Source organism: Nonomuraea polychroma (assembly GCF_004011505.1).
Taxonomy (GTDB): domain Bacteria; phylum Actinomycetota; class Actinomycetes; order Streptosporangiales; family Streptosporangiaceae; genus Nonomuraea; species Nonomuraea polychroma.
Genome location: NZ_SAUN01000001.1, coordinates 400,233 through 857,127, shown reverse-complemented (window position 1 = coordinate 857,127; position 456,895 = coordinate 400,233). Strand labels below are relative to the sequence as shown.

Below are 456,895 nucleotides of genomic sequence, written 5' to 3'. Positions count from 1 at the left end.
ACGCCGATCAGCCAGTTGAGGTCCCGGGGTTTGCGGAAGGCTCCGGTGAAGAAGTTGCGCAGCAGGTGGGCGACGATGCCGGCGAGGAAGACGAGCGTGGCCCAGTGGTGCATCTGCCGCATCAGCAGACCGCCCCGCACCTCGAAGCTGATCTCCAGGGTGGAGGCGTACGCCTCGCTCATCCGCACCCCGCGCAGCGGCACGTACGCGCCGTTGTAGACCACCTCCTGCATCGCCGGTTTGAAGAAGAACGTGAGGAACACGCCGGTGACCAGGACGACCACGAAGGCGTACAGCGCGATCTCCCCGAGTAAATACGTCCAGTGGTCGGGGAAGACCTTGCGCATCGCCTTCTTCATGAAGGCCGCCCCGCCGATCCGGTCGTCGAGCGCCTTGGCCAGTGAGCTGCCCTTCATCGCTACCCCGCGTCATGTCGGTTGTTCCTTCACCTCCATGACGGTCCGCGGCGGCGATTTGTGACACTCAGGCGAAGCGTTCGACCGTGACCGGGATCAGCCCCTGCTCCCGGATGGCCTCCCGGTGGTGGTGGAGCAGCGCGCCGAGCAGGGCGAGCGGCCCCGCGCCGAGCCGTACGGTCACGTCCACGCACCACGCGATGCCCGCGCCGATGCGGCGCAGCTCCCAGCTGAAGCCGTGACCGCCCGCGCTGCCGGACGCCTTGCCCACCACGCGGGGGTCGCCGGTCGGCTCCAGCCGCAGCGCCGCCTGCGCCTTCGCCAGCCCGTCCGCGCCCAGTTCGCCGGCGAACAGGATGCGGTAACGCCGTGCCTTGGCCGGCCCGGTGCCCAGGTGGAGCGGCGCGGAGGCAGGCAGCTGCTGGCGGCGCTGGAAGAACTCGCGCAGCCGATCCTCCTCGGGAAACTCGCCGCCGCCGAGGTAGGCGTAGGCGTCCCCGGCACGCCGCCGGCCCACCGGCACGACCCGCGCGCGCAGGGCGCCGTTGGACCGGATGAGGCGGCTCACCTCCGGGGCCGCCAGCCACTCGCCCGTCTCCGATCCCCATTCGGCGCTGTCGATGCCGGCCGCGGTGAAGTCCTCGCAGAGCACGAACTCCTCCACCAGGACTCCCGCCGGTGACCGGTCATGTGCCGAGGTGGAGATCAGGTAGTAGTCCATTCCCCGCATGATCCCGGGCCCGGGAACGCCGGATCAAGCTCACGCGCCGGTGCGCCGGCTCTCCGGCGGGCCGAGATGGCTGGGCAGCACACCGCCGGTGTCCGCCACGATGCGCTGCAGCACGACGGTCGGGTCGACCATCCAGAACTTCAGCGTGTGCCAACCGGGCTCCGTGATCGGGTGGGTGGTCGTGGTGACGTTGACGTTCTCGGAGGTGTTGCGCTCCCACTGGCGGTTCATGGTGGTGTCGTTGGCGCCGGTTCCCCTGGGCCACCCGGGCGAGTTGCCGTCATGGCGGTGGGCGGTCAATGCCCGGCGGACGCGGATCGTTTCATCCCGAATACGGTCTCCCGCGAACTAGATGTGCACGACGGTTGTCGAACACATATGGGCGGTCCCGGTGAGAGCCGGGACCACGATGTCAGGGGAGTCGCACCGGGGGCGGTGCGCTAGGGGGATCAATGAACATCGGTGCCGGCTCGCGCCGACGGGCGGCGGCGAGGCTGCTCGCCACGGCCGTCCTGACCACGGCGGCATGCGTCACCGGCCAACTGACGGCCGGCAGTGGAACGGTCCAAGCGGCGGTCCGGCCCGGCTTCACGGACGCCGGTGTCCCCAGGGCGTCACAAGCGGGCAAGGACGCCGGTGTCCCCAGGGCGTCACAAGCGGGCAAGGACGGCGGCGTCCCGGGCGCGTCGCGGGTGGGCGCTGATCTGGCGGCGACCTGGCCGAAGGCGTCGCAGGCGCTGCTCGAGCCGCTGATCGCCGGGGCTCAGGACGCGTGGGGCCGTCCGGTCGACTGCCGCCGCGCCAAGTGCGTGGCGCTCACCTTCGACGACGGGCCCGGCCTGTACACGGACGCGCTGCTGCGCCACCTGAAGGCCCACCGCGCCCGGGCCACGTTCTTCGTCGTGGGACAGAATGTCGCCGCGTACCCCGCCGTCCTGCGCCGCACGGTCGCGGCAGGTCACGAGATCGGCGGCCACACCTGGTCGCACGCCGACCTGACCCGGCTGCCGGCTGCCGCGGTCCGCTCCGAGTTCGCCCGGACCGACCACGCGATCAAGGCGGTGACGGGGCTCGTGCCGCGCATCATCCGGCCGCCGTACGGGGCGCTCAACGGGTCCGTGCGCATGCAGACCACGCGGCCGATGGTGATGTGGAGCGTGGACACCCTGGACTGGCTGCACCGCGACAGCGCCAAGGTCACCAAGAAGGCCCTGAAGTCGGTGCGGCCCGGCAGCATCGTGCTCTTCCACGACATCCACCCCACGACGGTGCAGGCCATGCCGCGAATTCTGACGACCCTGTCCGCGCGCGGCTATTCGTTCGTCACCGTCAGCCAGCTGTTCGGCGGCAAACCGCCGCGCCTGGTCTACAGCGGCGCCTCCAGCATGCTCTGAGCCTGCTCATCCGGAGGACGTCCGGACCAGCAGCAACGCGTCCTCGCCGGACGCCGCGCCCCACACCTCGCCGGGGCGGCCGTGGATCTGGCGTACCCCCGCGGCCTCGCCGTTCGCGGGGGTGAAGCGCTCGGTGGCGGGGTCGAAGCTGATCAGCCGGTCGCTGCCGAAGTCGCTCCGGTCGGAGCTGACCTGCTCGGGCGCCATGTACCCAGGCGTGCCGAACGCCCCGGACTGGGTGACCGCGTGGTCGAGCGCCCGCGAGATGCCGAAGTCGATCACGACCGGTCCCTCAGGGCCCAGGATGACGTTGCCGGGCTTGAAGTCGCGGTGCACGACTCCGGCACGGTGGATGGCGGCCAGGGCGGTCGCGGTCGCGACCGCCAGCCGATCCAGCCCGCCGCCGGTGCGCGGCCCGTCCTGCCTGACCACGCGGTCGAGGGAGTCGCCGCGCACGTACTCGCTCACGATGTACGGCCGGTCGTCGTGCATCCCCATGTCGAGGACCCTGGCGGTGCAGAACGGCGCCACCCGGCGCGCCAGCTCCACCTGCCTGAAGAACCTGCGGCGTTCCTCGGCGTCCTCTGACATGCGGGCATGCAGCACCTTGACCGCGACCTCGTCGCCGGACGGGCTCAGGCCGCGATACACCGTGCCCTGGCCACCGTCGCCGAGAAAACCGGTGAGCCGGTAGCCGGAGATCTGCCCGAGATCGGGCTGTGGACGCGACAATGCCCACCTTCTTCATGTCAGCAGGGACCTCAGCACTGGATACTACGATCGAGAGTGGATACCTGGATTACCCGAAAAGGCGAAATAACTGGTCGCAGGATGGCTTTCCCGACGGGCATCATCAGAAGTCATTCCCTGTTGTCCGATCATTCAGGTTTTTGAGGAGTCATGCCGTGACCCATGGTGTCCGTCTGATCCGCTGCCCCGACCTCGCCCAGACCGTGGAGTACGCGTACGCCGCCGCGGCCGACGCGCCCGTGCGGGCCATCTGGGCGGCGGGGGCGTGCCCGCTGGACGCCGACGGCACGACCGTCGCCGTGGGCGACGTCGCCGGGCAGGCCCGCCAGGTGATGCGGAACCTCGACACGGCGCTCGCCGGCGCGGGCGCCGCGCTCACCGACCTGGTCAAGACCACTGTGTACGTCGCCTCGTCCCGGCGTGAGGACCTGGTCGAGGCGTGGAAGGTCTACCGTGATCACATGGGCGCCCACGACGTGCCGAGCACGCTGCTCGGGGTCGCCGCGCTCGGTTACCCGGACCAGCTCGTCGAGGTCGAGGCGGTCGCGCTGATCACCGCACCGGAGTAGTCACGGCACCACCCCCGGCGCTGATCATCGCACCGGAGTAGTCACGGCACCACCCCCGGCGCTGGTCATCGCACCGGAGTAGTCCTGGCACCACTCCCAGGACGGGTCGCAGCGCCATGGAGATCCGGCCGTGTGGCGGCGAGGCCTCCCCCCTCTCCCCCAAGAGGAGACCCTTGTGGTGACGTGCCGGAAACGCGGCCGGCCGTCGCGGGCATCCGGAGAGGTGCCCGCGACGGCCGGTCCGGCGTCAGGCCAGCAGGGCCGCCACTGCCAGCGCGGGCTCCGGGTGCTCGGCCAGCAGCGCGCGGGCCGCCTGGTGCTCGGCCCCGGCGGCCGCGGGTGCCTGCCATTCGCCCTCGCACCCCAGCAGCGCCGCCACCGCATCGCAGGTCGCTGGATGGCCCAGGAGCAGCTCGGTCACCGGCCCCGGCGCCACGGTCGCGGAGGCCGCCTTGGGCGGTGCGGGCCGTGCGGACCACGGCGGCGTCCAGGCGTCCACGGCGGCCAGGCTGCCGGGGAAGGTCCGCCCGGCCTCGCGGACGAGCGCCGGCATCAGCTCGCCCGCCTGATCCCGCAACGTCGTGATCAGCTTGGGCATCCACGGCAGCAGCACGTTGTCCGGCAACCGCCCGAACGCCTTGGAGATCACCTCGACCACGAAGCCGGACAGCGCGGGAACCGGCTCCATGGCCTGCACGAACCCCATGATGTACTGCGGGAACGACGGCACGACCAGCGGGTTGGCCAGCAGCTCGTCGCACCGGGCCCGCAGCTCGGCCTGCGTCAGCAGCCCGAGCTGGGTACGCGCGGCCCACAACACCGCCACCTTGGCCGGCGACTCGGGATGCGACTGCCGCACGGCCAGCTCCAGCTGCGCCCGGTCGCAGCCGAGCGCCAGCGCCAGGCTCTCCATCGAGAACAGGAACCCCAGCATGGCGGCCACCTGCCGCACGCCGGTGTCGTCGTCCACGAACGCCGTGGGCAGCAGGGTGCAGTAATGCGCGTAACCAGCGGTCGCGAACTCCTCGCACCAGGCCGGCAGCGCCGGCTCGCTCGCGCGGTAGTAGGCCATCAGCCGCCTGATCCTGCGCAGCACCTCGGGCGCGTCGTCCACGCTCCGCTCGCTCGCCAGCAGCTCCACGGCCCGCGCCCCGAGCTCGTCGGCGAACCGCTTGCTGCCCAGGTAGAGGACGGCGTCCTCGACCGCCGCGAGCGCGACGGCCGCCGTCGCCTTGGGATCCCAGACCTTGCGCCGCAGCCGCTGCTCCAGCACCTGCTCGATGGTGACGCCCTCGTAGCCGAGCTCGATGATGGAGCGCTGGTGCTTGCCGAAGGACAGGTCCCAGCTCTCCTGGATCGACCGCTCCCCCAGCCGCCGCTCCCCCATGATGGGCCGGACCGCGTCGTGCGGCAGCAGGTACCGCAGCATCCACAGCAGGTCGGAGCAGGGCACCAGCTCGGGCTCGGCGTTGAGGTCGAGCAGGGCCCGCTGGATCGTACGTTTCGACAGGTCCAGGCCGAGCGGTTCGAGCCGGTCGTAGACGTTCCTGGCCAGCGGCGGCAGGGCGTCGTAGCCGACCTCGCCGACGCGGTCGCCGCCGAGCAGGATCTCGCAGAGCCGCCGCACGTCCCTGCGGCCCGGCACGACGTCCTTCTCGATGCAGGTGACGGCCGCGTCCTGGAAGTCGTACGGGGTGGGCCTGGCCCGGTTGCGCATGCCCGCGAGCAGGATCGACGTCTCGAACACGGCGATCGCGTCGGCGGTGCTGGCCAGGTAGCCGTTGCGGCGGGCCAGCCGGACGATGTCGACGCACCAGCCGAGCAGCTCGGACTGGTCCAGCTCGTCCAGCGCGGGCGGCCGCGACAGGAACCCGGTCAGCTTGTCCGCCGGTGCGATCTCCGCCTTGGGCCGAGCTCCGGCGGGCAGCTTGGAAACCCGCTTGCGCGTGCCCTTCTGCCCGGCCAGCTGGAACGGGGTCAGGCCGCTGCGGGCCACCGCCTTGGCCCACGTCGCCGCCGCGATCGACACCGACCCCGAGGCGAGGCCGAACTGGGCCTCGATGGCCGAGTGGCTGGACGGGATGAGGCCGTACAGCCACTTGGTGTCCGTGCGCGGGGTGATCTCGAAGGGGGCGGTGGAGCGCAGGCCGAACTGCTCGACGTGGCTGGCGGCGTGGAAGGCGCCGCACACGTACAGGCAGTCGGCCGGGTCGGCGCCCGATGCGGACAGATGCTCGCGCATCCTGGTCCACATGTAACGCTCACGGTCCTCGTCCACGGCCTGCCGCCGCCCGTCGCGGTCGAGTCGGCGGAACAGGCTGCCGATCAGCACCATGACCTGGCGGTAGGTGTCGTAGTCCGCGCCGGACAGCGGCTGCTCGACGTATTGGTCCCACCATTCCGACCAGTGCCGCACCTTGCCGTGGTGCAGCAGGTGCTCCTCCAGCTCGGCGAAGCGGGGGCGCAGGTCGCCGATCTCGACGCCGACCGCGTCGCCGTGCAGGCCCGCGTCCTCCTCCTTGGGCGCGTACGGGGGATCTTCCTCCTTCGGCGCCCACTGGAAGACGTGATCAGTCGAGCGGTCCACGAGGACCAGTTCCACGCCCGGCGTTTCGAGCGCGTACGAGATGGCCTGGTATTCGGCCGACGCCTCCGTGATGGGCGCCACCACGCTGAGCGGCGCCCACGACTTCGGGAAGCCGTCGAGGTCGGTCGCGAACGCCTGCACCGCCACCGGCAGCCGGCAGTTGCGCAGCTCGGTCAGCAGCGGCTGCAGGTCCTCGCACAACTCCAGGTAGATGACCTTCGGCTGCTTCTCACGCAACCGCCGCACCATCGCCAGCGCCGAGGCCGGCGAGTGGTGGCAGACCGGGAAGATCTCCAGCTCCTCGCGTAACGCCCGGTCGACGTCGTCCACCATCCCCGACAGGATGCCCGACACGGTGTCGCCGCCGAACTCCCGCGCGGCCTGGCTGAGCTGCTCCCGCAGCGGGTCGAACGTGCTCATGACAGGGTGGAGATGGCCTCGCGGCCGCCCTCGAGAAACTCCTGCCACGGCCCGCCGCTGTTCTTGCTGCGGGGCTCGACGACGCCGTGCCAGTACTTGTTCAGGATCGCCAGGTCCTCGGGGCTGCGCCGCGCCAGCGACCCGACCAGCGATCCTGCCAGCGTCTGCGCGCGCAGCACCCGGTCGCCGAAGAAGTGGCTGTGCAGGATCGCGTCCTCCAGCACGCCGATCTGCTCGGCCGTCGACAGCGCCGACTCCAGCCGCTCGTCGTCGCTGGTGGCCGAGGCGGCGGCGGAGCGCAGGTCGGCGAAGCTCTGCAGCAGGATGTCCAGCAGCGTCGGCGGCAGGTCCAGCTCGATCTGGTGCCTGCGCAGCAGCTCCTCGGTACGGAAGCGGACGATCTCCGCCTCGCTCTTCTTGTTCGTCACCACCGGGATGCGCACGAAGTTGAAGCGGCGCTTGAGCGCCGACGACAGGTCGTTGACGCCTCGGTCGCGGCTGTTGGCGGTGGCGATGATGGAGAAACCGGGCTGGGCGAAGACGATGTTGTCGTCGTCGAGCTCGGGGATCGAGACGTACTTCTCGGACAGGATCGAGATGAGAGCGTCCTGCACGTCGCTGGTCGAGCGGGTCAGCTCCTCGAAGCGGCCGATCACGCCGTTCTCCATCGCCGTCATGATGGGCGAGGGGATCATGGAGTCGCGGGACTGGCCCTTGGCGATGACCATGGACACGTTCCACGAGTATTTGATGTGGTCCTCGGTCGTGCCGGCGGTGCCCTGCGCGACGAGCGTGGAGTTGCGGCAGATGGCCGCGGACAGCAGCTCGGCCAGCCAGCTCTTGCCGGTGCCCGGGTCGCCGATCAGCAGCAGGCCCCGGTCCGAGGCCAGGGTCACGATGCTGCGCTCGACGAAGCTGCGGTCGCCGAACCACTTCTGCGGGATCTCCCTGTCGAGCCCGTCGGAGCGTTCGGAGCCGAGGATGAACAGCCGGATCATGCGGGGGCTCAGCCGCCAGGTGAACGGCTTGGGGCCGTCGTCGACCGACTCCAGATAGTCGAGCTCCTCGGCGTACTTCACCTCTGCGGGGGCGCGCAGCATATCGTCACTCATTCCAGGTTCTCCTAGGTGAGGAAGTTCTTGAGCTCGAAGACGAGCTTGCGGATGTGGCCCGAGATCACCGGGGTGCCCAGGTCCTTGAGCTTCTGGCGATACCAGGAGTCCACGCTCTGATAGCCGGAGCTGTTGACCGAGCCGACGGGGATGAACTTCACCCCCGAGCGGTGCACCGCCTCGAAGTCGTTGATCAGGGACCGGTTGTCGTAGAAGTCGGAGATCCACACCATCACGGTGTTACGCGGATCGGAGATCTTCGGCCTGGCCAGCGCCATCGCGGCCGTGCCGTCGGTGCCGCCGCCGAGCGTGGTGCGCAGCAGCACCTCGAACGGGTCGTGCACCCACGGGGTCAGGTCGAGCGCCCGGGTGTCGTACGCGATCAGGTGCACGTCCACCTTGGGCAGGCCCGCGAAGATCGACGCGAGGATGGTGCAGTTGACCATCGCGTCCACCATCGACCCCGACTGGTCGACGACCACGATCATCCGGGCCGGGGTGGTGCGGCGGGCGGTCTGCTTGTAGTAAAGCCGGTCCACGTAGAGCCGCTGGTCCTCGGGGCTCCAGTTGGTGAGGTTCTTCCAGATGGTGCGCTCGATGTCGAGGTTGCGGAAGACCCGTTTCGGCGGCACCGACCGGTCGATCGTGCCCACGCTGGCCTTCTCGACCTGCGTACGCAGCACTTCGGCGACCTCGTCCACGAACTTGCGGATCAGCGCCTTGGCGTTGGCCAGCGCCACGCCCGACAGGTTGTGCTTGTCGTGCAGGAGCTGCTCGATGAGCGACATGCTGGGCGTGAGCTGCCTGGCCAGGGCCGGGTCGGCGAGCACCTCGCGCAGGTGCATGCGCTTGACCAGGTCGCCCTCGATGTTGGCGAGGACGGCGGCGACCTCCTCGTCGCCCGGGCTGTGGCGCAGCCCGCCCGGCTCGCAGCCCATGCCCTTCTCGAACCAGCCCGCGTCCTGCTTCCAGCGCTCCAGCTGGGCCGCGGTGACGTTGCCTCCGCCACCGGTCGAGAAGACGTTGAGCAGCAGCTTGGAGACCAGGGCGGCGCGGCGTACCTCGTCGCCCGCCTCATGCTCCTTCTCCGCCATCAGGTCCTGGAACTCGGCGCCGAGCTCGGGGAAACGCTGCACGAGGGTGTCGACCGAGACGCCCGGGTCGAGCAGCGCGGGCGGCAGGCCGAGGTCGCCGACGATGGCCACGCTGGCGGTCTCCAGCGCAGGCTGCTCGTCGGCGGCGAACAGCCGCGACAACAGGCGCCAATAGAGCACCTGCCGCCGGGTCATGTCAGCGGTCTGCCCGGTGTCGGGCTGGAGGGCGTTGTCGTCCGTGATCTCGGTCATTTGCGCAGCAGCCGTCCTGCCCGCTCGCGCAGCACCGCGACCGCGTCACCGGACTTGGCCTCGGCCTTGACCACCTTGGGGTCGGTGGGGCCCATCGCCCAGTCGCCGGCGTGCACGGCGACGGGCTTCTTCTTGACCGTGGCCTGCACCGCGATCGGCTGCAGCAGCCACCGCCCGCCGTCCCAGCGCAGCAGCCCGAGACACGCGGAGGACGCCGCCACCAGCTCCGGCGTGAGGGGCGTGCACCGCGGCAGCCGGTCCAGGTCGAGCGCGAGTGTGTTGCCGGCGCCCAGCTCCAGCGTCTCCCCGTCGACCGTGTAGCCCTCGATGAAGACCGGCTCGGCGATTCTGACGGGATGGCGGTCGAGTGGCGGGACCGGCGCCGCGACGGCCGCGCCGAGCTGGACGCGGGCGGTCGCGAACGGGTCGGTCTCCTCGCCCGCGCGGGCCCGGTCGTCGTGCCACACCAGGTCGCCGCCGGCCAGCAGCGGCATGTCCGTGATCTCCAGGCTGCGGTGCTCGGCCAGCGCGCCCAGCAGCACCGGGTGGCCGCTCATCAGCCGCCACACGGCCGGGCCGACGATCGTGTCGACCTTCGCCGCGGCGACGCTCGTGCGTACGAGCCGCGCGGGCGCGCCCGCGGCCGGCTCGAGGATGCCGTGGACCTGGACGCGTACGACCGTGGCGTGCTCGTGCACGTCGGCGCCGAGGATCAGCAGCCGCCCCGACACCTGCTCGGCTCCGCCGTTCCAGGGTCCGGACTGCGACAGCAGCAGGGCCCGCGTCCACAGGTCGGCCCATCTGCGGGCGGGCACCCGCTCCATCGTGCTCACCGGGCACGACGCCCGCAGCTCCGCCGCCAGGCCGTCGAGCAGCACCGCGAGCCCGCGCAGCGCCGGCACGGCGAGCAGCGCCTCGATCGCCTGGTCGGAGGAGGAGACGACGTCGTGGTCGACTCCGCGCCAGCCCACGATGGCCAGCTCGCGCAGCCACACCCGGCACCCGGCGAGCAGATTGTCCGGCAGGTCGCCTGTCCCTGGCTTCGCCTCCCAGGGGGCTCGCGTCCGTCCGAGCGCCGCGTCGAGGCGGCCCAGCAGCGCATCGTGCACCGCCCCTGTCAACGCCGCCCGCCCACCGGCCAGCGCCGCCAGATGCTCATCGCCGATCGACCCGGCGACCACCTTCTCCACGGACTCGCCGAGGCGATCACCGAGCGGACTGGCCGCCAGCGCGCCGGCCAGCGCGCCCAGCGCCGCCGCCGGCTCCTCGCCGATCCGCGCGAACCCGTGCACGAGCGCGTCGTCGAAGCCCGCCACCAACCCGAGCGCCTCATCGATCCCGGCCGGCGCGCCACCGAGCAGCTCTCCAAGCTGTACGTCAAGCATCAGCCACCTCCGTGCCCGGGAACCGCATGCGTGTCATCAGCGCACCGCCCCCATCGCCGGGAACCAGTGCAGCTCGGCCAGCGGCTCGGTGCTGTCGGGCACCTCCAGGTAGGCCAGGTGGCGCAGGAACCGGCTGAACACCACGGCCGCCGGCGTGCGCTCGACCAGCCTGTTGAGGCTGTCTATCAGGTCGCCGTGCTCGGCCACCTCGACCCGCAGGTAGCGGGCCACCCGATCCATCCCGTACTGCAGGACCGCCTCGTCGGCCAGCATGCGTATGTGCTTGCACGCGTAGCCGTGCAGCGCTCCGCACGGCCGGTTGTTGTTGGTGCTGCAGCTCAGCGCATGGGTGCCGGCGGTGATCGACGAGACGTAGACCCGCTCGATGTCGGACCCGCTCGACACGACACCCTGGAGCCGGCCGTCGGCCAGCTCGACGAACGGCACCTTCGCCAGCTTGCGCGGCTCGACGGGCGGCACCACCCGCACCACGCTGCGTTGCTCCCACGCGGCTCTGTCCGCGTCCACGACCTCAGAACCTCCCGCCCCAGCCACTCCGCGCGCAGGCGGGAATGCCCGCACCTTCGGGAACGGCTGATCAATTGATCCGGGAACCTACCCGACCTCACTGACAGAACGGGGAGAAATTGATCAAACTGCCTGATGAATCGGCGCCGGCGCGCATTGTCGCCGGCACCCCACCCGCGGAGGACTGACCGACTAGGCCACGTGCTCCTTGATGGCCACGCTGGCCAGCGCGAGGAGCAGCTCCAGGTCGGGGGTGGCGTCCACGTGCACGGCCACCCAGGCCCGGTCCTGGCAGGCCTGCACCTGGTCGCACTCCCGCAGGTACGGCTGCAGCCGGTCGATCGCCGGGGCGGTCAGGCGGACCTGGACCTCGTCGTGGCCGGTCAGCCGCAGGATCTCGGTGCCGCGCACGGCGAACGTCAGGCCACGCCGGGTGTCGCTGACCGCCAGCGCGGGCCAAGACCGTAACTCGGCCACGGCGCGGGCCACGTAAGGTCCCCGCCGTTCAGCCGCCCGTCCACTGACGGTAATTCCAGCCACACCCCCATGCTGGGGTACGGGATACCTGTGCGTCACCGACCGTTCCGCAACCGTTATCAACGCTCAGCGGTGCACGATCAGCCACGTTGCGACGGCGGTCTCGGTGTCGGAGCGGTTGCCGATGATGTGCGGCCGGCTGCACGGGAAGGTGATCGAATCGCCCTTGGCGAGCGTGACGATCTCGGTCTCGAACTCGATCGTCAGCTCCCCGGCGGTGACCGTGCCCACCTCGTACCCCTCGTGTTTGAGGAACTGCCCGTGAGCGGTGGAGATCGCGTTCGGCGGGTAGGTCGACTCGAAGAACTCCACGTCCGGCGCCGGCACCGGCGATAACCTGCGGAACGTCACTCCCCCGCTGAGCTCGATCGGCGCGACCTCCCACGCCCGCCGGATGGCCAGGCCGGGCACGGCGGGGTCGGGTTTCGGATCCTCCGGCACGTCGAACACCGCCGCCAGCGGCACCCCTATGGCAGTGACGTAGGCGATGAGCCTGCTCACCGAGGGCCGCATCGTGCCGCGTTCGATCTGGGACACGGCGCTGGGCGAGATGCTCATCTCCCGCGCCACGGCGCGGAGCGACTTGCCCGACTCGGTGCGTAGTTCGCGGAGCCGCTGACCGAGTAGCTCGTTGCTGACCGCTTCCAGCCCGGTACGGCTCTCCATGGCCTCCACACCATTTTTGTCACAAGGGATTTACATGGACGCAATTGACAACAGCGCGTGCAGTCATAGGTTAACGGCAAGTGTTCAGTGATCACTTAACACTACGTCGAGGACCTACCCCCCAAGGATGCCGCAATGTCCGAACCCGCCGCATCGATCACCCAAACGCCACCCCCCGCCTACGACCCCCGCCTCACCAACGAAGACCTGGCGCCGCTGCGCAAGCAGACCTGGTCGTCGTACAACATCTTCGCCTTCTGGATGTCCGACGTGCACAGCGTCGGCGGCTACGTGACCGCGGGGAGCCTGTTCGCGCTCGGCCTCGCCAGCTGGCAGGTGCTGTTCGCGCTGCTGGCCGGCATCGTCATCGTGCAGATCTTCTGCAACCTGGTGGCCAAGCCGAGCCAGGTCACCGGCGTCCCTTACCCGGTGATCAACCGGGCCGTCTTCGGCGTGCTGGGCGCGAACATCCCCGCCATCGTGCGCGGATCGATCGCCATCGCCTGGTACGGCGTGCAGACGTACCTGGCCTCCCAGGCGCTCATCATCATCTTCCTCAAGTTCTGGCCGGCCACTGCCGCCCTGAACGAGCCGGCCTTCCTCGGCCTGTCCGTGCTCGGCTACATCTGCTACGCGATCCTGTGGGTCGCGCAGGCGGCGGTGTTCTGGCGCGGCATGGAGGCGATCAAGCGGTTCGTGGACTGGGCGGGGCCGGCGGTGTACGTGGTCATGGTGGTCCTGGCCATCTACCTGGTGAGCCAGGCGGGCTGGGAGAACATCAGCCTGGACCTGTCGCAGGGCGAAAGCCTCGGCTTCGCCGAGTCGATCCCGGTCATGCTCAGCGCGATCGCCCTGGTCGTGTCGTACTTCTCCGGGCCGATGCTGAACTTCGGCGACTTCTCCCGCTACGGTCGCTCGTTCGAGGCGGTCAAGCGAGGGAACTTCCTCGGCCTGCCCGTCAACTTCCTGTTCTTCTCCATCCTGACGGTGATCACGGCGTCGGCCACCGTGCCGGTCTTCGGCGAGCTCATCACCGACCCCATCCACACGGTGGAGCGCATCGACACGCCGTTCGCGATCCTGCTCGGCGGCCTCACGTTCGTGATCGCGACCGTGGGCATCAACATCGTGGCCAACTTCATCTCCCCGGCCTTCGACTTCTCGAACGTGAGCCCGCAGAAGATCAGCTGGCGCACCGGCGGCATGATCGCGGCGGTCGGCTCGGTGGTGCTCACGCCCTGGAACTGGTACAGCAACCCCGACGCCATCCACTACACGCTGGGCCTGCTCGGCGCGCTCATCGGGCCGCTGTTCGGCATCCTGATCGCCGGCTACTACATCTGCGCGCGGCAGCGGCTGGACGTGGACGCCATGTTCACGATGGACCAGTCCGGCCGGTACTGGTTCAGCAAGGGCTACAACCCCAACGCGATCTGGGCCACCGTCGCCGCCGGCGTGCCCGCCATCGCCGCCGCGATCGTGCCGAAGATGCTCATCGACCTGGGCGTCACGACCGGTGGCATGGCCTGGATCGCCGACTACAGCTGGTTCATCGGCTGCGGGCTCGGCTACGTGGCGATGGTCGCCCTGGAGCGGCGCTCGCCCCGGATCATCCCGGCCGCATGACCCACATCAAGATCATCAACCCGAACACCGCCCTGGCCATGACCGCGTCCATCGGGCGCTGCGCCAGGGCGGTGGCGGCTCGGGGGACCGTCGTGACGGCTGTCAGCCCGAGCATGGGGCCGGAGTCGATCGAGAGCCACTACGACGAGGCGCTGGCCGTTCCGGGGCTGCTGACGGAGATCGCGGCGGGTGAGCGCGAGGGGGTGGACGGGTACGTCATCGCCTGCTTCGGCGATCCCGGCCTGGACGCGGCCCGCGAGCTGGCCACCGGGCCCGTCGTCGGGATCGCGGAGGCCGCCATGCACGCCGCCACGCTGGTCGGGCGGAGCTTCAGCGTGGTGACGACCCTGTCCAGGACCGCCGGCAGGGCATGGGACCTCGCCCACCGCTACGGCTTCGCCGCCGCCTGCCGCGGCGTGCACGCCTGCGACATCCCGGTCCTGGACCTCGACCGCGACCCGGCCGCGCGCAAGACCGTGACCGAACTGTGCGTCGACGCCGTCGAGCGCGACCGGTGCGACGTGGTCGTGCTGGGCTGCGCGGGCATGGCCGACTTCGCCGCCGAGGTGGCGGACGAGACGGGAGTCCCGGTGATCGACGGGGTGACCGCCGCGACCAAGCTCGTGGAGTCGCTGGTCGCGCTGGGGCTGCGGACGAGCAAGCGCGGCGAGTACGCCACACCCCCACCGAAGCGTTACTCGGGTTTGCTCAGCGACTTCACATATTGACGCCCATCGCCGGTAAGGGTTAACGTCGTCTCATAATTTAAAGGAAACTTTCCTAATAGTTTCCTTGGCATCCCACCCCCTGTACACCCCCCAACCGGATGTCGGAGCATCATGAGACACAAGGTCCTTGCCTGCCTGGCGGCCTTAGCGCTGCCCCTCACGGCCGTGGTCATCGCCCCGCCCGCCGCCTACGGTGTCGCCGTCTTCGCCGATTGGGCGCCGTGGACGGCGTACTCGGCCGGCACGCGCGTGACGTACAACGGCGTCGAGTACGAATGCGTCCAGTCGCACACCTCCCAGCCCGGCTGGGAGCCGCCGAACGTACCGGCCCTGTGGAAGCAGACGACCGGCGGCGGCAGCGACACCACCGCCCCGAGCGTGCCCGGCAACCTCCGCTCGACCGGCGTCACCAGCACCAGCGTCGCCCTGGCCTGGAACGCCTCCACCGACAACGTCGCCGTCACCGGCTACGAGGTCTACCGCGGCAGCACGCTGATCGCCACCGTCACCGGCACCACCCACACCGACACCGGCCTGACCGCCGCCACGGCCTACACCTACACCGTCCGCGCCCGCGACGCCGCCGGCAACCGCTCCGCCGCGAGCAGCCCCGTCACCGCCACCACCACGGGCGGCGGCGGCGACACCACGGCGCCCAGCGTGCCCGGCAGCCTCCGCTCGACGGGCGTCACCAGTAACAGCGTCTCCCTGGCCTGGAACGCCTCCACCGACAACGTCGCCGTCACCGGCTACGAGATCTACCGCGGTGGCACCCTCATCACCACCGTCACCGGCACCACCCACACCGACACCGGCCTGAGCGCGAACACCGCCTACAGCTACACCGTCCGCGCCCGCGACGCCGCCGGCAACCGCTCCGCCAACAGCAACGCCGTCACGGCCACGACCACGGGCGGCAGCGGAGGCGGCGGCGACAAGGTGCTCGGATACTTCGTCCAGTGGGGCGTCTACCAGCGCGGTTACCACGTCAAGAACATCGACACGAGCGGCTCGGCCGCCAAGCTGACGCACATCAACTACGCCTTCGGCAACGTGCAGAACGGCCAGTGCACGATCGGCGACTCGTACGCCGACTACGACCGGTTCTACCAGGCGAGCGAGAGCGTGGACGGCGTCGCCGACACCTGGGACGCCGGCGCGCTGCGCGGCAGCTTCAACCAGCTCCGCAAGCTGAAGAAGAAGTACCCGAACCTGAAGGTGCTGTTCTCCTTCGGCGGCTGGACCTGGTCGGGCGGCTTCACCCAGGCCGCGCAGAACCCGGCCGCGTTCGCCGAGTCCTGCTACCGCCTCGTGGAGGACCCGCGCTGGGCCGACGTCTTCGACGGCATCGACATCGACTGGGAGTACCCGAACGCCTGCGGTCTGACCTGCGACTCCAGCGGCCCGGCCGCCTTCCGTAACCTCATGTCGGCGCTGCGCTCCCGCTTCGGCACCGGCAACCTCGTCACAGCCGCCATCACCGCCGACGGCACCAGCGGCGGCAAGATCGACGCGGCCGACTACGGCGGCGCCGCGCAGTACGTCGACTGGTACAACGTCATGACCTACGACTACTTCGGCGCCTGGGCGGCGCAGGGACCGACGGCCCCGCACTCGCCGCTCACCTCCTACACCGGCATCCCGATCGCCGGGTTCTACTCCGACAACGCGATCCAGAAGCTCAAGAGCAAGGGCGTGCCGGCGAGCAAGCTGCTGCTCGGCATCGGCTTCTACGGCCGCGGCTGGGCCGGCGTCACGCAGGCGGCGCCGGGCGGCACGGCCACCGGGCCGGCGCCGGGCACGTACGAGCAGGGCATCGAGGACTACAAGGTGCTCAAGACCCGCTGCCCGGCCACCGGCACGGTCGCGGGCACCGCGTACGCGTACTGCGGAGGCCAGTGGTGGAGTTACGACACCCCGGCCACCATCGGCGGCAAGATGACCTACTCGAAGAACCAGGGCCTCGGCGGCGCGTTCTTCTGGGAACTCAGCGGTGACACCGCCAACGCCGAACTGCTCACGGCCATGAGGAACGGCCTGGGCTGACCTTCATCAACGAATGGGGCCGACTCCACGGCGAGTCGGCCCTTTTCCTGTCGTCAACGCGCCAGCTCGCCCACCTGCTCGGGTGTCAGGGACACCGTCGAGGCCGCCAGGTTCTCCTCCAGATGGGCGATCGTCGAGGTGCCCGGGATCGCGAGCAGCACCGGCGAGTGGGCCAGCAGCCAGGCGAGGCTGACCTGTGCGGCGGTGGCCCCGACGGCCTTGGCGAGGTGTTCCACCGGACCACCGGGCGCCGCCAGCGCGCCCTTGGCGATGGGGCTGTAGGCGATGAACCCGATCCCCTGCTCCTCACAGTGCCGCAGCACGTCTTCGGAGAACCGGTTGGTGAGGTTGTAGCGGTTCTGCACGGTGACGATGTCGACGATGCCTCGTGCCCGCTCCAGCTCCTCGACGCTCACCTCCGACAGGCCGACGTTAGCGATCTTGCCCTCGTCCTGGAGCGCCTTGAGCTCGCCGACCTGCTCCTCCAGCGGCACCTGCGGGTCGATGCGGTGCAGCTGGAGCAGGTCGATCCGCTCCAGCCTGAGCCTGCGCAGGCTCATCTCGACCTCCTGCCGCAGGTACGCGGGCCGCCCCACGGCATGCCACTCACCCGGCCCCGTCCTGACGAACCCCGCCTTGGTCGCGATGAGCAGCCCCTCCGGGTACGGATGCAGCGCCTCCCGGATGAGCTCCTCGTTGACATACGGCCCGTAGGAGTCGGCGGTGTCGATGAGGTCCACGCCCAGCTCGACAACCCGGCGCAGCACGCGGATGGCCTCGTCGTGGTCGCGAGGCGGCCCCCAGACACCGGGTCCGGTGAGGCTCATGGCGCCGAAACCGAGCCGGTGGACGGTCTTGCCACCGATGGTGAACGTGCCGGTGAGCTGGAGCTCTATGGACATGTGGGGACACTCCGTCCGAACGTCGATGCCTGCTCTCTCACCGACATCGTGTCACTCACGCTGATGGCCGAACCTCACCGGCTTGGGGCCGCGGAGCCGGACCTCCGGGTCCGTCATCGCCTGGGGCTTGGCCGGGAGCTCGGCGGCCGGCTCGATCACCGGCTCGGCTCCCTCGGCCGCCGCGATCCTTCCCACGAGCCGCTGCCGGAGCTCGGCCGCCACCCCGGTGTGCGATGGAAGACCCGCCAGGTTGACGAGTTCGTGCGGGTCGTTCTCCAGGTCGTACAGGGCCTGCTCGCGATAGCGATCAGCGGACGGGTCGTCCCACGGGTGGGCGTCCTCGGCCACCGCATAGTACTTCCAGCGGGACGTACGAATGCCGCGCCCCACTTCAGACTCGCTGACCTGGAAGAAGACCTCATCAGGCCAGGAAGCCCGAGGGTCGCGGACCAGCGGCAGGAACGAGCGGCCCTGCATCTCCGCAGGCACGGGCAGTCCGGCGGCCTCCAGCAGCGTGGGCGGCAGGTCGATCGTGCTGACCGGCCGCGAGATCGCACCCCCTCCGTCGAAGCCGGGGCCGCGCAGCGCCAGCGGCACCCGCAGCGAGGCGTCGTGGCAGGAGCGTTTGTACTCGCCGTTGCGGGTCTTGAAGTGGTTGCCGTGGTCGGAGGTGTACGCCACGATCGTGTCGTCCAGCAGGTCCATGCTGCGGAGCGCGTCCAGCAGGCGCCCCAGCCCCTCGTCCAGGCGTTTCACCTGCCCGAGGTAGCCGCCCATGTGCTGGTGTGCGGTGCCGCCGAGCGCGGCGAGGTCCGGCGGCATCCAGGTGCCCTGGTAACGCTCCTCGTAGCCGTCGGGCGCCGGGTAGTTGTCCACCTCGTTCTGGTGGTGCGGCTCCAGGAACGACACGAACAGGTAGAACGGCTCGTCGTGGTGGTCGGCGACGAACCTGATGGCCGCGTCCACGAGCGCGTCTGAGCGGTAGCCGGGCAGCATGACGGGATCGTTCGCCTCGTCGAACACGACCGTGCGGTAGGCGTCGGAGGTGTGCTCGAGCGCGTTCGCCGCCAGCCACGACTGGTAGCCGCCCCGCTGGTCCGCCGGCACGGGCTCGCTGCCGCCCAGGTGCCACTTGCCGATGTAACCGGTGGCGTAGCCGGCCGCGCCGAAGTGGTGCGCCAGCGTGCGCTCCTCAGGCGGCAGGACGCGGCCGTTGCGGTGGACGCCGGTCGTGGTCGGGTAGCGGCCCGTCTGCAGGGCGGCGCGGGCTGGGGCGCACACCGGCTGGGGGGTGAGCGCGACCGTGGCATGGGTGCCCTGCCTGGCCATCCTGTCGAGGTTGGGGGTGAGCGGGCCGACGGTGTCCCACCGCTGCTGGTCGGTGAAGACGACGATCACGTTCGGACGCAAGAAAACGACTCCTAACTAACTAACGAAGGCCGGTCAGCGCGATGCCACGCACGAAGTATCGCTGGGTGAAGAGGAACAGCACGGCGGTGGGGACGAAAAGGATCACCGAGCCGGCTGCCGTCAGGTGCCACAGCGTGAAGTACTCCTGGTTGAACAGGGTGAGCCCGACCGGGATGGTGCGCATCTCGGGCGTCGTGGTGGCGACCAGCGGCCAGAGGAACTCGTTCCACTGGAAGACGAAGGTGAACAACCCCAGCACGGCCAGGGCGGGCCGCGTCTGCGGCAGGATGACGCTCCGGTAGATCCGCAGCTCCGAGGCGCCGTCGATGCGGGCCGCGTTGATCAGGTCGTCGGGGATGGGCTGGATGAACTGCCGCATGAGGAAGATCCCGAACGCGTCCATGAGGAACGGCGTGATCAGCCCCTGGTACGTGTTCAGCCACCCCATGTTGGCCATCAGCACGTACAGCGGGATCATCCGCACGAAGAACGGCACCATCAGCGTGGCCAGCAGCGCCACGAACAACGTGTTGCGCAGCGGGAAGCGGAACTTGGCGAACACGTACCCGACGAGCGGGTCGAACACCAGGTGGGCGAGGGTGATGGCGCCCGCAACGACGAGGCTGTTGACGATGAAGTTGCCGAACGGCGCGCGGGTGAACAGCTCCGCGTAGTTGCCCCACTGGGGCGAGTCCGGCACCAGCACCGCGTCCGCCGACAACGTCTCGGCCTCGGTCTGCAGCGACAGCGAGAGCATGTAGAGCAGCGGCACGATCGTGATGACGGAGGCCAGCACGAGCAGGGTGTAGAGCAGGGCTTTGCGCATCAGTAGGTGACCTCCCCGCGCCGCCCCGCCCGCAACTGGACCAGCGTGAACGCCACGATCACGATCAGCAGCAGCACCGACTGCGCCGAGGAGTAGCCGAAGTCCCTGGCGCGGAAGGCGACGTTGAAGATGTGGAAGACGGACAGGTCGGTGGCGTCGCCAGGACCGCCGTTGGTGATGATGTACGCCTGCCCGAACGCCTGCAGCCCCGAGATCACCGCCATCACCGACACGAACAACGTCGTGGGCGCCAGCAGCGGCAGCGTGATCCGCCAGAAGCGGTGCCAGGCATCCGCCCCGTCGATCTTGGCGGCCTCGTGGTAGGTCTCGGGGATGCCCTGCAGCCCGGCCAGGAACAACACCATCGTGTAGCCCACGTTCTGCCACAACGTGACGGCGGCGATCGTGAGCAGCGGCGCGGTGTTGAGCCACTGCTGCTCGGGCAGCCCGAGCGTGCCCAGCACCCGGTTGAGCACGCCGAGCTCGGGGTCCAGGATGTTGCGCCACAGCAGCCCGACGATCGCCACCGACGTCAGGTACGGCACCAGCAGCAGCACCCGGAACGCCACCCGCCCCTTGAGCGGCTGGTCCAGTGCGAGGGCCAGACCCAGCCCGAGCACGATCGACCCGATCACCACCAGCACCGAGAACGCCACCGTGATCAGGAACGAGTGCCGCACCGCCGGGTCGGCCAGCGCCTGGGTGTAGTTGCCGAGCCCGGTCCACTGGTCGGCCTGCGGACCGGTGCGGAAGCTGGTGGCCACCACGTTCCCGATCGGCAGGTAGAAGAAGGCCGCGAAGAACAGGATCGCCGGAGTGAGGAACAGGTAGGCGGTCCTGGCGTAGCGGCCCGACAACGTGCGGGGCCTCACTTCAGGAAGCCCTCGGCGGTCTCGGCGAACGTGGCCAGAGCGTCGGCGGCCGGCTTGTTCTGGATGAGCACCTGCTGGTACATGACCTTGAGCTGCTCCTCCCACTTGCCGAGCTCCCCGGTGAGCCGCACCTGCTGGGAGGAGTCCTTGGCGGTGGGCAGCGCGTCGGCGAAGACCTTGATGGCCTCGTTCGACTGCACCTCAGGCAGTTCCGTCCAGGAGACGCGCGGCATGAGCATGCCGGTCTCCTTGGTGGCGGCCTGCTCGACCTCGATGGCGGTGATGCGCTTGATGAAGTCCCACGACAGCTCGGGGCGGGAGGCCTTGGCGGGCACGAGCATGCTGACCCCGGCCGCCTGCGTGGCCTGAACCTTGTTCTTCAGCGGCGGGGCGATGCCCAGCTCGATGTCGGGGCTGGTCTTCCTGATCGGGTCCAGGTCCCACGGGCCGGTGAAGATCATGGCGGCGCGCTTGGCGGAGAACAACTTCTGCGGACCCGAGTAGTCGGTGCCCGACACCGGCACCGGGGCCACCTTGTGCTTGTGGATCAGGTCGGCCTGGAACTGCAGGGCGGCGACCGCGTCCTCCCTCGGCTCCATGATCTTGCGGGTCTGCGTGTCATAGGGGGTGACACCGGCCTGCACCATCCACGGCCACATGTAGGTGTGGTCCTGGTTGAGCGCGACGCCGTACACACCGTCCTTGGTCAGCTTCTGGGCGGCGGCGAGGAACTCCTCCCAGGTGGTGGGCACCTCCACCCCGGCCTCACGCAGCATCGCCTTGTTGTAGAGGAGCGTGTTGCACGTGAAGTGCAGCTGCACGCCGTAGACCTTGCCCTGGTACGAGTTGCGCTCGACGGTCACCGGCTGCCAGTCGGAGGGGAAGCCCATCGCCTGGCCGTCGCGGTCGACGAAGTCCTGCAGCGAGCGGGCGTTGCCGGAGATGGCGAACTCCTGCACCCACCCACCGGGCTCCTCCACCAGGTCCGGCACGGTCCCCGAGGCGAAGTCGGCCAGCAGCCTGGTGCGCAGGTCCGGCCACTGGTACTTCTGCAGGTTGACCTTGACCTTGTTGGCCTGCTCGAACTCGGCGATCACCTTGCGATAGGCCTGGTAGTCGTGGCCGGCGTTCCAGTAGACGGTGAACGTGCCGGGCGCGGCGGTGTTCTGCGCGGTCGGGGCGCCCGCGCAGGACGACAGGACCGGCACGGCGGCGGCGGCCCCGGCCAGGCGGAGCATGTCACGGCGGGAGAGACTGGGGGACATCTCGTATTTCCCTTCTAGGAAGAGCCCCGCCGCAGGAAGGTCCAGGAACGGACGATCTCGCGGGCGGGCGGAGCCTCCTCGGCCTGGAGGCGGTCGAACAGCAGCCGCACCACGTCGGTGTAGTCGTGCCTGAGCGGGCCGACGGTGCTGAGCTGCGGGGTGGTGATGAGACCCTCGTCGATGTTGCCGGCGCCGACGATCGCGACGTCGCCGGGCACGCTCAGCCCGGCGTCCCGCGCGGCCCAGATCGCGCTGATGGCAGCCCGGTCGGAGGCCGCGAAGATCGCGTCGGGGCGGTCGGGAGAGCGCAGGAGCTCGGTGGCGGTCTGGTACGCCGCCACGCGGTCGTCCGCCCCCGAGGTGATGATGCGCTCCGTCACGCCGTGCCGGTCGAGCGCCGTGGTGTAGCCGAGCAGCCTGCCGACCGGCCGGTCCCGGTAGAGCTCGTGGCGGTGCGCCAGGAACGCGATGCGCCGCCTGCCCTGCGCCAGCAGGTGCTCGACGGCCTCCACGCAGGCCTCGGTCTCTGGGGTGCGGACGACGTCGCAGCCCTCGAGGCCGCTCTCGTTGCTCAGCACCACCATCGGCAGGCCGGTGGCGGCGAGCCCGCTGAGCAGGTCGTGCGTGAGGTGGTCGCCGACCACGTTGATCAACGCGCCGTCGGCGATGCCGCCGCGCAGCACGTCGATCGCCGCGTTGGCGCGGGCCTCGGAGTAGACGGCCAGGGCGACCACGGAGTAGCCGCGGGCGTCGGCCATCTCGTGCAGGTCCCTGGCCAGCCGCTCGTCGCTCGGCACGCCGCCGATGGAGCTGAGCACCAGGCAGACCCGCTGGGTGCGGCGCTTGCGCAGGCTCCTCGCGGCCTGGTTGGGGGTGTAGCCGAGCTGCCTGGCGGCGTCGAGCACCCGCTGCCTCGTCTCGGCGGCGACGGGGCGGTCCCGGCCGCTGAGCACGTAGGAGACGGTCGCGACGGACACGTTCGCGAGTTCGGCCACTTGTCGTGCGGTAGGTCTCATGCTAGTCGAATAACATAGCATTTCCGACAGGGATACAAGGTAATTCTCTTCTCCTCATCTCGTGGGAGTAGTCAGGGCGGCTCGAGAGCGGGCCGCTCGGCACCGCTGTGCTGTTAAACGATTAACATCGCCGGTCACCACGACCGTACTCCTTCCCCTCACTACGGATCAACCCGCATTTGAGGATCAGCACGGGGTTGGCGAGCAGATCGAGGAATGTCCGCATCCAGGCGGCGGCGACCGTGCCGTCGATCGGGCGGTGGTCGGCCCACAGCGTCACGCGCATCACGTGGCCGGCTTTGAGCGTGCCGTTCCTGACGGCTGGGGCCGGCCGGGACGCGGTTCGGATGCGGGGCGGGGTTGTGCGGTGCGTGCTTCGTGCTGGTGGACGGACGTTCGGCGGCCGCCTGCGACACGCCGCTGTCGGCCGCCGAAGGACGTGAGGTGGTGACCGTCGAAGGGCTGGCGCCTGGGGACGGCCTGCATCCGGTGCAGCGGGCGCTCCTGAAGGAGCAGGCCGGGCAGTGCGGCTACTGCCTGTCGGGGATGGCGGTCAGCGCCGCCGCCCTGCTGGCGTCGGATTCCCGGCCGAGCGACCCGGCCAAGGCTCGGGTTCGCCCGGTACAAGGGCAACGGCGCCTACTGCGCCGTCGTGGCAGAAGTGGAGGCCGAGCACGACGTACGGGTGCGCCGCCTGACGATCGCCGTGGACGTCGGCCAGGTCGTCAACCCCGACGGGGGTGCGCAACCAGATCGAGGGCGGCGCCACCCAGGCGGCGTCCGCGACCTGCCCCTCACCAGGGAGTCGATTCTCGCCACCATCGAGCGAGCGTGATTGCGGACTCAGCAGACGCCAGGAAGCTCGCAGACCTTCGTCGTCATCGCTGGATGCTCCGAACGCGTTTCACCTCGATCTTTAACAGGCCGAAAAAATCATGTCTTGACCTGGGATGCGGATCATGTCACGCTGCGAGCGAAATGATCTAGTTCCCAAAACTGCCACGAAGGGCCAGGGGAGAATGGGGCATTTATCCACCCTCAGAACGGTTTCGAATTCCTTTGTCCGTCTCGAGGTCGACGACGCGGAAGCCGCCTCGCTGACCCCGTGGACCGGACACGTCCGCTACACCCCGAAGTACGGCGGCCGGGCGACGACCGCCGAAAGCTGGGCCCTCGAACTGGCCCCCAAGTCCTCCCTCGCGGCAGGCGTCAACTCCGTCCGCGGGCGGGAACGTGAGCGCTTCTCGCTGAACGGCGGCGAGGTCGTCGTCTACGACTGCGAGGAACCGGCCGACGCCCGATGGGCCGCGTGGCTGGGCCCGTGGCACATGGCGCATGGGCTCTTCTACGCCCCCGAATGGGAATCGTCCGACATCGTCGACACCTTCAGCCGTGTGACGTGGGTCGACACCCCCGAAGGGCTCACGGCCGACGGCGGCTCGCGCTTCGACGTCTCCACGGAGTTCTACGCGACGTGGATCGCGGGCGTCGGCACCATGATGGTCGAGTCCAAGCAGGCCGGAATCAGCCGGATCCCCAACTGGCGGGGGTACGGCGCGGCCTCGGGCGAGCTGTGGCGGATGCCCGCGCCGCCCACGGGCGATGAGACGCCGTTCCTCCTGGTCACCGAGACCGCCATCGCCACCCTCTACCCCTGGGACGCCCCGAGCGCCGGCCAGGCGAGCGTGTCGGCTCGCGCGGCGGCAGGCAGCGCGGAGACCGCCGCCGGCTTCCTGAGCAAGGTCAAGCGCGTCGAGTGGAAGGCATGACGTGGAGCCGTTGACGGCGGCCGTCATCATCCTGTCCATTCTCGTCATCCTCCTCTTCGCGGCCGGCGCCGGGCTCTATCGGCGGGTCCGCGAACTGGAACTGGCCACCTACAGCGGCGTCGGTGTGCGCCTGACCGCCGGCCCCGACACGCAGGCGAACGGACTGGCCGTTCCCGGCGGCACCACCATGGTCATCAAAGTCAATCGTCGCTGCCCCATCTGCGACGATGTCCTGCTCGCGGCTGCCAAGCTGGCGACCGACCTCCCTCCGGACCTGTCGTTCGCGGTGTTGTCCGACGATCCAGGGTTCGACAAACCCCTGCCCGACGCCATCAGGGTGATCAAGGATCCGGCGACCTGGCGAGCGACCGGCGTGCCGTACACCCCGGCATTCCTCGTCGTGGACGAGAACGGCGTCGTGGGATTCACCTCCCCGGTGGGATCCGGAGAGGCGCTCATGGAGATAGTCGAGCGTGCGCTGGCGAACAGAAAGGAAAAGCAGCTGTGAAGGCCGAAAAGCAGATCTCCATCCTCGATCAGATTCCCAACGCCCACGAGATGCCCGAGCAGGCGTTACCCACCCGTGTGGGCGCCAAGCGGGAAGGGTGGAGCAGGCGGCGCATCCTGGGCCTGGCCACCGGAGCAGCGGTGGCGACCGGGCTGGGCGTCCTCGACCTCCTTCCCTGGTCGAAGCCGCGCGCCGCGTCGGCCGCCTCCTACACCGCATGGAGTACCTGCCACGGCTTCGTCACCGCGAGCCAGGTCTGCTATCCGGCGACCGCCCTGTTCTCCGGCAACTGCTCCGGCACGTGGCACCGCAACGACGGCGGCTCCGGCACCTGCTACAACTTCCGCTACACGCACTACGCCACGAGCTGCGACGGTCACAACGCGTGGAAGTGGACCGGCGGCAGCACCACCAGCACCCGCCGCAAGTGCTCCGACGGCTGGTACGAGTACAACGACTGCGGCGGCGGCCGGGTCTCCCGCTTCTCCATCTGCCGTACGGCGATCTGACCGCGCTCGATGAGCGATTCCACGACCACATCCGTCCGCCTCTTGGTGCCCGGCGTGGCACTGATCGTGGCGGCGGAGGCACTGGTGCTGTCCCTGAGACTCGCGGGCACGGACACCAGGGGCTTCACCTGGCTGGTGGCGGCCCTCGTCGCCGGCTTCTCCCTCTCCGGCTCCGTTTGAAGCCTGAACAGCGCCTGGGTGCTGTCCTCGTCGGTCCGGCGGGGTGCTGATATCGCCGGCTTCATCGCCGGGTTGTTCGCAGGAGCGGGTGCCGTCACGTTCGTGCTGGTGCTCGTCGGATCTGTGCTTCGAGCACCGTTCCCGACGGTGGTTCTGCAGATCCTCGTCGCCACGGCGGCGGTTGTCTTCCTGCTTCGTGAGCTGGATGTGCTCTCCTTCCCGTTGCTCCAGAACGCGCGGCTGGTGCCGCAGTTCGTCACCAGGATCCCCTTCTGGGGCGCCGTGCAGTTCGGCGCCGAGATGGGCACGGGAATGCGCACGTACTCGCCGACGGGGCTGCCGCACATCCTGGCGATCTCGATCCTGTTCCTGGCGTCCTGGGAGGAAGCGCTGCTCGCGGGCGCCGGCTTCGCGGCGGCGCGGGCGTTGATGCTCCTGACGTTCGCCGCGGCACGGGACAAGATGGAGGCGGACACGGCGTTCTACTTCACCCTGCCGAGACTGAAGGTGCTGTTCGTCGTTCTCGCACTGCCCGTAGTGACGATGCTGGTGATCGGATGATCGTCATTGTCACCCGCTACGGGCTGGGCATCCTCCTGGCGCTGGCCGTCCTCGGGAAGGCACGTCACTTCGCCGCCTTCCAGAGCAGCCTGGCGCCCTTCGGGCTCCACGGGCGGATCGCCCAGGTGGGCGCCTTCACGGTGGTGACCGTGGAGGCGCTCGCCGCGCTGACCGCCTTCGCTCCCGTCGGCGACGTGGTCGTGGGCGTGATCGCCACCATTCTGGGCGCGTCTTTCACGGCCGCGCAGACGTATCTCCTGACCGTGGGCGATCAGGCGCCGTGCCTGTGTTTCGGCCGCCGGGAGCGCGCGTCGATGCGCACGTGGGCCCGGGCGGCACTCGTCCTGCTGATGGGATTGACGTTGTGGAGCGTCGCGGCCTGAGAGCCACTCAACCTTTTACCGCGGTCGTTGAGTGTTGTAGATGAGGCGTCCCCGACGGAGGGCTGGGCCCGTGACAGATGACGGCTTTCGCGAGTTCGTGGCCACGCGCGGTCTGGCACTGTCGCGCATGGCCTACCTGGTCACGGGAGACCACGCCCTGGCCGAAGACCTGGTGCAGGAGACCCTGGTCAAGGTCGCGGCACGCTGGCGGAAGCTGACGAAGGAAGGCGACCCGGAGCCCTATGTCCGCAAAGTCCTGATCAATCAGCTGCGGACGTGGCGGCGCCCCCGCCGGCTGGCGTTCGTCCCGACCGCGGACCTCCCCGAGCCGTCGCCGTCCACGGACGAGTCCGCGCAGACGGAGCTGAAGATCGCGCTCTTGCGGGCGCTGAACGTGCTCGGGCGCAAGCAGCGGATCGTGCTCTACCTCAGGTTCTACGAGGACCTCACGGAGAGCGCGGTCGCCGCCGAGCTGGGCTGCTCCATCGGTACGGTCAAACGCCACACCCATGACGCGCTCAAACGCCTGCGCCAGGTGGCTCCGCAACTACTCGAGATGGAGGTGCGCTCGTGAAACCGCCCCTCGGTACCGCCTATGACCAGCTCGACCAGGACGTACGCGACTACGCCGACGCCGGCAAGGCGCTGGCCACGCTGCGCGCCCGCAGAATCCGCAGGGCGGTGATCGCCGGATCGGCCGCCCTCGTGGTGGTCGCCGCCGGAGTCGCCGTCCAGCAGCGCCAGCCCGCCCCTCCGGACGCCGTGGCGACAGTGGCGCCCCCGACGCATGTCGTGGAGCCGCCCGCCCAGGCGCCGCCGCTCCCCGCCACCGGCACCGTCGGGCGGGGCGCCCTGGTGTACACGGCCTGCCAGGGGCAGTGCCCCACCTTCCTGCTGCTCACCGACGGCCGGCAATACCTGCTGGGCGAGCGGACCGTCAATCCGCCGGGCAACATCACGCTCTCCCCTGACGGGCGCTGGCTCGGCCGGCCCGTCAACGGCGGCTACGAAGTCAGGGACCTCCTGGCCGGCGCGGTGCACACACTCCAGCCCCCTGCCGGTGGCGACGCGGACAGCGCCTACAGCCCGTGGGCGTGGTCGGCCGACTCGCAGCGGCTGCTCGTCGGCTACCACGCCAGCGGAAACGTCGGCAGGTACGTGACGCTGGAGCTCCCGAGCGGCCGCACCAGCGAACTCCAAGCACCTTCTGGGCACGAGCCGGTCGGCCTGCTGCCCTCGGGTGACGTCCTTCTCCTCGATGAGGGCAAGCACGACAAGCTGCCACTCGAGCGCGTGACACTCGAGCATTCCGGCCGCCCTGTGACCCTGACGTCCGGAGCGGGCGTTCTCGCCGACACGGACCACGGGTTGTCGATCCAGGTACACGGCGAGCGGGTCTTCACGCTGGAGTACTCCGGCGACCAGATCACGGTCCTGGAGTTCGACCTCACGGGCAAGCCGGTGGCCCGCCTGCCGCTACCGGCCGGCCAGTTCCCGGTCGGACCGGTAGACGGCGCCTTCGCCGTCATCCAGGTCCCCCAGGACCAGTCCAAGGAACGGCAGAAGCTGGAGTACGTCACCCCCTCGGGACGCCGGTTGTTGTTCGAGGTCCCCGGCCAGGCCGCCGTCGTCCTGCCAGGAGGCGCGCGGCACTAGCTCTCGCTCCCTCAAGACACTCGCACGAACTTCACGGCGTCCGCTCGGGCGTTGCCGTTGCTCCGGGTGAGCTTGACCGAGCCGCTCTCGCCCGCCCCGAACGACCAGGTGCCGAGCTTGACCCAGCCTGTGCTTCCGGCCGTGTGGTCCAGGGACTGGGTCGAGGTGCCGCCGCTGTGGGTGACGTCGATCCTGGAGCCGGTGTCGCTGCCGGGATACACGATCTTGTAGATGTAGACGTCGTAGGCGCCGGCGGCAGGCAGCCACGCGCCCCAGGTGGCGGACGCGCCCGGCTCGTTGCTGTAGCGCGAGGTGTTCTCCAGCGTGTGGCCGCGGATGCTGCTGGTCGTCCAGATGCCGGTCTCGGCGTAGCGGTAGGCCGTGGGGCCCTCGTTGTCGGTGTAGCCGTCGCGCTGGTAGTAGCGGAAGTAGTCGAACTGCACCTCACCCGGCAGCGCCGACCTGTCGACGCCTGGGCTGTTCTGCAGGTTGATCGCGATGGTGGTCAGCCAGACGTTGATGAAGTCATGCTGGGTGCAGCAGGTCGGCGAGTAGTTCCCGGTGTACTTCAGCACCCCGTCGACGTAGAACTTCACCTGGGTCTCGGCCCACTCGAAGCCGTAGGTGTGGAACGCGGCCGAGGTGTCGAACCCGGCGTTGTAGTGCCCGCTGCTGACGGTCGTCTTGGTGCCGTCCGGCTTCCAGCCGTGCACGTTGTGGGTCAGGCGTCCCGGCACGTGCGAGTCCATCTCGAACCCGTCGATCTCGGTACGCCGGCCGGAGTGGTAGGTGTTGCTCCCGTCACCGGCCATGGCCCAGAACGACGTGTGCCAGCCGGAGCCGACATTGGTCTTGACCCTGGTCTCGTAGTAGCCGTAGCGGAAGGCCTTCTTGCTGACGAGGCCGCCCCCTGAGTACGCCATCCCGTTATAGGGCTCAGGCTCTTCCTTGAGGTGGATGGTCATGAGTCCGTCGCCGACAGTGACGTTGCCGGGCCGCTGGGCGCTCCAGCCCTTCACGTCGGTGCGGTAGTTCCACTTGCTGGTGTCGACGGACGTGCCGTTGAACTCGTCCGACCACACCATCGTGTAGCCGGCCGGCGCGGCTGCCTGTGCGGTCGCCGGGATCTGCACGGCGAGCAGCGTTAATCCTAGAAGGAGCAGTATGCGTGCGAACATGGAGAACACACCTCTCTGTGGTGTACGGGAGTCCGCCCGGTGGAGACGCGGGAATGGCGGTTCCGCGCGTGTCCGCTGCCGGGCGGCTCTCTTACTTCTGCAGGCCCTTTGCGGTCTCGGCAGCCTTGGCCAGGGCGTCCTTGGCCGACGCCTGGCCCACGAGCACGGCCTGCACCTGCTCGGCGATGGCCGTTTCGATCTGGGCGTATCCGGCGTAGCGCCAGAACGGGTTCGGCGCGGCAGTCTTGGTGATCTTCTCGGTCCATTCGGTGGTGAAGGCGTCGCCGGCCACCTTGGGGTCGCCCAGGCCGGCGGTGGTGGTCGGCGGCAGCTTCACCTTCTCGAAGAAGCCGGCGACGGTGGCGGTGTCGGACGTGGCGAACTTCGCGAAGTCGGCCGCGGCGTCGGCGCCCTCGCCCTCCACCACCACGATCACGTGGCCCCACAGCAACGCCTGCGGCGTGCCGCCGGCGCTGAGCACCGGGCGTGCGAGCGGCTTCATCTTCTCGGTCAGCGACTTGTCCGGCGACTGGCCGGCCACCACGCCCCTGGCGATGATCGCGTCGTCGTAAAAGGCCGCCTTGCCCTGGGCGAACAGCGCGCGGGCGTCGAAGCGGTCCACGTCGGGTGCGATGAGCTTGGCGTCGTACAGCTTCTTGTACCATTCGACGGCCGCCACCGACGCGTCGTCGCCGACGGTGATCTGGTCTCCGTCCAGCAGTGGGCTGCCGAAGGTCTTCATCCACGGCAGGATGTCCTTCAGCTGCGCCGCCTTGGTGGCCGCCGCGTAGGGCACGACGCCGTCGCCCAGCTTGGCCACCTTGTTCAGCGCCGCCTCGAACTCCTCGATCGTGCCAGGCAGCTCCGACACCCCGGCCTTCTCCAGGATCTCGGTGTTGGCGATCAGGCCGATGGAGCCGGTGGTCCACGGCAGTCCCAGCTGCTTGCCGCCGAACTGCCCGCTGGACAGCCCCACCTCGGTGTAGCCGCCCTGCGCCGCGTGCGCCGACAGGTCGCGCAGCTTGCCCAGCGAGGCCAGCGCCGCCAGCCAGGCGACGTCGAGCTGTACGGCACCGCTGAGCCGGCCGCCCCTGATCTTCAGGGTGACCTGGTTCAGATACTCGTTGTACGGGAACGAGGCCGTGTTGATCGTGACTTTGCGGGCCGAGGCATAGGCGTCCACGATCGCCTGCACGGCGGCCTTCTGTGCCTCCTCGTTCAGCGACCAGGAGGTGAAGCCGAAGGTCTTGGCGGCGGCGTCACCCGAAGGCCGGGCCGTGCCGCCCCCGGTGGCGTCTGGGGCGCAGGCCGACAGGGCCGTGACGCCCAGCGTGGACAGGCCGAGGAGGCGCAGGACATCCCTGCGGTTCATGGGGGGCATCGGTTTCTCCTCTTAGGAGGGTCAGCCCTTGACGGCGCCGGCCGTCAGCCCGCCGACCAGGTATCGCTGCAGGAACATGAACGCGGCGATGACCGGGAGCGAGACGACGAAAGACGCGGCCATCAGGTCTGGCCAGGCGGTTTGGAACTCCCCGAGATAGGTGTGCACCAGCCCGGGTGGCAGGGTCTGCCGCTCGGGGTCGGCGAGGGTGAGGGCGAAGATGAAGTCGTTCCAGGCCCGGACGAAGGCGAACAGGCCGGCGGCGACGAGACCGGGGGCGGACAGGGGGAGTGCGACCTGGTGCAGGGTCCTCCAGCGCGAGGCGCCGTCGATGGCCGCCGCCTCCATGAGGGAGCTGGGGACGGTGTCGAAGATGCCCTTGAGCATCCACACGCACAGCGGGAGCGTGAACGTGGTGAAGCTGAGGATCAACGCGGTGTAGGCGCCCAGCAGGCCGGTGGCGCTGAACAACGCGTAGAGCGTGATCAGCAGCAGCGCCTGCGGGAACATCTGCGAGGCCAGCACCAGATGCATCAGCGAGGTGCGTCCCCGGTATCTGAACTTGGAGAACGCGTAGGCCATGTAGGCCGAGACGATCACGCTCAGAACCGCTGTGATCAGCGAGACGACGACGCTGTTGACCAGGTAGCCGAACAGCTTCTCGTTCTTCGCCAGGTTCACGAAGTGCTCGAGTGTGATCTCGGTCGGGATCAGGGACGGCGGGAAGCTGAACGCCTTCTCGTCGGGGGTGAAGGCCGTGACGAGCAGCCAGTAGATCGGCGCCAGCCCGAAGAGCCCGATGACTCCCACGGCGACCCAGGCCGCGACCCTGGATCTGACCACGTCAGGCCGCCGCCGAGTCCGGACGGGCCGGACGAGGGCCGCCGTGCGGGAGGGAGTGGCGGTGACGGTCATCGGACGTCCTCCTTCTCATGGCGCAGGTAGACGGCCACGAGGATGAGGAGCAGGAGCATCCAGAGCCCGCCCAGGGCAGTGGCGTGGCCGAGGTCGAAGCCCTTGAAGGCGGTGTCGTAGACGGCCACCGCGAAGGTCTTGGTGGCGCCCGCCGGTCCGCCGCCGGTCAGCACGTAGATGGTGTCGAAGTGCTGGAAGTTCCAGATGAACTCCAGCAGGAACACGATCCCGGCGATCCCCTTCATGTGCGGCACCGTCACCGACCAGAAGCGGCGGATCGTGCCGGCGCCGTCCACGGAGGCGGCCTCGTGCAGTTCCTTCGGCATGGTCTGCAGCCCGGCCAGCAGCATGACCATCATCCAGGGGAAGCTCGCCCAGGTCTTGGTGACGATCACGGCCAGCATGGCCGTGTCCGGATCCCCGAGCCAGCTGAAGTGCGTCCCGAGGATGCCGTTCAGCACCCCGTAGTTCGCATTGAAGATCCAGAGCCAGAGGAACGACACCACCACACCGGGGATGACCCAGGGGAAGAGGAAGAGCCCGCGCAGGACGCCGCTGCCGCGAATCCCCGCGTTCAACGCCAGGGCCAGCGCGTAGCCCAGCACGAAGGGGGCCACGGTGGCGCCCACCGTGAAGATCATGGTGTTCCTGAACACCGGCAAGAAGTCCCCGCCCAGCACGTCGGCGAAGTTCGCCAGGCCCACGAACAGCCGTCCCGGCCGCACCAGACTCTGCTCGAAGAACCCCGTCACCAGCGCCGACACCAGCGGATACGCGATGATCGCGCCGAACAGCGCCAGCCCGGGCAGCATGAGCAGCCAGGCGAACTGGGCGTCGGACAACCGTCTCATCGCGCGCCCGCCAGGTACATCGGCCCCACGTATCCCAGCGCGATGCTGATCGAGTCGGCCGTCTCGATCACCGTCCGGGCCAGTTCCGCCTCCCGAGCCGGCAGGTCGATGGCGGACAGCGGGCCGGAGATGGAGATGGCCGCGGCGATCCCTCCCGTCTGGTCCCTGATCGGCGCCGCCACGCAGGCCCGCCCGAAGGCGAGCTCCTCCACCTCGGTGGCGTAGCCCCGCGCCGCGCACGCGGCCAGTTCCTCGTCCAGCTTCTGATGCGTGCTGATGGTGTGGGAGGTGAATCCGTACATCGACGGCAGCAGTGTCCTGCGCTCCTCAGCGGTCAACGCCAGCAGCAGGCACTTGCCGATGCCGGTGGCGTACAGGGGCTTGCGCTGCCCGGTCAGCACGAAGGACCGCGGCGCCAGCCGGCCCTCGAAGTTCAGCAGATAGAACATCGAGTCGCCGCGGCGTATCGCCACGTTCACTCCCAGGCCGAGCGCCGCGGCCAGGTCCTGCGCCACCTGGCGCGCTTCACGGTGCACCGGGTGCTGGTTCAGCGCGACGCCGCCGAGGGTGATGGGCGCCGTGCCGAGCCGGTAGAGCCCGCTCACCTCGTCGCGCTCGACGAACTCCAGCGACTCCAGCGTGGCCAGCAGCCGTGAGGCGGTGGAGGTGCCGAGCCCGGTCGCCTTGGCGACGTCCGACACCCGCAGCTCGGGCCGGCCGGACAGGAACGCGCGAAGGACCGCGGCGGCCCGCTCAACGCTCTGATTACTGCTCTGTTCGGAAGCCAACCTAGCTCCATTGCAATTGTTTTGCGATATGTGGGATGGTTACGCACATGTTGCAAGGGCGTCAACCCCCGTCCATCACGGAGGTGCGTTGCCATCCGATAAAGATCCGCCATGTGGACGCGTATCTGGGCACCCCCGCCGTCGAGGACCGCTACTTCGTGCGGCCGCCGTGGAAGTCGCTCTATTCGGCCCGCTTCGAGACCCTGCTGGTCTCCGTGACCTGCGCCGACGGCACCACGGGGTGGGGCGAGGCGCTGGCCCCGGTGGGACCCGAGATCCCCGCCGCCGTCGTGGAGCGGCTGCTGGCGCCGGTTCTGATCGGCGAGGATCCCACGCGGGTGCGGCCGCTGTGGCATCGGCTGACCGGGCTCATGCGCGAGCGCGGGCACCTCACGGGGCATCAGGCCGACGCCCTGGCCGCGGTGGACATCGCGCTGTGGGATCTGTGCGGCAGGCTGACCGGCCTGTCCGTGGCCCAGTTGCTGGGCGGGGCGTTCCGTGAGGTGATTCCCGTCTATGTGAGCGGCCTGCCGCGGCCGAGCGACGCCGAGCGCGTCCGGCTCGCGCAGGAGTGGGCGGCGAAGGGTGCGACGAAGGTGAAACTGCACCTCGGCTACGGCGTCGACAAGGACCTGTCCACGGTGGACGCGGTGCTGTCCACCGGCCTCGGCGTCGCGGTCGACGCGCACTGGGTCTATTCGCCGCCCGAGGCCGTGCGGCTGGCGCGGGGCCTGGCCGAGCGGGGCGTCCTGTTCCTGGAAGCCCCGCTGGCGCCGGAGGACGTCGAAGGCCATCGCGACCTGTGCGCGCGTGCCGCGTTGCCCATCGCGGTGGGCGAGACGCTGCGCCATCGGTACGAGTTCGCCGACTGGCTGGGGCGCCGGGCGCTGCATCTGGCGCAGCCGGATGTCGGCAGGACCGGCATCACCGAGCTCATGGCGATCGGGGAGCTGGCCGCCGCCCACCATGTGCCGGTCGCGCCGCACCACTCCACCGGACTGGGAGTGGCGCTGGCCGCGGGTCTGCAGGTCAGCGCGGCACTGCCGAATCTGGCGTGCTTCGAGTACCAGCCAACCACCTGTGAGGTGGCGTCCAAGATTCTGCGAAACCCGCTTGCAGGTGATGCAACGGGATTCCCGTTGCCGGCCGGACCGGGTCTCGGCGTGGAGGTCGATCGTGACGTCGTTACCGCTCTCGCGAAGGAGTCATAAGTGACCTTGTCTGGACTTATCCCGATCTTGGCCACGCCGTTCACCCAGGAGGGTGAGCTGGATGTGCCGAGCCTGCGGCGGCTGGCCGAATGGCAGCTCGCGTCGGGCGCCGACGGCGTCGCCGTGTTCGGCATGGCCAGCGAGGGCTTCGCCCTGACCGCTACGGAGCGGGCGCGCATCCTCCGCGAGGTGCGCGAGGTGGTGCAGGACGCTCCCGTGGTGGCCGGTGTCGGCTCCACCAGCACGGCCACGGCGCTGGAACAGTCCCTGGCCGCAGTGGACGGCGGGGCCGACGCCTTGATGGTGCTGCCGCCCTACCTGGTCAAGCCGTCCGGCGGACAGCTGATCGACTTCTACGGGGAGATCGCCGCCCGGTGCCAGGTGGACATCATGGTGCAGGACGCTCCCGGCGCCACCGGCGTGAGCATGCCCGAGTCGCTGATCGTGGAGCTGAGCAAGCTGGACGGGGTCACCTCGGTCAAGGTGGAAGCCCCGCCGACAGCCCCCAAAGTGGGTGCGGTGGTGGCAAAGGTCGCCTCGTCCTTCGCGGTGTTCGGCGGCCAGAACGCGCTGTTCTGCATGGAGGAATACGCGCGCGGCGCGATCGGCACCATGCCGGCCTGCGAGTTCACCGATCTTCTCGCCCCCATCCTGCACGACTGGCGCTCCGACGACGCCGCGGTGTCCTTCACCCGGCTGCTCCCGCTGATCCGCTTCGGCATGCAGCCGGGCATCGCCTGGGCGGTGCACAAGGAGGTGCTGGTCCGCCGCGGCCTCATCGACTCCGCCACCGTCCGCCTCCCCGCCCAGGCCCTGGATGCGGACAGCCGCGACGCGCTCGACCGCATCCAGCGCGTGCTGGGATGGTGAGCGGCATGCCCCATGCCGACGACCGGCCGGACACGCGGGCTCCGGAACGCTCACGGCCGGGGCGAGGCCGCGGGGTGCTGCTCGCCGGGGGCAACTCGCCCATCGGCCTGGCCATCGCACGGGCCTTCGCGGACGAGGGCGATCATGTCTTCGGCGTCGGGCTCCAGCCCTGTGACGACCCCGCCTTCACCGGCTTCCAGACGGCCGACTGCTCGGACCCCGGGCAGGTGAACACGCTGGTCACTGCCGCCATGGAGGTGCTGGGCAGGCTGGACGTGCTGGTGGCGGCGACGGCGGCGATGCCGGTGGCCTCCGTGGCGGCGACGTCCGACGAGCAGTGGCGCAAGGCGATCGGTTCAACGCTGGACGCGGCGTTTCACCTGTGCCGTGCGGCTGTGCCGTACATGACGGACGGCGGCGCGATCGTCGCGGTGGGATCGGTGAACTCGTTCCTGCACGCACCCGGGCTTCCGGCCTACTCCGCGGCGAAGGGTGGGCTCGATGCGCTGATCAGGCAGATCGCCGTGGAGTACGGGCCGGGAGGGATCAGGGCCAACATCGTCTCACCGGGGCTCATCGGCGGTGCGGACCTGGACGGGGCGGCCGAGGGTTACCCGCTGTGCCGCACCGGAACGCCGGAGGAGGTGGCGGCCGCGGTGGCGTTCCTGGCCTCACCTGCGGCCTCCTTCATCACCGGAGCGACCCTCCCGGTGGACGGCGGCCTGTCCATCGCCTCCCCCGCCGCCTTCCTGCGGCCCGACCTAAGAGCAAGGTTTCTGTGAAGTCCGCCGCTTCGCAGGTGCCGGGATCTCAGGCGAGCGGGCCGGTGCTGCCCCGGGCCGTGAGCCTGGCCGGTTCGGTCTCGACGTCGGGCACGGGGTCACCGTGGATGAGGGAGAGCAGATGGCGAGCGGCGGCCGACCCCAGCGCGGGGACGTCGCGTCGCACCGCGGTGAGCGCCGGGCGGACGACCTGCGCCAGCGGCGAGTCGTCCCACGCGACGAGGGACAGGTCGTCGGGCACGCGCAGGCGCATCTCCTGAGCGACGGACAGTCCGGCGACGGCCATGATGTCGTTGTCGAAGACGATCGCGGTCGGCCGGTCGGGAGAGCTGAGCAGGCGACGGGTGGCGCGCCCGCCCTCCTCACCGGTGTAGTCGGTGTAGTGGGTGACGCATTCGGGCAGGCCGAGCCGGGCGCAGGCGGCGGTGAACGCCTCGTCTCGCACGGTGGTGTGCACCAGATGCGGCAGCCCCGCGACGCGGCCGATCCTGCGGTGGCCCAGCGCGGCGAGGTATTCGACGGTCTCATGGACGGGGGCGCTCTCGTCGGAGTGCACCGATGGCAACGAGCCGACGCCGGGTTGCCCGCCGATCACCACGGCCGGCATGCCGATCTGCTCCACCACGGGCAGGCGCCGATCGGAGACGTGCACCTCCACCAGGATCGCGCCGTCGATCCGGCCCTCCGCCCACCAGCGGCGGTAGACCTCGATCTCGGCGTCCTGATCGTCGGCCATCTGCAGCATCAGCGCGCACGCGTGCGGCTTCAGCGCCGTCTCGATCCCGCTGAACAGCTCCATGAAGAACGGCTCGGCGCCCAGAACGCTCGGCGGCCGGGACAGGACGAGGCCGACCACGCCCGCGCGGGCGCCGGTGAGCGCGCGGGCGGCGACGCTGGGACGCCAGCCCATCTCGTTGGCGACCTTCAGCACCCGCGCCCGCGTGCTCTCCGACACGCCGGGGCGCCCGTTGAGCGCGTAGGACACGGCGCCCTGGGAAACCCCCGCCCGTTGGGCGATGTCCGCGATAGTGGGCCGCTTCACGGGCAAACCCTACCCGGCCGTACGAGCCCGCTCATGCCGCTCACCCTTTGAGCCCGGTGAAGCCGATGCCGCGCACGATGTGGCGCTGGAAGGTCAGGAACAGCAGAAGCGGCGGTACGATCGCGACGAGCATGCCGGCGATCACCTGGTTCTGCTCGGCGGTCTCGGCCAGGCGGGGCAACGCGACCGCCAGCGGCTGGCTCTCGGCGTCGGAGATGGCGACCATCGGCCACAGGAAATCCTTCCATGCGTCCATCACGGCGAGCAGCGACACCACGGCCAGGATGGGCCGTGACATCGGCATGACGATCTGCCAGAACAGCCGGATCGGTCCCGCCCCGTCGACCTGGGCGGCCTGATACAGCTCGCTGGGCAGCGCGTCGAAGAACTGTTTCATGATCAGCACGTTGAAGGCGTGCGCCCCCGCGGGCAGCCACACGGCCCATGGGGTGTCCACCAGCGACAGGTCCAGAACGGTCAGGTAGAGGGCGACCAGGGACACCGTCCCAGGAACGAACAGCGTGGCCAGCACCGCGCCGTAGACCAGGCGGCCGAAGCGGGGCCTGAGCACCGAGAGCGCGAACGCGCCGGTGGCGGCCACGACCAACTGCACCAGCCACGATCCGCCGACCAGCACGACGGTGTTGAACAGGTAGTGGCCGACCCGCAGCTCCGTCCACGCCGCCGTGAGGTTCTCCGGCTGCAGCGAGGAGGGCCACAGCCGCAAGGGCTCGCGGAGCAGGTCCTGGGTCGGCGACAGGGCGCCCTTGGCCGTCCACAGGATCGGACCCAGGCCGACCGCCAGCGTGGCCAGCAGCAGGACTCCCTGGGTCAGCCGCAGGGACCACCGCACGCCCGTCCGCCGCCGGTCGACGTCCGAGACGATGCCTCTGGCGCGGGCGTCGCTCATGCGCTGCTCCATTTCCTCGTCAGGCGCAGGTAGACGGCGGAGATGACGCCGAGGGCGACCGCCAGGAGCACGCCGAGCACCGCCGCGGTGCCGTAGTCGCCGTAGACGAACGCGTACCGGTAGATCAGCAGCAGGATCGTCACGGTGGAGTCCTCCGGGCCGCCGTCGGTCAGCACGAACGGCTCGGTGAAGATCCGGAACGTGCCGATGATCTGCAGCAGCAACATGATCAGCAACACGCCGCGCAGGTGCGGCAGCGTGACGTGCCAGATCCGCCGCCAGATGGAGGCGCCGTCGATCTCCGCCGCCTCGTACAGCTCGCCCGGCACGGAGGACAGCGCCGCCAGGTAGATCAGCACCGTGGAGCCCGCGGCGGCCCACGTGGCTTCGAGCACCAGGCTCGGCATGGCGGTCGCGGTGTCCTGCAGCCAGGGGTACGGCCCCAGCCCGAGCGTGCCGAGTGCCTGGTTGAACAGGCCGTGATCAGGGTCGTAGAACCACTTCCACATCAGCACCGCCACCACGGGCGGCACCGCGACCGGCAGGTACACCAGCACCCGGAACAGGCCGCCCAGCCTGCGCAGTTCGGACATCACCACGGCCAGGACGATCGGCACCGGGAAGCCGAAGAGCAGCGCCAGCAGCACGAACCAGACCGTGTTGCGCACCGTGATCCACAGCAGCGGGTCGGCCAGCAGTGCCGCGAAGTTGTCCAGGCCTGCCCATTCCGGCGGATCGACCAGGTTGGTGTGCTGGAAGCCGAGCAGCACGCTGCGCAGGATCGGCCACCAGGCGAAGAGGAAGAACACGGCGACCATGGGCAGCATGAACAACCAGCCCGCCGGCCGGAAGGGACGACGGCGCGCGGGACCGGTCGCCCTCGGGGCGGCCCGGTCCCGCGTCCTCGCTGTTTGCAGGGTCGTCACCGCTGGGCCCTGTCGAGCGCGGCGGCGGCCTTCTCCTCCGCCTTGCGCAGCTCGCCGGCCGGGTCGGCGTCCCGCCGCGTCAGGATTGCCTGCACCGCGGTGTCCAGCGCTGCGTAGGTGTCCTGGCCCGCGACGGCCGGCTCGGTGACGAACTCCTGCGCGGCCACGCCGGTCTCGTAGGGCCTGAAGTTGGCGACCGGCACGTTGGCGTGCTTGCGCTCGGCCTCGATGACCGGCTTCGCCACGGTCTCGCCGTACAGGGAGACGTAGGGGAAGCCGATGGGCACCTGGTCGGCGGCCTTGGCCGCGGCCACGCTCGCCGCGAACTGCGGATCGTACTTCGGCTTGAGGTGGTAGAAGTCGATCCACTTCACCGCCGCGGCGCGCTCGGCGGCTGTGGCCTTGGGGCTGACCACGGCCACCTTCCCACCGAGCAGGGTGGCGGGTGTGCCTCCGGACGGCAGGGCGGCCATGCCGAACACCTCGGGCGTGCCGCCGAACTGGGTGGCGAACTCGGTGTACGAGCTCGGCGTGGCGATCATCATGGCGACCTTGCCGGCGGCGAAGTCCTTGGCGAGGTCGGCGGCGTTGCGCAGGTGCTGGGTGCCCATGGAGTCGTCCTCCCAGCGCATCGCCTTGAGCAGGCCGAGCACGCCGCGGGCCGGCTCGGTGTCGAAGGTGGCCACGGCCTTGCCACCGGCTTCCTGCTGGAGACGGCCGCCGAAGGTGTAGGTCATCGCGGTGAAGATCCAGCCTCCGGTGTTGTTGGTGGCCGGTACGGCGAAGCCGGGCACCCCGGTCTTCTTGGTGATCGCACTGGCCGCGGCGCGCACTTCCTCCCACGTCTCCGGCGGCTTGTCGACGTCCAGGCCGGCCTTGCCGAACAGCTCCCTGTTGTAGACAAGGCCGAGGGCGAACTCGCTGGTGGGCAGGCCGTAGATGCGTCCGGCCTGGTCGGTGGCCGGCGCAAGCGCCCGCTTGTCGAACTCGGTCGCGTGTGGCAGCTTCTCGACCTCGCCGGTGATGTCGGCGACCTGACGCCGCTTCACCATGCCCACCGGCTCCGTGAGCGGGACCTGGAAGACCGTCTCGAGCTGCCCGCCGGCCAGGCGGGCGGCGAAGATCTTGGCCTCCCATTTGGACTCGCGCGGCTCGATGTCGATGCCCGGGTTGTCCTTCTCGAACGCCGCCACCTGGTCGAGGAACTGCTGGCGCACGTTCTGCTGGGTCGTGGGCGGCAGGTCCGCGACGGTGATCAGCGTCTTGCCGGCGGCGGGCTCGGATGAGGAGCCGGATGAGCAGCCGGCGACCGCGGCGACGGCGAGCACGGCGGCGAACAGGCCCGGCAGTCGTTCTCGCATGAGAGCTCCGTTCAGGGGGTGGGCCTTCTTTACATGGCCGTCACTGTGCATTAACGAGGGGCTGGCTGTCAATAGGTATATGAAGCGCCTCATAAAACGAAGATGCCCAGGTGAACTGGGGGGTTGACGCAATCGTGTGCCGATCATATGGTCCGATTGCTTATGCGCTTAAGTTACGTCCTTCGACCTGAGGAGATCATGTGAGCGTGTACCGCCCGCTGGACCACGGCTGGACCGTGACTGCCGTCGCGGCCGGGTCGCCTGTCGAGCGCGTGCCCGCCACCGTTCCCGGCTGCGTGCACACTGACCTGCTTGCCGCCGGTCTCATCGACGATCCGTATCTGGACGACAACGAGGACCGGCTGGCCTGGATCGGCCGCACGAGCTGGCGGTATGAGACCGAGTTCGCCTTCGGCGGGCCCGGCGACGTCCAGGCCGACCTGGTGTTCGAAGGGCTGGACACGGTCGCCACCGTGTCGCTCAACGGCGTCGAGCTCGGCGCCACCGCCAACATGCACAGGACCTACCGCTTTCCCGTCCGCGATCTGCTGCGCACGGGCGGCAACACACTGGCCGTCGACTTCGACTCCCCCTATGCGCACGCCGAGCGGCAGCGCGCCGCGGCCGGCGACCGCCCCGGGCCCTATCCCGCGCCCTACCAGTTCATCCGCAAGATGGCCTGCAACTTCGGCTGGGATTGGGGCCCCGCCCTCGTCACCGCCGGCATCTGGCGGCCCGTCGGCCTGCACACGTGGAGGATCGCGAGGCTCGCCGAGGTCCGCCCCGAGATCACCCTTGACGGGCGCGACGGTGTGGTCCGGGTCCACGTGGCGGTGGAGCGGGCCGCAGACGTCCCCCTCACGGTGACCGCCGCGGTGGCCGGTACGGTCGCGGCCGCGTCGCTGGCGGCGGGCGAGCACGAAGCCGTGCTGGAACTACGGGTACGGGAACCCGGCCTGTGGTGGCCGCGCGGCCACGGCGCACAGGCCAGGCATCCGCTCACCGTGACGCTGGAGCAGACCGGGGAGACCTGGACGCGCCAGGTGGGCTTCCGCTCGATCCGGCTGGACACCTCACCCGACGCGGCGGGATCGGCCTTCACCCTCGTCGTCAACGACGAGCCGGTCTTCGTACGTGGCGCCAACTGGATACCCGACGACTGCTTCCCCACGAGGACGACCCGCGATCAGCTGGCCGAGCGGTTCGCCCAGGCATGCGAGGCCAACGTGAACCTGTTGCGGGTGTGGGGCGGCGGCCTCTACGAGAGCGACGACTTCTACGACTTGGCCGACGAGCTCGGCCTCCTGGTCTTCCAGGATTTCCCGTTCGCCTGCGCCGCCTACCCGGAGGAGGAGCCGCTCTACTCCGAGGTGGCGGCCGAGGCATGCGAGCAGGTGGTGCGCCTGGCGCCGCACCCGAGCCTGGCGTTGTGGATCGGCAACAACGAGAACTTCCTGGGCTACGCCGACTGGGGCTGGGAGGAGCGGCTCGAGGGCCGCACCTGGGGGGCGGCCTACTACCTGGACGTGCTGCCAGGCATCGTCTCCGAGCTCGACCCGGCCAGACCGTACTGGCCCGGCACGCCGTACTCCGGGGACCTGGGCCGCCATCCCAACGCGCCCGAGCACGGGACCGTGCACATCTGGGATGTGTGGAACGAGCGGGACTACCTCCACTACGCCACCTGGCGGCCCCGTTTCGTGGCCGAGTTCGGCTTCCAGGGCCCGCCGACCCACGCGACCCTGCGCCGCGGCAGCTCCCAGGATCCGCCGGTCTCCCACCAGAAGGCGGCGGACGGCGACGCCAAGCTGCTGCGCGGTCTGGGAGATCACCTGCCTCGGCCGCGCTCCTTCGACGACTGGCACTACCTCACCCAGCTCAACCAGGCCCGCGCGGTGACCTTCGGGATCGAGCGATTCCGTGCGCTCATGCCGTACTGCATGGGCGTGATCGTCTGGCAGCTCAACGACTGCTGGCCGGTCACCTCCTGGTCCGTCGTCGACGGCGAGGGCCGCCGCAAGCCCGCGTGGTACGCCCTGCGCCGTGCGTACGCCGACCGCCTGCTGACCGTCCAGGACGGCGACGTCGTCATGATCAACGACAGCCCCCACCCCTGGTCGGGCGAGCTGGAACTGGTCCGCCACAGTCTCTCCGGCGAGCCGCTGGCCAAGGAGTTCTTCCCGGTCAGGGTGCGGCCTCGCGGCGTGACGCGGGTCCCGCTGCCCGTCCCGGCCGAGCCGGAGGCCGAGGTGCTGGTGGCCGTCCTCGGGGAGGTCCGGGTCGTGCACTTTTTCGCCGAGGACACGGCGATCGCGTTCCCTCGGGCCGAGTTCGAGGCGGAGGTGCGTCCGGTGACGGACGGCCACCTCGTCACGGTCACCGCCCGGACGGTCCTGCGTGACCTGGCGCTCTTTCCCGACCGGCTCGATCAGGACGCGACCGTGGACGACATGCTGATCACATTGCTGCCCGGGGAGCGGGCCGTCTTCCACGTGCGCGGATCCCGGGATCTCGACCCTGCCGCGCTCACCTCGGCTCCCGTGCTGCGCTGCGTCAACGACCTGAGGTAGGACGAATGGGACTCGACGCGTACGTGGCAGAGCTGGACGCCCGCTACGAAGCGGACGTCCACATGCCCTGGTCCCTTTTCACGGGGAACGAATACCACACGCGCCTCCGCAGAGGGACCCGCGTCCACCAGACCAAGGAGGCCGCCGACTACGCCATCGCGCTGCTGCGACTCGGCAGGGCCGACCGTGCGGCCGAAGTGCTGGACGCGCTGGCCGGCCTGCAGGTGACCGATCCCCTTTCCGAGCACTACGGGATCTGGGGATGGTTCCTGGAGGAGCCACCCGGGCAGATGGCACCGGCCGACTGGAACTGGGCGGACTTCATCGGGGTACGGCTGGCGCAGGTCCTTGCCGTCCACGACACGCTGCTCGACCGCGGCGTGCGCGAACGGGTGCGCGCCGCTCTGCGCCACGCCGCGCTGGCGATCTTCCGGCGGAACGCCGACCCCGGCTACACCAACATCGCGGTGATGGGTGCGGTGACCACCGCCGCGGCGGCCGAGATCCTCGACCTGCCCTTCCTGCTCGACTTCGGCCGGCGACGCCTGCGCGCCGTGCTCGCCCTCCACGACCGGAACGGAGGGTTCACCGAGTACAACTCCCCCGCCTACGGGCGGGTCGTCCTGGAAGAGCTGGAGCGGGCCGCGCTGATCGTGGCCGACGACGGCTTCCGCGCCGCCGCCGAGGAGCTGAGGCGGCGCACGTGGGCAGCTCTGGCCGAGCGCTTCCATCCGGGCACCGGCCAGCTCGCCGGGCCGATGAGCCGCGCGTACCACGACTGGCTCCAGCCGGACCTCGCGGCCTATCTCACCGCGCAGACCGGGGCACCGATCCAGGTCAGGGAGAAAGGGACGGGTGCCCCGCTCCTCGTACCGCCCCTGCCCTGCCCGCAGGAGATCGCCGAGCGGTTCAGCGCCCTCACGGAGGCGCCGGTCCAGCTCCGCACCCGCTTCACCGCGACCACCACCGGCACCTCATGGCTCGCCGAGGACGCCTGCCTGGGCTCCGCCGACGAGGAATGCGCATGGGTTCAGCGCCGTCCGCTGCTCGGATACTGGCGGACGCCCGAGGATCCCGCAGTTGTCCTGCGTGCCCGGATGCTGCTCAACGGCCACGACCTGAGCGCCGCCTGGTGCCGCCAGCATCAGGACGGCCCGCGCGTGCTTTCCGCCTGGTGGCTCAGCTACGACTCCGGCGACGTCCACCCCGAGCTCGACCGCCCGCCCGGCAGCGTCTTCCACGTCAGCGACCTGCGGCTGCGCGTCTCATTACAAGGCCGTGGAGCCACGGTGCGCGAGCCGCGCGACGGCGTGTTCGCGCTGATGGCCGGAGAGCGCCAGGCCGTCGTGCACACCGTGCCCGCGGAGTTCGTCGGCATCGCGAGCACGTGGCGGGCCAGGGAAGGGGACGGGGCGGCGGGCGCGGAAGTCGTGCTGTACTCGGGTCCCTCCGTGCCCGTCGACTTCCACCAGGCCAGGCTGCACGCCGCCTTCGCCCTGGAGCTGATCCAGGCGGGACGGCAACCCCACACCGCTGCCCTGACCGCCTCACGCGAGGCGGCCGCCACCATCCGCTGGAGCTGGGACGGCCTGACCGTGTCCACCCCGATCGACCCGACACCCTTCGACCGGTAACACCCGCGGCAAAGGAGTTCACGTCCATGTACCCGATTTCGCGACGCAACCTGGTGCTCGGCGTACCAGCCCTGGCGATGGCCGGCGTCCTCGCCGGACGGCAGTCGGCCGCCGCCGGCACGGTGCTGGTCGACCGGTACGGCCAGTACCTCTACGAGGACTGGCCGGGCAAGGTCACCTCGGACGAGCAGTTGAAGCGCGAGTACGCCGAGGAACTGGCGAGACTGTCCGGGATCACCTTCGACACCATCACCTACGACCGGTACGGCGGCCTGAAGAGGCTGGGCCGTCGTGCCGCCACTGGATATTTCCGGCTGGAGAAGGTGAACGGACGCTGGTGGTTCGTCACGCCCGACGGTCACCTGTTCTTCCTCAAGGCAGTGGACGCCTTCTCGCCTGACGAGTGGGGCTACGGCACCCTGTACAAGAACGCCGACGGCAGCCCCAGGGAGCTCTTCCAGGAACTGCCCGACCCCGGCCGGTTCGCCGCCGCGTACGCCGTCGTCGAGCAGGGGTTGCACACGGTGAGCTTCCTCAAGGCCAACCTGATGCGGAAGTACGGCGACGACTACCGGGACAGGTGGCGCGACATCAGCAGGCGCCGGATGATCGATTGGGGGTTCAACGCGCAGGGCAAGTGGCATCGGGATCCGGCCGTGCTCATGCCGTACATCGAAAGGGCCCCCACCCCCGTCGACGTCATCAGGGTGAGATGGGGCATCGACCCGTTCGACCCCGACTTCTCCGCCAAGCTCGATCGCGCCTTCGACGACTTCGGCCTGCGGCGCTTCCGCGACGATCCATGGTTGATCGGGTACTTCTTCGAGAACGAGCGCGGGTGGAACCGTGACGTCGTGGCCGAGGTGGTGCGGCAGGATTCGGGCCTGCCGGCGAAGCGGGCTTTCATCGCCTACCTGGAGGAGACGTACGCGGACCTCACTCGGGTCAACGACCTCCTGGGGACCGACGCCGGCTCGTTCCGCGAGCTCACCGACATCGCGATCGACATCGCCAGGGTGCCCGCACAGGACGTGCGGGCGTTCATCACCCTGGCGTCGAAGACGTACTTCAAGAAGGTACGCGCCGCGATCAGGCGGCAGGACCCGCACCATCTGTTCCTCGGCTCGTCCCTGGTGCCGACGTGGCGGACCAGCCCCGAGTGGAACGTCGGCGGGATCGAGCACCTCGACGCGATCTCCTTCGACTGGTACTCCAGGAGCGCCGACTACCTGCGGCAGTACGAGGTCCACGACAAGCCGATCGTCAACATCGAGTTCTCCTTCTGCTATCCGAGCAGGGGCCTCACCTCGCACAACGCGGGGATCACCGCGACCGGCATCGCGAACCGCGGCGAGCTGTTCCGGGCGTTCGTCGAGGCGCAGGCCAAGAGCCCGGTGTTCGTGGGGTACGCCTGGTTCGTCCACTACGACCAGGCGGTGACAGCGAAGCCGGGCGCCACCGAGTCGTTCAACATGGGCCTGCTGAACCAGCAGGACCAGCCGTACCACGAGATGACCGACATCATGCGCCTGACCAACAGGGACCTCGAAACGGTCCACCTGCGCGGCTCCGACGGCTTGTAAAAGGCGGAGGGCCGACGTACCGTTCGTAAAGTACGTACTTGACGAACGTCATGAGGTTTACGCCGATGGATCCTCGGGAGAGCGAGTTCGTCGACCGGATGGGACTGATCATGGAGCGTCTCGGCGGGACGCGGACGATGGGCCGGCTGTATGCGTGGCTGCTCATCTGCGACCCGCCTGATCAGTCCCTCACCGATCTGGCGGTGGAGCTGGGCGTGAGCAAGACGGCGATGAGCACGGTCGCCCGGCAGCTGGAGCTGACCGGGATGATCGAGCGCGCGCCCACTCCGAAACGGGAGCACCGCTACCGAGTGGTCAGCGGCGGATGGACGCACGTCATGCAGGTCCAACTGGCCGCCGTGCGGCAGACACTGGACGTCCTCGACTTCGGACTGTCGGCCATCGAAGGAGACCGTCCCGAGCAGCGGGGACGGCTGGAGGAGACCCGGAAGTTCTTCGCCTTCACCGTGCAGGACGCGGACGAGATGCTCCAGCGCTGGGAGAAATATCGGGATAAATCGGATTGACCGGCCACCAAACCCACAAGGAGAGGGAGAGGCGATGGCCACCATCGTCGAGCGGTACAACGTTCCCAAGCAACACTTCTGGCTGCACGGACCGCGAACCGGCCGGCCTGTCGAGTACGACGCCGACACCGGTCTGTGGAGCGTCTACGGCTACCCGGAGCTGCAGGAGGTCCTCGGCGACCCCGCGACCTTCTCCTCCGACACCATGCGCGTCATGCCCAAGGGCCAGCTGCCCGACGACGAGGAGATCTCCTTGGCGGGCTTCATCACCCAGATCGACCCGCCGGAGCATGGCAAACTGCGCAAGCTGGTCAGCAGCGCCTTCACCCGCAAGGTCATCGCGGATCTCGAGCCGAGGATCGCCGCTCTCACCCGCGAGCTGCTCGACGCGGCCCGCGAGCGCGACCGGTTCGAGCTCGTGACCGACCTGGCCTACCCGCTTCCGGTCATCGTCATCGCGGAGCTGCTGGGCGTGCCCACCGGCGATCGCGCCCTGTTCAAGTACTGGGCCGACGCGCTGTTCCAGCGTGACGCCAAGCTCTCGCTCAAGGAGACCCCCGAAGAACGGGGCGTGGACGTGCAGACCGTGATGGCGGCGTGGCGGGACATGTTCGCCTACCTCGCCGACCACGCCGCGGAACGCCGGCGGCAGCCGCGCGCCGACCTGCTCACCAAGCTGGTCGAGGCCGAGGTCGACGGCGAGCGCCTGCCTGACGATCAGGTCGTCAACTTCGCGATGGTCCTGCTGCTGGCCGGGCACATCACCACGACGATGCTGCTCGGCAACACCGTGCTGTGCCTGGACGCCTTCCCCGAGCAGCAGGAAAGGGTACGCGCCGACCGCACGACGATCCCGGCCGTCATCGAGGAGTCGCTCCGCTATCTCACCCCGTTCGCCGGCCTCGTCCGCGCCACCATGCGCGAAGCCGAGCTCGGCGGTGTGACGATACCGGCCGACTGCCTGGTCATGTGCTGGCTGGCGACCGCCAACAGGGATGCCCGCCAGTTCCCCGACCCGGACGTCTTCGACCCGGGCCGCGACCCCAACCCGCATCTCGGCTTCGGCCGCGGCATCCATTTCTGCCTGGGCGCCCCCTTGGCCCGTCTGGAGGGGCGGGTCGCGCTGGACATCCTGCTCGACCGATTCCCTGCCCTGCGCACCGACCCCGACGACCCCGTGGACTTCATCCCCACCCCGACGATGACGGGAGTGCGCCGCCTTCCGCTGCTGCTCTGACCACGGCCCCGGTCTCAGTAGGGGTTGGCGACGACCAGGTCCTGTGCCGGGAAGAGTGTCAGCACCCGGCAGCCGTCCTGCGTGACCACGACCTCCTCCTCGATCCTGGCCGCCGAGAACCCGTCGCTCGCCGGACAGTACGTCTCCAGCGCGAACACCATCCCGGCCCGCAACTCGACCGGCTCCCGCATGCTGTTGAGCCGCGAGATGATCGGCCGCTCGTGCAGCCCCAGCCCCAGCCCGTGCCCGAACTGCAGCCCGAAAGCCGCCATCTCGTCCTCGAACCCGAAGAAGGGTCGCCTCCGGCCACACCGCCGCCACCTGATCGGTGTCCACCCCCGGCTTGATCATGGCGATCGACGCGTCCATCCACTCCCGCGCCCGCACGTACGCCTCCCGCTGCGCGGCGGTCGCGCTGCCGACCCCGAACGTTCGGTAGTAGCACGTGCGGTAGCCGTTGAAGGAGTGGATGATGTCGAAGAACGCCTGGTCGCCGGGGCGGATCAGCCGGTCGGAGAAGTTGTGGGAGTGCGGGTTGCAGCGTTCGCCGCTCACCGCGTTGATCGCTTCCACCTGGTCGGAGCCCATCTCGTAGAGTCGCATGAGCTGCTGCGCGTCCACCGCCCGCAGCCCCTGCCGTTGCCAGGTCCACCCCGGCCCTCGCCAGCCGCTCGGCCATGGGCGCTCCCATGCGGCCGGCGCCGATCCAGCCCACTCGTTTCCGTGTCATTCCGACGTGCCTTTCGCGCAGAGCCGCTGTGCCAGCCAGTCGGCGGTGTAGGGACGGTGCCAGGGCGCGAGGTCGGCGCAGCCGTGGTTGCCGTCCTCCAGCACGAGCAGCTCGCTGTCGCCGCCCGTCGCGGCGGCCAGCCGCTCGGCCTGCCGCCAGGGGATGAGCCGGTCCTTGCGCCCGAACACGACGAGCAGAGGCGCGATGATCGTGTGCGCCGTGCCTTCCAGGGTGAGGGTGTACGCGATGCGCCTGGCCTCCTCCTCGGTGCGGGCGCCCGACCTGACGCGGAAGGTGTCCCGGGTGAGCTGGGGCAGCCCGGACCAGCAGTCGCCGAAGTCGTACGGCCCGGCGAGCGCCACACACGCCTTGATCCGGTCGCCGGCCGCGGCGGTCACCCGGGGCGCGTAGTAGCCACCGAGGCTGACGCCCCACACCCCGATCCTGGCGGGGTCGATGCGCGGCTGGGCGCACAGCGCGTCGAGCAGCGCCTTGCCGGGCAGCGACCAGTCGGCCCTGATCGGCAGGTCGTACTCGGCCTCGCCCTGCCCGGGGCCGTCCACGGCGAACGTGGCCAGCCCCCGCTCCAGGAACAGCTGCTCGACCACGCGGTGCTCCTCCTTGGCCGAGTCCAGCCCGGAGAGCATGAGCACCGCCGGATGCGGCCCCGGCCCCGGCGGGACGCGCAGCACGCCGACGAGCCGGCCGGCCTCGAAGTCGATCTCGATGCGCCGCCCGGGTGGCGACAGGTGCGGCAGGGCGTCGTCGAGGCAGGTCACGGCCCGCCGATGGGCCCGCCGCATCTGGTCGAGGTCGGCCACGAACACGAACTTGGCGAAGTGGAAATAGAGCGCGGCCTGCGCCAGGTGTTGCCCGGCCGACAGCAGGCGGCCGGTGGCCAGCGCCTGCCTGCCGAGGGTCTCGTGCTCGGCGGCCACCGACGACCAGGCGGCGCACCAGCCATCCCAGGCGTCGAGGCCGCGCGTGATGCGCTCGAAGTCGGAGACGGTCACGCCGTTGGCGGTGAACCGGGGCGCCCAGTGCGCGATGGCGGCGGCGACTCGCTCGTCCACCGTGTCTCACCTCCCAGGTAGAGCGACGCGATCTCGGGGTTGTCGCGGACGGCGGCGGCCGTGCCGGCCAGGCGGACCCGGCCGCCTTCCATCACCACGCCGTGGGTGGCCAGCGCGAGCCCGAGCCGCACGTTCTGCTCGACGAGCAGAACGGTGGTGCCGGCCTCGTTGAGCCGGCGGATGACCTCGGCGTGCGGGTCTTCTGGGGGTTGTGCGGTCATGAGCGCCCTCCTTCGATGAGCTTCTCCGCCGCGCGCATGCTCGTTCCCCGCAAACGATTGCGCTGGCTTGGAGCATGCGTTTCACTGCAGTAACTGTCAAGAGGTTCAGCGGGGTTGTGCAAACGAGTGCGGGGCTGGGAGCGACCATGACGACACGACCGCTGGTGGTGGGCGCCTTCAGCCCGTCCGTGTTGCTGCGTACCGCTCGCCGCCTCGGCCTGCTCGCTCCCGACGTGCGGGAGGTCGCCGTCGCCTCCTCCCCCGCCCAGTTCGCCGCCCTGCTCGACGGCGAGATCGACGCGGCGCTGACCAGCCTCGACAACGTCATCGCCTACCGCCACGTGCCCGCGAACCCGCCGTACCTGGGCACGGTGTTGTGCGCCCTGGGCGCGAACCCCGCCGTACGCAGGCTCGCCACCGCCCTGCGTGAGACTACGCGGGCGATACTCGGCGGCGCGGCGGACGACGTCGTCATCGAGGAGGCCGCCGCCGCCCTCCGGACGTCGCCCGCCACCGCGCGAGCTCCGGCACGCTGCCTTCAGTGCTTGAAGGACCCGGACGACGGGCTCGTCGCCGACGGGCGCGCGGACCTTGCGTCCCTCTCCACGATCGTCGTGCTCCGGCGCCGCTACGGCTCGGCCCCGGACGGGGACCTGCTCACCCAGGGGCTCCTCGACCTAGGAGAAGATAGCGGCCGATGAGCAACCCGAACCCGTCATCGGCACCCACCCTCAGAGACGTCGCCGAGGCCGCCGGCGTGCACACGGCCACGGCCTCACGCGCGCTCAACCCGAAGACCCGCCAGCAGATCAGCGCCGAGACCGCCCGCCGGGTCATGCGCGCGGCCCAGGCGCTCGGCTACCAGCCCAACTCGGTGGCCCGCAGCCTCAAGACCTCCCGGTCCAGCACCGTGGGGCTGGTCATCCCCGACCTCACCAACCCGCTCTTCCCGCCGATCGTGCGCGGCGTGGAGAGCGTGCTGGAGTCCGACGGCTACAACGTGTGGATCGTCAACACCGACAACGACGAGGAGCGGGAGCGCGCCAAGATCGAGTCGCTGCGCTCCCGCCGGGTCGAGGGCCTCATCGTCGCCACCGCCCGCCTCGACCACCCGCTCCTCAGGCAACTCCACGAGCAGGGCGTCACCATGGTCCTGATCAACCGGCAGGTGCGCGACCTGCCCATTCCGGCCGTCACCGGGGACGACGCCACCGGGATCGCCGCCGCCGTACGCCACCTGGCCGGCCTCGGCCACACCAGGATCGCCCATCTGTCGGGGCCGCTCGGCACCTCCACCGGCCTGGTCAGGTCGCAGGCGTTCCGGCACGCCGTACGTGACCACGGCCTGGCCGACGACCTCGTGGTCGAGTGCGCCCGCTGGAGCGAGGACGACGGCGCCGCCGCCCTGCGCGCTCTCCTGTCGCGCACCACCGACTTCACCGCGGTCGTGGCCGGCAACGACCTCATCGCGCTCGGCTGCTACGACGTCTTCGCCGAACGCGGCCTGTCCTGCCCCGGCGACATCAGCGTCATCGGCTTCAACGACATGCCGTTCCTCGACAAGCTCCGCCCGCCGCTGACGACGGTCGCCGTGCCCCGCCACGAGCTGGGGGCCGAGGCCGCCCGCATGCTCCTGGACTGCATCGACGAGCCCGGCCGCCCGGCCCGTTCCCTGCTGCTGCCCGCGACCCTCGTCGTCCGCGGCTCCACCGCCGCGCCACCGCGCCGCGCCTGACCGGCCCCGCGTGGCTCACCGCAACGCGCTGCCGGCGGACACCACCATCCACTGGCACGGCATCAGGATCGACCCGCGCATGAACGGCGCGCTGCTCGACGACTGGCTGGACGGCATCGGCGGCACCCCCGACGACGCGCTGCGCCGGCTGATGCGCACGATGTGCCCGATTGCGCACATCGTACGCGACACGCTAGCGTGGTTCTCATGGCAGCAGACAAGCAGCCGCTCCCGTCGGTATGGGCGCGCCCGCGCAAGGAGCGGGAGCAGCCGGTCCTGAGCAGAGAGCACATCGTGGCCGAGGCCGTGCGGCTCCTCGACGAGGAGGGCATGGACGCCCTGAGCATGCGCCGCCTCGGCAGCAGGCTGGGCGCCGGCGCCACCTCGCTCTACCGGCACGTGACCAACAAGGACGAGCTGTTCGAGCTGGCCGTGGACGAGGTCTTCGGCGAGCTCACGCTGCCCGCGCCGGGCGATCCCGTTGCGTGGCGCGCCGCGGTGGCCGACGTCGCGCACGGGTTGCGGGCGGCGATCCTGCGCCACCCGTGGGTGGCCGCCAAACTCGGCGAGGCCGGGCTGTCCTACCTGGGGCCCAACGTGCTGCGCCGCTCCGAGCACCTGCTCTCCGTGTTCGAGGGCGCCGGCTTCGCGCTGCGGGAGGCCGATCGGGCCATGAACGCCGTGATCGCGTACGTGATGGGCGTCGCCACCAGCGAGGCCGCGTGGATCTCCATGGTCGTGCGCAGCGGGCAGAGCGCGGAGGAGTGGACCGAGCAGCTGTGGCCGGCAGCCGAGCAGGCCGTCCAGGACTTCCCCCGGCTCCGCGCCCTGTACGCCGAGCAGCGCGACGCCAAGCCGTCCGTGCAGAATGAGGACAACTTCGACTACGGCCTCCAGCGCATCCTCGACGGCCTGGAAGCCCGCCTCCGCACCACCGCCTCCGGCTGAGCCGCTCAGGTGGCCGCTTCGCCGCGGGCGAGTTTGGCGATGCCCTCGGCGATGCCCCGGCGATGCCCTCGGCGATGGCCGCCTTGAAGGCCGCGGCGACCGTGGTTCCGATGGGGTCCAGGGCCGCGATCTCCGCCGCCCGCTTGCGGTCCGTGCCGGGAAACGCCTCATATCTGATCAGCTGAGCACGCTGCGCTTCTCGTGGGTGATCGCGCCCCGCTCGGCGAGCCGCTCCAGCAGCCGGGCCCGCCGGTCGGGCGTGTAGATCGAGGTCCAGTAGTCGCCGAACTCGGGCGCCTGCTCGACCGCCGTCAGTCGGCCGAGCGTCCGGTCCAGTTCGGCATCGCCCACCGGCTCGGAGCCGGTCGCCTCGAGGCGGCCGTCCCGGAGCGCGAGGCGTCCCCGGACGGCCAGTTCGGCAAGCACGGCCGCGCTGAGCAGGTAGTCGAGGCTTTCCAGCTCCACGAGTGGCGAGCCGTTGGACCTGTAGGCGAGCAGGAGAAGTTCTTCCGCCAGGAGCAGGTCCATGGCCCAAGCCTGGCGCACGATGGGATTCGCGTGGCTGAGCCCGGCTCAGAAACTTGCGGCGTGACCCCGGGCTACGGAAGGATCTCCCCGGTCGAATCCCCCCGCGCCCCGGCGAGCACCCCCCGCCCTATGGCTGCATGACGACATGGAGAGGCTGTCGTGCGCACACAGGAGAGCATCGAGCAGTTCGGTTACCAGCAGGAGTTACGACGCGGGGTCGGACTGACCGACCTCGTCTTCTACGGCCTGGTGTTCATGGTGCCGATCGCGCCTTTCGCGATTTTCGGCCTCGTCTACCAGCACTCGGGAGGCATGCCGGCGCTGGCGTACCTCATCGGGATGATCGCGCTGCTGTTCACGGCGGCGTCGTACGCGCAGATGGTCAAGGCGTTCCCGCTGTCGGGGTCGGTCTACAACTACGCGGGCCGCGGCATCGCGCCGCCGGTCGGTTTCATGACCGGATGGATGGTGCTGCTCGACTACATCCTCGTCCCGTGCCTGCTCTACCTGGTGGCGTCCATCGCCATGAACTCCACCGTGCCGCAGGTGCCCGTGTGGGCCTGGCTGGTCATCTTCGTGGTCGTCAACATGGTGATCAACCTGCGCGGCATCCGGATGACGGTCAAGCTCACCCGCGTCATGATCGCGCTCGAGCTCGTCGTGCTGGCGTTGTTCCTGCTGATCGGCGTCTGGGCGCTGCTCCAGGGCAAGGGCCAGGGCTTCAGCCTCGCGCCGCTGTTCAATCCTGAGACGTTCTCCTGGCCGGTGATGTTCGCCGCGGTCTCGGTCGCGGTCCTGTCGTTCCTCGGCTTCGACGGCATCAGCATGCTGGTCGAGGAGTCCACCGGCGGCTCCGCCCAGGTGGGCCGGGCCATGCGGGTGGCGCTGGCGCTGGCCGGGGTGTTGTTCATCGCGCAGGTGTGGGTGGCCGCGCTGCTGGTGCCCGACCCCGCCGGGCTGCTGCGCGAAGGCAGCGACACCGCCTTCTACGACGCGGCGGCGCTCGCCGGCGGCGAGTGGCTCAGGCACGTCACCTCGACCGCCACCGCGCTCTCCTGGGGCCTGGCCAACACGCTGGTCGCTCAGGTCGCCGTGTCGCGCCTGCTCTACGCGATGGCGCGCGACAAGCAGCTGCCGTCGTTCCTGGCCAAGGTGTCGGTCCGGCACTCGGTGCCGTCCAACGCCATCATCCTCATCTCCGTGTTGTCCGTCGGGCTCGGGATCTGGATGTCCACCCGCACCGACGGCGTCGAACTCCTCTCCAGCCTGATCAACATGGGCGCCATGGTCGCGTTCGTGGTCCTGCACCTGTCCGTGATCGTCCACTACGAGGTCCGGATGCGCTCGGAGAACATGTGGTCGCACCTGCTCTCGCCGTTGATCGGAGTGGCGATCCTCGTGTTCGTCGTGATCAACGCCAACGTGATGGCGCAGGTGCTCGGCCTCGTCTGGCTCGGCCTCGGCATCCTGATGCTGCTCACCCTGTACGCCCTCGGCCGCCGTCCCACGCTGCACGGCATGAACGCCACATCGACCCGCCTGTAGCGAGCGAGCAAAGGATTCACGCCGCCATGAACCGGCCGCCGCTCCACCAGGACCTGTACCTCATCGCGCACGACCAGTCCGGCAAGCCCTTGACCCATCAGTCCTCGATGGCGCTCGGGCTGGCCGGGGCGGCGCTGCTCGATCTGGCCGTGGACGGGCGTGTCGCGGTCGCGAGGGGCCGGGTCGCGGTCTCCGGCCACGTCACCCGCAGCGGCGATCCGGTCATCGACGACATGCTCGCGCTCATCGCCGGCGAACCCGGGGACGTCCGAGCACCCGTCAAGAAGGTGGCCGAGAGCGCCTACGAGCGCACCCGGGCGGACCTGGTCGCGGCCGGCGTGCTGGTCCAGGTGACCAAGCGGGTGATGGGCGTGCTGCCGACCAGGCGTTACCAGCTCGCCGACGACGCCGCGGTGGTACGCGCCTCCTCGGGGGCACGGTCCGCGGTCGAAGGCTGGAAACAGCCGGACGCCCGGTGTGCGGCGTTGTGCGGGCTGATCGCCGTGCTCCGGCTGGAGGAGGAGCTCTACCTCGACCATCCGTCGAGTCAGCTCGTCGGCCGGCTCCGGGAGATCGCCCGCACCGGCTCGCGCGAGGTCGCGGAGCTGATCGGCGTGGTGGAAACGCTGGTCGCCGAAGCGGCTCTATCGGTATATCGCTGATTTATCGCCATACATGGACGATGCCCCAAAGGCGAGTTACGCTCCGCTCGCCAATACATGGGGGGAAACCATGAGCTACACGCTATTACGCGGCAATTTCGTCATCCGTTATCCGGACCTCCCGCGGCAGGGTCCGGAGCCCGACGGGGACACCGTGAAGTTCCTGCCCGACAACCCCGCACTGGTCGAGGCGCTGCCCCGGCACTCCGGCTCACCGCCGGACATCAACGGCCGCGGCATCTCCGTACGCCTGGAGGCCATCGACGCGCTGGAAACCCACTTCGGGGAGACCCACCAGGAACTGACGGGGGCCGAGGCGGCCAGGGACGAGCTGCTGCGCCTGCTCGGCTTCACCAACGTGGTCTTCTGGGATGACCTGCCGAACAAGGTCCGCTCCGCCGACCAGGACTCGATCCGCGGTCACGTGCTCACCAACGGCATCGACGCCAACGGCCGGCTGATCGCGTTCGTCTACGCGGGCGACCACCCGGGCGCGGACGGCTCCCGCGTGTTCCTGGACGGCCCGCTGGCCGACGCCTCCGTCAACGCCGCGCTGCTGAGCGCGGGGCTGGTCTATCCGGCGTTCTACGCGACGCTGCCCGCCGAGTTACGCACCCATCTGGCGGACGTGTCGGCGGCGGCCCGGCAGAAGGCGCTCCCCACCGGCATCTGGCCGCGTTCCACCGCCGACCCCGACGGCCCGGCTGTCATCGCCGACCTGGCCGCGGCCGAGCAGCTCGTGATGTGGCCCAAGCTCTTCCGCCGCATCGTGCCGTACCTCGCGGCGGGATTCCCCGACTTCGACGGCTTCGACGCCTGGTTGCGGGCCGACCCGGTGCACCGCGACGACGCGCTGTTCCTGATCGACAAGCTCGAACGGGGCAACCTGCACGACGTCGTCAAGGCCTCCGGCCGGCAGCTCCAGCTGACGGTGTGGCCGGAGGGGTTCATCATCAACCCCGATCCCGCGCCGCCGGGCTCGACCGTCAACCCGCCGCTCATCGCCGTGGGCGACGTGCTGATCGTGGCGGCCCTGCCCGATCCGGCGGGCGCCGACCGCGGCGCGGAGACGGTCACGTTGCTCAACGTCACGCCGGACCCGATCGACCTGGCGGGCTGGTGGTTGTCGGATACCGCGAACGCCCGCAAGGATCTGGGCGGCGCCGTGGCGGGCGGCACCACGCTGCGCGTGCCGCTCGACGGGTCGCTGCAACTCGGCAACCAGGGCGACGGCCTCGTCCTCGTCGACCCCCAGGGGAACACGATCGACCAGGTGAGCTACAAGGGCGACCGGGTCCGCGCGGGCCGCACCATCTGCTTCGGCCGCTGAAACTCCGGTTTCCCTGGCCAAGGACGGCCGCACGTCGGAGACTGGGCGTTCCGACCGGCGATACGAAGGAGTTCGCGATGTTCATGGCGCGGTACATGACACGTTCGATGCTCAGGTTCGCGGTGGGGGCGGCGGCGGGGTACGTGCTCGCGGTGCGCCCGTGGCATCTCCGCTGGGGCGCCGAGGACGGCGAGGTCTATGGCGAGATGGCGGGTGACGACATCGTCCGCACGCCGCAGTACCAGGCGACCCGCGCCATCACCGTCGACGCGCCTCCCGCGGCCGTCTGGCCCTGGGTGGTCCAGGTGAGCGGTTCCCCTGCACAGGAAGGCGCCACGACCGAGCAGCAAGGGCTCAAGGTCGGCGACACGCTGCGCTCAGGGCCTGACGGCGCCGGGTTCGTCGTGGAGCAAACCGATCCGCCGCACACGCTCGTGCTGGTGCATCGGGGCGAAGAGGCCATCACCACGTGCTCCATCTCGCTCCGGGAGATCGACGACGGGAGGACCAGGATGGTCTTCCGCGTCCGGATCAAGGCCGTGCCCGGCCTGAGCGGCACCGTCTATCTCGCCAGGATGGACCTGGCCGACTTCCTGACCGTGCGCAGGCAGATGCAGACGATCAAGTCGCGCGCCGAGTCCTCGCGCTGACCCGAACCCCGAGCGGCGCCGCCCCTTCCTTGGGACGGCGCCGCTCGGTATTGACGGACGACCTTTCTGGCAATTACGGTTCCGGCACGATCGGTGAAATATTCGCCACTTTTCCGAAACTTTCGGAGGCATCATGTTACGAGGACTTGTCGCGGTCGCCTTGCTCGGTCTCGTGGCGGTGAACCCGGCGCACGCGGCGGAAGCGCCGGCCATCACCGTGAACGAGCGCGTCACGCATCAGCAGATCGACGGCTTCGGCGTCTCGCAGGCGTTCCGGCGCAACGAGCTGCTCGAAGCGCTGACACCGGCACAGCAGCGGGAGATCCTCGACCTCTGGTTCGACCGGCAGAAGGGGGCCGGGCTCAGCATTCTGCGCCTCGGCATCGGCTCCTCCCCCGCGGGCAGCCCGTATGACCACATGGTGTCGATCCAGCCGGAGAACCCCGGCGGGCCGGACGCGCCGCCCAAGTACGTGTGGGACGGCGACGACAACAGCCAGGTCTGGGTGGCCAAGGAGGCCAAGGCGTACGGCGTGAAGAGGTTCTTCGCCGACGCCTGGAGCGCGCCCGGTTACATGAAGACCAACGGCGACGACAAGAACGGCGGAAACCTGCTGCCGGAGTGGGAGAAGGCGTACGCCGACTACTTGCTGGCGTACACGAAGTTCTACGCCCAGGAAGGCATCAAGATCACCGACCTCGGGTTCACGAACGAGCCCGACTGGACGGCCACGTACGCCTCCATGCGCTTCACCCCCGAGCAGGCCGCCCAGTTCGTCAAGGTGCTCGGCCCGATCACCAAGGGTCAGGTCAACCTGGTGTGCTGCGACTCGTTCGGGTGGAACCAGGCCAAGGCGTACACGGCGGCCATCGAGGCCGACCCCGAGGCCCGCCGCTGGGTGAAGACCCATACCGGCCACACCTACGCCAGCCCCGTGGACGCCCCGCTGCCGACCGGCAGGAAGTCCTGGATGTCGGAGTGGAACCCCAACGGCTCCACCTGGAACGAGGCCTGGGACGACGGCAGCGGCTACGACGGCTTCACGATCGCCCAGGCGATCCACGACGCGCTCACGCTGGGCGACGTCAGCGCCTACATTTACTGGCTCGGCGCCTCGCGCGGCACGACCAGGGCGTTCATGCAGGTCGACGACACGGCGAAGACGTACAAGGTGTCGAAGCGGTTGTGGGCGATGGCGGCCTACAGCCGGTTCATCCGGCCGGGCGCGGTCCGGGTGGACGCCGCGGCGGCGAACCCCGCACTGAAGGTCTCGGCCTTCCGCAACACGGACGGGTCGAAGGTGATCGTGGCGCTCAACACGAGCGCCGAGGCCGTCACGTGGGACGGCGTGCGCGGCCGGGCGACCGCGTACGTGACGAACAACGACAACTCGCTCACCCCGTCGGCCGTCACCGGCCGCACGGTGACCCTCCAGCCGCGGACACTCACCACCATCGTGGTCCGCTGACCGGCGGCGAGAGCCCGGCGCGGGTTTCCTCGGGCTCTCGCCGCTTCCCTGAGGTCAGCCCCATACCTCCTGGGCGGTCTCGACGATCAGGCGGAGCTTGGCGAACTGCTGGTCGGCCGTCAGCTCGTTGCCCTCCACCGTGGAGGAGAACCCGCACTGCGGCGACAGGCAGAGCTGGTCGAGGTCGATGAACTTGGCGGCCTCGTCGATGCGCCGCTTGAGCGTGTCCTTCGACTCCAGCTCCCCCCGCTTCGTCGTGACCAGCCCCAGCACGACCATCTTCCCCTTGGGCACGTACCGCAGCGGCTCGAACCCCCCGGACCGCTCGTCGTCGTACTCCAGGAAGAACCCGTCCACCTTCAGCTCCCCGAACAACGCCTCGGCGACGAAGTCGTAGCTGCCCGAGGCGGCCCAGGAGGAGCGGAAGTTGCCGCGGCACATGTGCGTCGTGATCGTCATCCCGGCCGGCTTGGCCGCCAGGGCGGCGTTGATCTGCTTGATGTAACGCAGGTGCATGTGCTCGGCGTCGTCGCCCCGCGACTCGAGCTCGGCCCGCTGCGCCGGGTCGTTCAGGTACGCCAGGCTGGTGTCGTCGAACTGCAGGTACGTGCACCCCAGCGCGCCGATCCTGCGTACCTGCTCGGCGTAGGCGGTGCTCAGGTCACGCCAGAACTCCTCGACGTCCGGATAGACCTTCGGGTCGATGGCGGCCGGCCCGCCGCGGTAGTGCACCATGCTGGGCGACGGGATGGTCAGCTTCGGCACGGCCGTGCTCACGGTGTCCCGCAGGAACGTGAAGTCGTCGGCGAAGATCGGCTGCTTGAGCTTGATCCGGTCGTGCACGCGCAGCGCCGCCGGGGTGAACTCGATGTCGCCCTGCTCGTTGTGGAAGCGCACCGTGATGTGCTCGTCAGCGGCCTGGCCGATGCCGCCGAGCCGGTAGATGAAGTCCATGTGCCAGGAGGCCCGCCGGAACTCCCCGTCGGTCGCGCTCTGCAGGCCGATCTCCTCCTGCCTGCGCACCACCTCTCGGACGGCCTCGTCCTCCGCCTCGCGCAGGTCGTCACCCGTGAGGCTCTCGCGGGCGCGGAGCAGGGACTGCGGGCGCAAGAGGCTGCCGACGTGGTCGGCACGGAAAGGCGGTGAGGTACGCATTGCGGATCAACTCCCGTAGAGCTTTCTGAGGGGGGATTTGAGCAACTTGCCCGCCGCATTCTTGGGCAGTTCGGGGACGAATTGCAGATATTTCGGGATTTTGAAGCGGGCCAATCGGCCGTCCAGGTGCTTCAGCACCTCCTCGGCCTCGGCTGTCGCACCTGGCCGCAACACGACCAGGGCCTTGCCCACTTCGCCCCACCGGTCGTCGGCGACGCCGATCACCGCGCACTCGGCGACCGCGGGGTGGCTGTAAAGGGCGTTCTCCACCTCGGCGGGGTAGATGTTCTCGCCGCCGGAGATGATCACGTCGTTGAGCCGGTCGGAGATGCGCACGTAGCCGTCCTCGTCGGCGACGCCGACGTCGCCGGAGCGGAACCAGCCGTCCGCCGAGAGCACCTTCGCGCTCTCCTCCGGGCGCCGCCAGTAGCCCGGCATGACGTTGGGTCCCTGGACGTAGACCTCGCCGGGCTCGCCGGGTGCCGCGTCGACGCCCTCGGGCGTGACCAGGCGCACGTCGGAGAAGAAGCACGGCACGCCGGCCGTGCCGGCCTTGTCGACGGAGTGCTCGGCCCCGAGGAAGAGCGCGCCCGGCGCGGTCTCGGTCATGCCGTAGCCCTGCAGGAACGTCAGCCCGCGCTCCTGGTAGGTCCGGATCAGCGGCAGCGGCACCGGCGCGCCGCCGCACAGCAGGTGGCGCAGGCTCGACAGGTCGGCCTTGGCCCAGCGCGGCGACTGGGCGAGGAAGCTGAACATCGACGGCACCCCGAACATCACCGTCACCCGTTCGGCCTCGATCAGGTCGAACGTGCGCTCCACGTCGAAGGACGGCTCCAGGACGGCCCGGCCGCCCTTGAGCACGGTGGGGATCAACGTCTGCGCCAGCGCCGCGATGTGGAACAGCGGGGCGCTGATCAGCGTCACCTCGTCGTGCGCGAGCGGCACGTCCACCAGCAGGTTGACGGTGTTCCAGATGAGGTTGGCGTGCGTGAGCATGGCGCCCTTGGGCCGTCCGGTGGTGCCGGAGGTGTACATGATCAGGCACACGTCGTCCTGGCCGACCGGCTCGTCGATCGCATCGGGCGACCCCGACGCCAGCAGGTCCTCGTACTCGGCGGCCCCGATGTGCCGGCCCGGGAGTCCTTCGCCGTCCCGGCCCTCGCCGAGCACCAGGACCGAGGCGTCCGCGTCCTCGAGGATGAACCGCAGCTCGGGCGTGGTCAGCCGGGTGTTGAGCGGCACGAACACCGCGCCCCGCAGCCCCGCCGCGAAGAACGTCTCAACCAGGGCGGGATGGTTCGGCCCGAGGTAGGCCACCCGGTCGCCGCGTCCCACGCCCAGCGCGGAGGCCAGCCGATAGGTCCGTTCGCGCAGCTCACGGTAGGTGTGGTCGCGCCCGCGGCAGGTCAGCGCCACCCGGTCGGGCGTCATGCGGGCCCTGCGTGCCGGCCATGATCCAAGCCCTTGGTTCCGCATCAGTGCTCCTCCAGGCTCAAGTTAGGCCACTAGGCGATCGCTGTCACCGTTCTGCAGAACTTTCGTCGGGGACCGTGTCGAGGAGCCGCGCGGCGATCATCGAGGCCTCCGGCCTGAACCGCTCGTGCAACGTGTGGCAGACCCGCTGGGCCTTCTCCGCGGGCCAGTCGTGCGGCAGGTACCGCAGCGGGAGCCGCGGGTCGGTCCTGATGATCTGCAGCCAGCCGGTGAGCAACGTCAGCGAGCGGGCCAGGTCGTCGGGCGCGTCGGGCGCGGGATCGGCCCCGTCCCAGCGGCGCAGGAACTCCCGGTAGCGTTCGCCCAGCCCGGCCAGGTCGTACGCGTCCCGTACCAGCGCCTGCATGTCGGTGGGCCGCCGCGGCTCGGCGGCGAACACCTTCACCTCCACCCCGGGCACCTCGGGGGCCTCCACCTCGCCGGGAGCGATCCACAACCCGTTCTGCAGCGGCCCGAAGCCGGCCCAGATGAGCCGCGAGCGCAGCTCGTGCCGCTGCCGCTGCCACGACGCGGGCAGCGAGAAGCCGATCAGCGTCCACCGGTCCGCGTCGGCGTCGTTGACGACGCCGCTGTGCCAGATGCGCCGCTCGCCGTCCTTGAGCACCTCGGTGCTGGTGGGGGTGAGGCCGAAGTACATGCGCCGCCCCGCGCGTTGCCGCCGCAGCAGCCCGCGGCGGACCATCCGGGTCAGCGTCGAGCGCGTCGCCTCCTCGGAGATGCCGACTTTGGCGAACGCCTCGATGAAGCTGCCCGAGGACACGCAGATCCCGCGACCGTATACGTGATCTCCGAGAAAGGTCAGAATCACCGACTGAGGCCGCACCGCCACCCCCACGGATGTTGGGCATTGTATTGACAGCCGTAATGTACCTGCCTACATTCAGGGCGACATCCGGCCCAGGAGGTCCTGATGCGCAGGCTTCTACCGTCTCTGGTCTGTCTCATGCTGGCCGTGGCCGCCTGTGGCGGGAATCCCGGCGGGTCAGGTGGTGACGGCCCGATCAAGGTGGGCCTCATCATCTCCCTGACCGGCAACTACACGCCGCTCGGCAGCGAGGACAAGAAGGCCGTGGAGCTGGCGGTCGAGCAGGTCAACGCCCAGGGCGGCTTACTGGGCCGCAAGGTCGAGCTGGTCACCCGGGACGACAAGACCGCCCCCGACCAGGGCATCGTGGCCTACAACCAGATCAAGGGCGAGATCGACGCGCTGATCGGGCCGGTGTTCTCCAACTCGGCGCTCGCGGTGGAGCCGCTCGCGCAGCGTGACAAGATGCCGTACCTGTCGCTGGCGCCCGCGCAGGAACAGGTCGAGCCGATCAAGTCGTACATCTTCGTCACGCCCGCCCTGTCCAGCATGTACGCCGAACGCTACCTGCAGTACATCCAGGCCCAGGGCATCAAGACGATCGCGGTGGCCTGGGACTCCAAGAGCGCGTACTCGGTCTCCGGCCACAAGTCCATGGTGGCGCTCGCGCCGAAGTACAACGTGACGATCGCCGTGGACGAGCCGTACGAGACCACGAACTCCGACTTCAGCGCGATGTTCCAGCACGTGCGCGACTCGGCCGCCGAGGCGCTGGTGTTCTGGGGCTCGGGCGCGCCCGGTGTGACGGCCGCCAAGCAGTATGTCGCCTCGGGGCTCAAGACGCCGCTGTTCCTGACCGCGTCACAGGCCAGCAAGTTGTGGCTGGAGCCCATGGGCAGCGCCGCCGAGGGCATGACCGTGCAGAGCGCCATCGGCGTCGTCGGCGAATACCTGCCCGCCGGCAAGCAGAAGCAGGTCATCGAGCAGATGGCCACGCCGTACCAGCAGAAGCACGGCTACCCGCCGCCGCAGTTCGCGCAGGACGGCTACAGCGCGAGCCTGCTGCTGTTCGAGGCGATCAGGAAGGCGAACAGCACCGACAAGACCAAGATCCAGCAAGCGCTCGAATCCATGGACCTGATCACCCCGAACGGCCGCTTCCGCTACTCCCCCACCGACCATTCCGGGCTCTCCCCCGAGTTCATCTCGGTCAACACGGTGAAGAACGGCAAGTTCGTGCCGACCGAGTGGGCGATGGAGCAGCTCACCAAGACCGTCACCGCGTCGGGGTAGCGCGTGCTCGCGATCACCGGGGTCTCCCGCTCCTTCGGGGGCGTCTACGCCGTCCGCGACGTGTCGTTGACCGTCGCGGACGGTGAGGTCTGCGGCATCATCGGCCCGAACGGGGCCGGCAAGTCCACGTTGTTCAACCTGATCACCGGGCATCTGGCGGCCGACCGCGGCGAGATCTCCTTCCTTGGACACCGGGTGGACCGGCTGCCGCCGCACCGGCGGGCCAGGCTCGGCATGTCGATCGTCTTCCAGGCGGCCCGGGTGTTCCGCGGCATGACGGTCAGGGAGAACGTCATGGTGGGCCTGCACGGGCGCACCGGCGCGGGCTTCGTGTCGGCCGCGCTGCGGCTGCCCCGGCACCGGCGTGACGAGCGGCTCATCGCGGCCGAGGCCTCGTCGGCTCTCGAACGCGTAGGGCTGGCCGACTGGGCGTCCCGGCCCGCCGACCGGCTGCCCATCGGCCAGCAACGGGCGCTCCAGCTCGCCCGCGCCCTGTGCGCCCGGCCCCGGCTCCTGCTGCTCGACGAGCCCGCCTCCGGGCTGCGCGGCGAGGAGCGCGAGCGGCTCGCCGTGCTGGTGGAGGAGCTGCGGGCAGGCGGGCTGACCATCCTGCTCATCGAGCACGACGTCGCCTTCGTGACCCGGCTCGCCGACCGGCTCGTGGTCCTCGACCTCGGCCAGGTCATCGCCGACGGCCCGCCCGCCGAGGTGCGGGCCGACCCGCTCGTGCTCGCGGCCTACCTCGGACATGCCTCATGATCGACGTCAGGGACCTGGTCGTCTCGTACGGCACCGCGACCGCTCTGGAGCACGTCACGCTGAACGTCGGCAAGGGCGAGATGGTGGCCCTGCTCGGGCCGAACGGCGCCGGCAAGTCGACGCTGGCCAACACGCTCGCGGGGTTGCTCAAACCCGTGTCCGGAACGGTGGAGATCGGCGGCCGCCTGGCGTTGATCCCGGAAGGCCGCCAGCTTTTTCCGGATTTGTCGGTCGCGGACAACCTGGCGCTGGGCGGCTGGCGCTCCGGCGAGCGCGATCCGTCCTTCGTCTACGACCTGCTGCCCCGGCTCACTTCGCTGGCGAGGCGGCAGGCGGGGGTGCTGTCGGGCGGCGAACAGCAGATGGTGGCGTTCGGCCGGGCCATGATGTCGCGCCCGTCCGTGCTCGTGGTGGACGAGCTGTCCCTGGGCCTGGCCCCGAACGTCACCGCCGACCTGGCCGACCACCTGGCCGAGCTGAACCGGTCGCAGGGCCTGACCGTGTTGCTCATCGAGCAGAACGCCCGTCTCGCCTTCGACCTGTGCCAGCGGGCTTACGTGCTGGAGGCGGGTCGCGTGGGGGCCGAGGGCGCATGCGCGGACCTGGCCGAGGACCCTCGCGTCGCCGGCGCGTACCTGGGCGGGGCGATCACATGAGCGCGTTCCTGACGTATCTGCTGAACGGGCTCGCGGTCGGCTGCGCGATCGCGCTCATCGCCAGCGGCCTGGTCGTCATCCACCGGGTCACCGGCGTGGTGAACTTCGCGCAAGGGACGTTCGCCGTGGTCGCCGGATTGTGCACGTCGTCGTTGCTCGGGCTCGGCTTCCCGCACGGGGCGAGCGAAGTGACGGCCGTGCTGGCGGCGGCGGTCGCGGGCCTGCTGACCGGCCTGGCGGCGATCGGCAAGCCGGGGGTGACCCCGCTGTCGTCGCTGATCGTCACCCTGGGCGTCGGCGTCCTCGCCTACGCGGTCGAGATCGTGTTGTGGGGCGACCAGCCGCGCTCGGCGCCCGGGCTGGCCGGATCCGTGACCGTGGCCGGCGCGCGGATCCAGACTCAGTACCTGCTGGTGATCGCGGTGACCGCACTGACCTTCGTCGCGCTGGCGATCTTCTTCGGTCGTACCTACCTGGGCAAGGCGCTGACCGCGTGCGCGTCGAACCCCTATGCCGCCCGCGTCGTCGGGATGGACACCCGCCGGATGGGTCTGATCGCCTTCGCGCTGGGCGGGCTGCTCGGCGGCATCGCCGGAGTCCTGGTGACGCCGTTGCGGCCGATCTCGTTCGACACCGACGTCACACTCATCGTGAACGGCTTCGCCGCCGCCGTCTTCGGCGCGCTGACCCGGCCCGTGATCACGTTGCTCGGGGCACTCCTGCTGGGCGTGGCCGAGACCATGGCCGCCGGGTACGGCTACGGCTCGCACCAGCTGGAGGTGGCGCTCGGCCTCATGCTCGTCGTCATGATCGTGCAGGCGAGCCGCCGCTCGGCGATCTCCCAGGAGTCCACATGATCCGGCTCGTGGCGGGTGTGCTGGTCGCCGCCGTCACCCTCGTGCTCCCGGCGATGCTGGACGACAGCGCGCTGGCCGTGTACATCCTGCTCGGCCTGGCCGCCATGGTCACGGTCGGAGTGTCGCTGCTCATGGGGTACGCCGGGCAGGTGTCGCTGGGCCAGGGCGCCTTCTACGCCATCGGCGCCTACACCGCCGCGCTGCTCGCCCTGGGCGGCGTGCCACCGCTGGCCGGGCTGATCGCCGCGCCCTTGGCCGCCGCGCTGTTCTCACTCGTCATCGGCATGCCGTTGCTGCGGCTGCGGGGACACCACCTGGCCTTCGCGACCCTGGCCATGCAGCTCATCCTCCTCTCCCTGGCCGGGCAGTTGGAGATCACCGGCGGCGACATCGGCCTGCAGGCCATCCCGCAGTTCTCCGTCGGGGCGTTCGAGGCGGGCAGTGCGGCCGCGTACGCGTACATGGCCTGGGGCGGGTTGGCGCTGGTGATGCTGGTGACGCACAACGTCGTCACCTCGCGACCGGGCCGCGCCCTGCGCGCGCTGGCCACCAGCGAGACCGCCGCCGCGTCGTCCGGCGTCCCGGTGGGACGCTACAAGCTGGTCGTCTTCGCCCTGTCGGCCGCCTTCGCCGGCCTCGCCGGCGGCATCTACTGCTTCTACACCGGCTACGTGGCGCCGGGCTCGTTCCCCGTGCTGATCTCGATCCAGTACATCGTCATGGCCGTGGTCGGCGGGCTCGGCACGATCTGGGGAGCCGTGGTCGGTGCGGGCGCGATAACGCTGCTGGTGCAGGGGCTCGACCAACTGGCCGGCCTGCCGGGCATGCCGTCGTACGCGCCGAGCGTCCTGTCGTACGCGGTGTACGCGCTCGTCCTGATCGTCGTCGTCCTGTTCATGCCACACGGCCTGGTCCCCGCCATCACGAACCGCCTCTCCAGAAAGCGGAGTGAGGCACCCGTGGAAACCCGCTCCTAGATCGACGTTCGATGATCTTGATCGCGACGGTCAGGCCTTACCGAGGTCGGTACAGTATGCGATCGTCGCATCATCCGCCGCCACCGCGTGACGCGCCTCCGCCTGCCGGACCCGATGGATGATTTCGGCGGGTCCGCTCGAAGCCAGGACGGTCATGACCCCTGGCCAGTCGGTGAGCCCGAACCGGTCCACGATGCGGCCGGCTCCATTGCTGAGCAGGACGGCACCGGTCAGCTCGGAGATCGGACAGCTTCCGGTGATCGCCTCGTCTGCCGCCCGCGCGTCATCCTTGGCCACCCAGAAGCCGCCCGGCTGGTTCCGGTTGGCACGCAGGTCTCCGAGGAGGCGGTGGTACTCGTCGCTCCCCTCGGCGGCGGCCTCGATCGCGGGCTGGTACGACTGGCTGATGATCACCTCCCGGGGATCGGAGACGACGAGCGGCGCACCGTCTGCTCTGTCGAGCACGAGGACCGAGTCGCCGAGCACCAGGTGCTCGATGAGGCCGTCGGACAGGCGCAGCATGGCGACGGTCGCCGACGGACTGATGGGGTCGGCGACGTCGCAGGTGTCCCGGTGATCGTCCGTCACCTGCTCGATGGCCTCGGCGAGCAGCGCCGAAAGGCTGCGGTCCCGTACGAGCGACAAGAGGCTGAGGAGGCTGCCGCCCAGGCGGCCGGCGTACCAGGCCACGCCGTGCCGGCAGATCGATTCAGTGCCGGGGATGCCGGCGCCGTCGACCAGCACCGCCGCCGTCGGCACGGCGCCGGTGAAGTCCTCGTTCGCGCGGCCGGCCCACGCCGCCGCGCTCGCCATCGTCACCCGCACGTGCTGCCGCCGCCCTCCCACCGATAAAGGCGTCGATCATAACAACCACCGACGCTGGCTCCGCCTGGGTGATGCCGACGCGGGCGAAACCCCTGAATGTACGGCCCGCCGGACAAACTTGCCCGTCTGGGGCGATCCGCCTGGAGGGCTAGGATTCCGCGCATGCAGCGTCCCCCCGCCCACAAGCTGGCTGTCGGTCTGCTCGCCATCCTCTGGCTCGGTCTCATCGGCGGCATCGTGCTCGTCTGGCGGAACGACGCCGCCCCCTTCGAGATTTTCGCGGGGGTGTTCTGGAGCTCGGTCTGGTATTTCTGGCTTGCCCGGGTCTGGCTGGGCGGGCCGATGGCGATCGGGCTGATGCGCAAGGCGCTCCTCGCGATCTGCCCCATCATGATCGGCGGCTCCGCCGTAGCCATCGGGATCACCGGTGGCAAGGTGTACCCGTCGCAGCTGATCGGGATTGCGGCCGCGCTGTGCGGAATCGCCGGCGGGGTGCTGCTCGGCCGCGAGGATGTCAGGCGGTGGAGCCAGTCCACCGTCCAGGCGACGGTGCTCCGCCAGCCGCCCGACGGAACCGCCTTCGACCTGCGGGCCGCCGCGCTCAGGCAGAACAAAGGCATGTTCGGCTGCCTGATGATCGTCATCGCCGCGGTCGTACTGATCGTGGTCGGCGTCATCGGCGAGATGCTGCCCGAGGACCGGGGGGTGAACGCCCCGGACTACATCGCCTTCATGGTCGGCGTGGTGCTGGTGGTGGCCATCGGCGTCGCCGGATATATCCGGATAAACCTGCAGGCCAAGGCCATGGGCGTACTGGCGGTCACCGAGCGGGGCATCAACGACCACCCTTGGTCCAGGCTCCGCTCGGTGGCCCTGTCATACGCGGGCGAAGCGGCGATCGTGGACGGGGTCCGCAGGTACCCGGGCGCGCGCCTCGACCTATCCCTCTACGACGAGCCGGACGAGCTCCACCTCGCCCTGCCCAACGACGCCAACCTGCACGGCTCGATCGCGGCGGCCCTGGCAACGCACTGCCCCGACGGCGTGTTCCTCGGCTGGGTCCAGCGGACCAACGAAACGCGTCCAGTCCGGTGAGCGCCTTACCCAGGGCCGGCATCGGCGCCGGCCGCGCCCGTCGCGCAACCAGAAATCGGTCAACCGCGCCCACCGGGATCGTCCAGACGATCCCCTACCTCCAAGCCGTCGAAGACAGCCGCCACTCAGAATGGAAAACGCTCAATATCCGGATTGTCCGCGAGGAACGGCACGGCTGACTCTGACGCCAGACATGCCGTTCCGTCCAAGCCGACGACAGCGCACCTCCGGAGAGGAGGAGGCGGGATTTACCAGTGGCCGCCCTTGTGGAGCTGGCCGCGGACCGCACCGTCAGGGAACTGCGCGGTGTGCAGGTTGGCGTACCAGTTCTTCGGGTTGTTCTTGATGCCCTTCAACAGGTTGGCGTCCTTGACGCGGACCCAGCCGAAGCTCGTGTTGCCGCGGGTCGTGCCGTTGGACAGCAGGTCGATGACGACCGGGCCGTTCTTGCCTGCCTTGCCCCGGTGGATGTGGAAGGCGGTGGGCTTGGCGACCTTCTTCCACTGGACGAAGTAGAAGAAACGATCGCCGTGGATGCGGAACTTCGCCACCGCCAGACCGTTGGAGTCGTTGACCTTCTTGCCGGCTTCCCGCACCTCGTTCTTCCCGAGGAGCACGCTGGCGAAGTAGTACTTCTTGGCCGCGCCGGCCACCTCAGCGCCGGCCACCGCGGTGCTCATCCCGGCTGGCAGCGAGGCGGCGGCCGCGGGGGCGGCTGCCACCGCGGCCAGCGCCGCGGTTGCCACGCCCGCGAGTGCACCGCCGATCACGCGCCGCCAGGAGATACGCCCGCCGCCGTTCTGCTCAAAAATGTTCACCGTGACCCCTATCTTGAGATTTCCTTACGGTTCGTGTCGAACGCTGGAGACGCTATAGGGGCCGGCATCCGGCGATCTGTGTAGAAGTACGCACACGCCCCACACGTGATCAGCGTCACATCGCTCGACATACGCGCCATTTCCGCGCATTTCGATAGCTCGCCGGTGCGACGGTCAGGCCGCTGCACAGCAGCCGGCGACGACGCATGCATCGGCGTTCATGCCGACAGGCTGCCCGGCCCTACTGACCACCTGACAGCCCGATCACCGCTCATTCGGCCGCCACCCCTCGCCCGCGCTCCAACACGGCGGCTCGGCGAGGCGAGGCCGCGGGGCGATCTGGCGCGTGATGGAAGTCCTCGGCCGGCACGGGATCCAGGCCAGCGTGCTGCTCAACGCCGACGTGTGCACGCACTACCCCCAGATCATCGAGGAGACCATCGAGATGGCCACCGGGCAGCGACCGCGCGGCTGGCTCGGCCCCGCGGTTACCGAGACGTTCCAGACGCCGTCCCTGCTGGCCGAGCTCGGCCTGAGCTATGTGCTGGACTGGACCAACGACGACCAGCCGTACCGAGTCCGCTGACAGCGGGCGGGTCATGGCGCTGGCGCTACACCCGTTGTCATCGGGCAGGCGTTCCGGGCCAAATACCTCGGCCAGCCGCTCGAGTACATCGCCGGCCACCCCGGCGTGTGGCTGACGACGAGCGACGAGTTCGCCGAACACTGCGCTCTAGGGCGACAGCCCGATCCGGTGGAGCGCCAGGACCCCGCGTCGGATATCTGATCGCCGAGCCTGAGCGCCAGAGATACGGCCACGGCGAGCTGGACACCGAACGCCTCGGCGGCGAGCAAGGCGGTCAGTCGGTGGTTGATCGCCGGTTCGCCGCTCTGGCCGCGATCATCGGGTCCGGATCATGCCGGCTTGTCTATCTCGTTCCTGCGCTTGTGATCACGCGGCCGTACCACGGCGACCGGGCAGGTCAGGTGGTGCAGCACCGCGTGGCTGACCGAGCCGAGCACCGCCGAGGCGAAGCCGCCCAGCCCGCGTGAACCCACGACCACCAGGTCGGCCGTACCGCCCGCCTCGATCAGGACGTTGACCGGGTGGCCGATCACGGTCTGATCGGTGATCACGACATCCGGGTTCGCGTCGCGCCAGCGGGCCACCCGCTCCTGCGCCGTCTCGGTCTCCTGCTCGTACGCGTCCTCCAGCAGATTGCTGTACGCGGCCGCATACGTCGAGACCACCGGAACCTGCCAGGCGTAGACGACATGCAACTGGACCTCGCGGGCACGGGCCTGGGTCACGGCGTACCGCATCGCAGCCTCGGAGTGCTCGGAGCCGTCGTATCCGACGACCACCCGCCCGTGCACCACCACCGAAGTCTTGCGTACGATCACCACCGGACCGGCGGCATGCCCGGCGACGCCCATGCCGACCGAGCCCAGCACCATACCGGCGAACCCTCCCAACCCCCGGCTGCCGAGCACCACGCTGTCGGCCGCGCCGGATTCGCCGATCAGGGTGTCGACCACGTTGCCGGACAGCAACTGCGTGGTCACCTCCACGCGGCGCGTCAGGTCCCGAGCCCGGTCGGCCGCCGCGGCCAGCGTTCCCGCACAGTACTTTGTCGTGTCCACGTGGTGGGGCCATGGTTCGCACACGTGTACGATCCGCATGCTCAGCCGCCGCCGCTGGGCGTCGGCGGCGGCCCACTCCACAGCCGCCGTCGCCGGTGCGGACCCATCCACGCCGATCACAATGTGTCCGGCCATCACGCATCTCCCCCCGGCTCTCACCTCCAGCCTCGCCCGACCCGGCTTACCGAGTGCCCAGTCACGAGCCCACGAAGCAGGGACGCTGGTCCTGAGCACAGCCTCGCCCGCGAGCCGGCAGCGAACGCCGCGTGCCGGTAGGCCACCGTCGTAGTAGGCGTCTGCCGTGGACGGACGGTTGCCGCATCACGCGGGTGCGTACACCCTGTGGACGAACTCGGCGAGCTTGTTGTCGGGCAGCTCCTTGGCCAGGTCAGACTCACTGATCATGCCCACGATCCGGTGGTTGTCGATCACCGGCAGGCGCTTGATCTGGTTCTGCTCCAGCTTCTCCAGCGCCTCTTCAACGCTGCTGCGGGCCTCCACCCACACCAGCCCCCTGGCGAGCTCGCCCGCCGTGACCTCGTCGATGTCCTTGCCCTCGGCACAACACCTGATCACGATGTCCCGGTCGGTGATGATGCCCTTCAGCCGGTCGTCGTTCCCGCAGATCGGCAGTGAGCCGACCCCCAGGTCACGCATGATCTCCGACGCCCTGCGCAGGGACTCGTGCTCACCGATGCACTGCGCTCCCTGATGCATCACGTCCCGGACGGTCTTGCCGATTCCCTCGCCCATGGCCTGCCTCCTGAACTGGATAGATGTCGTTGTCGCCGTCTTCGTCCCCCTACCCAGCAGGTGACAGGTCAGCGACCGGGGGCCGACCAGCCGGCCTGCTCCGGAGCAGGCCCGGCAAGGCCTGCGCCTGCAGATCCTCTTGCTGGGTCCACCGGAGCTTCCACGGCGGAGGCTTCGTCCTCGGCAGCCTGGACACCCATGACGGCCTCTGCCGGAGTCTGGCCAACGGCGCCGAAGCCGCCGTCGTTTCCGTTCCCGTAACCGTCATCCACTACCAGGGAATGACCCATGAATTCGTACGGCACCCCTTCGACGACAGCAAGAAAGCCCGTCTCCAGGCTGCGACAGCGCTCAAGAAAGCATTCTCCCGGTAGGTCCTGCCGGGAGAATGCGCAGGATTCGCACCCGCCGCACCGACCGGGCGCCAAGAAAGAGAACCGGCAGCTTGACCATCGTTCATGGGTGTAGTGAGCCAGGGCAAAGAACGATGGCGGACCTGGGCTGCCGGCCCCTCCCTCCCTCCTGAGTCCAAGCTTGGCTCATAAACCCCCGACCAGGAAGGGCGCACTGTTCCTAGGAAAAACCTTCCCCCGGAAAAGTCCGACACTACCCACGATCTCCTCATATGAGAGTGATGATATCCAGCGAATGGGAGCTCCCGACCCTTCTCTGTGCTGCCGAGTGCCCAATAGTCGGCCACAATCGTCAACTATGAATTCCACGCCGGCAAACTCCCGGGGGGCTCTGGCCGACTTTCTCACCGCCCGACGAGCACTTGTCAGCGCGGTCGATTGCGACCTGCCGGCAAGCAACTGCATGCGTCGCGTACCAGGCCTACGCCGAGAAGAAGTGGCCTACCTGGCAGGAATCAGCGCGGACTACTACAGGCGCCTCGAACAAGGTCGCGTACGCACCGCGTCACCGGCGGTGCTGCAGGCCATCGGCCGGGCACTACGACTCAACGACGACCAGCAACTCCACCTCCTCCAACTGGCGCAGCACGACGCCGTCGAGCGCTGCGCCGAGGACGACAGCTGCGTCACCCCCCAGGTCCACCGCCTCCTGCGCAACCTCATCGACACCCCTGCCCTGGTCTTCAACCGCTACCTGGACATCCTGGCCTGGAACAGGCTGGGCTCAGCGCTCTTGGGTGATCTTGGCGCCATCGAGCCTCAGCACCGCAACTACGCACGCATGACCTTCCTCCATCCGCACACTCGTGGCATGGCCGTGGACTGGGAGAGCCGGGCCCAGGAAGTGGTGTCCAGCCTGCGCCTGGCCGCCGGCGCGGACCCCGATCAACCCAGACTCCGAGAACTCGTCACCGAGCTGTCAGAACGAGACCCGAACTTCCGCACGTGGTGGGAGCAGCACCTGATCACCATGCGCCCCTTCGGCCGGTGCCGGCTCAACCACCCTGTCGTCGGCCGGTTCGAGGTCGACTGGCATGCCCTCAGCAGCCTCGACAACACCGAACAGGCGATCGTGCTGATGAGCGCTCCCCCAGGCGGCCCTGACCACGCGGCGATCCGAGCGCTCGACGCCTGGGCGAAGAAGCAGCGCCTCACCGCCGGCGGCGGCAAAACCCTTATTGCCTACTAATTTTATAGGTTTTCTGCTACGGTAAAGACCGTGACGACCATGGTTCTCACCATCCGAGGTCACGTGGACTACTGCCGCGTGGCCAGCGCGCTGTGTCCCTCCTTCCGACCGCAGGCCACCCCTCTACTGGAAGGACCAAACCCATGTCATCCCTGTCCATCGCCCCCGTCGCCGGCCGCATAGGCGCCCAGATCACCGGCGTACGGCTCGGCGGCGACCTGCCCGCCGACGTCGTCGCGGAGATCCGCCAGGCCTTGCTGCGCCACAAAGTGATCTTCTTCCGCGGCCAGGAGCACCTCGACGAGCAGAGCCAGGTGGCCTTCGCCACACTGCTCGGCGAGCCCACCACGGCGCACCCGACCGTGCCCGGCCTGGACGGCAACACCCACGTCCTGGACCTGGACTACCGCAACGGCCAGAAGGTCGACCGCTGGCACACCGACGTCACGTTCGTGGACCGGCCGCCGCTGGCCTCCGTCCTGCGGGCCGTCACCGTCCCGGACGCGGGCGGCGACACGCTGTGGACCAACACCGTCACCGCGTACGAGCACCTGCCCGCCGAGCTGCGCGATCTGCTCGACCGGTTGCGTGCCGTGCACACCAACGCCTACGACTACGCCCGCCTGGCCGGTGCCGACGACCAGGCCCGCAAGTACGCCGAGGTGTTCGCCTCGACCGTGTTCGAGACCGAGCACCCGGTGGTACGCGTGCACCCCGAGACCGGCGAGCGCTCGATCCTGCTCGGCGACTTCGCCAAGCGCCTGGTGGGCCTGTCCTCGTCCACGTCGGCCGGGCTGCTCCGGCTGATCCAGGAGCACGTCACCGAGGTCGAGAACACCGTCCGCTGGCGCTGGGCGCCCGGCGACGTGGCGGTCTGGGACAACCGGGCCACCCAGCACCGGGTGGTGCACGACTTCGGTGACCAGCCCCGCCGCCTGCACCGGGTCACCATCGCCGGCGACGTGCCGGTCGGGGTGGACGGACGGCCCAGCGTGGCGCTGGCGGGCGACGCCGCCGCGTACTCGCCGATCGCCGCCTGACCGTCCCCCGGTCCCGGCCCCAACGGCGTGGCCGGGACCGGGGCGGCTGCTCACCGCCGTCGATCGCCCGGATGGAGGGGCGGCCGATGTGGGCGGAGACCAGCCGCCCCACTTGGAGATCGCACGTCTGCCGCGCGACCTGGAGCAGGCCCGTGTGGGCCGCCCTCACCACCGGCGAAGCGGATCGGCCGGTCCCAGCCCGCGGCGTCGGCGCCCCCATCAAACAGGACCCGGTGGCCCTCCACGTCTCCGTGCTGCGCGCGTTGGGCTGCCGATACCGGTTCTCATGGAGTTCTTAAGCGGGCTTTATAGCACTTTTACTTGAGCTTTATACATTGGAGACATGGAGCGCGTGCCGCAGGAGGCAGGTGCGGCCGAGGCTGTGGGAGCCGTGGCCGGGAGGGCTCGGCGGTTTGTGGTCGGGGGCGGCGTACTTGTCGTCGTGGCGCTGCTGGCGTACTGGCTCGGAAGCAGCGGTGGGAACGGCGAAGGGGCCGCGCCCAGGCCGAGCCCGACACCGACGCCCAGTGCGACGCTCACGGTGGCCGAGGTCTTCAAGAGGGTCGGACCGTCGGTGGCGGTCATCCAGGCCGGGAAGTCGCTCGGCACCGGGGTGATCGCGGCCGAGGACGGGACGATTCTGACGGCGCACCACGTCGTCAAAGGCGCTGAGGACGTCACCGTGACGTTCGCTGACGGCACCAAGGCGAAGGCCGTTGTCTCGTCGTCGAATCCCAAACTCGACGTCGCGACGCTCAAGCCAGCGGAGCTGCCGGAGATCGTCGTCCCGGCGACGCTCGGCGGCGCCGTGGCCGTGGGCGCGCCCGTCGTGGCGATCGGCAATCCGCTGGGCCTGACCTACAGCGTCTCCACCGGCGTCGTGTCGGGCCTGAACCGGACCGCCGAAGACGGCGGCCTGAGCGGGCTCATCCAGTTCGACGCCTCCGTCAACCCGGGCAGCTCCGGCGGTCCCCTCCTGAACGCTCGCGGCCTGGTCATCGGGATCGTCGTCTCGATCGCCGACCCGGGAGGCGACGAGGCGTTCGCCGGCATCGCGTTCGCGGTGCCGATCGGCGCGGCCCTGGGTGGTGGCGAAGGCGACGGCCCGCCGGGCGACGGACCTGAGATCTGACCGGATGCGTCACGAGAGGCAGACGATGACCTCGACCAAGTCCCCCGAGTCGGCCCATCCGCTCGAACATGTGCTGTTCGAGGTCAAACGCACGATCGTCGGGCAGGACGTCCTGCTGGAGCGCATGGCCGTCGCGCTGATCGCCGACGGCCACCTGCTCGTCGAGGGCGTGCCGGGCCTGGCCAAGACGCTCGCGGTGAGGTCGCTGGCCGCCGCGATCGCCGGGAGTTTCCAGCGCGTCCAGTTCACCCCCGACCTGGTGCCCGCCGACCTCGTGGGCACGCGGGTCTACCACCAGCACTCCGGGGAGTTCCGAACGGAGCTCGGCCCGGTGTTCGCGAACCTGCTGCTGGCCGACGAGATCAACCGCGCCCCTGCCAAGGTGCAGAGCGCCCTGCTGGAAGTGATGCAGGAACATCAGGTGACGATCGGCCGTGAGACCTTCCGGGTGCCCGAGCCGTTCCTGGTCATGGCGACGGAGAACCCGATCGAGTCGGAGGGCACCTACCCGCTGCCCGAAGCGCAGGTCGACCGTTTCATGATGAAGGTGGTCGTCGACTATCCGACGCAGGCTGAAGAGCAGGCGATCGTCGAGCGGGCGCTGCGTCCGCCCGAGCCGCCACAGCCGATGGTGACGTCCGAGGACCTGATCGCGATGCGGGCCCGCGCTCAGAAGGTGTACGTCGATCCGGCGATCGTGGACTACGCGGTACGGCTGGTCGCCGTGACCCGCTCCCCCGGGACGGCCGGGCTCGGCGAGCTGGAACGGTACGTCACCTACGGGGCGAGCCCGCGGGCGTCCATCGCGCTCGTCACGGGCGCCAGGGCGCTGGCGTACCTGCGCGGCCGCGACTACGTCCTGCCGCACGACCTGTCCGAGCTCGCGCTCGACGTGTTACGCCACCGCCTTGTGGTGTCCTATGAGGCCCTCGCGGACGACGTCGACGCCGACACGATCATCACCAGGGTGCTCGGAGCTGTCCGGGCGCCCGACGTCGTCCTGCAGAACCGCTGAACCATGGCCACCGCCCCCGAGAGGCTCCTGCTCCGCCTGGAGTGGAAGGTCGTCCGCAGGCTCGACGGCCGGCTCCAGGGCATGCATCGCACCGCGCACCGCGGCTCCGGGATCGACTTCACCGGGTTGCGCGCCTACAGCGACGGCGACGACGCCCGGCACATCGACTGGAACGTGACCGCTCGGCTGGACGAGCCGCACCTGCGAGTGTTCACCGAGGACCGCGAGCTGACGGTGTGGCTCGTGCTCGACCGGTCGGCGTCGATGGCGGCCGGCCGGCCGGGGCGTGGCAAGCACGACGTGCTCGCCGAGCTCGCGCTCGTCCTCGCTCGGCTGTTCGGCCGGGGCGGCAACCGCGTCGGCGCCCTGCTGTTCGACACCGGGATGCTGCGCGTCGTGCCGCCCGGCACCTCCCGGCGGCACGCGCTGCGGATCGGCGCCGAGCTGGAACGCACCGCCGAGGCGCGCGACGGCGCCACCACCGACCTGGCGGAGATGCTCGATGCGGCCGGACGGCTCGCGCGCCGCCGCGCACTCATCGTCGTGCTGTCGGACTTCATCGGCGACGGCGACTGGGAGCGCTCGCTCCAGCGCCTGGTCCGGCGGCACGAGGTAGTCGCCCTGCGGATCGTGGACACCGCCGACGACGTACTGCCCGAAGCCGGGGTGATCGTGGTCGAGGACGCCGAGACCGGCGAGCAGCTCATCGTCGACTCCGCCGACCCGCTGTTGCGGGTCCGTTTTCGAGCCGCCGTCGACGCCCGCGACACCCGGCTCGCGGCGGGTATGCGCCGGGCCGGGGTGCCCGTCCACCGCATCGACACCGACCGCGATCTGGCCCAAGCGCTCGTCGAGGTCGTCGCCCGAACCCGGGACCGGTCATCATGACCGAGCTTGCCGAGGTCATCCATAAAGACAGCACCGAGCTTGCCGAGGTCATCCATAAACACAGCGCCCTGGCCATGAGGGCGACGGAGGAGGCCTCATGACCCTGTCTTCTCCACTGCTGCTGGCCTTGGGACTGCTCGTCACGGCGGCGCTCGCCTGGGCGGCCGTCGTCTCGGCGCGCCGCAGGACGGCCGCGCTCGCCGCGGCCGGCGTCGCTGTGCCGGGCGGCCGCCGGACGTACCTCGGAATCGGCCTGACGATCGCCGGCGTCGGGGTACTCGCGATCGCCACCGCCGGACCAGCGGCCATGGTGCCGGTCCCGCGGACCGCGGGCACCGTCATCCTCGCCATCGACGTCTCCAACAGCATGGGTGCCGACGACGTCGCGCCCACCCGGCTGGCGGCCGCGCAGCGGGCGGCCCGCGCGTTCGTGGCGGCGCAGCCCGACAGCGTCGACATCGGAGTCGTCGCGTTCGAGCGGGGCGCGCTCACCACCGCACGGCCCGACTCCGACCACTCCATCGCGCTCGCGGCCATCGACCGGCTGAAGATCACCGGCGGCACCTCGCTGGGGACGGCCATCATGGCCTCGCTGTCGGCGATCACCGGCAAGCAGGTGGCCGTCGGCCGCGACGGCACCGCGCCCGACATCGGCTACTGGCCGTCGGCGACGATCGTGATGTTCTCCGACGGCCAGAACCAGGGCGGCGCAGACGTCGAACGGGCCGCAACCGTGGCCCAGCGGGCGGGCGTCCATATCCACACCGTCGGGGTCGGCACCACGGCCGGGGCGACGGTGCAGGTCGACGGCTACCATCTGCAGACCTCGCTCGAGGAGGACATCCTCACCGTGATCGCGCAGACCACCGGCGGCGCCTACCACCCCGCCTCCGACGCTGCGCGGCTCGACGGGATCGCCGACACGATCGATCTGCGGCTCACAGTATCCGACGAGCCGCTGCCCCTCGCCGGCGGGCTGATCGGGCTCGCCCTCGCGCTGCTCACCGCAGGAGCGGCGCTCACCGTGCTCCGGTCTGGACGGGTGATCTGAATGATGTTCTCGTGGCCGTGGGCGTTACTGTCCATCCTGATCATCCCGCTGATCTTCGCCATCCGCGAGTGGGCGCGGCGCCGCCGCCGGCGGGCCGCCGTGCGCGTCACCTCGATCGCGCTCGTACGGAGCGCCCTGCCCGGCCGTACCCGCTGGACGCGCAGGATCCCCGCGGCACTGTTCACAGTCGGGCTCGCGCTGCTCGCGGTCGGGGCCGCGCGACCGCAGGCGTCGCTGCCGGTGCCGAGGACGTCGGCGACGATCCTGCTCGCGCTCGACACCTCCGGCTCCATGTGTTCCACGGACGTCGACCCCAACCGCATCACCGCCGCGAAGAAGGCCGCCGCGGAGTTCATCGAGTCGCAGCGGGGCGGGCCGCGCATCGGCCTGGTCACCTTCGCGGGCACCGCGGGTCTGCTCGTCCCTCCCACCGACGACACCAAGTCGCTGATCGAGGCGCTGGACGGCCTCACCGTGTCCCGCGGCACCGCGATCGGGCAGGCCATGCTCACCTCGATCGACGCGATCGCGGAGGCCGACCCGTCGGTCGCGCCCACCGGAGCGAACCCCGGCAACGGCGGGGAAGGCTACGCCGGCGCCGCGATCATCGTGCTCACCGACGGCGCCAACACCCAGGGCGTCGACCCGCAGACCGCCGCCCAGGAAGCAGCCCTGCGCCGCGTCCGCGTCTTCACCATCGGCTTCGGCACCACGAGCCCGGCCCCGATGGTCTGCGACAACTCACAGTTCGACGGCGGCTTCGGTGGCTGGGGCGGGCGCGGCAGATTCGACAGCGGCCGCAACGTCCGCACCATCGACGAGCCCGCACTCAAACGGATAGCCCAAACCACCGGCGGCTCCTACCACCGCGCCGAGAACGCCGGCCAACTCCAAAGCGCCCTCGACGCCCTTCCCGGCAGCTTCACCGTCATCCACCAACGGGTCGACACCGCCGCCGCCTTCGCCGCCGGCGGCGCCATCCTCATCACCGCGGCCCTGTCCCTCTCCCTCTGGTGGAACCGCCCCCGGACCCCGACCCGCTGACAGCACCTGTAGCCGGACCGCTCCACCGGTCCCCCGCCCGTTCGCGCCGTCCGCGTCCGCTGGTGGGGCCTGGACCACACGACCGGACACGTCGGCATCGGCCTCAGGAGGCCGGCGGGCAAGACGAAACGGATTGGGAGTACGGCCCTTACATGATCGAGATCTCTCGCGAGCGTGCGATCTTCATGAGAACCTTCGGAACGGAGACAACGCGGCAGGTCCGCCCGGTGTCGGTGCTGAAGGACGCCACGGAGACGTACTGGGAACTTCTCCTGGCCCACCGCAAAGCCAAGGGGGCTCAAGGCCCGCCGACACTCCCGAAGGCCTCCACCGATCCGCGCTGCACGACCATTAGCCGCCCCTGAACAGGGCCGCCAGGTCCGAGCACCGGAAGCGGCGCGGCCGCCATACCCTTCTCGCAGTCACTTCTGCAAGAGCTCGCGCACCTTCCCTGCGACCTCAAATGCACTTACCGCACCGGGGTCAAGCCATGCGGCAATCTGCACCAACGTAAATATTATAGAGCCTAATAAGACTAACCCGTGAGCTTCGGCCGGCAACACACTCGTGTAATTCACCAAAATCCAGGCTGCGGGAACAGGCAGCAGAATGGTCAGGCATTTGGACAGCCCTCTCCTGATTGCTCCGACACCGGAAACAGCAAGCACCTCATCCGAATCATTGATGATTTTGTTCCATTCTCCTGCGAGTATGCAAATAGTTGCACGAGCAAAGAAGTCTCGCATGTCGAGCAGATTTTTATCGCCGCCGAGCACAGCCCTTGGCTTGAACTGACGAATCCGGAAGGCGAGTCTGTCACCCAACTGTCGGATCTCTCTATCGATCCGTCTCACCCCTGTCTTTTGAGACTTCACCCAGACCGTTTCAAGAATGTTGGCTGCAGACTCCAACTCATCCACCAAACCTCTCCCGGCCCGACTGGAAATGTATGCGCCTTCCTTTGCTATATCGTCGAGCAACTTCGTCAGATGTATTAATTGATATATCGACAGCGATAATGCCGCCTCGGTAGCGCTATAAGCATGCGATGACTGCCCGGATATTTTGTGACCGATCCAGCCTAGAATGGCCACTACGATCCACACCAGAGAGACGCCATAGAGCACCTCCAACGTACTTCCAATCGCTGCTTCCCAGTACACCGCCTGCAGCTGCTGTGCCCCTGAGCTTGAACCCAAGCTGCTGAAGGCAGCTTTTAGCCGGTTAGCAAGACCGACGACGACGGGACCTGCAACCGCAGGCTGGAGCTGGGCGACGAGTAATAGAGCGAAGAGCCCTGCGCGTATGAGTCTGAGGTAGCGGTCGGACACCAGGCGCTGCACTATGGCCGCAATCGGTATACAGAGACCGCACAGCAGTATAAATGCTGTCGCCGTCCAGATGTTCAGTGCGAAAGCAGCAATGGACGGGATGACTACGAAGACGATTCCAACAGCCATCACCAGGATTGCTTGGATGCCGAATATGGCGTGATTCCGCTCGAAAAACGGATCATCAAGGGGGTGGCGACGCCATTTCGTAGCCAAGAGACACCGAGTGCAATCTTCGATTGCATCGCGAGCCTTAAGTCGATGTCCCGGATCGAGCGCCGAGATAGCCGACAGGCGCTCGGCGTCGCGCTTTACCCGCTCCTCAATTTCCGCATGTTTTCCTGGAGCTAGATTCTCCCATTCAGCCTTTAACCTTCGTGCACCCTTCCTTGCATCAAGGGCTATTTCCTCGACCACTTCCTTCAGCATCAGGCAGGCCACATATAGTGACCAATTTCTGAATGACGACAGCAGGACTTCAATCTTGTTCTTTAACGTCGGGACATTCAGCCTTCTCTGCGTTGGCGACCGGTCGGTGTCGAAATCCATAGTGAGCATTGTGCAGGACAGGAGCCGCCGAGGTGGCGTGTTGCAGCCACTTTTTCCGTTGAAGTGTCTGCATCGGCGCGCCTGTTAACAGAGGGTGCGTGGGGCGCTGGCCGCGACTGACCGGAGAGCAGCGGCGCGGCCGGCGACCGCCCGACGCGCGGCAGGCCGCCGCAGGCGGGCAGCCCTTGATCACGTGTAGATAAGTGGCTTTCTGATCGTGCTGGCCCATTGAGCCTAGACAGGCAAGGTGCAGTGCCGTCTATGCAGTGCCGTCCGACATCACTCTTGTCAGTTTCAACCGTCGATCGTGCTGCTGAGACTGCCCCTTGAACAGCAGGCTGTCGCGGCCCGCGCGTTCCGCGGCGCTGGCACTACGTCGTGCTGGTGCTGAACTTCCTGTTCTTCGGCTTCTTCTTCGTCAACTTCATCGCCGACTTCGTGGGCGACCCGCTCGTGACGTTCTGAGCCGTCAGCCCCGGCGGGTGGACCAGGCTCAGGAGGACGCCGATCTGGGCGGGTGACAGCGGCATGCCGCTGAGCAGCTCTTTCATGGGGATCATGGGTCCAGCCTGATGGAGATCGCGACGCGGGGTCCAACACCGGAAAGGTCGGGATTAACGCGGATCTGTTGTTAATGTTGCCGTGTGGACCTGCATCCCCGGCTGCTCAGGGTGTTCGTTACCGTCGCCGAGGAACTGCACTTCGGCCGCGCCGCCGCCCGCCTGTACATGGCCCAGCAGGCGCTCAGCCGTGACGTGCGGCGGCTGGAGGAGCAGCTCGGGGCGGCGCTGTTCACCAGGTCCACCCGGCGGGTGGAGCTGACCCCGGCGGGAGCGCGGCTGCTGTCCGGAGCCAGGCGGCTGCTCGCGCTGCACGACGAGCTGGTCGCGGAGCTCTCCGGCGCTCGGGGGCCGCTGCTCGTGGACGTCAACATGCAGGGGCACGAGCCGCCGCGGCCGCTGGTCAGGGCCAGGGAGCTGGCGCCGGGAGTGGAGATTCTCGCCCGCTTCCACGGCGGGCTGGCCTCCGGGGTAGCCGCCATGCGGGAGGGGCGTCTCGACGTGTCGTTCGGCCGGTTCGCCGGGCTACCCGCTTACATGCGCAAAGGGCTGGCCCAGGTGCCCGTGCGGCTGGATCCGCTCGCCGTGCTGGTACCCGAGGACCATCCGCTGGCCGCGCTGGAGGAGGTGCCGCTCGGCGTGCTGGCCGACTTCCCGCTGGACGCCATGGCAGGCAACCCCGCCACCACCGAGTGGACCGAGTTGGGTGAGCGCTTGGCAGAGGAGTTCCGGCTCACTTTGGCCACGCCACACGCGCCGCCGGTCGGATCCCACGAGATGGGCCTCTACCTGCAACGGCACCGAGAGCCCGTGCTGGCCACGGCGAAGATCGGCGGGATCCCCGGCGCCGTGGTGCGGCCCCTGGTCGATCCCATGCCGCTCACCCTGGAGAACCTCGTCTTCCCCGAGGGCCTGCGGCATCCGGGTCTGGACGCGCTGCTCCAGGCCGTGACGGAGTTCCAGAGGGTGGGGGGCTGGCTGCGCCGGCCGCCGCACTCCTGGCTGCCCGAGGCCGACGAGGCGGTGCTGAGCGGTCGGGACCCGGTCACGGGGATGGCCGTCTCCGGGGGCCAGCAGAACCGCCATCCACAAGACACACCGAAGATCATCTAACTGGAGTGTCACTCACCTCTGGAGCCGGATCCGTCGCGCAGGTCCTGAGACCTGGAGGCCTAGACAGCTAGCTGTTGATCAATCCGGTCGATCGATCGTGCCAGCAGGTTTGCGTCCACAAGAGTGGTGGGTTGCGTCCGCGGACGTCGTTACGAGTTTGACCTGGCCACAGGCGTGGCGTCGTCTCGGCAAAGCGGCTGAGAGTGGCACGGTGGAGAAATCGGGAAGAGCATTGTCATGACAGACATCCGGAGCGATCGTGCCGCCCTCTTCGCTTGCCTGCAGGATCCTGTCACACAGCCCGGCTTCTGGGCTCGCGTGGCGGACGACGTGGATTGGACTGTGGAAGGCACACACCCGCTCGCCGGGGGATACCGCAGCAAGAACGAGTTCACCGCCGCGACGTTCGCCCGCCTGGCGCGGGTGCTCGATGGCGGAGTAAAGCTCACGGTGGAACACCTGTACGTGGATGGCGACACCACGGTCGCCGAGCTGGTGTCCACGTCGACCACCAAGGAGGGTGCACCGTTCGACAACCGTTACTGCTGGGTGTGTCGCTTCGACGGCGACATGATCGCGGAAGTACGCGCGTATCTGGATTCCGCCATGGTCGGATACGCGGTCCTGCGCAATGAGCTCAGCCGGCAGGCTGGGTAAGGCCCGGATGAATGACTGCGGCGCGCCCGGCGGGGCCACCGCCAGTCCCATGGTGGTCACCGATCACGGTGTAGCGCCGCGCCAACTCCTTCGACGTCATCATGCTGACCCGGTAGACGGTGTCCCTCTGCTGCCTGCACTCCGGCCAGCTCGTCACCGGGCACGTCAGCGCCAGCACGCTGACCATCGATGTGGAGGAAGGCCCGCGCACGGGCACCGCACCACCGACCTTCCGCGCCGCAATCTCAGAGCCCGCAAGGTCGACCATGCTTCCTAGATCGCCCGTGGTCCATGTCCTCGGACAGAAACGTCAGGCATCTCATAGGACTAGACATCTTGCTGATCTCGGGCGCTGTCCTGTCAGGCCACCAGAAAGGCCGCCGAGCGGTGGCGGCCGGCGGCACCACAGCCGCGAGCCGCTACACCTCCGTGAGGACGTAGAGCAGAGCGTTCATGCTGGTTCCGCTGACGATGTCGCGCTTGTCGATCAGGCGGCGGATGTCCGTCAGGGGGACCCACTGGATGCGCTCCGCCTCCCATGCCTCGGTGGGCGGCCCGATGTGCTGGGCGCTGTCGGCGCGGAAGATGTAGTGCTCGGAGTCGGAGATGCCGTTGGTCGGCTGGGTGTAGAGCAGCGGCCGCAAGGGGCCGGGTCGCCAGCCGGTCTCTTCTTCGACCTCGCGGGCGGCGGCCGCGATCGGTTCCTCGCCCTCGTCGATCTTGCCTATAGGGATCTCCCAACCCCAGGTGTCGGTGATGAAGCGGTGACGCCAGATGAGGAGTACGCGGTTCTGGTCGTCGGTGACGACGGCACCCGCTCCCGGCGCGGTACGAATGAGCCGATGATCGAGATGCCTTCCGTCCGGAAGCTCCACGTCGGCCACCCGCACGTCAAGCCAGCGGTCGGTGTAGAGCGGTTCTTCGGAGTGAACCTGCCAGCGCATGCGGCTGCTCCCCTGGGTGGACGCCTGGACCGGCACCACGCTACAAGGGGATGCCCGTCAGCTGCCTCGCTCGAGCGACATACGCCTTGACCGGTTGCGTGTCGTACGCGCTCAGGGCCGTCGTCACCGACTCGATTCGCTCGGCAAGGCGCTCCGGCTCCATGCCTCGGTGCAGTCCCGCTGGTTTGCTCGCTGCCCCGGCTCCGGCGCCTATCACGGTCCGGATGCCCGCTGTGCGGGATCAAGCAGGTTGCAGCCCCGCCGCCGGTGGAGCCGCAATCGGAAGATTCTCGCGGGTGGTCCGATCGGGGGTGGCGACCCTGCTCGTCGTCGCGCTGGCCGGCGGAGGCACGGCGTACTACCTGTGGGGGCTGACGATCCGGCCCAGTGGGAATAGAAGGTCGCGGCAATCGAGGACCGGTTCGCCGGTGGGTTCCCCACCGGAGGAGCGCTGATCACCGGCAGCTCGTACATCGAACAATGGGTCACCCCTTGAAGACCATGAACATCGGCATCGGCGGCACGAAGGCGGGCGACCACATCGCCTACCGTTGATGCGCCGGGAAGGCCTGTACTCCTCACTGATCTCCAGTTGGCGGACCGCGCGGGACCACGGGGCCGCCGAGGCGCCGGCCCGCCCGGCCGGCCGGCCGAAGGCCGACCCGCGGGACAAGCAGATCGACGCGCTGCACGCGGAGGTCGAGCGGCTGCGCGCCGAGCTCGGCAAGACCCGCCAGGTGATCGAGGTGCAGGGAAAGCTCTTCGCGTTGCTGGATCAGCTCGCCACCAGCAGCGAGACCCCGCCGGATCGGGGCGAGCAGTGACCGGGGTCATCCAGACGGCCCAGGCTGAGGCAATCACCGGCCTGCACCTTTGCCCTGTCGCAGCAGGGTATCGAAGCGGAGGGCAGCCTGAATCGGGAGACGCCGAGGAGGGCGGACAGCAGCCCTGACAACGCGGAAGGCCTCGAGTGGCGACACGCTCAAGGTCAACTGTCGCCGGTCTTGCTGGGGATCATACTCGGGGTGCCCTGCGGCTGGTGCTGCTTGCAGGCCTCCTCGGCCTTCTTGAACTGCGGTGTGTCGGGGCGGTCGTCGTCGTCGAGTTTGAAAGCGCCGCTTGTGTCGGGGTCGGGGAACGACGGCACGCCGTTGCTGCGCATGCACGCGGCGTACTTGCGTTTGTCCGCCGTGGACCAGTTCTCGTCGGCCTCGTTCCGCAGAAATGGAGTGGGCATGACGTCCTTGCAGGCTTCGGCGGCCTTCTTGAATGCCGGGGAGTTGAAGTCGATCTCGTCGTCTATGGCCGCGCCTGGCGCCGGGTCCTTGAAGTCAGGCACGCCGTTCTCGCGGACGCACTTGGCGAAGGCCACCAGGTCGGCTTGGCTAACGACCAGGCCTCGCCGGATTCCTGGCCGCTCCCGCAGGCCGTGCCGGCCACTGCGAGTGCGGCCAGCGCGACGGCCAGCCCGACGGCCGGCGCGATGTTCCTGCGCGAGCGCTTCTGACCAGGGACGTTTTCCATATCGAGCTCCCATCGTGGGTGGTTGGGGTCGCCCGGTCGCCGTAGCTACCGGGCGGGGAGTTCACTTCCGGGGTACAGGGGTGCTGCCGATGAGTCCCGTGCTGCAGTACGACACGAACTCGGTGGCGCAGTTGGCACGCACGGGAGGGATCCGCGCGTGTTGCCGACGGCGAAGAGCGCGCCATCGATCGCGGCGTTTACCTGCTTGGTCCACAAGAGAGACCGCTTCGTGGCGATGTCTGGCCGGCACCAGCGATCCGCCGGTGTGGCGGACCTCTGTCCAGTGCATTGGCAGCGGCCGACCGGTGCACTGGGTGGAGAAGCCCCTGGTCCCCCGATGTACCGGGTTGCAAGACGCTGCCGGTAGGCCCATGGGCCGAGCCGAGCCGGCTGCGCTCTTCGTTGCAGAGGACGGGCTTATGCGTGTTGCCTGCCCAGGGAGTTCCTTCAGGGCGGCGGGCGACGCGGTGTCGCCCTCTTCTCGTATCTTCTGGGCCCCTGGCGAACTGCGATCCCCGATGGCTTCATGGAGCGCGCCGGCGTCAGGATTGGCCGCAGGTCGCAGGGCAGATCTTGGCCTCGGGGTAGCGCGATGACGGTTTGTCCAGGAGGGGCTGGGGCTGGGCCTTCAGGTGCTGGTCGAGGAAGGCTGCCACGTACGTGCGGGTGAGCTCGGCGGCGCGCGCCGCGGGCAGGACGCCGTAGGCGGGCTTGATGCCGAGGGCGTCCGCTATGAGCGGGCCGTCGGTGAAGGACTGGTGTTCCGCGCCCGACAGCACGATCCAGCATTTCCAGCCGGTCAGCAGTTTCCAGTCGCGGTCCCAGGAGGTGTCGCGGCCGCCGGGGACGTGCTGCGCCGATCCCAGGAACATGAACGGCCGGGTGAACCCGGTCTTGGGGATGCGGGCGTAGGTGGTGCCGTCCATGTCGATCCCGGCCCGCACCCGGGAGTCCTTCACCATGGCCGCCATGGCGCTGGCACCGCCGATCGACTGGCCGGCCATCGCGATTTTGGAGCGGTCGATCCGGTCGGAGCCGTCCCACTTCGATGGCAGCTGGTCGAGCACGAAGGAGACGTCGGCCGCCCGGCCGGCGACCACCCCCGTGCCGAAGCCCGGGTCGGCGTCGCTGTCGCAGGCCAGGCATTCGGCGACCCGCCCGTCGGCCAAGGTCGTGGCGTAGCTTTCGTAGGTGTGGTCGATCCCGGCCACGACGTACCCGCGGCTGGCCAGGTCCTCGGCCAGGGACGTGAGCGTGCTCATCGGATTGGTGAAGCCGGGGGAGACCACCACCAGCGGAAGTTTGCGCCCGGTGGGTTCAGCGTCTTTGATGGCGTTCGTGCGGGTCTTGCTCAGCGTGTCGTCCGGGATGCCCGCGATCCCATAGCGCCTCATGGCGAGCTGCGCTTCCTTCGGTGTCATGTACGGCGCGCGCTGCCCGTCCCGCTGCTTGGCCGGGTACCACAGGGTGACCTTGAGCTCCCTGGCGGCGACGTCGAGGTTCCACGGATCGGGTCGGGAGGTGTCTTTCAGGTGCAGGGCGGTGGTGCCGACCGGGTGGGCGCCGGTGGGGGCGGGCAGGGTGGCGGGGCCGGTCGGCGTGGCTGACGGGGCGGCGGAGCGGGGCGGCGTGGGTGTGGAGCAGGCGGACGCGGCCAGGACGGCCAGTCCGGCGGCGACTGCCAAGAGGTGTCTCATCGATGAGGTCCCTTCACTTGTGCAGCAAGGCCAGCGCCTTGGCCAGGGCGGGGTCGCGCCCGGCGGCCGCGTCCTTCGGGGTCAGGGGCACATGGTGGTCGGGGGGCACGCCGATCCGGTCGATCACCTCGCGATTGGGCCCGAGGTGGTGCCTGGTGGGGAAGCCCAGCGTGGTGTTGTTGCTGAGCAGGTACGACTGCGACGGGCCGGAGATGACGCCGGCGGTTCTGGTGCCGACCAACTGGCCGATGCGCAGGTCCTTGATCGCGGAGCTGACGTGCTCGCAGGCTGAGGCGCAGCTGCGGTCGCTGAGAACCGTCAGCGGCAGGTCGATCAGTTCGACGGTGTCGTCGGTGCGCAAGGTCTCGCACTTGCCGTCCACGGTGCACAGGTAGGCGGTGACCTTGTCGTGGGCGAACGCGCTGACCAGCCGGGTCGCCTCCGTGACTCTGCCGCCGCCGTTGCCGCGCAGGTCCAGCACGACGCCGGTGAGGGTGCGGCCGGTGCGCAGCCTGGAGATCGCCTTGAAGACCCTGTCCGCTGAGTCGGGGGCGAACCCGCGCATCCGTACATAGGCGATGTTGCCTGCCAGCAGCTTCGACTGCACCACCTGCAGAGCGGCCAGGTCCCGCTGGTAGAGACCGGGCTTGAGCGTCACGCTCCAGCGGCGGCCGGTGCTCTGCCGCAGGAGCCGCAGCCGGACCGGGCGCGCCTCCGGATATCGCGGGTAGAGGGCGGCGATCGCGGGGGTGGCCTTCCCGGCGATGAAGGGCGCCGATCCGTTGATCGATTCGATGATGTCGCCCGGGCGCAGTCCGGCGGCCTGCGCCGCGCCACCCTGCACGGTGGTGACGAACAGCGGGGGAAGTGCGACGCCGGGGTTGCCCTCCACCTGCGAGCCCTCGACGTTCGCCTGCAAGCCCAGGCCGTAGCCGTCACCGTCGTGGTAGTCGGGGTGCCGCTTGACGTCGTGCGTCCAGCGGGCGTGGTTGTCGCCGAGGGCGGCCACGATGGCCTCGAGGGTGACGACGGCCAGCTTGTCGCGGAGGTCGGGGACCTGATCGGTGGTCTTGCGGTAGACGGTCTCGAAAGCGGTCCAGTCGGCTTTGCGGTCACCGGTCAGCGCCGGCATGGTGGCCTCGGGCACGTCGCGCCCGTTGCGGTTGAGCTCCTGCGTCAGAGCGACGAATCCGGCGAGCAGCAGCGAGCGGGCGTCCAGCGTGGCGCCGCTGTAGTAGTTGCCGAGGATGCAGAAGTACGCCTGCTCGATGACGTCGATGGTGGTGGGCGTCTCCGCTCCGGAGGGTCCCCGGGGCTTCGGGCAGGCCGTACTCGCTGCCGTGCTCGCCTGGCTGCGCGGTGGCGTCGGCGCCGTGCAGGCCGCCGCCAGCAGGAGGGCGAGAGCGGCGGCCGCGGTCCTGATGGCGGTCATGACAGGCGCCTGCGGATCCACCAGAAGGACAACCAGGTGAGGCCGAGGGTGAGGAGGGCGTAGATCCCGGTCTCGATCCACTGGAAGGGCCAGAAGCGCTCAAGGGGCTGGTAGGTCGCCTTCTGCCGGTAGCCGAGCCGGTTGACCTCGGCCATGCACGCGTCCATGATCGCTGATGCCGACGGTGCGCAGGGTCCCGACGTGGTGGAGACCGGGACGGCGGCTTCGCCGCCGCTGCCGAGCGTACGTCCGGACGGATCGACCAGGCTGCCGGACAGGACCCAGGCGCCCGCGTGGCCGGGAACGGCCGACCTCAGGCGAATCTCCACAGCTCCGCCTTGGTCCCGGTTTATGCCGATGCCGTCCACGTTCGCCTGGCCGAGCTCGAAGGTCGACGTGACCGGGGGCATCAGGTGGGGACGGACCAGCAGCGGCATGGCGAGCTGGATCGCGGCGAAGACGGCCAGCGTGAGGGCCATGGCGGGCAGGGTGCGGCGCACCAGCATGCCCACGGTCACGCCGAGGACGAAGGCGAAGGCCGCATACCCCATCGGGGCGATGCCGCGCGCGCCGAACACCAGGGGAGCCATCAGGGCGAGGTCGTCGGGGGCTGACATGTCCAGGGGGCCGGACCACCAGGTCACCATGAGGCCGCACAGGCAGGCGGCGGCCATGGCGACCAGGCCGGTGAGCCCGAGCTTGACCGCCAGCCAGCGGGTGCGGGTGATGCTCTGGTTCCACACCATCAGGTGCGTGCCGGCCTCCAGCTCGCGGGTGATCAACGGTGCTCCCCAGAAGAGCCCGACGACAGCGGGCAGGAGCAGCACGACGAGGCTGACGGCCATGAAGGGGAGGTCGTGCCCGCCGAAGAAGCGGTCGAAGAACCGGCCGCAGGTGTCGTCCTGGGTGCAGGCGGCGATCCCGGCGGAGTAGCGGGAGGCCAGGTCCGGGCCGGTCAGGGCTAAGACGATGGCGAGTATGACGAGTACGGCGGCCATCATCGCGGCCGAGCCGCGGAATTGGCGCCAGGTCAGCCAGATCATCGCTGCACCTCCAGGGCGACGCGCCGGTTCTCTTCGGTGCGCTTGTCCATGTAGGCCAGGACGAGGTCCTCCAGGCTGAGCTGGGTGACCGTCCAGGCGGGGTCGTGGATCGGGGCGTCGGTACGGATGACGAACGTGCTCTGCCGGTCGGTGTGACGCGCCGAGACCACATGCTGGTCGGCGGGCAGCCGGTCGGGGTCGCGCCGCGGGCCGGTGAGCCGGTGATGGGTGGCCAGCAGCTGGTCGACCTCCCCGGCGACCTGCACGCGGGAGTCGACCAGGACGATCAGGAAGTCGCAGACCCGTTCCAGATCGGAGACCAGGTGCGAGGACAGCACCACGCCGAACTCGTGCTCGACGGTGGCCTCCATCAGGTGCTGCAGGAACTCCCGGCGCGCCAGCGGGTCGAGCGAGGCCACGGGCTCGTCCAGGATCAGCAGCTCGGGCCGCTTGGCCAGGCCCAGGGTGAGGGCGAGCTGGGCACGCTGCCCGCCCGACAGCTTGCCCGCCCGGTGCGTGGGGCTGAGACCGAGCCGCGCGATACGCTCCCGCGCCCTGGCGTCGTCCCAGCGGGGGTTGAGCCGCGCCCCTAACCGCAGATGTTCGGCGACGCTCAGTCCCGCGTAGACGGGGGTGTCCTGGGCGACGAACCCGACCCTGGCCAGCTGCGCGGGCGTGCTTCCCGGCCGACCACCCAGCACGGTGATGCCACCCGCCGTCGGCTCCAGCTGGCCGCATGCCAGCTTCAGCAGCGTGGTCTTGCCGGCCCCGTTTGGACCCACCAACCCGACGACATGGCCCGCCGGTATGTCGATCGTGCACTCGCGCAGCGCCCAGCGCTTGCCGTATTTCCTGCCCAGTCCCTGGGCCTGCAGGACAGAAGTCACGCTATGTCCTCCTGAGAGGTGGTCCGAAAGGTGGTCATGAACAGGGCCTCGATGCTCTCGTCGTCGAGGCCGGCCCGGCGGGCCTTGGCCAGCCAACGCCGCAGCTCCAGCCGCAGCGGGCCGTGCGCGGCCAGCGAGGCGCCGGTGAGCGTCGCCGTCACGAACGTCCCCACCCCCGGCCGGGCGGCGACCAGGCCCTCGTGCTCGAGTTCCCGGTAGGCCTTCAGGACGGTGTTGGCGTTGATCGCCAAGTGCGCCACGACCTCCTTGACGGTCGGCAGCTGGTCGCCCTCGCGCAGCAGGCCGAGCCGTAGCGCATGCCGTACTTGCTGGACCAGCTGCAGGTACGGCGAAACACCGGACCTGCTGTCCAGATAGAACTCGATCACTAGGCACTCCATATATCTAGCTTGCTAGTACTTTAGACTCCTATATGTTAATGGCGCGTAAGGATCGTTGCCTCGGTATCGCCCGGCAGTCGAAGCGGTCCGTCTCTCCTCAGCCCGACTGCGGCACTACGCCGGGGGCAAGTCTTCCCTCGCCTCGCCGAATGACTGCCGCGCCATGCCATCCTTGATCTGACACCCGCCGAGCTCCTTGCCGGCTGTCTCGCATCGGGCGGGGGGAATCGGGCGGTTGTGGGCGTAGAGCGATGGCCACAGAGTCATGAGCCAAGGCGCTGGAGGCCGACATCGGTGCCCGATTGGACGCCGAGATGGCCGAGCAGGGCTCGAACCGGAACCTACGGACCAAAGTCACGAGCTGATGGGGCACCTTTGACCATTGGCTCTCACCGAACCCCTGGTCGGCGCGCAACTTGTCTCCAGGGAAGCACGTGACGGCGCGGGGATGTGACCCGACGTCGTCACGCACAGTTGACTCGATGGCGCGCAGGCGCCCGCTGCGCCGGCGAGAACACGTAGGCCCACGGGCGGGAATCACAGAGCGGGCGGGAATCACAGACGGTCCCGCGAGTTGGTCGCCCCGCGCACCGACTCGTGAGACCAGTGGCCCTCGCGTGATGAGCGACTGCCTACTCGGCGGTGGGAGGCGACGGCTTCGCGTCCGTCCGGCCTGCGGCCAGCACCACCTCACACTTCTGCCCCATACCGCCAGAGGCGTGAGTGACCTCGTAGGACAGCACCATCGACGTGCTCGGATCGACGATCAGCCGGCCCCGGGTCGGCTTGTCGTGCTGGATCGGGAACGTGACCGCGACACCCGCCCGACTCCGCGGATCCTTGGCTCCCTCCTCCACGGTGACCGTCGGCAAGCCGGCCAGCACCCGATAGGCCGCCGCCCATACATCCGGCGAAACCGGCAGCTTGTACAGCAGCGAAGCCAACGTGATCGGCAGACCGTCCGCGACGAAGCTCTCCTCTCCGACACCGGCCCGGACTGCTTGAAGCACCCGCTCCTTCAAGGCGGCGGGGTCGGTGGGCAGCGCCTTGACCTGCTCAAGGGAGAGATCCTCGCCGGCGAGCATGAATCGTCCGCCCTCCGGCACGGGAGTGAGCCGGCTCCCGCCCTCGGCCGTGGAGAGGCGACCGTCCTCGACCTTCCACTCGGTGGGAGCGCCGTCACGGCGCCAGGCCGCTTCGTCGAGCGGTCGCGCGGGCAGTTCCTTCAGCCCCGTCCAGGCCCGCCCGCCGGCCCAAACCCAATGCTCGACCAGCCGCGAGCTCTCCAGCCGGTACATGTTGCGGTCCTTGCCGTACAGCTTGTCGGAACGGAACGTGTACACCCGCTTCACGTGCCAGTACTCGCCGGTCGAAGCCGCCTCGGCTTTGGTCGCGGCAGCCAGCAGGATCGTATGACCGGAGAGCGGGGGCCGCTTGGGCTGCTCGTCAGGGCGCAGGGCGGGGGCGACCACGATGGCGGCGGCCAGCGCGGCGGCGCCGGTGAGTGCCACCATGCCGGCCTTCCACGGCAGACGGCGTCTGGTACGTGCCCGCATCTTCGCCTCGATCCTGGCCTTGGCGAACGGGTCTGTGGGGAGGTCGTCGTACAGGGTGCGGACCTGGGTCAGTTCCTGCGGCGTCAGCTCGTCCACGCCATGCCTCCATGGGGTTGGCGCCGCCAAGAGCGGCGCGCAGCTTGGTCCTGGCACGGCTCCACCGCGATCCGACCGTGCCGTACGAGATGCCGAGCGCGACGGCGATCCCCTGGTGGGACAGTCCGGCCAAGGCCATGAGCAGCAGCACGTCCCGCTCGCCCCGTCCGAGTGAGGCGATGGGCAAGGCGGGAGCCGGGCGCAGGCTTTGGGCCTGACCTGCTCCGCCACACGCTCCTCAGGCCCGGGGAAGTCGGCTCCGGGACCGTGCCGCTGCCTGGCACGCAGCGCTCTGACCTGGGATCGGCGATGCTTGCCGACGAGGTCGGTGGCGATGCCGTACAGCCAGGTCCGGACGCTGGCCCTACTGGGGTCAAAGCGCGTCCGCTTACGGAACGCCGCCAGGAACGTCTCCGCCACCACGTCCTCGGCTTGGGCCGGCCCGAGGCGCTGGGAGACATACCTGAAGATCTCATCGACCCCGAGCGCTTCGCCAGCGGCGGTACTCCCACCCCGCCCGCCCTGCCCGGCCCTGCCTGGATCAACAAACCCAAGGCCGAAACACAGAACGAGGACGCCACAGAGAAGTCGACACAGAATTAGTTCAGCTCAACTGCCTTGATCAATTGACAGGTACCGGAATGCGGCAGCACGGCGACAAGGAACACGACGGTCTTCGGGTTGGACACGCTCATCACGGTGATGGAGGCTTTCGCTGGATGTGTGCTTGATGTTGCATGTTCGGCTCCAGTTGCTTTCTGATCTTGGAATGTTCCCTGTCGGGTCTCATCACCTGCGTGACACATCGTGCTCAGGGACGTACGTGACACTCCGCTGAGTGTTGGCGGAGTTGAGCGTGGTCGAGCACCCGCGCACGTCACCGACCCGGACGCGGGTTCAGCGCCACTTCTTCGGTTGCGCCGTCAGCCCACGATCAGGTATTCCCGGGGCAGTACGTAGCGGCGGTCACGCTCGCGCAGCGCCAGGGCAGAGCCCAGCGTGAGGGGGCCGGTCCGGCCGATGAACATCAGCACGATCAGCAGCAGCTGCCCTGCCGCGGGAAGGCCGGCGGTGATGCCCAGGGACATGCCGACCGTGCCGAAGGCGGAGATGGCCTCGAAGAGCACCTGGTCCAGCGTGTGTGGGCTGAATACCACCAGGAAATAGGTGGAGATCGCGACCAGGCTCACCCCCATCAAGGTGATCGCGATGGCTTGGCGCTGGGCGGTGGAGGGGATCTGCCGGTGGCCGATGTTCACATCGGCGTACCCGCGCATCTCGGTCCACACCATGAAGAGCAGCACCCCTAGAGCGGTCACCTTGATGCCACCCGACGTTCCCGCGCTGCCACCGCCGATGAACATCAGCAGATCGCTGACCAGCCAGCTGGAAGGGTTGAGCTGCGACAAATCGACGGTGTTGAAGCCGCCGGTGCGCATCACGGCGAGGAAAAAGCTGGCCATGAGCTTGTCCAGGTCCCCCAACGGCCCCATGGTCTGGGGGTTGCGCCACTCGGTGACCAAGAAAATCAGCGTGCCCATCGCAAGCAGAACGGCGGTGACGCCCAGAGTGAGGCGGGTGAGGACCGACCAGCGTCGGGGGTGGCGCCACTGCCGCCACAACTCGAACGCGACGGGAAAGCCGAGAGCGCCCACCAGGACGGTCAGCGCGATGGTCAGGCAGATCCAGGGATCGCCGGCGAAGCGCACCAAACTGTCGGGCCACAGGGCGAAGCCGGCGTTGTTGAAGGCCGACATCGAGTGGAAAGCGCCCAGGTACAGGGCGTGGCCGAAGCCATGGTCGTAGGCGGTGGCGAACCGGATGCTCAGCACGATCGCCGCAGCGGCCTCGCAGGTCAAGGTGAACAGGACAATGTTGCGTATCACGCGGCGGAGGTCCGGCGTGCCCAGCGCCTTGCTTTCGGCCTGGGCCAGCAGCCGGGCGCGCAGCCCGAGGCGGCCCGAGACCAGCAGCGCGAACACCGTGCCCAGCGTCATGATCCCCAGTCCGCCGGCCTGAAACAGCAGGGCGATCACCACCTCACCGAACACCGACCACGTCGAGGCCGTGTCGACGACGACCAGGCCGGTCACGCAGACTGCCGAGGTCGCGGTGAACAGGGCGGTCAGCCAGTCGACCGAGCCGGGTGCAGCGGTGGCCATCGGCGTCTTCAGCAGCAGCGTGCCGATGAGGATGGTGAGGGCGAAAACGCCGACCACGACCTGCGCGGGATGTTGGAACTTGCCGAAGAGACCGGTGAACCCGACGGCTGGGCCGCCCTTCCACCTTCGCGTCCTCATGCCCAGTCTCACTTTCGGGCGCAGCCGACCGGCGCGGTCACGGGGACGAGCCGCCAGCAACGTGGTGAGCTTTCAGGAAATCTTGGCACTTGAACCGCCCGCAGGGATTAGGCAAGCGCATGATCAGCCCTGCGATCACAAACGCCCCACCTGCGCAACCGCCCTCGCGCCCGAACGGCGGACGACACTACGCGGGGCCGGACACCCGTGCGGGCTGGCGGCTGAGCCAGCGCCTTGCCGCAACGCCTTTATCAATGTAACCCGCCCGGACTCCGCAGAGGGGTAACGAGCCGCCGTGGCGGAACGTGGCCGGAACATCTGCACCAGGTCCACAGGCGACGTACTGATCATGCGCGCCCGGCGGTCGCCTTCCGCCTCGCCTGGCGACCGTCGCCCGGCGCCAGGGACGCCGCCAACGTAATGACCGCCCCGACGGAGACCGCTCTGACTCCTCGCGGGCTCACATACACGATCACCGGCACCGGGCTGGCGAGGATCTCCTTCGCGATGTCGCTCATGGATCCGCCGACCCGCCGGGAGTGTCCGGCTCGATGACGTACGGGCCATAGCCCTGCCGTGCCGTCCCCTCCAGGGCGTCCGCCACATGATCGGCGAACGGGTCCGCGGCACCCCATACCTAGGGACTCCATTTGCAGGCACACGGCTCCACTGCTCCCCCATCCCGCGAATATCGGCGTACGCCTACGGCAGGTCGGCGAAGCGTTCGACCCGGTCCGTACGGCCGGAAACAATGATCACATCGCCATGCCCGAGCTCAGTCTCCGCAGTTGCGTAAGTGAACTCCTCCTCTCGGGCTTTGACGGCCACGACCGTGACACCGTATCGGCGGCGCAGGCCAGATTGCCCGAGCGGAATGCCGACGAATTCCTTCGGAGGACGCATCTTGGCCAACGCGAAGTTGGCATCCACCTGCATGTAATCGAGCATGCGGCCGCTGACCAGATGGGCGACTCGCTCTCCCATGTCATGCTCGGGAAAAACCACGTGATGAACGCCGATCCGGCGCAGGATCCGCCCATGCTGCCGGCTGACCGCCTTGGCCCAAATATGGTCGATTTCCAGCTCGACGAGCAGGGAAGCGGTCAGGATGCTGGCTTCGAGGTCACTGCCGATCGCCACCACGGCGCGGTAGAAGTCGGGCACACCGAGCTGCTTCAAGGCCGCCAGGTCGGTGGAATCCGCCGTGGCGATGTCGGTGACCAGCCCCGAGAGGTCCTGCACGTGTTTGGGATTGTTGTCGATGCCCAGCACTTCTGTGCCGCGCTGGGTGAGTTCGATGGCGAGTGCACTGCCGAACCGTCCCAGTCCGATCACCGCCACCGGATCCCTGTTCTTGTCAGCCAACGATGACTCTCTCCTCCGGCAGCTGGTAGCGGCGGGCGCCGTCTCTTGAGCGACGGCGGAGCCCACGGTGAACGGACCGACCCGCCGCTGATCATCAGGGACGACGAAGCGCATCCAGCTGCAAAGACCACTACGCGAAGCCCGCGGACATCGCGATGCACATTGCCGCCGGACAGCCCGCCCGCCGACTCCCCAGCTCGGTGGCGAACTGCTGCGTGAGCAGCGCGGTGCCCATCAAGACAGCTACCCCCAACCTGGTGACGATCACCTGTTCCGGGTGCGGAAACCGGCTGGGGATTCCATGCCGCCGTTGATCACGCACCCCCGCGCTTGTGGAGCTGGCTGAACCTCGCCGGAACATCTCGCTCGTCGTCGAACCCACGCGCGACCACGATGCTGGTGAACGAATGCAGCAGGCGTCCATGTGTGGCAGGTCGGCCGGTTCGCCAGCCGTGGCGTCGCCGCGGTCGCCGAGGACGGCGACGCGCCGAGACTGATCAAGAAGGTGTCCAAGCGGCCCGGCGTGCGTGACGCGTTCGCCGCCGCGAGCGCTCCGATCGCACCGGGCAAAACTGTGACGTTCCAGGTCAAGGTACGGCCCGGCGACCGGGTCAGCATCGTCAGCATGCTCGTCAACACCAACGACGGCTCGTCGCCTGATACAAAGATCTCGGCACGGATGGCCTGAATGGGTGATACTCGACGGGCCCCGAGCGCGGGACTCATTCGTGCGAACTTAGCGGTTCAACCGATCGTCGCCCGAGTCACGTGCCCGATCTGCTCCGGGCTGGATTGCACGAAGTCGTTAATTGAGCGCAGGCGGACCCGCCTGCCATCGTTGTGGCCGGGTTCGTGGACTGTCGCGGCTTTGGGACTGCATCCCTCGAACGCGACTTCCAGGTCCCAGCCGTTACGCTGCAGGACGATCACAGGGCCGGATGATTGCGGGATGGTCTGCACGTCCCAGCCGTGTCGACGTGCCCGGTGGGCAAGTGCCTGCGGGTTCACCGAGTCATACTCCTTGTGTCGAACGGATGGCTTGAGCGGAGTTTGCCTTCGGATTGTCACGGTTCGGGTGCGGCAGGTAAACGGGAAGCAGATCCCTCCTATTAGGTGGACGGTCAGAAGCCTGGCTCAGGTTCCACCGCGGGGAACGTTGGCGGTTGCCATGGCAGCCTCCGGACGTGGCCACTCCAAGAGGCTGCCCAGTTGGTACTCATGTGGATGCGGGGGCGATTCAGTTGGTCTCCCGCCCGATGGCGCTGGTGGCCGACTCGCACGCCGGGCGAGCCGACGCGCCGCGGTTGCACCTGTTGTGGACGGTTGCCGGGACGACCGGGACAGCGATGATAGCGATGATGAGGTGGTGAATAGCCGGCACGTGGTCGCCGCCTACCCCTGGGAGCCCTTCCCGGTGACCGGGATGGTGTGCGGCAATTGCGGCGCCTCGCCGCCGACGGGGCAGATCCCACCCTGTGGATGGACAAGCCCTCGCCGGGAACCATGTTCCTATGCAGCCACGGGTGCTCGTGGATCAGCATGCTCGCCATGAACGGCGAGTACGCCGGCACCGTCTGGCTCACCGAGATGGGCTGGGCTGACTTGCCTTGATAGCAGAGACGTTCAGCCTGCCTCAAGCAGACGAACTCTCGCTTCTTGATCCACGCGCCCTACCATCTGATCCGTAGGGAAGGGCAGATGTCCTGTCAAGGCGCGGCTGTCCTGCTTAAGTTGTGATCGCCCTGAGTCGGCGTGCGGTCGTATAAGACGGTGTTGCTGTACGTGCTGCTGTACAGCCCGCATATCTCTGCGTCGCCGCACATGGTCGCCGGGCCGTCAGCGCCTGTTCAGTCCCCGCAGCACCGGCAGCCCCGTGCCGGAGTCAAGTACAAGGCGGTCGCCGAGCGGTCGGGCGAGCGCCACGGTGGTCGTCGCCGTCTTGAGAATCGCCGGACAAGGATGGCCAGAGCTGGAGCCCTCCTCGTCCATGTCGACCACCACCAGTTGGTCGGTCTCGTAAGCACGCGGCCCCTGAACGGTGTCGCAGGCGCCGAACCCGTAGCGGAGAAGCAGCTCGTCAGGCTTGCCGGCGACGAGGTCGAACGCCATCACCTCTTCGATGCCTCTCTGTGTCCGTTCGGGACGGGCGGTGACGGCCGAAGGGTCTACCGCCACGTGGACCTTCTTCTGCTCGACTCCCTCGACGGTGAACATCCAGGCGGGCACCTGGATTGTGCCGCGGCTGGTCTCCAGCGGGACCTTGCCCAGTCCGGCACCGGTGACCCGGAGCGGGCGGCATCTCTTGGCCGGGCACTCCTCTTCGATGAGGTCCGCCGATTTGCTGAATTCCTCGTACGCTCTCGCCGCCGAGATGAGCGGCACCTGCGAGACCTCGCCGTCCGGCCATCGCACATCGGCGCGGTGCGGGGCGTCCGTGGGTAGTTTGGCGGCCAACTGCCAGGCACCGTTGTGCGAGCTTCTGTTCACCCAGGCCGGGATTCGGCGCACATGGTTCCATCCGTGCGGGTTCAGGACTTCCAGCGCAACGAACCCTTTGCGCCAGGCGTGGTCGTCAGCCGAGCCCTGCCAGCGCTCCGCCACCTCCCGAGCACGCGTCTCGAACCCGTCAGACGAGGCGCCATGGGACCCGCCGGGCGAGGCCTCATGGTCCCCGCTGCAGGAGGACAGGAGAAGCACCAAAGACAGGCAGGCGATCATTCTTCGCATGAGGCCTCCTCCGTCCTATGATCGGCCAACGTCCGACGCCTCCGCTTGGCTTTCCGGGTTCTGACGATCTCCCCCTGGGGACGCACTCGACCAGCCTGCTCATCGGGTGGCGAGGATCGACGAAGTAGGTCCGCGAGATAGGCCATCCGGAACGGCCTGCCGGGGAGCCTGAACTGCCCGACGAGCCCCATCGGACGCTCGTGCCGAACGCCGTCAGGATTCGGTCAGGGAGTTCACGGCGCAGGGTGCCGATGTCCTCGTTCACAAATGGCGTTGCCCCCGGCGGGGTAGAGCTCGATCCACCTTACGGAGTTGGCGGGACCTCATGAGACGCGGTGCACAGGAGCCGCGCTTGTATGAGATTCTCCAGGAGACCTTGGTCGAATTCCGCCAGCTCATCGCGCCGAATCGTTGCCCCAGCCCCGGCGAGAAGCCTCTCGCAGGGCGCAACGTATTCCGGAGGTACCATCACCAGGGCGTCGGCGGTGCCGATGATGGCACCTTCCGGGTCCGCGGTCCAATGAAGGATTCCCTCGGGGTGGACATGAAAGCTCCTGCTCTGCCTTTCTCCGAGGACCTCCGCGACGGGCGGCACCGGAAGTGGAGCGAAACGCTGCCGACGAGCGCCGATCAGGCGGCCCGCCAGCTCGCTGATATCCAGGGCGGACATTAGCTGAAAGATCTCGGTTACCGCCGTGGCCACTTCGGCGATGGCGGATTCGTCTCCCGCAAGGGCATTGGGAGGAAGTTCCCGTTTCATCGCGGCGCTGTCAGACAGGCTGGCGAGTATCACACGTAAGACATCTTCCGTCTTTGTCGCCCATACGGTCAGGGTGAGGTGCAAGCTCGGCGTATCGATGCTGGCGCCGGAATGCCACCAGCCGCGCGGTATCCAGAGGACATCTCCTTTTTCGAGGGTTACCTCCAGAGTCGGCTGGTCGGTGGCGTGATCGGCGTCAGGTGCCCACAGCCGCCAGTTTTTACTTCCTTCGGCCTGTGCCAACCAGGCATGATAGGGATCGCGGTGTGCCCCGAAGCCGCGCGCGGCAGATGGCGTGAGGTACGCGTTGGCGAATACCGGGTGGCCGATCTCGGACGACAGTCGCCGACACAGGTCGCCGAGTGGCGGCCAGAATCGGTTGAGTCCCTGGAGGACCAGGGTCGCGCCACCCGCGAGCGCGGACACCATTCGCGCCGGGTCCATGAGCCCTGTAAGACCCAGCGACGTCGCTTCCTCTGGCCGGCAGAGGAAATCCTGCGAGATCAGCTGATTATCTTGCACCATCCGGAATGCGGGCGCCTGAATAGTGCGGTCATTGATTATCCTGTCGATGTTATCCCAGGTCAGGAGCGCTTCAAGACTCTTGGCGCTGCCTACGCTCCGGTACGGGGTGGTCGGCCATTGCGAGCTGAAGAGGGCCGGATCTCCGAGGGCTGGAAGAATGCGCGGCCATGACGGCGGGTCCATCGGGATCACCACACTACCTCGCAATATACGATTAGCGGCAGGACATCGACCATCGGCAGACTCCAAACAGCGTAAACCTGTTGAAAGTAACTGTCGCGGCGGGGAGTGTCAAGAGTTCTAACCACACCTACAGCCGTCTCCCGCGCCCTGCAATGTATCGGGGAACGCGACTTCGCCCTGATCAAAGGCCGTTGGTGAATTCAGCGCATCACCATCAACCCCCGTGGAGTCGGCGACATAGCCCGCGCGCGCACTCTTCCTCACTCACTTCGAACACGATCACCTACAGTTCGGACGCAATCACCTACAGCGAATTCGGTGACCCGCTTCACTCCTAGAATGGCCAAGTCACATTGCATTGACATCGGGCGCACCGAACTTCACCATGGAACACAGTCGGAGGTTCCGACGCTTTAGGACGGAGATGCCATATGGCAATCAGAGACACACTGCGCGCGATGGACGAGTCGGATGCCCCGAAGTTTCGGGCCACCGGTGAGGAGAAGGCCCTTGCGGCCGGCGGCCGTAAGGACAAGGGGGACTCATTGTTTGAGTACCAGCGCGCCTTTGTCATGGAGAACATCAACGAGGCGTAGCTGACCCGGCCCACTGCGGCCCTGCTGCCTTCCCCGGCAGAAGGGCCGCGTCTATCCCGTTGACAGATCGAGAATTCGACTGCTGAAGGGTGGCTAGAGTCGAAACATGGGTAAGCCGCACCCGCTGATCGCTCTTATTGATGAGATCGGCATTTTCGATGGCACTTCGAATAAGCACCATATGCTACTCAAGGAGGCGGTGCCCGTCTCCGCTCTTATGAATATGTCCGAGTTCAAACAGGTCATCGACATGCCCTTGTTGCGGAGGCCCTACTTCACCGTCATGAAGGAGGGCGTGGCGGCGAACCCCGACCTGGTCACCCGCACCGAGCGCGTCGGCGGCAACGAGATCACCGGCCTGGCGAACGCCGCGGCGATCCACGCGGCCATGGCCCAGGGTGCGACGGTCAAGCTGAACCAGATGGAGGACTGGCACAAGCCGACCCGCGACCTGGTGGCCGAGTTGAGCGAACGGATCCCGGCGGAGATCAAGGCGTACGTGTTCTTCACCCCGAAGGAGAGCCGGGGGACGCGTCCGCACCGGGACGCCTCCCACGTGATCGTGGTGCAGCTCGCCGGAACCAAGGACTGGCGGCTCTACGCCCAGCCGCAGCACGTCAGCGCGAGGTCGGGCCTGATCGACGTCGACCTGGACGACTGCAGCCACCGGTTCACGATGGAGCCCGGCGACCTGCTCTACCTGCCGCACGGCTGGCCGCATGTCCCGCACACCCGAGACCAGGACTCACTCCACATGACGCTCACGCTCACCGAGCCGACACCGATGGACCTGGTCGAGGCGATGCTGGAGACGTTCCGTGAAGACTGCCACGACCTGATGGGGCAGCAGTCCCGCCTGTACGTGGAGGACAAGGCGGAGGCCGTGGCAAAGGCGCTCGGCCACCATGCGCAGGACGTCCCGGACGAGCGGATTCTCACTGCCGCGCTGCGCAGGATGCGCAGGAGGATCGCATGACAGGCACGGACCAGCACCCACGCTCCGCCCCTGGGACCCTCAGGGATCTCGTCGGCGAACCGAGCGACTTCTTCGACGACGTCTGGAACACGTTCCCCTACCAGTACCAGGCGGAGGACGCGCCCGGCCTGCTGACGCCGGCGGAGCTGTGGGACGAGTTCGACTGCGGGCTGATCGTCCGGCCGTGGGTGAGCCTGACGTACCCGCACGGGCTGTCGGCGGCCAGGCGGGACGCGGCCTTCCAGACACGCGTCGTCGTCAACAACGACCTGGTGGGCTACCCGGTCCCGGAGGAGTTCCGCCGTGCCTATGAGGGCGGCGCGAGCATCGTCGTGGATCGTCCCGAGCTGTGGAGCCCGCGGATCGCGGCCCTGGTGGCCAGCCTCGCGGCCGGGTTCCGCGGCGACGTGTGGTCCACCCTGGTGCTGGCCCCGCCGCACGCGGCCACCACAGAGCTGGACGCCGCGCCGGACGGCGGCCACTCCTTCGTCCTCCATCTGGCGGGCCACTGCTCCTGGACAGCGGGCGGGCAGGCTCCAGGAGCGTTCAGCGCGGACCTGGCCGCCGGCGGCGTTCTGTACCTGCCACCTGGCTGCGAGCGTACGGCGCGCATCGGCGCGGACGGGGCGCTCATGCTGGTCATCAGCGTTGTGGAGATCATGGCCGGGCGGCTCGCCGAGATCATGGGCGCGCTGTTCCTGCGCGGCGCCGGGCGGGAGATCGAGGATTGCCACCACGAAATGACCAGCAGCGAGAAGATCGCCTGGGTGCGTGAGGCGCTGTGCAGGCACCTCGCGGAGGAGGACCCGCAGCAGGCGCTCGCGATCGCGCTGCGGAACCGATGAAGGAGGCGACTCTGGAGGGCACCCGCCTGCCCGAGGTGTCCCCAGGTGAGGCCACGCCCGGCGAACAGGTGCTGGAGTCCATCCTGGCGCAGCGGCGCGTGCGCGCCGCGCACCGGTGCGGGCGGCACATCCTCGTGGAAGCAGAGGTGCCGAGGCCAGACCGGCCAGTGCCCGTGCCTTTCGTACTGAACTACTCCATCGACACGGACGGCCGGTGGGAGCTGGCGCGAGCGGACGGTTACGCCGGCGCGGTCTGCGTCCGGGACGATGAGACGTACCTGTACCTCGGGACCGCTCCCGACGCCACTGACCGCCAAGTGATCTGGCAGGTCCGCGACGGTGTCTCCAGCCTGGTCCTGGAGACCGGCCGAGGCGTTGTCTCGTTCGCGGCAGGAGAGAACGTCGTGGTCGCTGCCTTGTGGGCCGGCCCCGGGGCGCGCTCCCTGGCGGCTGATGACGAGGAAGCCCGCAGGTGGCGAACCACTGGTGAGAGCGCGGCCTTCCCCGCCGGGGACGTGTGGCCGCTGCTCGGCCACCGGGTGGACGGGTCCGTCCTGCGGCTGGCGCGCGTACGGCTCGACGACCACGACGCCGCCCCCGAGGCGTGTCTGCTGGACATCTCCCTCCCCGGCGACACCGGGTTCACCGGCCAGGTCGCCGTCACTCCTGATGGTCGGCGGTGCGCGGCCGGCGTGGTCCGCTTCATCCCCGACGGGCACCGGCGCTTCGGGCTCTATGTGTTCCCCGTCGCCGAGCCGGGAGCCGGGCGGCATGTCTGGGTGGACGACATCGACCTGAGGGCCGCCGTCGCATCGCCTGACGGTGCCTGGTTCGCTTGTACCGGTGAGCGTGTGGCGACGCCCCGCCAGGCCCCTCATCAGTGCGTGGTATTCGTGGCCGGCGATGAGCAACGGGTCAGGACGGCCGATCACGACGACTGGCTGGTCCCGCATGCCTGGCACGGCGACCGCACGGTGCTGTGCTTGGGAGAGCACGATGGCCGCAGGCTGCTGCGTCGGGTTCACCTGGACGGGCGGGTCTCGGCGCCGTTGGAGGTCACCGGGTCGGTCAGCGCGGTGACGGTCGCCGGCGACGAGGCCCTCGTGGTCACCTCGGCGATCTCCCGGCCCCCGGAGGTGGTGGCCCTGCCGCTCGGTGACGGCCCCGTGTCGGTGACCGGGTACGCGCCGGCGATGCAGGACTTCCTGGAAGGACGGCTCGTCCGCCGCGCCTTCACGGCACCCGACGGCTCGTCCTGGAGCGGCTGGCTCTGCCTGCCGCCGGACGAGCCGGTGAGCCCGCTGCCGGTGCTCGTCTGGTGTCACGGCGGCCCTGTGGTGAGCTGGACGGACTGGTCGTGGCGGTGGAACCCGTGGCCGTGGGTGGCCGAGGGCTATGCGGTGCTGATGATCGACCCGCCGATGTCCGCCGGCTACGGCCGTGACGCGGTGAGCCGTGGCTGGGGCCAGTGGCTCACCGAGATCGCGCGGGTAGCCGTCCAGCAGGTGCGGGGCGTCATCGCCGCCGACCCCGTGCTGGACGGGACCAGGGTCGCCGTGATGGGCGCCAGCCTCGGCGGGTGGCTGTCCATCGCGCTGGCCACGATGATGCCGGAGGTCAGGCTGGTCGCCAGTCACGCCGGGTGGGTCGACAGCGCCGCCGTCGCCCGTACCTGCGACCTGCACTGGCACTGGCTCCGCGAGTACGGCCCGCCTGGCGACCCGGCCTACGCCCGGGCCACCGCCGGCCTGTCCGGAGTCGGCAGGAGTACGAGAGTGCTGCTGTCCCACGGCGTCCGGGACGGGCACGTGCCCGTCTACGAGGCGCTCGGCATCCACCGCGAGCTCACGGCAGGCGGCGTTGACGCCCGGCTCATGATCATGCCCGATGAGGGTCACTCCATCAGGCGGACCGGGAATGTGCTGGCCTGGTTCCGCTGGGTCCGTAACGCCTGTGCCGAGACGTTGAAGGAGCCACAGTGACGACGGCGAGCATGACCGCGGGCAGCCGGACCGCGGCGAGCCGGGACTCCCGCGACTACTGGATCACGTCACCTTCCTTGGATGGCCAGGTCACCACGACCGCCCTCCGCACCCGGTCCCTTCGGGAGACGGAGGCCATCGCACGGGAGTGCCTCGACCGCTGCGGCATCACCCGGATAGCCGACGTGACCGACCTGGACACCGTGGGCATCCCCGTTTACCACAGCATGCGTCCGGCGGCAGCGCCCGGGCTGAACACCGTCACGAGCGGCAAGGGCTCGACCAGGGAGGTCGCCCGCGTCTCCGCCATCATGGAGGCGATCGAGCGGACATGGTGCGAGTTGTACGAGGACGCGGTGGTCAACGCCTCCTACCGGGAACTGCTCGAAAGCGGCACTCCGGTGCTCGACCCGAGGCGCCTCATCCTCCGCCGGGACCACACGTGGGCCGAAGACGCTCCGATGGGCTGGTGGCCTGCCCATGAGCTCGCGAGCGACACAAAGACCCTCGTGCCCGCGCTGTCCGTCTTCACCCCCTATCCCCGTGAACACGGCATGTTCAGCTCCAACACGATCGGCCTCGCCGTGGGCAACACCGCCCAGGAAGCATTCCTGCACGGGCTGCTGGAGGTGATCGAGCATGACTGCACGGCCTTCGGGGAGTCGCTCCGCCAGGGCTACCGAATCCGTCCCGAGTCGCTGCCCGACGAGCCGGCCCGGTTGTTCGCGATGCTCGAACGGGCGGGCATCGAGGTTCAGATGTACCTCTACCTGACGGAGATCGGGGTGCCCACGATCCAGGTCACGACGGAAGACGTCCACGACCAGGACGGGATGCTCTTCAACGGGGGCGTCGGCTGCCACCTGGACCCTGAGATCGCCTCGGTCCGGGCACTCACCGAGGCGGCGCAGTCCAGGGTCAACATCATCGCCGGAGCACGGGAGGACTTCGACCGCCAGGCCTACCGGAGGCACACCTCCTACGACGGGCTGAAAGAGATGTACCACGCGTGGGCGGTGGGCCGTGAGGAGATCAACTTCGCTGACATCCCGTCTCGTACGACAGGAACTGTCAGCGGTGATCTCGACCTGGCGTTGGCCGGCCTGCTCAACGTCGGCATCGGCACGATCCTGGTCACGGAGCTGGCCCCCGGCGGCTTCCCGTTCTCGGTGACGAAGGTGATCGTTCCGGGCTTGGAGGTGTATCACGAGGACCAGAAGCGGCTCGGTCCCCGCCTGAGTGCGAGAATACGGGAACTGGCCGCCGCCGGATCGCTGGGAGACAACCGGTGACGACCATCACCGTCTTCGTCGGCCCATCCTTGCGCCCGGCCGACATCGACGCTCTCCGGGACCAGGCGCAGGCCGGCGGCGTCCAGCTCGACGTACGCCCGCCGGCGTGCCGTGGCGACCTCGTCGCCTTGTGCGACACGGGCCACGCGGCCGCCGTCCTGCTGCTCGACGGGGAGTTCGGCCAGAACTTCGCCGTCAGCATCGCCGAGATCCGTGCCGTGCTGGCGGCGGGAATGCCCGTACACGGGGCCTCCTCCATGGGCGTGCTGAGGGCCGTGGAGTGCAGGACGCTCGGCATGACCGGCAGCGGCTGGGTGTACGAGCGGTACCTGTCCGGGGAGATCGACGCCGACGCCGAGGTGGCTCTCATGTTCGACCCGGAGAATTTCGAGCCGGCCACGATTCCGCTGGTGAACGTCCGCTGGTTGATCGCGGAGAAGGTCAGGACGGGAGAGCTGACCCCGCACTGCGGCGCCTCGGCGCTGCTGGCGGCGGCCGAGATCAACTTCCGTGAACGGCGGCCATCGCGACTCGCGTCGGCATGGCGGAGCCGCCTCGGCGGTGGAGCCCACGCTCTTGAGCCGGAGCTGGCCGACGGCAACCGCGACAGGTGGGACCGCAAGCGACTGGACGGCATCGAGGCCCTGCGTGCTTTGACCAGAAGCGCGACGGGACAGAAGGAAGGGAGAAGATGAGCCCAGCGCATTTTCATGTCCGGCCAGCAGGGCGAGCCGCTCGGAACGCCCGCGACCGCAGGCGACAAGAGGCACGGATCCGGGCGTGGAGACGTGGTGGAAGCCGCCCCTGCACGTCGAGGAGCGCATGATGGCGGCTCAGGCAACCGCTCCGAGTGAAGTCAGCGGGGCAGGCACCGCGACCCCGGAACGCGCGTTGGACGGCATCGCGCGGGTCCGCGAGCTGATGGCCATTGTCCGGGGCGACGCCAAGCACGCCGCGGCTGCGGAGTCCACAACGGATGCCCTCTGGGTGCTCTACGATCGGGTCCTTCATGCGGGGAATGAGCGCGACCGCTTCTACCTGTCCAAGGGACACGGGCCGATGGCCTACTACGCGATCCTGGCCGTCAAGGGGCTCATCGATCCCGCCGAGCTCTATCGGTTCGGCGCCTTTCACTCGATGCTCGGCCATCATCCGGACCGCATCAAGGTTCCTGGCGTCGACATATCCAGCGGATCGCTGGGACACGGCCTCCCGCTGGCCGTGGGCTCCGCGGTGGGTTTGCGGGCACTCGGACGAGCGGGTCGCATCTGGGTGCTCATCGGTGACGGGGAACTCGATGAGGGATCCAACGCGGAGGCCATCGCCTACGCCGGGCGGGCTCGGCTCGAAGCGCTGCACGTCGTCCTGATCGACAACCACTCGGCGACCCAGGGCTGGCCTGGTGGCGTGGAAGAGCGGTTCCGGGTCGAAGGCTGGTCCTGCGCGAGAGTGGACGGCCGTGACCACCAGGCATTGGAGGCCGCCTACCGTGAAGAGCACAGAGGGCGGCCGAGAGTCGTCGTCGCCGATGTCGGCGCGGCCGGCAGCAGGGAGGTTCGTCCCTGATGGCTGGAACGATGCGCCAGCGCTTCGTCGACGTGACCAGCGAGCTGCTGGACACGAACGGCAACCTGGCCGTACTCACCGCCGACCTGAGCACCGAGATGTTCAGCCACGCCAGGAAACGGCATCCGGCGAGGGTCATCAATGTCGGGATTCGCGAGCAGCTGCTGATCAGCATGACGGGCGGGATATCGCTTGTCGGAATGCGTCCCATCGCGCACAGCTTCGCCCCGTTCCTGATCGAGCGCCCCTTCGAACAGATCAAGCTCGACCTGAACCATCAGGGCGTTGGGGCGGTCCTCGTGAGCGCGGGCGCGTCTTACGACATCGCGAGCGGCGGGCGTACCCATCAGTCGCCTGGCGATGTCGCGCTCCTGAGCACGCTGCCTGACTGGACCATCCACGTCCCCGGCCACGCCGACGAGGCCGAGGTCATGCTCCGGGACGCCGCCGCCCGCGACGACCTCATCTACATCAGGTTGTCGAACCAGAGCAACAGGCAGCCGTACGCCACGCCAGGCAACGACCGCCTCACCATGCTGCGTACCGGGACGCAGGCGACGGTCATAGCGGTCGGGCCGCTGTGCGACGCGGTGCTGGAGGCGACCGCGGACCTGGACGTCAACGTCCTGTACGCGGCAACGGTACGGCCGTTCGACGGGGACACGCTCCGGCAGTCGGTCGCCGGTCAGGCAGTGCCCCGAGTCGTCCTCGTCGAGCCGATGCTGGAAGGAACCTCCAGCACAGAAGTCCTGCGCAGCCTGAGCGGCAAGCCGGTCAGGCTTCTTCCGCTAGGCGTCGCCAGGGAGGAACTGCGGTATTACGGCACTCCCGCTCAGCATGCGATCGCTCACGGGCTGGACGCCGCCGGGCTCCGCCGGTCAATCAGCTTCTTCATCAACGAACAGTAAATGGCGAGGACAAGCAGCGGCATTCGCGACAGTAACGCGCGACAGAGGCCAGGACGGTATGACAGCGGATCTGCGATTCGGCGTGAGCCTGACGACACTTGAGGACAGAGCGTCCTGGGCCGACAAATGCCGGCGCGCCGAGGATCTCGGCTATCACGTGATTACGGTACCCGACCACCTCAGCATGCCGGCGCCTTTACCGGCGTGCGTCCTTGCCGCAGAAGCGACGACGAACATCCGGGTCGGCACCTATGTCAGCAACGCCTCCTTCTACAACCCGGTGTTGTTCGTGAGGGACGTCGTAACGAGCGGCCAACTCACTGACGGCCGACTTGAAATAGGGCTCGGCGCCGGCTGGGCAAGGCGTGAGTTCGACCAGACAGGCATTCCGTTCGAGTCGGCGGCCAAGCGCGTCGACCGACTTGCCGAGACGGTAGCCGAACTGGGTCGCGCGTACCACCACCGGACCGACAGGCCGCCTCTTCTCATCGGCGGCAGTGGTGACCGGGTGCTGCGGATGGCGGCCCGGCACGCCGACATCGTGTCGTTCTCCGGCACCGCGTTCGACCCGCAGGGCTGGGGAATGGCGTATCTGACCGCAGAGGAGGTGAACGAGCGAGTCGCGCTGGTCGATGCCGAACTAGGCAGGCTCGGTCGAGATGACGTGCGGCGCAACATCATCGTGCTGCGTACCCAGGTGACGGACAATCGGCCGGCGGCACTGGAAGACTACTCACGCTTCCTGAAAGGGACGATGAGTCCGGACCAGATCGACGAATTGCCTGCCGTCCTGATCGGCAGCCCCGAGGAGATCGCTCAGCAGGTGCTCACGCGCCACAAGAAGTTCGGCTTCAGTTACTTCACCGTCCAGGAGGCGGCGCTGGATACATTCGCGACCGTCCTACCACTCCTCACCTGACCGAATGTCCATGGCCATACGGAAGTGGCTCAGGCCCCCACCTTTCGGACGATCACGTTGACGGCTGCTGACGACAATGGTGCAGAGTCGAACTGCCCACCGCGCACGCCAGGCAGGCGGCATGACGGGCACCGGGACGACCCCCCAGAGCCAGCGCCACCATCTGCAGCATCGACAGATCCGCCAGGCACTGCTCGATACGGCCCCAGGTCATCGGGTCGGGTCAACGCGTCCTCCGCCGGAGCCGGTGAGTTCATCGATGTGGCGGAGCCGACGTAGCGGAGAGAAGAACGCGATCAGCCAACCGACGGCCAGCACAGATGAACCGATCCAGATGGCCGTCCGCACTCCGGCATAAGCGCCGATCAGCCCACCTGCGATGGAGCCCGCCGACAACGACCCCATGAACAGGAATCGGAAGCCGGCGTTCATCCGGCCGAGCATCCCGTCGGAGGTGACCGACTGCCGCAGGCTCACTGCGAGCACGTTCTCCACGCCGAAGGTCACGGTCGCGATCACCCATCCGGCGGCGCCCACCCACAGCAGCGGGCCGCGTTCCATCAGGCCCGTCAGCAGCGCGAAGGGGGCTGTGCACATCCCGACCAGCCAGATACCGCGGCCGAGCCCGAGGCGACGGCCGATCGTCGGCGCGGCCAGCGCCCCGCAGAACGCGCCGACTCCGCTGGCGGACAACAGCACGCCGAGAGTCCCGGTCGGGAGACGCAGTTCGGCGACGAACAGCACCAGGAACGAGACTAGGCAGATCTGCTCGGCGAAGTTCGCCACAGCCCCCTTGATCACCAGCGGGCGCAGCACCGGGTTGGTGAGCACGTAGCGCAAGCCCATGCCCACATCTCGCCAGAGCGGTCCGCGGGCGGCTGCCTCAGGCGCCGGCTCCCGCACGCGAATCCGCCGGACGAACAGCGCCGACCAGAGGAAGCTCCCGGCGTCCACGAGGACCGCGAGCGGCGGCCCGAGCAGTTGCACCACGAACCCGCCGAGTCCTCGCCCCGACACCTTGGCGGCCTCGTCCAGCCCACTCAGGCTCGCATTGGCCGAGGTGAGACGGTCGCGCCCCACAATGTGCGGAAGGTAACTGAGGTGCGCGATGTCGAAGAACACCGTCGCCATGCCGGCGAGCAGCGCGACCGCGTAGAGCTGGACGAGCGTGAGCGCTCCGAGCGCCCAGGCCGCAGGGATCGAGGCGATCAGCGCGGCCCTGGTCAGGTCGGCGGCGATAAGGACGCCGCGCTTACGAGTCCGGTCCACCCACACCCCAGCAGGCAAACCGATCAGCAGGAACGAGACCGTGCTGAGAGCGGCGAGCACGCCGACCTCAACGGGGCCGGCGTGCAGCACAACCTGGGCCAGCACAGGCAGCGCGACGTAGCCGACATGAGTGCCGAACTTACTCACGATGTTGGCGATGTACAGAGCGCGGAACTGCTGGTGGGCCAGAATACTGCGCCGAATCCATCCGGCGGGTGTCGTCGCAGTCGTCACCTCGGGCTGACTCCTCACCGCGTCGGAAACTCCACGTTCCGTTCCCCTTCGACATTCGCTGCAACGTTCATTGAACTCCAATACCTTGTCAAGGCTTGCGGCCGGTACATTGAGTCCCGTCTGCCCGTGCCATGGGCCCGCACGTTCGCGCCATCAGGCGGCATTAGTCGCAGCCATCAACAATCACAGACTGGAACGAAGAAATCAACTCGGAGGAGCGGGGATAAGTCGGGCGCCAAATAACTACTCCCTGTACTCGAAATGTATTGAAAATATGCATGATGTCGCAGGTAAGACCCTCGCCAGAGTAAGGGTGTGTCCAGTCGATGGCTCTGCCAGGATTCCCGTGCAACGCTCAGTCCCTAGCGATTGTGAGAACCATCCGTTTATGTAGCAGGGCGAGCCCGGCGGCGACTGCGTCGTGGTACGGCAAGGGCAAGCGCTGGCTCGCCGTCTGGGTGGACCCCGACGGTAAGGAATGCTCGACCGCCTACGGCCGAGGCCGAGGCCGAGGCCGCGCGCAAGATCGCCGCCATGGGCGCCGACATTGCCCGTGGCGACTACATCGACCCGAACGCCGGCAAGGTGCTCTTCGGCGAGGTGGATCAGCGACCTGAGCAGCCGTTTCGGCACCTCGACCGTCCAGACCGCGTTCCTCGTCCTCCAGTGCGTCTTCAGCCTCGCCGTCGCCGACGAGGTCATCAAGCGCAGCCCCGCCAAGTCACCGGTAGTCCAGGTGCCCAAGCGTGCTGCCGAAGAGATCACCGCGTGGTCGGACGAGAGAGTCAGCGCGGCGATCGATGCCCACCCTGAACTGTTCCGCCTGCTCCCTATCATTGGGGCCGCCTGCGGACTGCGGCAGGGGGAGCTGTTCGGCCTCGCCCTGGAGGACTTCGACTTCGAGGAACGTGTCCTCCGAGTACACCGACAAATCAAGAAGCTGGGCAGCGATCACCTCTACGCCCTGCCGAAGAACGACCGGGAGCGCGTCGTCCCACTGCCCGCCTGGGCGGCCGGGGCGGTCAAGCGGCATGTCTCGGTCTACCGCCCGCTGGTCTGCTCCCTGCCCTGGGAGAAGCTGGATGGCAAGCCGCGCACCCACAACCTGCTCTTCCGCTGGACGGGCGACCGCCATGTCAGGTCTCGAACCCACAGCGAGATCGTATGGAAGCCCGCACTCGTCCAAGCGGGAGTGATCCCGCTCCCGGACAAGGACTCCCGCCAGCGCAGGCGACTACACCACCTCCCGCAAGGAGGGGCTGCACCAGCTCCGCCACTACTACGCGAGCGTCATGCTGGCCGGCGGCGTCTCAGTCAGCGAACTCGCCGAGCATCTCGGCCACGCCGAACCCGGATTCACCCTCCGCGTCTACGCCCACCTGATGCCCGGCTCCCACGACCGCGCCCGCAAGGCCATCGCACAACCGCCTGTTCCGTCCACGCGAGGTCGCTCACGGAACAGGGACCGGAACAGTGATCATCCAGAGTCCGATCCCCACACAAAGAACCCCGCCTCCCACCACAGGGAAGCGGGGTTTCCGCATGTCAGGGGCTACTTGGCCAGATGACGGCTGATGACCAGCCGCTGGATCTGGTTCGTGCCCTCGAAGATCTGCATGATCTTGGCCTCGCGCATGTAGCGCTCGACCCGGAACTCCCGCGTGTACCCGTACCCGCCGAACACCTGCACCGCGTCCGTCGTCACCTTCATCGCCACGTCCGTCGCCACCAGCTTCGCGACGCTGGCCTGGCGGCTGTAGGGAAGGCCGGCGTCGCGGCGGCGGGCCGCGTCCAGGTACGTCGCCCGCGCGCTGTCCACCCCCGCCGCCATGTCCGCCAGCAGGAACCCGAGCCCCTGATGGTCGATGATGCGCTTGCCGAACGTCTCCCGCTGCTTGGCGTACGCGACCGCCTCGTCGAGCGCGGCCTGGGCCAGGCCCGTCGCGCAGGCCGCGATGCCGAGCCGGCCGGAGTCCAGCGCGCTGAAGGCGATCTGGAGACCCTGGCCCTCCTCGCCGATCAGGCGGGCGGGCTCCAGGAAGGCGCCGTCCCAGTGGGCACTGGTCGTGGGGACGGCGTGCAGGCCCATTTTCTCCTCGGGCCGTCCGAAGGTCAGACCGTCGGTCGCGCCCGGCGCCAGGAAGCAGGAGATGCCGCGCGAGCCTTCCCCCGTACGGGCGAAGAGAGCGTAGAAGTCGGCGATGCCACCGTGCGTGATCCAGGCCTTGTTGCCGCTGATCCGGTAGCCGTCCCCGACCCACTCGGCGCGGCACGTCAGTGCCCCGGCGTCGGAGCCGGCCTGCGGCTCCGACAGGCTGTAGCCGCCGATCAGGCGCCCGGCCAGCATGTCGGGCAACCAGCGTGCCCGCTGCTCGTCCGTGCCGTAGGCGAAGACGGGGAAACAGGCGAGCGTGTGCACGCTGGTGGCGACCGCGACGGCGGCCCACCGCATCGCCAGCTCCTCGATGACCTGCAGATACACCTCGTACGGCTGCCCGCCGCCCCCGTACTCCTCCGGGTACGGCAGCCCCAGCAGCCCCGCTTCGCCCAGCGTCGCGAACAGCCCCTCCGGGTACGTCTCCGCGCGCTCGTGCTCGTCGACCCGCCGCGCGAGCTCCTTGTCGGCGATCTCGCGGGTCAGGTCGATGAGGTCCTTGGCGTCCTGGTCGGGCAGCAGGCGGTCGACGGTCACGATCCCTCCACGCTCGAAACGGGCTCCTCCAGCCGCGCCAGCGCGGTCCTGGCGCGCTCGCGGAACTCGGCCACGCGGGCGAGCTTGATGTCCTCGTACCCCCGGATCAGCTCGGGCAGGCCCGCGATCTCCGCGACGGCGCCGGCGGTGGCGGGGGTGAGCCGGGCCAGGGCGGCACGCACGAGGTCGCGGTACTCGCCGACGAGTTCCCGCTCGACGCGCCGCACCCGGGCCCGGCCGAACACGTCGAACGCGGTCCCGCGCAGGACTCGGGCGGCCCGCAGCCCGCGGAACAGCACGGGCGCGGAGCGGCGCAGCTTGATCTTGCGTTTCATGCCCATCGCGCGCAGCACCGGCGGGTGCAGCAGCACCGACACCTCCGCGCCCGCCCCGAACTCGCGCTCCCTCTTGGCCTGCTCGGCGGGGTCGAGGTGGAGTCGGGCGACCTCGTACTCGTCCTTGTAGGCCATGAGCTTGTGCAGGCCGCGGGCGTAGGCGAGGGCGATCTCCGTGCCGGCCTCCTCGCCGGCGCGCTCGGTCGCGAGATCGGTGACGCGGCGCACGTCCTCGGCGTACGTGGAGGCGTAGGCGGCGTTCTGGTAGCCGGTCAGGTCGGCGACGCGGATGGCCACGACCTCGTCGAGCTTCTCGGCCGGCTCCTCGGTCGCCGGCACGACGACCTGGCGTACGGCCTCGGGGTCGGCCACGGCGGCACGGCCCCAGCGGAAGGCGGCGAGGTTCTGCTCGACGGCGGCCCGGTTCAAGGTGATCGCCTGCTCGATGGCCGCGGCCGACACCGGCAGCAGGCCCTCCTGGTACGCGGCGCCGACCAGCAGCAGGTTGGCCGGCATGTGGTCGCCGAACAGCGCCTCGGCCAGCTCGTGCGCGTCCAGGCACGTGACGCTCCTGGTGACGGACTCCACGCGGGCGACCGCGGCGGCGTGCCCCGGCACGGGCATGCGGCCGGTCACCATGGCGGCGGTGGGCACGACGGCGGTGTTCAGCACGGCGGCCGTGTGCTCGGTCGAGGCCACCGCCAGGTTGGTGTCGGAGGCCGCGCCCAGCACGTCGAAGCCGATCAGCACGTCGGCGCGGCCGTGCGAGGCGCGTACCGAGCCTTCGACCGGGTGCGGCGAGATCCGCACGTCGCTGACCACGGGCCCGCCCTTCTGCGCCAGGCCGGTCTGCTCGAGACCGGCCGCGTGCAGCCCATCGAGGTGCGCGGCCATCTGCAGGATCTGGGAGACGGTGACGACGCCGGTGCCACCGATGCCGGGCATCCTGATCAGCGCCTCGCCGGGTCTGGCCGTGGGCTCCGGCGGGTCCACCGGCAGGGCCGGCGTCTGAACCGCGGCCTTGGTGCCCGGCTTGACCAGCAGGAACGAGGGGCAGTCGCCCTTGAGGCAGCTCAGGTCGGAGTTGCAGGAAGGCTGGTGGATGTGGGTCTTGCGGCCGTACTCGGTCTCGACCGGCTGTACCGACAGGCACGTCGACGCCTCGCCGCAGTCGCCGCAGCCCTCGCAGACCCGCTCGTTCACCACGACCTTCTCCACCGGTGTGGGTAGCTTGCCGCGTTTGCGCAGGCGCCGTTCCTCGGCCGCGCACCGGTCGTCGTGGATCAGCACGGTCACGCCGTCGAGCGCGGCCAGCTCCCGCTCGGCCGCGGCCAGGTCGTCGCGGTGCCGTACGGAGGCGATCGAGGCCAGCCGCACGCCCCGGTACGTCTCGGGCTCAGGCGTGGTGATGACGATGCGGCGCACGCCCTCCACGGCCAGCTCGTGCGTGAGCGCGGGCACGTCGAGGCGGCCCTCGGCGCGCTGGCCGCCGGTCATGGCGACGGCGTCGTTGTAGAGCAGCTTGTACGTCATGGACACCCCTGCTGCGACGGCCGCCCTGATGGCGAGCGAGCCGGAGTGGTGGAAGGTGCCGTCGCCGAGGTTCTGCACGAAATGCCGATCTTCGGTGAACGGCGCCAGCCCGATCCACTGGGCGCCCTCGCCACCCATCTGCGTGATGCCGACCTGGGTGCCGCGCCCGTGCCCGTCCAGCGCGATCATGGCGTGGCAGCCGATGCCGACGCCGACCAGCGTGCCGTCAGCGGTGCGGGTGGAGGTGTTGTGCGGGCAGCCGGAGCAGAAATAGGGGGTACGGGCCGCCACGATCGGCAACGCGCGGCTGCGTCTGGTGACCGTGACGGTCTGGCGCGGCAGCCGGTCCGCTCCCACGCAGGCGGCGACGGCCTTGGCCACGTCCTCGGCGCCCAGGGTGCCGCGTGCGGTGAGCAACTCCCTGCCGACGACGACCGGAACCCGCTCGCGGCCGTACAGCGCCTGCTTCACCTGCCCTTCCAGGAACGGCACCTTGTCCTCGACCACCAGCACCCGGTCGAGGCCGGCCGTCATGGCGGCCAGCTCCTCGTCGTCGGCGGGGAACGGCATGGCCAGCCTGATCAGCCGCAGCCCCAGGTCGTCCATGGCCGCCTCGTCCAGGCCGAGGTCCGCCAGCGCCCGCAGGACCACCGCGTACGTGGTGCCCGAGGCCAGGATGCCGAGGGCGGTGTTGCCCGATCCGTACATCACCCGGTTGAGCCCGTGCGTGCGGGCGTACGCGCGGGCCAGGTCGAGCCGGCGGGTGAGCATGTCGTGCTCGGCGTCGAGCGCGGCCGGGCCGAGCAGGATGGGGGCCGCTTTGCTCTGGCCGTCCGGGGGCATCGGGATGTTCGCCCGCAGCGGGCCGAGGTCCACGGTGGCGGACGCGTCCGCGATGTCGGCGACGATCTTCAGCCCCGCCCACAGGCCGGTGGCTCGGGACAGGGCGACCGCGTGCAGCCCGAACTCGATGATCTCCGCGACGGAGCCGGGCGCCAGCAGCGGCATGGACAGGCTCTGGCACATGGGCTCGCACGAGCTGGGCAGCGTGGAGGACTTGCAGCCCGGGTCGTCGCCGATCCAGGCCACGGCGCCGCCGCGCGGCGCGGTGCCGGCCACGTTCGCGTGCCTGATCGCGTCGGCGGCCCGGTCCAGGCCCGGGTTCTTGCCGTACCAGAAGCCGGTCACGCCCTCGTGGCGGCGGCCCGGCACCTGGGCGAGCAGCTGGGTGCCGGCCACGGACGTGGCGGCGAGCTCCTCGTTCAGCCCGGGCCGGAACACCACGCCCGCCTCGTCCAGGAACCGTGCCGCCCGTCCCATCTCCAGGTCCACGCCCCCCAAGGGCGACCCCTGATAGCCGGTGACGAACACCCGCGTGTCCAGCCCGCGTTCGCGGTCCAGCCGGCGCTGCTCCAGCGTCAGCCGGACCAGGGCTTGGATGCCGGAAATCAGCACCCTGCCGTCGGGTGCCGTGTACTTGTCGTCGAGCGACACGGGGGCGGGAGTCGCGCTCGCGCTCACGCGTACCTCCTCCTGGCTTCGTACGTGATGATTCCCAGCACAGCAACGCGGGCAGGACATTCGCAAGTATTAGATGAGAAGGTGCCCCAAAGACGCAAACAATATGAGGGTTCTGGCCACAAGACTGATGTTCTTTGCGCCCGAGGAAGGGGTTCTGGCATGCCTGTCGTGGACGAGATCGATCACCACGTGCTGCGGCTGCTGCGGGAGGACGGGCGCAGGACGTTCTCGGAGATGGCCGAGCTGGTCGGGTTGTCGGTGGCCGCGGTCAAGCGGCGGGTGGACCGGCTGCGCGAGATCGGCGTGATCAAGGGGTTCACCGTGCAGATCGACTACGCCAGGCTCGGGTGGGGCATCGAGGCGTTCACCGAGCTGCGCTATCCCGGCACGACACCGGTCAGCGAGATCGTCCGCACCGCGACGGAGGTGCCGGAGGTGCAGGCGGTGTTCACGATCGCCGGAGATCCGGACGCGCTGATCCACGTACGCGTGCGGGATCTCAGCCATCTCCAGCAGGTGATCGACCGGCTGCGCCGGGCCGGGGACGTGACCGGCACGAAGACATTGCTGGTGCTCGGGTCGTGGACCCGGGAGGCGCTGTCAGGGACTCCCTCCTGATCGCTCCCGGCGGGAGAAGTGACGGACGAGCAGGCCGACCGCGAGCAGCATCGGCGCGCCGAGGCCGACCAGCCACAACGACACCCCGGCGATCGGAAGGCTCTCGTGGTCGTGTGCCGCCTTGTCGCCGGCGGGAGCCGGGCCGGGCGTAGACGGCTCGGATGGCCGGCTGGGGCCCTCGGCGCGCGGCTCCTCGCGGAGGTCGCCGGCATGCTTGGGCTCGGCGCGTGGCGGGGTCGGCGTCTCCGTGACGGAGGGTGTGGGGGTGGGAGGCGGACTCGGGGTCGGGGTCGGGACCGGCTCGACGGCGGTGGACGTACAGGAGCGGTTGTTCGCGGTGTTCCCGTCGCGGCTGGCCGTGCGGGCGGTGGCGCAGGTGCCGATCTCGCCCGTGCCGGCGGAGGCGGCGGTGAAGGCCAGCGTCCTGCTCTCACCGGGGGCCAGCGTGCCGAGCGAACACGTCTCGGCCGGGCACTCGGGCGAGCGGCCCGTGAGCCTGATCCGATCGCCGTCGATGGAGCCCCGCACGGTGACGTCGGCCGCCCTGGAGGGGCCGTTGTTGCGGACTCTGACCCTGTACGTGATGCCGGCGCCCTCGTCCACGCTGGACGGGCCGGTCGTCACGACTTTCACGTCGGCCATCGTCCGGGCCCGGCTGGTCAGCTCGGTCGTGTCGGCCGGCGCGTTGGAGGCGGTCACGTGGGCGCGGGTGGTGAGGTCCGTGCCGTCCAGGAGCGCCGGGTCGATCGTGACGGGGATCTCGTAGGCCACGCTCTGCCCCGGCGGGACGGTCAGGCCCGGTCCGCCGCAGGTGACGGTCTGCTCGGCGAGCGAGCAGCCGTCCGGGAGGTGATCTGGGCCCATGCCGGGGTGGAGGGTGCCGCTGATCGTCACGTCCTCGGCGTCCTGGCCGCCCGCATTGGTGACGCTCACGGCGTAAACGGCCCCCTCACCGATGATCGGCGTGTTCGGGGTGACCGTATGGGCGATCCGGAGCTCGGGCGCGCCGCCGGATAGGGGGACGGCCTCCGTAGGCTGGCTGCTCCAGCCGCCACCGCTCAACGCCGCGAGCGCGACGGCCGCCACGATCCCCGGCATGGCCATTTCGTCCCCCATACCCGCTCGACCCGGGACCGATCCTGCTCTTACGCGGGCACGGGGACAGGCGATCACACCAGAACCATGCGTTGCGATGACCAAGCCTTTGCCGTGGGGGACGGATCCGTGGTGTTCCGCGCTCGACGAACAACGCTCTGCGCGGCGTGATCGGCCGCTTAGGGTCGGGGCATGACGCATGCCGCCCGCTACGACGACGTCGCCGACTTCTACGCGGCAGGCTGGGCCGACGACGTCGACGACCCCGCCGCAGTCCGCCTGCTCGCCCTGCTGGAGCCGATCGCGGGCCGACAGGTCCTGGAGATCGCCTGCGGCCACGGCCGGATCAGCCGTGCGCTCGCCCGCCGGGGCGCCGGCGTCCTGGGCGTCGACATCTCCTCAGCCCTGATCGAGAAGGCACGTGCCGCCGAACACGACTCCCCGCTCGGCATCCGTTATGTCCACGCCGACGTGGCCGGCCCCGGCCTCCCTGACGTGTCCGGCCCCTTCGACGCGGTCGTCTGCAGCTTCGGCCTGTCCGACATCGACGACCTCGAAGGCGCGACAGCGGCGGCGGCCCGCGTGCTCCCGCCCGGGGGTGTCTTCGTGTGCTCGACCCTGCACCCGTGTTTCCCGGGCGGACGGAGTGTGTCGGGTTCGTGGCCGGCGGACGGGAGCTACTACAGCGAGGGCTGGTGGCGGGCCGACGGCGAGCTCTCGTCCCTGCGCCGCCAGGTCGGCGCCAACCACCGCACGCTCTCGACGTATGTCAACGCCTTCCGCCGCCACGGCCTCTGGCTGGACGAGATGGCCGAGCCCGAGCCCGCCCCGGACTGGGCGGCGACGCGGCCGGACGCCGCCCGGTACCCCGTGTTCCTCGTCATGAGATGCGTCAAGCACGGCGACGACTCGGTTGCCGATGGCGGCGACATCTGACAGGGCAGGGCAGGTCAGCCCTGCACCTGCGCCGGATCGGCGCCCCGCGCCGGGTCGAACGGCGGCAGGTTGAAACGGTCGCGAATGCTCTGCTGAACGGTGTATTTGTCGGCCCGCGCGTCGACCGTCATCACATATTCCTTGCGCCGGAACAACTCGATCACCGGATCGATCTTGCTGTGATAGTCGCGCAGCCGCCGGGCCAGCGCGTCCGGACTGTCGTCCGCCCGGCTCACCAGCTCCCCACCGCAGACGTCGCAGCGCCCTTCGACCTCCGGCCGGTGCGCGATCAGGTTGTAGTCCATGCCGCACTGCGAGCACAGCCGCCGGGCCAGGACGCGCCGGCGTACCTCCTCGTCGGGCAGGTCGAGGTGGATCACCCCGTCGATGTCGTAGCTCTCCAGGAAGAACTCCGTCTGCCGCCGGTTGCGCGGAAACCCGTCGATGACGAATCCGTAGTTCCAGTCGTGCAACTGGAGGCGTTCCCTGACGACGTCCTCCACCAGGTCGTCCCCCACCAGCTCCCCCGCCGCGACCAGGCGGCGTACCTGGGCGCCGATCTTGGTGTGGTTCTTGACGTGCCAGCGGAAGATGTCGCCGACGCTGATGTGCACGAGGTCGAGATCGTCGGCGAGCAGCTTGCTCTGGGTGCCCTTGCCGCTGCCCTGCACGCCCATGATCACATATTTCCGCATGTCTCTTCGCTTTCGCGTCAGGTCATTCTCCGGGCATCGTCACCTTCCCATCTGCCCGGCGTGCCTGAGAAGCCGCGGGCCCGCGCTCCGCAACTTCGCCGCCCGGGCGATACGTAGATTTGCCGATGCCTGGTATGCCTGTGGTGCCTACTCTCGGGGCTCATCGAGCGCTTTGCGAGAAGGTGGGTCCATGCGTGCGCTGACCACGTTCCTGTCGTTCCTCCTCATGATCACGACCCTCGCCCCGCCCGCGAGCGCGAAACCGGCGCCGGCCACGCAGGCGGACGTGGTCTTCCAGCGGGCCGACTTCCCGGCAGGCACGTCGGAGGGCACGACGGCCGGCGACGACCTGTCGTTCGGCTCGGCCGCCGGCACCATGTCCTACACCGACGCGCTCGGCACCAAGACCTGGGAGTACGCGCGCTGGACGGGGCCCGAGCGGGCCATCGGGTTCCCCGCGACCGAGCTGATCGCCTCCTGGACGGCGGACCTGCCGCAGGGCAGCTGGCTGCAGGCGGAGGCCCGGGCCAGGAACACCGAGGGCCTGACGAAGTGGTATTCGCTGGGCCGCTGGGCGTACGCCGAGGGTGACATCCGGCGCACGTCGGTGTCGGGGCAGGGCGACGCGGACGGCACGGTCGCCGTGGACACGTTCGTCGCGGCGGCGGGCAAGCAGATCAGCGCCTATCAGCTGCGCCTCACGCTCTACCGCACGCCGGGCTCGTCGGTGACGCCGCGGGTGCGTACGTCCGGCGCCATGGCCTCCAACGTGCCCGAGCGCAAGACCGTCCCGGTCAGCCCGGGCGGCGGCGCCTGGGGGACGGAGCTGAACGTGCCGCGCCGCTCCCAGAACGTGCACGAAGGCCACTACCCCGAATGGGACGGCGGCGGCGAGGCGTGGTGCAGCCCGACCTCGACCACGATGGTGCTGGGTTATTGGGGCAAGTGGCCGAGCGCGCAGGACACGGCGTGGGTGGATCCGTCCGACCCGAACCCGGAGGTGGACTACGCGGCCCGGTACACCTACGACCACGCGTACCAGGGGGCGGGCAACTGGCCGTTCAACACCGCCTACGCGGGCCGGTACGGCATGGACGGGTTCGTCACCCGGCTGCGGTCGCTGACGGAGCTGGAGTTGCTGATCAAGGCCGGGGTGCCGGTGATCACCTCGCAGTCCTTCAAGAAGAGCGAATTGCCGGGCGCCGGGTACGGCACCAACGGGCACCTCATGGTGATCGTCGGTTTTACGGCGACGGGTGACGTGATCGCCAACGATCCCGCGTCGCCGAGCAACGACGCGGTGCGGCGGGTCTATCCGCGGGCGGACTTCGAGAACGTCTGGCTGCGCAGCTCCAGCAGTGGTGGCGTCGCGTACGTCGTCCACCCGCCGGGCCACCCCTTGCCCGCCACGACCCCGGGTCTGCCGGCCAACTGGTGAGGCCGGCGCTGGTGCGGGTCCGGACGACCGCAGCCTCCGCACGCCTGACGCCCCGGCGCCCCCGGACGGGGACCCTTGACCGGCGTCCTGAGCCAGAAGCATGACGGCGCCCTGGGCCGGAGCCGGAGACGGAGTGCGGCGGAGATCGATTCGACTCGACGGCGGACCCAGAGTTCCGTACCCTAACTACCTCGACAACTGTGGCCGACCACGCCGTGGAGCGCCGATGACCGAGGACGGATCTGCGTCAGTGGAGACGACGCGGCTGGTGCGACCCCGGTGGAACGGTCCACCCCTGCTGCTGTCGTCCGACGGCGTCCGCGTCCTCGTGGCGGGCACGGGCGCGCATCGCCCGGAGTCGCGCCTGCCGCAGGCCCTCGCCGTTCCCGCGACCGTCAACGACGTGGCCCAGTGCCTGGTCGACCGGGCGGGCCTGGCGCCGGCCGGCCTCACCGTGCTGCTGGACCCGGCGACCCCGGCCAACCTCGGTGAGGCCCTGGAGCGGGCAGCGCGGGAGGCCACGTCGGTCCTGGTGTTCTATTACGTGGGCCACGGCGTCTTCACCCCCGACGGCGAGCTGCACCTGGCCACCCGCGCCACCGTGGACCTCGGCCAGGGGATGCCCGGCTACCAGGCGCTCCCCTACGGCATGGTGCGCACCATCCTGTCGTCGTCGCCGGCCGATCTGGTCATCGTGGTGCTGGACTGCTGCTTCACCGGCGCCGGTCGGCCCGCGCCGGCGAAGGCCGCGGACCGGGTCTTCGAGAGCCTGGGGCGCAGCGCGTACGTGCTGGCCTCCACCAGCAGGGACGACAACGCCTGGGCGCTGCCCGGCGTCCGCCACACCGCACTCAGCGGCGCCCTGCTCAGACTGCTGAACGAGGGCGAGGCGGACGGTCCGCCGGCGTTCACGCTGGACCACCTCTACCACCGGCTGGCCCGCACGCTGCCCGCGGCCGGGTTCCCACGGCCGCGCCGGCAGGCGACGGACGTGGGCGACCGGGCGCCGCTCGCCGCCAACCCCGCCCATGAGGGCCCGCCCAACCGCTCGGGCCCGCCGATGGGCTCCCCCGGGCACCTGTCCAGTCCGTATCGCGGCCTGGCCGCGTACGGTGCCGAGCACGCCGAGATGTTCTTCGGGCGCGAGGAGCTGACCAGGTCGCTGACCACGCGCGTACGACAGGCGCTGCGGGCCGGCGGCCCGCCGGTCGTCATCGGCTCGCAGGCGTTCGAGGGTGGCCCGCTCATCCTCACCGGGCCGTCGGGGAGCGGGAAGTCGTCGGTGTTACGGGCCGGGCTCATCCCCGCCCTGCGGCAGGAGCAGGACGTGTCGTGCGTCGTGCTGGCGCCCGGCGCCGACCCACTGGGCGCGCTGGCCCGCGAGCTGGCCGAGCTCGGCGGCGGCGACCCGGCGCGGCTGCGCGCGATCATCGAGTCCGATCCCAGCGGGGCGCGGCGGGGGTTGCCCGGGCGGGTGCTGCTGGTGGTGGACCAGTTCGAGGAGGTGTTCACGGCCTGCCCCGACGGGGCGGCGCGGGCGCGGTTCGTCCAGGCGCTCACCGAGCTGTCGCAGGCCGCGGCCGTGGTGATCGCGGTACGCGCCGAGTTCTTCGGGCGCTGCGCGGCGTACCCCGGGCTGGTGGAGGCGATGCGACGGCCCGAGGTCGTCACGCCCATGACCGCGGCCGAGCTCCGCGCGGTGATCGAGCAGCCGGCCGTCCGGTCCGGCCTCAGCGTGGAGACCGGGCTGGCCGACCTGATCCTGGAGGATCTGCGCGCCGAGGAGGCGGCACTGGAGCGGTCGGGCGGGCCGCTGCCGCTGCTCTCGCATGCCCTGCTGGCCACGTGGCAGCGGCGGTCCGGCGGCGTGCTGACCATGGCGGGCTACCGGTCGGCGGGCGGGGTGACCGGCGCGCTGGCGATGAGCGCGGAGGACACGCTGCGCGGGCTGGGCGCGGAGTTCGAGCCGGTGGCGCGCGAGCTGCTGATCCGGCTGGTACGCGTGGACGACCGGATCGGCGGCACGGCGCGGCGAGTCGCGCTGGCCGAGCTGGCTCCCGACGCGCCGTCGGTCGGCGGGCAGATCCTGGCCGAACTCGCCAGGGCGCGGCTGGTCACCGTGGCCGGGGGCGAGGCGGAGCTGGCCCACGAGACGCTCATCCGCGCCTGGCCCCGCCTGGGCGGCTGGGTGGACGCCGAACGCGCCGCCCTGCTCGTACGCAGCCGCCTGTCGGAGGACGCGGCGACCTGGCATCGGGAAGGCCAGGACCCGGCCTACCTGTACACCGACAGCCGCCTGCCCGCCGCCCAAGCCCTCGCCGCCTCGGCCGGCCCGAATCCGGGAGCCGATCCCACCGCGGCGGCGAACAGACCGCTCACGGGCGCCGATCCCACCGCGGCGGCGAACAGACCGCTCACGGGCATCGATCCCACCGCGGCGGCGAACAGGCCACTGACGCCCGTCGAGCGGGCGTTCCTCGACACGTCGGCACGGCGGCACCGCCGGCGGGCCTTGATCGGCCGGGCCGTCATCGCCGCGCTCTCCGTGCTCCTCCTCCTGGCCGCGACCGGCAGCGTGCTGGCCCTGCGCCAGTCCAGCCGGGCATCGACGCAGTCCCAGCAGGCGACCGGCCAGCGCGACCAGGCACTCTCCCGTCAGCTCGCCGCCACCGCCAACAGCCTGCCCGACACCTCTCTCGCCGCTCAGCTGGCCCTGAGCGCCTACCGTGTCTCGGCCACCCCCGAGGCCCGCGGCGCGCTCCTCGGCACGCTGTCACGCCCGCTCCCGGCCCGCATGGTCGGCCACACCGCTGCGGTCGAGCGGGTGGCGTACCGTCCTGACGGGCGGGTGCTCGCCACCGCCTCCGGCGACGCCACGGCCCGCCTGTGGGACGTCGCCGACCCCCTCCGCCCCAAGAGCGCGGGCGTCGTGAAGGGCCACACGAGGGGCCTGACGGCGGCGGCGTTCAGCGCGAACGGCAAGATCCTCGCGACCGGCTCCGCCGACGAGACCGCCCGCCTGTGGGAGGTCTCCGACACCGCCCGCCCGCGTGCCCTGTCCACGATCACGGGCCACGGCGAGCCGGTCGTCTCGGTGGCGTTCAACCCGAAGGGCGACCTGCTGGCCACCGCGGGCGCCGACAAGTCGGTACGCCTGTGGAACATCGCCGACCCCGCCAAGCCGAAACCCGTCTCCGTACTCAAGCAGACCACCGACCCCACCGAGGTGGCCTTCAGCCCCGACGGGCGCATGATCGCGGTCACGTCGTCCACCGGCGTCACGCTCCTGGACGTGCTCACGCCAGCCAAGCCCAGCAGCCTGGCCACGTTGACGGCCCCGGACGGCGGCGGCGTCAGGAGTGTGGCCTTCAGCCAGGACGGCCAGAGCCTCGCCACCGCCTCCAGCACCGGGGCGCTGCATCTGTGGAACATCGCCACCGCCAAGCTCACCGGCACGGCGACCGGGCACGCGCAGGCGGCCGGCGACCTGGCCTTCAGCGCCGACGGCAACGTCCTGGCCAGCGCCTCCGCCGACGGCACCGCCCGCCTGTGGAACATCTCGACCCCGAGCGACCCGCAGCCGGCGGCCACGCTGACCGGTTTCGCGGGCGCGGTGACCGGGGTGGCGTTCAGTCCGAACGGCCAGAATCTCGCCACCTCCTCCGCCGATGGCATGGCTCGCGTGTGGAACGTCGCCGACCCCGCCAGGGTGGCCGCCCGCGCCCGGCTGGCCCGGCACACCGCGCTGGTCAACGGGGTGGCGATCGCCAAGGGCGGCCGTACGCTCGCCAGCGTCTCCGACGACAAGACCGTCAAGCTGTGGGATGTCTCCGACCCCGCGTCGGCCACGCCCGTGTCGACGCTGCGCGGGCACACTGACGCCGTCGTGGCGGTGGCGTTCAGCCCGGACGGCCGCTACGTGGTCTCGGCGTCCCTGGACCGCACGGCGCGGTTGTGGCAGGTGGAGCGGCCCGCCAACCCGAAGTTCGTGGCGACGCTCCAGGGGCACGCGGGCGGGTTGCGGTCGGCGGCGTACAGTCCGGACGGCAAGATCGTGGTGACGACCGGGCGGGACGGCAGGACGATGGTGTGGGACGTGTCCACGCCCACCGCCCCCAAACGGGTGGCGACGCCGGGCGCCGCCGACGACCGGCTCGACGTGGCCGTGTTCCGGCCGGACGGGCGTGTCCTCGCGACCGGCTCGGGCACCTCTGCCGTACGGCTGTGGGACGTGTCCAAGCCGGTCCAGCCGCGCCGGCTGGGGGAGTTCGCCGCGGCCCCGGGCGGCGTGCTGGACCTGCAGTTCAGCAAGGACGGCAAGACCCTGGCCGTGGCGGCGTCGGACGGGACGGCGCGCCTGTGGGACGTCGCCCGTCCCGAGCAGCCCAAACGCTTGTCCACCCTGCCGGGGCATGTGGCGGACGTGTCGGCCGTCGCCTTCAGCGCGGACGGCCGCACGCTCGCCACCGCCTCCCGTGACCGCACGATCCGGGTGTGGAACGTCGCCGACCGCGCCCGCCCGTCATTGTGGGCGGTGCTCGGCGGCGCGAGCGCGGTGGACGACGTGGAGTTCGGCCCTGACGGCACCGTCCTGGCCGGCACGTCCGACGTGGCCACCCAGCTGTGGGGGCTGAACGTGGAGCAGGCGAGCGAGAACGTCTGCCAGTCGGCGGGCACGTCGATCACCAGGGAGGAATGGGCGCAACACCTCCCCGGCCGCCCCTACGCCCTTCCGTGCCAGGCCCAGAACTGATCAGACGTCGTAGGTCACGTCGGAGAACGTGGCCCGGCACCCCTCGCCCGCCAGGTCCTGCACCCACAGGCCGACGAACGCGCCGGTGAACCCGAAGGACCTGATCTGGCCGCCGATGATCTCGTCGGCATGCTCGTCGGACAGGATCGTGGCGTCCAGCTCCACGGGGAGGGGCCGGCCGTCGGCGGAGAACCGCAGCGCCGGACCGTCGAACTCGACGCCCAGCCGGGTCGCGCTCTCCCCGGTGTAATGCACGGTCCGCGTGCCCTGGTCGCTGCCGGTCAGGATGAGGCCGTCGGTGGTGAGCGCGAGGTGGTACCAGTTGCGGGAGTTGTAGTAGGCGGTGATGCCGGCGGACTGGTGCACGGTGTCCGGCTCGAACGTCACGTTCGCCTCGAACGCGCATTTCATGCCGGTCACCCGGCGGGCGACGAGGCTGGGGGCACGCAGCCCGTACGGGGACTGCCCGCCTGTGATCGTCACCTGGTCGCCGTCGAAGCTCACCCAGTCCGGCGAGGCGGGGCGGCGCAGGGTGCTCCAGTGGCGCTCCGCCGGGTCCTGCTCACCGGGCGCCCACGGATGCGGCGGCAAGGCAGGCCCGGGCACGTCAACCGCGGGCACTCCCCCGGCCACGCGCGGCCAGCCGTCCGCCCACTCGACCAGCTGGATGGCGGTCTCCCTGCCCAGCACGCACCGGCCGCGCTGCGTGTAGGGGCGGGCGGCCAGGTGCGCGACGTACCACTCGCCGTCCTGGGTCTGCACCAGGCACCCGTGCCCGGCCTTCTGCAGCTCCAGGGTGGGGTCGTGGCGGGCGGTGAACATCGGCCCGGCCGGGTCCGGCTCGTACGGGCCGTCCAGCGTGCGGGATCTGAGCACGGTGGCGCCGTGCTCGTAGCCGGTGCCGCCCTCGGCCACCATCAGGAAGTACCAGCCGTCGATCTTGTAGACGTGGGGTCCCTCGGTGACGTTCCGGTTCTCGAGAATGAGCCGCGGCTTGCTTCCTCCTCCGCCGCCGAGCTGCTGGAGCTCGATCCCGGCGAAGCCGCGTCCCGGGCGCGAGTCGAAGACCATGTTGAGGAGGTACGTGGCCCCGTCGTCGTCGTGGAAGAGCGCGGCGTCGAACCCGCGCCCGGGCAGCTTGACCGGGTCGGACCACGGGCCCTCGATGGCGGGGGCGGTGATCAGGTAGTTCGTGATGTCCTTGTAGCCGTGGGCGTAGTTGTCCATGACGCCGTAGACCAGGTGGAAGAGCCCGTTCGCGTACGTGAGGTCGGGCGCCCAGACGCCGCCGGAGTCCGGCACGCCCGACAGGTCGAGCAGCCGGCGGTCGGTGAGGATGCCGCCCAGGGGCCGCCAGTTGACCAGGTCGCGGGAGTGGTGGACGCGGACACCCGGATACCACTCGAACGTCGAGGTGGCCATGTAGTAGTCCGCACCGACCCGCAGGATGGACGGGTCCGGGTGGAAGCCGGGCAGGACGGGGTTGCGGATGGCCGTCCGTGTCATGGCTGCCTCCATTGATAGAAACCGGTCGCCAGGGAACGCTACGGCCGGAGAGGCGCGCACCACAAGAACGCGTTACATATACGTTACACTTGTCGATAGGCGTAGCGTGATTTACCTGCTGAGGTCGCCTGGGGAGATGGAAGCACCCCACCCCCGTTGACCGCGGCCCACGCTCGCACCTACGGTAGGTATCGGTTTCTATAACGGCCAGAATGGAGGCATCTGCCCGTGCTCCCCCGCCCCAAGGCGTCGACCGCCACGAGCGCGGAACACCTCCGCGCCGCCGGGCACGACGCCCTCCGCAGGGCGAGCGTATCCGCATGGGGATGCCGACCTGATCTCTCCCGCCATAGACTGCGTTGAGGTCGCGGACCTCCCATGCTCAGCCAGTCGTCAATGACCATGAAGGGCCGGCCTTGTCGCGAAAAGCAAGCCGCAAGGAAGTGGGCGCGGCGGACGAGCGTGTCACCGTCCGCGACGTGGCCGCGCGGGCCGGGGTCTCGGCCACCACGGTCTCCCGCGTGATCAAGGGTGACTATCCGGTCGCCCAGGCCACCAGGGCACGGGTGCTGCGGGCCATGCGCGAGCTCGACTACGTGCTCAACGTGCACGCCCGGGCACTGTCGGGGGCCAGCACCAAGATGGTGGCGTTCGTGCTCGACGACGTCACCGGCCCCTCCTTCGCTCACGTCGCCAAGGGCGTCGAACAGCAGGCGACCGCCGAGGGCCGGCTGTGCATGGTGTGCACCACCCACGGCGACCCGGCCCGCGAGCTGGCCATCGTCGAGGCCATGCGCGAGCAGCGGGCCGACGCGGTCATCCTGGTCGGCGGCGGCACGCTGGACGACACCTACCGCGAGCGCATGTCGCACTTCGCGCACGCCCTCGACAAGGCCGGCTCCCGCCTCGTGCTGTGCGGGCGGCCGCCCCTCGGCGACGACGTGCCGACCACGGTGGTCGAGTACGACAACGAGGGCGGCGCCTACGCCATGACCAGCCACCTGCTGTCCCAGGGGCACCGGCGCATCGCCCTGGTCGGCGCCACCGCCGACGACCTCAGCACGACCAGGCTCCACCGGGTCCGCGGCTTCATGCGCGCCCACGAGTCCTTCGGCGTGCCCCACGACCCGGACCTGGTCGTCCCGGCGGGCTTCGACCGCGCCGACGGCTACGACGCCGCCCGCCGCCTGCTCGCGCTGGGCGCCGAGTTCACCGCCGTCTTCGCCGCCACGGACATGGTGGCCATCGGCGTCCTGGCCGCCCTCCGCGAGGCCGGCCTCCGCGTGCCGGAGGACGTGTCGCTGTCCGGTTACGACGACATCCCCTTCGCCGCCGACCTGACCCCCGGCCTGACCACCGTGCACATTCCCACGGAGGAGCTGGGCCGGACGGCAGTACGCCTGGCGCTGAACCGCCAGGACCGCCAGCACGTCGTCCTGGGCACCCACATCGTCGTCCGCGACTCGGTCCGCCCCCCGGCCCGCCGCGCATAGCCGGGCCAACCGCCACCCCTTGCCCGGCCGCTTCGCGCGGAAGGGCTCAGGCTGCCTCCTTCAGGCGCCTTCGGCGTACCCCCGCGCCTCCGGCGCCATCAAGCCCACCCGTTGCTGGCTAGGTGGTGGGCCGCCTGATGCCCGCCCGCGGCCGAAGAGGTCTTCGGCTCATTCCTTTGGGCCGTGTGCGATCGAAGGGATCAGACGCCTTCAGCCCAGTACTTTTGCAGCCTCGCAACGGCGTCCTCCTTGCTCATCGCCGCGACGTCGGCCTCATCCAGACCCACTCTAGAGATCAGCAGATGAACAAGATCGGCGGGCAACGCGTTTGACGGTGGCTTGGGTGTTCCGCGATCGGGCAAGGCACCGTCCTTGACGCACGCCCAGAACGTTGCCTCGTCCACCTGTAGCTGATCACGCAGTATGTGACCCCATATGCTCTGGCCGTAGGTGCTTCGATCGACCGGATGGGAGATCCGCGTTCTCAGGATCCGGCCATCGGGAAGGTCCAGCTCGTAGGTGACATGGTGGGTCCCCGTTCGCCCGCGGGCGTTCCGTACCGGACGCCAGCCTTCGATCTGACAGAACCGATCGTGGTCCTCGCGTGTGGGCTGGGGCCAGGTCATCGGGCCTTCCCCACCAGCCATTCGCGCAACTGATCGTCATCGCTGAGGCTGATCAACTGCACCAGCCCCCAGTTCTCGCGGTGGTTAGGGGCATCGAGCAAGTGGTCTTGCCAGTCTTCCGCGTAGTCGCGGAGCGCATCGACCATTTCCGTGACAGCCTCATTGAAGGTCCGGCCGTCGGCTGCGATCGGCAACCCAGGAATGAAGATCGACCAACCGTCGGCCTCCGCAACCACCTGGGCGCGAGATGGAGTGACCGCGGCGAGATAGTGGCGCAGCCTATCGACGTCCACAAGGGCGGTCGTAGAGGACTCTCGACGCACCGTGGCGACACGGCCGCGTTCAGCCGCGTCCAAGAGCGCTTTGAGATGCGCACGGGCCTCTGTGTAGCTGTCGAAATGAACGGCGGTCATGCTGGCACCTCCACTGGAGCGTGCCTCCAGGATGCCTCTCAGGGATAAGTACGTCAAGTACGCCACGTACTGATGGTCTCCTTGCCTGACGGCCGACCCTAGCTCCGGAACAGCGACACCATCCGCCAAGATCGTTTGTTGCTCTGGGATCGAGACGCCATCCGCGGAATCGTCTCCTCGCCGCCCCACTCGACCTGATGTTGGTGGCGAGGAATGCTCAGAGCCGGATGACGACCTTCCCCAACGCGTTGCCGGATGCGTAGTACCGGTAGGCGTCAGATACCTCGTCGAAGGCGAACACGCGGTCGATGACCGGACGGATGCGGTTGACGTCGATGGCGCGGTTCATGGCGAGGAACGGTGCGCGGCTGCCGACGGGCTAGTCGCGCAGGCGCAGCACGCCCCAGTGGCTGGTGTCCAGGTAGCTGCGCTTCGTAGCGTCGTTCCAGGTCACCGCACCGGTACGGGCCGCGCCCGTCGCGTCGTTCACCTGGATGTCGAAGCCCAGCAGCGTCCCCTCCGCCAACGTGATCGTGGGCAGCTTGATGGCCGCCTCCACGACATACCCGCCCGGCACCACCTTGGCCACGGCCGAGATGTTGTCCTTGACGCCGGCCGCGTCGAAGGTGCCGCCGACCGTGACGCGACCGGAGAAGCCGACCCGGTACTGGCCGTCGTCGTCCGTGTAGCCCTTCGTCTTGCCGTTGCCGGGGTCGACGAAGATCTCGACGGAGTCCTGTTCCCACGGGTTCGGGGATTCCTCGCTCAGCGTCGGGTCCGCCACCTGGGCCAGGACGTACAGGACCGAGCCGTGCCACAGCGACCTGACCTTGGCGGTCGCGCCGGAGGTTCCCTGGATCCAGGTGGCGGTGCGGATCTCCGGCGCCTCCCGCCAGGCCGGTTCCGCGACGCCGTCGAGGACGGGCGGCGTGTGGTGGGGGGCCGAGGTGAGTTTGACGGCGGGCGCGGTGGTCACCTTGCCGGTCCACGAGATCGCGGTGCCGGCGTCGTGCACGGTCACGTCCACGTCGGTGCCCTTCTTGACCAGCGCCTCGACGCGGTAGCCGGTCGTGGTCCGCCGCACAGCCGCCTTCGGACCGCCGGCCCGCGTGACGGTGTACGTGGTGCCGTCCACGGTGAACGTCACCTTGTCCTGCCCGGAGACGGTCGGGTCGGTGACCTCGGCCAGCACGTACAGGCCGCCAGGAGCCGATCGTGCTTGGAAGCCGGCCGACACGCCGCCCACCCGCGGGAGAAGCGCGTCCGGCAGCAGATCCCATTGGAGGTCCCGCTTGCCGTCCACCTTCACCGTGCCCGTCGGCGCCTCCAGCTTGCGCACCAGCGGCGGCAGCTTGGACGGGTCCACGACGGCCCAGTACGCGGGCTTGGCCTGCAGGTCGTGGTCGAAGAGCAGCGGCGCGTTGAGCCGCGGGATCGGCCAGGTGTTCAGCCAGCTGACGTCGTCGGACTCGCCCCAGACGGTGACCGAGCTGAGCTTGGAGGCCTGCCGCCGGAAGACGTCGAACAGCGCCTTGTACCGGTGGCCCTGCTCCACCAGCAGCTCCGGCGGGATCGACGGGTAGGAGGAGACGAAGTCGGTGTAGATGCTCACGTCCAGCTCGGTGACCTGCTGGTCCACGGCGAGCGTGGCGAAGCGCTCGATGGTGTCCTCGACGTACGAGGCGGGCGGCTGCTCGATGTTGAGATGCAGCTGGTGGCCGACGCCGTCGATCGGGACGCCCTCGTCCTTGAGCTGCTTGACCAGCGCGTACAGGGCTTCGCGCTTGCGCGGGAACTCGGTGTTGTAGTCGTTGATGAAGAGCTTGGCGTCCGGGTCGGCCTCGCGGGCGACGCGGAAGGCGGTGCGGATGTAGTCGAGGCCGGCGATCTCGTACCACTTGGAGCGGCGCAGCCCGTCCGGCTGGTTCTCGTCGATGACCTCGTTGACCACGTCCCAGACCGCGATCTTGTCCTTGTAGCGGGTCACGAGCGTGCGGACGTGGTTCTCCAGTCGCCGCAGCAGGGTCTCCTTGTCTACTTCCTTGCCGTCCGCCCCTTCGAACACCCACGCCGGGGTCTGGCTGTGCCAGACGAGCGTGTGCCCGCGGACGGTCATGTCGTGCTCGACGCCGAAGTCCACCAGATGGTCGCCGTCGGCGAAGGCGAACTCGCCCTCCCGTGGCTCGGTGGCGTCCCACTTCAGCTCGTTGCCGGGGGTGATGCCGTTGAAGTGCCTGGCCAGCAGCTGGCCGTGCACGCCGAGCGTGTCGGGCCTGGTGAGCGCCGACCCCATGATGAAGGGCACCTCGTCCTTGAGCGCTGGGATGTCGGTCTGGATGGGCTTCGGCTCGATGTAGGTCATCGCGAAGTCGTCCAGGTAGAAGGAGAAGGCGCCGCTGTCGGACTCGAGGTAGACGCTGAGGAAGTCCACGTCGTACGCGAGCGTGTACGTGCCGGCGAGCTGCACCCACTGCCCCGCGGGCACGTCCTTGGGCGGCACGATGCGCTCGTAGCTGGGCGTGCCACCGGTGCGCCGTTCGATCGACAGGCCGAGCCGGCCGGCCGTGGTGTCGGGGCCGAGCCGCACCCATACCGACAGGGCGTACTTGTCGCCTTTGCCCATCCGGCCGAGCACGTTCAGGGCGGGCCCGTCCCAGGAGGCCGACCGGCCCGAGACCGCGAGGCTGCGGGCGCCGCCGTGGGCGGCGGCCGTGCCGGCCTCCAGGGTGGCGGCGGCACGCGGCGACCAGTCCTGCGTGGTGCCGTCCTCGAAGTCGGTGGTGATCGGCTCGCGGGTGGGGTCGCCCTGCGGGCTGATGACGATGTCGTCCAGGTAGTACTGGGAGGTGGCGTCGGAGCTCTCCGCGTAGACCTGGAGGTCGGTGGAGTCGGCGGTGAAGAGGTAGGTGCCCGCCAGCCGCACCCACTCGCCGTCGGTCACGGTGGCCGCCGCGACGCGCTCGTACGTGGTCTCGCCGCCGGTGGGGGTACGCTGCACGGTCAGCGCGATCGTGCTCGCCGGCTGCCCGGTGACCAGCCGCGCGTACGCGGTCACGCGGTAGGTGACGCCCTTGACGAGCGGCGGGGCGATCGAGGCCCCGTGCCAGGTGGCGGTCCGCCCCGTGGTGAGCAGGCTGTTGGCGCCCGCGTGCGCCGCGTCCGTGGTGACCGTGACGGAGACGCCGCCGCCGCGTGGGCCCCAGCCCTGCGTCGTGCCGTCTTCGAAGTCGTACGTGAGGTCCGCGGCGTGCGCCGGAAGCACCGGCACGAGGCATAAGAGGGCGGCGGCCACGAGGGCTCGGAGGGTGCGCACAGTGCTCCTGCGGGGCTGGAGATGAAAGTTTCAGGGATGTGCCGATAAATGTCAGGCGGACTGTAGATGCGGCGCGCCGACTCGGTCAAGATGTCTCAGGGACGCGAGAGTGGCTGCAACCGCTTGTTGCAGCAAACATGCAGTTTTACTGCATCCATTGACGTGCCAGCGGCATTACGCGAACGTTTCTTGCAACCGATTGCCGCACACTCTGCGAGGTTGCGTATGCGACTTCTGTTACTCATTCCGTTGGCAGGGCTCGCGATGGCGATGACGCCGCCCGCTGCCGCTCAGAGCCGCGCCACGATCGTGGTCGCGGCCGACGGGACCGGCGACCACACGACCGTGCAGGCGGCCGTCGACGCGGTGCCGTCCGGCAACGCCCGGCCGGTCACCATCCTGGTCCGCAAGGGCACGTACAAGCAGCAAGTGGTCATCCCCGCCGACAAGCCGCACATCTCGCTGGTGGGCGACACCAGGGACCCGCGCGAGGTGGTGCTCACGTTCGACGCCTCGGCCTCCACCCCCAAACCGGACGGCTCGGGCACGTACGGCACCTCGGGCAGCGCCTCGTACGTGATCAGCGCCCCCGACTTCACGGCCCGCAACCTCACCTTCGAGAACTCCTACGACGAGGCCGCCAAGGGCAACAGCCAGGCCGTGGCGGTGCGCACGACAGGCGACCGGCAGGTGTACGAGAACGTCAGGTTCATCGGCAACCAGGACACCCTCTACGCCAACACCCCGTCCGCCACCACGACCGCCCGGCAGTATTTCCGCGACTGCCACGTCGAGGGCGACGTCGACTTCATCTTCGGCCGCGCCACCGCCGTCTTCGACAACTGCGTGATCAAGGCGCTCAACCGCGGGAGCGCGGACAACAACGGCTACGTCACCGCGGCCAGCACGGAGCTGAGCAACCCGTACGGCTTCCTGATCTACCGCAGCCACCTGACCAGCAACGCCCCGGCGCGCACGTACCATCTGGGCCGCCCGTGGCCGGCCGGCGGGTCGGCGACGGCCCGCGGGCAGGTGCTGGTGCGGGAGTCGTGGCTGGGACAGCAGTTCAAGGACGCGCCCTGGACCGACATGTCCGGTTTGAACTGGCGGGAGGCCCGGCTGTCCGAATACCGCAACCACGGCCCGGGCGTGACGGTCAACGAGAACCGGCCGCAGCTCGCCCCCGAGCAGGCCGACGCGTTCACGCCGCAGCGCTACCTGGCGGGCACGGATGGCTGGAACCCCGTGCGCCGTCACCGCCCGCACCCCGGGCACGGCCTCGGCCGGGAGGTCCTCCCCCGCAATGACGGCTGGGCGGCGGCCACCACCGGCACCACGGGCGGCTCGGCGGCCCGGCCGGAGAACGTGCACGTCGTCTCGACCAGGGCGCAGTTGCGGGCCGCGCTCGGCGACCCGGCCGACAACACGCCCAAGATCATCTATGTGAAGGGCGCGATCGACGCCGACACCGACGACTCCGGCGCCCCGCTGACGTGCGCGGACTACGCGGTCAACGGCTACAGCCTGCCCGCCTACCTGGCCGCGTACGACCCGGCGGTGTGGGGCAGGACCAGCGTGCCGTCAGGGCCGCTGGAGGACGCGCGGCGGGCGTCGTACAACAAGATGGCCGCCCACGTCACGGTGACGATCGGCTCCAACGTCACCCTGGTCGGCGCGGGCCGGGACGCCGCGCTGAAGAGCTTCGGCCTTCGCATCAACAACGCCGACAACGTCATCGTCCGCAACCTGACCATCACCGACACCTCGGACTGTTTCCCGCAGTGGGACCCGACGGACGGCGCGGAGGGCAACTGGAACGCCTCGTTCGACAACGTCGAGGTGTCCGGCTCCACCCACGTCTGGCTGGACCACAACACGCTCAACGACGGCGACAACCCGGACTCCGGCCAGCCGCTCTACTTCGGCCGCCCGTACCAGGTCCACGACGGGCTCCTGGACGTGGTGCGCGGCGCGAACTACGTGACCCTCTCCTGGAACCACCTCAGCGGCCACGACAAGGTGACGCTGATCGGCAACACCGACAACCCCACCAGGTACGCCGAAGCGGACAAGCTGAAGGTCACGCTGCACCACAACTACTTCGAGGGCCTCGGCCAGCGCACGCCCCGGGTGCGCTTCGGCCAGGTGCACGTCTACAACAACTACTACACGGGCGGCGCCACGCACGGGTACAGCATCGGCGTGGGCTTCGGCTCGAAGGTCTACGCCGAGAGCAACGCCTTCGACGGCATCGCGGCGGCGAAGGTCCTGTCGGTGTTCGGCGGCACCGTGATCACCGCCAAGGACAACCTGGTCGACGGCGCCCCGGCCGATCTGGTGGCCGCCTGCAACGAGGCCAACGGCACCGCTCTCGGCACGGACGCCGGCTGGACCCCGGCGCTGGTCGGCAAGGTGCACCCGGCCCACGCGCTCAAGGCCCTGGTCCCGGCGGGCGCGGGAGCGGGCCGCCACCTCTAGCGGGCAGCGAGCCGGAAGGGCGCGAGCGGCCCTTCCGGCTCGACGCATCACGTTCCGTAGGCCTTGACCTCCAGGAGGCCTACGGAGCTGCTGCCGTTGCCGGTGAGCAGCACCCGCAGCCGGGTCGTGCTCGTGGCGGTGAAGGTGACGTTGTTGTAGGCGTTCTTCGTCAGCGTGTACGCCGACGCGCCGGGCACGTCCACGTACGCGCTGCCGTTCCAGTACTGCAGCTTCCACGACGCCGGCATGTCGATGCCCTGGTCGTCGTCGAAGAAGTACACCTGGGCCCGGTTGAGCGTGCGCGCCGAGGACCAGGTCAGGTCCACCCACTGCTGCCCGGTCTGCGGCCAGCAGCCCCAGCGCGGGTTCACGGTGTCGTTGGACGACGGCGGGTCGATCCCGTCGTTGACGGCCGCGACGCTCTCCCACGAGGAGGTGTACGACGCCGACGGCGTGGCCTGCAGCGCCAGGTTGGGGTTGGGTTCCGGCTGGACCCCGCCCCGGTTGAAGACCTTGATCTCGGTGAGCCCGGTCCTGGCTCCGGAGGCGGCCGTGGCCAGCACCCGCATCCGCTGTGCGCTGACGGCGGAGAACTGCACCACGTTGTAGTTGGCCCGCGGCGTGGCCGGGGTCTTGGCCTGGCTGGGCACGTCCACCCAGGCACTGCCGTTGTGGTACTGGACGGTGTAGGAGGCCGGGGCCCGGTAGGTGGAGCTGGCCGGGCGGCTGTCCTTGAAGTAGAGCCGGACCTCGTTGAACGTGCGGGCCGCGCCGAAGTTCAGCTCGTACCAGTCCTGCCCGGCGGTGGTGCCGCCCCAGAACGGCTCGTTGATCGGGAACCCGTCCTTCGCCCCCGCCGTGGTGCTGCCCGAGGCGGTGGTGGAGGCGGTGGGGGTGGCGTCGGCGGCGAGGTTCGTCAGGTTGGCGGTCAGGTCGACGCCGGCCTTGGCGAGCAGGTCGACCATGCGGGCGCTGGTGTGGTTCACCTGCGTGGGCGACTGGAGGGCGGGGACGGCGACGTTGTGGGTGACGGTGCCGCTGGTGGTGACGGCACCGGTGGCCGGGTCCCAGGTGAACGGCACCAGCGACGACACCGTGGCCGCCCGGCTGCCGTTGATGTAGATCGAGTAGCCCTGGGGCACGCCGGGGTAACGCACGACGCCGTCGGCCGGGTCGTCCCAGACGATGGTCAGGTCGGCGTTGCGGTAGCGCAGGTTGTTGACGGTGAAGTGGGTCCAGCCGATGTTGATCGGCGAGAGCTCCACCTTGGCGTCGTTACGCGGCCGCAGCCCGGCGACGTCCTCGATGACCGTCCAGTTGCTGCTGCCCAGGATGTTGTGGTGGATCCAGGAGCGGTAGGTGATCGAGGAGCCGTTCCAGTCGGCCCAGAACTCGTTGGCGTCCGGCCACTGGGTGTTGCCGTTGACGTATTGAGCCCAGGCGTTCCAGTAGAGGAGCTTCTTGTACCAGGTCGTGTCGATCCACTCGTTGGAGTAGTTCCGCAGCACCGAGGAGAGCAGGCGGAACTGCACGGTGGAGTTGATCGTGGAGAAGTTGTTGCTGCCCGTGCCCGAGGCCGCCTTGTCGGCCTGGTTGGCGGTGTAGAAGGGGAAGATCGGGTACTGCGCCGGATCGTCGAAGAGGCGCAGGGCCTGCTTGTAGGCGGAGGTGTTGGGGATCGCGCCGACGGCGAACGGGTAGTAGTTGTTGATCTCCTTCCACGGCACCCATTCGTTGGTGGACTTCAGCCGGTGCTCGAACAGCTGCCTGCTCGGGTTCCACAACACGTTGACGATGGCGTTCTGGATCTGCGTGGCGAGCGTGCGCATCTCGTTCGCCTTGGTGGTGTTGCCGATCGCCTCGTACGCCTGCGCCGCGGCCAGCGCGCCGCTGTACTGGTAGGCGGCCTCGGCGCGGTCCATGCGCCCCGGCTTCCAGTGGAAGGAGACGGCGTCGGCGTCGTTGCCGGTCAGGGCGCCCCAGTCGTACTCGATGAGCTTGTTGTTGTCGGTGTCGTAGAACGACAGCTGGCCCTTGACGTCCTGCTCGGCGTAGCGGGCCAGGTTGGCGGCGATGGCGGGCTGGCCGCCGTGGATCTGGTAGCTCTTCCAGGCGGCTTCGCCGATGTACTGGGTGTAGCTGTTGGACCAGTTCTCGGGATCGCCGGGGTTGTCCAGGAAACGGCCGTTCTTGGAGGTCTGGCCGACGCTCAGCCAGTCACCGTAGGCGTAGATCGGGTTGCGCAGGTATTTGAGGTCGTCGATGTGCATGGGCTGGGTCAGCGCGATCGCGTTGTTGTAGCCCAGCACGCCCTCCATCGACGTGGGGAACTGGAAGGTCTGGCCGGGGATGTCCGCGTCGAGGTGGTTGTAGCGCATCAGCCACCAGCGGTAGTAGATGTTCTTCTTGATGCCGGGCTCGGGCACGTCGATGTAGGGCACGTTCTCGGCCCACCACCGGTTGTACGCGCGCACGTGGGTGGCGAACGCCGTGGCGGGCGGGTAGCCGGCGTAGGCGTCGTACTCGGTGCGCGAGGCCGGGATCTCGTTGGTGACGAAGCCCATGACGACCTTGACGGTCACGGTGGCGCCGGCGGCGACGGTGACGGACCTGTTGAGCCCGCCGCTGGAGACCGTGAACCCGTCGCCGGTGAGCCTGGGGAAGATCGTCGTGAGGTTGTTGTAGGCGTTGACCTGGCCGGTCAGCTCACTGCCGCTGCCGGTCGCCGCGTACGGCGAGGTGGCCCTGACCTGCAGCGTCGTCGAGCTGGAGCCGCCGTTCGTGATGGCCAGGTTGGCCACGGCCACGTTGTTCTCGGTGATGAACTTGGTCTGGTCGATCGTGACCGAGCCGCTGGTGTGCCGGCTCTTCCAGTGGCTGGGCGCCTGCCAGCGCGAGCTCACCTGCTCGGTGAAGGTGCCGGGGGTGACGGCGACGGTGAAGGCGTTGTTGTTGCTGATGCTCTCCCAGTACGCCGCCTGCCCGGCGAAGCCGAGCGTGCCGGGCGTGTGCGTCTTCATGAACAACGCCCGCCCGCGCGTCATGAGCCAGGTGCCGGCCGGGTCGTTGCCGGGGCGGGCCAGCAGCCGGTCCATCCAGAAGTCGGTGCCCGAGCTTTCGGCGTCGTAGATGGCCTGCATCATGTTGCCGGTCGTGTACGAGCCGGGCGCCGCGGGGACGGCCGGGCCGCCGAAGGCAGGGAAGCCGATGGTCTGGTCGGCCGCGGCCGGCGGACCGGCGACGACCAACCCGGCGACGAGCAGCAGGGCTAATAAGGCGCGCTTCATGAGAAGGCCCTCCATTCGAGCACACCGGTGGAATAGCCGGACCTGGAGGTCATGTTCAGCCGCAGCCGAGTCGTGCTGACCGGGGTGAACGTCGTGGTGTTGAAGGTGTTGGCCGCCACGCCGCAGCCGGACGCGCCGGGCACGTTGACGTAGGCGCTGCCGTTCCAGTACTGCACCTGGCACGAGGCCGGCAGGTCGATGCCGAGGTTGTCGTCGAACCAATAGACCTCGGACCGGGAGATCGTCTGCGCGGTGGGCCAGCGGTACTCGATCCACTCGGTGCCCTGGTGGTCCCAGTTGCCGTAGGCGCCGTGGCTGTGATCGGCCGAGTTGGCGGGGGTGTAGCCGTCGTTGATCGCGGCGAGCGTCTCCCACGGCGAGACGTAGGAGGTGGAGGGGGTGGCGCTGGCCGCCAGGTTGCCCGGCGTGGTCGGGCCGCCGGTCTGGACGACCTTCTGCATGGTGCCGTCGGCGTTGAAGTAGAGCTTGTCGAGCGTCACAGAGCGGCGGAAGTTGCCTCCGCCCGGGGCGGCGGCGTTGTGGTAGACCATGTACCACTGGCCCTTGTACTCGATGATCGCCGGGTGGTTCGTGGTCGAGCTGACCTGGTCGAGCACGACGCCGCGGTGGGTCCACGGGCCCAGCGGGTTGCTGGCGGTGGCGTAGCGGATGCAGGCGTAGTTGGGCTGTGAGCAGCCGGAGTCATTGGCCGCGTAGGCGAGGTAGTAGACGCCGTTGCGCTTGAACATCCAGGGGGCCTCCCAGAAGTTCGACACGCCGCTCGGGGTGATCACCGAGCCGTTGATCGAGGTCATGTTGGAGTTGAGGCGGGCGGCTCGCACGCCCCAGTAGGAGCCCCAGTACATGTAGACCTGGCCGTCGTCGTCCCTGAAGACGGTCGGGTCGATGTTGAGCGGCGAGGAGTTGGGGGTGCTGTCGCTGACCAGCGGGCCGCCGATGGCGTCGCGGAACGGGCCGGTCGGGGTGTCGCCGACGGCCACGCCGATGTTCATCCAGCCCGGGCCGTTGCCGTTGATGGAGACGTACCAGTAGTACTTGCCGTCGGCGCCGCGCTCGACCTCGCCCGCCCAGGCGTCGGCGCCTGCCCACGGGAAGCTGGAGATCGACAGCTTGGCGCCCTGGTCGGTGAAGGTCGTGGCGTCGGTGGAGCTGAAGACGTGCCAGTCGCGCATGACGAAGTTCGTGCCGCCGGACGGGGCCTCGTCGTGGCCGGTGTAGACGTACAGGGTGTCGCCGACGACCAGTGCGGCCGGGTCGGCCGTGTAGATCGCGGTCGTGATCGGCGCGCCGGCGAGCGCTGGATGGGGGATGCCGAGGATGACCAGGAGTGCCGCGGCGAGGGCCGCCGCCCATCGTCGTGTCATGAGAGTGTGCCCCTTAGTGTGTTAGCGCTAACATCACTGACCCGGAACGACGCAGTGAACCTGAAAGGTTTTCGGGAACGTAAAACGGGGTGGTAGGGGCTGTCAATCGGCTACTGCAACTGTGTGCATACGCTATGAGCTGGGCATTTACCGGCACGTGGCCGCTGATCAGCTAACGAGCGCTTGGTTACGGTTTCATATCACCGAAAAGGCTTTCGGGGTTTTCGTTCGGTCAAGGACTAGCGCAGGGCGATGCCGACCGCGCGGCTCATGGCGTCGCGTACCTGGTCGGGCGTGTCCCCCCGCCGCAGTCCCGCGAGCCCGGCGGCGCCGACCGCCCCGATGACCGCGCCGACCAGCGCGGCGGCCACCACCTCGTCGAGTTCCTGCGGGTACGCCTGCCGCAGCGCCTCGGCCAGCTCGGCGTGGGCGGCGAGCAACCGCTGCAGCAGCCGGGCCTGCACCGCCGGGGAGGAGGTGACCAGGCCGGCCCGCAACGCCGCCAACCCGCTGGGCAGGTCGGTGCTCCAGGCGTTGACGATCATCTCCTCGACCGCCTGCGCCAGCACCTCGGCCGCCGCCTCCCCCGGCCGCCGCCGCTCGATGGCGCGCAGCCCGAGGTCCACCCGCACCTCGGTGTTGGCCAGCAGCACGTCTTCCTTCGCGGGGAAGTGCAGGAAGAAGGTGCGCGTGGACACGTCGGCCGCCTCGGCGATCTCGGCGACCGTGGTCTGCTCGTAGCCCCGCTCCTCGAACAACCGCACGGCCGCGGCGATCAGCGCCTGGCGGGTGGCCTGCTTCTTGCGTTCCCGGCGTCCCAGCTCCTCAGCCATAGCGCACTGATGCTACAGCAAACGTATTACTACACTCGAGATACTGATTCATTCGGTGAAGTCCACTCTTTGGTCTCCCATACCGCCGCTTGGAACGATGGAGAGGTGCCGGTGCGGATAATCGCGTTCTAGCGACGGCGAAATGGGCGACGAACCGCGATGAAGCTCCCGCACCAGATCGATCGCATGATGACCGCCCTGCTGGAGGCGGGCCATCGTGCCACCCTGGAGCAGCTGCCCGGCCTGATGGCCGAGCACGCGCCGCAGGCCGGCCTGGACGAGGTGCTGATCTACCTCGCCGACCTGCAGCAGAGCACGTTGCGGCGGCTGCTGTCACCGGGCGCGGGTCCGGAACCGGACGACCCACCGGCCGAGCTGCGCATCGACTCCACGTACGGTGGCCGGGCCTTCCGGGAGATGCGCATCCTGCACAAGCCCGGTGAATCCGGGGTCGACCGCTGGTGGGCGCCGCTGATGAACGGCGCCGAACGCCTCGGGGTGCTGTGCGTCCACGCCAGGATCCCCCACGAGGAGGCCGAGCGCGCCATCCGCCGGCTGGCCTCCCTGCTGGCGCTGATCATCTGCAGCCGGCGTTCCTACAGCGACATCTACCCTCGACTCGTCCGCAGCCGCTCCATGAACGTCGCCGCCGAGATGCTCTGGCACCTGATGCCGCCGCTGACGTTCTCCGACGCCGAGGTGACGATCAGCGGCGTGATGGAGCCGGCCTATGAGATCGGCGGGGACGCGTTCGACTACGCCATGGCCGAGAACCGCGTGCACCTGTCGATCTTCGACGCCATGGGGCACGACCTGGCAGCCGGTCTGGCGGCCAACCTGGCGATGACGGCCTGCCGCAATCACCGCCGCGAGGGCATGGACCTGGCCGGCAACAGCGAAGCGATCGAGGCGCTGTTGTTGGCCGAGTTCGGCGACAGCGCACGGTACCTCACCGCGATCCTGGCCGACTTCGACCTGCGTACCGGGCTGCTCACCTGGGTCAACCGCGGCCATCACCCGCCTGTGCTGATCCGCGGCGGGCGGTGGGTCAGCACGCTGGAGTGCCCGCCCGCCCACCCGCTGGGATTCGGGCTGGAACTGCCGGTCACCACCTGCCACGAGCAGCTCGAACCGGGCGACCGGCTGCTGCTCTACACCGACGGGATCATCGAGGCGGGTGGCCGGGAGGGCGAGGAGTTCGGCACCGGGCGCTTCGTGGACTTCATCATCCGGCACAGCACCGCCCGGCTGCCGGTGCCCGAGACCCTGCGCCGGCTGATCAAGGACATCCTGGCCTACCACGACGGCCGGCTGCACGACGACGCGACCGTCCTGCTCTTCGAGTGGCACGGGCCGCGGCAGCGGTGATCTCACCGAACTCTCACCTTTCACCCATGAGTCCTCAAGGACGCGCTTCCTACCGTGAGGTCCGCCAGAACAGAGCGCCAGAGAGGGAACACCATGGGACACGATCACGAAGGTCAGCGCGTCAGCCGGCGGCGGCTGATCAGCGGCATCAGCTCGCTCGGGCTCGGCGGCCTGCTCGCCGCGTGCGGCAGCGGCGCGGACACGAGCACGGGCGCGACGGCCGTCACGACGTCCACGGGGGCCACCGTGACGCCGGAGGCCACCACGACCAGCGACCTCACCTCGCTTTTCACCGACGCGAGCACCTGCAAGCTGACTCAGACCACGACGCAGGGCCCCTACTACTTCGACGCGGACAAGATCCGCGGCGACATTCGCGAGGACAAGCAGGGCGTGCGGTTGCGGGTCGCCATCAAGGTGCAGGACAGCGAGACCTGCAAGCCGCTGCCGAACGCGGTGGTGGAGATCTGGCACTGCGACGCGGCCGGCCTCTACTCCGGCGCGGAGGCCCAGTCCACCGGCACAGGCGGCGGGAACGGCACCCCGCCGAGCGGCGCGCCCACCGGGGCCCCGCCGAGCGCCGGCACGGGCGGCGGGGGCGAGGGCGATATGGCCGACCTGACGCCGACCGACGACAAGCGTTACCTGCGCGGCGCGCAGGTCACCAACAGCGACGGCATCGTGGAGTTCACCACCATCTGGCCGGGCTGGTACCGGGGGCGGACGATCCACATCCACGCCATGGTGCACTTCAGCAGCGAGCGGGTGCTGACCACGCAGATGATGTTCGACGAGAAGCTCAACAGCACGGTCATGGCGATGTCGCCGTACTCCGAGCACACGGGGCGCGACACGTTCAACGACAACGACAACATCTACGACGACAGCATGCTCATGAAGGTCACCAAGGAGGACGACGGCTACCTCGGCGTCATCGTCTTCGCCGCCGACTCCGACAAGGACGGCTCCTAGACACGTCTCACAACGTGCAGCAGATACTCCTTGCGGTCGAGCGGATTGTGGTCGGTACGCGGCCGTTCCGGGGACGGGCCGCGTACCGGCCGATAGCCGTCGAACGTGCTCTCCAGCATGCCTTCCCCGCGGCTCAGCCCCGGCAGCCGCTGCTCGAGCTCGTGCACCCTGGCCGCCGGGATCTCGCCCTCGATCAGGGATGACGCCTGCGTACGGCGGCACGGCGCCCAGCCTGGCCAGGGCCGGCAGCGCCGGGCCGAGGGTGTCGGCGGGCAGCTCCAGCGTGAAGCGGTGCATCGGCTCGTACACCCTGGTCCCGGCCCGTTTCAGGGCGGCCATCAGGACCAGCGGCGTCAGGTTGCGGAAGTCGCCCGCGGTGCTGGACATGCTCTTGTCGAAGACGCCGCCCATGTGGCTCTGCCGCGCCCAGTAACCCGAGTGCGTCAGGGTGACCACGCAGTCGATCACCTGCCAGCCGTGCAGGCCCTGCAGCAGGGTCTCGTGCACGGTCTCCTCGATGGTCTTCATGAACGCGTACGGCAGCGAGCCCAGTTCCACCTCCAGCCGGAACTCCACCCCGCTGCCGGGCGGGCCGGGCTCTATGCGTAGGCCGACGGTGGCCAGGAAAGGGTTGGGGTCCTTGCCGATGAGCTCGAACGCGGTCCCGACGCCGATCAGGCGTTCGACGCAGATCGTGGTCGTCTCGCGGAAGGCGACGTCGAGGCCGAAGTCGTCGCGCAGCGTCGCCTGGATGACCTCCTTCTGGACCTCGCCGTAGAGCGAGACCGAGACCTCCTGCCGCACATCGTCCTGGCGCAGGCCGATCAGCGGGTCCTGCTCGGCGAGCTGGGCCAGGGCGAGATGGAGCGCGCCCTTGTCGGCGGGCCTGGCCGGAACCACCACGGTCTCCAGGGTCGGCGGCGCGAAGTGTGCTTCGGAGCTTCCCTTGGCCGGCTCGCCGAGCGTGTCCCCGATCCGGACGTCCGCGAGGCCCCACAGGCGGGCGATCTGCCCGGCGACGACCTCCTGGCACCGGGTGGCGCCGCCGTGGTCGTAGACGCTGATCGCCGTGACCTTGCCTGCGCGACCGCCCTGGAAGCGCAGCTTGTCGCGGGTGCGTACCGTGCCGGAGAACATCCGCACGTACGTGATCTTCTCGCCTGCCGGGCCGCGCTCGACCTTGAAGACCGTGCCCGAGACCGGCCCCTCGGGATCCCCACCGGCGGCGGGGAGCAGCTCGCGGACGCCGGCGATGACGGCGTCCACGCCGGCGCCCGTGACGGCCGAGCCGAAGAACACCGGGTGCACCAGCGCCTTGCCCGTCTGGACCGCGAGTTCGGCGCGGAGCCTGGCGTCCGAGATCGACCTCTCGTCCTGGACGTACGCGGCCAGCAACTCGTCGCCGTGGTGGGCGAGCACGTCGAGCAGCCGTGACGCGTCGGCGAAGGGGGTGAACGAGGCACCGCCCGTGCCGAGCCCGGCGACCGAGCCCATGGCCACGACCGGGACGCAGAGCTTGGCCGCGAGGTCGTCCAGCACGCCGTCGTAGCGCGCGCCGCGCCGGTCGATCTTGTTAACGAAGATCAGCGTGGGGATGCCGAGCCGGCGCAGCGTCCGCATGAGCACGCGGGTCTGCGCCTGCGCGCCCTCCACGGCGGAGACGACCAGCACGGCGCCGTCGAGCACGTTGAGCACCCGCTCCACCTCGGCGATGAAGTCCGGGTGGCCGGGGGTGTCGATCAGGTTGACCGAGGTGTCGCCGATGGCGAAGGAGACGACGGCGGACTTGATGGTGATGCCGCGCTGTCGTTCCAGGGCGAGGGTGTCGGTCTGGGTGTTGCCGTCGTCGACGCTGCCGATCTCGTCGATGACGCCGGCGGCGTGCAGCAGCCGCTCTGACGCCAGCACATCAGAACGCGCTTCACGCCGGCAACAGATTTACGGCTGACGACCGCCGGTGGCGTGTTGTACAGTTTGGACAGTTGCCCAAGGCGGTCGTCCAAAGAGGTGAGCACATGGCCTCTCCTTCCGCGGCTCGCGGTCAGGAGACCCGGCAGCGGCTGCTCGACGCGGCCGTCGCACTCGTACCCGAGCTCGGGTGGGGTGGCGTCACGACCAGGCTGGTCGCCGAGCGGGCGGGGGTGGCGCCGGGCGTGGTGCACTACCACTTCGCGTCGGTGACGGACCTGCTCGTCGCGGCGGGGACCGGGTTCAGCGGCGGGCTGCTCGACCAGATGGCCGGGGAGCTGACGGCGCACGCCGACATCGGTGAGGGGGTGGATTGGCTGCTGGGCGAGCTGGCGCGCTACAGCGGCGTGGATCCCGCCTCGCTGCTGGTGGTGGAGATGTTCCTGGCATCGACGCGACTGCCCGGACTGCGCGAGAGGCTGGGCGAGCAGATCACCGCATTCCGGTCGTGTGTCGCGTCGTGGCTGGCCGAGCGCGGCTACCAGGGTGACGCGCAGGCTGCGGCCGCGATGCTGGCAGCGGCCGTGGACGGGATCATGCTGCACCGCGCGCTGGATCCCGGCCTCGACATCGCCGCGCTTGCGGGTCCGCTGCGGGCCATGTTCGGGCTCGGGCTAGGAAAGGGAGGCAACCGGTGAAAGCTCTCGTCTGCGGCGCCGGCATCGCCGGGCTGACGATGGCCTGGCATCTGGAGCGCGCTGGTTGGGAGGTGGAGATGGTCGAGCGCGCGGCGGCGTTCCGCGACGGCGGCTACATGATCGACTTCTACGGGCCGGGGTTCCAGGTCGCCGAGCGCATGGGGCTGCGGCAGCGGCTGATGGAGGCCCGTTACCCGGTCAACGAGCTGAGCTATGTCGACCGGACCGGTAGGCAGACCAGCCATCTGACGTTGACGTCCGGGATGGAGCAGGTGGTCAGTCTGCTCCGCGGGGACCTGGCGCGCGCCATCGCCGACGACGTGCAGGCGCCCATCGTGTACGGAGCCAGCGTCGAGTCCGTCGAGCAGGGCGCCGACGGGGTGTCGTTACGGCTGACCGACGGCACGTCGCGCGACGTGGACCTGCTCGTGGGCGCGGACGGGGCGCATTCGCGGGTGCGCGGGCTGGTCTTCGGCGACGTGGCCCCTCGTTACCTCGGGCACCAGGTGGCGGCGTACATGGTAAATGACGAGGCGCTGAACCGCCGGATCGGAACGCGCTACCAGATGCTCACGGAGCCGGGCCTCATGGCCGGCGCGTACGCGCTGCGTGACGATCGGCTGGCCCTGCTGTTCCTGCGGCGCGAGCCGGACCCGGCACTGCCCGCCGATCCGGCCGCGGCGCTGGGCCGGCACTTCGGCCACCTCGGCTGGATCCTGCCCGAGGTGCTGTCGCGCTGCCCGGACCCGCCGGAGCTGTACTACGACCAGGTGACCCAGGTGGAGATGGCGCACTGGCACCGGGGCAGGGTCGTGCTCGTGGGAGACGCCTGCCAGGCCGTGTCGCTGTTCGCCGGGCACGGGGCGTCGATGGCGATGGCAGGCGCCTGGGTCCTCGCCGACGAGCTGGCCGCAGGCCGTGGGGACGTGCCGGCCGCGGCGGCCCGTTACCAGGCGCGGATGGCGCCGGCCATCGGCGAGGTCCAGCGGTTCGGGCGGCGGTTCGTGAAGTGGATGGCGCCGTCGAACCGGTGGCGGATCGGCGTACGGGACCTGCTGTTCCGCCTCGCCGCCCTGCCCGGAGGAGACCGCCTGTTCGTGAACTCGCTCAGTCCGGGCGGCCACCACCTGATCACCAGCCGCTCCGGATGACCCGGTCAGCTCTCGACGCGCTCCTTCAGTGCCTCGTTGAGATTGTCGAAGTTCCTCCGGGTGCCCTCGATCATCTTGCCGAGGAAGGGCACGAGCAGTCCCTTGAAGCTCTCGCTCTGTGTCAGATGTGTGCCGCCGTCCGGGGTGGCCGTGAGCGTGAACTCGTGCGTGCCGTCGAACAACCCCGGCACGATGAAGTGACCGAGCCACCTGAGCACCTTGCCCGGTTCGGCGGCCAGCACCTTGGGCTTGAACGTGATCGGGCTCCCGTTCTCGGGATACATCCGTAACGTGAGCCTGCTGCCCACGACCGCCTCGCCGGCGCCCTCCCTGATGAACGGGTTCCACGCCGGGTATCCGGCGAAGTCTATGAGGACCGCCCACACCTGGTCGGGAGACGCCTGGATGTCGATGGCGGTGCTGATTTCGCGCATGCGTGACTTATACCGGTATTTCATTGCTCCAGCGTGAACGCAGCCAGGCGAGTGCCGCGCGCCGCGAGTGCTCGCGCCGTTCACGCAGGTGAGGCTCCTGCGCAGAGATCGCGGCGGTCCGCGTCCAGTAGCCCAGGAGCGCCACCAGCAGCGCGTCCACCCGCTCCGGCGGCGCCTGCCCGCCGAGGGGATGCCTGGTGAAGACCTCCTCCGGGTCGATGGCGCCCAGCTCCGACTCCAGCAGCAGGCAGACCAGATCCGCCCACGCCGGGCCGACACAGGCGCGTCCCCAGTCCACGAGCCGGGCCGTGCCGTGCGCGTCGATGAGTCCAGCGCCGCCGACAGCTCATGAGCCCGCCACGGCTCGTGGGGCACCCGGCCGGGCGCCACCTCCGAGCAGAGCAGCACCCAGCCGGCCGCTTCGCAGGAGAACAACAACCGCGGCGCCGGCACCCCGCTCGGCAGCGCCGCGCTCACGGCCGCCTCGAACCGGTAGTCGCCGGCGAAGGCGGCGTGGCCCGGCGTGGCCTTGACGAACACCTCCCCGCCGCCCTGGAGCACGGCCACGCCGGTGACCCCGTGCGAGAAGCCGCCCCGCCGGGGCGAGAGGCCCGTCACGGCGGTGCCCAGCCGCCGCTCCAGCTCGGCCACGAGAGGGCGGGGCAGCTCGGGCCGCCTATGCCGCCGTGTCGGTCTCATCCTCCTCGCCGAGTTGGTCGTCGCCACGGTCCAGGGCCAGCCGGGCCGCCCGGAAGCGGGCGCAGCGTGCTTCGAGCTCGCGTTCGTCCTCGAGGATCCACTGTTCGATCATGGTCACCCAAGTGACCACACCCCAGGGGCGGCAGGCGGCGGACTTGGCACAGTTTTTTCACCCGAGCAACTCGACCGTGCCACGTTCGCCGTCCACCCTGATCCGATCCCCGTCGCGCACCCGCATGGTCGCGTTGCCGGTGCCGACCACGGCCGGGATGCCCAGCTCGCGGGCCACGATCGAGGCGTGCGACAGCGGGGCACCCATGTCGGTCACGACGGCGGCGGCACGCGGGAACATCGGCGTCCAGCCCACGTTCGTCAGCGTCGTCACCAGGATCTCGCCTGGCTTGAGCCGCTCGCCCCGCTCAGGTCCGGAGAGCACGCGCGCGATACCGACCATACGTAGCTGGGTTGATCTAGTGCCGTATCAGCCAACGTTCGCCCTGTAGTGCCTCAGATCACGGATGGCACATGATCGGCGAACGCGACGTCTGAAATCCGCCAGCATGCTCGCGGTCGGTCGGGCGAGAATCCGCTCGTGATCGCTGAACCGCAGGGAATCCGCATCCGGCACCGCGGGCATGAACCGCAGGTCCATCCCACCGCCTACGTCGCCCCGACGGCCACGCTCGTCGGTGATGTCCGCGTGGGGCCGAGGGCGCGGGTGATGTACGGTGCGGTGCTCGATGCCGAGGAGTCTCGGATCGAGGTCGGGGAGGCGGCGGTGATCTGCGAGAACGCGGTGTTGCGCGGATCTGCGGTCGCCGGCGATCAGCCGGTGCTTGTCGCCGATCACGTCTTCGTGGGGCCGCATGCCACGCTGCTGGGCTGCGAGGTCGGCAGGTGCGCCTATGTGGCGACCGCGGCGACGGTCCTGCAGTGCGCACGGTTGGGGGCCGGCTCGGTTGTCGCTGTCGGCGCGCTCGTCCATGCGCGCACCGTTTTGCCGGACGAGTACTTCGTGCCGCCGCACACCGTGGCGCTTGACGCGCCGGTGCGGCTGCTGGCACCTGGCGATCCGGGCCTGGCCGAGGCCGTCAGGCGGGTGGGCTTCGCGCAGGTGGCGTTCGGCGTCGACGCGGAGTGGACCGACCGGATCAGCCGGTACGAGCACATCGCGGAGGTGCGCGTCGCCGAGTTCGGCACGCACGCGGACGATGAGGTTCTGAATCTCGGCTAGCGCCGCATCAGCGACCCTTGTGCTGTGGTGAGGTAACGCGCCGTCCGGATTCCACTCCGGCGCGCGCGTCCGGCAAGCTGTGCCGGTGGCAGAGCGCGTGCGGGTCCGTGAGATCGATGACGACGAGGGCAGGCGGCTGCTGCCGATCATCCGTAGGGGCACCGGGTCGGTGGTGACCTGGCGCCGGGCGCAGATGGTGCTGTTATCCGCGCAGAGCATGCCCGTGGCGAAGATCGCCGAGGTGACGTTCACCAGCGCGGACCGGGTCCGGGATGTGATCCACAACTTCAACGCTGACGGCTTCGACTCCCTCTATCCGAAGTACACGGGCGGGCGGCCGAGGACCTTCACCCTGCCCGAGCGCCGGGAGATCAAGAAGATCGCCAAGTCCAAGCCGGCCGAGCACGGCCTGCCCTTCTCGACCTGGAGCCTGGCCAAGCTGGCCGACTTCCTGGTCGCCGAGGGGGTGGTCGACGACATCAGCCACGAGGGCCTGCGGGCCCTGCTCCGCGAGGAGGGAGTCTCGTTTCAACGCATAAAGACCTGGAAGACCTCCCGCGATCCGGACTACGCCGCCAAGAAGGCCCGCGTCGAGCACCTGTACGCCATCGCCGACGGCGAGGTCATACCTGAGGACGGCGAGCCGGAGATGGTGTTCTGCCTGGACGAGTTCGGCCCGCTGAACCTGCAACCGCACCCGGGCCGGCAGTGGGCCGAACTCGGCGGCAGGCACAAAGACCACGACCGTGAACCACGCCGCAGGCGGCGGGCAACCTACAACCGCCCACACGGAGTGCGGCACCTGTTCGCCGCCTACGACCTGGCCAAGGACAAGCTCTACGGCCACATCAAGAAGACCAAGAACCGATCGAAGTTCCTGGAATTCTGCCGCTACCTGCGCACCCTCTACCCGCCGACAGTCCGCCTGGCGATTGTGTGTGACAACTACTCCCCGCACCTGACCACCAAGCGGTGCCGCCGGGTGGCGGACTGGGCAGAGGCCAACAACGTCGAGATCGCCTACACCCCGACCAACTCCTCGTGGCTGAACCGCATCGAGGCCCAGTTCACCGCCCTGCGCTACTTCACCCTCGACGGCACCGACCACGCCAGCCACAAAGAGCAGGGCAGCATGATCCGCCGCTACATCATCTGGCGAAACCGCCACGCCGACGACCGGCGCCTACGCGCCGTCGTCGACAGGGCAAACGTTGCCTGATGCGGCACTAGTGCCTGCCGCACAGGACTCCTGGCGTCGTGGCTGCTGCAATGGCGCCGAGCTGCTGTATCGCGCTCATGTCCTTCCCGTCCGCCCCCGATCACCGTGCTCGATAGCCACACTTACCGCAGCCAAGGGCGGGCCTCGCCGAGGCTGCGGACGCGAACGCTGGCGCTCCAGATTTCGCTCACATGTTCTACCCGGCACTGGTCCATTAAGGTAATCTATCGATCACTCAATGTGATGGCCTGGGAAGGAAGGACAAGGTCATGCAGGCATACCGGCACGCTTCTGCCCCACACGGGCTGATCGCGTTGCCGGTCCAGCCGACGCGCACCTCGGCGAAGGTATGACAGATGGGCAGGCGTCAGAGCACCGGGAAGGGGCTGCGGACGATCGTGGCACCGTTCACCGTCGCGGCCCCCGCGGGGGCACGCATCCGGGATCGCCTGCGACTGTCCGAGCGTGATGTCGAGGTCCTGACCGCCGTCGGCCGTCATCTTGGCCGCCACGCCCGTGCCGACCTGGCCGAGCGCATCCGCATCGGCGATGTCAAGGCTCCGCGGAACCAGCGGGCCGAGCGGAAAAGGCGGCTCACCGCGCTGTCCTCGTCGCGGTGGGCCGGGGCGATGACGCGCACCTCAGAGGATCAGTACCAGCTGTCCCTGCGATCCTTGCACGATGAACGCGCAGGCCTCCGCCGCGCCATCGCCACGATCAGCAAACGGCTGACGGTGGCATGCGGCAAGCGCCAAGGCCGGGTGCGCGGCTACGCCGACCAGGATGAGCGGTGGCAAAAGCAGCGCCGACTGCAGGTGCTCACCGCCCGGCTGGCCCGCGTGGAAGACCACATTGACAAGGGCCGGCCGGCGATCACGGTAGGCGGCCGCCGTCTGGCCAAGGCCCGACACAACCTCACCGACGCTAAGCTCACCGAGCGGCAGTGGCGTCGGCGGTGGGAGGCACGGCGGATGTTCCTGACCGCCGACGGAGAGACGGGTGCGCCGTTCGGGAACTACACCATCACCGTCGACCCCGGCGACGGCACGGTGACGATCGTGCTGCCCGAGCCGCTGCGGCACCTGGCCAACGCCCCCAGAGGCCGCTACCGGCTGACCGGCACGGTGCGCTTTCACCACCGCCGCGACCAATGGCTGGACCGCGTCCAGGCCAACCGGGCGGTGCGCTACGACATCACCCACCACTCGGACCGGGACCGCTGGTATCTAGACGCCTCCTGGTCCGCCGACACCCCGACCTTGCTCCCCCCGGACCAGCTGGCCACCTCCTGGTCGCGGTTGCTGAGCGTGGACCTTAACGGCGACCACCTGGCCGCCTGCGTCGTCGACGCCTGCGGTAATCCGATCGGCGAGCCCATCACCATCCCGACCGCGCTGAGCGGGCCCGCCCCCCAGCGGGACGGCCGCCTGCGGCAGGCGATCAGCGAACTGATCCGCCTCGCCCACCAGCACGGCTGCGCCGGGATCGCGATCGAGAACCTCGGCTTCGACGACGCCCGCGCCACCGGCCGTGAGACCATGGGACGCGGCAAGCGGGGGAAGACCTTCCGCCGCACCGTCGCCGGCATCCCCACCGCACGCTTCCGCGAACGGCTGCGTGGCATGGCCTATCATCGCGGCCTGCTCGTAGTCGCCGTCGATCCTGCCTACACCTCCAAATGGGGCAGCCAGCACTGGCAACGCCCACTCCAGCAGCAGACCAAGCTGACCACGGCCACCCGGCATCATGGTGCCGCGGTGGCGATCGGACGACGCGCTTTCGGACACGGGATCCGGCGTCGGCCAGGTGTGACCGCCGGCCACCAGAGGATGGCGGCGCGGAGAGCTACCGGCCAGACCGCATCCTGCCCGTCAGCGCAGGGGGCCGCGACCCCGCTCAGGACCGCAGGCACGCCCGCCGGGGGCGGCAAGACCTATCGGGGCCCAAGCGACCAACTCGCGCTGTTCCCCGCACCCAAGACCGTTCGGGGTGCACCCGGACCCAGCCTGGGCCCGGTTCGTGGCGATGCGGCCAACGCCGGCCAACTCCACTAGGAACGGTCTTCCAGTGCAGGTAGTCACTCGATTTTGTCCAGGAGGAGCTCGGCCTGCGGGGCGAAGGCCGGGTCGCCGGTGCCCGCCGCCGCCTCCAGCAGCCGGCGGGCGAGCGTCAGGTCGCCGCGCTCGTACCGGATCTCCCCGAGCCGGCAGGCGGCCTCGGCAACCAGGTCGGCCTGCTCGGTCAGCCCGAGCGTCAGCTCGTAGTAACGCAGGGCGCCGTCGCGGTCGCCGAGCCAGTAGCACAGCTCGCCCAGGTGCGCGGCGGCCATCCCGGACTCGGGGTCACCGGCGTCGATCACGCGCTGGTACCAGGTGAGCGCCTCGGGGAAGTCGCGGTTCCGCTTGGCCAGCGCGCCCAGGTACATCGCGGCCAGCGCGCTCATGTGCCCCTCGCCCGCCTCGACGGCCCGCACGTACCACTCGCGCGCCTGTTCCTCGTCCTCGTCGTGGTAGGTCTGGCCGATCGCCACCATCGCCCGCACGGCCAGCCCGGCATCGCCGGCGTCGAGCACCCGCAGGTACGTCGCCCGCCCCTCCTCCACCATCCCGGCGCCGACCAGCGTCTGCGCGAGTGTGGACAGCGCGATGGGCTCGCCGCCGGCGGCCGCCTCCCGCAACGTGCGCAACGACTCCGCCGTGTCGCCCCGGCCGCCCTGCAGCATGCCGAGCAGGCTGCCGAACACTCCCCTGACCGGGCTGTCGGCGTCGGCCGCCTGCCGCCGCGCGACGTCGTAGAACGCGTCGTCGTCGCCCTCGCCGTCGAGCAGCTCGAGCAGCCTGCCGCCGGCGACGAAACGCACCTCCGGCTCGTCGTGCTCGCTGAGCCGCTCGAAGATCGCCCGCGCCTCGGCCCGCTCCCCCAGGGCGGCCAGCCGGTCGGCGACGTCCAGCTCGGTGAACGACCCCCGTCCCGCTCGCTCGAAGTACGCCCGTACGGCGGCCGGGTCCGGACACTCCGTCCCCAGCTCGCGCGCCACCTCGGCGCCCGGCTCCCCCATCAGCTCCAGCACCCGCACGGCCACGTCGTGCGCGCCGCGCTCGAACTCCTGGCGGGCGAGGGCCCGCAGGTTCCCCAGCGCTTCAGCGGCAGGCTCCGCACCGGTGGCCGCGGCGGCGGCGAACGCCTCGGCGGCTCGCAACACGTCGCCGTCGTCGTGCCGCCAGCAGCCGATCATGAGGTGGCCGATGGCGGCGGCCTCCGGCTCCCCGGCCTCGGTGGCGGCCTGCGCCTGCTCGTACGCCCCTGACCGGTCGCCCATGTCGTACAGGACCTTCGCCAGGTTCGTCCGCAGGCCCGGGACGAGCGGCTCGAAGCCGGTGTCGATGCCCTTGCGGTACAGCTCCGCCGCGCCCGCCGGATCGCCCAGCCCTCGGCACGCGTCGCCCCATCCCCAGTACCCCGTGGCCACGGTCCTGGGGTCGCCGGTGGCCACCGCCTGCTCGGCCGCCTCGGCCGCGGCCTGGTGTTCCCGCTCGCCCACCAGGTGGGTGACCAGCAGGCGCAGGCATTCCAGGTCGCCGTCCGCCGCACCGCCGGCCAGCGCCTGCCGTACGCCTGCCGCGTCGCCGCGCTCGTCCAGCACCTCGGCGAGCGCGGCGGCGGTTGCGGGCATCCCGGCACGCAGGGCCGCCACGGCGCGGTCGAGGTCGCCGCGGCGCTCCCGGACGATCGCGATGTTGTGCCAGGCGGCGTCGGCCGTCGCCGGGTGCTCGGTGGCGGGCAGGAAGCACAGCTCGGCGCGGCCGTGCTCGCCGTCCTCGGCCCAGCTCGCCCCCATCGACAGGTACGCCTGCGCGGCCGTCTCCCGGACGTCCGCGGCCGTCTCCCCGGCCTCCGGCGTCGTCTCCCGGTCGGCCAGCTCGATCACCAGGCGGTAGAGCCGTCTGGCCGTCGCCTCGTCGTTCTTCGCCCTGGCGCGAGCTCCGGCGTGCAGGGCCTGGACCAGGCCGTCGCGGCGGTCGTCACCGGTGAGCGCCGCCAGCAGGCGGCGGGCTTCGGGCACGTCGCCGTCGTCGAGCACGAGCACCAGCTCGGCCAGCGCCGCCGAGCCCACGACCTCGGCCAGCGCCGCGATCGCGCCCGGCCGGTCGCCGTCGGCGGCCAGCACCCATCCCCGATCCTCGGCCGTGCCCCTGCCCAGGCGCACCCGGGCCACGGCCGCGGCCCAGCCGTCCTCGTGCTGCGCGGCGGCCCGCTCGTAGGCGGCGCGGGCGTACTCGGCGTCGCCCGCCTCTCCCAGCAGCCGGGCGGCGGTCACCAGCGTGCCGCCCGCCGACTCGGGCTCGGCGGCGACGGCCCGTTCGAACGCCGCCTTGGCGCCCGCCAGGTCGCCGGTCCTGGCCAGCAACTCACCGAGCAACCGCGCCTCACTCCCGCCTACCTCGCCGTCCGCGGACGCCGCGGTGAGGAGCTCGCGGGCCTCCTCCGCCGCGCCTGCGGCCACCAGCACCTCGGCCAGCAGCATCGTCACGTCCGTCTGGCGCCGCCCGCCTCCGTCCCGCAACGCCCGCCGACAGGCGTCGGCCGCCTCGGTGAGCTGCCCGAGCCGCTGCCGCACCCGGCCGAGATCGCTCAGCGCCATCACGGCCAGGTCCTCGTTGTCGCCCTCCGCCGCCCGTTCCCAGGCCTCGATCGCCCCGTGCCTGTCCCCGGCCTCGTCACGCAGTGCCCCCAGGTAACAGGCCGCCTCCTGGCGGAACCCGGGATGCCCGGCGGAGGCCACCAGCGAGAGCGCCGCGTCGGCGGCGGCCGTCTCGCCGCGCCGCTGCCAGGCGTGCGCGCTCTCCATGGCGAGCATGCTCGTCAGCAACGCGTTCCCGCCCTCCGGCACGGCCGCGAACGCCTCCGCCGCGCCGTCGAAGTCCCGGTCGAGCAGGCACCTGGCGAACCGCCCCATGGACGCGGGCTCACCCGTCGCCACCTCGAAGGCGCCGCGCGCGGCGGCGAGGTCGTCGAGCCGCACCCAGGTCAGCCCCAGCAACCAGGCGCTGCGCCCGGCCTCGTCCCCGCCCTCCCGCGCGATGCGCCGCTCGTACAGCCGGCAGGCCGCGAGCAGATCCCCCTGCTGCTCGAACAGCGCCGCCAACGACGCCGCCGCCTCGCCCCGCAGCCCCTGGTGCGCGCTGTCCAGCGCCATCGTGTACGCCGCCCGCGCCTCGGCAGGCTCCTCCACCAGCCCGCCCAGCACGTACCCCACCCAAGGAGCCAGCACCGGATGCCCTTCCACCCGGGCCCGCCGCAGCAGCGCCACGGCCTCGTCCCGGTCCGGCAGGATCTCCTTGGCCAGCGTCGCCGCGTACGACAGGGCGAGCGGCTCCCCGGACCCGGCCGCGTCGTGCAGCAGCCTGGAGGTCTCCGACAGCGCGTACCCGAAGGAGGCCAGCACCTGCGCGAAGACCGCCGTGCCGATCGCCGCCACGGCGGGGTCGGGGTGGTTCGTGGTCTCGTGGTAGCGGGTCAGCCCTTCCTCCCGCCCCAGCCGCTGGTGGTCGATCACCGCGCGCAGCACCGGGTGCAGGTCGTCGCCGGAGATCCGCAGCAGGTGCAGCAGGAACGCGGCGGCGAAGCCCTGCACGACGTCGTCGCCCTCGGCCACGTACGTGAGCAGCTCTTCGGCCTGCTCCCGGTCGCCCTCCCCCAGCTCCAGCTCGGCCAGCGCGACCATGGCCCGGATGGACGGCGCGGCCGCGCCGCAGTCGCAGGCCCCGCGCAGCAGCCGCCTGGCCTCGGTCAGGTCGCCGGCCCGCAGGCGCTCCAGCGCCGCGTCGATGTCCTGAACCGCCTGCTCCTCCACCGGGTCGGCGAGCGGCTGCCGCCGGTCGTCGTGGTCGAGCAGGAGCCTGGCCTTGAACGCGGCGTCGGGGTCCGTGTGCTCGGCCGCGCCCCGCGCCAGCTCCATGACCTCGTCGTACGCCTCCGGATGCTGGTCGAGCAGCAGGGCGAGCAGCGTGACGCAGACCGAGGCCCACTCGTACTCGCCCGCCTGAAGCACCGTCCGCAGCGCGGCCAGCGCCTCGGCGACCTCGCCTGCCTCGGTGTGCATCTGGGCCAGGCACGCCTGGGCCTGCACGGCGTACTCGCGCTGCCCGCTGGCGATCACCCGGCGGAAGATCGCCTTCGTCTCGTCCTCGTCGCCGAGCTGGGCGGTGACCTTGGCCAGCTCGATGAGTGACGGCAGCCGGACATCGGGGCGGGGGTCCTCGGCGGCCACGCGGTAGGCGGCCGCGGACTCGGCGTACTCGCCGAGGTCCACCAGCACCGCGCCGAGCAGCTTGTGCGCCATGGCCAGATGGTCGGGGTGACCGGCGGCGATGGCGTGCTCGCACACCGCACGGGCCGCCTGGAAGTCCTTCTCCTCGGCGTACAGCTGGTAGAGCTGGAACGCCGAGAGCGACACGACGTCGGGGTCGCCGCAGGTGAGCAACGTGCGGTAGTCGTCCTCGTCCTCGGCCTGTTCGTACAGCTCGCGGGCCGACGCCGGGTCCTGGTCGAACTCCGGCAGCTCCAGCCGCGCGGCCAGTTCGGCCACGGCGGGGCTGTCGCACCGGCGGGCCCGCTCCAGCGCCTCCTGCGCGCCCTGCGCGTCGCCCAGTTGCGTGCACACCAGCACCAGCGCCGTGTCGGCGAGCGCGGCCACCTCGAAGTCCGCGCCGTCCGAGGCGATCATCAGCACCCGGTGCGCGGCCGGCCACTCCTTCGCCGTGATCAGCATCATGCTCATGGCCATGGCGGAGCGCTGCCCGAACACCGGGTCACCCGACTGGATCACCGACCGGTGCGCCGCCTCGGCGCCGTCCAGATCGCCCTGCTCCTGCAGCAGACCGGCCAGCAGGTGCGACGCCTCCGGGTCGCCCGTGGCCGCGATCTGCCTGAACAGCGCGGCAGCCCGGTCGAGTTCTCCTGCTTTCCAGCAACTCATGGCCGCGTCGAGCTGTTCTGACGCCATTATCACCCCAAAGTCAGCTAACAATGTGAAAAAGCTACACATGTGCAGCGCGGGTCACAGGACATTCCGAGATCTCCGCTCCTCGCCCTCCGGAGCGCCGAAGCGCCGTAGCGTAGATCCCATGGCCAAAGCGTTCTGGATCGATCAGGAGTTCGACAGGGACCGTGACGGGCGCTATGCCGTGCACGTGCGCAAGAACCTGGAGGAGTTCGAGTGGGGCGACATCGCGCCCGTCAGGTTCGCGTGCGCCGCGTGGCGGCTGGCCACGCCGCCGTCGCTCACCCCCGGGTACGTACGGTGGGACCGCCGGATCCTGGAGGCCACCTGCCACCGCAACACCTGGGACGGGACGCTCTACGCCCGCGTCAGGCTCGTCTCGCCGCTGCCCGAGGAGCTGACCCGCTCGCGGGCCTGGTGGCGCGACCGGGGCTGGCTGGGCTGGCAGGAGACCTTCGGCCAATACGTCGAGCCGTCACAGCAGGACCTCGCCAGGATTCCGTTCCTGCGGGCCTCGCTGCTGGTCGAGGCGCCGGTGCCGCTGGAGGACCTGCCTCCCGAGCCGGAGGGCCCGCACGACGAGGTCGAGCAGAGTGCCCACCGCGCGGTGACGGTGCTCGCACGCGAGCTGAACGCGCTCGTGTCCCCCGTGCTCGACCAGCTCGGGGCCTGACCCGGGCCAGCATGTTTGGTTAACGGCTGGGTAGCGGGTGTCCCATGAGAAGCCTGCTCATCCTGCTGGCGTCGCTGGCCATGGCGGCCGGCTGCGCCGCGGACACGGCCTCTCCCGCGCGGGTGGCGGAGCGTTTCCACGCTCTGATCGCCGCGAACCAGGATGAGTCCGCGTGCGGGATGCTCGCCCCCAAGACCGCCGAGAAGCTCCCCGACCCCGGCCAGTCGTGCGCCGACGCGCTGCGCGAGCTCAGGTTCGGCCCCGGCGGCGTGGTCACCTCCGTGAGCGTGTGGGGTGACGAGGCACAGGTACGGATGGCCGGCGACACGCTCTTCCTGCATCGCTTCAGCAGCGGGTGGCGGGTCAAGGCCGCGGGCTGCAAGCCGGTGCGCGACCTTCCCTACGACTGCGAGGTGGACGACTGATGCGCGTGATGTTCATCCTCACCACGCTCGTGATCGTGGTGGGTCTTGCGTGGTTCTTCGCCGTGGGGTGGTCGAGGCTGTGAGGTGGCTCAAGGAGAACTCGCTGGCTCTGGCGTTCCTCATCATGTTCCTGCTGGCGGTGGGCGGCCAGGCGGTGGCGGGGGCGCTGCAGTTCAACGACCGGCAGCTGGCGGAGGGCGGGGAGCCGGTCACGATACTCCAGTACGTGACGTCCTCGACGTTCGCGGTGGACGTGGCCGAGAACTGGCAGTCGGAATACCTGCAATTCTTCCTGTTCATCGTGCTCACCGTGTGGCTCGTGCAGAAGGGCTCGCCCGAGTCGAAGAAGCTGGACTCGATGGGGGCGGAGTCGGACCATCAGCAGCAGGTCGGGGCGCACGCCACGTCCCAGTCCCCCTCCTGGGCCAAGGCCAAAGGGGTGCGGTTGTGGTTGTACAGCAACTCGCTCGGGCTGGTGATGGGGCTGCTCTTCCTGCTGTCGTGGCTGGCGCAGTCGGTGGCGGGGCAGGCGGCGTACAACGCCGAGCGGCTCAGCGACCTGCGGGATCCGCTCTCATGGGGTGAGTACGTCACCTCGCCGGAGTTCTGGGACCGCAGCCTGCAGAACTGGCAGTCGGAGCTGCTGGCCGTGCTCTCGATGGTGGTCTTGTCGATCTATCTGCGTCAGCGCGGCTCGCCCGAGTCGAAGCCGGTCGGGGCCTCTCACCTGGCCACGGGGGTGGAGGGCTGACCGGTGACGACCGCGACGATGCGGGTGCCGGGCGCGAACATGCCCTGGCGGGCGAGGTCGACGACCCCGTAGAGCATCTTGGCGACGTAGACGCCTTCGACCTGATATTTCGCGATAAATGCGTCCAAGGCTGGCGTCGTCTTGGCGTATCCGCCGAAGTGGTAGTCCAGGTTGATCTTCCAGTTCGACCACGTGCGTCCGTACGCCTCCCGCTGCAACCTGGCCACCTCCCCGGCGAGGAACCCGGCCCCCTTGAGCACCGCGAACCCGATCGCCTGCTTCCCCTCGGGCAGCCCCGCCGAGATCCCGGCCAGCGTGCCGCCGGTGCCGACCGGGCAGCACACCACGTCGTACGGCACACCGATCTCCCCCGGCAACTCGGCGCACCCGCGCACGGCCGCCGCGTTGCTGCCGCCCTCGGGCAGGATCGCCACGTCCTCACCCCACCGCGCACGCAGCCGCGCCTGGACGTCCTCGGTGTGCTTGAGCCGGTAGGAAGCCCGGTCGAGATAGGTGAGCGTCATCCCGCAGCTCTTGGCGTATGCCAGGGACGGATTGAGCGGGAGATGCTCCTCGCCCCGGATGACGCCGATCGTCTCGATCCCGTGCCGGCGCCCGGCCTCGGCGACGGCCCTGATGTGATTGGAGTAGGCGCCGCCGAACGTCAGCAGCCGGCGATGGCCCAGGTTGTGCTTCAGCTTGCGCGGCTTGTTGTCGTCGTGCATCAGGAACACCCGGACCTGGCCGAGCCCTGGATCCAGGAGCTCCTCCATGGCGCTAGTCTACGCTGGGGCCTTTGTTGAGGAGTGTTGGATTATGCGCGTTGTTGAAGCTTTCCGTGCCGCCTACGGCGCGTCCCCCCAGACCGTCTGGCACGCGCCGGGCCGCGTCAACCTGATCGGCGAGCACACGGACTACAACGACGGCTTCGTGCTGCCGTTCGCGGTGCCGTGGGGCGTGACGGCCGCGGTCACCCCGCGTACGGACAAGACCATCCGCCTCCTCTCCCTCCAGGGCCACAGCGACCCGGTCACGATCGAGAACCACGACGACTCCACGGGCTGGACCCGCTACGTCGTCGGCGTCCTGGCCATGCTGGGCGACCGCGTCGCGGGCGCCGACATCGCCATCGACGGCACCATCCCGCCGGGCGCCGGCCTCAGCTCCAGCGCCGCGCTCGAGGTCTCCGTCGCCTCGGCGCTCAACGACCTGCACGACCTGGGCATGACGCCCATGGAGATCGCCCTGCTCAGCCAGAAGGCCGAGAACGGCTTCGTCGGCGTGCCCTCCGGCATCCTCGACCAGGCCGCCTCAGCCCTGTGCCAGGAGGGGCACGCGCTCTTCCTCGACTGCCGCTCGCTCGGCTCCAGGAACATCCCGCTCGACCTGGCCTCGCACGGGATGAGCATCCTCATCATCGACACGCAGGTCCACCACACGCACGCAGGCGGCGAGTACGCCAAGCGCCGTGCCGAGTGCGAGTCGGCGGCCCGGAAGCTCGGCGTCCCGGCCCTGCGCGACGTGACCGACCTGGCGGCGGCCCTGGAGCTGCTGCAGGGCGACGAGCGCAAGCGCACCCAGCACATCGTGACCGAGAACCACCGCGTGGAGGCCCTCATCGGCCTGCTGCGGGCCGGCGCCGTCACCGAGATCGGCGCGCTGCTGAACGCCTCGCATCTGTCGCTCAGGGACGAGTACGAGGTGTCGTCTCCCGAGCTGGACGTGGCGGTGGAGGCCGCCGTCAAGGGCGGCGCCCGGGGCGCCAGGATGACGGGCGGCGGCTTCGGCGGCTCGGCCATCGCCCTGGTGTCCGACGATCGCCTGGAGAGCGTCCAGCAGTCGGTCGTGGCCGCCTATGCCGAACGCGGCTTCCAGCCGCCCCGCTTCCTCCCCGCCACCCCGGCCCCCGGCGCCCACCGCGTGGCGTAGAACCTTCCGGCCCCGCACGCCGATCGGCATGCGGGTCGGTGTCAAAGGGGCGGGAAGTTCGGCGGGCGGCGTTCCAGGAAGCTGGCGACGCCCTCGGCGAAGTCGGGGCGGGCGAAGGAGACGAGCATTTCCTGGACGGCCGTCTTCGCGGACTCCTCCAAAGTCGTGTCCCAGTCGTTCCACACCTGCCGCTTGATCACTGCCATGGACGCCGGCGAGCTGTGCACGGCCAGCTCCCGGGCGTACGCCTGCGCCTCCGCCACCACCCCGTCCCCCGGCACCACCCGGTTGACCAACCCCAGCTCGTACGCCTCCCGCCCGGTGAACACCCGGCCCGACAGCAGCACGTCCATGGCCCGCTGCTGTCCCATGATCCGGGGCAGCACCCACGACAGCCCGTACTCGGCGATGAGCCCGCGTCGCGGGAAGGCCGTGGTCCACTTGGCGGACTCGGCCGTGAAGACCAGGTCGCAGACGAGCGCGTGCACCATGCCGAGCCCCGCGCACGCCCCGTTGACCGCCGCGATGATCGGCTTGCCGATGGTCGTGGGGAAGGTGTTGGGCCGCGGATCGGGGGTCTCGTCGTAGGAGCCGGTCTGGATCGCGTTCAGGGTCTTGAAGTCGGCCCCGGAGCAGAACCCCTTGCCCGCGCCCGTGACCACCACGGCCCGCACCGCGGGGTCCTTCTCCGCCTCCGTCAGCAGGTCGAAGTAGCGCCGCCCCATCGCGTCCGTCCAGGCGTTGAGCGTGTCGGGACGGTTGAAGGTGAGCGTGAGCACGCCCTGGTCGACAGCTGAGAGCACGAGTTCCGCCATGCCCTAACCGAACCATGTTCTAGGCCAGAACGGCAAGTACCGTGTCCCCGTGGACCGCGACCTCGCCTGGGACGGCCGCCCCAACGTCCGGGACCTGCGCACGCCCACGCCCTTTCCCTCCTCCCCCATGGCGGCTAACGGTGGTGGACGAAGGCCGGGGTGAGGACGCTGGTGTCGTAGTAGCGGTGGAAGACGGGAGTGGCGCTGCCCGACAGCGGCGGCACGATCCACGACCAGTCGGCCGGGCAGACCCGCCCCGCCTTCTCCTCCTTCTCCAGATGGGTGAGAAAACGCCGCGACTCGGTGTGGTGGTCGGTCATCGTCACCCCGGCCTGCTCGAACGAGTGCAACACCGCCACGTTCAGCTCCACCATCGCGTGGTCGCGCCACAGCGAACGCTCGGTGGAGGTGTTCAGGCCGAGCCGCTCGGCCACCACGGCGAGCTGGTCGTACCTGTCGGTGTCGGCGAGGTTGCGCGCGCCGATCTCGGTGCCCATGTACCAGCCGTTGAAGGGGGCGCAGGGGTAACAGATGCCGCCGATCTCCAGGCACATGTCCGAGATGGCCGGCACCGCATGCCAGCGCAGCCCCAGCTCCGCGAACCACGGGTACTCCGGATGCACGAGCGGCACCTCCAGCACGGCGTCGCCGGGCAGGTTGCACAGCAGCGGATCCCCCAGCGCCGGCTGGATGATCACCGGCAGCACGTCGAACCGGCCGCCGGTGTCGCCGCGCCACCCCAGCGCCTTGGCCATGTCGGTGAGCTCGACGTTCTTGGGGTCGCCCACGATCCGGCCGCCGCGACCCCGATGTCCGGCGTAGCGGACGAGCTGGTCGTTGAGTATGCGGGGGCCGGGCAGGGCGGGAGTGTCGGGCGGCAGGACGGTGATGGTGGGCCTGATCTTGCCGTTGCCGGTGGCCTCGCGTAAGTGGCCGACGCATTCGAGGGCCACGCCCTCGGCGGTGCTCACCTGCCGCCGGTCGCGTACCCGCAACGAGCGCCAGTAGAGCCGGCCGATGCAGCGGCTGCTGTTGCGCCAGGCCACCCGGGCACCGAATTCGAGCTCCTCGAACGTGTGCGTGTAGGTGCCCGTGCGGGCGACCTCCCTGGCGACGTCGCGCAGCCGGGCATGCAGGCCTCCAGCGGAGGGATTTTCGGCATGGTAGAGCCTGAGGAACCGCTCCGCCTCGCGCAGGTCGGTGCTTCGCTCCATCCATGGCCGGACGGCGGGCGCGTCGAAGGGACGCAGGGACGTGATCCAGGTACGCACGCGGCAACCAGCACTTCTCCGTCAGCGGATCGCCCCACCGATTCCGGGTCGGCGGCACGTCCTTGGCGGGGGCGCCCTTTCCTCGCCTCCGTCTCGATCTACCCGCGGCTCCGGCCCAGGGGACCGGAGCTTCCATCTTTTCCCGCCCGACCCGCCTTTGTCCCGCCAAATGAAAAATCATGTGCTCGTCACGTCACAAAGCGTGAAATGCGAGCGTGCCCCCGGAGCTCCCGGGGGCACGACGCACTACCTCGCCGCGAACTCGTCCCACACGCAGGTGAGGTGGATGACGCGGCGCTGGTGCCAGCGCTTGCCGACGACCTTGCGCGGAAGCTCCTTGGCGGGCACGCTGATCGACACCCGGTCGGCGGGGATGACCGTGGCGCCGTCCGCGGCGAGGTCCCAGGCATCCTCCGGATCGATGACCTTCTCGCCGATCAGCTCGGCGACCTTGGCCTTGGAGAACTTCACGGCCTTGCCGCCGCTGACCCAGCACGTCAGCTTGCCGCTGACGAAGACCGGTTCGGCCGGCTCGGCGTGCACCTTGACCGCGCCGTGGTGGCCCGGCTCCGGGTGCACCCTGACCAGGTCGTCGTCAGCCAGCGCGGTCCCCGCCATGCCTGCCAGTCCGAGCACGGCCGCCGTCCCGACGATCGCAAGGCGACGCTTCAACATGGGATCTCCTCCCCGAGGTGATGTGTGAACACCTGGAGGGTCGTACGTCGCGCCTGAAGCAGGGCTTAAGACACCCGAAGAGATCTTCAGTGACCTATGATCCCCATAAAGCGATATATGTCCCCATAAACGCAGGGCCCCTCCCCGGATCAGGGAAGGGCCTTGAAGAGTGGCTCCCGCGATAGGACTCGAACAAGACTTCTGCTGCTTTGATCAGTCCACACGGATTCAGCGGCGCTGCTGGCCGGCCAGGGCGGTCTGTCTACCTGAGCGGATCTGATCCGCCGCTTGCGATCAGGTCATCACACCCACCAGGTGCTGGTGCAAACCCAACGGCTCCCGATCATGCTATCGGATGCACAGGCTCGGTAAGCGTACTTGGATATGGACCGGTGTGCGTCGGTGTAGGCCGTTTTCTTGCTAACTCCCTCCATCCGCCACTCCCACTTCTTGGTCGAAGGGTTGTAGACCGAAATGTAGAGATTCACACCATACGCATCGGAATCTTTGGGGGCGCGGGCCCAGAAATAGCTGTTCGAGCCCCACTTTCCCACGCGAAGCTGGATCGTGAATGTGCGTGAGCCGATGGTGACCGTCTTCTCATACACGCTGCGCACCGACGTGGCGGCCGTCGGCGCGGATGAGTTCCAGTAGCTCGCTGCCGACGCGGGGGTCGCGCCCAGCAGAGTGATGCCCGCCATAGCCACGGCGGTGACGCCGCGTGAAATCCAAGAGCTTTCCATGATCACTTCCCAGGTCATGAGGAACCCCATCGCAGAGGCACCCTCGTGTCGTGGAACTGATTGCGTTCAAGGTCAGCTCAGCACAAGCCGGTATATCGCGGGTATGGCGTTCTCCTCGCCCGGTCTCCATCTGCGACGTTCGCGATCAGAGACCATGGCCGACAGCTTCCTCCTGGCCTCCCCGCATGCCGTCGTCCCACCCCTCGCGGTAGCGGGGCTGCCTGGAGCCGGAGTGCCCCCGCCGCACCTCGATCCCCCATCAGCACGCAAACCATCTATCGACACCAGATCAGGCCGGTCATCGTCGGCCGGCGCTGAGACCATGGACGCCGTCTTCGGCAACGGGGACCAAGCCGGCTAGTGGCTCCCTGGATCGCTCCCAGAACGACTCGAGGCCCCTCCCGGATCTGGGAAGGGCCTCGAGGAGTGGCTCCCGCGATAGGACTCGAACCTATAACCTGCCGGTTAACAGCCGGCTGCTCTGCCGTTGAGCTACGCGGGATCGACACCGTCTGCGCTGATCACCAGGGCTTCCGGCCCCTTCGTCGTGCGCAGGAATAGATTAGCGCACTCCGGGAGTGCGTGTCGCATCGTCAGCGGGGTAGGCCCGGAGACAGCGGAGGTGCGAAATGCGATATCGGATGACATTCGCTGCGGGCCTGGCGATCGGCTACGTGCTGGGCAGCCGGGCCGGTCGCGAACGGTACGAACAGATCAAGCGGGCGGCGCAGCGCGTCGCCGACAACCCCCGGGTCCAGGAGGTCGCGGGCGTGGTCGGCGCGCAGGCATCGAAGTACGCGGGAATGGCGAGGTCCAGGATGGGTGACACGCTGCAGCAGCGGATCCCGTTCCTGAGCCATGACGCGCACAAACACGACGGCGGCACCGGCTGGCCGGAGGAGGAGGCCACCGCGGCCGACGACATGGAGAAGAAAGCCCGCGAAAGCGGGATCCCGTATTAGGGAGCGGCATGGGTGTGTGCGACGTCATACACCCATGCTGCGCCGTACGCCCTCGAGGGCCTGTTCGGCCTGCGCCCGCAGGCCGGGGTCCTCGGGGTCGAGGCCTTCGTCGAAGACGAGGGTCCACCCCAGCACCTCGCCACCGGGCCGGCGCCTGGCCACCAGCCGCACGCCGCCTCGGCCGGGCAGCTTGACGTGCTTGTTCACCACGATCGTGGAGTTGACGCGTTCGCGGATGGTCTCGGGCAACATGCGCGGCTCGTCGATGCGCTCGACGTGGGACAGGCCGTCCATGGTGATGACGCTCAGCCCTTCCTCACTCCACGACGCCTTGTCGATCGTCTCGTACGGCACCCGCGTCCCGTCGGGCAGGTAGAGGGCGAGATCAGTGGCCACCAGGTAGCCGCCGGCCTGACCGGTGGCGAACGTCAGCACCCGCTCCCCCGGCTCGGTCGTCAACGATTTGCGCACGTCGGCGGGCAGGCGGCGGAAAAAGCTCATTCCACCACGGTATCGGCGAGCAGGTCGAGGGTGAGCGCCGCGCTCCAGGAGAAGTCCCTGCAGCCGCGCCCGCTGCCGTCGAAGGGGTCGAAGCACTCGCGGAAGCCGGCCTGCCTGACCAGGCGCAGCGTGCCGTTGGTGAGCTGCTGGGCCAGGTGGTCGAGCGAGTGCACGGCCGCGGCGCGGCGCAGCAGCCAGTTGGTGTTCACCCACGAGGGCCCGCGCCAGTAGCGGGTGCGGTCGAACTGGGCGGCGCGGATCTCGCAACTGGGCACCGGATACCCGGTGGCGCCCATGAACCTGGCCGACTCCAGCATCTCGACGGCGGCGTTCAGGTGCTCGCTGGGCAGCAGGGGATCGAGCAGCGGCCCGAACCCGCCCACCGTGGACACTCTGATCAGCTGTCCGGACCGCAGGTCCCTGGCGTAGAAGCAGCCGTCCCACAGGCGTTCCAGCATGGCCTGCCTGATGCGCTCGGCCTGCTCGACGTGGGGTGCGGGATCGGCGTGCGCGAGCGGCGCCAGCTCGGCCATGGCCTGGCAGGACGCCAGCCAGATGCCGTTGAACATCGGGTCCTCGACCGCGAACGGATGCTCGTCACGCAGGTAGCCGGGGCTGTAGCCGGCGTCGCGGTAACGCATGGCGAGCCAGACGTACCGGTCGTGATCGCTGTCGGGGTGGCGTTCGTCGAGTTCCAGGTGGCGGTAGCCGTACCTGATGACGGGCAGCGCGGCCAGCGGCTCGTCCCAGGCCGGGCTGTCGTCCATGCCGGACTCCCAGGGGTGCACGATCGCGGCCAGCCCCGCGCCGCCGAGGTCGCGGGCCGAGGCGAGGTAGTCGTGCTGGGCGACCAGCGCCGGGTACGCCTTCCTGACGAACGCCTCGTCGCCGGTGTGCTGGTAGAGCCACCACAGCGCCAGCCCGTGCAGCGGCGGGGCGGTCAGCCCCGAGGTGAGCACGCGCGGCGCGGCCTCGTGCTCTTGCGAGCGCCATACGGAGGGCCCCGGGAAGTACGCCTCCGGCGTGTGGAAGACGATGTGCGGCACCATCCCCGTCGCCCACTGCCCCCGCAGCAGGCTGAGCAGCTCGTCGCGGGCCCGGTCGGGCCGGTGCCTGGCCAGGCCGATGACGACGAACGCGGAGTCCCAGCTCCATTGATGCGGATAGAGCCCTGGCGCGGGCACGGTGCCAGTGCCCGTCCAGTTCGCCTCGAGCACGGCCATGGCCTCGCGCCCGAGCGCGGCATCGTCAACCGCCGGCCGCGCCTCCATCACCCAACTATGCCTGGGGATCCCTCAGGAAGCTATGTCCTCTTCACCCACTTCGACAGGAACATGACACCCAGCGCCACGGCGCCGATGATGAGGCCCCATTTGAGGAGCGTGAGCGCGAACCCCACGAGAGGCCCGAGCAGTACGAGTGCGGCGACGACCGCCGCGATGATCAGAAGAATTCGTCCCATGTCCGCAACGCTAAGAGATCCTTTAAGCGGATTGCAGGCGAGACAGGGTTGAATCAGGGACAAGTCAGGGGTCCCCCCGAGCTAAAGGAACTTAAGCGGCCAGACCCTCCGTTGAGCCGGTATAACCGGGGCACGGGGGGCCTCTTCACGGGGAGCGTGATGAGCCTGGGACCACCTATGAGCAGGGAAGGCGTCGAGCACGCGCTGCGCGCTCGGGCCGACGAACGCGACCGGATCTCCGGCGACCTGCTCGATCTCGAATCCCATACCACATACCAGTTACTCAAGGGGGCCTCCTTACGCGGCGCGACCGAACGCCGCTGGGCCGCGGCACAGGAGGCGCTGGCGCGCCTGTGGGGACTGAACGACGTCTACCGCGCCGTGTTACGCGACGCCGAGCACATCCAGGCCTCGCGGAGCAAACTGAGCGCCGAGCAGCTGACCGAGCTGACCGAGCTGCTCACGGGCGCGTCCGTGGTGGTGCGGGCCGCCGCCAAACCGGTCGAGCAACGCACGCTGCTTCCGCAGGCGGACGAGCGGCTCACCCTCGACGAGACCGTGACGCGGATGGACGCCGCGTTCCAGGAGGTCACCTCCGCCCTCAACGACATCGACGCCCAGTGGAACGCCCTGCTCCCCCGCCTCGACGCCGCCGACAGCGAGCTGCGGCGCATCCGTGAGCTGGAGCACGACCTCGGCGAGAGCGCCGCCGGCCTGGGGGCCCTGGAAGCCGAGCTGAAGCGGATCCGCGCCGCTCTGGTGGAGGACCCGCTCGGCGCCGCCGTCGAGCCCGGCCTCGACCGGCTCACCGGGCTCCTGGCCGACTCACTGGCGGAGCTGGAGCTGGCGATCGTCGTCAAGCAGGAGTACGCCCGCCGCCGCGAGGACCTGGTGGCCGGGCTGGACCGGGTACGCGCGGCCGAGAGCGAGGCCAGGCTGGCGCACGGCGCGGTCGTCGTCAAGATCGCCCTGCCGCCGCAGGCCCAGCCCAGGAGCAGGGTGGACGCCCTGACCGGCGCGCTGGACGCGCTCGACGTGTCGGCCGACACCTGGGTGCTGCGGGCCAAGCGGCTGGCGGAGCTGGAGAGCGACGTCCGCAGGGCGGTCGATCAGGCCCAGGCCACGGCGAAGGCGCTGTACGGGCTGGTCGGCAGGCGTGACGAACTGCGCGGCCGGCTCGGCGCCTGCCAGGCGATGGCGGTGCGCAAGGGCATGGCGGAGGACCCGGCCGCTTCCAGCCTGTTCGCCCGGGCGCGCACGTTGTTGTGGAGCGCCCCCTGCGACCTGACCAAGGCGGCGGCCGCCGTCGAGGACTACCAGCGCGCGATACACGGAGGAAAACCATGAGCCGCTGCGCGCAGCCAGGCTGCACGGGCACGATCGACGAGGGCTACTGCGACCTGTGCGGCACCGCGGAGAGCTCTCCCGCGCCTCCCGCCTCGTTCCGTACCCAGCCTTCGTCACCGCAGACCAGCCCGGTGAGCAGGCCGACGAGCGGGCCGACGAGCAGCAGCGGCAGGTCGCGGGCCGGGGTGCTGGCCACCATCGCCGACCTGCCGTCGGTGCCCTACCGCGACCCGGCCACCGCCGTGATGACCGACCCCGAGGTGCCCGAGGACAAGCGCTTCTGCGCCAACCCCGACTGCGGCAAGCCCGTCGGCCGCTCCCGCGAGGGCCGCCCGGGGCTGACGGACGGGTTCTGCCCCCACTGCCGCACCTTGTTCTCCTTCACCCCGAAGCTGGACAAGGACGACCTGGTGGCGGGCCAGTACCGGGTGCTGGGCTGCCTGGCGCACGGCGGGCTCGGCTGGATCTACCTGGCCGCCGACGAATACCTCGACGGCCGGTGGGTGGTGCTCAAGGGCCTGCTCAACACCAACGACGCCGAGGCGCTGGCGGCGGCGGAGGCCGAGCGGAAGGTCCTCACCACCGTCGACCACCCCAACATCGTCAAGGTCTTCAACTTCCAGCGCTCGGCCGGGCTCGGCTACATCGTCATGGAGTACGTCGGCGGCCAGTCCCTGCACGAGCTGCGCCGCCAGGGCCCGCTGCCGCTGCGCGAGACCCTGATCTACGGGCGGGAGATCCTGCAGGCGTTCGGCTATCTGCACGAGGCCGGCCTGGTCTACTGCGACCTGAAGCCGGCCAACGTGATCAGGGTGGGCAAGGGGCTCAAGCTCATCGACCTGGGCGCGGTGCAGCCGCTCGGCTCGCCGCCGGGCACGTCGTGGGCCACCCGCGGCTATCACGCCCCCGAGCTGGAGACCCATCCGTCGTCGGTGACCTCCGACCTCTACACCGTGGCCAGGACGCTGGCGGTGCTGGCGATCCCGGGGTTCAGCCCGGTCGCGAACGGCGTGGCCGCCCCGCTGCCGCAGGACTGCGGGCATCCATCGTTCACCCGGCTGCTGCGCAGGGCCACCGCCGCCCATCCGGCCGACAGGTTCCAGAGCGCGTGGGAGATGGAGGAGCAGCTCCTCGGCGTGCTGCGCGAGGTCTGCGCCGAGGAGGAAGGGGTGCCGTACCCGAATCCGTCGACGTTGTTCGGGCCCGAGCGGGGCGCGGTGGGGACGGCGCTGTCGGAGGAGGACGACCAGGTGCTCGAGCCGCTCGACCCCGGGGTGGCCGCGCGCCGGCTGCCGGTGCCGCTGGTCGACCCGGCCGACCCGGCCGCGGGAGTGCTGGCCGGACTGCTCGGCAGCGACGGCAAGCAGCTGCTCGACCAGCTCGACGCGATGCCTCCGACGCCCGAGACGGAGCTGATGAGGGCCAGGCTGCTGGCCGAGTACGGCGCGACGGAGGCGCCCATCGCGCTGGAGCGGCTGGCCGCGCAGCTGCCCGGCGACTGGCGGGTCACCTGGTACCGCGGCGTGCTCGCGCTGGCCACGGGGCAGGCCGATGCGGCCGCGTCGATGTTCGACGCGTGCGTGTCGATGTTGCCGGGCGAGCTGCCGCCCAAGCTGGCGCTGGCGTTCGCGCTGGAGTGCGCGGGGCAACAGGCCGCGGCCTCCTGGTACGAGATCGTCTGGCGCACCGACCACGGCTGTGTGAGCGCGGCGTTCGGGCTGGCCAGGACCGGCAGGATGGCCGTGCTCGACGAGGTGCCCGCCACGTCGAGTTACCGGATGGCGGCGCAGATGGCGCTGGCCGCCTCCGCGGTGCGCCGCCCCGACCCGAGCACGATGGAGCCCGGCGATCTGGTGGCCGCGGCAGGCCGGCTGGCGAGCCTGGCCGACCTGGACTCGCGCCGCCGTGACCTGCTCACCGCCGAGCTGCTGCACGGCGGGCTGGCCTGGCTGGAGACGAACGCGCCACCGCCGGACCTGGAGCTGGCCGGGGCACGGTTCACCGAGCCCGGGCTGCGCAGGCAGCTGGAGGCCATCTACCGCAGGCTCGCCGTCGTGGCGGCCTCCCGGCAGGAAAGGCACGCCCTCATTGACCAGGCGAACGCCGTGCGACCGAGGACCTGGGTGTGACCGGTAACGAGAAAGTCGCCTCTTGTCCCGTCTGCGAGGCTCCCGTGCTCGCGGGCGACATCTACTGCGAGGCCTGCGGTCACCCGATGGGAGCTCCGACGTGCGCGTCCTGCGGGGCGGGCGCCGTGGACGCGGAAGGCTACTGCGAGCGGTGCGGCCTGCGCCAGCCCACCGGCCGGGACCACGCGGAGACCGTGCTGGACAACGGCGCGGCGGCCGTGACGGACAGAGGGTTGCGGCGCAGCCGCAACGAGGACGCGATGGCGCTCATGGCCTCCGGCGACACGATCGTGGCCGTGGTGTGCGACGGGGTGGGCAGTTCGCCCAGGGCCGACGAGGCGTCCGCGGTGGCGGTCGAGACCGCGGCCACCGCGCTGGCCAGAGGGGCGTCGCAGCAGGAGGCGTTCGACCTGGCCGGCCGGGCCGTGGCCAAGCTGGCGACCTCCGTGTACGACGCCCCCGCCTGCACGTACGTCGCCGCCGTGGTCGAGCCGGACCGGATCACGCTCGGGTGGGCCGGTGACACGCGGGCCTATTCGTTGCCCGACGGCGGCTTGCTGACCGAGGACGACGCGATCGAGACCGGCGAGATCACCGCCTGGCTCGGCGCGGACGCCGAGGGCGTCACGCTCCACGTACGGACCTTCACCCCCCACGCGCCCGGCCTGCTGCTCGTCTGCAGCGACGGCCTGTGGCGCTACCTGGACGGCTATGCCTTCCCCAGCGCCGGCACCCCGCTCGAGATGGCCAGGGAGATGCTGCGGCACGCGCTGGACTCCGGCGGCCAGGACAACGTGACGATCGCCTTGATCCCCTTAGGAGAAGCCCGTGAGTGATCAGCCCGCTTTCACGTTGAACATCGACCAGAACAAGTACCTGCCCCTCGACGGCCGCGAGGTGCACGCCATCCTCACCGTCGGCTCCACGGGCGGCGTCACCACGCAGGTCGTGTCCTCCGAGGCCGCCGAGGTGATCATCGTGGACACGTCGGGCTCGATGAGCGGCGGCAAGATACGCGAGGCCCGGCAGGCGGCCGCCACGGCCGTGCGGACGCTGCGCGACGGCGTGCTCTTCGCGGTGATCGCCGGGACCGAGAAGGCGGGTATGGTCTACCCGGGCGGCAGTCCGCGCCTGGTCAAGGCCACTGCCGCCACCAAGGCGGAGGCCGAGCGGGCGATCGGCCGGCTGCTCGCCCACGGTGGCACCGCCATCGGCGAATGGCTGAACCTGGCCGGGCACATGCTGGCCGCCCACCCCTCGGCCATCAAGCACGCGCTGTTGATGACCGACGGCCAGAACAACGAGAGCGACGACGTCTTCAGCTCCGTTCTGGCGGGTTGGAGCGGCAGGTTCGTGGTCGACTCCCTCGGGGTCGGCGACGACTGGGTGCCGGCCGAGCTGCGTAAGGTGGCCGACGCCATGCTCGGCACGTTTGACTTCGTCCGTAACCAGACGGATTTGTCGGAGTATTTCCGCCGACTCACGCAGACGTCCATGAGCAAGACCGTGGCCGAGCTGTCGCTGCGGGTGTGGGTGCCGCAGACGGCGCGGCTGAAGTTCGTCAAGCAGGTCTCGCCGACGCTGCTGGACCTGACCGGCAAGCGTGCCGACGTCAACCCGCTGACCGGCGACTACCCGACCGGGTCCTGGGGGGCCGAGGAGCGCGAATACCACGTGTGCGTCGAGGTGCCGCCCGGGCAGATCGGCCAGGAGATCAGGGCGGGCTGGGTCAAGCTCGTACGCCCCGACACCGGCGACGTCGTGGCCAGTGGCAACGTGCTCGCCCAATGGACCGACGACCTTGCGCAGTCCACCCGGATCAACGGGAAGGTCGCCCACTACACCGGCCAGGCGGAGCTGCACGAGCTGATCCAGGACGGGCTCAGCGCGCGGGCGGTGGGCGACGTCGACACCGCGACCGCCCGCCTGGCCAGAGCCAGGGAGCTGGCCGCCGAGACGGGCCGCGAGGACACCGCGCGGCTGCTGGAGAAGGTGGTGGAGGTCGATCCCGCCACCGGCACGGCCAGGCTGCGCAGGAACGTCGACAAGGCCGACGAGATCGAGCTCGACACCGGCTCGGTCCGCACCAGCCGGCTGCGCAAGGAAGGATTCTGATGGCGACCTGCCCGCAGGGGCACGCGTCCGGCTCCGACGACTACTGCGACGTGTGCGGCACGCAGATGGCGGCCGCACCGCCGACCTCCAACGCGGCCTCCAACCCGGCCCCCGTCGCCGAGCCCGCCGCCGAGAGTTGCCCCATCTGCCAGACGCCGCGTGCCGGCCAGTTCTGCGAGGTGTGCGGCCACGACTACAGCAGTGCCGGATCCGCAGCGCAGCGAGGACATCCAACACTGCACCCCGAGCAAGGCTCGGCAAGCGGGCAGGGCAACGGGGCCCCCGTCCCGCTCCTGGCGACGGGTGGCGGGGCCAGGTGGGAGGCCGTGACGGCCGCCGACCGCTCCTACTACGAAAAGGTCATCGCCGAGGGCGGTCCCGACGCCGACGCGGTGGCGTTCCCGCCGTACTGCCCCGAGCGCTCCTTCGGCCTGTACGGCGATCAGGTGCGCATCGGCCGGCGCAGCCGGGCCAGGAACCTTGAACCCGAGATCGACCTGACCGGGCCGCCCGAGGACCCCGGCGTCTCGCACCTGCACGCCGTGCTGCTGGCCCAGCCGGACGGCTCCTGGATGCTGGTCGACCCCGGCTCCTCCAACGGCACCCAGGTGAACGGCAAGCCGCTCAAGGTCAACGTGCCCGTCAAGATCGCCCCAGGGGACCGGATCCACGTGGGCGCGTGGACCGTCATCACGATCAGGGAGGGCACGCCATGACGGTGATGGTGCCCGGCCGGGGCACGGTGGCGCCGGGCCGGGCCGCCCCGCCGCAGGTGCGCCGGAGCGTGCCCGGCAGGATCCGGGTCATCTCCGGCATCACCGTCGCCTCGCTGGCGCTGCTGTTCGCGGCCCTCGCCGTCGGCAGCGCCACGGCCCGCGACGGCCTGCAGGTCATCGGCCACGACGCGGGTCCGCAGGTGGTCGCCACCGCCGGCCTCTACCTGGCGCTGAGCGACATGGACGCGCAGGTGGCCAACGCGCTGGTGATGGGCGACATGTACACCCGGCAGCGCAACGAGGCGATCGCCCGATACGAGAGCCGCCGGTCGGAGGCCAACCAGGCGCTGCTGAAGGCGTTCGAGCTGTCGGGCGACAACCCGGCCGAGCGGCGGACCGTGCAGTCGGTGCTCGACGAGCTCGGCAAGTACGAGCGGCTGGCCGGTCAGGCCCTGCTGCTCGACCAGCGGGCGAAGCACGCCCCGGGGCCGCCGCCCGAGGAGGTCGTGGCGATCTACCGCCAGGCCACCGACCTGATGCGCAAGGTGCTGCTGCCACAGGCCTACAACCTGACCCTGGAGACCGGCACGATCGTGCGCCGCACCTACGACGAGAAGGCCGTCATGGTGCCCCTCCTGCGCGTCGCCGTGGTCGTGGCCGGGCTGCTCGCACTGTGCTGCCTGATCTGGCTGCAGGTCTTCCTCGCCAAGCGCTTCCGCCGGGTGTTCGGGCCGGCGCTGCTGGTGGCCACGGTGACGACCGCGGTGGCGCTGATCGCCGGTGCGGGCGCACTCGCGCGGGATCAGGAGGCGCTGCGGCACGCCAAGTCGGCCGGCTTCGATCCGGTGCTGACGCTGACCAGGGCCCGTGCGATCAGCAACAGCATGCAGGGCGACCAGAGCCGCTACCTGCTCGACAAGGAACGGGCCGACACCTACGAGCACACCTACCTCGACAAATCGCAGTCAGTGATCTACGTCGCGGCAGGCAACCTGGATGACTATCACTTCAAGGTCGTCCAGGGCACGGACGGCTTCCTCGGCCTGCTGGGGCCCGAGCTGGTCGGCCGGCCGGGCGAGGACGTCATGAAGGCGTACCAGGGCTTCCAGTCCGCCGACGAGAAATTCCGCGACCTGGTGGCGAGCGGCCAGATCATCGAGGCGGTCAACGCCCGGTTCGGTGCGGTGACAGCGACGTTCGACACCTATGACCGGACGCTGGTGGCGTTGATCGGCCAGCATCACGACGAGTTCGAACGTGCGATCACGATGGGCGAGAGCACGCTGGACAACCTGTGGCGGCTGGAGGAGGTCGCGATGGGCGCGATCGTCCTGCTGGTGATCGCCGGGGTGTGGCCACGACTCAAGGAGTACCGGTGAAACGCGTCCTGGTGATGGTGCTGGCCCTGGCGGCGACCCTGGTCGCGGGCTGCGGGACCAGCGAGCCTGAGTCGATCGTCGACGACGACGTCCTGCTCATCGCGGTGCGCCAGGACCTGCCTTCGATCGGGTTCCTCCGGGCAGACAAGGAGTACGAGGGCTTCGACGTGGACGTGGCCCGCTACATCGCCGCCAAGCTCGGCAAGGATTTTCTCTTCGTCCCCGTGCTGGCGGCGGACCGGGAGCGGGTGCTGCTCGACGGGCGGGCCGACATGGTGGTGGCCACCTACACGATCAGCCAGGACCGCAAGGCCAAGGTGTTGTTCGCCGGGCCGTACCACATCTCGTACCAGGACATCCTGACGCGGCAGGGAGAGACGATCGACAACGTGCGTGATCTCAAGGGCCGCAAGATCTGCGAGGTCCAGGGGTCGAACGCGGCCCAGCGGGTCGTCGCGGAGCGGAGTGTGGCGGCGGAGCTCGTGCCGTTCGCCGACTACGCGCAGTGCCTGGCGGCGCTGAAGAACAAGCAGGTGGACGCGGTAACCACCAACGACGTCATCCTGGCGGGGCTGGCCATGCAGGACGGCTCGGGGCTGCGGCTGAACAACGCGCAGTTCAACGAGCAGCGCACCGGGGTGGGCCTGCGCAAGGGAGACGTGGCGGGCTGCGAGGCGGTCAACCGGGCGATCACTGACATGTATCAGGACGGGACGGCGGCGAAGCTGCTGCACAAGTGGTTCGACGGGTCCGGGCTGGACCTGAGCACGATCGCGGTCCCGCAGTTCGAGGGCTGCTCCTGAACATGCGAGCGGGCCGGGGTCGCCCCCGGCCCGCTTCACCGAGCGCTGTCTCGCACGTCAGTCCAGGTAATCCCGCAGCATCTGGGCGCGCGTCGGGTGGCGGAGCTTGGCCAAGGTCTTCGACTCGATCTGGCGGATGCGCTCCCGCGTGACCCCGAACTCCCTGCCCACCTCCTCCAGCGTGCGCGGATGCCCGTCGGCCAGGCCGAAGCGCAACTGGATGATGCGCTGCTCACGGTCCGACAGCGTGGCCAGGATGTCGTCGAGCTGGTCCTGCAGCATGATGAAGGCCGCGGCCTCCATAGGCACGACAGCGTCGGCGTCCTCGATGAAGTCACCGAGGTCGGAGTCCTCCTCACCGATCGGCGACTGCAGCGACACGGGCTCCTGGGCGATGCGCTGGATCTCCACCACACGATCGACGGGGAGGTCCATCTCCTTGGCGATCTCCTCGGGGATCGGCTCACGGCCGAGATCCTGGTGGAGCTGGCGTTGCACGCGGACGAGCTTGTTGATCGTCTCCACCATGTGCACCGGGATGCGGATCGTCCGCGCCTGATCGGCGATGGCCCGGGTGATCGCCTGACGGATCCACCAGGTCGCATAGGTGGAGAACTTGTAACCCTTGGTGTAGTCGAACTTCTCGACCGCCCGGATGAGCCCGAGGTTGCCCTCCTGGATCAGGTCCAGGAACAACATGCCGCGGCCCACGTACCGCTTGGCGATCGACACCACGAGCCTGAGGTTGGCCTCGATGAGCCGCTGTTTGGCTCGGGTGCCCTGCCAGACGAGCTCCCTGAACTCCGGGAAGGCCAGACGCGAGACCCCGTTGGCCAGCTTGTCCTCGGCGAACAGGCCGGCTTCGATCGACTTGGCGAGCTCCACCTCCTCCTCGGCGGTCAGCAGCGGCACCCGGCCGATCTCGCGCAGGTAGATACGGACGAGATCGCTGGTCGGCGCTCGCTTGCCTACGTCTTCCTCATCGGCGCGGGTGGATTCCTCGTCGCCCTGCGGCTCGAGGACCTCCACGCCGTTCTCGGCGAGCATCCGCACGACGCGTTCCAGCGCGTCGGACGGCAGCTCGGATCGGTCAAGCGCGGCTGCGACGTCATCGACGGTTACGCTTCCGCGCTCCCTTCCCTTCGCGACGAGGTCCGCCACTTGATCTACCGTTGGCGGACTGCTTGGCAGCACCGATGCACCCACGGGAGACAGTCTGCAGTATTGGTTCCATCAAATGGCAGACCCATTTTTGTCACCGAAGGTAAGACGACCGTGCTTACCGAATTGAGATCGGAATAAGGTTTAGCAAGAGTTTGATCAGGAAAGTAAAGTCAATTACGCGATCAGGATTCACGCGCCCGGCACGACCCCCCGGTCGGACGCGACTGTCTCGCTGCCCGTATCGCGCTGTCCATCCCCTTTATCGCCGGTTGGACCGGGCCAAGTTCCCTGGTCAACCACCCTGATTTACCGCTTGTGATCGCGGCCAAACTGTTATCAACCGCCGGCGGGCGATCGTGATGCCGTCACCGCCGACGGCGACCCTCACTGGCTGCCCGCGGCTCGATCCCGCAGGACCCGGCGCTGCTGCTCCAGCGCCACCAGCTCACCGAACAACTTGTTGTATTCCTGCTGCTCCTCCACCGGATTGAGCCGCTGGATCCGCGACTTCACCTGGGCGATGGCCCGGTCGACCGCGATGGCCTCGATGGCGGCCAGCATCGCGCCCGCATATCGCTCCTCCGTGTGCGCGTCCGCCTGGATCGCCTCCACCGCGAACCGCGTCACGAGCGGCCTGGCGCCCTCCTCGTGGGCGTGCTCCAGCAGCAGGTCGACCCACTCCCGCCCGCCGTATCCGGCCGCGGCGACACCCCCGGCCGCCACGATGACCTTGTGCAGGACCACATGGTCGGGCGCCGTGAACGCCTGCGGGTCCAGCGCGTCGAAGCGCGGCCCGAGCAGCGCGGGCCGCTGCACGGCCAGCTTGAGCAGCTCTCCCTCCACCCGGATGCTCGGGTCGACCGGCGCCGCCCGCGGCGCCCGCTGGGGGCGGCCCTGCTGCGCCCCGGCCACCGCGGCGATGCGCTGCATGACGAACCGCTCATCCATGAAGCCCAGCCACCGGTCCAGGTCGATGGCATAACGCTTGCGCAGCCCGACGTCCTTGATCCCCGCCACGATCGGCGCGGCCGCGTCCAGTGCGGCGATCTTGCCTTCGTTGCTGCGCAGGTCGTAGCGGGAGATCGTGCTCCTGATCGCGAACTGGAACAGCGGCTCCCGGCTCGCGATCAGATCCCGCACGGCCGCGTCGCCCTGCTTGACCCGCAGGTCGCACGGGTCGAGCCCGTCGGGCTGCACCGCGACGTAGGTCTGCGTGACGAACTTCTGCTCATCGGCGAACGCGCGCAGCGCCGCCTTCTGCCCGGCCTCGTCACCGTCGAACGTGAAGATCACCTCGCCGCGGAACTCGGCCTGGTCCAGCAGGAAGCGGCGCAAGATCTTGATGTGCTCCGCGCCGAACGACGTGCCGCACGTGGCCACCGCCGTCGGCACCCCCGCGAGATGGCAGGCCATCACGTCGGTGTAACCCTCGACGATCACCGCTTGGGACCGTTTGGAGATCTCCCGTTTCGCCAGGTCAATCCCATAAAGGACCTGGCTCTTCTTGTAAAGCGGCGAGTCAGGCGTATTCAGATATTTCGGCCCATCATCGGAATCAAGCAACTTCCGTGCGCCGAAACCGATCACATCGCCCGTCGCGTCCCTGATCGGCCAGATCAGCCGCCCGCGGAACCGGTCGATCGGCCCCCGCCGCCCCTCCTTGGCCAGCCCGCCCTTGACCAGCTCCTCGGCGGTGAATCCACGCCCGAGCAGATGCCGCGTCAACGCCTCCCACTCGTTGGGCGCATAGCCGACCCCGAACATCTCCGCGTCGGCCCGCTCGAACCCCCGCTCCGACAGGAACCGCCGGCCCGGAGCCGCGTCAGGCCCGAAAAGCTTGCCGACGTAGAACTCGGCCGCCGCCTTGTGCGCCTCGATCAGCCTGGCCCGCTCACCGTGGTCGCGCCGGGGGACGTAGCCGCCCTGCTCGTATTGCAGCTGGATCCCGGCCCGCTGCGCCAGCCGCTCGACCGCCTCGCTGAAGGACAGATGCTCGATCTTCTCGACGAACGTGATCACGTCGCCGCCTTCGGAACAACCGAAGCAAAAGTACATTCCGCGCTCGGGCGTGACGTTGAAGGACGGGCTCTTCTCGTCGTGGAACGGGCACAGGCCCTTGAGGTTGCCGCCTCCGGCGTTGCGCAACTGGATGTGCTCGCCGATCACGTCGGCGATGGGTGAGCGCTCGCGTACGAGCGCGATGTCGACATCACGGATCCGGCCAGCCACGCGGTGAGTCTATTCGGCCCCACCGACGTTCCCGGCACCTGCGGCCAGAATGGCCTCACCCCTGGGTTGCTAAAGAGGGAAACCGGCTCTGCGGGGGTCCCCGGTCGGCTACAAAGGTAAAGGTTGTCGGTGGAAACGGTGACGCGGGTGGAGATCATGAGATCGGGGCATGTCGGACGATGGGCGGCCGTCGCGGGCGCTTTGCTGCTGACCGGCGCCTGCACCCAGGCCACCGGCCTGGCAGGGGTGAGCGCCCAGTCGCCCTCCACCCCCTCGGTGACGGGCACGCCGCAGGTCACGGCCACGATCCCGTCCCCCACGCCGTCGGCCGAGCACCAGGCGGCCGAGCGGCCGCCGAAGGGCGAGGACCCGGTCAAGGTGCCGCCGCCGAAGTTGTCGAAGTACACCTACACATTCCCGGTCAAGGGCTGCGAGACGACCTACCAGCGCAGGCTCCTCGTGCTGCCCAAGACGACGATCTGGGCCGGGGAGGGGTGCGCGTTCGTGGCGCCCATCGGCGGCGTCGTCGACGAGGTGAACGTGCAGAACAAGTGGCGGCCGTCCACGGACGCGGGCGCCGACCGGGAGGGCCGGTTCGTCACGATCATCGGTGACGACGGCGTGCGCTACCTGGGCGGGCACCTGGACTCGGTGGCCGAAGGCATCAAGCCCGGCGTGCGGGTGCGGGCAGGTCAGCTGCTCGGCCGGGTGGGCCGGTCGGGCAACGCCCGCGACACCGGCCCCAACCTCTATTTCGCGATCTCGTGGAAGACCGGTCCGTCCTTCTGGTGGGTACGCAGGGGCATGGTCGAGCCGTGGGACTACCTGGACGCCTGGCAGTCGGGCAACCGCACGCTCTCGCCCCGGGAGGAGACGCTGGCGCTGCGCGGCAAGCTCGGCGAGACGCCGCGATGCACGGTGCAGTGCTCGTCGAAGAAGGTCTCGAACGACGACCGGCCCGAGCCCCAGACCGGCGACGACGACGGCCCGACCGTGGTCACGATTGGCCCGTCGCAAGCTCCTTAGGGTTGACGATGGCGCGTGATCTGATCAGCTCCTGGATCTCGTCGACGACGTCCCAGACGTTGACGTTCATGCCGGCGATCACCCGGCTGTCGCGCAGCCAGTAGGCGATGAACTCCAGGCTCTCGACGTCGCCGCGGTAGACGATCTCGTCGTAGCCCTCGATGTCGCCGGAGAACTCCATGCCGAGCTCGTACTGGTCGGTGTAGAAGTACGGGATCGCGTCGTAGACGACGTCCTGGCCGAGCATGGAGCGGGCGGCGGCGGGGCCGCCGTGCAGGGCGTTGGCCCAGTGCTCGACGCGCACGCGCCGGCCGTACAGGGGGTGGAAGGGCTCGGCCACGTCGCCGGCCGCGTACACGTCGGGGTGCGAGGTCCGCAGGGCCGCGTCGGTGAGGATGCCCTGCCCGACCTCGAGTCCCGCGTCGCGGGCGAGACCGACCTCGGGCACGGCGCCGATGCCGACCACGACGAGGTCGGCCGTGAGCCGCTCACCGGAGCTGAGCCGCACGCCGGTGTCGGTGATCTCGGCGGCGGCGGTGCCGAAGCGCAGGTCGACGCCGTTGTGTGCGTGCAGGCGGGCGAACATGTGGCCCAGTTCGGGGCCGAGTGCCCCGTTGAGCGCGGTGGGCTCGGGCTCGACGACGGTGACGGCGCGGCCGGCGGCGCGGGCCGCCGCGGCGGTCTCCAGGCCGATCCAGGACGCGCCGACCACGAGCACGCTCTCGGCCTGCGCGAAACGTTCTTTCAGCGTCTCGCTGTCCTCGACCGTGCGCAGGTAGTGGCCGGGTCCCGGCAGACGCCTGGGCGCGGCGCCGGTGGCGATGAGCAGTTTGTCGTACGGCTGGCGCGACCCGTTGCCGAGCCTGAGCACGCGGTGATCGAGCTCGATGCGGGTGACCGGAATGCCGAGCCGCAGGTCCACGTCGTTGTCCGGGTACCACTCGGGGGCGTGGACGAAGATCTTCTCTCGTTCGCTCTTGCCCTGGAGGTAGTCCTTGGACAGGGGTGGTCTCTCGTAGGGCCGCTCGGTTTCCGCACCGATCAGCACGATCTCGCCGTCGAAGCCCTCCTCGCGCAGCGTCTGCGCGGCTTTGGCTCCGGCCAGCCCGGCGCCGACGATCACATATGTGGCCATGGGCGCAGTATCCGCCCGCCGAGCAGATCGGGAAAGCGGGTTGTGTCAGGTGACCTGCCTCATTGGCAAACCTTGGTCAGCGCGAGAGCCGGCGGTGCCAGGCGACGGCCGAGGTGTCGGTCAGTGAGGCGATCTGGTCGATGACCACGCGGACGCGAGCGGCGTCGTCGCGAGCCCCGGTGTACGCGGGCCGGAAGGCGGGCTCCAGCGTGCCCGGCGCGCCCAGCGTGATCAAGGATGCCAGCTCGGTGATGAGCTCGCGCTGCCTGGCCTGGTTGGCGTGGTGGTCCTTGGTGGTCATCACGTAATGGGCGGTGACGCCTTTCAGCAGCGCGCACTCCAGCCGGGTGGCGTGGGGGACGACGAGGTCGGCGCGGTGACGGGTGCCGTACACCTCTTTGGTGGCGGCCTGGGCGGAGCGGCAGAACCGGCCGATGAGGCCGCTGGTGAGGGCCTTGAGCCCGGCCAGGTCGGCGAGGGTGGCCTCGAAGCGGCGCGGCCAGAGCTTGTCGGCGATCAGCTTGGCGAAGACCTCTTCGAGCTCGTTGAGGTCGGCGCCGGGGGCGTACCAGGTGCGGGTGATCTCGCAGACGTGGCGGCGCTCTATGGGCGACTGGAGCACCTCGGGGGTGACGTGGCCCGAGTGCAGGGCGTCCTCGAGGTCGTGGACCGAGTAGGCGACGTCGTCGGCCCAGTCCATGATCTGCGCCTCGAAGCTCACCCGCCCCTCCGGCGCGCCCTTCCTGATCCAGGTGAACACCGGCAGGTCGTCGTCGTACACGCCGAACTTCGGCGACTTGTCGCACGTCCACGGGTATTTGATGGAGGCGTCCAGCGCGGCCCGCGTCAGGTTGAGCCCGGCGCTGCGGCCGTCCTCGGTGAGGACCTTGGCCTCGAGCCTGGTGAGCAGGCGCAGGCTCTGGGCGTTGCCTTCGAACCCGCCGCACGAGGCGGCCAGGGCGTTGAGCGCGACCTCGCCGTTGTGGCCGAACGGCGGATGCCCGAGGTCGTGCGCCAGGCAGGCGGTCTCCACCAGGTCCGGGTCGACGCCGAGGGTGGCCCCCATCTCCCTGCCGACCTGGGCGCACTCGAGGGAGTGCGTCAGGCGGGTGCGCGGGATGTGCTGGCCGCCGCCGAGCGTCTCGCCCGGGCCCACGACCTGCGTTTTCGCGGCCAGTCTGCGGAGTGCGGCGCTGTGCAGGACGCGGGCGCGGTCGCGTTCGAACGCGGCTCGCTCAGGATTGCCGGGCGGTTCCGGAACCCAACGCTCCTGGTCATGCTCGTCGTAGTACGACATCTGTATCAGTAATTTTATCCAGTTTCCCGACTCCGCTAAGGTCGAGCCTCGCGAGAAACCATTTCCTTGGGAGCCCTCCCCCATGACCACAGCGTTTCGAGCGGTGCTGGCCTTTGCCCTGCTCGCCGGCTTCTACGTCCTGGTCGGCCTCATCCTGGCGGCCGCGATCTTCTTCGATGTCCTGCTGCTCGTCGACTTCCACGCGAACACCGTCAAGATCGCGATCGTGCTCACCCTCGCGGCGGGCGCGCTCGTCCGCGCTCTTCTCATGGTGAGCCGCCGCCAAGGCGGGGAGCAGCCGGGCGTGCCGGTGGGGCGCGAGCACGAGCCCGTGTTATGGCAGACGGTCGAGGACCTGGCCCAGCGGGTACGCACGGCGCCGCCCGACGAGATCCGGCTGGTCGCCGAGGTGAACGCGGCCGTGTCGGAGGACACCCGCTGGCTGGGCTTGAAGGCGACGAGGCGGCGGATGTTCGTCGGCCTGCCGCTGTTGCAAACGCTCACGGTGGATGAGATGCGGGCGGTGCTCGGGCACGAGCTGGGCCACTACAGCGGCGCCCACACCCGCCTCGGCGCGCCCGTCTACCGGGGCCGCGTCTCGCTCATCGCCACCGTGCAGGGATTGGGCAACCACCCGTTCATCAAGCGGCTGTTCACCTGGTACACCAAGCTTTACCTGCGGGTCTCGCAGGCCGTCTCGCGCAAGCAGGAGCTGGAGGCCGACCAGTTCGCGGTCGCGATCGGCGGCCGGCAGGCCATGGCCGGCGCCCTACGCAAGATCCACGCCACCGCGCTGGGCTGGAACCTCTACGTCAACAACTACCTGTCGTTGACGGGCGCGGGCGGGGCCCGTCCCGCCTCGGTGTTCGGTGGTTTCCACGCGATGATGAGCGATCCCGCGCGCCAGGCCGAGATCGCCAAGCTGGGCGAGGAGCCGGAGGAGGTCTCGCCGTACGACTCGCATCCGAGTCTGGCGGAGCGGCTGGCCGCGATCGAGCACCTGACGGAGCCGTCGCACGTGCCCGACCCGCGCTCCGCCCTGACCCTGCTGCGCGACGCGAACGTGGCGGTGCAGGCGGTCGAGCAGTCCATGTGGACGCCGGAGGCGCTGACCGGGCTGCGTCCGGTGGCGTGGGACGAGCTGGTGGCCCACGGCATGTACGCCGGCCGCAATGCCGAGGCCCTGCACGACCTCGCGGTGGCCGGTCAGCGGGTGATGGGGGCGGCGCGGCCGTACCTGGACGCGGCGTTCGAGGCGATCGCCCGCGGCCGGCAGGCGGAGCTGGAGGAGCGGCTGCGCGAGCTCGGCTGGAACCCGTCGGAGACGCTGCTCGCCGGGGTGCTGGGGCAGGCGCTGGAGGCCGTGCTGATCCAGCTCGGGGAGGCCAAGTGGACGCTGTCGTGGTCGGGACCCGCGCGGCTGCTGTTCGACGACGGCGAGGAGGTGGCGCTGTCGGAGTACGCGGCCCAGGTGGCGGCCAACCCGGCGGCCGTGGCGGGGCTGCGCCGATGGCTGGGAGACCACGGCATGCGCCACGACTACGTACCCGTCCAGGAGCTTGCCTCCCATTGAGGGTTATCGGCCGATTTCCTCGGCTTTTGCGGGAAAAGTCTCACTGGGTCGTTCAATGACAGACTTCAAGGCATGACCGAGAAGGACATCATCGAGTTCGTCACCGGCCTGCCCGGCGTCGTCGTCTTCACCGCCGGACCGGACACCGCGGCCCCGGAAGTGGCATGGGGGGACACGTTCGTCTACTACGCCCCGGACGGCAAGGTGCCCGAGCGGCAGCAGCCGTTCGCCACGATCGTCACCAAGGACTACCCCGGCTTCGACACCGCCTCTGACCTGAACCGGCCGGAGGTGTTCCGGCTCAACGTGGTTGCCGGGCGGGCCATGTTCGAGCGGCTGCTCGGCTACCCGCCGGCCGCGCACGCCGAACACCACGCCGGCATCGACTACACGGTCACGGACCGGGTCCTGCCGCACCCCGTGTACGCCGTCCAGGGGTGGATCTCCATCCTCAACCCCGGCGAGCAGGCACGTCCCCTGCTCACCGACGCCCACGCCCGCGCCGCCGCCCGCCACCGCTGAGTCGAGACCAGGCCAGGCGACCAGGACTTAGAGCCGCGTCTTCATCAGCGCCTCGACGCGGACCAGCTGAGCCGACACGTCCGCGACCTCGGACTGCAGCGAGGCAATGGCCGCGGCCGTGCTCCGGTTGGTCTGGTAGTCGTGCATCGCGAGCTCCGACGCCACCTGGTCGCTGCGCCTGGCCGCGATGAGCAGGACGGACGCCTGCAGCCCGGCCAGGCACGACAGCACCAGGTTCAGCAGGATGTACGGGTACGGGTCGAAGCCGCGCCGGCCGTTGCCGATGATCCAGACGACGAGCACGGCGAGGAAGGTGAGGACGAACGGCCACGACCCCATGACGAGCCGCGTCCGGTCGGCCGCCCGTTCGCCGAGGGTGAGCCGGCTGCCGGTGCGGACTCCCGGATGACGCTCCCAGCGGCTGCGCCAGGACCGGCCGAGGTGGTGATCGGTCTGCATGTCCCGATCGTGCCGCGCCGCGCATGAGAGCAGGATGAAAGGCGCATCAGCTCAGCGGCAGGCGGGCGGTGACCACCGCGCCGCCGAGGGGCGCGCCGTTGCGGGCCGAGACGAGGCCGCCGTGCGCGATGACGACCTCCCGCACGATCGACAGGCCGAGTCCCGCGCCGGGGGCGGCGCCGCTGCGGGCGTCGTCGCCCCGGGTGAAGCGGGCGAACGCGGCGTCCAGCAGGCCCTCGGGGAAGCCGGGCCCGTCGTCGGCGACCTCCACGGTCGCCGACTCCCGGTCGCCCGTGACCCGGATCCGCACGGTGGTCGCGCCCGCCGCCGCGCTGTTGCGGGCCAGGTTGGCCAGGACCTGCCGGAGCCGCTCGGGGTCGGCGTTCACCACGACGGGCTCGCCGGACGCCTCGATGCTCACGCCGAGCGCCGGCCGGAGGCGGCGTGCCTCCGCGGCGGCCAGGTCGAGCAGGTCCACGGCCTCGGTGCGGACGACGAGCGCGCCCGTCCGGGCCCGCGCCAGCAGCAGCAGGTCGTCGGCCAGCCGCGACAGCCGGTCCGCCTCGCCGAGCGCGGCCCGCAGCGACTGCTCGACCTCGCGGTCGTCGCCGATGGCGTCGAGTGCCAGCTCCAGCTCGCCCCGCAGCACGGCGAGCGGCGTGCGCAGCTCGTGGCTGGCGTCGTCCACGAACGCCCGCTCCCGCTCGGCGGCCACGCCGAGCCTGGCCAGCATGTCGTTGAGGGTGTGGGCGAGCCGGGCGATCTCGTCCTCCCCCGGCACGGCGGGCAGGCGGCTGTCGCTCTCCAGCGACGAGATGATCGCGGCCTGGCGGGTCAGGGCGTCGACAGGCCGCAGCGCGGCGCGCACGACCGCCCAGGCGCCGGCGGCCAGCGCGCCGACCAGCAGGGGCGCGGCGAGGAAGAGCACCAGGGCCAGCCGGCCGCGGGCGGCGTGGACGGGCTCGGCGGACACCGCGACCGCCAGCACGCCGGTGCCGAGGCGGTCGGTCAGCACCCGGACGGGGATCGGCTCGCCGTTCTCGCCGACCGGCAACGTGCGCGTGGCAAGCGCCCCGTCCCCGGCCTGGCGGACCTGCTCGGGGGTGAGCAGCCGCCGCTCCCGCAGCGCGGCGGAGCCGGCGGCCACCCGGCCGTCGGGGGCGTAGAGCTGGGCCATCGGGTCGTCGGTCAGCGCGACGGCGTCGCCGACCTCCAGCGCGACGGCCAGGTCGCCGGCGCGGGCGGTGAGCCCGGCGTCGATGGCCGCCCACAGCTGGCGGTCGAGTGCGGCGTACAGGAGGGCGAGGCAGATGGCGAGCACGCATGCGGCCCCCGCCGCGGTGACGAGGGTCACGCGGGCCCGCATCGAGCCTGGTAGCAGCCGCACGTGCACAGCCTGGCACAATCCGCCCGATCGGGCCGAGGCGGCTCTCATCGTTCTCTCATCGGCGGGACCGCAGTCTGAAGCCACGAACACCGGATCATCACCCTGAGGAGCCTGTGATGAGCGTTCCTACCTTCGAGCCGCGGGAGACGCACGCCTACCCCGCCCCCGCCCCGCACGGCCCCGCTCACCGGGCGCGGCGCGGCGGCGGCCGGGTGCTGGCCGCGTCCGTCGCCATCGTCGCCGCGGTGGCCGCCGCGGGCGCCGGCGGCTACCTGGGCGGCCGTGACGTCGCCCGGGCCAGTGTGCCCGCCGCGGCACCCGCCGTCGTCCCCGCGGTCTCCGGGGCCGCGGTGAACGCCCCCGCCATCCTGGCCAAGATCGAGCCGTCGATCGTCACCGTGCGCACCCGCTCGGTCGGGGTGAACGCGCTCATGGAGCCGGTCGCCGAGCAGGGCACCGGCACCGGTTTCGTGATCGGCGCCGACGGCCTCATCGCGACGAACAACCACGTCGTCGAGGGCGCGCAGGCCATCACGGTCACGCTGCGGGACGGGCGGACGTCAACGGCGAAGGTGCTGCGCAGCGACCCGGCCGCCGACCTGGCCGTGCTGCGGGTGAACGCCACGGACCTGCCCGTCGCGCCGCTCGGGGACTCCTCGACCCTCAAGGTCGGCGATCCCGTCATCGCGATCGGCAACGCCCTGGCCCTGCCGGGCGGCCCGACGGTGACCGAGGGCATCGTGTCCGCGCTGGACCGTACGGTGCAGACGGACGCCGGAGCGCGCCTGCAGCACGTGATCCAGACCGACGCGGCCATCAACCCGGGCAACAGCGGCGGCCCGCTCGTGGACGCCTCCGGCCGCATCGTGGGCATCAACACGGCCGCCGCCGGCGACGCGCAGAACATCGGCTTCGCGATCGCCATCAACGGCGCCCGGCACACCATCGACGACCTGCTCGCCTAGGGTGGAATCATGAGGGTGCTGGTCGTGGAGGACGATCCCGGCATGTCCCGCATGCTGATCCGTGGACTGCGCCGCGAAGGCTACGCGGTCGACGCCGCGGGCAACGGCGAGGACGCGCTGTGGAGCGTCACGGAGAACGACTACGACGCCGTCGTGCTCGACGCGATGATCCCCGCGCCCGACGGGTTCGAGGTGTGCCGGCGGATGCGCGCGGCGGGCCGCTGGGCCCCGGTGCTCATGCTCACCGCGCGCAACGCCGTGACCGACCGCGTACGCGGCCTGGACTCGGGCGCCGACGACTACCTGACCAAGCCGTTCGCGTTGTCGGAGTTGTACGCCCGGCTGCGGGCGCTGACCCGCCGCGACCCGCACGAGCGGCCGGCCCTGCTCCAGGTCGGGGATCTCAGCCTGGACCCGGTCAGCCGCGTGGTGCGGCGCGGCGAGGCCGCGATCACGCTCTCGCCGAAGGAGTTCGCGCTGCTGCAGGAGTTCATGCGGCGGCCCGGCGAGGTGCTCAGCCGCACCCATCTGATCGAGCACGTCTGGGACTTCGCCTACGACGGCGGCTCGAACGTGGTCGACGTCTACGTCCGCTATCTGCGTGACAAGGTCGACCGGCCGTTCGGCCGCGACAACATCCAGACCGTGCGCGGCGCCGGCTACCGCCTCGACCCCGCGGTCTGAGCTCTCCTTGACCGGCCGGCTTGTACAGGAGCTTCGCCATGCCCGAAATCGATCGGCACCCGCTGGTAGGCCCACCGCCGAAGCCCGCGCGCACGCCCGCCCCGCCGTCCACCCCGCCGCCGCGGCCGCCGCAATGGCGCGGCTGGTGGTTCGTGCTCGCCCTCCTGCTCTTCGCGCTGTTCTTCTTCGGCCCCGCCGTGGGGAAGGCGATGACGACCGAGAGCCTGCCGTACAGCACGGTGCTGGCCAAGGTGGACGGCCACCAGGTCGCGACCGTGGCCGTCGGCAGTGACGGCGCCGTCACCGGCATGCTCACGAACGGGCAGCGCTTCACCACGCAGGCGCCGCTCTGGGCGCTGACGACCGGTGACCTGTCCTCGCACCTGGAGGCGGCCAAGGTGCAGGTGTCGGCGTACGAGCAGACCGACACCCTCTACCAGCTGGTGGTCTCGCTGCTCCCGACGCTGCTGCTCATCGGCGGCTTCTGGTGGCTCGGGCGGCGGGCACAGAGCATGAGCGGTCTGCTCCGTTCGAAGGCGCGCGCCGCCGCCGCCGAGCGGCCGGACACCCGCTTCACGGACGTCGCCGGGTACGAAGGCGTGAAGCAGGAGATCATGGAGGTCGTCGACTTCCTCCAGGACCCGGGGCGTTACCAGCTGGCGGGGGCGCGCGGCCCGCGGGGCGTGCTGCTGATGGGCCCGCCCGGCACCGGCAAGACGCTGCTGGCCCGCGCGGTGGCCGGCGAGGCGCGCGTGCCGTTCTACGCGGTGACCGGCAGCAGCTTCGTGGAGCTGTTCGTCGGGCTGGGCGCCTCGCGGGTGCGCGAGCTGTTCGACGAGGCTCGGCGGAGCGCCCCGTCGATCATCTTCATCGACGAGATCGACGCGATCGGCGCCCGCCGTACCGTCGCCGGGGTGGGCGGGCACGACGAGCGCGAGCAGACGCTCAACCAGCTGCTCGCGGAAATGGACGGGTTCGCGGGCGACAGCTCGGTCGTCGTGCTCGCCAACACCAACCGCCCGGAGGCGCTCGACCCGGCGCTGCTGCGCCCTGGCCGGTTCGACAGGGAGATCCAGGTGCCGCTGCCCACCCTGGCCGACCGCACCCGCATCCTGGCCGTGCACGTCCGCGGCAAACGGCTGGCTCTGGACGTGAACCTGTCCGTCATCGCGCGGGCCACCCCGGGATTCAGCGGTGCCGACCTGGCCAACCTGGTCAATGAGGCCGCGTTGCGCGCCGCCCGTGACGATCGCGCGGAGATCCGGGCGGCCGACTTCGACGACGCCCGGGACCGGCTCGTCCTCGGCCGCCGCGACGAGACCGTCTCCCTGCTGCCGGAGGAACGGGAGCGAGTGGCGGTGCACGAGAGCGGTCACGCCCTCGTGGCCGCACTCTCTCCCACCGCCGACCCCGTCGCCAAGATCACCATCTTGCCGTCGGGCATGGCGCTCGGCGCCACCCACCAGATTCCCGAGGACGAGCGGCGCCTGTACACCGAGCAGCACCTGCACGACTCCCTCGCCGTCCGCCTCGGCGGGCGCGCGGCCGAGCTGCTGGTCTACGGCGAGGCCTCGACCGGCGCCGCGAGCGACCTGGCCGGCGCGACGCAGCTGGCCGTGCGGATGGTCCGCGAGTACGGCCTGTCCCCCGAGCTCGGCCCCGTCGCCTACCCTGTCTCCGCTGCCTACCTGGACGTGACCGGCTCCGCCGGCCACCCCTACGCGGAGGCCACCCAGCGGATCGTGGACCGCGAGGTCGCCCGCTTCCTGCGCCTGGCCGAGGAGTACGCGCTCGGCCTGCTCACCCACCATCGGGAGGCGCTGGACGACCTGGTCGCGCGGCTGCTGGAGGAGGAGACGCTGGACGGGCACGTCGTGTACGACATCGCAGGGCCGTCCGCACCCACGGTGCACACGGCGGCGGGAACCCCGTCTCACGGCCGGACCTCGTAGACCACGTTGAACACGGTCTGAGCCGCCTGCCGGAATCGGGTGAAGCCCGCTTCCGTGATCACTTCCCGGATCGCCGCCTCGCCGGCCTGGGCGCCCAGCGCGTGGCCGCCCGGCTGGGAGAGGGCGTTGGGCACGCAGAGGAACGTCGACCCGCTGTAGTACAGCCGTCCCACCGGGTTGAAGTTCTCCTCGACCTTGTCGGAGGCGTTCGGCTCCACCAGCATCCACGTGCCGTCCGGAGCCAGCGCCTCCCGCACCCGTCGCGCGGCCGCCGGCGGGTCGCCCATGTCGTGCAGGCAGTCGAACATCGTCACCAGGTCGTAGTCCGTCCCGGTGAAGGTCTGCGCCGTGGCCACCTCGAACCTCACCCGGTCGGCGAGCCCGGCCTCCGCGGCCTTCTCGCGTGCCAGGGCGATCGAATCGGCGTGATAGTCGGAGCCCGCGACGATGGTACGCGGGTAGGCCTCGGCGATGAGCAGCGACGACGAGCCGAGACCGCAGCCGAGGTCCGCCACGCGGGCCCCGGCGGTGAGCTTCGCGTCGACCCCGTCCAACGCCGGGATCCAGTGCGGGATCAGCTCGGCCGCATAACCCGGCCGGAAGAAGGCGTCGCATCCGACGAAGACGTCCTCGTGGTGCTCGTGCCAGCCGAAGCCCTCACCGGTGCGGAACGCCTCGGTGATGCGCGGTTCGGCGCGCAGCATCCCGAGCGCGATCAGGAACGCGGCCGGCAAGTGGGGGCCGTCCGGGTCGGCCAGGCAGAACGCCTGTTCCTCGGTCAGCGAGAAGCGGCCGGTCTCGGGATCGTAGCTGACGTACCCGCCGGCGGCCTGGCCGCGCAGCCATTCGGTGAGGTAACGCGGGTGGCACCCGGTGCGCTCGGCGAACTCGTCGGGCGTCGCGGGGCCCTGCGCGAGCGCGCGGTAGAGGCCGAGCCGCCAGCCGATCACGACGGAGCCGGCGGCCTCTGCCGCCGCCAGGTCGCTCACGAACCGGCCCAGGAACTCGTTCACCTGCTCGTGGTCCATGCTGGTTTCCTTCCCTACGGATCGGCTCGTACCGGTCTCACAGCAGAAGGCTCGGCTCGCGGCCTTTCACGGCGTTCACACGGGCTCCGATCGTCGGAGCATTGCCTCACAGTTCGCTCACGCGGCACTGTCGGGTGGTGCCGCATCAGGCATCAGGCATCAGGTGTGAACGCGGGCCAGCTCCCTGTCCGCCTCCTCCTGCACGCTGTCGAGGTCGTCGGCGATCTCGGCGCCTGCCACCGCGTCCGGCAGGTCGTCCTCCATCCGCCGCAACGGCCGGTACCACAGGCCCAAGGCGCCCCACACCACCAGGAGCGCGCCCGTCACGGCGAGCAGCAGTCCGACGCCCCGGCCGGGGCCGACGCCGACGAGGTCCCCGACGACCGTGCCGGCCAGCGCCCCGCCGCGCTCCAGCAACGGGCCGAACAGGTCGGACAGCGGTGGCGCGGTGAGAAAGGCCAGCGGCGTCATGGACACCGCCAGCATCTGGTTGGTGGCCAGCACTCGGCCCTGCAGTTCCAGCCCCACCTTGAGCTGGATGATCGACAACCAGTGCGTGTTCAGGATGCTGAGGAACAACCACGACAGCAGGCCGCCGAAGGCCGCCAGGGCGACCGACGGGCGCAGGCCGATCAGCAGGATGCCGAAGCCGAAGCCGCTAACGAAGCCGACCATCCCGATCGCCCGCCGCTCCGTGCCACCCCAGAACACCATGACCAGCGCCCCGAGCACCGCGCCCAGCCCCTGGGCCGCGGTCACCGTGCCGACGGCCGCCACGTCACCGAACGACAGCACGGTGGGCACAGTGATCGCCAGGGCCAGCATGCCGAGGTAGTTCTCCACCACGAAGAACCCGATCATGATCATCAGCGGCCGCCGCCGGATGAGGAACCGCCAGCCGCCGGCCATGGCCTGCGTGAACGTCTCCTCCAACCGGCGGAACAGCCGATCGGGGAAGCGCACCAGCAACAGCGTCGACAGGCCGATGACGAAGGTGGCGATGTTCACCGCCGCCACCCCGTGCACCCCGATCATGGCGATCAGCGCCGCCCCAGCCAGCGGGGCTATGAGCATGCCGAGGCCAGTGCCGAGGTTCGCGACCGCGTTGGCCTGCATGAGGTACGGCTTGGGCACGAGCTGGGCCACCGCCGCCAGGTACGCGGGCCGGTGAAAGGCCGTCACCAGCGACAACACACCGGAGATGGCACCGACCTGCCAGACCTCGAGCCGCCCGGCGACCAGCAGCGCCACCAGCGCGGCCGTCGCCACGGCCGACACCGCGTCGCAGGCCAGCATCACCAGCCGGCGGTTCACCCGGTCCGCCACCGCCCCACCGAGTGGGGAGGCCAGCAGCGACGGCAGCGTGGCCAGCATCGAGACCAGCGCGTAGTCCGACACCCGGCCGCTCTCCTGGTAGGCCCACACGCCCAGGGCGAACGAGGTCAGCGCACTGCCCAGCAGCGACGCGGTCTGACCGACCGCCACGGTGTAGAAACGGCGCAGATCATCGCGGGCGCGCACGCCGACCACCTCCACATCGGCGACCTGCTCGGGCAACCGGCCCGCCGACCAGTCGGCGAGGTGGCCGTCGATCAGCTCGGCCAGGCGCGACGCCTGGTGCTTGAGGAAGTAGTGGCCCGCGCGCGGGATGGTGGCCAGTTCCACGCGCTCGGCGAAGGCGCCCCACTCGCGGTATCGCTCCTGGTACAGCTCGGTGGAGCGGTCGCGTTCGCCGATCACGCACAGCACCGGGGCGGCGAGCTTGCGCGCGCCCGCGGCGGCCAGCTCGCCGCTGAACCACGCCTGCGCCTCCTCCACGTCGTGCCGCAGGCCACGCAGCATGATCGTGGTGTCGCCAGTCTCCTCGTCGAGGGCGCCGAGCGTACGCAGGAAGTCGCGTTGCGACCGGTCGGAGGACCACCTGTTGGCCGGGAACCTCTGGTTCCACCAGGCGGAGATCCGGCCGGGCAGCCGGGCGTCCGGGAAGCTGCCGCCGACGAACAACCCGGCGACGGGCACCCCCGACTCCTCCAGGCGCAGCGCCAGCTCGGTGGCGGCGGCCGAGCCCACGCAGTGGCCGTACAGAGCGACAGGACCGGTGCTCAGCGTGGACAGCTCGGCCACGACCCGGTCGACCAGCTCCGGCAGCGTGAGCATCGGCTCGTCCGGCCGGGCCGGGTCGTGGCCAGGCAGTTCGACGGCCAGCACCGCGGTGCCGGGATGGCGGGCCGCCAGCTCGGTGGCCAGCGGCCCGTAGGCGGCGGCCGAGCCTCCGCCGTACGGCACGCAAAGCACGGTACGGCTCGCCACCGCGGGCCCGGCGAGCCGGTGCAGCAGCCCACTCTCGGCTCCGTCGCGGGAGCCGGAGTCGAGATGGGCGGCCAGCTCGCGGATCGTCGGCCGGGTGAACAGGTCGATGACGCGCAGCGCCGGATCGATCTCCCTGACCGCGCGTACCGCCATGAACGAGTCGCCGCCGAGGGCGAAGAAGTCGTCGTCGACGCCCAGGTCATCGGTGCCGAGCACGCTCGCCCAGACCGCGGCGATCCGCACCTCGGTCGGCGTGCTCGGGGGGACGCGGTCGGCCGCCGTGGCCGCCTCCGGCATGGGCAGCGCCGCCCGGTCGATCTTGCCGAGCGGGGTGAGCGGCAGGGTGTCCAGGACGACGATGGCCGGCGGCACCATGTACTCGGGCAGCCGCTCCCGCAACCCGGCGCGAACCGCCGCGAGGTCGACGGTGGCGGGCGCGATCCACGCGGCCAGACGGCGGTTGTGTGCCTCGCCGATCGGCAGCACCGCCGCCTCCAGTACGCCCGGCTGGTCGTGCAGCGCGCTCTTGACCTCGCCCAGCTCCACCCGGAAGCCGCGGATCTTGACCTGGTCGTCGACCCGTCCCAAGAACTCGACCATGCCGTCGGCGTTGAGCCGTACCCGGTCGCCGGTTCGGTAGCACCGGGTGGTGCCGGTGACCGGGTCGGGCACGAAACGCTCGGCGGTCAGGTCGTCGCGGCCGAGATAGCCGCGAGCCAGGCTGGGGCCGCCAATCCACAGGTCGCCCGGCACGCCGGCGGGCAGCGGGCGGCCGGCCGGGTCCACGACGTAGCAGTCCACGTTCGCCAGCGGCCGACCTAGGGGGACGTTCGCGGAGCCCGTGGGGGTCTCCGGTGCGACGCAGCTCAGCACCGACACCGTGGTCTCCGTGGGGCCGCAGTGGATCTGCAGCTCCAGGCCGGGACGGGCGGCCCTGACCCGCTCGGCCAGCTCCCACGAGGTCGCCTCGCCCGCCAGGATGAGCAGCCCGGTCGGCAACATGCGGGCCAGGTCGCCGTGCGCCGCCAGCAGTTCCAGATGGCTGGGCACCATCTTGATCACGTCGATCGGATGGGCGGCGAGGTAGGCGGTGTAGGCGTCAGGGTCGGTGGCGGTCTCCTGGTCCACCAGGTGCACGGTGGCGCCGCTGAGGAGCGCGCCGAACAGGCAGGTCATCACCAGGTCCGAGGCCATCGTGGAGACCACGCCCCAGGAGGCGTACGGGCCGCCGCCGAGGCACTCGGCCACCGCACGGAGGTAGTGCAGGACGGCCCGGTGCTCCACCGCCGCGCCCTTCGGCCGCCCGGTCGAGCCCGACGTGAACAGCACGTGGGCCAGGTGGTCCGGCCCGACGGGCACGCCCGGTGAGGTCTCCGGCCGATCCTCGGCCAGCACGTCCTCCAGGACCAGCGCACCGGGCAGCCGCTCGGCCAGCGCCCGCTCGGCCAGCACCAGCCGCGCTCCGCAGGAGACCATGTACGCCAGCCGATCGTCCGGGTAGGCCGGTTCGAGCGGCATGTACGCGGCTCCCGCCTTGAGCACGCCCAGGATCGCCGGAACCAGGGGCCCGTGCCGTTCGGCGAGGATGCCGACCACGTCGTTGGCTTCGACACCGGCCGCCGACAGCCGGTGCGCGATCCGGTTGGCCTGCCGCTCGACCTCCGCGTACGTCATCGTGCCCTGGGGGTCGGCGACGGCGACGGCGTCGGGCGTGCGGGCCGCCCAGTCCTCGAACCAGGCGTGCAACGGCCTGGACAGGTCGAAATCCCGGCGCGGTCCGGCGATCAGCGGGCCGGTGACCGGTTCCAAGGGCACCGCGCCCACCGGGGCGTCGAGGTCGACGAGCATGCCGTCCAGCAGCGTCACGTACCAGCCGGCCATGCGCCGCGCGGTGCCCGCGTCGAACAGGTCCGCGCGGTAGGCCAGCGTGCCCTCGTAGCCGTCGCCGACGTTGGACAGCGCCAGGTTGAGGTCGTACTTGACCGTCCGCAGCGGCGGCTCGAACACCTCCGCCTCCACCCCCGGGAAGTGCGGCGGCTCCGGCCGGGTGTCCAGGACGTTCAGCACCGCCTGGAAGATCGGCGTGGTGGCCAGGTTGCGTTCCGGGTGCAGCACCTCCACCACGCGCTCGAACTGCGTCTCCCGGTGCGCGAACGCCTCCAGCGCGCTGTCGCGGACCCTGGCGAGCAGCTCGCGGCCGGTCGGGTCGCCCGTCCGGTCGCCCCGCATGACCAGCGTGTTGACGAAGCAGCCCAGCATCTTCTCGGTGTCGGGATGCAGGCGGCCCGCCTCCAGGACGCCCACCGGCACGTCGTCGGTGCCCGAGACCCGGCCGAGCAGTTCCTGCCAGGCGGCCAGCAGCACCATGAACGGCGTGCCCCCGGTCTCAGCGGCCGCCGCCCGCACCCGGGCCGCCAGTTCGGGACCGAGCCTGACGGGCACCTCGGCGCCCGCCCAATCGGCGACGGCCGGGCGCGGGCGGTCGGTCGGCAGGTCGAGCACCGGTTCGAGGCCCGCCAGCCGCTCGGTCCACCAGGTCACGTCGCCCGCCTGCTGCCCGGCGAGCCATTGCGCGTAGTGGCCGTACTGCACGCGCGGTTCGGGCGGCCGCTCGCCCAGGCCTAGCCCGGCCGTGTAGAGCGCCGCCAGCTCGGCGATCGCCACATCCCTGGACCAGGCGTCGAAGGCGATGTGGTGCACGGTCAGCAGCAGCACGTGCTCGTCGTCGTCCAGTCGGAAGAGCACGGCCCTCGCCGGCGGCTCGGCGTCCAGCGCGAACGGCCGGTACGCCTCCCGCTCCAGCCGCTCCGGGTCGTCCAGGTCCGCCACTGTGATCGGCACCCGGTCGGCGCCGACCACGACGGTGCGGTCCTGGTCGACGAGCGTGCGCAGCACCTCGTGCCGCTCGACCAGCTCCCGTACGGCGGCCAGCAGCGCGGCCGTGTCCAGCGGGCCGCGCAACCGGACGGCCGTCGGCACGTTGTACACGCCCCGGTCGCCCGGCTCGGCGAGCTGGTCCAGGAACCACAGTCGCGCCTGCGCGGGCGACGGCGGCACAGGCGTGCTCTCCGCCCTGGCAGGGATGCCCGGCGCCGCACGGGCGGCGGCCAGGCGAGCGGCGGCCAGCCGCACCGCCAGCCGGTCCTGAAGGCTCTCCTGTGTCTCGGTCATCGCCCGGCCTCCAGCTCCGCCACCAACAGCTTCTCCACCGCCGAGGCGAACGCCGCCAGCACCGGCCGCTCGAACAGCAACCGCACCGGCACCTCCATGGTCAGCGCCTCCTTGAGGCGGGCGGTGACCAGCATGGCCGCCAGCGAATGGCCGCCCAGGGCGAAGAAGTCGTCGTCCACGCCGACCGCGTCCAGGCCGAGCACCGCCCGCCAGACCTCGGCGACGAGCAGCTCGGCGTCGCTGCGCGGCGGGACCAGGGTGCGGGTGGCCGCGCGGTCCGGTTTGGGCAGCGCGCCCCTGTCGACCTTGCCGGAGGAGGTGGTGGGCAGCGTGTCAAGCGTCATCCACCGGCGCGGAATCATGTAGTCGGGCAACCGCTCCCGCAGCGCGGCCTCCACCCCGCCGACCTCGGTCATCCCGCCGATCAGGTAGCCGACGAGGTACTCGTCGTGTACGGCGACCACCGCATCCGGCACGCTTTCCCGCAGCGCCGCCTCGATCTCGCCCAGCTCGATCCGATGGCCACGGATCTTCACCTGCTGGTCGCGGCGGCCGAGGAAGTCGAGCGTGCCGTCGGAGCGCCAGCGGGCCAGGTCACCGGTGCGGTAGCGGCGCTCACCCGGAGCCAGCGGATCGTCGGCGAACGCGGCAGAGTGGAGGCCGCGGTAGCCTCGGGCCACGCCCACGCCGCCGACCCACAGCTCGCCCGGGACGCCCGGCGGGACGAGGCGGCCCGCTTGGTTCAGCACGTAGGCCCGCTCACCGGGCAGCGGCCCTCCGATGGACACGCTGTCACCGACGGGGGCGCTGATCCTCGTCATGGTGGAGTAGATGGTCGTCTCCGTTGGCCCGTACGAGTTCCACAGCTCGCCGACCCTGACCAGCATCTCGTCGGCCAGGGCCGGGTCGAGGACCTCGCCGATGCTGACGACGCGTACCCGGTCGCTGCCCGCCCAGCCGGCGGTGACCAGCATGCGCAGCGTGGTCGGGGTGGCGGTGAGCAGCGTGACGCCGGAGTCGTCGATGCGCCGTGCCACCGCGTGGCCGTCGACGGCCGAGGCACGGTCGAGCAGTTCGAGCCGGAGCCCGTTGCACAGGCTGACCCACAGGTCGAAGCCGAAGACATCGAAGGAGAACGGGGTGAGGCCGAGCATGACGTCGTCGTCACGGACACCGGGCATGACCCGCATCGCCGCCACGAACGCGGCCAGGTTGGCGTGGGTGACCTCGACGCCCTTGGGCCGGCCGGTCGAGCCGGAGGTGTAGAGGACGTAGGCCAGACCGTCCGGCGTGGTGGCGGGCGACGCGTCCCCCGTGGGCAGGTCGGTGATGTCCAGTACCGTCGCGCCGGTGGACCCGGCCAGCTCGCGCGCCACCTGGACGGTGTCGTCCGCGGCGAGCACCACCGTGGCGCCCGAGTCGGCGAGCTGGTGCCGCAGCCGCTCGGCCGGGTGGTCCGGTTCGAGCGGCACGTAGGCCGCACCGGCCCTGGCCACGCCGACGAGCGCGGCAGGCAGCCGCCTGTCACGCGGCAGGCACACGGCCACGACCTGGTCTCCCTGGGGGGCGGCCGGGCCGGTTCGGAGGGCGGCGGCGATGCGGGCCGAGGCCGCCGCCAGCTCGGCGTAGGTCAGCTCCCCCATCCCGTCCGCCACGGCCACCCGTCCCGGGTGCCGTTCCGCCTGCTCCAGCACCTCATGGACGACGGTCGCCGAGCCGGGCTCGGGGAGCGGCGCCCCGCTGCCCCAGGCCAGCAGCGTGGCCCGCTCCTCGGCGGTGACCAGCTCGAACGCCGACAGAGGCAGGTCAGGACCGGCCACCGCGGCCTCGAGCAGCCGCATCAGCCGATCGGCGAAGCCCCCGGCCTCCTCCGGGGTGAAGAGGTCGACGTCGTACTCGACCTGGATCTCGACACCCTCCACCGTCGTGTTCACGAACACCGTGTACGGCGCCTGCGCCCCGCCTCCGCTCAGCTCGCCGAACAGCTCCACGGTGAGCCCGTCGCGCTCCAGCCGCACCGGCACGGCAGGCGGCTGGTACGACAGCACGACCGGGGTGAGCATCGTGCCCCGTGGACGCTCGATCCCGGAGACGGCCAGCCGTTCCCCGGGCGCGAGGCCGATGTGATCGAGCGACCTTGTCGTGGCGGCCGCGGACTGGACGATGGCCCGCCGTACGGACAAGTCGCCGTCGAGGCGGAGCCGTACCGGGAGCACGTCGACGAGCGGGCCGACGATACCCTCCAGCTCGGGGTGGGCACGGTCGGCGACGGCCGCGCCCAGTAGCACGTCGGGCCGGTCGGTCTCGGCCGCCACCAGCAGCCCGAGCACGGTGAAGTAGACCGCGAACGGGGTCGTGCCGGTCGCCGCGGCCAGCTCGCCCGCCCTGGCCGCCGTCCCCGCCGGCACCTTGTGCACCAGCCGGGTGCCGCGGAAGCGGCTGGGCCCGCTCGGCGCGCGCGTCGACAGATCGTACGGCGGCGCCGCCCCGGCCAGCTCCTCGGCCCAGAACGCCCGCAACCGTTCCATCCTGTCCGGGTCGGCCGCGAGCTCCTGCTCCAGCAGGGCCACGTCGCCGACCTGGACGGGCTGCTCGGCCACGGTTCCGGTGAGCGCCTCCATGAGCGTGGCGTTGGACCAGCCGTCGTAGGCGGTGTGGTCGGTGACGACGATCAGCTCGGCCGTCCGCTTGTCGTGCCAGAGCAGGGCGGCGCGCAGCAGCGGAACGTCGGCGGACAGGTCGAAGCCGTGGACCGCGAGCCGCTCGGCCAGACCGGACGCGTACGCGTGCTCCTCCAACGGGACCGGCGCCGGCGGCCGCACCTCGGCCACCGGTTCGCCGGCCTCGCCGATCACGATGACGGTGCGCAGCACCTCGTGTTCGCGAACGAGCGCATCCAGGGCGGCCCGGACGGGCTCGGCCGAGTCAAGGCCGGTGAGGCGCAGGCGGAAGGCGAGGGTGGTGGCGTTGCGGGTGTGGCTGACCTCGCGTAGCAGCCACATGCCGTACTGGGCCGCGGTGAGCGGATACCGGTCCCTGCCGGGGTGTCGGGTCAGCCGGGGCGCGGCGGACCGCGGAGCCTCCGCCTTGGCGGCCTCCACGAGCGGGGCCAGCTCGGCGATCGTCGGCCGGCCGAGGAACGTGGTGAGTGCAACCCGCGCGCCCAGCTCCCGTTCGATGACCGCGCAGATCCGGGCGGCGGCCAGCGATTCGCCGCCGAGGTCGATGAAGTGGTGGTGGACGCCGACCTGCTCGACGCCGAGCACCGCGCCGATGATCTCGGCGAGCCGTCGCTCGGTGTCGTTGCGTGGCGCGACGTAGGCGCCCAGCTCGGGAGCGAATTCCAGGGCCGGCAGCGCGCCCCGGTCGACCTTCCCCGTGGGGCCGAGCGGGATGCGCTCCATGAGGGCGATCCTGGACGGAACCATGTAGTCGGGCAGCCGCTCACGCATCCACTGCCGCAGCTCCGCCTCGCTCACCCCGTCCGCCGAGGGTTCGACGTAGGCGACCAGGCGGCGTACCTCCCGGGCGTCGTTCTGGGTCAGCACGACCGCGTGGTTCACGCCGGGATGCCGGGTCAGGGTGCCTTGCACCTCCCCCAGCTCGACCCGGAACCCGGCCACCTTGACCTGGTCGTCGTTGCGGCCCGCGTAGGAGCAGATCCCGTTCTCGCGGCGGACGAGGTCGCCGGTGCGGTAGTGGCGCACGCCTTCGTCGTCGGTCACGAACCGTTCCGCGGTCAGCGCCGGCCGGTTCAGATATCCGCGGCCGACCAGCGGCCCCGCCACCCACAGCTCGCCGACCTCGCCGTCGGCCAGCGGCCGCCCGCCGGGGTCGCGCACGCTGAGCACGGAACCGGCGTAGGCCGAGCCGATCGGCGGTTCGCCCTCCTCGTCGCGGAGTACCTCGTGGGAGGTGCAGGTGACCGTGCATTCCGTCGGCCCGTATACGTTTACAACGCGGCGTACGCCGGGGTTGGCGTAGATGCGATCCGCCAGCGCCCGGGTGAGCGGCTCGCCGCCGGCGATCACCGTACGGACACCGGCCGGGAGCGGCTCGCCGAGCAGGGCCACCAGCGCGGAGGGGGCGCCGTACACGGTGGTCACCTCGTCGCGGGCCGGCAGCGCGGACAGGGCCAGCAGGTTGTCGGCGACGATCACGGTCCCGCCGCACAGCAGCGGCAGGAACATCTGCGTCACCGAGGGGTCGAAGCACACCGACGTGGCGAAGAGCATGCCGGCCAGTTCGTCCGGGTACCGTGTGGCCTCGTAGCGCAGCAGCGCCATGACGTTGCGGTGCTCGACGACCACGCCCTTGGGACGGCCGGTCGAGCCGGACGTGTAGATCACGTACGCGGCATCCGCCGAGCTCCCGGCCCCCGAGTCGATGGACTCGTCGCCGTCGCCGACGATGGACTCGATGAGCAGGGCTTCGGCGCCCGACGCCCGAAGGACCGCCTCCTGCCTCCGGGCGACGACCTCAGAGGTGATCAGCTGGGCCATCCCCGCGTCCTCGGCGATGAACTCCAGCCGGTCGGCCGGATAGGCGGGATCGAGCGGCACGTAGGCGGCCCCCGCCCGCCACACAGCCAGCAGCGCCGCGATCAGCGAGTCGTCCCTGTCCAGGCACACGCCCACGGAGTCGCCGGGTCCCGTGCCACGACGACGTAACTCGCCGGCGATCCGCCCGGCGCGGGTGTAGAGCTCCGCATAGGTGACGCGGGTCCGGCCTGCCACCACGGCGATGCGATCAGGGGTACGTCGCACCTGCTCCGCTATGGCTTCGTGAACGCGATCGGTTTCCAGGATGCCAGCCACGAAGGATCTCCCCGTTCAGCTCCGATTGATGGCGGCAAGGCTTGCATGATCGCGTGGTTCGCGAGACTTTGTCAGATATCGTTACCGTAACAATGATCATGACTTTCGGTAGCCAGTCATGTCCTGTTGGTAGTGCCGGTCACCCCGTGGAGTGAGCTCAGCACCCCGTCTCTCACTAAGAGGTCGGGGGCAGACTCCCCGCACGCTGTCTCACCAGCCAGGTCATACCGCGCAGAGATCAGCACGGCAAGCCAGCGATCTTCAACTACCTCGATGTGCGGCAAACGGGATTAGCGCACGTTCGTCGCCCACCTGTTGCGGGGGCGCTGCCTGGGCGAACCCAGTGGGCGCAGCACCCCCGGGGTGAAGACCTCAGCGGGTGTCGGAGTCGGTGTCGCTCAGGGCGGCGCGGCCGGCCTCCAACCGGGCCACCGGGATCCGGAACGGGGAGCACGAGACGTAGTCCAGGCCCACCTCGTGGCAGAAGTGCACCGAGTCGGGGTCGCCCCCGTGCTCGCCGCAGATGCCCAGGTGCAGGTCCGGCCGCGCGGCCCGGCCCTCCTCGACGGCGATCTTGATCAGGCGGCCCACGCCCTCCCGGTCCATGGTCTCGAACGGGGAGACGCCGAAGATCCCCAGGTCCAGGTAGCGGTGGAAGAACGACGACTCCACGTCGTCCCTGGAGAAGCCCCAGGCCATCTGGGTCAGGTCGTTGGTGCCGAAGGAGAAGAACTCGGCGGCCTCGGCGATCTGGCCGGCCGTCAGGGCCGCGCGCGGGACCTCGATCATGGTGCCGATCAGCGCCTCCACGCCGACCTCGGCCAGGATCTTGGCGGCCTCCTCCCGTACCGACTCCAGCTCCTGTACGGCCGCCACCAGCGGGATCATGATCTCCGGGCGCGCGCCGGGGACTTCCTTGGCGGCCTGGGCGATCGCCCGCACCTGCATGGCGAACAGGCCGGGGATCACCAGGCCGAGGCGGACGCCGCGCAGGCCGAGCATCGGGTTCTGCTCGTGGAGGCGCTTGACGGCCGCCAGGAGCTTGCGGTCCTTCTCCGTGACGTCCGGCGATGTGGCGACCTTGACCGACAGGTCCACGATGTCGGGCAGGAACTCGTGCAGGGGCGGGTCGATCAGGCGGATGGTGACGGGATCACCCTCCATAGCCCGAAATATCCCGATGAAGTCGGACTTCTGGAGGGGCTCCAGCGCGTCCAGCGCCGCCTGACGTTCCTCGTCCGTGGAGGCCAGGACCAGGTCCTCGACCAGCTGCCGGCGCTCCCCCAGGAACATGTGCTCGGTGCGGCACAGGCCGATGCCCTGCGCGCCGAAGCGGCGGGCGCGGGCGGCGTCGTCCGGGGTGTCGGCGTTCGCCCGCACGCCGAGCCGGCGGGCGGCGTCCGCGCGCCGTATGATGCGGTCCACGGCCTTGACGAGCTCGTCGCCGGGCTCGGCGCCCTCGAAGTACTCGACCACGGCCGACGGCACCACCGGGACCTCGCCGAGGAACACCTCGCCGGTCGTGCCGTCGATGGAGATCACGTCGCCTTCCGACACGACCACCCCGTCCGGCGCCGTGAAGCTCCCGTCACGGATGTTGACGTCGAGCTCCTCCGCGCCGCACACGCACGTCTTGCCCATGCCGCGGGCCACCACCGCGGCGTGGGAGGTCTTGCCGCCGCGGCTGGTCAGGACGCCCTTGGCGGCGATCATGCCGACCAGATCGTCGGGGTTGGTCTCGCGGCGGACGAGGATGACGTCCTCGCCCTGCTCGGTCAGCTCCACGGCCCGCTCGGAGGAGAAGACGGCCTTGCCGACGGCGGCGCCCGGGGACGCGTTCATGCCCTTGGCGATCTTCTTCTTGTCGGCGCCCGCGTCGAAGCGGGGGAACATGAGCTGGGCCAGCTGGTCGCCGGTGACGCGCGTGACGGCTTCGTCGAGGGTGATGAGACCCTGGTCGACGAGCTGGGTGGCGATGCGGAACGCCGCCCCCGGGGTCCGCTTGCCGACCCGCGTCTGCAACATCCACAACTTGCCGCGCTCGATCGTGAACTCGATGTCGCACAGGTCCTTGTAGTGCGTCTCGAGCGTCTGCATGATGCCGAGGAGCTCGTCGTAGGAGTGCTTGTCGATGCGTTCGAGCTCCTCCAGCGGGATCGTGTTGCGGATGCCCGCCACCACGTCCTCGCCCTGGGCGTTCTGCAGGTAGTCGCCGTAGATTCCCTGCCGGCCCGACCCGGGGTCGCGGGTGAAGGCCACTCCGGTGCCCGAGTCGTCGCCGTAGTTGCCGAAGACCATGGCCATGATGTTGACGGCGGTGCCGAGGTCGGCGGGGATGCGTTCCTGGCGGCGGTAGAGGATGGCGCGCGGGGCGTTCCAGGAGTCGAAGACGGCCATGACGGCGAGGCGCATCTGCTCGAGGGGGTCCGCGGGGAAGTCCTTGCCGGTCTGCTCGCGCACGATCCCCTTGTACGTCTTCACGAGCCCCTGCAGCTCGCCCGCGTCCAGGTCGGTGTCCTGGCGCCTGCCCTTGAGCTCGTCGAGCGCGCGCTCGAACAGGTCGCCGTCGATGTCGAGCACGGTCTTGCCGAACATCTGGATGAGCCTGCGGTAGGAGTCCCAGGCGAAGCGCTCGTTGCCGCCGGCCTGCTTGGCCAGGCCGTGCACGGACTCGTCGTTGAGGCCGATGTTGAGGACCGTCTCCATCATGCCCGGCATGGAGAACTTCGCCCCGGACCGCACGCTCACCAGGAGCGGGTCGTCGGCCTGCCCGAGCTTCCTGCCCATCTTCTTCTCGAGCGCGTCCAGATGCCCGGCGACCTCCTGGTCCAGGCCGTCCGGCACGGCGCCGGCCGCCAGGTAGTGGCGGCACGCCTCGGTGGTGATCGTGAATCCAGGAGGAACCGGCAGCCCGAGATTGGTCATCTCCGCGAGATTCGCGCCTTTACCGCCGAGAAGATCCTTGAGATTCCTGTTGCCCTCGGTGAAATCGTAAACGTGCTTGGCCACCACAGCTCCAATCCAACGCCTCTGTCCCGGACTCTACCGGGGGAATTGATGATGAAACTGCACTCCTCTCATATAACGGTGTTTGTGCTGGTGAAGGGCCCACGACAGGTCTAATCCAATTTTATGGGTTGATCGTGCAAATTGGTTTATACCAATTGGTTTACACCAATTCTTGGGAAAGCGCGAGTGCCGCTGCAGAATCGGATCACAGCCCCGCCAGGAGGCCCCCATGGCCACTCCCACCAAGCCCAAGAGGCGCGCTCGCATCCTCGCGGGATCGGCAAAGACGGTCCGCGCCGCGTCGATCTACCTGGACGACCGGTTGCCGTTCGCGCGCTGGTGCCTGGGATCCCGCTGGCGCTGGTGCCGCTGTACGCGCTGAGTGCTGGACGGCGCACAGCGGCTCGTCCCGGGGAGGGAGATCCCGATCGGCGGGTACGTGCTCCAGCCAGGGCTGTGGGTGCCGCCGCTGATCCTGACGGTGTTCTTCGGCGTGCTGATCCTCTACCCGTTCCTGGAGCGGCGTTTCACCGGCGACGGCGACTACCACCACCTGCTGGACCGGCCGTGTTCGTGCTGCCGGTGGCGGCCTTCCTCGTCACCCGCGCCGTCTGCCGGAGGCGGTCAGCGTAGCGGGTTGTCCTCGGGCGGCACGCCGGGCACGCCGTCGCGCGGCGGGAGCCACAACACGAAGGTCGCCCCCTGCCCGAGCCGGGAGAACACCGCGACCCGGCCCCCGTGCGACTCCACGATCTGCCGGACGATCGCCAGGCCGAGGCCCGTGTGGCGGTCACGGCGGCTGGTCTCGCCGCGCCAGAACCGGTCGAACACGCGCTCCTGGTCGGCCTCTCGCAACCCCGGGCCGTCGTCCCGGACCGCCACCCACAACCAGCCGTCCGACCGGCCTGCGGCGACCCTGATCGTGCCGCCGGGGGGTGACAGGCGCACGGCGTTCGAGAGCAGGTTGGCCACCGCGCGGCGCAGCGCGTCGGAGTCGCCGGTCATCTCCAGGCCGCGCCCCAGGTCGCGGGTGATCATCAGGTCGCGGGCGGCGGCCGGGGCCGTGTACTCCTCGCACGCCTCCCCCACCACCCGGGACAGGTCGAGATCGGCGTCGGCGAACGCGCCGCCCTGCCGTCTGGCGCTGGCCAGCAGGTCCTCCACCAGCCTGGTCATGCGGGTGGTCGCGCGGTCCACGATGGCCACGGCCCTGGCCCGCTCCTCCTCGCTGGCGTCGGGGTCGGCGAGCACGGCGTCAACGTTGGCCCTGATGATGGTCAGCGGGCTGCGGAGCTCGTGCGAGGCGTCGTCGATGAGCTGGCGCTGCGCCCGGAACGCCTCCTCCAGGCGGCTGAGCATGGTGTCGATGGTGTCGGCCAGGTCTTTCAGCTCGTCGCGCGGCCCGTTGAGGTTGATGCGCCGCTTGAGGTCCGTGGCCTGGATCTCCTCCGTGGTACGCGTGATCGACCGCACCGGGCGCAGCACGCGGCCGGACAGCACCCATCCGATGCCCAGGCTGGCGACGTAGAGGCCGGCCAGCGTGTAGAGCGAGTAGTCGCGCAACGTGGCCATCGTCCGGACGTTGATGGCGTTCTCCACCTCCTCGACGAAGACCACCTCCCGCTTGCCGACGTACTGTCCGCCGTTGTACGCCTTGGCGTACTCGGTGGTGTACGGGCGCTGCTCGGTGGTCTTGGAGACCGCGAAGTAGATGGCGCCGAGCACCAGCGTGGCCAGAACGAACAGCAGGCCCGAGTAGAGCACGGTGAGCCGGAAGCGGATGGTGTGGATCATGTCGGCTCCTTGAGCCGGTAGCCCCGGCTGATCACGGTCTCGATCAGGCCGTCCTCCTGCAGCTTGCGGCGCAGGTTGCCGACCGTGACGCGCACGGTGTTGGTGAAGGGGTCGGCGTGCTCGTCCCAGACGTGTTCGAGCAGTTCCTCGCTGGACACGACGTGGCCGGGCCTGGTCATGAGGTAGTGCAGCACGCCGTACTCCTTGGGGGTGAGCGCCAGCGACCGGCCGTCCAGCGTGACCTCCAACCGCGCCGTGTCGATCCTCAACCCGCCCACCTGGATGACCGACGTGCCGCCGCTGGAGTCCCTGCGCAGCAGCGCCCGCACCCTGGCCAGCAGCTCGGGGAAGGCGAACGGCTTGACCACGTAGTCGTCGGCGCCCTCGTCGAGCCCGCGCACGCGGTCGTCCAGCCGGTCGCGTGCGGTGACCATGATGATCCGCACGCCCTTTCCGGCCGCGCGCACCGTGCGGCACAGCTGAAAGCCGTCGCCGCCGGGCAGGTTGAGGTCGAGCAACACCAGGTCGTACGTGTTGACCTGCAACTTCTCGTGCGCGGCCGGCGCGTCGTAGGCCACGTCCACGGCGTATCCGGCGCGGACGAGGCCCACGCGCAACGCGTCGACCAGGTCTTCTTCGTCCTCCACCACAAGCAGTCGCATGCCCTGCACCCTAATTTCGGATGATTCGTTCTGCGATGGGGGCGGCCCGGTCGATGGGGATGGCGAAGCCGATGCCGATGTTGCCGCCGCCCCGTCCGGAGGCGATGGCGGTGTTCACGCCGACGACCTCGCCCCGGGCGTTCACCAGCGGCCCGCCCGAGTTGCCGGGGTTGATGGACGCGTCGGTCTGCACGGCCGTCCGCCGGGCGCCGCCCAGCCGCACCTCGCGGTCCAGCGCGCTGACGATGCCCGCGGTGACCGTGCCCGACAGGCCCAGCGGCGAGCCGATCGCCAGCACCTGGTCGCCCACCGCCAGGTCCGCGGACCTGCCGAGGGTGGCGGGGGCCAGGTCGCCCGGGTAGGCCACCTCCAGCACGGCCAGGTCCTCGTCGTCGTCCTCGCCGATCACCTGCGCCGGCAGCCGGCGCCCGTCGTTGAGTATCACGGTCACCTGGTCGAAGCCCTGCACCACGTGCGCGTTGGTGAGGATGTGGCCGCGATCGTCCACCACGAACCCCGAACCACCCCCGCGGCCGACCTCCACGGACACCACGCTGGGCAGCACGCGGTCCGCCGTCGCGCTGAGTCCGCTGAGGCTCGCCGAGGGGGCGGGCGCCACCCTGGGGAGGGCGGCAGCGGCGGGGGCCGGCTCGGACCCTTCGGAGAGCCGGGCCCCCGCCACGCCCGCCGCCGCCCCGGTGACCGCCGCGACGAGCGCGGCGGTCACCAGCAGGCGTCCCCTGGGCGGGGCTTTGGGTCTCGCCGGGGCCGTCCTCGGCCCCTGGGGAACGACGACGCCGGGCGCGGCGGCCACTTCGGGGCTGTCCCGCATCGACAGGGTGACGAACTCCGGCCCGCGCGGGCTGCCCAGCCCCCTCACGGGAGCCTCGAGAACCACAGCATCGACGTCACCGCCGCGATCAACGCGAAGATCAGGCCCGCCGCCACGAACCACTGCCATACCTCCTGACGCTCGGTCCGGTAGCCGACCGAGGTTCCGATGTCGTCGTAGACCGCCTGCAGTTCGTCGCCGCTCGCCGCCTCGTAGAAGCCGCCGCCCGCCGCCTGCGCCAGGTCACGCAGCGCCGGGCCGTCCACCGGCACCGGCACCTCGCGGCCGGAGAGGTTGATGGTGCCGTCGGGCGTGCCGTAGGCGATCGTGGTGACGGGGACGCCCCGGTTGGCCGCCTCCGTCGCGGCGTCGGTGACCGTGCGGCCGGTGGTGTTGGAGCCGTCGGACAGCAGCACGATGTGCGCGGGCGGCGCCTCCTCCGCCGAGTCCAGCGAGGCGATGGCCTCCAGCGAGGAGTAGACCGCATCGCCGATCGCGGTGCCGGAGTCCATGCTGAGCCGGTCGAGCGCCGTCAGCACCGCCTGCCGGTCCGTGGTGGGCGGCACGGCGATCGAGGCATTCGACGAGAACGGCACCAGGCCCAGGTTGAACCGCTCCGGCAGGCCTTGGACGAACTGCCTGGCCGCCTGCTTGGCCGCCTCGAAGCGGTTCGGGGAGACGTCGGTGGCGCCCATCGACGCGGACACGTCGAACGCCACCATGATCGTCGCCCGTTCCCTGGGCACCGTGACCTCGGCCTGAGGCCGGGCGAACCCCACCACGAGCAGGGCGAACATGAGCAGCAGCGCCGCCGCCGGCACGTGCCGCCGCCAGCCCGGCCGTCTCGGCGCCACCTTGTCGAGCAGGTCGAGGTTGGTGAAGCGGACGGCGTACGCGGTGCGCCGCAGCTGCACGATCACGTAGGTGACGGCGAGCAGGGCCACCGGAATGAGCAGCAACAACCAGATGGGCGCGAGCAACGTCACGCCACATCACCTCCCTCGGGCGGGCGGCCCGTCCCCGGAGCCGCCGGGCGGCCGGGGAAGACCGGGGTGGCGGCCAGCGCCGCCAGGCGGCGCTGTCTCATGACATGCTTGACCAGGTCGCGCACCCAGTCCCGGTCGGTACGCAGCCGCAGGTGAGTGGCTCCGGCCCGGCGCATCGCCTGCGCGATGGCATCGCGCTGCCCGGCCGCGGCCTCCGCATACCTGCGCCGCAGCCGCGCGCTGGAGGTGGCGACCTCGCGCCGCCGCCCGGTCTCCGGGTCGATCAGCGTCAGGATCCCCACGTTCGGCAGGGCCAGCTCGCGCGGGTCGAGCACCTCCACCGCCAGCACCTGGTGCCGGGCGGTGAGCTTGCGCAGCGGCAGCTCCCACGTCTCCGGCGCGTCCAGGAAGTCGGACACCACGACCATGAGGCCGCGGCGGCGCACCACCCGGCCCAGTTGCTCGGCCGCCACACCGAGCAGCGGCTCGGCCACCCCCGGCGGGGTGCGGGGCAGTCCGAACGCCGCCTGCAGCAACGCCATCAGATGCGGCCGGCCCGTCCTGGCGGGCAGCGTCCTGACGCCGCCGCCGTGCAACATGTGGGTGCCGATGCGGTTGCCGGTCCGCTGGGTGAGGAAGCCGACCGCGGCCAGCGCGGACAGGGCCAGTTCCCGCTTCTCCATCGCCGCGGTGCCGAAGTCCATGCTGGCGGTGGCGTCGAGCAGGGCCCAGATCTCCAGCTCCCGGTCGGCGACCAGATCGCGCACGTGGGGCTCGTTGGTACGGGCGGTGACGTTCCAGTCCATCCGCCGCACGTCGTCCCCCGCCTGGTAGGGCCTGGTCTCGGCCGGCTCCGTCCCCGGGCCTGGCAGCAGCCCCAGGTGTTCGCCCTGGAGCAGTCCATCCAGCCTCCTGGTGATCGTCAGCTCGAGCCTGCGCAGTGCGGGCTCGGCAATCAGGTAGGGCTTCATGCCACCGCTTCCTGTGGCCGGGTCTCCTGCTGCGGGGCGATGACCGGCAGCGGCACCGCACCCAGCACCCGGTCCACGATCTCCCACGGCGCCACCCCGTCGGCCAGCGCGTCGAAGGAGAGCACCAGCCGGTGCGCCATGACGTCGTGCGCCAGGTCCCGTACGTCCTCCGGCAGCACGTAGTCGCGCCCCCGCATGAGCGCCAGCCCCCGGCCGGCGGCCAGCAGGCCGAGCGTGGCCCTGGGGCTCGCGCCGAACGCCAGCAGCCGCCGCACGTCCTGCACCCCGTACCTGTCGGGGTCGCGGGTGGCGTAGACGAGGCGGACGGCGTACTCGGCGACCGCGTGATGCACGAAGACCTCCTCGGCCCGCCGCTGCAGCGCGATGACCTGAGCAGGGTCAAGGATCTGCTGAGGCGTGGGCGGGTCCACGCTCATGCGGTAGACGATCGCCAGCTCCTCCGACTCGCTGGGATAGTCCACGTCGATCTTCATGAGGAAGCGGTCGCGCTGCGCCTCCGGCAGGTGGTAGACGCCCTCGGACTCGATCGGGTTCTGCGTGGCCAGCACCAGGAACGGCGTCGGCACGTCATGGGTGACGCCGCCGATGCTGACCTGCCGCTCGGCCATGATCTCCAGCAGGGCCGACTGCACCTTCGCGGGCGCCCTGTTGATCTCGTCGGCGAGCAGCATGTTGGCCATGACGGGGCCCAGCTCGATGTCGAAGCTCTCGGCCGACGGCCGGTAGATCCTGGTGCCGACGATGTCGGACGGCACCAGGTCGGGCGTGAACTGGATCCGCGCGAACGTGCCACCGACCACGGTCGCCAGGGTCTCGGCGGCGAGCGTCTTGGCGATGCCCGGCACGCCTTCGAGCAGGCAGTGCCCCTTGGCGAGCACCGCCACGAGCAACCGCTCGACCATGTGATCCTGCCCGACGATCACCCGCTTGACCTCGAACAGCGCCCTTTCCAGCAGAGCGGGATCAGTCACGGCTGCACCACCTTCTCCGCGCAGTCGTCCACGATCATCCGTAGCTCCAGGGCGGCGCTCGGCTCGGGTTCGGCGAAGGCGGCGCTCCCCGTCATGAGCGCCGCACCGGCGGCCAGCAGCACAACAGCGAAACGTGATGTACGCATGGATTCCCTCGTCCCTCGTATGGGCCTCATATCGGGCTTGGGAGCCATGTCATCAAGTGACTGCGAAAACCGGCGTAACCCTCGCCTTTACACGGTTTTTCGGTGAATGGCGGTAGACCTCCGGCATGACGCCCATTCAGCGTTATCTCGCAGAAGAAGTCGCCCTCGATCACGTGGACGGCCTCATCCCCCGCCGGGAGGCGCTGCGCCGGCTCGCGCTGCTGGGCCTGGGCCTCCCCGCCGCCACCGCCCTCCTGGCCGCCTGCGGCGCACCCGAGGCGCCCGCCAGGCCCACCACCGGAGCGGCGACCTCCCCGGCCCCCGCCACCACGACGGCGAGCCCGGCCGGCCCTCCGCCGCTGCCGACGGAGGCGGTCACGTTCGCCGGGCCCGAAGGCACGACGTTGCAGGCCGCGTGGGCGGCCGCCGAAGGGGACGCCAAGGGGGCGGTCCTGGTGATCCACGAGAACCGCGGCCTCACCGACCACATCCGCTCGGTCGCCGGCCGCCTGGCCGCGAGTGGCTACTCGGCCCTGGCCCTCGACCTGCTGTCCCGGGAGGGCGGCACCGCGTCATTCACCGACACCGCGCAGGCCACCGCCAAGCTCGGCGAGATCCCGCCGGAGCGCTTCGTGGCCGACATGAAGGCCGCCGTGGGCGAGCTCGATCGGCGTGCCGAAGGGGCGAAGCTCGGCATGATGGGCTTCTGCTTCGGCGGCGGAATGACGTGGTTGCTCCTCGCGTCAGCCGAGCCCCGCCTGTCCGCCGCCGCCCCCTTCTACGGCCCGCTCCCGGACAACGCCGACATGACCGGCACCAAGGCCGCCGTCCTCGGGGTATACGCCGAACAGGACGAGCGCATCAACGCCACCAGGGACGCCGCCAAAGCGGCCCTGGAGAAGGCGGGGCTGACCCACGACATCGTGACGTTCCCCGGCGTCGGCCACGCCTTCTTCAACGACACGGGCCGGCGCTACAACGCCCAGGCAGCGGCCCAGGCATACGAACGCGTCCTGGCCTGGTTCGACCGCCATCTGTCCTGACGCGAACGGCCAGGTGGAGCCACGGAGTCGGCCAAGCCTGCGCGCGTCACGGCGGCGCGCCGGTGAGGCGGAGGAGCGTCCCCCTGGAGGGCCATCAGCCGAAGTGCGGCGGGAGGAGCCCACGTGGCTTGCCGTAAAGGATGGTCTGGCCTTTGACGAAAAACGGCCGCCCGCCGAAGGAACGGCGAGCGGCCGAACACGACCAAAAGAAATCAGTCGTTCAGGTGCTGGCGCAGGTAGGACTCGACGGCGTCGATGGAGATGCGCTCCTGGGCCATGCTGTCGCGCTCGCGGATGGTCACCGCCTGGTCCTGAAGCGTGTCGAAGTCGACCGTGATGCAGAACGGCGTGCCGATCTCGTCCTGGCGCCGGTAGCGGCGGCCGATCGCGCCCGCGTCGTCGAACTCGACGTTCCACCGGCGGCGCAGCTGCGCGGCCAGGTCGCGAGCCTTCGGCGACAGGTCGGCGTTGCGCGACAGCGGCAGCACCGCGGCCTTGACCGGGGCGAGCCGGTGGTCGAGCCGCATGACCGTGCGCTTCTCCATCTGGCCCTTGGCGTTGGGCGCCTCGTCCTCGCTGTAGGCGTCCAGCAGGAACGTCAGCGTGGCCCGGTCGACACCGGCCGCGGGCTCGATGACGTAGGGGACGTAGCGCTCCCCGGTGTCCTGCTCGAAGAAGCTGAGGTCGACGCCCGACGCCTTGGAGTGGGCGGTCAGGTCGAAGTCGGTGCGGTTGGCGATGCCTTCGAGCTCACCCCACTCCGAACCGGCGAAGTTGAACCGGTATTCGACGTCGACGGTGCGCTTGGAGTAGTGGGACAACTTTTCCTTGGGGTGCTCGTAGAGCCGGAGGTTGTCCTTGTTGATGCCGAGGTCGGAATACCAGCGGAAGCGCTCGTCGATCCAGTATTGGTGCCACTCCTCGTCCGTGCCCGGCTTGACGAAGAACTCCATCTCCATCTGCTCGAACTCGCGGGTGCGGAAGATGAAGTTGCCCGGCGTGATCTCGTTGCGGAACGACTTGCCGATCTGGCCGATGCCGAACGGGATCTTCTTGCGCGCGGACTGCTGCACGTTGAGGTAGTTGATGAAGATGCCCTGCGCGGTCTCGGGGCGCAGGAAGGCCAGGCCCGACTCGTCCTCGACCGGGCCGAGGAACGTCTTGAGCAGGCCGCTGAACTGCCGCGGCTCGGTGAAGGTGCCCTTGTTGCCGCAGTTGGGGCAGGTGATGTCGGCCAGGCCGCCCTCGGGCGTCTTGCCGTTCTTCTCCTCGTACGCCTCGATGAGGTGATCGGCGCGGAACCGCTTGTGGCAGGACAGGCACTCGGTCAGCGGGTCGGTGAAGGTGTCGACGTGACCGCTGGCCCGCCACACCTCGGGCGCCAGGATGACGCAGGAGTCGAGGCCGACGATGTCCTCGCGGGCCTGGACCATCGACAGCCACCACTGCCGCTTGACGTTGTTCTTCAGCTCGACGCCCAGTGGACCGTAGTCCCACGACGCGCGCAGTCCGCCGTAGATCTCGCTCGACGGGTAGACGAGCCCGCGGCGTTTGGCGAGGCTGACGATGGTGTCCATGACGTCGGTGCGTCGTGCCATTGTGGTTGGTTCTCTTTCCGGCTGGAGGTCGGCGAGTGAAATTGATGAGCTCCCAGCTTAGGGGACGCGCGCAGGTTCTCGCGCGCGAGAATAGTTCACTCGCCTTGTGCATCCAGAATGTAGACGTCCTCGAACGCGCTGGGCTCATTGACCATGAGGATCATCAGCGGATACATCACCATCCGCGCGGCGGACAGCGCCCTGCGGTAGAAGCCGGCCCCCTCCCACTCGGTGACCAGCGCCCACAGATTGGGCTCGTCGACCGACCTGGCCAGCCGGCCACGCCGGTAGCCGGGTTGGCCGGCGAACGTGTCCAGGATGGTGTGGCCCTGTTTGACGAAGTCTTGGGACTGGGACTCTGGAACGGTGTATCTGATCACAGCGAGCACGCGACCAGCCTAGAGGCGAAGCAGGCCCGCCATGGGTCGCCGGGCGAGGTGTCCTGTGACATCGAAGCCGTGTCCTGTGACGGCGAAGCCGTTCGTGACCGCGCCGCGGTCCCGTAGGCTCGGGGCGTGGCTGCGAACAACAAGCGCCCGCTCCCCCAGGGGGAGCGGTTCTTCACGCCGGGCGCGACCGGCCTGCGCAAGGCCGTCGAGCAGCGGAGCGCGGCGCCGATGACCTACCTGTTCACGCAGGTGCCCCGGTGGGTGCCCCCCGTGCTGCTGGTGGTCCTGCTGCTGGTCGGGTTCGCCGTGACCAATCCGCTGGGCGGAGTGGCGGCGCTGGTCGTGCTGGCGTTCGTGGTGTGGCTGGCGTACCTGTCGTGGCCGTCGTTGCGCGTCAGCGGGAAGGTGTTGCGGGTCGCCATGATGACCTTTCTGGTGTTGCTCGCGGCGACCCGCTTCGGCCTTATTTAGGGCAGCAGGGTGTAGTGGGGGAAGTTGCCCGGGAGGCGTTCGCCGTCCGGGCCCGTGGTCACGGCCCTGACCAGGAGGTCGCCGCCGACGAAGGCGCCGCGCCAGGAGGCGCCGAGGCCGCCGAAGAGCTCCTCGCGGTCGCCTCGTGAGCGTGGCCGGTTGTGGCCGACCTTGAAGGCGCGCACTTCGGGGGCCAGCCGGTCGAAGGTCTCCTCCTCGTCGCAGGACAGGGTGGCGACGAGGGCGCCGTTGCTGGCGTTCATGGCGGCCAGCAGCTCCGCTTCCGTGTCCACCAGCACGATCGTGTCGACCGGGCCGAAGGGCTCGGCGTGGTGGAGGGGGGAAGAGGGCGGCGGGTTGAGAAGGGCCGTCGGGGCGAAGTAGGCCGAAATATCCTGCCCCGGCAGGAAATGTCCGGCGGCCAGCGACGCCCGGTGCACCGGCACGCCGCCCCGCGCGATGGCCTCGTCCACCTGGTCGGCCAGTTCCTTGGCCTTCGAGGCGTTGATCAGCGGGCCGAAGTCCAGTTCAGGCAGCGGGTCGTCCGGGTCCGCGACCGCGAGCGGGTGCCCGAAGCGGAGCGATCCGACCGCCGCCAAGTAGGCCCGCAGGAACTCGTGGAACAACGATCGCTGCACCACGAACCGCGGGTAGGCCGTGCAACGCTGCTTGGCGTAGTCGAACGAGGCCCGGATCTGCCGGGTGAGCAGGTCCCAGTCGCCGTACTCCCACACGCCCCAGCAGTTGAGCCCCTCCTGCTCCAGCACATGCCGCCGCCCGTGGTCGGCCACGGACGTGGCGACCTTCGCGCCGGCGCTCCTGCCGCCCACGAACGACACACATCCGAGCGAGCGTCCCGCCACCAGCACCGGCGACAACTCCGAGCCGCCCCCGCTGACCAGCGTGAACGGCAGCCCTTCCCGCACGGCGAGCGCGCAGGCCAGCGTGAGGCAGCACAGACCGCCGTCCGTGGGGGTCTTGGCGACGACCGCGTTGCCGGCCAGCGCCTGCACGAGCATGGCGTGCATGAGCACGCTCATCGGGTAGTTCCAGCTGGCGATGTTGCTGACCGGCCCGGGCAGCGGCATGCGACCGGCGACCATACGGTCGATCTCCGCCACATACCACCGGACCCCGTCCAGGCAGCGGTCCACGTCGGCGCAGGCCGTCTTCCACGGTTTGCCGATCTCCCAGACCAGCAGCAGGGCCAGCAGGTCGCGATGGGCCGCCATGGATTCGACGGCGGCCGAGACCATGGCCTTGCGCTCGGCGAGCGGCAGGTGCCGCCAGCGCAGGTGCTCCTCGACGGCGCCCGACACCGCCCGGCCGGCGCCGGCTCGGTCGAGCCTCGGCAGACCGGCGATGGCGGTGCCGTCCAGGGGCGAGAAGCCCGGCACCGGGCGTCCGTCGCGGTGCCAGATGCCGCCCCAGTGGTTGAGCACCCTGTCGTCGTGGAACGCCTCCGGCGCGACCGAGCAGCAGCGGTCGTAAGCGTCGGGCCAGGCCGTACCCGGCTTGAGCCGCATGTGCGTCCTCCTCAGTCGGACCAGTCGGCGGTGATGAGCTCGGGCAGCGGCTCGAACTCCTTGATCGCTTCCAGCGAGGGCCCCATGGCGGCGTTGGCCTCGCGCTCGACCATCACCTCCACCAGGACCGGCAGCCGCTCGCGCGCCGCCTCGGCCGACGCCCAGGCCAGCGCGTCCCGCAGGTCCCCGGGCACCTCCACCCGGCGGGCCGGGCACCCGAACGCCTCCATGGCCTTGACGTGGTCGATGCCGCCCTCGCCGTAGTGCAGGTCCACGGCGTAGTTCATGCCGTACGGGAGCTCGGCCTGCCTGATCAGCCCCAGGTACTCGTTGTTGATCATGACGATGACGAACGGGATGCGGTACTGGGCCGCGACCGCCACCTCCTCCATGAGGAACTGGAAGGAGTAGTCCCCCACGACGGCCACGACCTGCCGCTCGGGATGGGCGCACTTGACGCCCATGGCGGCCGGCACCTCCCAGCCCAGCGGCCCGGCCTGCCCGCACACCAGGTAGCGGCGCGGCAGGTAGGTCGTCTGGAACTGGCCGGACCAGATCTGGTAGAGCCCGATCGCGGTGACGAACGTCGTGTCCCGGTCGAAGAACTCGTTGATCTCCTTGAACACCCGTGGCGGCTTGATCGGCACGTCGTCGAAGTCGTCGCGCCGCCCCATCGTGCGGCGCAGCTCGGCGACCTTGCGCACCCACGTGCCCGGATCCTTCCTGCCGGTACGGCGGCGTGCCTGCTCCAGCAACTCCGCCAGCACCGGCTGGGCGTGCCCGACGATCCCCAGGTCGGGCTCGAAGACCCGGCCGATCTGCATGGGCTCGATGTCCACGTGGATGAACTTCCGTCCCCTGCGGTAGACGTCCAGGTCACCGGTGTGCCGGTCCCCGAAGCGCGCCCCCACGGCCAGGACCAGGTCGCTCTCCAGGAACGCGGCGTTGCCCCACCGCGTCTGGGTCTGGATGCCCGCCATGCCGGCGAACAGCGGGTGGTCCTCCGGGAAGGCGCCCTTGCCCATGAGCGTCACCTGCACCGGCACCTGCAGGTGCTCGGCCAGCGCGCGCAGTTCCTCGGTCGCGTCCGCGATGATCACCCCGCCGCCGGCCAGGATGATCGGCCGCCTGGCCGCCGACAACATGTCCACCGCCGCGCTCACCGCCCTGGGCAGCGGCCGGGGCACCTCGACGGGCAGCGGCGCGTCCAGGTCCCGGTCGTACAGGCAGGTGCCGCGCTGCACGTCGATCGGCAGGTCGATGAGCACGGGCCCGGGCCGCCCGGACCGCGCGATCCTGAACGCCTCCCTGAACACCCAGGGCGCCTGGGCGGGCTCCTTGAGCTGCACCGCCCATTTGGTCACCGGCCGTGCGATCTCCACGATGTCGACCGCCTGGAACGCCTCCTGGTGCAGCTTGGAGGTCGCGGCCTGGCCGGTGACGCAGATCATGGGGATCGAGTCGGCCATGGCGGTGTAGAGGCCGGTGATCATGTTGGTGCCGGCGGGGCCGGACGTGCCGATGCAGACGCCGACGTTCCCCGTCACCCTGGCCCAGCCGTCGGCGGCGTGGGTGCCGCCCTCCTCGTGGCGTACCGTGATGTGGCGGATCGAGCTGTGCTGGAGCGCGGCGTAGAGCGGCAGGATGGCCGCCCCGGGGATGCCGAAGACGGTGTCCACCCCCTCCGACTCCAGCACCGCCACCACGGCCTCCATGCAAGGAATGCGCCTTCCACGAGCTCCTTCGTCGCCTGTAAAAGGCGAGCTTGCTGTGCTTCTGGCTCTCTCGCTGCGCTCGTTCACTTGTTGAGCCTTTCGACGACCTTGAGCAGGGCGGAGTGGTCGAGCGAGCCGTGGCCCTGCGCCCTGGCCGCGGCCACGAGCTGGGCGACCTGCCCGGTGAGCGGCAGGCTGATCCCGGCCTCGCGGGCTGCGGCGACGGCGATGCCCATGTCCTTGTGATGCAGGTCGATGCGGAATCCGGGGGTGAACTCGCGCTTGACCATGGTGTGCCGCTTGAGCTCCAGGATTCTGGAGCCGGCCAGGCCGCCGGCGAGCACGTCGAGCCCGGCCGCCGGGTCCACGCCGGACGCCTCCAGCAGCACGATCGCCTCCGACACCAGCCCGTAGATGCCCCCGACGACGAGCTGGTTGGCGGCCTTCACGGTCTGCCCGGCGCCGGCCGGGCCGACGTGCACGACGGTCGTGCCGAGCGTCGACAGGATCGGCCGGGCCGCCTCGACGTGCTCGGGCTCGCCGCCGACCATGATCGAGAGGGTGCCGCCGATCGCACCGCGCTCGCCGCCGCTGACCGGGGCGTCCACGGCCCGTACGCCGACGGCCGCCGCCTGCCGCGCCACCCACCGAGAGGTCTCCGGCTTGATCGTGCTCATGTCGATGTAGAGGAGGTTGGGGCGGGCGTACTCGATGACGAGCGGCGCGACCTCCTCGACCTGCGGCGAGTCGGGCAGCATGGTGATCACGACGTCCGCGCCGCCGACCGTCTCGACCACGCTCGACGCGCCCTTGCCGCCCAGGCCGGCGAGCTGGTCGAGGCGCTCGGCGCTCACGTCATATCCGGTCACGACATGTCCGGCTTTAAGGAGGTTGGCCGCCATCGGGCTGCCCATGATCCCCAAGCCGACGAACCCGATGTTCATCCGTCCCTCCAGTCGAACGCGCCCGGCCCCTCGTGCCGGTACTCCAGGCCGACGTGACCCCGATAGCCCGCGGCCTCCAGCCGCGCCAAGATCTCCGGGTACGGCATCCGCCCGCTCCCCGGCCGGCCCCTGCCGGGGTCGTCGGCGATCTGCACGTGGCCGAACCGTGCGCAGTGCCGGTCGATGAGCGCGAGCACGTCCTCGCCCATCCGGTGCAGGTGGTAGAGGTCGGCCAGGAAGGCCACGTTCTCCCGGTCCACCTCGTCGATCAGCTCGAACGCCGCCTGCGACGACGTGATCGGATATTTCGGGTTCTCGTGGGAATTGAGCGCCTCGACCACCACGGTCGCGCCGATGCCGGCCGCCGCGTCCGCCGCCCTGCGGAGGTTCGCCACGGCCAGGTCCCTGTCGGTGTCCGGGCCGTTGCCGTACAGGGCGTTGAGCACCCCGCAGCCCAGCTCGCCGGCCAGCCGCACGGCGGCGTCGATGCCGGCCTGGAACCGGGCGGAGCCGTCCGGCCTGGCCAGCAGGCCGCGCTCGCCCGCGGCCATGTCGCCGGCGTCGAAGTTCAGCCCGACGAGCCGCACCCCGGCGTCCTCGATGGCCTCGCGGAGAGCCGCCAGCTCCGTGCCGGTCGGGTCCGGGCCGTCGAACGGCCACCACAACTCGACGGCGTCGAATCCATTCTTTGCCGCTGCGGCAGGGCGCTCCCCCAACGGCAGGTCGGTGAAGAGTATGGACAGGTTGACATCGAATCTCACGAGCCACCTGCCAACGCTGAGCGCATGAGACGGGCCGTCTCCGACGGGGTCCGCCCGACCCGCACCCCGACCGCCTCCAGGGCCTCCTTCTTGGCCTGCGCGGTGCCGGAGGAGCCGGACACGATCGCGCCCGCGTGCCCCATGGTCTTGCCCTCCGGCGCGGTGAAGCCGGCGACGTAGGCCACCACGGGCTTGGTGACGTGGCCGGCGATGTAGGCCGCCGCCCGTTCCTCGGCGTCGCCGCCGATCTCACCGATCATCACGATGGCGTCGGTGCCCGGGTCGTCCTGGAACGCCCGCAGGCAGTCGATGTGGGTGGTCCCGACGACGGGGTCGCCGCCGATGCCGACGGCGGTGGAGAAGCCGAGGTCGCGGAGCTCGTACATGAGCTGGTAGGTGAGCGTGCCGGACTTGGAGACCAGGCCGATGCGGCCGGCCGAGGTGATGTCGGCGGGGATGATCCCGGCCGAGGACTGCCCGGGGCTGATCAGGCCGGGGCAGTTGGGGCCGATGATCCGGGTACGTCCGTTCGCGAGGGCGCGGAACCGTACCGCGTCGTGCACCGGGACGCCCTCAGTGATCACCACGCACAGCGGCACACCCGCCGCCACCGCCTCCTCCACGGCGCCTCCGGTGAACCGCGGCGGCACGAACACCACCGACACGTCCGCCCCGGTCTCGGCCATCGCCTCGGCCACGGATCCGAACACCGGCACCGTCCGCTCGCCGAAGTCCACCGACCGCCCGCCCTTGCCCGGGGTCACCCCGGCCACGACGTCGGTGCCGGCGGCCAGCATGCGGGCCGTGTGCCTGGTGCCCTCCGCGCCCGTCATGCCCTGCACGAGCACCCGGCTGTCCTTGGTCAGAAAGATCGCCATCTCACGCACCTGCCGCGAGTCTGGCCGCCGTCTCGGCGGCGCCGTCCATGGTGGAGACCTGACGGACGGCCGGGTGCCGGGCCTCGCTGAGAATGCGCCGCCCCACTTCCGCGTTGTTGCCGTCCAGCCGTACGACGATGGGCCGGGCGTGGCCGCGCTCGCCCAGGAGCTCGAGTGCGGTCACGATGCCGTTGGCGACGGCGTCGCAGGCGGTGATGCCGCCGAAGACGTTGACCAGCACCGAGCGCACGTCCGGATCGGCCAGGATGATCTCCAGCCCGTCGGCCATGACCTGGGCGGACGCGCCGCCACCGATGTCCAGGAAGTTCGCGGGCGCGGCCCCGGCCCCGGCCACCACGTCGAGGGTGCTCATGACCAGGCCCGCGCCGTTGCCGATGACACCGACCCGGCCGTCGAGCTTGACGTAGTTCAGCCCCTTGGCCCTGGCCCGGTCTTCCAAGCTGTCCGCAGGTTCGGCGTACTCCCAGGCGTGCCGGAAGAACGCGTTGTCGTCGAGGGTCACCTTGCCGTCGAGCGCCACGATGCGCTGATCGGTCGTGCAGATCAGCGGGTTGACCTCGACCAGCAGCGCGTCCTCTTCGACCAGCACCTCCCACAGCCGCTCCAGCGCGCCGGCCGCCTGCTCCGGCAGGCCTGCCTTGCTCGCCAGCAGCCGCGCGGTGTCCGCGTCAACGCCCGTCACCGGGTCGATCGGCAGTTTCACGATGGCGTCGGGGTCGGTCGCCGCCAGCTCCTCGATCTCCATGCCGCCCTGCCCTGACACCATCGCCAGGAAGCCGCCTTCGGCGCGGTCCACCAGGAAGGCCGCGTAATACTCCTCGAAGGGCACGGTCGCCGCCTCGACCAGCACGCGGCGGGCTACGTGGCCCTTGATGTCCATCCCGAGCACGCGGGCGGCCTCCTGCTCGGCCGAGACCGGCCCCGCCGCCGGTCTGATCCCGCCTGCTTTGCCCCGTCCACCGGTCTTCACCTGGGCTTTGATGACAACGGGCGTGTTCAGCTCGGCCGCGATCGCGCCGGCCTCGGCCGGGGTGGCCGCTACTTTGCCTGCCGGGATCGGGATCCCGTGACGCCCGAAGAGCTCCTTCGCCTGGTACTCGTACAGGTCCATTCGAGCCTCCTTTGTCTACGGTATACCGTATGGAGTATTCTCCGTCTAGGGTCTCGACAGGGCTCGGGCTTTGTGGATATTCCATACAGTATGGAGAATGCAATCAAGGACTGGCGGGGGCGGGCGTACCTTCCTGGGCCCGTTCCGGCCGACCGCACCCGCATGTTCTGGCTCGCCTGGGGCGCCATGGCGGCCATCAGCCCGCTCCAGTACGGCTACGCCGCGCTTCTCGCCCAGCAGGCCGCCGGGTTGACCCTCCTGGCCGTCTGGATCGCCTGCCAGGCCGCAGGCGCGTTGCCCGCGCTCCACCTGGTCCGGCGGGGCCGCCTCGACGTCCGCACGGCGCTGGCCGCCGGAGCCGTGCTGAGCGGCGTCGGCCTGGCCGCCGCCGCACTCCCGGGCGGCGGCATGTCGTCCCTGCTCACAGGCGGCGGGCCGGCGGCCCTCGTCGGTTACGCATTGCTCGGCGGGCTGGGCGCGGGCCTGGTCTACGGGGTGTGCGGTGAGGTGATCTCCTCCTGGTACCCGGAGCGGCCCGCCGCCCGGGTCGGGCTCATCACCGGCGCCTTCGGGTACGGCGCGGTGCCACTGGTGGTGTGGGCGGGGATCGCCCCTGGAGCGACGTCCGCCGCCTTCGTGGTCGCCGCGGTCGTCGCGGTGGCCGTCATCGGCGCCGCGGCGCGGCATCTGCGGCCGGCCCCGGCGTTGTGGTGGCCCGACGACGTGGACCCGCGCACGCACGCCCTGGACGCGGCCCGGCTGCGCGTCACTCCGGAGGCGGCCAAGCAGTTCCTGCTGCCCCAGGCGTTGCGCACGCGGACGTTGCCGGCGCTCGCCCTCATCCTGACGTGCGCGGGCGCGGTGTCGGTGTTCGACGTGATCGTGGTGGCCGGCACGGGGTCGTGGGCCGCGGTGGCTCTGCTGGTGGCGCTGAACGGCACGAGCCGGTCGCTGGCGATGCGGTGCTCGGAGCTCTTCGGCCGCCGGCGGGTGCTCGCCGCCGTCTTGGGCGCCCTCGCCCTCGGCCAGGTCCTGCTGGCCGCCGCCGCGATGCGCGCCGGACCGGTCCCCGCGGGCGCGGCCATGACATCAGCCGGCCACGGAGCGGGGGCGACGGCCGAGAGCGGGGCAGGCGGCGGGGTGCTGCTGTGGCTGGGCGTCGTCGCGGCCGGGGTGGGCGGCGGGGCGTTCTACCCGCTGCTCGCCAGCCTGGTGCGCGAGTTCTTCGGGGTCGAGCGGGCGGGCGAGATCCACGCGGTGGTCTACAGCGCCAAGGCCCTCGCCGGGCTCGGCGCCGTGGCACTGGCGCTGCTCGCCCTCAGCATGCCCGTGGCCGCCCTGCTGACCGCCGCCGCGCTGGCCGCGCTGCCGGCCCTGGCCACCCCGCGCCTGCGTATTCCTGGCCTGCCCGCCACGATCCCCTTGTGACGAGGTTCACCAGCCGGGGTCACCCAGCGAACGGTATGCTGTAGGCAGTCGACGAAAAACCGTTAAACCACGCAGCCCCTGGAGACGTGACCATGTTGCTGTCGGATCAGGCCGGTCAGACGGCGGCCACCAAGATTCAGCGTCCCGCCACGCTCCGGGAGAGCGTCATCGAGGCCATACAGGAGCTCATCGTCTCCGGCCAGCTCAAGCCCGGCCAGCACCTGGTCGAGAGTGAGCTGGCCGCTCTCCTCGGCGTGTCCAGGCAGCCGGTTCGCGAGGCGCTGCAGCAGCTCAGCGGTGAGGGCTGGGTCGACCTGCACCCCGGCCAGGGCGCGTTCGTGCATGTACCCACGGTAGAGGAAGCCGATCAGCTGCTCGCCGTGCGTGCGCTGCTGGAGACCGAATCCGCGAGGCTGGCGGCGAAGAACGCCGGCGAGGACGGCGTGCAGCGGCTGCGTGCCCTGTGCGCGCGCGGCATCGCGGCGGTGCGGTCCGACGACGTGGACGGCGCCGTGGCCACCAACTCGGAGCTGCACGCCCTGGTGACCGCGCTGTCCGGCAACAAGGTGCTGGCCGAGCTGGCCAGCCAGGTGGCCAGGCGGGTGCGGTGGTATCACACGCCGGTGGCCCGCCAGCGTGGCATGGCCTCGTGGGAGGAGCACACGGCGTTGATCGACGCCATCGAGGCCGGCGACGAGCACCGCGCCGCGAAGATCATGCGCGAGCACACCGAGCACACCCGCGTCTCCTACATGGAGCAGCGGGAGAACGAGCCGGTCCAGCCCGCCCCGAAGCCGGTGCGCCGCCGCCGTTCGCGCGCCCAGCAGGCGGGATGACGGCGGGTTGATCTGGCGTTCACAAGAATCGACATGCTCCGAAACACCTCGGGTAGAGGGTGGAGCTACATGGATAGGAGGTGCATGACCGTGAAGGCGTTCATTCGCTTTCTCCTTGGTGATCCCCCGGGCCAGGCAGCAGACGGCCGGGCGATCGGCATCGGCCTGAGCGCAGCGCTCAGAAAGCACTACTCGGCCGACGACGCAGAGCGTTACCTGCGGCAGTGGGCCGCCGAGCACGACGTGCGCAAGACGCCGAAGCGCTGAGCCGCGGCAGGGGCCGCACCAGCCCCCCACCGCGGCGTGGTCAGCGATCTGCGGAAACGGACTCCTTCTTCTTGGCATCGCGTGCCGACTTCATCAGGCTCAGCACCGTGGTGACGGCGAGAGTGCCGACGATGACGCCGAGAGACACCAGGATCGGGATCTCCGGAGCCCATGACAGGCCGTCGTGGTGCAGCGCCTCCAGGATGAGCTTCACCCCGATGAAGGCCAGCACCACCGACAACCCCTTGCTCAGGTAGACGAGCCGATCCAGCAGGCCGCCGATGAGGAAGAAGAGTTGCCGCAGCCCCATCAGGGCGAAGGCGTTGGCGGTGAACACCAGGTAGGGCTCCTTGGTGAGGCCGAAGATGGCCGGGATGGAGTCGAGCGCGAACAGCAGGTCCGTGGTCCCGATGGCGACCATCACGATCAGCATCGGGGTCACCATCCTTCGGCCGAGGTGCACGGTCAGCTTCGCGCCGTGGTAGGTGTCCGTGGTCGGGAGCACCCGCCGCACCGTGCGCAGGGCGATGTTCTCGGAGAACTCCGCCTCTTCCTCCTCGTGGCCGATCAGCTTCCACGCGGTGTAGACGAGGAAGGCGCCGAACACGTAGAACAGCCAGTCGAACCTGGCGACCGCCTCGGCCCCGGCCGCGATGAACGCGCCCCGCATGACCAGCGCCAGGACGATGCCGATGAGCAGCACCTTCTGGCGATACTGCCGGGGCACGCGGAACCGGCTCATGATCAGCAGGAAGACGAACAGGTTGTCCACGCTGAGCGAATACTCGGTGATCCAGCCGGCGAAGAACTCCCCGCCGTGCCCCGGTCCCGAGACCACCAGCAGGCCGATGCCGAACGCGACGGCCAGGCCGACGTAGAACGACACCCAGCCCACGCATTCCTTGAAGGACGGCTCGCGCGGGTTGCGGGCCACCAGCCAGAAGTCGAGCGCCAGGATGAGACCGAATCCGCCGATCGTGGCCATCCAGACCCAGACGGGCAGGTTCAACGCTTTGCTCCCTTCCTCGCCCGCAGGGCCTGGGCGTACTGCACGTAGAGGCCGAGCAGCGCCTCAGCGCGCGGGTTGGCGCCCGCGCGGCGCAGCAGCCAGTGCGGCATGAGCCGTTCGTGCATCCAGACGAAGCCGATGGCGAATCCGAGTGCCACCATCGCCTGGTAGGCGAGGAAGCCGAAGACGCCGTCGGCCATGCCGATCCCGGCCACGCTCTCCTGGAGCAGCCGGGACAGGGGGAAGGCCGCCATCCAGTACAGGCCGGCGGGCCCGAAGGTCCCCGGCCGGAACACGCCGTGCCCGAGCAGCACGCCGTACAGCCCGCCGAAGACGGCGAGCGGCACGGCGAGCGCCAGTGCGGACAGCGTGGCCAGACCAGTGGGCACCCCCGCGAACAGGGTCAGCCCACCGGCCATGGCACCGGCGACGGCTCCGATGGACGCCCCTGGCAGGGCGAGCTCGATGCTGTGCCGTCCGTCCATCAGCCCACGACCACGCCGAAGGCGAACAGGCTGTAGAACAGCATGCCGAGGTAGAACACCGCGCCGAACCCGATGATCACGTTGGTCCACCACTTGGGCCTGATCGGTTTGGGCAACATGCGGTTGTTCACCAGGAGCAGCGTCACGCAGTACGCGCCCATCGCGAACGTCGACAGGAACGCCAGCGTGTCCAGGATCCCGCTGGGCCCGTCAGCCGGCCCGAAGAGCAGGATCAGGATGCCGAATATGATCACGCCCCAGAGGAAGCCCGCGTACAAGTGCGACATACGCAGCTTCTTCGCCCCTGGCACGAAGTTGTAGGTCATATCGGCCTGGCCCCGCGAGAAGGAGTCGAAGAGCCCCAGCGTCGCGTTCAGGCCGATCAGCGCGATGAACCCGAGGAAGACCGTGCCGAGCACGGAGCTGCCTGCCGAGGAGACGGCGTCGGCCATGGCGGTGAGCGCCACCTCCCGGTCGTCACCCTGGATGACCTCTCGCACGCCCGGGTTCTGCCGCGCCGCCGCCTGCGCGATCACCGTGAAGGAGATCGTGACCAGCATGGTGATGCCCCAGAACAGCAGCAACGCGTCGAACGTGACCCAGCGCCGCCAGCCCTTCCACTTGGCCATCTCGGCCGGGTCCTCGGTGTCGAACATGAAGCCGCGCGAGGGCATGGCCTCTTGCTCGCCCGCGTGCCGCAGCCCGCGCACCTTGGGCATGTGCGCGCCCATGCCGGCCCCGGAGTCACGCAGGTGCAGCGTGTACCACATCTGCTGCATGCCCGAAGGACCGGCGAACGCGCACGCCCCCACGATCACCGGGAACCAGGCGGCCGACATGGCCTCCGGCGGCAGGTAGCCGATGGCGAACATCCCGGTGATCGTGTTGGCCACGTCGCCCCAGGAGCCGACCATGGCCGCCACCACCGCGGTGCCGAGCACCAGTGCGCCGATGAGCAGCGACAACACGTTCTCGAGCACGTTGTAGATCACCTTGGCCAGGCTGAAGACCACGCCGACCAGGATGAGTCCGATGACCGCGGTCACCACCCAGGGGATCCCGGTTATCTCCTCGAACGCCGCCGCGCCCGCCGACAGGTGTCCCGGCCAGATGTAGACGGCGATCGCGACGATGAAGAAGAACCACATCAGCGGTTTGAACACCCGGGCCGCGCCGGAGAAGATGCTCTCCCCCGTGGCCATGGCGTAGCGCGCCATCTCCAGCATGACCACGGCCTGCAGGGTCACGCCGATCAGGAACAACCATCTGATCTCGGGCCCGAACAGCAGCACCAGCCTGGGCCACATGTACGACTCGCCCATGCCCACGCCCAGCGCGACGAGGAAGACCGTCGGCCCGAGAATGTGCACCGACGGTGGTGCGTCGGGGAGCTTCCTGATGGGCATCGGCTCGAGCCGGCCCGCTTTCCATACTCGTTCATCCTCAACCGGCGGCGTGGCAGTCGCCGGCGGTGTGTTCGATGTGTCCACCTACGGACCTCCTGGGGGGTTGTTACTTCCTCGTGCGCCCCGAATTAGCCCCCTTTTGCCTGATCAGCTGCGCTAACGGTCGCGACCGCTTCGGGACTCGTTGGCTTCGCTCTCTCGCCCCGAGCTCCATCGCTCCACGCTTGGCTCTAGCGCAGCAATCCGGCAGCCCTGGCCCAGCGGTACTTGGCACCGAGGACCGCAACGGGCTTCTCCGTCGTGTACGGGTACGCGACCACGCCATGCTCGAACAGGTACTCGCAGGCCTCCTCAACTTCGGTGTCGCCGGCCAGCGACGCCACGACCGGCTTGACGTTGCCCTTTTCCTTCTCCTCCGCCACCACCCGGGCGATCAGTTCGGCGAAGACCATCGGCGGCGTCACGATCGTGTGCCAGTAGCCCAGGACCAGCGCGTGGATGCGCTCGTCGGCCAGACCCAGGCGGACCGTGTTCTCGTACGTCGAGGGCGGCTCGCCGCCGGTGATGTCGATGGGATTGCCCGCCGCGCCGAACGGCGGGATGTAGGCGCGGAAGGCGGTGTCCAGGTCGGGCGGGATCTCCATGAGCGTCAGCCCGGCGTCCACGATGGCGTCCGACAGCAGCACGCCCGAGCCGCCCGCCCCGGTGATGATGACGACGTTCTCGCCCTTCGGCGCCGGCAGGACGGGCAGCGCGCGGGCGTACTCGAGCATGTCGTTGAGCCCGGGTGCGCGCACCACGCCGGCCTGGCGGAGGATGTCGTCGTACACCTTGTCGTCGCCGGCCAGTGCGCCCGTGTGGGATCCGGCCGCCCGCGCGCCCATCGCGGTGCGTCCGGCCTTGAGCACGATGACCGGCTTCTCCTTGACCACGCGGCGGGCGGCATCGACGAAGCCGCGCCCGTCCTTGAGGTCCTCCAGGTGCATGGCGACGGCCTTGGTGTTGTCGTCCTGCTCGAAGAACGTCAGCAGGTCGTCCTCGTCCACGTCGGCCTTGTTGCCGACGCCGACGATGGCCGAGACGCCCATCTTGGTGGTGCGGCTGAAGCCCAGGATGGCCATGCCGATGCCGCCGCTCTGCGAGGTCAGCGCCACGCTGCCCCGGACGTCGTACGGGGTGCAGAACGTCGCGCAGAGGTTCTCCGGCGTGTAGTAGTAGCCGTAGATGTTCGGGCCGAGCATGCGCACGCCGTGCCGTTTGGCGATCTCCACGATCTCCTTCTGGCCCTCGACGTTCCCGGTCTCGGCGAAGCCGGACGGGATCATGACCGCGCCGGCCACGCCCTTCTTCCCCACCTCCTCAAGCGCCGCCGCCACGAACTTGGCCGGGATGGCGAAGACGGCCACGTCCACGTCGCCCGGCACATCGGAGATGCTCTTGTACGCGGGCAGCCCCATGATCTCGTCGGCCTTGGGGTTGATCGGGAAGATCTGCCCCTTGTAGCCGCCGTTGATGAGGTTGCGCATGACCGAGTTGCCGATCTTGCCGTTCTCGGCGGAGGCGCCGATCACGGCGACCGAGCGCGGCTTGAAGATCCGCGTCATCTGCCGCAGGATCTCCTCGCGCGGCAGCCGGGCGACCTCGGCCGGCTTCTCGCCGATGAGGATGCGCACGTCGGCGGCGACCGCGCCGTTCGCGTCGGCGAAGACCGGGTTGAGGTCCACCTCGGCGATCTCGGGGAAGTCGCTCACGAGCCTGCCGACGCGCTCGATGAGCCCCGCGAGTGCCTCCCGGTTCGCGGGCTGGGCACCACGGGCACCCCGCAGCACCTCCGCCGCTCTGATGTCGTCGAGCATCCCAAGGGCATCATCACCCGAAAGCGGGGCAAGCCGGAAGGTCACGTCCTTAAGTACTTCAACCAGGACACCGCCCAGGCCGAAGGCGACGACCTTGCCGAAGGTCGGGTCGGTGACGGCGCCGACGATGACCTCGTGGCCGCCACCGATCAGCTGCTGCACCTGGATGCCGTCGATTTTCGCGTCGGGGTTGTAGGCGCGCGCGTTGGCCAGGATCGTGTCGTAGCCCTGCCGCACCTCGTCGGCGGTCTTGAGCCCGACCAGCACGCCGCCGGCGTCCGTCTTGTGCAGGATGTCGGGCGAGACGATCTTCAGGACGACCGGCAGCCCGATCTTCTCCGCGATCTCCGCCGCCTCGGCCGCCGAGGTGGCCAGGCCTTCACCCGGGGTGGCGATGCCGTAGGCCTCACAGATCAGCCGTCCTTCGGGAGCCGTCAGGGCGGTGCGCCCTTCGGCGAGCGCCTTGTCGATGATGTCGCGCACCACTTAGATGACTCCGTTCGTCTTGAGTTCGGCAAGCTCGTCCGCGCTCACGCCGAGCTCGCCGAAAATCTCCAGGTTGTGCTCGCCGAGCAGGGGCGGGGTGCGGACCTCGACCGGCGAGTCCGACAGCTGCAGCGGGCTGCCGACCGTCACGAACTCGCCGCGCTCGGGATGGTCGACCGTCACGACGATGCCCTCGTCACGCAGCGACGCGTCCTCCACCAGCTCCTTGGTCGACAGGATCGGCCCGCACGGGATGTTCTCGGCGTTGAGCCGGTCGAGGACCGTCCACTTGTCGTGGCGGATCGTCCACTCCTCGATGAGCTGGAACATCTTGTCCAGCTTCGACAGCCGTGCCTCCGGCGTCGCCCACTCGGGGTCGTCGGCCAGCTCGGGGCGGCCGATGATGCTCGCGATCGGCTTCCAGCCGACCGGCTGGACGATCACGTAGATGTAGTCGTTCGGGCCGCCGGGCGCGCAGCGCACCGCCCAGCCCGGCTGGCCGCCGCCGCTGGCGTTGCCGGAGCGGGGCACCTCGTCGCCGAAGGTCTTGTTCGGGTATTCACGCAGCGGCCCGTGCGCGAGGCGCTGCTGGTCGCGGAGCTTCACGCGGCACAGGTTCAGCACGGCGTGCTGCATGGCCACCTGCACCCGCTGCCCGCGGCCGGTCTGCTCGCGCTGGTAGAGGGCGGCCAGGATGCCGGCGACCGCGTGGATGCCGGTGCCGGAGTCGCCGATCTGCGCGCCGGTGGCCAGCGGCGGGCCCTCCTCGAAGCCGGTGGTGCTCATCGAGCCGCCCATCGCCTGGGCGATCACCTCGTACGCCTTGAACTTGGCGTACCGGCCGTGGCCGAAGCCCTTGATCGAGGCGTAGATGAGGCGGGGGTTCAGTTCCTGGAGGCGCTCCCAGGGGAAGCCCATGCGGTCCACCGCACCGGGGCCGAAGTTCTCCACCAGGATGTCGGCGCTCTTCACCAGGTCGGTGAAGATCTCCTTGCCGCGCTCGCTCTTCATGTTGAGCGTGATGCTGCGCTTGTTGCAGTTGAGCATCGTGAAGTAGAGGCTGTCGACGCCGGGCACGTCACGCAGCTGCTGCCGGGTGATGTCGCCGGTCGGCGCCTCCAGCTTGACCACGTCCGCGCCCAGCCAGGCGAGCAGCTGGGTGGCGGACGGGCCGGACTGGACGTGGGTCATGTCGAGGACGCGGACACCTTCGAGTGCCTTCATGTTCGGAGGCTCCCCTACTTGTACATGGTCTGGTTCATGGTTCCGGGGGCGTAGACCTCTGGGTCGACCCAGACGTTGATCAGCGAGGGCTTGCCCGACTCCCTGGCCCGCTCCAGCGCGGGGCGGATCTCGGCCGGGTCGCGCACCTCCTCGCCGTAGCCGCCGAGGAGCTTGGCGAAGTCGCCGTAGCGGATGTCGCCGAGCGTGTTGCCGACCCGGGCACGGTCCTCGCCGTACTTGGCGGCCTGGCCGTACCTGATCTGGTTCATGGACGAGTTGTTGCCGATGACGCCGATGAACGGCAGGTCGAAGCGGACCATGGTCTCGAAGTCCCAGCCGGTCAGGCTGAAGGCGCCGTCGCCGAACAGGCACAGCACCTCCTTGTCGCGCCGCGCCTGCTTGGCGGCCATCGCGAAGGCCATGCCGACGCCGAGCGTGCCGAGCGGGCCCGGATCCATCCAGTGGCCGGGCGACTTGGGCTGCACGACCTGGCCGGAGAAGGTGACGATGTCGCCGCCGTCGCCGATGTAGATCGTGTCCTCGGTGAGGAACTCGTTGATCTCGTGCACGAGCCGGTACGGGTCGATGGGCTGGGCGCCGGACAGCTGGCGGGGCAGCCGCTTCTCGTACGCCTGCGTCTCGACCGCGCGCAGCTCGTCCATCCACGCCTTGCGCTTGGCGGCGGCGTCGCCGATGCGGCCGCTGGCGGCCTGGGCGGCCGCGGCGAGGATGAGGCCGGCGTCGCCCACGATGCCCAGGTCGATGTCCCGGTTCTTGCCGACGGTGCGGTAGTCGAGGTCGATCTGCACGACGGTCGCGGTCGGCGAGAGCCGCTTGCCGTAGCCCATCCTGAAGTCGAACGGGGTGCCGACGATGATGATCAGGTCCGCCTCGGTGAAGGCGTACCTGCGGCTGAGCTGGAAGTGGTGCGGGTCGCCGGGCGGGAGCGTGCCGCGGCCCGAGCCGTTCATGTACGCGGGCACGTTCAGGGCCCGGACGAAGTCGATGGCGGCGTCGGTCGCCCGGCACGTCCATACCTGGCTCCCGAGCAGGATGCACGGCTTCTCGGCGTGCGCCAGGAGGTCGGCGAGCCGCTCGATCGCCTCGGGGTCGCCCTGCTGCTTGGTGGAGGCCCGGTAGTGCCCCGCCTTGGGGATGCGTGCCTTCTCCAGGGGCACCTTCGCGTCGAGCACGTCACGCGGGATCTCCAGGAAGGAGGGGCCGGGCGCGCCGTGGTAGCACTCGCGGAAGGCCATGGACACGATGTCCGCCACCCGCTCCGTGCTGGGCACCGTGGCGGCGAACTTGGTGATCGGGGTCATCATGTCCACGTGCGGCAGGTCCTGGAGTGAGCCCATCTTGTGCTGGCTCAGCGCGCCCTGGCCGCCGATGAGCAACATCGGGCTCTCCGCGCGGAAAGCGTTGGCCACGCCGGTCACCGCGTCGGTCGTGCCGGGTCCGGCGGTGACGACCGCGCAACCGGGCTTGCCGGTGATACGGGCGTAGCCGTCGGCGGCGTGCGCGGCCACCTGCTCATGGCGTACGTCGATGACCTCGATGCCCTCATCGACACAGCCGTCGTAGATGTCGATGATGTGGCCGCCGCAGAGCGTGTAGATCACGTCCACGCCCTCGGCTTTGAGTGCCTTGGCTACGAGATGACCGCCAGAGATCGTTTCCGACATTGTGCCACCCTTTCCGGCGACGAAGCTCGCTGTCTTCCGCATACTGCATACCGTATGAAGGCAATAGTTACTCCGCCCCGATCGGCCTGTCTAGTCCCCTGGGGGCAACTCGATCAGCTCCACCTGCTCGCCGGACCACCCCGGAGGGACCACGGCCAGGGCCTCGGCCAGCGCCGCTCCCCAGAGCGATCCCGGCCCGTCGTGCCCAACGGGAACGGCTCCCCGGCCGGTTCTCCTGACCGGCACGAGGCGGGTGTCGCGGGGATGCGCTCGCACGGTCCCGGCCAGCGCGCTGGTCTCCACTGGCCGTGACGAGGCGCCCCCTCTCCTCCCGGCGAGACCGTGCAGGATCGGGGCGAGCAGGGTGAGTGAGGCCGCCAGCGCCGCGAAGGGATTGCCCGGCAGGCCGGCCACCAGCGCGCCGCCCGGGAGGCGGGCGAGCAGTTGCGGGTGCCCGGGCCGCACGGCGACGCCGTCGACGAAGACGTCGGCGTCGAGGTCGCCGAGCACGGCGCGGAGATGATCGGCGGGCCCTTTGGACGAGGCCCCGCACACCACGATGACGTCAGCCGAGGCGGCAAGCGCGGCACGGAGCGGGGCGGCGCCATCGGGCAGCCGGACGCCGCCGGTCACGCGACCTCCGGCCCACTCCACCAGGCCCGGCAGGAACGGGCCGATCGCGTCGCGCACCCGGCCTGGCCCCGGCAGCCCGTGCTGCACGACCTCGTCTCCCGTGACCAGGACCGTCACGCGCGGCTTGGGCCGTACCAGCAGCTCGTCATGGCCCAGGGCGGCGGCCAGGCCGAGCGCGACCGGCGTCACCACCGCGCCCGTTCCCAGCACCACGGCGCCCTCGGCGATGTCCTCACCGCGCCGCCGGATGTGGCGGCCCGGCTCGGCGGGCCCGTCCACCCACACCTCTGCGGGCACGCCGTGCGCCGCCCGCATCCGCGGCACCGTCACGGGCCCGGTGTGCGGCGGCCCCACGTCCGCCTGCTCGTAGGGCAGCACCGCCTCGGCCCCCGCCGGCGCCGGGGCTCCGGTGGCGATCTCCACCGCCTCCCCCGCCCGCAACTCGCCCGGGTGAAACGTGCCCCCGGCCAGGACATGCCCCACCACCCGCCACGGGCCGTCCCCCGCCACCGCGTAGCCGTCCATCGCCGCCACGTCCACGCCCGGCATCGCCACAAGCGCCGTCAAGGGCGCCGCCAACCGGCATCCCAGCGCCTCTGACAACGGCACCGACAACGGCCCGAGCGGGCGGGCCGCGCCGGCCGCCACGACCCGCGCGGCCTCCCATGACATTGCTTCCACCACTGGTCCATGCCGCACAACGGTCACCGGCACACTTCTTGACCCGCGTTTTTCCATACTGTATACCGAATGCACGATGGCCCAGCGTCCAGACGGGTCATCGCAGGTAGCGGATTCCGCACTTACCGGTGGGCCGCGTTCAGCGGCCCACCGCAGGTGACGGACCCCTCCCTACAATCCGACGCGAGAACGGAGCGCGAGCATGAAGGTCGCTGTTCTTGGCGCCGGCGCCATCGGCGCATACGTGGGGGCCGCCCTCCACAGGGCGGGAGTCGAGGTGCACCTCATCGCGAGAGGCGAGCACCTGCAGGCCATACGTCGCGCCGGTGTGCGGGTGCTCACCCCCAGGGGCGATTTCACCGCCCACCCCCATGCCACCGACGACCCCACCGAGGTCGGGCCGGTGGACCACGTCTTCCTGGGCCTCAAGGCGAACAGTTACGCCTCGGCCGGCCCCATGATCCAGCCGCTTCTGCACGAGACCACGAGCATCATCGCCGCGCAGAACGGCATCCCGTGGTGGTATTTCCACGGGCTCAAGGGCCCCTACGAGGGCTACCGCATCGAGAGCGTCGACCCGGGCGGCGCGGTGACGGCCGCGCTCCCCCTGCACCGAGCCATCGGCTGCGTCGTGTACGCCGCCACCGAGATCGAGCGTCCAGGCGTGATCCGCCACCTGGAAGGCACCCGCTTCTCCATCGGCGAGCCGAACGGCGAGCTGAGCGAGCGGTGCCTGTCCTTCAGCCAGGCCGCGATCAGCGGGGGCCTCAAGTGCCCCGTCGAGCGCGACCTGCGCCGCGACGTGTGGATCAAACTCATGGGCAACATCGCCTTCAACCCGATCAGCGCGCTGGCCAGGGCGACGATGGCCGGGATCTGCCGCCACGACGGCGCCAGGGAGCTGGTCGTGGCCATGATGCAGGAGACGGTGGACGTGGCCAGGCGGGTGGGCTGCGATCCGGGGATCTCCATCGAGCGCCGGCTGAGGGGCGCGGAGAAAGCGGGCGAGCACAAGACGTCCACACTCCAGGACCTGGAGAAGGGCAAGCCACTGGAGCTCGACGTGCTGCTCGCGGCAGTGGTCGAGCTGGCCGACCTGACCGGCGCCGAGGTCCCGACGCTGCGCGCCATCCACGCGGTGAGCGACCTGCTCAACGAGAACCTTGTCCGCGTGGTTTAGTTCGGCATACCGTAGCCTGTATACAGAATGGAGGGATCGTGAGCTATGGCCGCCTGACCCATCCACTGGTGCGTGAGAACGGCGTGCTGCGCCGGGCGACACGGGAAGAGGCGCTGGAACGAGCGGCCGAGAGCTTCCGCCGCAACGTCGCCGAGCACGGGCCCGACAGCTTCGCGATGTTGTCGTGCGCTCGCTCCACCAACGAGATGAACTACATCGGGCAGAAGTTCACCCGCGTGGTGATCGGAACCAACAACGTGGACTCTTGCAACCGCACCTGTCACGCGCCCAGCGTGGCGGGGCTGTCGGCGGTGTTCGGCAGCGGCGGCGGCACCTCCTCCTATCAGGAGGTCGAGGACACTGACGTCATGGTGATGTGGGGTTCGGCGGCCCGCAACGCCCACCCCATCTTCTTTCAGCACGTGTTGAAGGGCATCCACAACGGCGTGCGCATGTTCGCCGTCGACCCGCGCCGCACCGGCACCGCCCAGTGGGACGACCTGTGGCTGGGGCTCAACGTGCTGCGCGGCACCGTGCTGATGGTGTCCGGGCGGGCGTCGTTCGAACTGGTGCAGAAGGCGGTCATGGGTGGCGTGCCGGTGCTCGCCGCCGTCTCCGCGCCGTCCTCGCTGGCGGCGGAACTCGCCTCCGAGGAAGGGCTGACGCTCATCGGGTTCCTGCGCGGCACCTCGATGAACGTCTACGCGGGCGAGCGGCGGCTGGACCTCACCTCGGGCGCCGGCAATGGCTCTGCCGGCGCGCGCCTACCGGGGTGACGGAGCGGGATGCCGCACGTCACGTGCGGTGGGCCGCGTTGATGCGGCTCACCGGACGGCGTCCGCTTAGCCCCCGGTACGCCGTCCGGCATCCCCGCTGCGCCGTGTTCATCGGCCTCACTCCGTGAGGCAGGCTCGGTCGCCACACGCCGTCGCCGGGATCGTGCGCGCCCGGATTTTGACAACCGTTTTCATTTTGGCGCATACTGACTCACATGATGTCAGGATTTTCCCGGTCGCGTGCTGCCGGTTTGCTGGCCGGAGCCGCGCTGCTCACCACTGCCGCCTGCGGATCCGGCGCGGCCGAAACCACCGCTTCCGGTTCGGCCCAGACTTCCGCTTCGGGCGCCAAGCCCGAGGTGGTCGCCGCGTTCTATCCGCTCCAGTGGGTGACTGAGCAGGTCGGGGGACCCGACGTCCAGCTCACCACACTGACCGCCCCCGGCATCGAGCCGCACGATCTGGAGCTGGGCCTCAAGCAGGTGTCCGACATCCAGAACGCCGCGCTCACCGTCTACATCAAGGGCGTCCAGCCGGCTGTCGACGACGCCGTGACCCCGGACAAGAGCTTCGACGCCGCCACCGCCGTCACCACGCTCCCGGCCGGCGAGCACGCCGAGGAAGAGGGCCACGCCGAGGAAGAGGGTCACGCCGAGGAGGAGCACGGCCACGAGGAGGCCGGCTACGACCCGCACATCTGGCTCGACCCGTCCCGCCTGGCCACCGTCGCCACCAAGCTCGGCGAGCGCCTGGCCGCCACGGACGCCACGCACGCGCAGGCGTACAAGGACCGCGCCGCCCAGACGGCGGCCGCGCTCGGCACGCTGGACCAGGAGTTCACCAAGGGCCTGACCACGTGCAAGAGCAAGACGATCGTCACCGCGCACGAGGCGTTCGGCTACCTGGCGGACCGCTACAAGCTCAAGCAGGTCGGCATCACGCTCGACCCCGAGACCGAGCCCTCCCCCGCCCGCCTGTCCGAGGTCGCCAAGGTCGCCAAGGCCGAGGGCGTGACCACGATCTTCACCGAGGCTCTCGTCAGCCCGAAGGTGGCCGAGGTGCTCGCCAGCCAGGTCGGCGCCAAGACCGCCGTGCTCGACCCGCTCGAGAGCAAGCCCTCGGGCGACTACCTGTCCGCCATGCGCGATAACCTCAAAACCCTACAAACAGCACTGGGGTGTACGGCATGAGCGAAACGGCCTTCTCGATGACCGGCGGCCAGGTCTCCTACGATGGCAAGCCCATCCTCCGGGGAATCGACCTGACCGTCTGTCGCGGGGAGGTCGTGGCCCTGCTGGGCGCCAACGGCTCGGGCAAGTCGACGCTGGTACGCGCACTGCTCGGGCTCACGCCGCTGAGCGGCGGCACGACTCTGATCTACGGCTCGCCGCCCAGCAGATTCCGTGACTGGTGGCGCATCGGCTACGTGCCGCAACGGCTCCACGTCGGCGGCGGCGTGCCCGCCACCGTCCGCGAGGTCGTGGCCTCGGGCCGCGTGGCCAGGCAACGCCGGCTGCGCCGGACCAACGCGGCCGACAAGACGGCCGTGGCCGAGGCGCTGGAGGCCGTCAGGCTGACCGACCGTGCCAGTGACCCCGTCCAGTCGTTGTCGGGCGGCCAGCAGCAGCGTGTGCTCATCGCCCGTGCGCTGGCCGGGGAGCCGGACACGTACGTGATGGACGAGCCCACCGCCGGCGTGGACGCGGGAACGCAGCAACTGCTCGCCGCCACGCTGTCCCGGCTGGTGCTCGACGGCAAGACCGTGGTGCTGGTCGCGCACGAGCTCGGCCCGCTGGAGCCGATCATCACGCGCGGCGTGGTGATCCGTGACGGCGTCATCGCCCACGACGGCCGCCCGCCGCGCCCGGAGGGCGAGTGCGCGCGGCCGGGCCACGAGCATCAGCATCCGCACGCCGTGGAGCCCGTCGGGGGGCCGCTCACCGGGTGGCAGGGGGAACCAAGGTGATCTTCGAGCTTCTGCAGGAGCAACTCTTCCAGCTCGCGCTCGTCGCGGCGCTGCTGGTGGGGCTCTGCGCGCCTGCCGTGGGAACGTTCATCGTGCAGCGCCGGCTGGCGCTGCTCGGCGACGGCATCGGCCACGTGGCGCTGACCGGCGTGGCGCTCGGCTTCCTGACCGGCTCGGCACCGGTGCTGACCGCCGTGCTCGTGTCCGTCGCCGGGGCCGTGGCCATCGAGCTGGTCAGGGCGCGCGGGCGGACGAGCGGTGACGTCGCGCTGGCGCTGCTGTTCTACGGGGGGATCGCGGGCGGCGTCATGCTCATGGCCATCGCGCCGGGCGGCAGCAACGCCAAGCTGAACTCCTACCTGTTCGGCGCCATCGCCAGCGTCACACCGCTGGACATCTGGGTCATCGCCGCGCTGGCCGCCGCCGTCATCGGGGTGGTCGTGATCTTCGGCAGGGAGCTGTTCGTGCTCTGCCAGGACGAGGAGATGGCCAGGGCCAGCGGGCTGCCGGTGCGTTTCCTCAGCCTGCTCATCGCCGTCACGGCCGCGCTCACCGTCGTCATCGCCATGCGGGTGGTGGGGCTGCTGCTGGTCAGCGCGCTCATGGTGATCCCGGTGGCCACCAGCCAGCAGCTGACCCGTGGATTCCGTACGACGATGGCGCTGGCCATGGTGTTCGGGGTGCTCGCCTCGGTCGGCGGGCTGCTGGCCTCGACCGTGTCGACCAAAGTGCCGCCCGGTGCCGCTATCGTGCTTCTTGCTCTAGCCGGCTTCGTCCTTGCCCTCGGTGTCGGTAAATTCGTACGGCGAGGCCGCAACGAGGAGTCGAGAGTGAGCCCAAGGATGCGCGTCGAGGAGGTCGCATGACGACGAGGCGCGATGCCGTGCACGACACCCTCCGCAGGAGCGAGGGTTTCCGCAGCGCGCAGGACGTCTATGCCGAGATGCGCCTGCACGGCGCCAAGATCGGCCTGACCACCGTCTACCGGGCTCTGCAGGCGCTGGCCGACAGGGGCGAGGTCGATGTGCTCCGCACCGACGAGGGCGAGTCCGTCTACCGCGCGTGCGCCAGTGAGGCCCATCACCACCACCTGGTGTGCCGCCGCTGCGGGCGCACCGTCGAGGTGGCCGGGCCCGCGGTCGAGCGCTGGGCCGAAGCGGTCGGCGGTGAGCACGGCTTCACCGAGATCACTCACACGGTCGAGGTCTTCGGCACCTGCTCCTCATGCTCCTCGGCGCCGGCCAAGAGCGGCTGAGCGCGGCGGGAGCCGTACAGGACGCCGAGCACGATCACCGCACAGCCGGCCAGTTGCCACGCCGACGGCCGCTCGCCGAGCGCCATCGCGGACAGCGCCACGGTCGTCATGGGCTGGATGAGCAGCAACAACGCGGTGAGCGCGGCCGGCTGCCGCGGCAGCGAGAACGTGATCAGCGACCACCCCAGCACCTGGGGCCCCAGCGCGAGGACGAGCAGCCACCCGTGCGCCGGCCAGCTCGGCACGAAGTCGGCACCCCCGAACAGCGGGCTGAGCACCGCGATCATCACGGTTGCGACCACGGTCGCGTGCGCCAGCGGCCCCGCCGCCCGGTCGGAGCCGCCCTTCATCAACAACAAGAACGCCGCGTACGCGATGGACGTGGCGACTCCGGCGAGCACCCCCATGACCGGATCGCTGCCGTACGCGGCGCTGTCGAACACCCCGGAGATCAGCACCACCCCGGCGAACACCACGGGCGTCGCCACCATCAACCGTGTGGACGGCCGCTCCTTGAACAAGGCCCACGCCGCGAACGCCACGATGAACACCTGGAGATTCCCCAGCACGGTGGCCAGCCCGGCACCCACGTAGTCGATGGCGTGATGCCAGAACAGCAGGTCGAGCGCGAAAAGCCCGCCGGCGAGCCAGGCTGGTATCAGGGCCCTGCGTGGCAACGGCCCGAGCCTGCGCCGCTCCAGCCAGGCCAGGATCAGCATGGGTGGGATGGCGTATGCACATCGGAACAACGCAGACGTCGCCGGGGATACATCGGAGAGCCGGACCAAGGGACCGGAGGTGGAGATGACGAGCGCGCCCACGATCGCGATCAGCACGATACGGCGATGTGCACTCACAGAAACCCCCCGATGCCCACGCAAGAGATACAGTTCGACCACGCTAGAACCCGGCGCGGACAGGAGTCAACATGCCGTTTGGCCATGACATGGTGCATTCATTGGCCACCGTTGTCGAGCTGGTCAACACCTCGCCGTCCACAGGCGGCGACGAGCGCCTGTCCGGCCTGGCCGAGTTGCAGACGTTCGTGGACTCCCGCCAGATCAGCGGCGTGGGCAAGCTCACGCCCCGTGACCTGGGCCAGGTGCGGATGGTCCGCGAGGCGTTCCACCGCGTCTTCACGGCCACCGACCAGGCGACCGCCGTACGCACCCTGAACGCTTTGCTGGCCGAGACCCGCATCACCCCGCGCCTGACCGAACACGACGGCCACCCGCTGCACGTGCATTACTTCGCCGCGGACGCGACGCTGGCCGAGCACGTGGCGGCGGACTGCGGCGTGGCCCTGGCGCATTTGCTGGTGGAAGGCGAGGCCGAACGCCTGCGGACCTGCTCGGCCCCGGACTGCGACAGGGTCTTCGTGGATGAGTCACGGAACCGGTCGCGGGTCTACTGCGACAGCCGGACGTGCGGCAACCGCATGCACGTGGCGGCCTACCGCGCCCGCCGCCGCGCCTAACGAGCCCCTTCCCGGGGGAACCGCATGGTCCTCCGGGGCGCTTCGCGCCATGGGAGCTCCGGGCAGCGCCCTGTGGGGGTAAACCCTTCAGCTGGTCGGATGCGCCTTGTCAGTGGATGGAGACTCGGGCGTGGCGGGAAATCATGATGGTCATGGCTGATGCCGTCGTGCGAGCGTCCGCGCGGGTCCTGCTGGTGGACGGGCGCGACCGGATCCTGCTGTATCGGGCCCGGATGTCGACGGTGACCGGCGAGTACGCGTGGTTCACGCCGGGCGGTGGCGTCCGGGCCGGCGAGACGCCGGCCATGGCCGCGGCCCGGGAGTTGCGTGAGGAGATCGGGCACTGGGTGGATCCCGGCGAGGTCGGACAGGTGGTGGCCACCTGCTCGGGGCTCTGGGGACCGGACGATCGCACCCTCTACCGGTCCGTGGACAGGTACTTCTTTCTGCGGGCGGGCAAGGTCGAGGTGGACGTCTCGGAGACGGAGGAGTTGGAGCGGTCTCTGCTCGACACCTTCCGCTGGTGGACCCTGCCCGAGTTGCGGATCACAGCGGAACGGGTCTTCCCGCTCGGGCTGGTCTTTTCGGCGCGATCCGGTCTGCGATGCTGCCTCGCATGGAGATCCGGATTCGGCCCGCCCTGGAGGAGGACCGCCAGGCCGTCATGGCGCTGGCGGCTCGGCTGGCCGAAGGGGTGGCGGCCTGGCGGGATCCCGAGGCCGCGGTGGACGCGGGGCGGCAGTGGCTCGCCGGATCCCTCGACGCGACACGGGAACGGCGCGGGGAGGTGTTCGTCGCGGTGGAGGGCGACGAACAGCGGGTCGTCGGCGTGGTCTCGGTCAATCAGCAGCGCCACTTCACGGGTGTGACGGACGCCTACGTGGGTGAGCTGGCAGTGGCCCCGGACGCCGTCCGCGCCGGTGCAGGGCGGCGGCTGATGGCGGCGGCCGAGGCCTGGGCCAGGCGACAGGGCCTGCGTCACCTCACGCTGGAGACGGGGGCGGCCAACACGACCGCTCGCCGGTTCTACGCCGCACTGGGCTATCGCGAAGAAGCCGTCCGGCTCACGCGCTCGCTGTGACCTTCGGTGTGTAGGTGAGGCCCAGCACGCCGTTCTCCAGCCGCACGACGTCGACGAGTGTCAGGAACGTCGTGTCGATGCCGTCGTACAGGCGCGCCCCACTGCCGGCGATCACCGGGACGAGCCAGAACAGGTATTCGTCCACCAGCCGGTGCTGGAGCAGGGTGCGGCTGAGCGGGCCGCCGGTGCCGACTTTCAGGATGTCGCCGCCGGGCTGGCTCTTCAGCTTGGCGACTTCCTCCACCACATCCCCCTCGATGAGGGTGGCGTTCCAGGTGGACTGCTTCAGAGTGGTGGAGGCGACGTGCTTCGGGATGGTGTTCATCCTGACCGCGTAGTCGCCGAACTGCTCCTCCATGTGCGGCCAGATCGCCGCGTGCTGCTCGTAGCTGACCCGCCCGTACAACAGGGCGTCCACCGAGAACAACAGGTCCCGCGAGCGCTGCTCGAACTCTCCGGCCCACAATCCGCCCAGCCAGTTCTGCGGGGTGCTGATCTGGCCGTCCAACGTCACCACGCCCTGCTCGATGATCTTCCTCATGGTCTGTTCCTTCCTGCCACGTTGTTTCCGTCTCTGCTGACGCGTCGACCGGGCCGGCTCGGATTCGACAGGAGGACACAGGAATTTCCGCGGCGATTCTGGCGCACACCCCTCGTCTACGACTGCGAGATCTCCACGCGAAGGTCTATGAGCTGCTGTCCTGACGTCGAACCCGTTGAAGGTGACCGGCCGGAAGAGAGAGTGGCGGCGTGCCTGGGACGCCTCGCGTAGGTGCTCTTGCTTCGCGGCCGAGTCTCGATCATCGAGGTCACCGGCATGGTGCAGGTACAGGCCCAGGCGGCACGCCGATTCCTCGGCGAGGAGGGCGGCGCCGGCTACGTTGCCCGGGGCGCCGCCCGGGACGCGGTGTCGGCGGTCGAAGGCGGCAGCGAGGACGGGCAGGCCCGCTCCGTTTTCCCGGGATCCGGAGATCATGTCCCCTGGCGGGAGTTCGGCACCGCCCCCGGTCGTTACCCCGTGTATGAGGGACGCAGGGTGATGATGGATACGGGCACGCTCGCGCACGGACTGCCGTACTACACGGTCGGTGCGGGGAAGCCGCTGGTGGTGCTGCGGTGGTTCACGCCGGACCACGCCAATCCGACAGGGTGGGCGCTCAGGATGGAGCGCAAGGCGATGGACCCGCTCGGGCGGCATTTCCACGTTTACGCGGTCACCCGGGCGCCGGGGACGCCCGCGGGCACGACCATGGCGGACATCGCCGCTCAGCATGCCGAGGCCCTGGCCGAGCGGTTCGGCGAGCCCGTGGACGTGCTGGGCATGTCCTCAGGCGGGTCCCTGGCGCTGCAACTGGCCGCCGATCATCCCGAGGTCGTCAGGCGGCTGGTGGTGGCCGGGGCGGCGTACACGCTGACCGCTCGTACCCGCGAGGTCCAGCGGCGCTACACCGAGGCGGTGGCGGCCGGGCGGCGCGGCGCGCACCATCAGGCGCCCGTGGTCGGCAGGACCGCGCTCACCAGGGCGCTGTTCCGCCCCCTGCTCTGGCTCGCCGACCCCTTGATGCGGCCGGCGAACCCCCTGGACATGCTGCACTTCGCCCAGGCCGAGGACACCTTCGACGTACGCCGCCGGCTCGCCGGCATCACGGCGCCCACGCTGATCGTCGGCGGCGAGCGCGACCTGGCCTACACCGTGGAGCTCTTCAAGGAGACGGCCGAGCGGCTGCCGGAGTCGGAGTTGATCATCTACTCCGGGACGAGCCACATCGGGACGTTCGGCCATCCGCGCTTCGCCGCGGACGTGGCGGAGTTCCTGAGTTAGACCTGGTTGGGGATCGCGCCGCCGTAGCGCCGGTCGCGCTTGGCGTAGATCTCGCACGCCTCCCACAGGTCCCTGCGGTCGAAGTCCGGCCACAGCCGGTCCAGGAACACCATCTCGGCGTAGGCCGACTGCCACAGCAGGAAGTTGGAGAACCGCTGCTCCCCCGACGAGCGCACGAACAGGTCGACCTCGGGGATCTCCGGCTCGTCCAGATAGCGGGCGAACACCTTCTCGTTGACCTTGGACGGCTTCACCCGCCCGGCCGCGATGTCCTCAGCCAGCTTCACCGCCGCCTCGACGATCTCGGCCTGCCCGCCGTAGTTGACGCAGAACTGCAACGTCAGCTTGCGGTTGGAGACGGTCATCTCCTCGGCGGTCTGCAACTCGGAGATCACGCTCTTCCACAACCGGCCCGGCCGGCCCGCCCAGCGCACCCGCACGCCCATGGCGTTGAGCTCGTCGCGCCGCCGCCTGATCACGTCCCGGTTGAAGCCCATGAGGAAGCGCACCTCGTCGGGCGAGCGCTTCCAGTTCTCCGTCGAGAACGCGTACGCGCTCAGATAGGGGATGCCCAGCTCCAGCGCACCTTCGATGACGTCGAACAACGAGGACTCGCCTGCCTTGTGGCCCTCGGTGCGCGGCAGCCCGCGGCTCTTGGCCCAGCGGCCGTTGCCGTCCATGACGATGGCCACGTGCCGGGGCACCAGCTCGCGCGGGATCGGCGGCGGCGTGGCGCCGGACGGATGCGGGGTCGGAGGTCGTACGTTCACGCAAGCTCCCTTTCGACGTGTCGCAGAGAGCGTATTCCGTGTTCGAGGTGCCACTGCAGATACGCGGCGACCAGCCCGCTGCACTCGTTGCGATGGCGGGAGTCGGAGGCGTCGGCGGTGGCCCAGTCGCCGCGCAGCAGCGCCGTCATGAGCCCGATCGTCTCCCCCGCGGGCACCGCCGACCCGGCCGGCTTGCACGCCCCGCACACCACGCCACCTGCGACGATGGCGAACGCTCTGATCGCCGGCGCCTGGCACTTGGCGCACGCGTCCAGCGCGGGCGCGTAGCCGGCCACGGCCAGCGAACGCAGGAAGTAGGCGTCCAGCACCAGCCTCGGCTCGTGCTCCCGGTCGGCGAGTGTGCGCAGCCCGCCCACCAGCAGCAGGAACTGCCGCAGCGCCGGCTCCTTCTCCCCGTGCGTCAGCCGGTCGGCCGTCTCCAGCATCGCGGTGCCGGCGGTGTAGCGGGGGTAGTCGGCGGCCAGCACCTCGCCATAAGGCCTGATCGTCTCCGCCTGCGTGACGACGTCGAGCGTGCGGCCGGTGTGAAACTGCAGGTCGACGTGGGTGAACGGCTCCAGCCTCGCCCCGAAGCGGGACGTGGTCCTGCGCACACCCTTCGCCACCGCCCGGATCTTGCCGGTGCGCTTGGCCAGCACGGTGACGATGCGGTCGGCCTCGCCGAGCTTCTGCGTACGCAGAACTACGCCTTCGTCACGGTAGAGACTCACTCGGACATCTTACGGCCGGACCCGGATCTAATTACGGGCATGCTCTGATGACGCGACTTTACGTGACCCTCACTAGACTTTGACGCCTGTCCCCGCATTACCCGTTGTTCAACCCCCCGCTACCGTCTCGAAAGGGAGTCATGACCCGCGTGGTCCTGCTGGGCGCCTCGCCCGGCCCCGACACCTCTCCGACCGGCCTGAGGCTGGCCGCGCTGCCCGGCGAACCCACCGTGGCCGAGCGGCTGCGCAGCCAGCTCACCCCCCTCGATCCACGGCTCGCCGTCATCCCCTCCGACGACGTGGCCACCGCCCTGCGCAACCTGGCCGACGTGGCAGAGACCGCAACGGAGAGCCTGCTCATCATCCCGGAGAACTCGGTCGTCCACGACGAGCTGATCTACCAGATCACCAAGACCAAGCGCGGTGCGCTGGCGCTCGTCGCGAAAGAGCCGCGACCAGACACGGCGGAGGAGGAGGCTCAGGAGGACAGCGTCCCCATCGACGAGGCCGAGCCGGAGATCGGGCTCAGCCGGGTCGAGGGACTGCCCGTGCGCTCCCGCGTCGGCAAATCGCGCGTGGTGTCCGTCGGCACCGCGGCCCACGCCGTGACCAGGCCCAACGCGGTGATGCTCGGTCCCCTGCACCTCAGCGCGCGCAACGCCCCCGTCCTCGCGCAGACCTGCCGCGAGCTGGCCGCCATGGCGCACACGTTCGGCCCGGACGACGACCTGGTGCAGCTCGTCGTGTTCGGCCTGGTGCGCAACGGCGTCTCCGTCGGCATCCGCGGCCGCCGCGACCTGTTCTACCGCCGGGTCACCACCCAGGAGGAAGTCAACGAGGCCGGCGCCGAGATGGCCGGCATGGACGAGGACCGCGCCCGGCTCAACAACGCGGTCAAGGGCGCCGACGGCTTCTTCACCACGTTCTTCGTCTCCACCTACTCTCGCTTCATCGCCCGCTGGGCCGCCCGGCGCGGGCTGACGCCCAACCAGGTGACGCTGATCTCGATCGCGCTGGGCGTGGCCGCCGCCGCCTGCTTCGCCACCGGCGACCGCCCGTGGATGGTGCTGGGCGGCGTGCTGATCTACTTCGCGTTCGTCTTCGACTGCGTCGACGGGCAGGTCGCCCGATATGCCCGCAAGTTCGGCGTGCTGGGGGCGTGGCTGGACGCCACGTTCGACCGGTTCAAGGAATACGTGGTCTTCGCCGGCCTGGCCGTCGGCTACGTGGTCGCGGGCCACGGCGACGACATCTGGATCTTCGCGCTGGCCGCGCTGAGCCTGCAGTCGGTGCGCCACCTGCTCGACTTCTCCTTCGGCATCTCCAACCGCCGCAAGCCGGCCGCCCAGCTGCCCACGCTGCCGCTGAACGCGCCCGACGACCGCGCCCTGCGCCAGGCCCTCGTACGCCGGAAGGTGGAACGCAGCCAGGGGCTGCGGGGCCTGCTCAAGATGTGGACCAAGGCAGGCAAGTTCCGGGCCGTCCACTGGGCGCGCAAGATGATCGTGTTCCCCATCGGCGAGCGGTTCGCGGCCATCGCGATCACCGCCGCCCTCTTCGACGCCCGGATCACCTTCCTCACGCTGGTGATCTGGGGCTCCCTCGCCGCCGCCTACACCCTCACCGGTCGCTTGATGAGGTCCCTCGTATGATCACCGCACCGCAGGCCATGGCCACCCCCACGCCGGACCCCGACGAGGAGCGCCGGCGCATCCAGACCGCCCGGCTGCTCGCCTATCGCGACGACGGTCCCCTCACGCACATGGTGGCGCCCCGGCTGGGCCGCGGCCTGCCGCCCGTGCCCGCCACGCTCGCCGCCCTCCTCACCGTCACCGCCCTCGCGGTCACCGGGCTGCTCCAGCCCGGCCCGATCCTGCTGGTGCCCGTGGCGATCTGCTTGCTGCTCATTCTGCCCACGGCGCCGAGCGACCACCTGGGCCGCTTCGACTGGCTGACGCCGCCGCTGCTGCGCGGCACCGAGTTCCTCGCCATCATCGCGATCGGCCTGGCCGCCGACGCGCCGAAGTGGTTGTTGTTCGTGCTGGTGTACGTCGTGGGATACCACACCTATGACACCGTTTACCGGACGCGGCAGAGCATCTGGCCGCCCGCCTGGGTGTTCCACGCGGGGCTCGGCTGGGAGGTGCGGCTGCTGATCATAGGGGTGGGCGCGGCGCTCGGCATCGTGACGCCCGTGCTGGCGGTGCTGACGGCGTACCTGTTCGTGTTGTTCGCGGTGGAGAGCGTGACGAGCTGGGTCCGCCTGGACAAGGCGTCGGCCCAGGCAGGCGCGGACGCCGAGCAGGACCTGGAGGCCTCCCCGGAGGACGCGATGGAGCAGGCCACGGGCGAGGCCGAGAAGGGATAATTTTCCTTTCTGTCTCGTTTGTGCGGCGCCGCTGATCTCTAGCGGCGCCGCAATTTTCCTTCTGTGACGCAGGGCTCAGGAGCGGCGCGCCTTCTGCGAGAGCGCGCCATCGGGACGATCGCGGCCAGGTTGGCGGCGGCGACGAGCACGCCGCCCGTCAGTGCCAGCGCCGTCACCCCGGTGAGGCCGGCCAGCGGCGCCGCCACCGCCAGCCCGAACGGCCTGGACGCGAACGAGATGAGCTGGTCGAACGACCGCACCCGCCCCAGCGCCGCTTCCGGAATCTCATCGGCCACGACCGTCTCCCACAGCGGGCTGAGCACCCCCAGCCCGAACATCGCCACGAAGTACGCCCCCGCCGTCACCGGGGCGGGCGCCGTCACGGCGAGGGCCACCATGGGCAGCACGTAACACGCGGCACCGAGCTGCACCACTGCCAGCGGCCTCCGGATGGGCAGCCGAGGAGCCGCGAACACGCCCAGGACCAGACCGACCGTGCCGCTCTGCAGGATCACCATCCAGCTCGCCTCGCCACCCAGCTCCTGCACGGCGGTCACCGGGCCGAGCGTGAGGAACAACCCGGCCATGAAGTGCCACACGCCGTGCCCCAGCACGCACGCCAGGAACCACGGACGCTCCCTGATCTCCCGCCATCCCTCGACCAGATCTCTGCCGAAGGAGGAGGCCGCACTACCCCGCCCGACAAGACGCCTCGCGGACGCGGCGGACGTACGACCTGGGCCAGACGTACGAGCGCCTGCGGAGGCCGTATGGATACCGCCAAGGGTCAGCGCCGAGCAGGCGAACAGCACCGCCGTGAGCGCGGCCGCCCAGCCCGGACCGGCGGCCAGCGTGATAGCGCCCGCCAGCGCCGGAGCCACCACCGCGGACAGGCTCGTCGCCACGCCGATCCGCGCGTTCATCCGCAACCGGTCCGGCCCGGGCACCACCGCGACCACCAGCCTCGGCACGGCCGGGCTGCCGAACGCGATGGCCACCCCCGCCACCGCCGACAGCAGTGCCAGATCGAGGAGACGGTTCACTCCGAGCAACAGCTCGACGGCTATGGCCGCCTGCGACAGGCACCGGGTCAGGTCGGCGAGCAACGCGACCCGTTGGGGCCGGATCCGGTCGGCCAGCACCCCACCCACGGGGAGGAACAGCAGCAGCGGCACCATCTCGCTCGCCAGCACGACGCCCAGCGCCGCGCCGTCCCCCGTCGTCCGCAGCACCGCGAGGGTCAGGGTCGTGGGGATGAGAGCGGTGGCGAGCGCGGACAGGCATCGCCCTATCAGCAGTCGATTCATCACGAGGAGGCACAGTATTTCGCCAGCGAATGTTTCGTCAACAAAATACTTGCTACCGTATGATCCGTTGCATGAAGGACTCGGTCGATCGTCACCTGGCTCGCTGGCGCGGCAAGGCGCCCTTCGACGAGCAGGTGGAGGCGATCGTGACGCGGCTGCAGGTCCTCGTTAAGCACCTGGCCCACACCAAGGAGGCGGCGCTGAGGGAGGTGGGCATGCAGGACTTCGAGTTCGAGACGCTGCACCGGCTGGTGGCGCGCGGCGGCTCGGCCACCCCGTCCGAGCTCGCCACGGACCTCCTGCTGTCCCCGGCGGGCATGACCGGCCGGCTCGACACGCTGGAGCGATCGGACCTGGTACGCCGGGTGCGCAGCACGGAGGATCGCCGGCGGGTGGACGTCGAGGTCACTCCCAAGGGCCACGACCTGTGGATGGACGCGATGACGATCCGGGCGGAGGTGGAGGCGAACATGGTGGGCGCCCTCACCCCGGCCGATCAGGCCGTCCTGGACGGCCTGCTCAAGAAACTCCTCGTGAAGACAGAAGCCACCGACTAGCCCCACCGGCGCCCTCATTCCAGATCCCGGCTCGGGAAGGGAGCACATAGTCTGGGGTTCAGGCACACCCGGACCGGGTTCCGGTCCGGCCGGAGCCAGGAGACGCGGATGGCGTTCTTGTCGCGGCTGTTCAAGCGGGGCGATCCGCCGGCCGAGCGGGAGGAGGCCCGCCGGCAGGGGATGCGGGACGCCCGCCGACATCCCTTGGGCGAGTTCACCGATCCTGACTACCAGCCCGCGTACGTGACGGAGATCCGTGCCCGGGCCCGCGAGCAGATCACTGAGGTCGACCGGCGGCTTGCGGCTGCCCGTACGGTGTTACTGGAGAGGGCGGTCGGGGCGCGGGAGGTGATCCTGCGGGAGCTGGGCAGGAGCGACACGCGGCCCGAGCCACGGCCCACGCACGTGAACGGGCACGCCACGGCCGACGAGGACACGTTCATCTCGATCGCGGAGGCCAGGGCGCGGCGGGCGGAGGCGCGGCGGCGGGCCGTGGTCGAGGAGGCGAACGCCAACGTGCAGCAGGCCAGGGCCCGGATCGAGCAGCTCAGCCAGGAGTGGGAGAGCGCGCTGATCGAGCGCGACCATGAGGTGGAGGCCGTGCACGCCAGGGCCGAGCAGCTCATCGCCGCGTACAAGGGCGGCGTGCTGGAGGCCCATCCGCGCCGGGAGGAGATTCCGTCCCTGTGGAAGGGCGAGGTCATCGCGATGGAGGCGAATGGTGACACGCCCGCGGCGATCTCTGGGCGCGAGGAGATCGGGCGGATCCTGCGGGAGGTGGAGGGCCGGATCGAGGTGTGGCAGGCGGAGGTGATGCCGCGCGAGTTGCCGGCCGAGTCCCGTCGTCAGCTCGGCCCGGCGCCCTTCGCGTCGGACCCGCCGGACGACCACGCCACGGCCGAGGGACAAGATCTTGGGCAAGGGGACGCATGACCCGGCATCGGCTCGTCGCAACCTTAGGCGCACTGCTGCTGGTCGTGACCGGGGTGGCGGGGTGCGGCACCGAGGCGCGTGCCGTCTGCGGCGTGATCGTCGACTCGACCAGCTACGCCGAGCCCGCCACCTCCAGGGGCGACCTCACCTCCAAGCTGCCTGCGTTCGCCCAGAACTGCGACTGGATCGCGTTCGCCGCCGTCACGGGGAGCTCGGAGAGCAGCACGTGCCGCCAGGATCCGGTGGCCATCGCCGCCACCAGGGCGGAGAACCCCAACGAGAACCCGGTCGTCGAGGAGCGCGTCAGATCCCACCGCATCAAGGAGGTCCTGCCCCGGGCGGCCCAGCTGTTCGACTGCCCGACCGAGGGCCAGGGGTCGGACGTGCTGGGCGCGCTGCGGTACGTGGTCAGGCAGCTCGGCGCCCAGCGGCAGCCGGACAAGGCGCACGAGATCATCGTGTTCAGCGACCTCATCAACAACCGGGGTGACCTGGACATCAACAAGCTCGACCTGAGCGAGGGCGCGCGCAAGCAGAAGATCAAGGAACTGCGGGACGCTCGGCTGCTCCCCGACATGACCGGGTATTCGGTGGTCGTCCACGGCTTCCTGCGGAAGAAGACGTCGGACCCCGACCGGTTCCCCCTGCTCGAGGCCTTCTGGCGGGAGGCCTTCGAGTCTGCGGGCGCGACCACGGCCGACCTGCTCTGAGAGCGCTCACCAAGACCGAACTCCCCTGGTGCGCGATATTGACAGTGCGTAACCGGCTGTGGTCACATCACCTGAGAGAGCGCTCTCTCACATGACGCCGCTCGCACCCCCCAGGAGCGAAACGATGACAACAGCAAGCAGACGCAGGCGCCGCCTGACGGCGATTGCCGTGGCGCTGACAGCGCTCACCGGCCTGCTCGTCCAGGTGGCCGTCAGCGCCTCGGCCGCCGTCCCACCCACCCCGGCCGGCTGGTCACTGGTCTGGTCGGACGACTTCAACGGCACCGCGGGCACGCTGCCCTCGTCGGCCAACTGGATCATCGACACGGGACACTCGTACCCCGGCGGCCCGGCCAACTGGGGCACCGGTGAGATCCAGAACTACACGTCGAGCACCTCCAACCTCAGCCTCGACGGTGCGGGCAACCTGCGCATCACGCCCCTGCGGAGCAGCTCCGGCGAGTGGACGTCGGCCCGCATCGAGACCAGGCGCGCCGACTTCAAGCCCGCCGACGGGCGCATCCTGCGCATCGAGAGCCGGATCCAGATGCCGAACGTGACCGGCGACGCCGCCCTCGGCTACTGGCCGGCGTTCTGGGCGCTCGGGTCGCCGTACCGGGGGAACTACTGGAACTGGCCGGCCATCGGCGAGTTCGACATCATGGAGAACGTCAACGGCATCAACTCCGTCTGGGGCGTGCTCCACTGCGGCGTCAACCCTGGCGGGCCGTGCAACGAGACGACCGGCCTCGGCGCCAGCCGCGCCTGCCCCGGCTCCACCTGCCAGTCGGCCTTCCACACCTACCGGTTCGAGTGGGACCGCAGCGTGAGCCCCAACCAGCTGCGGTGGTACGTGGACGGCCAGCAGTTCCACAGCGTGAGCCAGTCCCAGTTCGACGCCACGACCTGGAACAACATGACCAGTCACGCCGGCTACTTCCTGCTGCTCAACGTGGCCATGGGCGGCGCGTTCCCGAACGCCCTGGCAGGCCAGACGCCGACGGCGGCCACCGTGCCCGGTCGTCCCATGGTGGTGGACTACGTGGCGGTGTGGCAGAGCGGCACCACCACCCCGACCACCCCGCCCGGCGGCGTGGACGCCCGCTCCATCATCCAGGCCGAGCGTTACCAGGCCCAGTCCGGCACCATCGTCGAGACCACCACCGACACGGGCGGCGGGCAGAACGTCGGCGCCATCTCCAACGGCGACTGGCTGCGCTACGACGGGGTGAACTTCGGCACGGAGGCGGCCAGGCAGTTCAGGGCCAGGGTGGCCTCGGGAGCGGCGGCCGGGGTGAGCGGGCTGGTGCAGGTGCGGCTGGACAGCCCCACGGCCGCGCCCATCGGCGACTTCGCCATCGCCAACACCGGCGGGTGGCAGAGCTGGCGCACGGTGCCCGCCAACATCACGGGCGTCACGGGGACGCACACCGTCTACTTGACCTTCAGCAGTGGTCAGCCGGCCGACTTCGTCAACGTCAACTGGTTCACGTTCTCGACCTCTTGACGTTCTCGAAGAGACTCGGGAAGACCTTGGAGACCTTCGACAGCAGGTAATCGCCGTACGTGCCCGTGAAGTCCACCTGGCCGTCCCAGCGGTGGCCGGGCGCGTACGGCAGGGGCGGCACCTCGTCGTCCCAGCCCGGGTCGAAGAAGAACGGGAAGCTGAGACGCTCGTTGCCGCTACGGTTGCGTACCCGATGCGGGGTCGAGCGATAGTGGCCGCCGGTGAGCTTGTCGAGCATGTCGCCGATGTTGCAGACGAAGGTGCCCGCCAGCGGCGGCGCCTCGATCCAGCCGCGCGGGGTGCGGACCTGCAGACCGCCGTTCTCGTCCTGGAGGAGCAGGGTGAGCAGGCCGTAGTCGGTGTGCTCGCCCACGCCCCAGGTGTCGGGGGCGTCCGGCGGAGCGGGCGGGTAGTGGAAGATCCGGAACAGGATGGTCGGGTCGGCGGTGTAGCCGGTGCGGAAGTAGTCCTCGTCCAGGCCGAGGCTCAGGGCGACGCCCGACATGACGGACTGGGCGAGCGCGGTCATCCTGTCGAGGTATTCGAGCACGGCGTCACGAAGCTCGGGGACCTGGGCGGGGAAAAGATTGGGCCCGTGCAGCGGGAGCGGGCCGGGCGGGCACTCTGCGCCGAAGTAGATGCCCTCCTTGAGGTCCGGACGGCCCGAGGTGAGCTCCCCGCCGACGGGGAAGAAGCCGCGCCAGGCCTTGCCGCCCTTGTCCATGGAGATCTCGGCCTTCACCTCTTCGGGGAGGGCGAAGAAGCGCCGGCTCGCCGCGTCGAGCCGCGCGAGCAGCTCCGGCGGCACGCCGTGGCCGGTGACGTAGAAGAAGCCGCTGTCCCGGCAGGCGGCGCCGATGGCGTCCGCGACGGCACGTTTGCCGGGATCCGGGGCGTCGGTGAGGAGGGGCGCGATATCGATGACCGGCAATTCGCTCACGACGCCATTGTTCTACAGATCGCGCGTTTAGCATCGAAGGCAGGACCCTCGCTGGAGGCCCGATGCGCTTCTTACGCCGCAAGCAGGACGAGTCTCTCGAGCCTGGCCAGGTCACCCGCATCACGCCTGCCGTCGGGTACGACGGCGATCTCTACCGCCTGCCCGACTGGCCGCGGCGCCGCCGCGAGGAGCGCGACCTGGGCCGCGCGCACGCCGCCGACGGCCAGATCGACACGCTCACGCTCCAGACCGGCAGCGTGCCGCGCTTCCACGAGCTGGAGGACGAGCGGCTGGCGGAGCTGGCCGAGCTGGACGAGCGCACCGAGCAGGAGATCCAGCGGGCGCGGGCCGCGTTCGAGTCCCAGAAGATCAAGCTGGCGGAGTCGCAGCGCACGTTCGGGGAGGCACGCAAGGCCCTGGAGGACAGCCAGCGCCGGGTCACGGAGCTGGAGCAGCCGAGCAGGCGGCCGGGCGACGGGCGGCCCAGCTCGATCGCGATCTCCGGCAGCCACTGGCCGCTGATCCGCCGCTGGCTGCCTGCCGCGCTCCTGCTGCTGCTCCTGCTGATCGTCGAGGTGCCGATCCTCTACCAGGTCATCCTGAGCTGGGGCGACAGCGTCGCGATGACCGCGCTGCTGGCCGCGGGCGCGGCGCTCGTCATGCTGGTCGCGCCCCACATGTACGGCAGATCGTTCCGGTCCTGGCAGGAGCACGGCAGCTCGGCCAAGGGCCGCTGGCTGCTGATCGGCGTGGCGCTCGCCTGGCTCGGCCTCATCGTCGCCGTCGCCGTGCTCCGCCGCGACGCCCTGGTCAAGCCGTTGATCGTGGACGGTCAGGAGATCGGCCCCACGTCAGAGGGCGTCGGCCAGGTGCCCACGATGATCCTGCTGCTGGCTCTGCTGATCGCCACCGCGCTCATCGCCGCCGACCTGGGGCGGCGCATGCACAACCCGAACGACCGCCGGCTGCGGGAGCTGCGGGCCAAGCGCGACGCCGAGGCCGCCGCCTGCGCCGCCGCCCAGGCGGCTTACCAGCACGACGCCGGATACGCGGAGAGCATCGCCCAATACCTGCAGGCGGTGGAGCGCCGCAAGGCCAGCCGCCTGCGCCAGCTGGACAGCGGCTTCGACAGCCTGGCCACGGCGTACCTGGGCGGCGTGGTGGAGGGGCTCAAGGACCCGGAGGCGGCCAGCTGGGCCGAGCGCATCGTGCTGCGTCGCCGCACCCGCTCCTGAGCCGCTCACGTGGAGTCCCTGACCACGAGGCGGGTGGGCAGGACGACGGACTCGGTGTGCCGGCCCTCCAGGCGGGACAACATCAGCCGGGCGAGCGCCAGCGCCTGCTCGGCGCCCGGGGCGCGGACGGTCGTGAGGCCGGGTGTGGTGGCCGAGGCGGCGTCGATGTCGTCGAAGCCCGCGATCGCCAGATCCTCCGGCACCCGCCGCCCGGCCTCCCGGGCGGCCTGCAGCGCCCCGATGGCCAGTTGGTCGCTGGCGGCGAAGACGGCGTCCAGGGCAGGCTGGTCGGCCAGGAGCTGCCGGGTCGCCGCCGCGCCCGAGGAGCGGGTGAGGTCGGCGAGGGCCAGCAGCGGCTGCCGGCCGGCCTGCCGCATCGCGATCCGGTGGCCGTCCAGGCGGTCCTGCACGGCGACCAGGTCCATGGGGCCGCAGATCATGCCGATGTGGCGGCGTCCGCGGGCCAGCAGGTGCTCGGTCGCGGCCTTCGCGCCGCCGGTGTTGTCGACATCGACGTACGGCATCATCGAGGCGATCGCCGGCTTGCCGAGCAAGACGATCGGCACGCCGGTACGCGAGAGCCGTTCGGCCAGTGTGTCGCCCCTGTCCGGCGGCAGCAGCACCACCCCGTCCACCAGGCGCGCCTCCACGTGCTGGACGATGCGCCGGTGACTCTCGGCCGTGTCGGCGAGCATGAGCGTGATCTGCTTGCCCGCGCCTTCCAGCAAGCTGGTCACGTATTGGACGACGGCCGCCGTGAGCTGGTCGCCGCCCTGGCGGGGGACGGACAGGACGAGCGCGATCGAGTTGGTCCTGCGGGTGACGAGGCTGCGGGCGGCGGCGTTGGGAACGTACCCGATCTCCTTGACCGCGCGCAGCACGGCCTCGCGGACCTCGGGGCTGACCGACGCCTCGCCGTTGACCACGCGCGAGACCGTGGCGCGGGAGACGCCGGCGCGGGCGGCCACGGTCTCCAGGGTGGGCCGCTTCGGGCGGGTCTCGGTCAGGCCGTTGCGCGTGATGACGTCGCGGTACCACAGCGCGCTGTCCTTGAGCCGGCGGCGCTGGGTGGCGAAGTCGACGTGGACGAGGCCGAACTTGCGCTGATAGCCGTCGGCCCATTCGAGGTTGTCGAGCAGCGTCCAGACGAGGAACCCGCGGACCTTCGCGCCGTCCTGGACGGCCAGGCGCACGGCGCGCAGGTGCTCCTCGATGAAGCTGATGCGTTCCACGTCGTGGATGCCGTCGCCGGTCACCACGTCGGCGAAGTCGGCGCCGTTCTCGGTGATCATCAGCTCGGTGTCGGGGTACTCCGCGGTCAGGCGGCGCAGCAGGTGGGTCAGGCAGCCGGGGACGATGGGCCAGCCCATGGCGGTCACGGCGGTGGGGATCGTGCAGAACAGCACGCCCTCGCTGCCCGGGAAGGCGGGGTCGGCCGGCTCGCTGGGCTGGGCCTGCACGACGAGCGGGGTGTAGTAGTTGACGCCGAGCAGGTCGATCGGCTGGGCGATGAGCTCCAGGTCGCCGTCGCGCACGTGGCCGAGCCCGGCGGTCCGGTCGATGATCGGCAGCAGCTCGGCGGGATACGCGCCGCGCAACATCGGCTCCAGGAACTGCCGGTTGGCCAGCGCGTCGATCCTGGCCACGGCGCCGGCGTCCTCGTCCGACAGTGGCCGGCCGGCGTCGCTCACCTGGCCGGGTGTCAGGACGGGCGAGATGTTGAGCACGGCGCCCACCCGCGTCGCCCCGGCCGCCCGCAACGCCTGCGCGCCGAGCCCGTGCGCGAGCAGTAAATGGTGAGCGGCGCGAAAGGCGTCGGCGGCCGATTTCCGCCCCGGCGCGTGAATGCCGGAGCCGTGGCCGAGAAAGGCCGCCACCCACGGCTCGTTGAAGGTGAACCACGTGTCGACCCTGTCCCCCAGCCGGCCGAACACGGCCGCGGCGTAATCGGCGAAATGGCGGGCGGTGTCCCGGACCGGCCAGCCGCCGGCGTCCTCCAAAGCCTGTGGCAGATCCCAGTGGTAAAGCGTCGCGTACGGCGTGATGCCCGCGTCGACCAGCTCGTCGAGCAGCCGGTCGTAAAAGTCCAGCCCGGCCGCGTTCACTTTCCCCGTGCCGTCGGGGAACACCCGCGGCCAGCTGACGGAGAACCGATAGGCGGCCATTCCGAGGTCTTTCATCAACCGCACGTCTTCGCGATAGCGGTGGTAATGGTCGCAGGCGTCGGCGCGGTCTGCGGAAAAGGTGTCCCAAATGGACGGGCCGCGCCCGTCGGCGGAGGTGGCCCCTTCGATCTGGAAGGCCGACGTCGACACTCCCCAGATGAATCCCTCGGGGAAGGCAGCTGTGCTCATTCTGGCGGAAGTCCTTCGGTGAAACGACAGAGCGTCCAGTCTCCCGCGCGCCGCTCGTCGCGCGCCAGCCTGGCCAGGCGGTATACAGGGCCCGTGGAACTGGACCGGCTCGATCGTGACATCATCGCGGCGCTCGTCGACGACGCCCGCGCGACCTACGCGGAGATCGGCCACCAGGTGGGGCTGAGCGCGTCGGCGGTCAAGCGGCGGGTGGACCGGCTGCTCGACAGCGGGGCGATCACCGGGTTCAGCGCCATCGTGTCGCCGCAGGCGCTCGGCTGGACGACCGAGGCGTACGTGGAGTTGTTCTGCCAGGGCAAGACGAAGCCGTCGGACATCGCGCTGGCGGTCGCCAAGTTCCCCGAGGTGGTGGGGGCGGCCACGATCACCGGCGAGGCGGACGCGTTACTGCACATCAGGGCGACGGACGTGCGGCATGTGGAGCGGGTGATCGAGCGCATCGCGGCGCAGTCCTTCGTGGTCAGGACCAAGAGCTCCATCGTGTTGTCGCGGCTCGTGGACGCCCCTCCGGGGGTCGTACGCAATGGATCGGACACCACGAGCTGAGAGACGCAACAGACCCGCGCAAACACGCAATGCAACGGCTTGGCCTGCATAAACATACATTCTTAGGCTGTCTCCGTCCCCTTCGATCAGGGACATCCGCCCATAAAGCTCGACGGAGACCTGCATGCCCAAACACTTCCTGATGTGCCGTCCGGACTACTTCACGGTCGAGTACGCGATCAATCCGTGGATGCATCCCGAGACCGGCGCCGACCGCGACGTGGCAGTCCGGCAGTGGGAGGGACTGAAGGCCGCCTACGAGGAGCTCGGCCACCAGGTGAGCCTGATCGACCCGATCGAGGGCCTCCCGGACATGGTGTTCGCCGCCAACGGCGCGCTGGTCGTGGGCGGGCGCGTCTACGGCGCCAGGTTCGCCTACCCGCAGCGCGGCCCCGAAGGACCGGCCTACCTGCGGTGGTTCGCCGAGCGCGGCTACCCGGTGCAGGCGCCGCAGCACGTCAACGAGGGTGAGGGAGACTTCCTCACGCTCGACGACGTCATCCTGGCCGGCACGGGCTTCCGCACCGAGGTGGTCGCCCACCAGGAGGCGCAGGAATACCTGGGCCGCCCGGTGATCTCGCTGACCCTGGTCGACCCCCGCTTCTACCACCTCGACACGGCGCTGTTCCCGCTCGACGGCCAGAACGTCGCCTACTACCCGGAGGCCTTCTCCGCGGGCAGCAGGGAGGTGCTGCGCCGGATGTTCCCCGACGCGGTGCTCGCCACCGCCGAGGACGCCGAGGTGCTCGGCCTGAACGCGGTCAGCGACGGCACGAACGTGGTCATCAACGCCGAGGCCTCCGGCCTGCAGTTGGAGCTCAAGCGCCGTGGGTACGAGGTCATTCCGGTCGATCTCTCGGAGCTGCGCAAGGCGGGCGGTGGCCCCAAGTGCTGCACACTGGAGATCAGGGGGGAGAACTGACATGACCAGCAGCGCAGAGCTGATCGAGCTGAGCGAGCTCCGCAGCGCACACAACTATCATCCGCTGCCCGTCGTGATCCACGAGGCGAGCGGGGCGTGGGTCACCGACGTGGACGGCAAGCGGTACCTGGACTGCCTGTCCGGCTACTCGTCGCTCAACTTCGGCCACGGCAACCCGAAGATCATCGAGGCCGCCCAGGAGCAGCTGCGGCGGCTGACCCTGACCAGCCGCGCCTTCTACCACGACCAGTTCGCCCGGTTCTGCGCCGGTCTTGGGGACCTCACCAGCAAGGACATGATCCTGCCCATGAACACCGGCGCCGAGGCCGTCGAGACCGCCATCAAGGTGGCGCGCAAGTGGGGGTACGAGGTCAAGGGCGTCGAGCCGGACCTCGCCAACATCATCGTGATGGAGAACAACTTCCACGGCCGCACCACCACGATCATCAGCTTCTCGACCGACCCTGACGCGCACGACGACTTCGGGCCGTACACGCCGGGGTTCCGGATCGTGCGGTACGGGTCCATCGAGGCGATCAGGGACGCCGTCGACGCCAACACCGTCGGCGTACTGGTCGAGCCGATCCAGGGCGAGGCCGGGGTGCTGGTGCCGCCGGACGGCTATCTGACCGACATCCGGGAGCTGTGCACGGCCGAGGGCATCCTCATGATCGCCGACGAGATCCAGTCGGGGCTGGGGCGGACCGGGCAGACGTTCGCGTGCGACCACGAAGGGGTCGTGCCCGACATCTACGTCTTGGGCAAGGCGCTCGGCGGCGGCGTCGTCCCCGTGTCGGCCATCGCGGCCAACCGGGACGTGCTCGGGGTCATCCATCCCGGGCAGCACGGGTCCACGTTCGGCGGGAACCCGCTGGCGTGCGCGGTCGGCAACGCGGTCATCGAGATCCTCAGCACCGGCGAGTACCAGTCCAGGGCCGCCAAGCTCGGCGAGGTGCTGCATGCCCGGCTGCGCGAGCTGATCGGCAAGGGTGTCGTCGAGGTGCGTGGGCGGGGGCTGTGGGCCGGTGTGGACATCTCCCCTGATCTCGCCACCGGTCGTGAGGTGTCGAAGGCGCTGATGAAGCGGGGCGTGCTCGCCAAGGACACGCACGGGTCCACGATCCGGCTGGCTCCGCCGATCGTCGTCTCCGAGGAGGATCTCCTCTGGGCGATCGACCAGCTCGCCGATGCCCTCTACGAGCTCAAAATTCAAAAGCCTTAGGTTCTTTACGGCTGCGCCGGGTGGGCCCAACCGCCCTACGTGGCTGGGCCCTGTCCAGGGAGACGGTCCTGTGGTTCACGGGGCCGGGCGCCGTTACGGCGCCCGGGCACCTCGGTCCGTGGTCAGTTGTCGGCCGGCGGCTCCTCGGTCGGTTCGTTGGCTGTCGGTTGCTTTTCGGCGGGCACAGAGTCCTCGGTCGGCGCCGCTTCCTCCTCCGGCATCGGCTCGTCCTCCGGTACCGGCTCGTCCTCCGGCATCGGCTCGTCCTCCGGCATCGGCTCGTCCTCCGGTACCGGCTCCTCTGTCGGGGCGGCTGAGGACGAGGGGTTCGGCTCGGCGGAGGGGCAGGGTTCGGCGGGCCTGGGTGGGGCTGGGGACTTGGGGAGTTCGTTCACCACTGAGGCGTTGAGCTGGGCCGTCAGGGCCAGGACGCTTCCCGCGGGGGCTCCCACGCCCTTGTCCTCCACGACCGTCTGCCGCTCCCCCAGGTACATGTGCGTGGACGGGTCGAAGATGGCCTGGGTGAGCGTTCCCTGCGGGTCCATGCGGCCGAGTGCCACCCCCTTGCGGCCCGCCGAATCCGCCACGTCCTCGGCGATCTGGACGCCGGGGATGGTCTTGGCGGCCTCGAACAGCGCATCGCGCTGGGCCTTCGGCAGGTACGTCTCCCTGACCAGGTCCATGATGCGGGTGAAGGCCACCGCGTCCGGATCGACGCTTTTGCCGCCATCCGCCTGGCCGTCGATCCCCCGGTAGATGTGCTCGCGCATCGCGGTGGCGTCGGCCGGCAGGGTGCTGAGGAAGGTGTAGGCGGTGCCGGCGCGGGTGCCGGGACACGACGGCAGCACGAACCAGACGGAGCCCTTGTGCTCCCCCTTGGCGGACTCCGGCAGCTCGCGGCCCGGCCACGGCCTGGGCTCGCGGCTCTCGATCAGCAGCAGGCCGTCGGCGCCGCCGTCCACCGATTGCCAGATCTTCCTGTGTGTCCGGTAGAGGTGCCGGGTCTCCTCGCCGTTCTTGCCGACCGCGTACGAGCCGTACATCGTGTCGGACTCGATCAGGATGTACTGCCCGGGCCGGGGGTCGAGCTCGTCGGAGACGGCGGCCGACTGGATCAACGTCGTCGTGCCGCCGCCCTGGTTCGACAGGGTCACCGCCACGCCGCCGATCAGCGCAGCCGTCACCCCGAACGCGGCCGCGGCCTGCCAGCCCAGCCGCGGCAGACGAAAGCGGCCACCCGCTCCCCGCGCCTCCGCCAGCAGCCGCGCCCGCGCCCGCGCGCGGGCCTCGGCCCGGTACGGCGGAACCGCCGGCCTGCCGTCGGCGAACTCGCGGATCTCGTCGTCATCCATGGTGGGGCTCCTCTGCTGCTGCGAAGGGATCGATGCCGCCGAGTGCCCTGCGCACCTTGACGCGCAGCCGATGCAGCCTGGACCGGACGGTGCCGACGGGCACGCCCAGCGCGATCGCCGCGTCCTCGTAGGTCAGGTCGGCCCAGGCCACCAGCAGCAGCAGGTCGCGTTCGCTCGTGCTCAGCCTGGTCAGCGCCCTGGCCAGCCGGGGCTGGAGCTGCGCGGCGGTGACCCGGTCGGCGCTGCGCTCGTCGAACGTGCCCGGGCGCTCCACACCGACCTTGGCCATGGCCGCGGTACGCCGCCTCTCCGCCCTGCGGTGCTGGGCGACGACCTTGGTCGCGATGCCGTACAACCAGGGCCGGGCATCGGGCCAGGAGCGGTCGTAGCGGGCCCGCCCGCGGAAGGCGACGAGGAACACCTCCCCCGTCACGTCCTCGGCCAGCTCCGCCCCGAGACGCCGCGCCGCGTACCTGTGGATCTCGTCGGCGTGCCGGTCGAACAGCGCCGCGAAGCTCTCCGGGTCGCTGAGCGAATGCCCGATCAACGTCGAGTCATCCAGCGTCTCGGGCACATCCTGAACACCCACCACTGTGCCGGTCCTCTCTCATGCGGTCACCCTGTTGTTGACCGCACACCGGAGGCCGGTTCCCACTATTTCAGGACACGCCAGGCCTGCATGCCGTCAGGAGCGGCGTCGCGGGCAAATCCCGCCGCCTCCAGCTCGGCGAACAGGCGCTCCCCCGCCGGCCAGTGGCCCACGGAGACCACCTCGTCCTCGCTCATCACCATGCCGCACTGCTTGACGCGGTAGACATAGCGGGCCTTGACCGACTCGCCGGCGACCGCGAGCACCTGGCCCGCGACCTCGTAGATGTGCCTGCCGACCCGGTAGGAGCCGACGACCTCCAGCTCGCCCGGCTCGGGATTGGTGCGTTCGCGCCAGTTGAACAGCAACAACCCGCCGGGTTCGAGCTGCCTGCGCAACGTCCGCCACAGCTCGGGCCGCTGCTCGGCGTCGAAGCTCTGCAACACCGAGATCATCACGATGGCCTCGACAGGCTCGTCGGCCTCCGCCTCCAGCGCCCCGCACGGCAGCACCGTCACCCGACTCAGCGCATCGGGGTCCTCGGCCAGCCGGTTGACCAGCACGGATCGCATGCCGAACGACGGCTCGACGGCGTAGACCTCCGCGGGCGTCTCCTCCAGGATCACGCGGGTGATCAGGCCGGTGCCCGCGCCGATCTCCATGACGCTGCGGCGTACGCCTTTCAGCAGCGGCGGCAGCACCTCGCGGATCATCGGGACGTGCCCGTCCTCGTGCCACAGGTCGTAGAACGGCACGGCGAGGGAATAGTTGTCGTCATCCACAGGGAGATACGATAACCGTTTTCACCGCAGTCGTACAGAATCGATCTGCCTGAGGACCTCGCCTTTGGAGTCGTACCAGGTCACCTCGTCGGGCAGGGTGAGAGTGGCGATGGCGTTCTGGAACCACGGGCCCTTGGTGATCCGCCAGCGGAACGGCGGCCGCGGCACCCGCGCCAGACGCGCCAGCAGGCCGCCCACCATGGTGGCGATGGAGAACTGGGCGACCACGTTGGCCCAGCGCAGCATGGGGCTGAGCGGGTTGCGGATCGGCGAGCAGACCACCTGGTGGACGGTGCCGCGGTCGGCCGTGGCCAGGTAGGAGAAGTGCACGTCGCCGGAGAGGATCAGCACCGGCTTGCCGAGCCCGATGAACAACCTGGACAGATCGTCGAACGAGCGCCGGAACGCCGCCCAGTGCTCCAGGTCGATGGCCTGCCGGAACTTCTCCGACCACCGCCGCACCACCGGGCCCCACGCGCCGTCGCACAGGGCCTCGTTCCAGCTCTGCACCCCGTGCACCCCCTCGGGCAGCAGGAACGGGATCGACGAGCCGATGATCAGGCGCTCGGCCGGGGCGGCGACCTGCTCCTCGAGCCAGGCCTGCTCCGCCGGGTCCAGCATGCGGCGCGCGCCGGGCGTGAGCTGCCTGGCGCACCGGGTGTCCACCATGATGAGCCGGGCCGGCCCGAGGTCACGGGCGTAGCTCCAGCGGCTGCTCGACGGCTCGGCGTCGGCCTTCTCGGCGAAGGCGTCCAGCACGTCGCCGCCGTCACGGCCGCCGAGATCGAGCAGCGTACGCAGCAGCGGATCGGCCGCGCGCTCGGCCGGCGAGAGATTGCCGAGGTGCTGGTAGACCCAGTACGCGCCGAGCCCGGCGACCACCCGGCGGCGCCACCAGCTCGTCCTGGCCATCTCCTCGCGCCAGGGCTGCGAGGTGTTCCAGTCGTCACGCAGGTCGTGGTCGTCGAAGATCATCGCCGTCGGCACGGTGGACAGTAACCACCGGATCTCGGGGTCGCTCCACGCCTGGCGGTAGAGCTCGGCGTACTCCTCGAAGTCGGCGATCTCCCCCTGCGGCTCGGTGCTCCGGCGGGCGCGGATGTAGGCGAGCATCTCGGGCGACGGGCTGTCGGCGTAGACCTGGTCGCCGAGGAGCAGGAGCAGGTCGGGCCACTCCTCGTCGCCGGAGTCCGCCAGATGGCGGCCGTAGGAGCGCAGGACGTCCTCGCCCTGGGTGCGGACGTGCGCCGCGTCATGCGGAACGCTGGTCCGGCACGACCCGAACGCCAGCCGGCGCGCCCCTTCCGGGGGCAGGAGCCGGATCCGGCTGGGCGGGCGACCCGCCAGGGGCCATACCTGCTCCCCGCCGAGGCTCACCGAATACGAGGGGATATCCTGGGAGAGCTCTACGAGATCCACGATCGCGTAGTGGTGTCCGTGCACGGTGAAGGTAGGCGACCGGTAAGCCCTGCCACCCGCTTCGACAGTGACCGTGCAGGGTTCGGCGGACTCCACCCAGATCGAGGCGCTGTCGGCACCGACGTGTCGCAGCATCGGCCCCACCACCAGTGCGGGCATCCCACCTCCGATGTCACGATTCGGCACAACCTCGTGGCCCAAGCCTGCCAGAGTGGCACGGTCCACAGCATCCCGTATCAGCGGCCTGGATTTTTACCAACAACTAGGCAAGGTCAAATCCCCCGCTCTAGGATGATCGCGACAACATCGCCCAGAAGGTGAAGGCAATGGCGCTTTCCCTACAAATAGGGCGTATATACCAGGAGGAATCTCTTCCATGAGCATCTTGGTGCCGTCAAAGACGCCGGCGCTGATCACTCCGGGCCGTCAGGCCCTCGACTCCGCACTCCACCAGCTCGACCAGGCGGCCGAGCACCTCGGGCTCGACCACGGGCTCCGCACGGTGCTGGCCACGCCCCGCCGCTCACTGACCGTCTCGGTCCCTGTGCGGCGTGAGGACGGACGCCTCGACGTCGTCCAGGGCTTCCGCGTCCAGCACAACGTCTCGCGCGGCCCCGCCAAGGGCGGCATCCGCTTTCATCCCGGCACGGACATCCACGAGGTGACCGCGCTCGCGATGTGGATGACGTGGAAATGCGCGCTGGTCGGCATCCCGTACGGCGGCGCCAAAGGCGGCGTGGCCGTGGACCCGACCGGGCTCACCACCCGCGAGCTCGAACGCATGACCCGCCGCTACGTCAACGAGATCCTGCCGCTGATCGGCCCGGAGAAGGACATCCCGGCTCCCGACGTCGGCACGGACGAGCAGACCATGGCCTGGATCATGGACACCTACAGCGTCAGCGCGGGCTACTCGGTGCCCGGCGTGGTCACCGGCAAGCCGATGACGCTGGGCGGCTCGCTCGGGCGCTCCGGCGCGACCGCGCGCGGCGTGCAGATCGCCACGCTGTCCGCGCTCGGCCGCTCGCCGGAGGGTGTGACCGTGGCCGTGCAGGGGTTCGGCAAGGTGGGCGCGCTGACCGCTCAATACCTCGCCGACGCCGGCTGCAAGGTGGTGGCGGTCTCCGACATCACGGGGGCGGTGTACGCCTCCGGCGGGCTCGACATCGCCGGCCTGCGTACGCGGGCGGCCGAGACCGGCGGCGTGCACGGCTACCGCCACGCCGACGCACTGCCCCTCGACGACCTGCTGGAGCTGGACGTGGACGTCCTGATCCCGGCGGCGCTGGAAGGGGCTATCACCGAGGCGAACGCGCCGCGCATCCGCGCCCGCCTCATCGTGGAGGGCGCCAACGGCCCCACCACCCCGGAGGCCGACGAGATCCTGAACGCGGGCGGGGCCACGATCGTGCCCGACATCCTCGCCAACGCGGGCGGGGTGATCGTGTCGTACCTGGAGTGGGTGCAGAACATGCAGGCCTACTCCTGGAGCTCCGGGGAGGTCGAGCTCAAGCTGCGCGACCTCATGGAGAGCGCGTTCTCCGAGGTGAAGTCCATGGCCGCGGCCCGCGGGCTGACGCTGAGGCAGGCGGCGCACGTCATCGGCGTGGGCCGCGTCGCCGAGGCCCACCAGATGCGGGGCCTCTACCCGTGACCGCCGGACGGGGGCTCGCCCTGGCGGGCTCCCGTCATCACTTGATCAGTACCGCCTACTGGCCCTCATACACCGGTACGTGGCCAGGATGTCGAGGCGGCGCGTGACGGCCTGATCCACGACGAGACGCTCGGCACCGGCATCGACGACGCGCCGGCCCACGGGGGTGTTCGAGGGCTGGGTGGCGCGCACACGCCCGCCTGCAGTGGCTGCACGCCGAGGCCACGGAGTCACAGCGGGAGGGCGCTCGCCGCCGCGCCACCGCGCACGCCGCCCTCTTCGCCCGGGCGATCACACGCTGAACAACGGCCTCGGATTCGTTCCGTAGAGATCTTTTCCGTATAAGACTTTGCCTCTAATGTGCGAATCGCCCCCCAAAGCAGCGAGGAGCTGTACATGAGCACACTTGAGCAGTTCGGCTACCGCCAGGAGCTCAACCGTTCCTTAGGCTTCGCCGATCTGATGATCTATGGCTTGATCTTCATGGTGCCGATCGCGCCGTTCGGCATCTTCGGAAACGTCTTCGCCGTCTCCCACGGCATGGTGGCGCTCGCGTACGTCATCGGGCTCGTCGCGATGGCGTTCACGGCGCTGTCGTACGCGCAGATGGCCCGGGCCTTCCCGATGGCCGGTTCGGTCTACACCTACGCCGGGCGCGGCATCGGCGCGCCGGTCGGTTTCATGGCGGGATGGGCGATCCTGCTCGACTATGTGCTCGTGCCGGGACTGCTCTACCTGGTGGCCAGCGTGGCCATGAACTCGTTCGTCCCCGCGATCCCCGTCTGGGCGTGGCTGGTCGCGTTCGTCGTGCTCAACACTGTGGTGAACTATCTCGGCATCCAGATGACGGCCAGGATCACCAGGATCATGCTGGTGGCCGAGCTGGCGGTGCTGGCGATCTTCCTGGTGGTCGGCGGCATCGCGCTGGCCCAGGGCAAGGCGCAGACCGGCTTCTTCACGCCGATCTTCGACTCATCCGGGTTCGAATGGAACGTGGTGCTGGCCGCCGCGTCGGTGGCCGTGCTGTCGTTCCTCGGCTTCGACGGCATCTCGACGCTGGCGGAGGAGAACCGCGAGGACGCGCAGCGGCTCGGCCGCTCCATGGTGGCCGCGCTGGGGCTGGCCGCGGTGTTGTTCGTGGTCCAGACGTGGGTGGCGGCGCTGCTGACGCCCAACAGGGACAACTTGATCGCGAACGGCGACCCGGCCGGCAGCGCGTTCTACGACACCGCCGCGTTCGCCGGCGGAACCTGGCTGTCGGTGCTCACCGCCGTGGCCACGGCCGTCGCGTGGGGCTTCGCCAACTCGCTGGTCGCCCAGGCGGCCACCTCCCGCCTGCTGTTCGCGATGGGCCGCGACCGCCAGCTGCCCTCGTTCCTCGGCAAGGTGGACCCCAAGCACAAGGTGCCGGTCAACGCGACCCTCGTCGTGGCGGCGATCTCGCTGATCCTCGGCATCTACATGAGCACCAGGGAGAACGGCATCGGAGAGCTGGCCTCGCTGGTCAACTTCGGCGCCATGACCGCGTTCCTGCTCCTGCACGTCTCCGTCGTCGTGTACTACGTCATCAAGCGGGGCAGCCGCAACTGGCTCGCGCACCTGATCGCGCCCGCTATCGGCTTCGTCGTGCTGGTGGCCGTCGTGGTCAACCAGAACGTGCACGCCCAATGGGTCGGCGGCATCTGGCTCGCCATCGGCCTGGTCGCCCTCGGCATCACCTACGTCATGGGCCGCAGGCCTGTGCTTCCCAAGGAGGTCCAGTGAACGTCGTGTCCTACCATCCCTCGCCTGAGGAGCTGAGCTACACCTTCGGGGGACGCCCGGCCCTGGGCAAGGTGCGTCCGGGCACGATCCTGGAGTTGTACACCGAGGACTGCTTCGGCGGCCTGGTGCGGAGCGTCGAGGACCTGCCGTCGCAGGTGTGCGAGTTCCCGTACCTCAACCCGGTGACGGGGCCGTTCCACGTGGAGGGGGCCGAGCCCGGAGACACCCTCGCCCTGCACTTCATCAAGATCACCCCGGCCAGGGACTGGGCGGTGTCGACCACGTTCCCGCACTTCGGAGCGCTGACCAGCACCCACACCACGGCCACGCTACAGCCGCCGCTCGAGGAGCGGGTCTGGCGCTACGACATCGACCTCGCCAAGGGCGTGGCCGTCTACCACGCCCGCAACAGCGACTTCAGCGTGGAGCTGCCGCTCGACCCGATGCACGGCACGGTCGGCGTGGCCCCGGGCGCGAACGAGGCCCGCATGACGATCACCCCGGACGCGCACGGCGGCAACATGGACACCCCCGAGCTGCGTGCCGGCGTCACCGTCTACCTGGGCGTCAACGTCGAGGGCGGGATGTTCGCGATCGGCGACGGGCACGGCCTGCAGGGGCACGGCGAGGTGTGCGGCACCGCGGTCGAGTCGGCCATGAACACCGTGGTCGCGGTGGAGCTGATCAAGGGTGTGGCCACGCCGTGGCCGCGGCTGGAGGACGACCTGCACCTGATGTCGACGGGGTCGGCCCGGCCGCTGGAGGACGCGTACCGGATCAGCCAGCACGACCTGGTCACCTGGGCCTCGGAGCTGACCGGACTGGACACGCTCGACGCCTATCAGCTGGTCAGCCAGGCCGGGCAGGCGCCGGTGGGCAACGTGTGCGACACCAACTACACGATGGTCGCCAAGATGCCGAAGGCCTATCTCGGGGACACAGCCGTCTATGAGGACGCGCACGCCCGGCTGCGGGCCCTGGGTTCCCAATACACAGGTTAGGTAAACAATGATTGTGGCAGGTCAGGGCACTGATCATCTTCTGCTAACTGTGGAGGGTGCTCAGGTTGGTGCTGTCCCTGGTCCTGCTCGATCCAGCCGCCGTCGCCGAGGTGTCGCAACGTAACATCCCCGTTCCCCAAGTGCTGACCCCGAACGGGGATCAACTCGGTTACGCCCCCGTCCCGCGCCCCATCACGGGGGCGCGGCGGCTCACGGGGGTGCTGGTCGGCCAGGACCCCGTCACGCGGCGGGACGTGATGTGCGGGGGGACGGTGATCGGCTCGCGCAGCCGCAGCCTGGTGCTGACGGCCGCGCACTGCCTCTATCACCAGGGCCGCGTGCTGCGGCACCTCGCCTTCCTGCCGGGTTACGACCGGGGGCGGCCGGTCCTGGGGGTGTGGCCGGTCGTGCGTACGTGGGTGCCGGCCAGGTGGCGGAACCGGCCGTACTCGCCCGACCTGCTGCCGTACGACGTCGGCCTGGTGGGGGTGGCGGGGCCGAAGCGCCCGCTGGAGGACGTGACCGGGCGCGGGCTGCGGGCGTTGCCCACCGTCAGGGGCACCGCGCTGCGCGGACTGGAGCTGCTCGGCTACCCCGCGGGCAAGAGGTATCCGGTGATGCGGCTGCACCGGTGCCTGGGCGACGCCGTCGAGGGCGTCTCCGAGGGGCCCGGGCTGATGGTCACGCGTAACTGCCACGCCGCCGCCGGCGGCAGCGGCGGCCCCGCGCTGTACGGCGGCGCGATCGCGGGCGTCGTGTCGTCGTCCAGCCCGATGCGTGACGCGAAGGGGTACACCGTGATGACCAGGCTGGGCGGCCGGCCCTTCGAGCGCATGTTCGCCAGGGCCGACCGGGCGATGCAGGTCAAACGGCCCGGCTGACGATCTCCTCACAGAGGGCGTGGGTGCGCAGGGCGTCCTCGGCGTCGATCCTGCGGCCCTCGCGGACGGCGGTGAGGAACTCCAGGCAGATCTGCTCGATGCCGCGCTGCCTCGCCACGGGCACCCAGTCGGGCCGCCGGGCGAGCCGCTCGCCGTCGCGGTAGTCGATGATGTCGCCGAGGTTGACCACGCGGCGTTTGACGCCGTCGCCCATGGCCTCGCAGGTCTCTTCGGCAGCGCCACTCATCCTGTTCATGACGCCGATGGCGGTGAAACCGTCGCCGGACAACTCCAGGACCATGTGCTCGATCAGGCCGTTCATGACGCGGGTGCGGATCGTGGTGCCGGTGATCGCGCCGGGGGCGAGGAAGCGGAGCGTGTCCACCACATGGATGAAGTCATCAAATATCGCCCGACGGGGTTCGTCGGGGTGGTTGTGGCGGTTCTTCTCCATGAGGATGAGGTGACGGGGATGGGCGGCGAGTCCGACATATCCGGGTGCGTAGCGGCGGTTGAAGCCGACCATCAGCGACCTGTTCTCGGCCTTCGCCAGCCGTACGAGGTGCTCTGACTCCGCCAGCGTGTACGCGATCGGCTTGTCGACATAAACGTGGACCCCGGCGGCGAGCAGCCGCCCGACGATCTCCGGATGCACGTCGGTGGCGGCGTGCACGAACGCCGCGTCGATCCCCGCTTTGATCACCTCGTCCACGCTCGTCGACCGGCGGGCGATGCGATAGGCGTCGCCGAGCCGGTCGAGCCGGGCACTGTTGCGGGTGCAGAGGTGGAGGTCGAGGGCGGGCTGAGCGGCGAGCACGGGCAGGTAGGCCTTCTCCGCGATGTCGCCCAGGCCGATCATGGCTATCTTCACCCGTCGAGCGTAGCTTTGAGCGCCTCGTCGATCGGGGTAGGCGCGACTCCGAACGTGCGCTGGAAGGCCGACGAGTCGAGCACGAACGGCTCGGTGAACTGGTAGCGGACGTGCCCGAGCTCGCCCAGCATGGGCGAGAACAGCCCGGCCGCCCGCACCACGGGCCACGGCAGCTGCATCATCCGAGGCGCGGGGCGGCCGAGCAGCGCGGCCGCCCGCTTCCCCATCTCGCGGAAGGTCACCGGCTCGGCGGTCGGCACGTGCCAGGGGCGGCCCCAGGCGCGCTCGTCCCGGCCCGCCACGATCAGGGCGTCGGCCACGTCGGGCAGGTACGTGAAGCTGTGCGGCACGTCGGCCGGCCAGACGAGCTGGATCGTCTTGCCCGCCCTGAGCGGGACCAGGAACCGGTCGCCCAGGTAGGACTGGTCGGTCGCGCCCGGGCCGAAGTAGTCCGAGCCGCGCACCTCGGTCGCCCTGATCCGGCCGGCCTCGTGAGCGGCCCGGGCGTCGGCCCACATCTTGGCGCGTACCTGCGCCTTGGGACTGGTCGAGGCGAGCGGCAGGTCCTCGGTCATCGGGACCGAGACGGGCCCGTACGGGTAGAGGTTGCCGAGCATCACGTAAACGGCGCCGCCGGCCTCGGCGGCGGCCAGGAAGGACTCGGCCATCGGCGGCCAGTCGGTGAGCCAGCGGTGGTACTTCGGATTGACGCAGTTGTAGAGGACGTCCGCCCCTCGGGCGATCTCGATCATCCTGTTCTTGTCGGCCACGTCCGCGGCCACCCTCACCGCGCCTTCGGGTCCGCCGCCCGAGCGGGTCACGACGGTGACCTCGTGCCCCTGAGCGAGGAGCTTGGTGGCCAGGTGCGTGCCGACCTGGCCGGAGCCCACCACGATGTGCTTACCCATGATCAGACCTGCTTCCAGACGATGCGGAGTACCGCGTTGAGGACGAAGAGCGCGAAGAAGACGGCCGCGGAGGTCGTCAGGCCGGAGGCGTAGAGCGCCAGGGCGCCGCCGCCGAACCAGAGGATCTCCAGCGCGGCGCGGGCCAGGCCGGTGAGCGGGAAGGTGGCGTTCGCGCCGCCGCCGGCGCCGAACAGCGCCCACGCGGCGATGAACAGCGCCGGCCCGCCGAGCCCGGCCAGGAGCTTGATCGCCCAGCTGGGGCTGAGCGTGAACCCCCAGTAGCCCACGGAGAACAGCACGCCGAGCTCCAGGAAGAACATGAGAGCCGCGTTGGCGTGCTTGGCGAGCTGCAGCATGGGAGCTTCCTCCGTGGGTGGTGCCATCCGCTTATGAGAGCAATGCTCTCTTAAAAGAGCACCGTTCGTCAAGAGCAGTGATCTCGTTTCTTCTCACCGCTCTGATAGCCTGCTGGACATGACAGCCAGCCGTACCGCCAGAGAACGGGTCCGGGCCGAGCTCACCAGGGAGATCACCGACATCGCGCGCCGCCAGCTCGCCACCGAGGGCGCGGGCGGCCTGTCGCTCCGGGCCGTGGCGAGGGAGATGGGCATGGTCTCCTCTGCCATTTACCGATATTTCCCGAGCCGGGACGACCTGCTCACCGCATTGATCATCGACGGATACAACGCCATAGGCGAGGCCGTGGAGCAGGCCGACGCCGGCTGCCCGCGGGAGGACTTCCTGGGCCGATGGCTGACCGTCTGCCACGCCGTCCGCGACTGGGCGCTGGCACACCCGCACGAATACGCCCTGCTCTACGGCTCACCCGTGCCCGGCTACCAGGCCCCGCAGGACACGGTCCCCGCAGCCCTGCGCGACACGATCGTGTTCGGCCGCATCCTGTCGGAGGCCCACCAGGCGGCAGCCCTCAGCCCGGCACAACCGGCTCCCTCGCCTCCGCCCTCGCTCCACGCGGACGCGTCAGCCGTACGCGCTCTCATCCCCGATGTTCCCGACGACGTGATCTTCCGCGGCGTGATGGCGTGGACCGCCCTGTACGGCTGGGTCAGCTTCGAGCTGTTCGGCCAGTACAACAACACCATCGAGGACCGCCGCACCGCCTTCGACCACTCGATGCGGCTCATGGCCGCGCTGATGGGCCTTGCTCAGTAAGACACCGTCATCAATCGTGTCGGCTCACCGCTGCCTGCGAGGCACTGAGGGCTAAAGGGGATTGCGCGTGACCAGGCTCGGAAAGCGACTGAAGTCTCGATCCATGGTCCACAACTCTCTCACCCCGTGAGCCGCACACAGCGCGGCTATCCGGGCGTCATGGACCATTGGACCGGCGATCTTGCTCTGCTCAAGCAGCGTACGCAGGCCACACCAGTGGTCGTTGGGCTCTGCGAGCACGACCAGGGCCGGGGATCCCAGCCACGCGTCGATCTGGTCGATCGCCTGTGCTGTCGTGCTGGGAGGCGCATAGATTCTGGGATGCGTTACCACCGAGAAGAACTCATAGACACACGGCCAAGGGATCGCCCAGGGCGCTCTTCCCTCAGCCAGTTCCTTGATCTTCGACGCCGCGGCCGCATGGAACTCGCTGTCTCGCCGATGGGCGTAAACAAGGACGTTCGTGTCTACCGCAATCACAGACGATCTCCATAGGCCAGTGCTCGGATGTCCTCCCAGCTGGCTCCGCGAACCTCTCGTTGCAGGCCTTCGCCGCCCACCGATGCGTCAGGCAGGATAAAACGGGCATTCTGGGCGCGCCGCGAAAGCACAACCCTGAGACCCTCCTCAATCATGGCGCGCAGCGTAGTTCCCTCGGCGCGGGCCACTTGACGAGCTTCGTTGAGCAAGGAGTCGGAAATGTCCACCGTCGTCTTCATATTGCCGACCATACCCATGGACCCATACTCCCATACCCCATAACTGTACGCAGCCGATCTACTACTTCTGCGGCCGAGGGCAGGGCCGGCACCGGCGCAGCGCGACCGCCGGACCGAGCCGGCAGAACGGGCCGCATCGGTGACCCAGCGTCAGGAGTGACCGATGTAGGGGTGCGTGGTGTTGTGGACCAGTCCAGGCTCTCCGGGGACGCTCTGGTGGTTGTCATGGACCACGGTCCGTCCTCGGGGCCGTGACCGCCGCGATCGCCTACCAGGTGGGATTCAGCTCTGCCAGGGGGCAGCGTAGCGGGCGTAGGTGCCGTCGTTGACACTCAGGTGAAGCCACTGGTCGACGTACTCCTTGAACACCTCGTCACCGCGGGGCAGCAGGTACGCCTTCTCCGCGAAGGTGAACGGCTTGTCCGGATTGATCGCGCACAGTTCGGGGCGGATCTTGGACTGGTAGCGGGTCTCGGAGGCATCCGTGATCATCACGTCTGCCCTTCCCGCCGCGATCTCCTCGTGGATGGTGTTGTTGTCGGGATGAGTGATGACCGTGGCCTTCTTGATGTTCGCCTGGACGAACTGCTGGTTGGTGCCCCCCGGGTTGACGATCACCCGGACGCCGGGCTGGTCTATCTGCTCGAGGGTCTGGTACTTGTCCTTGTCGGCGCAGCGGGCGATAGGAGCCTTGCCGTCGGTGATATAGGGGGTGCTGAAGTACGCCTTGCGCGCCCTGGCCAGAGTCACCGAAACGCCGCCCATGCTGACATCACACTTGTTCGCGGCCAGGTCGTCGACGATCGTGGCCCACGTGGTCGGCACAAAGGTGGCCTGTACCCCCAGGCTGCCCGCCAAGTGCCTGGCCATGTCAACGTCGATGCCGGTCCGATCGCCCGTCTTCGGGTCCAGGTAGGTGAAGGGCCGGTAGTCGCCGGTGGTGCAGACTCGCAGCCTGCCACGCTGCGGGATCTTGTCCAGGAGCGTATCCTCCTTGCCGCCCGCGGCACCGGCCGTGGCGCTGACCGCGGCGGCCGTACCGCCCCGCCCCGTGAGGAAGAGCATGCCGGCGAGCACCGCGGAGAGGGTCAGAGCCAGGGCGGACAATATGGGGGCACGCCTCATGTTTCTTGCTCCTATGTAACTGGGACTACCTTTCGGCGATTTTGCCACACAAAGCGATCAATGTCCGGTGCGGTTAGCGACCATCGAAGCTGAGGCTTGTTCGCCTCTGTGCGCACGACCGCGCACACCGTCGCGGCCGCCGCCCGGCCGGCTCAGCCCTGCGTGATCCGGTGGGTCAGCAGCGGGACGAGGACCTCGTCCACGATCTGGACGACCAGCTCGCCGGGGATGGGCGCGCCGTTGAACAGGAAATGGTGGCGCAGCAGCGCGTGCCCCGCGTCCAGTCGGCGCGGGGTGATCGCGTCCGGGTCGATCTCGCCGCGCTCCACGGCACGCCGGACGACCTCCTCCATCGTCCGCCTGCCTATCCCCTGGGACGTCCTGCGCATGGAGCTCAGCGGCGACCCGCTGCTCAGTGCCTCGCCCAGCAGCCCTCGCATCGCCTCTCCAGCGGGTCCCGACAGAGCCTGTGCGACCTGTCCCAGCATGGCCACCAGGTCGCCGCGCAGGGTGCCGGTGTCGGGCGTCGACTCGGGGGTGGGCAGCGTGTTGCGGACCGCCTCCATCACCAGCTCGATGCGGGTCGGCCAGCGCCGGTAGAGCGAGGCCTTGCTGGCCCTGGCCCGCTCGGCCACCCGTTCCATCGTCAGCCCGGCGTACCCGCTCTCGGCCAGCTCGTCGAGCGTCGCCTGGTAGATGGCGGCGTTGAGCGCCTCTCCCCGGCGGCGCGGCAGCTTGCGGTGGTCGGTCACCATAGGGCGATCCTAGGCAGCGCCGGTGACCGTGCCGGTGTCGCCGTTGACGGTGACGAGCCGGCCGTCCTCCAGCACGGAGGTCGCCGTGCCTGTGCCCATGACGGCCGGGATGCCGTACTCCCTGGCCACGATCGCCGCGTGCGACGCGGCGCCGCCGCTGTCCACGACCACGGCCGCAGCCCTCTGGAACAGCGGCGTCCACGAGGGGTTGGTGTAGGGGCACACGAGCACGTCACCGGTGTCGAGCTTGCCGAACTCGCCCGGCCCTCTGATCACCTTCACCGGCCCGGTCGCGACGCCGCCACTGGCGGGCGATCCGGTGACCAGCGCGTCGCCGGCCTGGCGGGGAGGGAAGACCGCGGCGGGGTCGATGAGCCGCGTGCCGGCCAGCTCCTCCCGCTTGGCCGCCCGTGCCCGCACGACCTCGCGCAGCCGCTCGCGGTCGGCCGCGGTGTCCTGGAACGACTCCAGCTCCTCCAGTCGCAGGTGGAAGACGTCCTCGGGCCGGTCGAGCACGCCCTTGTCGTGCAGTCGCCGCCCCAGCTCCACCAGCGATCTGCGGAGGATGGGCAGCGGCATCGTGAAGTAAAAGTGGCTGTCCTCGCGGAAGGCGATGCCGGCACGGGCGGCCGTCACCCAGCGTGTCATGCGGGCGCGGCGGCGTGGGTGACGCAGGAGCGGGTGGTCGAGGAGGCGTTCCAGCGCGTCGTCGGTTTCCTTCTGCTCCTGCGGGCCGGCGGCCAGCACCTTGATCAGCCCGCGAACGGTCTCCGGGTCGTCCGCCCAGGTGGGCGGCGTGACCAGGATCGGGCTGAGGGTCTCGCGGTGGCCGTACTCGGCCAGGAACTCCTCCAGCGCGGCCTGGAACTCGGCGGGCGGCGGGTCGGTGTCGAGCGCGCCGGTGCGCCTGGCCAGCTCGGCCAGCCGCGTCAGCGCCTGATTGGCCTCGGTGGTACGGGTGACCGCGCCGTGCAGCAGGCCCCCGAACAGCCTGCCGCGCCCCAGCAGCTTGACGGCCAGCAGCAGCCGCAGCAGCGCGAGCCCGGTGCCCGGCAGGTAGTCGATGCGCAGGTCGGCCACCGGCGCGACCAGGGCGAGCGCCTGCCGGGGCACGCGGATGAGCTCCGGCCACGGCATCGCGGCCAGGTCTTCGGCGGCCAGGCGCCGGACGGCCGCCAGGTAGTCGTGGAACCGCGGGTCCTCGGTCCAGCGGGCGGGGTCGTACCGCCTGGCCTTGGCCGCGACCCGGAACGGCGCGGCGAGGACCCCCAGCGTGGGGTGCGGCTTCGGCGGCAGCAACGCGTAGACCACGCCGTCCTCCTCACGCAGGAACCCCTCGAACGCGCGGCGCAGCCCGAAGGCGCCGGTCACCTTGCCCATGAGCCCGGCCGGGCCGTACGGGATCCAGGTGGACATGTCGATCGGGTACGGCCGCGCGGGCAGGTATTCGATCAGCACGGTGCCCAGGCGCCGCTGGAACGGGTTGAGCCTGCCGACCGGAGGCGGTGGCAGCGCCGTCATGGGCCGGGCCTGCAGCAGGTGGACCCTGCCGTCCGCCCAGGCCCACTCGATGTCCTGCGGCCGTCCGAAGAGATCGGCGACCCGCCGGCCCAGAGCGGCCAGTTCCCCCACCACCGCGTCGGGCAACCGCTCCCCCGTCACCCCGGTCTCACGCGTGACGCCACCGCCTGCCTTGCCCCGGATGACGACCTCGCGGCGGCCGGCCGTGAACTCCACCCCACCGTCCGCGTCGACGACGTAGTGGTCGGGGGTGACCAGGCCGGACACGACGGCCTCGCCCAGGCCGCTGCTGGCGTCGATGACGAGCTGGGTGCGGTCGCCGCTGACCGGGTTCGCGGTGAACATGACACCTGCCGTGTCGGCCTCGACCATGCACTGCACGACCACCGCGATGCTCACGTCCTCGATGCCCAGCCTCGCCCGGTAGGCGACGGCGCGATCGGTCCACAGCGAGCCCCAGCAGCGGCGTACCGCGTCCAGCAGGGCCTCGTCACCGACGACGTTGAGGTAGGTGTCCTGCTGGCCGGCGAACGCGGCCCCCGGCAGGTCCTCGGCAGTGGCACTGGACCGCACCGCCACCGGCCCGCCGCCGAGCTCGGCGTAGGCGTCGAGGATCGTGCGCCGCAGCTCGTCAGGCATGTCGGCCGTGGTGCGGCCTTGGGCGACGAGGTCGTAGGCATGCGTGGTGACGACGAAGCCGCCAGGCACCGGGAAGCCGTTCCTGACCAGCTCCCCCAGGTTCGCTCCTTTGCCACCGGCGATGGCCAGGTCGTCCCGGCCGAACGCGCTCAGGGGTGCGACGAGTTTCACGTTGTCTCCTCTTTCACGATGACTCCTCGACGTGGGCTCGGGTGCGGAGCGGACGCGCCGGCAGGGCCAGCGCGAGGAAGAAGGCCACGGCGAGCAACGGCGCCATGGCGGCGAACACGGGTGGCGCGGCCGCGGCGAACGCGTCGCGCACACTGTCCGGCAGCTCCGCCGGGGTGGCGGTGGCGGAGATCCCGGACCTCAGCGTGATGAGCGCGCCGACGAGCGCGACCCCGGCCGACGCCCCGATCTGCCGCAGGAACGTGACGGACGAAGTGGCGGTGCCGAGGTCGGCGTGCTCGACGGCGTTCTGCGCGGCCAGCACCATGACCTGCATGACCAGCCCGACCCCGAGCCCGGTCAGCAGCATCGCGCCGGCCAGCGCGAGCGGCGACGCCCCCGCCACCCCGACCAGCGCCAGCCCGACGGCCGCCGCGGCCGTGCCCGCGACGGGGTACGGCTTGTACACCCCGGTCCTGGTGATCAGCCGCCCGGACACGATGGTGGTGACGAGCACGCCGCCCATCAGCGCGGTCACCAGCAACCCCGCCTGCGTCGCACTCGTACGCAACGCGATCTGCAGGTACGCCGGCATGTACGTGATCGTCCCGAACAACGCGAACCCGATGAGCAGGCTGATCGCCACGGGCACCGCGAAGGCCCGGTCGCGGAAGAGCCGCAACGGCAGAATCGGATCCTTGGCGAAGCGAGCGCTGACCAGCCACGCCACCACCCCGGCACTCGCCACCAGCAGGTAGACCGGCTCCCCGGTCTGCCCCACCATGACCACGCCCACGACGGCGACGGCCAGTGTCAACGCGCCCACGACATCGAACGGCACCCGGTGGTTCCGCGGCCTCGGCAGCCGCAGCGTGACACTCAGCACGACCAGGGCCAGCAACCCGAGCGGCGGGTAGATGGCGAAGATCCACCGCCAGCCGAGCGAGTCGATGAAGAACCCGCCGACCAGCGGCCCGCCCACGGCCGCCACCACATACGCGGCGCCGATGAACCCGAGGTAGCGGCCCCGTTCACGCGGACTGACGATCTCCCCCATGATCGCCTGCGCCCCGATCATCAACCCGCCCCCGCCGAGCCCCTGCACCGCCCGGAAGGCGATGAACTGCGGCATCGACGTGGCCAGGGCGCACAACACGGCGCCGGTGACGAAGATGACGATGGCGACCTGCATGGTGGGCTTGCGGCCGTACCGGTCGCCGAGCTTGCCGTAGACGGGCATGACGACGGTGGCGGCGGCAAGGTAGGCGGTGACGACGGCAGGCATCTGATCGAGCCCGCCGAGACTGCCCGCGACGGCGGGGAGGGCGGGAGCCATGATCGTCTGGTCGAGCGCGCCCAGCAGCATCGCCAGTATCAGACCCGACAACACGAGACCCATGGCACCCGCCCCTTAGAGAACGTTTCGTTCTCTATCGAGCATAGGATTCATTCCACAGAAACGCAACGTTCACTAAGAGGCCGGCGCACAGGCGGCGCGCATCAGCGCGGCATCAGAACGCTGGTGGACGGGGCACGCAACACTGTGCGCACCACCCTGGAGATCGTGCGTAAGCCCGCACTCAGCGCGGGACTCGCAAGGGGGGATGTTGGGCTCCTGCATTCGGTATGTATGATCGCAGGGCAAAGTGGAGGGGAGTACTCCTTCGCGGCCACGTCGTCATCACGGACCCGCCCTCGGGGCCCGGCGCGGTCGGTCCGCGACGCCGCGGGCGGAGAAGACCTCCGACGGACGTGTCAACGCCAAGTCGGAGGAGCGCTCATGCCCCCACCTATGTCCGTGCCCGCCTGGCTGTGGGCGGCCACCATCGCCGCCCTGCTCGGACTCATCCTCCTCGACCTGATCATCGTCAACAGGAGACCCCACAAGGTCACGATCGCCGAGTCGGCCCGGTGGATCGCCTTCTACATCGGCTGTGCCGTCGCTTTCGGCGCAGGCGTGTGGATCTTCGGCGGCGACGACCACGCGGCCTCCTACATCACCGGCTACATCACCGAATACACGCTGAGCGTCGACAACCTGTTCATCTTCATGCTCATCATGGCGAACTTCGCCGTGCCCGCGATCCACCAGCACCGCGTGCTGCTCATCGGGATCATGATGGCGCTGGTCATGCGCGGGATCTTCATCGGCGTGGGCGCGCAGGCCGTACAGCGCTTCAGCTGGGTGTTCTGGCTCTTCGGCGGCATCCTCATCTACACCGCGTGGAAATTCGCCTTCAACAGCAAGGACGACGAGGAGTACGACCCCAACGGCGGCGTCGTACGGCTGGTGCGCAGGCTGTTCCCCGTCACCGACGTCTACCACGGCTCACGGCTGACCATCAAACAGGACGGCCGCCGCCTGCTGACCCCGATGTTCATCGTCATCATCGCCATCGGCGGCGCGGATCTGGTCTTCGCGGTCGACTCGATCCCCGCGATCTTCGGCATCACCCAGGACGCCTACCTGGTCTTCGCGGCCAACGCGTTCGCGCTGATGGGGCTGAGACAGTTGTACTTCCTGCTCGGCGGGCTGGTGGAGAAACTCGTCTACCTCACCTACGGCCTGGCGGTCATCCTCGGCTTCATCGGCGTGAAACTCGTCCTGCACGCCCTGCACGAGAACGAGCTGCCGTTCATCAACGGCGGAGAGCACGTCACCTGGGTCCCTGAGATCAACAACTGGATCTCGCTGGCCGTCATCGTCACCGTGCTCACCGTCACGACGGTGGCCAGCCTGCTCAAGTCCAGGCGCGACACACGCCAGGCCGTCGAGCCGTCCGTGTCCGAGCCCGCCGACGAGGCGCGCAACTGACCAGAAGGGGAAGGCTCGCCGACCGGCGGCGAGCCTGCCTCGTGGCCACATCCCCGGACATACAACAAGTCGGCCGTCGCCTTTCCCCCTCATCGAAAAAGGCGACGGCCGGCGCGCGACGGCCGAATTCCCGCTCAGGATAGGGGGACCAGAATTGTCGGCGACCAGCCAAGATCATCGGTCTCGAACACGCACAAAGCGTCTGATCGAATGGCGTGAGCACGAGCCGGTGACGTGCTGCACCTCGAGACTCTTGAACTGAATGGCAAACCCACAGCCTATCGGTGAACGATGCACGTCGATCTCCGTAGCGGGACCCGTGTAGCGGTCTATCTCCGACGTTGGCACCAGTAGACAGCCGATGGACCCTCACCATCGCCATGGGCGACCAGTCGAGATTCGGGCACGCAGGCCCCACGCAGTTTCGCGCCCCCGGGGCCGGTCCTCCTACGGCGGCAAGGCCCCACCCCGGCTGTTTCAGTCGATATTAATGAGGAGCCACAATGAGAAGCTTCACTTTCATTTAGGGAAGAGACCATAGACCGCAGTCAATTCATACCGACAAGACTGGCGGAAGACCGTCGAGCCCATGCTCCAGTCGGACAAAACGCTCATTTTCCAACAAAACTCGAACGTGCCATACCTTTCACTGCGTTCCAGCTTGTTCTGTTGACGTGATGTTGATTAGCGTGTGAAACACGTGGGAGACGCCGCCTCCTGATCTGTTCTGGTGCAGCGAGCCGTACGAGGAGGATCATCGTGGCTGACCTCGATCGTGAGGCGATGCGGGCCGTTGCCCAGCGGATCCAGCGGCTGTCGGACGACCACTGGTGGGCGCTCGATCCCGTCTGCCGGTTCATGGAGAAAGACGCATGGGTGGGGCCGACGGGCGCCCGCTTCGACACCCAGGTCCACGCCGACCAGCGGGAACTGCGGGCCATGCTGGCACAGGCCGTAGACAGCGCGAAACAGAAGCTGGCCTCGACTCCGGACAAGCCATGAGCGAGTTCAGCGGGGTCAAGCAGCCCGAATTCGACACGATGACGAGCAAGCACACCCAGACCGCCGGCCAGCTGGAGGAGCTGGCGCAGGCTCTGCACAAGGAGCTGCAGAGCGCCGGGCTCGACACCGCACCGGCGGCGCGGCTGCGAAAGTTGGCGGGACGGGTCACCACACAGGCCGAGGACCTGCGGCGGCGGCAGAGACTGGTCCACGAGCTGCAGCGGCAGAAGGTCATCTTCGGGAGGAGCACGCCTATGGGGAGCTTCCTGGAGATTCCTGACAATCTGGAGGCCGCCCAGGGGCTGCTGGACGGGACACTGGCGGGTCGTGCCGCACTGAAGGCGGCGGACGGCGACCGCAAGGCACTGGCCGAGCTGGAGAAATACGCGTCGCGGACCGGGGACCCCGAGTTCGTCAAGTCATTCCTCCGCACGCTGGGCGCGATCAGCGTGACGCGGGTGCCCGGGGCGATCGCCATGCAGTTGCGCGACGCCAGGAAGCGTCAGGACGCCGAGGGCGTGACGCAGCTCTCCAGACAAGGGCAGAAGGTCCTGGCCATGTTGAGCACGGCTCTGGCCAAAGGGACGGATCCGAAGAGTCCCGCTTATGTGGGTGCCGACCTCCTCAAGGGTCTGGTGAAGGAGGGCCGGGCCGAGCACAAGGCGGGTGACACCAAATACTCCGGTTACCAGGCCCAGGCGCTCATGTGGCGTGCTCACGACGGGAAGCCGCCATTCTCGAAGGAGTTCATGGAGGTCGTCGGGCGTGACGTGATCGTCTACGAGCACGAGCAGCGCAAGGACGAATGGGCGGCGGCCAAGGATCTGCTGGGCCGGTACGTCAAGGGGAAGCAGCTGCCCATCATCGACCTGGCCGGCGCTTTCGGCCTCGGTATCCTGCTGAGGCCGGGAACTCAAATGGGCAGTCCCGACACGAAGGCCCAATCAGCTGTGGTGGACGGCCTCTTCCATGCGGCGAAATCCAGCCGGGAGGCGTCCCAGGCGCTGCTGAATCACACCCCGGCAGGGTGGAAGGAGTCCGTGCTGGACTACCTTCTGACGACCCGGTGGAGCGCTTCCCGTTTCCTGAACGACTACAAGCCGATACGGGACATGCTTGAGATCGCGACAACCGGTCAGGACGCGACCTCCAAGAAGCTGGCCGCCGAGATGATCAAAACGCTCTCGGACCAGGTAGGCGGCGCCTTCGGCAAAGCCGCGGACGGCAATCTGGAGATCAGGAATAGATATCTATTCGATCGCTACGCCCCCTTGGCCTACCCCCTCGGCAGGGCGATCGCGGCCCACATCGATCAACTCTCCCGGCTCATCCTGAACCATGAGACCTTTGGCCAGGTCGCGGCGAAGGACATGTCGTATGCCTTAATCCTGGCCACCGCCGACAGTGCCGCGTTTGAGGCACTAGTGAGAGCGCAGACCGAACACATGCGGGCGGCGCTGGGCACCGTACCGCCCGTCGGTCTCAACGCCGCCAACGCCGAGAAACTCGGATTCACGAAGGCCGACGTCAAGAAGTACGACCTCAACGAGAACGGACAGGTCGACAAGGCCGACGTCATTCAGGCCCTGAAGGACCGGACCGAGGAGGAGGCACGTCCCTTCGGCCACATCGTGGAGATCCGCCGCCAGATCCTGATCGCGCAGGGGCTGGACGACAAGAAGGCTGACGAGGCAGTGAAAGGCATGGTGCGGGACGCACTCGGGCTGCTCCCGGTTCCGGGTGCCAAACAGGCGGGTGCGCTGGCCACAGGAGCCTTCGGCGAACTGATCGGCAAGGGATATGACAAGCTCGCCGGAGCCGCGTACGACCAACTCTCCACGCAAGTCGCCCATTGGATGCGGGAACACAGGGTGGGCCTGGATGCGGCACACGAGACGCTGGCAAACAATCGCCTTGCAGTGGAACGACTGGGGGAGCAACTGCTCGGAACAGTCCTGCTGAACAAGGGTCTGCTCGACACACTGGACTTGAAGAACCAGCCATTCGCCATTGGAACTCCGCCTAGGCTCAAGCCCTTCACCGAGATGAGTCCGCAGGAATACAGCAAGTTCCTCGCATGGGCCCGCAACTCCGGAGGAAGTAGCGAGCTGCTCGGTCTCTTCAGCAAGACCTTCCGCTCGAACACTGATGTGGACGACTATCTCGGTCTTAAGGTCTCCTCATCCGACAGAGGTGACGAATGAGGCATGCTTCTGCCGCGCTGGCCGCTCTCGCGTTGCTCGCCGCGGCTTGCACCCCGACGACCGGCATCGACTCCACACCGGCCTCAGCCCTCCGGCCGGTCGTGGATTCCTCACCATATGTCTGCACGCTCATTCCAGAGCAGGCATTTCGTCTCGTCAGTGGGGTGACCGGACCTCTTGTCGAGAAAACCGCCGGCAACGAGCGGAACGGCGACTGCCGGGCTCCTGATACGCCCTCCGGATCTCTAGAGGTGTGGTGGAAGCAGGAGGGGCCCGGGATGTCTCGTGAGCATATGGAGTTCCTTATCGAGGACAGGCGTAAGTTCTACAGCGATTACGGCGGAGTCGCGCTCCCTGCCGATCTTGGTGACGGTATGGCCGCGTACCTGCGCGATCCGCCAGCCGCCGACCAGCCATACCAGGTAAGCGCGAAGTTTCGCTGCGGCAGCAAAGAGCGATTGATCGACATTTATCTGCCCCAGGTCACCAAGGGCAGGGATGCGAATAAAGACATGGCCGAACTCATGCGCATCGCCCAGAAACGCTACGGCGAGGTGTACAACTGCACACCCGGCACGTAGGGACCACAAACAACTCGACCGCGCCTCCCGTCGGTCACGGGGCGCGGTCGAGTGATGGGCGGCGGGGCCTTGTGGGCGCGTGCCGAGCCACCGGCCCTGCAAGGTCGTTGCAGGGCCCAGGCCTTGGAGACTTACAGGGTCAGCGGGAAGCGCGGTTCACCGCGGAGATGATGGCCTTGAGGGCGGCCGTCGTGGTGTTGGCGTCGATGCCGACACCCCACAGCACCTGCCCATTGACCTCGCACTCCAGGTAAGACGCCGCCTTGGCGTCGGTGCCGGCGCTCATGGCGTGCTCTACGTAGTCGAGAACCCGCACCTGGATGCCCACCCCCGCGATGGCGTCGATGAAGGCCGAGATCGGGCCATTGCCCGAGCCCTCGATCTCCCTGATCTCCCCATCGAGGCGGACGTCGGCGCTGATGCGGTCCTTGTCGTCGACCGTGGACTCGTGGCGGTGGGCCATGAGGCTGAGGCGGCCCCAGCGGTTGGCCGGGTTGGGCAGGTATTCGTCCCGGAAGATCTCGAACATCGCGGCCGGGCTGATCTCGCCGCCCTCGCTGTCCGTGCGGGCCTGCACGACCTTGGAGAACTCGATCTGCAGCCGGCGCGGCAGGTCGAGCTGGTGGTCGGCCTTCATGATGTACGCGACCCCGCCCTTGCCGGACTGGCTGTTGACGCGGATCACGGCCTCGTAGGTGCGCCCGATGTCCTTGGGGTCGATCGGCAGGTACGGCACTGCCCACGTGAAGTCGTCCACCGGCACCCCGGCCGCCGCGGCGTCGCGCTCCAGGTGCTCGAAGCCCTTCTTGATGGCGTCCTGGTGGGAGCCGGAGAAGGCGGTGTAGACCAGCTCGCCGCCCCACGGGTGGCGCGGGTGCACGGGCAACTGGTTGCAGTATTCGGTGACCCGGCGGATCTCGTCGATGTCACTGAAGTCGATCTCGGGGTCGACGCCCTGGGAGAACAGGTTCATGCCCAGCGTGACCAGGCAGACGTTGCCGGTGCGCTCGCCGTTGCCGAACAGGCAGCCCTCGATGCGGTCGGCGCCGGCCATGTAGCCCAGCTCGGCGGCGGCCACGGCGGTGCCGCGGTCGTTGTGCGGGTGCAGCGACAGCACGATCGAGTCGCGGTGCTTGAGGTGGCGGTGCATCCACTCGATCTGGTCGGCGTAGACGTTGGGGGTGGCCATCTCGACCGTGGCCGGCAGGTTGATGATGACCTTGCGGTCCGGGGTGGGCTGCCACACGTCGTTGACCGCGTCGCACACCTCGACGGCGTACTCCAGTTCGGTGCCGGTGAACGACTCCGGCGAGTACTGGAAGTAGACGTCCACGTCGGTCGCGTCGGCGAGCTTCTTGACCAGCTTGGCGCCCTCGACCGCGATCGCCGTGATGCCGTCCTTGTCCTGGCCGAACACGACGCGCCGCTGCAGCGTGGAGGTCGAGTTGTAGAGGTGGACGATGGCCTGCTTGGCGCCCTCGATCGACTCGAAGGTACGCTCGATCAGCTCTGGCCTGGCCTGGGTCAGCACCTGGATGACGACGTCGTCCGGGATGCGGTCCTCTTCGATGATCTGCCGGATGAAGTCGAAGTCGGTCTGCGAGGCGGCCGGGAAGCCTACCTCGATCTCCTTGTAGCCCATGCGTACCAGCAGCTCGAACATCTGGAGCTTGCGGTGGGAGTCCATCGGGTCGATCAGCGCCTGGTTGCCGTCGCGCAGGTCCACGGCGCACCAGCGGGGCGCCTTGGTGATGACCTGGTCGGGCCAGGTGCGATCGGTCAGCCGGACGGGCTGATAAGGCTGATAACGATGGATCGGCATGGGGCTGGGCTGCTGGGCGGTCATGTCAGATGCTCCTCGTCGGTCGTCCAAGGGAAGCGGCCGACGCGCATGACTGGCTCCGCGGCGAGGGAGCCGGCCTTAGAGGCCCTCGCCGCGGCAGCTAAGAAGCAGTCCGCGCAGCATGCCATGCACGCTACCAGACGTCTCGGGATGCGCCGCGCCAGATCTCACATCTTGAGAACGCGGAACGGGTCCGGTTATTCCTCGATGAGGACGCTGAGGCAGGTCACGCACCCTTCGAGCTTCTCAAATTCCGAAATATCAACCGTCGTCACACTAAGTCCGCGCTTTTCGAGCATCGTGGCGGTCTGGGGTGCCGAGGCGGCCATCAGCACCCGATCGCCGCCCATGAGCACTACGTGCGCGCCCGACTCCTCCGGAGGCACCAGCAGATCGGGCAGGTCCACGTAGCGGGGATCGCCGATGAGCGTCCCGTCCGGGAGCGCCGTGACCGCCGACTTCAGGTGCAGCACGCCGGTCATGTCGACGGGCACCACCCGGCGTTCCGGCACCAGGGCCGTCAGCTGGGTGATGCCGTGGTCGTTGGTGCGCGCCGATCGGCCGACGTACACGGTGGCGCCGACCTGCAGCACGTCGCCCCCGTCGAGAGTTCCGGGCGGCGCGATCCTGACCGTCTTCATGCCCAGCTCCCGTACGGCCTGCGCCACGGACTCCACCTCCGGCCGCCGCTCGGCCGCGCCCGGCCGGGTCAGCACGGCCACCCGGCCCGCCACCACCACCGCGTCCTCCACGAACGGCGCGTCGGGCAGGTCGTCGGCGGGCTTGGCGTACGCCGGCCGCCACCCGCCGCCCGCCAGCGCGGCCACATAGGCGTCGTGCTGGGCGGCGGCGCGCTCGTAGTCCACCGGCTCGCGCTCGATATGGGTGACGATGCCCTCGGCAATACGGGGGCCAGGCTTCCTTACCAGCGCGATACCAGACATAGGGCGTGTTCTATCACGCAGTGATTAGAGTCATGGGCATGCGGGACGACGAGATACTCACCAGGATCAGCGCTCTGGTCGACGAGGAGCACGAACTGCGCGGCAGACTGACGGCCGGCGATGTGACGACGGACGAGGAGCACGCGCGTATCAAGGAGCTGGAAACGGCTCTCGACCAGTGCTGGGACCTGCTCAGGCAGCGCCGCGCCCGGCGCAGCGCGGGCGCGGATCCCGACGGCGCCGCCGTGCGCCCGCCCGGCGAGGTGGAGAACTACCGCCAGTAGCGAACCCCTCGAAATTCGTTCGCTCCGGCCGCCGCGTGTGCGCTTTGCTGGTCGTATGAGGATCCAGCGCATCGACCCAGCCCGGCACGAGGATCTGATCGCGGGTCTGCACGACGCGTACGTGGCGGCCTACTCCCACGACCCCGGCCCCTCGCTCTCCCTCCCCCTCTTCCGTGGCGACGTCTGCACAGACCTGCCCGGGCAACTGACCGAGGCATGGGCGGTGCTGGCGGAGGACGGCAAGGTGGCCGGCGGCTATGGGCTGGCGCTGCCCAGGCTCGACAACACCCACATGGGATGGCTGTTCCCGCTCGTGGTGCGGCCAGAGAGGCGGGCACGCGGGCTCGGCACGGCGTTGTTCGAGCACGCCCTGGACCGGTTGCGCGGGCACGGGAGGCGGCTGCTGCTCACCGAGACGTCCGCCACGGGGATCGGCGCCCGCTTCGCGCAGGCGCGCGGCATGACAGTGTCCCTGGCGGAGGCCCGCCGCACGCTCGACCTGCGTACGGCCGACTGGGGCGCGCTGGAGCGCATCCTCCCTCAGGTCGACGGCTACTCCCTGGAACGGTGGGTCGGACCGGCCGGCCCCGAGCTCATGCCCGACCTCGCCATCCTGATGAACGGCATGAACGACGCCCCGCGCGACACCGACATCGAGGACGCCCTCTTCACCGTCGAACGCATGCGCGACCGCGAAGAACGCATCACCCCCAACGGCGTGACCTGCTACACCACGATCGCCCGCCGCGACCGCGACGGCGCTCCCGCCGGCTACACCCGCATCTACCTCCAGGCCGACCGCTCCGACGGCTGGGGCAACCAGGCGGACACGATGGTGCTGCGCGAGCACCGGGGCCATCGCCTGGGGCTGCTGCTCAAGCTCAGCAACCTGCTGTGGCTGCGCGAACGCGAGCCGCACCTCGAACGGATCATCACCTGGAACGCCACCTCCAACACCCACATGCTCGCCATCAACGAGGCCATGGGCTTCGAGTTGCTCGACGAGTGGAACGAGTGGCGGCTGGCGCTGTAAGCATGGAACACCCGTCGTAGCGCAAGATAACCTGATCTTCTATGACCTTGGAGGCGTTGAGGGACGGGGATCCGCGTCACGTGGGGCCGTACGCTCTGCTGGGTCGGCTGGGCGAAGGCGGGATGGGCGTCGTCTACCTGGGTCAGGGGCCGGACGGCACGCGGGTGGCGGTCAAGCTGATCCACGCCAGGATGGACGCGGACGCCGGCTTCCGGCGGCGTTTCGCCCGCGAGGTGGCGGCCGCCAAGCGGGTCGCCAGGTTCTGCACCGCTCCTGTCCTGGACGCCGACGTCGAGGGCGACGTGGCGTATCTGGTCACCGAATTCGTCGAGGGGCCCAGCCTGGACGACGTCGTCCGCGCGTCGGGGCCCTTGACGGGGTCGGCGCTGGACGGGCTGGCCGCGGCCATGGCGATGGCGTTACGGGCCATCCACGGAGCCGGGGTGGTGCATCGCGATCTCAAGCCGTCCAACGTGCTGCTCTCACAGGTGGGGCCCAAGGTCATCGACTTCGGCATCGCGCAGCTCGCGGACGCGGAGATGAGCAGCGCGGTCGTGGGGACGCCGGCGTACATGTCGCCTGAGCAGGTGTCCGGCTCGCCCATCGGGCCGGCCTCGGACATCTTCTCGTGGGGCTGCACGGTCGCCTACGCGGCCGGCGGCATCCCGCCGTTCGGCTCTGGCTCGGTGCCCACGGTCCTGATGCGCATCATCAACGAGGCCCCGGACTTGCGGGGTCTTTCGGGCACGTTGCGGGACCTGGTGGTCGCGGCCCTGGCCAAGAACCCGGCCGAGCGGCCCACGGCCCAGGACCTCATGGACGGCCTCAGCGCCTCGGTTCCCTCGCCCCCTTCCGCCGCTCCCCCGCCGGCCACCCCGCACAACGCGGGCATGGCGGGCGGGATCTCGCCTGACGCGGCAGGCCAGGGCGCGACGGCCCCCAGTGCGGCACACCACAGCACCACGACCCCAGGCGCGGGCGCCGCCGACGCGAGCGGTCAAGGTGCGGTGGGTCCGGGTGCGGCGGGTTCGAGTGCGGCGGCCCCAGGTCCGGTGGGTCCCGAGCGGCCGGTCCCAGGTGCGGCGGGTTCGAGTGCGGCGGCCCCAGGTCCGGTGGGTCTGGACGGGGCCGGTTCGGATGAGGGGGCGTTCGGACGGCGGAGGAAGCTCTTGGCGGCGGCCGCTGCCGTGGTCGTGGCCGTTGCGGGGACGGCGGCAGCGCTCGTCTGGAAGGGCCCGGGCGGCTCGGCCGAGGGCCGGAGCCCGGCAGCAGCAGATGCCACCGCAGGCGACGGCGGCACCAACCCGGCCGGCACCGGGAATCCCGGACGGACGGCGACGACAGCGACCCCAGCACCCCGCAACGCCCAGAACCCGCTGAGAGCCCAGGACGACGTCCGCTTCTATGCCCCCGCCGAGCTGGGCGCCAGCCGCCAGGCCACGATCTGGGAAGCCGGGAACCGCCGCGTGGACGCCGAGCTCATGCGCAAGCTGGCCGCCGTCCCCCACGCCGTCCGCCTGAACGAGCCCGAGGTCAGAGCCAAGGTCGAGGAGACGATCACGGGTGCCGAGCAGTCGGGCGGCGGCGTACCCGTGTTCCTGATCAACTACATGCCCGGCAGCGAATGCCGCCCGATCGGCGCGTCCGACATGGCCGCCTACCAGGACTGGATCAAGGGCATAGCCGGCCAGATCAACGACGCCAAGGCCGTGATCATCCTGGAGCCCGGCAGCCTGGTCAAGATCGCCGGCACCAAGGACTGCGACCCGCAGGGCTCCCCCGGCCAGCGGTACAAGGATCTCCGCCAGGCCGCCCAGACCCTCAAGGCCAACCCCAACACGGCCGTTTACCTCGACGGCAGCCAGGACCTCTACCCGGGCACCGAGACCATGGCCGAACGCCTGATCGCAACCGGGATCGACAAGGCCGACGGCTTCTTCGTCAACACGGCCGGCCACCAGCGCACGGACAAGGCCGTCGCGTACGGCAAGAAGCTGTCGGCCTGCATCGCCGTCCGGCTGGCCACGGGCAGGACGGGCTGTCCCGCCGACGCCACGGTGGACCCGGCCAGGATGCCGCACTTCGTCGTCGACACCAGCAGGAACGGCCAGGGCGGGTGGGCGCCGACCAAGCACTACTCCGACCCGCAGACATGGTGCAACCCGCCCGGCAGGGGCGTCGGTCCCCGGCCCACCACGCAGACGCAAGAGGAGCTGGTCGACGCCTACCTGTGGATCGCCCGCGCCGGCACGTCCAGCGGCAGGTGCCGGCGGGGCACGAACGGCGACAAGGACCCGGAGCGCGGCGTCGTGGCCCCGGAGGCCGGCGAATGGTGGGGTGAGCTGGCGCTCGAAAGGGCGAAACTGGCCAATCCGCCGTTGCGCTGAGGTTACGTACGGGAAGCCCCGACGTTAAGCGGATGTTAGATCTGGCCCCGCCTCCCTTGTCCGAACAACCTTCTGGGATCAGGCTCTGACCTGCACCTACTCGCCCCAGGAGGTACCGAAGTGAGCAAGGCACGCGTGCCGTGGAAGGCCGTGGTCGGCGGTTCTGTCGGCAATCTGGTGGAGTGGTACGACTGGTTCGTCTACAGCAGCTTCGCCATCTATTTCGCCGCGTCGTTCTTCCCTGAGGGGGACGACACCGCCAAGCTGCTCAACACGGCCGCGATCTTCGCCGTCGGCTTCTTCATGCGCCCGCTCGGCGGCTGGCTGCTCGGCCGGTACGCCGACAGGAAGGGCCGCAAGGCCGCCCTCACGCTCACCGTCACCCTCATGTCCGCCAGCGCGCTGCTGATCGCGATCGCCCCGACGTACGAGACGGTCGGCTACTTCGGCGCGCTGGTCCTGGTGGTCGCGCGCCTCCTGCAGGGCCTGTCGGTCGGCGGCGAGTACGCGGCCAGCGCCACCTACCTCACCGAGGCCACCCCGCGCGGCCGCCGCGGCTTCGCCTCGAGCTTCCAGTACGTCTCGATGACCGCCGGCCAGCTCGTCGGCCTCGGCCTGCAGATCATCCTGCAGAACACCATGTCCAAGGAGGCGCTCGACTCCTACGGCTGGCGGATCCCGTTCGTGATCGGCGCGCTGGGCGCCGCTGTCGTGTTCTACCTGCGCCGCAACCTCCTGGAGACCGAGGCGTACGACGAGGAGGAGCGCGAGGTCAAGACGGAGAGCCGGGGCACGATCCGCGAGCTGCTCACCCACCGCAAGGAGGCGCTGCTGGTCATCGCCCTGACCATGGGCGGCACGGTCGCGTACTACACCTACACGACATACCTCACGAAATACCTGTCGAACACCGCGGGCCTGCCCAAGGAGACGGCCACGCTGGTGAGCTTCTGCGCGTTGTTCATCTTCATGTGCCTGCAGCCGGTGGCGGGGGCGCTGTCGGACCGGATCGGGCGCAGGCCGCTGCTGATCACCTTCGGGGTCGGGTCGATGCTGGGCACGGTGCCGCTGATGACGGCGCTGGGCGGGGCGAGCGGCTTCGGCGGCGCGCTCGTGCTGTCCCTGACGGGCCTGCTGATCATCACCGGTTACACGTCGATCAACGCAGTGGTGAAGGCCGAGCTGTTCCCGACGAACGTGCGCGCGCTCGGCGTGGCGCTGCCGTACGCGATCGCGAACGCGCTGTTCGGCGGCACCGCCGAGTACGTGGCGCTGTGGTTCAAGAACGCCGGCATCGAATCCGGCTTCTTCTGGTACGTCTCCGGCTGCGCGGCGGTCTCGCTCGTGGTGTACCTGACCATGCGCGAAACGCGGGACGCCGCCCTGTCGCGTGCCGAGCAGGCCACGGCGGATTCGCTCCCTGTGCGCGTCTAACCTGGCGCTATGCGAGTTCTGCTGGTCGAGGACGACGATCGGCTCGCCGCCGCGCTCATCACGGCCCTCGCCCGGCACGGCCATCAGGTCACCCGGGCGGGGCTGGCCGTCGACGCCCTCCGCTTGGCGGGGGGCGTCGACTTCGTCCTGCTCGACCTGGGACTGCCCGACATGGACGGGCTCGACGTGCTGCGCCGCCTGCGCCGGGTGTCGGCGGTGCCGTTGATCGTGGTGACGGCCCGTACCGAGGAGCGCGAGGTGCTGCGCGGCCTGCGCTCCGGCGCCGACGACTACCTGGTCAAGCCGTTCCGCACGACGGAGCTGATGGCGCGCATGGAGGCGGTGGTGCGGCGCGGCACCCGGCCGCGGCCGGCGCGCGATCATGTGGTGAACGTCGGCGACGTCCGCATCGACCTGGAGTCCCGGCAGGTGACGGTGGCCGGGGAGCCGGTGACGCTGACCAGGCGGGAGTTCGACGTGCTGGCGCTGCTGGCCAGGGAGCCCGGCGTGGTGCGCAGCAGGGAGGAGATCCTCGACGAGGTCTGGGGCGACCCGCTGCTGTCGGCGTCGCGGTCGCTGGACGTGCACGTGGCCGGCCTGCGCTCCAAGACGGGCCGTCCCGGGCTGGTCGAGACCCTTCGGGGCACGGGCTACCGGCTGGGCTCGACGGCGTGAACTCCCGGTTGGTGGTCACGTTCACGACGCTGATCGTGTTCCTGATCGCGGCTCTGGCCGTGCCGCTGGGGCTGGCGTACGCCTCCCACCGGACGAACCGGCTGCTCCTGGACCGCCGCGCCGATGCCACCCGCTTCGCCGAGCTGGCCGACCAGGCCGCGCGGGAGGCCGACTACTCCGGGTTGACCGCCGAGATCACCCGCTACGCGGACCTGTACGGCGCCGCCGTCCGCGTACGCGACCGCGACGGCGCGGTCCGCGTCACCGCGGGCCGCTTCGACGCCGACGACCGCGACGCGACCCGCCTGGCGATGTCCGGCCGCACCACCGAGGACCTGCCGATGATGACCCCGTTCGGCCCCGCGAGCGTGTTGCTGGCCGAACCGGCCGGCCGGGACGCGCAGTTGTCGGGCGTGGTGCTGCTGCAGGCGCCCACGGATCAGGCGCGGCAGGACGTGTGGCTGGTGTGGGGCGCGCTGGCGGTCGGCGCTCTGATCGCGCTGACCTACTCGACGCTGGTGGCCAGGCAGCTGGCTCGCTGGATCCTGCGGCCGGTCGCGGAGCTGGACCGTACCACCCAGGCCATCGCGCAGGGCCGGCTGGACGCACGGGCGCATCCCGGCGCCGGGCCGTCGGAGCTGCGACGGCTGGAGGAGCGGTTCAACGCGATGGCCGACGCGGTCGCCGGCGCGATGGAGCGGCAGCGGGCGTTCGTGGCGGACGCCTCGCACGAGCTGCGTACCCCGCTCACCGTGCTCGGGCTGCGACTGGAGAACCTGGAGCCGCATCTGCGCGCCGAGGGCACGGCCGAGCACGCCGAGGCCATGGCCGAGCTGGACCGCCTGGCGCTGCTGGTGGCGGACCTGCTGGCGCTGGCCAGGGTGGAGGCGGGGGCCGACGTCGAGGGCAAGGTCGTGGAGCTGGAGCCGCGGCTGGCGACGTGGCGGGAGGTGTACGCGGCGAAGGGGGTGCTGCTGGTGACCGACATTTCCGAAAGGGCGGTCATTCCCGAGGCGGCGGCCAGGATCGCGGACATCGCCCTCGACAACGCCCAGAAGTTCGTGCCCGAGGGCGGCACGGTGACCGTCACCCTGGCGGACGGCGTGCTGCGGGTGACCGACGACGGGCCCGGGCTGAGCGAGGAGGAGCGGGCTGAGGCGCTGGGGCGGTTCTGGCGGTCGGGGGCGCACGCCAACGTGCCCGGCAGCGGGCTGGGCCTGGCCATCGCCGCCGAGCTGGCCAGGGCGTGCGGTGCCACGCTGCGCCTGCTTCCCGCCGACCCGCACGGACTGATCGTGGAGCTACGCCTACCGGCCCCCTGAGGCAGGGTGCGGCCCCGGCAGGAGCGACGCCCGCGGGCGGGCTCAGCCGTAGACGGAGCGGTAGTAACGGATGGCGCCGGGGTGGAGCGGGACGGCGCCCGTGCCGATGGCGTACCGCTCGTCGAGCCGGCCGCCGGGGGCCGACGCCCCCTGGAGGCGGTCGCGGGCCCGGAACACCGTCTCGGTCACGATGTAGGCGGTGTCCTCCGGCAGCGTCGTCCGGCACATCAGGTAGCTGGGGGCGCCCACCGTCGGCATCGGCAGCGCCGCCCCGTACGCGCCCGCGGGCACCAGCACGTGCTCGTACACCGGCCCGAAGCGACGCCGCAGCACCGGCACCAGCTCCTCCAGCGGAATCAGCCGGATGTCGCCGAGCGCGGCCAGCGCGGGCGTGGGCACGCCGCCCGACCAGAAGAAGGCCTCGATCTCCCCGCCGCGCAGCGCCTTGACGGAGGCGTCCAGTTCCAGCCTGACGATGTCCGGCGGCCGCTTCAGACCGGCGGCGGCCACCACACGTTCGGCGATCACCGCCGTGCCCGATCCCGGCGCCCCGATGGACACCACCCGCCCGGCCAGCTGCCCGACCTCGGCGATCCCGGAATCCTCGCCGACGACCAGGTGAACGTAGTTCATGTACACCCTTGCCAGCGCGGACACCGGCTGACGGCGTACCCGTACCGCGTCTTCAGCGCTGTCGGCCAGCGAGAACCCCACGTCTGCCCGCCCGTCGGCCATCATGGCGAGGTTCTGGACGCTGGCGGCGGTCTGCACCACCCGCACGGGGATCCCGCCGCGCCACAGCTCCTTGGCCAGCTGGTCACCGAGCTGCCCGTACAGCCCACCGGACTGCCCGGTCACCAGCCGCAGGTCGGCCGGCGGGGCGCCGCCGCCCGAGCACCCGGCCGCCAATAGGGCGAGCCCGAGCAGGTAACGACGGGATATGGACATGAACTCACGTTATCCGGTGGCACAGAATGGATTTCGTGACCGCACGCCTGCGCATCGCACCAGAGCTGAGGATGTTCCTGCCCGTGAGCCGCCGCCAGGAATGGCAGGAGGTGGCGCCGGACGGCACGTCCACGCTGGGCCACCACGTGGAGTCGGTCGGCATCCCGCTGACCGAGGTGGGCCCGATGATCGTGGACGGGCGCGGCGTGTCGCCCTCCTACCAGCCGGCGTCCGGCGACGTGGTGGAGGTGCACCCGATGCCCCGGCCGCAGCCGCTGCCCGGCGAGCCGCGTTTCCTGCTGGACGTGCACCTGGGCACGCTGGCCCGGCGGCTGCGGCTGCTCGGCATCGACGCCGCCTACCACAACGACATGGACGACCCCGCGCTCGTGGCGCAGGCCAACGAGGAGCGCCGGGTGCTGCTCACCCAGGACCGCGGCCTGCTGCGCCGCCGGGCGCTGTGGCTGGGCGCGTACGTGCGCGGCTCCCGCCCCGCCGACCAGCTCCGTGACCTGCTCGAACGGTTCTCTCCACCGCTGCGCCCGTGGACCCGGTGCACGGCGTGCAACGGCCGCCTGGAGCCCGTGGCCAAGCAGGAGGTGGTGGCGCTGCTGGAGGCGGGCACGAGGCGCAACTACGACGCGTACGGCCGCTGCCAGGAGTGCGGGCAGGTCTACTGGCACGGCGCGCACAGCGACCGGCTCGAGGAGATCGTGGAGTCGGCCCGCGCATGGGCCGGCGGCATCCGCTGAGAGCCCGCATGGGCGGTGGATCAGATGTGCCATTCTGATCGAGATCTCCTCCCCGAAAGAAGGCCGCGTGGAATTTCGCATCATGGGGCTGCTGGAGGTACGCGACGACGACGGGCGGGATCGCACGCCGACCGTGCCGAAGCATCGCGACCTGCTGGCGTTGTTCCTGTTGAACGCGGGACGCCCGCTGACGGCCGAGCGGCTGCGCAGGCTGCTGTGGCCGAGCGAGGGCGGCGACCGGTCCGACTCGCTGATCCGCGGTTACGTGGGGCAGCTGCGCCGGCTGGTCGGCCAGGACGTGATCATCACCGTGGCCGGCGCCTACATGCTGGCTCCCGGCGAGGGGCGGCTGGACGTCGATCGGTTCCGGCTGCTCGTGGACCGGGAGGCCTACGAGGAGGCGCTGGCGCTGTGGCGGGGCGAGGTCCTGGAGGACGTGGACCCCGAGGGGGAGCGGTGGGCGGAGACGCGGCGGCTGCGAGAGGAGCTGGAGGAGCTGCGGCTGCTGGCGCTGGAGCGCAGGCTGCAGGCCGACCTGGACGCGGGGCGGCACCGTGAGCTGCTGGCCGAGCTGCGGCACCTGACCAAGCAGCACCCGATGTGGCAGCGTTTCCGCGGCCAGTACATGCTGGCCCTCTACCGCAGCGGCCGCCGGGTGGACGCCCTGGCCGCGTACGCAGTGCTGCGCGACCAGCTCGACGGCGGGCACGCGATCGAGCCGGACCCTGAGCTGCAGCTGCTCTACCACCGCATGTTGCACGACGACGTGTCCCTTCACGTGTCGGCGGGCCCGCCGGTGCTGCTGCCGCCCGACGTCGCCGACTTCACCGGCCGGACGGAGCTGCTGGACCTGGTGATCGGCAGCCAGGTCGTGGTGCACGGCCAGGCCGGGGCGGGCAAGTCGGCGCTGGCGGTGCACGCGGCCTGGCGGCGGCGCGAGAGCTTCCCCGACGGCATCCTGTACGCCGACCTGCGCGAGACCACGGCCCCCGCGGCGGTGCTGGAGGACTTCCTGCGCTGGCTGGGCTGCCCGGCGCAGGCGATACCGGCGACGCTGGAGCAGCGCGAGCGGCTGTTCCGCGCCTACACCGCCAACCGCAAACTGCTGGTGCTGCTGGACAACGCCGTCGACGAGGCCCAGGTGCGGCCGCTGCTGACCTCGTGCCCGACGGTCGTGACCAGCCGCTCCTCGCTCGGCGGCCTGACCGGCGCGCTGCGGCTGTCGGTGGGGGTCCTCGACGACGGGGACGCGCTGGAGCTGCTGGTCAGGAGCTCGGGCCGGCAGGCGGACGAGGCGCTGCGCAGGCTGGCGAGGTTCTGCGGCGGCCTGCCGATCGCGCTGCGCGTCGCCGGCTCCCGGCTGGCGGCCCGGCCGGAGTGGACCGTCGACTACCTCGTGGGCCTGCTGGAGGACGAGCACAAGCGGCTCGACCGGTTGCACGCGGGCGATCTGGCGGTGCGCAGCGTGTTCGCGATCGGGTTCGACGGGCTGCCCGAGGGCGCCAAGCTGACGCTGCGCGGGCTGGGCGCGCTGTCGGCGCCGGACTTCGCGGACTGGGTGACCGAGCAGCTGGGCGGCCAGGCGGAGGCGCTGGTCGACGCGGGGCTGCTGGAGACGCATGGCGTGGACGTGGCGGGCCAGGTCCGCTACCGGCTGCACGACCTGACCCGGCTGTTCGCCCGGGAGCAGCCGGTGCCGGGTGTGCTGGCGAAGCTGTCGGAGGTGGTGCTGGCCCGGGTGCAGGCCTCGCGGTTCTCGCTGGTGTCGGGCGATCCGGCCACAGCGGTGGCGACCAGGGACATCAGGGAGTCGGTCGAGTGGCTGGCGGCCGAGCGGGCGTTCCTGGTCAGCCTGGTCGGCGACCTGCGCGCGGCGGGCCTGGACGACGGATGCTGGCGGCTGGCGCACCTGCTGACGCCTTATCTGGAGCGGCACCGGTTCCTGGACGACTGGCGGGCGGTGACCGGGCCCGCGCTGGAGTCTGCGCGCCGGGCGGGCGACGACCGGGGCGCGGCGCTCATGCTGCTGGACCTGGGCGACCTGCACCTGGCCGAACGGGAGTGGGACCGTGCGCACGAGAGGCTGCGGCTCGCGCTCGGCATGTTCCAAAGCCAGGGCCGCACCCGGGACGTCAACCACACCAGGCGCCGGCTCGGCCGCGTGCACCTGGAGCAGGGGCGTCTGGAGGAGGCGGAGCGTGACCTGCTCACCTGCCTGGAGGGCGCGGCCAACCAGCGCGACATGGCGGACGCCGAGCGGGTGCTCGGCACCGTGCTGCGCCGCGCCGGCCGGCTCGACGAGGCCGCCGACCGGCTGCGGGCCGCCGTCGGGCACCTCGCCGAGCTGGGCGACCGGCACCGGCAGGCCGACACGCTGCTGGAGCTGTCCGCGGCGTACCTGGCGCAGGGTGCGAAGCCGGCCGCCAGAGAGGCCGCCGAGCAGGCCAGGGGCATCGCCGTCCGCCTCGGCGACCGGCTGCTCGACGCGCACGCCCTGCTGGCGCTGGCCAGGGTGAACCGCGCGGAGGGCGCGGCCGGGCGCGCGCGGGAGCTGGCTCAGGCGGCGCTTGAGGTCTACGAGGAGACCGGCGACCGCCAGGGCGGCGCGAACGCCCGCGCGCTCCTGGCGCTCGCCTAGGCCCGACCGCCCGCGCCCTCCTGGGCGCCCGATCAGACCGCCAGCAGGCGGCGGACGTCCTCGCGCTGCAGGTCCTCGGCCTCCCCGGTCCGTACGACGTGCCCGGCGTCGAGGATGAGGAACCTGTCGGCCAGCCGCAGCGCGATGTCCAGGTACTGCTCCACGAGCAGCACGGCCATCCCGGAGGCGTGCAGCTGCTCGATGGCCGCCTCGATCTCGAGGATGATCGACGGCTGGATGCCCTCGGTCGGCTCGTCGAGGATGAGCATCCGCGGCCTGGTCACCAGGGCGCGCGCCATGGCGAGCTGCTGTTGTTGCCCGCCCGACAGGTGCCCGGCGCTGCGTTTGAGCATGGGCTTGAGCGCGGGGAAGAGGTCGAGCGCCTCGTCGATGGCGCGTTTGGGCTGCTTGGCGGCCTCCACGGTGACCAGCAGGTTGCCCAGGACGGACAGCTGGGGGAAGCACTGGTGGCCCTGCGGGACGTAGCCCATCCCGATCCGCACCCGCTCGTGCGGCTTCAGCTTGGTGACGTCGCGCCCGTCGAAGGCGACCGTGCCCGCCGTCGCCGGCAGCACCCCCATGATGGTGTTGAGCAGGGTGGTCTTCCCGACGCCGTTGCGTCCCATGACGCACACGAGGCGGCCGGGATCGACCTCCAGAGAGACGCCGAACAGTACGCGGGCCCTCCCGTAACCGGCTTCAAGGGCGGTTACCGATAGCATCCTTGGGCCTCCTCCCCAGGTAGACCTCCTGCACCCGCGGGTCGGCGCTGACCTGGTCGACCGACCCCTCCACGAGGATCTTGCCCTCGTGCAGCACGGTCACCTTCGAGGCGTGCCGCCGCAGGAATTCCATGTCGTGTTCCACCACGATCACCGTGTGGTCGTCGGCGATCTCGGTGAGCAGTCTGCCGGTGCGCTCGCGTTCGTCGCTGGACATGCCCGCCACGGGCTCGTCCAGGAGCAGCAGCCGGGGCCGCTGCGCCAGCAGCATCCCGATCTCCAGCCACTGGCGCTGGCCGTGCGAGAGAACGCCGGCTGAACGCTCGGCGAGCTCTTCGAGTCCCGTCCTGGCCAGGGCCTCCTCGACGGCCTCCGAGACGCCCCTGCGCCGCCTCGCCAGCGACCACAGCGGCTTGCGGAAGCTGGCGGCCAGGTCGAGGTTCTCCAGGACGGTGAGCTCCTCGAACACGACCGAGGTCTGGAACGTGCGCCCGACGCCTAACCGGACGATCTGGTGCTCCTTCCGGCCCACGAGGTCGTAGCCGCCGAACCGCACGCTGCCCGCCGCGGGCTTCGTCAGGCCGGTGATCACGTCGATCAGGGTGGTCTTGCCGGCGCCGTTGGGGCCGATCAGGAAGCGCAGCTCACCCTCGGGCACGGTCAGGTCGACGCCGTCGAGCGCACGGTAGCCGTCGAAGACGACGTGCACGTCACGTAGCTCGAGCACTTCGCAACCTCCCCATGATGCCGACGATGCCCTTCGGGGCGAGCGTCATGACCAGGATGAACAGCGCTCCCTGCAGGTAGAGCCAGCCGTCGGCGAACTGCTCGCTGAACGCCGTCTTCGCGTAGCCCATGACCACGGCGCCGAGCACGGCTCCGGCCAGCGCGTGCCGCCCGCCGACCGCCACCGCGACGACCAGCTCCAGCGACGGCACCACGCCGAGCAGCGCGGGCGAGAAGATGCCGACGACGGGCACGAACAGCGCGCCCGCCAGCCCCGCCATGCCCGCCGACACGGCGAAGGTGACGGTCTTGACCAGGGCCGGGTCGTAGCCGAGGAACCGCACCCGGTCCTCGCCGTCCCTGACCGCGACGAGCAGGCGGCCGTACCGGCTGTTCACCAGCTGCCGGGTGGCCAGGTAGAGCACTCCGAGCACGCTCGCCACGACCAGGTAGAGGCCCCGCTGGGTGGAGTCCTCGGCGAGGTCCTGCCCGAACAGCTCGAAGAAGTTGGTCATGCCGTTGGTGCCGCCGGTCAGCCCCTGCTGGCCGACCAGCAGGATGACCAGCGCGGCGGCCAGCGCCTGGGTGAGGATCGCGAAGTACGCCCCCCGTACCCGCTGCCGGAACACCAGCGTGCCCAGGATCAGCGCGAGCATCACCGGTCCGAGCACGGCCATGCCGAGCGCGAAGACCGGGTTGGCGAACGGCACCCACAAGGCGGGCAGGTCCTCCACCCCGCTCCACACCATGAAGTCCGGGAGCCCGCCCGGCCCCGCCTCGGTGAGCTTGAGGTACATCGCCATCGAGTAGCCGCCGAGCCCGAAGAACACGCCCTGCCCCAGCGTGAGCATGCCGCCCTGCCCCCAGGCCAGCCCGATCCCGAGCGCGACGATCGCGTAGCACAGGTATTTGGCGAGCAGCCCCAGCCGGAACGGCTCCAGCAGGAGCGGCGCCGCGACCAGCGCCACCACCGCGATGGCGGCGAACGGCAGATTCCGTTTGATCATGTCAGCACCCTCGACCTGAGCACGAACATCCCCTGGGGCCGCACCTGCAGGAACGCGATGATGACCGCGAAGACGATCACCTTCGCCAGCGAGGCGTCCGACCAGAACTCGGCGTAGGAGTTCAGCAGTCCCAGCCCGACGGCCGCGAGCACCGCCCCGCGCAGCTGCCCGAGCCCGCCCGCGACCACGACGAGGAACGCGTCCACGATGTAGTACGTGCCGAGCGCCGGCCCGACGGGCCCGATGAGCGTCAGCGCCACCCCGGCCACCCCCGCCAGGCCGGAGCCGATGAAGAACGTCAGCATGTCCACCCGGCCGGCGTCGATCCCGCTGGTGGAGGCCAGCTGCCGGTTCTGCACCACGGCCTGCGTGCGCCGCCCGAGACCGGTCCTGTTGAGATAGACCCAGACCGCGACCACGCCCGCGATCGCCAGGGCCATGATGAACAGCCGGTTGTACGGCAGGATGCCCACCCCGCCGGCCAGCCACGAGGGGGCGGGCACCTGCACGTTCGGCGCCCCGAACAGGTCGCGGGCGAGCTGCTGCAGCACCAGGCTCACGCCCCAGGTGAGCAGCAGCGTGTCCAGCGGCCGGCCGTAGAAGTGCCGGATGGCGCTGCGCTCCAGGACCAGCCCCATGAGCCCGGCCACCAGGAACGCCACCGGCAGCGCGAGCACCATGTCCTGCAGCAGGAACGCGGTGTACGCGCCCGCCATGATGAACTCACCGTGGGCCATGTTGATCACGCCCATCTGCCCGAACGTGAACGTCAGCCCGAGCGCGATGAGCAGCAGCACCGCCCCGATCGACAACCCGATCGGCAACTGGTTGACGAAGGCCGACATCAGGAGGCCGCCAGCCCGGCCGCCCACGGGTAGCCCTTGAGGTACGGGTCCGGCTTGATCGGCTCGCCGGAGTCCCACACCTGCTTGATCAGGCCGTCGGGCTGGATGATGCCGATGCGGGCGGTCTTGTACATGTGCTGGTTCTCGCCGTCGATGGTGACCAGGCCTTCTGGGCGTTCCAGCGCGATGCCGGGGGCGGCCTTCTTGACGGCCTCGACCTCGGTCGTGCCGGCCTTCTTGACCGCCTCGGCCCACAGGTAGACGGCGTTGTACCCGGCCTCCATGGGGTCGGAGGTGACCTTGTTCTGCCCGTACTTGGCCTTGAAGGCCTTGACGAAGGCGTCGTTGGCCGGGGTTTCGGTGGTCTGGTAGTAGTTCCAGGCCACCGGGTGGCCGACGATGTTGTCCACGCCGATGCCGGTGACCTCCTCCTCGGCGATGCTCACCGACAGCACCGGCATGCTCTCGGCGGTGGCGCCGGTGCTCTTGAGCTGCTTGAAGAAGGCGACGTTGCTGTCGCCGTTGAGGGTGTTGAACACCGCGTCCGGCTTGGCCTGGGTGACCTTGTTGACCAGCGTGGAGTACTCGGTGTGGCCGAGCGGCGTGTACTCCTCGCCGAGGATCTCCATCCCGTTCGCGGCCGCGTACGCTTTGATGATCTTGTTGGCGGTGCGCGGGAAGACGTAGTCGCTGCCGACCAGGAAGATCTTCTTCTTGCCCTGTTCCTTCAGGTAGTCCAGGCCGGGGATGATCTGCTGGTTGGTGGTGGCGCCGGTGTAGAAGATGTACGGCGAGCTCTCCAGTCCCTCGTACTGCACCGGATACCACAGCAGCGCCTTGTAGCGCTCGAAGACCGGCAGCATGGCCTTTCTGCTGGCCGAGGTCCAGCCGCCGAAGACGGTGGCGACCTTGTCCTGCCTGATCAGCTTGGTGGCCTTCTCCGCGAACGTCGGCCAGTCGGAGGCGCCGTCCTCGGCCACGGGGACGAGCTTCTTGCCCAGCACGCCGCCGGCCTTGTTGATCTCCTCGATGGCGAGCAGTTCGGCGTCGCGCACGGTGACCTCGCTGATGGCCATCGTGCCGCTGAGCGAGTGGAGCAGGCCGACCTTGATCTCGTTCGACTCGGCGGCGGGTTGGGCGTCGGATCCGCAGGCCGCGAGGGTGAAGAGGACGAGCGCGGAGACGATTGCGCGAGATGTGCGCACAGCGGTTCCTTCCTGCCGGGCGTTCCTGCCAGAAAGGTGACTCCGCTGAATTTCCCTAGGAGATCCCTGGAGTTAAGACGTCATTGCCAACCATTCACAAATGCACTTAATCCGGTATGAGGCCGTTGGCCGCAGGGCGAAACCAACACGACATCACCCGGCAACAGTCAGGAAACGGCCGGTTCCTATGGTCCGGCCATGCGGCTTACCTCACACGAGCAGGAGCGGCTGCTCATCCACGTCGCCGCCGGGGTGGCGCGCGAGCGGCAGGCCAGAGGCCTGCGGCTCAACCACCCCGAGGCTACCGCCATCATCGCGTCATTCCTCATGGAGGGCGCCAGGGACGGGCGTACCGTGGCCGAGCTCATGGAGGCCGGGCGGTCCGTGCTCGGCCGGGCCGACGTCATGGAGGGGGTGCCGGAAATGCTGGAGAGCGTGCAGATCGAAGCCACGTTCCCGGACGGCACGAAGCTGGTGACCGTGCACAGGCCGATCCCGTGATCCCGGGCGAATACGTGCACCCCGACGGCTCGCTCACGCTCAACCCCGGGCGCGAGCGGGTGACGGTGCGGGTGGTCAACACGGCGGACCGGCCGATCCAGGTGGGGTCGCACTACCACTTCGCGGCCGCCAACCCGGGGCTGGAGTTCGACAGGAAGGCGGTCTGGGGCATGCGGCTCGACGTGCCGGCGGGCACCGCGGTCAGGTTCGAGCCCGGCGTGGAACGGGACGTGACGCTGGTGCCGCTGGCCGGCAACCGGGTGGTCCCGGGGCTGCGGCCGGAGTGGGCAGGACCGCTCGATGACTGACGGAGCTCGGATCTCACGCGCCCGCTACGCGGCGCTCTACGGACCCACCACCGGCGACCAGATCAGGCTGGCCGACACCGACCTGTTCATCGAGGTCACCCAGGACCTGTCGATCGGACCCGCCGGTCCCGGCGACGAGGCCGTCTTCGGCGGCGGCAAGGTCATCCGCGAGTCCATGGGGCAGGGCCTGGCCACCCGGGCCGAAGGCGCGGTCGACCTGGTCATCACGGGTGTCGTCATCCTCGATCACTGGGGTGTGGTCAAGGCCGACGTCGGCATCGTCGACGGCCGCATCCACGCCATCGGCAAGGCCGGCAACCCGGACACGATGAACGGCGTGGACATCGTCATCGGGCCCTCCACGGAGGTGCTGGCAGGCAACGGCAAGATCCTCACCGCCGGGGCCGTCGACTCGCACGTCCACCTGATCTGCCCGCAACTGCTCGACGAGGCCATCGGGTCCGGTGTCACCACGATCGTCGGGGGCGGCACCGGACCCGTCGAAGGCACCAAGGCCACGACCGTCACCGGGACGTGGTATCTGGGCCGCATGCTGGAGTCGCTGGACGCGTACCCGCTGAACTTCGCGCTGCTCGGCAAGGGCAACACGGTCAGCGGCGAAGGGCTGCTGGAGCAGCTCAGGGCCGGGGCCTCGGGCTTCAAGCTGCACGAGGACTGGGGCACCACGCCGGCCGCCATCGACGCCTGCCTGAGCGTGGCCGACGCGTCCGGCGTGCAGGTGACGATCCACACCGACACGCTCAACGAGGCCGGGTTCGTCGAGTCGACGCTCAAGGCCATCGGCGATCGGATGATCCACGCGTACCACACCGAAGGGGCGGGCGGCGGGCACGCGCCCGACATCATCCGCGTCGCCGCGTACTCGAACGTGCTGCCGTCCTCCACCAACCCGACCAGGCCGCACACCGTCAACACGCTCGACGAGCACCTCGACATGCTGATGGTGTGCCACCACCTCAACCCGTCGATCCCGGAGGATCTGGCCTTCGCCGAGTCGCGCATCCGGCCGTCGACGATGGCCGCCGAGGACGTGCTGCACGACATGGGCGCGATCTCGATGATCGGCTCGGACTCGCAGGCCATGGGGCGGATCGGCGAGACGATCATCCGTACGTGGCAGACGGCCCACGTGATGAAGGCCCGGCGCGGCGCTCTGGGGTCAGGCCCCGCCGACAACCTCCGCGCTCGCCGCTACGTCGCGAAATATACGATCTGCCCGGCCATCGCCCACGGCCTGGACTCCGAGGTCGGCTCCGTCGAACGCGGCAAGCTCGCCGACCTCGTCCTCTGGGACCCCGCCTTCTTCGGCGTCAAGCCGGACCTGGTGCTCAAGGGCGGCGTGGTGGCCTGGGCCCAGATGGGTGACGCCAACGCCTCCATCCCGACGCCGCAGCCGGTGCTGCCCCGGCCCATGTTCGGCGCCTCGCCGGTCACGGCCGCGGCCACCTCGCTGCACTTCGTCGCGCCGCTCGCCCTGGACTCGGGGCTCGCCGACCGGCTGGACGTGCGCCGGCGGCTGGTCCCGGTCGCGGACGTACGCCGGCGTGGCAAGTCCTCGATGCCCCTCAACGACGCCCTGCCCAGGATCGAGGTGGCGCCCGACACGTTCGAGGTCCGCATCGACGGCGACCTCATCGAGCCGGCTCCCGCCGCCAGCCTGCCCATGGCACAGCGTTACTTCCTGTTCTGACCAGCGAGATGCGATGTATTTGATCTGATGAACCCGGCCCTGCTCCTTATCGCCGACTCCCGCCTGCCGGCCGGCGGCCACGCCCACTCGGGCGGGGTCGAACGCGCCGTCGCGTCGGGGGCGGTGCATGACGTGCCGTCGCTGGACCGCTTCCTTCGGGGGCGCCTCCACACGTCCGGCACCCTCGCCGCCGCCCTCACAGCCGCCGCCGCCCTCCAGGCCTCCGGTACGCCCACCCGCCCAGCCCCGGGCACCGCCCGGCCGGACGCGGGGGCCACCCGCCCGGCCGCCGGCACCGCGCAATCCGCCGGCGGCGCGGACGAGTCGCCCTGGGTGCGGCTCGATGAGGAGGTGGACGCGCGGACCGCCTCACCGGCCCAGCGGGACGCCTCCAGAACCCAGGGCAGGCTGCTCCTCCGGGTCGCCCGGCGTGTGTGGCCGTCCAACGTGCTGAACGACCTGGCGCAGGCCGTCCCACATCCGCACCACCCGATCGCACTCGGCGTGGCCGCGCACGCGGCGGGGGCCGCGCCCGAGGAGGCGGCCATGGCGGCGGCGTACCACGCGGTCAGCGGCCCGGCCACGGCGGCGGTGCGGCTGCTGGGCCTGGACCCGGTCGCCGTGCACGCGCTGCTGGCCGCCTTCACGCCCGATCTCACCGCCGTGGCCGCCCAAGGCCACTTCGCGGCCACGAACGCGCACCCGGCACCCCAGCTCGCCCCCCAATGGGAGGCGTTGCCCGCGTACTCAGCACCAGCACTGGACCTTCTGGCCGAGCAGCACGCTCAGGCCGAGGTCAGGCTGTTCGTCTCATAGGAAGGACCCCGACATGGGAGCCAATCACGACGACCATCACCACGCACCCGACGGCCGCGGCCGCGCGTTGCGGCTCGGCGTGGGCGGCCCGGTGGGCAGCGGCAAGACGGCCCTGGTGGCCGCGCTGTGCCGGACGCTGGGCCCGTCGCTGTCCCTCGGCGTGGTGACCAACGACATCTACACCACCGAGGACGCCGACTTCCTGCGCCGGGCCGGTGTGCTCGACCCCGAGCGCATCATGGCCGTCGAGACCGGCTGCTGCCCGCACACCGCGATCCGCGACGACATCGCCGCCAACCTCGACGCCGTCGAGACCCTGGAGCACCGTTTCGGGCCGCTGGACCTGGTGATCGTGGAGAGCGGCGGCGACAACCTGACGGCGACGTTCAGCCGGGGGCTGGCGGACGAGCAGATCTTCGTCCTGGACGTGTCGGGTGGTGACAAGGTGCCGCGCAAGGGCGGTCCCGGGGTCACGACGGCGGACCTGCTGGTGATCAACAAGACCGACCTGGCCCCGATGGTGGGCGCCGACCTGGGGGTGATGGCCCGCGACGCGGCGAAGGTACGCGGGGCGCGGCCGGTGCTGTTCACGTCGATCCGGCAGGACTCCACTGCCGCCGCCGTCGCCGACTGGGTCTCCGAACGGGTGACGGCCTGGTCCCACGCCCACGCGACCGCCGTCTCGTAATGCCTCCCGCACCCACCGGCCCCACCGGGTCCGGCGAGCGCACGGGGCTCGCCGCAGCGACCGGAGCAGACGCGACCACGCGGTCCGCCGGGCATGCCCGCCCTGCGGGTGCCGGCGGATCGCCAGCCGGGCGGGGCGGGCGTAGGGCGATGCGGGCGTGTGCCGCCGTGGCCACCACGCTGTCGGCGGACGGCAGGACCATGGTCAGCCGGATGGCCTCGGATCCGCCGCTGACGCTGCGCCAGACCGGCCCGTCCACCGTCCACCTCGTCTCGACGGCGGCCGGCCCGCTCGGTGGCGACCGATTGGCGCTGGACGTGGACGTCGCCCCCCGTACCACCCTGGAGCTGGGCTCGGTGGCGAGCACGCTGGTCCTGCCGGGCGAGGGCGAGTCCGAGATGCTGATCACCGCCCGGGTGGGCGCGGGCGCGACCCTGCGCTTCGCCCCCGAGCCGACGGTGCTCGCCACCGGCTGCGAGCATCGCCTGATCGTCCGGCTCGCCCTGGAGCCGGACGCGAGCGTGCTGTGGCGCGAGGAGATCGTCTTCGGCCGGTACGGCGAGGAGCCGGGCCGCTGCCACGCCCGCTTCGACGTCACCTGCGCCGGCCGCCCGGTGCTCCGGCAGGAGTTCACCGTGGGCGACCCGGCGCTCGACGCCTCACCGGCCGTTTTCGGCGCGGCCCGCTGCGTCGGCACCACGTTTCTCACGGCCACGGCCAAGGAACCGCTCGTGGCCGACGGGGTCGCGGTCCTGCCCCTGGCGGCGTCGGGCACGCTGGTGTCGGCCCTGGCCGGCGACGCCGTGGAGCTGCGTTCACGCCTGGAATGGGGGGAAAGAGCAGCTTGCGTCGATGGTGATGACTCCGTTGCGTACGGTGGCCCGGCGGACGGCCCCGGCATACAGTGATCGTGTGGCCGAAGACCTCAAGCCCGCGCCGCCCGGCACCCGTCGCGGCCACGCGCTGGCCGTGGCCGTCGCCGGGGCGCTCCTGGTGTTCTGCGCGGTCCTGCCCTGGGCGGGCCTGGAGGCGAAGATCGGCCTGATCGGCGGCGGAGTGGCCGCCGACGTGCGGGGCATCGACGACGTGTTCGGCGTCTACACGATGGTGGCGGGGCTGGCGGCACTGGCGTGCGGCCTGGCCGGGCTGTTCGCGCATCCGAGGCTCGCCGCCTTGGCTGTCATCCCGGGCGCGGTGGCCGTGCTGGCGGTGGTCATGTTCGTGACCGAGGGCAGCGGCGTGCAGGACCGGATATCCGTCGACCTGGGGCTGCTGTCGGTCGCGCCGGTGATCAGGCTCGGCTGGTTCGCGGCGCTGGCGTGCTCGCTCGGGGTCGTGGTGCTCTCGGTCCTCGCGTTGTTCCGCCGGGCGCGCCCGCGTCAGTCGTAGAAGCCCAGCCGCCGCAGCTGCTTGGGGTCGCGCTGCCAGTCCTTGAGCACGCTGATCCGCAGGTCCAGATAGACGCGCGTGCCCAGCAGCGCCTCGATCTGCTTGCGGGCCCTGGTGCCGACGTCGCGCAGCCGCTCCCCCTTGTGCCCGATGATGATCGCCTTCTGCGACGGCCGCTCCACGAAGAGGTGCGCGTAGATGTCCAGCAGGTCGTCACGCCCGTCGCGGGGCAACATCTCGTCGACCACCACGGCGATGGAGTGCGGCAGCTCGTCGCGCACACCCTCCAGCGACGCCTCCCTGATCAGCTCCGCGACCAGCACCTGCTCCGGCTCGTCGGTGAGCTGCCCGCCTTCATAGAGCGGCGGCGACTCCGGCAGGTGCTCGATCAGCACGTCCGCCACCACGTCGAGCTGCTCGCCCGACTGCGCCGACACCGGCACGATCGCGGCGAACTCCGCCACCTCCGACACCGCCAGCAACTGCTCGGCGATCCGCTCCTTGGAGGCCAGGTCGCACTTGGTCACCACGGCCACGACGGGCGTCTTCTTCACCGCGGACAGCTTGTCGGCGATGAACCGGTCGCCCTTGCCGATCGGCTCGTTGGCCGGCACGCAGAAACCGATCACGTCCACCTCGGTGAGCGTCGACAACACCAGGCTGTCGAGCCGCTCGCCGAGCAGCGTGCGCGGCCGGTGCAGGCCCGGCGTGTCCACGATGACGAGCTGCGCGTCGGGGCGGTGCACGATGCCCCTGATGGCCCGCCGGGTGGTCTGCGGTTTGGAGGAGGTGATCGCGATCTTGGTGCCGACCAGGGCGTTCATCAGCGTGGACTTGCCGACGTTCGGCCTCCCCACGAAGCAGGCGAATCCGGCGCGATGGCTGTCTGGCGAAGTCACATTCTGCATTCTGTCCCATCAACAGGCGTGTTCACGCCACCAGGTGAACGCCTCGGGCGCCACGAGCGGCGTCCAGACGGTCGTGCGCAGCTCGCCGAGCTCCTTCTCGGTCACCCATCGGTAACCGGTGATCTCGTCTCCGTCGGGCTCGGGCACACCCGAGACGAGCGCACATCCGTAGACGGCGATGACGTAGCCGCACTGGTGGCCGTTCGGGTATTGGGTGCGGAACTCGGGGCCTCCGTAGACGCCGATCAGCCCGCGTACCTCGATCTCGATGCCGAGCTCCTCCTGAAGCTCCCTGACCACGGCGTCCTGCGGGCGCTCGTCGGGGTCGATGCCGCCGCCCGGCGCCGCCCAGAGCCCGACGTCGCCGTGGCGGGCCACCAGCAGCCGGCCCGCGTCGTCGAACACGTAGCCGGCCACCGACGGCAGCATGAGCAACTCGGAGCCGACCTTCTCCCGCAACCTGGCCAGGAACGGCGACATCGGCATGTCAGCCCCGCAGCGTGCCGTCGGGGCCCGCCACGAGCAGCGATTTGACGCCCAGCTCCGCGGCCACGGCCGCGTCGTCGGGGCCCGGCTCGCCCTCGGTCACGAGCGCGACCGCCTCCAGAGAACGCGCGCCGCTGGAGATCGCCATGGCCACCGCCACCTGCACCGCCGACAGCGTGAGCGAGGCGAGTGCCACGTTGGTCGCCGAGTAGGTGCGCCCGGTCTCGTCGCGCACCGCGGCCCCTTCGGCCGTGCCGCTACGTGCCCTTGCCGCCCGGGCCAACGTGATGATCTTGCTGTCTTCAGGATCGAGAGTCACGGGCACTAGGTTATTCGCCGGCCATGGCCAAGGCCGCCGCGACCACCTTGCGCGTGCGGGTGCTGTCCACGTCGTTCATGCCGGTGTGCACCACTGACACGATCGTGTCGCCCACCCGGGAGAGCACGACGTCGAGCGCGTACGGGTAGCCGTGCAACCGGCCCTGCAGCCGTGCCGCCACGGCCTCGTCGCCGACGTCTTCGACCGGCAGCTCGTGCAGCCGCAGATCGGTGCCGGTGGAGGTGCGTACCTCCCGGCACGCCGCCCGTGCCCTGGCCAGCGCGTCGAGGTGCTCCTCGGCCTCCTCGCCCGCGTACTTGGCCAGGCCGACCCCAGCCTGCTCGCCCAGCCTGTCCCCCTGGAAGCTGACCGCCGCCTGGGCGGTCAGCGCGTGCGTGGGAGCGTGCCCGCCTGCCGGTTCGAGCAGCGCCCGGCAGTTCTGGTCCGCGGGGCCGAACGGCATCCGCCACGCCTGCTCCGGCCGGGCTGTGAACCCGTCAGGCATCGGCGGCTTCTTGCTGACCGCCTCGCGCAGCTGGGCCATGGCGCTCGGGTCGATGAAGCTCTCCGCGCCTTCGCCGCCGCATCCCGCCAGGGTGCAGGCAAGCAGAGCGCAGGCGATGGTCCCCTGTCTTCGTCTCATGATCCCCCCTGGCGCGAAGCCTCCCCCGCCGATTAATGCACCAATCCATCGGAGCTCCCACCAACACGCAAAAAGGGTGCCCCCATCCGGTTTTCCGGATGAGAACACCCTTTACGCCGATCAGCGTCTCAGTCGGCCGCCCGACCGGGACGCTGTCGTCCCCCCTGGATCCATCCTCTCGCCGCGAACCCCACCCGGCGATCGGATGCTTCCCCTCTGACACCCACCGCACTGGATGTCGTGATTTGAGAGTGCCGGAGGTCGCTTGCAGAAGACTTGTAGAACGCTTGCGGTATCCATCCACATTCGTCCACAGGCCATCCCACAGACCGATCTTCCCCCGGATCAGGACTTCTCACCCGCGCCGGCCCTCCCGACCAGGACTCCCCCGCACGTGCGGACCCTCCTGCCACATGTCGCCGCGCCCAGCGCCTGCGTCCCTCTTTCCCCCAAGGGACCAGCACCGAGGTACGGCGGAGCAGCGCCGCCGGCGGGTCCCGGCGACGCACGGCCAACGACGCTAGTCGCGTTCGGCCGCGGCCGGGACGGCCTCGTCCTCCGGGGGCGTGACGCGGCGGGCCACCACGGTGCTGATGCGGTTGCGGCGGCCCGCGAGGGTCTCCGCGGTGAGTGACAGCCCGGCCACCTCAGCGTGGGACCCGGCGATCGGCACCCGGCCGAGGGCGTGGGCCAGCAGCCCGCCCACGGTCTCCACATCGTCGACCTCGATATTGACGCCGAACAGCTCGGCCAGCTCGTCGACGGGCATCCGGGCCGTCACCCGCAGGCCACCGTCGGGAACAGGCTCGACGCGCGGCGCCTCCTGGTCGTACTCGTCGGTGATCTCACCGACGATCTCCTCCAGCACGTCCTCGATCGTGACCAGACCGGCGGTGCCACCGTATTCGTCGATGACGATGGCGATGTGGATCTGCCTGGCCTGCATCTCCCGCATCAGCTGGTCGATGGGCTTGCTCTCGGGCACGTACGCGGCCGGACGCATGATCGACTCGACCGGCTCCTTGCCACCGCCCTCGCCCGACTCGTGGATCTTGCGGGCGATGTCCTTGAGGTAGGCGATGCCGACGACGTCGTCCTCGTTCTCGCCTACGACCGGCATGCGGGAGAAGCCGCTGCGCAGCGCCAGCGACAGAGACTGGCTGATGCTCTTGCCGCGCTCGATGTAGACCATGTCGGTGCGCGGCACCATGACCTCGCGCACCAGCGTGTCGCCCAGCTCGAAGACGGAGTGGATCATCTCGCGCTCGTCGGGCTCGATCACCCGGCGTTCCTCCGCCAGGTCCACCAGGTCGCGCAGCTCCGCCTCGGAGGTGAACGGCCCGTCGCGGAACCCCTTGCCCGGTGTCAGCGCATTGCCCAGCAGGATCAGCAGCTTGGGAAGGGGGCCGAAGATGCGCGTCAGGCCGTACACGATGGGCGCGCTGGCCAGCGCGACCGGCTCGGCGTGCTGACGGCCCAGCGTACGGGGCATGACCCCGACCACCACGTAGCTGATCACGATCATCACGACCGCGGCCCACACGTAGGCCCAGCCCTGGTCGTGCATGACGTCGATGAACAGCAGCGTCGCGATGACCGTGGCGATCAGCTCACAGCTCAGCCGCAGCAGCAGGAGCAGGTTGAGGTAGCGCGACGGGTCGGTCACGATGGCCTGCAGCCGGGCCGCGCCCCGCCTGCCGTCCCGGACGAACTCCTCGGCGCGCACCCTGGAGATGCGCGTCAGCGCCGTTTCCGCACTGGCGATCAGGCCACCGATGATCACGAGGGCGATGGCTGACAGCAACCAGCCGTTCACCGCGGGTTGCGCACCTCCTGCCACGACTCCAGGAGCTGCGCCTGGAGGCCGAACATCTCCTTGTGCTCCTCCGGCTCCGCATGGTCGTAGCCGAGCAGGTGCAGGATGCCGTGGGTGCACAGCAGCTCGAGCTCGTCGGCCGTGCCGTGCCCCGCCTCCTTCGCCTGCCTGGCGGCCACCTGCGGACAGAGCACGACGTCTCCGAGAAGCGCGGGGTCAGTCGGACTCTCAACGTCGCCACGCGCGCCGCCACCGGGGCGCAGCTCGTCCATCGGGAAGGCCAGCACGTCGGTCGGGCCGGGCTCGCCCATCCACTTCTCGTGCAGCTCCGCCATGGCACCCTCGTCGACGACGACGACGGACAGCTCGGCAAGCGGGTTGATGCCCATCTCGCCGAGCACGTGAGCGGCCAGCGCCACGAGGCCCTCTTCGTCGACCCCGACGCCGGACTCGTTGTTGATCTCGATGCTCACGGTCGCCGCTTCCCCCGGTGCTGGATCTGCTTGGGCTCCTGGGCGGCCAGTGAGGCGTCGTAGCGTCCGTAGGCGTCCACGATCTCGCTCACCAGCTTGTGACGCACCACGTCGGCGCTGGTCAGCCGGGAGAAGTGGATGTCCTCGATGCCGTCAAGGATCTCCTGGACCACCCGAAGCCCACTCACCGTGCCCGAGGGCAGATCCACCTGCGTCACGTCACCAGTCACCACGATCTTGGAGTTGAAACCGAGCCGGGTGAGGAACATCTTCATCTGCTCGGCCGAGGAGTTTTGCGCCTCGTCGAGGATGATGAACGCGTCGTTCAGCGTGCGGCCCCGCATGTACGCGAGCGGCGCGACCTCGATGGTGCCGTTGGCCATCAGCTTGGGGATGGAGTCCGGGTCGAGCATGTCGTGCAGCGCGTCGTAGAGCGGCCGCAGGTAGGGGTCGATCTTCTCATAGAGCGTGCCGGGCAGGAAGCCCAGCCGCTCCCCCGCCTCGACGGCGGGGCGGGTGAGAATGATCCGGTTGACCCGCTTCTCCTGCAGCGCCCGCACGGCCTTGGCCATGGCGAGATAGGTCTTGCCGGTGCCGGCCGGGCCGATGCCGAACACGACCGTGTGCTTGTCGATGGCGTCGACGTAGCGCTTCTGGTTGACGGTCTTCGGCCTGATCGTGCGCCCGCGCGAGGACAGGATGTCGAGGGACAGCACCTCGGCGGGGCGGTCGGAGGTCATGCGGAGCATGGCGATGCTGCGCTCGACCGCGTCGGGGGTGAGCTCGCCGCCGCTGCGCAGCACTTCGACGAGCTCTTCGAAGAGCCGCACCACGGTGCCGCTCTCATCGGGGCTGCCGGTCACGGTGATCTCGTTGCCCCGTACGTGGATGTCGGCCCTGAAAGCGCCCTCGATGACGCGTAGCAGCTCGTCGCGGGAGCCGAGGAGGCTGACCATCGGGTATTCGTCCGGAATCAGCACCTTGGCTTGAGTGCGCGAGGGAGGTGCCGTGCGTCGGGATTCGTGTAGTTCGGACATGGGCAGGCCAGCGGCCTGATGCCTCCCGGTCTCTTTCGGTGTGCTTCTCCGCCCATGGTATCCGGGGCCGGGCGGATTGCTCTCCTCAATATCACCCTGGCGGCCAGGTCAGGTCGCGCCCGCCCAGGACATGGGCATGCACGTGGAAAATGGTCTGGCCGGCGCCCGGGCCGGTGTTGAAGACGATCCGGTAGCCGCCGTCGGCCACGCCCTCCTGCACGGCCACCGCGTGGGCGGTCTTGAGCACGTCGTCGGCGAGCCCGTCGTCCGCGTCGGCCAGCGCGGCCGCGGTGGGGTGGTGGCCTTTCGGGATCACCAGCACGTGGGTGGGAGCCTGCGGATTGGTGTCGCGGAACGCCAGTGTCCTGCCGCTTTCGTAGACGATCTCGGCGGGAATCTCCTTGGCAACGATTTTGCAGAAGAGGCACTCGTTCACAGCAGCACCCTATCGAGCCCCCTTCCGTTGGAGAGTCCGTTGCGAATCGGTAATCGTCAGTGTCGTGCGTGAGAAGATCCGCGCGGTTAGGGTGTGTGTGCGACACTTCAGAACAAAAGACGATTCAGGGTCGGGCGAGCGCCACCTGGCGAGGACACGACTGGCGTAATGCACCCTAAGGAACCGGGGAAACCTCAAGAACCGGAAGAGCGTAAACCCACTGGGAAGGCCGCGCGTCCCACTGATGTGACCACCGAAACCCTTCTGGCCGACAGGTCGATGGGGGCGGTGCCAGTCGGGTGGGATGCCGACATGGCCGTTACCGCGCTGTACAGTGCGCACTTCCGGTCATTGGTGCGTCTCGCTGTGTTGCTCGTGCGCGACATAGCAACCGCTGAGGAGGTCGTGCAGGATGCGTTCGTCGCCATCCATGGCGCATGGCGTAGGCTGCGTGACCCCGACAAAGCACTCGCCTACCTCCGTCAATCCGTCGTCAACCGGTCCCGTTCCGTGCTGCGTCACCGCGCGGTCGTCGAGAAGTACGCTCCCAAGGGCCTGCCGGACGCCCCGAGCGCCGAGAACGGCGCGATCGGCGAGCTGGAACGCTCCGCCGTCATCGAGGCGTTACGTGCCCTGCCGACCCGACAGAGAGAAGCACTGGTCCTGCGGTATTACGGTGATCTGTCCGAAGCTGAGATCGCCCACGCCATGGGCATCAGCAAGGGCGCGGTCAAGAGCCACACCGCACGTGGCATGGCCGCCTTGCGATCCGTCCTGGAGAAAATGTCATGACCCAGCCCCCCGACGAGCACGGCGACCTCCTCCGCCGTGCGCTCCGCGCGGAGGCGGACGCGGTCGTGCCCTCGCCGGACGGACTGGAGATCATCCGCGCCCGGATCGAGCGGCGCGGCGTACGTAACCTGTTCTGGTGGCGTGCGGGTGCGGCCGCCGCCAGTGCCGTGCTGGTGGCGGGGGCGATCGTGATGGCCGTCCCCGGGCTGCGCTCGCAGATCATCGAACAGCAGACCTTCCAGCCGGTCGAGAACGAGACCACCTCCAAGGTGCCGTCCAACTCCTCCACGACCCGCTCGCAGCAGCCGCCGCCCCCGGAGCCGACCCCTGAGCGGAACCCGGCCGTGGTTCCCGCGGAATCCCCGTCCCCGACTCCGCGACCGGCGAAGACGGCGAACTCGACCAGCAGGCCGTCGAAGAGCCCCAAGCCCACGTCCACCCCGTGCCCCTCCCAGGCCGAGACGGCCGAGCAGTGCCCGACGGCCTCCCCCACGCCGACGCCGTCGGACGTGGAGTCCACCACGAAGCCTTCCGCGTGCCCGCTGGAGGAGTGCCCGCCCGACGACACGACCGACGGGCCCACTGAGCTGGCCAGCCCGCTCGTGGACGCCTCTCACACGCCCTGAGACGTCACCGGCCCGTCCTGAGTGCGTCACCAGCGTCCGGTACGCGCGAGCAGCACGGCCGCCGCCGCCACCCCCGCCGTGGAGGTCCGCAGGACCGTGGGCCCGAGGAGCACGGGCACGGCCTTGGCCGCCTGGAACCTGGCCAGCTCTTCCTCCGAGACGCCCCCCTCTGGCCCCACGACCATCACGATGTCGCCGCCCGCGGGCAGCTCCATGCCGGACAGCGGCTCGGCCGCCTCCTCGTGCAACACCAGCCCCAGCCCCGCGCCGGCCAGCAGCGCCTCGACGCGCGCGGTGGAGGCGAGCTCGGTCACCTCTGGCAGATGGAACCTGCGTGCCTGCTTGCCCGCCTCGCGTGCGGTGGAGCGCCAGCGGGCGAGGCCTTTGGCGACCTTGTCGCCCTTCCACTGGGTGATGCTGCGCGAGGCCGACCAGGGCACGATCACGTCCACGCCCGCCTCGGTCATCATCTCGACCGCCATCTCGCCCCGGTCACCCTTGGGCAGCCCCTGGACGACGACGAGCCGCGGCTGGGGCGCTTCGACCCGGTAGCGGGCCAGCACGTCGAGCCTGAGCGCGTCCTTGAGCACCTCGCGTACGACGCATTCGGCGACCGCGCCGGCTCCGTCGGTGAGGTCGACGCGCTCACCGGCCCGCAGGCGGCGTACGGAGGCCGCGTGCCGCCCCTCCGGGCCGCCGAGCGTCAGCTCGGGCCCGTCGAGCTCCTCCGAGAGGAAGACGGGTACGGTCACCGGCCGTTGAACGCGTCGCGCAGCCGCGAGAAGAAGCCCTGCTGACCCGGCGCGAACTTGCCCGGCGGCCGCTCCTCGCCCCGCTGCTTGGCCAGCTCCTTCAGCAGGTCCTCCTGCGCGGTGTCGAGCCGGGTCGGGGTCTCGACGTTGACGTGGATCAGCAGGTCGCCCCTGCCGGACTCGTTGAGCCGCTGCACGCCGCGCCCGAACATGGTGATGACCTGGCCGGACTGGGTGCCCGGGCGGACGTCGATCTCCTCGGAGCCGTCGAGCGTCTCGACCACGAGCACGGTGCCGAGCGCGGCGGCCGTCATCGGGATCTGGACGGTGCAGTGGAGGTCGTCACCGCGCCGTTCGAAGATCTCGTGGGCCCGCTCGACGATCTCCAGGAACAGGTCTCCGGGCGGGCCGCCGCCAGGGCCGACCTCGCCCTCGCCGGCGAGCTGGATGTGGGTGCCGTCCTCCACGCCCGCGGGGATGCGGACCTTGATCGTACGGCGGGTGCGCACCCGGCCGTCGCCGGAGCACTCCTGGCAGGGGTGGCGGATGATGGTGCCGAAGCCGCCGCACTGCGGGCACGGCCGCGAGGTCATGACCTGGCCCAGGAACGAGCGGGTGACCTGGGAGATCTCGCCGCGTCCGTTGCACATGTCGCAGGTGTCGGGGTGCGTGCCCGGCGCGGCGCCGGCCCCGTGGCAGACCTCGCAGAGCACCGCCGTGTCGACGACCAGCTCGCGAGTGGTGCCGAACGCCGTCTCGCGCAGGTCGAGCTCGACGCGGATGGTGGCGTTGCGGCCCCGGCGCGCCCGCGAGCGCGGCCCTCGGGTGCCGGCCGCCGAGCCGAAGAAGGCGTCCATGATGTCGCTGAACGGGAAGCCGGCTCCGAAGCCCGCGGCGCCCGCTCCTGCTCCCGCGCCGGCGAAGGGGTCCCCGCCCAGGTCGTACATCTGGCGCTTGTTCGGGTCCGACAGCACCTCGTAGGCCTGCGTGATCTCCTTGAACCGCTCCTGGGTCTCAGGGTCAGGGTTCACGTCGGGGTGCAGCTCGCGTGCGAGGCGGCGGTATGCCTTCTTGATCTCGTCCTGACTGGCGTCACGGCGCACCCCGAGGGTGGCGTAGTAATCGCTGTTTGCCACTTATCGACCTCTTATGATGCAGCCAGGATCTGGCTGACGTAGCGAGCCACCGCACGCACGGCGCCCATCGTCACGGGATAGTCCATCCTGGTCGGCCCCAGCACGCCGAGCCTGGCCAGTTGGTTGTCGCCAGAACCGTATCCGGTCGCGACGACGGATGTGCCGCGTAGGTAAGGGTTTTCCGAACCGATGCGGACGGTGAGCGCGGAGGGGGTGTCCGAGGACGTCTCGCCGAGCAGCCGCATGAGCACGACCTGCTCCTCCAGCGCCTCCAGCACGTCACGCAGGCCGGTGGAGAAGTCGGCGCCGGCGAGGTTGGCCGCGCCGGCGAACACGATCTTCTCGTCGTGCCGTTCCACCAGGGTCTCGAGCAGCACCGACAAGATTGTCGCCACCGCGGGCCGGTCTTCGACCGGCAGCCGCTCCGGCAGGTCGGCGACCAGCTCGGGCACGTTGCTCAGGCCGCATCCGTCGAGGCAGGCGTTGAGCACCGCACGCAGATGCGCGATGCGGTTGTCCTCCACCACCTCGGGCAGCTCGATCACGCGCTGCTCGACGCGGCCGGTATTGGTGATCAGCACGAGCATGACCCGCCGGTCGTTCAGCGGCACCAGCTCGACGTGCCGGACCGTCGAGCGCGTCAATGTCGGGTATTGCACGACCGCCACCTGCCTGGTCAGCTGCGCGAGCAGCCGCACGGTGCGGGTGACCACGTCATCGAGGTCCACCGCGCCGGCGAGGAAGGTCTCGATCGCCCTGCGCTCGGCTCCCGACAGCGGCTTGATCTGCGAGAGCCGGTCGACGAACAGGCGGTATCCCTTGTCCGTCGGCACGCGTCCCGCGCTGGTGTGCGGCTGTGTGATGTAGCCTTCCTCCTCCAGCGCGGCCATGTCGTTTCTGACCGTCGCCGGGGAGACCTTCAGGTTGTGGCGCTCGGCCAGCGCCTTGGAGCCCACCGGTTCGTTGGTGGACACGTAGTCTTCGACAATGGCGCGGAGCACCGCCAATTTCCGATCGTCGAGCACGTGCTCACCTCCTGCCCTCTTCCTTCAGGAACGACGTGTCTAGCACTCTGTGTTCCCGAGTGCCAAGTGTACGGCTCTCGCCCACAAGGTGCGATAACACCGGCTCCCATCCTGTTGCTAGCGGCTTACAAGCGACAGGGCCCACACTTGCCGACATGTCGGACAATTCGCAACCGCCGTCGTACGGGCCACCTCCAGGACACGACCCCTACCACGGTCAGCCACAACCGCCTCAGCCGGGTTACGGACCTCAGCCCGGCACTCAGCCCGGCTACGGACCGCAACCGGGCTCCCAGCCCGGCTACGGGCCCCAACCGGGCTCCCAGCCAGGATGGGGGCCGCCGCCGCAGTACGGCACCACTCCCCAGTACGGACAGCCACCTCAGTACGGCCAATATGGCCCGGAGGGCCAACAGCCCCAATTCCCCCCGCACATCAATTCCAAAGCCATAAAGCCCAGCCTGTGGTGGCTGGCGGCGGCCTGGGGCGTGGCCGTGGTCTGCGGGATCGTCGGCGTCGTCATCTTCGTCGGCGGGGTGCTCGGCAGCGTGACCGATGCGGCCCCCACCAAGACGTTCTCGCCCGGCGAAAGCATCACGGTGACCGTCGACCCGGCCGACAAGCCGGCCGTCTACGTCGCCACCAACACGCGGATCAACTACGAGTGCGAGATCTCCGGCGGTTCCGGCCAGGCCAGGCTCGCCGAGACCAGCGGCAGCCAGTCGCTCACAGTCGGCAGCGTGACGTGGGAGCAGATCCTCGTGATCAACGCGCCGAGCAAGGGCGACTACCAGCTGACCTGCACCAACCAGGAGACGGCGAACGTCAAGTACGGCGTCGGCAAGCCGGTGACCTCCGCCGCGGGCGGGATCGTCGGCGGGACCGTGGCGCTGTTCCTGATCCCCGGCGCCGGAATCCTCCTCGCGATCGTCGCCACCGTCGTCGTCCTCATGCGCCGTAGCTCTGCGCGCAAGCGCCTTGCGGTCGGCGGGTGATTTGCTACGGTCCCCGTGTGTACGAGGGCGATGTGCTGGCGGGCAATTGGCGGCGGCCGGGCAAGGGCAAGATCCCGAAAGTGCCCGCCGAGCCGGACCTCGTCGTGGAGGACGCCGACAGCGGCTTCTGCGGCGCGGTGGTGGCCTGTGACAAGGAGGCCGTCACGCTGGAGGACCGGTTCGGCAGGCGGCGGTTGTTCCCGCTCGCGCCGGCCGCGTTCCTGCTGGACGGCAAGCCCGTGACCCTCGTACGTCCCACAGCCGCGCCCACCGCGACGCCCAGACGCAGCGCGTCGGGCTCCATCGCCGTGGAGGGGCTGCGGGCACGGGTGGCCAGGGAGAGCCGGATCTACGTGGAGGGCGTGCACGACGCCGCCCTCGTCGAGAAGATCTGGGGCCATGACCTGCGCGTCGAGGGGGTCGTGGTCGAATATCTGGAGGGCGTGGACGATCTGCCGGCCATCGTGGCCGAGTTCGGCCCCGAGCCGGGGCGCCGGCTGGGGGTGCTGGTCGACCACCTGGTGCCCGGCTCCAAGGAGGGCCGGATCGCCGCCAAGATCACCTCGCCGGACGTGCTCGTGGTGGGGCATCCGTTCGTCGACATTTGGCAGGCGGTCAAACCGTCCGTGCTGCGCATCCCGGCCTGGCCCGACGTGCCGCGCGGCGTGCCGTGGAAAGAAGGCGTGATCGCCGCCCTGGGCTGGCGCATGGAGCCCGCGGACGCATGGCGGCGCATCCTCGGCGCCGTCTCGACCTACACCGACCTGGAGCCGGAGCTGCTCGGCCGGGTCGAGGAACTGATCGACTTCGTAACGGAGGCATCATGACCCAGGACCCGGCGCAGCCGCCGCCCGACGACGACGCGACTCGGTACGTAGCCCCGTCGGACGTCCCGCCGTCCCAGGGCTCTGGCCCCCAGCAACCCGGCTCCCAGCCCGGCTACGGCTACGGACAGCAACCGGGGTCCCAGCCGGGCTACGGACAGCAGCCTGGATCGCAGCCGGGCTACGGCTACGGACAGCAGCCTGGATCGCAGCCGGGCTACGGCTACGGACAGCAGCCTGGATCGCAGCCGGGCTACGGTCAGCAGCCGCCTGGCCATGGTCAGCAGGCGCCCGGCTACGGCCAACCCCAGTCAGGCGGTTACGGGGGTCAGCCCGGTTACGGGTCCGCGCCTCACCAACCGCCCGGCTACGGTTACGCCCAGGCCCCCGGCGAGCCGTACATCCCCGGCCGGTTCGGCCCTCGCCCCGGCACCGACGACACCACAATGGCCATGTTGGCCCACCTGCTCGGCCTGCTCGCCTCCTGGCTCGGACCGCTGATCATCTACCTGATGAAGAAGGACGAGTCCCCTTACGTCAGGGACCAGGCGGCCGAGGCGCTCAACTTCCAGATCACGATGTTCATCGGCTACGCCATCTCGGGCATCCTGGTGATCGTCTTCATCGGCGCCCTCCTGCTCCCGGTGGTCTGGATCCTGTCCCTGATCTTCCACATCCAGGCCGCCATGGCGACGAACAAGGGCCAGAACTACCGCTACCCGTTCGCCCTCCGCCTGATCACCTAAACGAGCAGGTCCCTGACGAGCGCGTCGGCCAGCAACCGCCCCTGCAGCGTGAGCACCATCACGCCGGACTTGAACGGCTCGGGCTCCAGCAGGCCGCGCGCCAGCGCGGCGGCCACGGCCGTACGCGCGCCCGGCGCCACCTCGGCGAGCGGATAGCCGGACGCCAGCCGCAGCTCCAGCATGAGCCGCTCGTCGGCGCGGGCCTCCTCGTCGAGCACCTCACGGGCGTGCGCGGGCGAGGACTGCGCGGCCAGCCGCTGCGCGTAGGCGGCCGGGTGCTTGACGTTCCACCAGCGCGTGCCGCCGACGTGGCTGTGCGCGCCAGGGCCGGCCGCCCACCAGTCGCCGCCGGTCCAGTAGAGCAGGTTGTGCCGGCAACACGCGCCGTCGGACGTGGCCCAGTTGGACACCTCGTACCACTGGAACCCGGCCTCGGCCAGCATCCGGTCGGCGATCAGGTAGCGGTCGGCGGCCACGTCGTCGTCGGGCATCGGCAGCTCGCCGCGCCTGATCCTGGCGGCGAGCCTGGTGCCCTCCTCGACGATCAGCGAGTACGCCGACACGTGGTCGGGCCCGGCCTCGATCGCCGCGGCCAGCGAGGCCCTCCAGTCGTCGTCGGTCTCGCCGGGTGTGCTGTAGATGAGGTCCAGGTTGACGTGCTCGAACCCGGCCTCTCTCGCCTCCCGCACGGCCGCGGCCGGCCGGCCCGGTGTGTGCCTGCGGTCGAGGACCTGGAGCACGTGCTCGCGTACGCTCTGCATGCCGAAGCTGATCCGGTTGAAACCGCCGTGGCGGAGCTTGTCCAGCGAGGCGGGGTCCACGGACTCCGGGTTGGCCTCCGTCGTGACCTCGGCCCCCGGCCGCAGCCCGAACTCGGAGTCGATCGCGGCCAGGATCCTGGCCAAGTCCTCGGGAGGCAGCAGGGTGGGTGTGCCGCCGCCGAAGAACACCGTCTCCACCGGCAGCTCGGCGTCGCCCAGGACGCGGCGCGCGAGGCGGACCTCCTCGACGACCGTTTCCGCGTAGTCCTGGCGCGAGGCGCCGGGGCCCAGCTCGGCGGCGGTGTAGGTGTTGAAGTCGCAGTAGCCGCAGCGGGTCACGCAGAACGGCACATGGACGTAAAAGCCGAACGGACGCTCGCCGAGGTCGCTCAGGGCGCTGTCGGGCAGCTCGCCCGAGGTGGGCACGGGATCGCCGTCAGGCAAGGTGGATGGCACATCTTCCAGTTTGCCCGTCCGCAAGAGTGCTCCACGCCGGTCATAAGAGCCGCGGCTCCCCTGGCGCCGATCGTTGACGCCCTGGATGTGAGCGCTCTACGATCGGCACAACTTATTAGGAAAGTTTCCTATAAGTTGACCTCCGGGAGACGCTCGGTGAAGAAGAAGATCCTGATCACGCTCTCGCTCTTGCTGGGGCTCTCGGCGGTCTCCGTGCCCGCCGAGGCCCAGACCGGTTTCAAGCGGGTCGCGTACTTCATCCAATGGGGCGTCTACGCCCGCAATTACCACGTCAAGGACGTGGACACCACGGGTGCGGCCGCCAAGCTCACGCATCTCAACTACGCGTTCGGGTTCGTCAACGCCGAGGGAACCTGCTATTCGGCAGACCCGTGGGCGGACTGGCAGCGGCCGGTGCCGGCCGAGCAGAGCGTGGACGGCGTGGCCGACGCGCCGGGACAGGCCCTGAACGGCAACCTCAACCAGCTGCGCAAGCTCAAGGCCAAGCACCCGGGGCTCAAGGTGATGATCTCGCTGGGCGGCTGGACCGGCTCGAAGTACTTCTCCGACGCCGTGCTCACCGCCGAGTCGCGCGCCAAGCTGGCGCGCTCCTGCGTCGACCTGTGGCTGCGCGGTGACCTGCCGGGGCTGGAGCCGGGCGCGGGGGCCGGCGTGTTCGACGGGATCGACCTGGACTGGGAGTGGCCCGGCTCGTCCGGGGCCGAGGGGAACATCATCCGCCCCGAGGACAAGCAGAACTTCACGCTCTTCGTGGAGGAGCTGCGCTCGCAGCTCAAGGCCTACTCGAGGGCCGCGCAACTGACGGCCTTCCTGCCGGCCGCCGCCGCCAAGATCGACGCCGGCTTCGAGGTACGGCGCGTCTTCAGCCAGCTCGACTTCGCCACCATCCAGGGCTACGACCTGCACGGCACCTGGGAGCCGCAGACCGGGCACAACGGCAACCTGTTCACCGACCGGCGGGATCCGAACCCGGTGAAGTACAGCGTCGACCAGACCGTCCGCGACTACCTGACCCGCGGGGCGCCCGCACGCAAGATCGTGGTCGGCGTCCCCGCCTACGGCCAGGGCTGGACCGGCGTGACCGGCGGCGGTGACGGCCTCTACAAGCCCGCCACCGGACCAGCTCCGGGCAAGTGGGCCCCGGGCAGCGAGGACTACAAGGACCTGGTGAACAAGCCCGGCAAGCGCTACCGGGACCTGCGCACCGGGGCGATGTGGCTCTACGACGGCAACGAGTTCTGGTCGTACGACGATCCGGCGATGATGCTGCAGAAAGCGGCCTACATCCGGCTCAAGGGGCTGGGCGGGTCGATGATGTGGTCGATCGACCAGGACGACGCGCGCGCCTCCCTCACATCGGCGTTGTACTCGGTCCTGCGCTGACAAACACCGGCCGGGTAGGGGGCCTCTACCCGGCCAGCACCTTTTCCGCCATCTCGTCCCATCGGCCGTCATGTCCGGGAACGGCAAGGATGCGGCGCAACGCGTCCCTGTCCCCGTGGCGGGCCCGGAACCAGTCGGCCACCGTCACCCCGATCTCGGGACGCGAGACGACCTCCACCCCGTCTCCGGCGCCCAGCTCGCCGAGCTCGACCACCCTCAGGTAGGCCCCGGGCCGGACCGCTTCGGTGAAGCGCTTGACCCAGCCGGGCTCGTCCATCCAGTTGCGGAACACCACGCAGGGCACCCGGGGTCCGGTCACCTCCAGCACGGCGCTGCCCACCCGCCACCGCTCGCCGATCATGGCCCCGTTGACGTCGAGGCCGTAGGTGGTGAGGTTTTCGCCGAACCGCCCGTCACGCAGCTCCCGCCCCAGCTCGGCCTCCCACCAGTCGTAGTCCTCCCGGGCGTAGGAGTAGACGGCGTGGTCGGGGGACCCGTGGTGCTTCTTGTCGGCCCGCTCGTCGCCGGACAGCCCGTTGGCGAGGACCTCGACACGGTGCGTGACGGCTCGCTTGTCGATGGCCGTACGCCCCATCTTCCCGGCCCATCCAGCCTCGACCGTTGTGCCCACGTTGACGGAGAGAATGCGCATGAACCGGACGGTAACACTTGGCCCTGCGACTCCCTTCAGCCGCCGCCCACCTCACCGCAGTTGAGCTGCGACTCGGCATCGAACCCGGCAAGCTGTAACAACGTCTCCAGCGCGGCCTGCCGGGTCTCCTCGATCGAGTCACCCCGCTCACCGAAGCACTCGGCCGCCACATCCAGCAGCGCCGTGACGACGGCGGCGTCGGGATAAGGCACGTCGACCAGCACGGTGCCACCGTCTCCCTCCACTCCGGCCGCATCCAGGTGCCGGCTCAGCAGCCGTCTGGTCTCCTCGGCCACAGCGACCCCCAGCACCGCCGCACGCTCGAATCGCTCAGAAGCAATCACGCCACCCTCCAGTCGCACAGGTGTTCGGGAAGAGACCGTAGTCGGCGGCACCGACAGAATCCCGGGGCCTCGAACGGGCGGCGGACGGACCGGTTAGGCTCGAACGGTGTACGACTCGATCATCAGCGTTTCCGGACTCACGGTCGAGCTCGGCGGCAACCCGGTATTGCGGGACATGAGCCTGACCGTGGCGGCCGGCGAGATCGTGGCCGTCGTCGGCCCCAACGGGTCGGGCAAGTCGACCCTGCTGCGCTGCCTGGCCGGGCTCCAGCCCGCCGCCTCCGGCGAGGTGCGGATGTTCGGGAAGCCGCCGGTCGACGACGGCCCCTTCTGGCGCCGGGTCGCGCTGCTGGGCGACGAGCCCGCCTGGTACCCGGGGCTGACCGCGCGCGAGCACCTGGAGCTGATGGCGGCCGTGCACCCCACGGCGCGGATGACGGTCGAGGCGGCACTGGAGGTGTTCTCCCTGGTGGAGCGTGCCGACGCGGTGCCACTGAACCTGTCGACCGGCCAGCGGCAGCGTCTCTCGCTGGCCGCCACGCTGCTCAGGCCGAGCACCTTGCTCCTGCTCGACGAGCCGGAACGCGGCCTGGACGCCGATTTCCGTGGCCGGCTGGCCGGCCTGCTGGCCGCGTACACGGACGAGGGCGGCACCGTCGTCATGGCCACCCACGACCCGGGCCTGGCCGCCTGCGCCCGCCAGGTCTCACCGTCGGGCGTGACCGCATGAGCCGCGTTCCGGAGGTGCGGGCATGACGGAGTCCGGTGTCAGCGTGCGGTCGGTGCGGGCTTTCGTGCGGTCACACGGCCGCAGCCGCCGCCGCGCGGCCGATTGGTACGTCACCGGGTTCTGCGTCGCGGTGTTCCTCGCCGTGGTCGGCGATCCGCTCGCCGACGTGCTGGCGGGGCTGGCCGCGCCCGGCGATCCCGCGCGGATGGGGGCGGGAGTGGCGCTGATCGCGCTGGCGGCGGCCGCCTACCTGGCCGCGGCGCGGGCGGCGGGGCCGGTGATGCTTCCGGGGCCGGACGCGTCATGGTTGTTGCTCTCGCCGCTGAACCGGCGGCACCTGCTGGGACGTACCGGACAGGCGCTCCTTTCGGTGGGGGTGGTCGGGGGCGCTCTGCTCGGGCTGGGCGTGCTGGCCGTGCTGGGCGCGCCCGACCAGCTTGTGTGGCGGCTGCTCGGCGCGCTGGCGGTGGGCGTGTTCGCCGGCGTGGGCGGGATGGCGCTGGCGGTGCTGGCGCAGGCGTCCCAGTCGTGGCAGGTCTGGTTGACGGCCGCGATGGTGGCGCTCCTGGTGCTGGCGGCGGTGGCGGTCAGCGGGCAGCTCCGTACGGTGTCGGCCATCGCGGCCGGCGCACCACTCCAGGCGGTGGCCGCGGCGGCGGCCTGCGCCGCCGTAGCCTCAGGCCTGCTGGTACGGCAGGCGTGGGCGGCGCTGGACAGGATCCCCGCCCGCGACATCATGGCGGCCTCGACCCGGGCCGGACACGTGGCGAGCGCGGCCGTCTGCGTGGATCCGGGGAGGTTCACGTGGATCGCCGAGGACAACCACTGGAGGGCCAGGACGCTCCTCTCGCGACGGTGGCCATCGCTGCCGGCGCCGCTGGCGCTGGCCTGGCAGGACTGGCGCCGCCTGGCCCGCAGGCCGGGGCGCCTGGCGGCGATGCTCACGACCGCCGCGCTTCCTGTGGTGCTGGCCCAGGCCGGCTTTTCGCCTGCGGCGCTCGGAGTGGCCGTGCTGGCGGGCGGGCTGGCCGTGGCCGCGTCGAGCGCGACGGGCGCGCGGCGTGACAGCGACAACCCGGCGCTGGCCAGGTTGATCGGCGTGGGCCACCGCCCGGCGCTGGCGGCCCGCGCGGTGCTGCCCGCACTGCTGAGCGGCGCCTGGACCGCCACGGCCCTGACCGGACTGGTCCTGGCCGGCGGGTCTCCCGTGACGGGCGCGGCAGGGGTCGCGGTCTCGTGGTTGGTGGGGCTGCTCGTCGCTCCCGCGCTGGCCGCTGGAGGACTGCGGATGGCGCGGCGGAGCCCGGTCGATCACTCGCTTCCGATCATCGAGACCGCCGGGGGCGCCATCCCGCTCGGGCCGGTGTTGTGGGCGGTCACGGGCGTGGACGTGGCGGCGGCCGGATGCCTGCCCGCCTTGATCGCGCTGGCGTCTCCGGCTCCCGTCCCGGGCGCGCTGCTGGCCGCCCAAGCGGTGGCCGGTGTGGCGGTGCTGGCGGGTTACGTGTGGCGGACCGGGCGCTGAGGCGCGCTCAGGCGACGTACACGTCGCTCGGCACTCCCCCGTACGGAATCGTGCGGTCCCTGCGCATGCCAGCGCGCTCCGCCACCCTCCGTGACGGCGCGTTGGTGTCGCGGATCACGGCCACCACGGTCCCGAGCCGCTTGCCGACTCGTAGCGCCGCCTCGGCCAGCTCCAGCGCGTAGCCGTGCCCCCACGCCGACGGCCGGAACCGATAGTAGAGGTTCAGCACGTGCTCCCCGTCGACGACGGCGTGGCGCAAACCACCGAAACCGATCACCTCCGGCTCCCCCAGCAGCCGCGCCGCCCAATAGCCGAGCCCGCGCTCGTCCCAGTCGGCGAGCCACAGATCCAGCATGGCCCGGCTGGACTCCAGATCGGGGGACGGACCGGACGGGTTGTACACGCTCGTACGCGAGTCGGAGTGAAGCTCGTGCACGGCCGGCAGGTCGTCGCCTGTGACGCGAGATAGCAGCATCCGCGCCGTTTGCACCACTTCCATGCATTCAGGGTAGCCGTTACGATCGATAGGCAATCGCTGCCGATTGATAGGCGATGGGATATGGACGTACCGAAGATCCAGTCCGCACTGAGGCTCATCGCGCGCGGGCTGGAGGAGCTGGCGGGAGCGCTCGGCGATCAGGATGCGGGCGAGGACGAGCGGACGGCCCGGGTCATCCGGGAGTGGGGGCGCCGTGGCCTCACTCAGAAGGAGGCGTCGGAGCTGTTCCAGCGGCACGGGTTCGCCCCTCAGACCACGGGAGGCTGGGCGCGCGGCGAGTGGGTGGAACTCGGCGACGATGGGCTGCGCTACCTCACCGCCAAGTCCCACGCCTGGATGGAGGAGCGCTCATGACGTTCTCGGTGCGCGTCGCCGTCCGCGGCTACGAGCTCGACACGCAGGGCCACGTCAACGGCGCTGTCTATCACCAGTACGGCGACCATGCCCGTTGGGAGTGCCTGCGCGCCGCCGGCATCACGATCGACAACCTGCTGGCCAGCGGCGTCGGCCCCGTCACTCTGGAGAACACCATCCGCTACCACCGGGAGTTGCGCGGCGGCGACGAGGTGGACGTGACGTGCGCGTTCGAGTGGGGCGAAGGGAGGACGTTCCTGGTCAGGCAGGAGTTCAGGCGCGCGGACGGCGTCCTGGCCGCCGAGATGACCGGCGTCGGCGGGCTGATGGACCTCCAAGCCCGCCGGCTGCTCGCCGACCCCAGGTCACGCTGGCGCGCGCTCGCGCACACACCGGAGATCTTGGGGCTCTGAACGTTACTTCTTGGCCTTGTCGGCGCTGGAGTCGGTGGACAGCGCGGCGACGAAGGCCTCCTGGGGCACCTCGACGCGGCCGACCATCTTCATCCGCTTCTTGCCTTCCTTCTGCTTCTCCAGCAGCTTGCGCTTACGGCTGATGTCACCGCCGTAACACTTGGCCAGGACGTCCTTGCGGATGGCGCGGATGTTCTCGCGGGCGATGACCCGGGCGCCGATGGCGGCCTGGATCGGCACCTCGAACTGCTGCCGCGGGATCAACTCGCGCAGCTTCTTCGCCATGTCGACGCCGTAGGTGTAAGCCTTGTCCTTGTGGACGATCGCGCTGAAGGCGTCCACGGGCTCGCCCTGCAGCAGGATGTCGACCTTGACCAGATCGGCCTCCTGCTCCCCCGCCGGCTCGTAGTCCAGCGAGGCGTAGCCGCGGGTGCGCGACTTGAGCTGGTCGAAGAAGTCGAAGATGATCTCGCCGAGCGGCAGCGTGTAGCGGATCTCGACGCGGTCCTCCGACAGGTAGTCCATGCCGAGCAGCTGTCCGCGCCGCCCCTGGCAGATCTCCATGATCGCGCCGATGAACTCGGACGGGGCCAGGATCGTGGACTTGGTGACCGGCTCGAAGACCTGCGCGATCTTCCCGCCCGTCGGGAACTCCGACGGGTTGGTGACCGTGAGCTCCTTGCCGTCCTCCATGACCACGCGGTAGACCACGTTGGGCGCGGTCGAGATCAGCGACAGCCCGAACTCCCGCTCCAGCCGCTCGCGCACGATCTCCATGTGGAGCAGCCCGAGGAAGCCGACGCGGAAGCCGAAGCCGAGCGCGGCCGAGGTCTCCGGCTCGTAGACGAGCGCGGCGTCGTTGAGCTGAAGCTTGTCGAGCGCCTCGCGCAGCTCGGGGTATTCGTCGCCGTCGATCGGATAGAGCCCGGAGAACACCATCGGCTTCGGGTGCTCGTAGCCCGCCAGCATCTCGCCGGCCGGTTTGGTCGCCGAGGTGACGGTGTCACCGACCCGCGACTGGCGCACGTCCTTGACGCCGGTGATGAGGTAGCCCACCTCGCCCACGCCGAGGCCCCGGTCGGAGACCTTGGGCTCGGGCGAGATGACGCCGATCTCCAGCGTCTCGTGGGTGGCCATGGTGGACATCATCAGGATGCGCTCGCGCTTGCCGAGGTGCCCGTCGATCACCCGGACGTACGTCACCACGCCACGGTACGTGTCATAGACCGAGTCGAAGATCAGCGCCCGGGCGGCCGTGTCGGCGTTCCCGATCGGCGCGGGGACGGTCTGGACGACGTGGTCGAGCAGCTCGCGCACGCCCTCGCCGGTCTTGCCCGACACCCTGAGCACGTCGGACGGGTCGCAGCCGATCAGCCCGGCCAGCTCCTCGGCGAACTTCTCCGGCTGCGCCGCGGGCAGGTCGATCTTGTTGAGGACCGGGATGATGTGCAGGTCGGCGTTCATGGCCAGGTAGAGGTTGGCCAGCGTCTGCGCCTCGATGCCCTGGGCCGCGTCGACCAGCAGGATCGCGCCCTCGCACGCCTGCAGCGAACGGGACACCTCGTAGGTGAAGTCCACGTGCCCCGGCGTGTCGATCATGTTGAGCACGTGGCCGTCCCACGGCAGCCGGACGGCCTGCGACTTGATCGTGATGCCGCGCTCGCGCTCGATGTCCATCCTGTCGAGATATTGAGCGCGCATGGAGCGGTCGTCGACCACGCCGGTGATCTGCAGCATCCGGTCGGCAAGGGTCGACTTGCCATGGTCGATGTGCGCGATGATGCAGAAGTTGCGGATCAACGCGGGGTCGGTCTGGCCAGGCTGAGTGCGCACCGAAGTCCGTTTCGACAGGGTTGAGGTCAAGCGTCTTTCATGGTGACATGCCCGGGTGATTGCCCGAACCGTCATCCGCCGCGGCCTGCGCCTGCTCGCGCTTGCCTTGGCCGTCGTGGTCGCGCTGGCCGGCCTCCTCGCCGCCGCGCTCCGCCTTCAGTTTACCGGTGCCCCGGCGGCCTGGGCGAAGAGCACTGGCAACGACGCCCTCTGGCTGGGCCATATGTGGGTGGACGGCCGCCGCACCGAGCGTGACGTGCAGCAGTTAGCGGTACGGCTGCGCGCCACAGGCATCAAGGACGTGTACGTCCACTCAGGCCCGTTCGAATGGGACGGCAGCTTAAAACCCTCCAAATATCCCAATGCCGCAAATTTCGTGAAGTGGATGCGTCAGCACCTTCCAGCCGTCCGTGTCTCCGCCTGGCTCGGCCAGGCCGTCAAGAACGGTCTCGACCTCGACGACCCCAAGTCCCGCGACAACGTCCTCGCCGGCGTCGCCGCCATCATGAAACAGGGCTACGACGGCATCCACTACAACTTCGAGCCCATCGGCGACGACGACAGCGAGTTCCTTGACCTGCTGGAACGCACCCGGCAGCACACGAAGCTCCTGTCCACGTCGGTCCCGCAGATCGAGCCGTACCCGGGCATGCGCCTGACCGCCAGAGCGATCCTGAGCCACGACAAATACTGGTCCCACGGCTACTTCCAGCAGGTCGTGAGCCGCGTCGACCAGGTCGCCGTCATGACCTACGACTCGTTCACCCCGCTGCAGTCCCTTTACGGCGGCTACGTGGCCCGCCAGGCCGAGCTCGCCCTGGACCTGGCCCCCGACGACAAACTGGTGCTCATCGGCGCCCCGGCCTACCACGACCACGGGCTGGCCTGGGCCGACGCGGCCGAGAGCGTCGCGATGGCCGCCGAGGGCGCTAGGCTGGCGCTGACCGAGCACGGCCGCCGCGAGCGCTTCGGCCTGGCCCTCTACGTGGACTTCGCCGCCACGGAAGAAGACTGGCGAGAGTACATGACACGCTGGCGTTGATTTGAGCAGGCCCCTGGGTTATTGGTAACCTGTACAACTGCGTGTGGCGCGCCCTCTCTCGAGCCCGCGCGCCCCATCCAATCACTCAGACTTTCACCGAGGCTTCTTCGTGGCGAACATCAAGTCCCAGATCAAGCGCAACAAGCAGAACGAGAAGGCTCGTCTGCGCAACAAGGCGGTCAAGTCTTCTCTGAAGACCGCTGTCCGCAAGTTCCGCGAGGCCGCCGAGCAGGGCGACGTCGAGCAGGCTGCGGCACTGCAGAAGGCCGCCGCCCGCCAGCTGGACAAGGCCGCCAGCAAGGGCGTCATCCACAAGAACCAGGCTGCCAACCGCAAGTCGGCGATCGCCAAGCAGGCCGCCGCGCTGGCCGCCGCCAAGTAACACCTGGCACGGCAGACGCCGCACCCGTTCAGGGGTGCGGCGTTTTTGCGTACGGTTTTGTCACGATTTCGATATCACATCGCCATACCGGGTGCGTCACCGTTGCAGTGATCACCTTCCGGCCTTCGGCCCCGGGCGCTTTGAATGGGACACATGCGGGGGCCGGTGATCGTCAAGAGGGCGTTCAACGAGCCGTTGCTCCTGCTGGCCGCGCTCGGGTCGATTCTCCTGGCGACCACCACGTTGGTCGCCTTGACCATGTACGCCTCCTCCATCGCCGACGCCGGTGTCCGCAGGACGATGGAGCAGGCTTCGTACCGGCAGACGGCCGCCACCGTGGGCGCCCAGATCACCGCCGAGACCTTTCCCAGGTACGACCGGGCGGTGCGGGACGAGCTCGCCCGCGCCTACGCCGCGGTCCCTGCGATCACCACCAGCTTCCGCTCCGACTCGTACGTCATGCCGGGCCAGGAAGGCGAGCAGCAGCCCGAGCTGCTCAGGTTCGGCAGCCATGACGGGCTCGACCGGCACGCCGAGCTGATCTCCGGCACCTGGCCGCGCGCCGGCGGATCGACGATCGAGGCGGCGATCTCGCTGCCGGCGTCCTCGGCCACCGGGTTCGAGGTCGGCAGGGAGTTCGTCACGAAGGGCAGGCTCGATCCGCGCCCGGTCACGGTCCGCATCGTCGGCGTCTTCCAGCTCCGCGACACGTCGGACGAGCGCTGGGCGGGCGAGCAGTTGCTGAGCAGGGGCGTCGAGCGCGGCGACTTCACCACCTATGGGCCGTTGATGGTGGCGCGGGAGACGTTCGTGGCGCGCTTCGCGACCAGCGTCAGGACCGTCTGGACGGCGGAGCCCGACCTGAGCGCGCTGACGCCCGAGCGGCTGCGCCCGATGGCGGACGCGGTGGGCCAGGCGGGCGAGCGGCTGACGGCGGCCGGCTGCGTGAGCTGCGTGGTCGCCAGCCGCCTGCCGGAGGTCCTCACCCAGCTCGACACCGCGGCGCTGGTGGCCCGCTCGACCATGCTGATCCCGGTGCTGCAGCTGCTGTTGCTGGCCGGGTACGCGCTGATGCTCACCGCGCGGCTGCTGGCCGACCACCGCCGCATGGAGGTGGCGCTGCTGCGCTCGCGCGGCGCGGGCACGATCCGCCTGGCCGCGCTGGCCGGGGGCGAGGCGCTGCTGGTGGCGCTGCCGTGCGCGGTCGTCGCGCCGTTCCTGGGCCCGCCGCTGCTCGCGCTGGTCAACCAGTTGCCGTGGCTCAGGGCCTCGGGGGTGCGTCTGGCGCCGTCCGCCGACCTCGGCACGTTCCTCGTGTCCTTCGGCGTGGCCCTGGCCTCTGCCGTGCTGCTGATGTTGCCGGCCCTGGCGGGCGCGCGGCGCACGTACGTGGAGGAGCTGTCGGCGCGTGGCCGCGGCGGCGTGCGCGGGCTGATCGAGCGGGCCGGCGCGGACCTGGGGCTGCTCGCGGTGGCCGCGCTGGCGATCTGGCAGCTGCGGCGCTACGGCGCGCCGGTCACCGCGACGGCGGCGGGCGGGCTCGGCATCGACCCGCTCATCATCTCGGGACCCGCGCTGGCGTTGCTCGCGGGCGGCATGCTGGGGCTGCGGCTGGTGCCGCGCGTTTCGCGGCTGGCCGAGCGGCTGACCTCCCGGCGGCCCGCGCTCGCCCCCGCGCTGGGGGCGTGGCAGGTCAGTAGACGGCCGCTCAGGTACGGCGGTCCCGCGCTGCTGCTGACCATGGCGATCGCGATCGGCATCCTCTCCATGACCACCGCCGCCACCTGGCGGGCCTCGCAACTCGACCAGGCCCGCCACCAGGCCGGCGCCGACCTGCGGCTGTCGGGGCCGCCGGACGGGCCGGAGCTGGGGTCGCTCGGGCGGGGCACGGTGTTCAGCGCTCTGCCAGGCGTCACCGCGGCCTCTCCCGCCTTTCGCGGGCAGACCGAGGTGAGCAACGAGGACACGCTGCTGCTCGGCCTCGACGCGGCCCAGCTCGGTGAGCTGTTCCAGCTGCGTCCCGACCTGTCGGCGCAGACGGTCGCCGACATGTCCCGGGCCCTCGTCGGCAGGCAGGCGGGCAAGCTGGACCTTCCCGGGCAGCCTCGTATGCTCGTCGTGCGGGTCGAGGCGGACGCCGAAGTCCCGGCGCGGCTGGTGCTGTCCGACGCGCTGGGCGTGTGGCGGGACCTGCCCCTCGGCGTGCTGCGGAAGGGCGAGAACCAGTTGGAGCTCGATCTGCGGTCGCCGGCCGGGCGGTCCGGGAAGATCACGTACCCGCTGTCGCTGCGCGGCGTCGTCGCGAGCTCGCCGGCCGGGCTGAGGCTGGGCGGGCTGAGCGCGGACGGCCAGGACGTGGCGGTGCCCCGGCCCTCCGGCGACGTGCCCGGCGTGATCGCCTTCGGGCCGCTGAAGCAGCTCGGGCCGCTGCCCGTGGTGCTTACCGCCGACCTCGCCACCGCACTCAAGATGGGGGCCGGAAAGGCCGGGCGGATCAGCCTCGCCGGCCGGGTCCTGCAGGTCAAGGTGGTGGGTGTCGTACAGAGCATGCCGACGGCCGCGGCCGGGCAGAAGGCTGTGCTCGCCGACTGGGGGACGCTGCAGGCGCACGAGCTGGCCGCGGCCGAGCAGCCCAGGCCGGCCACCGAGTGGTGGCTCGCCGCCGACGACACCGATCCGGCGCGAGCGGCGCTTCGCAAGAGCCCCGGATGGGACGTGACCGCGGTCGACCAGCGGGAGCTGGCCGCCGCGCTGCGGGACGACCCGCTGGCCAGCGGGCTGCAAGGGGCGCTCATGCTGGGGTTCGCCGCGGCACTCGGGTTCGCGACGCTCGGATTCCTGGTGAACGCGGCGGTCGCGGCACGGGAGCGGAGAGCGGAGTTCGCCGTGTTGCGGGCGCTCGGGACCAGTTCCCGGCAGGTGCTCGGGCTGCTGGCGACGGAGCAGGCGTTCGTCATCGGGCTGTCGCTGGCGGCCGGCACCGGACTCGCCGTGGCCGTCGGGACGCTGGTGGTGCCGCACATCGTGCTGACCGGACAGGCGGCGGCGGTGACCCCCGGCGTGCTGCTCGACATTCCGTGGGCGGCCACGGCGGCGATGCTGGCGCTGATGACCGGGGTGCTGTTCGCGATCGTCGCCGGGCTGGCGCGACGCCTGCGGCGTGGGCACGTCGTGGAGGAGCGGTGAGGATTCCCCTCCTGGCCCGGGCGAACGCGGGCACGCTGACCGTGCTCATCGCGCTGAGTGCGGTCGCCTGCCTGCTCGTCGCCGGGCTGCCCCGCGCGACGCAGGCGTCGTTCGACGAGGCGCTGCGCAGGTCGCTGACCACCGCCCCCGCCGTGCAGACGGACCTGACTGTGGCCTCGGAGCCGCGTTCCCCCGAACAGGATCTGCACGAGCGTGGCCAGTTCGCATCCCTCTACCCTCAATGGCGCCAGATCGTCCCCGCGGCGCTGCGGCCCCTGCTCGCGCCCACCGGTCACATGAGCGCCAAGACCTCCCGCACGCCCGTCGCCGGGACCAGCGGGCGGACGTACATCAACCTCGGCTGGCTGTCCGACGCCGACCAGCGGGTGGAGTGGGTGCGGGGGCGGGCGCCCGGCCCGCTGTCCACGACGCGCCACGAGGGCGAGACGATCCCGCTGATCGAGGTGGGCGTCGTGGAGGAGGCCGTCCGCGAGATGGGCCTCGGGATCGGCCAGACCAAGGTGCTGGGCGAGAGCGACTACGTCGCCGTGAAGATCGTCGGCCTCTTCAAGGCCAAGAACCCGGACGATCGTTACTGGAGTCACCACGCCGACGTCCTGCACGTCTCCAGGCAGTTGCCGCCGGGCGGGCTGGACTTCGAGTACCACGTCACGACGGTGATGTCCGACGCGGGGCTGACCGCGCTGAGCGGCGAGTCCCGCCACCTCACCTACCGGTGGGTCCTTCCCCTCGACGGGCGGGCCGCGAGCGCGCTGGCCGTGCCGGACGTCGCAGCGGCGGTCACCGAGCTGGAGCGGCTGATGCCGGTCCAGGTGGTGAGCCCCAGCCCGCACCGCTTGGACACCGGGCTGCCCAACCTGCTCGGCGACTTCAGCGCCGCGCTGGCCAGTGCGCAGACCGTGATTTTCCTGGCGCTCGGGGGGCTGCTCGCGGTCGCGCTCGGCGTGATCGTGCTGGGCGTGCGGTTGCTGACCGACCGGATGGAGCACCCGCTGGGGCTGGCGCGGGCCCGGGGTGGGTCGCTGCGGCAGGTGGCCGGCGCCGGGGCGGCGCTGACCGCGCTCGCCGTGGCGCCCGCGGCCCTCGCCGGGTATGCCCTGTCGTTCCTCGTGCCCGGGCCGGTGCTGCCCGTCGTGCATGCAGGCCCGGCGGTCGTGGTGGTCACGGCCGTGGTGTTCGCGGCGGTCCGGGTGTCGCTCGCGCATCGTACGCCGCTGCACGAGCGGCGCGACGACGTGGCCGCGGCCCGGCCGTCCCCCCGGCGGGTCACGCTGGAGGTGCTGGTCGTGGGGCTGGCGCTGGCGGGGGCGTACCTGCTGCGGGAACGCGGGTTGTCCCAGGACCCGTTCCTGTTGCTGGTGCCGGTCGCGCTGACGCTCGCGGCCGCGCTCATCACGTTGCGCTGCTACCCGTACCCGCTGCGGCTGCTCGTCCGGCTGGCCGGGCGAGGCCGTTCCGCCGTGCCGTTCCTGGGACTGACCAGGGCGGCCAGGGCACGCTCCGCCAGCGGGCTGCCGGTGCTGATCCTGCTGCCGGCGCTGGCGGTGTCGGTGTTCGCGACGGTGATCTCCAGCGGGATCGCGAGCACCCAGGTACGGGCGTCCTGGCAGCAGGTGGGCGCGCCGATCAAGGTGACGTCGGTCGGGGAGATCCAGGCCTCCGTCATCGAGAAGGTACGCGCGACGGACGGTGTGGAGCAGGTGGTGGTCGCGCAGACGGGGCGGGTGCAGCTCGCGGACGTCCCCGAGTGGGCCGCCGCCATCGCGGTGGACATGGCACAGTGGCAGCGGCTCGTCGCGGGCACGCCCATCAGCCTGCCGACGCTGTCCGGCGACACGTCCGCGCTGGTCTCGCCCGAGCTGCGGGGGCGAGGCGCGTTCGAGATCGGGTGGCTGGGGCGGCCTCGGCTGACCCCCCAGGGTGTGATCGACGCGGTCCCCGGATTCTGGTCCAGCGGGAAGTTCATCGTCATGTCCCCGAGCGCGCTGCCCCGGCTCGAGGTGAACACGTTGCTGATCAAGGGTGACGTCCCGCTGGCCGAGCTGGCGCGGATGGTGCCGGCGTCGACCGTGGACTCGCAGGAGCGGGCGCTGGCCGTCATCCGGGAGGATCCGCTCACCGGCGCGGTGCGCTCCACGCTGATCGTGGTGACGGTGGCGCTGGGGCTGTACGCGCTGGTGGCCGTCGTCCTGTCGCTGGTCGTCGGAGCCGCCGACCGGACCAGGGCGGTGTCGTTCCTGCGTACGCTCGGGCTGTCGGAGCGGCAGGCGCGGCGGCTGACCGTGCTGGAGGTGCTTCCCATGGTGCTCGTCACCTCGCTGGTGGGGCTCGGGCTGGGGCTGGGGTTGCCGGCCGCGCTGGGGCCCGGTGTGGACCTGTCGGCGTACGCGGGGGACCTGCCGGTCGGGGACTACTCTCCCGACCTGCTCACGCCCGGTGCGCTGGCGGCGGCGCTGATCGTCGCCGCGGCGCTCGGCGCGTACGCGCATACCGCCATCGGCCGCCGTCGCAACCTCGGCGCCGTACTCCGAGTGGGAGATTCCACATGAACCCGACCCTGTCCGAGCTCGAAGCCAGGGCCGCGCGGAAGAAGGCCGCGTTCGGCGGTGACGCGCACATCGTGTGCGACAACCTCGTACGCATCTACAAGACCGAAGGCGTCGAGGTCGTCGCGCTGCAGGGCTTGGACCTCGTCATCGACAAGGGCGAGCTGGTCGCCATCGTCGGGGCGTCGGGGTCGGGCAAGTCGACGCTGCTCAACGTGCTGTCCGGGCTGGACGTGCCGACGGCGGGGGTGGCCAGGGTGGCGGGCATGGACCTGCTGTCGATGAGCCCTCGGGACCGGCTCCGGTATCGGCGTTCCGTGGTCGGGTTCATCTGGCAGCAGACGGCGCGCAACCTGCTGCCGTACCTGAACGCCCGGGAGAACGTCGAGCTGCCGATGAAGCTGGCCGGCGCCGCGCGGAAGGGCCGGGCCATAAAGCTCCTGGAGCTGCTGGGCGTGGGCTCCTGCGCCAACCGGAAAGTCGCCGAAATGTCGGGCGGCGAACAGCAGCGCGTCGCCATCGCCGTCGCGCTGGCCAACTCCCCGCAGCTCATCCTGGCCGACGAGCCCACGGGCGAGCTGGACAGCGAGACGTCGGAGCAGGTCTTCGAGGCGCTGCGCACGGCCAACAGGGAGCTGGGGGTGACCGTGGTCATCGTGACGCACGACCCGCTGGTGTCGGAGCAGGTCGACCGGACGGTGGGCATTCGCGACGGGCGTACCAGCAGCGAGACGCTGCGGCGCGAGGGCGCCGAGGGGCAGATCATCGCCGAGGAGTACGCCGTGCTCGACCGCGTCGGCCGGCTTCAGCTGCCGCGCGACTTCATGAACGCCCTCCACATGGAACGCCGGGTGCGGTTGGAGCTCGAATCCGACCACATCGGCGTCTGGCCGGCCCGAGAGGAGCCCTCCAATGACTGATTCGCCCCTGGTCGTGGTGGAAGGGCTGCGCAAGGTCTACCGGAGCGGGCCCAAGGAGGTCGTGGCGCTGCGCGACGTGTCGTTCTCGATCTTCCCCGGGGAACTGGTCGCGATCAGGGGCCGCTCCGGCTCCGGCAAGACGACCCTGCTCAACCAGATCGGCGGCCTGGACCGGCCGGACGCTGGACGGGTCGTCGTGTCCGGGAACGACGTCACGGCGATGTCGGAGGAGTCGCTGCTGGAGCTGCGCAGGGACGTGGTCGGGTTCGTGTTCCAGTCGTTCGGGCTGATCCCGGTGTTGTCGGCGGCCGAGAACGTGGGGGTGCCGATGCGGCTGATACGGATGCCGGCCGAGGAACGCGAAGCCCGCATCCGCATGCTGCTCGCCCTGGTGGGACTGGAACCGCACGCCAACCAGCGGCCGTACGAGCTGTCGGGCGGGCAGCGGCAGCGGGTGGCGATCGCCAGGTCACTGGCGAACCGGCCGCGGCTGCTCGTGGCCGACGAGCCGACGGGGCAACTGGATTCGCAGACCGGGCGGCAGATCATGGAACTGCTGCGGGCCCTCGTACGCAGCGAGGGCGTCACGGCCCTGGTCGCCACCCACGACCCGAGCCTGATCACGCTGGCCGACCGCGTCCTGGAGATCAGCGACGGCGTGGTCCGCGAGGCAGCACTGACCTGACCTCGGCGGCCGACCCGGACGCCCGCCTCCACCACCGCAGCCTCCACGGAACAGGCGGGGTAAGGACGGTCACGTGCCGCGCCCCGAAGCCCAAGCACCCGACCCGCCGCCGCACCTCCGGCCCAGGCACGCCTGCCTCCATGCTGCGCACGCGCCTCCAGACCGCGCGCATCCTTCGGCACCGCGCACGCCCTTCGGCACCGCGCACGCCCTTCGGCACCGCGCACGCCCTTCGGCACCGCGCACGCCCTTCGGCACCGCGCACGCCCCTCGGCACCGCGCACGTGCCTCCGTGCTGGCGCGCACATGGCTCCAGCACAGGCACCTGTCTTTCTGGCGCAGGCGCCGGGGCCCTACCTCCCCGTACGGCTGGCCACGATGACCTGCACCGTATGCTCCAGTGCGTACGCCGGATCCGCTCCCCCACCCTTGACCTGCTCGTCCGCGTCGGCCACCGCCTGGATGGCCCTCGACAACCCCTCCGGCCCCCACCCGTTGAGCTGCCGCCTCACCCGATCCACCTTCCACGGCGGCATCCCGACATGGCTCGCCAACTGCCCGCCCCGGAGATTGCGCGGCGCACTCCCCACCTTGGCGAGCGACCTCAGCCCCCCGGCCAAGGCACTCACCAGCAACACTGGAGCGACCCCGGTCCCGAGCGCCCACCGCAGCTGCTCCAGAGCGTCGCCCAGCCGCCCTTCGATCGCCGAGTCGGCCACGTTGAACCCGGTGACCTCAGCCCGCCCCTTGTGATAGCGCGCGACGGCCGCCGCACTGATCGTCTTGTCCTCGGTGTCGAACGCCAGCTGGCTGCACGCCGCCGCCAGCTCCCGCAAGTCATGGCCGACAGCGTCGAGCAACGCCTGCGCGGCATCTCCCGAAATGCTCCGCCCCGCCCGCTTGAACTCCCCCTTGATGAAGTCCAGCCGCTCCCCCGCCTTGGTGACCTTGTTGATCGTGATCACCGCGGCCTTGGCCTTCTTCACCCCGTCGACCAGCGCCTTGCCCTTCACCCCGCCCGGGTGCGCCAGCACGAGCACGGTGTCGTCGGCCGGCTGCTTGGCATAGGTCACGACCTCGGCGATGACCTCTTTCGCCAGATCCTGCGCCGACCGGATCACCACCACGGACCGATCGCCGAAGAGCGACGGCGAGGTCAACTGCGTCAGCTCCCCTGTGGTCACCTTGCTCCCCACGAGGTCGTGCACCTCGACGTCCGGATCAGCGGCCCGCGCCGCCGCCACGATGCCGCTCACCGCCCGCTCGGCCAGCAATTCCTCATCGCCGAGGACCAAGGTCACAGGTGCTGGATCGCTTCCCGCCATGCCTGGCAGCATGCCATGCCCCACCGACAACCTGGTACTCGCCGCCCGCGGCCCCCTACCTCGAGATCGTCGACTGCGTCCGGATGCTACTCGCGACCTCCCACAGAACGACTCCATCCCGGCTGGGGCACGCCCCGCGCCGGCGTGCGCCTGGCAGTGGCCTCGACGGCTATGGAACCCCCGTGGACGAATCGGTGGGGGCGGGATAATCGGTTGCCTGGGCCGGGATGCGCTTGTCATGGTCTTCGCCATGCCTACCTTCTCCGCACACGATGGAACCGATCTCGCCTACCACGTGTTCGGAGCGGGCACCCCGGTGATCTGCCTGCCCGGCGGACCGATGCAGGACTCCGTTTACCTCGGTGAGCTCGGCGGCTTGTCGGCGCACCGGCAATTGATCATGCTGGATCCCCGGGGCACCGGTGAGTCGGCGATACCGGAGGACGCCGGTTCCTACCGCTGTGATCGGCTGGTCGATGATGTCGAGGCGCTACGGGAGCATCTCGATCTCGACCGGTTGGATCTGCTCGGTCACTCCGCCGGCACGAACCTCGCGGTGTTGTACGCCGCCCGGCACCCGGACCGCGTCGGCAGACTCGCGCTGATCACGCCGAGCGCCTACGCCGTCGGCATCGCGATCACCGGAGAGACGCGGCTGGAAATCGCGCGGCTCCGCAAGGGCGAGCCCTGGTTCGCAGCGGCCTTCGCCGCTCTTGAAGCTCTCGTGGCCGGCAACGCGGCCGACGGCGGCCGGCAGGCCATCGACCCCTTCTTCTACGGCCGCTGGGATGCGGCGGCACAAGCTCACCAGGCTGCCCAAGACGACCATCGGAACCTCGAAGCCGCAGCCAGGTTCGGAGCCGAGGGCGCGTTCGATCCGGATGCCACGCGGGCGGCGCTCGCCGCATTCACCGCGCCGGTGCTGCTGGTTGCCGGAGAGGTGGACCTGAACTCACCGCCGAGCGCCGTGGCCGAGTTCGCCGCGCTGTTCCCCAACGCCGAGCTCGTCGTGCAACCAGAAGCCGGCCATTTCCCATGGCTCGATGACGCCGACCGGTTCGTGGCGACGACCGCGGCGTTCTTCGGATGAAGATCGCCCGGCCCCATTAGATGCACCTCCACCAACCAGAGCCCATGAGATCACGCTTCCGCCCGCTGAACCCATGAGAGCCCGCTGAACCCATGAGATACGCCTCCACCACATAGCGCTACGACATACGCCTGCCGCCATCGGGCTCATGAGTCCTGCCACATCCGACCGACCTGCTGCTACGCCTGTCCGCTGCCTACGACGTCAGACCGCTCTATGTACTACGGCCCACGGGCGACCACCGCCAATCCCCCATCTCGCTCGACGACCGCAAGATCCCCAGACTGATCGGTGCGGTAAGTGGTTGCGCCCAGGCGCCGGAGCAGAGCGAGCGTGGACGGGGCCGGATGGCCGTAGTCGTTGTCGGCGCCCACGCTGACCAACGCCGCCCGGGCCCCGAGGGAGGCTAGGAAGGCCGGTGACTGCCGGCCGGATCCGTGATGCGGTGTCTTGAGAATGTCAGCCCGTACCCGAACGCGACGCAGAAGCTCTTCCTGCGCCTCCGTCTCGAGGTCACCGCCGAGCAGTATCGATCCCGAGCGCCACCGTACGTGCAGCACGACGCTGGAGTTGTTGATCGCACTGCCCTCCCCTTGCCCGTGCAGGTCGCCCATGCCGGGATCGGGAGCGAGCACGCTCAGATCCGAGGGGCCGAACCGCCAGCGGCTCCCCGGCGCCGCCGTCCATTCCGGTATCCGGCGCTCCGCCAGGATGGCCGAGACGTGCGCGACGGCGCGGGCTTCCGTGCGCTGCGGGCTGACGACCGTGGCCCCTACCCGCCGGTTCCTGAGAACTCCCCTGAGCCCGTCGACGTGGTCGGCGTGCGGGTGGGTGAGAACGAGCAGCGGTACGTCGTCGACGCCCAGCCTGCGCAGGCACCGGTCCATGACGATCGGGTCAGGCCCGGTGTCGACGACGACTCCTTGGCCTGGTCCCGCCGCGATGACCAGCCCGTCTCCCTGCCCGACGTCGCACATCACCATCAGCCAGTCCTTGGGCGGCCACGGCCCGGTGATGGGACGTACCACCAGGACCGCCACAAGTGCAGCAGCGGCGGCCGTCAGCGCCATCGCCCGCCAGGACCGGCGGCGCAGGATGAGTACGGCGATCGCCACCGCTAGCCCGAGCAGGGCGAGCCCCAGCAGGCCGCTGGGCCAGGGCAACGTCGCGAAGGGCAGGCCGACGGCCCAGCCGGCGACCGTGATGATCCAGCCGACGGCGTATCCGGCGGGGATGACGAGGAAACTCGCCGCATCAGGCCATAAGGGCGCCACGAGTGCGGCGCCGAAGCCGAGCAGGGTCGCGGGAGCCACCGCCGGTGCCACGAGCAGGTTGGCGAGCACCGCCACGGGGGTCAGCTGTCCTGACATCAGCACCAGCACGGGCGTCACGGCCACCTGAGCGGCCGCCGGCACGGCCACCGCCTCCGCCAGCCAACGCGGCAGCCGATACGACCGTTTGGCGTCGCCGCCTCGAGAGTCGCCCCCTCGCAGATCGCCGCCCCGCAGATCACCGCCCCGCAGATCACCCCCTCGCAGATCGCCCCCTCGCAGATCGCCCCCTCGCAGATCGCCCCCTCGCAGATCGCCCCCTCGCAGATCACCGCCTCGGGAGTCGCCGCCTGGCGAGTCACCGCCCTGGGACGCGTCACTGCGCAGCTCCGTGGATGACAGGCGGTCACGCCAGCGTGGGGCGAGGATCAGAATGCCTGCGGTCGCGGCTACCGAGAGGGCGAAACCGTACGAGCGAGCCAATTCGGGTGCGAACAACATCAGCAGCAGGACCGTTGCCGACAGGGCCGCGAAACCGTCTCTCGCCCGCCCTGTGCCAAGGGCGACGGCAGCCACCAGGCCCATGAGGAGGGCCCGCAGGACGCTCGGGGACGGGCGCGCCACGACGGCGAACGCGAGCATCGCGACGGCGGCGAAACCCGCCCTCATGGGGAGGGAAAGGCCGATCACACGGGAAATCGCGAGTGCGGCGCCGGCGACGATCGCGAGGTTGGCGCCGCTCACGGCATGCAGGTGGTTCATGCCGGCCTCCCTGAGATCGGACGCCACCTGGGGATCCATGCGCGAGACGTCGCCCACGACCAGGCCGGGGAGAAGTCCTCGCTGGTCAGGGGGAAGGACGTCGGCGGCGGCGCGCAGGCCGGATCTCAGGCTGCCCGCGATCGTCTGGAGCCGGGACGGCGGCGTCAGGACTCGTGGTGGCCCCCGAACCAGGAGAACGGCCGCCACCAAGTCGCCAGGGGTCGGTTTCGCCAGGCGGCCGGTGACTTCGAGATGCTGGCTGGGGAGCAGGCCGCTCCATTCGTTCCCGCTGGCGAAGACGGTGATGGGGACGCTGACGGTCTGCCTGTTTCCGGCGCTCTGAATGGTCTCGAGGGTGGCCGGGACCACATAACCATCCTGACCGAAGCGTCCGCCCCGGGAAGCTCTGCGTTTGGGGTCGTCGGTGAGGGCGATCCGGGCGGTGATGGACGAGCCATTCGCCGCCAGTTCGGCCGCTGGGCCGGTGGTGAGAGCGTGGACCCGGAAGGCGACCGACGCCGAGACTGCTGCTGCGCAGATGAGCGTGGCCAGGGTGACGTTGCGCCAGGCGGGCGGCGTGGCTGGTGATCGCGACCCGGTAGACGCACGGGTGATCAGTGTCCCCGTGGTCGCGCAAATGTGCCAAGCCCTGTTGGGCGTGATGGTGTGCCACCCCGCGGTAGACGCGCGAGTGCGCCAAGCCCTGCCAGACGCGCGGGTCCGCCGAGCCGGGGTGGAGGCGCGGGTGTGCCAAGCCACGGCGCAGGTGGCCAGAACTGCGGAGACAGCCACGATCATGCTGACGACCGCGGCGCAGCCGAGGAGGATCAGGGCGCTGGCCCAGGCGGCGAGGGCCGGGAGTGTCAGGGGCCAGGCGTGCTCGCGCTCCTCCAGGGCCGCATCCGGCTCGATGCCTGCCGGCCGAGGCCCTGCGTCGGTGCGTGTTGGGTCTGGGGCTCCAGGTCCGTGGTACGCCATGTCAGACCCGGACCTTCGGCTTTATCTCGTCGAACTTGCGTGGGCCGATGCCGCTCACCTCGCGCAACTGCTCCACGCTGGTGAATCCGCCGTGGCTGTCGCGGAACTCGGTGATGCGTGCGGCCAGGACCTCTCCCACGCCCGGAAGTTGTTCGAGTTGCTCTGTCGTGGCGGAGTTCAGATCAAGGATGGCGGCGGCCGGGTCTGCGGCGGAAGAGCCGGGACCGGCTGGGCCTCCGGAGGCGCCTACTACGATCTGTTCGCCGTCGATCAAGCGTCTGGCGAGGTTGAGCGAGCCTATGGAAGCGCCTCTGGCCACCCCTCCGGCCACCGTCACCGCGTCCGCGACGCGAGCGCCTGCGGGGAGAAGGTAGACGCCGGGTTTGCGGATCTTGCCGGCGATGTGGACGGTCACCTTCGACGTGGGGGACGGCGTCGAGGCCGCGCTTGGGGTGGGAGGCGGTAGTGGCTCGGGTTTGGGCTGGGAGCGCCAGACGAAGAAGACGGCGACGGCCACCGCGAGGGCGCCGATGGCGAGCAGCACGCGAAGACCCGGCTTGCCGGGATCGAGAGCAGGGGCTTGGGAGGCGAGCGCGGCACGGAACGCCTGGAAGGAGGGTGGTATGGGGATCGGTGCGCCAGTGCGGCCAGGTGATCCAGGGATTGTGCCATCGCTACGGGTGTGTGGTGCCGGGGCCAGGAGACTGTTGGATCGAGGTCGTGCAGAGTGGGGGCCGTCATCCTGCTGCCCCGGCACCGACACCGGACGGCCACCCGACCGAAGCGACACAGGGCCCGGCTCGTCCTCCCCCCACCCCGGCACCGACACAGGACGGCCACCCGACCGAAGCGACACAGGGCCCGGCTCGTCCTCCCCCCACCCCGGCACCGACACAGGACGGCCACCCGACCGAAGCGACACAGGGCCCGGCTCGTCCTCCCCCCACCCCGGCACCGACACAGGACGGCCACCCGACCGAAGCGATACGGGGCCCGGGTCGTGCTCCCGCCACCCCGGCGCCGACACCGGACGCCCGCCGGAGCCCAGCAGAACAGGGACAGGGTCACCCTCTGACCAACCGGGGGCTGAGGCTGAACGGCGGGACTGGAGGGGAATCGGGTCGGCGTTGCGATCGGGCTGGTGCGACGTGGTGGGGCTCGGGTCGTGGACCGGTGCCGACGTCTCCCCCCATGCCGACGTCAGAGGAGCCTCATCCCCGGCGTGCAGCGGGTAGCCGATCCTCTCCCAAGGTGCGGTGGCGGACTCCTCGATCCGGGATTCGGGCGCCTGAGACCCGGAGGAAGGGCCGTCGCCGCCCTTCCTTGGTGTGACGCGCTTGCCACCGCCGCCCGAGCGCCGAGGGAGGAGCCGGCGAGGGCGGCGGGCAGGGGTCATGATCGACCGTAGCCGGGATTCGGCTATGGCGCGCTCTGCGGTCGGGTCAGGCGTTCGCACGCCAGAGAACGTAGGGCTCCAGCGGCCGCTGTGAAGGCCCGAGCGGGGTTCTGGGGACAGTGGAGGTATAGGTGACGGGATTGTGGATGGAGGGCCGCAGAGGCGCTCTTGAGCGCCTCTATGCGCCCGCAGGCCACACGTCGCGGGGTGTGACGGTCAGCCCCAGCATTCCGGGGCCCACGTGGGCCCCGATCACCGGGCCGACCTCCACGACGCGCAGGTCCATCAGCCCAGGCACGCGTTTCGGCAGACGTTCCGCGAGTGCTTCGGCTCGCGCTCTCGCCGCCAGGTGCTGGACCGCCACCTCCACCGGGCCGGCCCCGGCAGCCTGCACCGCCAGGTCCTCCAGGCGGGCGATGGCGCGCGTCGCCGTGCGGACCTTCTCCAGCAGGGAGATCTGACCGTTCACGATGTGGAGGAGAGGTTTGATCATGAGGGCGGAGCCGAGCACGGACGCGGCGGCGCCGATGCGGCCGCTGCGCCGCAGGTATTCAAGTGTGTCGACGTAGAAGAACGTCTGGGTCGCCTCGGCGCAGCGGCGGGCCGCCGCGGCCACCGTCTCCAGCGACGCGCCTTCCGCTGCGGCGGCACGCGCCGCGGCCAGGACCGGGTAGCCGAGGCCCATCGCGATCGAACGGCTGTCGATCACTTCCACGGGTACGGGGGCGTCCCGCGCGGCTAACCTGGCCGACTCGATGGTGCCCGACATTTGGCCGGACAGGTGGATTGAGACCACGGCTGTGGCGCCTGCCGCCGCCAGAGAGGAGTAGCAGGTGGAGAAGCGGGCCGGCGAAGGGCGGGAGGTGACGGCGGAGGCCAGGTCATTCAGGGTGTCCGTGGCACGCCACGTCCCGGGAGTCGTGCCGCTCCGGCCCTCACGATCCGACGACGGGCGAGCGTCAGAAAAGCCCTCGTCATGAGACCCCGCGCCACGAGAGCGCTCGTGACGAGGACCCTCCTCAAGAGACCCCTCCTCAAGAGACCCCTCGTCACGAGGGCCCTCGTCATACGGAGTGCCCTTCATGATCACCTGCAACGGCACCACCATGACACCCGGCACCGCAGGCAGGTAAGCGGATGAATCCGTGACGACGGCAACCGTGGATGACATACGCCGACATTAGCCAGTCGGCCGCCCTGCCCTGAAGCGAGAAAGCGAAAGATCAGGCTCGCAGCCAGAGGGACCAAACGGCCCGTGCTACTGGACCGGCGTCCCGCCCCGCCACACCCGGCGCGGCTTGAGGCCGAAGGACCAGGCGAAGGCGCCCTCGTGGTCGGCGTCCCACTGCACGATGTCCGCCAGCCGACCCGGTGCCAGGACGCCGCGGTCGGGAGCGCCGAGCACGGTGGCGCCGCCGAGCGTGGCGGCGCGGAGCGCGTCGTTGACGCTCATCCCGAACGCCGACACCGCCATGGCGATCACCAGCGACATCGACGTGATGCCGCAGTAGCCGGGGTTGTGGTCGCTGCCGAGTGCGATCTGCACGCCGTGCTTGATCATCTGGCGGACCGGCGGCAGGTGGCCGCGCTGGAGGGCGGTGGCGGGGCAGACGACCGCGGGCACGCCGTAGCGCGACATGATGGCGATGTCCTCGTCGGACATGTGGTGCAGGCCGTCGGCGGAGGCGCAGCCGAGCTCGGCGGCCAGTTGCACGGCGCCGCGGCGGCTGAAGAGGCCGGCGTGGATGCGCGGCAGCAGGCCGACGTTGCGGCCGGAGGCGAGGACCCAGCGGGATTCCTCGGTGGTGAAGTGGCCCTCGTCGCAGTAGACGTCGACGCTGTCGGCGCCCGCCGCCGCGGCGTCGGCGCACCAGGCGCCCACGGCCTCGACGTATTCGCGCTGGCGGCCGAAGTATTCGGGCGGTACGACGTGCGCCGCGAGGAACGTGACGTGCACGCGCGGCATCATCGGCTCCTTCTCCAGCTCGCGCAGGAGCCGCACGTCGGCCAGCTCGCCGTCGCGCGTGAGGTGGTAGCCGGTCTTGGCCTCGACGGTGGTGGTGCCGCTGAGCAGCCAGCCGCGCAGCCGCTCGCGCACGCCGTTGCACAGCGTCCACGGGTCGGTGCCGCGGGTCACGGTGACGGTGGAGCCCACGCCGCCGCCGGCCGCGGTGATCGAGGCGGCGCTGGAGCCGCCGGTGCGGATGGCGAGCTCGGCGTAGCGGTTGCCGGCGTAGACGGGATGCGTGTGGGCGTCGATGAGGCCGGGCGTGACGAGCGCGCCGCCGAGGTTTTCGACGTGGTCGACGTCGACGATGTCGTCGACGACCCCGGGCACGCTCTGCGGCAGGTCGGGGGCTCGCCCGACCCACGCGATGCGGTCGTTGTGCACGAGAATGGCCGCGTTGCTGAGGACCTCGTTGCCGGTCCAGAGGCGGCCGATGTTGGTCAGGAGCCGAACGGTCACCGCATCACCGCCCTGCGCGAGCCCCCACGCGAGCGCGGAGCACAGCGCACGGCCTGTGCCGCGCCCACTGAGTCCGCTCCGGGTCCGGACGACATGGGGGGTCTCCTGCTCTCATCCGCGATGTGTTGTGCGGTGACCGTATCGCCAGAGTCATGATCCGGCGATTTCAGTTCAGTTACGTTATTTCACATGTTGGGCTGGTGTACAGGGTTATTCGGAAGAAAGACCACAGATCCCAACCGTCACTCAGCCCCGCCTTGTTGTGGCCCCCGCTGACGACTTCAGACACCATGAGCCATCATCCGAAACCCCAGAACCCGCGCCCATTAGCCAGACCTACGTAAGGTTTGGCCATCCTAGCAATACCCGGGGTTCGGGGACCACTGCCGTTTTTGGGCAGCTCTGCACGCTTTGCGGTCAGTGCTGCCCAACCGTGCCGTGATGTGCCGCCGATGGCATCAACCCCGCGCCGGGCGGCCCCACCGTACCGCAGCACGGCGAGCCCGCCCAGCGGAATCGTCAAAAGACGCGTTCGACCGGCTTGCCCACCCGCTCCAGCTCCTGGAACAGGCTGGGCAGCACGCGAGCGTGCAGGATCGTGCCGTCCTCCACGTGGCCCACGGAGAGCACCTCGCCCTCCTTGTGGGCCCGCGAGATCAGGTCGCCCCGCTCGTACGGCACCAGCAGGTGCACCTCGAGATCCAGCCTGGGCAGCTCCCGCTCGATGAGCGCAATCAGCTCGGGGATGCCCTTGCCCGTCCGCGCCGACACGACGATGCTGTGCCGCTCGCGGCGCTGCAGACGGTCGAGCACTTCAGGGTCGGCCGCGTCGGCCTTGTTGATCACGACGATCTCGGGGATGTCCTTGGCGCCGTCGATGTCGGCGAGCACCTCGCGCACCGCCGCCAGCTGCCCCTCGGGGTCGGCGTGCGAGCCGTCGACCACGTGCAGGATCAGGTCGGCGTCGGCGACCTCCTCCAGCGTGGAGCGGAACGCCTCGACCAGCTGGTGCGGCAGGTGACGCACGAAGCCGACGGTGTCGGCGATCGTGAACAGCCTGCCTTCCGGCGTGCGCGCCCGGCGCACGGTCGGGTCGAGGGTGGCGAACAGCGCGTCCTCCACCAGCACGCCCGCGCCGGTGACGCGGTTGAGCAGCGAGGACTTGCCGGCGTTGGTGTAGCCCGCGATGGCCACGGCCGGCACCTCGCGCCGCTGGCGCTGGTAGCGCATGGTGTCGCGGGCGGTGGACATGCCGCTGATCTGGCGCCGCAGCTTGGCCATGCGCTCGCGGATGCGGCGGCGGTCCAGCTCGATCTTGGTCTCACCGGGGCCGCGTCCGCCGATGCCGACGCCGCCGGCGGCACGGCCGCCGACCTGCCGGGACAGGTTGCCACCCCATCCGCGCAGGCGGGGCAGCAGGTATTGGAGCTGCGCGAGCTCGACCTGCGCCTTGCCCTCGCGGCTCTTGGCGTGCTGGGCGAAGATGTCGAGGATGAGCGCCGTACGGTCGATCACCTTGACCTTGACCGTCTCCTCGAGCTGGCGGAGCTGACCGGGGGTCAGCTCGCCGTCGCAGATCACGGTGTCGGCGCCGTGGGACTCCACCACGTCACGCAGCTCCAGCGCCTTGCCGGAGCCGATGTACGTGGCCGGGTCGGGCTTCTGCCGGCGCTGGATGAGTCCGTCGAGCACCTGCGACCCGGCCGTCTCGGCCAGGAGCTTGAGCTCGAGCAGGGAGTTTTCCGCGTCCTCCGCGGTGCCCGTGGTCCAGACGCCGACGAGGACGACCCGCTCGAGTCGTAGCTGCCGGTATTCGACTTCGGAAATGTCCTGGAGTTCGGTGGACAGACCTGCCACACGGCGGAGCGCCTGGCGCTCCTCGAGGTCGAAATCGCCGGTCTCGAGCGTGATGTTTTCGTGCATTCGTGTCATCTCTATGAGGGAAACGTCTGGACACCTCGATGTCTTCCCCGATGGTGGCAGAACATCCCGTGGGGAAGCACCTGGTTAACGAGGCAACACGCTGACGTTGCCGGAGCCCGCGGTCAAGGAGATCTTGTTCGGCGAGGAGCCGTCGTTCTTGACCGAGACGGTCTCATCGCCGGATCCGGTGTCGGTCCGCACGTCGTAGGCCCCGTCGGGAACGTTGAGCACGATGTCCCCCGACCCGGCCTTCAGCTGGGCACTGGCGGGCGCCGTCGTGTACTTGAGCTCGACGTTCCCCGACCCCGCCTCCGCGACCACCTTCTTGCCCGCCAGGTCGGTGGCGTCGACGTCGCCGGAGCCGACGTGCACGTCGATGTCCCCGGTCAGCGCCCTGAGCGTGATGTTGCCCGAGCCGCTGTCGAGGTCGACGGCCAGTCCCTTCGGGACCTCGATCTCGTAGTCGACGCTGCAGCTGCCCCAGTTCGACGGGCAGTCGTACGTGACGAGCAACACCCCGCCCTCGACCTTGTGCTCCGGCTTGGGCTTGTCGTCGCCGCGCCACCGGAGCTTCTCGACGACCCGGACGGCCGCGCCGTCGGTCTCCGTGACGACGGTGTCGCCGGCGCCGCTTTCCAGCTGCAGCTTGGTGACCTTGTCGGTCACCTCGTAGGACGTCGTGTCCTGGTTCGTGGGGCCGGCGATGTCGCCGAGCCCGCAACCCGTCAGCAGCACCGCCGAGGCCAGCAGCCCACCCGCGATCGCGATCGTCTTCATGCCTCCAATCCTTTCGCGATGAGGCTGCCGATCCCATCAGGAATGCCCCCGAGGAGCCCCCGAGGAATACCCCACCTTTGACCCGGGAAGCAGGAGGGGAGTAGCTTCACTTCCACAATCCAGAAGTGATTTTCCACGGAGCGGAAAACAGAGCGGAAAGAGGTCCCATGGAGATCACCGGCCCGATGCTCGACCGGTTCGACGAGATCCTCACGCCGGAGGCGCTCGATTTCGTGGCGGCTCTCCAGCGGGAGTTCGGCGCCCGGCGGCTGGAGCTGCTGGAGGCTCGCCAGACGCGGCAGGCGGAGCTGTCCAATGGCGGCATGCTGGACTTCCTCCCCGAGACCAAGGAGATCAGGGAGGCCGACTGGCAGGTCGCGCCACCGGCGCCCGGCCTGGAGGACCGCAGGGTCGAGATCACCGGGCCGGTCGACAAGAAGATGACCGTCAACGCGCTCAACTCCGGCGCCAAGGTGTGGCTGGCCGACTTCGAGGACGCCAACTCCCCGCTCTGGGAGAACTGCGTGGCCGGTCATCTCAACCTGCGTGACGCGCTCGACCGCACGATCGACTTCGAGACCGGCGGCAAGGCGTACGCGCTCAAGCCCGACGACGAGCTGGCCACGGTCGTGGTGCGGCCGCGCGGCTGGCACCTGGACGAGAAGCACGCCACCGTGGACGGGCGGCCGGTGTCGGGGTCGCTGTTCGACTTCGGGCTCTACTTCTTCCACTGTGCCCAGCGGCAGATCGACAAGGGCAAGGGCCCGTACTTCTACCTCCCCAAGATCGAGTCGCACCTGGAGGCGCGGCTCTGGAACGACGTCTTCACCCGCGCGCAGGAGCTGCTCGGCATCCCGTACGGCACCATCAGGGCCACCGTGCTCATCGAGACGTATCCGGCCGCGTTCGAGATGGAGGAGATCCTCTACGAGCTGCGCGACCACTCGGCCGGGCTCAACGCGGGCCGCTGGGACTACCTGTTCAGCGTGATCAAGAAGTTCCGCACCAGGGGCCGCGAGTTCCTGCTGCCGGAGCGGAACGCGGTCACGATGACGGCCCCGTTCATGCGCGCGTACACCGAGTTGCTCGTGCGGACCTGTCACAAGCGCGGCGCGCACGCCATCGGCGGGATGGCGGCGTTCATCCCCTCGCGCAAGGACCCCGAGGTCAACGCCGTGGCCCTGGATAAGGTGCGGGCGGACAAGACGCGCGAGTCGGGCGACGGGTTCGACGGGTCGTGGGTGGCCCACCCGGACCTGGTGCCGATCTGCCGCGAGGTGTTCGACGGGGTGCTGGGCTCCCGGCCCAACCAGCTCGACCGGCTGCGCGAGGACGTCAGCGTGACGGCGGCCGATCTGCTGGCCGTCTCGGAGACGCCCGGCGACATCACCGAGGCGGGGCTGCGTAACAACGTGGACGTGGCGCTGCGTTATCTGGCCGCCTGGATGGGCGGGCTCGGCGCGGTGGCGATCCACAACCTCATGGAGGACGCGGCCACGGCCGAGATCTCGCGCTCGCAGATCTGGCAGTGGATCCACAACGACATCACGCTCGCGGACACGGGCGCACAGGTGACCAAGGAGCTGGTCGAGCAGATCATCTCCGAGGAGCTCGCCGGGATCGCCACGGAGCCGGGCTACGACGAGAAGTTGTTCGAGCAGGCCACCGCGTTGTTCAAGGAAGTGGCGCTGGACGACGACTTTGCCGAGTTCCTGACTCTTCCCGCTTATGCCCGCATGCCGTGAATAATCGGAAACGGAGGTGATCGAGTGCTGGACACCCTGGTGGCGGCCCTGCGTTCCCTGCTGCCCTACGACTCGGTGATCACCGATCCGGTACGCCTGCGCACGTATGAGTGCGACGGCCTCACCTACCACCGGGCGACCCCGGCCGTGGTCGTGTTGCCGGACACGGCCGAGCAGGTCGCCCGGGTGGTACGCCTATGCAACGACTTCAGCGTGCCGTTCGTGGCCAGGGGGTCGGGCACGGGCCTGTCGGGCGGCGCGCTCCCGCGCGAGGACGGCGTGCTCATCGTCACCTCCAAGATGCGCGCGATCCTGGAGATCGACCTGGACAACCGCAGGGCGGTCGTGGAGCCGGGCGTCACGAACCTCGCCATCACCGAGGCCGTGCGCGACCGGGGCTACTACTACGCCCCCGACCCGTCCAGCCAGCAGGTCTGCTCGATCGGCGGCAACGTGGCGGAGAACTCCGGTGGCGCCCACTGCCTCAAGTACGGCTTCACCGTCAACCACGTCGAGGCCTGCGAGATCGTCACCCCGGACGGCGACCTGGTCACGCTCGACCGCATGGATCCCGGCTACGACCTGCTGGGCGCGTTCGTCGGCTCGGAGGGCACGCTCGGCATCGCCACCAAGATCACGGTACGGCTCAGCCGCGCGCCGCAGACCGTGACCACGGTGCTGGCCGCGTTCGAGAGCATCGAGCAGGGCGGCCAGGCGGTGTCGGCGATCATCGGGGCGGGCATCGTGCCGGCCGCGATCGAGATGATGGACGCCCTCGCCATCGAGGCGGCCGAGGCGGCGGTGGCCTGCCGCTACCCCGAGGGTGCGGGCGCCGTGCTGATCGTCGAGCTGGACGGCCCTGCGGCGGAGGTGGAGCGGCAGTTCGCGCAGCTCACGGAGATCTGCTCGGGGGCGTTCGAGCTGCGGGTGGCGGCCGACCCCGCCGAGCGGGCGGCGATCTGGAAGGGTCGCAAGTCCGCGTTCGCGGCGGTGGGCCGCATCAGTCCGGCGTACATCGTGCAGGACGGCGTCGTGCCGCGCACGTCCCTGCCGAGCGTGCTGGCCGCCATCGACCGGCTGTCGGCCGAGCACGGGATCAGGGTGGCCAACGTCTTCCACGCCGGGGACGGCAACCTGCATCCGCTGGTGCTCTTCGACGACGCGGAGCCGGGGGCGGGCGAGCGGGCCGAGGTGGTCTCCGGCGCGATCCTTGACCTGTGCATCGAGCACGGCGGCTCGATCACCGGCGAGCACGGCGTCGGCGTGGACAAGAGCCGTTACATGCCGAGGATGTTCAGCGAGGCCGACCTGGACACGATGCAGTTGGTCCGGTGCGCGTTCGACCCCCGGGGACTGTCCAATCCGGGCAAGGTGTTCCCCACGCCGCGGTTGTGCGGGGAGGCGCCGGGCGTTCGGAAGGGTGTGCATCCCCTGGTGGAGTCCGGGAAGGCGGAGCAGTTCTGATGTTGGGGGCGACGGTCAGGGAGGCGGGCGCTGACGACGCCGTCAGCGGGGTCAAGCCGCGCTGGGTGGCGCTGCCCGAGACGGTCGAGGAGGTCGCGGCCGTGCTGCGTGCCTGCGCCGAGCGGGACCTGGCGGTGGTCCCGGCCGGCGGCGGCACGAAGCTGCACTGGGCCCCGCCGCCGGAGCGGTGCGACGTGCTGCTCGACATGTGCTGCATGAACGAGATCCTCGAGCACGCTGCCGGCGACCTCGTGGTCCGGGCGCAGGCCGGGGTGACGATGGACGCCCTGGCCACCGCGCTCGCGGACAAGGGACAGGAGCTGGCGCTGGACGTGCCGTTCGCCGAGGGCACGACGGTCGGCGGCACGCTGGCCACCGCGACCGCGGGCCCGCGTGCGTTCCGCTACGGCACCGCCCGCGACCTGCTCATCGGCATCACGGTGGTGCTGCCCGACGGTACGATCGCGCGGTCGGGCGGCAAAGTGGTCAAGAACGTCGCGGGTTATGACCTCGGCAAGCTCTTCACCGGCTCGTACGGCACACTCGGCGTCATCGCGGAGGCCACGTTCCGCCTGCACCCGCTGCCTGCCGACCGCCGCTGGATCACGGCGGAGCTCGACCGCGACGAGCTGCCGCCGGTCGCCGCGGCGCTGGCCGCCTCGCAGGCCGAGCCGAGCGCCGCCGAGGTGGACTGGCCGGACCCTGCCGGGCCGCTGACTTTGGCCGTGCTGGTCGAGGGCACGGCCGCCGAGTCGCGGGCCGAGGCGCTGCGCGGGCTGGTCGGCAAGGGTGCCTTGACCGGCGAGCCGCCGCCGTGGTGGGGGCTGATCTCGAACGACGACGTGCTGGTCGAGGTGCGTTTCCCGGCCACGGGCACGCGGGCCGTGCTGGACGCGGTGGCCGGCACCGGGCTGTCGCTGCGAGGCTCTGCGCTGTCCGGGCGGGTGTTGCTGGAATCGTGGGGGGCGATCGGGGAGCCGGCGCTGGCCGCGGCCGTGTCCGCGGTGCGGGAGCGGGTCGAGGGGGCCGGGGGGCGGGTGAGCGTGCTCGCCGCCCCGTACGCGAGCATCGACCGGTGGGGGCAGGTCAGCGGGTTGCCCCTGATGCGGCGGGTCAAGGAGCAGTTCGATCCCGGGCGCAGGATGTCTCCCGGCCGGTTCGTGGGAGGGATCTGAGATGGACCCGAAACTGATCAACGACTGTGTGCACTGCGGGTTCTGCCTGCCGACGTGTCCGACGTACGTGCTGTGGGGCGAGGAGATGGACTCGCCGCGCGGGCGGATCCATCTGATGCAGCAGCACGTCGAGGGCACGCCGATCACGCCGGAGATGGCGGGGCATTTCGACGCCTGTCTGGGGTGCATGGCGTGCGTGACCGCCTGCCCGTCCGGGGTCAAGTACGACCGGCTGATCGAGCTGACGAGGGCGGAGGTCGAGCGGAAGCACGAACGCGAGCCGCAGGAGCGGGCCGTGCGCGGCATCGTGTTCTCCCTGTTCCCGTACCCGCGCAGGCTGCGGCTGCTGCGGCCGGGGATGGGGCTGGCCGAGCGGATGGCGCCGTTCCTGGCCCGCGTCAACCCGAGCCTCGGGGCCATGGCCGCGCTCGCGCCGCGCGTGGAGCGGCGGCAGCGGTTGCCGCGGGTGGTCCGGGCGAGAGGAGAGCGGCGGGCCGTGGTCGGCATGCTCACCGGCTGCGTGCAGGGCGAGTTCTTCCCTCAGGTGAACGCGGCCACCGCGCGGGTGCTGGCGCTGGAGGGCTGCGACGTGGTGATCCCGCCGGGGCAGGGCTGCTGCGGGGCGCTCAGCGTGCACTCCGGGCGCGACGACCAGGCCAAACGGCTGGCGCGGCGCACGGTCAGGACGTTCGAGCGGGCCGGGGTGGACACCGTCGTGGTGAACGCGGCCGGCTGCGGCTCCTCCATGAAGGAGTACGCCGAGCTGCTCGGCCGCGAGCCCGGCTTCAAGGTGCGTGACCTGTCGGAGTTCCTGACCGAGCTGGGGCCCGTGGCCAAGCGGCATCCGCTGCCGCTCACGGTCGCCTACCACGACGCCTGCCACCTGGCCCACGCCCAGGGCGTGCGCGCCCAGCCGCGCGAGCTGCTGAGCGGCATCCCCGACCTGGAGCTGCGCGAGATCCCCGAGTCGGCCATCTGCTGTGGCTCGGCGGGCACGTACAACATCTTCCAGCCGCAGGCGGCCCGCGACCTCGGCGACAGGAAGGCCAAGGCGGTCGGCTCGACCAGAGCCGAGCTGCTGGTGTCCGCCAACCCCGGATGCACCATGCAGATCGCCGCCGCCATGCGGCGGGACGGCGCGGAGATCAGAGTGGCGCACACCGCCGAGGTGCTGGACGCCTCGCTGCGCGGGGTGAGTCTGTGAGCGAGCGAAGCGAGCGAACCATTAGACGCAGCAGTGTACTCACAGGGCCGACGAAGGAGGGCCTGTGAGTGTGCAGTCGGTCGAGCGGGCGCTCGACGTGCTGGAGGCGCTGGCCGAGCACGGTGGCGAGGCGGGCCTGTCGGAGATCGCGGCCAGGACCGGGCTGCCGTACGGCACCATCCACCGGCTGCTGCAGACCCTGCTCGCGCGCGGCTACGTGCGCCAGGAATCCGACAGACGGTACGCCCTGGGCGGCGGCCTGGTGCGGCTCGGCGGCATCGCGGAGAGCATGGTCGGCGTGTGGGCGCAGCCGTACCTGGCCAAGATGGTCGAGTTCTCCGGCGAGACCGCGAACCTGGCCGTGCTCGAAGGGGACTTCGTCGTCTACGTGGCGCAGGTGCCCTCGCCGCGCAGGCTGCGCATGTTCGCCGAGGTCGGGCGGCGGGTGCTGCCGCACAGCACCGCCGTGGGAAAGGTGCTGCTGGCGGGGCGGCCCGACGGGGACGCGGTGGCCGTGTTCGAGCGGACCGGCATGCCGCGCCGCACCCCCAACACGATCACCGACGTCAGCGCCATGCTGGCCGAGCTCGGCCGCGTCCGAACCGTGGGATATGCCATGGACCTCGGCGAGGAGGAGCTGGGCGTGCATTGCCTGGCGGTGCCGGTGTGGGACGGCAACCGGGTGGTGGCCGCGATGTCGGTGTCGGGACCGGCCGAGCGCATCGACGCGCGGGACCGGGACGAGCTGGCCGAGGGGCTGCGCAAGATCGCCCTCGACTTCGGCAACGAGCTCAGTCCTCCTGCTGAGCGACCCGGGCTACCGTTGAGGCATGTGTAGGAGCATCAAGACGCTGCGGCCTCCGTTCACCGAGAGTGTGACCGAGGAGGACGTGCGCGCGGCCGCGTTGCAGTACGTCAGGAAGATCTCCGGTTTCCGCGCGCCCGCCGCGCACAACGCCGAGGCGTTCGACCGGGCCGTCGAGACCATCACCCGGGCGTCGGAGGAGTTGCTGGGGGCGCTTCAAGTTCGCGGAGCTCGTTGACAGGGGCTCCTGGCGGGGGACGATGTAATCCCTGACGATTCCCCAGGAGCGGCCATGATCAGCGGGTTGTACGAGGGGCAGGACGGCGACTCGCGGCTGGCGCTCCGCGTCGACGTCGACGGGACCAGACCTACTGGGAGGGTGAGCGGCGACCTGTTCGCCGTGGCGGGCGCGACGACCTCGTACGTCGGCTCGTTCGTGGTGAACTCCCCCGCCGTGCACGCCGAGGGCGCCGAGGTCCGGATCGATGGACGCGGGGCGTTCACGTTCGACACGCCTGACAAGGACGTGAGCGTCACGATCAGCGATGGGTCGGGGACGGCGGCGCTGGCGGGGCGTACGTATGCGCTGTCGTTCGCCTCGCCGTACTTCCGGCGGGTGCTGCTGGAGCAGGACTCGGTGACGGGCACGGTGCCGTTCGTGTCGTATGACACGGGCACGCTGCCGGGCCCGACCGGCTCGCCTGCCAGGCAGCTGACCGTGGGCGCCGCCTACGCGGAGGCGGGCATCGAGCTGACCCTTGCGCAGCCCGGGGTGATCCCGGTGGACGGGTCGGGGGCCGACCTGGCGTGGAACGACGCCGAGCTGCACCACGCGATGACGCAGCAGTTCAGCACGTTCGGCGACGCGCCGGCGTGGCGGGTGTGGCTGCTGGTGGCCAGCAAGCACGTGGGCGGCTACCGGGGCATCATGTTCGACTACAACGACGCCCACCAGAGGCAGGGGGCGGCGGTCTTCTACGACGCGATCAAGGGCGACTCGCCGCAGGCGCAACGCGCGCAGCTACGGACGTATGTGCATGAGTTAGGGCACGCCTTCAACCTGCTCCACTCCTGGCAGAAGAACCTCGCCACCCCGCCCCAGCCCCTCGGCCCGGACGGCGGCTTCGGTGATCTGTCGTGGATGAACTACGTGCAGAATTACCGCCCCGGCGGCGAACAGGGCTATTGGGCCGCCTTCCCCTTCCAATTCACGGACGCGGAGCTGGTGCACCTACGTCACGGCTTCTTCCGCGACATAGCCATGGGCGCGAACGCGTTCGGCACCGGGGCGGCCGAGATCGAGCCGTTCGAGCCGCCGGTCGAGGACCATTCGGGGCTGCGACTGGAGCTGCGCGCCAAGGAGTCGTTCGAACTGGGCGAGCCCATCGTCGTCGAGCTCAAGCTCTCCTGCGCCGGCGAGCCCCGCGTCACCCACGGTCACCTGCATCCGGACACGGAATTCACACAGGTGTCCATCACGCAGCCGGGCGGCAGGACCGTGTTGTACCGGCCGATGATCCGCCACTGCGTCGACACCTCACCGGACATCCGGCTGGACGAGGGCAACCCGGCCATGTACCGCAGCGCGTACATCGGGCACGGCCGCGACGGGCACTACTTCCAGCAGCCCGGTGAATACCAGGTCCGCGCCCAGTACATCGCCGCCGACGGCTCCCGCATCATCTCCCCCGCCTGCCTGGTCAGGGTGCGTTTCCCGGTCACCCGCGACGACCACCAGGTGGCGGAGCTGATGCTGGGCGAGGAGCAGGGCAAGCTGTTCTCGCTGCTCGGCTCCGACTCGCCGGCGCTGCGCTCCGGCAACCTGGCGCTGGACGAGGTGATCGACAGGTACGGCGACCACCGGCTGGCCACGTACGCCCGGATGGTGAAGGGCCTGAACGCGGAGAGCGAGTTCAAGGCGCTGACGGCGGACAAGCGGCTGCGCGTGCGCCCGCCGGACCCCAAGCAGGGCATCGAGCACCTGACCCGGGTCGCGCAGGAGGCCACCATCGACAACATCACCCTCAACATGGTGATGCGCCGCCTCGCCCGGGCCCAGGCGAGGCAGGGGGATCTGGGGCGGGCCAACGCGGTCATGGACAAGATGGTCGCCACGTTCCAGGCCAAGGGGGTGAACCCCGTCGTCATGGGGCAGGTCCGGCGGCAGGCCGAACTGACAAAGGCAGCACTCAGCGCGGAGACCTGAGTCCCGTCAAGCGATTCGCCGAACTTCCCCGCGTCCGTGCGCGGGACCGCTTCCTCAACCTCGACACCTACAACAGGGCCCTCAGCGACTTGAGCCTGGGTCTCGACCCCTGGACCGCCAACCGCTACGCCTTTACTGGCGGCAACCCAATTAGCAATGTCGAGCTCGACGGCCACGAACCGCGCGCCTGGCACAATCCCAAGTTCGAGCCAGAGAAGTTCGACTACGCGAGGTATCACGCATGCGAGAAGAGCCCCGGAAGCTGCGAAAGTACGGGAACTCAGCCGAAAGCTAGCTCTCAGCCAGAAGGGGACAACTGGTGGTCGGGCTGGATGACCGGCCTCTTCTATACAACATTCCCGTTCTCGGGCTTCGTTAACGATCCTTGCGGTCGAGACGTCACTCAATGTGATGCGAAATACGAGGCGGACAGGACCACCGCGTCCTACAGAGAAGGTCTGTCTTGGTGGGACTGGGCATCGCTTTCATGCGATGAAGGCATGTCGTGCGGTGTGGTGTTCCCAACCTTCAACTTTAGGTTCAGGGACAAGTCCTGCGCACTCTGCCAGCCCCCTCTCGGGACATCGGTTCCGAGGCGAGGACCAGCTCGAGTCGAAACCTCTACAAGAGATGACTATCGGAGCACTTTCTTCAAGGCCACGGGCCTGAAGGAGGATGATCATGTCGTTCACGACGCAATCGAGCAGCAGATCCTGGACAGATATCCCGAACTATTCACCAAGAGCGAGATTCATTCGCTCGAAAATCTCAGGGGGATCCGCTTCAGGTGCAACCAAGTTGCGCTCGGGTCCCCGCCCTAGGGTATGCAAGCACCCCGAGGGCGGGGCTCCTGCTTCACATTTAGTGTCGCCAATACGGAGCCAGAAAACGCCCATACCTCAAGGCGGAAGCACGCCCAGATTATGTAAGATGCCAACAAGAGTGTCGTCGAGATCGTAAACGTTTGGGGCAGCAATATGTGGCGTGAACTAGTCAGCGATATTCTTCCGGAAGCTCAGCTCGAGCCGGCGGTCACGCCTGAGTCCATAGAGAGAGTCCAAGAAGCACTTGGCTCCGCCCTCCCAGCCAACCTTATCGCCTTGCTGGGGGAGACTAATGGAATACGTGGACGCTACGGAATGCGTCCCATCTGGACGATAGAGGACATACTGACCGTTAATATCGATTTCAGAATGCGGCCAGACTTCGACGAACTGTATATGCCCTTTGATCCACTTCTATTTTTTGGCGACAATGGATCCGGAGACCAGTTCGCATTCATCTGCAAGCCGAAGCGGCCTGACGTATTTGTGTGGGATCATGAGACGGACGGCAGATGGTGGGTCGCCAATAATCTCGAGGACTATCTGGTCCGATACCTCAGGGCGGGAGGAAACGACGATTGGCACAAGAGGCGCTAAGTACAAACTCACGATCCTACATGAGGGAGCAAAGACGCAGCCAAGGTCGGTGGAAGGTGTTACGGGGCGCGCGAAGGCGACTATTCGCGTCTCTTTGAGCGGTCTTTTCTGCGCACCGTCAGCAGGTCATTGCGCGGCGGGACTCCCGTTCACACAGACGATCTTCAGCTCGACGTCCTCGCCCTCGTCGGGCTCGAACTCCACTGTGGCCTCGTTCGCGGGACCCGGCTCCACCCCGTCCACCGAGTAGCCCTGGGCCGGGCTCCACGAGCGCAGCACTACCTGGTCGCCGGTGCATGAGGCGATCACGGTGCCGCCCGCGCTGCGGATCAGCTTGCCCTGTTGCCACTGCGCGGGCGTGCCTGCCGGGGTCGTGGTGGCGGCGCGCGGGGTGGCGGTGGCCAGGGCCGCTCGGGCGTCTTCCTGGCTGAGCACGCGGCTGGAGGCGCCGGTGAGCCCGGTGCCGACCAGGCCGAGCACCGCCAGGGACGCTGCGGTGGCGGCCACGGCGGTGACCACCCAGGCCAGTACGAGTCTCTTCATCGCCCTCAGCTTTCCCCATGTCATGCTAAGGCGGGGTTAAGGGGACGATAAGGGCACTCAGGGCACGGTCAACGAGCGTCTACGTTCATGTATATGGCTGACATCCTGCTCATCGAGGACGACGTGGCGATCCGTACGGCGCTCGGCCGAGGGCTGCGGGAGCTCGGCCATGCCGTCTCCTCCTCGCCGACGGCGCTGGACGGGCTGCGGCTGGCCGTACAGGACCGGCCCGACCTGATCGTGCTCGACCTGGGGCTGCCCGACCTGGACGGGGTGGAGCTGCTGCGGATGTTGCGGGCGGTCAGCCGCGTGCCCGTCATCGTGGCCACGGCACGCGACGGCGACGCCGAAATGGTGCCCGTGCTGGACGCGGGGGCCGACGACTATGTGGTCAAGCCGTACAGTGCGGCGCAGCTGGACGCGCGGGTGCGGGCCGTGCTGCGGCGGGCGGGCGGCTCGGCGCCTGAGCCGCTGGCGGTGGGGGCGCTGCGGGTGGACCCGCGTGCGCGTACCGCCACGCTGGACGGCACGCCGCTGGATCTGACGCCGCGCGAGTTCGACGTGCTGCATTATCTCGCCGCCCGGCCCGGTGAAGTGGTCACCAAGCGGGAGCTGCTGACAGAGGTGTGGCAGCTGCCGTACGGGGGCGCGGACAAGACCGTGGACGTGCACCTGTCGTGGCTGCGCAGGAAGCTGGGCGAGACCGCCGCCGAGCCCCGCTATCTGCACACGGTACGCGGCGTCGGGGTCAAGCTGGTCGAGCCGTCATGAGGCGGTGGCTGGCGCTGCTGGTGGCGGCGACGACGTCCCTCGTCCTGATCGCGTTGCTGGTGCCGATGGCGCTGCTGATCCGGGCGGTGGCCGAGAACGGCGCGATGAGCCGGGCCACGGCCGCCGCCGAGTCCGTGGCGGTCGCGGTCGGCACGCCCGATCTGGAGCTGGCGGTGCAGCAGGTGTCGCGTCCGGTGACAGTGTTCCTGCCCGACGGGCGCACGGTGGGTGCGGCGGCGCCCCGCTCCGACGCCGTGCGTCTGGCCGCGACCGGGCGCAGTGTGACCGCCCATGTCGCCGGGGGTAGGGAGGTGCTGGTCTCGGGGCAGTCGCCTGAGGGCACGGCCGTGATCAGGGTGTTCGTGCCGGACGCCGAGCTCACGCGCGGTGTGCGCGAGGCGTGGGCGGGGCTGCTGGTGCTGGGGCTTGCGCTGGTGGTGCTCGGGATCGTGCTGGCCGACCGGCTGGCGCTGGCCGTGACCCGGCCGGTGGACGGGCTGGCACGGGTGTCGCACCGGCTGGCCGGAGGTGATCTGACTGCGCGGGCCGAGCCGGGCGGGCCGCCCGAGGTGCGCTCGGTGGCTCTGGCGCTCAACCATCTGGCCGGGCGGATCGACGAGTTGCTGGCGGCCGAGCGGGAGTCGGTGGCAGACCTGTCGCACCGGCTGCGTACTCCCCTGACCGCGCTCCGGCTGGACGCCGAGTCCCTGCGCGACCCCGAGGAGGCGGCGCGGGTGCAGGCTCGGGTGGACGCCTTGGAGCGGGCGGTTAGCGCGGTGATCACGGAGGCGCGGCGCCGCACGGCCGGACAGGCGTCGTGCGACGCGGCGGCGGTGGTGCGCGAGCGGGTGCGGTTCTGGTCGGTGCTGGCCGAGGACCAGGGGCGGGAGGTGTCGGTCTCGTTTCCCTCCGGCCCGCTGGCGGTCGCGGTGCGGGCCGAGGACCTGGCGGCGTGTGTGGACGCGTTGCTGGGCAACGTCTTCGCGCACACGCCCGAAGGCGCCGCGATGTCCGTACGGCTGGCGCCGCATCCGTCCGGGGCGTTGCTGGCGGTCGAGGACTCGGGCCCCGGGTTCGATCCGGCGCTGCTGGAGCGCGGGAACAGCGGAGGCGGCTCGACCGGCCTCGGGCTCGACATCGCCCGGCGGACGGCCGAGTCGTGTGGCGGCCGGCTCGCCGTTTCCTCACCTCCAGGGGGCGGGACGTGCGTAGAGGTGGTCTTAACCACGGTTTAGCGCGCGGTTACCCGGCATCCCGATGTCCTGGGGTCATGCGAATCACGAAGAAGCTCATCGTTGTCGGTACCGGGATCGTCGTGCTCGTCGGCGGCGGGGGCGCGGCCGCCTTCGCCGCCACCGCGGCCGCCGCCCCGAAGGTCACGGCCGAGAAGGCCATGGAGATCGCGCACAAGCAGGTGCCCGGAGCCTGGGTCAGCGAGCTCGACCACGACCGGCGTGGCACCCGGCCGGACGTGTGGGAGATCGAGCTGACCAAGGGCTCGGTGCGGTACGGGGTCGACGTCGACGCCGTCACCGGCAAGATCACTGACCACGGGACGAAGCGGGCCGACGACGACGGCGATCAAGACGACGACTGATCGTTGCTCGGTGACCGGCCCGCCATCTTCGTCGGTGGCGGGCCTGTCCACTGCGTCACGTCATCCGGTGAGGCGGTTCAGGAAGCTGTAGCAGGGCTCTCGGCGGAAGTCGTGGAAGGTGGCGCAGGGGTCCGCGACGCCCCGGAGAGAGGGAGACGGCCGGACCGGCTCCGGCGCCGGGCGCACTTGGGGAGGCGGCTGCGGGGTCGGCGAGCCCACTTGCCGCGGAGCCGCCGACCGCTTGGGAGGGGCGGCGCGAGGAGTCGTCGGCCGCGTGGGGGAAGTCGCGTTGGGGGTTGCTGACCGCTGCGGACGGGAGGCCTGGGGAGTCGCGCGTTTCGTGCCGAACGATGGGACGGCTGCGGTCAGCGCTCCCGGCGACGGCGCGGCTGCGATCAGCGCTCCCGGCGATGGCGCGGCCTGGACCCACGGGGCCGGCAGCGGCGTCGAGGCAGCGCTGTGGAACGTTCCAAGGACCGACTGTGGCGTTGCGATCAATGGCAAATACGAGACCACCGAAGTAGCGGAGGGTGAATTAGATCTTACGGAAAGCTGCGTTTCCTCATCCATTTCCGTGGTTCTTTGTGGCGACCGTTCCGCGGAACCGGTGAATGCCATGAATATCCCGACGAGGGCGGTGACGAGGACTCCGGCCGCTCCTGCCACCGATGGCAGGCGCCCACGGCCACCTGCAGAAATGGATCTAAGCGGGGACAAGTCGTGATTCCTTTGTGATTGGTGTGCGAGCATTCCTCTGATGCGGCTAGTGTGGTCCATCACCCGCGGAAGCCGGCGAGCTTTCCCCGATACGACCGCAGGGAGTTGTGCCCCCATGCAAGATCCGAGCGAGCCGGATCGTCACGAGATCCTGTCCGGACCAGGCGATGTGCGCCTGGCCCAAAGGAGCGACGGCCGCGGCGCGGAGCCCCCGAAGAACAAGAAGAAGACCATCGCCATCGCCGCTTCGGCGCTCGTCGCCGTGCTCGCGGCGGGCGGCGTCGGTTACATGCTGGCGGCGAACCCCACCACCCCCGCCACGCAGCAGGGCAACGGTGGGCCCGCAACCTCCCAGAGCGCCGATCCGAACGTCCAGGGCGACGACGCCACCGTGGGCGATGTCGCCACCGACGCCCCCAACAACGACCTGCCCGACGACGGCAGCATGGGCGACGCCGACACCGACACGGGCACCGGCGGCGACCCCGTCGCCGACACCGGCTCGGACACCGGCTCCGACTCCTCGACGGGCTCCCGCGGCACCCAGACCGGCACCGGTGGTCAGAGGCCCTCGACCTCGTCACCCACGAAGGCGCCGCAGGAGCCGGCGGCCGACAACCCGGCGGACGGCCCGGCGGGTGAGCTATCCGGGCAGTGCGCCACGAGCGGCTGTTGAGTGCCGGCTGGACCGTGCCCCACGATGGTGCTCCGGAGCGGGTGCCGAGCGCCGGCGTCTCAAGTGGCTTGCCGGTAATGGGCCGCATTGGACCTACGGCGGGAGCCACTCTGCTCCCTAGGGTCGTCACATGACGACTGACAAGGCGGACGTGCTGCGCGCCCTGCACACACCCGGGAGCCCCTTGGTCCTGCCCAACATCTGGGACGCCGCCTCCGCGCGCGCCGTGCAGGAAGCCGGTTTCCCGGCGGTCGCCACCGGCAGCGCCGCCGTCGCGAAGGTGCTCGGGTACGAGGACGGCGAAGGCACGCCGGTCGGCGAGATGATGGCCGCCGTCTCCCGCATCACCAGAGCCGTGGACGTGCCCGTCACGGCCGACGTGGAACGCGGCTACGGGCTCAAGCCCGCCGAGCTGGTGGAGCGGCTCACCGCCGCCGGCGCCGTGGGCTGCAACCTGGAGGACACCGACCCCCGCACCGGGGAGCTGGTCGACCCGGGCGTCCAGGCGGAGTTCCTGGCCGAGGTGCGGGCGGCCGCCGGGCAGGATCTGGTGATCAACGCGCGGATCGACACCTACCTCCACGGCAGGACCTCCACGCAGGAGGCCGTCGAGCGCGGGCGGCTCTACCGCGCAGCAGGCGCCGACTGCGTGTACCCGATCACGCTCGCCGACGAGGACACGATCAAGGCGCTGGTCACCGAGGTCGGCGGGCCGGTCAACATTCTCTTCCGGCCAGACACGCCGTCACTCGCGCGACTGGCGGAGCTGGGGGTGGCCAGGGTCAGCTTCGGGGGCGGGCTCCACAGGGCGGCCCACGCCTACGCCCAGAGTCTGTTCGCGAAGGTGCGGGACGGACAGAGCCCCTACTGACCAGGTGGCGGAGGGCGGCACCGTACGCTTGCGCTCGTGCTTGCCGCCGCGGCCGTCTGCCCGCCCACTCCGCTGATCGTCACCCAGCTGCCCGATCTCCGCTCCGCCTGCCACACCGCGATCGCCGGCCTGCTCGCGACCCGCCCCGACACGCTCATCGTCGTCGGCGGGGCCGGCCACGCCGCCTCGTACGACGGCCACGCGGCCGGCACCCTGCGCCCATGGGGCCTGGACGTCACGGCCGGCCGCGGCGAGCCCGTACTGCCGCTGTCGCTGACCGTCGGCCGCTGCCTCCTGCGCGACCACGCCCCCGACGCCTTCCATTCCGTGGCCTTCGACGCCACGACCGAGGAATGCCTCTCCCTGGGCGCCGAGCTGGCGGCCGCTGGCGAGCGGGTGGCTCTGCTGGTCATGGCCGACGGCTCGGCCTGCCTCACCCCCAAAGCTCCCGGCAGGTACGACGACGCCGCGCAGCCGTACGACGACCTGATCGCGGACGCCGTCGCCACCGCCGCCCCCGGAGCGCTCGCCGCACTGGACCCGAAGGAAGCGGACCGGCTGTGGGTGAGCGGCAGGGCCGCCCTGCAGGTGCTGGCCGGAGCCGCGGAGACGGCGAGGCTGCACGGCCGCCTGCTCACGCGGGCGGCCCCCTATGGCGTGGGTTACTTCGCCGGGTTGTGGACCTGACGCCGCGGCACCGGGATCGTCATCAGGTCGCGGGCGAGCACGACCTCCCCGTCGTAATGACGCCGCACCTCGGCCACGAACGCCGGCTCGTCGCCGAACCCGTAACGTTCGGAGAAGTGCGTGAGCACCAGCCTGCGCACCCCCGCGTCCGCCGCCACCAGCCCCGCCTCGAACGCCGTCAGGTGCCCGTACTCCTTGGCCAGCGCCTGCTCCGACGACAGGAACGTCGACTCGATGACCAGCAGGTCCACCCCGGAGGCCAGCTCGAAGACCGTGTCGCAGAGCCGGGTGTCCATGACGAACGCCATGCTCTGCCCCGGCTTGGGCACGCTGCACTCCTCGAGGGTGACGCCGCGCACGGAGCCAGTACGCTGCAGCTCGCCGACCTCCGGGCCGCGGATGCCATGAGCGGCCAGCTTCTCCGGCACCATGCGGCGGCCGGCCGGCTCCTGAACGCGGTAGCCGTACGACTCGACGGGGTGGGACAGGCGGCGCGCGATGATCGGCCCGACGCCGGCCAGGTCGCCGGAGATGGGATGCTCGCTGATGATCCGCGTGTCGGCGAACGCGGCGGCGTGGCGCAGCCGCCGCCAGTATTTCTCGCCGGAGGCCGGGAACACCGCCCGCACCGGATGCGTGACCCGGTCGCGGGCGATGCGCTGGACGATCCCGGGTATGCCCAGGCAGTGATCGCCATGGAAGTGCGTCACGCACACCCAGTGCACGTCGTGCGCGCTCAGCCCGGCGTGCACCATTTGCCGCTGCGTGCCCTCCCCCGGGTCGAACAGGAAGCCCTGACCGTCCCAGCGCAAAAGGTAGCCATTGTGGTTACGGTGTCGGGTAGGGACAGCGCTGGAGGTGCCGAGCACCACGAGCTCACGTGAGGACATCATGACCACCGTTGCCTTCGCTGACGTGCCCACGCCGGTGGGCACGTTTGTGCTGGCCGTCACCGAGGCCGGTCTCGTCGCGTCGGGCTGGGGCTCCCGTGCGCGGCTGGCCGACCGGCTCGGGCTGGCGGAGGTCCATGATTCGGATCGTACGGCCTCCGCGGTCGCGGAGCTGAACGCTTATTTCGCCGGCGATCTGAAGGAGTTCGGGACGCCCGTGGACTGGCGGCTGATGTCCGGCGCGCGCCTTCAGGTGCTCCAGGCGCTGCACAAGGTCCCGTACGGCACCACCGTCACCTACGGCGAGCTGGCCCGGCTCAGCGGCTCGAAAGTGCCGGCCCGCGGGATCGGCTCGATCATGGGCTCCAACCCGATCCCGATCGTCGTCCCGTGCCACCGCGTGATCGCGGGCAACGGGCTGGGCGGGTTCAGCGGCGGCGAGGGCGTGGAGACCAAGCGCTGGCTGCTGACCCACGAGGGTTATCTGCAACCGACACTGCTGGACCTCTAGCAAACTGGTGGACGTGCGCCAGCAGCCAGTCATCGCCGTCGTCGGCCCCACCGCGGCCGGCAAGTCCGACCTCGCCGTGGACATCGCGCTCCGCCTCGGGGGCGAGTGTGTCAACGCCGACTCCATGCAGCTCTACCGCGGGATGGACATCGGCACAGCCAAGCTGAGCCCGGCCGAGATGCGCGGCGTCCCCCACCACCTGCTGAACATCTGGGACGTCACGGTCACCGCCAGCGTGGCCGAATACCAGCGCCTGGTCAGGAAGGTCATCGACGCGGTCGAGGTGCCCGTGCTGGTGGGCGGCAGCGGTCTTTACGTGCGGGCGGCGCTCGACGACCTGGAGTTCCCCGGCACCGACCCGGACATCAGGGCGCGGCTGGAGGCGGAGCTGGCCGAGCGCGGCCCTGCCCCGCTGTACGAGCGGCTGCGCGAGCAGGATCCGGCGGCCGCGGCGGCCATCCTGCCCAGCAACGGCCGCCGCATCGTGCGCGCGCTGGAGGTGATCGAGCACTCGGGCCGCCCGTTCTCGGCGACGATGCCGTCGTACGACGCCGTCTACCCGAGCGTCCAGATCGGCCTCGACGTGCCCAGGCCGGAGCTGGACGAGCGGATCGCGCTCAGGGTCGAGCGGATGTGGCAGTCGGGGCTGGTGGACGAGGTGCGGACGCTGCTCGGCCAAGGGCTGGCGGAGGGCCGCACGGCGAGCCGCGCCCTCGGGTACGCCCAGGTCATCCGCTTCCTCGAGGGCGAGTGGAGCGAGGAGCAGGCGATCGCGGAGACCATCAGGGCCACCAGGCGCTTCGCCCGCCGGCAGGAGTCGTGGTTCCGTCGCGATCCGCGGGTGTGCTGGCTGCCGTACGACGCCCCAGACCTCCTCGAACGGTCCCTCGCGCGTGTCGCCGACCACCCCTGCGCATAAACTCCTACAATGCGCTTTCTGAAGGGTCACGGCACCGAGAACGACTTCGTCATCCTCCCCGATCCCGACGGCGAGGTGGACATGACGGCTGCGCTCGTCGCCAGGATCTGTGACAGGAGAGCCGGCATCGGCGCCGACGGCGTGCTCCGTGTGGTGCGCACCAAGCAGTGCCCCGAGGTGATCGACCAGGTGGCCGCGGCCGAGTGGTTCATGGACTACCGCAACTCCGACGGCAGCATGGGCGAGATGTGCGGCAACGGCGTGCGCGTGTTCGCCCGCTATCTGATCGACGCCGGGCTGGCGGATCCGCAGGGCTTCGCGGTGGCCACGCGCGGCGGCGTACGCAGGATCCACGTCGAGCCGAACGGCGCCATCACGGCCGACATGGGCAAGCCCGTCGTGCACGGCGAGAGCGTGGCCGGCCTCGGCGGCCACGAATACACCGGCATCCACGTCAACATGGGCAACCCGCACCTGGCCTGCCCCATCGGGGACCCGGTCGTCCAGCTGGACCTCAGCCACCCGCCCGCCTTCGACACCGGTGTCTTCCCCGCCGGCGTCAACATCGAGTTCTTCAACCCGGTGGGCGTCACTCGTGTGGTCATGCGCGTCTACGAGCGCGGCTCCGGTGAGACCCGCTCCTGCGGCACCGGCGCGGTGGCCACGGCGGTCGCGGCAGCGGCCCTGTCGGGCGACACCACCGGCACCTGGACCGTCGAGGTGCTGGGCGGCACGCTGACCGTCATCCTCGACGAGGACACGAGCTACCTTTCCGGTCCTGCCGTCCTCGTGGCGAGCGGAGACCTGATGCTTGCAGAATGATGTTCTCCTGAGGGATGCTGAGTCCACTTCACGAACTGAGGGGTGGACATGGCAGACCCACGCACCACCGCAACCCAGGCGAAAGCGCCCATCGGCCAGTTCGGCGGCGGATGGATGATCTCCCGTGAGGCCAAGGCGATCTGCGACGAGCATGGCCTCGGCGCCCGCGAGCTCTACTTCAGGGGCCGCTGCGGCGTGCTGGGCGAGTGCGACGCCGACGTGGTCGCGTCAGTCGCGGTTTTCTTCCCGCCCGAGCACGTCGAGGAGAGCTGGAACGGCGGCCGCAAGCTCCCCGTCGACCAGGCCGTCGAGCTGTACGCCGAGGTGTGCCGCGCCTGGGGCCGGCGCAAGCTCGGCGGCTATGACGGCTGCGCCAGAATCGCTGAGCTGCTCGAACGCGTCGTCGAGCGGGCTCCGTCCACCGGCGCCCCGCTGTTCGCGGGCTGGCGCAAAGTGCCGCTGGCCGACGACCCGCCCGCGCGGGCCGTCCAGCTCATGCATTGTGTACGCGAGCTGCGCGGCGGCCTGCACGCCAACGTCGTGCTCGCGGCGGGGCTGCACCCGCTGGAGGCCACGCTCGCCGCCGACCACGACGCGACCCCCTTCGGGCTCGCTGCGGGCGAGATGATCGCCAAATTCTTCACCTGGCCCGAGCCGTACGCCACGCCGTCGCCTGAGGTGGTGGCACGCCGTGCGGAGGCCGAAAAGCGTACCGACGATCTCATGGCGCCGGTGTTTTCGGCCCTCGACGATGGAGAAACGGACGAGCTCATCGAGCTCCTGCGTTTTGGGGACGCTCGTTGACCTGGCAGACTGACTGCCCATGGACGTGGACATCTGGGCCTGGGTCGGCGAAACCCAGCAGCAGCTTTCTGAGGCGGGCAACGTTGGCCTCGCCATGGCGCTGGGAGACCTACCCGCACAGGCCTACGAGGGCCGATACCCGCAGCTCGACGTCATGGCCCCGGCCATCGCGCAGCAGGCGGAGGCCTTGGAGCTGCCGTGGCTCGAGTTCTACGCCCGCTACTGGCACCTGATCGGCCGCATCGGTGACCGGGCGCAGGGCGCGGTCGCCATCGACGACGCGCAGCAGCTGCTGGCGTTCGCTCAGCGCGAAGACGTGCGCGAGTGCCCGTCCGCGCCGGCTGCCGTCGAGGCGCTGGCCGTCGCGTGGGCCAACACCGACGGCCCCGGTTACGCGAACGAGCGTCTGGAGACGCTGGGGGCATACCTCGAAGGCCTGAGCCCGGAGAAGGCCTCCTTCACCGGGCTCGTGACCCAATACGTCGCCGCCCTGATCGACGCGGGCAAGCCGGGCGAGGCCGTGACCTACGCCGAGTCCGCCGTCGAGCGGCTGCGCGTGGCCGGGCGCGAGGCCAGCTGGGAGCTCGGCGCCGAGAGCGCCCGCGCGCTGCTGACGGCCGGCCGCGCCGAGGACGCGCTCACCGCGCTGCAGGCGGCCTCCGAGTTCCAGCCTGACGACCCGGTGGCCAAGGACCACCGCGACGGCGTGCGCCGTGCGCTGATCCTCGCCACGCTGGGTCGCACCGCCGAGGCCGTGGACGCGCTGCCCGACCTCGACGTGGTGGGCGAGCACCCGCGGGTGTTCGTGGAGTGGTCGCAGGCGGTCAGCCTGCTGGCCACCTCCGCGCAGATCACCAACACCTGGCAGCTCGGCCGCGTGCTTCGCCAGTGGATCGACTACTTCGGCATGATGGGCGGCTACCGCGCCCGCGTCGAGCTCGCACTGATCGCGGGCGACCTGGCCGTCGCCCGGCAGGGCGTGTGGCAGGCCAGGCTGCTGGCCGACCTCGCCGAGTCCGGCACCGCCGAGCTGCGTGACACCGAGGGCCTGGCCGAGCGCATCGCCGCGCTGCGGGCCGCTGCCGACGCCACCACCGAGCCCGAGGCCCCCGGGACGCTCGAGGAGCGGGTGGGCCAGTTCGACGCGGCCGACGGCTTCAACGCCGACCCGGAGAAGTGGATCGGCTGGCTGGCGCCGCTGTCCGGCGAGGACCTCGAGGCCACCCGCCGCCACACCACCACCCTCGGCTTCCTCGGCTACCCGGCCACCGGGGCCGACATCTACTGGCGCATGATCGTCGACTCCGGCAAGATCGGCGAGGCGGACGACGACGACGTCAACTACCTGACCACGCTGCTCGTCGAGGCCCGCCAGGACGAGCGGCTGGAGCAGATGGCCGCGCTGTTGCCGCACGCCGCCCAGCAGGTGGCGCTCGCCCGCCTGCACAGCGCGCGGGAGCGGTGGGAGGAGGCGCTCGACGCCGCCGAGCACGCCGTGGCGGCCGGCGCCGGCATCGACGCCCGCCGCCTGCTGTCCAGCGCCGCGCAGCAGCTCGACCAGAACGCCAAGGCGGCCCAGGCGCTGCTTGAGGTGATCGACGAGCTCAGCGACGAGGACGTCTGGCGCATGATCGTCATGGCGACCTCGGCGGAGGACTGGGACACCGTGCGCAAGGGCGCGGCCAAGATCGGCATGCCGATCAAGTCCAAGGAGGGGCCGATCGAGGAGGAGATGGGCCTCATCCGGGTCATCCTCCCCGCCCCCGACGGCGGCCAGCGCCAGGTGTTGTCGATCCGCACCGGTCCGGCCACCGCCAGGCTGGCGCTGCCGCAGCCGCGCGGCATGGACTACAACGCCGGTGACCTGGTGGTCTTCGACCCGCAGCTGCTGGAGCCCGTGCCTGAGGACCCGCAGGAGCAGCAGAACTTCGTGCCCCCGTTCGCGGCCGTGCGCATCCTGCGGCCCGGCGGCTACACCAGCTACTTCTTCGACGGCGCGGCGCCGAGCGAGGAGGACTGGGCGGAGTTCACCGAGGTCATGGCCGAGCGCGGCTGGCCGATGTGGGTCTACAGCGACGAGAACTACAAGGTCACCCACCCGACCAGCGGGGAGCCGCTGCCGGGCGTGTTCGGCTGGGTCGCGGTGCCGCCGGACGTGTCGCCGTCGGAGGTCGACGCGCTGCTCGACGACGCCACCGAGCGGTGGGTGCATCCGCTGGCGTGGCTGGACCTGGCGCGGGAGATCGACGTCGAGGTCGAGCGGCACGAGCGGATCGTCAAGGAATACGGCCTCTAAGAAGCTCCGAGGTGCTGAACGCTCCGGTCCCGACCGCGTGTCAGGGCCGGGGCGTTCCGATTTTCACAGCGGCTTGGTTTCACGATGGAGGCAGGACCTCGCCGTCCCCGACGAGAGGCATGCGGTGTGGCACGCTCGTCGTGACGACCGAACGTACTCGACCAGGAAGGCGGGTTTGACGTGCTGGAACGGTTCCGGCTGGACGGGAAGGTGGCGATCGTCACCGGGGCTTCGTCGGGCTTGGGTGTGGCCTTCGCCCGCGGACTGGCCGAGGCGGGCGCCGACATCGTGATCGGCGCCCGGCGCGCGGACCGGCTGGAGGAGACGCGGCGGCTGGTGGAGGAGACCGGCCGCCGGTGCGTGTCCGTGCCGACCGACGTCACACGGCCCGAGGACTGCAAGGCGCTCGTCGCCGCCGCCGTCGACCAACTGGGCAGCGTCCACGTCCTGATCAACAACGCCGGGATCGGCACCGCCGTGCCCGCGCTGCGCGAGACACCGGAGGAGTTCCGGCAGGTCATCGACATCAACCTGCACGGGACGTACTGGATGGCGCAGGCGTGCGCGCAGGTCATGCCACCGGGCTCGTCGATCGTGAACATCGGCAGCGTGCTCGGCGAGACCACGGCCGGACTGCCCCAGGCTGCCTACAGCGCGTCCAAGGCGGCGGTGATCGGGCTCACCCGCGACCTGGCCCAGCAGTGGACCGGACGACGCGGGATCAGGGTCAACTGCCTGGAGCCGGGGTTCTTCGCCTCCGAGATGACCGAGCAGTACCAACCCGGCTACCTGGCACGGATGTTGGAGTCGCGGGTGGTCATGGGCCGGCCCGGTGACCCGGCCGAGCTGGTGGCCGCCGCGATCTTCCTCGCGAGCGACGCGTCCTCGTACATCACCGGGGTGACGTTGCCGGTGGACGGCGGCATGCTCATCACGTAATGCCCGACACATGGAGGAGTTCTGTGCCTCGTCTTACCGACGCCATCCTGTGGATAGTGCTCCTGGTGATCGCGGGATCCGTCGCCGTGGGGGTTTGTCTCATGACCTCGCCGGTGGTCTCGTCCGGCGCGCCGCGCGACTTTTTCGACTCGCCCTTCCTGTTCCCGGCCTTCCTCCTGCTGTCCGTGCTCGCCGGGGCGGCGGCATGGTTCGCTCCGCAAGGCGGGGTCTGGTGGGGTCTGCTGGCCGCGGCTCCGTTCTATGTCGTCTTTTTCATCGGCGTCGTGCGGGAAGGCGGAGGAGGTCAGGGACTATGGCCGGTGGGCCTCCTGTTCTTGATCTTCTATACCGCGATTCCAGTGATCGCGGCACTGGCGGTGTCAATCGCCGTGGGACGAACGCGTTCTTAGATCATTCGGGCAACAGGTCGTGCTGGGCGGCGAGGAAGCCGGCGTGGAAGCGGGTTCTGGCCCCCAGGCGCTCGCTCAGCACCTGGACGCGGCGCTGCACCGTACGCGGGCTCAGGCCGAGCTGCCTGGCGATGGCATCGTCCTTCATGCCGGCCGCCAGCAGGGCCAGCACCTCGGCGTCCGGGGCCTCTCGCTCCTGTTCCAGGCCCTCCGTCGACAGGCGCAGCGGCACGGCGGCTCGCCATAGCGTCTCGAACAGGCCGACCAGCGCGTCGAGCAGGGCTGATGGGTGGACGACGAGGGCGCTTTCGACGGCTTGGTCCTCGTCGGAGACCAGCGGCAGGATGGCGGTGGCCGCATCGGCTATGGCCAGTTTGACGGGGACCGGACCGAGTCTGGCCTCCTCGCCGTCGGCGATGGCGCGGCGCGTGTGGGCCAGCATGCCGGGGTGCTCGAAGGCCTGCGGGCTGTAGATGCCGCGGGTGACAGGGGCTCCCTTGCGGGCGGCTCGCCGCCGGTTCTCCTGGTCGTCGCTGATGTCCACCGCGTACGGCGGATGCACCAGCACCAGCATCTCCCGCGTGGCGTTGCGTTCGAGCTGGAGGTAGCGGCGGGCCACGGCGTCGCGGCCGGACACCACCTCCAGCACCTCCTCCGGCTGGGGCCCGCTGCGGGCGGCCACTTCCGTGGCCAGGAGGGCGGCGGCGGCGCGGCTGTGGGTGAGCTCCTCCTGGCGGCGGGCGACGAGAATGTCGATGGCGATCGTTGGTGGGGTGGCGATGAGGCGGAGCGGGCGGCCGGCCACACGGGAGATCAGACCGAGATCCTCCAGCCGGGGCAGCATGCGGCGGATGGCGGCGGCGGACGAGCCGGTCTCGGCGGCCAGCTCGCTCAGCGTCGCGGGACCGTGCCTGAGCAGGGCCCGGTACGCCGTCTCCTCAGCGACCGTGACCCCTAGCCCTTCGAGTAAGCGCCGCTGCGCCATACCCCCCCTTCCCGACATGTCATGATCCCCGATCAGCGTACGACAAGGGTCATTCCATGGTCTCCATGGTTCTTGGGCGTTCCCCGTCCAGCCGAATGGCTACTTGACGCTCTTGGGGGATATATACCTAGACTTTACAAAAGCTGAAGTGTGGGGGTTCGGGTGCGGGTTCGGGGTTTCATGGCCGGTTTGGCCACGATGGCGGTACTGACCGGCTGCGGCGATCTGGAGGCGCTGTCCACCAGCCCCGACACCGCCGCCAAACCCGACTCGCCCTCGGTGGCGGACGCCCGCAAGAAGCTGGCCAAGCTGGCCGTCAAGGGCCGCGCCCCGAAGACCGGCTTCGACCGCGACGAATTCGGCCCGGCGTGGGCCGACGTGGACCGCAACGGCTGCGACACCCGCAACGACATTCTCAAGCGCGACCTGGACAACGAGACCTTCAAGCGCGGCACCCACGACTGCATCGTCCTGACCGGCACGCTGAAGGACCCCTACAGCGGCAAGACGATCGAGTTCAAACGCGGCCAGGACACCAGCATGGACGTCCAGATCGACCACCTGATACCCCTGTCGGACGCCTGGCAGAAGGGCGCCCAGCAGTGGACGGCCACCAAGCGCAAGGAGTTCGCCAACGACCCGCTGAACCTCCTGGCCGTGGACGGGCCGCTGAACAGCCAGAAGAGCGACTCGGACGCGGCGACCTGGCTGCCGCCGCGCAAGTCGTACCGCTGCACGTACATCGCCCGTCAGATTGACGTGAAGGCGAAATACGACGTCTGGGTCACGTCGGCGGAGAAGAACGCGATGGTGTCGATTCTCGACAACTGCTGACTCCGCCTCCTTGAGGTCCACACACGGCGCCGGGCGCAGAAACAGCCGAAATCCTCCCGTGCACCCGGGCGGCGATGAACACGGCGATCCAGCCTCACCGCGCTGGCGGCGGGCGCCCGCCTCAGCCGGGACCTTGCGGACGTCTCACCGACGGTGAGGACAGAGGTGATCAGCGCGTACCGGATGGCAGCAGGGGACTCTCCGCGGCGCACCCGCCCACGCCTGTCAAGTCATGCGCGGGTCCTCATAAGCCACCAGGACCAGGCCAATCTCATCGTCGCCACGCCTCTGTACGTCCAGCATGGGCCTCTTGACGCCCCGCGCCGCCTACAGTGGCGGCGATCCCGACCTGACGAGTAGCAGCGATAACCGCGCGGCTCGGCACCAGAGGGAGGAGCCGCACGTCAGGCCTATATCTGCTTGAACTCCACAGGGATGCGCCGGAAGGCCGTTGCCGCGGCGCATAGCTTGGGGATATGGCTGGCATCACTGGAGATCACGCGAGCCACATCCGGACTGCTCGCAGCCGTGGACACCACGAGGGCACCCACCACGCTACGGTGTCCATCCAGCCCTGTTTCTTCCAGCAGTTGGCGGGCCAGCAGCGCGGTCGGCTCCGATACGGGCACGCGCACCAACTGTGAGCGCCACCAGTCCAGACGCTGTCCAGCCGTCCCGGTGCGCCGTTCTTCCGCCACCGTGACCGCGCTGATTCCGACGATGAAGCCTGCGCGCTCGTACACCTTCAACAACGCCAGCAGCTCACGCTTACGAGGATGATGATCCTCTTCCGCCAGCAGGGAGAACCCCTGAGCGTCGAGCACGACAGCGGGACCGTCGAGAGCGTGAACGGCACTTTCGCCTGCGACGGGAGCGGTGTGCGAGCGGCGCCGTGCGCGGCTCACAAGCCACCCACTTTGGCGACGACCGCTTCCATCTCCGCCTCGGTGATCTCAGTGGTGTCCTCCTCGTAACTATCGATCGCGCGACGCAGCCTCTTCCGCGCGACCCAGAAGGACAAGGCCTCGTCAGTGGCCGCCGAGAAGCCACGCGGACCGCTGAGCTCCTCCACTTCAGCGATGAGACGACGGCGCAGGGTTACCGATTTGGGTGCCGTGATGTCAGACTCCGGGACGGACATACCGTTCTCGCCTTCAATGGTTAAAGAGCTTCTTCGAGGTATACGATACTTCATGCGATAGAGAGGCGGCGGCCATCTTGAAGTACGTCCTCGCGATTTGCTGATTCCAGCTATGCCGCCGGACATACAGCGGAGACGGAAAGGGCAATTGGTGCCACCGGGGCGACCAGCTTGGTATCACGACACGTCCGGTTGAGTGAGTCGCTCGGCGAGCACCCAGGTGCCGGGCCCCACGCGACCTCCAGGGCCGGGGTGGACCTTGACATCGTCGGCGGTGACCTGCTCCCCGCAGTGCGGGCAGACGATCAGCGGGGTGAAGAGGTTTCCGCAGGGGCGGTGTTCGAGGAGGGCCGGGGGGCCGTCGGTCAGCCCGGCCCACTTGTTGCCCCATGCCATCAGGGCCATCAGCACGGGCACGAGATCCTGGCCCGCTTCGGTGAGGCCGTATTCGTAACGCGGGGGACGTTCCTGATAGCGGCGCCGTTCGAGGATCTGCTGGTCGACCAGGTGATCGAGCCGGGCGGTCAGCAGGTTGCGGGAGATCCCGAGATCGGTGACCAGGTCGTCGAAGCGGCGGACGCCCAGATAGACGTCGCGAATGATGAGGGGCGTCCACCAGTCCCCCACGATCTCCAGGCTGCGGGCGATGGCGCAGCTCATGTCGGCGAAGCTGGTACGGCGCATACCGTCCAGCCTAGAGGGTTGTTTTATTGAACGCACCCGGGGTAGCGTCCGCTCATAGGTAAGTTCAATAAAGCAACCCTGAAGGGGGACGACATGCCGTTCGTCGAAGTGTTCACTCCCCGCGGCTCGCTGCGCGAGGACCAGCGCGCCCGCGTGTCCGAGGAACTCGTCGCGGAGGTCATGCAGGTGGAGGGCGCGCCGGACAACGCGGCCGCCAGGTCCATATCGTGGCTGGTGTTCCAGGACGTGGACGCCTGGTCCGTCGGCGGGCGCCCGGTGGCGGCGGACGAGCCGGCCAGGTACGTGGTCCGGGTCAGCGTTCCGGCCGGGTCCTTGGACGACGACAAACGCGCCGAGATGGTGCGGCGGGTCACGGCCGTGCTGGCCAAGGCCGACGACGACCCCGACCGGCTCTCCACCGAGCCGTCCGCCTGGGTGCACATCATCGAGATCCCCGACGGCAACTGGGGAGCCTTCGGACGCGTCGTCCGGCTCCCCGACATCGCGGGCTTCGTCCTCGGCCAGCCGGCCTGAGGTCAGTGCGCCGAGCAGGCACCCGCCGGTGCGGCGGGCAGCGGGGCCGGGCGGCCGACGGTGGGCATGCCCAGCATGACGCCGGGTCCCGCCGAAGGGCCGGCCTGGCGCGCTTCCCAGGCGTCGCCCGCCCGAGTGCGCCGGACCGAGCGCACCGCTCCGTCCGCCACCAGGTGGTGCGGCGCCGCGTACGTCACCTCGACCGTCACCATGTCCCCCGGCCGGGGCACCTCGGCCCCCACCGCGAAGTGCACGAGCCGGTTGTCCGGCGCCCGTCCTGACAACCGCCGGGTGGCGTCGTCCTTACGTCCCTCGCCCTCGGCCACCAGCACTTCCAGCGTCCGGCCGACCTGCTTCTTGTTCTCCTCCCAGGAGATCTCCTCCTGCAGGGCGACCAGCCGCTCGTAGCGCTCCTGGACGACCTCCTTCGGCACCTGGTCGGGCATGGTGGCCGCCGGGGTGCCGGGACGGATCGAGTATTGGAAGGTGAAGGCGTTGGCGAAGCGGCTCTGGCGGACGACGTCGAGCGTGCCCTGGAAGTCCTCCTCGGTCTCCCCGGGGAAGCCGACGATGATGTCCGTCGAGATGGCGGCATCCGGCATGGCGGCGCGCACGCGCTCGATGATGCCCAGGTAACGCTCGGCGCGGTAGGAACGCCGCATCGCCTTCAAAATGCGAGACGAGCCTGACTGCAGCGGCATGTGCAGTTGGTGCATCACGTTGGGCGTCTCGGCCATGGCGGCGATCACGTCGTCGGTGAAGGCGGCCGGGTGCGGGGAGGTGAAGCGGACCCGCTCCAGGCCCTCGATGTCGCCGCAGGCACGCAGCAGCTTGCCGAAGGCCAGGCGGTCGCCGAACTCCACCCCGTACGTGTTGACGTTCTGGCCCAGCAGGGTGACCTCGAGGACGCCCTGGTCGACCAGCGTCTGGACCTCGGCCAGGATGTCGCCCGGCCGGCGGTCCTTCTCCTTGCCGCGCAGCGACGGCACGATGCAGAACGTGCAGGTGTTGTTGCAGCCGACGGAGATGGACACCCAGGCCGCATAGGGGGACTCGCGCTTGGTGGGCAGCGTCGAGGGGAAGACCTCGAGGGACTCCTTGAGCTCGACCTGCGCCTCACCCTCGATGCGGGCCCGCTCCAGCATCACCGGCAGCGAGCCGATGTTGTGGGTGCCGAACACCACGTCGACCCACGGCGCCTTGCGGACGATCTCGCCCTGGTCCTTCTGCGCCAAGCAGCCACCCACGGCGATCTGCATGCGCGGGTTGCGGGTCTTGGCGGGCCTGAGGTGGCCGAGGTTGCCGTAGAGGCGGTTGTCGGCGTTTTCCCGCACGGCACACGTGTTGAACACGACCACGTCGGCGGTCTCCCCGTCCGGCGCGGGCACGTAGCCGGCGTCCTCCAGCAGGCCTGACAGCCGCTCGGAGTCGTGCACGTTCATCTGGCACCCGTATGTGCGCACTTGGTACGTGCGGGCGCCCTCCTGGGTCACAGTCATGGCATGTTCAAGGGTAGTCGCAATCCGGCTTGCGACGGTCCTCACAGATCTAAAACACCAGCTTGACGGCCGGATGTGATCGGATCGGTACCGCTCAGTTAGTGACCAGCGCCTTAATGCCCTCTACCGTTTCGTTCCATGACGGAGAACGGCGACGCCACTCCACTGGTTCAGTTGGAGAACGTCAACAAGCACTTCGGGGCCTTGCACGTCCTGAAGAACATCAACTTGACCGTCTCTCGTGGCGAGGTCCTGGTCGTCATCGGCCCATCGGGCGGGGGGAAGTCCACGCTCTGCCGCGCGATCAACCGGTTGGAGACGATCGACGACGGGAAGATCATATTTGACGGCCAAGTGCTGCCCGCCGAGGGCAAGGCGCTGGCCAGGCTACGCTCTGAAGTGGGCATGGTTTTCCAGTCGTTCAACTTGTTCGCTCACAAGACCATCCGGGAAAACGTCACGCTCGGCCCGGTCAAGGTGCGCGGCGTCGCCAAGGACGCCGCCAACAAGAGGGCGATGGAGCTGCTGGAGCGTGTGGGCATCGCAGCGCAGGCGGACAAATATCCGGCCCAGCTCTCCGGTGGCCAGCAGCAGCGGGTCGCGATCGCCAGGGCGTTGGCCATGGAACCGAAGATGATCCTGTTCGACGAGCCGACCTCGGCACTGGACCCCGAGATGGTGCAGGAGGTGCTCGATGTCATGATCGGGCTGGCCCGTGACGGGATGACCATGATGGTCGTCACGCACGAGATGGGCTTCGCCCGCCGGGCCGCCAACCGGGTGGTGTTCATGGCAGACGGCCAGATCGTGGAGGAGAACACTCCCGACGAGTTCTTCACGAACGCGCAGACCGACCGGGCGCGCGACTTTCTTTCGAAGATCCTCACGCACTGAGAAATTACGAGGGCAGGTACACATGCACATGCGTCGAACGGGAGCGGTGCTCTCGATTGCGGCTCTGGCCGCCGGTCTGGCCGCTTGCGGCGGCGGTAGCGGGGGCCAGACCTACACCACCGTGGTCGACAAGATCACGGGAGCTAGCGAAGTCGTGGTCGGCACCAAGTGGGACCAGCCGAGCTTGGGCCTGAAGGTGGGCAACGAGCCCGAGGGCTTTGACGTCGACGTGGCCAAGGCCGTCATCAAGGAGCTGGCCGGCGGCAAGGACGTGAACATCACGTGGAAGGAGTCGGCGTCGTCCAACCGCGAGCCGTTCCTCCAGAACGGCACGGTCGACATCGTCTTCGCCACCTACTCCATCACCGAGGAGCGCAAGGGCAAGGTCACCTTCGGTGGCCCGTACGTCGTGGCGCACCAGGACGTCATGGTCCGCAAGGACGACACCTCGATCAACACCCCGCAGGACCTCAAGGGCAAGAAGATCTGCAAGGCCGCGGGCTCCAACTCGTACAAGCGGATCACCGACCCGCCGCCGGACGGCGAGCTCGACATCGACGCGACGACCGTCGACGCCGCCAACTACTCCGAGTGCGTGCAGAAGCTCAACGGCAGCAACCTCGACGCGGTCACCACCGACGACCTGATCCTGGCGGGCTTCGCCAAGCAGGCCGGCGGCAACTTCAAGGTGCTGGGCCAGGGCTTCACGGACGAGAAGTACGGCATCGGCCTCAAGAAGGGCGACACCAAGACCTGTGAGGCCGTCAACACGGCGGTGAAGAAGCTGTGGGACAACGGCACCATGAAGCAGCTGCTGGACAAGTGGTTCGGCGGCATTCAGGGCCTGCAGGTGTCCACGACGGCCCCGCCGGCCGAGGGCTGCAGCTGATCATGTCAGGGACGGCGGCCGGGATCCCGGCCGCCGTCGCTCTATGCGGTGGAGCACGATGGACGAACTAATCAAGTACGCCCCGGAGCTTGCGCTCGGCTTCCTGGAGAACGTCAAGCTGTCGATCGTGGGTGCGGTGGCGTCCGTGATCCTCGGCACGATCCTGGTGGCGATGCGGGTCTCCCCCACGCCGGTGCTGCGCGCGGCCGGCACGTTCTACGTCAACGTGGTACGCAACACCCCGCTGACGCTGGTGCTGGCGTTCTCGGCGCTGGGCCTGAGCGACACCCTCGGCCTGGTCTTCTCGGACCAGCCGACGACGAACTCCTTCTGGCTCGTCGCCATGGGTCTGTCCGCCTACACCGCGGCCTTCGTGTGCGAGGCGCTGCGTGCCGGCGTCAACACGGTGCCACTCGGGCAGGCGGAGGCGGCCAGGGCGATCGGGCTGACGTTCATGCAATCCCTGACGATGATCATCCTGCCTCAGGCGTTCCGGTCGGTCATCGCACCGCTGGGTAGCGTGATGATCGCGATGATCAAGAACACCACGGTCGCGACCGCCGGCGGGTTCCTGCTGGACGCGGCGGCCACGATGAAGGAAGTGTTCGACACGACCGGCGCGTCGATCCCGATCTTCCTGGGCATCGTCGTCGCGTTCATGGCGCTGACCATGCCCATCGGCTTCTTCACCGGCTGGTTGTCGCGGCGCCTGGCGGTGGTCCGATGAGCACCTCCGTCCTCTTCGACGCCCCCGGCCCGCGCGCGCGGGTGCGCAACGGCCTGCTCACGGTGGTCGGCGCCGCCCTGGTTGCCGGCGCGCTCTACGGCATCTGGGCCGGCTTCGACGCCAAGGGCCAGTGGGAAGCCAAGATTTGGCAGCCGTTCCTGCGGTGGCACACGTGGGAGACCTGGATCATCCCGGGCCTGATCGGCACGCTGCGGGCCGCGGCGGTGGCCGCGGTACTGGCGCTGGCCTTCGGCGCGATCTTCGGCCTGGCCAGGCTGTCCGACCACAAGTGGATCCGGATCCCGGCCGGTGTGGTGGTCGAGGTCTTCCGCGCCATCCCGCTGCTGCTGCTGATCTTCTTCATCTTCTACCTGGCCCCGCAGCTGATGGGCGGCGGCGACTACGCGTTCATGGCCGTGGTCCTGGGCCTGACCCTGTACAACGGCTCGGTGCTCGCCGAGGTCGTCAGGGCCGGCGTGAACGCGGTGCCGAAGGGCCAGTCCGAGGCCGCGTACGCGGTGGGCATGCGCAAGAACCAGGTCATGCGGCTGGTGCTGCTGCCGCAGGCCGTCACGGCGATGATGCCGGCAATCATCAGCCAGCTCGTCGTGCTGCTGAAGGACACCGCGCTCGGCTACATCATCGCCTACGTTGACCTGCTCAACACCGGGTTCAAGATCCTGCCCGCCGCTCTCTTCGGCTCGCTGATCCCGGCGGCCATCGTCATCGGAATCATTTACGTGCTGCTCAACATGGCGCTCAGCGCCCTGGCCACCTGGCTGGAGCAGCGCAGCAGGCGTAGCCGCAAGACCGCTGCGAGACCCGTCGCGCCGCCCGGCGCGGGCGGCATCGCCCTGGCGGCCGGCGCGGGCGGTGCCGTGGCCGGCCCGACCCTGTCCGACACAGGCGAGTGACCGGGCGGCGGGCCGACCGCCCGCCGCCCGTACATCCGTAGATCGCCAAGAGAATTCCATTTCTCGGCAAGTCCGGTTTGCGAAGGTTTCCCCGCGCACACACTCGTAAACATGCTGGTGGCGGCGTTGGCAGGGGCGGCCATCGTGGTCATGGTGGCCCTGGCGGCGTGCGGCGGCGGAGGCGGATACACCACCGTCGTGGAGAAGATCAGGGGTGCCGAAAGGGTCGTCGTCGGCACCAAGTGGGACCAGCCGAGCCTGGGCCTGAAGACCGGTCCCGGCGACCCTGTCGGGTTCGACGTCGACGTCGCCAGGTACGTCGTCAACGCGCTGGCGGGCGGCGAGGACGTGCACATCACCTGGCGGGAGTCGCCGTCGTCCACCCGCGAGGCGCTGCTCCAGAACGGCACCGTGGACATGATCGTCGCCACCTACGCCATCACCGAGGCCCGCAAGCCCCACGTGACGTTCGCAGGGCCGTACGTCCTCGTTGAGCAGGACACGATGGTCCGCGCCGACGAGACCCAGATCAAGAAGGTGACCGATCTGCGGGGCAAGCGGATCTGCCTGGCGGAGGGCTCGAACTCGTACCGGAGGGTCGTCGACCCGCCCCCGGACGGAAAGCTGGACCTGCCGGCGGAGCTGGTGCCCGCGACGAACTACTCCGACTGCGTGCGCAAGCTCGCCGACGGCCGGCTCGACGCGATCAGCACCCAGAACCTGATCCTGGCCGGCTTCGCCGAGGCCGAGCCCGGCCGGTTCAGGCTGCTCAACGACCCCTTCCACGAGGAGAAGTGGGCTGTGGGGCTGAAGAAGGGCGACACCGCCACCTGCGAGGCCGTCAACCGGGCGATCGCCCAGATGTGGCGGGACGGCACGGCCACGCGGCTGCTGCACAAATGGTTCGGCAAGACGGGGCTCAGGCTCCCCTCCTCCCTGCCGCGCCCCGAGGGTTGCCCCTGATCTCGGGGGACCGCCCGCACGCTCGGCGATCTTCCGGCAGGATGCGGGTATGCCTTTCTGGCCCTCCCCCATATCGACCAGAGATGTGGCCGGTTCGGGCGTGCGCCCTGCCTGGCCGACGGCCCAGGACGGCCGGGTGTGGTGGACCGAGGACCGTCCGGGAGAGGGCGGGCGCACCACGATCATGTGCCGCGCCGCCGACGGTACCTGCCGCGAGCTGCTGCCCGCGCCGTGGAACGCGCGCACCCGGGTCCACGAGTACGGCGGGCGGCCGTATGCCGTGACCCCCACGGGCGAGGTGGTCTTCGCCCACCTCAAGGACCAGCGGCTCTACCTCCTCGGCACTGACGGCGAGCCCAAACCCCTCACCCCGGAGGGCTGCCGTTACGCCGATCTGCTGATCCACGACGGCCAGGTGTGGTGTGTACGCGAGCGGCACGCCGAGGACGGGAAGGTCACCCGGGGGATCGTGTCGATCCCGCTGGAGGGCGGCGAGGGGCGCGAATGGGCCACCGGCTGCGACTTCTACGCTTCTCCCGCCATCTCCCCCGACGGCCGGCATCTGGCCTATGTGTGCTGGAACCACCCGCGTATGCCGTGGGACGGCACCGAGCTCCGCGTCACCCCGCTGGCGGGGGGCGGCGGCTCCTGGACGGTGCGGGGCGGTCCGGCGGAGTCCGTGCTCGCCCCCTCATGGCGCGACGACTCCCGCCTCTACCTGATCTCCGACCGCTCCGGCTGGTGGAACCTCTACGAGGCCGGCCTGCGCGGCGACGGCCTGCGGGAGCTCCATCCGGCCGAGGAGGAGTTCGCCCTGCCGCCGTGGCAGCTGGGCGGGCGGCCGTACGCCGTGCTCGGCGACGGCCGGCTGGCGGTCCTGCACGGGCGGGGCGACCTGCGGCTGGGCGTGCTCGACGCCGCGTCGGGCACGCTGACCGACCTCGACGTGCCTTACAGCGGGTGGGACGGCGCGCTGACCGCCGACGGCACATTCGTGACCGGGATCGGGTACGCCGCCGCGATCCCCCGGTCGGTCGTCACCGTGGACACGACGGCAGGCGGGGCCGCAGACGCGGCGGCAGACGCGGCGGCAGGCGGGGCCGCAGGCACGGCGGCAGGCGGGGCCGCAGGCACGGCGGTGGTTGCCGCCCGGGTGCTCAGGCAGGACCGGGACCGGCTGCCCGACCCCGCCTACCTGCCCGTTCCGCAACCGATGCGGGTGGGCGGGGAGGTCCACGCCTTCCTCTATCCACCGTACGGCCCGGCCTCCGAGGGCAGGCTGCCACCGTACGTGATCTTCGTGCACGGCGGGCCGACCGCGCACGCCAACACCGCGCTCGACCTGGAGAAGGCGTTCCTGACCTCGCGCGGCATCGGCGTGCTCGACGTCAACTACGGCGGCTCCACCGGCTACGGCCGGGCCTACCGCGAGCGGCTGAAGGGGCTGTGGGGGCTGGTGGACGTGGCCGATGTCGTGGCCGCCGCCGAAGGACTGGCCGCCGGAGGGCTCGCCGATCCGGCCAGGATCGCGGTACGCGGCGGCAGCGCGGGCGGCTGGACCGTGATGGCGGCCTGCTGCCGGTCCGACGTGTTCGCGGGCGGGGTCTCGTACTACGGTGTCAGCGCGCTCGCCCCGCTCGTCGCCCACACCCACGACTTCGAGTCCCGCTACGTGGAGTGGCTGGTCGGACCGGAAGATCCGCAGGTCTACGCCGCTCGCGAACCGCTCGCCCTCGTCGACGGCGTCTCCTGCCCCATGTTGTTGCTGCAGGGGCTGGATGATCCCGTGGTGCCGCCCGAGCAGTCCACCGCCTTCGCCGACGCGCTGTCCGAGCGCGGGATCTCCTGTACGTACCTCGCCTTCGACGGCGAGTCGCACGGCTTCCGCCGCACCGAGACCCGCGCTGCCGCCCTCGCCGCCGAACTCGCCTTCTACCAGCAGATCTTCGCGTAATGCATGGGGCTCAGCGGGCGAACTCGGTGGCGCGAGACTCCCGCACGACCGTGATCCGGATCTGCCCGGGGTAGGTCAGCTCCTCTTCCACCTGCTTGGCCACGTCCCTGGCGATCACCTGGGCCTGGATGTCGTCGATCGCGTCCGGCTTGACCATGACCCGGATCTCCCGCCCGGCCTGCATGGCGAACACCTTCTCCACGCCCTCGTACGACTGCGCGATCTCCTCCAGCCGCTCCAGCCGCTTGACGTATGCCTCCAGGGACTCGCGGCGGGCGCCGGGCCGGCTGCCGCTGATCGCGTCGGCGGCCTGCGTGAGCACCGCCTCGACGGTGCGTACCTCGACCTCGTTGTGGTGCGCCTCGATGGCGTGCACCACGTCTTCCTCTTCGCCGTAGCGGCGGGCGATCTCCGCGCCGATCAGCGCGTGGCTGCCCTCGACCTCATGCGTGAGCGCCTTGCCGATGTCGTGCAGCAGGGCGCAGCGCTTCAGCAGCGTCTGGTTCATCTTCAGCTCGGCGGCCATGATGCCGGCGATGTGCGCGGACTCGATGAGGTGTTTCAGCACGTTCTGCCCGTACGAGGTGCGGTATCTCAGCTGTCCGAGCAGCAGCGTCAGCTCGGGGTGCATGTCGGTGATGCCCAGCTCCACCAGGGCGTCCTCACCGGCTCTCGCGCACAGGTCCTGCACCTCCTGGCGGCTGCGGTCGTGCGCCTCCTCGATGCGCTGCGGGTGGATGCGGCCGTCGAGCACGAGCTTCTCCAGCGTGAGTCGCGCCGTCTCCCTCCTGACCGGGTCGAAACAGGACAACAACACCGCCTCAGGTGTGTCGTCGATGATGAGATTCACCCCGGTCGTGGACTCGAACGCCCGGATGTTGCGACCCTCACGGCCGATGATGCGGCCCTTCATCTCGTCGCCGGGCAGGTGAAGCACGCTGACGACCGACTCCGCGGTCTGCTCGGCCGCGAGCCGCTGCACGGCCAGCGTCACGATCTTGGTCGCCCGCTTCTCGCCCTCCTTGCGGGCGTCGCCCTCGATCTCCCTGACGATCAGTGCGGCCTCGCGCTTGGCCTGGTTCTCGATCTCCTTGACCAGCTCGGCCTTGGCCTGGTCGGAGGTCAGCCCGGCGACCCGCTCCAGGATGACCCGGCGTTCCTGCTCGACCTGGAGCAGCTCATCGCGCCGGTCGGCGAGCTCGATCTCGGTCTCGGCGAGCTTCCTGTCCCGCTCGGCCTGCCGCCTGGCCTCCTCGTCCAGCCGCTGCTCCCGCTCGGCCAGCCGGGCCTCCCTGCGTTCGAGGTCGGCGCGCAGCTCCTTGAGCTCGGACTTGAGTATCCGGCTCTCCTGCTCGACCTCTTGGCGCATCTGCGCGGCGCTCTCGGCGGCCGCCTCGGATCTGCGCAGGATCTCCTCGGCATCGCTCTCCGCCTTGTGGCGGATCTCCCGCGCCTCCTCACGCGCCTGCTCGATCTCCTCGTGCGCGACCTGCATCTGCTCGGGGCTCGGTTTGGCCCCCGCTCTCGGAATGTCGCCGGAGGTGCGGCGTATGACGACGAGAAGCGCGACGATCATCCCGAACGCGAGCACGAGCACCGCCACCATCAGCACCACGACCAGCGGCCCCATGTGCGCCCCGCCCTCCTCGCGTCGTCAACACCTCATAACGCGGACCCAGACATGGGAGGGGTCACAAGCGCGCTGCGCAGAGCCCGTTCGGCACCAGGATCGATGTCAAGCCAAGACTGACCGGGCGTCGACTACGAAAGCCGACACCTCGCCCGTCTCGATCAACCAAGCTTGTTCGTCCGTCGTTCACCGGTATGGCAATCCGCGCTGCGCGGAGTAACTCCCTCACTGCGTCGAGGTTATGCGTCGAACTGGTCACGAGCAAGCAAACGCGTCATCAAGCGTGTCTTACGGGCCTGCATCTCCACACCCGGCCCAATATCCCCCATTAATACCGGTATTCCGCGCACGTGGGCCCGTCTCCCCCGCCTGACCAGGCATTCCAGCAACCGTCCACGGTGACGGGCATCCTGACCCGGCGCGGGCCCCCTTGAGTCCCAGCCTGTCCAGGAAGAGCAAGAAAAATGTGAACAAAACACAAAGTCCCGATCTTTGCCCGGCCGGGAAGGCGGAGGGCGCCACGCACGGAGAACCCCAGCACCGCGAGCCGCGGAGCAGCGGAGCAGCGGATGTCAGAGCGAGCACCGGATGCCAGCAGAGCGCGCCGGACGCCAGCGGACCGACCGAGACGCCAGCACAGCGCGCCGGACGCCAGCGGACCGACCGAGACGCCAGCACAGCGCGCCGGACGTCACGGGGGGACGGCGCCGGACGTCACGGGACGGCGCCGGACGTCAGCGGAGGACGCCGGAGGGCAGCGGAGCGACCGGGACGTCGGCGGAGCGCCCTGGATGTCAGGGGAAGTCGGCTTCCAGGTCGATGCCTTCCTCCTCCAGGGCTTCCCGGATGACGCGGTACGCCAGGCCGGAAGAGTAACCCTTGCGGGCGAGCATGCCCGCGAGGCGGCGGGTGCGGGTTTGCGGGTCCAAGGATCGGGTGGCGGCGAGCTTACGATCCACCAGCCGACGAGCCGTCTCCGCCTCCTGGTCGGGGTCCAAACGCTCCACGGCTTCCTTGACCGTGTCGTTGTCCACCCCCCGGTGGCGCAGCTCGGCCGCCAGGGCACGCCGGGCCAGGCCGCGGCCGTGATGCCGGGAATCGACCCAGGCCTCCGCGAACGCCTCGTCGTTGATCAGGCCCAGCTCGGAGAACCGGCTGAGCACCGCCTCGGCGGCCTCCTCCGGCACGTCCCGCTTCCGTAGCGCCTCGGCGAGCTGGGCTCGGGTCTTGGGAGCCATCGTGAGCAGACGCAGGCAAATGGCCCGAGCCACCGACTCCGGATCCGCATCCGGTCCGGAAGCCGCAGCACTACCGGCCTCGGGTCCGTCGGCCAGCCACCCACCGCGCCGCGACCGGCTCTTTCCGCCCCGCGAGCCGTTCCCCGTCAGCCCCTTGGACCGGCCTCCGGCCCGCCGCCCTGAGGATCGGCCCTCGGCCTCGCCACCGGACCACCCTGCAGACTCGCCATCGTCCGCGTCGCCGAACCGACCACCGGAGCCGCCATCGGACGAACCACCGAACTCGCCACCGACCGTGCCGCCGAACCGACCTGCAGACCCGCCACCCACCGCGTCGCCCGCATCGCCGACGTAGCCGCCGGACTCGCCGCCCACCCCTCCGCCGACCTGCCCGCCGAGCTCATCGGCGGAACGGTCACCGCGGCGGCGGTTTCTTGCCGTTCGTTTCCTGGTGGTGGCCTGCTCGCCCGTGCCGCTCGGACGAGACCTCGCCCGTTCGGCACCGGACGGCTGGTCGTCCGCGAACCAGCTGCTGCCGGCCAGCACCTCGGAGTGCCAGCCCTCGCCCCCGTAGCCGCGACCGGCAGGGGCGTCGTCGGCACGCTCCCGCCCCTCCCGCCCCGGATCGGCGCGGTCCTGGACGTGCGGAGTGGAGTCGTCGTCCTGGTCATCGACGGCCGGCCTCTCACTGACGTCGGCAGCGGGGATCGGTCCGTGCTCTGGAGAGGGGACAGGCGTGGTCGGCTGGTCTTCGTGGAGTCCTGAGGGCCGGTCCTGGCTTGGCGCTTCTGGCGGGTCCTGGCTTGGCGCTTCTGAGGTGCGCTGGCGGTCGCGTTGTGTGCGCCATTCGTCGAGCGACGGCCAGCCGTCCGACGCCGAACGCGCGAGGTCCCGCCCGCCTGGCCAGGCGCTGTCCGATGAGCTACGCAACCGCTCGCCCTCCGGACTGGGTGGTGGCGCACAGACGGCCGGGCTGGGCGCTCTGAATGTGGACTCGGGCAGGCCAGGCGCCCTGGGCGGGGTGGGGCGCCTGTGGCCGGTTGGTGTCACTCATGGGGTTGAACGATCAGACGTCACCAGGCTTGGGAGTGGACTTCGAGCCGCGGCCGGAAGGCGCGGCGGCCGGGGCTGCCGCGGCGGCGGGCTCGGCGGGGGCGTCGAGGCGCGGGCCCACACCCAGCTTGTCCTTGATCTTCTTCTCGATCTCGTTGGCCATGTCGGGGTGGTTCTTCAGGAAGTTGCGGGCGTTTTCCTTGCCCTGGCCGAGCTGGTCGCCCTCGTACGTGTACCAAGCGCCGGACTTGCGGACGAAGCCGTGCTCCACACCCATGTCGATGAGGCCGCCCTCGCGGGAGATGCCCACGCCGTAGAGGATGTCGAAGTCGGCGACGCGGAAGGGCGGGGCCATCTTGTTCTTCACGACCTTGACCCTGGTGCGGTTGCCGACCGCCTCCGTGCCGTCCTTGAGCGTCTCGATGCGGCGGATGTCCATGCGCACCGAGGCGTAGAACTTGAGCGCCTTACCGCCGGTCGTCGTCTCGGGACTGCCGAACATGACGCCGATCTTCTCGCGGAGCTGGTTGATGAAGATGGCGGTGGTGCCGGTGCTGCTGAGTGCGCCGGCGACCTTGCGCAGGGCCTGGGACATGAGGCGGGCCTGGAGGCCGACGTGGCTGTCGCCCATCTCGCCCTCGATCTCCGCCTTGGGCACGAGCGCGGCCACCGAGTCGATGACGATGATGTCCACGGCGCCGGACCGGATCAGCATGTCGGCGATCTCGAGCGCCTGCTCGCCCGTGTCGGGCTGGGAGACCAGCAGGGCGTCGGTGTCCACCCCGAGCTTCTTGGCGTATTCCGGGTCGAGCGCGTGCTCGGCGTCGATGAACGCCGCGATGCCGCCGGCCCGCTGGGCGTTGGCCACCGCGTGCAGGGCGACGGTGGTCTTACCCGAAGACTCGGGGCCGTAGATCTCGACGATGCGGCCGCGCGGCAGGCCACCGATGCCGAGTGCCACGTCAAGGGAGATCGACCCCGTCGGGATCACCTCGATGGGAGCTCGGGCGTCGTCGCCCAGGCGCATCACTGAGCCCTTGCCGAACTGCCGCTCGATCTGAGCGAGCGCGGTCTCGAGGGCCTTCTCGCGGTCGTTGATAGCCATGGGAACTCCCCCTGGAGGGTCGTGGTCCGATCAGTCGAGTGAAACCTACGGCCTGCCACCGACATTTTCTGCGACTGCCGGGGAAGACGCGGCTCGGCGTTGTTCCATCGTAGCCGAACGGCTGTTCGATCACATCAGCAACACGAAGGAACCGCGGCAGCGCACGGAGCGTACGGAGCGCGGGCCGCCGTCACCCGCCCGCCTTCTGCGGCGGTGAGGGGGCACAGCGCTGCCGGGCGACCATTTGTCCACCGCCGTACGCCTGCTGAGACGGCTTCCGCACACCGGCGAACCGCCGACGACGAGTTCTTCAAGCCGTACGCCCCTGCGTTCGATTTCACCGGATGCGCGGCCACACAGGGTGATGTTCACGGCCCTGTGAGCTGGGGAGACTCACTGCAGGGGCGACAGCGGGAGGCGGCGACGTGGCGAACGGCTACACCCGGGAACGGCGCGCTCATCTGGAGGCGCTCGCCGAGCTGCTGCCCAAAGAGGGACTGGTGAGCCGCATGGTCGGCGGCGACGATCCGGTGTTGTGGGTGTGGCACCCGGGGACGGGCCGGCAGACGATCATCTTCGCCACCCCTACGGCCGGCGGATGGGAGTTCTTGTGGTCGCACGGCGGCCGTGGCAGTGCGGGCGACCTGGAGCGCACGGCCGGCGCGCTGCGCGACACCCTTGGCTCAACGCAGCTTGGATGAGACATCCTCCACTTGGCAGACGGCCCGCCAGACGGTCTTGGCGCTCTCCCCGTCGGCCAGCGCCTGCATGACCGTACGCCCGCCGAGCGGGGCGATCACGTAGTCGCGGGCCCACGACTCGGCGTACGTCTCACCGAAATGAGCGTTCATCCGTCTCCAGAACTCCGTCAGCCGCATGCAATCAAGTATGGAAGCGCACGCAGGGTGGGTAAGACAACCGCATGCCAAAGACCTCCAAGTCTTCACCCCCGAAGACAGCCAAGACCAAGGCCAACCGGGCCAGGCGCCGCCGATTACTGCTCATGCTGCGTCTGGCCGTACAGAAGGAGAAAGCCGAGCGAGCAGAAAGGCATGCGGGCATCAGACAGGAGCCGCGTGCGGGCAAGCCGCGCACGCGCAGGGCGTCGCGACGTTAGGTCACAACACCCGCGCGCCGTACATCTCACCGAGATGGTCGGCGAGCAGCTCCAGCCGGGCGCCGTCGGGGTCCTTGAAGTAAATGGAGGCGCCGCTCTCTATCTGGTGCGGCACGCCGGCCATCTCCAGCTTCCCGCGCAGCCGCTCCCACGTGGCGGGGTCGACGGAGATCGCGATGTGGTGCAACCCGCCCAGCACCTCCTGGTACGGGCCCAGGTCGAGCCCGGGGAAGTCGAAGAACGCGAGCAGGTTGCCGTTGCCGATGTCGAAGAAGAAGTGGTTCGAGCCCTTGTAGTCGCGGTTCTCGATGATCTCCGTGAGCGGGAACTCCAGGAGGTCCTGGTAGAACTGGATGGTGCGCTCCACATTCGACGACAGCAAAGCGATGTGGTGCAGCCCGCGGGCGCTGCTCGACGGCCGGCGCGCTAAGACATAGCGCTGCCTGATTTCCGCTCGGCGGGCTTCGATGGCCGCGTAATCAATGGTCACGGTCGCTGTATGTCCGCCGAGGCCCTGCCTCAATCACGCGCCGCGGCCCGAATGCGGTTTCTGTCGGTGGCAGGAGGCAGTATGTGCTGGTGAGCTCGCTAGCCCAGTTCAGCCAGATGACCAGCCAATGGTTCACTGGAGCCTTCCAAGCGCCCACGGCCGCCCAGGAGGGGGCGTGGGAGTCGATCTCGCGTGGCGACAACACCCTGGTCGTCGCGCCCACCGGGTCGGGCAAGACGCTGGCGGCGTTCCTGTGGTCGCTCGACCGGCTGGCCGCCGAACCGGCCGAGCGCAAAGGGACACGGGTGCTCTACGTGTCGCCGCTCAAGGCGCTGGCCGTGGACGTGGAGCGTAACCTGCGCGCGCCGCTGGCCGGGCTCAAGCAGACGGCGCGGCGGCTCGGGCTGCCGGTGCCGGACATCTCGGTGGCGATCCGCTCGGGCGACACGCCTGCCGAGGACCGCAGGAGGTTCGCCGCCAGACCGTCCGACATCCTGATCACCACGCCGGAGTCGCTGTTCCTGCTGCTCACCAGCCAGGCGCGGGAGGCACTGCGCGGGGTGGAGACGGTGATCGTTGACGAGGTGCACGCGGTCGCGGCCACCAAGCGGGGCGCGCATCTGGCGCTGAGCCTGGAGCGGCTGGACGCGCTGCTCGAGCGGCCCGCGCAGCGGATCGGGCTGTCGGCGACCGTGCGGCCGGTGAGCGAGGTGGCGGCCTTCCTCGGCGGGGCCCGGCCGGCCACGGTGGTGCAGCCGCCGGCGGACAAGCGGATCGAGATCGAGGTCGTGGTCCCGGTCGAGGACATGACCGAGATGGAAGGCGGGCCGAGGGCGGGGAGCGACGACTTCGCCCCGGAGTCCCTCGGGACCCCGGAGCCTGCCAACCGGTCGATCTGGCCTCATGTCGAAGATCGGCTGTTCGATCTGATCGGGGCACACAGCTCCACGATCGTGTTCGCCAACTCGCGCCGGCTGGCCGAGCGGTTGTGCACCAGGCTCAACGAGCTGGCCTATGAGCGGGAGCGCGGCGGCGCCGACGCCATCGACCTGTCGATCTGGGAGACGACGCCGGAAGAGCCGGGGGCGCCCACCGGTTCGAGTCAGAAGCCGGGCGAGGGAACGCCCACCGGTTCGAGTCAGAAGCCTGGCGAAGGGTCACCCACCGGTTCGAGCCGGGAGCCACGCGAGGGAGCGCCCACCGGTTCGCGCTGGGAGCCGCCCAAGCGGACACCCGCCGAGATGATGGCGCAGGCCGGGGCCAGCAAGGGTGTCGTGACGGAGATCGTGCGCGCTCACCACGGCTCGGTCTCCAAGGAAGAGCGGGCGCAGATCGAGGAGGCGCTCAAGTCGGGCCGGCTGCCTGCCGTGGTCGCCACCTCCAGCCTGGAGCTGGGCATCGACATGGGCGCAGTGGACCTGGTCGCGTGCGTGGAGGCGCCGCCGAGCGTGGCCAGCGGGCTGCAGCGCATCGGCCGCGCCGGGCACCAGGTCGGCGCGGTGTCCAAGGGCGTGATCTTCCCCAAATACCGGGGCGACCTGGTGCAGACCGCCGTGGTGGCCGAGCGCATGAAGAGCGGCCAGATCGAGGAGCTGCGCTATCCGCGTAATCCGCTCGACGTGCTGGCCCAGCAGATCGTGGCGATGACGGCGCTGGACGAATGGACGGTCGACGAGCTGGAGTCGGTGGTCAAGCGGGCCGCCCCCTACGCCACGCTGCCGCGCACCGCGCTGGAGGCCACGCTCGACATGCTGGCCGGGCGCTACCCGAGCGAGGAGTTCGCCGAGCTGCGGCCGCGCATCGTGTGGGACCGGGTCACCGGCACGCTCCAGGGGCGGCCCGGCGCGCAACGCCTGGCGGTCACGAACGGCGGCACGATCCCCGACCGGGGCCTGTTCGGCGTGTTCCTGGTGGGCGAGCGGGCCTCCAGGGTGGGCGAGCTGGACGAGGAGATGGTCTACGAGTCGCGGGTGGGCGACGTGTTCGTGCTGGGCGCGACGTCGTGGCGGATCGAGGACATCACCGCCGACCGGGTGCTCGTCTCGCCCGCGCCCGGGCAGCCCGGCAAGCTGCCGTTCTGGCACGGCGACGCGCAAGGACGGCCGGCGGAGCTGGGCCGGGCGATCGGGCGGTTCCTGCGCGAGCAGGCCAAGGACGACTCGACGGAGCGGATCCGGGCGGCCGGCCTCGACGAATACGCGTCGGGCAACCTGCTGGCCTACCTGCGGGAGCAGCGGGAGGCCACCGGCTACGTCCCCGACGACCGCACGTTGCTCGTCGAGCGTTTCCACGACGAGCTCGGCGACTGGCGAGTGGTGATCCACTCCCCCTACGGCGCACGTGTGCATGCCCCCTGGGCGCTGGCGATCAACCGGCGACTGCGCGAGCGTTACGGCATCGACGTGCAGGCCGTGCACTCCGACGACGGCATCGTGCTGCGCATTCCGGACACGCTGGCCGAGCCGCCCACCGACGTGGCCACGTTCGACGCCGAGGAGATCGAGCAGATCGTCACCGAGGAGCTGGGCGGATCCGCCATGTTCGCCTCCCGGTTCAGGGAGTGCGCGGGGCGGGCGCTGCTGCTGCCGCGGCGCACGCCCGGGCGGCGCAGCCCGCTGTGGCAGCAGCGGCAACGGGCCGCCCACCTGCTGGGGGTGGCTTCGCAGTACGCCTCGTTCCCGATCGTGCTGGAGACGATGCGCGAGTGCCTGCAGGACGTCTTCGACGTTCCGGGGCTGGTGGAGCTCATGCGGGACATCGCGGCGCGCCGGGTGCGGGTGGTGGAGGTGGAGACCTCGCAGGCCTCGCCGTTCGCGGCGTCGCTGCTGTTCCACTACGTGGGCGCGTTCATGTACGAGGGAGACGCGCCGCTGGCCGAGCGCCGGGCGCAGGCACTGGCGCTGGACACCACGCTGCTGGCTGAGCTGCTCGGCCAGGCCGACCTGCGCGAGCTGCTCGACCCCGACGTGATCTCCGACAGCGAGCGGGAGCTGGCCAGGCTCGACCGGCCGCTGCGTGACGCCGAGGACCTCGCGGACCTGCTGCGCTCGCACGGGCCGCTGCTGGCGCCCGACGTGAGCGTCCGCGGCGGCGACCCCGCCTGGCTGGAGCAGCTGGAGCGGGCGCGGCGGGCCATCAGGGTACGCATCGCGGGCGAGGAGCACTGGGCGGCCATCGAGGACGCGGCACGCATGCGTGACGCGCTGGGCGCGCCGTTGCCCGTGGGCGTGCCGCACGCGTTCCTGGAGCCGGTGGCCGATCCGCTGGCCGACCTGGTGGCGCGGCACGCCCGCACCCGCGGGCCCTTCCACGCCGGCACGGCCGCCGCCCGTTTCGGACTCGGCGTGGCCGTGGTGACCGACGCCCTGCGGCGGCTGGCCGCCTCCGGGCGGGTCGTGAGCGGGGAGTTCCGGCCCGGCGGGCGGGGCGAGGAGTGGTGCGACGCCGGGGTGTTGCGGCTGTTGCGCCGCAGGTCGCTGGCCCGGCTGCGGAAGGAGGTCGAGCCGGTCGCGCCGGAGACGCTCGCTCTGTTCCTGCCCGCCTGGCACGGCATCACCGCTTCGAGCACGTCCGGCGGCGACCTCCGGCAGTCGAGCTCGAGCGCGGCGCGGGCCATGGACGCGCTGGTCCGCTCCATCGAGCAGCTTCAGGGGGCCGCCGTGCCCGCGTCCGCGTTGGAGACCCTCGTGCTGCCGTCGCGGGTGCCGGGCTACCATCCGGCGCTGCTCGACGAGCTGACCTCGTCGGGCGAGGTCATGTGGGTGGGACAGGGGACGCTGCCCGGCGGTGACGGATGGGTGTCGCTCTACTTCGCCGACACGGCGCCGCTCCTGCTGCCCGATCCCGCCGAGATCACGATGACGCCGGTTCACGAACGTGTGCTGGAACTGCTGGGCGGCGGCGGTGCGCTGTTCTTCCGAGGCATCTCCGACCAGCTGGGGTCGCTGGACGACCAGACGCTGGTGTCCGCGCTGTGGGATCTGGTGTGGTCGGGGCGGCTGTCCGGGGACACGCTGGCGCCGCTGCGGGCGACGCTCGGCACCGGGCGTCCCGCGCATCGGCCTGCGACGACGCGGCGCCGCCGGGCGGTGCTGCCGACCAGGAGCGGCCCGCCGACCGTGGCCGGACGGTGGTGGCTGCTGCCCGCGCCGGCCGCCGACGCCACCCAGCGGGCTCAGGCCCAGGCCGAGGTGCTGCTGGAACGGCACGGGGTGGTGACGCGGGGCGCGGTGACGTCCGAGCGGCTGCCGGGGGGATTCACGCCCATTTATCAGGTCTTGCGGGCATACGAGGAGAGCGGCCGGTGCCGCCGGGGCTACTTCGTCGAGGGATTGGGCGGCGCGCAGTTCGCCCTGCCCGGAGCGGTGGACCGGATGCGCGCCATGGCCCCCGGCATCGCCCCGACGGGCGGGGACGACGCCTCGGCCCACGCGGCAGGACCTGGCAACGCGCCGCCGAGAAGGGGCAGTGGAGCAGGGCCGCGGGCTGTGGTGCTGGCCGCCGCCGACCCGGCCAGCCCGTACGGCGCCGCGCTGCCCTGGCCGCAGCGCCCCGGCGACGTCGGGCACAAGCCCGGCAGGAAGGCCGGGTCGCTGGTCGTGCTGGTCGACGGCCATCTGGTGCTCTACGTCGAGCGGGGCGGCAAGACGCTGCTGTCGTTCACCGATGACGAGCGGCTGCAGCCTGCCGTGGACGCGCTGGCCCTCGCCGTGCGTGACGGGGCGCTCGGGAAGCTGACGGTCGAGCGGGCCGACGGTGCATCCATCATCGAATCGCCGCTGGCGGCTGCCCTGGAGGCGGCCGGATTCCACCCCACGCCCCGGGGACTGCGCCTGCGCGCCTGAGCGTCCCCCGGCCGGCATGAGGGACCGGCCGGGGCATCACCCTCAGCAGCCGGGAGTGGTGGGGAAGGTTGCCCGTGAACCGGGCGGCGTCCTCCTGGCGACCCGAGAACGACAGCGGCAACGTCAGCGTGGCATCGGGGTCCAGCAGCGCCGACACGGCCGCGAGGTCCTCGCGTTCGAGGGCCGAGATGATCACCGCCGTCCGACGTTCGGTGCTGCCGCCGGTGGATGCGAGGGCGGGCGCTGCGGTGCCGGTCGCGGCGAGGGCGAGGGCGAGGGCAGCCGTGACCATGATGGGCCGGATTCTCATGATACTCCGCACTTTGAGACTCAGTATATTATGATACGTAGTATCGAATACCATGGCTCAATAGACTGGGACGTATGGAGCAGGGCTCGCTGAGGGAGCGCAAACAGCAACGGTCCCGTGAGGCGATCATCGAGGCGGCCCACGCGCTGTTCGAGGAGCATGGCTTCGACAAAGTCACGGTCGCCGACATCGCCGAGCGCGCCGAGGTCGGGCGGGCCACGTTCTTCCGCTACTTCGGCGACAAGCAGGAAGTCGTCTTCGCCGACGGGGGCGATCTCGAAGCGGTGCTCGCCGAGGCGGCCCAGATCACCGGGGAAGGACCGATCGGGGACTCGCTGCCCGCCGCGCTGGACGTGGCGCGCCGCGTCGTCGTGTCCTACGTACGGCGGATCACCGCCGAACCCGCGGGCTACACCCGGCACGAGCGGCTGGTCGCCAGCCATCCCGAGTTGCTCGCCCGCAGCCTCACCAAACAGCGCCGCCACGCCGAGCTCATGTACGACCTGCTCACCGGCCAGGGCGCGAGTACGGAGATCGCCGCCATCGCGGCGGAGGCGGGACTGGCGGCCTACTACGCCGGGCGGGCGATCGCAGGCGACGATCCGGCACGGCTGCCGGCCGCGGTGGAGTCCGTGTTCGACCGGCTCTCCGCACGTTCCTAGTCAGGACTTCTCCGCAGATCGTGCTTCACAAAGGCGGGAGACTGAGTGCATGGGGCCTCTGAAGCGCTTACGCGCGGACTTCAGCACCGGCAAGAACCTCGAGATCTACCTGACCGCGCTCATCGCGCTGGTCGTGGGTGTGCTCGGCGTCTTCAGCGTCGTCAACAGCCAGGTCGTGAGCGCCGCGATCCTGGCCACGCTGGCCCTGGTCGCGGTGAACGCACTCGGCCCCCGTCACCAGGTCGCCGACCTCGAAGCGCGGGTCGCCGACCTCAACCGCCTCGTGGAGGCCAAGCTGGCCGGTGACGCCTTTCTGACCACCGAGAGGAGAGGGCTCGACGAGCGGGTCGCCCGCGCCGCCGACATCCGCTTGGCGGGGGTGACGCTGAGCCGCACGGTCCGCGCCCACGTCGAGCAGCTACGTAAGAGCCTGGCCCGCGGGGCGTCGGTCCGCGTGCTGCTGATCGACCCGAAGGGGGCGGTGCCGCAGGAGGCGGCCAGGAGGAGCACGATTCCCGATCAGTCCGAGGTGTTCGAGCACCGGGTCAAGTCCACGATCTACCTGCTGCGCGACCTGGAGGGCGTCGAGGTGCGGTTCCTGCCGTTCGTGCCCGCGTTCGGGCTGGTCCTGCTGGATGCCGACGACGACGACGGCGTCATCCACGTCGAGCTGGGCACGCACAGCTCCGCGGGCCGGGACCCGGTCTTCACGCTCACGCCCCGTCGCGATCACTTCTGGTTCGAGCACTTCAAGGCGGAGTTCGACCGCATGTGGGAGGTCAGCAGGGAGGCGACCGAGGCCGACTGGCATCCGGACCGGAGGACCTGAGCGGGCTGTATACGATGAGCGCGCTATGAGTGATCTGACGCTGGGCGCGGCCCATCGGACTTTGCGGGACGAGGTCACCGGGGAGTTGCGGCGCCGCATTCTCTCCGGCGAGTTGGCCCAGGGCGAGCGGCTCGTCGAGGACCGGCTGGCCGCGTTGCTCGGCGTCTCACGCAACCCGGTGCGCGAGTCCATCCGGGTGCTGGCCGCCGAGGGGTTCATCGACGTCACGCCTCGCCTGGGCGCCACGGTCGCGCGCCTGTCCGCCGACCAGGGCGAGGAGCTCTTCGACGTGCGCATGGCAGTCGAAGGGCTGGCGGCGCGGCTGGCCGCGCGCGATCGCAGCGCAGGATCGTGCTGAGCGGTGATGTGCCGAGCCCGGTCGATCCGCCCCCGGGGTGCCGGTTCCACACCCGGTGCCCGCTGGCGTACGACGCCTGCCGGACCGACCAACCCCTGTTGACCGGCACCGACCATCCGGCCGCCTGCCACCTCGTCACAGCACATCGATAAGGGAGACAGTTTGTTCACCACCAGGCCCGAGCTGACGGGCGACTTCGGCATGGTCGCCAGCACGCACTGGCTGGCCTCGGCCACCGGCATGGGCGTGCTGGAACGCGGTGGGAACGCCTTCGACGCGGCCGTGGCCGCCGGGTTCGTGCTGCAGATCGCCGAGCCGCACCTGAACGGCCCCGGCGGCGAGGTGCCGATCCTGCTGTGGAGCGAGGCCGAGCAGAAGGTGTCCGTGGTGTGCGGGCAGGGCGTCGCGCCCGCCGCGGCCACCATCGAGCGGTACGCGGAGCTGGGCTTGGACATCGTGCCGGGCACGGGCTTGCTCGCGGCCACCGTGCCGGGGGCGTTCGGCGGGTGGATGCTGATGCTGGAGCGCTGGGGCACCTGGCGGCTGGCCGACGTGCTCGCCCCCGCGATCCACTACGCCGAGCACGGCATTCCGGTGCTGGAGCGCATCGCGGCCACGATCGAATCGATCGAAGGATTGTTCAAAGACGACTGGCCGACGTCGGCGGCGACCTGGCTGCCCGGCGGGCAGGTGCCCGCGCCCGGGTCGAAGCTGGCCAACCCGGTGCTGGCCGCCACCTACCGGCGGCTGGTGGCCGAGGCGGAGTCTGCGGCGAGCAGCCGCGAGGGGCAGCTCGACGCCGCCCGCACGGCCTGGTACGAGGGGTTCGTGGCGGAGGCGATCGCCGAGTTCAGCGCCAAGACGGCCTGGCGGGACAGCTCGGGCGAGGTGCACGGCGGGCTGCTCACCGGCGACGACCTGGCGCGCTGGTCGGCCTCGGTCGAGGAGCCGGTGACCTTCGACTACCGCGGCCACACCGTGTGCAAGACCGGGCCGTGGGGGCAGGGGCCGGTGTTCCTGCAGCAGCTGGCCTTGCTCGACGGGTTCGACCTGGACGCGATGGGTTATCTCAGCGCGGACTACGTGCACACGGTCACCGAGGTCGCCAAGCTGGCCTTCGCCGACCGCGAGGCCTGGTACGGCGATGCCGACGTGCCCCTGTCCGACCTGCTGAGCGTGGCCTACAACGCCGAGCGGCGGCCGCTGGTCGGCGTGGAGGCCAGCTTCGACCTGCGACCGGGCGCCCCCGGCGGGCGCCAGCCGAAGCTGCCGGCGTTCCCCGCCCCCGGCACGGCCAGCGGCGCTCCCGGCATCTCGGGAGCGCGTTCGCCGCAGGGCGTCGGCGAGCCGACGGTCGCCAAGGACGGGAGCGTCCGGGGCGACACCTGCCACGTGGACGTCGTCGACCGCTGGGGCAACATGGTCTCCGCCACTCCCAGCGGGGGCTGGCTGCAGAGCTCGCCCACCATCCCCCAGCTGGGCTTCTGCCTGGGGACACGGGCCCAGATGTTCTGGTTGCAGGAAGGGCTGCCGGCGTCGCTCCGGCCCGGGGCGCGGCCGCGTACCACCCTGTCGCCGTCGTTCGCGCTCAGGGACGGCCGGCCGTGGCTGGCGTTCGGCACGCCGGGCGGCGACCAGCAGGACCAGTGGAGCGTGAACTTCTTCCTCGCCGTCGTGCACGGCCGCCTGAACCTGCAGGAGGCCATCGACGCGCCGATGTTCCACTCCGAGCACTTCCCCAGCTCGTTCTTCCCGCGCGGCTCCCGCCCCGGCGTCCTGCACGCCGAGGACCGCCTGGACCCGGACGTGGTGGCGGAGCTGCGGCGGCGCGGGCACGAGGTCGAGCTCCAGGGCTCGTGGACGCTGGGCAGGCTCAGCGCGGTGGCCCGCGACGGCGCCTTCCTCAAGGCCGCCGCCAACCCCCGCGGCGCTCAGGGCTACGCCGCCGGCCGATGACGCGGGCAACGACGCAGGGCGGCGGCGCTGGGCGCCACGGCCGTGCTCGGGGCCGGGGTGGGCAGGCTCCGTCCGCCAAGGTCCTCCGGGCGTCGTCGTCGCGTTCGGGCGCGGGGTGGCCGCGGCCCTGGCCCTGTGCTAGGCGACCGTTGCCTCAATGAGGTCGTCGACCACGTCGGCCAGGTCGTTGTCCCTGGCGTGGACCCGGCGCTGGCGCATCGCCCCCGAGCCCTTGCGCAGCAGCCGGTCCAGCCCCTCCTCGACGAACGCCAGGTCACCGGCTTCGGCCAGCGCCGGGCGTACGTGCTCCAGGAGCCGGCCCGCCAGGACCGGCGCCGGCACGAGCGTGCCGTGCCGCATGTCCAGGCTGTCGCCCAGCAGCCCGTCCCTGGCGGCCCGCCAGTAGGCGGCGCGGAGCACTTCGGACGACACCGGCAACCCCCGGTCGCCCCGCCGCACCGAAGCCAGCGACGTCACCACCAACGCCCGTACGAGGCCGATCAGGGTGAGGCTGTCGCTCACGTCGAGCGGCACGTCGGCCGCCCTGATCTCGACCGTGGGCAGGCTGGGCGACGGACGTGTGTCCCAGTAGACCGTCTTGGGGTCGAGCAGCGCGCCCGACTCCCGCAGCGCGCGTACGGCCAGCTCGTAGTCGTCGTACGACGAGAAGTACGGCGGCGCGCCCGCGACCGGCCACCGCCCCCAGGTGATGACCCGCCAGGAGGCGTACCCGGTGTCGCGGCCGGCGAAGAACGGCGAGTTGGCGGCCAGCGCGATCAGCGTCGGCAACCAGATCCGGAGATGGTTGCCGACGTAGACGGCGTGCTCCCGGTCGGGCACGTCCACGTGCACGTGCAGGGCGCAGATGGTGATCTCGTCCTGCAGCGCGCGGTAGAGCACCCGGCCCTGCAGGTAGCGGGGCACGTCCGTGAGCGGCGGGGAGGCGACGTCCCCCAGCACGGGGATGCCGCTCGCGACGACCGCGAGCCCGCACGAGCGGGCCGCGTCAGCCACCTCCTTGCGTACCGCACGTAGCTGCGAGCCGAGCTCGCCGAGGTCGGCGGAGGGCGGCGTGCGGGCCTCCACCTGGAATCTGGTGATCTCGTGCACCACGTCGGCCACGCCCTTCGTGGCGGCCAGGACGTCGGCCGCTCGGGGAGCCACGTGGCGGGTGCGGGGATCGACGACGAGGTATTCCTCTTCGATCCCGATCAGTGGAACCATGCCAGCGCCTCGTTCTGTCAGCGAAACCAAGCCAGCACACCGATGGGCTGTCCACAGACCTCCGTAAGATGTTGTGCCCGTCCCGCGCCCTGTGGAAAACCTTTGGTCAGCGGAGCTCTTCGACGGACTCTTTCAACGCGCTCATGAACAGCGCGGCGTCCCTGCCGTTGATCAGCCGGTGGTCGTAGGCGAGCCCGATGTCGGCCGGCGTCCCGTCGCCGGGGGACGTGACGGCCAGCGCGCATGCCGTGCCGGGGAAGACGAGCGGGATCGCGAGCACGACGCCGCCCTCGGTGTGCAGGGTGACGACGAAGTTCGCGCCGGTGAGATCGGCCTCCTTGAACTCGCCGGACGTGGCCGCCAGGCGGTGCCGCATCAGGGTGGCGGCGATCTCCTTGAGCGTGCGGGCGGCCGCGTCGTGGATGACCGGGACGTAGAGGCCGTTCCCCAGGTCGAGCGTGACGCCGATGTCGGGTTTGTCGGACATAGTGGCGTGGGTGTCGCCCGGGGTGGCGAAGAACAGCGGGAACCTGGCATGGAGTCCCGCTACGGCCTGGACGAAGATCTCGGCCAGGCCGACGGGACGCCGGATCTCCTTCGTCCGGGCCCTGGCGTAGTCGAGTGCCGGGCCGAGGTCCATGCGGACCGCCAGGTAGGCGGCGGGCACGGTCCGGTGGGACAGCGCCACGGTCCTGGCCACCGCCCGCTGCCCTCGCGACAGCTCGATACCGGCCGGGGGGTGGGCGGTGGCGAGGCGTTCGACGTCGGCGCGGCGGACCACCGCCACGCCCAGGCCGCGAACCTGCTCGGGGGTGAGGCCTAGCTCGTCGATGAGCGCCTGGGCGGGGGCCGTCACGAGCGGCTCGGCACCTTCGTGGGTGTGCTCCCGGGGGACGACGGCTTCCGCCGGCGCGCCGATCGTGGCGATGACCTCGTCCGGGCGGCACCACGCGCCCGCCCCGACCACGTGCCGAAGTGCCCCCGAGGCGCCGGCGGGCAGTTCCTCCGCCGCCTTCGAGGTCTCCACCACGACCACCGGATCCTCCTCGCCGACCTCGGCGCCGTCCGGCGCCAGCCACTCGACGACCAGGTATTCGGTGTCGTTGTTGTTGAGCTTGGGCACGCGTAGCTCAGCCACGGATGACCTTTCTGATCACGCGGTGGATCGCGGCCGCGTCCACCAGCACTTCGCGCTCCAGATGCGCGGCCGTGGGGATGACGGAGTCAGCGGAGTGAATGAGCGTGACCGGCCCGTCCAACCGGTCCCAGTGCCGCTGGTGCACCAGGTGCGCCACCTCCGCGCCCCACGTGCCCCCGCCCGTGCTCTCCTCCACGACGAAGACGCGGCGGGCGGCCGGGATGTCGGCGTCGAACGGATACAACCGCGACGGCACGAGCAACGTGGCGACGATCTCCTCTTCGAGCAGCAGCGAGCGCATCGCGGCGAGCACCCGGTGCGCCACGCCGCCGGGCGCGACGATGACGCAGTCCGGCTGGTCGTCGAGGAACACCCTGGCCACGCCGCCCGCCCGTTCGACGGAGAACGGGGGCTCCACCGCGTGCATGGGACGCGTGTACAGGACCTTGTCCTCGAACAACACGCACGGCTCCCCGCGCCACAGCATCTCCTCGAACACCGCCAGGTTGTCGTGGAAAGGCGACACCTCGTACAGCGCCAGCCCGGGGATGCCGACGAAGTGCTTCTGCGGGCTCTGGCTGTGCGTGGGCCCGTAGCCGCGCCCGCCGCCGACCGGGCAGCGCACGACCATGCGCATCGGCACCCGGGTGCCGTACATGGAGACGGACTTGGCCGCGAAGTTCATGAGCTGGTCGAAGGCCAGGGCGGCGAAGTCGCCGAACATGATCTCGACGATGGCGCGGTCGCCGGACAGGGCCAGGCCGGCGGCGACGCCGGTGATGGCGCTCTCGCTGATCGGCGTGGTGAGCACCCGGTCGGGAAAGCGGGTGGACAGCCCGCGGGTGATCTTGAAGGCGCCGCCGTACGGATCGAGCACGTCCTCGCCGAGCACATAGAGGCCCGGGTCATGGTCCATCAGGCGGTGCAAGGCCGCGTTGAGGTCCTCGGCCACCCTCATGACGACGTCCACCGGGACGGCGGCCGGGCCGCCACCTCCTCGGCGACCGCGTCGACCCACGCGCGGGCCTCGTGTTCCAGCCGGTCGACCTGGTCGCGGTGGGCCGCACGGTAGCGCCCGAGCCAGTCGCCCTCGCGGGCCTCCTGGAGCTCCCGGGCGGTACGCGTGTCGTCGCCCTTGCTGTGCGGGCCGAGGCGGTGGGTGACGAACTCGGCCACGAGGGGCGTCCCCTGGCGTACCCGCGCGACGAGCGGCCCGAGCCGCCCGCGGATCGCCGCCAGGTCGAACCCCTCCACGAGCGCGTGCCCGATCCCGAACGCGGCGGCACGGCCCCCGATCGTGCCGGCCATGTGCGTGCCGCGCGGCGTCGACTGGGCGATGCCGTTGTTCTCGACGACCACGAGCACCGGCAGCCGCCAGAGCGCGATGATGTTCAGCGCCTCGTAGACGGCGCCCTCCCCGAACGTGCCGTCGCCGATGTACACGCAGGCCAGGCCACCGGGCTCGGCACGCTTGAGATGCAGGGCGACCCCCGCGGCCACGGGCAGGCTCTCGCCCTGCACGCCCGTGGACAGGTAACGGTCGCGGCGGATGTGCTGGCTGCCGCCCACCCCGCCGCACACGGCGCCCTCGCGGCCCATGATCTCGGCGAGCAGGCCCTCGGGGTCCTGGAAACGGGCCAGGTAGTGGCCGTGCCCGCGGTGGTTGCTGAAGACGTGGTCGGCCGGGCCGAGCAGCGGCCCCATCGCGACGGGCACGTGCTCTTGGCCGAGGCAGGTGTGGGTGGTGCCGTTCAGCAGGCCGCGGCCGTACAGGTCGAGCAGTTTCAGCTCGAATGCCCTGATCAGCAGCATGAGCGACAGGTCGGCGTCGTCCAGCCGGGACGGCGCCGCCGCGCGGTCGAGTACCGAGGTCACCTCCTGATCACCTCGATCACGCCGGCGATCGTCGGGTTGTCGAAGAAGTCGTCCAGCTCGATCTCCACGTCCAGGCGCTTGCGCATCCGGGCGATGATCTGCGTGATGGTCAGGGAGTGCCCGCCGAGGTCGAAGATGTCGTCGTGCGGCTCGACCGGCGAGAATTTCAGCACCTCCTCCCAGATCGCGGTGATCTCGGGCAGCAGCGGGTCAGCGGCGACCTCCACCGCCTCCGTCCCCGCCGCCGGGGCGTTCGGGGTGGAGACCTCGCGGAACGGCGCCAGCTCGCTCAGGAGCAGGTCGGGACCGATCCGGGACAACGCCGAGCGCAGGTCGGCCGCGAACAGGTCCGGCTCGGCCAGCTCGTCCGGGTCATGACGCAGGCTCGCGCGCAGGCCGTCGGGGCCGTCCAGGAGCTGCAGCTGGAGCGCGCCACGCACCGCCTTGTTGAATGCCAGCAGGTCCACGTCCCACCCGGGCACCGGCGGCCCGGCGCGACGGTAGCTGACGGACACCGGCGCGAGCGCGGCGTGCGGCTTGACCCCGGGCACCGCTCTGGCGATCGGCACCTCACGGACGGCGTACACCTGCCGGAGCTCGGCCCGCAGCCCGGCGGCGAACTCGGCGAACGGCGTGTCAGGCGACGGTCTGGAGAAGACGGGCAGCTCGTTCACGAACGGCCCGATGTGGCCGGCCTCGGCCTCGGTGCGCGTGGACAGATCCACCGCCGTCACCACGCCGGCGTTGCCGTAGGAGCGCAGCAACGTGTGCAGCGCGGCCAGGATCACCTCGAACCTGGTGAGCCCGGTCACCTCCGGCACCTCCAGCCGGAACTCGCTGACCTTCCCCGGACCCGCCTTGCGCGAGCGCAGCACGCCGCCGGGCACGGCCAGGTGCCCCGGCTCGCGCCAGCGCTCGGCCCAGAACTCCTTGGCATGGCCGAGCCGCGCGGCGACCCGCTCGCGCTGGAGCGCGGCGTGGTCGATGGTCTCCAGCGGCGGCGGCACCGCACCCTCGCAGAACGCGGCGAGGTCGGCCACGAGGATGTCCTTGGACTGGCCGTCGAAGACCAGGTGGTGCGCCTCGACCAGCAACGTCCGGCCGTCCAGCGCGAACCGGACGAGCGGCCCCCGCTCCAGGTCGAACGGCCCCTCCACGGGCGCGTCCGCGAGCGCGGGCGGCGTCCGCGCGGGCACCAGATGCAGCACGCCGTCACGCTCCTCGACGGCGGTGCCCAGCAGCGGGTGCCGCTCGACCACGGCGGCCACGGCCTTGGCCAGCACCCCTCGGTCGGGCGGGCCGGGTAAGCGGATCACGATCGGCATGTGGTACGCCGACGCCGCGCCCATCCTCTCCGTGATCCACATTCCGTGCTGGGCGAACGACACTTCGGTCATCGAACCACCTCTCGGAGAGCACGCTTGTCCACCTTGCCGCCGTGGTTACGCGGCAAGGCATCGAGGGTGACGACCCGGACAGGCAGCTCGTACGGTGCCAGCCGGCCCTTCAGGAACATCCGCAGCTCCTCGTGGGCGACGGACCCGACGACCGCGACGGCGACCGCCTTGCCGAGCGTCGCGTGCGGCACGCCGAACGCCGCCGCCTCCCGCACCTCGGGATGCTGGTAGACGGCGTCCTCGACGTGGATCGTGGACACCTTGTACGCGCCCGACTTGATCACGTCGCTGTCCCTGTCCACCAGGTAGAGGTAGCCGTCGTCGTCGAGATAGCCCAGGTCGCCCATGCGTACCCAGCCGCCGCGGAACACCTCGGCGGTGGCCGCGGCGTCGCCGTAGTAGGCGCGGGCCCCGGCCGGGGAACGCATCCACACCTCACCGGTGACCCCGGAGGGCAGCGGCTCGCCCTCGGCGGTCGCGACGCGTACGGCGCCGCCCGAGGCCGGCCGCCCGACGCTCGACGGCCGGTCGGGATCGACGATCATCACCGTCTGGGCGGGGGCGGCTTCGGTGGAGGTGTAGTAGTTGACGATCGTCGCGTTCGGGAAGGCGCCGCCGAGCTCGGCGGCGACCCTGGCGGGCAGCGGCGCGGCGGCAGAGCCGAGCAGCTGCACGCTCGACAGGTCATGCCGGTCGTGGACGCGGGAGCCGAGCATCTCGATGGCCATCGCGGGCACCAGGAAGACCGTTCCCGCGCGGTAGTGCTCGATGAGGGCGGCGAACCTGCTGGGCGTGAACCGCGGCAGCGTCACCACGGCGGGATGCGCGTCCGCCGCGTTGACGAGCATCCACTGGCCGGCGTTCGTGCCGATGGGGAAGGCGTGCGCGAGGTGGTCGCTGTGGGCGAACGGCCGCCGTTTGCCCCCGCAGCCGTGTGCCAGGTTGGCGTGGGTGGCGCTGACGCCCTTGGGCCTGCCGGTGGTGCCGGAGGTGTAGAGGATCTGAGCCAGGGCTCCGGGCGCGGGAAGCTCCACCTCCCCGGTCGCGTACGTGAGCTCACCGGGGCGCAGCACCGTCGCCGCCCCGCAGTGCGCGAGCATGGCGTCGGCGTCGGCGGTGGCCAGACGATCCGACAGAGGCACGGCCACCGCACCCGCCTTGATGACGCCGAAGAAGGCGACGGCGTACTCCAGCCAGTCGGCGTTGCCGAACACCAGCCCAACCCGGTCGCCCGCGGCGACCCCTCTCCCGGCGAGCGCGGCGGCCACGCCGTCCGACCTGGCCTCCCATTCGCCGAACGTCAACGACCCGGACCCGTGGACGGTCATCGCCACCCGGTCGGGATCCGTGGCGGCCCGCTGTCGCAGCAGGCTGGGCAGGGTCACGCGCACGATCGGCCCCCAGCCTATTAATAGGAAACTTTACTGTTAGTGGGCGGGCGTTCAGTTTCGCACGCTCCCGCGCAGTAGACAACCCCGAAATCCCTGTCTCCATCGGCCTTGCGGGACGATGAAGATCCATGGAAGGATTCAATAGTTAGGATTCTTTCCAGTAATGGACGGAGGCTGCGGTGATCAAGGAGAGGCTCGCAGCGCTCGTGGCCGAGTCGTCCGACGGCGCGATCACGGCCGAGGAGGCCATGGCGGCGACCGTGCCCCTGACGGCGCTCGGCCTGACCTCGATCGCGCAGCTGCGACTGGTCGACGCCATCGAGGCCGAGTTCGGCGTGGCGGTGGACCTCACCGAGGAGGGCCTGGCGCTGCTCGACGACCTCGACGTGATGAGCAGGCATCTGGCCGCCCGATGATGATCGACTTCGCCGGGGGCGACTCCGGCATGGCGCCGCTGACGTGGGGCCAGCGGGCGATCTGGGAGACGATCGAACGCACGGCGCCGGACGACCACTACTTCAACTTCGGCCGGGTGCTGAAGGTGCCGGGCCGGCGCTCCCCGCATGACGTCGCGGCGGCGCTTGGCGCGCTGGTGGAACGGCACGGCTCGCTGCGCACGCGTACCGGCGACCAGGTGTGCCAGCGGCTGGAGGCCAAGGGGCGGCTGCCGGTCCAGGTGGTGGCCGGCGACCCCGATGAGGTGCTGGCCGAGCTGGCCGCCACCAGGTTCGACTACGCCGCCGAGTGGCCGCTGCGGGCGGCGATCGTGGTGGACGGTTCGGTCGCCACGTATGCGGTCCTGGTCTTCTGCCATCTCGCGGCCGACGGTCACGGCGCCGAGGTGGCGCTGCGCGACCTGCGTGCGCTGCTGCTCAAGGGCGGCGTGGCCGGACCTCCCCCGCCACGGCCGCTCGACCTGGCCCGCTGGCAGGCCGGCCCTGAGGGCCGCCGGGTGGCGGAGGCCGCCGCGGCCCACTGGGAAACTGTCCACCGCCGGACACCGGCGACCATGTTCGCGACGGCCGGTGACGCCCCCGACACGCCGCCGATCCGTCGTGCACTGCTCCGCTCCCCCGCCCTGCGGCTGGCCGTCGGCGCGATCGCGCTGGCCGCACGCACGTCGACTTCGACCGTCCTGCTCACCGCCACGGCCAAGCTCGCCGGGCGCTTCTCCGGCGAGGAGCAGTGCACGATCTTGCCGATCGTGGCGAACCGGTTCAGACGCGACACACTCGGCATTGTCAGCACCCTGTCGCAGGAGGGCCTCTTCGCACTGGACGTGGGCGGCTCGCTCGCCGACCTGCTGCCGGCCGCGGCGCCGGCCGCGATGCGGGCCTACCGCAGCGCCTACCACGACCCCGCCGACCGCGCCCGCATCGTCGCCGAGGAGAGCCGGCGCAGGGGCGAGCCCGTCCACCCGAACTGCTGTTTCAACGATCTGCGCCTGGCCGATCCAGGACCGGCGGTCTGCGCGCCCGCCGACATCGAGAAGGCGCTGCCGGAGACGTCGCTGGAGTGGCAGCTGAGCCAGGACAAGCTCAACTGCAGGTTCTGCGTGCACGTCACAGGCGACGGCGTCTCCCTGACCGCCGACACCCGCCACCTGTCCCGCGCGCGCATGGAGCGCTACTTGTACGAGCTCGAGGCCCTGCTCGTCGAGACGGCCTGCCGATGACGGTACGCGCCTACGCGAGAGCCACGTCCTGCGTGCCGGGATCGTCGCTAGGCTTCGTCGTCTCCGAGCCGTCGCCCGTGGAGGTGGCCGACGTGACGGACGAGCGCGTGGTCTTCACCGGCACGGCCACGCGCGACTGGTGGTTGCCGATCGACCCCGGCTGGCCGAGCTCCCTCTACCGCGCCCGCTTCGGCCCCGAGCTGCCCTGGCCTCCCGGGCTCCCAGGGGAGCGGCCCTGTCCCGACAACGAGGTCTATTTCGTGGTACGGGAGGCCGTGCCGTCCGCGCCGATCCTGGTGAGCGTGCCGTTCACGACGTGGCAGGCGTACAACAGGGCAGGCGAACCCGGCCAGGGCCTCTACTGGACGGAGTCGCCGAGCCGGGCCGCCCGCGTCACCTTCGACCGGCCGGGTGGCGGCCCGCCCCCGGAGCGCTGGGAGCACGGCCTGCTCCGCTGGTTGCGGCCGGCCGGCTACGACGTGGCCTACTGCTCCAACCTCGACCTCGACGACGGCCTCGGCCTGCTGTCACGGCACCGGATGTTGATCGTGAACGGCCACGACGAATACTGGTCGGCCGGGATGCGTGACGCGGTCGAGGAGTTCGTGCGCCGGGGCGGCAACGTGGCCTTCTTCTCCGGCAACACGTGCTGGTGGCAGATCCGGCTCGAAGACGGGGGCCGGACCATGGTCTGCCACCGGGACGCGGCCGCCGACCCCGTCGAGGACCCGCCGCTGGCCACCGTGGAATGGTCGGCGACAGGGCGGCCGGAGAACACGCTCACCGGCGTGAGCTTCCGCGCCGGCGCGGGCGCGTGGGGGCCTGACATGCGGCGCATGCTGGAGGAGTCCTACACCGCGCGGTTCGCGGGCCACTGGGTGTTCGATGGCACGGGGCTGACCGATGGGGACAAGTTCGGCCAGGGGTGTCTGGGTTATGAGACGGACGCGGCCGAGGTCGAGGAGGTGGCCGGGGTGCCACGGGTCACGTGCCGGGACGGCACGCCGTCGTCGTTCGTCGTGCTGGCGACGGCCGACCTGCGGCACTGGAGCGCGTACGGCCAGGGCGGGACGGCGACCATGGGGATCTTCTCCAGCGGCCTCGGCAGGGTCTTCACCGCGGCCACCGTCAACTGGGGCAACACCCTGCACGACCCCGCGGTCGAGCGCATCACCCGCAACGTGATCGACCGGTTGTCCGCCGAGCCCGTCCAGGAGTGGGAGGTCATCGGCCCGCTCGCGGACGTGCGCGCACTGGCCGTGGCGGGGCGGACCCTGTACGCGGCCGGCGCGGACGGCACGCTGCTGCGGCGGGAGTTGTGCGGCCAGAACCTTCCCTGGCAGCCGGCCGATGTCACCGGGCCGGTGTGCGCGCTGACCATGCCCCGGGAGGCCGCCGGCGGGCGCGCCGCCGACCTGTACGGCCTGTCCACGACCGGGCGGCTGCTCAGGCTCGCCGGAGCCGCATGGGAGGACCTCGGCCCCGCGCCTGCCCAGGCGGTCGCGCTGGCCGTGGCCGACAACGCCTTCTACGCCGCCACGACGTCAGGGGAGTTGTGGCGGCAGCCGTTCGGCTCGCCCCGCTGGGAGCCCGTGGGTGACTCGGCCGGCGCCACGTGCCTGGCCGGGATGAACGGCCGCCTCTTCGCGCTGGACCCGGCCCGCCGCCTGCTGACCATGCTGCCCGGCGGGGGCTGGGAGCAGTGCGGTGTGGACGTCCCCGGCAGCACGCTGACGGCCCACGGGGGGCTGCTGATCACGGGCGGTCCTGACCTGCCCCTGCGGTGGCGTCCGTGGGGAAGCGGGCGGCCGAGGCCGGCTCGCTACTGAGTGGAGCGCTCAGGCCGGGCCGTAGAGGGCGTGCCGCGAGCCCGTCATCAGGGCCCAGTAGCGGTCGCCGTAGGACCAGTGCCACCACTCCGTGGGGTAGTTGACCAGGCCCGCCGGTTCCAGGACCGAGGCGAGGATCTTGCGGTGCCTGCGCGCGTCCCCCGAGATCCCCGCGGCGGCGGTGTAACACGCGCCGGCGCTCTGCTCGGGAGTGTCGTTGATCGCCGTGCCCATGTCGTACTCGATGCCGTCGGCGTCGCAGAGCGTGAGGTCCACGGCGGCCCCCGCGGTGTGCGGAGCGACCTCGACCGGTGAGACGTACCGGCTGGCGGCGGCGTCCAGCTCGCCGGGCGTCATGCTGGGGAAGCGCTGGGCGAGCTCGGCACGGTAGTCGTCGAAGGTCCGGCGCTGGTTCGCGATCGACCGGTGGCCCTCGACGATCAGGAGGTGGAACCCGGCGGGCAGCTCCTCCTCCGCCCGTTCCAGCCGTTCGAGCAGACCGGCGCGCAGGCGGCCGTACGCGCCGTCCTCGTCGGCCATTCGATCGTCGAGTCGCAACCTTCCCCGCACCTCCACCAGCGGCTCCCCGTTGTCATGGACGGGGATTGCGGTCACACGCGGGTCGGAGATCAGGACGATGCCGTCTGCGGGATGCCACATGGGCAGAAATTCTCACACAGTGTCGGAGAAAACCTGCTCCCGGGCCTGCTCCAACGCCGCGACCAGGGCGCCGCGCAGCACGGGGTTCCCGGTGACTCCCGTGGTGACCACGCTGGGCCGCGTGGGGCAGACCTTCGCCACCGCCTCCTCGACCCTGGCCGCCAGCTCAGGACCCCCGGCCCGGCCCACGTCGCCGGCGAGCACGATGAGCCCCGGGTCCAGCACGACGGTGACGGCGGCGACGCCAACGGCCAGCCGGTCCGCCACGGCGTCGAGGAAGCCGGAGCGGCCGTCGGCGACGGCGGCGCGGACCAGGTCGGCGCTCGGCCGCGCGCTCATGCCGTGCCCCGTGGCGAGCCCGTCCAGCGCGGCCTGACCCACCAGCCGCTGGTAGGAGCCCGACTGCGGCTGGGTGACGTCGCTGGGCAGCGGCTCGCCGGGCACGGGCAACCAGCCGATCTCGCCCGCGCCTCCGGTGCTGCCGCGATGCAGGCGACCGCCCAGCATGACGCCCAGGCCCTGGCCGACACCTGCCCAGAGGACCACGAAGTCGTCGACGCCGACGGCGGCGCCGTAGCGGTGCTCGGCGAGGGCGACGAGGTTGACGTCGTTCTCGATGGTCACCGAGGCGCCGAGGGTGGTGCGCAGGCTGTCCAGCACGCCGGTGTGCCAGGCGGGCAGGTCATAGGAGAAACGCACGTCGCCGGTGTCCGGATCGACCACGCCGCGGGTGCCGATGACGAACGCGCGCAGCTGCGGCAGCGTGATCCTGGCCGCCTCGCAGGCCCGCCGTACGGCCTCATGCACGGTGGCGACCGGGTCGCCGTCGGTCGGATTGACCACGACCTCGACCACGGTCCTGCCGGTGATGTCGGCCACACCGACGGTGATGGCGTCGGGCAGCACCTCGAGGCCGGCGACGTGTGCGCTGGAGGGCACCACGCCGTACAGGGCGGCGTTGGGCCCGCGCCCGCCGGCCCGCTCGCCGGCGACCTCCACGAGGCCTCGCTCCTCCAGCCGGGCGAGCAGCTGTCCGGCGGTCACCTTGGAAAGGCCGGTGCGTTCGCCCAGCTCGGCACGGGTGAGCGGGCCCTCGGAGAGGAGGAGCTCCAAAGCCGACCGGTCATTCAGACGGCGCAGCAGCCGTGGCACACCGGGATTCCGTGTCACGGGACCTCTCCCCTCTCGCAACGAAACGCTAACGGCAGTTTCTTTTAAGAAAGTTTCTTGTTAGTTTAGCACCTATTCGACACTGACGATCAGCCTGGTGCGGACCGCAGGCTCAGCACCCGATGAGCGCAGACCCGACGCGATTAGCCGGGAAGGGAGAACGCTAGTGAGGATCGCGAAGATCACGGCCACTACGGTCACCACGGCCGCCCTGGCCCTGGGCCTGGCCGCATGTGGCTCCGGAGAGACCACCACGCCCCAGCCGCAGGCCTCCGCCTCCGCCTCAGGCCCCAAGTACGCGGGCCAGAGCATCACCGTCTGGCGCCTCGGCGACCCCAACGAGCCGTCCCAGAAGTACATGGACGACCTCGTCGCCGAGTTCAAGACCCAGACCGGCGCGAATGCCACCGTGCAGTGGATTCCGTGGCCGCAGGTCAACGACAAGTTCACGGCCGCCGCGGCGGGCGGCGAGGGCCCCGACGTGACGGAGATCGGCAACGACCAGGTGCCGCTCTGGCAGAGCCAGGACGCGCTGGCCCCGGTCACGTCGATCACCAGCGGCGGCGAGCACGCGCAGATCCCGAAGAACCTCTTCGGCCTGGAGACCATCGACGGCGAGGTCTACGCCATGCCGTGGGGCGCCGGCACCCGCGCCGTCATGTACCGCAAGGACTGGTTCAAGGACCTCAAGATCGAGGTTCCGAAGACCTGGGACGAGGTGCTGGCGGCGGCCAAGAAGATCCAGGAGGAGAAGGGCAAGGACGTCGACGGCTTCGCCTTCAACGGCGGCTCCGACGCCAACCACCTGCTCGGCGCGCTGGCCTGGTCCGAGGGCGGCGAGTACGCCCTCAAGGAGGGCGACAAGTGGGTCGGCAAGCTCACCGACCCGGCCTTCAAGACCGGCTTCGAGACGTACACGGGCATCGTGACCTCGGGTGCGTCCAGCAAGTCCCGCCTCACCCAGAACACCACGGACATCCGCACGCGCTTCTCCAACGGCAAGGTCGGCATGTACCTGACCGCGTCGTGGGACATCGCCACCATCAAGGAGGAGAGCAAGGGCAAGGTGAAGGAGGACCAGATGGCCTTCTTCCCGCTCCCGTCCAAGGCCGGTGGCGAGACTCCCGCGTTCTTCGGCGGCAACGACATCACCGTGTGGAACGACGCCAAGAACAAGGAGCTCGCGCTCGAGTTCGTGAAGCTGGCCACCAGCAAGAAGTGGGCCGACCGCTACGCCATGGACGGCGGCCTGCTGCCCGTCTACCCGGACACGCTCGCCGAGCTGGCCAAGGACCCGGCGCAGGCGCCGTTCGCCGCCGCTTTCGCCAAGGCCAAGGCCTTCCCCGCCGACCCGCAGTGGACGGAGGCCAACGAGACCAAGGCGGTCCTGCAGAACGCGGCCCGCTCGGTCATCGAGGGCAAGGCCACGGCCGATGAGGCGCTCGCCAAGGCCAACAAGGAACTCGAAGACATCCTGAACCAGTCCTGACCATGGCGAACACGTCAACGCTCGCGCCCAGGGGCGGAGGGAACACCTCCGCCCCTGGGCGGCGCCGCCACACGTCACACAAGCGCGCGCGGGGCAGCGGGCTGCCCCCGCGGGCCATCCCGTACGTCCTGCTCATCCCCGGCATCCTGGTCATCCTGGGACTGCTGCTCTACCCGATGATCCAGATGGTCATCATGTCGTTCCAGAGCATCAGCCTCCGGGTGATCCGCGGCGTCGCGGAGCCGGAATGGGTGGGGCTGGAGAACTACACCAAGCTCCTCGACAACGACATCTTCTGGTCCTCGCTGCGGAACACGATCGTCTTCGCGGCCGTCACCGTGGCTCTCACGCTGATCCTGGGCACCGCCGTCGGCGCACTGCTCAACCGGCTGAGCAAGCGGATGTCCACCTTCGTGATCATCGGCATCATGTCCGCGTGGGCGGTTCCGCCGGTCGCTCAGGGCACGATCTGGCGCTGGCTCTTCGACGCCGAAGCCGGCATCATCAACTGGGCACTCAACCTGCTGCCCGACGGGCTGTCCACCTTGCTCTTCGGCCGGGCGGACTGGACCGGCCAGCCGTGGCTCAACGACGCGTGGTCGGTCTACGTGGTGCTGATCCTCACCGTGGTCTGGGCGTCCTTCCCGTTCGTGGCGGTGTCCGTGCTGGCCGGGCTGCGGGGCATCCCCGCCGAGCTCTATGAGGCGGCCAGGGTGGACGGCGCCACCCCGTGGCGCACGTTCAGGAAGATCACCTTCCCGCTGCTGAAGCCCGTCTTCGCCGTCCTGACGATCCTGTCGATCATCTGGGACTTCAAGGTGCTCAGCCAGCTCTACGTGCTGCTGAACGGGCCCACCAACCGCGAGGCGTTCAACCTGTCGCTCTTCTCCTTCGCCGAGGCCTTCAAGGCGCCGCCCAAGATGGGCACGGGCGCGGCGATCGCGGTGGTGCTGACGATCATCCTGCTCATCGTCACCGCCTTCTACACCCGCCAGATGGTCAAGCAGGAGGACCTCACGTGACTGAACGAAGTGAAGGCACCAACAAACACAGCACGCCTGGCGTCATGAGGCCGACGAAGGAGGCCTCATGACGCCGCTGGCCCGCAAACGGCTCAACAAAATCGCGCTGAACACGGCCGGCGTCCTGGTCTTCCTCTTCGCGGTCTTCCCGGTCTATTGGATGGTCTCGACCTCGTTCAAGGCCAACGACCAGATCTTCACCACCGACTTCATCCCGTTCCCCACCCACTTCACCTTCGAGCACGTCGGCAAGGTGCTCACCGACGGCGTGGCGGGCAACTCGATCTGGGTCTACATGCGCAACAGCGCGATCGTGGCGCTCGGCACCGTGCTCATCGGGTCGGCGTTCGCGCTGCTCGCGGCGACCGCGGTGGCGCGGTTCCGGTTCAAAGGCCGCACCAGCTTCCTGATCACCCTGCTCATCGTGCAGATGATCCCGACCGAGGCGCTGCTGATCCCGTTGTTCCTGAACGTCCGCCGGATGGGCCTGTACGACAACCTGCTCGGCCTGATCGTGATCCAGGTCGGCCTCACGCTGCCGTTCGGCATCTGGATGTTGCGCACCTTCGTCGCCGCCGTGCCCAAGTCCCTGGAGGAGGCGGCGTGGATCGACGGCGCGAGCCGGTTCACCACCTTCTGGAAGGTCTTGTTCCCGCTGGTGGCGCCGGGGCTGGTGGCGACGAGCATCTTCTCGTTCATCACCGCGTGGAACGACCTGATCTTCGCGCTGGTCCTGATGAAGGACACGACCGGTTACACCATGCCGGTGGCCCTGCAGTTCTTCTTCGGGCAACGGGGCACCGACTGGGGCGCCATCATGGCGACCTCGACGCTGATGACCTTGCCGGTCATCGCCTTCTTCCTGCTGGTGCAGCGCCGCATGGTCTCCGGCCTGGTGGCCGGGGCCGTGAAGGGCTGATCTTTCCTTACGCACGTCAGGGTGCGGCCCTCACGCGGGCCGTGCCCTGACCGTGCCCTGAACTTTGATGAGGAGCCATGAGCCAGAGTGATCGGGGGCTGCGCCGTCTCGCGGCCGGCACACTGCTCGTCGCCTTCGACGGCACCACCGCGCCCGACTGGGTGCTGAGAGAGCTGGAGCGCGGTCTCGGCGGCGTCACGTTGTTCGGCTTCAACGTGGCCGCGCCGGACCAGGTGGCCGGGCTCACCGCGGCGCTGCGGGCGGCCGGCGAGCCGTTCATCTCCCTGGACGAGGAGGGCGGCGACGTCACTCGGCTCGCCTACCACGTCGGCAGCCCCTACCCGGGCAACGCCGCGCTCGGCGCCGTGGACGACGTCGAGCTCACCCGCCGGGTCTACCGGGCCATCGGCTCCGAGCTGGTCGCCGCCGGGGTCAACCTCGACATGGCGCCCGCGGCCGACGTCAACACCGCCGAGGACAACCCGGTGATCGGCACCAGGGCGTTCGGCGACGACGCCGAGCTGGTCGCCAGGCACACGGTGGCCGCGGTCCAGGGCCTGCAGTCGGCCGGGGTCGCCGCGTGCGTCAAGCATTTCCCCGGCCACGGCGCCACCACCGTCGACTCGCACCTGGCCATCCCGGTCGTGGACGTCACGCTGGACGTGTTGCGGTCCAGGGAGCTGGTGCCGTTCGTGGCCGCCATCGAGGCCGGCGCGCGGTCCGTCATGACCGCCCACGTCGCCGTCCCCGCCCTGACCGGCGACCAGCCCGCCACGCTCTCGCCGGCCGCGATCACCGGGCTGCTCCGCGGGGAGCTCGGCTACGACGGCGTGGTGGTCAGCGACGCCCTCGACATGCACGCGATCAGCGAAGGAGTCGGGCTCGCCAGAGGGGCCGCCCTGTCGCTCGCGGCCGGGGCCGACCTGCTCTGCCTGGGGCCGAAGCCGGGCTACGACGAGATCCTGGCGATCATCGCCGAGATCGTGGCCGCCGTCGGCGACGGGCGGCTGCCGGCGGAGCGCCTGGAGGAGGCCGCGGCCCGGGCCGACCGGCTGCGGGCCTGGTTCGCCTCGGGGACGAGCGTGCGGGACGACCCCGCGGACGTCGGCCTGGACGCCGCCAGGCGCGCGGTCAGGCTCGACGGGTCCGCGGGCCCGCTGACGGATCCGCTGGTCGTGGAGGTCGACACCCCTCCGACGATCGCGGTCGGCGACGTCCCGTGGGGCGTCTCGCCGTGGCTGCCCGAGGGCGAGGTGGTCCGGGTCACGCCGGCCGAAGCCGTCTCCGAGCGGCTTCTGGAGCGCGCCAAAGGCCGCTCGCTGGTGGTGGTGGTCAAGGACGCCCACCGGTACGCCGACAGCCGGGCGCTCGTCTCCGCGCTGGTCGCCGCCCGGCCCGACACGATCGTCGTCGAGATGGGGTTGCCCATCTGGCGGCCGGGCAGCGCGGTCTACCTGGCCACGTACGGCGCGGCCCGGGCCAACACCAGGGCCGCGATGGAGCTCCTCACGAGCGGTCAGCGGCCCCGCGCGGCGGCGATCGCCGCCCTCGATCGGTCACCGAAGCGCTCCGCGTAGGCCGCCGCCTGCCGCGGGTCGTCCTTGAGGAACGGCAGGTCCGTGGCCACCATTTGCCTGATCGCCAGGAGCGGCACCGGGCTGCTCAGCGGGCGGAAGTCGGCGTTCCACAGGCCGGGCTTGGGCGGCGGTCCCGGGTAGAACTCGCCGATCATGAGCCCGGCCTCGACGTACTCCGGCTTCAGCGCCCGCTGGGCGGCGTCCACGACCTCGACCAGCGCGTCCGGGAGCAGCACCAGGATGGTGCGGAACTGCGGCGACACCCTCGGCGGAGAGACCAGCCGCTGGAACCACGAGCGGTAGCCGGCCAGCAACTCCGCCACCTCTTCCGCGCTCGGCCGGCCGGGGCGCACGGCCAGGAAGAACGTCCCGCGGTCCAGCGCGGTCTGGGCGAACGGGCACACCGGCCCCTTCCTGCCCAGCTCGGGGTGGGGGCGGCACAGGTACTCGCGTGCCCAGGTCACCACGCGGCGCAGCGCGTCGCCGTACCGCAGGACGAGGTCGTGGTCCCCGTCGAGGTCGCTCACCTCGACGAGGACGCGGTCGGGATCGGTGGGATCCGTCAGCATCGTTAGCGGCCCTTCCTGGCGAGCATGGTGAGCGCGAGGAGCCCTGCGGCGCCTGCCGCCGTCCAGCCGAGCACGGCGTCCTGCCGTCTCGACCGGGCGAGCGCGTCCGCGTACGGCGTGGTGGAGTGGGAGACCATGGTGTAGAGCGGCACCCAGCGGCCGGGCAGCAGCCTGGCCAGCATGAGGTCGGCCTGCTTGCGCAGGAGGTGAAGCGGGGAGCGCACCTGCTCGCGCAGCTCGACGAAGTTGCGCCGGGACAGCTCGTCGAGCACGTCGGTGTGCGGTCTGCGGGCGCTCTCGAACGCGGCGAAGGCCGCCGCCGGGTCCTCCGCCGCGGCCAGGCAGCGGTCCAGGACGGTGCAGTCCTCCAGGGCGGAGTTCATGCCCTGCCCGTAGAAGGGATAGACGGCGTGCGCCGCGTCGCCGACGAGCACGACCTTGCCCGCGTCGTGCCAGGGGGTCGTGCGGATGGAGACCAGATGGCCCACGGGCCGCTGGGCGAACTCCTCGGCCAGGTCCGGCATGAGCGGCAGGGCGTCGGGGAAGCGCTCGGCGAAGAAGGCCTCTGGGTCGGTGATCGCGGCGAGCCGCCCGGCGGGGAGGAACAATGTCGCGGTCATCGAGCCGTCGAGGTTCGGGTGCGTGACGATGAGGCCGTCGTCGCCGCCCGGCCACACATGCAGGGCCTCATGGTAGTCGGGCACCTTCGGGATGGTCAGCTCCTTGTACCCCCAGGACAGGAACTCCTGGTGGAAGTCGGCCGGCGCGCCGCGCTGCATCAGCGTCCTGACCGTGGAGAACGCGCCGTCGGCTCCGACCACCGCGTCGGCGGGCACGGTGCCGTGCTCGGTGACCAGCGCGGGGCGGTCCCGATCGAGGTCCACGACCTTGTGCCCGAAGTGGAAGGCCGCGCCTGCCTCCGTCGCGTGGTCGATGAGCTTGGTCACGAGGTCGCGGCGGCGGATGGAGTGGAGGATCTGATCGTCGCTGGTGCCGTACGGGTGGAAGGTCACCTTTCCGCCGGGGCCGTGCACCGCTCTGCCCCGCATGGGCACGGTGAGCGGCCAGATGTCCGCTATGAGGCCGACGTCGGTGAGCGCCTTCACGCCGCGGGCCGACAGGCCGAGGTTGATCGAGCGGCCCTCGTCGTCGTCACGCGGGCGTGGGTCGGGCCGGCGTTCGTAGACCGCCACGCGGTGGCCGCGCCCGGCCAGGTAACACGCGAGCAGGCTGCCGGCCGGGCCCGCTCCCACGATGACGATGTTCATGTCGCTCTCCGGGCCACGAGCAGCTCGTCGGTACCGGGGGCGTCGAGCGGGCGCCGTTCGATCCCGGCGAGTCCGGCGGCCGCTGCCCAGCCGGCGACCTCGGCGAAGGTGTAGAGCCGGCCGCCCTGGGTGGCGGCGAGGTTGAGGCTGAAGCCGGCCAGGAAGGCCGCGGCGTGGCCGCGGGTGCCCGGGGGCGGGTCGGCGAACGGCTCCAGCACCAGCAGCGTGCCGCCCGGCTCCAGTGCTGCGGTCACGCGGGCGACCAGGGCGGCGGCGTCCTCGGGGGCGAGCCCGTGGCAGACGTTGAACAGCAGCGCCGCGTCGTAGCGGCCCTCGACGGCGTCGCGCAGGTCGCCGGGGACCAGCGTGATCCGGTCGCCGAGGCCCGCCTCCTCGACCCGGGCGCGGCCTTCCGCCAGTGCGCCTGGCAGGTCCACGACGGTCGCCGCCAGCCCGGGCACGGCCTGGCAGAACGCGATGCTGTAGATCGCGTGCCCGCCTCCGACGTCCAGAAGCCTGCCGCCGAGGGGCGGGGCCTGGTGGACGACGGCTGGCGCCATCGACCGCGCCATCCCGGCGAGCATGTCGTGGAAGGCGCGTAAGGTGCCGGGTCGCTGCTCCAGCCAGGGATAGTACGGTTCGGGCGGGTGCCCGGTGCGTACGGCCTCCTCCAGCCCGGTCCACAACTCGCCGATCACGTCATGCCAGAGCGCCAGGCCGGTCGTGAACCCCTCGGCGGCGGGCCCGAGGGCGTAACGGCCGTCGCGGCGCTCCAGGTAGCCGAACCGTACGAGCGCGTCGAGCAGCACGGCCAGCGGCCGCTCGACGACGTCCAGCTTCCTCGCCAGATCGTGCGCGGTGTCCGGGCCGGCGGCCAGCGCGTCGAAGACGCCGAGCCGCTGCGCGGTCCCGCCCGCGCGGAAGGCCATGGCGCCGATGAGGTCGAGCAGGGCACCCGGGCCTTGGTTCAGGTCGCGGAAGGCGTGGAGCTCGTCAGGATCGAGATAGAGCGGCATCGGAGGGCTCCTCAACGTCGGGCAGTTCTGTCTCCAGCCGGCGCAGCCGCGGCTGGAGGTACGCGAGGGGCGCGAGCACGAGCAGCGCCGCCCCCGTGAGCAGGAAGATCGTGGCGATGCCGCGGCCGGGCCCGGTGCCGACCAGGCGGCCCACACTGCCGGCCAGCGCACCGCCGGGCGCGAGCAGCGGCTCGAAGACGCGGTCCGCCAGCGGCCCCGCGGCCAGATACGTCAGCACGGTCGCGGACTGGGTGACCGCCCGCGTCGTGGCGAGCACCCGGCCCAGCTCGGCCGGGTGCGTCTTGAGCTGCAGGATGGTGATCCCGGTGCCCTGCACGAACGGGATCGTGAACAGGAACGCGGGCGCGACCACGGCGATCAGCGCACCCGACGGGCTGAGGCTGTGCGCGGCCAGCAACACCCCGCCCAGCGCCACGAAGCAGACCAGGCCGCGCACCCGGCGCCGGGGACCACCCCAGGCGCTCATGACCAGCCCGCCGGCGAACAACCCCGACCCGCCGGCGAACATGAGCGCCCCCAGCAGCGCCGCCGAGCCGAACGACAGGATCAGCGGCTGGACCAGCACCCCGGCCATGCCGAAGAACAGGTTGTACGCGGCCAGCAGCCCCACCAGCCAGGCCAGCCCCTTCCTGGCCCGCAGGTGCCGCAGCCCGAAGGCCAGGTCCCGCAACCACGGCTCGGCCGGCCGGCCCGCGCCCGGCCTGGTCACCTCGCGCGGCAGTGGCACCAGGTGCAGGACCGCCCGCGAGAGCAGGAACGTCACCAGGTCGATCACGACCACGCCGGTGAGCCCGACTCCGACCAGCAGCGCCCCGGCCAGTAGCGGGGAGGCGATCCGCACGGCGTCGGCCACCTGCATGAGCCCGTTGGCCCTGCCGAGCCGCTCCTTGGGGACGAGCGACGGCATCATCGCGTGGTAGGCCGCCATCTGGGCCGTGCCGAACACGGCGCCGACCGCGGTAATCACGTAGATGTGCCACACCTGCAGGTCGCCCGCCGCGAGCAGCAGGGCCAGCACGCCAGTGGTCAGGGCGGCGCCCAGATCGGCGGCCATCATCAGCCTGCGCCGGTCCCAGCGGTCGGCCAGTGAGCCCGCCGGCGGCGAGAACAGCACCTCCGGCAGCACGGCGCAGAGCGTGATGGTCACGAACTGGGTTGCGGAGCCGGTGCGCTGGAAGACCCATACGCCCAGCACGAACCCCGTGACGCTGGAGGTGATGATCGATAACAGTTGGGAGGACCAGATCGTCAGGAACGCCCTAGGCAAGGCCGCCTCCCCGCATGAGCTCCGCCAGGTAGGTGTCGAGCAGGGACGAGGCAGGCGGGCAGACGAGCCCGGCGGCGGCCAGTAGCCCTTCGGTCGCGGTGCAGTCGAAGCGGGGCGCGCCCTCGTCGCCGTACTCGGCCAGGAAGGCGGGGAAGGGCGCCAGCGGCAGGCTCTCCCCCGCCGCCAGCCGGCCCCGTACCTCGGCCCGCCACTCCGTACCGGGAACGAGCCGCACCGGCAGGCCACGCGCGGCCAGACCCGCGGCCAGGTCGGCCGAGCCGAGCGTGCGCGGGTTGTGGTAGTGGAAGTCGCCCTGCGCCCCGCTTCTGGCCAGCAGGCCGATGGCCGCGGCCACGTGCTCGACCGGCGCCATGTCCAGGTGTTCCCCGTCGGGCACCGAGCCGAGCAACACGCAGGTGGCGAGGAACCTGCCGAGGAAGTCGTCCCGCGCCGACCCCCCGGTGATCCTGGCCGGGCGGTGGATCGACACCGGCAGCCCGGCCTCGCGTGCCTGTGCCGCGAGCCGGTCGGCCACCCATTTGCTCTGGTCGTAGCCCAGGTGGAGGCGCCCGGGGTCGGGCAGCGGGTCCCCCTCGCGGACCACCCTCTCCCCCGGCACGAGATACACCCCGAGCGTCGAGACGACGTGTAGGGGGATGGCCGTCTGGGCGGCCAGCCGGAGCACGGCCAGCGTGCCGCCGACGTTGGCCGCCTTCAGCCTGCCGTACGGGCGGACGAAATCGACCAGGCCCCCGCTGTGCACGATCAGGTCGAGCTCGCCCGGTAGTTCGGGCAGGTCCCTCGTGAGGTCGCCGGGCTCGGCGACGATCCGCCCGGCGAACTCCTCCCGCCACAACCCGTGCGCGGCGAGGTTGCGCCGCACGCGCTCACCGGGGCCCCGTACCAGGCAGTGCACGGTGGCCTTCGAGTGCGTCAGAAGGTCGGCGAGCAGATGAGCGCCCAGGAACCCGGTCGCGCCGGTGAGCAGGATCCGCCCCAGCCCCCTCCGGCGCGGCCCGCGCGCGACGGTGAAGTCGCCGGGCAACACGGCCTCCGCGCGAAGATCTGGAGCCGCGGCAGGCGCCTGCCCGTCGATGACGCCGGCCAGCTCCGCCAGGTCGGCGCAGGCGAAGAAGGTGGCCAGCGGCACCCGGACGCCGGTCTCCTCGGCCAGCCTGGCGACCATCCGGGGGGTGAGGAGCGAGTGCCCGCCGAGGTCGAAGAAGTTGTCGCGCCGCCCGGCCCGCGTGCCGAGCAGCTCCGCCCAGACGGCGGCGACCCGCTCCTCGGCTGGGGTGTGCGGGCTCTCGTACGGGGGCGCCGCACTCTCCGGCTCGGGCAGCGCCCGGTAGTCGATCTTGCCGTGCCGGGTCAGCGGCAGGGCGTCGAGCATGACGACGGCGGCCGGCGTCATGGCCGAGGGCAGCCGGTCCGCCAGGAACGCCCGCAACTCTGCCGCGCTCACGGGCTCGCCGACGAGGTAGGCGACCAGCCGCCCGGCCGGGGCGGCGACGACCGCCTCCCTGACGCCCGGGTGGGCCAGGCAGGCGGCCTCCACCTCGCCCGGCTCGACGCGCACACCGTTGACCTTGAGCTGCCTGTCGGTACGGCCGAGGAAGTCGAGCGTGCCGTCGGCCCGGCGGCGGACCATGTCGCCGGTGGCGTACATGGTGCCGGAGCCGAAGGGGTCGGGCAGGAAGCGTTCGGCGGTGAGCTCGGGCTGACCGAGATACCCCATGGCCACGCAGTCGCCGCCCAGATGCAGCTCTCCCGGCACGCCGACGGGCGACGGGTTGCCGTGCCGGTCGAGCACGTAGGCGCGGACGTGGGGCAGCGCCGTGCCGATGGGCAGCTGCGTCCGGCCGGCGAGTTCGCTGCCGTCGATGGTGCGGTAGACGGTCGCGCAGACCGTGGCCTCGGTGGGGCCGTAGTGGTTGTAGAAGGCGACCCGGCCGCCGGTGAGCCTGGCCCAGGTCCGCAGGCGGTCCACGGGCACGCTCTCGCCGCCGACCATCATCGTCGTCAACGGCCCCGGATCCACGTGGTCACGTCCCGACAGGTCCTCGACCCACTGCTGCCACAGGGCCGAGGCCGTGTCCACCATGGTGACGCCGAGGTCGGCGCAGAGCCGCAGCAACGTCTCGCCGGTGAGCGAGGCGGGGTCTGGGTGCAGGACGAGCGCGGCGCCGCTGATCAGTGCCGGGAAGATGTCGCCTGCCGAGGCGTCGAAGCTCAACGGCGGCACCATGAGCACCCGCTCACCCGGGCCGAAGCCGTGCACGTCCCTGAACGCTGTGGCCAGCCGCGCCGCCGTCCGGTGGCCGACGACCACCCCTTTGGGCACGCCGGTGGAGCCCGACGTGTAGATCACGTACGCGGCGCCCTCCTGGGCCGCGCGGCCGGGCAGGCGCGTGATCCCGGCCTCGTCGATGACCGCCGCGCAGGGCTCCAGCACGGCCCGCGTCCGGGCGGGCGGCTGGCCGGGATCGACGGGCACATACGCGGCGCCGGTCTTGAGCACGGCGAGCAACGCCACGATGGCCTCTGGGCTCGCCCTCATGCGCAGCGCCACCAGGCTGCCCGGCGCCACGTCGAGCTCGCCCGCCAGATCCGCGGCCCGCGCGTCGAGCTCGGCGTACGTGAGCACGCCCGCGGAGGTCACGACCGCGGGCGCGTCAGGCGTGCGCGCGACCTGCCGCGCGATCAACTCCTCCAGCCGCGGGAGCGGCTCGCTCACGCGCGGCTCGGGCAGCACGGCACGCAGCTCCTCCGGCGAGAGCATGCGCAGCTCGGACAACCTGGCCTGCGGCCGCGCGGTCATCTCCTCCAGAAGCCGCCGCAGGTGCCCGCCCATCCGCCACACGGTGTCCCGCTCGAACAGATCCGTCCTGTACGTGAACATGAACTGCAGATGCGTGTCGGAGACGACCACGTCGACCGCCAGGTCGAACTTGGCGGGCGCCAGCCCGGAGACCACGGGAGTGCGCTGCAATCCGGCCAGCCGCAACGGCTCGATCCCGGCCTCCAGGCCCTCGCCCGGGTTGTCGAGGTTGAGCAGCGTCTGGAGCAGCGGCGCCTGGTCTCTGCCCCCGCGTACCCCGGCGACGACCTCGTCGAACGGCGCCCCGCCGTGCATGAGCGCCCGCAACGTCCGTCGGCGCACCCGTTTGACCAGGTCCCTGACGGCCGGGTCGCCGGCCAGCTCCGCGCGGATCGCGAGGGTGTTCACGAACAGCCCGACGACCTGCTCGAACTCGATCTCGTCACGCCCCGCGACCGGCGTGCCCACGCAGAAGTCGTCCTGCCCGGTGTACCGGGACAACAACGTCTGATAGGCGGCGAGCAGCACGATGAACGGCGTGCACCGCTCCGCCCTTGCCAGCGCCCGCACGCGGTGCCACAACTCCACGGGCACGCGCTGGATCACCAGGTCGCCTGCGCCGGTGGGCGTGGCGGACCGCGGCCGGTCCGCGGGCAACTCGAGTGCCGGCACTCCGTCCAGCTCGGCGCGCCAGAAGGCCAGCTCCCGGCCGTGGTCCTCATCGCGCCGGCGGCGGGCGTAGTCGCTGTAGGACGGGGGCGGGCCGGCCGGGCTGGGCGGCGGCGCGGCCCGGCCGGCCGCGAAGCAGGCGTACAAGCCGGACAGCTCCGGATACAGGATCCGCTCCAACGACCACGCGTCGCAGACGATGTGGTGCAGCATCAGCAGCAGGACGTGCTCGCAGTCGGCCGTCCGCAGCAGGCTCACCCGCATGAGGGGCCCGCCCGCCAGGTCGAAGGGCTGGTTGGAGCGCTCGGCGAGCAGGTCCGGCAGGCCGTCCTCGGTCGTGTCGACGATCTCGATCGCGACCGGTTCCGCCGGCCGCACCACCGCGGCGGGCATGCCGCCGATTTCCGGGAACACGGTGCGCAGCGCCTCGTGACGGGAGACCAGCTCGGTGAACGCACGCCCCAGGGCCTCGACGTCGAGGACGCCGGTGAAGCGCTCGGCGACGGCGATGTTGTACGAGGCGTCGCCGCCGGAGAGCCGGTCGAGGAACCACAGCCGCTCCTGCGCCCTCGACATGACCGCGGTACGGCCCCGTGCCAGATGCATGATGACGCTCCCTTGACCGCGGGTCCTTAACTGGGAGGTTGACGTGTAACTCTTAGGAAAGTTTCCTATTTATTCGGCGGTTTGATGCTATACACAGGGGGCGACCGCAGACAAGGACCGGGCGCGACAAGATCCCGAAGCGGGGGCGAGAGGGCGACCATGAACCTGCCGAACACCATGAGCCCCGTCCTGGCCGGGCTGGCCGACACCGTGCTCCAGCCCGGGTTCAGGGGCACGACGCTGCCCGATTGGGTACGTCGCCGGTTGGCGGCCGGGTTAGGCGGGATCGCCCTCTACTCGCGCAACATCGGGATAAACGGTCAAATATCAGAGTTGACCGCCGCAATTCGGGCGGAGAACCCTCACGTCGTGATCGCTCTCGACGAGGAAGGCGGCGACGTCACCCGGCTCGAAGCCTTCACCGGCAGCTCACGACCCGGCAACCTGGCCCTCGGCGCGGCCGACGACACCACCCTGACCAGGGCCGTCGCGGAGGGCATCGGGCGGGACCTCGCCGCCGCCGGAGTGACCCTGAACTACGCCCCTGTCGTCGACCTCGACTCCGACCTGGACAACCCCGTGGTCGGCACCCGGGCCTTCGGCTCCGACCCTGAGCTGGTCGCCCGGCACGCGGCAGCCTGGGTGACGGGCCTGCAATCGGCGGGCGTCGCGGCCTGCGCCAAACACTTCCCTGGCCACGGCGCCACCGCCGTCGACTCGCACGACGCGCTACCCACGATCACCTGCTCCGCCGCGGAGATCGCCGCCACCGCCCTGATCCCCTACCGTGCCGCCATCGCCGCCGGGGTACGCGCGATCATGACCGGCCACCTGCTCGTGCCCGCGTACGACACCGAGTCGCCCGCCACGATGAGCCGCCGCCTCATGGTGGACCTGCTCCGGCGCGAACTGGGCTTCGACGGGCTGATCGTCACCGATGGGATCGAGATGCCCGCCGTGTCGGCGACGTACGGGCTCGGCGGCACCGCCGTCCGCGCTCTGGCCGCCGGTGCGGACGCCATCTGCGTAGGCGGCGAGAACGCCACCCCCGGCGTGGTCGGGCTGCTCCGCAACAGCATCGTGGCGGCCGTCACCGACGGCACACTGCCGGAAGAACGCCTGGCCGAGGCCGCCGCCCGCGTCCGTGCCCTCGCCGAGTGGACCACCGCCCGCCCAGGCACGGAACGCGCGCCAACCACCCCCGCCAGTCCAAACGACAAGCCCATCACCCTCCTGCCCACACACCTCCCGCAGCCGGCCCCCCTGCCGCCGGGCCCCTTGCCACCCGACGCCCAGCCGCCCGGCGCCCTACCGAGCGACCTCCCACCGGCCACTGCCCTGCCGACCGAACCGCTGCCGACCGCCCCCCTGCCGACCGACGCCCTGACCACCGGCCCCCTGCCGACCGTCGCGGCGATCGCCGGCGGCGCAGGCGAGTGGGCCGCAGCTGTGCGTGGCCGGGAACCCGGCACGCCGGCCCACGACGGCGCGGCGGAGCCGGCCGATGCCGTGCGCGCCCCGTGGAACGGCACGGCGAGCGCCGACAGCGCGCCCGAGCGGGCCGATGCCGTGCGTGTCCTGTGGGACGGTGCGGCGGAGCGGGCTGTCGCTGAGCGGGCCCTACGGGTGACCGTGAACCGGCGGCCCGGTCCGAGCGGTCCTCCGCATGTCATCGAGCTGGACGCCCCGACCAACCTGGCCATCGACCCGAACACCCCGTGGGGACTCGCGGCCCCACTGTCGGAGCTCCTCCCCGGCACGACGTCCATCCGGCTGGCCGAGCCCGGCACGGCCGAACTGGCCGCCGCGGCGGACGCGGGCACCGGGCGGGCCCTGGTCGTCGTGGCCCGCACCGGCTTCCGGCACGCCTGGCTGCCGACCGCGCTGAGCCTCCTGCTCGACCGCCGCCCCGACAGCATCGTGGTGGAGCTGGGCGTCCCCGGCCGGGACCATCCGGGCGCGGTGCACGTGGCGACCTTCAGCGGCACCGCCCTGTGCGGCCGCATCGCCGCAGCTGCCATAGCCAACCTCATCAGCTCCTGACCCCACCACGAGGTCAGGAGCTGAAGATCTCCTCGCGCGCCTGCTGGAGCGCCGCCAGCACCGCACCCCGCAACACCGGGTTGCCCTCCACGGTGCTGGTGGCCACATGGGGCCGTACAGGGCAGATCTTGGCGACCGCCTCTTCCACGCGCGACGTGAGCGCCCGCCCGCCGGCGTGCCCCACCTCGCCGCCGAGCACCACCAGCCCGGGGTCGAGGATCACGCACACCGCCGCGACCCCGAGGGCCAGTCGGTGCGCGACCTCATCCAGCAGCGGCTCCCCCTCGGCGCCCGCGGCCACCGCTACCCTGACGCACTCGCCCGCGCTCTCGGCGGCGAAGCCGTACTCCTGAGCCAGCTCGCTGACCGCTTCGGCGCTGACCAGCGACTGCAGGCCGCCCGCCAGCGAGGGCAACCGCCCCGGCAGGGTGCGGATGTCCTCAGGAAGCGGCACGCCGGGCACCGGCAGGTAGCCGATCTCGCCCGCGCTGCCCGAACGTCCCCGGTGCAACTTGCCCCCGAGCATGACCGCCATGCCCAGGCCCCGGCTCGACCACAGCAGTACGAAGTCGTCGAGTCCTTTGGCCGCCCCGTCGGCGCGCTCGGCGAGAGCGGCGAGGTTGACGTCGTTCTCGATCGTCACCTCTCGCCGCAGGTCGCCGGCCAGAGCCTCGTGGATGCCCTCGTGCCAGCCGGGCAGGTCGAAGGAGAAGCGCACGTCGCCGCTGCGTGGATCGACCACGCCAGGGGTGCCGATCACGACACCGCGGAGCTTGCCGAGCCCCACCTTGGCGCCCCTGCACGCCTTCACGATCGCCTCATGCACCGCCGAGACCGGATCGTCGTGGGCGTGCGGGTCGACCGTGACGTCGGCGATCGTGTGGCCGTGGATGTCGGCCACCGCACTCGAGATCAGGTCGGGGCCCACCTCGAGGCCGGCGACGTACGCGCTCGAGGCGATAACCGAGTAAAGCGCCGCATTGGGCCCCCGCCCGCCGGCCTGCGTGCCGACCACCTCGACCAGGCCGCGCTCCTCCAACCTGGCCAGCGTCTGTGACGCCGTGACCTTGGACAGGCCGGTCAGATCGCCGATCTGGCCGCGTGTCATCGGACCGGTGGCCAGTAACAGCTCCAGTGCGGCCCGGTCATTGATCTCCCTGAGCAGTCTGGGCACACCAGGGCGTCGCTCCACGCTGAATCCCACCGTCAATTCGAAAAGGTTGTTGGAAGTTTAGCGCTACCATCCACGCGTGACATCGCAGGTGAACACGAGATTTCCTGTTGATCGCCCGCGTCGTCACGCCCCGCGATCGGCATCGTAACTCGCCGATCGACCTGGAGCCGGGGTCTGGCCGGATTAGGACCTCGTGCCCCCTTCTGACGACCTTGCACCTAACCAGTGTTGACCAGGAGGGATAATCGAGAACATGCGCCTCTCCGCTCGTGTCGACTACGCACTCCGAGCCGCCGCCGAACTCGCCGCAGCCGGTGCGGGCCCGACCACCGTGGGCGAACTCGCCAAGGAACAGGACATGCCGCCCAAATACCTGGAGAACATCCTGCTCCAGATGCGCCGCGCCGGGCTGGTGCGGGGGCAGCGAGGGCCGGAGGGCGGCTACGTGCTGGCCAGGCCCGCCGCCGACATCTCACTGGCGGACGTGATCAGGGCCGTGGACGGCCCGCTGGCCAACGTACGCGGCGAGCGGCCCGAGCACGTCGGCTACCGGGGGCCCGCGGAGTCGTTGCAGCAGGTGTGGATCGCGTTGCGGGCGACCGAGCGCTCCATCCTGGAGGAGGTCACGCTGGAACAGGTCGCCTCGGGGGCGCTGCCCGAGCGGGTGCGCCAGCTCGCCGCGGACCCCGCCGCCTGGGACTGATCCGGCCGGGGGCTTCAGCAGTTTGCCGGAATCACCACCACAATGTCACTAAGAGTGAGAAGGTGACTACTCGGCAATGAATGGTCCGAGGAGGTCCCCATTTCGTGGCGAACCCCCTTCAAGGCCCAGCGTCGGCTCCTGCCCATACTGCTGGCAGGCGAGGTCTCCGTCGCGCTGGCCGACCTCGCTTACATCCCCGTCCTGCTGCCCGCGCTGCTGCTCGTCGGGCCGGTGGTCGCCGCACACTGCCTGACCATCCGGCAGACCGGCTTGCTCGCGGGCACCGCGCTCGTCCTGGCCCTCCTGCTCCCCGTCCTGGGAGACGGCTCGGAGCCGCCCTACGGCCTCGTACGGGCTCTGATCGTCACCCTCGGCGGGCTGCTGTGCGTCGCCATCGCCCGCCGCGCTGAACGACAGCACGCCGACCTGACCCGCATGACCCGCATCGCCGAGCGGGCCATGATCCCCTCGTTGCCCGCCGAACTGGGCGGTGTCCGGCTGACCACCCACACCCGGTCGGCAACCCGCAACGCCCGCATCGGCGGGGATCTGCACGAGGCCATCGCCACGCCCGCGGGCGCGCGTCTGATCATCGGGGACGTCAAGGGCCACGGCCTGGACGCCGCCCATCTCAGCGCGGCGGTGCTGAGCGCCTTCCGCCGCACCGCCGCCACCGCCCCCGACCTGGCCTGCCTGGCCCGTGACCTCGACGCCCGCATCGGCCCTGACCTGGGGCCCGAGGACTTCGTGACCGTGCTGCTCGCCGAGTTCGTGCCCGGCGCCGTCCTGCTCGTCAACTGCGGCCATCCCGCGCCGATCCGGGTCGACAGCCGGCTACGCGTGCTCGAGCCGCCCCGCCCCTGCCCGCCGCTGGGGCTGTCCCCTCACCCGTACGTGTGGCGCGTACGGCTGCAGCCGTCCGACCGCCTGCTGCTGTTCACCGACGGATTCACCGAGGCCCGCGACCGAAGCGGCACCCAGGTGCCGTTCGAGGAGCACCTGCACGCCGCCCTGACCGCCCCCACACTGGCTGAGGCCCTGCGCGACCTGCTGGACCTGCTGCGGCCCGACCACTCCACACGCACCCGACCCGACGACCTGACCCTGATCCTGGCCCAACCCGCAGACGCCCCACAGGAGTAGACGCACCCCCGACGCGCCGCCACATCAGGCCTCTGGCGCGTCGGGGACACGCTCACCACGGAGCCGGCCCACAATGCGCGCGTAACGGCGGCCCGCCGGTGAAGGGCTCAGAGGGCGTCTTCCTGGAGGGCCCTCGGCCGAAGTACGCCGAGTGGCGGCCCACTCGGCCCCGCCGTAAAAGACGGGGTTCTGGTTTGGCCCGCCGAAATAGCCGGCCCTTAATCTGAAGAGATGCCAGAAGGGGACGCCGTCTATCGGACAGCCGCACGTCTGCGGGAGGCTCTGGACGGCCGCATCCTCACCAGGTCCGACTTCCGCGTCCCTCGGTATGCCACCGTCGACCTGACGGGCCGCGCGGTGCTCACCACGCTCTCACGGGGCAAGCACCTGCTCACCCGCGTCGAAGGCGACCTGACCATCCACACCCACCTCCGCATGGACGGCAGCTGGCGTGTCCACCCGGCCACAGCCCACATGAAGCCACCCCCCGGCGACCAGGTCAGGCTGATCCTGGCCAACCAGCAGTGGACGGCCATGGGTGTGAAGCTGGGAATGGTGGATCTCGTCCAGACACGTGACGAGACACGGCTCGTGGGCCATCTGGGGCCTGATCTGCTCGGCCCGGACTGGGACCCGGACGAGGCCGTGCGGAGGCTGCGAGGGGCACCCGACAGGACCATCGGGGAGGCGCTGCTCGATCAGCGCAACCTGGCGGGGATCGGCACGATCTATCGCGCCGAGACCCTGTTCCTGCGAGGAATCTGGCCGTGGCGGAAGGTTGGGGAGATCGAGGATCTCAACGGACTGGTGTCATTGGCGCAGCGACTTCTGGCCGCCAACAAGGGAAATGCGGGCACGGTGACCACAGGTGATCGCCGCCCGGCGAACCAGACCTGGGTCTATGGCAGGGCGGGGAGGCCCTGTCGCCGTTGCGGCACCCGCATCAGCCGCGGGGAGATGGGGGCGCAGCCACAGGAGCGGCTGATCCTGTGGTGTGCCGGCTGCCAGCCACGCTAGGCAGCCACCATGTCCTTGACTTCGGGGAACACGGAGTCGGAGATCGACCCGGGAACCGTCTCGGTAAGGGGCAGGCGCTCGTGCTCAGGCACATCGGCAAGCACAGGAGCGGCCTGGAGCTCCGCCAGCGCGAACTGGTCGGACACTTCACGCAACACCTGCGAAAGCGGCACCCCGAGCGCGCCGCAAATGGACGCGAGCAGCTCGGACGAGGCCTCCTTCTGGCCACGCTCCACCTCGGACAAGTAGCCGAGCGAAACACGGGCCAGCGTGGACACCTCGCGTAGCGTCCGTCCCTGCCGCACCCGCAGCCGCCTCAGCACGTCGCCGAGCAGCTGACGCAGCAGAATCATCTGTCGCTCCCTCCCCGGCGCGGATGTTTTCACCACGCCTCGCGCGATCGGATCGTGCCGCACTTTGGTCTTCTTAGCTTCGTACATACTCCTCGCCGTCATCACTGGGCGTCGCCGCCCCTGGACCGCCGCTCGTGCCTCATTGCGCGACTCATCAGGCCCGCCTGCCGGGCGCTCGGTGCTTGCAGTTGGCTCACGGACCTCACTCACAGCTCCACCGTACCCGTATCCACCGACACCGCGTCAGACCGCGCAAGGCATGTTCGCTCGGGACGTAACACGGTAATCACCGGGAATGTTCCCCTATGTTCGTCTTCAGCACACCTGCTAGGAGATCAACGGCCTCGTCCACCGTCTCTACCCTGATACGTTCGCGCGACCCATCAAGTCTCAATTCGCGAGACCAAATCTGCCCGCCAGGCCCGGAAACCGCTATGTGAACGAGGCCCACGGGCTTGCCGTCCTGCGGCTCCGGACCGGCCACACCGGTCACCGCAAGCCCGTACGTGGCCCCGCACAGCCGCGCGACGCCCGCCGCCATGGCCGCCGCCACCTCCGGGTGCACGGCCCCCTCGCGCCGCAGCAGCTCCCCCGGCACACCGAGCAGCTCCCGCTTGAGATCGGTGGCGTACGAGATCACTCCGCCGCGGAACGCCTTCGAGGACCCGGACACCGACGTGAACGCGGCCCCGATGAGCCCGCCGGTGAGCGACTCGGCCACCGCCACCGTGGCGGACCGCCGCACCAGCATGGACAGAACCCCGGCCACATCCACTGTCGATCACTCCCCGCGCGCCTGCCTGGCCACCTTACGCAACCTCACGGCCCGGATCACATAGTCGACGCCGGTGGCCACCGTGACGATCAGGGCCGCCCCCATCACCACCCACCGCACCATGTCCGGGATCCACGGCAGGAGGTAGAGGACGATCGCGGCGATCTGCAGCACCGTCTTGACCTTGCCGCCATAGCTGGCCGGGATGACCGCGTGCCGCAGCAACACGAACCTCAGCGCCGTGATGCCCAGCTCCCTGCCCAGGATCACTCCCGTGACCCACCACGGCAGCTCGCCCAGGATCGACAGGCACACCAGCGCAGCGCCGGTGAGCGCCTTGTCCGCGATCGGATCCGCGATCTTGCCGAAGTCCGTGATCAGGCCGTACCGGCGAGCCAGCTCGCCGTCGAGGTGGTCGGTGAGCGAGGCCACCGCGAAGACCGCCAGCGCGGTCACCCGCCAGCCCGCGCCCGGCAGGAAGAGGCAGACGACGAAGAACGGGACGAGCGCCAACCGGAGGACCGTCAGGATGTTGGCGATGTTCCACGGGCTCACCACCCGGCGCTCGTCTTTCATCACGAGACGGCCTCCGGAGTGAGCATCGCAGGGAGCGCCGGCGACCGAGGAGCGGAGCGCAGGAGGCCGTCGGGGAACACAGTCATGGACTGGCCTTGATACGCGCGATCAGGTCGACACCCTCGGCGTCGACCACGACCGCGCGCACGATCTGCCCCCTGACCAGCCCGATGCCCTGCACCGTGACCGAGCCGTCGACCTCGGGCCCCTGGTGGGCGGCCCGGCCCTCATAGCCGCCGTCGCCCAGGTCGTCGTCGATCAGAATGTCGACCTCGGTGCCGATGCGCTCCTCCGCCCGCTGGGCGGTCAGCTCCTCGGCCAGTGCGGTGAGCACCCGCACACGCTCGTCGATGACCTCCTGGTCGAGCTTGTCCGGCAGGTTCGCCGCCTCGGTGCCGTCCTCGTCGGAGTAGCCGAACACGCCGATGACGTCGAGCCTGGCCTTCTCCAGGAAGCCCACCAGTTCGCCGAACTCCTCCTCGGTCTCCCCGGGGAAGCCCACGATGAAGTTGGAGCGCACGCCGGCCTCAGGGGCGCGCTCGCGTACGGTCTCCAGCAGCCCCAGGAAGCGCTCGGGGTCGCCGAAACGCCGCATCCTGCGCAGCACGCTGTTGCTGGCGTGCTGGAAGGACAGGTCGAAGTAGGGGGCCACACCCCCGGTGCCGGTGATGACGTCGATCAGTCCGGGACGCAGCTCGGCCGGCTGCAGGTAGCTGACCCGCACCCGCTCGATGCCGTCGACGGCCGCGAGCTGTGGCAGCAACTTCTCCAGCGCCCGCAGGTCGCCCAGGTCCTTGCCGTAGGACGTGGAGTTTTCGCTGACGAGGACGAGCTCGCGCACGCCCCGGTGGGCCAGCCAGTCGGCCTCGGCCAGCAGCTCGTCCGGCGTGCGTGAGACGTAGGAGCCGCGGAAGGCCGGGATGGCGCAGAACGTGCAGCGCCGGTCGCAGCCGGAGGCCAGTTTGAGCGAGGCCACCGGGCTCTCGTCGAGGCGTTTGCGCAGCACACGGGGCCCGCTGGCGGGCCCGAGCCCGGTCGGCAGGTCGCCGTGGCCGGGGATGTTGGTCTTGGGCGCGGTGGCACGCTCCACCGGCGAGATGGGGAGCAGCGTGCGGCGGTCACGGGGTGTGTGGGGCTTGAGCGGCCGGTTCGCGAGCACGTCGTCGAGCCGGTCGCCGATCTCGGCGTAGTCGTCGAAGGAGATGACCGCGCTGGCCTCCGGCAGCGCCTCGGCCAGCTCGTTGCCGTAGCGCTCGGCCATGCAGCCCGCGGCCACCACTTTCGCGCCGGAGTCGGCAGCGGCCAGGAGCGTGTCGATGGAGTCCTTCTTGGCTGAGTCGATGAAGCCACACGTGTTGACGACGACGACATCGGGGTCGTCGTCGCCCAGCTGCCAGCCGGCAGCCTCGAGTCGCGCGGCCAGCTCCTCGGAGTCGACCTCGTTGCGTGCGCAGCCCAGAGTGATCAGCGATGCGGTTCGGCGGGATGACATGGTGAACACTACGGTATCGGGAGTTGGCCACTACCCGATGCACGGGTCCACCTGCTCGACTACCTCGCGCGCTGTCGCGTCTGCTTCTTCGGCGCCTCGAAGGAGCGCTGCACCGCCTCCCCGCGCCCTCCGAGTCCCGTCACCTGCTCGCCGTTGACCAGCACCGACACCGCGCCGGCGTCACTGAGGACCAGATTGACCTTCTCCGGCGTGCGCCAGGTGGAGACCCTGCCCGCCTGCAACGTCCCGGAGAACAACCGGCGACCTTTCGCGTCGTGCAGGTTCACGTACGACGTCCGCTTGGCCCTGATCTGCACGGTCACCATACGCTTGCCACTCACCTTGCGTGACGACTTGGGCGTCTCCGTGATGGGCGTGTTCGGTGGGACGGTCGGCCGGGCGGAGACCTGCCGCACGCCGGGGGTCTGCGCCTGGTCGCCCGTCCCGCCCAGCACCCGCATCATGCCGAAGGCCACCACGATCGCCAGCGCCACCCCGAGCGCCATCGTCCAGTTAGGTCCCCGCCGCTCCGGCACGTGGACCTTCTTGTCGGTCTGGAACACCGCCGCGGCCCGCACCGGCCGAGGCGCCCCACCCTGCTGCTGGTCATACAGGTGCACGACGGCCTCGGGATCCAGCCCCACAGCCTTGGCCACGGCCTTGACATGCCCCCTGGCGTAGAACTTGCCGCCACACTGGTCGTAGTCATCCTGCTCCAAGTCATGGATGATCGCCTCGCGGATCCGGGTGGCCGCGCTCACCTGCGCGACCGTCAGCCCCGCCGACTGCCTGGCTGCCGCCAGCATGGCTCCGATGCTCTGCTCCTGCACGGCGAAACGCCTCCCCGATGGCGCCTGGTATATCCCCACCACGACATTCCGTAGTGGTTCATATTCAATCAGTAGCTGCCTCGGAGGGATGCATTGGGGTCATTCGCCACGCAGGTCGGCCAGCAAACCCGGCAGATCGTCGGGCTTCACGAGCACCTCGCGAGCCTTGGAGCCCTCGCTCGGTCCGACCACGTTGCGGCTCTCCAGCAGGTCCATCAGCCGCCCGGCCTTGGCGAAGCCGACCCGCAGCTTGCGCTGCAACATCGAGGTCGAGCCGAACTGCGTGGTCACGATCAGCTCGGCCGCCTGGATCAGCAGCTCGAGGTCGTCGCCGATGTCCTCGTCGATCTCCCGCTTGACCGGCGCGGCGGCCACGTCCTCGCGGTATTCGGCCTGCATCTGCGCCTTGCAGTACGCGACGATCTCGGCGATCTCCTTCTCCGAGACGAACGCGTTCTGCAGGCGGATGGGCTTGCTCGCGCCCATCGGCAGGAACAGCGCGTCACCCTGGCCGATCAGCTTGTCGGCGCCGGGCTGGTCGAGGATGACCCGGGAGTCGGTGAGCGACGAGACGGCGAACGCCAGCCTGGAGGGCACGTTCGCCTTGATCAGACCGGTGACCACGTCCACGCTGGGCCGCTGGGTGGCGATCACCAGGTGAATGCCGGCCGCGCGGGCCAGCTGCGTGATGCGCACGATCGAATCCTCGACGTCGCGCGGCGCCACCATCATCAGGTCGGACAGCTCGTCCACGATCACCAGCAGGTACGGGTACGGCTGGTAGACCCGCTCACTGCCGGGCGGCGGCACCAGCTTGCCCGCCCGCACGGCCTTGTTGAACTCGTCCACGTGCCGGAACCCCGACGCGGCCAGGTCGTCGTAACGCCGGTCCATCTCACCCACCACCCATTCGAGGGCCTCCGCGGCCTTCTTCGGGTTGGTGATGATCGGCGTGATCAGGTGGGGGATGCCCTCGTACACGCTCAGCTCGACGCGTTTGGGGTCCACCAGCACCATGCGCACCTCGTCCGGCGTGGCCCGCATGAGGATGCTGGTGATCAGCCCGTTGACGCAGACCGACTTGCCGGCGCCGGTGGCGCCCGCGATGAGCAGGTGGGGCATCTTGGCGAGGTTCGCGACGATGGTGCGGCCCTCGACGTCCTTGCCCAGGCCGACGATCATCGGATGGTGATCGGCCTGCGCCACCTGCGACCGCAGCACGTCGCCCAGCGCCACCAGGTCCTTGTCGGCGTTCGGGATCTCCACCCCGATAGCCGACTTACCCGGGATGGGCGACAAAATCCTGACATCTGCTGATTTGACGGCGTAGGCGATGTTCTTGGTGAGCGCCGTCACCTTCTCGACCTTGACCGCCGGGCCGAGCTCGATCTCGTACCGGGTGACGGTCGGCCCGCGGGTGAACCCGATCACCTGCGCGTCGATCGTGAACTGCTCGAGCACGCTGGTCAGCGCGTTCACCACGGTGGTGTTGGCCTTGGTCTGCGGCTTGGGCGCGCTGCCCGGCTTGAGGAACTGCAGGTCCGGCAGGCTGTAGGGCCCCGCCTGCGGCGACAGCACCAACTGCTCGACCTTGCGCGGCGCGGGCGTCGGCAGCGGCGGCTCGGTCCTGCGCTCCGCCTCCGGCGCGGGCGACTCCTCCTCGTCGGTCAGTCCGGGCACGATCTCCGGAGAGTGGCCGGCCCGCTTGTCCGGCTTCTCCGCCAGCACCGGGCTGTCGTAGGGCTTGATCGTTTCGCCGCCCTCGCCGGTCTCCGGCTTCTTCGCCCTGGTCCGCTTCTTACCCGGCTCACGTGACTGCGGCTCCGCCTGCCGCTCGAACAACATGTGCTTGAGCTCGGCCAGCCGCTCGGGGATCCGGTGCACGGGAGTCGCGGTGATCACGAGCACGCCGAATCCGGACAGAAGCAGCAACAACGGGATCGTGATCCACGGCGGCAGGATGCTCATCGGTGGGGCCGACACGATGAACCCGATCATGCCTCCGGCCGCCGACACCTTGTCCATGCCCTGGCCTTCGCCGGCCGGATAGGGCGTGCCGTTGGCCACGTGGATCACACCCAGCACACCGATCAGCAGCGCGGCCCAGCCGATCACCATGCGGCCGGTGTCGGCGTTCTGGTCGGGATGGCGCAGGTAGCGCCAGGCCAGCAGGCCGAGCAGCAGCGGCAGCGCCCAGGCCAGCGAGCCGAACACGGCGTGCACGGCCGTGTTGACCACGCCGGAGACCGCCCCGTCGGCATTGCGCCAGGTCATGGCCGCCAGCACGATCGCGCCCGCGAGCATCGTCAGTCCTACCCCGTCGCGCCGGTGCGCCGGATCCAGCTCGCGGGCGTTCTTGCCGAGCGCGCGGGCCATGCTGCCGATGCCGTTGGCGAGCAACATCCACAGCCCGACGATCAGCTTGCCGATCATCGTGAAGACCCAGCTGATCGGGTCCTGGTGAGCAACCGAGGGTTTGCGGCCAGAGGCGGCTCCCCTCGCCCTGGAGCTCCCCGCCGACGTGCCTGTCCGCTTCGCGGGGGTCGATCGAGACGAGGTCGACCGCTTTGCCGGCCCCTTCGGTGCGCTTTTCGGCGTACGGGTGGCCATGATGCCAAAGGTACGTCGGAGACACCGCGGCGCGCGCGGAGACTCGCCGAACGCCCCTTACATGAGGTTCAGCCCATGTCTATGCAACGGCCGCATGGTCGCAGGCAAGGCCTTGCTCATCGGAGCATATGCCTCTCCTCAATTTCCGGCCGGCGGCCTCACTCCCGCCCATGCCGACCGGCTGCGGGCCGCCCTCATTCTCTGCCGCGGCCTTCCACGGAGGAGATCAGGTCGAAGGCGGCCTGCATCGCCGCCACCCGGTCGGCCAGTTCCTTGACCGTGTCCCGCAGCCCCTCGTCGCCGGAGGCGGTCTCGGCCAGGCTCGTGAGCCGGCACTCGACCGCGCCGAGCCGCGAGGCGAAGTCCGACAGCGCCTCGCGGTCGTCGACGAGCTGCGTGAGCAGGGCGGTCTGCTCGACCAGCACCGCGGTCTTGCGGAACAACTCGATGAAGACCGCGACCTTGCTCCTGAGCACCCACGGATCGAACGGTTTGGTGAGATAGTCCACCGCGCCGACCGCGTAGCCGCGGAAGGCCGCGCCCGCGCTGGGCTCGGTGCCGGTGAGGAAGATGATCGGCACGTCACGCGTCTGGTCGAGCCGCTTGATGTGGGTGGCGGTCTCGAAGCCGTCCATGCCCGGCATGAGCACGTCGAGCAGCACGACCGCGAACTCGTGCCGCAACATCAGCTTCATGGCCTCCTGGCCCGACCTGGCCTTGAACAGCCGCTGCTGGAGCGGCCGCAGGATGGCCTCCAGCGCGACCAGGCTCTCCTCGTTGTCGTCCACCAGCAGGATCTTGACCTGGCGGTTCACCGTTCGATCCACCCCCGCATCACCTCGAGCAGATGGTCGAGGTCCACGGGCTTGGGCACATAGTCGGAGGCACCGCAGGAGATCGTCTTCTCCCGGTCGCCGGGCATCGCCTTCGCGGTGAGCGCGATGATCGGCAGGTCGGCGAACCTCGGCATCTCGCGTACGGCGGCGAGCGTCTCGTAGCCGTCCATCTCCGGCATCATCACGTCCATGAGCACGAGGTCGATGTCCTCGTCACGTTCCAACGCCTCGATGCCCTCCCGGCCGTTCTCGGCGTAGACGATCTCCATGCCGAGGCGGCCCAGCACGTGGGTCAGGGCGTAGACGTTGCGGATGTCGTCGTCCACGATCAGCACCCGCCGCCCCGCGAACGCCTCCCCCAGCGGGCCGTCCTTGAGCAGGCTGAGCTTGATGGCGGACTGCCACAGGTCGTCGCCGTCCACAGCCGGCCACTCGGCCTGCGGCTGCGCGGCACGCGCTTCCACGGGCTTGGGCGAGGGCTGCCACTCGGGGTCCCCCGTCACAGCCGGCGCCGGGCATCCCGCGGGCACGTACAACGTGAACGTGCTGCCCACGCCCGGGGTGCTGCTGGCGTGGATCTCGCCGCCGAGCAGGCGGGCGATCTCGCTGCTGATCGACAGGCCCAGTCCCGTGCCGCCGTACTTGCGGCTCGTGGTGCCGTCGGCCTGCTGGAACGCGCCGAAGATGGCCGGCAGCTTGTCGGCGGCGATGCCGATGCCGGTGTCGCTGACGGCGAACGCCAGCACCTCGCCTTCCGGTGTGCGCCTCCCGGGATCGACGGACACCTTCAGGCGCACCTCGCCGGAGGAGGTGAACTTGACGGCGTTGGACAACAGGTTGCGCAGGATCTGCTGGAGCCTGCGCTCGTCGTTGTAGAGCTCGCTCGGCGTGCCGGGTTGCACCTCGATCTCGAACGTGAGCCCGCGGTCCACGGTGAGCGGCCGGAACGTGGCGTCCACGTAGTCGAGCAGCTTGCTCAGCGGCAGCTTCTCCGGGCGTACGTCCATGCGACCGGCTTCGATCTTGGACAGGTCGAGGATGTCGTTGATGAGCTGGAGCAGGTCGCTGCCGGCGTTGTGGATCGTGGTGGCGAACTCGACCTCCTGCGCCGACAGGTTGCCCTCGGGGTTGTCGGCCAGCAGCCTGGCCAGGATGAGCAGGCTGTTGAGCGGCGTGCGCAGCTCGTGGGACATGTTGGCCAGGAACTCCGACTTGTAGCGGGAGGACGTGGCCAGCAGGTGGGCCTTCTCCTCCAGCGCCGCGTTGGTCTTGCGCAGCTCGGCCTGCTGGCGCTGCAACTCGTCCGAGCGGCCCTGCAACTGCTGGGCCAGCCGCTGCGACTCCGACAGCAGCGCCTCGGTGCGGGCGTTGGCGATGATCGTGTTGATCGCGACGCCGATCGTCACCACGAACTGGTCGAAGAAGGCCAGGTGCACGTCGCTGAACCGGCTGAAGGAGGCCAGCTCGATCACGCCGAGCACGTTGTCCTCGAACAGGATCGGCAACACCACGACGCTGGCCGGCGCGGCCTCGCCCAGCCCCGAGTGCACCTTGATGTATCCGGGCGGCACGTCCTCCAGCAGAATGCGCTTGCGTTCCAGCGCCGCCTGCCTGATCAGCCCCGACCCGGGGCTGCCCGGTCCCGGCAGCACGTCGTGGGCCGCGCCGTAGCCGGCGATGTAGGCCAGGGAGCCTTCGGGCGCGTCGGGGTCGGCCAGGAAGAACGCGCCGTACTGGGCGCTGACCAGCGGCGTCAGCTCGCGCAGGATGAGGTCGGCCACCTCGACGAGGTCCCGGTGACCCTGCATGAGGCCGGCGATGCGGGCCAGGTTGCTCTCCAGCCAGTCCTTGGCACGGGTGGTCTCGCGCAGGTTGGCGACCATGAGGTTGACGTTGTTCTTCAGCTCGGCGACCTCGCCCTTGGCCTCGACGCTGATCGCGCGGCTCAGATCGCCCTGGGCGACGGCGCTGGCGACCTCGGCGATGGCGCGTACCTGGGTGGTGAGGTTGGAGGCCAGCTCGTTGACATTCTTGGTCAGGCGTTCCCAGGTGCCGTAGACGCCCTCGACCTCGGCCTGCCCACCCAGTCTGCCTTCCGAGCCGACCTCACGCGCCACGCGGGTCACCTCGGAGGAGAACGACGACAGCGTGTCGACCATGGTGTTGATCGTCGTCTTCAGCTCCAGGATCTCCCCGCGGGCGTCCACGTCGATCTTCTTCGACAGGTCGCCGTTGGCGACGGCGGTGGCGACCTGCGCGATGTTGCGGACCTGGCTGGTGAGGTTGGAGGCCATGAAGTTGACGTTGTCCGTGAGGTCCTTCCACACCCCGGACACGCCCCGCACCTGAGCCTGGCCGCCGAGCCGGCCCTCGGTGCCCACCTCGCGCGCCACCCGCGTCACCTCGTCGGCGAACGCCGACAGCTTGTCGACAGTGGCGTTGATGGTGTCCTTGAGCTGGAGGATCTCGCCCCGGGCGTCCACGGTGATCTTCTTGGACAGGTCGCCGTTGGCGATGGCGGTGGTGACCATGGCGATGCTGCGGACCTGGCTGGTGAGGTTGGAGGCCATGAAGTTGACGTTGTCGGTGAGGTCCTTCCACACGCCACGCACCCCGCGCACGTGCGCCTGACCGCCGAGCCGCCCCTCCGTACCCACCTCACGGGCCACCCGCGTCACCTCGTCGGCGAACGCCGACAGCTGGCCCACCATCGTGTTGACGGTGTCCTTGAGCTGGAGCATCTCCCCCTTGACGTCCACGCTGATCTTGCGGCTGAGGTCGCCCTGGGCGACGGCGGTGGCGACCTGGGCGATGTCGCGGACCTGCTCGGTCAGGTTGGAGGCCATGAAGTTGACGTTGTCGGTGAGGTCCTTCCACACGCCACGCACCCCGCGCACGTGCGCCTGACCGCCGAGCCGCCCCTCCGTACCCACCTCACGGGCCACCCGCGTCACCTCGTCGGCGAACGCCGACAGCTGGCCCACCATCGTGTTGATCGTGTCCTTGAGCTGGAGGATCTCGCCCCGGGCATCGACGGTGATCTTCTTGGACAGGTCGCCGTTGGCCACCGCGGTCGTCACCTGAGCGATCGAGCGCACCTGGGTGGTCAGATTGGAGGCCATGAAGTTGACGTTGTCGGTGAGGTCCTTCCAGGTGCCGAGCACCCCCTTCACCTCGGCCCGCCCGCCGAGCTGCCCTTCGGTGCCGACCTCGCGCGCCACTCGCGTCACCTCGCTGGCGAACGCCGACAGCTGATCGACCATGGTGTTGACGGTCAGCTTCAGCTCCAGCAGCTCACCGGTGGCCTCGACCGTCACCTGCCGGGTCAGGTCGCCCCTGGCCACGGCCGTGGTGACCACCGCGATGTCCCGCACCTGGGCGGTCAGCCGCGCGGCCATGGCGTTGACCGCCTCGGTCACGTCGCGCCAGCTGCCCGACATGCCCTGCACCTTGGCCCGGCCGCCGAGCCGGCCCTCGGTGCCGACCTCGCGCGCCACCCGCGTCACCTCGCCGGAGAACAACGCGAGCTGGTCGACCATGCGGTTGACGGCCTTGCCCATCAGCCGCAGGCCGCCCTGCAGCGGCCGGTTGTCCTCCTGCAGGTCGACGCGCTGCGACAGGTCGCCGTCCGCGACCGCGTTGAGCACGCGGGTGGCCTTGGCCGCGGGAATGACCAGGGCGTCGATCAAGGAGTTGACCGCGGTCACGTTGACCGCCCAGCTCCCCGTGCCGGGGCTGGGAATGAGCCGCTCGTCGAGCCGGCCGCGCCTGGCCACCTCGCCGCGCACCCTGGTCAGCTCGGCGGTCAGGTGCTCGTTGCGCTCGACGACCTGGTTGAACACGATCGCCAGCTCGGCCAGGACCGGGTCGTCCGGCACGTCGAGGCGATGACGGAAGTTCCCGTCACGCAGCCCCTGCAACGCCGTGAGCAGAGGCCTTAGGTCGGAGGAGTGGAGCGATCCACGGACGGGAGGAGGGTCGAGCTGCGTGACCATGGCCGCCTTCTTCATCGCATCACCGCCGTGGTCGGCTGTCCCGCGTCGAACAGAACCACTGGACACACCTCCCAAACTGGCGGCTCGGGCCGGCCGGCACAGGGCCTGAAATGTCGGGGGCGCGGCACCTCAGGCCCTCCTTCCGGAGGGAATCGGCTGACCCGGGGGTATCAACGCCATCAGTCTGCCACTCTGAGTGTGACCGAACTGCCACATCGAGTGATGTTCTAGGACGCAGAGTGGACACGACCCGGGTGTCGAGCACGGCCTTCGACGGGACCCCCCATGCCCCAGCACACGCACGCAAGTTCGTCCGCCAGGTGCTCGGTGAATGGCGGCTGGGCCATATGGCGGAGGATGCCGTGCTGCTGACCAGCGAACTCGTCACCAACGCCGTGGTGCACGCGGGCACCGGCATCGAGCTCACCTGCCGGCTGGACGTGGAGGCCACCCCGGCGAAGCTGGAGATCGAGGTCGACGACCACCATCCGACGAGGACCATCGAGGAGGCGGACACCACCATGCCGGTCGACACGATGCGCACCTCTGGGCGCGGGCTGGCGCTCGCGGGCATGCTGGCCGACGCCTGGGGCGTCACGTACACCAGGACCGCCAAGCGGGTCTGGGTGCGCATGGAGCTCGGCGACGGCTTCGACCGCCAGGAGGGCCTGCCCGCCGCGCTCCCCATCGCCCCGCCCGTCGAGTCCCTGCATGTCGGCGTCATCGTCTGCGACCGCGACGGGGTCGTCGAATCGTGGAACTCGGAGGCGGAGAAGCTGCTCGGGTGGCCGGCCGAGCAGGTCGTCGGCGGGCCGCTGGAGAAGCTGGTCGCCTGGCGCGGCCACGCCCCGTACGCGCTGACGCTCGCCGACACGCTCGGCCTGGGCCGTTGGCGGGGCGAGGCCCGCATGCGGCATCGCGACGGCAGGCTGGTGCCCGTCTACGTCTCGCACCTGCGGAACCGGGGTCAGCGGTCGGCGATCTGGATGGTGGTGGCCGCCGACCACCGCTATGTCCTGACGCCGCCGCCCGCGCCGATGCGCAGGGAGGCGGGGCGGCGGATCAAGGACCTGCTCGACCAGGACATGCCGTTTGCCGAGCTGCTCGACACGATCGCGCAGATCGTCCAGGTGTCCAGCGGCGGCGACGCCGCGTACGTGCTGCTCTCGGCCGACGGTGGCGACAGGTTCGGCGTGGCGGCGGGCGCCGGCGCGACGGCGGGGCTGGTGGGGGTGCTGGCCACCGGCGTGTTCGGCGCGGACCGCAAGGCGCCCACGATGATCGACGACCTGCTGGCCGAGGACGTCGAGCTGGCCGAGCAGCTGCGGGCCAGGTCGCTGGCGTGCGCGCCGCTGCTGGTGTCCGGGGAGGTGACCGGCTACATCGTGGTGACGGCCGCGCAGCCGGGGCGCTTCGACCAGGAGCTGACGGTCAGCCTGCAGCACATCGCCGACCAGGTGGCCGTGCCGGTGCAGCGGGAGCGGCTGGCGGAGGAGGACCGGGCGCATCGGGGGCGGCTGTCGTTCCTGGCCGAGGCGGGCGAGCTGCTCGCGGGGGTGCACGACGAGGAGCTGATCGCGGCGTTGACGGCGCAGCTCGTCGTACCCAAGATCGCCACCTGGGCGGCGGTCTACCTGACCGACCTGGCGGGGATGACCAGGCTCGCCCACGTCTGGCACAGCGAGGAGCGGCACAACGCCGACCTGCGCACGTTGTTGCCGGCCATCCCGCGTACCTCGCTCAACGAGGTGAGCTGGCCGATCGGCCCGGAAACCGTGTTGTCGTTCCCGCTGCTCACCCAGGGCAGGTCGCACGGCGCGCTGGTGATCGGCCGCACCGAGCCCACCCTGCCGCTGGAGCTGGCCGACCTGCTGGCGGACCTGTGCCGGTTGGTGGCCCTCAACCTGCACACGGCCATGTTGTACGCCAGACAGGCCACCACGTCACGGGTGCTGCAGCGCAGCCTGCTGCCCATGCGGGTGGCGCCCATGCCGGGCCTGGAGTCGGCGGTCGTCTACGAGCCGGCCGAGGAGGGCGCGGACGTGGGCGGCGACTTCTACGACCTGTTCACGGTGGCCGACCACTGGTGCTTCGCGCTCGGCGACGTGTGCGGCAGCGGGCCCGAGGCGGCGGCGGTCACCGGGCTGGCCAGGCACGCCGTGCGCCTGCTGGCCAAGGAGCACTACACGGTGGCCGAGATCCTCGACCGGCTCAACCAGGCGCTGCTGGAGGAGGGTGAGGACGGCAGGTTCCTCAGCCTGCTGTGCGGCGAGCTGACCCCGCTCCCCCACGGCGGCGCGCTGTGTACGGTCGCCTCGGCCGGCCATCCGCCGCCTCTGCTGCTTCGGGCGGATGGCACGGTCCAGGCGGTGGCGACGCCGCAGTTGCTCCTGGGCATCGAGGCGGACGCCAGGTTCTACGTCGAGACGTTCGAGCTGGCGCCCGAGGAGGTGCTGCTGTGCGTCACCGACGGGGTGACCGAGCGGCGCGACGGCGACCGCCTGCTCGACGACGGCGACGGGCTGGTGACGCTGCTGTCCGGGTGCACGGGGCTGAGCGCCCACGCGGTGGCCGAACGGGTGCGGCACGCGGTCGAGACGTTCGCCGCCGAGCCGTCGCAGGACGACGTCGCCCTGCTGGTGATCAAGGCCGCCCCGCTGCGGCAGGTCAGGACGTGAACCTGTAGGTCGTGGTGGAGGTGCGGCGCTCGCCCGGCCGCAGCACGGTCGAGGGGAAGTGCGGCTGGTTGGGCGAGTCGGGGTAGTGCTGCGTCTCCAGGCACAACCCCGCGAACGGCCCGTACGGCGTGGCGACGCCGTCGAGCATGCTGCCTGTGTAGAACTGCACGCCCGGCTCGGTGGTCGTGACCTCCATGGTCAGGCCGCCGGCCCTGACCTGCATGCCGCCGTCGAGGACGAAGCAGTGGTCGTAGGCGCCGTCGTAGCGCTCGGCTACGGCGTGCGGCTCGGTGAAGTCGAACGGCGTGCCCTTGACCGGCGCGAGCTCCCCGGTGGGGATCTTGTGCTCGTCCACCGGCAGGTAGTGCTCGGCCTCGATCCGCACCACGTGCTCGCGCACGTCGCCGCTGCCTGCCAGGTTGAAGTAGGAGTGGTTGGTCAGGTTGACCACGGTCGGCGCGTCGGTCTCCATCGCGTAGTCGATGCGCAGCGCGTCGTCCGCCAGCGTGTACGTGACCTGCGCGGTCAGCGTGCCCGGGTATCCCTGGTCGCCGTCGGGGCTGGTCAGCGTGAGCGTCACCGAGTCGCCGGAGCGGCCCTGAACGGTCCACACCTTGCGGTCGAAGCCTTCGGTGCCGCCGTGCAGGCTGTTGATGCCGTTGTTGATCGGGAGCCGGTGTTCGACGCCGTCGAGGGTGAAGCGGCCGTTCGCGATGCGGTTGCCGTACCTGCCGACGACCGCGCCGAAGTAGCGGCTGCGGGTCAGGTAGTCCTCGACCGAGTCAAGACCGAGCACGACGTTGCGGCCCGACACCTCCAGCGAGCGCACGATGGCTCCCAAGGTGAGCACCTCGGCACGCAGCCGTCCTGACGACAGCTCCACCTGCTCGACCTGCTCCCCCGACGGCAGCGTTCCGAAGATCATTTTTGGGCCCTTCCCGTGGACTCGCGGACGATGAGGGCGGTGTCGAGGGTCACGGTCGCGCCCTCGCCCCCCGACTGCAGCAGCAGGTCGACGGCCATCCTGCCGGCCGCCACGGCAGGCATGGCCACCGTGGTCAGCTTGGGCCGGTTGAGCCGGCCCGGGAGGATGTCGTCGAACCCGATGACACTTATCTGGTCTGGTACCCCGATCTCCATCGCGGCCAGCCCCTCGATCAGGCCAATCGCGACGAGATCGTTGTACGCCAGCACGGCGGTCGCCCCGCAGGCCGCCACGTCCGCGGCCACGGCCAGACCGCCGGCCTCCGTGGGCTGGTTGGGGCCGAAGAAGACGAGGTCGAGTCCCGGCGCCTCGGCGGCGACGCCCTGCATCTCGTTGCTGGTCCACGAGCCGATCGGGCCCGATACGAGGGCGATCCTGCGGTGGCCGAGCCCGGTCAGGTGCTCCAGGGCGAGCTTGGCGCCCTGTGCGACGTTCATGAGCACCGCGGGCATGCCCTTGATCCGGCGGTTGATCACCACGAACGGCACGTCCTCGGCCAGGCGCTCGATCATCCGGTTGGACAGGCGGGGGCTGCACAGCAGGACGCCGTCCACCTGCTTGGTGAACGTCCTGATCAGCTCCTCCTCCACCCGCGGGTCCTCGTCGGTGTCGGCCACGAACACGTGGTAATCGCGGCCTCGGGCCTGCGACTGGGCGGCCTTGATGAGCGGCGGGAAGAACGGGTTGGCGATGTCCGCCACAATGAGGCCCATGTTGAACGTGCGTCCCGTCGTGAGCGCCCTGGCCGCCCGGTTGGGGCGGTAGCCGAGGTCGTCCGCGGCGGCCATCACGCGACTCCTGGTGGCAGGATTGACCAGGTGCGGCGCGGAGAAGGTGCGGGACACGGTGGACACGTGGACGCCGCAGGCGCGCGCCACGTCTTTGATCGTCGCCGCCATCGCCGTCCTCCCTTGCAAACGGTTGCCAGAATAAACCTTGACGTTTGCCGGTCGTGCCGTCAAGGTTTCTGCAACCGGTTGCTACGGCACCGGATGTGACCCCGCACCGTCGCCCCGCGCACCTCCGTTCCTACACCGCCACGCTCGACCCAGGTGCTCCGAAGTGAGCCGCCGGGGCACTTGGACAGCGGGCCATCGCACACGGGCGGCCAAACGGCCGGCCGGCGCGCACGGTGGGCGGCGGGCGGCGGGCGGCGGGCGGCGGGCGGCGGTTACCAGGATCCGCCCAGCTCCTTGAGCGTGAAGACGCCGCCGGCGCGATCGTGGATCGGGTCCGTCAGATCCGGCTCGCCGTGTTCGGCGATCAGCGCCGCCGCGTACGACTCCGAGTCGTCCCGCGAGACGTACCCGATGGATTTGGCCTCCTCCAGCGACCACCACCGCCGCGCGTTGTCCGAGACCCCCCAGACGACGTGGTAACCGGGCGCGACCAGCGCGGCCTCGACGAGACGGGCCAGGTCGTCGGGCGAGATCCAGGTGGCCAGCCCGCGCGTGTCGAGCGACCCCTCGTTGCAGGTCCCGAGCCGGACGACGGTGATGTCCATCCCGAACCGATCGTGGTAGAGGCTGCCCAGCGCCTCCATGACGACCTTGCTGACCCCGTAGTAGGTGTCGGGCCGCGGGAAGGCGTAGTCAGGCAGGTCCTCGCCGCCGGCCGGCCGGGTGTGGAAGCCGGCCGCGTGATGGCTGCCCATGAGCACGAGATGCTGGACGCCCTCCTCGCGCGCCGCCTCCAGCAGCACGTGCATGCCGTTGATGTTGGCGTGCACGATGTCCTCCCAGGGATGCTCCCGGCTCTGGCCGCCCAGGTGGAGCACCGCGTCCACGCCCTTCATCGCCTCGGCCATGGCGGCCGGGTCGGCGAGGTCGGCCGTCACCCATTCCTCGCCCGGGCCGGTCTCGACCGGGTGGAGGTCGGAAAGCCGCAGGATGCGGCCCTCGCGGGCGAGCCGCGGGCGGAGCAGCGTGCCGACTTTCCCAGCGGCACCGGTCATGAGAATGCGCATGCATCTATGGTGTACACGATTCTGACCGAAATTCACATCCTTGAATATTGACCGTGATGCATGCGTGTAGTTACGTTCACACCCACGAGTTCAAAAACCGGACTCATGTCCACGTATGTGAACGGGAGGCGGTCTGATGTCACGTCGTTTGCTCGGGGCCGCGATCATCGCGTCCCTGGCCGTAACGCTGACAGGCTGCGGTTCCGGGGGATCATCAGGTTCAGACGACACATTGGAGATCTGGATCAGGCAGGCGCCCGATTCGGACTCCGCCAAGACGGCGAAGAAGCTCGCTGACGCGTTCACGCAGGCCAGCGGTGTCAAGACGAAAGTCGTGGCCCTCTTCGACGATTTCGAGACCAAACTCAACCAGCAGGCGGCGCAGAAGCAACTTCCCGACATCGTCATCAACGACACCGCCCAACTCGGCAACATGCAGTCGCAGGGTTGGTTAAGAGAGGTCGACAAGGCCTCGCTGGCCGGCGGCGACAAGCTGTCGGACCGGGCTTGGTCGGCTGCCACCGGCAGCGACGGCAAGATCTACGCCGCCCCCTTCTCGGCACAGGCGTTCGCGCTGATCGTCCGCAAGGACTGGCGTGAGAAGGTGGGCATGCAGCCGCCGGCTACCTGGGAGGACCTGGCCAAGCTGGCCACCGCCTTCACCCAGAAGGACCCCGACGGCAACGGCCAGGCTGACACCGCCGGCTTCGTCATCCCGGCCGGCACCAAGCGCGGCTACGCCTCCTGGTACGCCTCCTCGCTGATCTACGCCAACGGCGCCGACTTCCTCAAGGCCGCCGGCCCGGGCAAGTACACGGCCACCGCCAACGACCCCAAGTTCGTCGAGGCCGTCCAGTACCTGCAGGACCAGTTCTGCAAGTCCAAGACCGTCAACCCCGGCGCGGTCAGCAACGACACGACCGTCACGCACGAGGTGTTCGAGAAGGGCCAGGGCGGCATCTACCTGGTCGGCCCGTACGTGCTGGCCCGTTTCGTCAAGAGCGTCGGCACCGACAAGATCGAGGTCCTGCCCGTGCCCAAGGGCCCGGCGGGCGGCCCCGGCACCCTCGGCGAGGGCGAGAACGTCTACATGATGGTCGGCTCGTCAATGGAGGACGCCCAGAAGAAATTCGCCGAGTACGCGATCTCCCCCGAAGGCCAGAAGATCGGCATGAACAAGGACGCCAACGGCGCCATCGTCCGCCTGCCGGTCAACACCACCGTGGACATGGCCGCCGAGCGGCAGGACCCGCGCTGGAAGGTGTTCCAGGAATCGTACGAATTCGCGGTGTACGCCCCACCTGTGCCGAACTGGGCGCCCATCCGCCAGACCTCCGCCGACGCCATCAACACGGTCTGGGCTGACTGCACGGCCGACGTGAAGACGGCGATGGACGGGCTCAACACCAAGCTCACCCAGGAACTGCAGAGCCAGAAAGCATCATGACGTCGACCCTCACCCGGGCCGGGGCTCGGACGGCGCCCCCGCGCCACCGCACCAAAATGGTGCGGTGGCGGGGGCCGCTGATCGCCTGGCTGTTCCTGGCGCCGGCGTTGCTGCTGTTCCTGTACTTCAAGTTCATCCCGATGGGCCTGGGCCTGTGGAAGAGCTTCCACGAGGTCCACTACATCACTGACACGTGGGTGGGCTGGGACAACTACAAGACGATCCTCACCGACGACGCGTTCGGCGCCGCGATCTGGCACAGCATCGTGCTGGCGCTCGGCACCACGGTCGGCTCGATCGTGCTCGGGCTGGGGTTCGCGCTGCTCATCGAGGGCCCGGCCAGGTATCTGTGGTTCGTCAGGACCGCGGCGTTCCTGCCCGTGGTGACCACGATGGCGGCCGTGGCCGAGGTGTGGCGGATCATGTTCCACCCGGCCGACAGCGGCATGCTCAACACGATCATCGGCTGGGTGGGCATCGATCCACAGCCGTGGCTGGCCAGCGAGAACTCCTCACTCTGGTCGATCATGCTGATGAGCATCTGGCGCGGCACCCCGTACGACATGATGATCTTCCTCGCCGGGCTGGTCGGCGTGGACCGCACGCTCTACGAGGCGGCGGCCGTGGACGGCGCCTCGACGTGGCGGCGGCTGCGGCACATCACGCTGCCGGCGCTGCGGCCGGTGTTCTGGATCCTGTTCACGCTGGCCGCGATCCGCGGGCTGCGGGTGTTCGTCGAGGTGTACGTGTTGACGAACGGCGGCCCGAACGGGTCGTCCGAGGTGCTGATGACCTTGATCTACAAGCTCGGGTTCCAGTCGAACGAGCTGGGCGTCGCCTCGGCGGGCGGGATCGTGTTGTTCCTGGCCACGCTGACGCTCACCGTGGTCGTGCAGTTGTTGCGCAGGAGGCAGGCGGCATGAGGTTCGACAGCGCTCTGGGATGGGAGTCGCGCAGGGGACCTGTGGCCATCACCGGAAAGGTCATCGTTTATGGCCTCATGGTGATTGTTTTCACCGGGCCTCTGGTCGGGTTGCTGATGAGCGCGTTCAGCAAGACCCTCGACCCGACGTCGTTCTCGTTGTGGCCGGACGAGTTCACGCTGGAGAATTTCGTCCAGGCCAAGGACAAGAACGTCTACCTCTACCTGCTCAACTCGTTCATCGTCGTGGGCTTCGGGCTGCTGCTGCAGATGCTGGTGAGCGTCTTCGCGGCGTACTCGCTGGCCCGCAAGAAGTTCCGCGGCATGACGTTCGTGATGTTGCTGATGCTCGCCACGATGATGCTCCCCGAGGAGATCATCGCGATCCCCCTGTCACTCGTCCTGGCCGACATGCCGGTGTTCCACGCCAACCTCATCGGCACGTACGCCGGGATGATCCTCCCGGTCGGGGCCTGGGGCTTCTCGATCCTGGTCATGACCGAGTTCATGAAGGAGGTGCCGGTCGAGCTGGAGGAGGCCGCGCGCATCGACGGCGCCGGCGAGCTGCGGATCTTCGCCACGATCATCGTGCCGCTGTGCCGTCCCGCGCTCGGCGTGATCGGCGTCTTCGGGTTCACGATGATCTGGGACCAGTACCTGCTCCCGTTGATCGTCGCGCCCCAGTCGGACATGTGGACGCTGCCCATCGCGCTGCGCTCGCTCCGCTCGGACGAGGAGGTCGGGATCGGCGTGCTGCTCGCGGCCTCGCTGCTGGCGCTGCTGCCGTCGATCATCGCGTTCCTGGCGTTCCAGCGGCAGTTCATGCGCGGTCTGACAAGTGGCGCGGTCAAGGGTTAAGCGTCCATGTATCTGGACGCTATCCCATATCCTGGATCTTTGAAGCCGCAGGGCACGAGATGGGATAAGCATGGAGCCCCAGCTGGTCAAGTCCGCCGAGCGGACGGTACGCATCCTGGAAGTCCTGGCCGAGTCGCACGACACCTTGACGCTGTCGGAGCTCCAGCAGCGCACCGGGTTCCCGCGCAGCAGCCTGCACGCCCTCATGCGCACGCTGGTCGAGCTCAACTGGGTCGAGACCGACTCCGGCAGGTCCGCGTTCGGGATCGGGCCGCACGCGTTGCTGACCGGCACCGCGTACCTGGACAAGGATCCCGCGCTGCCGTTCGCGCAGGAGATGCTGGAGGACCTGCGGGACGAGATCGGGCGTACCGTGCACTTCGCCCGCAGGGACGGCGCGCACGTGCTCTACCTGGCGACGCGGGAGTCGCGCGAGGCCGCGCACGTGATCCCCAGGGTGGGCCGGCGGCTGCCCGCCCACGTCACGGCGCTCGGCCAGGTGCTGCTCGCCCAGCTCACCGACGACGAGGTCGTGGCGCTGCTGCCCGAGCCGCTGACCGCACTCACCGAGCACACGATCACGGACCTGGCCAAACTCACCGACGAGCTGGACCAGGTCCGCACCCGGGGCTGGTCCTACGAACGCGAGCAGGGCACGCCCGGCGTCGCCTGCGTGGCCGTGGCGGTCGACTACCGCATCCCGGCCACGGACGCGATCAGCTGCTCGATGCCCGCCGGGCTACCGCCCGCCGACGTCGAGCGGATCACCGAAGCGGTGATCAAACACACCCGCAAGCTGGCTGCCACTCTGCGCAGGGAGGGCATCCGCTAGAAAGGACTGTTGATGCGGCTAGATGGTGTTCTCTTCTTTCCGGTGACC

415 protein-coding genes, 1 tRNA gene and 6 pseudogenes (2 of these 422 only partly in view) are annotated in these 456,895 nt (G+C 70.0%); 214 read left to right on the top strand and 208 right to left on the bottom strand.

Annotated features, from left to right (window positions below; translation table 11 throughout):
- From qcrB to EDD27_RS03835, 3 genes are all read right to left on the bottom strand, one after another.
- Positions 1-416, bottom strand: partial view of a cytochrome bc1 complex cytochrome b subunit gene (gene qcrB / locus EDD27_RS03845; RefSeq protein ID WP_127931101.1) — the start only. 1,096 nt of this gene lie to the left of the window's left edge; the window shows 416 of its 1,512 coding nt (coding positions 1-416); its start codon is at positions 414-416; the stop codon falls past the left edge of the window.
- Between the two features lie 67 nt (positions 417-483).
- A complete protein-coding gene (locus tag EDD27_RS03840) occupies positions 484-1,137 on the bottom strand; it encodes a hypothetical protein (protein ID WP_127931100.1) in 654 nt (217 codons plus the stop codon).
- A gap of 39 nt (positions 1,138-1,176) precedes the next feature.
- Positions 1,177-1,446: a hypothetical protein gene (locus tag EDD27_RS03835; protein WP_277750689.1), complete on the bottom strand. Its 270-nt coding sequence runs from the start codon at positions 1,444-1,446 to the stop codon at positions 1,177-1,179.
- 152 nt (positions 1,447-1,598) lie between these two features.
- Between EDD27_RS03835 and EDD27_RS03830 the strand changes: the two genes are divergently transcribed.
- Positions 1,599-2,540 carry a polysaccharide deacetylase family protein gene (locus tag EDD27_RS03830; RefSeq protein ID WP_127931099.1) on the top strand — a complete coding sequence of 314 codons (942 nt, stop codon included), beginning with the start codon at positions 1,599-1,601 and terminating at the stop codon, positions 2,538-2,540.
- Positions 2,541-2,546: 6 nt separating this feature from the next.
- Here the strand turns inward: EDD27_RS03830 and EDD27_RS03825 are convergent, their stop codons facing one another.
- Positions 2,547-3,272, bottom strand: a complete 726-nt coding sequence (locus tag EDD27_RS03825; RefSeq protein ID WP_127931098.1) for a serine/threonine-protein kinase — start codon at positions 3,270-3,272, stop codon at positions 2,547-2,549.
- Between the two features lie 173 nt (positions 3,273-3,445).
- Between EDD27_RS03825 and EDD27_RS03820 the strand changes: the two genes are divergently transcribed.
- Positions 3,446-3,859: a RidA family protein gene (locus EDD27_RS03820; RefSeq protein ID WP_241563850.1), complete on the top strand. Its 414-nt coding sequence runs from the start codon at positions 3,446-3,448 to the stop codon at positions 3,857-3,859.
- Positions 3,860-4,106: 247 nt separating this feature from the next.
- On the opposite strand, the gene EDD27_RS03815 is transcribed toward EDD27_RS03820, so the two are convergent.
- The 7 genes from EDD27_RS03815 to EDD27_RS03785 form a co-directional block, all read right to left on the bottom strand.
- Positions 4,107-6,866 carry a DUF5682 family protein gene (locus tag EDD27_RS03815; RefSeq protein WP_127931097.1) on the bottom strand — a complete coding sequence of 920 codons (2,760 nt, stop codon included), beginning with the start codon at positions 6,864-6,866 and terminating at the stop codon, positions 4,107-4,109.
- On the bottom strand, positions 6,863-7,978 hold the full coding sequence (locus EDD27_RS03810; protein WP_127931096.1) for an ATP-binding protein: 1,116 nt from the start codon (positions 7,976-7,978) through the stop codon (positions 6,863-6,865). The genes EDD27_RS03815 and EDD27_RS03810 overlap by 4 nt, the downstream gene beginning before the upstream one ends.
- An 11-nt stretch (positions 7,979-7,989) precedes the next feature.
- Positions 7,990-9,324 carry a VWA domain-containing protein gene (locus tag EDD27_RS03805; RefSeq protein ID WP_127931095.1) on the bottom strand — a complete coding sequence of 445 codons (1,335 nt, stop codon included), beginning with the start codon at positions 9,322-9,324 and terminating at the stop codon, positions 7,990-7,992.
- Positions 9,321-10,709, bottom strand: a complete 1,389-nt coding sequence (locus EDD27_RS03800) for a hypothetical protein (protein ID WP_127931094.1) — start codon at positions 10,707-10,709, stop codon at positions 9,321-9,323. Before EDD27_RS03800 ends, EDD27_RS03805 begins: the two co-directional genes overlap by 4 nt.
- A gap of 36 nt (positions 10,710-10,745) precedes the next feature.
- Positions 10,746-11,237, bottom strand: coding sequence for a hypothetical protein (locus EDD27_RS03795; protein WP_206641226.1), 492 nt, complete (start codon positions 11,235-11,237; stop codon positions 10,746-10,748).
- Positions 11,238-11,429: 192 nt separating this feature from the next.
- The gene (locus tag EDD27_RS03790) at positions 11,430-11,726 is read right to left on the bottom strand and encodes a luciferase domain-containing protein (protein ID WP_127931092.1); all 297 of its coding nucleotides are present in this window, start codon (positions 11,724-11,726) and stop codon (positions 11,430-11,432) included.
- 114 nt (positions 11,727-11,840) lie between these two features.
- Positions 11,841-12,440, bottom strand: coding sequence for a helix-turn-helix domain-containing protein (locus EDD27_RS03785; RefSeq protein ID WP_127931091.1), 600 nt, complete (start codon positions 12,438-12,440; stop codon positions 11,841-11,843).
- Between the two features lie 135 nt (positions 12,441-12,575).
- Here EDD27_RS03785 and EDD27_RS03780 point away from each other — a divergent pair, with 135 nt between their 5' ends.
- From EDD27_RS03780 to EDD27_RS55290, 3 genes are all read left to right on the top strand, one after another.
- Positions 12,576-14,066, top strand: a complete 1,491-nt coding sequence (locus EDD27_RS03780) for an NCS1 family nucleobase:cation symporter-1 (protein ID WP_127931090.1) — start codon at positions 12,576-12,578, stop codon at positions 14,064-14,066.
- Positions 14,063-14,794 carry an aspartate/glutamate racemase family protein gene (locus tag EDD27_RS03775; RefSeq protein ID WP_127931089.1) on the top strand — a complete coding sequence of 244 codons (732 nt, stop codon included), beginning with the start codon at positions 14,063-14,065 and terminating at the stop codon, positions 14,792-14,794. The genes EDD27_RS03780 and EDD27_RS03775 overlap by 4 nt, the downstream gene beginning before the upstream one ends.
- 111 nt (positions 14,795-14,905) lie before the next feature.
- The gene (locus EDD27_RS55290; RefSeq protein ID WP_127931088.1) at positions 14,906-16,840 is read left to right on the top strand and encodes a glycosyl hydrolase family 18 protein; all 1,935 of its coding nucleotides are present in this window, start codon (positions 14,906-14,908) and stop codon (positions 16,838-16,840) included.
- Between the two features lie 53 nt (positions 16,841-16,893).
- Here the strand turns inward: EDD27_RS55290 and EDD27_RS03765 are convergent, their stop codons facing one another.
- From EDD27_RS03765 to EDD27_RS03735, 7 genes are all read right to left on the bottom strand, one after another.
- Positions 16,894-17,742 (bottom strand): aldo/keto reductase, encoded by an 849-nt coding sequence (locus EDD27_RS03765; protein WP_127931087.1) that lies wholly within the window; start codon positions 17,740-17,742, stop codon positions 16,894-16,896.
- Positions 17,743-17,793: 51 nt separating this feature from the next.
- On the bottom strand, positions 17,794-19,152 hold the full coding sequence (locus EDD27_RS03760; RefSeq protein ID WP_206641225.1) for a sulfatase family protein: 1,359 nt from the start codon (positions 19,150-19,152) through the stop codon (positions 17,794-17,796).
- Between the two features lie 19 nt (positions 19,153-19,171).
- Entirely contained in the window at positions 19,172-19,978 is an 807-nt protein-coding gene (locus EDD27_RS03755) for a carbohydrate ABC transporter permease (RefSeq protein ID WP_127931086.1), read from the bottom strand.
- Positions 19,978-20,850 carry a carbohydrate ABC transporter permease gene (locus EDD27_RS03750; protein ID WP_206641224.1) on the bottom strand — a complete coding sequence of 291 codons (873 nt, stop codon included), beginning with the start codon at positions 20,848-20,850 and terminating at the stop codon, positions 19,978-19,980. Before EDD27_RS03750 ends, EDD27_RS03755 begins: the two co-directional genes overlap by 1 nt.
- The gene (locus tag EDD27_RS03745; protein ID WP_127931085.1) at positions 20,847-22,115 is read right to left on the bottom strand and encodes a sugar ABC transporter substrate-binding protein; all 1,269 of its coding nucleotides are present in this window, start codon (positions 22,113-22,115) and stop codon (positions 20,847-20,849) included. Before EDD27_RS03745 ends, EDD27_RS03750 begins: the two co-directional genes overlap by 4 nt.
- 14 nt (positions 22,116-22,129) lie before the next feature.
- Positions 22,130-23,110: a LacI family DNA-binding transcriptional regulator gene (locus tag EDD27_RS03740; protein ID WP_241563849.1), complete on the bottom strand. Its 981-nt coding sequence runs from the start codon at positions 23,108-23,110 to the stop codon at positions 22,130-22,132.
- 142 nt (positions 23,111-23,252) lie between these two features.
- Positions 23,253-23,480 carry a 2-oxo acid dehydrogenase subunit E2 gene (locus EDD27_RS03735; RefSeq protein ID WP_127931083.1) on the bottom strand — a complete coding sequence of 76 codons (228 nt, stop codon included), beginning with the start codon at positions 23,478-23,480 and terminating at the stop codon, positions 23,253-23,255.
- Between the two features lie 29 nt (positions 23,481-23,509).
- Here EDD27_RS03735 and EDD27_RS58540 point away from each other — a divergent pair.
- From EDD27_RS58540 to EDD27_RS03695, 10 genes and pseudogenes are all read left to right on the top strand, one after another.
- Positions 23,510-23,719: pseudogene (locus EDD27_RS58540) on the top strand (2Fe-2S iron-sulfur cluster-binding protein); the annotation flags it as partial.
- Between the two features lie 64 nt (positions 23,720-23,783).
- Positions 23,784-23,966 carry a hypothetical protein gene (locus EDD27_RS56270; protein WP_241563847.1) on the top strand — a complete coding sequence of 61 codons (183 nt, stop codon included), beginning with the start codon at positions 23,784-23,786 and terminating at the stop codon, positions 23,964-23,966.
- 184 nt (positions 23,967-24,150) lie between these two features.
- A complete protein-coding gene (locus tag EDD27_RS03725; RefSeq protein ID WP_127931082.1) occupies positions 24,151-24,900 on the top strand; it encodes a hypothetical protein in 750 nt (249 codons plus the stop codon).
- A gap of 1 nt (position 24,901) precedes the next feature.
- A complete protein-coding gene (locus tag EDD27_RS03720; RefSeq protein WP_127931081.1) occupies positions 24,902-25,408 on the top strand; it encodes a hypothetical protein in 507 nt (168 codons plus the stop codon).
- The gene (locus EDD27_RS03715; RefSeq protein ID WP_127931080.1) at positions 25,405-25,917 is read left to right on the top strand and encodes a hypothetical protein; all 513 of its coding nucleotides are present in this window, start codon (positions 25,405-25,407) and stop codon (positions 25,915-25,917) included. Before EDD27_RS03720 ends, EDD27_RS03715 begins: the two co-directional genes overlap by 4 nt.
- Positions 25,918-25,971: 54 nt before the next feature.
- Positions 25,972-26,097, top strand: coding sequence for a hypothetical protein (locus tag EDD27_RS57620; RefSeq protein ID WP_277750688.1), 126 nt, complete (start codon positions 25,972-25,974; stop codon positions 26,095-26,097).
- Positions 26,098-26,115: 18 nt separating this feature from the next.
- Complete coding sequence (locus EDD27_RS03710; RefSeq protein ID WP_127931079.1) at positions 26,116-26,658, top strand: hypothetical protein; 543 nt, start codon at positions 26,116-26,118, stop codon at positions 26,656-26,658.
- A complete protein-coding gene (locus EDD27_RS03705; RefSeq protein ID WP_127931078.1) occupies positions 26,655-27,041 on the top strand; it encodes a MauE/DoxX family redox-associated membrane protein in 387 nt (128 codons plus the stop codon). Before EDD27_RS03710 ends, EDD27_RS03705 begins: the two co-directional genes overlap by 4 nt.
- A 70-nt stretch (positions 27,042-27,111) precedes the next feature.
- Complete coding sequence (locus EDD27_RS03700) at positions 27,112-27,615, top strand: SigE family RNA polymerase sigma factor (RefSeq protein ID WP_241563846.1); 504 nt, start codon at positions 27,112-27,114, stop codon at positions 27,613-27,615.
- Positions 27,612-28,697 (top strand): hypothetical protein, encoded by a 1,086-nt coding sequence (locus EDD27_RS03695; RefSeq protein WP_127931076.1) that lies wholly within the window; start codon positions 27,612-27,614, stop codon positions 28,695-28,697. Before EDD27_RS03700 ends, EDD27_RS03695 begins: the two co-directional genes overlap by 4 nt.
- 11 nt (positions 28,698-28,708) lie before the next feature.
- Here EDD27_RS03695 and EDD27_RS03690 read toward each other — a convergent pair whose 3' ends face one another.
- From EDD27_RS03690 to EDD27_RS03670, 5 genes are all read right to left on the bottom strand, one after another.
- Entirely contained in the window at positions 28,709-29,875 is a 1,167-nt protein-coding gene (locus EDD27_RS03690) for a glycoside hydrolase family 16 protein (RefSeq protein ID WP_127931075.1), read from the bottom strand.
- 91 nt (positions 29,876-29,966) lie between these two features.
- The gene (locus tag EDD27_RS03685; RefSeq protein ID WP_127931074.1) at positions 29,967-31,256 is read right to left on the bottom strand and encodes an ABC transporter substrate-binding protein; all 1,290 of its coding nucleotides are present in this window, start codon (positions 31,254-31,256) and stop codon (positions 29,967-29,969) included.
- Between the two features lie 21 nt (positions 31,257-31,277).
- The gene (locus EDD27_RS03680; RefSeq protein WP_127931073.1) at positions 31,278-32,171 is read right to left on the bottom strand and encodes a carbohydrate ABC transporter permease; all 894 of its coding nucleotides are present in this window, start codon (positions 32,169-32,171) and stop codon (positions 31,278-31,280) included.
- Positions 32,168-33,022, bottom strand: coding sequence for a carbohydrate ABC transporter permease (locus EDD27_RS03675; RefSeq protein ID WP_127931072.1), 855 nt, complete (start codon positions 33,020-33,022; stop codon positions 32,168-32,170). The genes EDD27_RS03680 and EDD27_RS03675 overlap by 4 nt, the downstream gene beginning before the upstream one ends.
- Positions 33,019-33,810, bottom strand: a complete 792-nt coding sequence (locus EDD27_RS03670) for an IclR family transcriptional regulator (RefSeq protein WP_127931071.1) — start codon at positions 33,808-33,810, stop codon at positions 33,019-33,021. Before EDD27_RS03670 ends, EDD27_RS03675 begins: the two co-directional genes overlap by 4 nt.
- Positions 33,811-33,923: 113 nt before the next feature.
- Here EDD27_RS03670 and EDD27_RS03665 point away from each other — a divergent pair, with 113 nt between their 5' ends.
- From EDD27_RS03665 to EDD27_RS03655, 3 genes are read left to right on the top strand one after another with little or no spacing between them, the layout of a single operon-like run.
- Positions 33,924-35,021, top strand: a complete 1,098-nt coding sequence (locus EDD27_RS03665; RefSeq protein ID WP_206641222.1) for a mandelate racemase/muconate lactonizing enzyme family protein — start codon at positions 33,924-33,926, stop codon at positions 35,019-35,021.
- Positions 35,022-35,891 (top strand): dihydrodipicolinate synthase family protein, encoded by an 870-nt coding sequence (locus EDD27_RS03660; protein ID WP_127931069.1) that lies wholly within the window; start codon positions 35,022-35,024, stop codon positions 35,889-35,891. It abuts the gene before it with no gap.
- A gap of 5 nt (positions 35,892-35,896) precedes the next feature.
- Positions 35,897-36,673: an SDR family NAD(P)-dependent oxidoreductase gene (locus EDD27_RS03655; RefSeq protein ID WP_206641221.1), complete on the top strand. Its 777-nt coding sequence runs from the start codon at positions 35,897-35,899 to the stop codon at positions 36,671-36,673.
- A gap of 28 nt (positions 36,674-36,701) precedes the next feature.
- On the opposite strand, the gene EDD27_RS03650 is transcribed toward EDD27_RS03655, so the two are convergent.
- From EDD27_RS03650 to EDD27_RS03635, 4 genes are read right to left on the bottom strand one after another with little or no spacing between them, the layout of a single operon-like run.
- Entirely contained in the window at positions 36,702-37,715 is a 1,014-nt protein-coding gene (locus EDD27_RS03650; protein WP_127931067.1) for a LacI family DNA-binding transcriptional regulator, read from the bottom strand.
- Positions 37,716-37,755: 40 nt separating this feature from the next.
- The gene (locus EDD27_RS03645; protein ID WP_206641220.1) at positions 37,756-38,625 is read right to left on the bottom strand and encodes a carbohydrate ABC transporter permease; all 870 of its coding nucleotides are present in this window, start codon (positions 38,623-38,625) and stop codon (positions 37,756-37,758) included.
- Positions 38,622-39,551 (bottom strand): carbohydrate ABC transporter permease, encoded by a 930-nt coding sequence (locus tag EDD27_RS03640; protein ID WP_241563845.1) that lies wholly within the window; start codon positions 39,549-39,551, stop codon positions 38,622-38,624. The genes EDD27_RS03645 and EDD27_RS03640 overlap by 4 nt, the downstream gene beginning before the upstream one ends.
- A complete protein-coding gene (locus EDD27_RS03635; protein ID WP_164903464.1) occupies positions 39,548-40,912 on the bottom strand; it encodes an ABC transporter substrate-binding protein in 1,365 nt (454 codons plus the stop codon). The genes EDD27_RS03640 and EDD27_RS03635 overlap by 4 nt, the downstream gene beginning before the upstream one ends.
- Positions 40,913-41,112: 200 nt before the next feature.
- Between EDD27_RS03635 and EDD27_RS03630 the strand changes: the two genes are divergently transcribed.
- The 5 genes from EDD27_RS03630 to EDD27_RS03610 all read left to right on the top strand — a co-directional run bounded on the left by EDD27_RS03630 (position 41,113) and on the right by EDD27_RS03610 (position 48,463).
- The gene (locus EDD27_RS03630) at positions 41,113-43,482 is read left to right on the top strand and encodes a glycoside hydrolase family 2 protein (RefSeq protein WP_127931064.1); all 2,370 of its coding nucleotides are present in this window, start codon (positions 41,113-41,115) and stop codon (positions 43,480-43,482) included.
- 5 nt (positions 43,483-43,487) lie between these two features.
- Entirely contained in the window at positions 43,488-45,116 is a 1,629-nt protein-coding gene (locus EDD27_RS03625) for a hypothetical protein (protein ID WP_127931063.1), read from the top strand.
- Between the two features lie 26 nt (positions 45,117-45,142).
- Positions 45,143-46,699 carry a hypothetical protein gene (locus EDD27_RS03620; protein WP_127931062.1) on the top strand — a complete coding sequence of 519 codons (1,557 nt, stop codon included), beginning with the start codon at positions 45,143-45,145 and terminating at the stop codon, positions 46,697-46,699.
- A 65-nt stretch (positions 46,700-46,764) separates the two neighbouring features.
- Positions 46,765-47,226, top strand: coding sequence for a GbsR/MarR family transcriptional regulator (locus tag EDD27_RS03615; RefSeq protein WP_127931061.1), 462 nt, complete (start codon positions 46,765-46,767; stop codon positions 47,224-47,226).
- A gap of 34 nt (positions 47,227-47,260) precedes the next feature.
- Positions 47,261-48,463 carry a cytochrome P450 gene (locus tag EDD27_RS03610; protein WP_127931060.1) on the top strand — a complete coding sequence of 401 codons (1,203 nt, stop codon included), beginning with the start codon at positions 47,261-47,263 and terminating at the stop codon, positions 48,461-48,463.
- 14 nt (positions 48,464-48,477) lie between these two features.
- Here EDD27_RS03610 and EDD27_RS57615 read toward each other — a convergent pair whose 3' ends face one another.
- The 4 genes and pseudogenes from EDD27_RS57615 to EDD27_RS58530 form a co-directional block, all read right to left on the bottom strand.
- Positions 48,478-48,735 (bottom strand): M24 family metallopeptidase, encoded by a 258-nt coding sequence (locus tag EDD27_RS57615; RefSeq protein ID WP_206641219.1) that lies wholly within the window; start codon positions 48,733-48,735, stop codon positions 48,478-48,480.
- A gap of 85 nt (positions 48,736-48,820) precedes the next feature.
- Positions 48,821-49,051 (bottom strand): annotated as a pseudogene (locus EDD27_RS58535) (M24 family metallopeptidase); the annotation flags it as partial.
- Between the two features lie 138 nt (positions 49,052-49,189).
- On the bottom strand, positions 49,190-50,266 hold the full coding sequence (locus EDD27_RS03600) for an alpha/beta hydrolase family protein (RefSeq protein ID WP_127931059.1): 1,077 nt from the start codon (positions 50,264-50,266) through the stop codon (positions 49,190-49,192).
- The gene (locus tag EDD27_RS58530; protein WP_206641218.1) at positions 50,203-50,487 is read right to left on the bottom strand and encodes a P-loop NTPase family protein; all 285 of its coding nucleotides are present in this window, start codon (positions 50,485-50,487) and stop codon (positions 50,203-50,205) included. Before EDD27_RS58530 ends, EDD27_RS03600 begins: the two co-directional genes overlap by 64 nt.
- Positions 50,488-50,633: 146 nt before the next feature.
- On the opposite strand from EDD27_RS58530, the gene EDD27_RS03590 reads away from it, so the two are divergent.
- Genes EDD27_RS03590 through EDD27_RS03580 form a run of 4 tightly spaced genes read left to right on the top strand, consistent with a single transcriptional unit; the run spans position 50,634 to position 53,170 of the window.
- The gene (locus EDD27_RS03590) at positions 50,634-51,188 is read left to right on the top strand and encodes a hypothetical protein (protein ID WP_127931058.1); all 555 of its coding nucleotides are present in this window, start codon (positions 50,634-50,636) and stop codon (positions 51,186-51,188) included.
- Complete coding sequence (locus EDD27_RS03585) at positions 51,185-52,222, top strand: LacI family DNA-binding transcriptional regulator (RefSeq protein ID WP_127931057.1); 1,038 nt, start codon at positions 51,185-51,187, stop codon at positions 52,220-52,222. Before EDD27_RS03590 ends, EDD27_RS03585 begins: the two co-directional genes overlap by 4 nt.
- A 10-nt stretch (positions 52,223-52,232) precedes the next feature.
- Positions 52,233-52,502, top strand: coding sequence for a cupredoxin domain-containing protein (locus EDD27_RS53895; RefSeq protein ID WP_164903463.1), 270 nt, complete (start codon positions 52,233-52,235; stop codon positions 52,500-52,502).
- Positions 52,430-53,170 carry a TetR/AcrR family transcriptional regulator gene (locus EDD27_RS03580; protein ID WP_127931056.1) on the top strand — a complete coding sequence of 247 codons (741 nt, stop codon included), beginning with the start codon at positions 52,430-52,432 and terminating at the stop codon, positions 53,168-53,170. Before EDD27_RS53895 ends, EDD27_RS03580 begins: the two co-directional genes overlap by 73 nt.
- A gap of 177 nt (positions 53,171-53,347) precedes the next feature.
- Here the strand turns inward: EDD27_RS03580 and EDD27_RS03575 are convergent, their stop codons facing one another.
- The gene (locus EDD27_RS03575) at positions 53,348-53,698 is read right to left on the bottom strand and encodes a GPP34 family phosphoprotein (RefSeq protein WP_127931055.1); all 351 of its coding nucleotides are present in this window, start codon (positions 53,696-53,698) and stop codon (positions 53,348-53,350) included.
- 159 nt (positions 53,699-53,857) lie between these two features.
- Here EDD27_RS03575 and EDD27_RS03570 point away from each other — a divergent pair, with 159 nt between their 5' ends.
- From EDD27_RS03570 to EDD27_RS03550, 5 genes are all read left to right on the top strand, one after another.
- Positions 53,858-55,243, top strand: a complete 1,386-nt coding sequence (locus EDD27_RS03570; RefSeq protein WP_127931054.1) for an APC family permease — start codon at positions 53,858-53,860, stop codon at positions 55,241-55,243.
- Between the two features lie 26 nt (positions 55,244-55,269).
- Positions 55,270-55,905 carry a GOLPH3/VPS74 family protein gene (locus tag EDD27_RS03565; protein ID WP_127931053.1) on the top strand — a complete coding sequence of 212 codons (636 nt, stop codon included), beginning with the start codon at positions 55,270-55,272 and terminating at the stop codon, positions 55,903-55,905.
- Positions 55,906-55,975: 70 nt separating this feature from the next.
- Positions 55,976-57,235, top strand: a complete 1,260-nt coding sequence (locus tag EDD27_RS03560) for a lamin tail domain-containing protein (RefSeq protein ID WP_127931052.1) — start codon at positions 55,976-55,978, stop codon at positions 57,233-57,235.
- A gap of 77 nt (positions 57,236-57,312) precedes the next feature.
- Positions 57,313-57,885 carry an SRPBCC family protein gene (locus EDD27_RS03555; protein WP_127931051.1) on the top strand — a complete coding sequence of 191 codons (573 nt, stop codon included), beginning with the start codon at positions 57,313-57,315 and terminating at the stop codon, positions 57,883-57,885.
- A gap of 133 nt (positions 57,886-58,018) precedes the next feature.
- Positions 58,019-59,353: a glycoside hydrolase family 30 protein gene (locus EDD27_RS03550; protein ID WP_127931050.1), complete on the top strand. Its 1,335-nt coding sequence runs from the start codon at positions 58,019-58,021 to the stop codon at positions 59,351-59,353.
- A gap of 54 nt (positions 59,354-59,407) precedes the next feature.
- Here the strand turns inward: EDD27_RS03550 and EDD27_RS03545 are convergent, their stop codons facing one another.
- Genes EDD27_RS03545 through EDD27_RS03535 form a run of 3 tightly spaced genes read right to left on the bottom strand, consistent with a single transcriptional unit; the run spans position 59,408 to position 62,810 of the window.
- A complete protein-coding gene (locus tag EDD27_RS03545) occupies positions 59,408-60,508 on the bottom strand; it encodes a 5-methyltetrahydropteroyltriglutamate--homocysteine S-methyltransferase (protein WP_127931049.1) in 1,101 nt (366 codons plus the stop codon).
- A gap of 6 nt (positions 60,509-60,514) precedes the next feature.
- On the bottom strand, positions 60,515-61,984 hold the full coding sequence (locus EDD27_RS03540) for an acyl-CoA synthetase (protein ID WP_127931048.1): 1,470 nt from the start codon (positions 61,982-61,984) through the stop codon (positions 60,515-60,517).
- Positions 61,985-62,027: 43 nt separating this feature from the next.
- A complete protein-coding gene (locus tag EDD27_RS03535; protein WP_421914674.1) occupies positions 62,028-62,810 on the bottom strand; it encodes a PaaX family transcriptional regulator in 783 nt (260 codons plus the stop codon).
- Positions 62,811-62,912: 102 nt separating this feature from the next.
- Between EDD27_RS03535 and EDD27_RS03530 the strand changes: the two genes are divergently transcribed.
- The 5 genes from EDD27_RS03530 to EDD27_RS03510 are packed head-to-tail and all read left to right on the top strand — an operon-like array spanning position 62,913 to position 67,349.
- Entirely contained in the window at positions 62,913-64,100 is a 1,188-nt protein-coding gene (locus EDD27_RS03530; protein WP_127931046.1) for an ABC transporter substrate-binding protein, read from the top strand.
- A 3-nt stretch (positions 64,101-64,103) separates the two neighbouring features.
- Positions 64,104-64,859, top strand: a complete 756-nt coding sequence (locus EDD27_RS03525) for an ABC transporter ATP-binding protein (RefSeq protein ID WP_127931045.1) — start codon at positions 64,104-64,106, stop codon at positions 64,857-64,859.
- On the top strand, positions 64,856-65,515 hold the full coding sequence (locus EDD27_RS03520) for an ABC transporter ATP-binding protein (RefSeq protein ID WP_127931044.1): 660 nt from the start codon (positions 64,856-64,858) through the stop codon (positions 65,513-65,515). The genes EDD27_RS03525 and EDD27_RS03520 overlap by 4 nt, the downstream gene beginning before the upstream one ends.
- A complete protein-coding gene (locus EDD27_RS03515) occupies positions 65,512-66,372 on the top strand; it encodes a branched-chain amino acid ABC transporter permease (protein WP_127931043.1) in 861 nt (286 codons plus the stop codon). The genes EDD27_RS03520 and EDD27_RS03515 overlap by 4 nt, the downstream gene beginning before the upstream one ends.
- Complete coding sequence (locus tag EDD27_RS03510) at positions 66,369-67,349, top strand: branched-chain amino acid ABC transporter permease (protein WP_127931042.1); 981 nt, start codon at positions 66,369-66,371, stop codon at positions 67,347-67,349. The genes EDD27_RS03515 and EDD27_RS03510 overlap by 4 nt, the downstream gene beginning before the upstream one ends.
- Positions 67,350-67,379: 30 nt before the next feature.
- Here EDD27_RS03510 and EDD27_RS03505 read toward each other — a convergent pair whose 3' ends face one another.
- A complete protein-coding gene (locus EDD27_RS03505; RefSeq protein WP_206641217.1) occupies positions 67,380-68,174 on the bottom strand; it encodes an integrase in 795 nt (264 codons plus the stop codon).
- Between the two features lie 162 nt (positions 68,175-68,336).
- Between EDD27_RS03505 and EDD27_RS03500 the strand changes: the two genes are divergently transcribed.
- A complete protein-coding gene (locus tag EDD27_RS03500) occupies positions 68,337-69,269 on the top strand; it encodes a hypothetical protein (RefSeq protein WP_127931041.1) in 933 nt (310 codons plus the stop codon).
- 248 nt (positions 69,270-69,517) lie between these two features.
- Here the strand turns inward: EDD27_RS03500 and EDD27_RS03495 are convergent, their stop codons facing one another.
- Complete coding sequence (locus tag EDD27_RS03495) at positions 69,518-70,087, bottom strand: CHRD domain-containing protein (RefSeq protein ID WP_127931040.1); 570 nt, start codon at positions 70,085-70,087, stop codon at positions 69,518-69,520.
- Between the two features lie 346 nt (positions 70,088-70,433).
- Between EDD27_RS03495 and EDD27_RS55265 the strand changes: the two genes are divergently transcribed.
- Complete coding sequence (locus EDD27_RS55265; protein WP_206641216.1) at positions 70,434-70,673, top strand: polysaccharide deacetylase family protein; 240 nt, start codon at positions 70,434-70,436, stop codon at positions 70,671-70,673.
- Between the two features lie 329 nt (positions 70,674-71,002).
- On the opposite strand, the gene EDD27_RS03485 is transcribed toward EDD27_RS55265, so the two are convergent.
- The gene (locus EDD27_RS03485; protein ID WP_127931039.1) at positions 71,003-71,866 is read right to left on the bottom strand and encodes a universal stress protein; all 864 of its coding nucleotides are present in this window, start codon (positions 71,864-71,866) and stop codon (positions 71,003-71,005) included.
- A gap of 186 nt (positions 71,867-72,052) precedes the next feature.
- Complete coding sequence (locus EDD27_RS03480) at positions 72,053-72,484, bottom strand: CBS domain-containing protein (protein ID WP_127931038.1); 432 nt, start codon at positions 72,482-72,484, stop codon at positions 72,053-72,055.
- A 23-nt stretch (positions 72,485-72,507) separates the two neighbouring features.
- Here EDD27_RS03480 and EDD27_RS55260 point away from each other — a divergent pair, with 23 nt between their 5' ends.
- From EDD27_RS55260 to EDD27_RS03435, 9 genes are all read left to right on the top strand, one after another.
- Entirely contained in the window at positions 72,508-72,858 is a 351-nt protein-coding gene (locus tag EDD27_RS55260) for an alpha/beta hydrolase fold domain-containing protein (RefSeq protein ID WP_206641215.1), read from the top strand.
- A 274-nt stretch (positions 72,859-73,132) separates the two neighbouring features.
- Complete coding sequence (locus EDD27_RS03470) at positions 73,133-74,086, top strand: MmyB family transcriptional regulator (protein WP_127931037.1); 954 nt, start codon at positions 73,133-73,135, stop codon at positions 74,084-74,086.
- A 143-nt stretch (positions 74,087-74,229) separates the two neighbouring features.
- A complete protein-coding gene (locus tag EDD27_RS03465) occupies positions 74,230-75,126 on the top strand; it encodes a TauD/TfdA dioxygenase family protein (RefSeq protein WP_127931036.1) in 897 nt (298 codons plus the stop codon).
- A 343-nt stretch (positions 75,127-75,469) separates the two neighbouring features.
- Positions 75,470-76,258, top strand: coding sequence for a S1C family serine protease (locus tag EDD27_RS03460; RefSeq protein ID WP_127931035.1), 789 nt, complete (start codon positions 75,470-75,472; stop codon positions 76,256-76,258).
- A gap of 25 nt (positions 76,259-76,283) precedes the next feature.
- Positions 76,284-77,273 carry an AAA family ATPase gene (locus EDD27_RS03455; protein WP_127931034.1) on the top strand — a complete coding sequence of 330 codons (990 nt, stop codon included), beginning with the start codon at positions 76,284-76,286 and terminating at the stop codon, positions 77,271-77,273.
- A gap of 3 nt (positions 77,274-77,276) precedes the next feature.
- Positions 77,277-78,161, top strand: coding sequence for a DUF58 domain-containing protein (locus tag EDD27_RS03450; RefSeq protein WP_127931033.1), 885 nt, complete (start codon positions 77,277-77,279; stop codon positions 78,159-78,161).
- Positions 78,162-78,258: 97 nt separating this feature from the next.
- On the top strand, positions 78,259-79,212 hold the full coding sequence (locus EDD27_RS03445; RefSeq protein ID WP_127931032.1) for a VWA domain-containing protein: 954 nt from the start codon (positions 78,259-78,261) through the stop codon (positions 79,210-79,212).
- Positions 79,213-80,256, top strand: a complete 1,044-nt coding sequence (locus tag EDD27_RS03440; protein WP_127931031.1) for a VWA domain-containing protein — start codon at positions 79,213-79,215, stop codon at positions 80,254-80,256.
- A 152-nt stretch (positions 80,257-80,408) separates the two neighbouring features.
- Positions 80,409-80,621, top strand: coding sequence for a hypothetical protein (locus EDD27_RS03435; protein WP_127931030.1), 213 nt, complete (start codon positions 80,409-80,411; stop codon positions 80,619-80,621).
- 57 nt (positions 80,622-80,678) lie between these two features.
- Here the strand turns inward: EDD27_RS03435 and EDD27_RS03430 are convergent, their stop codons facing one another.
- Both EDD27_RS03430 and EDD27_RS53890 read right to left on the bottom strand, forming a co-directional pair.
- On the bottom strand, positions 80,679-82,136 hold the full coding sequence (locus EDD27_RS03430) for a hypothetical protein (protein ID WP_127931029.1): 1,458 nt from the start codon (positions 82,134-82,136) through the stop codon (positions 80,679-80,681).
- Between the two features lie 371 nt (positions 82,137-82,507).
- Positions 82,508-82,696: a hypothetical protein gene (locus EDD27_RS53890; protein ID WP_164903461.1), complete on the bottom strand. Its 189-nt coding sequence runs from the start codon at positions 82,694-82,696 to the stop codon at positions 82,508-82,510.
- A gap of 84 nt (positions 82,697-82,780) precedes the next feature.
- Between EDD27_RS53890 and EDD27_RS03425 the strand changes: the two genes are divergently transcribed.
- Together EDD27_RS03425 and EDD27_RS03420 are read left to right on the top strand one after the other, a co-directional pair.
- Positions 82,781-83,809 carry a LysR family transcriptional regulator gene (locus EDD27_RS03425; protein ID WP_206641214.1) on the top strand — a complete coding sequence of 343 codons (1,029 nt, stop codon included), beginning with the start codon at positions 82,781-82,783 and terminating at the stop codon, positions 83,807-83,809.
- Between the two features lie 237 nt (positions 83,810-84,046).
- Positions 84,047-84,466 carry a nuclear transport factor 2 family protein gene (locus tag EDD27_RS03420; protein ID WP_127931028.1) on the top strand — a complete coding sequence of 140 codons (420 nt, stop codon included), beginning with the start codon at positions 84,047-84,049 and terminating at the stop codon, positions 84,464-84,466.
- Here the strand turns inward: EDD27_RS03420 and EDD27_RS03415 are convergent.
- Both EDD27_RS03415 and EDD27_RS03410 read right to left on the bottom strand, forming a co-directional pair.
- Complete coding sequence (locus tag EDD27_RS03415) at positions 84,447-84,734, bottom strand: hypothetical protein (RefSeq protein ID WP_127931027.1); 288 nt, start codon at positions 84,732-84,734, stop codon at positions 84,447-84,449. The two genes, EDD27_RS03420 and EDD27_RS03415, sit on opposite strands and share 20 nt — an antisense overlap.
- 151 nt (positions 84,735-84,885) lie before the next feature.
- Entirely contained in the window at positions 84,886-85,410 is a 525-nt protein-coding gene (locus EDD27_RS03410; RefSeq protein WP_127931026.1) for an NUDIX domain-containing protein, read from the bottom strand.
- Positions 85,411-85,964: 554 nt separating this feature from the next.
- Here EDD27_RS03410 and EDD27_RS03405 point away from each other — a divergent pair.
- Positions 85,965-86,234, top strand: coding sequence for a transposase (locus tag EDD27_RS03405; RefSeq protein ID WP_127931025.1), 270 nt, complete (start codon positions 85,965-85,967; stop codon positions 86,232-86,234).
- A 164-nt stretch (positions 86,235-86,398) separates the two neighbouring features.
- Here the strand turns inward: EDD27_RS03405 and EDD27_RS03400 are convergent, their stop codons facing one another.
- Positions 86,399-86,782, bottom strand: a complete 384-nt coding sequence (locus EDD27_RS03400; RefSeq protein WP_127931024.1) for a hypothetical protein — start codon at positions 86,780-86,782, stop codon at positions 86,399-86,401.
- A gap of 9 nt (positions 86,783-86,791) precedes the next feature.
- Between EDD27_RS03400 and EDD27_RS57605 the strand changes: the two genes are divergently transcribed.
- Positions 86,792-86,917 (top strand): hypothetical protein, encoded by a 126-nt coding sequence (locus EDD27_RS57605; RefSeq protein ID WP_277750686.1) that lies wholly within the window; start codon positions 86,792-86,794, stop codon positions 86,915-86,917.
- Between the two features lie 559 nt (positions 86,918-87,476).
- Here the strand turns inward: EDD27_RS57605 and EDD27_RS03395 are convergent.
- The 10 genes and pseudogenes from EDD27_RS03395 to EDD27_RS03360 all read right to left on the bottom strand — a co-directional run bounded on the left by EDD27_RS03395 (position 87,477) and on the right by EDD27_RS03360 (position 97,711).
- The gene (locus EDD27_RS03395; RefSeq protein ID WP_127931023.1) at positions 87,477-88,631 is read right to left on the bottom strand and encodes an alpha/beta hydrolase family protein; all 1,155 of its coding nucleotides are present in this window, start codon (positions 88,629-88,631) and stop codon (positions 87,477-87,479) included.
- A 13-nt stretch (positions 88,632-88,644) separates the two neighbouring features.
- Complete coding sequence (locus tag EDD27_RS03390; protein ID WP_127931022.1) at positions 88,645-90,063, bottom strand: S41 family peptidase; 1,419 nt, start codon at positions 90,061-90,063, stop codon at positions 88,645-88,647.
- On the bottom strand, positions 90,060-91,106 hold the full coding sequence (locus tag EDD27_RS03385) for an ABC transporter permease (protein ID WP_127931021.1): 1,047 nt from the start codon (positions 91,104-91,106) through the stop codon (positions 90,060-90,062). Before EDD27_RS03385 ends, EDD27_RS03390 begins: the two co-directional genes overlap by 4 nt.
- Positions 91,103-91,993 (bottom strand): ABC transporter ATP-binding protein, encoded by an 891-nt coding sequence (locus EDD27_RS03380; RefSeq protein ID WP_127931020.1) that lies wholly within the window; start codon positions 91,991-91,993, stop codon positions 91,103-91,105. The genes EDD27_RS03385 and EDD27_RS03380 overlap by 4 nt, the downstream gene beginning before the upstream one ends.
- Entirely contained in the window at positions 91,990-92,382 is a 393-nt protein-coding gene (locus EDD27_RS03375) for a GntR family transcriptional regulator (protein WP_164903460.1), read from the bottom strand. Before EDD27_RS03375 ends, EDD27_RS03380 begins: the two co-directional genes overlap by 4 nt.
- A gap of 644 nt (positions 92,383-93,026) precedes the next feature.
- Positions 93,027-94,046 carry a CU044_5270 family protein gene (locus tag EDD27_RS55255; RefSeq protein ID WP_206641212.1) on the bottom strand — a complete coding sequence of 340 codons (1,020 nt, stop codon included), beginning with the start codon at positions 94,044-94,046 and terminating at the stop codon, positions 93,027-93,029.
- Positions 94,047-94,134: 88 nt separating this feature from the next.
- Positions 94,135-94,185: pseudogene (locus tag EDD27_RS56260) on the bottom strand (hypothetical protein); the annotation flags it as partial.
- A 212-nt stretch (positions 94,186-94,397) separates the two neighbouring features.
- A pseudogene (locus tag EDD27_RS56255) lies at positions 94,398-94,466 on the bottom strand (RNA polymerase sigma factor); the annotation flags it as partial.
- A 503-nt stretch (positions 94,467-94,969) separates the two neighbouring features.
- A complete protein-coding gene (locus EDD27_RS03365) occupies positions 94,970-96,346 on the bottom strand; it encodes a TrkH family potassium uptake protein (RefSeq protein ID WP_127931018.1) in 1,377 nt (458 codons plus the stop codon).
- A 702-nt stretch (positions 96,347-97,048) separates the two neighbouring features.
- Positions 97,049-97,711 (bottom strand): potassium channel family protein, encoded by a 663-nt coding sequence (locus EDD27_RS03360; RefSeq protein WP_241563843.1) that lies wholly within the window; start codon positions 97,709-97,711, stop codon positions 97,049-97,051.
- Between the two features lie 424 nt (positions 97,712-98,135).
- Here EDD27_RS03360 and EDD27_RS03355 point away from each other — a divergent pair, with 424 nt between their 5' ends.
- Positions 98,136-98,399, top strand: coding sequence for a spondin domain-containing protein (locus EDD27_RS03355; protein ID WP_127931017.1), 264 nt, complete (start codon positions 98,136-98,138; stop codon positions 98,397-98,399).
- Between the two features lie 56 nt (positions 98,400-98,455).
- On the opposite strand, the gene EDD27_RS03350 is transcribed toward EDD27_RS03355, so the two are convergent.
- Positions 98,456-98,719 (bottom strand): hypothetical protein, encoded by a 264-nt coding sequence (locus EDD27_RS03350; protein WP_127931016.1) that lies wholly within the window; start codon positions 98,717-98,719, stop codon positions 98,456-98,458.
- 429 nt (positions 98,720-99,148) lie between these two features.
- On the opposite strand from EDD27_RS03350, the gene EDD27_RS53885 reads away from it, so the two are divergent.
- The gene (locus EDD27_RS53885; RefSeq protein WP_164903459.1) at positions 99,149-99,322 is read left to right on the top strand and encodes a hypothetical protein; all 174 of its coding nucleotides are present in this window, start codon (positions 99,149-99,151) and stop codon (positions 99,320-99,322) included.
- Between the two features lie 225 nt (positions 99,323-99,547).
- On the opposite strand, the gene EDD27_RS03345 is transcribed toward EDD27_RS53885, so the two are convergent.
- On the bottom strand, positions 99,548-100,438 hold the full coding sequence (locus tag EDD27_RS03345) for a hypothetical protein (RefSeq protein WP_127931015.1): 891 nt from the start codon (positions 100,436-100,438) through the stop codon (positions 99,548-99,550).
- A 304-nt stretch (positions 100,439-100,742) separates the two neighbouring features.
- Positions 100,743-101,918 carry a cupin domain-containing protein gene (locus tag EDD27_RS03340; protein WP_164903458.1) on the bottom strand — a complete coding sequence of 392 codons (1,176 nt, stop codon included), beginning with the start codon at positions 101,916-101,918 and terminating at the stop codon, positions 100,743-100,745.
- Between the two features lie 446 nt (positions 101,919-102,364).
- Here EDD27_RS03340 and EDD27_RS53880 point away from each other — a divergent pair, with 446 nt between their 5' ends.
- From EDD27_RS53880 to EDD27_RS03300, 9 genes are all read left to right on the top strand, one after another.
- Positions 102,365-102,502 (top strand): hypothetical protein, encoded by a 138-nt coding sequence (locus EDD27_RS53880; protein ID WP_164903457.1) that lies wholly within the window; start codon positions 102,365-102,367, stop codon positions 102,500-102,502.
- 223 nt (positions 102,503-102,725) lie between these two features.
- The gene (locus tag EDD27_RS03335) at positions 102,726-103,478 is read left to right on the top strand and encodes a cupin domain-containing protein (protein WP_241563842.1); all 753 of its coding nucleotides are present in this window, start codon (positions 102,726-102,728) and stop codon (positions 103,476-103,478) included.
- A complete protein-coding gene (locus EDD27_RS03330) occupies positions 103,475-104,323 on the top strand; it encodes a hypothetical protein (protein WP_127931012.1) in 849 nt (282 codons plus the stop codon). Before EDD27_RS03335 ends, EDD27_RS03330 begins: the two co-directional genes overlap by 4 nt.
- Positions 104,320-106,305, top strand: a complete 1,986-nt coding sequence (locus EDD27_RS03325) for an alpha/beta hydrolase family protein (RefSeq protein WP_127931011.1) — start codon at positions 104,320-104,322, stop codon at positions 106,303-106,305. The genes EDD27_RS03330 and EDD27_RS03325 overlap by 4 nt, the downstream gene beginning before the upstream one ends.
- Complete coding sequence (locus EDD27_RS03320; RefSeq protein ID WP_127931010.1) at positions 106,302-107,597, top strand: YcaO-like family protein; 1,296 nt, start codon at positions 106,302-106,304, stop codon at positions 107,595-107,597. The genes EDD27_RS03325 and EDD27_RS03320 overlap by 4 nt, the downstream gene beginning before the upstream one ends.
- Positions 107,594-108,292, top strand: a complete 699-nt coding sequence (locus tag EDD27_RS03315) for a TfuA-like protein (protein WP_127931009.1) — start codon at positions 107,594-107,596, stop codon at positions 108,290-108,292. Before EDD27_RS03320 ends, EDD27_RS03315 begins: the two co-directional genes overlap by 4 nt.
- A 226-nt stretch (positions 108,293-108,518) precedes the next feature.
- Entirely contained in the window at positions 108,519-109,163 is a 645-nt protein-coding gene (locus EDD27_RS03310) for a thiamine pyrophosphate-dependent enzyme (RefSeq protein WP_241564774.1), read from the top strand.
- An 11-nt stretch (positions 109,164-109,174) separates the two neighbouring features.
- Positions 109,175-110,071: a transketolase family protein gene (locus EDD27_RS03305; protein ID WP_127940466.1), complete on the top strand. Its 897-nt coding sequence runs from the start codon at positions 109,175-109,177 to the stop codon at positions 110,069-110,071.
- A 58-nt stretch (positions 110,072-110,129) separates the two neighbouring features.
- A complete protein-coding gene (locus EDD27_RS03300; RefSeq protein WP_164903455.1) occupies positions 110,130-110,990 on the top strand; it encodes a TIGR03621 family F420-dependent LLM class oxidoreductase in 861 nt (286 codons plus the stop codon).
- Between the two features lie 210 nt (positions 110,991-111,200).
- Here EDD27_RS03300 and EDD27_RS03295 read toward each other — a convergent pair whose 3' ends face one another.
- The 4 genes from EDD27_RS03295 to EDD27_RS03275 form a co-directional block, all read right to left on the bottom strand.
- Positions 111,201-112,493, bottom strand: a complete 1,293-nt coding sequence (locus EDD27_RS03295) for an MFS transporter (RefSeq protein ID WP_206641210.1) — start codon at positions 112,491-112,493, stop codon at positions 111,201-111,203.
- Positions 112,494-113,214: 721 nt separating this feature from the next.
- Positions 113,215-113,628, bottom strand: coding sequence for a hypothetical protein (locus EDD27_RS53875; RefSeq protein ID WP_164903454.1), 414 nt, complete (start codon positions 113,626-113,628; stop codon positions 113,215-113,217).
- A 417-nt stretch (positions 113,629-114,045) separates the two neighbouring features.
- Positions 114,046-115,185, bottom strand: a complete 1,140-nt coding sequence (locus EDD27_RS03280) for an acyl-CoA dehydrogenase family protein (RefSeq protein WP_127931005.1) — start codon at positions 115,183-115,185, stop codon at positions 114,046-114,048.
- Positions 115,182-118,574: an indolepyruvate ferredoxin oxidoreductase family protein gene (locus EDD27_RS03275; RefSeq protein ID WP_206641209.1), complete on the bottom strand. Its 3,393-nt coding sequence runs from the start codon at positions 118,572-118,574 to the stop codon at positions 115,182-115,184. The genes EDD27_RS03280 and EDD27_RS03275 overlap by 4 nt, the downstream gene beginning before the upstream one ends.
- Before the next feature lie 159 nt (positions 118,575-118,733).
- On the opposite strand from EDD27_RS03275, the gene EDD27_RS03270 reads away from it, so the two are divergent.
- Positions 118,734-119,192, top strand: coding sequence for an Lrp/AsnC family transcriptional regulator (locus EDD27_RS03270; protein ID WP_127931003.1), 459 nt, complete (start codon positions 118,734-118,736; stop codon positions 119,190-119,192).
- Here EDD27_RS03270 and EDD27_RS03265 read toward each other — a convergent pair.
- Complete coding sequence (locus tag EDD27_RS03265; RefSeq protein ID WP_164903453.1) at positions 119,175-120,308, bottom strand: CARDB domain-containing protein; 1,134 nt, start codon at positions 120,306-120,308, stop codon at positions 119,175-119,177. The two genes, EDD27_RS03270 and EDD27_RS03265, sit on opposite strands and share 18 nt — an antisense overlap.
- Positions 120,309-120,479: 171 nt before the next feature.
- On the opposite strand from EDD27_RS03265, the gene EDD27_RS03260 reads away from it, so the two are divergent.
- The gene (locus EDD27_RS03260) at positions 120,480-121,223 is read left to right on the top strand and encodes a class I SAM-dependent methyltransferase (protein ID WP_127931001.1); all 744 of its coding nucleotides are present in this window, start codon (positions 120,480-120,482) and stop codon (positions 121,221-121,223) included.
- 14 nt (positions 121,224-121,237) lie between these two features.
- Here the strand turns inward: EDD27_RS03260 and EDD27_RS03255 are convergent, their stop codons facing one another.
- The gene (locus EDD27_RS03255) at positions 121,238-121,918 is read right to left on the bottom strand and encodes an adenylate kinase family protein (protein WP_127931000.1); all 681 of its coding nucleotides are present in this window, start codon (positions 121,916-121,918) and stop codon (positions 121,238-121,240) included.
- 190 nt (positions 121,919-122,108) lie between these two features.
- Between EDD27_RS03255 and EDD27_RS03250 the strand changes: the two genes are divergently transcribed.
- Together EDD27_RS03250 and EDD27_RS03245 are read left to right on the top strand one after the other, a co-directional pair.
- Entirely contained in the window at positions 122,109-123,356 is a 1,248-nt protein-coding gene (locus EDD27_RS03250) for a C39 family peptidase (RefSeq protein ID WP_127930999.1), read from the top strand.
- A 226-nt stretch (positions 123,357-123,582) separates the two neighbouring features.
- The gene (locus tag EDD27_RS03245; RefSeq protein WP_164903452.1) at positions 123,583-128,109 is read left to right on the top strand and encodes a caspase, EACC1-associated type; all 4,527 of its coding nucleotides are present in this window, start codon (positions 123,583-123,585) and stop codon (positions 128,107-128,109) included.
- Here the strand turns inward: EDD27_RS03245 and EDD27_RS03240 are convergent, their stop codons facing one another.
- The gene (locus EDD27_RS03240; protein WP_127930997.1) at positions 128,110-129,615 is read right to left on the bottom strand and encodes a glycoside hydrolase family 43 protein; all 1,506 of its coding nucleotides are present in this window, start codon (positions 129,613-129,615) and stop codon (positions 128,110-128,112) included.
- Between the two features lie 416 nt (positions 129,616-130,031).
- Here EDD27_RS03240 and EDD27_RS03235 point away from each other — a divergent pair, with 416 nt between their 5' ends.
- Positions 130,032-131,108, top strand: a complete 1,077-nt coding sequence (locus EDD27_RS03235) for a LacI family DNA-binding transcriptional regulator (protein WP_206641208.1) — start codon at positions 130,032-130,034, stop codon at positions 131,106-131,108.
- A gap of 200 nt (positions 131,109-131,308) precedes the next feature.
- On the opposite strand, the gene EDD27_RS56250 is transcribed toward EDD27_RS03235, so the two are convergent.
- The 4 genes from EDD27_RS56250 to EDD27_RS03215 all read right to left on the bottom strand — a co-directional run bounded on the left by EDD27_RS56250 (position 131,309) and on the right by EDD27_RS03215 (position 135,460).
- Complete coding sequence (locus EDD27_RS56250) at positions 131,309-131,734, bottom strand: cytotoxic translational repressor of toxin-antitoxin stability system (protein WP_127930996.1); 426 nt, start codon at positions 131,732-131,734, stop codon at positions 131,309-131,311.
- Entirely contained in the window at positions 131,731-132,147 is a 417-nt protein-coding gene (locus EDD27_RS03225) for a prevent-host-death protein (protein ID WP_127930995.1), read from the bottom strand. Before EDD27_RS03225 ends, EDD27_RS56250 begins: the two co-directional genes overlap by 4 nt.
- Before the next feature lie 217 nt (positions 132,148-132,364).
- Complete coding sequence (locus tag EDD27_RS03220) at positions 132,365-132,496, bottom strand: zinc-binding dehydrogenase (RefSeq protein WP_127930994.1); 132 nt, start codon at positions 132,494-132,496, stop codon at positions 132,365-132,367.
- Positions 132,497-132,526: 30 nt separating this feature from the next.
- Positions 132,527-135,460, bottom strand: a complete 2,934-nt coding sequence (locus tag EDD27_RS03215) for an endo-1,4-beta-xylanase (RefSeq protein WP_127930993.1) — start codon at positions 135,458-135,460, stop codon at positions 132,527-132,529.
- A 225-nt stretch (positions 135,461-135,685) separates the two neighbouring features.
- Between EDD27_RS03215 and EDD27_RS56245 the strand changes: the two genes are divergently transcribed.
- Positions 135,686-137,938: a pectinesterase family protein gene (locus EDD27_RS56245; protein ID WP_164903451.1), complete on the top strand. Its 2,253-nt coding sequence runs from the start codon at positions 135,686-135,688 to the stop codon at positions 137,936-137,938.
- Between the two features lie 47 nt (positions 137,939-137,985).
- Here EDD27_RS56245 and EDD27_RS03205 read toward each other — a convergent pair whose 3' ends face one another.
- From EDD27_RS03205 to EDD27_RS03195, 3 genes are all read right to left on the bottom strand, one after another.
- Complete coding sequence (locus EDD27_RS03205; RefSeq protein WP_127930991.1) at positions 137,986-141,225, bottom strand: discoidin domain-containing protein; 3,240 nt, start codon at positions 141,223-141,225, stop codon at positions 137,986-137,988.
- Positions 141,222-142,610, bottom strand: a complete 1,389-nt coding sequence (locus EDD27_RS03200) for a glycoside hydrolase family 43 protein (RefSeq protein WP_127930990.1) — start codon at positions 142,608-142,610, stop codon at positions 141,222-141,224. Before EDD27_RS03200 ends, EDD27_RS03205 begins: the two co-directional genes overlap by 4 nt.
- A 239-nt stretch (positions 142,611-142,849) precedes the next feature.
- Complete coding sequence (locus tag EDD27_RS03195; protein WP_127930989.1) at positions 142,850-143,443, bottom strand: TetR/AcrR family transcriptional regulator; 594 nt, start codon at positions 143,441-143,443, stop codon at positions 142,850-142,852.
- A gap of 159 nt (positions 143,444-143,602) precedes the next feature.
- Between EDD27_RS03195 and EDD27_RS03190 the strand changes: the two genes are divergently transcribed.
- Together EDD27_RS03190 and EDD27_RS03185 are read left to right on the top strand one after the other, a co-directional pair.
- Positions 143,603-144,811 carry a PP2C family protein-serine/threonine phosphatase gene (locus EDD27_RS03190; RefSeq protein WP_206641207.1) on the top strand — a complete coding sequence of 403 codons (1,209 nt, stop codon included), beginning with the start codon at positions 143,603-143,605 and terminating at the stop codon, positions 144,809-144,811.
- A 93-nt stretch (positions 144,812-144,904) separates the two neighbouring features.
- Positions 144,905-145,783 carry an intradiol ring-cleavage dioxygenase gene (locus EDD27_RS03185; RefSeq protein WP_127930988.1) on the top strand — a complete coding sequence of 293 codons (879 nt, stop codon included), beginning with the start codon at positions 144,905-144,907 and terminating at the stop codon, positions 145,781-145,783.
- Here the strand turns inward: EDD27_RS03185 and EDD27_RS56240 are convergent.
- Positions 145,780-145,950, bottom strand: coding sequence for a hypothetical protein (locus EDD27_RS56240; RefSeq protein WP_241563840.1), 171 nt, complete (start codon positions 145,948-145,950; stop codon positions 145,780-145,782). The genes EDD27_RS03185 and EDD27_RS56240 overlap by 4 nt on opposite strands.
- A 32-nt stretch (positions 145,951-145,982) precedes the next feature.
- Between EDD27_RS56240 and EDD27_RS56235 the strand changes: the two genes are divergently transcribed.
- Positions 145,983-146,216 carry a hypothetical protein gene (locus tag EDD27_RS56235; RefSeq protein ID WP_241563839.1) on the top strand — a complete coding sequence of 78 codons (234 nt, stop codon included), beginning with the start codon at positions 145,983-145,985 and terminating at the stop codon, positions 146,214-146,216.
- Here the strand turns inward: EDD27_RS56235 and EDD27_RS03180 are convergent.
- Positions 146,162-147,691 (bottom strand): annotated as a pseudogene (locus EDD27_RS03180) (GTP-binding protein); the annotation flags it as partial. The gene EDD27_RS56235 and the pseudogene EDD27_RS03180 overlap by 55 nt on opposite strands.
- A gap of 107 nt (positions 147,692-147,798) precedes the next feature.
- Here EDD27_RS03180 and EDD27_RS03175 point away from each other — a divergent pair.
- Together EDD27_RS03175 and EDD27_RS03170 are read left to right on the top strand one after the other, a co-directional pair.
- Positions 147,799-148,389, top strand: coding sequence for a TetR/AcrR family transcriptional regulator (locus EDD27_RS03175; protein WP_127930987.1), 591 nt, complete (start codon positions 147,799-147,801; stop codon positions 148,387-148,389).
- Positions 148,386-149,540 carry an FAD-dependent monooxygenase gene (locus tag EDD27_RS03170; protein ID WP_127930986.1) on the top strand — a complete coding sequence of 385 codons (1,155 nt, stop codon included), beginning with the start codon at positions 148,386-148,388 and terminating at the stop codon, positions 149,538-149,540. Before EDD27_RS03175 ends, EDD27_RS03170 begins: the two co-directional genes overlap by 4 nt.
- A 5-nt stretch (positions 149,541-149,545) precedes the next feature.
- On the opposite strand, the gene EDD27_RS03165 is transcribed toward EDD27_RS03170, so the two are convergent.
- The 4 genes from EDD27_RS03165 to EDD27_RS03155 all read right to left on the bottom strand — a co-directional run bounded on the left by EDD27_RS03165 (position 149,546) and on the right by EDD27_RS03155 (position 151,127).
- A complete protein-coding gene (locus EDD27_RS03165) occupies positions 149,546-149,974 on the bottom strand; it encodes an SRPBCC domain-containing protein (protein ID WP_127930985.1) in 429 nt (142 codons plus the stop codon).
- A gap of 7 nt (positions 149,975-149,981) precedes the next feature.
- On the bottom strand, positions 149,982-150,272 hold the full coding sequence (locus EDD27_RS03160) for a hypothetical protein (protein WP_127930984.1): 291 nt from the start codon (positions 150,270-150,272) through the stop codon (positions 149,982-149,984).
- Between the two features lie 378 nt (positions 150,273-150,650).
- Positions 150,651-150,791, bottom strand: coding sequence for a hypothetical protein (locus EDD27_RS53870; RefSeq protein WP_164903450.1), 141 nt, complete (start codon positions 150,789-150,791; stop codon positions 150,651-150,653).
- A 51-nt stretch (positions 150,792-150,842) separates the two neighbouring features.
- A complete protein-coding gene (locus EDD27_RS03155) occupies positions 150,843-151,127 on the bottom strand; it encodes a PEP-utilizing enzyme (RefSeq protein ID WP_241563838.1) in 285 nt (94 codons plus the stop codon).
- Between the two features lie 138 nt (positions 151,128-151,265).
- Between EDD27_RS03155 and EDD27_RS03150 the strand changes: the two genes are divergently transcribed.
- The 3 genes from EDD27_RS03150 (at position 151,266) to EDD27_RS03140 (ending at position 155,180) form a co-directional block, all read left to right on the top strand.
- On the top strand, positions 151,266-151,907 hold the full coding sequence (locus EDD27_RS03150) for a gamma carbonic anhydrase family protein (RefSeq protein ID WP_127930983.1): 642 nt from the start codon (positions 151,266-151,268) through the stop codon (positions 151,905-151,907).
- A gap of 85 nt (positions 151,908-151,992) precedes the next feature.
- On the top strand, positions 151,993-153,126 hold the full coding sequence (locus EDD27_RS03145; protein ID WP_206641206.1) for an IS630 family transposase: 1,134 nt from the start codon (positions 151,993-151,995) through the stop codon (positions 153,124-153,126).
- A 356-nt stretch (positions 153,127-153,482) separates the two neighbouring features.
- Positions 153,483-155,180: a transposase gene (locus EDD27_RS03140; protein WP_206641205.1), complete on the top strand. Its 1,698-nt coding sequence runs from the start codon at positions 153,483-153,485 to the stop codon at positions 155,178-155,180.
- 23 nt (positions 155,181-155,203) lie between these two features.
- Here the strand turns inward: EDD27_RS03140 and EDD27_RS03135 are convergent, their stop codons facing one another.
- Positions 155,204-160,132, bottom strand: coding sequence for a tetratricopeptide repeat protein (locus EDD27_RS03135; RefSeq protein ID WP_127930981.1), 4,929 nt, complete (start codon positions 160,130-160,132; stop codon positions 155,204-155,206).
- A gap of 121 nt (positions 160,133-160,253) precedes the next feature.
- On the opposite strand from EDD27_RS03135, the gene EDD27_RS03130 reads away from it, so the two are divergent.
- Genes EDD27_RS03130 through EDD27_RS03120 form a run of 3 tightly spaced genes read left to right on the top strand, consistent with a single transcriptional unit; the run spans position 160,254 to position 161,978 of the window.
- A complete protein-coding gene (locus tag EDD27_RS03130; RefSeq protein WP_127930980.1) occupies positions 160,254-160,802 on the top strand; it encodes a hypothetical protein in 549 nt (182 codons plus the stop codon).
- Between the two features lie 44 nt (positions 160,803-160,846).
- Entirely contained in the window at positions 160,847-161,227 is a 381-nt protein-coding gene (locus tag EDD27_RS03125) for a hypothetical protein (protein WP_127930979.1), read from the top strand.
- Between the two features lie 49 nt (positions 161,228-161,276).
- Positions 161,277-161,978 (top strand): DUF6766 family protein, encoded by a 702-nt coding sequence (locus EDD27_RS03120; RefSeq protein WP_241563837.1) that lies wholly within the window; start codon positions 161,277-161,279, stop codon positions 161,976-161,978.
- Here EDD27_RS03120 and EDD27_RS03115 read toward each other — a convergent pair.
- Positions 161,951-162,751 (bottom strand): 1-aminocyclopropane-1-carboxylate deaminase/D-cysteine desulfhydrase, encoded by an 801-nt coding sequence (locus EDD27_RS03115; RefSeq protein ID WP_127930978.1) that lies wholly within the window; start codon positions 162,749-162,751, stop codon positions 161,951-161,953. The genes EDD27_RS03120 and EDD27_RS03115 overlap by 28 nt on opposite strands.
- Before the next feature lie 43 nt (positions 162,752-162,794).
- On the opposite strand from EDD27_RS03115, the gene galK reads away from it, so the two are divergent.
- Positions 162,795-163,907, top strand: a complete 1,113-nt coding sequence (gene galK / locus EDD27_RS03110) for a galactokinase (protein WP_127930977.1) — start codon at positions 162,795-162,797, stop codon at positions 163,905-163,907.
- Positions 163,908-163,948: 41 nt separating this feature from the next.
- On the opposite strand, the gene EDD27_RS03105 is transcribed toward galK, so the two are convergent.
- The 5 genes from EDD27_RS03105 to EDD27_RS03085 all read right to left on the bottom strand — a co-directional run bounded on the left by EDD27_RS03105 (position 163,949) and on the right by EDD27_RS03085 (position 167,913).
- A complete protein-coding gene (locus EDD27_RS03105; RefSeq protein WP_127930976.1) occupies positions 163,949-164,722 on the bottom strand; it encodes an enoyl-CoA hydratase-related protein in 774 nt (257 codons plus the stop codon).
- A 134-nt stretch (positions 164,723-164,856) separates the two neighbouring features.
- Positions 164,857-165,993 carry a nitric oxide synthase oxygenase gene (locus EDD27_RS03100; protein WP_241563836.1) on the bottom strand — a complete coding sequence of 379 codons (1,137 nt, stop codon included), beginning with the start codon at positions 165,991-165,993 and terminating at the stop codon, positions 164,857-164,859.
- Positions 165,994-166,239: 246 nt separating this feature from the next.
- Positions 166,240-166,668, bottom strand: coding sequence for a hypothetical protein (locus tag EDD27_RS03095; RefSeq protein WP_127930975.1), 429 nt, complete (start codon positions 166,666-166,668; stop codon positions 166,240-166,242).
- 302 nt (positions 166,669-166,970) lie between these two features.
- The gene (locus EDD27_RS03090; RefSeq protein WP_127930974.1) at positions 166,971-167,429 is read right to left on the bottom strand and encodes a hypothetical protein; all 459 of its coding nucleotides are present in this window, start codon (positions 167,427-167,429) and stop codon (positions 166,971-166,973) included.
- 409 nt (positions 167,430-167,838) lie between these two features.
- Positions 167,839-167,913, bottom strand: a tRNA-Asn gene (locus EDD27_RS03085).
- Between the two features lie 127 nt (positions 167,914-168,040).
- Between EDD27_RS03085 and EDD27_RS03080 the strand changes: the two genes are divergently transcribed.
- Positions 168,041-168,373, top strand: a complete 333-nt coding sequence (locus tag EDD27_RS03080; protein WP_127930973.1) for a YtxH domain-containing protein — start codon at positions 168,041-168,043, stop codon at positions 168,371-168,373.
- Between the two features lie 24 nt (positions 168,374-168,397).
- Here the strand turns inward: EDD27_RS03080 and EDD27_RS03075 are convergent, their stop codons facing one another.
- Genes EDD27_RS03075 through EDD27_RS53865 form a run of 3 tightly spaced genes read right to left on the bottom strand, consistent with a single transcriptional unit; the run spans position 168,398 to position 170,336 of the window.
- Positions 168,398-168,874, bottom strand: coding sequence for a hypothetical protein (locus EDD27_RS03075; protein WP_127930972.1), 477 nt, complete (start codon positions 168,872-168,874; stop codon positions 168,398-168,400).
- A complete protein-coding gene (locus EDD27_RS03070) occupies positions 168,871-170,145 on the bottom strand; it encodes an amylo-alpha-1,6-glucosidase (RefSeq protein ID WP_164903449.1) in 1,275 nt (424 codons plus the stop codon). Before EDD27_RS03070 ends, EDD27_RS03075 begins: the two co-directional genes overlap by 4 nt.
- 32 nt (positions 170,146-170,177) lie before the next feature.
- Positions 170,178-170,336: a hypothetical protein gene (locus EDD27_RS53865; protein WP_164903448.1), complete on the bottom strand. Its 159-nt coding sequence runs from the start codon at positions 170,334-170,336 to the stop codon at positions 170,178-170,180.
- A 177-nt stretch (positions 170,337-170,513) separates the two neighbouring features.
- Between EDD27_RS53865 and EDD27_RS03065 the strand changes: the two genes are divergently transcribed.
- Genes EDD27_RS03065 through EDD27_RS03035 form a run of 7 tightly spaced genes read left to right on the top strand, consistent with a single transcriptional unit; the run spans position 170,514 to position 178,825 of the window.
- Complete coding sequence (locus EDD27_RS03065; RefSeq protein WP_127930970.1) at positions 170,514-171,683, top strand: coiled-coil domain-containing protein; 1,170 nt, start codon at positions 170,514-170,516, stop codon at positions 171,681-171,683.
- The gene (locus tag EDD27_RS03060) at positions 171,680-173,812 is read left to right on the top strand and encodes a serine/threonine-protein kinase (RefSeq protein WP_127930969.1); all 2,133 of its coding nucleotides are present in this window, start codon (positions 171,680-171,682) and stop codon (positions 173,810-173,812) included. Before EDD27_RS03065 ends, EDD27_RS03060 begins: the two co-directional genes overlap by 4 nt.
- Complete coding sequence (locus tag EDD27_RS03055) at positions 173,809-174,648, top strand: PP2C family protein-serine/threonine phosphatase (RefSeq protein WP_241563835.1); 840 nt, start codon at positions 173,809-173,811, stop codon at positions 174,646-174,648. Before EDD27_RS03060 ends, EDD27_RS03055 begins: the two co-directional genes overlap by 4 nt.
- Positions 174,641-175,927, top strand: a complete 1,287-nt coding sequence (locus tag EDD27_RS03050) for a vWA domain-containing protein (protein WP_127930968.1) — start codon at positions 174,641-174,643, stop codon at positions 175,925-175,927. The genes EDD27_RS03055 and EDD27_RS03050 overlap by 8 nt, the downstream gene beginning before the upstream one ends.
- Entirely contained in the window at positions 175,927-176,643 is a 717-nt protein-coding gene (locus tag EDD27_RS03045) for an FHA domain-containing protein (protein WP_127930967.1), read from the top strand. Before EDD27_RS03050 ends, EDD27_RS03045 begins: the two co-directional genes overlap by 1 nt.
- Positions 176,640-178,022 (top strand): hypothetical protein, encoded by a 1,383-nt coding sequence (locus tag EDD27_RS03040; RefSeq protein ID WP_127930966.1) that lies wholly within the window; start codon positions 176,640-176,642, stop codon positions 178,020-178,022. Before EDD27_RS03045 ends, EDD27_RS03040 begins: the two co-directional genes overlap by 4 nt.
- Positions 178,019-178,825 (top strand): transporter substrate-binding domain-containing protein, encoded by an 807-nt coding sequence (locus tag EDD27_RS03035; protein WP_127930965.1) that lies wholly within the window; start codon positions 178,019-178,021, stop codon positions 178,823-178,825. Before EDD27_RS03040 ends, EDD27_RS03035 begins: the two co-directional genes overlap by 4 nt.
- A gap of 57 nt (positions 178,826-178,882) precedes the next feature.
- Here EDD27_RS03035 and rpoD read toward each other — a convergent pair whose 3' ends face one another.
- Both rpoD and dnaG read right to left on the bottom strand, forming a co-directional pair.
- A complete protein-coding gene (gene rpoD / locus EDD27_RS03030) occupies positions 178,883-179,986 on the bottom strand; it encodes an RNA polymerase sigma factor RpoD (RefSeq protein ID WP_241563834.1) in 1,104 nt (367 codons plus the stop codon).
- 387 nt (positions 179,987-180,373) lie between these two features.
- Positions 180,374-182,218, bottom strand: a complete 1,845-nt coding sequence (gene dnaG / locus EDD27_RS03025; RefSeq protein ID WP_127930964.1) for a DNA primase — start codon at positions 182,216-182,218, stop codon at positions 180,374-180,376.
- Between the two features lie 156 nt (positions 182,219-182,374).
- Between dnaG and EDD27_RS03020 the strand changes: the two genes are divergently transcribed.
- Entirely contained in the window at positions 182,375-183,244 is an 870-nt protein-coding gene (locus tag EDD27_RS03020; RefSeq protein WP_164903447.1) for a M23 family metallopeptidase, read from the top strand.
- Here EDD27_RS03020 and EDD27_RS03015 read toward each other — a convergent pair.
- Positions 183,216-184,379: an NAD(P)/FAD-dependent oxidoreductase gene (locus tag EDD27_RS03015; RefSeq protein WP_164903446.1), complete on the bottom strand. Its 1,164-nt coding sequence runs from the start codon at positions 184,377-184,379 to the stop codon at positions 183,216-183,218. The two genes, EDD27_RS03020 and EDD27_RS03015, sit on opposite strands and share 29 nt — an antisense overlap.
- 76 nt (positions 184,380-184,455) lie before the next feature.
- Positions 184,456-185,676: a deoxyguanosinetriphosphate triphosphohydrolase gene (locus tag EDD27_RS03010; RefSeq protein WP_127930963.1), complete on the bottom strand. Its 1,221-nt coding sequence runs from the start codon at positions 185,674-185,676 to the stop codon at positions 184,456-184,458.
- A gap of 82 nt (positions 185,677-185,758) precedes the next feature.
- On the opposite strand from EDD27_RS03010, the gene EDD27_RS03005 reads away from it, so the two are divergent.
- A complete protein-coding gene (locus EDD27_RS03005; protein WP_127930962.1) occupies positions 185,759-187,249 on the top strand; it encodes a M48 family metallopeptidase in 1,491 nt (496 codons plus the stop codon).
- A gap of 72 nt (positions 187,250-187,321) precedes the next feature.
- Positions 187,322-187,771 (top strand): DUF6194 family protein, encoded by a 450-nt coding sequence (locus tag EDD27_RS03000; protein ID WP_127930961.1) that lies wholly within the window; start codon positions 187,322-187,324, stop codon positions 187,769-187,771.
- Positions 187,772-187,798: 27 nt separating this feature from the next.
- On the opposite strand, the gene EDD27_RS02995 is transcribed toward EDD27_RS03000, so the two are convergent.
- Positions 187,799-188,230 carry a DUF1003 domain-containing protein gene (locus EDD27_RS02995; protein WP_127930960.1) on the bottom strand — a complete coding sequence of 144 codons (432 nt, stop codon included), beginning with the start codon at positions 188,228-188,230 and terminating at the stop codon, positions 187,799-187,801.
- 46 nt (positions 188,231-188,276) lie between these two features.
- Positions 188,277-189,617 carry a sensor histidine kinase gene (locus EDD27_RS02990; protein WP_206641204.1) on the bottom strand — a complete coding sequence of 447 codons (1,341 nt, stop codon included), beginning with the start codon at positions 189,615-189,617 and terminating at the stop codon, positions 188,277-188,279.
- A gap of 116 nt (positions 189,618-189,733) precedes the next feature.
- On the opposite strand from EDD27_RS02990, the gene EDD27_RS55235 reads away from it, so the two are divergent.
- Genes EDD27_RS55235 through ftsH form a run of 3 tightly spaced genes read left to right on the top strand, consistent with a single transcriptional unit; the run spans position 189,734 to position 193,218 of the window.
- Complete coding sequence (locus EDD27_RS55235; protein ID WP_206641203.1) at positions 189,734-190,582, top strand: S1C family serine protease; 849 nt, start codon at positions 189,734-189,736, stop codon at positions 190,580-190,582.
- A 9-nt stretch (positions 190,583-190,591) separates the two neighbouring features.
- Complete coding sequence (locus EDD27_RS02980) at positions 190,592-191,266, top strand: response regulator transcription factor (RefSeq protein ID WP_127930958.1); 675 nt, start codon at positions 190,592-190,594, stop codon at positions 191,264-191,266.
- 38 nt (positions 191,267-191,304) lie between these two features.
- Positions 191,305-193,218, top strand: coding sequence for an ATP-dependent zinc metalloprotease FtsH (ftsH, locus tag EDD27_RS02975; protein WP_127930957.1), 1,914 nt, complete (start codon positions 191,305-191,307; stop codon positions 193,216-193,218).
- Here ftsH and EDD27_RS02970 read toward each other — a convergent pair.
- From EDD27_RS02970 to EDD27_RS53860, 11 genes are all read right to left on the bottom strand, one after another.
- Positions 193,200-194,246 carry a class I SAM-dependent methyltransferase gene (locus EDD27_RS02970; RefSeq protein ID WP_127930956.1) on the bottom strand — a complete coding sequence of 349 codons (1,047 nt, stop codon included), beginning with the start codon at positions 194,244-194,246 and terminating at the stop codon, positions 193,200-193,202. The genes ftsH and EDD27_RS02970 overlap by 19 nt on opposite strands.
- Before the next feature lie 159 nt (positions 194,247-194,405).
- A complete protein-coding gene (locus EDD27_RS02965) occupies positions 194,406-199,727 on the bottom strand; it encodes a non-ribosomal peptide synthetase/MFS transporter (RefSeq protein WP_127930955.1) in 5,322 nt (1,773 codons plus the stop codon).
- Positions 199,724-204,544, bottom strand: a complete 4,821-nt coding sequence (locus EDD27_RS02960; RefSeq protein WP_127930954.1) for a non-ribosomal peptide synthetase — start codon at positions 204,542-204,544, stop codon at positions 199,724-199,726. The genes EDD27_RS02965 and EDD27_RS02960 overlap by 4 nt, the downstream gene beginning before the upstream one ends.
- A 372-nt stretch (positions 204,545-204,916) precedes the next feature.
- Positions 204,917-207,553, bottom strand: coding sequence for a pyruvate, phosphate dikinase (ppdK, locus tag EDD27_RS02955; RefSeq protein WP_127930953.1), 2,637 nt, complete (start codon positions 207,551-207,553; stop codon positions 204,917-204,919).
- Positions 207,554-208,177: 624 nt separating this feature from the next.
- A complete protein-coding gene (locus EDD27_RS02950; RefSeq protein ID WP_127930952.1) occupies positions 208,178-209,347 on the bottom strand; it encodes a HAMP domain-containing sensor histidine kinase in 1,170 nt (389 codons plus the stop codon).
- Complete coding sequence (locus tag EDD27_RS02945) at positions 209,344-210,009, bottom strand: response regulator transcription factor (protein ID WP_164903445.1); 666 nt, start codon at positions 210,007-210,009, stop codon at positions 209,344-209,346. Before EDD27_RS02945 ends, EDD27_RS02950 begins: the two co-directional genes overlap by 4 nt.
- Before the next feature lie 10 nt (positions 210,010-210,019).
- Positions 210,020-210,889: a S1C family serine protease gene (locus tag EDD27_RS02940; RefSeq protein WP_206641202.1), complete on the bottom strand. Its 870-nt coding sequence runs from the start codon at positions 210,887-210,889 to the stop codon at positions 210,020-210,022.
- On the bottom strand, positions 210,886-211,827 hold the full coding sequence (locus tag EDD27_RS02935; protein ID WP_127930951.1) for a VWA domain-containing protein: 942 nt from the start codon (positions 211,825-211,827) through the stop codon (positions 210,886-210,888). The genes EDD27_RS02940 and EDD27_RS02935 overlap by 4 nt, the downstream gene beginning before the upstream one ends.
- A complete protein-coding gene (locus EDD27_RS02930; RefSeq protein ID WP_127930950.1) occupies positions 211,824-212,798 on the bottom strand; it encodes a DUF58 domain-containing protein in 975 nt (324 codons plus the stop codon). The genes EDD27_RS02935 and EDD27_RS02930 overlap by 4 nt, the downstream gene beginning before the upstream one ends.
- Complete coding sequence (locus EDD27_RS02925) at positions 212,795-213,790, bottom strand: AAA family ATPase (RefSeq protein ID WP_241563833.1); 996 nt, start codon at positions 213,788-213,790, stop codon at positions 212,795-212,797. Before EDD27_RS02925 ends, EDD27_RS02930 begins: the two co-directional genes overlap by 4 nt.
- A complete protein-coding gene (locus tag EDD27_RS53860; RefSeq protein WP_164903444.1) occupies positions 213,787-213,936 on the bottom strand; it encodes a hypothetical protein in 150 nt (49 codons plus the stop codon). The genes EDD27_RS02925 and EDD27_RS53860 overlap by 4 nt, the downstream gene beginning before the upstream one ends.
- 125 nt (positions 213,937-214,061) lie before the next feature.
- On the opposite strand from EDD27_RS53860, the gene EDD27_RS02920 reads away from it, so the two are divergent.
- Positions 214,062-214,979 (top strand): dienelactone hydrolase family protein, encoded by a 918-nt coding sequence (locus tag EDD27_RS02920; RefSeq protein WP_127930949.1) that lies wholly within the window; start codon positions 214,062-214,064, stop codon positions 214,977-214,979.
- Positions 214,980-215,191: 212 nt separating this feature from the next.
- Here the strand turns inward: EDD27_RS02920 and EDD27_RS02915 are convergent, their stop codons facing one another.
- Both EDD27_RS02915 and EDD27_RS02910 read right to left on the bottom strand, forming a co-directional pair.
- Complete coding sequence (locus EDD27_RS02915) at positions 215,192-216,577, bottom strand: glycine--tRNA ligase (RefSeq protein WP_206641201.1); 1,386 nt, start codon at positions 216,575-216,577, stop codon at positions 215,192-215,194.
- A gap of 95 nt (positions 216,578-216,672) precedes the next feature.
- Entirely contained in the window at positions 216,673-216,966 is a 294-nt protein-coding gene (locus EDD27_RS02910; protein WP_127930948.1) for an antibiotic biosynthesis monooxygenase family protein, read from the bottom strand.
- 126 nt (positions 216,967-217,092) lie between these two features.
- Between EDD27_RS02910 and EDD27_RS02905 the strand changes: the two genes are divergently transcribed.
- Positions 217,093-217,437, top strand: a complete 345-nt coding sequence (locus EDD27_RS02905; RefSeq protein ID WP_127930947.1) for a DUF6703 family protein — start codon at positions 217,093-217,095, stop codon at positions 217,435-217,437.
- Here EDD27_RS02905 and EDD27_RS02900 read toward each other — a convergent pair.
- The 6 genes from EDD27_RS02900 to sucC all read right to left on the bottom strand — a co-directional run bounded on the left by EDD27_RS02900 (position 217,434) and on the right by sucC (position 224,393).
- Complete coding sequence (locus EDD27_RS02900; RefSeq protein ID WP_127930946.1) at positions 217,434-218,963, bottom strand: aldehyde dehydrogenase family protein; 1,530 nt, start codon at positions 218,961-218,963, stop codon at positions 217,434-217,436. The two genes, EDD27_RS02905 and EDD27_RS02900, sit on opposite strands and share 4 nt — an antisense overlap.
- Before the next feature lie 11 nt (positions 218,964-218,974).
- Positions 218,975-220,678, bottom strand: a complete 1,704-nt coding sequence (gcl, locus tag EDD27_RS02895) for a glyoxylate carboligase (RefSeq protein WP_127930945.1) — start codon at positions 220,676-220,678, stop codon at positions 218,975-218,977.
- Between the two features lie 83 nt (positions 220,679-220,761).
- Positions 220,762-221,622, bottom strand: a complete 861-nt coding sequence (locus EDD27_RS02890; RefSeq protein ID WP_127930944.1) for a 2-hydroxy-3-oxopropionate reductase — start codon at positions 221,620-221,622, stop codon at positions 220,762-220,764.
- Positions 221,619-222,383 (bottom strand): hydroxypyruvate isomerase family protein, encoded by a 765-nt coding sequence (locus tag EDD27_RS02885; protein ID WP_127930943.1) that lies wholly within the window; start codon positions 222,381-222,383, stop codon positions 221,619-221,621. The genes EDD27_RS02890 and EDD27_RS02885 overlap by 4 nt, the downstream gene beginning before the upstream one ends.
- Positions 222,380-223,261 carry a succinate--CoA ligase subunit alpha gene (gene sucD, locus EDD27_RS02880; protein ID WP_127930942.1) on the bottom strand — a complete coding sequence of 294 codons (882 nt, stop codon included), beginning with the start codon at positions 223,259-223,261 and terminating at the stop codon, positions 222,380-222,382. Before sucD ends, EDD27_RS02885 begins: the two co-directional genes overlap by 4 nt.
- 1 nt (position 223,262) lies before the next feature.
- On the bottom strand, positions 223,263-224,393 hold the full coding sequence (sucC, locus tag EDD27_RS02875) for an ADP-forming succinate--CoA ligase subunit beta (protein ID WP_127930941.1): 1,131 nt from the start codon (positions 224,391-224,393) through the stop codon (positions 223,263-223,265).
- 90 nt (positions 224,394-224,483) lie between these two features.
- Here sucC and EDD27_RS02870 point away from each other — a divergent pair, with 90 nt between their 5' ends.
- From EDD27_RS02870 to EDD27_RS02860, 3 genes are all read left to right on the top strand, one after another.
- Positions 224,484-225,821, top strand: coding sequence for an MFS transporter (locus tag EDD27_RS02870; RefSeq protein WP_127930940.1), 1,338 nt, complete (start codon positions 224,484-224,486; stop codon positions 225,819-225,821).
- A gap of 92 nt (positions 225,822-225,913) precedes the next feature.
- On the top strand, positions 225,914-226,657 hold the full coding sequence (locus tag EDD27_RS02865; RefSeq protein ID WP_127940450.1) for a GntR family transcriptional regulator: 744 nt from the start codon (positions 225,914-225,916) through the stop codon (positions 226,655-226,657).
- Between the two features lie 84 nt (positions 226,658-226,741).
- A complete protein-coding gene (locus EDD27_RS02860) occupies positions 226,742-226,924 on the top strand; it encodes a hypothetical protein (RefSeq protein WP_127930939.1) in 183 nt (60 codons plus the stop codon).
- Between the two features lie 40 nt (positions 226,925-226,964).
- On the opposite strand, the gene EDD27_RS02855 is transcribed toward EDD27_RS02860, so the two are convergent.
- The 7 genes from EDD27_RS02855 to EDD27_RS02825 form a co-directional block, all read right to left on the bottom strand.
- The gene (locus EDD27_RS02855; protein ID WP_127930938.1) at positions 226,965-227,933 is read right to left on the bottom strand and encodes a TerC family protein; all 969 of its coding nucleotides are present in this window, start codon (positions 227,931-227,933) and stop codon (positions 226,965-226,967) included.
- Positions 227,930-228,418 (bottom strand): hypothetical protein, encoded by a 489-nt coding sequence (locus EDD27_RS02850; RefSeq protein WP_127930937.1) that lies wholly within the window; start codon positions 228,416-228,418, stop codon positions 227,930-227,932. The genes EDD27_RS02855 and EDD27_RS02850 overlap by 4 nt, the downstream gene beginning before the upstream one ends.
- Positions 228,418-229,824 (bottom strand): Nramp family divalent metal transporter, encoded by a 1,407-nt coding sequence (locus tag EDD27_RS02845; protein ID WP_127930936.1) that lies wholly within the window; start codon positions 229,822-229,824, stop codon positions 228,418-228,420. The genes EDD27_RS02850 and EDD27_RS02845 overlap by 1 nt, the downstream gene beginning before the upstream one ends.
- 230 nt (positions 229,825-230,054) lie before the next feature.
- Positions 230,055-232,163 (bottom strand): acetate--CoA ligase family protein, encoded by a 2,109-nt coding sequence (locus tag EDD27_RS02840; RefSeq protein WP_241563832.1) that lies wholly within the window; start codon positions 232,161-232,163, stop codon positions 230,055-230,057.
- A gap of 3 nt (positions 232,164-232,166) precedes the next feature.
- Positions 232,167-233,390 (bottom strand): formyl-CoA transferase, encoded by a 1,224-nt coding sequence (gene frc / locus EDD27_RS02835; RefSeq protein WP_127930934.1) that lies wholly within the window; start codon positions 233,388-233,390, stop codon positions 232,167-232,169.
- Positions 233,391-233,404: 14 nt separating this feature from the next.
- Complete coding sequence (locus tag EDD27_RS02830) at positions 233,405-235,075, bottom strand: thiamine pyrophosphate-binding protein (RefSeq protein WP_127930933.1); 1,671 nt, start codon at positions 235,073-235,075, stop codon at positions 233,405-233,407.
- 90 nt (positions 235,076-235,165) lie between these two features.
- Complete coding sequence (locus EDD27_RS02825; protein WP_127940449.1) at positions 235,166-236,380, bottom strand: molybdopterin molybdotransferase MoeA; 1,215 nt, start codon at positions 236,378-236,380, stop codon at positions 235,166-235,168.
- Positions 236,381-236,591: 211 nt separating this feature from the next.
- Here EDD27_RS02825 and EDD27_RS02820 point away from each other — a divergent pair, with 211 nt between their 5' ends.
- The 6 genes from EDD27_RS02820 (at position 236,592) to EDD27_RS02795 (ending at position 241,566) form a co-directional block, all read left to right on the top strand.
- Complete coding sequence (locus EDD27_RS02820; RefSeq protein WP_127930932.1) at positions 236,592-237,569, top strand: 2-dehydropantoate 2-reductase; 978 nt, start codon at positions 236,592-236,594, stop codon at positions 237,567-237,569.
- A 38-nt stretch (positions 237,570-237,607) separates the two neighbouring features.
- The gene (locus tag EDD27_RS55230) at positions 237,608-238,345 is read left to right on the top strand and encodes a formate dehydrogenase accessory sulfurtransferase FdhD (RefSeq protein WP_127930931.1); all 738 of its coding nucleotides are present in this window, start codon (positions 237,608-237,610) and stop codon (positions 238,343-238,345) included.
- Between the two features lie 215 nt (positions 238,346-238,560).
- Complete coding sequence (locus EDD27_RS02810) at positions 238,561-239,535, top strand: metal ABC transporter substrate-binding protein (protein ID WP_127930930.1); 975 nt, start codon at positions 238,561-238,563, stop codon at positions 239,533-239,535.
- The gene (locus EDD27_RS02805) at positions 239,532-240,311 is read left to right on the top strand and encodes a metal ABC transporter ATP-binding protein (protein WP_127930929.1); all 780 of its coding nucleotides are present in this window, start codon (positions 239,532-239,534) and stop codon (positions 240,309-240,311) included. Before EDD27_RS02810 ends, EDD27_RS02805 begins: the two co-directional genes overlap by 4 nt.
- Positions 240,311-241,177, top strand: coding sequence for a metal ABC transporter permease (locus EDD27_RS02800; protein WP_241564773.1), 867 nt, complete (start codon positions 240,311-240,313; stop codon positions 241,175-241,177). The genes EDD27_RS02805 and EDD27_RS02800 overlap by 1 nt, the downstream gene beginning before the upstream one ends.
- Positions 241,174-241,566, top strand: a complete 393-nt coding sequence (locus tag EDD27_RS02795; protein ID WP_127930927.1) for a Fur family transcriptional regulator — start codon at positions 241,174-241,176, stop codon at positions 241,564-241,566. The genes EDD27_RS02800 and EDD27_RS02795 overlap by 4 nt, the downstream gene beginning before the upstream one ends.
- On the opposite strand, the gene EDD27_RS02790 is transcribed toward EDD27_RS02795, so the two are convergent.
- Positions 241,503-242,402 carry a DMT family transporter gene (locus tag EDD27_RS02790; protein WP_277750822.1) on the bottom strand — a complete coding sequence of 300 codons (900 nt, stop codon included), beginning with the start codon at positions 242,400-242,402 and terminating at the stop codon, positions 241,503-241,505. The genes EDD27_RS02795 and EDD27_RS02790 overlap by 64 nt on opposite strands.
- Positions 242,403-242,494: 92 nt before the next feature.
- Here EDD27_RS02790 and EDD27_RS02785 point away from each other — a divergent pair, with 92 nt between their 5' ends.
- The 3 genes and pseudogenes from EDD27_RS02785 (at position 242,495) to EDD27_RS56230 (ending at position 244,124) form a co-directional block, all read left to right on the top strand.
- The gene (locus tag EDD27_RS02785; protein WP_164903442.1) at positions 242,495-243,043 is read left to right on the top strand and encodes a CGNR zinc finger domain-containing protein; all 549 of its coding nucleotides are present in this window, start codon (positions 242,495-242,497) and stop codon (positions 243,041-243,043) included.
- A 116-nt stretch (positions 243,044-243,159) separates the two neighbouring features.
- Positions 243,160-243,576 (top strand): annotated as a pseudogene (locus tag EDD27_RS58525) (NUDIX domain-containing protein); the annotation flags it as partial.
- An 83-nt stretch (positions 243,577-243,659) separates the two neighbouring features.
- The gene (locus EDD27_RS56230) at positions 243,660-244,124 is read left to right on the top strand and encodes a GNAT family N-acetyltransferase (RefSeq protein ID WP_164903440.1); all 465 of its coding nucleotides are present in this window, start codon (positions 243,660-243,662) and stop codon (positions 244,122-244,124) included.
- On the opposite strand, the gene EDD27_RS02770 is transcribed toward EDD27_RS56230, so the two are convergent.
- Positions 244,108-244,665: a dihydrofolate reductase family protein gene (locus tag EDD27_RS02770; RefSeq protein WP_127930923.1), complete on the bottom strand. Its 558-nt coding sequence runs from the start codon at positions 244,663-244,665 to the stop codon at positions 244,108-244,110. The two genes, EDD27_RS56230 and EDD27_RS02770, sit on opposite strands and share 17 nt — an antisense overlap.
- A gap of 231 nt (positions 244,666-244,896) precedes the next feature.
- On the opposite strand from EDD27_RS02770, the gene EDD27_RS02765 reads away from it, so the two are divergent.
- Positions 244,897-245,946 carry an alpha/beta fold hydrolase gene (locus EDD27_RS02765; protein WP_241563830.1) on the top strand — a complete coding sequence of 350 codons (1,050 nt, stop codon included), beginning with the start codon at positions 244,897-244,899 and terminating at the stop codon, positions 245,944-245,946.
- Here the strand turns inward: EDD27_RS02765 and EDD27_RS02760 are convergent.
- Both EDD27_RS02760 and recO read right to left on the bottom strand, forming a co-directional pair.
- On the bottom strand, positions 245,943-246,716 hold the full coding sequence (locus EDD27_RS02760; RefSeq protein ID WP_127930922.1) for an isoprenyl transferase: 774 nt from the start codon (positions 246,714-246,716) through the stop codon (positions 245,943-245,945). The genes EDD27_RS02765 and EDD27_RS02760 overlap by 4 nt on opposite strands.
- Positions 246,713-247,447: a DNA repair protein RecO gene (gene recO, locus EDD27_RS02755; protein ID WP_127930921.1), complete on the bottom strand. Its 735-nt coding sequence runs from the start codon at positions 247,445-247,447 to the stop codon at positions 246,713-246,715. Before recO ends, EDD27_RS02760 begins: the two co-directional genes overlap by 4 nt.
- Positions 247,448-247,587: 140 nt before the next feature.
- On the opposite strand from recO, the gene EDD27_RS02750 reads away from it, so the two are divergent.
- Together EDD27_RS02750 and EDD27_RS02745 are read left to right on the top strand one after the other, a co-directional pair.
- Positions 247,588-249,099, top strand: coding sequence for a CDP-alcohol phosphatidyltransferase family protein (locus EDD27_RS02750; RefSeq protein WP_127930920.1), 1,512 nt, complete (start codon positions 247,588-247,590; stop codon positions 249,097-249,099).
- Positions 249,096-249,815, top strand: a complete 720-nt coding sequence (locus EDD27_RS02745) for a DUF5941 domain-containing protein (RefSeq protein ID WP_127930919.1) — start codon at positions 249,096-249,098, stop codon at positions 249,813-249,815. The genes EDD27_RS02750 and EDD27_RS02745 overlap by 4 nt, the downstream gene beginning before the upstream one ends.
- 38 nt (positions 249,816-249,853) lie before the next feature.
- Here EDD27_RS02745 and EDD27_RS02740 read toward each other — a convergent pair whose 3' ends face one another.
- Positions 249,854-251,122, bottom strand: coding sequence for an MFS transporter (locus EDD27_RS02740; RefSeq protein ID WP_241564771.1), 1,269 nt, complete (start codon positions 251,120-251,122; stop codon positions 249,854-249,856).
- A gap of 71 nt (positions 251,123-251,193) precedes the next feature.
- Here EDD27_RS02740 and EDD27_RS02735 point away from each other — a divergent pair, with 71 nt between their 5' ends.
- The 4 genes from EDD27_RS02735 (at position 251,194) to EDD27_RS02720 (ending at position 254,829) form a co-directional block, all read left to right on the top strand.
- Positions 251,194-251,679, top strand: a complete 486-nt coding sequence (locus tag EDD27_RS02735) for a MarR family winged helix-turn-helix transcriptional regulator (RefSeq protein ID WP_127930917.1) — start codon at positions 251,194-251,196, stop codon at positions 251,677-251,679.
- A 108-nt stretch (positions 251,680-251,787) separates the two neighbouring features.
- Positions 251,788-252,612 (top strand): hypothetical protein, encoded by an 825-nt coding sequence (locus EDD27_RS02730; RefSeq protein ID WP_127930916.1) that lies wholly within the window; start codon positions 251,788-251,790, stop codon positions 252,610-252,612.
- Entirely contained in the window at positions 252,609-253,322 is a 714-nt protein-coding gene (locus EDD27_RS02725) for a vWA domain-containing protein (protein WP_127930915.1), read from the top strand. The genes EDD27_RS02730 and EDD27_RS02725 overlap by 4 nt, the downstream gene beginning before the upstream one ends.
- A gap of 124 nt (positions 253,323-253,446) precedes the next feature.
- Positions 253,447-254,829, top strand: a complete 1,383-nt coding sequence (locus EDD27_RS02720) for a glycoside hydrolase family 16 protein (protein WP_127930914.1) — start codon at positions 253,447-253,449, stop codon at positions 254,827-254,829.
- On the opposite strand, the gene EDD27_RS02715 is transcribed toward EDD27_RS02720, so the two are convergent.
- Positions 254,810-255,769 (bottom strand): isopenicillin N synthase family dioxygenase, encoded by a 960-nt coding sequence (locus EDD27_RS02715; protein WP_127930913.1) that lies wholly within the window; start codon positions 255,767-255,769, stop codon positions 254,810-254,812. The genes EDD27_RS02720 and EDD27_RS02715 overlap by 20 nt on opposite strands.
- Before the next feature lie 62 nt (positions 255,770-255,831).
- On the opposite strand from EDD27_RS02715, the gene EDD27_RS02710 reads away from it, so the two are divergent.
- Positions 255,832-257,004 (top strand): hypothetical protein, encoded by a 1,173-nt coding sequence (locus EDD27_RS02710; protein WP_127930912.1) that lies wholly within the window; start codon positions 255,832-255,834, stop codon positions 257,002-257,004.
- Between the two features lie 5 nt (positions 257,005-257,009).
- Here EDD27_RS02710 and EDD27_RS58220 read toward each other — a convergent pair whose 3' ends face one another.
- Positions 257,010-259,358: a GH1 family beta-glucosidase gene (locus EDD27_RS58220; RefSeq protein ID WP_127930911.1), complete on the bottom strand. Its 2,349-nt coding sequence runs from the start codon at positions 259,356-259,358 to the stop codon at positions 257,010-257,012.
- A gap of 93 nt (positions 259,359-259,451) precedes the next feature.
- Between EDD27_RS58220 and EDD27_RS02700 the strand changes: the two genes are divergently transcribed.
- The 3 genes from EDD27_RS02700 to rocD all read left to right on the top strand — a co-directional run bounded on the left by EDD27_RS02700 (position 259,452) and on the right by rocD (position 262,069).
- The gene (locus EDD27_RS02700; RefSeq protein WP_127930910.1) at positions 259,452-259,925 is read left to right on the top strand and encodes an Lrp/AsnC family transcriptional regulator; all 474 of its coding nucleotides are present in this window, start codon (positions 259,452-259,454) and stop codon (positions 259,923-259,925) included.
- Between the two features lie 124 nt (positions 259,926-260,049).
- The gene (ddaH, locus tag EDD27_RS02695; RefSeq protein WP_127930909.1) at positions 260,050-260,847 is read left to right on the top strand and encodes a dimethylargininase; all 798 of its coding nucleotides are present in this window, start codon (positions 260,050-260,052) and stop codon (positions 260,845-260,847) included.
- A gap of 1 nt (position 260,848) precedes the next feature.
- Positions 260,849-262,069 (top strand): ornithine--oxo-acid transaminase, encoded by a 1,221-nt coding sequence (rocD, locus tag EDD27_RS02690; protein ID WP_127930908.1) that lies wholly within the window; start codon positions 260,849-260,851, stop codon positions 262,067-262,069.
- Positions 262,070-262,191: 122 nt separating this feature from the next.
- Here rocD and EDD27_RS02685 read toward each other — a convergent pair whose 3' ends face one another.
- The 4 genes from EDD27_RS02685 to EDD27_RS02670 all read right to left on the bottom strand — a co-directional run bounded on the left by EDD27_RS02685 (position 262,192) and on the right by EDD27_RS02670 (position 266,370).
- Entirely contained in the window at positions 262,192-263,421 is a 1,230-nt protein-coding gene (locus EDD27_RS02685) for a CU044_5270 family protein (RefSeq protein WP_127930907.1), read from the bottom strand.
- The gene (locus tag EDD27_RS02680) at positions 263,414-264,010 is read right to left on the bottom strand and encodes an RNA polymerase sigma factor (RefSeq protein ID WP_241563829.1); all 597 of its coding nucleotides are present in this window, start codon (positions 264,008-264,010) and stop codon (positions 263,414-263,416) included. The genes EDD27_RS02685 and EDD27_RS02680 overlap by 8 nt, the downstream gene beginning before the upstream one ends.
- 65 nt (positions 264,011-264,075) lie before the next feature.
- Entirely contained in the window at positions 264,076-264,792 is a 717-nt protein-coding gene (locus EDD27_RS02675) for a class I SAM-dependent methyltransferase (protein ID WP_241563828.1), read from the bottom strand.
- Positions 264,793-264,813: 21 nt separating this feature from the next.
- The gene (locus EDD27_RS02670; RefSeq protein ID WP_164903439.1) at positions 264,814-266,370 is read right to left on the bottom strand and encodes an alkaline phosphatase D family protein; all 1,557 of its coding nucleotides are present in this window, start codon (positions 266,368-266,370) and stop codon (positions 264,814-264,816) included.
- Between the two features lie 217 nt (positions 266,371-266,587).
- Here EDD27_RS02670 and EDD27_RS02665 point away from each other — a divergent pair, with 217 nt between their 5' ends.
- The 4 genes from EDD27_RS02665 to EDD27_RS02650 all read left to right on the top strand — a co-directional run bounded on the left by EDD27_RS02665 (position 266,588) and on the right by EDD27_RS02650 (position 271,511).
- Positions 266,588-267,865: a Glu/Leu/Phe/Val family dehydrogenase gene (locus EDD27_RS02665; RefSeq protein ID WP_127930905.1), complete on the top strand. Its 1,278-nt coding sequence runs from the start codon at positions 266,588-266,590 to the stop codon at positions 267,863-267,865.
- 396 nt (positions 267,866-268,261) lie between these two features.
- Entirely contained in the window at positions 268,262-269,629 is a 1,368-nt protein-coding gene (locus tag EDD27_RS02660) for an APC family permease (protein WP_127930904.1), read from the top strand.
- Positions 269,626-270,630 carry an acetamidase/formamidase family protein gene (locus EDD27_RS02655; RefSeq protein ID WP_127930903.1) on the top strand — a complete coding sequence of 335 codons (1,005 nt, stop codon included), beginning with the start codon at positions 269,626-269,628 and terminating at the stop codon, positions 270,628-270,630. The genes EDD27_RS02660 and EDD27_RS02655 overlap by 4 nt, the downstream gene beginning before the upstream one ends.
- 56 nt (positions 270,631-270,686) lie before the next feature.
- A complete protein-coding gene (locus tag EDD27_RS02650) occupies positions 270,687-271,511 on the top strand; it encodes a trypsin-like serine peptidase (protein ID WP_127930902.1) in 825 nt (274 codons plus the stop codon).
- Here the strand turns inward: EDD27_RS02650 and EDD27_RS02645 are convergent.
- The 3 genes from EDD27_RS02645 to EDD27_RS02635 are packed head-to-tail and all read right to left on the bottom strand — an operon-like array spanning position 271,495 to position 273,646.
- Positions 271,495-272,382: a Gfo/Idh/MocA family protein gene (locus EDD27_RS02645; protein ID WP_127930901.1), complete on the bottom strand. Its 888-nt coding sequence runs from the start codon at positions 272,380-272,382 to the stop codon at positions 271,495-271,497. The two genes, EDD27_RS02650 and EDD27_RS02645, sit on opposite strands and share 17 nt — an antisense overlap.
- Entirely contained in the window at positions 272,379-273,290 is a 912-nt protein-coding gene (locus EDD27_RS02640; RefSeq protein WP_127930900.1) for an NAD-dependent epimerase/dehydratase family protein, read from the bottom strand. The genes EDD27_RS02645 and EDD27_RS02640 overlap by 4 nt, the downstream gene beginning before the upstream one ends.
- Before the next feature lie 2 nt (positions 273,291-273,292).
- Positions 273,293-273,646, bottom strand: a complete 354-nt coding sequence (locus tag EDD27_RS02635; RefSeq protein WP_127930899.1) for a YrdB family protein — start codon at positions 273,644-273,646, stop codon at positions 273,293-273,295.
- 118 nt (positions 273,647-273,764) lie between these two features.
- Between EDD27_RS02635 and EDD27_RS02630 the strand changes: the two genes are divergently transcribed.
- Positions 273,765-274,463, top strand: a complete 699-nt coding sequence (locus EDD27_RS02630) for a TetR/AcrR family transcriptional regulator (protein WP_127930898.1) — start codon at positions 273,765-273,767, stop codon at positions 274,461-274,463.
- Between the two features lie 51 nt (positions 274,464-274,514).
- Here EDD27_RS02630 and EDD27_RS02625 read toward each other — a convergent pair whose 3' ends face one another.
- The 6 genes from EDD27_RS02625 to EDD27_RS02600 form a co-directional block, all read right to left on the bottom strand.
- The gene (locus EDD27_RS02625) at positions 274,515-274,943 is read right to left on the bottom strand and encodes a type II toxin-antitoxin system VapC family toxin (protein WP_127930897.1); all 429 of its coding nucleotides are present in this window, start codon (positions 274,941-274,943) and stop codon (positions 274,515-274,517) included.
- On the bottom strand, positions 274,940-275,182 hold the full coding sequence (locus tag EDD27_RS02620) for a type II toxin-antitoxin system VapB family antitoxin (protein WP_206641200.1): 243 nt from the start codon (positions 275,180-275,182) through the stop codon (positions 274,940-274,942). Before EDD27_RS02620 ends, EDD27_RS02625 begins: the two co-directional genes overlap by 4 nt.
- 282 nt (positions 275,183-275,464) lie before the next feature.
- A complete protein-coding gene (locus EDD27_RS02615) occupies positions 275,465-276,307 on the bottom strand; it encodes a transporter substrate-binding domain-containing protein (protein WP_127930896.1) in 843 nt (280 codons plus the stop codon).
- Positions 276,308-276,459: 152 nt separating this feature from the next.
- Positions 276,460-277,062 carry a TetR/AcrR family transcriptional regulator gene (locus EDD27_RS02610; protein ID WP_127930895.1) on the bottom strand — a complete coding sequence of 201 codons (603 nt, stop codon included), beginning with the start codon at positions 277,060-277,062 and terminating at the stop codon, positions 276,460-276,462.
- 9 nt (positions 277,063-277,071) lie between these two features.
- Positions 277,072-279,393, bottom strand: a complete 2,322-nt coding sequence (locus EDD27_RS02605) for a PEP/pyruvate-binding domain-containing protein (protein ID WP_127930894.1) — start codon at positions 279,391-279,393, stop codon at positions 277,072-277,074.
- Positions 279,394-279,406: 13 nt separating this feature from the next.
- Positions 279,407-280,789, bottom strand: coding sequence for an MDR family MFS transporter (locus tag EDD27_RS02600; RefSeq protein WP_127930893.1), 1,383 nt, complete (start codon positions 280,787-280,789; stop codon positions 279,407-279,409).
- Positions 280,790-281,170: 381 nt separating this feature from the next.
- Here EDD27_RS02600 and EDD27_RS02595 point away from each other — a divergent pair, with 381 nt between their 5' ends.
- From EDD27_RS02595 to EDD27_RS02580, 4 genes are all read left to right on the top strand, one after another.
- Entirely contained in the window at positions 281,171-282,205 is a 1,035-nt protein-coding gene (locus tag EDD27_RS02595; protein ID WP_241563826.1) for a TerC family protein, read from the top strand.
- 759 nt (positions 282,206-282,964) lie between these two features.
- Positions 282,965-283,207, top strand: a complete 243-nt coding sequence (locus EDD27_RS02590) for a hypothetical protein (protein ID WP_127930892.1) — start codon at positions 282,965-282,967, stop codon at positions 283,205-283,207.
- On the top strand, positions 283,204-285,411 hold the full coding sequence (locus tag EDD27_RS02585) for a hypothetical protein (protein ID WP_127930891.1): 2,208 nt from the start codon (positions 283,204-283,206) through the stop codon (positions 285,409-285,411). Before EDD27_RS02590 ends, EDD27_RS02585 begins: the two co-directional genes overlap by 4 nt.
- Positions 285,408-285,992: a hypothetical protein gene (locus EDD27_RS02580; protein WP_127930890.1), complete on the top strand. Its 585-nt coding sequence runs from the start codon at positions 285,408-285,410 to the stop codon at positions 285,990-285,992. Before EDD27_RS02585 ends, EDD27_RS02580 begins: the two co-directional genes overlap by 4 nt.
- 139 nt (positions 285,993-286,131) lie before the next feature.
- Here EDD27_RS02580 and leuA read toward each other — a convergent pair whose 3' ends face one another.
- On the bottom strand, positions 286,132-287,838 hold the full coding sequence (leuA, locus tag EDD27_RS02575) for a 2-isopropylmalate synthase (protein WP_127930889.1): 1,707 nt from the start codon (positions 287,836-287,838) through the stop codon (positions 286,132-286,134).
- 194 nt (positions 287,839-288,032) lie between these two features.
- On the bottom strand, positions 288,033-288,779 hold the full coding sequence (ddaH, locus tag EDD27_RS02570; RefSeq protein WP_127930888.1) for a dimethylargininase: 747 nt from the start codon (positions 288,777-288,779) through the stop codon (positions 288,033-288,035).
- A gap of 38 nt (positions 288,780-288,817) precedes the next feature.
- Between ddaH (EDD27_RS02570) and EDD27_RS02565 the strand changes: the two genes are divergently transcribed.
- The 6 genes from EDD27_RS02565 (at position 288,818) to EDD27_RS02540 (ending at position 295,914) form a co-directional block, all read left to right on the top strand.
- Entirely contained in the window at positions 288,818-289,063 is a 246-nt protein-coding gene (locus tag EDD27_RS02565; protein ID WP_127930887.1) for a DUF2630 family protein, read from the top strand.
- 55 nt (positions 289,064-289,118) lie between these two features.
- Complete coding sequence (locus EDD27_RS02560; RefSeq protein ID WP_127930886.1) at positions 289,119-290,096, top strand: GNAT family N-acetyltransferase; 978 nt, start codon at positions 289,119-289,121, stop codon at positions 290,094-290,096.
- A gap of 41 nt (positions 290,097-290,137) precedes the next feature.
- Positions 290,138-292,483, top strand: a complete 2,346-nt coding sequence (locus EDD27_RS02555; protein ID WP_127930885.1) for a glycoside hydrolase family 6 protein — start codon at positions 290,138-290,140, stop codon at positions 292,481-292,483.
- A 120-nt stretch (positions 292,484-292,603) separates the two neighbouring features.
- Entirely contained in the window at positions 292,604-293,917 is a 1,314-nt protein-coding gene (locus tag EDD27_RS02550; RefSeq protein ID WP_127930884.1) for an MFS transporter, read from the top strand.
- A gap of 9 nt (positions 293,918-293,926) precedes the next feature.
- Positions 293,927-294,592 carry a response regulator transcription factor gene (locus EDD27_RS02545; protein ID WP_127930883.1) on the top strand — a complete coding sequence of 222 codons (666 nt, stop codon included), beginning with the start codon at positions 293,927-293,929 and terminating at the stop codon, positions 294,590-294,592.
- The gene (locus EDD27_RS02540) at positions 294,589-295,914 is read left to right on the top strand and encodes a sensor histidine kinase (protein ID WP_127930882.1); all 1,326 of its coding nucleotides are present in this window, start codon (positions 294,589-294,591) and stop codon (positions 295,912-295,914) included. Before EDD27_RS02545 ends, EDD27_RS02540 begins: the two co-directional genes overlap by 4 nt.
- Before the next feature lie 42 nt (positions 295,915-295,956).
- On the opposite strand, the gene EDD27_RS02535 is transcribed toward EDD27_RS02540, so the two are convergent.
- Positions 295,957-296,862: a TAXI family TRAP transporter solute-binding subunit gene (locus EDD27_RS02535; protein WP_241563825.1), complete on the bottom strand. Its 906-nt coding sequence runs from the start codon at positions 296,860-296,862 to the stop codon at positions 295,957-295,959.
- Positions 296,863-296,888: 26 nt separating this feature from the next.
- Here EDD27_RS02535 and EDD27_RS02530 point away from each other — a divergent pair, with 26 nt between their 5' ends.
- Positions 296,889-297,614, top strand: a complete 726-nt coding sequence (locus EDD27_RS02530; protein WP_127930881.1) for a Mut7-C RNAse domain-containing protein — start codon at positions 296,889-296,891, stop codon at positions 297,612-297,614.
- A 67-nt stretch (positions 297,615-297,681) separates the two neighbouring features.
- Positions 297,682-300,252, top strand: coding sequence for an AfsR/SARP family transcriptional regulator (locus EDD27_RS02525; protein WP_127930880.1), 2,571 nt, complete (start codon positions 297,682-297,684; stop codon positions 300,250-300,252).
- A 32-nt stretch (positions 300,253-300,284) separates the two neighbouring features.
- On the opposite strand, the gene urtE is transcribed toward EDD27_RS02525, so the two are convergent.
- The 5 genes from urtE to urtA are packed head-to-tail and all read right to left on the bottom strand — an operon-like array spanning position 300,285 to position 304,757.
- On the bottom strand, positions 300,285-300,974 hold the full coding sequence (gene urtE / locus EDD27_RS02520) for an urea ABC transporter ATP-binding subunit UrtE (RefSeq protein ID WP_127930879.1): 690 nt from the start codon (positions 300,972-300,974) through the stop codon (positions 300,285-300,287).
- Positions 300,952-301,701 (bottom strand): urea ABC transporter ATP-binding protein UrtD, encoded by a 750-nt coding sequence (gene urtD / locus EDD27_RS02515; RefSeq protein WP_127930878.1) that lies wholly within the window; start codon positions 301,699-301,701, stop codon positions 300,952-300,954. The genes urtE and urtD overlap by 23 nt, the downstream gene beginning before the upstream one ends.
- Positions 301,685-302,707, bottom strand: a complete 1,023-nt coding sequence (gene urtC / locus EDD27_RS02510) for an urea ABC transporter permease subunit UrtC (protein ID WP_127930877.1) — start codon at positions 302,705-302,707, stop codon at positions 301,685-301,687. Before urtC ends, urtD begins: the two co-directional genes overlap by 17 nt.
- Complete coding sequence (gene urtB / locus EDD27_RS02505) at positions 302,704-303,552, bottom strand: urea ABC transporter permease subunit UrtB (protein WP_127940441.1); 849 nt, start codon at positions 303,550-303,552, stop codon at positions 302,704-302,706. The genes urtC and urtB overlap by 4 nt, the downstream gene beginning before the upstream one ends.
- Entirely contained in the window at positions 303,552-304,757 is a 1,206-nt protein-coding gene (gene urtA, locus EDD27_RS02500; RefSeq protein WP_127930876.1) for an urea ABC transporter substrate-binding protein, read from the bottom strand. The genes urtB and urtA overlap by 1 nt, the downstream gene beginning before the upstream one ends.
- Before the next feature lie 198 nt (positions 304,758-304,955).
- Here urtA and EDD27_RS02495 point away from each other — a divergent pair, with 198 nt between their 5' ends.
- From EDD27_RS02495 to EDD27_RS02465, 7 genes are all read left to right on the top strand, one after another.
- Complete coding sequence (locus EDD27_RS02495) at positions 304,956-305,258, top strand: urease subunit gamma (protein ID WP_127930875.1); 303 nt, start codon at positions 304,956-304,958, stop codon at positions 305,256-305,258.
- Entirely contained in the window at positions 305,255-305,566 is a 312-nt protein-coding gene (locus tag EDD27_RS02490) for an urease subunit beta (RefSeq protein WP_127930874.1), read from the top strand. The genes EDD27_RS02495 and EDD27_RS02490 overlap by 4 nt, the downstream gene beginning before the upstream one ends.
- On the top strand, positions 305,559-307,277 hold the full coding sequence (locus tag EDD27_RS02485; protein WP_127930873.1) for an urease subunit alpha: 1,719 nt from the start codon (positions 305,559-305,561) through the stop codon (positions 307,275-307,277). The genes EDD27_RS02490 and EDD27_RS02485 overlap by 8 nt, the downstream gene beginning before the upstream one ends.
- Before the next feature lie 27 nt (positions 307,278-307,304).
- On the top strand, positions 307,305-308,093 hold the full coding sequence (locus EDD27_RS02480; RefSeq protein ID WP_127930872.1) for an urease accessory protein UreF: 789 nt from the start codon (positions 307,305-307,307) through the stop codon (positions 308,091-308,093).
- A 13-nt stretch (positions 308,094-308,106) separates the two neighbouring features.
- The gene (ureG, locus tag EDD27_RS02475) at positions 308,107-308,781 is read left to right on the top strand and encodes an urease accessory protein UreG (RefSeq protein ID WP_127930871.1); all 675 of its coding nucleotides are present in this window, start codon (positions 308,107-308,109) and stop codon (positions 308,779-308,781) included.
- 167 nt (positions 308,782-308,948) lie between these two features.
- Positions 308,949-309,689, top strand: coding sequence for an urease accessory protein UreD (locus EDD27_RS02470; protein ID WP_241563824.1), 741 nt, complete (start codon positions 308,949-308,951; stop codon positions 309,687-309,689).
- A 4-nt stretch (positions 309,690-309,693) separates the two neighbouring features.
- Entirely contained in the window at positions 309,694-310,170 is a 477-nt protein-coding gene (locus EDD27_RS02465; protein ID WP_127930869.1) for a hypothetical protein, read from the top strand.
- Here EDD27_RS02465 and era read toward each other — a convergent pair.
- The 8 genes from era to EDD27_RS02425 form a co-directional block, all read right to left on the bottom strand.
- Positions 310,161-311,069 (bottom strand): GTPase Era, encoded by a 909-nt coding sequence (gene era, locus EDD27_RS02460; RefSeq protein WP_421914617.1) that lies wholly within the window; start codon positions 311,067-311,069, stop codon positions 310,161-310,163. The genes EDD27_RS02465 and era overlap by 10 nt on opposite strands.
- 18 nt (positions 311,070-311,087) lie before the next feature.
- On the bottom strand, positions 311,088-311,564 hold the full coding sequence (locus tag EDD27_RS02455) for an NUDIX domain-containing protein (RefSeq protein WP_127930867.1): 477 nt from the start codon (positions 311,562-311,564) through the stop codon (positions 311,088-311,090).
- A 1-nt stretch (position 311,565) separates the two neighbouring features.
- Positions 311,566-311,883, bottom strand: coding sequence for a cytidine/deoxycytidylate deaminase family protein (locus EDD27_RS02450; RefSeq protein ID WP_127930866.1), 318 nt, complete (start codon positions 311,881-311,883; stop codon positions 311,566-311,568).
- A 10-nt stretch (positions 311,884-311,893) separates the two neighbouring features.
- Entirely contained in the window at positions 311,894-312,526 is a 633-nt protein-coding gene (locus EDD27_RS02445) for a hypothetical protein (RefSeq protein ID WP_127930865.1), read from the bottom strand.
- 520 nt (positions 312,527-313,046) lie between these two features.
- Positions 313,047-314,342 carry a hemolysin family protein gene (locus EDD27_RS02440; RefSeq protein ID WP_127930864.1) on the bottom strand — a complete coding sequence of 432 codons (1,296 nt, stop codon included), beginning with the start codon at positions 314,340-314,342 and terminating at the stop codon, positions 313,047-313,049.
- Entirely contained in the window at positions 314,339-314,815 is a 477-nt protein-coding gene (gene ybeY, locus EDD27_RS02435; protein WP_127930863.1) for an rRNA maturation RNase YbeY, read from the bottom strand. The genes EDD27_RS02440 and ybeY overlap by 4 nt, the downstream gene beginning before the upstream one ends.
- The gene (locus EDD27_RS02430) at positions 314,812-315,852 is read right to left on the bottom strand and encodes a PhoH family protein (RefSeq protein ID WP_127930862.1); all 1,041 of its coding nucleotides are present in this window, start codon (positions 315,850-315,852) and stop codon (positions 314,812-314,814) included. The genes ybeY and EDD27_RS02430 overlap by 4 nt, the downstream gene beginning before the upstream one ends.
- Before the next feature lie 91 nt (positions 315,853-315,943).
- The gene (locus tag EDD27_RS02425) at positions 315,944-316,288 is read right to left on the bottom strand and encodes a histidine triad nucleotide-binding protein (RefSeq protein WP_127930861.1); all 345 of its coding nucleotides are present in this window, start codon (positions 316,286-316,288) and stop codon (positions 315,944-315,946) included.
- A gap of 279 nt (positions 316,289-316,567) precedes the next feature.
- On the opposite strand from EDD27_RS02425, the gene EDD27_RS02420 reads away from it, so the two are divergent.
- Complete coding sequence (locus tag EDD27_RS02420; protein ID WP_080047132.1) at positions 316,568-317,080, top strand: SigE family RNA polymerase sigma factor; 513 nt, start codon at positions 316,568-316,570, stop codon at positions 317,078-317,080.
- Positions 317,077-317,706 (top strand): hypothetical protein, encoded by a 630-nt coding sequence (locus tag EDD27_RS02415; protein ID WP_127930860.1) that lies wholly within the window; start codon positions 317,077-317,079, stop codon positions 317,704-317,706. Before EDD27_RS02420 ends, EDD27_RS02415 begins: the two co-directional genes overlap by 4 nt.
- A 26-nt stretch (positions 317,707-317,732) precedes the next feature.
- Here EDD27_RS02415 and EDD27_RS02410 read toward each other — a convergent pair whose 3' ends face one another.
- From EDD27_RS02410 to hrcA, 3 genes are read right to left on the bottom strand one after another with little or no spacing between them, the layout of a single operon-like run.
- The gene (locus EDD27_RS02410) at positions 317,733-318,458 is read right to left on the bottom strand and encodes a 16S rRNA (uracil(1498)-N(3))-methyltransferase (protein WP_127930859.1); all 726 of its coding nucleotides are present in this window, start codon (positions 318,456-318,458) and stop codon (positions 317,733-317,735) included.
- Entirely contained in the window at positions 318,455-319,594 is a 1,140-nt protein-coding gene (gene dnaJ / locus EDD27_RS02405; protein WP_127930858.1) for a molecular chaperone DnaJ, read from the bottom strand. The genes EDD27_RS02410 and dnaJ overlap by 4 nt, the downstream gene beginning before the upstream one ends.
- Before the next feature lie 11 nt (positions 319,595-319,605).
- Positions 319,606-320,619, bottom strand: coding sequence for a heat-inducible transcriptional repressor HrcA (hrcA, locus tag EDD27_RS02400; protein ID WP_127930857.1), 1,014 nt, complete (start codon positions 320,617-320,619; stop codon positions 319,606-319,608).
- Positions 320,620-320,774: 155 nt separating this feature from the next.
- Between hrcA and EDD27_RS56215 the strand changes: the two genes are divergently transcribed.
- Genes EDD27_RS56215 through EDD27_RS02380 form a run of 3 tightly spaced genes read left to right on the top strand, consistent with a single transcriptional unit; the run spans position 320,775 to position 323,184 of the window.
- On the top strand, positions 320,775-321,614 hold the full coding sequence (locus EDD27_RS56215) for a DUF456 domain-containing protein (RefSeq protein WP_241563823.1): 840 nt from the start codon (positions 320,775-320,777) through the stop codon (positions 321,612-321,614).
- A gap of 17 nt (positions 321,615-321,631) precedes the next feature.
- Positions 321,632-322,441 (top strand): DUF3097 domain-containing protein, encoded by an 810-nt coding sequence (locus EDD27_RS02385; protein WP_127930856.1) that lies wholly within the window; start codon positions 321,632-321,634, stop codon positions 322,439-322,441.
- On the top strand, positions 322,438-323,184 hold the full coding sequence (locus tag EDD27_RS02380) for a DUF4870 domain-containing protein (protein ID WP_127930855.1): 747 nt from the start codon (positions 322,438-322,440) through the stop codon (positions 323,182-323,184). The genes EDD27_RS02385 and EDD27_RS02380 overlap by 4 nt, the downstream gene beginning before the upstream one ends.
- Here EDD27_RS02380 and hemW read toward each other — a convergent pair.
- Positions 323,181-324,401 carry a radical SAM family heme chaperone HemW gene (gene hemW, locus EDD27_RS02375; RefSeq protein ID WP_127930854.1) on the bottom strand — a complete coding sequence of 407 codons (1,221 nt, stop codon included), beginning with the start codon at positions 324,399-324,401 and terminating at the stop codon, positions 323,181-323,183. The genes EDD27_RS02380 and hemW overlap by 4 nt on opposite strands.
- A 156-nt stretch (positions 324,402-324,557) precedes the next feature.
- Between hemW and EDD27_RS02370 the strand changes: the two genes are divergently transcribed.
- Complete coding sequence (locus EDD27_RS02370) at positions 324,558-325,805, top strand: glycoside hydrolase family 18 protein (RefSeq protein WP_127930853.1); 1,248 nt, start codon at positions 324,558-324,560, stop codon at positions 325,803-325,805.
- Between the two features lie 25 nt (positions 325,806-325,830).
- Here the strand turns inward: EDD27_RS02370 and EDD27_RS02365 are convergent, their stop codons facing one another.
- Together EDD27_RS02365 and EDD27_RS02360 are read right to left on the bottom strand one after the other, a co-directional pair.
- The gene (locus EDD27_RS02365) at positions 325,831-326,457 is read right to left on the bottom strand and encodes an MOSC domain-containing protein (protein ID WP_127930852.1); all 627 of its coding nucleotides are present in this window, start codon (positions 326,455-326,457) and stop codon (positions 325,831-325,833) included.
- A 35-nt stretch (positions 326,458-326,492) separates the two neighbouring features.
- Positions 326,493-326,801, bottom strand: coding sequence for a hypothetical protein (locus tag EDD27_RS02360; protein ID WP_127930851.1), 309 nt, complete (start codon positions 326,799-326,801; stop codon positions 326,493-326,495).
- A 106-nt stretch (positions 326,802-326,907) separates the two neighbouring features.
- Between EDD27_RS02360 and ccmA the strand changes: the two genes are divergently transcribed.
- Together ccmA and EDD27_RS02350 are read left to right on the top strand one after the other, a co-directional pair.
- Positions 326,908-327,531: a heme ABC exporter ATP-binding protein CcmA gene (ccmA, locus tag EDD27_RS02355; RefSeq protein WP_127930850.1), complete on the top strand. Its 624-nt coding sequence runs from the start codon at positions 326,908-326,910 to the stop codon at positions 327,529-327,531.
- Between the two features lie 22 nt (positions 327,532-327,553).
- Entirely contained in the window at positions 327,554-329,056 is a 1,503-nt protein-coding gene (locus EDD27_RS02350) for a DUF6297 family protein (RefSeq protein WP_127930849.1), read from the top strand.
- A 7-nt stretch (positions 329,057-329,063) separates the two neighbouring features.
- On the opposite strand, the gene EDD27_RS02345 is transcribed toward EDD27_RS02350, so the two are convergent.
- A complete protein-coding gene (locus EDD27_RS02345) occupies positions 329,064-329,555 on the bottom strand; it encodes a GNAT family N-acetyltransferase (RefSeq protein WP_241563822.1) in 492 nt (163 codons plus the stop codon).
- A 60-nt stretch (positions 329,556-329,615) separates the two neighbouring features.
- Here EDD27_RS02345 and EDD27_RS02340 point away from each other — a divergent pair, with 60 nt between their 5' ends.
- Both EDD27_RS02340 and EDD27_RS02335 read left to right on the top strand, forming a co-directional pair.
- Entirely contained in the window at positions 329,616-329,909 is a 294-nt protein-coding gene (locus EDD27_RS02340) for a hypothetical protein (protein WP_127930848.1), read from the top strand.
- A complete protein-coding gene (locus tag EDD27_RS02335) occupies positions 329,906-330,322 on the top strand; it encodes an acyl-CoA thioesterase (RefSeq protein WP_127930847.1) in 417 nt (138 codons plus the stop codon). Before EDD27_RS02340 ends, EDD27_RS02335 begins: the two co-directional genes overlap by 4 nt.
- 3 nt (positions 330,323-330,325) lie before the next feature.
- Here the strand turns inward: EDD27_RS02335 and lepA are convergent, their stop codons facing one another.
- A complete protein-coding gene (lepA, locus tag EDD27_RS02330) occupies positions 330,326-332,155 on the bottom strand; it encodes a translation elongation factor 4 (RefSeq protein ID WP_127930846.1) in 1,830 nt (609 codons plus the stop codon).
- A 55-nt stretch (positions 332,156-332,210) separates the two neighbouring features.
- Here lepA and EDD27_RS02325 point away from each other — a divergent pair, with 55 nt between their 5' ends.
- The 6 genes from EDD27_RS02325 (at position 332,211) to EDD27_RS02300 (ending at position 340,937) form a co-directional block, all read left to right on the top strand.
- The gene (locus tag EDD27_RS02325) at positions 332,211-333,197 is read left to right on the top strand and encodes a glycoside hydrolase family 18 protein (RefSeq protein ID WP_127930845.1); all 987 of its coding nucleotides are present in this window, start codon (positions 332,211-332,213) and stop codon (positions 333,195-333,197) included.
- A 109-nt stretch (positions 333,198-333,306) separates the two neighbouring features.
- Positions 333,307-333,579, top strand: coding sequence for a 30S ribosomal protein S20 (gene rpsT / locus EDD27_RS02320; protein ID WP_127930844.1), 273 nt, complete (start codon positions 333,307-333,309; stop codon positions 333,577-333,579).
- Between the two features lie 153 nt (positions 333,580-333,732).
- Positions 333,733-336,765, top strand: coding sequence for an ABC transporter permease (locus tag EDD27_RS02315; protein WP_164903437.1), 3,033 nt, complete (start codon positions 333,733-333,735; stop codon positions 336,763-336,765).
- Positions 336,762-339,335 carry an FtsX-like permease family protein gene (locus tag EDD27_RS02310; protein WP_127930842.1) on the top strand — a complete coding sequence of 858 codons (2,574 nt, stop codon included), beginning with the start codon at positions 336,762-336,764 and terminating at the stop codon, positions 339,333-339,335. The genes EDD27_RS02315 and EDD27_RS02310 overlap by 4 nt, the downstream gene beginning before the upstream one ends.
- Positions 339,332-340,252: an ABC transporter ATP-binding protein gene (locus tag EDD27_RS02305; protein WP_127930841.1), complete on the top strand. Its 921-nt coding sequence runs from the start codon at positions 339,332-339,334 to the stop codon at positions 340,250-340,252. The genes EDD27_RS02310 and EDD27_RS02305 overlap by 4 nt, the downstream gene beginning before the upstream one ends.
- Positions 340,245-340,937, top strand: coding sequence for an ABC transporter ATP-binding protein (locus EDD27_RS02300; protein WP_127930840.1), 693 nt, complete (start codon positions 340,245-340,247; stop codon positions 340,935-340,937). Before EDD27_RS02305 ends, EDD27_RS02300 begins: the two co-directional genes overlap by 8 nt.
- Before the next feature lie 353 nt (positions 340,938-341,290).
- Here the strand turns inward: EDD27_RS02300 and holA are convergent, their stop codons facing one another.
- Positions 341,291-342,274, bottom strand: a complete 984-nt coding sequence (gene holA / locus EDD27_RS02295; RefSeq protein WP_206641198.1) for a DNA polymerase III subunit delta — start codon at positions 342,272-342,274, stop codon at positions 341,291-341,293.
- A 238-nt stretch (positions 342,275-342,512) separates the two neighbouring features.
- Here holA and EDD27_RS02290 point away from each other — a divergent pair, with 238 nt between their 5' ends.
- On the top strand, positions 342,513-343,352 hold the full coding sequence (locus EDD27_RS02290; protein WP_127930838.1) for an alpha/beta fold hydrolase: 840 nt from the start codon (positions 342,513-342,515) through the stop codon (positions 343,350-343,352).
- 221 nt (positions 343,353-343,573) lie between these two features.
- Here EDD27_RS02290 and EDD27_RS02285 read toward each other — a convergent pair whose 3' ends face one another.
- The 6 genes from EDD27_RS02285 to EDD27_RS02260 form a co-directional block, all read right to left on the bottom strand.
- A complete protein-coding gene (locus EDD27_RS02285) occupies positions 343,574-345,754 on the bottom strand; it encodes a ComEC/Rec2 family competence protein (protein WP_241563821.1) in 2,181 nt (726 codons plus the stop codon).
- 610 nt (positions 345,755-346,364) lie between these two features.
- Positions 346,365-346,907: a ComEA family DNA-binding protein gene (locus tag EDD27_RS56210; RefSeq protein WP_241563820.1), complete on the bottom strand. Its 543-nt coding sequence runs from the start codon at positions 346,905-346,907 to the stop codon at positions 346,365-346,367.
- A 1,030-nt stretch (positions 346,908-347,937) separates the two neighbouring features.
- Positions 347,938-348,843, bottom strand: coding sequence for a DegV family protein (locus tag EDD27_RS02275; protein WP_127940436.1), 906 nt, complete (start codon positions 348,841-348,843; stop codon positions 347,938-347,940).
- Between the two features lie 174 nt (positions 348,844-349,017).
- On the bottom strand, positions 349,018-350,226 hold the full coding sequence (hutI, locus tag EDD27_RS02270) for an imidazolonepropionase (RefSeq protein WP_127930837.1): 1,209 nt from the start codon (positions 350,224-350,226) through the stop codon (positions 349,018-349,020).
- Positions 350,227-350,745: 519 nt separating this feature from the next.
- Positions 350,746-352,149, bottom strand: a complete 1,404-nt coding sequence (hflX, locus tag EDD27_RS02265; RefSeq protein WP_241563819.1) for a GTPase HflX — start codon at positions 352,147-352,149, stop codon at positions 350,746-350,748.
- An 84-nt stretch (positions 352,150-352,233) separates the two neighbouring features.
- Positions 352,234-352,926 carry a DUF4097 family beta strand repeat-containing protein gene (locus EDD27_RS02260; RefSeq protein ID WP_127930835.1) on the bottom strand — a complete coding sequence of 231 codons (693 nt, stop codon included), beginning with the start codon at positions 352,924-352,926 and terminating at the stop codon, positions 352,234-352,236.
- 167 nt (positions 352,927-353,093) lie between these two features.
- On the opposite strand from EDD27_RS02260, the gene aceB reads away from it, so the two are divergent.
- The 8 genes from aceB to EDD27_RS58520 all read left to right on the top strand — a co-directional run bounded on the left by aceB (position 353,094) and on the right by EDD27_RS58520 (position 362,946).
- The gene (gene aceB / locus EDD27_RS02255) at positions 353,094-354,671 is read left to right on the top strand and encodes a malate synthase A (protein ID WP_127930834.1); all 1,578 of its coding nucleotides are present in this window, start codon (positions 353,094-353,096) and stop codon (positions 354,669-354,671) included.
- 27 nt (positions 354,672-354,698) lie between these two features.
- Positions 354,699-356,135 carry an FAD-linked oxidase C-terminal domain-containing protein gene (locus EDD27_RS02250; protein ID WP_127940434.1) on the top strand — a complete coding sequence of 479 codons (1,437 nt, stop codon included), beginning with the start codon at positions 354,699-354,701 and terminating at the stop codon, positions 356,133-356,135.
- Positions 356,135-357,310 (top strand): FAD-binding oxidoreductase, encoded by a 1,176-nt coding sequence (locus EDD27_RS02245; RefSeq protein ID WP_164903436.1) that lies wholly within the window; start codon positions 356,135-356,137, stop codon positions 357,308-357,310. The genes EDD27_RS02250 and EDD27_RS02245 overlap by 1 nt, the downstream gene beginning before the upstream one ends.
- 1 nt (position 357,311) lies before the next feature.
- Positions 357,312-358,514, top strand: a complete 1,203-nt coding sequence (locus tag EDD27_RS02240; protein WP_127930833.1) for a (Fe-S)-binding protein — start codon at positions 357,312-357,314, stop codon at positions 358,512-358,514.
- A gap of 70 nt (positions 358,515-358,584) precedes the next feature.
- On the top strand, positions 358,585-359,352 hold the full coding sequence (locus tag EDD27_RS02235) for an IclR family transcriptional regulator (RefSeq protein WP_421917246.1): 768 nt from the start codon (positions 358,585-358,587) through the stop codon (positions 359,350-359,352).
- A complete protein-coding gene (locus EDD27_RS02230) occupies positions 359,345-359,557 on the top strand; it encodes a DUF2277 domain-containing protein (protein WP_127930831.1) in 213 nt (70 codons plus the stop codon). The genes EDD27_RS02235 and EDD27_RS02230 overlap by 8 nt, the downstream gene beginning before the upstream one ends.
- 54 nt (positions 359,558-359,611) lie before the next feature.
- Positions 359,612-361,525, top strand: a complete 1,914-nt coding sequence (locus tag EDD27_RS02225; protein WP_127930830.1) for a zinc metalloprotease — start codon at positions 359,612-359,614, stop codon at positions 361,523-361,525.
- A 977-nt stretch (positions 361,526-362,502) separates the two neighbouring features.
- Positions 362,503-362,946, top strand: a complete 444-nt coding sequence (locus EDD27_RS58520; protein ID WP_127930829.1) for an SMI1/KNR4 family protein — start codon at positions 362,503-362,505, stop codon at positions 362,944-362,946.
- A gap of 126 nt (positions 362,947-363,072) precedes the next feature.
- Here the strand turns inward: EDD27_RS58520 and EDD27_RS02215 are convergent, their stop codons facing one another.
- Positions 363,073-363,489 (bottom strand): hypothetical protein, encoded by a 417-nt coding sequence (locus EDD27_RS02215; RefSeq protein ID WP_127930828.1) that lies wholly within the window; start codon positions 363,487-363,489, stop codon positions 363,073-363,075.
- A gap of 93 nt (positions 363,490-363,582) precedes the next feature.
- Between EDD27_RS02215 and EDD27_RS02210 the strand changes: the two genes are divergently transcribed.
- The 6 genes from EDD27_RS02210 (at position 363,583) to EDD27_RS02185 (ending at position 368,808) form a co-directional block, all read left to right on the top strand.
- The gene (locus EDD27_RS02210) at positions 363,583-364,260 is read left to right on the top strand and encodes a response regulator transcription factor (RefSeq protein WP_127930827.1); all 678 of its coding nucleotides are present in this window, start codon (positions 363,583-363,585) and stop codon (positions 364,258-364,260) included.
- The gene (locus EDD27_RS02205; RefSeq protein WP_127930826.1) at positions 364,257-365,495 is read left to right on the top strand and encodes a sensor histidine kinase; all 1,239 of its coding nucleotides are present in this window, start codon (positions 364,257-364,259) and stop codon (positions 365,493-365,495) included. The genes EDD27_RS02210 and EDD27_RS02205 overlap by 4 nt, the downstream gene beginning before the upstream one ends.
- Before the next feature lie 35 nt (positions 365,496-365,530).
- A complete protein-coding gene (locus EDD27_RS02200; protein ID WP_127930825.1) occupies positions 365,531-365,857 on the top strand; it encodes a PepSY domain-containing protein in 327 nt (108 codons plus the stop codon).
- Positions 365,858-366,689: 832 nt separating this feature from the next.
- Positions 366,690-367,250 carry a hypothetical protein gene (locus tag EDD27_RS02195; RefSeq protein ID WP_127930824.1) on the top strand — a complete coding sequence of 187 codons (561 nt, stop codon included), beginning with the start codon at positions 366,690-366,692 and terminating at the stop codon, positions 367,248-367,250.
- A 130-nt stretch (positions 367,251-367,380) separates the two neighbouring features.
- A complete protein-coding gene (locus tag EDD27_RS02190) occupies positions 367,381-368,121 on the top strand; it encodes an isocitrate lyase/PEP mutase family protein (protein WP_127930823.1) in 741 nt (246 codons plus the stop codon).
- Positions 368,122-368,157: 36 nt separating this feature from the next.
- Positions 368,158-368,808 carry a class III extradiol ring-cleavage dioxygenase family protein gene (locus tag EDD27_RS02185; RefSeq protein WP_127930822.1) on the top strand — a complete coding sequence of 217 codons (651 nt, stop codon included), beginning with the start codon at positions 368,158-368,160 and terminating at the stop codon, positions 368,806-368,808.
- Here EDD27_RS02185 and EDD27_RS02180 read toward each other — a convergent pair.
- Positions 368,784-369,698 carry a ribonuclease Z gene (locus tag EDD27_RS02180; RefSeq protein ID WP_127930821.1) on the bottom strand — a complete coding sequence of 305 codons (915 nt, stop codon included), beginning with the start codon at positions 369,696-369,698 and terminating at the stop codon, positions 368,784-368,786. The genes EDD27_RS02185 and EDD27_RS02180 overlap by 25 nt on opposite strands.
- A 1-nt stretch (position 369,699) precedes the next feature.
- On the opposite strand from EDD27_RS02180, the gene EDD27_RS02175 reads away from it, so the two are divergent.
- From EDD27_RS02175 to EDD27_RS02145, 7 genes are all read left to right on the top strand, one after another.
- Positions 369,700-370,209, top strand: a complete 510-nt coding sequence (locus EDD27_RS02175; protein ID WP_127930820.1) for a methylated-DNA--[protein]-cysteine S-methyltransferase — start codon at positions 369,700-369,702, stop codon at positions 370,207-370,209.
- A gap of 13 nt (positions 370,210-370,222) precedes the next feature.
- Positions 370,223-371,128 carry a tRNA (adenosine(37)-N6)-dimethylallyltransferase MiaA gene (gene miaA / locus EDD27_RS02170; protein WP_127930819.1) on the top strand — a complete coding sequence of 302 codons (906 nt, stop codon included), beginning with the start codon at positions 370,223-370,225 and terminating at the stop codon, positions 371,126-371,128.
- A 9-nt stretch (positions 371,129-371,137) separates the two neighbouring features.
- Positions 371,138-371,950 carry a diaminopimelate epimerase gene (dapF, locus tag EDD27_RS02165; protein ID WP_127930818.1) on the top strand — a complete coding sequence of 271 codons (813 nt, stop codon included), beginning with the start codon at positions 371,138-371,140 and terminating at the stop codon, positions 371,948-371,950.
- 48 nt (positions 371,951-371,998) lie between these two features.
- A complete protein-coding gene (locus EDD27_RS02160) occupies positions 371,999-372,754 on the top strand; it encodes an SCO6745 family protein (protein ID WP_241563818.1) in 756 nt (251 codons plus the stop codon).
- A gap of 19 nt (positions 372,755-372,773) precedes the next feature.
- Positions 372,774-375,050, top strand: a complete 2,277-nt coding sequence (locus EDD27_RS02155) for a tetratricopeptide repeat protein (RefSeq protein WP_127930817.1) — start codon at positions 372,774-372,776, stop codon at positions 375,048-375,050.
- 180 nt (positions 375,051-375,230) lie between these two features.
- The gene (locus tag EDD27_RS02150; RefSeq protein WP_127930816.1) at positions 375,231-375,989 is read left to right on the top strand and encodes an SDR family NAD(P)-dependent oxidoreductase; all 759 of its coding nucleotides are present in this window, start codon (positions 375,231-375,233) and stop codon (positions 375,987-375,989) included.
- A 56-nt stretch (positions 375,990-376,045) separates the two neighbouring features.
- Positions 376,046-376,399: a hypothetical protein gene (locus EDD27_RS02145; protein WP_127930815.1), complete on the top strand. Its 354-nt coding sequence runs from the start codon at positions 376,046-376,048 to the stop codon at positions 376,397-376,399.
- Between the two features lies 1 nt (position 376,400).
- On the opposite strand, the gene EDD27_RS02140 is transcribed toward EDD27_RS02145, so the two are convergent.
- Complete coding sequence (locus EDD27_RS02140; protein WP_127930814.1) at positions 376,401-377,384, bottom strand: helix-turn-helix transcriptional regulator; 984 nt, start codon at positions 377,382-377,384, stop codon at positions 376,401-376,403.
- A gap of 180 nt (positions 377,385-377,564) precedes the next feature.
- Between EDD27_RS02140 and EDD27_RS02135 the strand changes: the two genes are divergently transcribed.
- Positions 377,565-378,218 (top strand): HNH endonuclease family protein, encoded by a 654-nt coding sequence (locus EDD27_RS02135; RefSeq protein WP_127930813.1) that lies wholly within the window; start codon positions 377,565-377,567, stop codon positions 378,216-378,218.
- 410 nt (positions 378,219-378,628) lie between these two features.
- Here the strand turns inward: EDD27_RS02135 and EDD27_RS02130 are convergent, their stop codons facing one another.
- The 3 genes from EDD27_RS02130 to EDD27_RS02120 form a co-directional block, all read right to left on the bottom strand.
- Positions 378,629-379,042 carry a hypothetical protein gene (locus tag EDD27_RS02130; RefSeq protein ID WP_127930812.1) on the bottom strand — a complete coding sequence of 138 codons (414 nt, stop codon included), beginning with the start codon at positions 379,040-379,042 and terminating at the stop codon, positions 378,629-378,631.
- 77 nt (positions 379,043-379,119) lie between these two features.
- Complete coding sequence (locus tag EDD27_RS02125; RefSeq protein WP_127930811.1) at positions 379,120-379,359, bottom strand: hypothetical protein; 240 nt, start codon at positions 379,357-379,359, stop codon at positions 379,120-379,122.
- 177 nt (positions 379,360-379,536) lie between these two features.
- Positions 379,537-380,043, bottom strand: a complete 507-nt coding sequence (locus EDD27_RS02120; protein ID WP_127930810.1) for a winged helix-turn-helix transcriptional regulator — start codon at positions 380,041-380,043, stop codon at positions 379,537-379,539.
- Between the two features lie 93 nt (positions 380,044-380,136).
- Here EDD27_RS02120 and EDD27_RS56205 point away from each other — a divergent pair, with 93 nt between their 5' ends.
- A complete protein-coding gene (locus EDD27_RS56205; RefSeq protein WP_127930809.1) occupies positions 380,137-380,577 on the top strand; it encodes a tautomerase family protein in 441 nt (146 codons plus the stop codon).
- A gap of 2 nt (positions 380,578-380,579) precedes the next feature.
- Here EDD27_RS56205 and miaB read toward each other — a convergent pair whose 3' ends face one another.
- Complete coding sequence (gene miaB, locus EDD27_RS02110) at positions 380,580-382,076, bottom strand: tRNA (N6-isopentenyl adenosine(37)-C2)-methylthiotransferase MiaB (RefSeq protein WP_127930808.1); 1,497 nt, start codon at positions 382,074-382,076, stop codon at positions 380,580-380,582.
- Positions 382,077-382,214: 138 nt separating this feature from the next.
- Here miaB and EDD27_RS02105 point away from each other — a divergent pair, with 138 nt between their 5' ends.
- The 6 genes from EDD27_RS02105 (at position 382,215) to EDD27_RS02080 (ending at position 388,417) form a co-directional block, all read left to right on the top strand.
- A complete protein-coding gene (locus tag EDD27_RS02105; protein WP_127930807.1) occupies positions 382,215-382,970 on the top strand; it encodes an amino acid ABC transporter ATP-binding protein in 756 nt (251 codons plus the stop codon).
- Positions 382,971-382,998: 28 nt separating this feature from the next.
- Positions 382,999-383,859, top strand: a complete 861-nt coding sequence (locus tag EDD27_RS02100) for a glutamate ABC transporter substrate-binding protein (protein WP_241563817.1) — start codon at positions 382,999-383,001, stop codon at positions 383,857-383,859.
- A gap of 58 nt (positions 383,860-383,917) precedes the next feature.
- Positions 383,918-384,586, top strand: a complete 669-nt coding sequence (locus tag EDD27_RS02095) for an amino acid ABC transporter permease (protein ID WP_127930805.1) — start codon at positions 383,918-383,920, stop codon at positions 384,584-384,586.
- A complete protein-coding gene (locus EDD27_RS02090) occupies positions 384,583-385,500 on the top strand; it encodes an amino acid ABC transporter permease (RefSeq protein WP_127930804.1) in 918 nt (305 codons plus the stop codon). The genes EDD27_RS02095 and EDD27_RS02090 overlap by 4 nt, the downstream gene beginning before the upstream one ends.
- A gap of 111 nt (positions 385,501-385,611) precedes the next feature.
- The gene (locus EDD27_RS02085; RefSeq protein WP_127930803.1) at positions 385,612-386,463 is read left to right on the top strand and encodes a glutamate ABC transporter substrate-binding protein; all 852 of its coding nucleotides are present in this window, start codon (positions 385,612-385,614) and stop codon (positions 386,461-386,463) included.
- A 49-nt stretch (positions 386,464-386,512) separates the two neighbouring features.
- Entirely contained in the window at positions 386,513-388,417 is a 1,905-nt protein-coding gene (locus tag EDD27_RS02080) for a S9 family peptidase (RefSeq protein WP_164903435.1), read from the top strand.
- Between the two features lie 10 nt (positions 388,418-388,427).
- Here the strand turns inward: EDD27_RS02080 and rny are convergent, their stop codons facing one another.
- From rny to recA, 3 genes are all read right to left on the bottom strand, one after another.
- Positions 388,428-390,047 carry a ribonuclease Y gene (gene rny / locus EDD27_RS02075; protein ID WP_127930802.1) on the bottom strand — a complete coding sequence of 540 codons (1,620 nt, stop codon included), beginning with the start codon at positions 390,045-390,047 and terminating at the stop codon, positions 388,428-388,430.
- A gap of 794 nt (positions 390,048-390,841) precedes the next feature.
- Positions 390,842-391,615, bottom strand: coding sequence for a recombination regulator RecX (gene recX, locus EDD27_RS02070; RefSeq protein WP_206642073.1), 774 nt, complete (start codon positions 391,613-391,615; stop codon positions 390,842-390,844).
- A 736-nt stretch (positions 391,616-392,351) separates the two neighbouring features.
- The gene (gene recA, locus EDD27_RS02065) at positions 392,352-393,443 is read right to left on the bottom strand and encodes a recombinase RecA (protein WP_127930801.1); all 1,092 of its coding nucleotides are present in this window, start codon (positions 393,441-393,443) and stop codon (positions 392,352-392,354) included.
- 425 nt (positions 393,444-393,868) lie between these two features.
- On the opposite strand from recA, the gene EDD27_RS02060 reads away from it, so the two are divergent.
- Entirely contained in the window at positions 393,869-394,144 is a 276-nt protein-coding gene (locus EDD27_RS02060) for a hypothetical protein (protein WP_127930800.1), read from the top strand.
- On the opposite strand, the gene EDD27_RS02055 is transcribed toward EDD27_RS02060, so the two are convergent.
- Positions 394,127-394,321: a DUF3046 domain-containing protein gene (locus EDD27_RS02055; protein WP_127930799.1), complete on the bottom strand. Its 195-nt coding sequence runs from the start codon at positions 394,319-394,321 to the stop codon at positions 394,127-394,129. The genes EDD27_RS02060 and EDD27_RS02055 overlap by 18 nt on opposite strands.
- 240 nt (positions 394,322-394,561) lie before the next feature.
- Positions 394,562-395,050 (bottom strand): VOC family protein, encoded by a 489-nt coding sequence (locus tag EDD27_RS02050; protein ID WP_127930798.1) that lies wholly within the window; start codon positions 395,048-395,050, stop codon positions 394,562-394,564.
- Between the two features lie 116 nt (positions 395,051-395,166).
- On the opposite strand from EDD27_RS02050, the gene EDD27_RS02045 reads away from it, so the two are divergent.
- Entirely contained in the window at positions 395,167-399,894 is a 4,728-nt protein-coding gene (locus EDD27_RS02045; RefSeq protein WP_127940430.1) for an Lhr family helicase, read from the top strand.
- Here EDD27_RS02045 and EDD27_RS02040 read toward each other — a convergent pair.
- The gene (locus EDD27_RS02040) at positions 399,815-400,204 is read right to left on the bottom strand and encodes a hypothetical protein (protein WP_127930797.1); all 390 of its coding nucleotides are present in this window, start codon (positions 400,202-400,204) and stop codon (positions 399,815-399,817) included. The two genes, EDD27_RS02045 and EDD27_RS02040, sit on opposite strands and share 80 nt — an antisense overlap.
- A gap of 74 nt (positions 400,205-400,278) precedes the next feature.
- On the opposite strand from EDD27_RS02040, the gene EDD27_RS02035 reads away from it, so the two are divergent.
- Genes EDD27_RS02035 through EDD27_RS02015 form a run of 5 tightly spaced genes read left to right on the top strand, consistent with a single transcriptional unit; the run spans position 400,279 to position 404,009 of the window.
- A complete protein-coding gene (locus EDD27_RS02035) occupies positions 400,279-400,866 on the top strand; it encodes a TetR/AcrR family transcriptional regulator (protein ID WP_127930796.1) in 588 nt (195 codons plus the stop codon).
- Between the two features lie 49 nt (positions 400,867-400,915).
- Entirely contained in the window at positions 400,916-401,695 is a 780-nt protein-coding gene (locus EDD27_RS02030; protein ID WP_127930795.1) for a hypothetical protein, read from the top strand.
- A gap of 25 nt (positions 401,696-401,720) precedes the next feature.
- The gene (locus tag EDD27_RS02025; RefSeq protein WP_127930794.1) at positions 401,721-402,053 is read left to right on the top strand and encodes a GntR family transcriptional regulator; all 333 of its coding nucleotides are present in this window, start codon (positions 401,721-401,723) and stop codon (positions 402,051-402,053) included.
- Positions 402,047-402,205: an oligopeptide/dipeptide ABC transporter ATP-binding protein gene (locus EDD27_RS02020; protein ID WP_338324630.1), complete on the top strand. Its 159-nt coding sequence runs from the start codon at positions 402,047-402,049 to the stop codon at positions 402,203-402,205. The genes EDD27_RS02025 and EDD27_RS02020 overlap by 7 nt, the downstream gene beginning before the upstream one ends.
- A 49-nt stretch (positions 402,206-402,254) precedes the next feature.
- Complete coding sequence (locus EDD27_RS02015; protein WP_127940428.1) at positions 402,255-404,009, top strand: gamma-glutamyltransferase family protein; 1,755 nt, start codon at positions 402,255-402,257, stop codon at positions 404,007-404,009.
- A 138-nt stretch (positions 404,010-404,147) separates the two neighbouring features.
- Here the strand turns inward: EDD27_RS02015 and EDD27_RS02010 are convergent, their stop codons facing one another.
- The 6 genes from EDD27_RS02010 to EDD27_RS01985 all read right to left on the bottom strand — a co-directional run bounded on the left by EDD27_RS02010 (position 404,148) and on the right by EDD27_RS01985 (position 411,034).
- Positions 404,148-405,233 carry a carboxylate-amine ligase gene (locus EDD27_RS02010; RefSeq protein ID WP_127930793.1) on the bottom strand — a complete coding sequence of 362 codons (1,086 nt, stop codon included), beginning with the start codon at positions 405,231-405,233 and terminating at the stop codon, positions 404,148-404,150.
- 106 nt (positions 405,234-405,339) lie between these two features.
- The gene (locus EDD27_RS02005; protein ID WP_127930792.1) at positions 405,340-406,371 is read right to left on the bottom strand and encodes a 2-oxo acid dehydrogenase subunit E2; all 1,032 of its coding nucleotides are present in this window, start codon (positions 406,369-406,371) and stop codon (positions 405,340-405,342) included.
- Entirely contained in the window at positions 406,364-407,329 is a 966-nt protein-coding gene (locus EDD27_RS02000) for an alpha-ketoacid dehydrogenase subunit beta (RefSeq protein WP_127930791.1), read from the bottom strand. The genes EDD27_RS02005 and EDD27_RS02000 overlap by 8 nt, the downstream gene beginning before the upstream one ends.
- Positions 407,326-408,246 carry a thiamine pyrophosphate-dependent dehydrogenase E1 component subunit alpha gene (locus tag EDD27_RS01995; protein ID WP_241563816.1) on the bottom strand — a complete coding sequence of 307 codons (921 nt, stop codon included), beginning with the start codon at positions 408,244-408,246 and terminating at the stop codon, positions 407,326-407,328. The genes EDD27_RS02000 and EDD27_RS01995 overlap by 4 nt, the downstream gene beginning before the upstream one ends.
- Positions 408,243-409,643 (bottom strand): condensation domain-containing protein, encoded by a 1,401-nt coding sequence (locus EDD27_RS01990; RefSeq protein ID WP_127930790.1) that lies wholly within the window; start codon positions 409,641-409,643, stop codon positions 408,243-408,245. Before EDD27_RS01990 ends, EDD27_RS01995 begins: the two co-directional genes overlap by 4 nt.
- Complete coding sequence (locus EDD27_RS01985) at positions 409,640-411,034, bottom strand: class I adenylate-forming enzyme family protein (protein ID WP_241563815.1); 1,395 nt, start codon at positions 411,032-411,034, stop codon at positions 409,640-409,642. Before EDD27_RS01985 ends, EDD27_RS01990 begins: the two co-directional genes overlap by 4 nt.
- A gap of 179 nt (positions 411,035-411,213) precedes the next feature.
- On the opposite strand from EDD27_RS01985, the gene EDD27_RS01980 reads away from it, so the two are divergent.
- The 3 genes from EDD27_RS01980 to EDD27_RS01970 are packed head-to-tail and all read left to right on the top strand — an operon-like array spanning position 411,214 to position 414,538.
- A complete protein-coding gene (locus EDD27_RS01980) occupies positions 411,214-411,450 on the top strand; it encodes an acyl carrier protein (RefSeq protein ID WP_241563814.1) in 237 nt (78 codons plus the stop codon).
- On the top strand, positions 411,447-412,709 hold the full coding sequence (locus tag EDD27_RS01975; protein WP_127930788.1) for a condensation domain-containing protein: 1,263 nt from the start codon (positions 411,447-411,449) through the stop codon (positions 412,707-412,709). The genes EDD27_RS01980 and EDD27_RS01975 overlap by 4 nt, the downstream gene beginning before the upstream one ends.
- Positions 412,706-414,538, top strand: a complete 1,833-nt coding sequence (locus EDD27_RS01970; RefSeq protein ID WP_127930787.1) for a N,N-dimethylformamidase beta subunit family domain-containing protein — start codon at positions 412,706-412,708, stop codon at positions 414,536-414,538. Before EDD27_RS01975 ends, EDD27_RS01970 begins: the two co-directional genes overlap by 4 nt.
- Before the next feature lie 9 nt (positions 414,539-414,547).
- On the opposite strand, the gene EDD27_RS01965 is transcribed toward EDD27_RS01970, so the two are convergent.
- Positions 414,548-415,198 carry a M15 family metallopeptidase gene (locus EDD27_RS01965; protein ID WP_127930786.1) on the bottom strand — a complete coding sequence of 217 codons (651 nt, stop codon included), beginning with the start codon at positions 415,196-415,198 and terminating at the stop codon, positions 414,548-414,550.
- Between the two features lie 12 nt (positions 415,199-415,210).
- On the bottom strand, positions 415,211-416,368 hold the full coding sequence (locus tag EDD27_RS01960; RefSeq protein ID WP_127930785.1) for an ROK family transcriptional regulator: 1,158 nt from the start codon (positions 416,366-416,368) through the stop codon (positions 415,211-415,213).
- Between the two features lie 166 nt (positions 416,369-416,534).
- Here EDD27_RS01960 and EDD27_RS01955 point away from each other — a divergent pair, with 166 nt between their 5' ends.
- The 4 genes from EDD27_RS01955 to EDD27_RS01940 all read left to right on the top strand — a co-directional run bounded on the left by EDD27_RS01955 (position 416,535) and on the right by EDD27_RS01940 (position 421,375).
- Complete coding sequence (locus EDD27_RS01955; RefSeq protein WP_127930784.1) at positions 416,535-417,857, top strand: extracellular solute-binding protein; 1,323 nt, start codon at positions 416,535-416,537, stop codon at positions 417,855-417,857.
- A 2-nt stretch (positions 417,858-417,859) separates the two neighbouring features.
- Positions 417,860-418,879 (top strand): carbohydrate ABC transporter permease, encoded by a 1,020-nt coding sequence (locus EDD27_RS01950; protein WP_127930783.1) that lies wholly within the window; start codon positions 417,860-417,862, stop codon positions 418,877-418,879.
- Positions 418,880-418,946: 67 nt separating this feature from the next.
- On the top strand, positions 418,947-419,798 hold the full coding sequence (locus tag EDD27_RS01945; RefSeq protein WP_127930782.1) for a carbohydrate ABC transporter permease: 852 nt from the start codon (positions 418,947-418,949) through the stop codon (positions 419,796-419,798).
- A 77-nt stretch (positions 419,799-419,875) separates the two neighbouring features.
- Positions 419,876-421,375, top strand: coding sequence for a glycoside hydrolase family 3 protein (locus EDD27_RS01940; RefSeq protein ID WP_127930781.1), 1,500 nt, complete (start codon positions 419,876-419,878; stop codon positions 421,373-421,375).
- On the opposite strand, the gene EDD27_RS01935 is transcribed toward EDD27_RS01940, so the two are convergent.
- From EDD27_RS01935 to EDD27_RS01915, 5 genes are read right to left on the bottom strand one after another with little or no spacing between them, the layout of a single operon-like run.
- Complete coding sequence (locus EDD27_RS01935; protein WP_127930780.1) at positions 421,315-421,944, bottom strand: DUF6875 domain-containing protein; 630 nt, start codon at positions 421,942-421,944, stop codon at positions 421,315-421,317. The two genes, EDD27_RS01940 and EDD27_RS01935, sit on opposite strands and share 61 nt — an antisense overlap.
- Before the next feature lie 2 nt (positions 421,945-421,946).
- On the bottom strand, positions 421,947-423,212 hold the full coding sequence (locus tag EDD27_RS01930) for an FAD-dependent oxidoreductase (protein ID WP_127930779.1): 1,266 nt from the start codon (positions 423,210-423,212) through the stop codon (positions 421,947-421,949).
- Positions 423,209-424,228, bottom strand: a complete 1,020-nt coding sequence (locus EDD27_RS01925; RefSeq protein ID WP_127930778.1) for a methyltransferase — start codon at positions 424,226-424,228, stop codon at positions 423,209-423,211. The genes EDD27_RS01930 and EDD27_RS01925 overlap by 4 nt, the downstream gene beginning before the upstream one ends.
- Complete coding sequence (locus EDD27_RS01920) at positions 424,206-425,516, bottom strand: MFS transporter (RefSeq protein WP_127930777.1); 1,311 nt, start codon at positions 425,514-425,516, stop codon at positions 424,206-424,208. The genes EDD27_RS01925 and EDD27_RS01920 overlap by 23 nt, the downstream gene beginning before the upstream one ends.
- Complete coding sequence (locus tag EDD27_RS01915; protein ID WP_127930776.1) at positions 425,509-429,612, bottom strand: non-ribosomal peptide synthetase; 4,104 nt, start codon at positions 429,610-429,612, stop codon at positions 425,509-425,511. The genes EDD27_RS01920 and EDD27_RS01915 overlap by 8 nt, the downstream gene beginning before the upstream one ends.
- Before the next feature lie 159 nt (positions 429,613-429,771).
- On the opposite strand from EDD27_RS01915, the gene EDD27_RS55215 reads away from it, so the two are divergent.
- Entirely contained in the window at positions 429,772-431,655 is a 1,884-nt protein-coding gene (locus EDD27_RS55215) for a glycoside hydrolase family 3 N-terminal domain-containing protein (RefSeq protein ID WP_206641196.1), read from the top strand.
- A 13-nt stretch (positions 431,656-431,668) separates the two neighbouring features.
- Here the strand turns inward: EDD27_RS55215 and EDD27_RS01905 are convergent, their stop codons facing one another.
- Complete coding sequence (locus EDD27_RS01905) at positions 431,669-432,847, bottom strand: ROK family transcriptional regulator (protein ID WP_127930775.1); 1,179 nt, start codon at positions 432,845-432,847, stop codon at positions 431,669-431,671.
- Between the two features lie 235 nt (positions 432,848-433,082).
- On the opposite strand from EDD27_RS01905, the gene EDD27_RS01900 reads away from it, so the two are divergent.
- From EDD27_RS01900 to EDD27_RS01890, 3 genes are all read left to right on the top strand, one after another.
- Positions 433,083-433,532, top strand: coding sequence for an RrF2 family transcriptional regulator (locus EDD27_RS01900; RefSeq protein ID WP_127930774.1), 450 nt, complete (start codon positions 433,083-433,085; stop codon positions 433,530-433,532).
- A gap of 231 nt (positions 433,533-433,763) precedes the next feature.
- Positions 433,764-434,675: a PP2C family protein-serine/threonine phosphatase gene (locus tag EDD27_RS01895; RefSeq protein ID WP_127930773.1), complete on the top strand. Its 912-nt coding sequence runs from the start codon at positions 433,764-433,766 to the stop codon at positions 434,673-434,675.
- A 231-nt stretch (positions 434,676-434,906) separates the two neighbouring features.
- Complete coding sequence (locus tag EDD27_RS01890; protein ID WP_127930772.1) at positions 434,907-435,692, top strand: DNA-formamidopyrimidine glycosylase family protein; 786 nt, start codon at positions 434,907-434,909, stop codon at positions 435,690-435,692.
- On the opposite strand, the gene EDD27_RS01885 is transcribed toward EDD27_RS01890, so the two are convergent.
- From EDD27_RS01885 to EDD27_RS01850, 8 genes are all read right to left on the bottom strand, one after another.
- Entirely contained in the window at positions 435,689-436,045 is a 357-nt protein-coding gene (locus EDD27_RS01885; protein WP_127930771.1) for a helix-turn-helix domain-containing protein, read from the bottom strand. The two genes, EDD27_RS01890 and EDD27_RS01885, sit on opposite strands and share 4 nt — an antisense overlap.
- Positions 436,046-436,331: 286 nt before the next feature.
- Complete coding sequence (locus EDD27_RS01880) at positions 436,332-436,796, bottom strand: CinA family protein (protein WP_127930770.1); 465 nt, start codon at positions 436,794-436,796, stop codon at positions 436,332-436,334.
- 30 nt (positions 436,797-436,826) lie between these two features.
- Positions 436,827-437,396, bottom strand: coding sequence for a CDP-diacylglycerol--glycerol-3-phosphate 3-phosphatidyltransferase (pgsA, locus tag EDD27_RS01875; protein ID WP_127930769.1), 570 nt, complete (start codon positions 437,394-437,396; stop codon positions 436,827-436,829).
- 82 nt (positions 437,397-437,478) lie between these two features.
- Positions 437,479-438,888, bottom strand: a complete 1,410-nt coding sequence (rimO, locus tag EDD27_RS01870; RefSeq protein WP_127930768.1) for a 30S ribosomal protein S12 methylthiotransferase RimO — start codon at positions 438,886-438,888, stop codon at positions 437,479-437,481.
- A 59-nt stretch (positions 438,889-438,947) separates the two neighbouring features.
- A complete protein-coding gene (locus tag EDD27_RS01865; protein ID WP_127930767.1) occupies positions 438,948-439,718 on the bottom strand; it encodes a helix-turn-helix domain-containing protein in 771 nt (256 codons plus the stop codon).
- Between the two features lie 99 nt (positions 439,719-439,817).
- A complete protein-coding gene (locus tag EDD27_RS01860; RefSeq protein ID WP_421914584.1) occupies positions 439,818-442,151 on the bottom strand; it encodes a DNA translocase FtsK in 2,334 nt (777 codons plus the stop codon).
- Positions 442,152-442,522: 371 nt separating this feature from the next.
- Positions 442,523-443,155 carry a response regulator gene (locus tag EDD27_RS01855; protein WP_127930765.1) on the bottom strand — a complete coding sequence of 211 codons (633 nt, stop codon included), beginning with the start codon at positions 443,153-443,155 and terminating at the stop codon, positions 442,523-442,525.
- Positions 443,140-447,174 (bottom strand): HAMP domain-containing protein, encoded by a 4,035-nt coding sequence (locus tag EDD27_RS01850; protein ID WP_241563813.1) that lies wholly within the window; start codon positions 447,172-447,174, stop codon positions 443,140-443,142. The genes EDD27_RS01855 and EDD27_RS01850 overlap by 16 nt, the downstream gene beginning before the upstream one ends.
- 224 nt (positions 447,175-447,398) lie before the next feature.
- On the opposite strand from EDD27_RS01850, the gene EDD27_RS01845 reads away from it, so the two are divergent.
- Complete coding sequence (locus EDD27_RS01845; RefSeq protein ID WP_164903434.1) at positions 447,399-449,837, top strand: SpoIIE family protein phosphatase; 2,439 nt, start codon at positions 447,399-447,401, stop codon at positions 449,835-449,837.
- On the opposite strand, the gene EDD27_RS01840 is transcribed toward EDD27_RS01845, so the two are convergent.
- The 3 genes from EDD27_RS01840 to EDD27_RS01830 all read right to left on the bottom strand — a co-directional run bounded on the left by EDD27_RS01840 (position 449,827) and on the right by EDD27_RS01830 (position 452,788).
- Positions 449,827-450,762, bottom strand: a complete 936-nt coding sequence (locus EDD27_RS01840) for an aldose epimerase family protein (RefSeq protein ID WP_127930763.1) — start codon at positions 450,760-450,762, stop codon at positions 449,827-449,829. The two genes, EDD27_RS01845 and EDD27_RS01840, sit on opposite strands and share 11 nt — an antisense overlap.
- Positions 450,759-451,721 (bottom strand): LacI family DNA-binding transcriptional regulator, encoded by a 963-nt coding sequence (locus tag EDD27_RS01835; protein WP_127930762.1) that lies wholly within the window; start codon positions 451,719-451,721, stop codon positions 450,759-450,761. Before EDD27_RS01835 ends, EDD27_RS01840 begins: the two co-directional genes overlap by 4 nt.
- Before the next feature lie 272 nt (positions 451,722-451,993).
- Complete coding sequence (locus tag EDD27_RS01830) at positions 451,994-452,788, bottom strand: NAD-dependent epimerase/dehydratase family protein (RefSeq protein ID WP_164903433.1); 795 nt, start codon at positions 452,786-452,788, stop codon at positions 451,994-451,996.
- 232 nt (positions 452,789-453,020) lie between these two features.
- On the opposite strand from EDD27_RS01830, the gene EDD27_RS01825 reads away from it, so the two are divergent.
- The 5 genes from EDD27_RS01825 to EDD27_RS01805 form a co-directional block, all read left to right on the top strand.
- Positions 453,021-454,235, top strand: coding sequence for an ABC transporter substrate-binding protein (locus EDD27_RS01825; RefSeq protein WP_241563812.1), 1,215 nt, complete (start codon positions 453,021-453,023; stop codon positions 454,233-454,235).
- A complete protein-coding gene (locus tag EDD27_RS01820) occupies positions 454,232-455,158 on the top strand; it encodes a carbohydrate ABC transporter permease (protein WP_127930760.1) in 927 nt (308 codons plus the stop codon). The genes EDD27_RS01825 and EDD27_RS01820 overlap by 4 nt, the downstream gene beginning before the upstream one ends.
- Positions 455,155-456,015: a carbohydrate ABC transporter permease gene (locus EDD27_RS01815; protein WP_127930759.1), complete on the top strand. Its 861-nt coding sequence runs from the start codon at positions 455,155-455,157 to the stop codon at positions 456,013-456,015. The genes EDD27_RS01820 and EDD27_RS01815 overlap by 4 nt, the downstream gene beginning before the upstream one ends.
- Before the next feature lie 70 nt (positions 456,016-456,085).
- A complete protein-coding gene (locus tag EDD27_RS01810) occupies positions 456,086-456,847 on the top strand; it encodes an IclR family transcriptional regulator (protein WP_127930758.1) in 762 nt (253 codons plus the stop codon).
- 12 nt (positions 456,848-456,859) lie between these two features.
- Positions 456,860-456,895: the 5' end (the start) of a 5-dehydro-4-deoxyglucarate dehydratase gene (locus tag EDD27_RS01805; protein ID WP_127930757.1), read on the top strand. The gene runs 870 nt beyond the window's last position; 36 of the gene's 906 nt are visible here — the first part of the coding sequence; it begins with the start codon at positions 456,860-456,862; the stop codon falls past the right edge of the window.

What these genes read in the sequence shown, in the direction of transcription:
- EDD27_RS03840 (WP_127931100.1), bottom strand. Translation starts at nt 1,137, where the DNA reads ATGGACTACTACCTGATCTCCACCTCGGCACATGACCGGTCACCGGCG.
- EDD27_RS03830 (WP_127931099.1), top strand. Translation starts at nt 1,599, where the DNA reads ATGAACATCGGTGCCGGCTCGCGCCGACGGGCGGCGGCGAGGCTGCTC.
- EDD27_RS03815 (WP_127931097.1), bottom strand. Translation starts at nt 6,866, where the DNA reads ATGAGCACGTTCGACCCGCTGCGGGAGCAGCTCAGCCAGGCCGCGCGG.
- EDD27_RS03810 (WP_127931096.1), bottom strand. Translation starts at nt 7,978, where the DNA reads ATGAGTGACGATATGCTGCGCGCCCCCGCAGAGGTGAAGTACGCCGAG.
- EDD27_RS03805 (WP_127931095.1), bottom strand. Translation starts at nt 9,324, where the DNA reads ATGACCGAGATCACGGACGACAACGCCCTCCAGCCCGACACCGGGCAG.
- EDD27_RS03800 (WP_127931094.1), bottom strand. Translation starts at nt 10,709, where the DNA reads ATGCTTGACGTACAGCTTGGAGAGCTGCTCGGTGGCGCGCCGGCCGGG.
- EDD27_RS03785 (WP_127931091.1), bottom strand. Translation starts at nt 12,440, where the DNA reads ATGGAGAGCCGTACCGGGCTGGAAGCGGTCAGCAACGAGCTACTCGGT.
- EDD27_RS03780 (WP_127931090.1), top strand. Translation starts at nt 12,576, where the DNA reads ATGTCCGAACCCGCCGCATCGATCACCCAAACGCCACCCCCCGCCTAC.
- EDD27_RS03775 (WP_127931089.1), top strand. Translation starts at nt 14,063, where the DNA reads ATGACCCACATCAAGATCATCAACCCGAACACCGCCCTGGCCATGACC.
- EDD27_RS55290 (WP_127931088.1), top strand. Translation starts at nt 14,906, where the DNA reads ATGAGACACAAGGTCCTTGCCTGCCTGGCGGCCTTAGCGCTGCCCCTC.
- EDD27_RS03765 (WP_127931087.1), bottom strand. Translation starts at nt 17,742, where the DNA reads ATGTCCATAGAGCTCCAGCTCACCGGCACGTTCACCATCGGTGGCAAG.
- EDD27_RS03755 (WP_127931086.1), bottom strand. Translation starts at nt 19,978, where the DNA reads ATGCGCAAAGCCCTGCTCTACACCCTGCTCGTGCTGGCCTCCGTCATC.
- EDD27_RS03745 (WP_127931085.1), bottom strand. Translation starts at nt 22,115, where the DNA reads ATGTCCCCCAGTCTCTCCCGCCGTGACATGCTCCGCCTGGCCGGGGCC.
- EDD27_RS03725 (WP_127931082.1), top strand. Translation starts at nt 24,151, where the DNA reads ATGGGGCATTTATCCACCCTCAGAACGGTTTCGAATTCCTTTGTCCGT.
- EDD27_RS03705 (WP_127931078.1), top strand. Translation starts at nt 26,655, where the DNA reads ATGATCGTCATTGTCACCCGCTACGGGCTGGGCATCCTCCTGGCGCTG.
- EDD27_RS03690 (WP_127931075.1), bottom strand. Translation starts at nt 29,875, where the DNA reads ATGTTCGCACGCATACTGCTCCTTCTAGGATTAACGCTGCTCGCCGTG.
- EDD27_RS03685 (WP_127931074.1), bottom strand. Translation starts at nt 31,256, where the DNA reads ATGCCCCCCATGAACCGCAGGGATGTCCTGCGCCTCCTCGGCCTGTCC.
- EDD27_RS03680 (WP_127931073.1), bottom strand. Translation starts at nt 32,171, where the DNA reads ATGACCGTCACCGCCACTCCCTCCCGCACGGCGGCCCTCGTCCGGCCC.
- EDD27_RS03675 (WP_127931072.1), bottom strand. Translation starts at nt 33,022, where the DNA reads ATGAGACGGTTGTCCGACGCCCAGTTCGCCTGGCTGCTCATGCTGCCC.
- EDD27_RS03655 (WP_206641221.1), top strand. Translation starts at nt 35,897, where the DNA reads ATGCCCCATGCCGACGACCGGCCGGACACGCGGGCTCCGGAACGCTCA.
- EDD27_RS03645 (WP_206641220.1), bottom strand. Translation starts at nt 38,625, where the DNA reads ATGAGCGACGCCCGCGCCAGAGGCATCGTCTCGGACGTCGACCGGCGG.
- EDD27_RS03635 (WP_164903464.1), bottom strand. Translation starts at nt 40,912, where the DNA reads ATGCGAGAACGACTGCCGGGCCTGTTCGCCGCCGTGCTCGCCGTCGCC.
- EDD27_RS03625 (WP_127931063.1), top strand. Translation starts at nt 43,488, where the DNA reads ATGGGACTCGACGCGTACGTGGCAGAGCTGGACGCCCGCTACGAAGCG.
- EDD27_RS03620 (WP_127931062.1), top strand. Translation starts at nt 45,143, where the DNA reads ATGTACCCGATTTCGCGACGCAACCTGGTGCTCGGCGTACCAGCCCTG.
- EDD27_RS03615 (WP_127931061.1), top strand. Translation starts at nt 46,765, where the DNA reads ATGGATCCTCGGGAGAGCGAGTTCGTCGACCGGATGGGACTGATCATG.
- EDD27_RS03610 (WP_127931060.1), top strand. Translation starts at nt 47,261, where the DNA reads ATGGCCACCATCGTCGAGCGGTACAACGTTCCCAAGCAACACTTCTGG.
- EDD27_RS57615 (WP_206641219.1), bottom strand. Translation starts at nt 48,735, where the DNA reads ATGGCGGCTTTCGGGCTGCAGTTCGGGCACGGGCTGGGGCTGGGGCTG.
- EDD27_RS58530 (WP_206641218.1), bottom strand. Translation starts at nt 50,487, where the DNA reads ATGACCGCACAACCCCCAGAAGACCCGCACGCCGAGGTCATCCGCCGG.
- EDD27_RS03590 (WP_127931058.1), top strand. Translation starts at nt 50,634, where the DNA reads ATGACGACACGACCGCTGGTGGTGGGCGCCTTCAGCCCGTCCGTGTTG.
- EDD27_RS03585 (WP_127931057.1), top strand. Translation starts at nt 51,185, where the DNA reads ATGAGCAACCCGAACCCGTCATCGGCACCCACCCTCAGAGACGTCGCC.
- EDD27_RS03580 (WP_127931056.1), top strand. Translation starts at nt 52,430, where the DNA reads ATGGCAGCAGACAAGCAGCCGCTCCCGTCGGTATGGGCGCGCCCGCGC.
- EDD27_RS03575 (WP_127931055.1), bottom strand. Translation starts at nt 53,698, where the DNA reads ATGGACCTGCTCCTGGCGGAAGAACTTCTCCTGCTCGCCTACAGGTCC.
- EDD27_RS03565 (WP_127931053.1), top strand. Translation starts at nt 55,270, where the DNA reads ATGAACCGGCCGCCGCTCCACCAGGACCTGTACCTCATCGCGCACGAC.
- EDD27_RS03560 (WP_127931052.1), top strand. Translation starts at nt 55,976, where the DNA reads ATGAGCTACACGCTATTACGCGGCAATTTCGTCATCCGTTATCCGGAC.
- EDD27_RS03555 (WP_127931051.1), top strand. Translation starts at nt 57,313, where the DNA reads ATGTTCATGGCGCGGTACATGACACGTTCGATGCTCAGGTTCGCGGTG.
- EDD27_RS03550 (WP_127931050.1), top strand. Translation starts at nt 58,019, where the DNA reads ATGTTACGAGGACTTGTCGCGGTCGCCTTGCTCGGTCTCGTGGCGGTG.
- EDD27_RS03545 (WP_127931049.1), bottom strand. Translation starts at nt 60,508, where the DNA reads ATGCGTACCTCACCGCCTTTCCGTGCCGACCACGTCGGCAGCCTCTTG.
- EDD27_RS03540 (WP_127931048.1), bottom strand. Translation starts at nt 61,984, where the DNA reads ATGCGGAACCAAGGGCTTGGATCATGGCCGGCACGCAGGGCCCGCATG.
- EDD27_RS03530 (WP_127931046.1), top strand. Translation starts at nt 62,913, where the DNA reads ATGCGCAGGCTTCTACCGTCTCTGGTCTGTCTCATGCTGGCCGTGGCC.
- EDD27_RS03520 (WP_127931044.1), top strand. Translation starts at nt 64,856, where the DNA reads ATGATCGACGTCAGGGACCTGGTCGTCTCGTACGGCACCGCGACCGCT.
- EDD27_RS03515 (WP_127931043.1), top strand. Translation starts at nt 65,512, where the DNA reads ATGAGCGCGTTCCTGACGTATCTGCTGAACGGGCTCGCGGTCGGCTGC.
- EDD27_RS03510 (WP_127931042.1), top strand. Translation starts at nt 66,369, where the DNA reads ATGATCCGGCTCGTGGCGGGTGTGCTGGTCGCCGCCGTCACCCTCGTG.
- EDD27_RS03500 (WP_127931041.1), top strand. Translation starts at nt 68,337, where the DNA reads ATGCAGCGTCCCCCCGCCCACAAGCTGGCTGTCGGTCTGCTCGCCATC.
- EDD27_RS03485 (WP_127931039.1), bottom strand. Translation starts at nt 71,866, where the DNA reads ATGGCCGGACACATTGTGATCGGCGTGGATGGGTCCGCACCGGCGACG.
- EDD27_RS03480 (WP_127931038.1), bottom strand. Translation starts at nt 72,484, where the DNA reads ATGGGCGAGGGAATCGGCAAGACCGTCCGGGACGTGATGCATCAGGGA.
- EDD27_RS55260 (WP_206641215.1), top strand. Translation starts at nt 72,508, where the DNA reads ATGTCGTTGTCGCCGTCTTCGTCCCCCTACCCAGCAGGTGACAGGTCA.
- EDD27_RS03470 (WP_127931037.1), top strand. Translation starts at nt 73,133, where the DNA reads ATGGGAGCTCCCGACCCTTCTCTGTGCTGCCGAGTGCCCAATAGTCGG.
- EDD27_RS03465 (WP_127931036.1), top strand. Translation starts at nt 74,230, where the DNA reads ATGTCATCCCTGTCCATCGCCCCCGTCGCCGGCCGCATAGGCGCCCAG.
- EDD27_RS03460 (WP_127931035.1), top strand. Translation starts at nt 75,470, where the DNA reads ATGGAGCGCGTGCCGCAGGAGGCAGGTGCGGCCGAGGCTGTGGGAGCC.
- EDD27_RS03455 (WP_127931034.1), top strand. Translation starts at nt 76,284, where the DNA reads ATGACCTCGACCAAGTCCCCCGAGTCGGCCCATCCGCTCGAACATGTG.
- EDD27_RS03450 (WP_127931033.1), top strand. Translation starts at nt 77,277, where the DNA reads ATGGCCACCGCCCCCGAGAGGCTCCTGCTCCGCCTGGAGTGGAAGGTC.
- EDD27_RS03445 (WP_127931032.1), top strand. Translation starts at nt 78,259, where the DNA reads ATGACCCTGTCTTCTCCACTGCTGCTGGCCTTGGGACTGCTCGTCACG.
- EDD27_RS03440 (WP_127931031.1), top strand. Translation starts at nt 79,213, where the DNA reads ATGATGTTCTCGTGGCCGTGGGCGTTACTGTCCATCCTGATCATCCCG.
- EDD27_RS03435 (WP_127931030.1), top strand. Translation starts at nt 80,409, where the DNA reads ATGATCGAGATCTCTCGCGAGCGTGCGATCTTCATGAGAACCTTCGGA.
- EDD27_RS03430 (WP_127931029.1), bottom strand. Translation starts at nt 82,136, where the DNA reads ATGGATTTCGACACCGACCGGTCGCCAACGCAGAGAAGGCTGAATGTC.
- EDD27_RS53890 (WP_164903461.1), bottom strand. Translation starts at nt 82,696, where the DNA reads ATGATCCCCATGAAAGAGCTGCTCAGCGGCATGCCGCTGTCACCCGCC.
- EDD27_RS03420 (WP_127931028.1), top strand. Translation starts at nt 84,047, where the DNA reads ATGACAGACATCCGGAGCGATCGTGCCGCCCTCTTCGCTTGCCTGCAG.
- EDD27_RS03415 (WP_127931027.1), bottom strand. Translation starts at nt 84,734, where the DNA reads ATGGTCGACCTTGCGGGCTCTGAGATTGCGGCGCGGAAGGTCGGTGGT.
- EDD27_RS03410 (WP_127931026.1), bottom strand. Translation starts at nt 85,410, where the DNA reads ATGCGCTGGCAGGTTCACTCCGAAGAACCGCTCTACACCGACCGCTGG.
- EDD27_RS03405 (WP_127931025.1), top strand. Translation starts at nt 85,965, where the DNA reads ATGCGCCGGGAAGGCCTGTACTCCTCACTGATCTCCAGTTGGCGGACC.
- EDD27_RS03395 (WP_127931023.1), bottom strand. Translation starts at nt 88,631, where the DNA reads ATGAGACACCTCTTGGCAGTCGCCGCCGGACTGGCCGTCCTGGCCGCG.
- EDD27_RS03390 (WP_127931022.1), bottom strand. Translation starts at nt 90,063, where the DNA reads ATGACCGCCATCAGGACCGCGGCCGCCGCTCTCGCCCTCCTGCTGGCG.
- EDD27_RS03385 (WP_127931021.1), bottom strand. Translation starts at nt 91,106, where the DNA reads ATGATCTGGCTGACCTGGCGCCAATTCCGCGGCTCGGCCGCGATGATG.
- EDD27_RS03365 (WP_127931018.1), bottom strand. Translation starts at nt 96,346, where the DNA reads ATGAGGACGCGAAGGTGGAAGGGCGGCCCAGCCGTCGGGTTCACCGGT.
- EDD27_RS03345 (WP_127931015.1), bottom strand. Translation starts at nt 100,438, where the DNA reads ATGCGAAGAATGATCGCCTGCCTGTCTTTGGTGCTTCTCCTGTCCTCC.
- EDD27_RS53880 (WP_164903457.1), top strand. Translation starts at nt 102,365, where the DNA reads ATGGACGAGTCGGATGCCCCGAAGTTTCGGGCCACCGGTGAGGAGAAG.
- EDD27_RS03335 (WP_241563842.1), top strand. Translation starts at nt 102,726, where the DNA reads ATGTCCGAGTTCAAACAGGTCATCGACATGCCCTTGTTGCGGAGGCCC.
- EDD27_RS03330 (WP_127931012.1), top strand. Translation starts at nt 103,475, where the DNA reads ATGACAGGCACGGACCAGCACCCACGCTCCGCCCCTGGGACCCTCAGG.
- EDD27_RS03325 (WP_127931011.1), top strand. Translation starts at nt 104,320, where the DNA reads ATGAAGGAGGCGACTCTGGAGGGCACCCGCCTGCCCGAGGTGTCCCCA.
- EDD27_RS03310 (WP_241564774.1), top strand. Translation starts at nt 108,519, where the DNA reads ATGGCCATTGTCCGGGGCGACGCCAAGCACGCCGCGGCTGCGGAGTCC.
- EDD27_RS03305 (WP_127940466.1), top strand. Translation starts at nt 109,175, where the DNA reads ATGCGCCAGCGCTTCGTCGACGTGACCAGCGAGCTGCTGGACACGAAC.
- EDD27_RS03300 (WP_164903455.1), top strand. Translation starts at nt 110,130, where the DNA reads ATGACAGCGGATCTGCGATTCGGCGTGAGCCTGACGACACTTGAGGAC.
- EDD27_RS53875 (WP_164903454.1), bottom strand. Translation starts at nt 113,628, where the DNA reads ATGGCGGTCGCCCGTCCAGCGGAAGAGCAGGTTGTGGGTGCGCGGCTT.
- EDD27_RS03270 (WP_127931003.1), top strand. Translation starts at nt 118,734, where the DNA reads ATGCCTGTCGTGGACGAGATCGATCACCACGTGCTGCGGCTGCTGCGG.
- EDD27_RS03265 (WP_164903453.1), bottom strand. Translation starts at nt 120,308, where the DNA reads ATGGGGGACGAAATGGCCATGCCGGGGATCGTGGCGGCCGTCGCGCTC.
- EDD27_RS03260 (WP_127931001.1), top strand. Translation starts at nt 120,480, where the DNA reads ATGACGCATGCCGCCCGCTACGACGACGTCGCCGACTTCTACGCGGCA.
- EDD27_RS03255 (WP_127931000.1), bottom strand. Translation starts at nt 121,918, where the DNA reads ATGCGGAAATATGTGATCATGGGCGTGCAGGGCAGCGGCAAGGGCACC.
- EDD27_RS03250 (WP_127930999.1), top strand. Translation starts at nt 122,109, where the DNA reads ATGCGTGCGCTGACCACGTTCCTGTCGTTCCTCCTCATGATCACGACC.
- EDD27_RS03245 (WP_164903452.1), top strand. Translation starts at nt 123,583, where the DNA reads ATGACCGAGGACGGATCTGCGTCAGTGGAGACGACGCGGCTGGTGCGA.
- EDD27_RS03240 (WP_127930997.1), bottom strand. Translation starts at nt 129,615, where the DNA reads ATGACACGGACGGCCATCCGCAACCCCGTCCTGCCCGGCTTCCACCCG.
- EDD27_RS56250 (WP_127930996.1), bottom strand. Translation starts at nt 131,734, where the DNA reads ATGACCTGGCCCCAGCCCACACGCGAGGACCACGATCGGTTCTGTCAG.
- EDD27_RS03225 (WP_127930995.1), bottom strand. Translation starts at nt 132,147, where the DNA reads ATGACCGCCGTTCATTTCGACAGCTACACAGAGGCCCGTGCGCATCTC.
- EDD27_RS03220 (WP_127930994.1), bottom strand. Translation starts at nt 132,496, where the DNA reads ATGAACCGCGCCATCGACGTCAACCGCATCCGTCCGGTCATCGACCGC.
- EDD27_RS56245 (WP_164903451.1), top strand. Translation starts at nt 135,686, where the DNA reads ATGCGACTTCTGTTACTCATTCCGTTGGCAGGGCTCGCGATGGCGATG.
- EDD27_RS03205 (WP_127930991.1), bottom strand. Translation starts at nt 141,225, where the DNA reads ATGAAGCGCGCCTTATTAGCCCTGCTGCTCGTCGCCGGGTTGGTCGTC.
- EDD27_RS03200 (WP_127930990.1), bottom strand. Translation starts at nt 142,610, where the DNA reads ATGACACGACGATGGGCGGCGGCCCTCGCCGCGGCACTCCTGGTCATC.
- EDD27_RS03195 (WP_127930989.1), bottom strand. Translation starts at nt 143,443, where the DNA reads ATGGCTGAGGAGCTGGGACGCCGGGAACGCAAGAAGCAGGCCACCCGC.
- EDD27_RS03190 (WP_206641207.1), top strand. Translation starts at nt 143,603, where the DNA reads ATGAAGCTCCCGCACCAGATCGATCGCATGATGACCGCCCTGCTGGAG.
- EDD27_RS03185 (WP_127930988.1), top strand. Translation starts at nt 144,905, where the DNA reads ATGGGACACGATCACGAAGGTCAGCGCGTCAGCCGGCGGCGGCTGATC.
- EDD27_RS56235 (WP_241563839.1), top strand. Translation starts at nt 145,983, where the DNA reads ATGACGCCTGCGTACGGCGGCACGGCGCCCAGCCTGGCCAGGGCCGGC.
- EDD27_RS03175 (WP_127930987.1), top strand. Translation starts at nt 147,799, where the DNA reads ATGGCCTCTCCTTCCGCGGCTCGCGGTCAGGAGACCCGGCAGCGGCTG.
- EDD27_RS03165 (WP_127930985.1), bottom strand. Translation starts at nt 149,974, where the DNA reads ATGCGCGAAATCAGCACCGCCATCGACATCCAGGCGTCTCCCGACCAG.
- EDD27_RS03155 (WP_241563838.1), bottom strand. Translation starts at nt 151,127, where the DNA reads ATGGTCGGTATCGCGCGCGTGCTCTCCGGACCTGAGCGGGGCGAGCGG.
- EDD27_RS03140 (WP_206641205.1), top strand. Translation starts at nt 153,483, where the DNA reads ATGGGCAGGCGTCAGAGCACCGGGAAGGGGCTGCGGACGATCGTGGCA.
- EDD27_RS03135 (WP_127930981.1), bottom strand. Translation starts at nt 160,132, where the DNA reads ATGGCGTCAGAACAGCTCGACGCGGCCATGAGTTGCTGGAAAGCAGGA.
- EDD27_RS03130 (WP_127930980.1), top strand. Translation starts at nt 160,254, where the DNA reads ATGGCCAAAGCGTTCTGGATCGATCAGGAGTTCGACAGGGACCGTGAC.
- EDD27_RS03125 (WP_127930979.1), top strand. Translation starts at nt 160,847, where the DNA reads ATGAGAAGCCTGCTCATCCTGCTGGCGTCGCTGGCCATGGCGGCCGGC.
- EDD27_RS03115 (WP_127930978.1), bottom strand. Translation starts at nt 162,751, where the DNA reads ATGGAGGAGCTCCTGGATCCAGGGCTCGGCCAGGTCCGGGTGTTCCTG.
- galK (WP_127930977.1), top strand. Translation starts at nt 162,795, where the DNA reads ATGCGCGTTGTTGAAGCTTTCCGTGCCGCCTACGGCGCGTCCCCCCAG.
- EDD27_RS03105 (WP_127930976.1), bottom strand. Translation starts at nt 164,722, where the DNA reads ATGGCGGAACTCGTGCTCTCAGCTGTCGACCAGGGCGTGCTCACGCTC.
- EDD27_RS03095 (WP_127930975.1), bottom strand. Translation starts at nt 166,668, where the DNA reads ATGTTGAAGCGTCGCCTTGCGATCGTCGGGACGGCGGCCGTGCTCGGA.
- EDD27_RS03090 (WP_127930974.1), bottom strand. Translation starts at nt 167,429, where the DNA reads ATGACCTGGGAAGTGATCATGGAAAGCTCTTGGATTTCACGCGGCGTC.
- EDD27_RS03080 (WP_127930973.1), top strand. Translation starts at nt 168,041, where the DNA reads ATGCGATATCGGATGACATTCGCTGCGGGCCTGGCGATCGGCTACGTG.
- EDD27_RS03075 (WP_127930972.1), bottom strand. Translation starts at nt 168,874, where the DNA reads ATGAGCTTTTTCCGCCGCCTGCCCGCCGACGTGCGCAAATCGTTGACG.
- EDD27_RS03070 (WP_164903449.1), bottom strand. Translation starts at nt 170,145, where the DNA reads ATGGAGGCGCGGCCGGCGGTTGACGATGCCGCGCTCGGGCGCGAGGCC.
- EDD27_RS53865 (WP_164903448.1), bottom strand. Translation starts at nt 170,336, where the DNA reads ATGGGACGAATTCTTCTGATCATCGCGGCGGTCGTCGCCGCACTCGTA.
- EDD27_RS03065 (WP_127930970.1), top strand. Translation starts at nt 170,514, where the DNA reads ATGAGCAGGGAAGGCGTCGAGCACGCGCTGCGCGCTCGGGCCGACGAA.
- EDD27_RS03060 (WP_127930969.1), top strand. Translation starts at nt 171,680, where the DNA reads ATGAGCCGCTGCGCGCAGCCAGGCTGCACGGGCACGATCGACGAGGGC.
- EDD27_RS03045 (WP_127930967.1), top strand. Translation starts at nt 175,927, where the DNA reads ATGGCGACCTGCCCGCAGGGGCACGCGTCCGGCTCCGACGACTACTGC.
- EDD27_RS03040 (WP_127930966.1), top strand. Translation starts at nt 176,640, where the DNA reads ATGACGGTGATGGTGCCCGGCCGGGGCACGGTGGCGCCGGGCCGGGCC.
- EDD27_RS03020 (WP_164903447.1), top strand. Translation starts at nt 182,375, where the DNA reads ATGAGATCGGGGCATGTCGGACGATGGGCGGCCGTCGCGGGCGCTTTG.
- EDD27_RS03015 (WP_164903446.1), bottom strand. Translation starts at nt 184,379, where the DNA reads ATGGCCACATATGTGATCGTCGGCGCCGGGCTGGCCGGAGCCAAAGCC.
- EDD27_RS03010 (WP_127930963.1), bottom strand. Translation starts at nt 185,676, where the DNA reads ATGTCGTACTACGACGAGCATGACCAGGAGCGTTGGGTTCCGGAACCG.
- EDD27_RS03005 (WP_127930962.1), top strand. Translation starts at nt 185,759, where the DNA reads ATGACCACAGCGTTTCGAGCGGTGCTGGCCTTTGCCCTGCTCGCCGGC.
- EDD27_RS03000 (WP_127930961.1), top strand. Translation starts at nt 187,322, where the DNA reads ATGACCGAGAAGGACATCATCGAGTTCGTCACCGGCCTGCCCGGCGTC.
- EDD27_RS02995 (WP_127930960.1), bottom strand. Translation starts at nt 188,230, where the DNA reads ATGCAGACCGATCACCACCTCGGCCGGTCCTGGCGCAGCCGCTGGGAG.
- EDD27_RS55235 (WP_206641203.1), top strand. Translation starts at nt 189,734, where the DNA reads ATGAGCGTTCCTACCTTCGAGCCGCGGGAGACGCACGCCTACCCCGCC.
- EDD27_RS02980 (WP_127930958.1), top strand. Translation starts at nt 190,592, where the DNA reads ATGAGGGTGCTGGTCGTGGAGGACGATCCCGGCATGTCCCGCATGCTG.
- ftsH (WP_127930957.1), top strand. Translation starts at nt 191,305, where the DNA reads ATGCCCGAAATCGATCGGCACCCGCTGGTAGGCCCACCGCCGAAGCCC.
- EDD27_RS02970 (WP_127930956.1), bottom strand. Translation starts at nt 194,246, where the DNA reads ATGGACCACGAGCAGGTGAACGAGTTCCTGGGCCGGTTCGTGAGCGAC.
- EDD27_RS02965 (WP_127930955.1), bottom strand. Translation starts at nt 199,727, where the DNA reads ATGACCGAGACACAGGAGAGCCTTCAGGACCGGCTGGCGGTGCGGCTG.
- EDD27_RS02950 (WP_127930952.1), bottom strand. Translation starts at nt 209,347, where the DNA reads ATGATCCACACCATCCGCTTCCGGCTCACCGTGCTCTACTCGGGCCTG.
- EDD27_RS02945 (WP_164903445.1), bottom strand. Translation starts at nt 210,009, where the DNA reads ATGCGACTGCTTGTGGTGGAGGACGAAGAAGACCTGGTCGACGCGTTG.
- EDD27_RS02930 (WP_127930950.1), bottom strand. Translation starts at nt 212,798, where the DNA reads ATGAAGCCCTACCTGATTGCCGAGCCCGCACTGCGCAGGCTCGAGCTG.
- EDD27_RS53860 (WP_164903444.1), bottom strand. Translation starts at nt 213,936, where the DNA reads ATGCGTACATCACGTTTCGCTGTTGTGCTGCTGGCCGCCGGTGCGGCG.
- EDD27_RS02920 (WP_127930949.1), top strand. Translation starts at nt 214,062, where the DNA reads ATGACGCCCATTCAGCGTTATCTCGCAGAAGAAGTCGCCCTCGATCAC.
- EDD27_RS02915 (WP_206641201.1), bottom strand. Translation starts at nt 216,577, where the DNA reads ATGGCACGACGCACCGACGTCATGGACACCATCGTCAGCCTCGCCAAA.
- EDD27_RS02900 (WP_127930946.1), bottom strand. Translation starts at nt 218,963, where the DNA reads ATGCGGCTCAAGCCGGGTACGGCCTGGCCCGACGCTTACGACCGCTGC.
- gcl (WP_127930945.1), bottom strand. Translation starts at nt 220,678, where the DNA reads ATGGAGGCCGTGGTGGCGGTGCTGGAGTCGGAGGGGGTGGACACCGTC.
- EDD27_RS02890 (WP_127930944.1), bottom strand. Translation starts at nt 221,622, where the DNA reads ATGAACATCGGGTTCGTCGGCTTGGGGATCATGGGCAGCCCGATGGCG.
- sucD (WP_127930942.1), bottom strand. Translation starts at nt 223,261, where the DNA reads ATGGCGATCTTTCTGACCAAGGACAGCCGGGTGCTCGTGCAGGGCATG.
- sucC (WP_127930941.1), bottom strand. Translation starts at nt 224,393, where the DNA reads ATGGACCTGTACGAGTACCAGGCGAAGGAGCTCTTCGGGCGTCACGGG.
- EDD27_RS02870 (WP_127930940.1), top strand. Translation starts at nt 224,484, where the DNA reads ATGGAGAATGCAATCAAGGACTGGCGGGGGCGGGCGTACCTTCCTGGG.
- EDD27_RS02865 (WP_127940450.1), top strand. Translation starts at nt 225,914, where the DNA reads ATGTTGCTGTCGGATCAGGCCGGTCAGACGGCGGCCACCAAGATTCAG.
- EDD27_RS02860 (WP_127930939.1), top strand. Translation starts at nt 226,742, where the DNA reads ATGACCGTGAAGGCGTTCATTCGCTTTCTCCTTGGTGATCCCCCGGGC.
- EDD27_RS02850 (WP_127930937.1), bottom strand. Translation starts at nt 228,418, where the DNA reads ATGGACGGACGGCACAGCATCGAGCTCGCCCTGCCAGGGGCGTCCATC.
- EDD27_RS02845 (WP_127930936.1), bottom strand. Translation starts at nt 229,824, where the DNA reads ATGCCCATCAGGAAGCTCCCCGACGCACCACCGTCGGTGCACATTCTC.
- frc (WP_127930934.1), bottom strand. Translation starts at nt 233,390, where the DNA reads ATGAAGGCACTCGAAGGTGTCCGCGTCCTCGACATGACCCACGTCCAG.
- EDD27_RS02830 (WP_127930933.1), bottom strand. Translation starts at nt 235,075, where the DNA reads ATGTCGGAAACGATCTCTGGCGGTCATCTCGTAGCCAAGGCACTCAAA.
- EDD27_RS02825 (WP_127940449.1), bottom strand. Translation starts at nt 236,380, where the DNA reads ATGTCATGGGAGGCCGCGCGGGTCGTGGCGGCCGGCGCGGCCCGCCCG.
- EDD27_RS02820 (WP_127930932.1), top strand. Translation starts at nt 236,592, where the DNA reads ATGAAGGTCGCTGTTCTTGGCGCCGGCGCCATCGGCGCATACGTGGGG.
- EDD27_RS02810 (WP_127930930.1), top strand. Translation starts at nt 238,561, where the DNA reads ATGATGTCAGGATTTTCCCGGTCGCGTGCTGCCGGTTTGCTGGCCGGA.
- EDD27_RS02805 (WP_127930929.1), top strand. Translation starts at nt 239,532, where the DNA reads ATGAGCGAAACGGCCTTCTCGATGACCGGCGGCCAGGTCTCCTACGAT.
- EDD27_RS02795 (WP_127930927.1), top strand. Translation starts at nt 241,174, where the DNA reads ATGACGACGAGGCGCGATGCCGTGCACGACACCCTCCGCAGGAGCGAG.
- EDD27_RS02785 (WP_164903442.1), top strand. Translation starts at nt 242,495, where the DNA reads ATGCCGTTTGGCCATGACATGGTGCATTCATTGGCCACCGTTGTCGAG.
- EDD27_RS56230 (WP_164903440.1), top strand. Translation starts at nt 243,660, where the DNA reads ATGGAGATCCGGATTCGGCCCGCCCTGGAGGAGGACCGCCAGGCCGTC.
- EDD27_RS02770 (WP_127930923.1), bottom strand. Translation starts at nt 244,665, where the DNA reads ATGAGGAAGATCATCGAGCAGGGCGTGGTGACGTTGGACGGCCAGATC.
- EDD27_RS02750 (WP_127930920.1), top strand. Translation starts at nt 247,588, where the DNA reads ATGACCCGCGTGGTCCTGCTGGGCGCCTCGCCCGGCCCCGACACCTCT.
- EDD27_RS02745 (WP_127930919.1), top strand. Translation starts at nt 249,096, where the DNA reads ATGATCACCGCACCGCAGGCCATGGCCACCCCCACGCCGGACCCCGAC.
- EDD27_RS02740 (WP_241564771.1), bottom strand. Translation starts at nt 251,122, where the DNA reads ATGAATCGACTGCTGATAGGGCGATGCCTGTCCGCGCTCGCCACCGCT.
- EDD27_RS02735 (WP_127930917.1), top strand. Translation starts at nt 251,194, where the DNA reads ATGAAGGACTCGGTCGATCGTCACCTGGCTCGCTGGCGCGGCAAGGCG.
- EDD27_RS02730 (WP_127930916.1), top strand. Translation starts at nt 251,788, where the DNA reads ATGGCGTTCTTGTCGCGGCTGTTCAAGCGGGGCGATCCGCCGGCCGAG.
- EDD27_RS02725 (WP_127930915.1), top strand. Translation starts at nt 252,609, where the DNA reads ATGACCCGGCATCGGCTCGTCGCAACCTTAGGCGCACTGCTGCTGGTC.
- EDD27_RS02720 (WP_127930914.1), top strand. Translation starts at nt 253,447, where the DNA reads ATGACAACAGCAAGCAGACGCAGGCGCCGCCTGACGGCGATTGCCGTG.
- EDD27_RS02710 (WP_127930912.1), top strand. Translation starts at nt 255,832, where the DNA reads ATGCGCTTCTTACGCCGCAAGCAGGACGAGTCTCTCGAGCCTGGCCAG.
- EDD27_RS58220 (WP_127930911.1), bottom strand. Translation starts at nt 259,358, where the DNA reads ATGAGCACAGCTGCCTTCCCCGAGGGATTCATCTGGGGAGTGTCGACG.
- ddaH (WP_127930909.1), top strand. Translation starts at nt 260,050, where the DNA reads ATGCCCAAACACTTCCTGATGTGCCGTCCGGACTACTTCACGGTCGAG.
- rocD (WP_127930908.1), top strand. Translation starts at nt 260,849, where the DNA reads ATGACCAGCAGCGCAGAGCTGATCGAGCTGAGCGAGCTCCGCAGCGCA.
- EDD27_RS02685 (WP_127930907.1), bottom strand. Translation starts at nt 263,421, where the DNA reads ATGGATGACGACGAGATCCGCGAGTTCGCCGACGGCAGGCCGGCGGTT.
- EDD27_RS02670 (WP_164903439.1), bottom strand. Translation starts at nt 266,370, where the DNA reads ATGCCCGCACTGGTGGTGGGGCCGATGCTGCGACACGTCGGTGCCGAC.
- EDD27_RS02665 (WP_127930905.1), top strand. Translation starts at nt 266,588, where the DNA reads ATGAGCATCTTGGTGCCGTCAAAGACGCCGGCGCTGATCACTCCGGGC.
- EDD27_RS02660 (WP_127930904.1), top strand. Translation starts at nt 268,262, where the DNA reads ATGAGCACACTTGAGCAGTTCGGCTACCGCCAGGAGCTCAACCGTTCC.
- EDD27_RS02640 (WP_127930900.1), bottom strand. Translation starts at nt 273,290, where the DNA reads ATGGGTAAGCACATCGTGGTGGGCTCCGGCCAGGTCGGCACGCACCTG.
- EDD27_RS02635 (WP_127930899.1), bottom strand. Translation starts at nt 273,646, where the DNA reads ATGCTGCAGCTCGCCAAGCACGCCAACGCGGCTCTCATGTTCTTCCTG.
- EDD27_RS02630 (WP_127930898.1), top strand. Translation starts at nt 273,765, where the DNA reads ATGACAGCCAGCCGTACCGCCAGAGAACGGGTCCGGGCCGAGCTCACC.
- EDD27_RS02620 (WP_206641200.1), bottom strand. Translation starts at nt 275,182, where the DNA reads ATGAAGACGACGGTGGACATTTCCGACTCCTTGCTCAACGAAGCTCGT.
- EDD27_RS02615 (WP_127930896.1), bottom strand. Translation starts at nt 276,307, where the DNA reads ATGAGGCGTGCCCCCATATTGTCCGCCCTGGCTCTGACCCTCTCCGCG.
- EDD27_RS02610 (WP_127930895.1), bottom strand. Translation starts at nt 277,062, where the DNA reads ATGGTGACCGACCACCGCAAGCTGCCGCGCCGCCGGGGAGAGGCGCTC.
- EDD27_RS02600 (WP_127930893.1), bottom strand. Translation starts at nt 280,789, where the DNA reads ATGGGTCTCGTGTTGTCGGGTCTGATACTGGCGATGCTGCTGGGCGCG.
- EDD27_RS02595 (WP_241563826.1), top strand. Translation starts at nt 281,171, where the DNA reads ATGCCCCCACCTATGTCCGTGCCCGCCTGGCTGTGGGCGGCCACCATC.
- EDD27_RS02585 (WP_127930891.1), top strand. Translation starts at nt 283,204, where the DNA reads ATGAGCGAGTTCAGCGGGGTCAAGCAGCCCGAATTCGACACGATGACG.
- EDD27_RS02580 (WP_127930890.1), top strand. Translation starts at nt 285,408, where the DNA reads ATGAGGCATGCTTCTGCCGCGCTGGCCGCTCTCGCGTTGCTCGCCGCG.
- leuA (WP_127930889.1), bottom strand. Translation starts at nt 287,838, where the DNA reads ATGACCGCCCAGCAGCCCAGCCCCATGCCGATCCATCGTTATCAGCCT.
- ddaH (WP_127930888.1), bottom strand. Translation starts at nt 288,779, where the DNA reads ATGTCTGGTATCGCGCTGGTAAGGAAGCCTGGCCCCCGTATTGCCGAG.
- EDD27_RS02565 (WP_127930887.1), top strand. Translation starts at nt 288,818, where the DNA reads ATGCGGGACGACGAGATACTCACCAGGATCAGCGCTCTGGTCGACGAG.
- EDD27_RS02560 (WP_127930886.1), top strand. Translation starts at nt 289,119, where the DNA reads ATGAGGATCCAGCGCATCGACCCAGCCCGGCACGAGGATCTGATCGCG.
- EDD27_RS02555 (WP_127930885.1), top strand. Translation starts at nt 290,138, where the DNA reads ATGACCTTGGAGGCGTTGAGGGACGGGGATCCGCGTCACGTGGGGCCG.
- EDD27_RS02545 (WP_127930883.1), top strand. Translation starts at nt 293,927, where the DNA reads ATGCGAGTTCTGCTGGTCGAGGACGACGATCGGCTCGCCGCCGCGCTC.
- EDD27_RS02535 (WP_241563825.1), bottom strand. Translation starts at nt 296,862, where the DNA reads ATGTCCATATCCCGTCGTTACCTGCTCGGGCTCGCCCTATTGGCGGCC.
- EDD27_RS02530 (WP_127930881.1), top strand. Translation starts at nt 296,889, where the DNA reads ATGGATTTCGTGACCGCACGCCTGCGCATCGCACCAGAGCTGAGGATG.
- urtE (WP_127930879.1), bottom strand. Translation starts at nt 300,974, where the DNA reads ATGCTATCGGTAACCGCCCTTGAAGCCGGTTACGGGAGGGCCCGCGTA.
- urtC (WP_127930877.1), bottom strand. Translation starts at nt 302,707, where the DNA reads ATGATCAAACGGAATCTGCCGTTCGCCGCCATCGCGGTGGTGGCGCTG.
- urtB (WP_127940441.1), bottom strand. Translation starts at nt 303,552, where the DNA reads ATGTCGGCCTTCGTCAACCAGTTGCCGATCGGGTTGTCGATCGGGGCG.
- EDD27_RS02495 (WP_127930875.1), top strand. Translation starts at nt 304,956, where the DNA reads ATGCGGCTTACCTCACACGAGCAGGAGCGGCTGCTCATCCACGTCGCC.
- EDD27_RS02485 (WP_127930873.1), top strand. Translation starts at nt 305,559, where the DNA reads ATGACTGACGGAGCTCGGATCTCACGCGCCCGCTACGCGGCGCTCTAC.
- EDD27_RS02480 (WP_127930872.1), top strand. Translation starts at nt 307,305, where the DNA reads ATGAACCCGGCCCTGCTCCTTATCGCCGACTCCCGCCTGCCGGCCGGC.
- ureG (WP_127930871.1), top strand. Translation starts at nt 308,107, where the DNA reads ATGGGAGCCAATCACGACGACCATCACCACGCACCCGACGGCCGCGGC.
- EDD27_RS02455 (WP_127930867.1), bottom strand. Translation starts at nt 311,564, where the DNA reads ATGCCGATGTCGCCGTTCCTGGCCAGGTTGCGGGAGAAGGTCGGCTCC.
- EDD27_RS02445 (WP_127930865.1), bottom strand. Translation starts at nt 312,526, where the DNA reads ATGAGACGAAGACAGGGGACCATCGCCTGCGCTCTGCTTGCCTGCACC.
- EDD27_RS02430 (WP_127930862.1), bottom strand. Translation starts at nt 315,852, where the DNA reads ATGTCCGAACTACACGAATCCCGACGCACGGCACCTCCCTCGCGCACT.
- EDD27_RS02420 (WP_080047132.1), top strand. Translation starts at nt 316,568, where the DNA reads ATGGGGGCGGTGCCAGTCGGGTGGGATGCCGACATGGCCGTTACCGCG.
- EDD27_RS02415 (WP_127930860.1), top strand. Translation starts at nt 317,077, where the DNA reads ATGACCCAGCCCCCCGACGAGCACGGCGACCTCCTCCGCCGTGCGCTC.
- EDD27_RS56215 (WP_241563823.1), top strand. Translation starts at nt 320,775, where the DNA reads ATGTCGGACAATTCGCAACCGCCGTCGTACGGGCCACCTCCAGGACAC.
- EDD27_RS02380 (WP_127930855.1), top strand. Translation starts at nt 322,438, where the DNA reads ATGACCCAGGACCCGGCGCAGCCGCCGCCCGACGACGACGCGACTCGG.
- EDD27_RS02365 (WP_127930852.1), bottom strand. Translation starts at nt 326,457, where the DNA reads ATGCGCATTCTCTCCGTCAACGTGGGCACAACGGTCGAGGCTGGATGG.
- EDD27_RS02350 (WP_127930849.1), top strand. Translation starts at nt 327,554, where the DNA reads ATGACGGAGTCCGGTGTCAGCGTGCGGTCGGTGCGGGCTTTCGTGCGG.
- EDD27_RS02345 (WP_241563822.1), bottom strand. Translation starts at nt 329,555, where the DNA reads ATGGAAGTGGTGCAAACGGCGCGGATGCTGCTATCTCGCGTCACAGGC.
- EDD27_RS02340 (WP_127930848.1), top strand. Translation starts at nt 329,616, where the DNA reads ATGGACGTACCGAAGATCCAGTCCGCACTGAGGCTCATCGCGCGCGGG.
- EDD27_RS02335 (WP_127930847.1), top strand. Translation starts at nt 329,906, where the DNA reads ATGACGTTCTCGGTGCGCGTCGCCGTCCGCGGCTACGAGCTCGACACG.
- EDD27_RS02315 (WP_164903437.1), top strand. Translation starts at nt 333,733, where the DNA reads ATGCGGGGGCCGGTGATCGTCAAGAGGGCGTTCAACGAGCCGTTGCTC.
- EDD27_RS02305 (WP_127930841.1), top strand. Translation starts at nt 339,332, where the DNA reads ATGAACCCGACCCTGTCCGAGCTCGAAGCCAGGGCCGCGCGGAAGAAG.
- EDD27_RS02300 (WP_127930840.1), top strand. Translation starts at nt 340,245, where the DNA reads ATGACTGATTCGCCCCTGGTCGTGGTGGAAGGGCTGCGCAAGGTCTAC.
- holA (WP_206641198.1), bottom strand. Translation starts at nt 342,274, where the DNA reads ATGCTGCCAGGCATGGCGGGAAGCGATCCAGCACCTGTGACCTTGGTC.
- EDD27_RS02290 (WP_127930838.1), top strand. Translation starts at nt 342,513, where the DNA reads ATGCCTACCTTCTCCGCACACGATGGAACCGATCTCGCCTACCACGTG.
- EDD27_RS02275 (WP_127940436.1), bottom strand. Translation starts at nt 348,843, where the DNA reads ATGAAGGGCACTCCGTATGACGAGGGCCCTCGTGACGAGGGGTCTCTT.
- hflX (WP_241563819.1), bottom strand. Translation starts at nt 352,149, where the DNA reads ATGCACGAAAACATCACGCTCGAGACCGGCGATTTCGACCTCGAGGAG.
- EDD27_RS02260 (WP_127930835.1), bottom strand. Translation starts at nt 352,926, where the DNA reads ATGAAGACGATCGCGATCGCGGGTGGGCTGCTGGCCTCGGCGGTGCTG.
- aceB (WP_127930834.1), top strand. Translation starts at nt 353,094, where the DNA reads ATGGAGATCACCGGCCCGATGCTCGACCGGTTCGACGAGATCCTCACG.
- EDD27_RS02245 (WP_164903436.1), top strand. Translation starts at nt 356,135, where the DNA reads ATGTTGGGGGCGACGGTCAGGGAGGCGGGCGCTGACGACGCCGTCAGC.
- EDD27_RS02240 (WP_127930833.1), top strand. Translation starts at nt 357,312, where the DNA reads ATGGACCCGAAACTGATCAACGACTGTGTGCACTGCGGGTTCTGCCTG.
- EDD27_RS02230 (WP_127930831.1), top strand. Translation starts at nt 359,345, where the DNA reads ATGTGTAGGAGCATCAAGACGCTGCGGCCTCCGTTCACCGAGAGTGTG.
- EDD27_RS02225 (WP_127930830.1), top strand. Translation starts at nt 359,612, where the DNA reads ATGATCAGCGGGTTGTACGAGGGGCAGGACGGCGACTCGCGGCTGGCG.
- EDD27_RS58520 (WP_127930829.1), top strand. Translation starts at nt 362,503, where the DNA reads ATGTGGCGTGAACTAGTCAGCGATATTCTTCCGGAAGCTCAGCTCGAG.
- EDD27_RS02215 (WP_127930828.1), bottom strand. Translation starts at nt 363,489, where the DNA reads ATGAAGAGACTCGTACTGGCCTGGGTGGTCACCGCCGTGGCCGCCACC.
- EDD27_RS02210 (WP_127930827.1), top strand. Translation starts at nt 363,583, where the DNA reads ATGGCTGACATCCTGCTCATCGAGGACGACGTGGCGATCCGTACGGCG.
- EDD27_RS02205 (WP_127930826.1), top strand. Translation starts at nt 364,257, where the DNA reads ATGAGGCGGTGGCTGGCGCTGCTGGTGGCGGCGACGACGTCCCTCGTC.
- EDD27_RS02200 (WP_127930825.1), top strand. Translation starts at nt 365,531, where the DNA reads ATGCGAATCACGAAGAAGCTCATCGTTGTCGGTACCGGGATCGTCGTG.
- EDD27_RS02195 (WP_127930824.1), top strand. Translation starts at nt 366,690, where the DNA reads ATGCAAGATCCGAGCGAGCCGGATCGTCACGAGATCCTGTCCGGACCA.
- EDD27_RS02190 (WP_127930823.1), top strand. Translation starts at nt 367,381, where the DNA reads ATGACGACTGACAAGGCGGACGTGCTGCGCGCCCTGCACACACCCGGG.
- EDD27_RS02180 (WP_127930821.1), bottom strand. Translation starts at nt 369,698, where the DNA reads ATGTCCTCACGTGAGCTCGTGGTGCTCGGCACCTCCAGCGCTGTCCCT.
- EDD27_RS02175 (WP_127930820.1), top strand. Translation starts at nt 369,700, where the DNA reads ATGACCACCGTTGCCTTCGCTGACGTGCCCACGCCGGTGGGCACGTTT.
- dapF (WP_127930818.1), top strand. Translation starts at nt 371,138, where the DNA reads ATGCGCTTTCTGAAGGGTCACGGCACCGAGAACGACTTCGTCATCCTC.
- EDD27_RS02160 (WP_241563818.1), top strand. Translation starts at nt 371,999, where the DNA reads ATGGCAGACCCACGCACCACCGCAACCCAGGCGAAAGCGCCCATCGGC.
- EDD27_RS02155 (WP_127930817.1), top strand. Translation starts at nt 372,774, where the DNA reads ATGGACGTGGACATCTGGGCCTGGGTCGGCGAAACCCAGCAGCAGCTT.
- EDD27_RS02140 (WP_127930814.1), bottom strand. Translation starts at nt 377,384, where the DNA reads ATGGCGCAGCGGCGCTTACTCGAAGGGCTAGGGGTCACGGTCGCTGAG.
- EDD27_RS02135 (WP_127930813.1), top strand. Translation starts at nt 377,565, where the DNA reads ATGGCCGGTTTGGCCACGATGGCGGTACTGACCGGCTGCGGCGATCTG.
- EDD27_RS02125 (WP_127930811.1), bottom strand. Translation starts at nt 379,359, where the DNA reads ATGTCCGTCCCGGAGTCTGACATCACGGCACCCAAATCGGTAACCCTG.
- EDD27_RS02120 (WP_127930810.1), bottom strand. Translation starts at nt 380,043, where the DNA reads ATGCGCCGTACCAGCTTCGCCGACATGAGCTGCGCCATCGCCCGCAGC.
- EDD27_RS56205 (WP_127930809.1), top strand. Translation starts at nt 380,137, where the DNA reads ATGCCGTTCGTCGAAGTGTTCACTCCCCGCGGCTCGCTGCGCGAGGAC.
- miaB (WP_127930808.1), bottom strand. Translation starts at nt 382,076, where the DNA reads ATGACTGTGACCCAGGAGGGCGCCCGCACGTACCAAGTGCGCACATAC.
- EDD27_RS02105 (WP_127930807.1), top strand. Translation starts at nt 382,215, where the DNA reads ATGACGGAGAACGGCGACGCCACTCCACTGGTTCAGTTGGAGAACGTC.
- EDD27_RS02100 (WP_241563817.1), top strand. Translation starts at nt 382,999, where the DNA reads ATGCGTCGAACGGGAGCGGTGCTCTCGATTGCGGCTCTGGCCGCCGGT.
- EDD27_RS02095 (WP_127930805.1), top strand. Translation starts at nt 383,918, where the DNA reads ATGGACGAACTAATCAAGTACGCCCCGGAGCTTGCGCTCGGCTTCCTG.
- EDD27_RS02090 (WP_127930804.1), top strand. Translation starts at nt 384,583, where the DNA reads ATGAGCACCTCCGTCCTCTTCGACGCCCCCGGCCCGCGCGCGCGGGTG.
- EDD27_RS02085 (WP_127930803.1), top strand. Translation starts at nt 385,612, where the DNA reads ATGCTGGTGGCGGCGTTGGCAGGGGCGGCCATCGTGGTCATGGTGGCC.
- EDD27_RS02080 (WP_164903435.1), top strand. Translation starts at nt 386,513, where the DNA reads ATGCCTTTCTGGCCCTCCCCCATATCGACCAGAGATGTGGCCGGTTCG.
- rny (WP_127930802.1), bottom strand. Translation starts at nt 390,047, where the DNA reads ATGGGGCCGCTGGTCGTGGTGCTGATGGTGGCGGTGCTCGTGCTCGCG.
- recA (WP_127930801.1), bottom strand. Translation starts at nt 393,443, where the DNA reads ATGGCTATCAACGACCGCGAGAAGGCCCTCGAGACCGCGCTCGCTCAG.
- EDD27_RS02055 (WP_127930799.1), bottom strand. Translation starts at nt 394,321, where the DNA reads ATGCGGCTGACGGAGTTCTGGAGACGGATGAACGCTCATTTCGGTGAG.
- EDD27_RS02045 (WP_127940430.1), top strand. Translation starts at nt 395,167, where the DNA reads ATGACCAGCCAATGGTTCACTGGAGCCTTCCAAGCGCCCACGGCCGCC.
- EDD27_RS02040 (WP_127930797.1), bottom strand. Translation starts at nt 400,204, where the DNA reads ATGAGAATCCGGCCCATCATGGTCACGGCTGCCCTCGCCCTCGCCCTC.
- EDD27_RS02035 (WP_127930796.1), top strand. Translation starts at nt 400,279, where the DNA reads ATGGAGCAGGGCTCGCTGAGGGAGCGCAAACAGCAACGGTCCCGTGAG.
- EDD27_RS02030 (WP_127930795.1), top strand. Translation starts at nt 400,916, where the DNA reads ATGGGGCCTCTGAAGCGCTTACGCGCGGACTTCAGCACCGGCAAGAAC.
- EDD27_RS02025 (WP_127930794.1), top strand. Translation starts at nt 401,721, where the DNA reads ATGAGTGATCTGACGCTGGGCGCGGCCCATCGGACTTTGCGGGACGAG.
- EDD27_RS02015 (WP_127940428.1), top strand. Translation starts at nt 402,255, where the DNA reads ATGGTCGCCAGCACGCACTGGCTGGCCTCGGCCACCGGCATGGGCGTG.
- EDD27_RS02010 (WP_127930793.1), bottom strand. Translation starts at nt 405,233, where the DNA reads ATGGTTCCACTGATCGGGATCGAAGAGGAATACCTCGTCGTCGATCCC.
- EDD27_RS02000 (WP_127930791.1), bottom strand. Translation starts at nt 407,329, where the DNA reads ATGAGGGTGGCCGAGGACCTCAACGCGGCCTTGCACCGCCTGATGGAC.
- EDD27_RS01990 (WP_127930790.1), bottom strand. Translation starts at nt 409,643, where the DNA reads ATGACCGAAGTGTCGTTCGCCCAGCACGGAATGTGGATCACGGAGAGG.
- EDD27_RS01975 (WP_127930788.1), top strand. Translation starts at nt 411,447, where the DNA reads ATGATGATCGACTTCGCCGGGGGCGACTCCGGCATGGCGCCGCTGACG.
- EDD27_RS01970 (WP_127930787.1), top strand. Translation starts at nt 412,706, where the DNA reads ATGACGGTACGCGCCTACGCGAGAGCCACGTCCTGCGTGCCGGGATCG.
- EDD27_RS01965 (WP_127930786.1), bottom strand. Translation starts at nt 415,198, where the DNA reads ATGTGGCATCCCGCAGACGGCATCGTCCTGATCTCCGACCCGCGTGTG.
- EDD27_RS01950 (WP_127930783.1), top strand. Translation starts at nt 417,860, where the DNA reads ATGGCGAACACGTCAACGCTCGCGCCCAGGGGCGGAGGGAACACCTCC.
- EDD27_RS01945 (WP_127930782.1), top strand. Translation starts at nt 418,947, where the DNA reads ATGACGCCGCTGGCCCGCAAACGGCTCAACAAAATCGCGCTGAACACG.
- EDD27_RS01940 (WP_127930781.1), top strand. Translation starts at nt 419,876, where the DNA reads ATGAGCCAGAGTGATCGGGGGCTGCGCCGTCTCGCGGCCGGCACACTG.
- EDD27_RS01935 (WP_127930780.1), bottom strand. Translation starts at nt 421,944, where the DNA reads ATGCTGACGGATCCCACCGATCCCGACCGCGTCCTCGTCGAGGTGAGC.
- EDD27_RS01930 (WP_127930779.1), bottom strand. Translation starts at nt 423,212, where the DNA reads ATGAACATCGTCATCGTGGGAGCGGGCCCGGCCGGCAGCCTGCTCGCG.
- EDD27_RS01925 (WP_127930778.1), bottom strand. Translation starts at nt 424,228, where the DNA reads ATGCCGCTCTATCTCGATCCTGACGAGCTCCACGCCTTCCGCGACCTG.
- EDD27_RS01915 (WP_127930776.1), bottom strand. Translation starts at nt 429,612, where the DNA reads ATGCATCTGGCACGGGGCCGTACCGCGGTCATGTCGAGGGCGCAGGAG.
- EDD27_RS55215 (WP_206641196.1), top strand. Translation starts at nt 429,772, where the DNA reads ATGAACCTGCCGAACACCATGAGCCCCGTCCTGGCCGGGCTGGCCGAC.
- EDD27_RS01900 (WP_127930774.1), top strand. Translation starts at nt 433,083, where the DNA reads ATGCGCCTCTCCGCTCGTGTCGACTACGCACTCCGAGCCGCCGCCGAA.
- EDD27_RS01890 (WP_127930772.1), top strand. Translation starts at nt 434,907, where the DNA reads ATGCCAGAAGGGGACGCCGTCTATCGGACAGCCGCACGTCTGCGGGAG.
- EDD27_RS01885 (WP_127930771.1), bottom strand. Translation starts at nt 436,045, where the DNA reads ATGATTCTGCTGCGTCAGCTGCTCGGCGACGTGCTGAGGCGGCTGCGG.
- EDD27_RS01880 (WP_127930770.1), bottom strand. Translation starts at nt 436,796, where the DNA reads ATGCTGGTGCGGCGGTCCGCCACGGTGGCGGTGGCCGAGTCGCTCACC.
- pgsA (WP_127930769.1), bottom strand. Translation starts at nt 437,396, where the DNA reads ATGAAAGACGAGCGCCGGGTGGTGAGCCCGTGGAACATCGCCAACATC.
- rimO (WP_127930768.1), bottom strand. Translation starts at nt 438,888, where the DNA reads ATGTCATCCCGCCGAACCGCATCGCTGATCACTCTGGGCTGCGCACGC.
- EDD27_RS01860 (WP_421914584.1), bottom strand. Translation starts at nt 442,151, where the DNA reads ATGATCGGCAAGCTGATCGTCGGGCTGTGGATGTTGCTCGCCAACGGC.
- EDD27_RS01850 (WP_241563813.1), bottom strand. Translation starts at nt 447,174, where the DNA reads ATGAAGAAGGCGGCCATGGTCACGCAGCTCGACCCTCCTCCCGTCCGT.
- EDD27_RS01840 (WP_127930763.1), bottom strand. Translation starts at nt 450,762, where the DNA reads ATGATCTTCGGAACGCTGCCGTCGGGGGAGCAGGTCGAGCAGGTGGAG.
- EDD27_RS01835 (WP_127930762.1), bottom strand. Translation starts at nt 451,721, where the DNA reads ATGGCGGCGACGATCAAAGACGTGGCGCGCGCCTGCGGCGTCCACGTG.
- EDD27_RS01830 (WP_164903433.1), bottom strand. Translation starts at nt 452,788, where the DNA reads ATGCGCATTCTCATGACCGGTGCCGCTGGGAAAGTCGGCACGCTGCTC.
- EDD27_RS01820 (WP_127930760.1), top strand. Translation starts at nt 454,232, where the DNA reads ATGACGTCGACCCTCACCCGGGCCGGGGCTCGGACGGCGCCCCCGCGC.
- EDD27_RS01815 (WP_127930759.1), top strand. Translation starts at nt 455,155, where the DNA reads ATGAGGTTCGACAGCGCTCTGGGATGGGAGTCGCGCAGGGGACCTGTG.
- EDD27_RS01810 (WP_127930758.1), top strand. Translation starts at nt 456,086, where the DNA reads ATGGAGCCCCAGCTGGTCAAGTCCGCCGAGCGGACGGTACGCATCCTG.